The sequence below is a fragment of the Couchioplanes caeruleus genome (genome assembly GCF_003751945.1).
GTDB lineage: Bacteria > Actinomycetota > Actinomycetes > Mycobacteriales > Micromonosporaceae > Actinoplanes > Actinoplanes caeruleus.
The window spans coordinates 2,280,527-2,737,373 of record NZ_RJKL01000001.1 but is presented as its reverse complement, the minus strand read 5'-3'; the positions used below and the strand labels follow the sequence as shown (position 1 = coordinate 2,737,373).

General features: G+C 71.1%; 435 protein-coding genes, 3 tRNA genes, 2 rRNA genes, 1 other RNA gene, 9 pseudogenes and 1 riboswitch (2 of these 451 cut by a window edge). Of the genes and pseudogenes, 258 read left to right on the top strand and 192 right to left on the bottom strand.

What is annotated here, in order from left to right; translation table 11 throughout:
- Positions 1-1,617 (top strand): 23S ribosomal RNA (locus EDD30_RS11990) (it extends 1,492 nt beyond the left edge of the window).
- A 118-nt stretch (positions 1,618-1,735) separates the two neighbouring features.
- Positions 1,736-1,852: ribosomal RNA gene (rrf, locus tag EDD30_RS11985) — 5S ribosomal RNA — on the top strand.
- Positions 1,853-1,966: 114 nt separating this feature from the next.
- Here the strand turns inward: rrf and EDD30_RS11980 are convergent.
- Positions 1,967-2,671, bottom strand: a complete 705-nt coding sequence (locus tag EDD30_RS11980) for a hypothetical protein (RefSeq protein ID WP_211277895.1) — start codon at positions 2,669-2,671, stop codon at positions 1,967-1,969.
- Between the two features lie 80 nt (positions 2,672-2,751).
- Here EDD30_RS11980 and EDD30_RS11975 point away from each other — a divergent pair, with 80 nt between their 5' ends.
- The 3 genes from EDD30_RS11975 (at position 2,752) to EDD30_RS11965 (ending at position 7,431) form a co-directional block, all read left to right on the top strand.
- A complete protein-coding gene (locus EDD30_RS11975) occupies positions 2,752-5,391 on the top strand; it encodes a valine--tRNA ligase (protein ID WP_071807554.1) in 2,640 nt (879 codons plus the stop codon).
- A gap of 202 nt (positions 5,392-5,593) precedes the next feature.
- A complete protein-coding gene (locus EDD30_RS11970) occupies positions 5,594-6,865 on the top strand; it encodes a bifunctional folylpolyglutamate synthase/dihydrofolate synthase (RefSeq protein ID WP_394328286.1) in 1,272 nt (423 codons plus the stop codon).
- A 218-nt stretch (positions 6,866-7,083) separates the two neighbouring features.
- Positions 7,084-7,431 carry a DUF4233 domain-containing protein gene (locus EDD30_RS11965; protein WP_123678249.1) on the top strand — a complete coding sequence of 116 codons (348 nt, stop codon included), beginning with the start codon at positions 7,084-7,086 and terminating at the stop codon, positions 7,429-7,431.
- Positions 7,432-7,666: 235 nt separating this feature from the next.
- On the opposite strand, the gene EDD30_RS11960 is transcribed toward EDD30_RS11965, so the two are convergent.
- Positions 7,667-9,904 (bottom strand): VOC family protein, encoded by a 2,238-nt coding sequence (locus EDD30_RS11960; protein ID WP_123678248.1) that lies wholly within the window; start codon positions 9,902-9,904, stop codon positions 7,667-7,669.
- Between the two features lie 177 nt (positions 9,905-10,081).
- Here EDD30_RS11960 and ndk point away from each other — a divergent pair, with 177 nt between their 5' ends.
- Positions 10,082-10,501, top strand: a complete 420-nt coding sequence (ndk, locus tag EDD30_RS11955) for a nucleoside-diphosphate kinase (protein WP_071805740.1) — start codon at positions 10,082-10,084, stop codon at positions 10,499-10,501.
- A 186-nt stretch (positions 10,502-10,687) separates the two neighbouring features.
- Here ndk and EDD30_RS11950 read toward each other — a convergent pair whose 3' ends face one another.
- Entirely contained in the window at positions 10,688-11,704 is a 1,017-nt protein-coding gene (locus EDD30_RS11950) for an ArsR/SmtB family transcription factor (protein ID WP_071805739.1), read from the bottom strand.
- 77 nt (positions 11,705-11,781) lie between these two features.
- A complete protein-coding gene (locus EDD30_RS11945; RefSeq protein ID WP_071805737.1) occupies positions 11,782-12,219 on the bottom strand; it encodes a carboxymuconolactone decarboxylase family protein in 438 nt (145 codons plus the stop codon).
- A gap of 323 nt (positions 12,220-12,542) precedes the next feature.
- Here EDD30_RS11945 and ileS point away from each other — a divergent pair, with 323 nt between their 5' ends.
- Complete coding sequence (ileS, locus tag EDD30_RS11940; protein WP_071805735.1) at positions 12,543-15,659, top strand: isoleucine--tRNA ligase; 3,117 nt, start codon at positions 12,543-12,545, stop codon at positions 15,657-15,659.
- Positions 15,660-15,804: 145 nt separating this feature from the next.
- Positions 15,805-16,479 carry a lysophospholipid acyltransferase family protein gene (locus EDD30_RS11935; protein ID WP_071805733.1) on the top strand — a complete coding sequence of 225 codons (675 nt, stop codon included), beginning with the start codon at positions 15,805-15,807 and terminating at the stop codon, positions 16,477-16,479.
- An 83-nt stretch (positions 16,480-16,562) separates the two neighbouring features.
- Here EDD30_RS11935 and EDD30_RS11930 read toward each other — a convergent pair whose 3' ends face one another.
- Positions 16,563-18,122, bottom strand: a complete 1,560-nt coding sequence (locus EDD30_RS11930; protein WP_123678247.1) for a hypothetical protein — start codon at positions 18,120-18,122, stop codon at positions 16,563-16,565.
- A gap of 186 nt (positions 18,123-18,308) precedes the next feature.
- Here EDD30_RS11930 and EDD30_RS11925 point away from each other — a divergent pair, with 186 nt between their 5' ends.
- The 17 genes from EDD30_RS11925 to EDD30_RS11845 all read left to right on the top strand — a co-directional run bounded on the left by EDD30_RS11925 (position 18,309) and on the right by EDD30_RS11845 (position 38,283).
- On the top strand, positions 18,309-19,100 hold the full coding sequence (locus EDD30_RS11925) for an alpha/beta fold hydrolase (protein WP_123678246.1): 792 nt from the start codon (positions 18,309-18,311) through the stop codon (positions 19,098-19,100).
- 35 nt (positions 19,101-19,135) lie between these two features.
- Positions 19,136-21,607: a SpoIIE family protein phosphatase gene (locus EDD30_RS11920; RefSeq protein ID WP_244945212.1), complete on the top strand. Its 2,472-nt coding sequence runs from the start codon at positions 19,136-19,138 to the stop codon at positions 21,605-21,607.
- A gap of 82 nt (positions 21,608-21,689) precedes the next feature.
- Positions 21,690-22,034: an STAS domain-containing protein gene (locus EDD30_RS11915; RefSeq protein WP_071805870.1), complete on the top strand. Its 345-nt coding sequence runs from the start codon at positions 21,690-21,692 to the stop codon at positions 22,032-22,034.
- A gap of 20 nt (positions 22,035-22,054) precedes the next feature.
- Positions 22,055-23,998, top strand: a complete 1,944-nt coding sequence (locus EDD30_RS11910; protein WP_123678245.1) for a TIGR03960 family B12-binding radical SAM protein — start codon at positions 22,055-22,057, stop codon at positions 23,996-23,998.
- Between the two features lie 29 nt (positions 23,999-24,027).
- Entirely contained in the window at positions 24,028-24,783 is a 756-nt protein-coding gene (locus tag EDD30_RS11905) for a TIGR03936 family radical SAM-associated protein (RefSeq protein WP_211277801.1), read from the top strand.
- Between the two features lie 132 nt (positions 24,784-24,915).
- On the top strand, positions 24,916-28,038 hold the full coding sequence (locus EDD30_RS11900; RefSeq protein WP_123678244.1) for an Rne/Rng family ribonuclease: 3,123 nt from the start codon (positions 24,916-24,918) through the stop codon (positions 28,036-28,038).
- A gap of 114 nt (positions 28,039-28,152) precedes the next feature.
- Complete coding sequence (locus EDD30_RS11895) at positions 28,153-28,671, top strand: hypothetical protein (protein ID WP_071807896.1); 519 nt, start codon at positions 28,153-28,155, stop codon at positions 28,669-28,671.
- Positions 28,672-28,849: 178 nt separating this feature from the next.
- Positions 28,850-29,164: a 50S ribosomal protein L21 gene (rplU, locus tag EDD30_RS11890; RefSeq protein WP_071807897.1), complete on the top strand. Its 315-nt coding sequence runs from the start codon at positions 28,850-28,852 to the stop codon at positions 29,162-29,164.
- Between the two features lie 12 nt (positions 29,165-29,176).
- Positions 29,177-29,443, top strand: a complete 267-nt coding sequence (gene rpmA, locus EDD30_RS11885; protein WP_071807898.1) for a 50S ribosomal protein L27 — start codon at positions 29,177-29,179, stop codon at positions 29,441-29,443.
- Between the two features lie 155 nt (positions 29,444-29,598).
- Positions 29,599-31,095, top strand: a complete 1,497-nt coding sequence (gene obgE, locus EDD30_RS11880) for a GTPase ObgE (RefSeq protein WP_071807899.1) — start codon at positions 29,599-29,601, stop codon at positions 31,093-31,095.
- Between the two features lie 30 nt (positions 31,096-31,125).
- Positions 31,126-33,639 carry an aminopeptidase N gene (gene pepN / locus EDD30_RS11875; RefSeq protein WP_071807900.1) on the top strand — a complete coding sequence of 838 codons (2,514 nt, stop codon included), beginning with the start codon at positions 31,126-31,128 and terminating at the stop codon, positions 33,637-33,639.
- Positions 33,640-33,695: 56 nt separating this feature from the next.
- A complete protein-coding gene (locus tag EDD30_RS11870; RefSeq protein WP_071807901.1) occupies positions 33,696-35,183 on the top strand; it encodes a hybrid sensor histidine kinase/response regulator in 1,488 nt (495 codons plus the stop codon).
- A 26-nt stretch (positions 35,184-35,209) separates the two neighbouring features.
- Entirely contained in the window at positions 35,210-35,797 is a 588-nt protein-coding gene (nadD, locus tag EDD30_RS11865) for a nicotinate-nucleotide adenylyltransferase (RefSeq protein WP_071807902.1), read from the top strand.
- A gap of 86 nt (positions 35,798-35,883) precedes the next feature.
- Entirely contained in the window at positions 35,884-36,282 is a 399-nt protein-coding gene (gene rsfS / locus EDD30_RS11860) for a ribosome silencing factor (RefSeq protein WP_071807903.1), read from the top strand.
- Positions 36,279-36,917 (top strand): histidine phosphatase family protein, encoded by a 639-nt coding sequence (locus EDD30_RS11855; protein WP_071807904.1) that lies wholly within the window; start codon positions 36,279-36,281, stop codon positions 36,915-36,917. Before rsfS ends, EDD30_RS11855 begins: the two co-directional genes overlap by 4 nt.
- Before the next feature lie 67 nt (positions 36,918-36,984).
- Positions 36,985-37,410, top strand: a complete 426-nt coding sequence (locus tag EDD30_RS38240) for a hypothetical protein (protein ID WP_148088130.1) — start codon at positions 36,985-36,987, stop codon at positions 37,408-37,410.
- A gap of 24 nt (positions 37,411-37,434) precedes the next feature.
- On the top strand, positions 37,435-38,283 hold the full coding sequence (locus EDD30_RS11845; protein ID WP_071807906.1) for a DegV family protein: 849 nt from the start codon (positions 37,435-37,437) through the stop codon (positions 38,281-38,283).
- On the opposite strand, the gene EDD30_RS11840 is transcribed toward EDD30_RS11845, so the two are convergent.
- The gene (locus EDD30_RS11840) at positions 38,280-39,302 is read right to left on the bottom strand and encodes a DUF1444 domain-containing protein (RefSeq protein ID WP_071807907.1); all 1,023 of its coding nucleotides are present in this window, start codon (positions 39,300-39,302) and stop codon (positions 38,280-38,282) included. The two genes, EDD30_RS11845 and EDD30_RS11840, sit on opposite strands and share 4 nt — an antisense overlap.
- Positions 39,303-39,340: 38 nt before the next feature.
- Positions 39,341-40,123 (bottom strand): putative protein N(5)-glutamine methyltransferase, encoded by a 783-nt coding sequence (locus EDD30_RS11835; RefSeq protein ID WP_071807908.1) that lies wholly within the window; start codon positions 40,121-40,123, stop codon positions 39,341-39,343.
- Between the two features lie 131 nt (positions 40,124-40,254).
- On the opposite strand from EDD30_RS11835, the gene EDD30_RS11830 reads away from it, so the two are divergent.
- The 4 genes from EDD30_RS11830 (at position 40,255) to EDD30_RS11815 (ending at position 46,450) form a co-directional block, all read left to right on the top strand.
- Complete coding sequence (locus tag EDD30_RS11830; RefSeq protein WP_425321277.1) at positions 40,255-41,097, top strand: ComEA family DNA-binding protein; 843 nt, start codon at positions 40,255-40,257, stop codon at positions 41,095-41,097.
- Positions 41,094-43,442, top strand: a complete 2,349-nt coding sequence (locus tag EDD30_RS11825) for a ComEC/Rec2 family competence protein (protein ID WP_123678243.1) — start codon at positions 41,094-41,096, stop codon at positions 43,440-43,442. The genes EDD30_RS11830 and EDD30_RS11825 overlap by 4 nt, the downstream gene beginning before the upstream one ends.
- Positions 43,443-43,529: 87 nt before the next feature.
- Positions 43,530-44,276 carry an SDR family oxidoreductase gene (locus tag EDD30_RS11820; protein ID WP_071808888.1) on the top strand — a complete coding sequence of 249 codons (747 nt, stop codon included), beginning with the start codon at positions 43,530-43,532 and terminating at the stop codon, positions 44,274-44,276.
- A gap of 140 nt (positions 44,277-44,416) precedes the next feature.
- Positions 44,417-46,450, top strand: a complete 2,034-nt coding sequence (locus tag EDD30_RS11815; RefSeq protein WP_211278004.1) for a GH92 family glycosyl hydrolase — start codon at positions 44,417-44,419, stop codon at positions 46,448-46,450.
- Here the strand turns inward: EDD30_RS11815 and EDD30_RS39025 are convergent.
- The 5 genes and pseudogenes from EDD30_RS39025 to EDD30_RS11790 all read right to left on the bottom strand — a co-directional run bounded on the left by EDD30_RS39025 (position 46,353) and on the right by EDD30_RS11790 (position 51,742).
- The gene (locus tag EDD30_RS39025) at positions 46,353-47,096 is read right to left on the bottom strand and encodes a phosphotransferase enzyme family protein (RefSeq protein ID WP_170047650.1); all 744 of its coding nucleotides are present in this window, start codon (positions 47,094-47,096) and stop codon (positions 46,353-46,355) included. The genes EDD30_RS11815 and EDD30_RS39025 overlap by 98 nt on opposite strands.
- 1,072 nt (positions 47,097-48,168) lie before the next feature.
- Positions 48,169-48,420, bottom strand: a pseudogene (locus EDD30_RS40545) (hypothetical protein); the annotation flags it as partial.
- The gene (gene holA, locus EDD30_RS11800; protein WP_071810159.1) at positions 48,417-49,391 is read right to left on the bottom strand and encodes a DNA polymerase III subunit delta; all 975 of its coding nucleotides are present in this window, start codon (positions 49,389-49,391) and stop codon (positions 48,417-48,419) included. The pseudogene EDD30_RS40545 and the gene holA, both read right to left, overlap by 4 nt.
- 817 nt (positions 49,392-50,208) lie before the next feature.
- Positions 50,209-50,475, bottom strand: coding sequence for a 30S ribosomal protein S20 (rpsT, locus tag EDD30_RS11795; RefSeq protein ID WP_071810155.1), 267 nt, complete (start codon positions 50,473-50,475; stop codon positions 50,209-50,211).
- 304 nt (positions 50,476-50,779) lie between these two features.
- Positions 50,780-51,742: a phosphotransferase family protein gene (locus EDD30_RS11790; protein ID WP_071810154.1), complete on the bottom strand. Its 963-nt coding sequence runs from the start codon at positions 51,740-51,742 to the stop codon at positions 50,780-50,782.
- A 101-nt stretch (positions 51,743-51,843) separates the two neighbouring features.
- Here EDD30_RS11790 and EDD30_RS11785 point away from each other — a divergent pair, with 101 nt between their 5' ends.
- From EDD30_RS11785 to EDD30_RS11770, 4 genes are all read left to right on the top strand, one after another.
- Entirely contained in the window at positions 51,844-52,377 is a 534-nt protein-coding gene (locus EDD30_RS11785; protein WP_071810153.1) for a DUF4240 domain-containing protein, read from the top strand.
- Positions 52,378-52,666: 289 nt separating this feature from the next.
- Positions 52,667-53,572 (top strand): MOSC domain-containing protein, encoded by a 906-nt coding sequence (locus EDD30_RS11780; RefSeq protein WP_244945210.1) that lies wholly within the window; start codon positions 52,667-52,669, stop codon positions 53,570-53,572.
- A gap of 212 nt (positions 53,573-53,784) precedes the next feature.
- A complete protein-coding gene (gene lepA / locus EDD30_RS11775; RefSeq protein WP_071810152.1) occupies positions 53,785-55,665 on the top strand; it encodes a translation elongation factor 4 in 1,881 nt (626 codons plus the stop codon).
- Positions 55,666-55,944: 279 nt separating this feature from the next.
- A complete protein-coding gene (locus tag EDD30_RS11770) occupies positions 55,945-56,223 on the top strand; it encodes a GlsB/YeaQ/YmgE family stress response membrane protein (protein ID WP_071810151.1) in 279 nt (92 codons plus the stop codon).
- Positions 56,224-56,457: 234 nt separating this feature from the next.
- Here the strand turns inward: EDD30_RS11770 and EDD30_RS11765 are convergent, their stop codons facing one another.
- From EDD30_RS11765 to EDD30_RS11745, 5 genes are all read right to left on the bottom strand, one after another.
- The gene (locus EDD30_RS11765) at positions 56,458-58,170 is read right to left on the bottom strand and encodes an NHL repeat-containing protein (RefSeq protein WP_071810150.1); all 1,713 of its coding nucleotides are present in this window, start codon (positions 58,168-58,170) and stop codon (positions 56,458-56,460) included.
- Between the two features lie 149 nt (positions 58,171-58,319).
- Positions 58,320-58,457 (bottom strand): hypothetical protein, encoded by a 138-nt coding sequence (locus EDD30_RS11760; protein ID WP_211278077.1) that lies wholly within the window; start codon positions 58,455-58,457, stop codon positions 58,320-58,322.
- A 235-nt stretch (positions 58,458-58,692) separates the two neighbouring features.
- Positions 58,693-60,348, bottom strand: coding sequence for a PAS domain S-box protein (locus tag EDD30_RS11755; RefSeq protein ID WP_071810149.1), 1,656 nt, complete (start codon positions 60,346-60,348; stop codon positions 58,693-58,695).
- 139 nt (positions 60,349-60,487) lie between these two features.
- Positions 60,488-61,327 carry a hypothetical protein gene (locus EDD30_RS11750; protein ID WP_071810148.1) on the bottom strand — a complete coding sequence of 280 codons (840 nt, stop codon included), beginning with the start codon at positions 61,325-61,327 and terminating at the stop codon, positions 60,488-60,490.
- A 52-nt stretch (positions 61,328-61,379) separates the two neighbouring features.
- The gene (locus tag EDD30_RS11745; protein ID WP_071810147.1) at positions 61,380-62,150 is read right to left on the bottom strand and encodes an enoyl-CoA hydratase-related protein; all 771 of its coding nucleotides are present in this window, start codon (positions 62,148-62,150) and stop codon (positions 61,380-61,382) included.
- 36 nt (positions 62,151-62,186) lie between these two features.
- Here EDD30_RS11745 and hemW point away from each other — a divergent pair, with 36 nt between their 5' ends.
- Positions 62,187-63,386: a radical SAM family heme chaperone HemW gene (hemW, locus tag EDD30_RS11740; protein ID WP_071810146.1), complete on the top strand. Its 1,200-nt coding sequence runs from the start codon at positions 62,187-62,189 to the stop codon at positions 63,384-63,386.
- 47 nt (positions 63,387-63,433) lie between these two features.
- Here the strand turns inward: hemW and EDD30_RS11735 are convergent, their stop codons facing one another.
- The gene (locus EDD30_RS11735) at positions 63,434-64,075 is read right to left on the bottom strand and encodes a DUF4870 domain-containing protein (RefSeq protein WP_071810157.1); all 642 of its coding nucleotides are present in this window, start codon (positions 64,073-64,075) and stop codon (positions 63,434-63,436) included.
- Between the two features lie 176 nt (positions 64,076-64,251).
- On the opposite strand from EDD30_RS11735, the gene hrcA reads away from it, so the two are divergent.
- From hrcA to era, 14 genes are all read left to right on the top strand, one after another.
- Positions 64,252-65,274, top strand: a complete 1,023-nt coding sequence (gene hrcA, locus EDD30_RS11730; protein WP_071810145.1) for a heat-inducible transcriptional repressor HrcA — start codon at positions 64,252-64,254, stop codon at positions 65,272-65,274.
- 84 nt (positions 65,275-65,358) lie between these two features.
- Entirely contained in the window at positions 65,359-66,507 is a 1,149-nt protein-coding gene (gene dnaJ / locus EDD30_RS11725) for a molecular chaperone DnaJ (RefSeq protein ID WP_189207278.1), read from the top strand.
- Between the two features lie 2 nt (positions 66,508-66,509).
- Positions 66,510-67,244 (top strand): 16S rRNA (uracil(1498)-N(3))-methyltransferase, encoded by a 735-nt coding sequence (locus EDD30_RS11720; RefSeq protein WP_071810143.1) that lies wholly within the window; start codon positions 66,510-66,512, stop codon positions 67,242-67,244.
- A 103-nt stretch (positions 67,245-67,347) separates the two neighbouring features.
- Complete coding sequence (locus tag EDD30_RS11715; RefSeq protein ID WP_071810142.1) at positions 67,348-69,030, top strand: ABC transporter ATP-binding protein; 1,683 nt, start codon at positions 67,348-67,350, stop codon at positions 69,028-69,030.
- Positions 69,027-70,790: an ABC transporter ATP-binding protein gene (locus EDD30_RS11710; RefSeq protein ID WP_123678241.1), complete on the top strand. Its 1,764-nt coding sequence runs from the start codon at positions 69,027-69,029 to the stop codon at positions 70,788-70,790. Before EDD30_RS11715 ends, EDD30_RS11710 begins: the two co-directional genes overlap by 4 nt.
- Before the next feature lie 251 nt (positions 70,791-71,041).
- Positions 71,042-71,875 (top strand): hypothetical protein, encoded by an 834-nt coding sequence (locus tag EDD30_RS11705; protein WP_211277898.1) that lies wholly within the window; start codon positions 71,042-71,044, stop codon positions 71,873-71,875.
- Positions 71,876-71,948: 73 nt separating this feature from the next.
- Positions 71,949-72,818: a helix-turn-helix domain-containing protein gene (locus tag EDD30_RS11700; RefSeq protein ID WP_071807589.1), complete on the top strand. Its 870-nt coding sequence runs from the start codon at positions 71,949-71,951 to the stop codon at positions 72,816-72,818.
- 148 nt (positions 72,819-72,966) lie between these two features.
- Positions 72,967-73,413, top strand: a complete 447-nt coding sequence (locus tag EDD30_RS11695) for a hypothetical protein (protein WP_071807578.1) — start codon at positions 72,967-72,969, stop codon at positions 73,411-73,413.
- A 36-nt stretch (positions 73,414-73,449) separates the two neighbouring features.
- Entirely contained in the window at positions 73,450-74,841 is a 1,392-nt protein-coding gene (locus EDD30_RS11690) for a serine hydrolase domain-containing protein (RefSeq protein ID WP_394328288.1), read from the top strand.
- A gap of 394 nt (positions 74,842-75,235) precedes the next feature.
- On the top strand, positions 75,236-76,294 hold the full coding sequence (locus EDD30_RS11685; protein ID WP_071807579.1) for a PhoH family protein: 1,059 nt from the start codon (positions 75,236-75,238) through the stop codon (positions 76,292-76,294).
- Between the two features lie 159 nt (positions 76,295-76,453).
- Positions 76,454-76,924 carry an rRNA maturation RNase YbeY gene (ybeY, locus tag EDD30_RS11680; RefSeq protein ID WP_071807580.1) on the top strand — a complete coding sequence of 157 codons (471 nt, stop codon included), beginning with the start codon at positions 76,454-76,456 and terminating at the stop codon, positions 76,922-76,924.
- Positions 76,925-76,929: 5 nt separating this feature from the next.
- The gene (locus EDD30_RS11675; RefSeq protein ID WP_394328289.1) at positions 76,930-78,435 is read left to right on the top strand and encodes a hemolysin family protein; all 1,506 of its coding nucleotides are present in this window, start codon (positions 76,930-76,932) and stop codon (positions 78,433-78,435) included.
- Complete coding sequence (locus tag EDD30_RS11670) at positions 78,428-78,799, top strand: cytidine deaminase (protein WP_071807581.1); 372 nt, start codon at positions 78,428-78,430, stop codon at positions 78,797-78,799. The genes EDD30_RS11675 and EDD30_RS11670 overlap by 8 nt, the downstream gene beginning before the upstream one ends.
- Before the next feature lie 476 nt (positions 78,800-79,275).
- Positions 79,276-80,151 (top strand): GTPase Era, encoded by an 876-nt coding sequence (gene era / locus EDD30_RS11665; protein WP_211277899.1) that lies wholly within the window; start codon positions 79,276-79,278, stop codon positions 80,149-80,151.
- A gap of 6 nt (positions 80,152-80,157) precedes the next feature.
- Here the strand turns inward: era and EDD30_RS11660 are convergent, their stop codons facing one another.
- Positions 80,158-80,946: a DUF4097 family beta strand repeat-containing protein gene (locus EDD30_RS11660; protein ID WP_244945209.1), complete on the bottom strand. Its 789-nt coding sequence runs from the start codon at positions 80,944-80,946 to the stop codon at positions 80,158-80,160.
- A 118-nt stretch (positions 80,947-81,064) separates the two neighbouring features.
- Here EDD30_RS11660 and recO point away from each other — a divergent pair, with 118 nt between their 5' ends.
- Together recO and EDD30_RS11650 are read left to right on the top strand one after the other, a co-directional pair.
- Positions 81,065-81,946 (top strand): DNA repair protein RecO, encoded by an 882-nt coding sequence (recO, locus tag EDD30_RS11655; protein ID WP_244945208.1) that lies wholly within the window; start codon positions 81,065-81,067, stop codon positions 81,944-81,946.
- Entirely contained in the window at positions 81,943-82,722 is a 780-nt protein-coding gene (locus EDD30_RS11650; protein ID WP_071807583.1) for an isoprenyl transferase, read from the top strand. The genes recO and EDD30_RS11650 overlap by 4 nt, the downstream gene beginning before the upstream one ends.
- A 224-nt stretch (positions 82,723-82,946) precedes the next feature.
- Here EDD30_RS11650 and EDD30_RS11645 read toward each other — a convergent pair whose 3' ends face one another.
- Positions 82,947-83,621 (bottom strand): haloacid dehalogenase-like hydrolase, encoded by a 675-nt coding sequence (locus EDD30_RS11645; RefSeq protein ID WP_244945207.1) that lies wholly within the window; start codon positions 83,619-83,621, stop codon positions 82,947-82,949.
- A gap of 43 nt (positions 83,622-83,664) precedes the next feature.
- On the bottom strand, positions 83,665-83,961 hold the full coding sequence (locus tag EDD30_RS11640) for an MTH1187 family thiamine-binding protein (RefSeq protein ID WP_071807585.1): 297 nt from the start codon (positions 83,959-83,961) through the stop codon (positions 83,665-83,667).
- Between the two features lie 374 nt (positions 83,962-84,335).
- On the opposite strand from EDD30_RS11640, the gene EDD30_RS11635 reads away from it, so the two are divergent.
- Together EDD30_RS11635 and EDD30_RS11630 are read left to right on the top strand one after the other, a co-directional pair.
- Positions 84,336-85,922, top strand: a complete 1,587-nt coding sequence (locus EDD30_RS11635; RefSeq protein WP_071807586.1) for an MDR family MFS transporter — start codon at positions 84,336-84,338, stop codon at positions 85,920-85,922.
- A gap of 51 nt (positions 85,923-85,973) precedes the next feature.
- Positions 85,974-87,554, top strand: coding sequence for a hypothetical protein (locus EDD30_RS11630; RefSeq protein ID WP_123678239.1), 1,581 nt, complete (start codon positions 85,974-85,976; stop codon positions 87,552-87,554).
- A 90-nt stretch (positions 87,555-87,644) separates the two neighbouring features.
- On the opposite strand, the gene EDD30_RS11625 is transcribed toward EDD30_RS11630, so the two are convergent.
- The 3 genes from EDD30_RS11625 to EDD30_RS11615 are packed head-to-tail and all read right to left on the bottom strand — an operon-like array spanning position 87,645 to position 90,475.
- Complete coding sequence (locus tag EDD30_RS11625; protein WP_071807588.1) at positions 87,645-88,448, bottom strand: energy-coupling factor transporter transmembrane component T family protein; 804 nt, start codon at positions 88,446-88,448, stop codon at positions 87,645-87,647.
- A complete protein-coding gene (locus tag EDD30_RS11620; protein ID WP_123678238.1) occupies positions 88,445-89,878 on the bottom strand; it encodes an ABC transporter ATP-binding protein in 1,434 nt (477 codons plus the stop codon). The genes EDD30_RS11625 and EDD30_RS11620 overlap by 4 nt, the downstream gene beginning before the upstream one ends.
- Positions 89,879-89,881: 3 nt before the next feature.
- Positions 89,882-90,475 (bottom strand): ECF transporter S component, encoded by a 594-nt coding sequence (locus EDD30_RS11615; protein ID WP_071807735.1) that lies wholly within the window; start codon positions 90,473-90,475, stop codon positions 89,882-89,884.
- Between the two features lie 66 nt (positions 90,476-90,541).
- Positions 90,542-90,647: riboswitch (TPP riboswitch) on the bottom strand.
- 93 nt (positions 90,648-90,740) lie between these two features.
- Here EDD30_RS11615 and EDD30_RS11610 point away from each other — a divergent pair.
- Together EDD30_RS11610 and EDD30_RS11605 are read left to right on the top strand one after the other, a co-directional pair.
- On the top strand, positions 90,741-91,556 hold the full coding sequence (locus tag EDD30_RS11610; RefSeq protein WP_071807733.1) for an alpha/beta fold hydrolase: 816 nt from the start codon (positions 90,741-90,743) through the stop codon (positions 91,554-91,556).
- 54 nt (positions 91,557-91,610) lie between these two features.
- The gene (locus EDD30_RS11605; RefSeq protein WP_394328291.1) at positions 91,611-92,156 is read left to right on the top strand and encodes a DUF6328 family protein; all 546 of its coding nucleotides are present in this window, start codon (positions 91,611-91,613) and stop codon (positions 92,154-92,156) included.
- Here the strand turns inward: EDD30_RS11605 and EDD30_RS11600 are convergent.
- Genes EDD30_RS11600 through EDD30_RS11570 form a run of 7 tightly spaced genes read right to left on the bottom strand, consistent with a single transcriptional unit; the run spans position 92,134 to position 96,410 of the window.
- Positions 92,134-92,739 (bottom strand): hypothetical protein, encoded by a 606-nt coding sequence (locus EDD30_RS11600; RefSeq protein ID WP_244945588.1) that lies wholly within the window; start codon positions 92,737-92,739, stop codon positions 92,134-92,136. The two genes, EDD30_RS11605 and EDD30_RS11600, sit on opposite strands and share 23 nt — an antisense overlap.
- A 30-nt stretch (positions 92,740-92,769) precedes the next feature.
- Entirely contained in the window at positions 92,770-93,177 is a 408-nt protein-coding gene (locus tag EDD30_RS11595; RefSeq protein WP_071807728.1) for a Fur family transcriptional regulator, read from the bottom strand.
- Positions 93,174-93,491 (bottom strand): ArsR/SmtB family transcription factor, encoded by a 318-nt coding sequence (locus EDD30_RS11590; RefSeq protein ID WP_394328290.1) that lies wholly within the window; start codon positions 93,489-93,491, stop codon positions 93,174-93,176. The genes EDD30_RS11595 and EDD30_RS11590 overlap by 4 nt, the downstream gene beginning before the upstream one ends.
- Entirely contained in the window at positions 93,488-94,363 is an 876-nt protein-coding gene (locus EDD30_RS11585; protein WP_071807727.1) for a metal ABC transporter permease, read from the bottom strand. Before EDD30_RS11585 ends, EDD30_RS11590 begins: the two co-directional genes overlap by 4 nt.
- A gap of 47 nt (positions 94,364-94,410) precedes the next feature.
- On the bottom strand, positions 94,411-95,190 hold the full coding sequence (locus tag EDD30_RS11580; RefSeq protein ID WP_071807740.1) for a metal ABC transporter ATP-binding protein: 780 nt from the start codon (positions 95,188-95,190) through the stop codon (positions 94,411-94,413).
- Positions 95,187-96,119 carry a metal ABC transporter substrate-binding protein gene (locus EDD30_RS11575; protein WP_123678236.1) on the bottom strand — a complete coding sequence of 311 codons (933 nt, stop codon included), beginning with the start codon at positions 96,117-96,119 and terminating at the stop codon, positions 95,187-95,189. The genes EDD30_RS11580 and EDD30_RS11575 overlap by 4 nt, the downstream gene beginning before the upstream one ends.
- 48 nt (positions 96,120-96,167) lie before the next feature.
- Positions 96,168-96,410 (bottom strand): DUF6703 family protein, encoded by a 243-nt coding sequence (locus EDD30_RS11570; protein WP_071807722.1) that lies wholly within the window; start codon positions 96,408-96,410, stop codon positions 96,168-96,170.
- A 34-nt stretch (positions 96,411-96,444) separates the two neighbouring features.
- Here EDD30_RS11570 and EDD30_RS11565 point away from each other — a divergent pair, with 34 nt between their 5' ends.
- The 4 genes from EDD30_RS11565 to dusB all read left to right on the top strand — a co-directional run bounded on the left by EDD30_RS11565 (position 96,445) and on the right by dusB (position 100,163).
- The gene (locus EDD30_RS11565) at positions 96,445-96,786 is read left to right on the top strand and encodes an antibiotic biosynthesis monooxygenase family protein (RefSeq protein WP_071807720.1); all 342 of its coding nucleotides are present in this window, start codon (positions 96,445-96,447) and stop codon (positions 96,784-96,786) included.
- Positions 96,787-96,803: 17 nt separating this feature from the next.
- Positions 96,804-97,397, top strand: coding sequence for a hypothetical protein (locus tag EDD30_RS11560; RefSeq protein WP_211277905.1), 594 nt, complete (start codon positions 96,804-96,806; stop codon positions 97,395-97,397).
- Positions 97,398-97,454: 57 nt separating this feature from the next.
- On the top strand, positions 97,455-98,834 hold the full coding sequence (locus EDD30_RS11555; RefSeq protein WP_071807718.1) for a glycine--tRNA ligase: 1,380 nt from the start codon (positions 97,455-97,457) through the stop codon (positions 98,832-98,834).
- A gap of 186 nt (positions 98,835-99,020) precedes the next feature.
- Positions 99,021-100,163, top strand: coding sequence for a tRNA dihydrouridine synthase DusB (dusB, locus tag EDD30_RS11550; RefSeq protein ID WP_280526142.1), 1,143 nt, complete (start codon positions 99,021-99,023; stop codon positions 100,161-100,163).
- Positions 100,164-100,232: 69 nt separating this feature from the next.
- Here the strand turns inward: dusB and EDD30_RS11545 are convergent, their stop codons facing one another.
- The 5 genes from EDD30_RS11545 to EDD30_RS11525 form a co-directional block, all read right to left on the bottom strand.
- Positions 100,233-100,604, bottom strand: coding sequence for a hypothetical protein (locus EDD30_RS11545; RefSeq protein WP_071810286.1), 372 nt, complete (start codon positions 100,602-100,604; stop codon positions 100,233-100,235).
- Between the two features lie 52 nt (positions 100,605-100,656).
- Complete coding sequence (locus tag EDD30_RS11540) at positions 100,657-101,130, bottom strand: roadblock/LC7 domain-containing protein (RefSeq protein WP_071810287.1); 474 nt, start codon at positions 101,128-101,130, stop codon at positions 100,657-100,659.
- Between the two features lie 49 nt (positions 101,131-101,179).
- Positions 101,180-102,184 (bottom strand): MarR family transcriptional regulator, encoded by a 1,005-nt coding sequence (locus EDD30_RS11535; protein WP_123678235.1) that lies wholly within the window; start codon positions 102,182-102,184, stop codon positions 101,180-101,182.
- A 33-nt stretch (positions 102,185-102,217) separates the two neighbouring features.
- On the bottom strand, positions 102,218-102,565 hold the full coding sequence (locus tag EDD30_RS11530) for a roadblock/LC7 domain-containing protein (protein ID WP_244945206.1): 348 nt from the start codon (positions 102,563-102,565) through the stop codon (positions 102,218-102,220).
- 211 nt (positions 102,566-102,776) lie between these two features.
- Positions 102,777-103,274 (bottom strand): DUF4388 domain-containing protein, encoded by a 498-nt coding sequence (locus EDD30_RS11525; RefSeq protein ID WP_123678234.1) that lies wholly within the window; start codon positions 103,272-103,274, stop codon positions 102,777-102,779.
- Positions 103,275-103,417: 143 nt separating this feature from the next.
- On the opposite strand from EDD30_RS11525, the gene EDD30_RS11520 reads away from it, so the two are divergent.
- From EDD30_RS11520 to EDD30_RS11505, 4 genes are read left to right on the top strand one after another with little or no spacing between them, the layout of a single operon-like run.
- Positions 103,418-103,774 (top strand): VOC family protein, encoded by a 357-nt coding sequence (locus EDD30_RS11520; RefSeq protein ID WP_071810291.1) that lies wholly within the window; start codon positions 103,418-103,420, stop codon positions 103,772-103,774.
- A 26-nt stretch (positions 103,775-103,800) separates the two neighbouring features.
- Entirely contained in the window at positions 103,801-105,018 is a 1,218-nt protein-coding gene (locus tag EDD30_RS11515; protein WP_071810292.1) for a deoxyguanosinetriphosphate triphosphohydrolase, read from the top strand.
- A 19-nt stretch (positions 105,019-105,037) separates the two neighbouring features.
- A complete protein-coding gene (dnaG, locus tag EDD30_RS11510) occupies positions 105,038-106,882 on the top strand; it encodes a DNA primase (protein WP_071810293.1) in 1,845 nt (614 codons plus the stop codon).
- Complete coding sequence (locus EDD30_RS11505) at positions 106,879-107,406, top strand: hypothetical protein (RefSeq protein WP_071810294.1); 528 nt, start codon at positions 106,879-106,881, stop codon at positions 107,404-107,406. Before dnaG ends, EDD30_RS11505 begins: the two co-directional genes overlap by 4 nt.
- A 77-nt stretch (positions 107,407-107,483) precedes the next feature.
- Here the strand turns inward: EDD30_RS11505 and EDD30_RS11500 are convergent, their stop codons facing one another.
- Positions 107,484-108,251, bottom strand: a complete 768-nt coding sequence (locus tag EDD30_RS11500) for a hypothetical protein (protein WP_143163081.1) — start codon at positions 108,249-108,251, stop codon at positions 107,484-107,486.
- A 121-nt stretch (positions 108,252-108,372) separates the two neighbouring features.
- On the opposite strand from EDD30_RS11500, the gene EDD30_RS11495 reads away from it, so the two are divergent.
- Complete coding sequence (locus tag EDD30_RS11495) at positions 108,373-109,293, top strand: ABC transporter ATP-binding protein (RefSeq protein ID WP_071810296.1); 921 nt, start codon at positions 108,373-108,375, stop codon at positions 109,291-109,293.
- On the opposite strand, the pseudogene EDD30_RS11490 reads toward EDD30_RS11495, so the two are convergent.
- Positions 109,290-110,029, bottom strand: a pseudogene (locus EDD30_RS11490) (IS5 family transposase). The gene EDD30_RS11495 and the pseudogene EDD30_RS11490 sit on opposite strands and share 4 nt — an antisense overlap.
- Positions 110,030-110,195: 166 nt before the next feature.
- Here EDD30_RS11490 and EDD30_RS39020 point away from each other — a divergent pair.
- The gene (locus EDD30_RS39020; protein ID WP_170208267.1) at positions 110,196-111,605 is read left to right on the top strand and encodes a hypothetical protein; all 1,410 of its coding nucleotides are present in this window, start codon (positions 110,196-110,198) and stop codon (positions 111,603-111,605) included.
- Positions 111,606-111,683: 78 nt separating this feature from the next.
- Here EDD30_RS39020 and EDD30_RS11480 read toward each other — a convergent pair whose 3' ends face one another.
- Positions 111,684-112,031, bottom strand: a complete 348-nt coding sequence (locus tag EDD30_RS11480; RefSeq protein WP_123678233.1) for a phage terminase small subunit — start codon at positions 112,029-112,031, stop codon at positions 111,684-111,686.
- A gap of 796 nt (positions 112,032-112,827) precedes the next feature.
- Between EDD30_RS11480 and EDD30_RS11475 the strand changes: the two genes are divergently transcribed.
- The 12 genes from EDD30_RS11475 to EDD30_RS11420 all read left to right on the top strand — a co-directional run bounded on the left by EDD30_RS11475 (position 112,828) and on the right by EDD30_RS11420 (position 127,734).
- Positions 112,828-113,580, top strand: a complete 753-nt coding sequence (locus EDD30_RS11475; protein WP_071810298.1) for an ABC transporter permease — start codon at positions 112,828-112,830, stop codon at positions 113,578-113,580.
- Positions 113,581-113,621: 41 nt separating this feature from the next.
- Entirely contained in the window at positions 113,622-114,431 is an 810-nt protein-coding gene (locus tag EDD30_RS11470) for an ABC transporter permease (protein ID WP_071810299.1), read from the top strand.
- Positions 114,432-114,541: 110 nt separating this feature from the next.
- On the top strand, positions 114,542-116,164 hold the full coding sequence (locus EDD30_RS11465; protein ID WP_084558058.1) for a GGDEF domain-containing protein: 1,623 nt from the start codon (positions 114,542-114,544) through the stop codon (positions 116,162-116,164).
- A gap of 145 nt (positions 116,165-116,309) precedes the next feature.
- Positions 116,310-117,503: a YihY/virulence factor BrkB family protein gene (locus tag EDD30_RS11460; RefSeq protein WP_071810300.1), complete on the top strand. Its 1,194-nt coding sequence runs from the start codon at positions 116,310-116,312 to the stop codon at positions 117,501-117,503.
- 554 nt (positions 117,504-118,057) lie between these two features.
- The gene (locus EDD30_RS39015; protein WP_170047739.1) at positions 118,058-118,204 is read left to right on the top strand and encodes a hypothetical protein; all 147 of its coding nucleotides are present in this window, start codon (positions 118,058-118,060) and stop codon (positions 118,202-118,204) included.
- A 209-nt stretch (positions 118,205-118,413) separates the two neighbouring features.
- On the top strand, positions 118,414-119,592 hold the full coding sequence (locus EDD30_RS11455; RefSeq protein ID WP_071810301.1) for an ROK family protein: 1,179 nt from the start codon (positions 118,414-118,416) through the stop codon (positions 119,590-119,592).
- Complete coding sequence (locus EDD30_RS40540; RefSeq protein ID WP_244945205.1) at positions 119,589-121,265, top strand: ATP-binding cassette domain-containing protein; 1,677 nt, start codon at positions 119,589-119,591, stop codon at positions 121,263-121,265. Before EDD30_RS11455 ends, EDD30_RS40540 begins: the two co-directional genes overlap by 4 nt.
- 85 nt (positions 121,266-121,350) lie before the next feature.
- On the top strand, positions 121,351-122,433 hold the full coding sequence (locus EDD30_RS11440) for an ABC transporter permease (protein ID WP_071805633.1): 1,083 nt from the start codon (positions 121,351-121,353) through the stop codon (positions 122,431-122,433).
- Positions 122,434-122,517: 84 nt separating this feature from the next.
- Positions 122,518-123,561: a substrate-binding domain-containing protein gene (locus tag EDD30_RS11435; protein ID WP_071805634.1), complete on the top strand. Its 1,044-nt coding sequence runs from the start codon at positions 122,518-122,520 to the stop codon at positions 123,559-123,561.
- Between the two features lie 32 nt (positions 123,562-123,593).
- Positions 123,594-124,778, top strand: coding sequence for a Gfo/Idh/MocA family protein (locus EDD30_RS11430; RefSeq protein ID WP_071805635.1), 1,185 nt, complete (start codon positions 123,594-123,596; stop codon positions 124,776-124,778).
- A 653-nt stretch (positions 124,779-125,431) separates the two neighbouring features.
- Positions 125,432-126,571, top strand: a complete 1,140-nt coding sequence (locus EDD30_RS11425) for a hypothetical protein (protein ID WP_071805636.1) — start codon at positions 125,432-125,434, stop codon at positions 126,569-126,571.
- A gap of 155 nt (positions 126,572-126,726) precedes the next feature.
- Positions 126,727-127,734 carry a sugar phosphate isomerase/epimerase family protein gene (locus EDD30_RS11420; RefSeq protein WP_071805637.1) on the top strand — a complete coding sequence of 336 codons (1,008 nt, stop codon included), beginning with the start codon at positions 126,727-126,729 and terminating at the stop codon, positions 127,732-127,734.
- 57 nt (positions 127,735-127,791) lie between these two features.
- Here EDD30_RS11420 and EDD30_RS11415 read toward each other — a convergent pair whose 3' ends face one another.
- On the bottom strand, positions 127,792-128,097 hold the full coding sequence (locus EDD30_RS11415) for a hypothetical protein (RefSeq protein WP_071805638.1): 306 nt from the start codon (positions 128,095-128,097) through the stop codon (positions 127,792-127,794).
- 207 nt (positions 128,098-128,304) lie between these two features.
- Between EDD30_RS11415 and EDD30_RS11410 the strand changes: the two genes are divergently transcribed.
- The 5 genes from EDD30_RS11410 (at position 128,305) to EDD30_RS11390 (ending at position 132,787) form a co-directional block, all read left to right on the top strand.
- Positions 128,305-128,377 (top strand) — tRNA-Asn (locus EDD30_RS11410).
- A 242-nt stretch (positions 128,378-128,619) separates the two neighbouring features.
- Positions 128,620-129,204, top strand: coding sequence for an RNA polymerase sigma factor (locus tag EDD30_RS11405; protein WP_071805639.1), 585 nt, complete (start codon positions 128,620-128,622; stop codon positions 129,202-129,204).
- A gap of 34 nt (positions 129,205-129,238) precedes the next feature.
- Positions 129,239-130,039, top strand: coding sequence for a hypothetical protein (locus EDD30_RS11400; RefSeq protein ID WP_143162689.1), 801 nt, complete (start codon positions 129,239-129,241; stop codon positions 130,037-130,039).
- Complete coding sequence (locus EDD30_RS11395) at positions 130,036-130,428, top strand: hypothetical protein (RefSeq protein WP_123678231.1); 393 nt, start codon at positions 130,036-130,038, stop codon at positions 130,426-130,428. Before EDD30_RS11400 ends, EDD30_RS11395 begins: the two co-directional genes overlap by 4 nt.
- Before the next feature lies 1 nt (position 130,429).
- On the top strand, positions 130,430-132,787 hold the full coding sequence (locus tag EDD30_RS11390; RefSeq protein ID WP_123678230.1) for a bifunctional polysaccharide deacetylase/glycosyltransferase family 2 protein: 2,358 nt from the start codon (positions 130,430-130,432) through the stop codon (positions 132,785-132,787).
- Here EDD30_RS11390 and EDD30_RS11385 read toward each other — a convergent pair.
- Positions 132,784-134,154, bottom strand: a complete 1,371-nt coding sequence (locus EDD30_RS11385; RefSeq protein WP_071809432.1) for a PI-PLC domain-containing protein — start codon at positions 134,152-134,154, stop codon at positions 132,784-132,786. The two genes, EDD30_RS11390 and EDD30_RS11385, sit on opposite strands and share 4 nt — an antisense overlap.
- Before the next feature lie 441 nt (positions 134,155-134,595).
- Between EDD30_RS11385 and EDD30_RS11380 the strand changes: the two genes are divergently transcribed.
- From EDD30_RS11380 to EDD30_RS11365, 5 genes are all read left to right on the top strand, one after another.
- Positions 134,596-135,879 (top strand): NAD(P)/FAD-dependent oxidoreductase, encoded by a 1,284-nt coding sequence (locus EDD30_RS11380; protein WP_123678229.1) that lies wholly within the window; start codon positions 134,596-134,598, stop codon positions 135,877-135,879.
- A 72-nt stretch (positions 135,880-135,951) separates the two neighbouring features.
- Positions 135,952-136,028: transfer RNA gene (locus EDD30_RS11375), tRNA-Ile, on the top strand.
- Positions 136,029-136,107: 79 nt separating this feature from the next.
- Complete coding sequence (locus EDD30_RS11370) at positions 136,108-137,583, top strand: tyrosine-type recombinase/integrase (RefSeq protein ID WP_071806338.1); 1,476 nt, start codon at positions 136,108-136,110, stop codon at positions 137,581-137,583.
- Between the two features lie 90 nt (positions 137,584-137,673).
- The gene (locus EDD30_RS39875) at positions 137,674-137,892 is read left to right on the top strand and encodes a winged helix-turn-helix domain-containing protein (RefSeq protein ID WP_071806339.1); all 219 of its coding nucleotides are present in this window, start codon (positions 137,674-137,676) and stop codon (positions 137,890-137,892) included.
- 10 nt (positions 137,893-137,902) lie between these two features.
- On the top strand, positions 137,903-138,472 hold the full coding sequence (locus EDD30_RS11365) for an NUDIX domain-containing protein (RefSeq protein WP_071806340.1): 570 nt from the start codon (positions 137,903-137,905) through the stop codon (positions 138,470-138,472).
- Here the strand turns inward: EDD30_RS11365 and EDD30_RS11360 are convergent.
- Positions 138,456-139,580 (bottom strand): NsdA family TPR-like regulatory protein, encoded by a 1,125-nt coding sequence (locus tag EDD30_RS11360; RefSeq protein ID WP_071806341.1) that lies wholly within the window; start codon positions 139,578-139,580, stop codon positions 138,456-138,458. The two genes, EDD30_RS11365 and EDD30_RS11360, sit on opposite strands and share 17 nt — an antisense overlap.
- A gap of 361 nt (positions 139,581-139,941) precedes the next feature.
- Here EDD30_RS11360 and EDD30_RS11355 point away from each other — a divergent pair, with 361 nt between their 5' ends.
- From EDD30_RS11355 to EDD30_RS11345, 5 genes are all read left to right on the top strand, one after another.
- A complete protein-coding gene (locus EDD30_RS11355; protein WP_071806342.1) occupies positions 139,942-140,214 on the top strand; it encodes a helix-turn-helix domain-containing protein in 273 nt (90 codons plus the stop codon).
- Complete coding sequence (locus EDD30_RS11350; protein ID WP_071806343.1) at positions 140,214-140,393, top strand: hypothetical protein; 180 nt, start codon at positions 140,214-140,216, stop codon at positions 140,391-140,393. Before EDD30_RS11355 ends, EDD30_RS11350 begins: the two co-directional genes overlap by 1 nt.
- A 10-nt stretch (positions 140,394-140,403) precedes the next feature.
- Positions 140,404-140,610, top strand: coding sequence for a hypothetical protein (locus tag EDD30_RS38235; RefSeq protein ID WP_143162737.1), 207 nt, complete (start codon positions 140,404-140,406; stop codon positions 140,608-140,610).
- A 428-nt stretch (positions 140,611-141,038) separates the two neighbouring features.
- On the top strand, positions 141,039-141,215 hold the full coding sequence (locus tag EDD30_RS39010; RefSeq protein ID WP_170047342.1) for a hypothetical protein: 177 nt from the start codon (positions 141,039-141,041) through the stop codon (positions 141,213-141,215).
- Between the two features lie 69 nt (positions 141,216-141,284).
- On the top strand, positions 141,285-141,911 hold the full coding sequence (locus tag EDD30_RS11345) for a DUF6248 family natural product biosynthesis protein (RefSeq protein WP_143162738.1): 627 nt from the start codon (positions 141,285-141,287) through the stop codon (positions 141,909-141,911).
- Positions 141,912-142,472: 561 nt separating this feature from the next.
- On the opposite strand, the gene EDD30_RS41440 is transcribed toward EDD30_RS11345, so the two are convergent.
- On the bottom strand, positions 142,473-142,607 hold the full coding sequence (locus EDD30_RS41440) for a hypothetical protein (RefSeq protein ID WP_280526141.1): 135 nt from the start codon (positions 142,605-142,607) through the stop codon (positions 142,473-142,475).
- Between the two features lie 20 nt (positions 142,608-142,627).
- On the opposite strand from EDD30_RS41440, the gene EDD30_RS39005 reads away from it, so the two are divergent.
- The 14 genes from EDD30_RS39005 (at position 142,628) to EDD30_RS11290 (ending at position 159,679) form a co-directional block, all read left to right on the top strand.
- Positions 142,628-142,777, top strand: a complete 150-nt coding sequence (locus tag EDD30_RS39005; protein WP_170047344.1) for a hypothetical protein — start codon at positions 142,628-142,630, stop codon at positions 142,775-142,777.
- A 244-nt stretch (positions 142,778-143,021) separates the two neighbouring features.
- Positions 143,022-143,153 carry a hypothetical protein gene (locus tag EDD30_RS41435; RefSeq protein ID WP_280526140.1) on the top strand — a complete coding sequence of 44 codons (132 nt, stop codon included), beginning with the start codon at positions 143,022-143,024 and terminating at the stop codon, positions 143,151-143,153.
- Entirely contained in the window at positions 143,153-143,314 is a 162-nt protein-coding gene (locus EDD30_RS39000) for a hypothetical protein (RefSeq protein ID WP_170047346.1), read from the top strand. The genes EDD30_RS41435 and EDD30_RS39000 overlap by 1 nt, the downstream gene beginning before the upstream one ends.
- Complete coding sequence (locus tag EDD30_RS38995) at positions 143,314-143,475, top strand: hypothetical protein (RefSeq protein ID WP_170047348.1); 162 nt, start codon at positions 143,314-143,316, stop codon at positions 143,473-143,475. Before EDD30_RS39000 ends, EDD30_RS38995 begins: the two co-directional genes overlap by 1 nt.
- A gap of 243 nt (positions 143,476-143,718) precedes the next feature.
- Positions 143,719-144,549, top strand: coding sequence for a DUF2637 domain-containing protein (locus tag EDD30_RS11340; RefSeq protein WP_244945204.1), 831 nt, complete (start codon positions 143,719-143,721; stop codon positions 144,547-144,549).
- A complete protein-coding gene (locus EDD30_RS11335) occupies positions 144,546-145,448 on the top strand; it encodes a hypothetical protein (protein ID WP_071806345.1) in 903 nt (300 codons plus the stop codon). Before EDD30_RS11340 ends, EDD30_RS11335 begins: the two co-directional genes overlap by 4 nt.
- Positions 145,448-147,319: a type IV secretory system conjugative DNA transfer family protein gene (locus EDD30_RS11330; RefSeq protein ID WP_071806346.1), complete on the top strand. Its 1,872-nt coding sequence runs from the start codon at positions 145,448-145,450 to the stop codon at positions 147,317-147,319. Before EDD30_RS11335 ends, EDD30_RS11330 begins: the two co-directional genes overlap by 1 nt.
- 80 nt (positions 147,320-147,399) lie before the next feature.
- On the top strand, positions 147,400-148,212 hold the full coding sequence (locus tag EDD30_RS11325; RefSeq protein WP_143162739.1) for a hypothetical protein: 813 nt from the start codon (positions 147,400-147,402) through the stop codon (positions 148,210-148,212).
- A gap of 1,324 nt (positions 148,213-149,536) precedes the next feature.
- The gene (locus EDD30_RS11320; RefSeq protein WP_211277928.1) at positions 149,537-150,361 is read left to right on the top strand and encodes an IS5 family transposase; all 825 of its coding nucleotides are present in this window, start codon (positions 149,537-149,539) and stop codon (positions 150,359-150,361) included.
- Between the two features lie 221 nt (positions 150,362-150,582).
- Positions 150,583-152,889, top strand: coding sequence for an nSTAND3 domain-containing NTPase (locus EDD30_RS11315; RefSeq protein ID WP_071803926.1), 2,307 nt, complete (start codon positions 150,583-150,585; stop codon positions 152,887-152,889).
- Positions 152,890-153,711: 822 nt separating this feature from the next.
- Complete coding sequence (locus tag EDD30_RS11310; RefSeq protein WP_123678228.1) at positions 153,712-154,182, top strand: hemerythrin domain-containing protein; 471 nt, start codon at positions 153,712-153,714, stop codon at positions 154,180-154,182.
- A 634-nt stretch (positions 154,183-154,816) separates the two neighbouring features.
- Positions 154,817-156,178, top strand: a complete 1,362-nt coding sequence (locus EDD30_RS39870) for a competence protein CoiA family protein (protein WP_071806798.1) — start codon at positions 154,817-154,819, stop codon at positions 156,176-156,178.
- A 369-nt stretch (positions 156,179-156,547) separates the two neighbouring features.
- Positions 156,548-157,624 carry an AcrVA2 family anti-CRISPR protein gene (locus tag EDD30_RS11295; RefSeq protein ID WP_143162785.1) on the top strand — a complete coding sequence of 359 codons (1,077 nt, stop codon included), beginning with the start codon at positions 156,548-156,550 and terminating at the stop codon, positions 157,622-157,624.
- 168 nt (positions 157,625-157,792) lie between these two features.
- Complete coding sequence (locus EDD30_RS11290) at positions 157,793-159,679, top strand: sensor histidine kinase (RefSeq protein ID WP_244945203.1); 1,887 nt, start codon at positions 157,793-157,795, stop codon at positions 159,677-159,679.
- On the opposite strand, the gene EDD30_RS41990 is transcribed toward EDD30_RS11290, so the two are convergent.
- The gene (locus EDD30_RS41990) at positions 159,676-160,053 is read right to left on the bottom strand and encodes a DUF5984 family protein (protein ID WP_394328277.1); all 378 of its coding nucleotides are present in this window, start codon (positions 160,051-160,053) and stop codon (positions 159,676-159,678) included. The genes EDD30_RS11290 and EDD30_RS41990 overlap by 4 nt on opposite strands.
- Between EDD30_RS41990 and EDD30_RS38230 the strand changes: the two genes are divergently transcribed.
- From EDD30_RS38230 to EDD30_RS38225, 6 genes are all read left to right on the top strand, one after another.
- The gene (locus EDD30_RS38230; protein WP_143162786.1) at positions 159,989-160,228 is read left to right on the top strand and encodes a hypothetical protein; all 240 of its coding nucleotides are present in this window, start codon (positions 159,989-159,991) and stop codon (positions 160,226-160,228) included. The genes EDD30_RS41990 and EDD30_RS38230 overlap by 65 nt on opposite strands.
- A gap of 1,207 nt (positions 160,229-161,435) precedes the next feature.
- Positions 161,436-162,422 (top strand): ATP-binding protein, encoded by a 987-nt coding sequence (locus tag EDD30_RS40535; RefSeq protein WP_244945202.1) that lies wholly within the window; start codon positions 161,436-161,438, stop codon positions 162,420-162,422.
- Positions 162,423-162,484: 62 nt separating this feature from the next.
- Positions 162,485-162,847 carry an STAS domain-containing protein gene (locus tag EDD30_RS11280; RefSeq protein WP_084556583.1) on the top strand — a complete coding sequence of 121 codons (363 nt, stop codon included), beginning with the start codon at positions 162,485-162,487 and terminating at the stop codon, positions 162,845-162,847.
- 512 nt (positions 162,848-163,359) lie between these two features.
- Positions 163,360-164,004 carry an ANTAR domain-containing protein gene (locus EDD30_RS11275; RefSeq protein ID WP_084556377.1) on the top strand — a complete coding sequence of 215 codons (645 nt, stop codon included), beginning with the start codon at positions 163,360-163,362 and terminating at the stop codon, positions 164,002-164,004.
- Entirely contained in the window at positions 164,001-165,197 is a 1,197-nt protein-coding gene (locus EDD30_RS11270; protein ID WP_071805255.1) for an ANTAR domain-containing protein, read from the top strand. The genes EDD30_RS11275 and EDD30_RS11270 overlap by 4 nt, the downstream gene beginning before the upstream one ends.
- A gap of 402 nt (positions 165,198-165,599) precedes the next feature.
- Positions 165,600-166,037 (top strand): hypothetical protein, encoded by a 438-nt coding sequence (locus EDD30_RS38225; protein ID WP_143162797.1) that lies wholly within the window; start codon positions 165,600-165,602, stop codon positions 166,035-166,037.
- 293 nt (positions 166,038-166,330) lie between these two features.
- Here the strand turns inward: EDD30_RS38225 and EDD30_RS11265 are convergent, their stop codons facing one another.
- Positions 166,331-166,681, bottom strand: coding sequence for a winged helix-turn-helix transcriptional regulator (locus tag EDD30_RS11265; protein ID WP_071806997.1), 351 nt, complete (start codon positions 166,679-166,681; stop codon positions 166,331-166,333).
- Between the two features lie 42 nt (positions 166,682-166,723).
- Here EDD30_RS11265 and EDD30_RS11260 point away from each other — a divergent pair, with 42 nt between their 5' ends.
- On the top strand, positions 166,724-167,608 hold the full coding sequence (locus EDD30_RS11260; protein WP_071806998.1) for an NAD(P)-dependent oxidoreductase: 885 nt from the start codon (positions 166,724-166,726) through the stop codon (positions 167,606-167,608).
- A 108-nt stretch (positions 167,609-167,716) separates the two neighbouring features.
- Here the strand turns inward: EDD30_RS11260 and EDD30_RS11255 are convergent, their stop codons facing one another.
- Positions 167,717-168,187, bottom strand: coding sequence for a MarR family winged helix-turn-helix transcriptional regulator (locus tag EDD30_RS11255; protein ID WP_071807023.1), 471 nt, complete (start codon positions 168,185-168,187; stop codon positions 167,717-167,719).
- Positions 168,188-168,301: 114 nt separating this feature from the next.
- On the opposite strand from EDD30_RS11255, the gene EDD30_RS11250 reads away from it, so the two are divergent.
- Entirely contained in the window at positions 168,302-169,063 is a 762-nt protein-coding gene (locus EDD30_RS11250) for a pirin family protein (protein ID WP_071806999.1), read from the top strand.
- Between the two features lie 76 nt (positions 169,064-169,139).
- Here the strand turns inward: EDD30_RS11250 and EDD30_RS11245 are convergent, their stop codons facing one another.
- The 10 genes from EDD30_RS11245 to EDD30_RS11200 form a co-directional block, all read right to left on the bottom strand.
- Complete coding sequence (locus tag EDD30_RS11245) at positions 169,140-170,213, bottom strand: Gfo/Idh/MocA family protein (RefSeq protein WP_123678226.1); 1,074 nt, start codon at positions 170,211-170,213, stop codon at positions 169,140-169,142.
- Positions 170,207-171,682: a methionine--tRNA ligase gene (locus EDD30_RS11240; protein WP_071807001.1), complete on the bottom strand. Its 1,476-nt coding sequence runs from the start codon at positions 171,680-171,682 to the stop codon at positions 170,207-170,209. The genes EDD30_RS11245 and EDD30_RS11240 overlap by 7 nt, the downstream gene beginning before the upstream one ends.
- Positions 171,679-172,953, bottom strand: a complete 1,275-nt coding sequence (locus EDD30_RS11235) for a B12-binding domain-containing radical SAM protein (protein ID WP_071807002.1) — start codon at positions 172,951-172,953, stop codon at positions 171,679-171,681. The genes EDD30_RS11240 and EDD30_RS11235 overlap by 4 nt, the downstream gene beginning before the upstream one ends.
- Positions 172,954-172,989: 36 nt before the next feature.
- The gene (locus EDD30_RS11230) at positions 172,990-174,102 is read right to left on the bottom strand and encodes a Gfo/Idh/MocA family oxidoreductase (protein WP_071807003.1); all 1,113 of its coding nucleotides are present in this window, start codon (positions 174,100-174,102) and stop codon (positions 172,990-172,992) included.
- A complete protein-coding gene (locus tag EDD30_RS11225; RefSeq protein ID WP_211277872.1) occupies positions 174,095-175,669 on the bottom strand; it encodes a Rossmann-fold NAD(P)-binding domain-containing protein in 1,575 nt (524 codons plus the stop codon). The genes EDD30_RS11230 and EDD30_RS11225 overlap by 8 nt, the downstream gene beginning before the upstream one ends.
- 285 nt (positions 175,670-175,954) lie before the next feature.
- On the bottom strand, positions 175,955-176,626 hold the full coding sequence (locus EDD30_RS11220; protein WP_071807004.1) for an SPFH domain-containing protein: 672 nt from the start codon (positions 176,624-176,626) through the stop codon (positions 175,955-175,957).
- 373 nt (positions 176,627-176,999) lie between these two features.
- Positions 177,000-178,145 carry a PLL family lectin gene (locus EDD30_RS11215; RefSeq protein ID WP_071807005.1) on the bottom strand — a complete coding sequence of 382 codons (1,146 nt, stop codon included), beginning with the start codon at positions 178,143-178,145 and terminating at the stop codon, positions 177,000-177,002.
- Positions 178,146-178,397: 252 nt separating this feature from the next.
- A complete protein-coding gene (locus tag EDD30_RS11210) occupies positions 178,398-178,832 on the bottom strand; it encodes an NUDIX domain-containing protein (protein ID WP_071807006.1) in 435 nt (144 codons plus the stop codon).
- Positions 178,825-179,937, bottom strand: a complete 1,113-nt coding sequence (locus tag EDD30_RS11205) for an MAB_1171c family putative transporter (protein WP_071807007.1) — start codon at positions 179,935-179,937, stop codon at positions 178,825-178,827. The genes EDD30_RS11210 and EDD30_RS11205 overlap by 8 nt, the downstream gene beginning before the upstream one ends.
- Complete coding sequence (locus EDD30_RS11200; protein ID WP_071807008.1) at positions 179,930-180,487, bottom strand: hypothetical protein; 558 nt, start codon at positions 180,485-180,487, stop codon at positions 179,930-179,932. Before EDD30_RS11200 ends, EDD30_RS11205 begins: the two co-directional genes overlap by 8 nt.
- A 331-nt stretch (positions 180,488-180,818) precedes the next feature.
- Here EDD30_RS11200 and EDD30_RS11195 point away from each other — a divergent pair, with 331 nt between their 5' ends.
- Positions 180,819-181,241 carry a helix-turn-helix domain-containing protein gene (locus EDD30_RS11195; RefSeq protein ID WP_071807009.1) on the top strand — a complete coding sequence of 141 codons (423 nt, stop codon included), beginning with the start codon at positions 180,819-180,821 and terminating at the stop codon, positions 181,239-181,241.
- A 407-nt stretch (positions 181,242-181,648) separates the two neighbouring features.
- On the opposite strand, the gene EDD30_RS11190 is transcribed toward EDD30_RS11195, so the two are convergent.
- Positions 181,649-182,722, bottom strand: coding sequence for an FG-GAP repeat domain-containing protein (locus EDD30_RS11190; protein ID WP_084556609.1), 1,074 nt, complete (start codon positions 182,720-182,722; stop codon positions 181,649-181,651).
- 291 nt (positions 182,723-183,013) lie between these two features.
- Here EDD30_RS11190 and EDD30_RS11185 point away from each other — a divergent pair, with 291 nt between their 5' ends.
- The 4 genes from EDD30_RS11185 (at position 183,014) to EDD30_RS11170 (ending at position 186,339) form a co-directional block, all read left to right on the top strand.
- Positions 183,014-183,397 carry a hypothetical protein gene (locus EDD30_RS11185; RefSeq protein ID WP_123678224.1) on the top strand — a complete coding sequence of 128 codons (384 nt, stop codon included), beginning with the start codon at positions 183,014-183,016 and terminating at the stop codon, positions 183,395-183,397.
- Positions 183,397-184,758: a hypothetical protein gene (locus tag EDD30_RS38220; protein WP_143162799.1), complete on the top strand. Its 1,362-nt coding sequence runs from the start codon at positions 183,397-183,399 to the stop codon at positions 184,756-184,758. Before EDD30_RS11185 ends, EDD30_RS38220 begins: the two co-directional genes overlap by 1 nt.
- Positions 184,755-185,864 carry a type VII secretion-associated serine protease mycosin gene (gene mycP / locus EDD30_RS11175; RefSeq protein WP_084556610.1) on the top strand — a complete coding sequence of 370 codons (1,110 nt, stop codon included), beginning with the start codon at positions 184,755-184,757 and terminating at the stop codon, positions 185,862-185,864. The genes EDD30_RS38220 and mycP overlap by 4 nt, the downstream gene beginning before the upstream one ends.
- Before the next feature lie 85 nt (positions 185,865-185,949).
- Positions 185,950-186,339, top strand: coding sequence for an HPF/RaiA family ribosome-associated protein (locus tag EDD30_RS11170; RefSeq protein WP_071807013.1), 390 nt, complete (start codon positions 185,950-185,952; stop codon positions 186,337-186,339).
- On the opposite strand, the gene EDD30_RS11165 is transcribed toward EDD30_RS11170, so the two are convergent.
- Positions 186,310-186,852: a dihydrofolate reductase family protein gene (locus EDD30_RS11165; protein ID WP_071807014.1), complete on the bottom strand. Its 543-nt coding sequence runs from the start codon at positions 186,850-186,852 to the stop codon at positions 186,310-186,312. The genes EDD30_RS11170 and EDD30_RS11165 overlap by 30 nt on opposite strands.
- Before the next feature lie 33 nt (positions 186,853-186,885).
- On the opposite strand from EDD30_RS11165, the gene EDD30_RS11160 reads away from it, so the two are divergent.
- The 5 genes from EDD30_RS11160 to argS all read left to right on the top strand — a co-directional run bounded on the left by EDD30_RS11160 (position 186,886) and on the right by argS (position 193,487).
- Entirely contained in the window at positions 186,886-187,407 is a 522-nt protein-coding gene (locus EDD30_RS11160) for a flavoprotein (protein ID WP_071807015.1), read from the top strand.
- 113 nt (positions 187,408-187,520) lie between these two features.
- Positions 187,521-189,065, top strand: coding sequence for an aldehyde dehydrogenase family protein (locus EDD30_RS11155; RefSeq protein WP_071807016.1), 1,545 nt, complete (start codon positions 187,521-187,523; stop codon positions 189,063-189,065).
- Between the two features lie 11 nt (positions 189,066-189,076).
- On the top strand, positions 189,077-189,886 hold the full coding sequence (locus EDD30_RS11150) for a TrmH family RNA methyltransferase (RefSeq protein WP_071807017.1): 810 nt from the start codon (positions 189,077-189,079) through the stop codon (positions 189,884-189,886).
- A gap of 70 nt (positions 189,887-189,956) precedes the next feature.
- Positions 189,957-191,573 carry a methyl-accepting chemotaxis protein gene (locus EDD30_RS11145; protein ID WP_071807018.1) on the top strand — a complete coding sequence of 539 codons (1,617 nt, stop codon included), beginning with the start codon at positions 189,957-189,959 and terminating at the stop codon, positions 191,571-191,573.
- Between the two features lie 246 nt (positions 191,574-191,819).
- Positions 191,820-193,487: an arginine--tRNA ligase gene (gene argS, locus EDD30_RS11140; RefSeq protein WP_071807026.1), complete on the top strand. Its 1,668-nt coding sequence runs from the start codon at positions 191,820-191,822 to the stop codon at positions 193,485-193,487.
- Here the strand turns inward: argS and EDD30_RS11135 are convergent.
- The gene (locus EDD30_RS11135) at positions 193,474-194,409 is read right to left on the bottom strand and encodes an RDD family protein (RefSeq protein WP_071807019.1); all 936 of its coding nucleotides are present in this window, start codon (positions 194,407-194,409) and stop codon (positions 193,474-193,476) included. The two genes, argS and EDD30_RS11135, sit on opposite strands and share 14 nt — an antisense overlap.
- A gap of 40 nt (positions 194,410-194,449) precedes the next feature.
- Here EDD30_RS11135 and EDD30_RS11130 point away from each other — a divergent pair, with 40 nt between their 5' ends.
- Positions 194,450-195,439, top strand: coding sequence for a stage II sporulation protein M (locus EDD30_RS11130; protein WP_071807020.1), 990 nt, complete (start codon positions 194,450-194,452; stop codon positions 195,437-195,439).
- A gap of 13 nt (positions 195,440-195,452) precedes the next feature.
- Here the strand turns inward: EDD30_RS11130 and EDD30_RS11125 are convergent, their stop codons facing one another.
- Genes EDD30_RS11125 through EDD30_RS11095 form a run of 7 tightly spaced genes read right to left on the bottom strand, consistent with a single transcriptional unit; the run spans position 195,453 to position 204,296 of the window.
- Positions 195,453-196,772 carry a DUF58 domain-containing protein gene (locus tag EDD30_RS11125; protein ID WP_071807021.1) on the bottom strand — a complete coding sequence of 440 codons (1,320 nt, stop codon included), beginning with the start codon at positions 196,770-196,772 and terminating at the stop codon, positions 195,453-195,455.
- A 7-nt stretch (positions 196,773-196,779) separates the two neighbouring features.
- Positions 196,780-197,754 carry an AAA family ATPase gene (locus tag EDD30_RS11120; protein WP_071807022.1) on the bottom strand — a complete coding sequence of 325 codons (975 nt, stop codon included), beginning with the start codon at positions 197,752-197,754 and terminating at the stop codon, positions 196,780-196,782.
- Entirely contained in the window at positions 197,751-199,073 is a 1,323-nt protein-coding gene (locus EDD30_RS11115; protein ID WP_123678223.1) for a DUF4350 domain-containing protein, read from the bottom strand. The genes EDD30_RS11120 and EDD30_RS11115 overlap by 4 nt, the downstream gene beginning before the upstream one ends.
- The gene (locus EDD30_RS11110) at positions 199,070-199,669 is read right to left on the bottom strand and encodes a DUF4129 domain-containing protein (protein WP_123678222.1); all 600 of its coding nucleotides are present in this window, start codon (positions 199,667-199,669) and stop codon (positions 199,070-199,072) included. Before EDD30_RS11110 ends, EDD30_RS11115 begins: the two co-directional genes overlap by 4 nt.
- A complete protein-coding gene (locus EDD30_RS11105) occupies positions 199,666-200,490 on the bottom strand; it encodes a hypothetical protein (RefSeq protein WP_071803581.1) in 825 nt (274 codons plus the stop codon). The genes EDD30_RS11110 and EDD30_RS11105 overlap by 4 nt, the downstream gene beginning before the upstream one ends.
- Before the next feature lie 51 nt (positions 200,491-200,541).
- The gene (locus tag EDD30_RS11100) at positions 200,542-203,670 is read right to left on the bottom strand and encodes a helicase HerA domain-containing protein (RefSeq protein WP_123678221.1); all 3,129 of its coding nucleotides are present in this window, start codon (positions 203,668-203,670) and stop codon (positions 200,542-200,544) included.
- Positions 203,667-204,296 carry a hypothetical protein gene (locus tag EDD30_RS11095; protein WP_071803580.1) on the bottom strand — a complete coding sequence of 210 codons (630 nt, stop codon included), beginning with the start codon at positions 204,294-204,296 and terminating at the stop codon, positions 203,667-203,669. The genes EDD30_RS11100 and EDD30_RS11095 overlap by 4 nt, the downstream gene beginning before the upstream one ends.
- Before the next feature lie 283 nt (positions 204,297-204,579).
- Here EDD30_RS11095 and EDD30_RS11090 point away from each other — a divergent pair, with 283 nt between their 5' ends.
- From EDD30_RS11090 to EDD30_RS11080, 3 genes are all read left to right on the top strand, one after another.
- The gene (locus tag EDD30_RS11090) at positions 204,580-204,894 is read left to right on the top strand and encodes a CU044_2847 family protein (protein WP_071803579.1); all 315 of its coding nucleotides are present in this window, start codon (positions 204,580-204,582) and stop codon (positions 204,892-204,894) included.
- Positions 204,895-204,906: 12 nt separating this feature from the next.
- The gene (locus EDD30_RS11085) at positions 204,907-208,866 is read left to right on the top strand and encodes a trypsin-like peptidase domain-containing protein (protein WP_084556156.1); all 3,960 of its coding nucleotides are present in this window, start codon (positions 204,907-204,909) and stop codon (positions 208,864-208,866) included.
- An 87-nt stretch (positions 208,867-208,953) separates the two neighbouring features.
- The gene (locus EDD30_RS11080; protein WP_071803578.1) at positions 208,954-210,741 is read left to right on the top strand and encodes a bifunctional metallophosphatase/5'-nucleotidase; all 1,788 of its coding nucleotides are present in this window, start codon (positions 208,954-208,956) and stop codon (positions 210,739-210,741) included.
- Between the two features lie 67 nt (positions 210,742-210,808).
- Here the strand turns inward: EDD30_RS11080 and EDD30_RS11075 are convergent, their stop codons facing one another.
- The 4 genes from EDD30_RS11075 to EDD30_RS11060 all read right to left on the bottom strand — a co-directional run bounded on the left by EDD30_RS11075 (position 210,809) and on the right by EDD30_RS11060 (position 215,824).
- On the bottom strand, positions 210,809-212,083 hold the full coding sequence (locus EDD30_RS11075) for a chromosomal replication initiator protein DnaA (protein WP_071803577.1): 1,275 nt from the start codon (positions 212,081-212,083) through the stop codon (positions 210,809-210,811).
- 484 nt (positions 212,084-212,567) lie between these two features.
- Positions 212,568-214,109, bottom strand: a complete 1,542-nt coding sequence (locus EDD30_RS11070; RefSeq protein ID WP_071803576.1) for a serine/threonine-protein kinase — start codon at positions 214,107-214,109, stop codon at positions 212,568-212,570.
- A gap of 443 nt (positions 214,110-214,552) precedes the next feature.
- Entirely contained in the window at positions 214,553-215,128 is a 576-nt protein-coding gene (locus EDD30_RS11065; RefSeq protein WP_071803575.1) for a YdeI/OmpD-associated family protein, read from the bottom strand.
- 177 nt (positions 215,129-215,305) lie between these two features.
- Positions 215,306-215,824, bottom strand: coding sequence for a hypothetical protein (locus tag EDD30_RS11060; RefSeq protein WP_071803574.1), 519 nt, complete (start codon positions 215,822-215,824; stop codon positions 215,306-215,308).
- A 339-nt stretch (positions 215,825-216,163) separates the two neighbouring features.
- Between EDD30_RS11060 and EDD30_RS11055 the strand changes: the two genes are divergently transcribed.
- A complete protein-coding gene (locus EDD30_RS11055) occupies positions 216,164-216,532 on the top strand; it encodes an STAS domain-containing protein (protein ID WP_071803573.1) in 369 nt (122 codons plus the stop codon).
- Positions 216,533-216,641: 109 nt separating this feature from the next.
- Here EDD30_RS11055 and surE read toward each other — a convergent pair whose 3' ends face one another.
- The 4 genes from surE to EDD30_RS11035 all read right to left on the bottom strand — a co-directional run bounded on the left by surE (position 216,642) and on the right by EDD30_RS11035 (position 219,962).
- A complete protein-coding gene (gene surE / locus EDD30_RS11050; RefSeq protein ID WP_071803572.1) occupies positions 216,642-217,484 on the bottom strand; it encodes a 5'/3'-nucleotidase SurE in 843 nt (280 codons plus the stop codon).
- 162 nt (positions 217,485-217,646) lie between these two features.
- Positions 217,647-218,585, bottom strand: coding sequence for a 1-phosphofructokinase family hexose kinase (locus tag EDD30_RS11045; protein WP_244945200.1), 939 nt, complete (start codon positions 218,583-218,585; stop codon positions 217,647-217,649).
- Between the two features lie 105 nt (positions 218,586-218,690).
- Positions 218,691-219,002 carry a hypothetical protein gene (locus tag EDD30_RS11040; protein ID WP_071803570.1) on the bottom strand — a complete coding sequence of 104 codons (312 nt, stop codon included), beginning with the start codon at positions 219,000-219,002 and terminating at the stop codon, positions 218,691-218,693.
- Positions 219,003-219,044: 42 nt separating this feature from the next.
- Positions 219,045-219,962 carry a cation diffusion facilitator family transporter gene (locus EDD30_RS11035; protein WP_071803569.1) on the bottom strand — a complete coding sequence of 306 codons (918 nt, stop codon included), beginning with the start codon at positions 219,960-219,962 and terminating at the stop codon, positions 219,045-219,047.
- Between the two features lie 134 nt (positions 219,963-220,096).
- Here EDD30_RS11035 and EDD30_RS11030 point away from each other — a divergent pair, with 134 nt between their 5' ends.
- A complete protein-coding gene (locus EDD30_RS11030) occupies positions 220,097-221,056 on the top strand; it encodes an SMP-30/gluconolactonase/LRE family protein (protein WP_244945199.1) in 960 nt (319 codons plus the stop codon).
- Positions 221,057-221,178: 122 nt separating this feature from the next.
- Here EDD30_RS11030 and EDD30_RS11025 read toward each other — a convergent pair whose 3' ends face one another.
- The 3 genes from EDD30_RS11025 to EDD30_RS11015 form a co-directional block, all read right to left on the bottom strand.
- Entirely contained in the window at positions 221,179-223,332 is a 2,154-nt protein-coding gene (locus EDD30_RS11025) for a HelD family protein (RefSeq protein WP_071803585.1), read from the bottom strand.
- Between the two features lie 172 nt (positions 223,333-223,504).
- On the bottom strand, positions 223,505-224,164 hold the full coding sequence (locus EDD30_RS11020; protein ID WP_244945198.1) for a response regulator transcription factor: 660 nt from the start codon (positions 224,162-224,164) through the stop codon (positions 223,505-223,507).
- Between the two features lie 61 nt (positions 224,165-224,225).
- Positions 224,226-225,401, bottom strand: coding sequence for a sensor histidine kinase (locus tag EDD30_RS11015; RefSeq protein ID WP_071803566.1), 1,176 nt, complete (start codon positions 225,399-225,401; stop codon positions 224,226-224,228).
- Between the two features lie 155 nt (positions 225,402-225,556).
- Here EDD30_RS11015 and EDD30_RS11010 point away from each other — a divergent pair, with 155 nt between their 5' ends.
- Positions 225,557-225,796 carry a hypothetical protein gene (locus EDD30_RS11010; RefSeq protein WP_071803565.1) on the top strand — a complete coding sequence of 80 codons (240 nt, stop codon included), beginning with the start codon at positions 225,557-225,559 and terminating at the stop codon, positions 225,794-225,796.
- 159 nt (positions 225,797-225,955) lie between these two features.
- Here EDD30_RS11010 and EDD30_RS11005 read toward each other — a convergent pair whose 3' ends face one another.
- Complete coding sequence (locus EDD30_RS11005; protein WP_071803564.1) at positions 225,956-226,909, bottom strand: alpha/beta fold hydrolase; 954 nt, start codon at positions 226,907-226,909, stop codon at positions 225,956-225,958.
- Positions 226,910-227,484: 575 nt separating this feature from the next.
- On the opposite strand from EDD30_RS11005, the gene EDD30_RS11000 reads away from it, so the two are divergent.
- On the top strand, positions 227,485-228,069 hold the full coding sequence (locus EDD30_RS11000; protein ID WP_071803584.1) for a carbonic anhydrase: 585 nt from the start codon (positions 227,485-227,487) through the stop codon (positions 228,067-228,069).
- 422 nt (positions 228,070-228,491) lie between these two features.
- Here EDD30_RS11000 and EDD30_RS10995 read toward each other — a convergent pair whose 3' ends face one another.
- Positions 228,492-228,821: a hypothetical protein gene (locus tag EDD30_RS10995; RefSeq protein ID WP_071803563.1), complete on the bottom strand. Its 330-nt coding sequence runs from the start codon at positions 228,819-228,821 to the stop codon at positions 228,492-228,494.
- A gap of 243 nt (positions 228,822-229,064) precedes the next feature.
- Between EDD30_RS10995 and EDD30_RS10990 the strand changes: the two genes are divergently transcribed.
- Both EDD30_RS10990 and EDD30_RS10985 read left to right on the top strand, forming a co-directional pair.
- Complete coding sequence (locus EDD30_RS10990; RefSeq protein ID WP_071803562.1) at positions 229,065-229,556, top strand: DUF3145 domain-containing protein; 492 nt, start codon at positions 229,065-229,067, stop codon at positions 229,554-229,556.
- Positions 229,557-229,852: 296 nt separating this feature from the next.
- Positions 229,853-231,592 (top strand): glycoside hydrolase family 3 protein, encoded by a 1,740-nt coding sequence (locus EDD30_RS10985; RefSeq protein ID WP_071803561.1) that lies wholly within the window; start codon positions 229,853-229,855, stop codon positions 231,590-231,592.
- Positions 231,593-231,657: 65 nt separating this feature from the next.
- Here the strand turns inward: EDD30_RS10985 and EDD30_RS10980 are convergent, their stop codons facing one another.
- The 6 genes from EDD30_RS10980 to EDD30_RS10955 form a co-directional block, all read right to left on the bottom strand.
- On the bottom strand, positions 231,658-233,082 hold the full coding sequence (locus EDD30_RS10980) for an acyl-CoA carboxylase subunit beta (protein ID WP_071803560.1): 1,425 nt from the start codon (positions 233,080-233,082) through the stop codon (positions 231,658-231,660).
- 26 nt (positions 233,083-233,108) lie between these two features.
- Entirely contained in the window at positions 233,109-234,335 is a 1,227-nt protein-coding gene (gene fabF / locus EDD30_RS10975) for a beta-ketoacyl-ACP synthase II (RefSeq protein WP_071803559.1), read from the bottom strand.
- Between the two features lies 1 nt (position 234,336).
- Positions 234,337-234,579 (bottom strand): acyl carrier protein, encoded by a 243-nt coding sequence (locus EDD30_RS10970; protein ID WP_023359558.1) that lies wholly within the window; start codon positions 234,577-234,579, stop codon positions 234,337-234,339.
- A 56-nt stretch (positions 234,580-234,635) separates the two neighbouring features.
- Positions 234,636-235,592, bottom strand: a complete 957-nt coding sequence (locus tag EDD30_RS10965; RefSeq protein WP_123678220.1) for a beta-ketoacyl-ACP synthase III — start codon at positions 235,590-235,592, stop codon at positions 234,636-234,638.
- Positions 235,593-235,623: 31 nt separating this feature from the next.
- The gene (locus EDD30_RS10960; protein WP_071803557.1) at positions 235,624-236,796 is read right to left on the bottom strand and encodes an acyltransferase domain-containing protein; all 1,173 of its coding nucleotides are present in this window, start codon (positions 236,794-236,796) and stop codon (positions 235,624-235,626) included.
- A gap of 164 nt (positions 236,797-236,960) precedes the next feature.
- Positions 236,961-238,280, bottom strand: coding sequence for a PucR family transcriptional regulator (locus EDD30_RS10955; protein WP_394328215.1), 1,320 nt, complete (start codon positions 238,278-238,280; stop codon positions 236,961-236,963).
- A gap of 103 nt (positions 238,281-238,383) precedes the next feature.
- Here EDD30_RS10955 and EDD30_RS10950 point away from each other — a divergent pair, with 103 nt between their 5' ends.
- The 4 genes from EDD30_RS10950 (at position 238,384) to EDD30_RS10935 (ending at position 240,757) form a co-directional block, all read left to right on the top strand.
- Positions 238,384-238,626, top strand: a complete 243-nt coding sequence (locus EDD30_RS10950) for a hypothetical protein (protein WP_071803556.1) — start codon at positions 238,384-238,386, stop codon at positions 238,624-238,626.
- A gap of 114 nt (positions 238,627-238,740) precedes the next feature.
- Positions 238,741-239,451: a TetR/AcrR family transcriptional regulator gene (locus EDD30_RS40530; RefSeq protein ID WP_244945197.1), complete on the top strand. Its 711-nt coding sequence runs from the start codon at positions 238,741-238,743 to the stop codon at positions 239,449-239,451.
- 65 nt (positions 239,452-239,516) lie between these two features.
- On the top strand, positions 239,517-239,993 hold the full coding sequence (locus EDD30_RS10940; protein ID WP_071803555.1) for a SigE family RNA polymerase sigma factor: 477 nt from the start codon (positions 239,517-239,519) through the stop codon (positions 239,991-239,993).
- An 11-nt stretch (positions 239,994-240,004) separates the two neighbouring features.
- Entirely contained in the window at positions 240,005-240,757 is a 753-nt protein-coding gene (locus tag EDD30_RS10935) for a hypothetical protein (RefSeq protein WP_123678219.1), read from the top strand.
- Between the two features lie 20 nt (positions 240,758-240,777).
- On the opposite strand, the gene EDD30_RS10930 is transcribed toward EDD30_RS10935, so the two are convergent.
- Together EDD30_RS10930 and gltX are read right to left on the bottom strand one after the other, a co-directional pair.
- On the bottom strand, positions 240,778-241,470 hold the full coding sequence (locus tag EDD30_RS10930) for a hypothetical protein (RefSeq protein ID WP_071806656.1): 693 nt from the start codon (positions 241,468-241,470) through the stop codon (positions 240,778-240,780).
- 346 nt (positions 241,471-241,816) lie between these two features.
- Positions 241,817-243,226 (bottom strand): glutamate--tRNA ligase, encoded by a 1,410-nt coding sequence (gene gltX / locus EDD30_RS10920; RefSeq protein WP_071806654.1) that lies wholly within the window; start codon positions 243,224-243,226, stop codon positions 241,817-241,819.
- Between the two features lie 169 nt (positions 243,227-243,395).
- On the opposite strand from gltX, the gene EDD30_RS10915 reads away from it, so the two are divergent.
- Entirely contained in the window at positions 243,396-243,929 is a 534-nt protein-coding gene (locus EDD30_RS10915) for a dihydrofolate reductase family protein (protein ID WP_071806653.1), read from the top strand.
- 54 nt (positions 243,930-243,983) lie between these two features.
- Here EDD30_RS10915 and aceE read toward each other — a convergent pair whose 3' ends face one another.
- Positions 243,984-246,722: a pyruvate dehydrogenase (acetyl-transferring), homodimeric type gene (aceE, locus tag EDD30_RS10910; protein WP_071806652.1), complete on the bottom strand. Its 2,739-nt coding sequence runs from the start codon at positions 246,720-246,722 to the stop codon at positions 243,984-243,986.
- Between the two features lie 148 nt (positions 246,723-246,870).
- Complete coding sequence (locus EDD30_RS10905) at positions 246,871-247,275, bottom strand: YjbQ family protein (protein WP_071806651.1); 405 nt, start codon at positions 247,273-247,275, stop codon at positions 246,871-246,873.
- Between the two features lie 201 nt (positions 247,276-247,476).
- Between EDD30_RS10905 and EDD30_RS10900 the strand changes: the two genes are divergently transcribed.
- The 4 genes from EDD30_RS10900 (at position 247,477) to EDD30_RS10885 (ending at position 250,950) form a co-directional block, all read left to right on the top strand.
- Positions 247,477-249,756, top strand: coding sequence for a transketolase C-terminal domain-containing protein (locus tag EDD30_RS10900; protein ID WP_071806650.1), 2,280 nt, complete (start codon positions 247,477-247,479; stop codon positions 249,754-249,756).
- A 95-nt stretch (positions 249,757-249,851) separates the two neighbouring features.
- The gene (locus EDD30_RS10895) at positions 249,852-250,283 is read left to right on the top strand and encodes a DUF3052 domain-containing protein (protein WP_071806649.1); all 432 of its coding nucleotides are present in this window, start codon (positions 249,852-249,854) and stop codon (positions 250,281-250,283) included.
- Positions 250,284-250,374: 91 nt separating this feature from the next.
- Positions 250,375-250,839, top strand: coding sequence for a peroxiredoxin (locus tag EDD30_RS10890; RefSeq protein WP_071806648.1), 465 nt, complete (start codon positions 250,375-250,377; stop codon positions 250,837-250,839).
- Between the two features lie 36 nt (positions 250,840-250,875).
- Positions 250,876-250,950, top strand: a tRNA-Val gene (locus EDD30_RS10885).
- 190 nt (positions 250,951-251,140) lie between these two features.
- Here the strand turns inward: EDD30_RS10885 and EDD30_RS10880 are convergent.
- Positions 251,141-251,851, bottom strand: coding sequence for a response regulator transcription factor (locus EDD30_RS10880; protein ID WP_071806647.1), 711 nt, complete (start codon positions 251,849-251,851; stop codon positions 251,141-251,143).
- A complete protein-coding gene (locus EDD30_RS10875; protein WP_170047395.1) occupies positions 251,839-253,524 on the bottom strand; it encodes a sensor histidine kinase in 1,686 nt (561 codons plus the stop codon). Before EDD30_RS10875 ends, EDD30_RS10880 begins: the two co-directional genes overlap by 13 nt.
- 357 nt (positions 253,525-253,881) lie before the next feature.
- Between EDD30_RS10875 and EDD30_RS10870 the strand changes: the two genes are divergently transcribed.
- The 3 genes from EDD30_RS10870 (at position 253,882) to EDD30_RS10860 (ending at position 258,818) form a co-directional block, all read left to right on the top strand.
- Entirely contained in the window at positions 253,882-254,562 is a 681-nt protein-coding gene (locus EDD30_RS10870) for a LysM peptidoglycan-binding domain-containing protein (protein WP_071806645.1), read from the top strand.
- Positions 254,563-254,645: 83 nt separating this feature from the next.
- A complete protein-coding gene (locus EDD30_RS10865; RefSeq protein ID WP_071806644.1) occupies positions 254,646-256,538 on the top strand; it encodes a hypothetical protein in 1,893 nt (630 codons plus the stop codon).
- Between the two features lie 27 nt (positions 256,539-256,565).
- Entirely contained in the window at positions 256,566-258,818 is a 2,253-nt protein-coding gene (locus EDD30_RS10860) for a hypothetical protein (RefSeq protein ID WP_071806643.1), read from the top strand.
- A gap of 100 nt (positions 258,819-258,918) precedes the next feature.
- Here the strand turns inward: EDD30_RS10860 and EDD30_RS38990 are convergent, their stop codons facing one another.
- Positions 258,919-259,077, bottom strand: a complete 159-nt coding sequence (locus EDD30_RS38990; protein WP_170047393.1) for a hypothetical protein — start codon at positions 259,075-259,077, stop codon at positions 258,919-258,921.
- A 159-nt stretch (positions 259,078-259,236) separates the two neighbouring features.
- On the opposite strand from EDD30_RS38990, the gene EDD30_RS10855 reads away from it, so the two are divergent.
- Positions 259,237-259,491 (top strand): DUF6248 family natural product biosynthesis protein, encoded by a 255-nt coding sequence (locus tag EDD30_RS10855; protein ID WP_071806642.1) that lies wholly within the window; start codon positions 259,237-259,239, stop codon positions 259,489-259,491.
- 10 nt (positions 259,492-259,501) lie between these two features.
- On the opposite strand, the gene EDD30_RS41985 is transcribed toward EDD30_RS10855, so the two are convergent.
- The 7 genes from EDD30_RS41985 to EDD30_RS10825 all read right to left on the bottom strand — a co-directional run bounded on the left by EDD30_RS41985 (position 259,502) and on the right by EDD30_RS10825 (position 263,797).
- Positions 259,502-259,864, bottom strand: coding sequence for a hypothetical protein (locus tag EDD30_RS41985; protein ID WP_071806641.1), 363 nt, complete (start codon positions 259,862-259,864; stop codon positions 259,502-259,504).
- 14 nt (positions 259,865-259,878) lie between these two features.
- Entirely contained in the window at positions 259,879-260,022 is a 144-nt protein-coding gene (locus EDD30_RS38980; protein ID WP_170047391.1) for a hypothetical protein, read from the bottom strand.
- Between the two features lie 317 nt (positions 260,023-260,339).
- Positions 260,340-260,480, bottom strand: coding sequence for a recombinase family protein (locus EDD30_RS41980; RefSeq protein ID WP_244945196.1), 141 nt, complete (start codon positions 260,478-260,480; stop codon positions 260,340-260,342).
- Between the two features lie 1,016 nt (positions 260,481-261,496).
- The gene (locus tag EDD30_RS10840; protein WP_071806640.1) at positions 261,497-262,261 is read right to left on the bottom strand and encodes an ABC transporter permease; all 765 of its coding nucleotides are present in this window, start codon (positions 262,259-262,261) and stop codon (positions 261,497-261,499) included.
- Positions 262,258-263,073 (bottom strand): ABC transporter ATP-binding protein, encoded by an 816-nt coding sequence (locus EDD30_RS10835; protein WP_071806639.1) that lies wholly within the window; start codon positions 263,071-263,073, stop codon positions 262,258-262,260. Before EDD30_RS10835 ends, EDD30_RS10840 begins: the two co-directional genes overlap by 4 nt.
- Positions 263,070-263,447, bottom strand: coding sequence for a DUF1048 domain-containing protein (locus EDD30_RS10830; protein ID WP_071806638.1), 378 nt, complete (start codon positions 263,445-263,447; stop codon positions 263,070-263,072). The genes EDD30_RS10835 and EDD30_RS10830 overlap by 4 nt, the downstream gene beginning before the upstream one ends.
- 2 nt (positions 263,448-263,449) lie before the next feature.
- Positions 263,450-263,797 (bottom strand): PadR family transcriptional regulator, encoded by a 348-nt coding sequence (locus tag EDD30_RS10825; protein WP_071806637.1) that lies wholly within the window; start codon positions 263,795-263,797, stop codon positions 263,450-263,452.
- A 119-nt stretch (positions 263,798-263,916) separates the two neighbouring features.
- Between EDD30_RS10825 and EDD30_RS38215 the strand changes: the two genes are divergently transcribed.
- Both EDD30_RS38215 and EDD30_RS10820 read left to right on the top strand, forming a co-directional pair.
- On the top strand, positions 263,917-264,102 hold the full coding sequence (locus tag EDD30_RS38215; RefSeq protein ID WP_143162770.1) for a hypothetical protein: 186 nt from the start codon (positions 263,917-263,919) through the stop codon (positions 264,100-264,102).
- A gap of 190 nt (positions 264,103-264,292) precedes the next feature.
- Positions 264,293-264,847, top strand: coding sequence for a hypothetical protein (locus tag EDD30_RS10820; RefSeq protein ID WP_071806636.1), 555 nt, complete (start codon positions 264,293-264,295; stop codon positions 264,845-264,847).
- A gap of 20 nt (positions 264,848-264,867) precedes the next feature.
- Here EDD30_RS10820 and EDD30_RS39865 read toward each other — a convergent pair whose 3' ends face one another.
- Positions 264,868-265,173: a hypothetical protein gene (locus tag EDD30_RS39865; RefSeq protein ID WP_071806635.1), complete on the bottom strand. Its 306-nt coding sequence runs from the start codon at positions 265,171-265,173 to the stop codon at positions 264,868-264,870.
- Positions 265,174-265,221: 48 nt separating this feature from the next.
- Positions 265,222-265,816: pseudogene (locus EDD30_RS10810) on the bottom strand (IS5 family transposase); the annotation flags it as partial.
- A gap of 397 nt (positions 265,817-266,213) precedes the next feature.
- On the opposite strand from EDD30_RS10810, the gene EDD30_RS10805 reads away from it, so the two are divergent.
- Together EDD30_RS10805 and EDD30_RS10800 are read left to right on the top strand one after the other, a co-directional pair.
- Positions 266,214-266,807: a hypothetical protein gene (locus EDD30_RS10805; protein ID WP_143162769.1), complete on the top strand. Its 594-nt coding sequence runs from the start codon at positions 266,214-266,216 to the stop codon at positions 266,805-266,807.
- A complete protein-coding gene (locus tag EDD30_RS10800; RefSeq protein WP_071806633.1) occupies positions 266,804-267,808 on the top strand; it encodes a hypothetical protein in 1,005 nt (334 codons plus the stop codon). Before EDD30_RS10805 ends, EDD30_RS10800 begins: the two co-directional genes overlap by 4 nt.
- Positions 267,809-268,604: 796 nt before the next feature.
- On the opposite strand, the gene EDD30_RS10795 is transcribed toward EDD30_RS10800, so the two are convergent.
- Positions 268,605-269,258 carry a TetR/AcrR family transcriptional regulator gene (locus EDD30_RS10795; protein WP_071806632.1) on the bottom strand — a complete coding sequence of 218 codons (654 nt, stop codon included), beginning with the start codon at positions 269,256-269,258 and terminating at the stop codon, positions 268,605-268,607.
- Between the two features lie 89 nt (positions 269,259-269,347).
- On the opposite strand from EDD30_RS10795, the gene EDD30_RS10790 reads away from it, so the two are divergent.
- The gene (locus tag EDD30_RS10790; protein ID WP_244945195.1) at positions 269,348-269,953 is read left to right on the top strand and encodes an anthrone oxygenase family protein; all 606 of its coding nucleotides are present in this window, start codon (positions 269,348-269,350) and stop codon (positions 269,951-269,953) included.
- A gap of 79 nt (positions 269,954-270,032) precedes the next feature.
- Positions 270,033-270,278, top strand: coding sequence for a hypothetical protein (locus EDD30_RS10785; protein ID WP_143162768.1), 246 nt, complete (start codon positions 270,033-270,035; stop codon positions 270,276-270,278).
- A gap of 141 nt (positions 270,279-270,419) precedes the next feature.
- On the opposite strand, the gene EDD30_RS10780 is transcribed toward EDD30_RS10785, so the two are convergent.
- Positions 270,420-271,169, bottom strand: a complete 750-nt coding sequence (locus tag EDD30_RS10780) for a hypothetical protein (RefSeq protein ID WP_143162767.1) — start codon at positions 271,167-271,169, stop codon at positions 270,420-270,422.
- Positions 271,170-271,448: 279 nt separating this feature from the next.
- Between EDD30_RS10780 and EDD30_RS10775 the strand changes: the two genes are divergently transcribed.
- A complete protein-coding gene (locus EDD30_RS10775; protein WP_071806629.1) occupies positions 271,449-271,748 on the top strand; it encodes a hypothetical protein in 300 nt (99 codons plus the stop codon).
- A gap of 732 nt (positions 271,749-272,480) precedes the next feature.
- On the opposite strand, the pseudogene EDD30_RS40520 reads toward EDD30_RS10775, so the two are convergent.
- Positions 272,481-272,660, bottom strand: a pseudogene (locus tag EDD30_RS40520) (NUDIX domain-containing protein); the annotation flags it as partial.
- Positions 272,661-272,760: 100 nt separating this feature from the next.
- On the opposite strand from EDD30_RS40520, the gene EDD30_RS10765 reads away from it, so the two are divergent.
- The 7 genes from EDD30_RS10765 (at position 272,761) to EDD30_RS10735 (ending at position 276,739) form a co-directional block, all read left to right on the top strand.
- Positions 272,761-273,852, top strand: a complete 1,092-nt coding sequence (locus EDD30_RS10765; RefSeq protein ID WP_123678218.1) for an IS630 family transposase — start codon at positions 272,761-272,763, stop codon at positions 273,850-273,852.
- A gap of 261 nt (positions 273,853-274,113) precedes the next feature.
- Positions 274,114-274,476: a hypothetical protein gene (locus EDD30_RS10760; RefSeq protein WP_071808268.1), complete on the top strand. Its 363-nt coding sequence runs from the start codon at positions 274,114-274,116 to the stop codon at positions 274,474-274,476.
- A gap of 14 nt (positions 274,477-274,490) precedes the next feature.
- The gene (locus tag EDD30_RS10755) at positions 274,491-275,048 is read left to right on the top strand and encodes a hypothetical protein (RefSeq protein ID WP_071808270.1); all 558 of its coding nucleotides are present in this window, start codon (positions 274,491-274,493) and stop codon (positions 275,046-275,048) included.
- The gene (locus tag EDD30_RS10750; RefSeq protein ID WP_123678217.1) at positions 275,045-275,263 is read left to right on the top strand and encodes a hypothetical protein; all 219 of its coding nucleotides are present in this window, start codon (positions 275,045-275,047) and stop codon (positions 275,261-275,263) included. The genes EDD30_RS10755 and EDD30_RS10750 overlap by 4 nt, the downstream gene beginning before the upstream one ends.
- Entirely contained in the window at positions 275,260-275,457 is a 198-nt protein-coding gene (locus EDD30_RS10745) for a hypothetical protein (RefSeq protein ID WP_123678216.1), read from the top strand. The genes EDD30_RS10750 and EDD30_RS10745 overlap by 4 nt, the downstream gene beginning before the upstream one ends.
- Before the next feature lie 24 nt (positions 275,458-275,481).
- Positions 275,482-276,081 (top strand): DUF7691 family protein, encoded by a 600-nt coding sequence (locus EDD30_RS10740; protein WP_123678215.1) that lies wholly within the window; start codon positions 275,482-275,484, stop codon positions 276,079-276,081.
- Positions 276,082-276,226: 145 nt separating this feature from the next.
- Positions 276,227-276,739, top strand: a complete 513-nt coding sequence (locus tag EDD30_RS10735) for a DUF1877 family protein (RefSeq protein WP_244945194.1) — start codon at positions 276,227-276,229, stop codon at positions 276,737-276,739.
- 309 nt (positions 276,740-277,048) lie between these two features.
- Here EDD30_RS10735 and EDD30_RS10725 read toward each other — a convergent pair whose 3' ends face one another.
- Positions 277,049-278,578 carry a cellulase family glycosylhydrolase gene (locus EDD30_RS10725; RefSeq protein ID WP_084556454.1) on the bottom strand — a complete coding sequence of 510 codons (1,530 nt, stop codon included), beginning with the start codon at positions 278,576-278,578 and terminating at the stop codon, positions 277,049-277,051.
- A 438-nt stretch (positions 278,579-279,016) separates the two neighbouring features.
- Here EDD30_RS10725 and EDD30_RS10720 point away from each other — a divergent pair, with 438 nt between their 5' ends.
- The gene (locus EDD30_RS10720; RefSeq protein ID WP_244945193.1) at positions 279,017-279,607 is read left to right on the top strand and encodes a DUF1810 domain-containing protein; all 591 of its coding nucleotides are present in this window, start codon (positions 279,017-279,019) and stop codon (positions 279,605-279,607) included.
- A gap of 91 nt (positions 279,608-279,698) precedes the next feature.
- Here EDD30_RS10720 and EDD30_RS10715 read toward each other — a convergent pair whose 3' ends face one another.
- The gene (locus tag EDD30_RS10715; RefSeq protein WP_170047303.1) at positions 279,699-280,157 is read right to left on the bottom strand and encodes a GNAT family N-acetyltransferase; all 459 of its coding nucleotides are present in this window, start codon (positions 280,155-280,157) and stop codon (positions 279,699-279,701) included.
- A gap of 10 nt (positions 280,158-280,167) precedes the next feature.
- Positions 280,168-281,007 carry a TIGR02569 family protein gene (locus tag EDD30_RS10710; protein ID WP_071806027.1) on the bottom strand — a complete coding sequence of 280 codons (840 nt, stop codon included), beginning with the start codon at positions 281,005-281,007 and terminating at the stop codon, positions 280,168-280,170.
- 79 nt (positions 281,008-281,086) lie between these two features.
- On the opposite strand from EDD30_RS10710, the gene EDD30_RS10705 reads away from it, so the two are divergent.
- From EDD30_RS10705 to EDD30_RS10695, 3 genes are all read left to right on the top strand, one after another.
- The gene (locus EDD30_RS10705) at positions 281,087-281,716 is read left to right on the top strand and encodes a maleylpyruvate isomerase family mycothiol-dependent enzyme (protein WP_071806025.1); all 630 of its coding nucleotides are present in this window, start codon (positions 281,087-281,089) and stop codon (positions 281,714-281,716) included.
- Positions 281,717-281,818: 102 nt separating this feature from the next.
- Positions 281,819-282,343: a hypothetical protein gene (locus EDD30_RS10700; RefSeq protein WP_071806024.1), complete on the top strand. Its 525-nt coding sequence runs from the start codon at positions 281,819-281,821 to the stop codon at positions 282,341-282,343.
- A 268-nt stretch (positions 282,344-282,611) separates the two neighbouring features.
- Entirely contained in the window at positions 282,612-282,905 is a 294-nt protein-coding gene (locus EDD30_RS10695) for a barstar family protein (protein WP_170047301.1), read from the top strand.
- Between the two features lie 168 nt (positions 282,906-283,073).
- Here the strand turns inward: EDD30_RS10695 and EDD30_RS10690 are convergent, their stop codons facing one another.
- Positions 283,074-283,469, bottom strand: coding sequence for a hypothetical protein (locus EDD30_RS10690; RefSeq protein ID WP_211277814.1), 396 nt, complete (start codon positions 283,467-283,469; stop codon positions 283,074-283,076).
- Between the two features lie 479 nt (positions 283,470-283,948).
- On the opposite strand from EDD30_RS10690, the gene EDD30_RS10685 reads away from it, so the two are divergent.
- Positions 283,949-284,812: a hypothetical protein gene (locus EDD30_RS10685; protein ID WP_071806022.1), complete on the top strand. Its 864-nt coding sequence runs from the start codon at positions 283,949-283,951 to the stop codon at positions 284,810-284,812.
- Between the two features lie 333 nt (positions 284,813-285,145).
- Here the strand turns inward: EDD30_RS10685 and EDD30_RS10680 are convergent, their stop codons facing one another.
- Complete coding sequence (locus EDD30_RS10680) at positions 285,146-285,841, bottom strand: bifunctional DNA primase/polymerase (RefSeq protein ID WP_071806021.1); 696 nt, start codon at positions 285,839-285,841, stop codon at positions 285,146-285,148.
- A 246-nt stretch (positions 285,842-286,087) separates the two neighbouring features.
- Here EDD30_RS10680 and EDD30_RS10675 point away from each other — a divergent pair, with 246 nt between their 5' ends.
- The 8 genes and pseudogenes from EDD30_RS10675 (at position 286,088) to mctP (ending at position 294,362) form a co-directional block, all read left to right on the top strand.
- Positions 286,088-287,317 (top strand): helix-turn-helix domain-containing protein, encoded by a 1,230-nt coding sequence (locus tag EDD30_RS10675; RefSeq protein ID WP_071806020.1) that lies wholly within the window; start codon positions 286,088-286,090, stop codon positions 287,315-287,317.
- 1 nt (position 287,318) lies between these two features.
- A complete protein-coding gene (locus EDD30_RS10670) occupies positions 287,319-287,918 on the top strand; it encodes a flavoprotein (protein ID WP_071806019.1) in 600 nt (199 codons plus the stop codon).
- Positions 287,919-288,071: 153 nt separating this feature from the next.
- A complete protein-coding gene (locus EDD30_RS10665; protein ID WP_123678790.1) occupies positions 288,072-288,890 on the top strand; it encodes a Nif3-like dinuclear metal center hexameric protein in 819 nt (272 codons plus the stop codon).
- A complete protein-coding gene (locus tag EDD30_RS10660) occupies positions 288,887-289,621 on the top strand; it encodes a zinc ribbon domain-containing protein (protein ID WP_071809382.1) in 735 nt (244 codons plus the stop codon). The genes EDD30_RS10665 and EDD30_RS10660 overlap by 4 nt, the downstream gene beginning before the upstream one ends.
- 85 nt (positions 289,622-289,706) lie before the next feature.
- Complete coding sequence (locus tag EDD30_RS10655) at positions 289,707-290,819, top strand: bifunctional RNase H/acid phosphatase (RefSeq protein ID WP_071809381.1); 1,113 nt, start codon at positions 289,707-289,709, stop codon at positions 290,817-290,819.
- A gap of 83 nt (positions 290,820-290,902) precedes the next feature.
- Entirely contained in the window at positions 290,903-292,192 is a 1,290-nt protein-coding gene (locus tag EDD30_RS10650; protein WP_071809380.1) for a glycoside hydrolase family 18 protein, read from the top strand.
- Positions 292,193-292,338: 146 nt separating this feature from the next.
- Positions 292,339-292,557, top strand: a pseudogene (locus EDD30_RS40515) (DUF3311 domain-containing protein); the annotation flags it as partial.
- A gap of 158 nt (positions 292,558-292,715) precedes the next feature.
- Complete coding sequence (mctP, locus tag EDD30_RS10640; RefSeq protein WP_071809379.1) at positions 292,716-294,362, top strand: monocarboxylate uptake permease MctP; 1,647 nt, start codon at positions 292,716-292,718, stop codon at positions 294,360-294,362.
- Here the strand turns inward: mctP and EDD30_RS10635 are convergent.
- A complete protein-coding gene (locus EDD30_RS10635; protein ID WP_071809378.1) occupies positions 294,359-294,820 on the bottom strand; it encodes a MarR family winged helix-turn-helix transcriptional regulator in 462 nt (153 codons plus the stop codon). The genes mctP and EDD30_RS10635 overlap by 4 nt on opposite strands.
- 28 nt (positions 294,821-294,848) lie before the next feature.
- The gene (locus EDD30_RS10630; RefSeq protein ID WP_071809377.1) at positions 294,849-295,730 is read right to left on the bottom strand and encodes a sulfite exporter TauE/SafE family protein; all 882 of its coding nucleotides are present in this window, start codon (positions 295,728-295,730) and stop codon (positions 294,849-294,851) included.
- A 75-nt stretch (positions 295,731-295,805) separates the two neighbouring features.
- On the opposite strand from EDD30_RS10630, the gene rnpB reads away from it, so the two are divergent.
- Positions 295,806-296,202, top strand: an RNA gene (gene rnpB / locus EDD30_RS10625) — RNase P RNA component class A.
- 272 nt (positions 296,203-296,474) lie between these two features.
- Positions 296,475-297,461 carry an aldo/keto reductase gene (locus tag EDD30_RS10620; protein ID WP_071809376.1) on the top strand — a complete coding sequence of 329 codons (987 nt, stop codon included), beginning with the start codon at positions 296,475-296,477 and terminating at the stop codon, positions 297,459-297,461.
- Between the two features lie 224 nt (positions 297,462-297,685).
- On the opposite strand, the gene EDD30_RS10615 is transcribed toward EDD30_RS10620, so the two are convergent.
- On the bottom strand, positions 297,686-298,300 hold the full coding sequence (locus tag EDD30_RS10615) for a hypothetical protein (protein WP_071809375.1): 615 nt from the start codon (positions 298,298-298,300) through the stop codon (positions 297,686-297,688).
- 463 nt (positions 298,301-298,763) lie between these two features.
- Positions 298,764-299,216: a MarR family winged helix-turn-helix transcriptional regulator gene (locus EDD30_RS10610; RefSeq protein WP_071809374.1), complete on the bottom strand. Its 453-nt coding sequence runs from the start codon at positions 299,214-299,216 to the stop codon at positions 298,764-298,766.
- Positions 299,217-299,304: 88 nt separating this feature from the next.
- Between EDD30_RS10610 and EDD30_RS10605 the strand changes: the two genes are divergently transcribed.
- Both EDD30_RS10605 and EDD30_RS10600 read left to right on the top strand, forming a co-directional pair.
- Positions 299,305-299,538 carry a hypothetical protein gene (locus EDD30_RS10605; protein WP_211278031.1) on the top strand — a complete coding sequence of 78 codons (234 nt, stop codon included), beginning with the start codon at positions 299,305-299,307 and terminating at the stop codon, positions 299,536-299,538.
- Between the two features lie 309 nt (positions 299,539-299,847).
- Positions 299,848-300,252 (top strand): hypothetical protein, encoded by a 405-nt coding sequence (locus EDD30_RS10600; RefSeq protein WP_123678213.1) that lies wholly within the window; start codon positions 299,848-299,850, stop codon positions 300,250-300,252.
- Between the two features lie 130 nt (positions 300,253-300,382).
- Here EDD30_RS10600 and EDD30_RS38210 read toward each other — a convergent pair whose 3' ends face one another.
- On the bottom strand, positions 300,383-300,781 hold the full coding sequence (locus tag EDD30_RS38210; protein ID WP_143163017.1) for a hypothetical protein: 399 nt from the start codon (positions 300,779-300,781) through the stop codon (positions 300,383-300,385).
- 210 nt (positions 300,782-300,991) lie between these two features.
- On the opposite strand from EDD30_RS38210, the gene EDD30_RS10595 reads away from it, so the two are divergent.
- The 4 genes from EDD30_RS10595 (at position 300,992) to EDD30_RS10580 (ending at position 305,268) form a co-directional block, all read left to right on the top strand.
- Positions 300,992-302,053, top strand: a complete 1,062-nt coding sequence (locus EDD30_RS10595) for a type I glyceraldehyde-3-phosphate dehydrogenase (RefSeq protein ID WP_071809372.1) — start codon at positions 300,992-300,994, stop codon at positions 302,051-302,053.
- A 156-nt stretch (positions 302,054-302,209) separates the two neighbouring features.
- A complete protein-coding gene (locus EDD30_RS10590; protein WP_071809371.1) occupies positions 302,210-303,124 on the top strand; it encodes a threonine/serine dehydratase in 915 nt (304 codons plus the stop codon).
- 326 nt (positions 303,125-303,450) lie between these two features.
- Positions 303,451-304,587 carry an ABC transporter permease gene (locus EDD30_RS10585; RefSeq protein ID WP_071809370.1) on the top strand — a complete coding sequence of 379 codons (1,137 nt, stop codon included), beginning with the start codon at positions 303,451-303,453 and terminating at the stop codon, positions 304,585-304,587.
- Positions 304,588-304,659: 72 nt separating this feature from the next.
- Positions 304,660-305,268: a M15 family metallopeptidase gene (locus EDD30_RS10580; RefSeq protein ID WP_071809369.1), complete on the top strand. Its 609-nt coding sequence runs from the start codon at positions 304,660-304,662 to the stop codon at positions 305,266-305,268.
- On the opposite strand, the gene EDD30_RS10575 is transcribed toward EDD30_RS10580, so the two are convergent.
- Complete coding sequence (locus EDD30_RS10575; RefSeq protein WP_071809368.1) at positions 305,265-306,065, bottom strand: class I SAM-dependent methyltransferase; 801 nt, start codon at positions 306,063-306,065, stop codon at positions 305,265-305,267. The genes EDD30_RS10580 and EDD30_RS10575 overlap by 4 nt on opposite strands.
- A 60-nt stretch (positions 306,066-306,125) precedes the next feature.
- Here EDD30_RS10575 and EDD30_RS10570 point away from each other — a divergent pair, with 60 nt between their 5' ends.
- Both EDD30_RS10570 and EDD30_RS10565 read left to right on the top strand, forming a co-directional pair.
- On the top strand, positions 306,126-307,151 hold the full coding sequence (locus EDD30_RS10570) for an aspartate-semialdehyde dehydrogenase (RefSeq protein ID WP_071809367.1): 1,026 nt from the start codon (positions 306,126-306,128) through the stop codon (positions 307,149-307,151).
- A gap of 172 nt (positions 307,152-307,323) precedes the next feature.
- Positions 307,324-307,530 (top strand): hypothetical protein, encoded by a 207-nt coding sequence (locus EDD30_RS10565; RefSeq protein ID WP_071809366.1) that lies wholly within the window; start codon positions 307,324-307,326, stop codon positions 307,528-307,530.
- Here the strand turns inward: EDD30_RS10565 and EDD30_RS39860 are convergent.
- Entirely contained in the window at positions 307,523-308,854 is a 1,332-nt protein-coding gene (locus EDD30_RS39860) for a hypothetical protein (protein ID WP_084557630.1), read from the bottom strand. The genes EDD30_RS10565 and EDD30_RS39860 overlap by 8 nt on opposite strands.
- Before the next feature lie 82 nt (positions 308,855-308,936).
- Here EDD30_RS39860 and EDD30_RS10555 point away from each other — a divergent pair, with 82 nt between their 5' ends.
- Positions 308,937-310,364: an RNB domain-containing ribonuclease gene (locus EDD30_RS10555; protein WP_123678212.1), complete on the top strand. Its 1,428-nt coding sequence runs from the start codon at positions 308,937-308,939 to the stop codon at positions 310,362-310,364.
- Position 310,365: 1 nt separating this feature from the next.
- Here the strand turns inward: EDD30_RS10555 and panB are convergent, their stop codons facing one another.
- Both panB and EDD30_RS10545 read right to left on the bottom strand, forming a co-directional pair.
- Positions 310,366-311,208: a 3-methyl-2-oxobutanoate hydroxymethyltransferase gene (gene panB, locus EDD30_RS10550; RefSeq protein ID WP_071807852.1), complete on the bottom strand. Its 843-nt coding sequence runs from the start codon at positions 311,206-311,208 to the stop codon at positions 310,366-310,368.
- Between the two features lie 111 nt (positions 311,209-311,319).
- Positions 311,320-313,128 carry an NAD+ synthase gene (locus EDD30_RS10545; RefSeq protein ID WP_071807851.1) on the bottom strand — a complete coding sequence of 603 codons (1,809 nt, stop codon included), beginning with the start codon at positions 313,126-313,128 and terminating at the stop codon, positions 311,320-311,322.
- Between the two features lie 130 nt (positions 313,129-313,258).
- Here EDD30_RS10545 and EDD30_RS10540 point away from each other — a divergent pair, with 130 nt between their 5' ends.
- The 9 genes from EDD30_RS10540 to EDD30_RS10500 all read left to right on the top strand — a co-directional run bounded on the left by EDD30_RS10540 (position 313,259) and on the right by EDD30_RS10500 (position 324,942).
- The gene (locus EDD30_RS10540) at positions 313,259-314,611 is read left to right on the top strand and encodes a glutamine synthetase family protein (RefSeq protein ID WP_071807854.1); all 1,353 of its coding nucleotides are present in this window, start codon (positions 313,259-313,261) and stop codon (positions 314,609-314,611) included.
- A gap of 78 nt (positions 314,612-314,689) precedes the next feature.
- Entirely contained in the window at positions 314,690-315,115 is a 426-nt protein-coding gene (locus EDD30_RS10535) for a DUF350 domain-containing protein (RefSeq protein WP_071807850.1), read from the top strand.
- A gap of 34 nt (positions 315,116-315,149) precedes the next feature.
- Positions 315,150-315,587 (top strand): GNAT family N-acetyltransferase, encoded by a 438-nt coding sequence (locus tag EDD30_RS10530; RefSeq protein WP_071807849.1) that lies wholly within the window; start codon positions 315,150-315,152, stop codon positions 315,585-315,587.
- 35 nt (positions 315,588-315,622) lie between these two features.
- On the top strand, positions 315,623-316,408 hold the full coding sequence (locus tag EDD30_RS10525) for a type 1 glutamine amidotransferase (protein WP_071807848.1): 786 nt from the start codon (positions 315,623-315,625) through the stop codon (positions 316,406-316,408).
- 1 nt (position 316,409) lies between these two features.
- Positions 316,410-319,445, top strand: coding sequence for a bifunctional [glutamine synthetase] adenylyltransferase/[glutamine synthetase]-adenylyl-L-tyrosine phosphorylase (locus tag EDD30_RS10520; protein ID WP_071807847.1), 3,036 nt, complete (start codon positions 316,410-316,412; stop codon positions 319,443-319,445).
- A complete protein-coding gene (locus EDD30_RS10515; RefSeq protein WP_123678211.1) occupies positions 319,438-320,898 on the top strand; it encodes a hypothetical protein in 1,461 nt (486 codons plus the stop codon). Before EDD30_RS10520 ends, EDD30_RS10515 begins: the two co-directional genes overlap by 8 nt.
- On the top strand, positions 320,895-322,325 hold the full coding sequence (gene mptB, locus EDD30_RS10510; protein ID WP_244945192.1) for a polyprenol phosphomannose-dependent alpha 1,6 mannosyltransferase MptB: 1,431 nt from the start codon (positions 320,895-320,897) through the stop codon (positions 322,323-322,325). Before EDD30_RS10515 ends, mptB (EDD30_RS10510) begins: the two co-directional genes overlap by 4 nt.
- The gene (gene mptB, locus EDD30_RS10505; RefSeq protein ID WP_244945191.1) at positions 322,322-323,713 is read left to right on the top strand and encodes a polyprenol phosphomannose-dependent alpha 1,6 mannosyltransferase MptB; all 1,392 of its coding nucleotides are present in this window, start codon (positions 322,322-322,324) and stop codon (positions 323,711-323,713) included. The genes mptB (EDD30_RS10510) and mptB (EDD30_RS10505) overlap by 4 nt, the downstream gene beginning before the upstream one ends.
- Complete coding sequence (locus EDD30_RS10500; RefSeq protein ID WP_071809321.1) at positions 323,710-324,942, top strand: glycosyltransferase 87 family protein; 1,233 nt, start codon at positions 323,710-323,712, stop codon at positions 324,940-324,942. The genes mptB (EDD30_RS10505) and EDD30_RS10500 overlap by 4 nt, the downstream gene beginning before the upstream one ends.
- On the opposite strand, the gene EDD30_RS10495 is transcribed toward EDD30_RS10500, so the two are convergent.
- Complete coding sequence (locus tag EDD30_RS10495) at positions 324,835-325,218, bottom strand: RDD family protein (RefSeq protein ID WP_084557608.1); 384 nt, start codon at positions 325,216-325,218, stop codon at positions 324,835-324,837. The two genes, EDD30_RS10500 and EDD30_RS10495, sit on opposite strands and share 108 nt — an antisense overlap.
- Positions 325,219-325,438: 220 nt before the next feature.
- Between EDD30_RS10495 and glnA the strand changes: the two genes are divergently transcribed.
- Positions 325,439-326,863 carry a type I glutamate--ammonia ligase gene (gene glnA / locus EDD30_RS10490; protein WP_071809322.1) on the top strand — a complete coding sequence of 475 codons (1,425 nt, stop codon included), beginning with the start codon at positions 325,439-325,441 and terminating at the stop codon, positions 326,861-326,863.
- 81 nt (positions 326,864-326,944) lie between these two features.
- Here glnA and EDD30_RS10485 read toward each other — a convergent pair whose 3' ends face one another.
- The 4 genes and pseudogenes from EDD30_RS10485 to EDD30_RS41780 all read right to left on the bottom strand — a co-directional run.
- Complete coding sequence (locus EDD30_RS10485) at positions 326,945-328,093, bottom strand: tyrosine-type recombinase/integrase (protein WP_071809323.1); 1,149 nt, start codon at positions 328,091-328,093, stop codon at positions 326,945-326,947.
- A 56-nt stretch (positions 328,094-328,149) separates the two neighbouring features.
- Positions 328,150-328,350 (bottom strand): helix-turn-helix transcriptional regulator, encoded by a 201-nt coding sequence (locus tag EDD30_RS10480; RefSeq protein ID WP_071809324.1) that lies wholly within the window; start codon positions 328,348-328,350, stop codon positions 328,150-328,152.
- Between the two features lie 84 nt (positions 328,351-328,434).
- A complete protein-coding gene (locus EDD30_RS10475) occupies positions 328,435-328,716 on the bottom strand; it encodes a replication initiator (RefSeq protein ID WP_342353728.1) in 282 nt (93 codons plus the stop codon).
- A 271-nt stretch (positions 328,717-328,987) separates the two neighbouring features.
- Positions 328,988-329,443: pseudogene (locus tag EDD30_RS41780) on the bottom strand (replication initiator); the annotation flags it as partial.
- A 150-nt stretch (positions 329,444-329,593) separates the two neighbouring features.
- Between EDD30_RS41780 and EDD30_RS10470 the strand changes: the two are divergent.
- Positions 329,594-329,794: a helix-turn-helix transcriptional regulator gene (locus EDD30_RS10470; protein ID WP_071809327.1), complete on the top strand. Its 201-nt coding sequence runs from the start codon at positions 329,594-329,596 to the stop codon at positions 329,792-329,794.
- Between the two features lie 232 nt (positions 329,795-330,026).
- Here the strand turns inward: EDD30_RS10470 and EDD30_RS10465 are convergent, their stop codons facing one another.
- On the bottom strand, positions 330,027-330,473 hold the full coding sequence (locus tag EDD30_RS10465) for a GNAT family N-acetyltransferase (protein WP_071809328.1): 447 nt from the start codon (positions 330,471-330,473) through the stop codon (positions 330,027-330,029).
- Positions 330,474-331,099: 626 nt separating this feature from the next.
- Between EDD30_RS10465 and EDD30_RS38205 the strand changes: the two genes are divergently transcribed.
- From EDD30_RS38205 to EDD30_RS40490, 5 genes and pseudogenes are all read left to right on the top strand, one after another.
- Entirely contained in the window at positions 331,100-331,504 is a 405-nt protein-coding gene (locus EDD30_RS38205) for a hypothetical protein (RefSeq protein ID WP_143163012.1), read from the top strand.
- Between the two features lie 41 nt (positions 331,505-331,545).
- A complete protein-coding gene (locus EDD30_RS40510) occupies positions 331,546-332,931 on the top strand; it encodes a hypothetical protein (RefSeq protein ID WP_071809329.1) in 1,386 nt (461 codons plus the stop codon).
- A 256-nt stretch (positions 332,932-333,187) separates the two neighbouring features.
- Positions 333,188-337,378: an RHS repeat-associated core domain-containing protein gene (locus EDD30_RS41425; RefSeq protein ID WP_342353762.1), complete on the top strand. Its 4,191-nt coding sequence runs from the start codon at positions 333,188-333,190 to the stop codon at positions 337,376-337,378.
- On the top strand, positions 337,347-337,877 hold the full coding sequence (locus tag EDD30_RS38970; RefSeq protein ID WP_211353744.1) for a hypothetical protein: 531 nt from the start codon (positions 337,347-337,349) through the stop codon (positions 337,875-337,877). The genes EDD30_RS41425 and EDD30_RS38970 overlap by 32 nt, the downstream gene beginning before the upstream one ends.
- A 373-nt stretch (positions 337,878-338,250) precedes the next feature.
- Positions 338,251-338,383: pseudogene (locus EDD30_RS40490) on the top strand (transposase); the annotation flags it as partial.
- 1 nt (position 338,384) lies between these two features.
- Here the strand turns inward: EDD30_RS40490 and EDD30_RS10440 are convergent.
- The 3 genes from EDD30_RS10440 to EDD30_RS10435 all read right to left on the bottom strand — a co-directional run bounded on the left by EDD30_RS10440 (position 338,385) and on the right by EDD30_RS10435 (position 340,486).
- Positions 338,385-339,449, bottom strand: a complete 1,065-nt coding sequence (locus tag EDD30_RS10440; protein ID WP_211278027.1) for an IS110 family RNA-guided transposase — start codon at positions 339,447-339,449, stop codon at positions 338,385-338,387.
- Positions 339,450-339,459: 10 nt separating this feature from the next.
- Entirely contained in the window at positions 339,460-339,600 is a 141-nt protein-coding gene (locus tag EDD30_RS39850) for a hypothetical protein (protein ID WP_211278028.1), read from the bottom strand.
- A gap of 364 nt (positions 339,601-339,964) precedes the next feature.
- Complete coding sequence (locus EDD30_RS10435) at positions 339,965-340,486, bottom strand: DUF6194 family protein (RefSeq protein ID WP_071809334.1); 522 nt, start codon at positions 340,484-340,486, stop codon at positions 339,965-339,967.
- Between EDD30_RS10435 and EDD30_RS10430 the strand changes: the two genes are divergently transcribed.
- Entirely contained in the window at positions 340,460-341,293 is an 834-nt protein-coding gene (locus EDD30_RS10430) for a MerR family transcriptional regulator (protein ID WP_244945190.1), read from the top strand. The genes EDD30_RS10435 and EDD30_RS10430 overlap by 27 nt on opposite strands.
- 141 nt (positions 341,294-341,434) lie before the next feature.
- Here EDD30_RS10430 and EDD30_RS10425 read toward each other — a convergent pair whose 3' ends face one another.
- From EDD30_RS10425 to lpdA, 16 genes are all read right to left on the bottom strand, one after another.
- Positions 341,435-341,752: a hypothetical protein gene (locus EDD30_RS10425; protein WP_071809335.1), complete on the bottom strand. Its 318-nt coding sequence runs from the start codon at positions 341,750-341,752 to the stop codon at positions 341,435-341,437.
- A complete protein-coding gene (locus EDD30_RS10420; RefSeq protein ID WP_071809336.1) occupies positions 341,749-342,639 on the bottom strand; it encodes a pentapeptide repeat-containing protein in 891 nt (296 codons plus the stop codon). The genes EDD30_RS10425 and EDD30_RS10420 overlap by 4 nt, the downstream gene beginning before the upstream one ends.
- A 337-nt stretch (positions 342,640-342,976) precedes the next feature.
- Entirely contained in the window at positions 342,977-343,669 is a 693-nt protein-coding gene (locus tag EDD30_RS10415) for a DUF4191 domain-containing protein (protein WP_071809337.1), read from the bottom strand.
- A 31-nt stretch (positions 343,670-343,700) separates the two neighbouring features.
- Entirely contained in the window at positions 343,701-344,645 is a 945-nt protein-coding gene (gene lipA / locus EDD30_RS10410) for a lipoyl synthase (protein ID WP_394328320.1), read from the bottom strand.
- 428 nt (positions 344,646-345,073) lie between these two features.
- Complete coding sequence (locus EDD30_RS10405) at positions 345,074-345,238, bottom strand: peptide ABC transporter substrate-binding protein (protein ID WP_071808831.1); 165 nt, start codon at positions 345,236-345,238, stop codon at positions 345,074-345,076.
- Complete coding sequence (lipB, locus tag EDD30_RS10400) at positions 345,235-345,867, bottom strand: lipoyl(octanoyl) transferase LipB (RefSeq protein WP_071808830.1); 633 nt, start codon at positions 345,865-345,867, stop codon at positions 345,235-345,237. Before lipB ends, EDD30_RS10405 begins: the two co-directional genes overlap by 4 nt.
- A 79-nt stretch (positions 345,868-345,946) precedes the next feature.
- Positions 345,947-346,312, bottom strand: a complete 366-nt coding sequence (gene frdD, locus EDD30_RS10395; protein WP_071808829.1) for a fumarate reductase subunit FrdD — start codon at positions 346,310-346,312, stop codon at positions 345,947-345,949.
- Entirely contained in the window at positions 346,313-346,711 is a 399-nt protein-coding gene (locus EDD30_RS10390; RefSeq protein ID WP_071808833.1) for a succinate dehydrogenase/fumarate reductase transmembrane subunit, read from the bottom strand. It lies immediately after the preceding gene.
- Positions 346,708-347,454: a succinate dehydrogenase/fumarate reductase iron-sulfur subunit gene (locus tag EDD30_RS10385; RefSeq protein WP_071808828.1), complete on the bottom strand. Its 747-nt coding sequence runs from the start codon at positions 347,452-347,454 to the stop codon at positions 346,708-346,710. Before EDD30_RS10385 ends, EDD30_RS10390 begins: the two co-directional genes overlap by 4 nt.
- A gap of 1 nt (position 347,455) precedes the next feature.
- Entirely contained in the window at positions 347,456-349,195 is a 1,740-nt protein-coding gene (gene frdA / locus EDD30_RS10380; protein ID WP_071808827.1) for a fumarate reductase (quinol) flavoprotein subunit, read from the bottom strand.
- 8 nt (positions 349,196-349,203) lie between these two features.
- Positions 349,204-349,473, bottom strand: a complete 270-nt coding sequence (locus tag EDD30_RS10375) for a hypothetical protein (RefSeq protein ID WP_211277998.1) — start codon at positions 349,471-349,473, stop codon at positions 349,204-349,206.
- Between the two features lie 69 nt (positions 349,474-349,542).
- Positions 349,543-351,477 carry a DUF6311 domain-containing protein gene (locus tag EDD30_RS10370; protein ID WP_084557400.1) on the bottom strand — a complete coding sequence of 645 codons (1,935 nt, stop codon included), beginning with the start codon at positions 351,475-351,477 and terminating at the stop codon, positions 349,543-349,545.
- Positions 351,426-353,294, bottom strand: coding sequence for a DUF6311 domain-containing protein (locus tag EDD30_RS10365; protein WP_170047646.1), 1,869 nt, complete (start codon positions 353,292-353,294; stop codon positions 351,426-351,428). Before EDD30_RS10365 ends, EDD30_RS10370 begins: the two co-directional genes overlap by 52 nt.
- 273 nt (positions 353,295-353,567) lie before the next feature.
- Positions 353,568-354,485 (bottom strand): TIGR01777 family oxidoreductase, encoded by a 918-nt coding sequence (locus EDD30_RS10360; protein ID WP_071808825.1) that lies wholly within the window; start codon positions 354,483-354,485, stop codon positions 353,568-353,570.
- Positions 354,486-354,592: 107 nt separating this feature from the next.
- On the bottom strand, positions 354,593-356,482 hold the full coding sequence (sucB, locus tag EDD30_RS10355) for a 2-oxoglutarate dehydrogenase, E2 component, dihydrolipoamide succinyltransferase (RefSeq protein WP_123678208.1): 1,890 nt from the start codon (positions 356,480-356,482) through the stop codon (positions 354,593-354,595).
- A gap of 110 nt (positions 356,483-356,592) precedes the next feature.
- On the bottom strand, positions 356,593-358,017 hold the full coding sequence (lpdA, locus tag EDD30_RS10350; protein WP_211277795.1) for a dihydrolipoyl dehydrogenase: 1,425 nt from the start codon (positions 358,015-358,017) through the stop codon (positions 356,593-356,595).
- Positions 358,018-358,080: 63 nt separating this feature from the next.
- Here lpdA and EDD30_RS10345 point away from each other — a divergent pair, with 63 nt between their 5' ends.
- Positions 358,081-358,464 (top strand): hypothetical protein, encoded by a 384-nt coding sequence (locus EDD30_RS10345; RefSeq protein WP_394328256.1) that lies wholly within the window; start codon positions 358,081-358,083, stop codon positions 358,462-358,464.
- A gap of 238 nt (positions 358,465-358,702) precedes the next feature.
- On the opposite strand, the gene EDD30_RS10340 is transcribed toward EDD30_RS10345, so the two are convergent.
- Positions 358,703-360,253 (bottom strand): leucyl aminopeptidase, encoded by a 1,551-nt coding sequence (locus EDD30_RS10340; RefSeq protein WP_071805682.1) that lies wholly within the window; start codon positions 360,251-360,253, stop codon positions 358,703-358,705.
- Positions 360,254-360,398: 145 nt separating this feature from the next.
- On the opposite strand from EDD30_RS10340, the gene gcvT reads away from it, so the two are divergent.
- Positions 360,399-361,502: a glycine cleavage system aminomethyltransferase GcvT gene (gcvT, locus tag EDD30_RS10335; RefSeq protein ID WP_244945189.1), complete on the top strand. Its 1,104-nt coding sequence runs from the start codon at positions 360,399-360,401 to the stop codon at positions 361,500-361,502.
- 31 nt (positions 361,503-361,533) lie between these two features.
- Here the strand turns inward: gcvT and EDD30_RS10330 are convergent, their stop codons facing one another.
- Together EDD30_RS10330 and EDD30_RS10325 are read right to left on the bottom strand one after the other, a co-directional pair.
- Positions 361,534-362,274, bottom strand: a complete 741-nt coding sequence (locus tag EDD30_RS10330) for an adenosylcobinamide-GDP ribazoletransferase (RefSeq protein ID WP_123678207.1) — start codon at positions 362,272-362,274, stop codon at positions 361,534-361,536.
- On the bottom strand, positions 362,267-364,069 hold the full coding sequence (locus EDD30_RS10325; protein WP_071810105.1) for a bifunctional adenosylcobinamide kinase/adenosylcobinamide-phosphate guanylyltransferase: 1,803 nt from the start codon (positions 364,067-364,069) through the stop codon (positions 362,267-362,269). The genes EDD30_RS10330 and EDD30_RS10325 overlap by 8 nt, the downstream gene beginning before the upstream one ends.
- A gap of 137 nt (positions 364,070-364,206) precedes the next feature.
- Between EDD30_RS10325 and EDD30_RS10320 the strand changes: the two genes are divergently transcribed.
- The gene (locus EDD30_RS10320) at positions 364,207-364,404 is read left to right on the top strand and encodes a hypothetical protein (RefSeq protein WP_071810107.1); all 198 of its coding nucleotides are present in this window, start codon (positions 364,207-364,209) and stop codon (positions 364,402-364,404) included.
- Positions 364,401-365,234 carry a site-2 protease family protein gene (locus EDD30_RS10315; protein WP_071810104.1) on the top strand — a complete coding sequence of 278 codons (834 nt, stop codon included), beginning with the start codon at positions 364,401-364,403 and terminating at the stop codon, positions 365,232-365,234. The genes EDD30_RS10320 and EDD30_RS10315 overlap by 4 nt, the downstream gene beginning before the upstream one ends.
- A 7-nt stretch (positions 365,235-365,241) precedes the next feature.
- Here EDD30_RS10315 and EDD30_RS10310 read toward each other — a convergent pair whose 3' ends face one another.
- A complete protein-coding gene (locus tag EDD30_RS10310) occupies positions 365,242-366,240 on the bottom strand; it encodes an aldo/keto reductase family protein (protein WP_071810103.1) in 999 nt (332 codons plus the stop codon).
- Between the two features lie 50 nt (positions 366,241-366,290).
- On the bottom strand, positions 366,291-369,167 hold the full coding sequence (locus EDD30_RS10305) for a WG repeat-containing protein (protein ID WP_148088127.1): 2,877 nt from the start codon (positions 369,165-369,167) through the stop codon (positions 366,291-366,293).
- Between the two features lie 1,602 nt (positions 369,168-370,769).
- Here EDD30_RS10305 and EDD30_RS10300 point away from each other — a divergent pair.
- From EDD30_RS10300 to EDD30_RS10290, 3 genes are all read left to right on the top strand, one after another.
- Positions 370,770-371,456 carry an ABC transporter permease gene (locus tag EDD30_RS10300; protein ID WP_244945188.1) on the top strand — a complete coding sequence of 229 codons (687 nt, stop codon included), beginning with the start codon at positions 370,770-370,772 and terminating at the stop codon, positions 371,454-371,456.
- A gap of 108 nt (positions 371,457-371,564) precedes the next feature.
- Positions 371,565-372,365 carry an ABC transporter permease gene (locus EDD30_RS10295; RefSeq protein WP_071808157.1) on the top strand — a complete coding sequence of 267 codons (801 nt, stop codon included), beginning with the start codon at positions 371,565-371,567 and terminating at the stop codon, positions 372,363-372,365.
- Entirely contained in the window at positions 372,362-373,309 is a 948-nt protein-coding gene (locus EDD30_RS10290; protein ID WP_071808158.1) for an ABC transporter ATP-binding protein, read from the top strand. The genes EDD30_RS10295 and EDD30_RS10290 overlap by 4 nt, the downstream gene beginning before the upstream one ends.
- A 144-nt stretch (positions 373,310-373,453) precedes the next feature.
- Here the strand turns inward: EDD30_RS10290 and EDD30_RS10285 are convergent, their stop codons facing one another.
- Entirely contained in the window at positions 373,454-374,011 is a 558-nt protein-coding gene (locus tag EDD30_RS10285; RefSeq protein WP_071808159.1) for a helix-turn-helix domain-containing protein, read from the bottom strand.
- Here EDD30_RS10285 and EDD30_RS10280 point away from each other — a divergent pair.
- The gene (locus EDD30_RS10280; RefSeq protein WP_244945187.1) at positions 373,980-374,711 is read left to right on the top strand and encodes an AzlC family ABC transporter permease; all 732 of its coding nucleotides are present in this window, start codon (positions 373,980-373,982) and stop codon (positions 374,709-374,711) included. The two genes, EDD30_RS10285 and EDD30_RS10280, sit on opposite strands and share 32 nt — an antisense overlap.
- Complete coding sequence (locus EDD30_RS10275; protein WP_071808160.1) at positions 374,705-375,013, top strand: AzlD domain-containing protein; 309 nt, start codon at positions 374,705-374,707, stop codon at positions 375,011-375,013. Before EDD30_RS10280 ends, EDD30_RS10275 begins: the two co-directional genes overlap by 7 nt.
- 159 nt (positions 375,014-375,172) lie before the next feature.
- Here the strand turns inward: EDD30_RS10275 and EDD30_RS10270 are convergent, their stop codons facing one another.
- From EDD30_RS10270 to EDD30_RS38960, 4 genes are all read right to left on the bottom strand, one after another.
- Complete coding sequence (locus EDD30_RS10270; protein ID WP_071808161.1) at positions 375,173-375,799, bottom strand: DUF3043 domain-containing protein; 627 nt, start codon at positions 375,797-375,799, stop codon at positions 375,173-375,175.
- Positions 375,800-375,887: 88 nt separating this feature from the next.
- Positions 375,888-377,243, bottom strand: coding sequence for a UDP-N-acetylglucosamine 1-carboxyvinyltransferase (gene murA, locus EDD30_RS10265; protein WP_071808162.1), 1,356 nt, complete (start codon positions 377,241-377,243; stop codon positions 375,888-375,890).
- A 214-nt stretch (positions 377,244-377,457) separates the two neighbouring features.
- Complete coding sequence (gene nadA, locus EDD30_RS10260; protein WP_071808163.1) at positions 377,458-378,627, bottom strand: quinolinate synthase NadA; 1,170 nt, start codon at positions 378,625-378,627, stop codon at positions 377,458-377,460.
- A gap of 60 nt (positions 378,628-378,687) precedes the next feature.
- The gene (locus EDD30_RS38960) at positions 378,688-378,837 is read right to left on the bottom strand and encodes a hypothetical protein (protein WP_170047548.1); all 150 of its coding nucleotides are present in this window, start codon (positions 378,835-378,837) and stop codon (positions 378,688-378,690) included.
- 49 nt (positions 378,838-378,886) lie between these two features.
- Here EDD30_RS38960 and EDD30_RS10255 point away from each other — a divergent pair, with 49 nt between their 5' ends.
- From EDD30_RS10255 to EDD30_RS10240, 4 genes are all read left to right on the top strand, one after another.
- Entirely contained in the window at positions 378,887-379,999 is a 1,113-nt protein-coding gene (locus EDD30_RS10255) for a glycerate kinase family protein (protein ID WP_123678785.1), read from the top strand.
- Positions 380,000-380,138: 139 nt separating this feature from the next.
- Positions 380,139-380,513 carry an iron-sulfur cluster insertion protein ErpA gene (gene erpA, locus EDD30_RS10250; protein WP_071809363.1) on the top strand — a complete coding sequence of 125 codons (375 nt, stop codon included), beginning with the start codon at positions 380,139-380,141 and terminating at the stop codon, positions 380,511-380,513.
- A 135-nt stretch (positions 380,514-380,648) separates the two neighbouring features.
- Positions 380,649-381,626: a carbohydrate kinase family protein gene (locus tag EDD30_RS10245; RefSeq protein ID WP_071809362.1), complete on the top strand. Its 978-nt coding sequence runs from the start codon at positions 380,649-380,651 to the stop codon at positions 381,624-381,626.
- A 4-nt stretch (positions 381,627-381,630) separates the two neighbouring features.
- A complete protein-coding gene (locus tag EDD30_RS10240) occupies positions 381,631-382,131 on the top strand; it encodes a P-loop nucleotide/nucleoside kinase family protein (protein ID WP_084557624.1) in 501 nt (166 codons plus the stop codon).
- On the opposite strand, the gene EDD30_RS40485 is transcribed toward EDD30_RS10240, so the two are convergent.
- Together EDD30_RS40485 and EDD30_RS40480 are read right to left on the bottom strand one after the other, a co-directional pair.
- Positions 382,124-382,336 carry a sulfurtransferase TusA family protein gene (locus EDD30_RS40485; RefSeq protein WP_071809360.1) on the bottom strand — a complete coding sequence of 71 codons (213 nt, stop codon included), beginning with the start codon at positions 382,334-382,336 and terminating at the stop codon, positions 382,124-382,126. The two genes, EDD30_RS10240 and EDD30_RS40485, sit on opposite strands and share 8 nt — an antisense overlap.
- Positions 382,333-383,481 carry a cysteine desulfurase family protein gene (locus EDD30_RS40480; protein WP_071809359.1) on the bottom strand — a complete coding sequence of 383 codons (1,149 nt, stop codon included), beginning with the start codon at positions 383,479-383,481 and terminating at the stop codon, positions 382,333-382,335. The genes EDD30_RS40485 and EDD30_RS40480 overlap by 4 nt, the downstream gene beginning before the upstream one ends.
- A gap of 173 nt (positions 383,482-383,654) precedes the next feature.
- Between EDD30_RS40480 and ctaC the strand changes: the two genes are divergently transcribed.
- Both ctaC and EDD30_RS10220 read left to right on the top strand, forming a co-directional pair.
- Positions 383,655-384,581 carry an aa3-type cytochrome oxidase subunit II gene (gene ctaC, locus EDD30_RS10225; protein WP_123678205.1) on the top strand — a complete coding sequence of 309 codons (927 nt, stop codon included), beginning with the start codon at positions 383,655-383,657 and terminating at the stop codon, positions 384,579-384,581.
- 11 nt (positions 384,582-384,592) lie between these two features.
- Positions 384,593-385,015, top strand: coding sequence for a cytochrome c oxidase subunit 4 (locus tag EDD30_RS10220; RefSeq protein WP_071809357.1), 423 nt, complete (start codon positions 384,593-384,595; stop codon positions 385,013-385,015).
- 59 nt (positions 385,016-385,074) lie between these two features.
- On the opposite strand, the gene EDD30_RS10215 is transcribed toward EDD30_RS10220, so the two are convergent.
- A complete protein-coding gene (locus EDD30_RS10215; protein ID WP_244945186.1) occupies positions 385,075-385,311 on the bottom strand; it encodes a hypothetical protein in 237 nt (78 codons plus the stop codon).
- A 352-nt stretch (positions 385,312-385,663) separates the two neighbouring features.
- Between EDD30_RS10215 and EDD30_RS10210 the strand changes: the two genes are divergently transcribed.
- Entirely contained in the window at positions 385,664-386,506 is an 843-nt protein-coding gene (locus tag EDD30_RS10210; protein WP_170047683.1) for a helix-turn-helix domain-containing protein, read from the top strand.
- 8 nt (positions 386,507-386,514) lie between these two features.
- Positions 386,515-386,703, top strand: a complete 189-nt coding sequence (locus EDD30_RS10205; RefSeq protein ID WP_071809355.1) for a DUF397 domain-containing protein — start codon at positions 386,515-386,517, stop codon at positions 386,701-386,703.
- Between the two features lie 85 nt (positions 386,704-386,788).
- Here the strand turns inward: EDD30_RS10205 and EDD30_RS10200 are convergent, their stop codons facing one another.
- From EDD30_RS10200 to EDD30_RS10185, 4 genes are all read right to left on the bottom strand, one after another.
- Positions 386,789-386,995, bottom strand: a complete 207-nt coding sequence (locus EDD30_RS10200) for a hypothetical protein (protein WP_071809354.1) — start codon at positions 386,993-386,995, stop codon at positions 386,789-386,791.
- Positions 386,996-387,328: 333 nt separating this feature from the next.
- The gene (gene trpD / locus EDD30_RS10195) at positions 387,329-388,393 is read right to left on the bottom strand and encodes an anthranilate phosphoribosyltransferase (RefSeq protein WP_071809353.1); all 1,065 of its coding nucleotides are present in this window, start codon (positions 388,391-388,393) and stop codon (positions 387,329-387,331) included.
- A 136-nt stretch (positions 388,394-388,529) separates the two neighbouring features.
- A complete protein-coding gene (locus EDD30_RS10190) occupies positions 388,530-388,976 on the bottom strand; it encodes a hypothetical protein (RefSeq protein ID WP_071809352.1) in 447 nt (148 codons plus the stop codon).
- Between the two features lie 53 nt (positions 388,977-389,029).
- Complete coding sequence (locus tag EDD30_RS10185) at positions 389,030-390,016, bottom strand: cytochrome c oxidase assembly protein (protein ID WP_071809351.1); 987 nt, start codon at positions 390,014-390,016, stop codon at positions 389,030-389,032.
- Positions 390,017-390,122: 106 nt separating this feature from the next.
- Here EDD30_RS10185 and ctaE point away from each other — a divergent pair, with 106 nt between their 5' ends.
- Genes ctaE through qcrB form a run of 4 tightly spaced genes read left to right on the top strand, consistent with a single transcriptional unit; the run spans position 390,123 to position 394,333 of the window.
- A complete protein-coding gene (gene ctaE, locus EDD30_RS10180; protein WP_071809350.1) occupies positions 390,123-390,719 on the top strand; it encodes an aa3-type cytochrome oxidase subunit III in 597 nt (198 codons plus the stop codon).
- 49 nt (positions 390,720-390,768) lie between these two features.
- Entirely contained in the window at positions 390,769-391,617 is an 849-nt protein-coding gene (gene qcrC / locus EDD30_RS10175) for a cytochrome bc1 complex diheme cytochrome c subunit (protein ID WP_071809349.1), read from the top strand.
- Positions 391,614-392,717 carry a cytochrome bc1 complex Rieske iron-sulfur subunit gene (gene qcrA / locus EDD30_RS10170; RefSeq protein WP_071809348.1) on the top strand — a complete coding sequence of 368 codons (1,104 nt, stop codon included), beginning with the start codon at positions 391,614-391,616 and terminating at the stop codon, positions 392,715-392,717. The genes qcrC and qcrA overlap by 4 nt, the downstream gene beginning before the upstream one ends.
- Complete coding sequence (qcrB, locus tag EDD30_RS10165; RefSeq protein ID WP_071809347.1) at positions 392,714-394,333, top strand: cytochrome bc1 complex cytochrome b subunit; 1,620 nt, start codon at positions 392,714-392,716, stop codon at positions 394,331-394,333. Before qcrA ends, qcrB begins: the two co-directional genes overlap by 4 nt.
- 53 nt (positions 394,334-394,386) lie before the next feature.
- Here the strand turns inward: qcrB and EDD30_RS10160 are convergent, their stop codons facing one another.
- From EDD30_RS10160 to EDD30_RS10140, 5 genes are all read right to left on the bottom strand, one after another.
- Complete coding sequence (locus EDD30_RS10160; protein WP_071809346.1) at positions 394,387-394,674, bottom strand: Lrp/AsnC family transcriptional regulator; 288 nt, start codon at positions 394,672-394,674, stop codon at positions 394,387-394,389.
- A gap of 26 nt (positions 394,675-394,700) precedes the next feature.
- Positions 394,701-395,582, bottom strand: coding sequence for a sugar phosphate nucleotidyltransferase (locus EDD30_RS10155; RefSeq protein WP_071809345.1), 882 nt, complete (start codon positions 395,580-395,582; stop codon positions 394,701-394,703).
- Positions 395,583-395,589: 7 nt separating this feature from the next.
- Entirely contained in the window at positions 395,590-396,099 is a 510-nt protein-coding gene (locus EDD30_RS10150; RefSeq protein WP_071809344.1) for an NUDIX hydrolase, read from the bottom strand.
- Positions 396,100-396,251: 152 nt separating this feature from the next.
- Positions 396,252-398,030, bottom strand: a complete 1,779-nt coding sequence (locus tag EDD30_RS10145; RefSeq protein WP_071809343.1) for a RelA/SpoT family protein — start codon at positions 398,028-398,030, stop codon at positions 396,252-396,254.
- Between the two features lie 74 nt (positions 398,031-398,104).
- Positions 398,105-399,904, bottom strand: coding sequence for a DEDD exonuclease domain-containing protein (locus tag EDD30_RS10140; protein WP_071809342.1), 1,800 nt, complete (start codon positions 399,902-399,904; stop codon positions 398,105-398,107).
- Between the two features lie 104 nt (positions 399,905-400,008).
- Between EDD30_RS10140 and EDD30_RS10135 the strand changes: the two genes are divergently transcribed.
- The 5 genes from EDD30_RS10135 to EDD30_RS10115 all read left to right on the top strand — a co-directional run bounded on the left by EDD30_RS10135 (position 400,009) and on the right by EDD30_RS10115 (position 405,793).
- Positions 400,009-401,541, top strand: a complete 1,533-nt coding sequence (locus tag EDD30_RS10135; protein WP_071809341.1) for an NYN domain-containing protein — start codon at positions 400,009-400,011, stop codon at positions 401,539-401,541.
- 174 nt (positions 401,542-401,715) lie between these two features.
- The gene (locus EDD30_RS10130; protein ID WP_425321268.1) at positions 401,716-401,871 is read left to right on the top strand and encodes a hypothetical protein; all 156 of its coding nucleotides are present in this window, start codon (positions 401,716-401,718) and stop codon (positions 401,869-401,871) included.
- A 401-nt stretch (positions 401,872-402,272) separates the two neighbouring features.
- Positions 402,273-403,529 (top strand): M48 family metallopeptidase, encoded by a 1,257-nt coding sequence (locus tag EDD30_RS10125; protein WP_123678204.1) that lies wholly within the window; start codon positions 402,273-402,275, stop codon positions 403,527-403,529.
- A gap of 58 nt (positions 403,530-403,587) precedes the next feature.
- Positions 403,588-404,715, top strand: a complete 1,128-nt coding sequence (locus tag EDD30_RS10120; protein ID WP_071808097.1) for a glycosyltransferase family 4 protein — start codon at positions 403,588-403,590, stop codon at positions 404,713-404,715.
- A 160-nt stretch (positions 404,716-404,875) separates the two neighbouring features.
- Positions 404,876-405,793, top strand: coding sequence for a GNAT family N-acetyltransferase (locus EDD30_RS10115; protein WP_071808096.1), 918 nt, complete (start codon positions 404,876-404,878; stop codon positions 405,791-405,793).
- Positions 405,794-405,866: 73 nt separating this feature from the next.
- Here the strand turns inward: EDD30_RS10115 and EDD30_RS10110 are convergent, their stop codons facing one another.
- From EDD30_RS10110 to EDD30_RS10100, 4 genes are all read right to left on the bottom strand, one after another.
- The gene (locus EDD30_RS10110; protein ID WP_071808098.1) at positions 405,867-406,487 is read right to left on the bottom strand and encodes a pyridoxamine 5'-phosphate oxidase family protein; all 621 of its coding nucleotides are present in this window, start codon (positions 406,485-406,487) and stop codon (positions 405,867-405,869) included.
- Positions 406,488-406,500: 13 nt separating this feature from the next.
- Positions 406,501-406,677, bottom strand: coding sequence for a hypothetical protein (locus EDD30_RS38955; protein WP_170208266.1), 177 nt, complete (start codon positions 406,675-406,677; stop codon positions 406,501-406,503).
- Between the two features lie 160 nt (positions 406,678-406,837).
- The gene (locus EDD30_RS10105) at positions 406,838-407,506 is read right to left on the bottom strand and encodes a response regulator transcription factor (protein WP_023359837.1); all 669 of its coding nucleotides are present in this window, start codon (positions 407,504-407,506) and stop codon (positions 406,838-406,840) included.
- Between the two features lie 7 nt (positions 407,507-407,513).
- Positions 407,514-409,205, bottom strand: coding sequence for a sensor histidine kinase (locus EDD30_RS10100; protein ID WP_123678203.1), 1,692 nt, complete (start codon positions 409,203-409,205; stop codon positions 407,514-407,516).
- A 145-nt stretch (positions 409,206-409,350) separates the two neighbouring features.
- Between EDD30_RS10100 and EDD30_RS10095 the strand changes: the two genes are divergently transcribed.
- The 7 genes from EDD30_RS10095 (at position 409,351) to EDD30_RS10065 (ending at position 416,288) form a co-directional block, all read left to right on the top strand.
- Complete coding sequence (locus EDD30_RS10095) at positions 409,351-409,800, top strand: SRPBCC family protein (RefSeq protein ID WP_071804271.1); 450 nt, start codon at positions 409,351-409,353, stop codon at positions 409,798-409,800.
- Between the two features lie 90 nt (positions 409,801-409,890).
- Positions 409,891-410,637 carry a hypothetical protein gene (locus EDD30_RS10090; protein ID WP_071804272.1) on the top strand — a complete coding sequence of 249 codons (747 nt, stop codon included), beginning with the start codon at positions 409,891-409,893 and terminating at the stop codon, positions 410,635-410,637.
- 49 nt (positions 410,638-410,686) lie between these two features.
- Positions 410,687-411,637, top strand: coding sequence for an ROK family glucokinase (locus tag EDD30_RS10085; protein WP_071804273.1), 951 nt, complete (start codon positions 410,687-410,689; stop codon positions 411,635-411,637).
- A 10-nt stretch (positions 411,638-411,647) separates the two neighbouring features.
- On the top strand, positions 411,648-412,334 hold the full coding sequence (locus EDD30_RS10080) for an endonuclease/exonuclease/phosphatase family protein (protein ID WP_071804274.1): 687 nt from the start codon (positions 411,648-411,650) through the stop codon (positions 412,332-412,334).
- Positions 412,335-412,372: 38 nt separating this feature from the next.
- A complete protein-coding gene (locus EDD30_RS10075) occupies positions 412,373-413,716 on the top strand; it encodes a flavin-containing monooxygenase (protein WP_071804275.1) in 1,344 nt (447 codons plus the stop codon).
- Positions 413,713-414,480 carry an alpha/beta hydrolase gene (locus EDD30_RS10070; RefSeq protein ID WP_071804276.1) on the top strand — a complete coding sequence of 256 codons (768 nt, stop codon included), beginning with the start codon at positions 413,713-413,715 and terminating at the stop codon, positions 414,478-414,480. The genes EDD30_RS10075 and EDD30_RS10070 overlap by 4 nt, the downstream gene beginning before the upstream one ends.
- A gap of 47 nt (positions 414,481-414,527) precedes the next feature.
- The gene (locus tag EDD30_RS10065; protein WP_071804277.1) at positions 414,528-416,288 is read left to right on the top strand and encodes a hypothetical protein; all 1,761 of its coding nucleotides are present in this window, start codon (positions 414,528-414,530) and stop codon (positions 416,286-416,288) included.
- 7 nt (positions 416,289-416,295) lie between these two features.
- Here the strand turns inward: EDD30_RS10065 and EDD30_RS10060 are convergent, their stop codons facing one another.
- Both EDD30_RS10060 and EDD30_RS10055 read right to left on the bottom strand, forming a co-directional pair.
- Positions 416,296-417,711: an alpha,alpha-trehalose-phosphate synthase (UDP-forming) gene (locus tag EDD30_RS10060; protein ID WP_071804278.1), complete on the bottom strand. Its 1,416-nt coding sequence runs from the start codon at positions 417,709-417,711 to the stop codon at positions 416,296-416,298.
- Between the two features lie 70 nt (positions 417,712-417,781).
- Positions 417,782-418,609, bottom strand: coding sequence for a DUF308 domain-containing protein (locus EDD30_RS10055; protein WP_071804279.1), 828 nt, complete (start codon positions 418,607-418,609; stop codon positions 417,782-417,784).
- A gap of 148 nt (positions 418,610-418,757) precedes the next feature.
- Here EDD30_RS10055 and EDD30_RS10050 point away from each other — a divergent pair, with 148 nt between their 5' ends.
- Complete coding sequence (locus tag EDD30_RS10050) at positions 418,758-419,486, top strand: lysophospholipid acyltransferase family protein (RefSeq protein WP_071804280.1); 729 nt, start codon at positions 418,758-418,760, stop codon at positions 419,484-419,486.
- Between the two features lie 25 nt (positions 419,487-419,511).
- Positions 419,512-419,910, top strand: a complete 399-nt coding sequence (locus EDD30_RS10045; RefSeq protein WP_071804281.1) for a ChaB family protein — start codon at positions 419,512-419,514, stop codon at positions 419,908-419,910.
- A gap of 4 nt (positions 419,911-419,914) precedes the next feature.
- Here EDD30_RS10045 and EDD30_RS10040 read toward each other — a convergent pair whose 3' ends face one another.
- From EDD30_RS10040 to EDD30_RS10030, 3 genes are read right to left on the bottom strand one after another with little or no spacing between them, the layout of a single operon-like run.
- Positions 419,915-420,142, bottom strand: coding sequence for a PLD nuclease N-terminal domain-containing protein (locus tag EDD30_RS10040; protein WP_084556238.1), 228 nt, complete (start codon positions 420,140-420,142; stop codon positions 419,915-419,917).
- A gap of 34 nt (positions 420,143-420,176) precedes the next feature.
- Positions 420,177-420,683 (bottom strand): polyadenylate-specific 3'-exoribonuclease AS, encoded by a 507-nt coding sequence (locus EDD30_RS10035; protein ID WP_071804283.1) that lies wholly within the window; start codon positions 420,681-420,683, stop codon positions 420,177-420,179.
- A gap of 16 nt (positions 420,684-420,699) precedes the next feature.
- Positions 420,700-421,581: a phosphotransferase enzyme family protein gene (locus EDD30_RS10030; RefSeq protein ID WP_123678202.1), complete on the bottom strand. Its 882-nt coding sequence runs from the start codon at positions 421,579-421,581 to the stop codon at positions 420,700-420,702.
- Between the two features lie 275 nt (positions 421,582-421,856).
- On the opposite strand from EDD30_RS10030, the gene EDD30_RS10025 reads away from it, so the two are divergent.
- The 5 genes from EDD30_RS10025 (at position 421,857) to EDD30_RS41775 (ending at position 425,730) form a co-directional block, all read left to right on the top strand.
- The gene (locus tag EDD30_RS10025) at positions 421,857-422,549 is read left to right on the top strand and encodes a Crp/Fnr family transcriptional regulator (RefSeq protein WP_071806683.1); all 693 of its coding nucleotides are present in this window, start codon (positions 421,857-421,859) and stop codon (positions 422,547-422,549) included.
- A 64-nt stretch (positions 422,550-422,613) separates the two neighbouring features.
- Complete coding sequence (locus tag EDD30_RS10020) at positions 422,614-423,114, top strand: pyridoxamine 5'-phosphate oxidase family protein (RefSeq protein ID WP_071806684.1); 501 nt, start codon at positions 422,614-422,616, stop codon at positions 423,112-423,114.
- Positions 423,115-423,256: 142 nt separating this feature from the next.
- Positions 423,257-424,285 (top strand): 6-phosphofructokinase, encoded by a 1,029-nt coding sequence (locus tag EDD30_RS10015; RefSeq protein WP_071806685.1) that lies wholly within the window; start codon positions 423,257-423,259, stop codon positions 424,283-424,285.
- Positions 424,286-424,345: 60 nt separating this feature from the next.
- Entirely contained in the window at positions 424,346-425,152 is an 807-nt protein-coding gene (proC, locus tag EDD30_RS10010) for a pyrroline-5-carboxylate reductase (RefSeq protein WP_071806686.1), read from the top strand.
- Positions 425,153-425,262: 110 nt separating this feature from the next.
- A complete protein-coding gene (locus tag EDD30_RS41775; RefSeq protein WP_342353761.1) occupies positions 425,263-425,730 on the top strand; it encodes a hypothetical protein in 468 nt (155 codons plus the stop codon).
- Positions 425,731-425,732: 2 nt separating this feature from the next.
- On the opposite strand, the gene EDD30_RS10000 is transcribed toward EDD30_RS41775, so the two are convergent.
- Entirely contained in the window at positions 425,733-426,410 is a 678-nt protein-coding gene (locus EDD30_RS10000; RefSeq protein ID WP_071806687.1) for a DUF429 domain-containing protein, read from the bottom strand.
- Positions 426,411-426,417: 7 nt separating this feature from the next.
- Positions 426,418-426,888: a glutathione peroxidase gene (locus EDD30_RS09995; protein ID WP_071806688.1), complete on the bottom strand. Its 471-nt coding sequence runs from the start codon at positions 426,886-426,888 to the stop codon at positions 426,418-426,420.
- Positions 426,889-427,057: 169 nt separating this feature from the next.
- On the opposite strand from EDD30_RS09995, the gene EDD30_RS09990 reads away from it, so the two are divergent.
- The 4 genes from EDD30_RS09990 to EDD30_RS09975 all read left to right on the top strand — a co-directional run bounded on the left by EDD30_RS09990 (position 427,058) and on the right by EDD30_RS09975 (position 431,506).
- Positions 427,058-428,527: a glycosyl hydrolase family 18 protein gene (locus EDD30_RS09990; protein WP_071806689.1), complete on the top strand. Its 1,470-nt coding sequence runs from the start codon at positions 427,058-427,060 to the stop codon at positions 428,525-428,527.
- 75 nt (positions 428,528-428,602) lie between these two features.
- Positions 428,603-430,009 carry a class II 3-deoxy-7-phosphoheptulonate synthase gene (locus tag EDD30_RS09985; RefSeq protein WP_071806690.1) on the top strand — a complete coding sequence of 469 codons (1,407 nt, stop codon included), beginning with the start codon at positions 428,603-428,605 and terminating at the stop codon, positions 430,007-430,009.
- Between the two features lie 31 nt (positions 430,010-430,040).
- Positions 430,041-431,066 carry a threonine aldolase family protein gene (locus tag EDD30_RS09980; protein WP_071806705.1) on the top strand — a complete coding sequence of 342 codons (1,026 nt, stop codon included), beginning with the start codon at positions 430,041-430,043 and terminating at the stop codon, positions 431,064-431,066.
- 50 nt (positions 431,067-431,116) lie between these two features.
- Positions 431,117-431,506 carry a DUF3224 domain-containing protein gene (locus EDD30_RS09975; protein ID WP_071806691.1) on the top strand — a complete coding sequence of 130 codons (390 nt, stop codon included), beginning with the start codon at positions 431,117-431,119 and terminating at the stop codon, positions 431,504-431,506.
- Here the strand turns inward: EDD30_RS09975 and EDD30_RS09970 are convergent.
- The 3 genes from EDD30_RS09970 to EDD30_RS09960 form a co-directional block, all read right to left on the bottom strand.
- Entirely contained in the window at positions 431,485-432,363 is an 879-nt protein-coding gene (locus tag EDD30_RS09970; protein ID WP_244945185.1) for a deoxyribonuclease IV, read from the bottom strand. The genes EDD30_RS09975 and EDD30_RS09970 overlap by 22 nt on opposite strands.
- Positions 432,354-434,306: a Stk1 family PASTA domain-containing Ser/Thr kinase gene (gene pknB, locus EDD30_RS09965; protein WP_071806692.1), complete on the bottom strand. Its 1,953-nt coding sequence runs from the start codon at positions 434,304-434,306 to the stop codon at positions 432,354-432,356. The genes EDD30_RS09970 and pknB overlap by 10 nt, the downstream gene beginning before the upstream one ends.
- A 153-nt stretch (positions 434,307-434,459) precedes the next feature.
- Positions 434,460-435,251, bottom strand: a complete 792-nt coding sequence (locus EDD30_RS09960) for a hypothetical protein (RefSeq protein ID WP_071806693.1) — start codon at positions 435,249-435,251, stop codon at positions 434,460-434,462.
- A 96-nt stretch (positions 435,252-435,347) separates the two neighbouring features.
- On the opposite strand from EDD30_RS09960, the gene EDD30_RS09955 reads away from it, so the two are divergent.
- From EDD30_RS09955 to EDD30_RS09945, 3 genes are read left to right on the top strand one after another with little or no spacing between them, the layout of a single operon-like run.
- The gene (locus EDD30_RS09955; RefSeq protein WP_071806694.1) at positions 435,348-435,707 is read left to right on the top strand and encodes an Rv2175c family DNA-binding protein; all 360 of its coding nucleotides are present in this window, start codon (positions 435,348-435,350) and stop codon (positions 435,705-435,707) included.
- A 7-nt stretch (positions 435,708-435,714) separates the two neighbouring features.
- On the top strand, positions 435,715-436,047 hold the full coding sequence (locus EDD30_RS09950) for a lycopene cyclase domain-containing protein (protein WP_071806695.1): 333 nt from the start codon (positions 435,715-435,717) through the stop codon (positions 436,045-436,047).
- Entirely contained in the window at positions 436,044-436,400 is a 357-nt protein-coding gene (locus tag EDD30_RS09945) for a lycopene cyclase domain-containing protein (RefSeq protein ID WP_071806696.1), read from the top strand. The genes EDD30_RS09950 and EDD30_RS09945 overlap by 4 nt, the downstream gene beginning before the upstream one ends.
- 10 nt (positions 436,401-436,410) lie before the next feature.
- Here the strand turns inward: EDD30_RS09945 and EDD30_RS09940 are convergent, their stop codons facing one another.
- Positions 436,411-437,466 (bottom strand): polyprenyl synthetase family protein, encoded by a 1,056-nt coding sequence (locus EDD30_RS09940; protein ID WP_071806707.1) that lies wholly within the window; start codon positions 437,464-437,466, stop codon positions 436,411-436,413.
- A gap of 64 nt (positions 437,467-437,530) precedes the next feature.
- Between EDD30_RS09940 and metF the strand changes: the two genes are divergently transcribed.
- From metF to EDD30_RS09925, 3 genes are all read left to right on the top strand, one after another.
- Positions 437,531-438,457: a methylenetetrahydrofolate reductase [NAD(P)H] gene (gene metF, locus EDD30_RS09935; RefSeq protein ID WP_071806697.1), complete on the top strand. Its 927-nt coding sequence runs from the start codon at positions 437,531-437,533 to the stop codon at positions 438,455-438,457.
- Positions 438,454-439,110 (top strand): CDP-alcohol phosphatidyltransferase family protein, encoded by a 657-nt coding sequence (locus EDD30_RS09930; protein WP_071806708.1) that lies wholly within the window; start codon positions 438,454-438,456, stop codon positions 439,108-439,110. Before metF ends, EDD30_RS09930 begins: the two co-directional genes overlap by 4 nt.
- Positions 439,111-439,325: 215 nt before the next feature.
- Entirely contained in the window at positions 439,326-439,769 is a 444-nt protein-coding gene (locus EDD30_RS09925; protein WP_071806698.1) for an HNH endonuclease, read from the top strand.
- A gap of 43 nt (positions 439,770-439,812) precedes the next feature.
- Here the strand turns inward: EDD30_RS09925 and EDD30_RS38950 are convergent, their stop codons facing one another.
- From EDD30_RS38950 to EDD30_RS09905, 5 genes are all read right to left on the bottom strand, one after another.
- On the bottom strand, positions 439,813-439,977 hold the full coding sequence (locus EDD30_RS38950) for a hypothetical protein (protein WP_170047399.1): 165 nt from the start codon (positions 439,975-439,977) through the stop codon (positions 439,813-439,815).
- Positions 439,970-440,569, bottom strand: a complete 600-nt coding sequence (locus EDD30_RS09920; RefSeq protein ID WP_244945184.1) for a nucleoside/nucleotide kinase family protein — start codon at positions 440,567-440,569, stop codon at positions 439,970-439,972. The genes EDD30_RS38950 and EDD30_RS09920 overlap by 8 nt, the downstream gene beginning before the upstream one ends.
- A 71-nt stretch (positions 440,570-440,640) precedes the next feature.
- Positions 440,641-441,384: a succinate dehydrogenase/fumarate reductase iron-sulfur subunit gene (locus EDD30_RS09915; RefSeq protein WP_071806699.1), complete on the bottom strand. Its 744-nt coding sequence runs from the start codon at positions 441,382-441,384 to the stop codon at positions 440,641-440,643.
- Positions 441,384-443,321 carry a fumarate reductase/succinate dehydrogenase flavoprotein subunit gene (locus EDD30_RS09910; RefSeq protein WP_071806700.1) on the bottom strand — a complete coding sequence of 646 codons (1,938 nt, stop codon included), beginning with the start codon at positions 443,319-443,321 and terminating at the stop codon, positions 441,384-441,386. The genes EDD30_RS09915 and EDD30_RS09910 overlap by 1 nt, the downstream gene beginning before the upstream one ends.
- Before the next feature lies 1 nt (position 443,322).
- The gene (locus EDD30_RS09905; protein WP_280526219.1) at positions 443,323-443,985 is read right to left on the bottom strand and encodes a succinate dehydrogenase cytochrome b subunit; all 663 of its coding nucleotides are present in this window, start codon (positions 443,983-443,985) and stop codon (positions 443,323-443,325) included.
- Positions 443,986-444,137: 152 nt separating this feature from the next.
- On the opposite strand from EDD30_RS09905, the gene EDD30_RS09900 reads away from it, so the two are divergent.
- Positions 444,138-445,061, top strand: a complete 924-nt coding sequence (locus EDD30_RS09900; RefSeq protein WP_211277854.1) for a LysR family transcriptional regulator — start codon at positions 444,138-444,140, stop codon at positions 445,059-445,061.
- Positions 445,062-445,066: 5 nt separating this feature from the next.
- Here EDD30_RS09900 and EDD30_RS09895 read toward each other — a convergent pair whose 3' ends face one another.
- The 5 genes from EDD30_RS09895 to EDD30_RS09870 form a co-directional block, all read right to left on the bottom strand.
- On the bottom strand, positions 445,067-446,509 hold the full coding sequence (locus EDD30_RS09895) for a phytoene desaturase family protein (protein ID WP_071806710.1): 1,443 nt from the start codon (positions 446,507-446,509) through the stop codon (positions 445,067-445,069).
- Between the two features lie 19 nt (positions 446,510-446,528).
- Positions 446,529-447,761 carry a glycosyltransferase family 2 protein gene (locus EDD30_RS09890; protein ID WP_244945183.1) on the bottom strand — a complete coding sequence of 411 codons (1,233 nt, stop codon included), beginning with the start codon at positions 447,759-447,761 and terminating at the stop codon, positions 446,529-446,531.
- Positions 447,758-448,513, bottom strand: a complete 756-nt coding sequence (locus tag EDD30_RS09885) for a carotenoid biosynthesis protein (RefSeq protein ID WP_071806711.1) — start codon at positions 448,511-448,513, stop codon at positions 447,758-447,760. The genes EDD30_RS09890 and EDD30_RS09885 overlap by 4 nt, the downstream gene beginning before the upstream one ends.
- Before the next feature lie 64 nt (positions 448,514-448,577).
- Positions 448,578-449,174, bottom strand: coding sequence for a GNAT family N-acetyltransferase (locus EDD30_RS09875; RefSeq protein WP_071806703.1), 597 nt, complete (start codon positions 449,172-449,174; stop codon positions 448,578-448,580).
- The gene (locus EDD30_RS09870; RefSeq protein WP_071806704.1) at positions 449,171-449,899 is read right to left on the bottom strand and encodes a monooxygenase; all 729 of its coding nucleotides are present in this window, start codon (positions 449,897-449,899) and stop codon (positions 449,171-449,173) included. The genes EDD30_RS09875 and EDD30_RS09870 overlap by 4 nt, the downstream gene beginning before the upstream one ends.
- 22 nt (positions 449,900-449,921) lie before the next feature.
- On the opposite strand from EDD30_RS09870, the gene EDD30_RS09865 reads away from it, so the two are divergent.
- Positions 449,922-450,794 (top strand): inositol monophosphatase family protein, encoded by an 873-nt coding sequence (locus tag EDD30_RS09865; RefSeq protein WP_123678200.1) that lies wholly within the window; start codon positions 449,922-449,924, stop codon positions 450,792-450,794.
- Between the two features lie 85 nt (positions 450,795-450,879).
- On the opposite strand, the gene EDD30_RS09860 is transcribed toward EDD30_RS09865, so the two are convergent.
- Positions 450,880-451,689: an SDR family NAD(P)-dependent oxidoreductase gene (locus EDD30_RS09860; protein ID WP_211278058.1), complete on the bottom strand. Its 810-nt coding sequence runs from the start codon at positions 451,687-451,689 to the stop codon at positions 450,880-450,882.
- A gap of 497 nt (positions 451,690-452,186) precedes the next feature.
- Positions 452,187-452,708, bottom strand: a pseudogene (locus EDD30_RS41975) (hypothetical protein); the annotation flags it as partial.
- 57 nt (positions 452,709-452,765) lie between these two features.
- Between EDD30_RS41975 and EDD30_RS09855 the strand changes: the two are divergent.
- The 5 genes and pseudogenes from EDD30_RS09855 to EDD30_RS09840 all read left to right on the top strand — a co-directional run.
- A complete protein-coding gene (locus EDD30_RS09855; RefSeq protein ID WP_071809682.1) occupies positions 452,766-453,242 on the top strand; it encodes an SAV_6107 family HEPN domain-containing protein in 477 nt (158 codons plus the stop codon).
- A gap of 526 nt (positions 453,243-453,768) precedes the next feature.
- Positions 453,769-453,963 (top strand): annotated as a pseudogene (locus tag EDD30_RS41970) (hypothetical protein); the annotation flags it as partial.
- Between the two features lie 63 nt (positions 453,964-454,026).
- Positions 454,027-454,854, top strand: coding sequence for a hypothetical protein (locus EDD30_RS09850; RefSeq protein WP_244945584.1), 828 nt, complete (start codon positions 454,027-454,029; stop codon positions 454,852-454,854).
- Complete coding sequence (locus EDD30_RS09845; RefSeq protein WP_071809680.1) at positions 454,851-456,536, top strand: DNA polymerase Y family protein; 1,686 nt, start codon at positions 454,851-454,853, stop codon at positions 456,534-456,536. Before EDD30_RS09850 ends, EDD30_RS09845 begins: the two co-directional genes overlap by 4 nt.
- A 9-nt stretch (positions 456,537-456,545) precedes the next feature.
- A protein-coding gene (locus tag EDD30_RS09840; protein ID WP_071809679.1) for an error-prone DNA polymerase crosses the window boundary here: on the top strand, positions 456,546-456,847 show its beginning. It continues 3,046 nt past the right edge of the window; 302 of the gene's 3,348 nt are visible here — the first part of the coding sequence; the start codon lies at positions 456,546-456,548; its stop codon lies beyond the right edge, outside the window.

Sequence of the window (456,847 nt, the reverse complement as noted above, 5' to 3'; positions counted from 1 at the left end):
CGATGGATAACGGGTTGATATTCCCGTACCCGCAAAGGAGCGCCCACGACGAACCTCACTGTGCTAACTGCTTGAAGTGCCGGCGGTCTTCGGACCTAAGGCATGGAGACCAGGACCCTGGTGGGTAGTAGTTGAGCGATGGGGTGACGCAGGAAGGTAGCTGATCCCGGCCGGTGGTTGTGCCGGGGTAAGCGTGTAGGCCGGACTATAGGCAAATCCGTAGTCCATGAGGCTGAGACGTGATGCCGAGCCGATTCAGGTGAAGTCAGTGATCCTATGCTGCCGAGAAAAGCCTCTAGCGATGTTCCGAGCGGCCCGTACCCCAAACCGACACAGGTGGTCAGGTAGAGAATACCGAGGCGACGGGCGAACTGTGGTTAAGGAACTCGGCAAATTGCCCCCGTAACTTAGGGAGAAGGGGGGCCGGACGCGTGAAGCCCCTTGCGGGTGGAGCGTGGTATGGCCGCAGAGAGCAGGGGGAAGCGACTGTTTACTAAAAACACAGGTCCATGCGAAGTCGTAAGACGATGTATATGGACTGACGCCTGCCCGGTGCTGGAACGTTAAGGGGACCTGTTAGCTCTTCGGGGCGAAGCGGAGAACTTAAGCGCCAGTAAACGGCGGTGGTAACTATAACCATCCTAAGGTAGCGAAATTCCTTGTCGGGTAAGTTCCGACCTGCACGAATGGCGTAACGACTTCCCCACTGTCTCAACCACAGGCCCGGCGAAATTGCAGTACGAGTAAAGATGCTCGTTACGCGCGGCAGGACGGAAAGACCCCGGGACCTTTACTATAGCTTGACATTGGTATCCGAATGTAATTGTGTAGGATAGGTGGGAGCCGGTGAAGCTCGGACGCCAGTTCGGGTGGAGGCAATCTTGAAATACCACTCTGTTGGATTTGGGTATCTAACTTGCGGCCCTGATCGGGTCGAGGGACAGTGTCTGGTGGGTAGTTTAACTGGGGCGGTTGCCTCCTAAAAGGTAACGGAGGCGCCCAAAGGTTCCCTCAGCCTGGTTGGCAATCAGGTGTTGAGTGTAAGTACATAAGGGAGCTTGACTGTGAGACTGACAGGTCGAGCAGGGACGAAAGTCGGGACTAGTGATCCGGCACTTGCGTGTGGAAGCGGTGTCGCTCAACGGATAAAAGGTACCCCGGGGATAACAGGCTGATCTTCCCCAAGAGTCCATATCGACGGGATGGTTTGGCACCTCGATGTCGGCTCGTCGCATCCTGGGGCTGTAGCAGGTCCCAAGGGTTGGGCTGTTCGCCCATTAAAGCGGTACGCGAGCTGGGTTTAGAACGTCGTGAGACAGTTCGGTCCCTATCCGCCGTGCGCGTTGGATACTTGAGAAGGGCTGTCCCTAGTACGAGAGGACCGGGACGGACGAACCTCTGGTGTGCCAGTTGTCCCGCCAGGGGCACGGCTGGTTAGCTACGTTCGGAAGGGATAACCGCTGAAAGCATCTAAGCGGGAAGCTCGCTTCGAGATGAGGTATCCCACCACCTTGAGTGGGTAAGGCCCCCAGCTAGACGACTGGGTTGATAGGCCGGAAATGTAAGCCAGGTAACTGGTTCAGTTGACCGGTACTAATAGGCCGAGGGCTTAACCACATCATATTTGATACTCTATGCGTCCACTGTGTGATTCACAGCAAACAACCACCCCTCACCCCCCTGGGTGATATTCCAGGGGGTTGCTGGTGAAGAGGTTGTTTCCGCTGATAGATGTTTCGGTGGTTATAGCGGAGGGGAAACGCCCGGTCTCATTCCGAACCCGGAAGCTAAGCCCTCCAGCGCCGATGGTACTGCACTCGGGAGGGTGTGGGAGAGTAGGACGCCGCCGGACTTAACGTGAAGAAACGCCCACCCCCTGGCCGGGGGTGGGCGTTTCTGCGTTTACCTGAAAGGTTTCCAGGCCGATCCCGGGTAGAAGGGGTCGGCCTTTCGCCATTTCTGGGAATCAGTTGCGGGTCTGCGTAGCGGCGCGGATTTCTCGTAACAGGCCGGCCGAGTCTGTTTCCGAGCGACCGGGGAACATCGCCAGCGCCAGGCTTCCGTGATCGGCCCAGCCGCAGACGACCATGTCCGTACCGTCGGATTTCGTGGTACCGCATTTCATGGTGCCGCCGAGCGGGCCGGCGGTGACGGCATGCAGCCCGGTCACCGAGCCCTGCGCGTCCGAGATCAGCCCGAAGGCGGTATCGAGGTCGTTCTCCGGAGTCCAGAGGAGGGTGGTGCCGCCGAAGAAGAGCACGTCGTTACCGCTGCCATCCGAGTAGACGGCACCGACCGCCCGGTCCAGGTCCACGTCCGCCGACAGCGCCGTCTGGAGGTATTCGGCCGTCGACCGGCCGTTGTCGCTGGTGTTGAGCTTGAAGGCGCCGACCTGGGGTGGCACCTGGAGGGTCGCGTCCTTCTGGGTGGCGATGCGCCAGCCGGCGTACCCGAATACCGCCGCTCCGGCCAGGCTCACCGCGAGGAGCGAGCCGAGCACGATGCTCCGGGTCCGGGTCCGGGGCGCCTTCTCCTCCGCCTTCTCCTCCACCGGCTCGGTGAGCGGGAACGGGTCGGAGGCGATCTCCACCGGCTCGGCCGGGGAAGGGTCGGGAGCGATATCCGCCGGCTCGGCCGTGGAAGCAGGCGTCTCGCCAGGGCGCTCGGACATCGTGCGAGCCTAACAACAGTTATCCACAGGCGGGGGCATGCGCCCGCAACCCACCCCCGCGGGCTCCGTAGACTTGTCGCGTGACCGAATCGACCGACACCCGCACCCCCGACAGCCGGCCCACCGGCGGCCTCTCCGCCCAATACCAGCCGGGCGAGGTAGAGCAGCGGCGGTACGAACACTGGGTATCGGCCGGCTACTTCACGGCGGACCCGGCGAGCGACAAGCCGCCCTTCTCCATCGTCATCCCGCCGCCCAACGTGACCGGCTCCCTGCACATCGGCCACGCCCTCGACCACACCATTCAGGACACCCTCAGCCGGCTCAAGCGCATGCAGGGCTTCGAGGTGCTGTGGCTGCCCGGCATGGACCACGCCGGCATCGCCACGCAGAACGTGGTGGAACGACAGCTCGCCTCGCAGAAGCTGTCCCGTCACGATCTCGGGCGCGAGAAGTTCGTGGAGAAGGTCTGGGAGTGGAAGGCCGAGTCCGGCGGTGCCATCCTCGGCCAGATGCGTCGCCTCGGCGACTCCGTCGACTGGAGCCGCGAGCGGTTCACCATGGACGAGGGCCTGTCGCGCGCCGTCCAGACGATCTTCAAGCGACTGTACGACGATGAGCTGATCTACCGTGCCAACCGGATCATCAACTGGTGCCCGCGGTGCCTGACCGCGCTCAGTGACATCGAGGTCGAGCACTCCGACGACGACGGCGAGCTGGTCTCGATCCGCTACGGCGACGGCGACGACGCCATCGTGGTGGCCACCACCCGGGCCGAGACGATGCTCGGTGACACCGCGGTGGCCGTGCACCCCGACGACGAGCGCTACAAGCACCTGGTCGGCACCGAGGTCGAGCTTCCGCTCACCGGCCGGCGCATTCCGATCGTGGCCGACGAGCACGTCGATCCCAGCTTCGGCACGGGGGCGGTCAAGGTGACGCCGGCGCACGACCCGAACGACTTCGAGATCGGCCAGCGTCACGACCTGCCGAGCATCACGATCATGGACGAGCGTGCCGTGGTCACCGTGCCGGGGCCGTTCGAGGGTCTCGACCGTTACGAGGCCCGGCCGGCGATCGTGGCCGCCCTGCGCGAGCAGGGGCGGATCGTCGCCGAGAAGCGTCCTTACCAGCACTCGGTGGGGCACTGCTCCCGGTGCAAGACGACCGTCGAGCCGCGGCTGTCGCTGCAGTGGTTCGTCAACACCGGCCCGCTGGCCAAGGCCGCCGGCGACGCGGTGCGCGACGGCCGGGTCGTGATCGAGCCCGTCGAGCTCTCGAAGCGGTACTTCGCGTGGGTCGACAACATGCACGACTGGTGCATCTCGCGCCAGCTCTGGTGGGGTCACCGCATCCCGGTCTGGTACGGGCCCGACGACCAGGTCGTCTGCGTCGGCCCCGACGAGGAGCCGCCGAGCGGTGAGGGCTGGCGTCAGGACGAGGACGTGCTCGACACGTGGTTCTCGTCGGCGCTGTGGCCGTTCTCCACGATGGGCTGGCCCGAGCAGACCGACACCCTGGCGAGGTTCTATCCGACCAGCGTGCTCGTCACCGGCTACGACATCCTCTTCTTCTGGGTAGCCCGGATGATGATGTTCGGCCTGTACGCGATGGACGGCGTGCAGCCCTTCAACGTGGTGAACCTGCACGGCATGGTCCGCGACGGCCACGGCAAGAAGATGTCGAAGTCGTTCGGCAACGTGGTCGACCCGCTGGACTGGATCGAGCGGTACGGCGCGGACGCCACCCGCTTCACGCTGGCGCGTGGCGCCAACCCCGGCTCCGACGTGCCGATCAGCGAGGAGTGGTGCCAGGGCTCCCGCAACTTCTGCAACAAGCTGTGGAACGCGACGCGATTCGCGCTGATGAACGGTGCCACGGTCGAGGGAGACCTACCGGCGACGGGCGAGCTGTCCGCCGTCGACAAGTGGATCCTGTCCCGCCTGCAGCACGTCATCGCCGAGGTGGACGAGCTCTTCGCCACGTACGAGTACGCGAAGGTCTGCGACGCGCTCTATCACTTCGCATGGGACGACGTCTGCGACTGGTACGTCGAGCTCAGCAAGCCGGTCCTCGCCGGCGACGGTGCCGAGGCGGCGCGGAGCCGGCGGGTGCTCGGGCACGTGCTCGACCAGTTGCTGCGCCTGTTGCACCCGGTCATCCCGTTCGTCACCGAGGAGCTGTGGACGGTGCTGACCGGCGCCGAGACCGTCACGCGGGCCGCGTGGCCGGTGGTCGACCGGGCGCTGATCGACGACGCGGCCGAGGAGGAGCTCACCGCGCTGCAGAAGGTGGTCACCGAGGTGCGACGGTTCCGTTCCGACCAGGGCCTGCGGCCCGGTCAGCGGGTCAACGCCGCGCTCACCGGCCTGGGCAACGTCGGCATCGACACCCACGAGCCGCTGATCAGGTCGCTCGCCCGGCTCGACGCCCCGGGCCCCGAGTTCACCGCCACGGCGACGCTGGCGATCACCGGCGGCATCACGGTCGACCTCGACACCCGCGGCACGATCGACGTCGCCGCCGAGCGCGCCCGCCTCGAGAAGGACCGGGCGGCGGCCGAGAAGGAGGCGGCGCAGTGCCGGGCCAAGCTGGGCAACGAGGCGTTCGTCGGCAAGGCGCCGGAGCAGGTGGTGGCGAAGATCAAGGACCGGCTGGCCACGGCCGAGGCCGACCTGGCCCGGATCGCCGCGGCCCTGACGGCGTTGCCCTCCGCATGAGCGCCTCCTTCCTGAGCACGGTCGGGGGCCGGGCCCGAGCAGCTATGACTTCGGCGCGGTTGGAGGCCTGACGTGACCAGCTACGACTTCAGTGCGGTCGGAGGCCTGACGTGACCAGCTACGACTTCGGCACGGTCGGAGGCCTGACGTGAGCAGCTATGACGAGGTGGTGGCCGCGCTCGACGGGCGCGGCTTCACCCGCATGGACTTCGACATGCAGAAGATCCGTGACCTCATGGACGTGCTGGGCAGCCCGCAGCGGGCGTACCCGGCGATCCACCTGACCGGCACCAACGGCAAGACGTCGACGGCCCGGATGATCGATAGTCTGCTGCGGGCGCACGGGCTGCACACCGGCCGGTACACCAGCCCGCACCTGGAGACGGTCCGGGAACGGATCAGCCTCGACGGCGAGCCGGTGTCCGAAGAACGGCTCGCCGCCACGTACGACGAGGTCGCGCCGCTTGCCGATCTGATCGACAAGCGGGCGCCCGAGCCGCTGACCTACTTCGACATGACCACTGCGATGGCGTACGCGGCGTTCGCGGACGCGCCCGTGGACATCGCCGTCGTCGAGGTGGGGCTGGGCGGCGAGGAGGACGCGACCAACGTCATCGAGGCGGGCGTCTGCGTCGTCACCCCCATCGGGCTCGACCACACCGAGTGGCTCGGCGACACGATCGAGGACATCGCCTGGGCGAAGGCCGGCATCATCCACCGCGGCGCCACCGTGGTCACCGCGGTGCAGACCGAGGAGGCTATGCGGCCCCTGCTCGAACGCTGCGCCGACCTGGGCGCCACGCTCGCGCGGGAAGGCAGCGAGTTCGGCGTGGTGCGCCGCGACCAGGCGGTCGGCGGCCAGATGCTCACCCTGCAGGGCCTCGGCGGCGTGTACGACGAGGTGTTTCTCCCGCTGTTCGGCGCCCACCAGGCCCAGAACGCGGCGGTGGCGCTGGCCGCGGTCGAGGCGTTCCTCGGGGCCGGGACGCACAAGCAGCTCGAGCTCGACCTCGTCCGGGAAGGCTTCGCGCGCGTGGACTCGCCGGGGCGGCTCGAACGCGTACGCAGCGCGCCCACGATCCTGCTCGACGGCGCCCACAATCCGCACGGCATGACCGCCACGGTCACGGCGCTGGAGGAGGAGTTCGCGTTCCGTCACCTGGTCGTGGTGGTCGCGGTGCTCGGCGACAAGGACGTGTCCGGCCTGCTCGACCTGCTCGAACCGGTCGCGGCCCGCATCGTCGTCACGCAGAACAGCTCACCCCGGTCGATGCCCTTGGCGGAACTCGCCGAGGCCGCCGCGAACGTCTTCGGCGAGGACCGGGTGACCGTCGCACAGACCATGCCGGACGCGATCGAGGAAGCGGTCGTGCTCGCCGAGGAGGACACCGACGGTGAGCTGGGCGGCGTCGGAGTGCTCATCACCGGCTCCATCGTGACGGTGGCCGACGCCCGAAAGCTGCTGAAGAAATGACGACGCCGGACCCGGAGCGCACCGGTCGCCCGACGGCCCCGGCCTCGCCCGCCGGCGGGCCAGAGCCGGTCGCCGCCGGCGGGCCAGAGCCGGTCGCCGCGGCAGATGCTGCCGCTCCGGCCGCGGTGGGAGTCGGAGCGGAGCCTGTTCAGCTTGGGACTCACGTTCCTTCTGGGACTGATGTTGGCGCTGGGGTCGAGGCAGCCGCCGGGCCCGGGGTGGGGAGTCTGCGGTCGGGGCTGCGTAATCCTGAGGGGGCCGTGCGTGGCCTCGGCTCCGGGACGCTGGTGCTGGAAGCGATCGTGCTTCTGCTCGCGATTCAGCCGATCCGCATCATGGGTGGCGATCTGAGCGGCTGGGGGATCGGCGCGGTCGTCGGCCTTGCGCTCGCCGCCGGGGCGGTTGCCGGAAGTATGCGCCGATCCTGGGCCTGGCACGCGGGCACGGCACTGCAGGTGCTGCTGTTGGCGTCAGGGCTGCTGCACTGGTCCCTCGCCGCGCTCGGGCTCATCTTCGGGGCCGCCTGGGTGTATGCGACCTACGTCCGCCGCACCATCCTGGGCTGAGTCGACCGTCATCGGCCTTCGTGCCCCGGGCGGACATATCGACCGTCTCCCGGCGTTCCGGGTGGACTGATCGGCAGCCTCTCCGGTCCCGGCGTGGGTGATCGGCGGCCTTCCCCGTCCCGGCGTGGGTGATCGGCGGCCTTCCCCGTCCCGGCGTGGGTGATCGGCGGCCTCGTCCGTCCCGGCGTGGGTGATTCGGCCGCTTCCGCTCTTTTCGGGGGATGATCGGCGGCGGTCAGCGGATGGCTTTCCATTGGGTTATGGCGATGTTGTGGTCGTCCGGGTCGTGGAACGACGCGGCCCAGAGTTCCAGCTTGTCGCCCCTGTTCACCGGGCGGGGGCCGTGGACGAAGGCGACGCCCTTTTCCTTCAGGCCCTGGTAGACGGCCTCCACGTCGCCCACCTCCAGGTTGAGGTGGATGTGGCGGCCCGCGACGGTGGACAGGTCGTGGACCGTGCGCAGGACCAGCCGGGTGTCGCCCGACGCCAGCACCGCGCTGCCCGTGCCGGTGTCGATCTCCAGGAAGCCCAGCATCTCCCGGTAGAAGGCGATCGAGCGGTCCAGATGAGTGACCAGCACGGTGATACCCACGCCGTGAATGGCGCCGGCGGAGCCCGGGCGGGCGCTCGGGTACGCCGTGATGAGCTCGTCCGCACGGTCGTCCGGTTGGAAGCCGTCCTCGAGGTCGGACCATGGGCTACGCCTCTGGCCCTGCTCGGGGACAGAACTTCTCGGGACCCGCTCGGGTGCGGCCTCCTGTTGCTCAATGCGTTGTTCCGGGATCGGAGGGGTGCTGGCCGCTGGTGATCTCTGCGGGGTCTTGGGCGACGACTTGGCGCGGAAAGCCTGGCTGAGGGCCGTTACGCCGGCGGCGACGGCTGCCGCCAGTCCTGTGGCGGCCTTCGGGTCGGACGCGGCTTGTTCGCTCAGCGGGGCTGAGGCTGCCGGGCTTGCGGTCCTGCCGGATCGGGGCCGGGGCGGGGCGGGTGATTCCTGCACCGCAGAGGATTCGCCGGCATCGGGGTCAGAGGGTGTCTCGGGGGCGCGCTGCTGCCAGGGAGGTGGTTCGAGGTCGCCCAGGAGGGCGTCGTCCATCGGCTTGGAACGCGATTCCGTGTCGAGGATTCTGGCGGCGCGCGGCTCGGTCGAGAGCGGCTGGGCCGGGGGATCGGTGGCCGGTGGGGCCATGATGCCGGTGGCCATCGCCGCTCGGGCCTGGGGGCGGGTTTCCGGTGGGGGCTCGGGGTCGCCGTCCAGCGGGAGGTCGATGTCGTCGTCGGGGGATTCTGCCGAGGGCTGAGACGTCGGCGCCGGTTCCTCCACGGTCACTGATCTCGGCTTGGGGCGGGGGCGCGGTCGAGAGTCGGCCGGGCGGGTCGGCGCCGCGGGAGCCGCCGCGGGAGCCGCCGAGGGCTCCGCGGCATCCGAAGCGGCCGCCGTGGCAGTCGCCTCGGATGCCGCGGGTGTCGCTGCGAAGGCCGCCGACGGCGGCGGCGCTTCCGGGGGCGCGGGAGAGGCCGAGGGCTTCGCGGGGGCCGCCGACGGCGCTTCGGGCGGCGCAGGCGGCGCCGCCGAGGGCTCTGCGGTCGCTGAGGGTGCTGCCGAGGGCTCTGCAGGAGCCGCGGGTGTCGCCGAGGGCTCTGCGGGAGCCGTGGGTGCTGCCGAGGGCTCTGCCGGAGCCGCCGGTTCTTCCGGCGCGGCGGGTGGCGCCGCCGGTGGCGGTGGGGCTGTTGCCGTCGCGGTGCCGGCTCGGCGGGGTAGGGGCTGGGTGTAGTCGCCGTCCACGAGCTGGCCCTCGAGGATGGGGCCGCCCGGGGCGTCTCGGACGATCACGCCCGGCGGAGGTGGCGGGAGGAGGTCGTCCTGGTCGCCCGTGCGGGGGGCCGGTGGGGGTGGCGGTGGGGGTTCTTCCGGGCCTCGGCCCCATTGGCGGTCGCGGGTGGTCCACGGCGGGGGTTCCGGCTCGCCGCCGAGCAGGTCGTCGTCCGGCAGGTCTTCCTCGTAGAAGGCCGGCGGTGCCGTCGCCGTGGCCGCATTGTGCGGCTCCGCCTGGTCCCAGTCGATCTTCACGCGCCGCATGTCGTCGACGTCGACGGTGACCGGGAGCATGTCGCCGGGGTGGGGCCATTTGGCTATCGGGACGCGGGGATCACGGATCGTCACCTCGGCGGCGGGGAGGCCGGGAGCCATGATCAGGATCACGAGCTCGGCGCGGCCGTAGATGGCGGTGGCGGGGGGTTCCGAGACGGCTTTGACCTGGGCCGTGCCCGAGACCCAGGCGCGGGCGCCGCGGCGGACCACGTTGAGCATGCCGATGCCGATCGCCAGGGCCAGCATCGCCACGCCCAGTGCGACGATCGCCCAGCTCGACATGCCGAGGCCGAACACCATGACGAAGGCGGCGATGGTGCCGACCACCGCGGCCACGAGCTTGCGGGCCGGCGCGATCGGCCGGCCGTTCTGGTTCGCCACTGTGGACCTCCCGGGGACTACCCGTCAGGTTACGTAGGGCGAGCAGCGGTGGAAAGTGCGCTAGCCGACGGTTGCCGCTCGCGCCGGACGCGGTACCGATAGGCTGACATCCCGGCGTGACAACACGGCGTGTCGCGTTGCCGCCGGGTTCCGTACCCCGACCAGGAGGCCGTTTTCGTGTCCACCAGCCCTGCCGAGCGCACGCTCGTGCTCGTCAAGCCCGATGCGCTGCGGCGCGGCCTGCTCGGGGAGATCCTCGGCCGCTTCGAGCGCAAGGGCCTCGTCCTCGAGGCGCTCGAGCTGCGCACCATGGACGCGGAACTGGCCGACGCGCACTACGCCGAGCACGTGGACAAGGCCTTCTACCCGCCACTGAAGGACTTCATGACCGGCGGCCCGCTGGTCGCGGCGGTCCTCTCCGGCGACGAGGTGATCTCCGTCGTGCGGACCCTGGTCGGCGCCACCGACGGGCGCAAGGCCGCCGCCGGCACGATCCGCGGCGACCTGTCCCTGTCCAACCGGGAGAACCTGGTCCACGCCTCCGACTCGGCGGACAGCGCGAAGCGCGAGCTCGCACTCTGGTTCCCGAGCCTCTGACGCTTGCGCCACGGATTCCGGCGCGAATCCGCCCGGGTCGGAGCCGACCCGGGCGGCAGCCTGCGGCGAGACGATCGCCCCCGTGACGTCGTCCCGCCGCGCGTGCCCGCACCGTACGGCGAAAGCCTGGTCGGCCCGGCAGCTCAGATGCTGCCGCGAGAGGAAACCGTAGGGACTGACGGCGATCTAGGAAACCGATTCGGCGGTTGCCGAATCGTCGTCCAACAGAGTGACCAGGCTGGCTCCGGCGGGCGCGAGCGCGTAGAACACCCGGCGGCCGGCCCGGCGACGGTGAGCCACCCCGGATGCCTGCAGAGCCGCGAGATGCTCGGAGACCGTGCTCGGCGCCAGGCCGAGGGTGCGTGCCAGGCTGGTGGTCGTGGTGGGGATCCGGAGCTCTCGGAGCACGGATGCCCGGCCGCGTCCCAGCAGGAGCCCGAGCCGGTCGTCCTCCGGGACCGGGGGTTTCACCGATTCCTCTGCCAGGAATGCGGCGCCTCGGCACTGATATTCGACCGACTGGAGCTCGGGATCCGAGCTGGAACAGCCCATGTGCCCACCCGCGAAGATCAGGGGTACGAGGACCAGCCGGCGGTCGCGCACCGTCAACACATGGTCGAGCGGCTTCGTCAGCGTCAGCACGGGCGGGTCCCAACTGATCTGGGGGTGCAGGTCGGACAGCAACCCCTCCGGCCCGTTGGTGGCCAGCTCACGGGCGCGGAGCAGGACCTCCTCGTCGAGGGCGTTGCGCATGGCGTCCCAGTGCGGCTCTATCGCGCCCTCCCAGTACGCCGCTATGCCATCGGCGAGCCGGTGCAGCGAACCGTGCGGGTCCGTACGGAAGGCGAGGAGGCCGGGCGGGATTGCGCCGTCCGGGAAATCCGTCGCGAACTGGGCCTCCATGAGGTCACGCGGGGTGTGGCACAACTGTTCGAGTTGCTCGGTGATGTCCGACAGTCCGGTGCGGGGGACCGGCACCAGGAAGTTCGGCAGGACCATCGGGGCGTCGAGGAACAGGTGCAACGACTTGGTGGCCGGGTTCGTGGCCAGGATGCGTCGAGCGTGCCGCGCCCAGGTGGCGTACGGCCATGGCACCGAGGTGGACCGCCCCAGCATGTGGAGGCTGTACACCACCTCGGCCAGCGGATTGATGGCGATCCGGGTCCGCGCCACCGTCGTGTCGTCCAGCTCGATGCGGATCATCGGCGAAGTCTAGGACGCCCGACGTGGCCGACGGTCAGGCGTCGGCCACGTCGGGAGAAGGCGCCGGGATGTGAGTCTCAGAGCGCCGGCGGCTCGTTGCGTACGGCGATCGAGAGCCGGTTCCAGACGTTGATCGTGGCGATCGCCATGAGCAGGTTGCCCAGTTCCTCCTCGGTGAACGCCTTGGCGGCCGGCTCCCAGACCTCGTCCGGGACGCCGTGCTCGCCGAGGCGGGTCACCGCGTCGGTCAGCGCCAGCGCCGCCCGCTCCCGCTCGCTGAAGAACGGCGCGTCGTGCCAGGCCGCGACGGCGAAGAGCCGGCGGGACGACTCTCCTTGCTCCAGCGCCTCGCGGCTGTGCATGTCGGTGCAGAACGAGCAGCCGTTCACCATCGACGCGCGCAGCTTGATCAGCTCCAGCAGGGTCGGGTCGACGGTCTGCCGGCAGTACTGCTCCATGCCGAGGACCGCGCGGTAGGCGCCCGGGGCGACCTGGTCGATCGTCAAACGGGACATGAGAACCTCCTGTGGGATGCGATGTCATCTCCTTGACGAGGCAGCCCCCGTCGGTGTGACAGCGACGCGGAGGAGCCCGGAAATGCGGATGCGGGCCGGGGTATCGTTGTTCCCACAAGGCGTCGATCCGGCCATCACCGGGGAGCCTCCGGAAGAACGGGCCCGGGCATCCGGGTCTCAGTAGAACCGGGCGGCACCGGCCCGCACCCGCGCCGGCGAAACGAGCGGGCGGCCGCATCGCGACCGTCAAGCGAGGTGGTACCGCGGGCTCTGCCGAGCTCGTCCTCGCAGTCCACGTGACCTGCGAGGAGAGCGAACCACCGATGGCGTATCCCCAGCACACCGACGCCTCCGGCGTGCCCGCGAGCCCGGACCTGCCCGCGGTCGAGCGGGCCGTGCTCGAGCACTGGGCGGCCGACAAGACCTTCGAGGCCTCCGTCGACCAGCGCCCCGCCGGGCAGGACGGCAGCAACGAGTACGTCTTCTACGACGGCCCCCCGTTCGCCAACGGGCTGCCGCACTACGGGCATCTGTTCACCGGCTACGTCAAGGACGTCGTCCCGCGCTACCAGACGATGCGGGGCAAGCGCGTCGAGCGGCGGTTCGGGTGGGACACCCACGGGCTGCCTGCCGAGGTGGAGGCCGAGAAGCAGCTCGGCATCAGCACCAAGGCGCAGATCCTCGAGCTGGGCGTCGACAAGTTCAACGACGCGTGCCGCACGTCCGTGCTGACGTACACCAAGGATTGGGAGCGGTACGTCACGCGCCAGGCCCGGTGGGTCGACTTCGGCAACGACTACAAGACCCTCGACCCCAGCTACATGGAGTCGGTCATGTGGGCGTTCAAGACGCTGCACGACAAGGGCCTGGTGTACGAGGGCTTCCGGGTCCTCGCCTACTGCTTCCGCTGTGAGACGCCGCTGTCGAACACCGAGACGCGGATGGACGACGTCTACCGCGACCGGACCGACCCGGCGCTGACCGTCACGTTCAAGCTGGAGACGGGGGAGCGGATCGCGGTCTGGACCACCACGCCGTGGACCCTGCCGTCGAACCTCGCGCTCGCCGTCGGCCCCGACATCGAGTACGCGGTGCTGGAGAAGGACGGCGAGAAGCTGATCCTCGGTGCGGGGCGCGTGGCGGCGTACGCGAAAGAGCTCGACGGTTTTGAGCAGGTCGGCACGGTGCTGGGCCGGGAGCTGGCGGGGCGGCGATACGAGCCGATGTTCGGCTTCCTGGTCGAGCAGGCCGGGCCGAACGCCTTCCAGGTGCTGGCCGCCGACTACGTCAGTGACGAGGACGGTACGGGCGTCGTGCACCAGGCGCCGGCCTTCGGTGAGGACGACCAGAACGTCTGCAACGCGGCCGGTATCCCCACCGTCGTGACCGTGGACGAGCACACCCGCTTCACCGCGCTGGTGGCACCGTGGGAGGGCGTGCAGGTCTTCGACGCGAACAAGCCGATCATCGCGGACCTCAAGGGGCGCGGCATGGTGCTGCGGCACGAGGGCTACACGCACTCGTACCCGCACTGCTGGCGCTGTGACACTCCGCTGGTCTACAAGGCGGTGTCGTCGTGGTTCGTGGCCGTCACGAAGTTCCGCGACCGGATGGTCGAGCTGAACCAGGAGATCACCTGGACGCCCGCGCACATCAAGGACGGCTCGTTCGGCAAGTGGCTGGCGAACGCCCGGGACTGGTCGATCTCCCGGAACCGTTTCTGGGGTTCGCCGATCCCGGTGTGGAAGTCCGACGACCCGAACTATCCGCGGGTCGACGTGTACGGCTCGTTCGAGGAGATGGAACGCGACTTCGGGGTGAAGGTCACCGACCTGCACCGCCCGTACGTCGACGAGCTGACCCGCCCCAACCCGGACGACCCGACCGGGAAGTCGACCATGCGCCGGGTGCCGGAGGTGCTCGACTGCTGGTTCGAGTCGGGGTCGATGCCGTTCGCGCAGGTGCACTACCCGTTCGAGAACAAGGAGTGGTTCGAGCACCACTATCCGGGCGACTTCATCGTCGAGTACATCGGCCAGACCCGCGGCTGGTTCTACACCATGCACGTGCTGGCCACGGCGCTGTTCGACCGGCCGGCGTTCCGTAACTGCCTCAGCCACGGCATCCTGCTCGGCGAGGACGGGCGCAAGATGTCCAAGAGCCTGCGCAACTATCCGGACGTCTACCGGGTCTTCGACACGTACGGCTCGGACGCCATGCGCTGGATGCTCATGTCGTCGCCGGTGCTGCGCGGCGGAGACATGCCGGTCACCGAGACCGCGATCCGCGACTCGGTCCGGCAGGTGCTGCTCCCGCTCTGGAACGTCTGGTACTTCTTCAGCCTGTACGCGAACGCGTCGGGTCACACCGCCACGTTGCGGACCGACTCCGAGCACCTGCTGGACCGCTACATCCTGGCGAAGACCAACGAGCTGGTGACCGACGTCCGGGCCCGGATGGACGAGTACGACATCTCGGGCGCGGCCGGCGCGGTGCGGTCGTACCTCGACGCGCTGACCAACTGGTACGTGCGCCGCTCCCGTGACCGCTTCTGGGCCGGCGACGCCGACGCGTTCGACACTCTGGCCACCGTGCTCGAGGTGCTGTGCCGGGTCGTGGCGCCGCTCGCCCCGCTGACCAGCGAGGAGATCTGGCGCGGGCTGACCGGTGGCCGCTCGGTGCATCTCACCGACTGGCCGGAGGCGGAGGCGTTCCCGGCGGACCACGAGCTGGTGGCGTCCATGGACGCGATCCGCGACGTGGCGTCGGCGGCGCTGTCGCTGCGCAAGGCTCGGGCCCTGCGGGTGCGTCTGCCGCTCGCCCGGCTCACCGTGGCGACGCCCGACGCCGAGCGGCTGCGGGCATTCCAGGACCTGCTCTCGGACGAGGTCAACGTCAAGGAGGTCGCGCTCAGTGCCGATCTGAGCGCGTACTGCCGGCAGGTGTTGACCGTGGTGCCGCGGGCGCTGGGGCCGCGCCTGGGCAAGCAGGTGCAGCAGGTGATCAAGGCCGTCAAGGCCGGCGACTGGGAGCTGGTCGACGGTGCGCCCGTCGCCGCCGGCGTCGCCCTGCAGGAGGGCGAGTACGAGCTGAAGCTCGTCGCCGCCGACGTGGAGAACTCCGCGCCGCTGCCCGGAGACCGCGGCGTCGTCATGCTCGACACCGGGGTCACCCCGGAACTCGCCGCGGAGGGCCTGGCCCGCGACGTGATCCGGGTGGTGCAGCAGGCCCGGCGCGACGCGGACCTGGACGTCTCGGACCGCATCGCGCTCACCGTCGCCGCCTCCGAGGCGGTCGTGGCCGCGGTGGAGGCGCACCGCGACTTCGTCGCCGCCGAGACCCTGGCCACCGCGCTGAGCTTCGGCGCCGTGGGCGAGGGCTTCGCGGGCGAGGTCGGTGATGGCGAGACCGTCACGGTTTCAGTGATCCGTGCGGTCTGAGCGGTACCTGGCAAGGCTCGGCATTTGCCGTCTTACGCGGTAAATGCCGAGCCCGGTGTCAAGCTCGGCGGGAGTTTCCCGGTGGCGTCGGATATCGTCCTACCGCCCCCCACTTCTCGTGAAGCATGTCCGCCGGAGGAACACGTTGCCGCTGCTCTATTCGATCGGCAAAATCACAGTCGGCAAGGCGATGATGATCGGCTGGCGACCCCGCGTCGAAGGCCTCGAGAACATCCCCGCCACCGGCGGCGCCATCTTCGCCGGCAATCACCTGTCCGTCGCTGACGAGCTGTTTCTCGGCTCGGTCGTGCCGCGGCACATCGCCTTCTGGGCCAAGGCGGAGTATTTCCGCGGCGGCGGCCTGAGCGGCGCCCTCACCAAGTTCATCATGCGCGGACTCGGCGCGATCAAGGTCGAGCGGGGCGGCGGCCGGGCCGCGTTGACGGCCTTCGACGGCGCCATCCCGGTGCTCAAGGCTGGCGACATGGTCGCGGTCTACCCCGAGGGGACGCGCTCCCCGGACGGGAGGCTTTACCGCGGGCGTACGGGCGTGGCCCGGCTCGCCGTCGCCGCGGGCGTGCCGATCATCCCGGTCGGCATGGTCGGCACGGAGAAGGTGCAGCCGATCGGGCAGCCGTATCCGAAGTGGGGACAGGGCAAGGGCGAGGTCACGGTGAAGTTCGGCAAGCCGATCGAGACCGTCGGCCGGGCCGACGACCGCACCGCGCTGCGCGCGCTGACCGACGAGGTCATGGCCGAGATCCAGAAGCTGACCGGCCAGGAGTACGTGCCGCGCTACGCCCCGCCGCGCGCCACCTGAGCTTCCCGCTCGCTGTCCGGCTTCCGTTCCTGTCCGGCTTCCACCTGCTGTCCGGCTTCCACTTTGTCGTCCGCGGAAGAGTTCTATCCGCGGACGAGGATCGCCTCGCGGAGCGTGCCGGTGAGCTCGGCGCTCTCATCCACCGACCGTCGTGTCAGCAGGACGGTGGCCATGCTGCCGTGGTCGGCCCAGGCGCAGACGACGACCGTGCCCTGCCGGGTACGGCCGACGCCGCACCGCTCGTGCACGCCGGTCTCACCCAGGTCGAATGCCCGGATGTCCTCGATCTGGTACGTGTCCGTCAGGTGTGCCAGCTCGGCCTCAACGTCGCTCTCCGGGGTCAGGCGTAGGCCCGTGGCGCCGAAGACGGTGACCCGCTTGCCGTTGTCGTCGCCGTACACGCCGGCGAACGCGTCGCCGGACGAGACCAGGTTGGTGCCGCCGGCCTGCTCCGCGAGGCGCTCGGTGGCTCGCTGGTCGGCCGCGCCCTGCCGCAGGTCTAGGTCGGCGATGTGGGACGGCAGGACCGCCGACACGGGGTGCTGCTGGGCGGCGGGCCAGAGGAAGTAGCCCGGTACGCCGCAGCAGCAGAGCGCGCTGAGCAGGGCGGTCAGGAACAGCCGGCGGCCCCATCGGCGCTTGCGGCGCGGCGGGGGCGGCAGCGGTCGCGCCCCGGGGCGAGGCCCGGGAGGCTGCCAGGCCGTGGGCGGCGCAGGTTGTCCCTTTCGCCGTTTCTTAGCCTTCTTGCCGGGTGCGGGCGGCGGCAGCGGGCGAGCCCGGTCGAAATAGGCCTGCGGCACCGCGGCCGGTGTGGCCGGCGAGGGCGGGCGCGCGGACAGCGCTGCCGGACGCGCCGTCGATGGGGCCGGGCGTCCCGGCGCGGACCCGGCGGGTGCGGGTGGTGCCTGACGCGGCTGGACCGGGACGCGGTCGGCCGGCGCCGGCGGGGTCTTGTCGCGGCGTCGGCGCCACCAACCCCGGCGCGGCGTCCCGGCGGGCCCGATGCCGGCCGCCGCCTGCGGCTGCGCGGCTGGTGCGGCCGGCGGCTGCGCGGGTGGTGAGGCCGGCTTCGGCGCGGCTGGTGCGGCCGGCGTCGGCGCGGACGCGGTCGCCGGGGCGGGGGCGTCCACCCGGGTCGGCGGCAGGGGCTGGTCGACCCGGGTCGGCGGTAGTGGCTGGTCGATTCGGGTGGGTGGCACGGGCGGGGCGACCACCGGCGGGACCGGCGCGTCGATCCGGGTCGGGGGCATCGCCTCCGGGAACGGCTCCAGGACGTCGATGGGGGTGTCGTGGTCGGCCCACGGGTCGACCGGGGGACTCGTCGACCAGTCCTCGTTGTCCGCCCACGGATCCGCGGGCGGCGGTGCGGGTTCGTCGTTCGCCGGGCGGCGGCGTTCCCACCAGGACTTCTTCGGCGTGGGTGGCGGAACGGCCGCCGAGCCGCTCCAGCGCTGGGGGACGTCCTCGGTCGCCGGGATCTTGCCCGGTGACGGCGCGTCACCCTCCGGGGCGGCGTCGTCCCCGGCGGCGGGTGCGGCGTTCGCCTCGGCGGGAGGAGAGTCCGGGGTGGGGTCGATGCGCGTCGGGTCCGGGCGGTTGGCGGATTCGCCCGCGGCCGGGTCGTCCGGCTGCTGGTCGGTCATCCGTCGCTCCCCCTCCCGGACGTCGCTGCCTCAGGGCCAGGTTAGAGCCGGTGTGCCAGTCCGCCCACCGGCTCGGCCGCCGGCCGCCGAACCGGATGTCCGGCGGAATCCGGGAAACTGACGGACAGAGGGGGCGATGTGGGGGACGGTCCGGAGTCGTATGGTGACCCGGTGGTGACCCCGGATATGAACACGACTCAGAGACACGCGATCCACGAGCTCGGCCGCCCCGACGGGCAGCCGATGCTGTTCGCCCACGGTTACGGCTGCGACCAGAACATGTGGCGCTTCGTCGCTCCCGAGTTCGCCGACACCCACCGGGTGGTGCTCTTCGATCACGTCGGTGCGGGCCGTTCGGATCTGCGGGCGTACGACGACCGCCGGTACTCGACCCTGGACGGTTACGCGTCCGACGTCCTCGAGATCGTGCACGATCTGCACCTGCGCGACGTGATCTTCGTGGGGCATTCGGTCAGCGCGATGATCGGGGTGCTCGCCGCGATCCGGGAGCCGGAGCGGTTCGCCAAGCTGGTGCTCGTCGGGCCCTCGCCGCGCTACATCGACGACGGCGACTACGTCGGCGGGTTCGGCCGGGCCGACATCGAGGCCATGCTGGAGTCGCTGGACAGCAACTATCTCGGCTGGTCGAGCGCGATGGTGCCGGTCATCATGGGCAACCCCGACCGGCCGGAGCTCGGCCGGGAGCTCACCAACAGCTTCTGTGCCACCGACCCGGAGATCGCCAAGAAATTCGCGTGCGTCACGTTCCTCTCCGACAATCGCGACGACCTGCCGAAACTGCGTACCCCCGCATTGATTCTGCAGTGTGCCGACGATGTCATCGCGTCGTCGGTTGTAGGCGACTATGTGCACGAGCACCTCGCCGGGAGCACACTGGTGGCCATGAACGCGACCGGCCACTGCCCGAATCTGAGCGCGCCCGCCGAGACAGTTGCGGCGATCAAGGCGTATATCTGACGGCGATGGCGGAGAGCGGCGGTGGTGGGCCGGACGTGACGCAAGAGCTGCGCGTGCCCTGGGACGAGGATCCCGGTGATCTGTACGAGCATGCGCCGTGCGGCTATCTGACCATGTTGCCGGACGGCACGATCGTCAAGGTCAACGAGACGTTCCTGGCCTGGACCGGGTTCGAGCGGCGGGCACTGATCGGGCGCCGGCGCTTCCGGGACCTGCTCAGTCCGGGCGACAAGATCTATTACGAGACGCACTACGCGCCGCTGCTGAGCATGCAGGACGACGTCCACGAGATGGCCTTCGACCTGGTCCGCGCCGACGGCCGCCGGCTGCCGATCCTGGTCAACTCGATCCTCGGGCGGGACCCGGCCGGTCGGCCGCGGGTGGTGCGGACCACGATCTTCGACGCTACCGAGCGGCGCGGTTACGAGAGGGAACTGCTCGCCGCCCGGCGCCTGGCCGAGGCCTCCGAGCAGCGGGTCGGCGCGCTGCAGCAGGTGGTCGCGGACCTGGCGGCGGCGGCCACGGCCGCCGAGGTCGGCGAAGCGGTGGTGCGAGCACCCGGCTCCGCTTTCGGCGCCGCGTACGCCCGGGTGTGGCTTCTCGACGCGGACCGGGAGCGGCTGCGAGCCTTGGCCGGCACCGAGCCCGGCGCCACGGACGACGACATGCCGCTCGGCTCGTCGCGGCCGGTCGCCGAGGTCGCCCGCCGCGGCGACCTGCACGTGATCGCTTCGGTGGCGGAGGCCGAACGGCACTTCCCCGAGCTGGCCGCCGCCATGCACCGGGCGGGTCACCACAGCGTGGTGCTGCTCCCGCTCACCGCGGGCTTCCCCGGCGAGGTCATCGGCGCCGACGTGCTCGGGGTGCTCACCTTCGCCTTCACCGAGGAACGCGAGCTGACCGACAGTGAGCTGCGCGTAGTCCGGCTGCTGGGACACCAGGCCGGCCAGGCCCTGGACCGCGCCCGGCTGTACGACGAAGCCCGGCGCCGCGAGGAGCGGGCCGCCTTCCTCGCCGAGACCACCCGGGCGCTCGACGAGGAGCCCCGCTTGATGCTCCGCGCCCGTAGCCTGATCGACCGCCTCGTCCCCGACGTCGCCGAGTGGGCGGCCGTACGCCTGCAGGTCGGCCCGGCCGGGTTGCAGGCCGAGGCCGGCGGTCCCGCGCCCGACCCGGTGCGCCTCGCCCAGCGCGTCGCCCTGGTCGGCGCGCACGGCAAGGCCGAGCTGACGGGCAGCGGCGCCGACCCGGACTGCGCCGTGCTGCCGCTGGCCGCCGGCGGCAAGGTTCTCGGCACGCTGGCCCTGCGGATGGCGCCGGGCCGCCGTCCGGCCTCGGCCGACGCCGTCTTCCTGACCGACCTGGCCGACCGGGCCGGACTGGCGCTGGAGAACGCCCGCCTCTACGAGCAGGAGCGGGCCGTCGCCCGGACGTTGCAGCGCAGCCTGCTCGCCAGCGACCTGCCCACCGATCCGCGCTTCGCGGTAGAGACGCACTACCAGGCGGCCACCCACGACCTGGAGGTCGGCGGCGACTGGTTCGACGCGTTCCTGATCACCCAGGACAAGCTCGCCGTGGTCGTCGGCGACGTGGTCGGCCGGGGCATCGACGCGGCGACCACCATGGGCCAGTTGCGCAGCGCGATCCGGGCGCTCGCGACGGCCGAGGCCGGTCCGGCGCGGCTGCTCGAGCGGCTGGACCGCTTCGTCGACCGGGTCGAGTCGGCGCGCATGGCGACCGTCGTGTACGCCGAGGTCGACCTCACCACCAGCGAGATGACCTACGCCTGCGCCGGGCACCTCCCGCCGCTGCTGGCCGAGCCGGGCGCCGCGCCGCAATACCTGCTCGACGGCCGGTCCGGCGCCCTGGGCACCCGGGCGGGACTCAGGACGCGGACGGAGCACCGCGTGCATCTGGCGGCCGGCAGCCGGTTGCTGCTCTACACCGACGGGCTGATCGAGCGCCGCCACCGGCGCATCGACGCCGGCTTCGAGATGCTGGCCCGGGCGTACGCGGGCCGCCGCGACTCCCCGCTGCCCGGCCTGGCCGCCGGGCTGGCGGAGCGCCTCGTCGGGCGCGAGCACCCCGACGACGTCTGCCTGCTCTGCCTCGCCCTGGGCACCGAGGAGCGGCTGGAACGCGCCATCGGGGCGGACCCGGTGCAGATCGCGCTGCTACGCAAGGACATGCGCGGCTGGCTGGCGTCGCACGACGTCGACGAGGACAGCACCCAGGCGGTGCTGCTCGCCTGCTCGGAGGCGGTGGCCAACGCCATCGAGCACGGCTACCGCAACGACCCCTTCGGCGTGGTCGACGTCACCGCCGTGGTCTCGGCGGACGCGATCGAGGTGCGGGTCACCGACCGTGGGGACTGGCACGTTTCCGGGGACGAGGTCGCGCGCGGCCGGGGGCTGCAGCTCATCCACCAGATGATGGACGACGTGACCTTCGACCGTACGGAAGGAACAACGGTGACCATGCGACGTTCTCGCCGGGAGGCGGTATGAATGACCGCACCGAACCGCACTCACCTTCGCGTGCGACGGCCGCGACGGTGAGGGCCAGGAGGGCATGCCCGGAAGGCGCAGCATGAGCGACCGGTGGGTGACCTTCTCGAGGCTCGGCGACGCCGCGGTGGTCCGGCTCGCCGGCGAGATCGACCTGGCGAACGCCCCGGAGCTCACCCGGGAGATCGTCCGGCACACCGGCCGGGCCGGGGCCGTGCTGATGGACCTCACCGCCGTCTCGTTCCTGGACAGCGCGGGCGTGAGACTGCTCGACACGGTCGTCGGTGACATGGACCACGCGGGCACGCCGATCCGGCTCGTGGTGGGGGAGAGCGGGCCGGTCCGGATGACCCTCCGACTCTGCGCATTCCGGGACGATCTTCTGGCCACCGATCTCGCCCGGGCCGCGGAGGAATTGCGCGGCTAGCCCGCGTACCCTGGAGACCCATGAGCGTCTCTTCCGTCTTTCCGCAGCTCGAGCAGTTGCTGCCCCGGGTCAGTAAGCCGATCCAGTACGTGGGCGGCGAGCTGGGCGCCGTCGTCAAGGACTGGGACGCCACCACCGTCCGGTGGGCCTTGATGTATCCGGACGCGTACGAGGTGGGCCTGCCCAACCAGGGCGTGCAGATCCTGTACGAGGTGCTCAACGAGCAGCCCGACGTGCTGGCCGAGCGGACGTACGCGGTCTGGCCCGACCTCGAGGCGTTGATGAAGGAGCGCGGCGTCCCGCAGTTCACGGTCGACGCCCACCGCCCGGTCCGCGCGTTCGACGTGCTGGGCCTGTCGTTCGCGACCGAGCTCGGCTACACCAACATGCTCTCCGCGCTCGACCTCGCCGGCATCCCGCTGAACAGTGCCGACCGCGGCGACGAGGACCCGATCGTGCTGGCCGGCGGCCACGCCTCCTTCAACCCCGAGCCGATCGCGGACTTCATCGACGCCGCGGTGCTCGGCGACGGCGAGGAGGCCGTCCTCGAGATCACCGGCATCATCCGGGAGTGGAAGGCCGAGGGATGCCCGGGCGGCCGTGACGAGCTGCTGCTGCGCCTCGCCCGCACCGAGAGCATCTACGTCCCGCGCTTCTACGACGTGGACTACCTGAGCGACGGCCGGATCCAGCGGGTCGTGCCGAACCGCCCCGACGTGCCGTTCCGGGTGGCCAAGCGCACGACGATGGATCTCGACGCGTGGCCGTACCCGAAGAAGCCGCTGGTCCCGCTCGCCGAGACGGTCCACGAGCGGTATGCGGTGGAGATCTTCCGGGGCTGCACCCGCGGCTGCCGCTTCTGCCAGGCGGGCATGATCACCCGTCCGGTCCGCGAGCGGTCGATCACCACCGTCGGGCAGATGGTCAAGGAGGGTCTGGAGTTCTCCGGCTTCTCCGAGGTCGGTCTGCTGTCGCTCTCCAGCGCCGACCACTCGGAGATCGGCGACATGTGCTCCGGCCTGGCCGAGCAGTACGCCGACACCAACGTCTCGCTGTCGCTGCCGTCGACCCGGGTCGACGCCTTCAACATCGACCTGGCCCAGGAGCTGTCGCGCAACGGGCGGCGCACCGGCCTCACCTTCGCGCCGGAGGGTGGTTCCGAACGGATCCGCAAGGTCATCAACAAGATGGTGACCAAGGAGGACCTGATCCGGACGGTCGTCACGGCGTACTCCAACGGCTGGCGGCAGGTGAAGCTGTACTTCATGTGCGGCCTGCCCACCGAGACCGACGAGGACGTGCTCGAGATCGCGCACATGGCGCACGAGGTGATCCGGGCCGGCCGGGAGGCCGCCGGCACCAAGGACATCCGCTGCACGGTGTCGATCGGCGGGTTCGTGCCCAAGCCGCACACCCCGTTCCAGTGGGCGCCGATGGAGCGCCCGGAGGTCATCGACGCCCGCCTCAAGCTGCTCAAGCAGGAGATCAACAGTGAGCGCTCGCTGGGGCGCGCGATCGGCTACCGCTACCACGACGGCGAGCCGTCGCTGATCGAGGGCCTGCTGTCGCGCGGCGACCGCAGGGTCGGCGCGGTGATCCGGCGCGTATGGGACAAGGGCGGGCGTTTCGACGGCTGGTCGGAGCACTTCTCGTACACCCGCTGGGTCGAGGCGTGCGCCGAGGTCCTCCCGGAGTTCGGCGTCGACCTGGACTGGTTCACCACCCGCGAGCGTGACCAGCTCGAGGTGCTGCCCTGGGACCACCTCGACTCCGGCCTCGACAAGGACTGGCTCTGGCAGGACTGGCAGGACGCCATGAGCGAATACGAACAGGACGACTGCCGCTGGACGCCGTGCTTCGACTGCGGTGTCTGCCCGTCGATGGACACCGAGATCCAGATCGGTCCCACCGGCAAGAAGCTTCTTCCCCTGACCCCGGTCAACAACCTCCGGGTCCCCGTTTAGGAGTCGACATCCCCCCCAAGAATCAACCCGTGGGCGGTCAGGCCCCGGTCGTCCAGCGGATCCGCCTGCGGTACGCCAAGCGCGGACCGCTGCGCTTCACCTCGCACCGCGACTTCGCGCGCGCCTTCGAGCGGGCGCTGCGGCGGGCGGGCGTACCGATCGCGTTCTCGCAGGGCTTCACCCCGCATCCCAAGATCTCGTACGCGAGCGCCGCGCCGACCGGGGTCGGCAGCGAGGCGGAATACCTCGAGATCGGCCTGCAGGCTCCGGTCGACCCGGCCGCCCTGCGGATCGCGCTCGACGCGGCGCTGTCGCCCGGCCTCGACGTGCTCGACGCGGTCGTCGCGAAGGAGGGCGGCCTGGCCGACCGGATCGACGCGTCCCATTGGCGCATCGAAATGCCGGAGATCGAGCCCGGGGCTGCGGAGAAGGCTGTCGAAGCCTTCCTCGCGGCCGACGAGGTGCTGGTCGAGCGCATGACCAAGCAGGGCAAGCGCTCGTTCGACGCCCGAAAAGCAGTTGCGTCGTTCACGGTGGCCGAGGAGTCTGACGCACCTTCCGGGGCGGCAGCGGCACCGTGTGCGATAATCGACCTTGTCGTGCGGCAGGTCACTCCCGCCGTGCGGCCCGATGACGTCATGTCCGGCCTGCGCGTGGTGGCCGGTCTGGAGCCGCCGGTGCCCCCACGGGTGACCCGGCTGGCCCAGGGCTCGCTCACCCCGCAGGGGGAGATCGTCGATCCGTTGGACGCGGATCGCGAGGACGCACCCATCGGAGGGCGCTAGCCGGTTCGGCCGGTGCCCGCGTTGGCAGACTTCGGAAGCCCGTCCGATGAGGGCCGGGTCCGAAAAACTTGCGGCGACCCTGCGTGGCAGCGCTCACCCGCGCCCGGGGCCGCCAGAACTGGAGAGCGCCCGATGCTCGATAACGAGCCACAGGGCGGTGAACGGGAAGAGGTGTCCGCACCTCCTCCCGCCGATGCCGCCGAGAGCACCACACCCGCACGCCGGACGCGTGCACCGCGCCGCAAGGCCGCCGCACCGGCGGCCGTGCCCGTCGACGCGCCGGGCGCCGAGCCCGGCGCGGCCGATGAGGCGGCGAACGCCGTCGACGCGGCCGCGGCGGAGCCCCCTGCGGCGCCGGTGAAGGCCACCCGCAGCCGGGCCCGGAAGAAGGCCGCCCCGGCAGCCGTCTCCCCCGAGCCCGAGCCCGAGGCCGAGGTCGAGGCCGCGCAGGCCGCCGACGCCGAGGCCGCCGACGCCGAGGCCGACAACGCCCCGCCGCCGGTGAAGGCCACCCGCAGCCGGGTCCGGAAGAAGGCCGCTCCGGCGGCTGCGCCGGCTCCGGTGGAGCAGACCCCGGCCCCGGTCGCCGAAGTGCCGGCCGCCGAGGACGCGGTCGAGGAAGAAGAGCAGGCCACCGAGCCGCCCGCGGCCGAGGTGCCGGTGGTCGGCGTGCTGCCGCTGGACGACGACTTCGTCGAGGAGGCGCCCACCCGGCGTCGCGGGCGCAAGGCGGCGCTGCCCCCCGCCGTACTGTTCATGCCGCCGGAGCCCGACGCCGAGCCGGCGCCCGCCACCCGGCGTGGCCGCCGCGGCACGACCGCGGCCGTCACGGCCGAGCCGGTCGCCGAGGTTCCCGAGGCGTCCGCCGAGCCCGTGCCCGCCGCGGAGGAGCCCACCGAGGCCGCCCGCAAGAGCCGGCGCCGCCGCCGGGGTGCCGCCGCGGAGGCCGACGAGGCCCCGGCCGCCGAGATCACCGAAGAGCCCGCGCTGGAAGAGCCCGACGAGAGCGCCGACGACGTCGAGGACGGCGCCGACGAGGACCTCGACGACGAGGACGCCAACGGCCGGCGGCGCCGCCGCCGGGGACGCCGTGGGCGCGGCCGCGGTAAGGGCCCGTCCGACGAGGGCGACGAGGGCGACGAGGTCGCTGCCGACGAGCCCGAGGCCGAGGCCGAGGCCGAGAGCGACGAGGACTCCGAGGACGGCGACGGGGTCACCCGCCGGCGTCGCCGTCGGCGCCGCAAGGGCTCCGGCGACGCCGAGACCGGCGGGGTCGAGGACGGGGTCCACACCGTCGTGCGGGTGCGCGAGCCCCGCCGCAGCGACGAGGTGCAGGGCGTCTCCGGCTCCACCCGGCTGGAGGCCAAGCGGCAGCGCCGCCGCGACGGCCGTGAGCAGCGCCGGACCCGCCCGCCGATCCTGAGCGAGTCGGAGTTCCTGGCCCGCCGCGAGGCGGTCGACCGGGTCATGGTCGTGCGGCAGAAGCCGGATCGCACCCAGATCGCCGTGCTCGAGGACGGCATCCTGGTCGAGCACTACGTGTCGCGTACCACCTCCGGGACCATGGTCGGCAACGTCTACCTCGGCAAGGTGCAGAACGTGCTGCCGAGCATGGAGGCGGCCTTCGTCGACGTCGGCCGCGGCCGCAACGCCGTGCTCTACGCCGGCGAGGTCAACTGGGACGCCACCGGGCTGGAGGGTCGCGCCCGCTCGATCGAGCAGGCGCTGCGCTCCGGCGACTCGGTGCTGGTGCAGGTCACCAAGGACCCGATGGGGCACAAGGGCGCCCGGCTGAGCAGCCACATCGCGCTCTCCGGCCGGCACCTCGTCTACGTGCCCAACGGCAACGCCTCGGGCATCAGCCGCAAGCTGCCCGACAACGAGCGCAAGCGGCTGCGGGACGTGCTGAAGAAGCTCGTGCCGGACGGCGCGGGCGTCATCGTGCGGACCGCCGCGGAGGGCGCCTCCGAGGAGGAGCTGGAACGCGACGTCAAGCGGCTGCAGGCGCAGTGGGAGGACATCCAGGCCAAGGCCGCCGAGGGCGCCGCGCCGCGCCCGCTGTCGGAGGAGCCCGACCTGGTCATCCGCGTGGTGCGGGACCTCTTCAACGAGGACTTCCGCGAGCTGATCGTGCAGGGCGACCAGGCGTACCAGGAGATCGAGAACTACCTCGAGTCGGTCTCCCCGGACCTGATGGAGCGGCTGCACCGGCACGCCGGCGCGGGCGACGTCTTCGCCGACAAGCGGGTCGACGAGCAGATCCTCAAGGCCCTCGACCGCAAGGTCTTCCTGCCCTCCGGCGGTCATCTCGTGATCGACCGCACCGAGGCGATGACCGTGGTCGACGTCAACACCGGCAAGTACACCGGTGCGGGCGGCAACCTGGAGGAAACGGTCACCCGCAACAACCTGGAGGCGGCCGAGGAGATCGTGCGGCAGCTTCGCCTGCGCGACCTCGGCGGCATCGTGGTCATCGACTTCATCGACATGGTGCTGGAGAGCAACCGCGAGTTGGTGCTGCGGCGGCTCACCGAGTGCCTGGGCCGGGACCGCACGAAGCACCAGGTCACCGAGATCACGTCGTTGGGCCTCGTGCAGATGACCCGCAAGCGCATCGGCGCCGGGCTGCTGGAGGCCTTCAGCGAGAACTGCGAGCACTGCAAGGGTCGCGGCCTGGTCATCCACACCGAGCCGGTGCCGGAGAAGCGGACCTCGGGCGCGGCCAACCAGGTCAAGGCCGTGGCCGCGGCGGCACGCACCGAGGCCCCCGCCGCCCCGCCGGCGCAGTCGTCGTCCCGGTCCCGGCGCCGCCGGGGCAACGGGGGCGAGCCGGCACCCGCCGAGGCGGCTCCGGCCGAGGCTCCCGCCGAGGTTTCCGAGGCCGCGGTGGCCGACGTGGCACCGGCCGCGGTGGCGCCGCAGCACCTCACGGAGGATCCGGTGGCGGAGACGGCCGGTCTTCCCCCGGCCGGTTCCGGGATCGTCGCCGCGGCGGGGTCGGGCGTGATCACACCGGCGCCGAAGCTCACCACCGACGAGGGCGACGACGAGTACGACATCAGCGGCTACGACCTGTCCCGGTACGAGACGAACGGCTCGTACCCGGCCGAGCCGCTGCAGCTCACCGGGGCGGACGACCCGGATGCGGCCGACGAGGACGACGAGGACGACGACGACGACGAGCCGGTCGGCGCCGGGGCGGGCTCCCGGCGGCGCTCCCGGCGCGGCGGCTCCCGGCGGCGGACCCGCCCGTAACGCGTACGATCCGGGCGGTCCCGGCAGGTATTGCCTGCTGGGGCCGCCCGCACCAGGTCCGCTGATCGATGTCGGCTACCCTCGTCATCCCCGTCACGTCCCGAGGAGCCCACCATGCGACGCCTGCTGTGCGCGACCGCCCTGAGCGGCGCCCTTTTCGTGCTCGGCGCCTGCTCGGCCGACAAGGCCGCCGAGACCGGCGCCGGCGCCACCCCCGCAACCTCCGCTCCGGCTCCCGGTACGAGCGGCGTTCCCACTCCGCCGGGCTCGTCCCCGGCCGGTGGTGACGTCGCGCTCAAGGGCAACACGAAGGCGATCTGCGCCCAGGCCGCGAGGACCGGCGCGGAGGCCGCCCAGAAGTTCGCCCAGGACCTCAAACTGCTGATCGAGGCCGAGACGGCGCAGGACCCGTCCGCGGTGGCCAAGGCGAAGGCCAAGACCGACCGGGACGTGCAGAACTACTCCTCCGCGCTGGGCGACATGGCGAAACTCGCCTCCGAGCCGGAGCTCAAGATGGCCCTCACCGCCATGGGCAAGCAGGTCTCGACCCTGCAGGGCGACGTGCGCAAGCTCGACGCGCAGAAGCTGGCCGGACTGCAGGAGACGCTGGCCACGGCCTGTGGCACCGCCTGAAGCGTCTCCCCGGTTTGGGTGCGACGCGCTCGATGAAGTACGCTATCTGTCGGCGCTTTTTCAAGCGTCGTGTTCCTGTGCGCGAGGCAGTGATCTCAGTGATCTGCGGCGCCGGGGCCCGAGTTTCATCCGCCAAGCAGCGATGTCCGCTGCGTAAGTCTCAGGGAGTCCGCGTCCGATGTACGCGATCGTCAAGACCGGCGGCAAGCAGTACAAGGTTGCCGAGGGCGACGTGATCGAGGTTGAGAAGCTCGCGGGTGTTCCCGGCGACTCGCTGACACTCGCCGCGGTCCTCCTCGTCGACGGTGACAACCTGGTGACCGATGCGGCCAAGCTTGCCAAGGTGACGGTGTCCGGCGAGATCGCCGAGCACACCAAGGGTCCGAAGATCCGGATCCACAAGTTCAAGAACAAGACCGGATACCACAAGCGCCAGGGGCACCGTCAGCCGCTGACTCTCGTCAAGGTGACCGGCATCTCCAGCGGGAAGTAGGGGCGAACCGCCATGGCTCACAAAAAGGGTGCTTCCAGCTCGCGGAACGGCCGTGACTCCGCCGCTCAGCGGCTCGGAGTGAAGCGGTTCGGCGGCCAGCTCGTCAACGCCGGCGAGATCATCGTCCGCCAGCGCGGCACGAAGTTCCACCCGGGCGACCTGGTCGGCCGCGGTAGCGACGACACGCTGTTCGCGCTCGCCGCTGGTAACGTGCTCTTCGGTCACAAGCGTGGCCGCAAGACCGTCAGCATCGTGCCGGTCGCGGTCGCGGCCGAGTAGTTCCCGGGCCGCGCTCAGCGGCCCGACAGCGTCGCAGCGGGTCGTGGACCTTCCGGGGTCCGCGGCCCGCTGTTGTTTCTCCCGGCGGGAAGCCGGACGGCTTCGCTGGTGTTCTTCCCTCGGGCAGGCACTGCGTTTGAGGTAGGAGTAACCGAGTGGCTACGTTCGTCGACCGGGTGGTGCTGCACCTGCAGGCAGGTGACGGCGGTCACGGCTGTGTGTCCGTACGCCGGGAGAAGTTCAAGCCGCTCGGCGGTCCCGACGGCGGCAACGGCGGCCACGGGGGCGGCATCACGCTCGTCGTCGACCCCCAGCAGCACACGCTGCTCGACTTCCACTTCCGTCCCCACGTCAAGGCGCAGAACGGCGTCGGCGGAATGGGCGACAACCGGGACGGCGCCAACGGCGGCGATCTCGTGGTCAAGGTGCCGGACGGCACGGTCGTGCAGACCCCCGACGGCGAGGTCATCGCCGACCTGATCGGCGCCGGTACCACCTTCGAGGTGGCCCGTGGCGGCCGGGGCGGGCGCGGCAACGCCTCGCTGGCCAACACCCGCCGCAAGGTGCCCGGCTTCGCCGAGCTGGGCGAGCCCGGCGACCGCGTGGACGTGGTCCTGGAGCTCAAGAGCGTCGCCGACGTCGGCCTGGTGGGCTTCCCGTCGGCCGGCAAGTCGTCGCTCATCTCGGTCATCTCCGCGGCGAAGCCGAAGATCGCCGACTACCCGTTCACCACGCTGGTGCCCAACCTGGGGGTCGTGCAGGCCGGCGAGGAGACCTTCACGGTCGCGGACGTGCCGGGTCTCATCCCCGGCGCCGCCACCGGCAAGGGGCTGGGCCTGGAGTTCCTGCGGCACATCGAGCGCACCTCCGTGCTGGTCCACGTCCTCGACGCGGCGGCGCTCGAGATCGAACGCGATCCGATCGCCGACCTGGAGGCCATCGAGGCGGAGCTGAGCGCCTACGGCGGGCTCGAGGACCGGCCCCGCATGGTCGTACTCAACAAGATCGACATCCCGGACGGGCGCGACCTCGCCGAGATGGTCCGTCCCGACCTCGAGGCCCGCGGCCTGCGCGTCTTCGAGGTGAGCGCGGTGACCCGCGAGGGACTCAAGGAGTTCGTCTACGCCCTGGCCGAGGCCGTCGCCGCGAACCGCCTGGCGGCGCCCGCCCCGGAGCCGAGCCGTACGGTGGTCCGGCCGCGCGCGGTGGACGAGAAGGGCTTCACGATCGAGCAGGACGCCGAGGGCGTCTACGTGGTCCGCGGCGTCCAGGTCGAGCGCTGGATCCGGCAGACGAACTTCGACAACGACGAGGCCGTCGGCTACCTCGCGGACCGCCTGGAGCGCCTCGGCGTCGAGGCGGCGCTGGTCAAGAAGGGCGCCCAGGCGGGAGACGCGGTGCGCATCGCCGAGCGGGAGTTCGACTGGCACCCCAACACGGGCGAGTATGTCTCGGGCCCCCGCGGCACCGACGCCCGCCTCGAGGAGGACGCGCACCGGGCCACCGCGGCGCAACGCCTCGCGGCCCGCAAGGCCCGCCGCATCCGCTCGGACGACGAGCTCCTGCACATGAGCGAGGACGGCACGGTCTCCACAGTCTCCATGTCCGCCAAGCCCGTCCTGGTCACCGAGGACGACGACGCCGACGCATAGCTCGCCCCGCCATGCGACATGATTAGGCGCATGCCGAGTCTGACGCGCGCTGAGGCTGTATCGCGGGCCGCCACGATCACCGTCACCGGATATGACATCACCCTTGATCTCACCGGAGGCGGTGACACCTTTCGCTCGCGCACGGTGGTGGTCTTCGAGGCGGCGCCGGGCGGCACGACCTTCGTGGAACTGGAGCCGGCGGAGCTGCTGTCCGCGACGCTCAACGGCATGCCGGTGGATCCGTCGGCGCTGGCGCAGGAGCGGCTGACGCTCACCGGGCTCGCCGCGGCCAACGAGCTCGTGGTCGAGGGCGAGATGCGCTATTCGAACACGGGCGAGGGGCTGCACCGCTTCGTCGATCCGGCCGACGACCGCGTGTATCTGTACGCCCACATGTTTCTCGACGGCGCACGCCGGATCTTTCCCTGCTTCGACCAGCCCGACCTGAAGGCCCCCATCACCCTGAGCGTTACGGCGCCCGAGGGCTGGCTGGTGGCCGCCAACGGCGAGCAGGCCGGTGCCGTGGAGGCCGGCCGGTGGCGGTTCGCGCCGACGAAGCCGCTGTCCACGTACCTGATCTCGCTGATCGCGGGGCCGTACCACGCCCGTACGGACTCCCACGACGGCATTCCCCTCGCGCTCTACTGCCGGCAGGCGCTCGCCGAGCACCTCGACGAGCAGGCCGACGAGCTCTTCACGGTCACCAAGCAATGCCTCGACCGCTACCACGAGCTCTTCGACGTCCGGTATCCGTTCGGCCACTACCAGCAGGCCTTCGTACCGGAGGTCAACTTCGGCGCGATGGAGAACCCCGGCATCGTGGTCTTCCGCGACGAGTACATCTTCCGCTCCGCGGTCACCGACGCCGAGCGGGAGCACCGGGCCATGGTGGTCGCCCACGAGATGGCGCACCAGTGGTTCGGCGACCTGGTCACCATGACGTGGTGGGACGACCTGTGGCTGAACGAGTCGTTCGCCGAATACCTGGGCACCCGGATCACCGCCGAGGCGACCCGGTTCACCGGGACCTGGACGACCTTCGCGATGCAGCGCAAGGCCTGGGGGATGCGCGCCGACCAGCGCCCCTCGACCCATCCGGTGGCGCCCAGCGACGTCGAGGACACCGCCCTCGCGCTGCTCAACTTCGACGGCATCTCGTACGCCAAGGGCGCCGCCGTGCTCCGCCAGCTCGTCGCGTACGTCGGGGACAAGGCGCTCCTGGCCGGGCTGAACGACCACTTCGCGGCGCACGCGTACGGCAACGCCACCCTGGCCGACCTGCTCGGCGCCCTCTCCCGCTCGAGCGGGCGCGACCTGACCGCCTGGGCCGAGGTCTGGTTGCGCCGGGCCCAGGTCAACACCCTGCGCGCCGAGGTCGAGCGCACCGACGACGGCCGGTATGCGCAGGTCACGCTCGTCCAGACGGCTCCGCAGGAGTATCCGACGCTGCGCCCGCACCGGCTCTGCATCGGCCTCTACGACCACGGCGCGGACGGCGTGGTGACCCGCCGGCGTCTGGTCGAGGTCGAGGTGGACCCGGAGGTGGACGGCGGGCGGACGCCGGTGCCCGAGCTGGCCGGGGAACCCGCCGCCGACCTGCTGCTCGTCAACGACGGTGATCTCACGTTCGCGAAGGTCCGGCTCGACGCGGCCTCGGCGGACGCCGTACCCCTGATGTTGCCGTTGCTGGGGGACTCCCTGGCACGCGCGCTGGTGTGGAGCGCGGTGCTGGACGCCGTCATCGACGCGGAACGGCCGGTGGCGGAGCTGGTCACGCTGGTCCTGGCGGCCCTGCCGGTGGAGCGGGAGGTGGCCGTCGTCGAGGACGTGCTGGAACTGACCCGGTACCTGGTGGACCGGTATCCGACGCCGGAGACCCGGCCGGCCGCCCTGGAACTGCTCGCGCAGGCCTGTGACCGCCTCGTGGCCGCCTCCGAGCCGGGCAGCTCGCGCCGGCTGGCGGGGGTGCGCGGCCTGATCGGCGCGAGCGTCGACACCGTACGCCTGAACGGCTGGCTGGCCGGAGAGAACGTGCCCGAGGGCGTGGCCGTCGACGCGGACCTGCGCTGGATGATCCTGTACCGGCTCGTCGTGCTGGGTGCCGCCGGCCCCGAGCGGATCGAGGCGGAGCTGGCGGCCGACCGCAGCGCCTCCGGGGAGCAGGCGGCGGCCCGGTGCCGCGCGGCGCTGCCCGACGCCGAGGCGAAGGCGCGTGCCTGGGAGCTGATCCTGCACGATCCGGAGGCGTCCAACCGCATTCTCGAGGCCACCGCGCGGGGCTTCTGGCAGCCGGAACAGCTCGACCTCGTCACCGGGTACGCCGAGCGCTACTTCGCCGAGCTCCCGGGGCTGCTGGAGCGGCGTAACGGGAAGAGCGGGGAGCGGGTGGCCGTCGCCGCGTACCCGTCGGTGGTGGTGTCGCCGCGCACCCACGAGCTCGCCGCGGAGCTGCTGGCCGCGCCCGGCGTCTCGTCGGTCGTGCGCCGGGTGGTGACGGACGGCGACGACGACGTCCGCCGTGCGCTCCGGGCGCGGGGTGCCTGATTCCGCCCCTCGACTCCGGTGCGAGCCGATAGCCTCGCAACTACGGGGGGTGAGCGGTGGAATGGTCCGAGGAGCTGTCCAGCGGTCTGCTGCAGGCCGCCCCGGGCGCGATCGTGGTCCTCGACGGGGGCCGCATCGTCCTGGTCAACGACCGGGCCGAGGAGGTCTTCGGGTGGCCGCGTGCCGAGCTGCTCGGTCGTGACGCTGGAATCCTGCTCACCGAGGCGGCGCGCGATTCCTTCACCGGCACGGCGGGCACGGTCGTCGTGCAGGCCCGCCGCCGGGACGGCGCGGAGTTCCCGGCGGAGGTATCGCTGGCGGTCATGGAGGTCCCGCAGGGCCGGCTGACCGTGGCGATCGTCCGGGACGTCACCGGGCGTCACCAGCTCAAGGCCGATGCCCACAGCCAGCGCAGCGAGCGGCTCGAGGCGCTCGGCAAGCTCGCCGGCGGCGTCGCGCACGACTTCAACAACCTGCTGGGCGTGATCGTCAACTACGCCACCTTCGTCGTCGAGGAGACGGAGTCGCCCACCCCGGACGTCACCGCGATCGCGGCGGACGCCCGCCAGGTGATCAAGGCCGGAGAGCGCGGTACCGGGCTGACCCAGCAACTGCTGAAGTTCGCCCGGCGTGACGTGGTCCGTCCGCAGCTCGTGGACCTCAACGAGGTGGTCGCGGGGGCCGAGGAGGCGCTGCGGGGCGCGATCGGCGGGGACATCAGGCTGATCACCCGTCTCGCCGACACCCTGCCGCCCGTCACCTGCGATCCCGCCCAGGTCCAGCAGTTGCTGGTCAGCCTCGCCACCAACGCCCGGAACGCCATGCCGTCGGGCGGCAACCTGGTGATCGACACCGCGTGCGCGCATCTCTCGCCGCACGAGCACCCGGAGCTCGCGGCCGGTGACTACGTACGGCTGCGGGTGGCGGACTCCGGCCGCGGCATGACGCCGGACGTCGTGGAGCGCGCGTTCGAGCCGTTCTTCACCACCAAGCCCAACCACGAGGCGACCGGCCTGGGACTGGCCACCGTGTACGGCATCGTCACGCAGGCCGGAGGCAGCGTGAGCCTGGCCTCCGAGCCTGGCGTGGGCACCACCGCGACCGTGCTCCTGCCGGCCTCGGAGGGCGCCAAGCCGGAACCGGAGCCCGAGTCCGGACCCGCGGTCACCGCCGGATGCGGCGAGACGCTGCTGGTGGTCGACGACGAGGCGGCCCTGCGCGAGGTGGCGGGGCGGATCCTCTCCGGTGCGGGTTACCGGGTGCTCGCGGCCGACGGCGGCGCCCAGGCGCTGGAGCTGGCCCGGCTGCACGACGGCGCGATCGACCTGCTGGTCAGCGACGTCGTGATGCCCGGCATGCTCGGCAAGGAGCTGGCCGACCGGCTCACCGACGTACGCCCGGACACCCGGGTGCTCTACATGTCCGGCTACGCGCAGCCCGTGCTCGCCTCCAAGGGGACGCTCGATCCGGGCGTGGCGCTGCTCGAGAAGCCGTTCACGGCCGAGGACCTGCTGACCGCCGTCCGCAAGCGGCTCGACGGCTGACCGGCCGCTTGATCTACGATGCGCCGATGCGACGGCGGCGACGGATCGGCATCATGGGCGGGACCTTCGACCCGATCCACCACGGTCACCTCGTGGCGGCGAGCGAGGTGCAGAGCCGTTTCGAGCTGGACGAGGTCGTGTTCGTGCCCACCGGCCAGCCTTGGCAGAAGGGGCAGGTCAGCCCCGCCGAGGATCGCTACCTGATGACCGTCGTCGCCACCGCCTCCAACCCGCACTTCCACGTCAGCCGGGCCGACATCGACCGCGACGGCCCCACGTACACCGTGGACACGCTGCGTGACCTGCACGCCCTCTACGGTCCGGACGCCGAGCTGTTCTTCATCACCGGCGCCGACGCGCTGGCGAAGATCCTGTCCTGGAAGGATGCGATGGAGATGCTCTCGCTGGCGCACTTCGTGGGCGTCACCCGGCCCGGGTTCGAGCTCTCCGACGCGCATCTGCCGGCCGACACGGTCACCCTGGTCGAGGTGCCGGCCATGGCGATCTCGTCGAGCGATTGCCGGTCCCGGGTCGCGAAGGGGCAGCCCGTCTGGTACCTCGTACCCGATGGTGTGGTGCAGTACATCGCCAAACGGCATCTCTATCGCGAATAACAACCCTTTTTTGGTCGTTTGTCCGAGTCGAGTTGTCACACCTGTGTGAGACGCTAGTACCTCTGACACCGAACGAGGGGAGACCGGTGCCCGTCACCGACCGCGCCCGCGAGCTTGCCTTGACGGCGGCGCAGGCCGCCGCCGACAAGAAGGCGCAGGACATCGTCGTCATCGACGTCGCCGAGCAGCTCTACATCACCGACGCGTTCGTCATCGCGTCGGCGTCCAACGAGCGGCAGGTGATCGCCATCGTCGACGCCGTCGAGGAAGCTCTGATCAACCTGCCGGAGAAGGCCAAGCCGGTCCGCCGTGAGGGCGAGCGGCAGGGCCGCTGGGTGCTGCTCGACTACGTCGACATCGTCGTGCACATCCAGCACGCCGAGGAGCGGGAGTTCTACGCCCTCGACCGGCTGTGGAAGGACTGCCCGACCATTCCGTTCGTCGACCGTGACATGGTCGAGGCCGACTCCTCCGGCGTCGCATGACCACCACCCGCCTCGTCGTCTGGCGGCACGGCAACACCGACTGGAACGCGGCGGGCCGCGTGCAGGGCCAGACCGACGTCCCGCTCAACGCCCTGGGCGAGCAGCAGGCCGTCGACGCGGCCGAGCTGCTCGTCCGCCTGCGCCCCGGCGCGCTCTTCTCCAGCGATCTGCGCCGTGCCGCGGACACCGCGGCCGCCCTCGCCGCCCTGACCGGCCTGTCCGTCCGGCGCGACGAACGGCTGCGCGAGCGCCACTTCGGCGCGTGGCAGGGCCTCACCATGGCCGAGGTCGCCGAGACCCGGCCCGAGGAGCACGCCGCCTGGAAAGCCGGAGCCGACGTGGTGGGCGGCGGCGTCGAGACCCTGGACGACCTCGCCAAGCGGGTCGGCGACGCCCTCCAGGCCGCGGTCGACGCCGTTCCGGCCGGGGGCACCGTCGTGGTGGCCACCCATGGCGGGGCCGCCCGCCACGGCGCCGGTCACCTGCTGGGCTGGCCCCGGGAGCAGCTCCGGACCCTGCGCGCTTTGCAGAACTGCCACTGGACCGAACTGAGCTACGACGACGTCCGGGGCTGGCAGCTCGCCGCGTACAACGTCGGGCCGTTCGCCGACCGCCCGGTCCCGTCGTCGCTGTGATCTTCCGCCACTTGGGCGGAACGGATCAGCGGCAGGTAGCGTCCAAGGCATCATGATCAGTCAACGCATGACTCTGGTTGCCATGACTCTGGTCGCGCTGTCCATCGCGGGCTGCGCCAACGGCGCCGGCCCCGACGCCGGGGTTCCGGCAGGCGCTCCCGCCGCCGAGACCTCGGCGTCCGCGCCGGCCCCGTCCGCGCCTTCGGCGTCCGCACCGCCCGCGTCCGTGCCGTCCGCCGTCCCGGGTGAGGAATCGAGTGCGAAGCCGCCGGCCGCGAGCGGCAGCCGCACCATCTCCGGCAAGATCACTGCCGGCGTCGAGCCGAACTGCCTGCTGCTCGGCGACAACCTGCTGGTCTTCGACCAGGAGTCCCTGCGCACCAAGGCCAAGGTCGGCGCCACCGTCACCGTCACGGGCCGCTCCGAGGCCGGCATGATGAGCACCTGTCAGCAGGGCACGCCGTTCATCGTCACCGCTATCCGCGCAAAATAGGCGACTATCAGTTACGGTGCCCGCATGCCCGTCGCGGTCGTCACCGACTCCACCGCGTACCTGCCGTCCGAGCTGGGCGGCACCCACAACCTGACCGTCGTGCCCCTCACCGTCGTGATCAACGGCGACGAAGGCCTCGAGGGAGAGGAGATCTCCCCGGTCCAGGTGGCCCACGCGCTCGGTGCCCGGCGCTGCGCCGTCAGCACCTCGCGGCCCGCCCCGGAGCAGTTCGCCCGCGCGTACCGGAAGGTCCTGGACGCGGGCGCCGACGGCATCGTCTCCGTGCACCTGTCCGCGAAGCTGTCCGGGACGTTCGAGGCGGCCACGCTGGCCGCCGCCGCCATCGGGCCCCAGGTCGAGGTCGTGGACAGTCAGACGACCGGGATGGGGCTGGGCTTCGCGGCCCTGGCCGCGGCCACCGCGGCGGACCGGGGCGGCACACTGGATTCCGTACGGAAGACAGCCGTGGACCACGCCGCGCAGGTCAGCACCCTCTTCTACGTGGACACCCTGGAGTTCCTGCGCCGCGGTGGCCGCATCGGCGCCGCCTCGGCCCTGCTCGGCACCGCCCTGTCGGTCAAGCCCATCCTGCACGTGGTCGACGGCGCGATCGTCGTCCGCGACAAGGTCCGCACGGCCGGGCGGGCCCTCGCCCGGCTGGTGGACCTGGCGGTGGAGGCCTCCGGCACCGGGGAGGCCGACATCGCCGTCCACCACCTGGGCGCCGCCGACCGGGCGGCGGCGCTGGCGGACGCCGTCGCGGCCCGGCTCGGCGACCGGCTCCGCGACCGCTACATCACCGAGATCGGCGCGGTCGTGGCCGCGCACGTCGGGCCGGGCCTCGCCGGCGTGGTGGTCCACCGCCGGACCTAGGGCCAGCCTTCGCCGCGCCAGCGTTCGGGATTCAGCCCCTGGGCGGTCAGGCGGTCGCTGATCTCCTCCCACGGGCGTACGGTGTCGCCGCACTGCACCTCGTCGGCCCGGGGCAGCAGCGCCGGCCCGTCCGACGGCCACAGCGCCCGGGTGCGCCCCTCCGGCGTGATCAGCAGCTCGGCGGCGAGCGGCAGGCGCTCAGCCTGACGGGCGTAGCCCCAGGAGGCGAGGACGGCCTCGGCCCGGCGTACGCAGATCCACAGCGGCGAACCGGGCTCCGCGGGGTAGGGCACCGTGCGGCCGCGCTCGTCCGGCACGTACGCCATCGGGGTGATGGCCCGCGGCGAGCGCAGGAAGATCGCCTCGGCCCGGGCGAACAGGTCCGGCACCTGGTCGCTGCCGTCCGCGGTGACCAGCAGCGTGCCGCGCTCGGGCGCGAAGGCCACCGGGCGACCGCCGACCTGCCCGGCCAGTCCGGCGAGCCAACCGTCGAGCAGCAGGTGCGAGGTCCAGTACGCATCGCCGTCGTCGACGAACCGCACGACCACCGGCTCGTCGGCGGTACCGAGAAGCTTCGCGCCCGAGAGGTTGGCCCGCGCGGCCGCGAAGACCTCGTCGTCGGTGACACCCCAGCCGTGCGCGGCGTTCACGTACGTCATGGTGTCGGGCTGGTCGACCACGACGTACTCGGCCAGGAACGGCCACGCGGGACGGTGCAGCGGCGTCGTGACGTCGGCCGGTGGGGTCGCGCCACGCAGGACAGGACGCAGCAACGGGCGGGCTTCGGCCCAGGTCGCCGGCAGGCCCGGAGCTCGCAGCAGCCCGGCGACGAAGTCGGCGACGCGCCCGCGGCGGACCTCGCCGAGCCGCAGCACGGTCGGCTCGTCGTCACCGGGACGGGTGAAGCGCACCGTGAAGGATCCGGCGTGGTAGCGGGCCTGCCGCACGCCGCCCCGCCGCAGCCGCCTGATGACCTGGCAGGCCAGGCGTGCACGGGCGGCCCTCCGCAACAAGCCCACGGCGCTCGTGCCCTTCCGCGTGTCGGTGGGCGCCGACCCTATCTCTTCGCTGTGGTGACTGTCACGACCGCCGCCTCGAGGTCGTCGTCGGTGTGGATCCAGGGGTGCAGGCCTGCCGACCGTACCGTCGCGGTCGCGGGCTCGATCTGCTCCCCGGTGATCTCCGACAGCAGCAGGCCACCGGGGGCCAGCCAGGCGGTGGCCGCGGCGACCACGGCGCGGAAGGCGTCCAGCCCGTCCTCGCCGCCGTCCAGGGCGGTGTGCGGCTCGTGCAGACGGGCCTCGGCGGGGAGGAAGGGTATGTGCCGGGTGGCGACGTAGGGCACGTTCGCGAGCAGGACGCCGATGCGGCCCCGGAGCCCGTCCGGCAGAGCGGCGAAGAGATCCCCTTGATGGACGTCGGTGCCGAGATTGTCCCGGGCGCAGGCGACGGCGACGGGATCGCTGTCCGCGGCGTGCAGCTCGATGCCGGGCACCCGGTGGCGTACGGCCAGGCCCAGGGCGCCCGAGCCGCAGCACAGATCGACCACGACGGTGCCCGGGGCGGCGTGGGCGGCGGCCAGCCGCACCAGCAGCTCGCTGCGGACTCGGGGAACGAAGACGCCGGGGCGCAGCCGGACCCGGACCCCGCAGAAGTCGGCGTATCCGACGACCTGCTCGAGGGGCTCGCCGCCGGCCCGGCGGCGCACCGACTCGGCCAGGGCGGCGGCGTCCGGTGCGGCCTCGGCGAGCACGGCGGCCTCGTCCTCGGCGAAGACACAGCCCGCGGCGCGCAGCCGGGCCACGGCCTCGGCCAGGTCCGCGGGTAGCACAGATTTCATCGAACTCCCGGTCATCCACAATGGTTTGCCGTCCACAGGCGGCGGCGCGGGTCATGATGGCGAAACCCTACGGTCGCGGGGTGCGTGAGGAGAACAACCCCGAGGATCCGGTACGCGCCAGGCTGAGGACGGTGCTGGCGGCGGCGTCGGCCTGGCCCGACGACGTGACCCTCGCCACCGCCGTATCCGGCCCGCCCGTGCCGGCGCCTCCTGCGCTGGAGGTCGACCTTGCGTGCCGGCCGCCATGGAGCGGGGAGTCTGCTGGTACGGAGTCTGCTGGTACGGAGTCTGCTGGCACGGAGTCTGCGCTCGGCGGTGCCGGTGCCTTCGGGAGTGACGCCTCGGGGTTGCGGCTCGGCCTGTTCGATCCCGGGCGGCGGGGCGTGCGCGCATTGACGGCCGTTGCCGTCGTCGTCGTGGTGATCGCGGCGGTGCTCGCCTGGCGTGCGCGGCCCCGGGTGGAACCGGCGGCGGCGCCGATCGCCGCGGACTCCATCATGGACGATCCGCGAGCCGCTGGCGCGGCCGTCGCCGCATCCTCCGGGCCCGCCGAGGTGGTCGTGGCGGTCGGCGGCAAGGTGCGCAGGCCGGGCCTGGTGCAGCTCGCGCCGGGAGCGCGCGTGGCCGACGCGCTGCGGGCCGCCGGCGGTGCCCAGCCCGGCGTCGACGTCGCGCCGCTCAACCTGGCCCGCAAGGTGGTGGACGGCGAGCTCATCATGGTGGGTGTCCCGCAGCCACCGGGCGCCCCCGCGGCAGGTGGCGGCGCTTCCGCGGCAGCCGGTGGCCTCGTCAACCTCAACACCGCCACGCTGGCGGATCTGGACACCCTTCCGGGCGTCGGCCCGGTGCTGGCCCAGCGCATCCTCGACGCGCGCGACGCCCAGGGTGGCTTCCGCGCCGTGGGCGACCTCCGCAAGGTCGACGGCATCGGGACGGCGCGCTACGAGCAGCTCAAGGATCTGGTGACCGTATGACGGCGCCGGATCTGCGGCTCGCAGGGTTCGCCGTCGCGCTCTGGCTGGCGGCCCTCGCCGCCCTGCATCTGACGTTCCGCGGCGGGCTCGGCGTCGCCACCGTCGCCTTTCTGGGCGCCGCCGTGACAACCCTGCTTCGGGTCCGGGTCGGTGAAGGGCACGCCGGCGCCTGGCGGGTCGCGCGGTTCCTGATGGCATCGATGCTGCTCGGGGCGGGATGCGGAGCCGCCGCGACCGCCGCACGGGTCGCGGTGCGGGACGCCGGTCCGCTGGCCGCCCTGGTCGCCGCGGATGCCACCGTACGGGTGGAGCTGACCGTGCGCGACGATCCGCGCGCGATCGCCGGCTCGCCGGGCCTGCCGCCGACCTATCTGGTGTCGGTGGACCTGACCGGCGTGCATCCCGAGGACGCCCCCTCGATGCGGTTGTCGGCCCGGGCGCTCGTGCTCGGTGCGGACCCCGCCTGGCGGCCGCTGCTGCCCGGGCAGCGGGTGTCGGCCACCGGGCGGCTGCTGGCTCCCCGGGGCGGCGACCTGCGGGCCGCCGTGGTGTCGGTCAAGGATCCTCCGCGGCTCGTCGGCCGGTCGTCTCCGGCGCAGCGTGCGGCCGGCTTCCTGCGGGCCGGGCTCCAGCGCGCCTGCGCGCCGCTGCCGGACGACGTCGGTGGGCTACTGCCGGGGTTGGTCGTGGGGGACACGAGCCGGATGGACCCCGCCCTCGAGGAGGACTTCCGCGCGACCGGCATGACGCATCTCAACGCCGTCAGCGGCGCCAACGTGGCGATCATCCTCGGCGTGGTGCTGTTTGTCGTGCGGTGGACCCGGGCGGGGCCCGTCGTCACCGCGCTGATCTGTGCCGCAGCCCTGGTGGGCTTCGTCATTCTCGCCCGTCCCTCGCCGAGTGTCGTGCGGGCCGCGGCGATGGGCGCGATCGGGCTGCTCGGCCTCGCCGCGGGACGGCCGCGGGCGGCGGTGCCCGCGCTGGCCGCCGCGGTCGCGGCCCTGGTCCTGGCGGATCCCGAGTTGGCCGGAGACGTCGGCTTCGCCCTGTCGGTGCTGGCGACGGCCGGGTTGCTGCTGATCGCGCCGGTGTGGCGGGACGCGTTGCGGCGGCGCGGATGGCCGGTCGTGGCCGCCGACGCGCTCGCGGTTCCCGCCGCCGCTCAGGTCGCCTGCGGGCCTGTCGTGGCGGCGATGTCGGGCAGTGTCAGCCTGGTCGCCGTACCGGCGAATCTCCTGGTCGTGCCGGCCATCGCCCCCGCCACGCTGCTGGGCGTCTCGGCCGCCGTCCTGTCGCCCGTCTGGCCCGCCGGCGCCGAGTTCGCGGCGTGGGTGGGACAGTGGCCCGCCCGGTGGCTCGTACTCGTCGCCACGCACGGCGCCCGCGTGCCGGCCGGGGCGGTTCCCTGGCCGGGCGGCGTGGGCGGGGCGCTCCTGCTGGGTGCGCTCACCCTGGCGCTGCTGGTCGCGGCCCGCCGACCCGCGGTGCGGCGGCTGGTCGCGGTCGTCGCGGCCGGGGCGATGCTGGGAGCCCTTCCCGTACGGCTGCTGGCATCCGGGTGGCCGCCGCCGCGCTGGATCGTGGTGGCGTGCGCGGTCGGGCAGGGCGACGCCGTGGTGCTGCCCGCGGGGAAGGGGCGGGCGGTCGTCGTCGACGCCGGACCGGAGCCGAGCGCGGTCGACCGCTGCCTGCGGCGTCTCGGGATCCGCGAGGTGGCGCTGTTCGTCGTCAGCCATTTCCACGTCGACCACATCGGCGGCATGGCCGGGGTGTTCCGGGGCCGTACGGTCGCGGCGGTGGTCACCCCCGACTGGCCCGAGCCGCCGGCCGGTCGCGCCGCCGTCGCCGCCCAGGCCGCCGCCGCCCGGGTGCCGATGGCCGCGGTGCGCCCGGGCTGGGCGTTCGCGGTCGAGGGTCTGGCGATGACCGTGATCGGGCCGGTGGAACCGTTGCACGGCACCAACTCGGACCCGAACAACAACTCGCTTGTGCTGCGGGCCCGGGTGGCCGGACGGACCGTGCTGCTGCCCGGTGACGCCGAGGCCGAGGAGCAACAGGAACTACTCCACCGTCTCGGTCCCCGGGCGGTGCGTGCCGAGGTGCTGAAGGTGGCGCACCACGGGAGCGCGTACCAGTCGCCCGAGTTCGTCGACGCCGTGGATCCGGCGGTGGCGCTGGTGTCGGTGGGGCGCGGAAACGACTACGGACATCCGAACGCGGCGTTGCTGTCGCGGCTCGGGCGGGAGGGGGCGCGGGTGCTGCGTACGGATGAAGGCGGTGACCTGGCGGTCGTACTGACCGGCGGCGGCTTGGCGGTCGTTGCCCGCGGTGATCCACCCGAGTGAGCTCACTCACCGCGTGGTGCCGTCGTGTCACGTTGCCGGGGGTTGGCTCGTCCCTGCTGCGACACACTGACAGCAGGGAGCGAGACGATGAAGGTTGCAGTTGCGGGCGGCACCGGTCTCACCGGCCGGCACCTGGTCGAGACGCTGACCGCCGCCGGCCATGAGCCGGTGGTGCTGGCGCGCGGGCGGGGAGTGGACCTGCTGAGCGGCGCCGGGCTCGACGCGGCGCTGGCCGGGGTGGACGTCACCATCGACGTCAGCAACGTGACGACGACAAGGCGCACGATCGCCGTCGACTTCTTCGAGCGGGCCGGGCGCAACCTGCTGGCGGCGGCCACACGGGCGGGAGTGCGGCACCACGTCGTGCTGTCGATCGTCGGGATCGACCGGGTCAAGAGCGGCTACTACCAGGGCAAGTTGCGCCAGGAGGCGATCGTCCGCGACGGCGGGGTGCCGTGGAGCGTGCTGCGGGCGACACAGTTCCACGAGTTCGCGGGGCAGTTGCTCGATCGAATGCCCGGGCCGGTCGCGCTCGTGCCGAGGCTGACGGTGCAGCCGATCGCGGTGCGGGAGGTCGCCGAGGCGCTGGCGGCGCTGGCCGGCGCGGAGCCGCGAGGAATGGCGGGAGATCTGGCCGGGCCGCGGGCGGAGTCGCTGGTCACGATGGCGCGGCGGCTCATCGCCGCGGGCGGCGCGCGGCGGCGGCCGGTGCTGCCCCTCTGGATGCCCGGGCCGATGGGCAGCGGCGGCCTGCTGCCGGACGGGCCGGGAGCCCGCGGCGTGCAGACCTTCGACCAGTGGCTCGAGGAAGGCGCCCGCGGGCAGCGTTTCTGACCGTTCATTCACGAGACGCCTCGCGCAGTATCGGTGGTCCTCGGCGTCGCCCTAGGGTCGGGCGTATGTCCCGGCCTGCTTCCGGCATTCTCTCGCGTCTGCGTGCCCTTCCGGCCGGCGTCATCGGAGCGGTCCTGATCGTGACATCGACGTCCGTCGTCCCGGCCGTCGCCGGACGCGGCGGCGCTGCCGTGCCGCTGGTGGACGATCCGGTCTCCTATGTGGATCCCTTCATCGGGACCACCCGCGGCGGCAACACCTGGCCGGGTGCCACCCGTCCCTTCGGCATGATCGCGTGGAGTCCGACCAGCACCACCGGCGACCAGACCAGCACCGGTGCCGCCAACGGATACGAGTACAACGTCACCAGGCTGCGGGGCTTCAGCCTCACCCACGTCAACGGGGCGGGCTGCAACCCCGGCGCCGCCGGCGACGTGCCGATCCTGCCGCATGTGGGAGAGGTCGACACGTCGCCGACCGCGGACACCCGGGACGCGAAGTACGCCTCGACGTTCTCGCATGCCAACGAGTCGGCCCGTCCGGGTCGCTACACGGTCCGGCTCGACTCCGGGGCGCGCACCGACCTCGCCGTGAGCACGCGGGCGGGCGTGGCGGACTTCGCGTTTCCCGTGGGATCGGCCGCCAATCTGCTGTTCCGCACCTCGAATTCGCTCAACGGCAGCGAGGACGCCGAGATTTCCATCGACGCCTCCGCCCGTACGGTGAACGGATCGGTGTTGACCGGGGGTTTCTGCGGCCGCCGCGGCAACGGCGGCGGAGCGTCCAACCCCAACCGCCGGTCGTACTACCGGTTGTACTTCAGCGCGGTGTTCGACCGTGACTTCGCCCGCACCGGCACCTGGAAGGATGCGACGGTAACTCCCGGTGGCACCTCGGCCAGCGGCGGCGAAGGCTACCTCACGGGCGCCGACCGGGCCGGGCGTGGCTCCGGCGGCTGGGTCGGCTTCGACACCGGCGCCGACGCGGACGTGCGCATGCGCATCGGCATCTCCTACGTGAGCCTCGCCGGGGCGGCGGCCAACCGGGAGGCCGAGGTTCCCGCGGGCGCCACCGTCGACACGGCGGCAGCCGCCACCCGCGCGGCCTGGAATACCGAACTGAAGCGGATCCGGGTGGGCGGTGGCACCGAGGCGCGGACGACCGCCTTCTACACCTCCGTCTACCACGCACTCATGCAGCCGCAGACGATGAGCGACCGCGACGGCCGCTATCTCGGCGCCGACCTTCAGGTGCACCGCCTGCGGCCCGGGCAGGCCGCGGCGTACGGCACCTTCTCCGGCTGGGATCAATACCGGGCGCAGATCCAGTTGCTCGCGATCCTGCGGCCGGACGTGGCCGGTGACATGGCGCAGTCGATGATGGACTTCGCCGCGCAGAAAAAGGGCATCTGGGACAGATGGCTGCATCTGGGCGCGCCGACCCACGTGATGACCGGCGATCCGGCGGCGCCGACGCTGGCCACGTATGCCGCGATGGGCGTGCGCAACTTCGACGCACGCGAGGCGCTGGATTCGCTGGTCCGGCAGGCGACGGTGCAGAATCCGGATGCGCTGTCGGACGCGGGATGCCCGGGGCAGTGCCTGGGGCAGCGGCCGACGCTGAACACGTACCTGGCTCTGCGGTATGCGGCCAACGACATCTGCCACTGCTGGGGCGGCGCCGCCGAGACCCTGGAGAATTCCCTCGCCGACTTCTCGCTGGCGATGTGGGCGCGACGGGCCGGCCGCGGCGATCTCTACCGACAGTTGCGGCCGCGCGGGGACTACTGGAAGAACACCTTCAACCCGGCGGTCGGTTACCAGGCGGCGCGACGGGCGGACGGCAGTTGGCAGGCAGGCTTCAGCCCGTCGACGGACGTCGGGTTCGCCCAGGGAACGAGTGCCACGTACACCTGGATGGTTCCGCAGAACGTCTCCGGCCTGGCCGCGCTGATGGGCGGCCGAGAGGCGGCGGCGACCCGCCTGGACGGGCTGTTCCACGACGAGAACGGCAACTGGGCGGTGCGGGGCGGCAACCCGCTGCGTTCTCGGTCGCTGCGTATGCAGGCCATGCCGGCTATCCCGACCGGTTGGAGAGTTCCGCCAACCGTCGTGCGGCGTATTCCGGCTCCGGTATCCAGCAGGTGGCAGCCTCCCAGGCCACGCCGGCAGTGACCAGGGTCTGCCGGTCCATCGGAACGGCGACATCCTCGGGTATGGAGGCGAAGTCGAACCACGGCACGTCGGTTCGCGCCTCGTCCCAGTCCAGCAGGGACACGTGAGCACCGTCGACAAGGACGTTACCCGCGTTCACATCGCCGTGGACGACGCATTCCGGACCGGTCAGCACCGGCTGCCAGGCGGTGCGCACGGCTCGTACCGCCTCCGGCGGCATGGCGTCCAGGCGAACGTCGCCGCCACGGTCGGCGCTCAGCAACTGCCGGCTTGAGGCGAATCCCGGGCGTTGTGGCCAGCCGGTCGTCAACTCGTGCACGGTCGTCAGCACGTCGATCACTCGCCGCCAGTCTCGGCGGTCACGCGGCTGCCTGCCGTCGATGAACTCGTGGACGTGCACGCCATCCACGTGCCTGCGTCCGTCATCGGTGACGATCGGGCGCGGAACGCCGATGCCGTGACTCGCGAGGTGGTCCAGCAGGTCCAGTTCCCACTCCAGGGCAGGCAGGGAACGACCAGATTGTCGTACGACCACCCGTCGTCCACCGCGGCGCGCGAGGACGACCTCGTTGCGGGCTCCGCCGGTCAGGCGCTCCACCAACTCGATGCCAGACCACGCAGCGACCGACTCCGAACTCAACGCCACGATCTGATCATGCCGCGGCGGGCACCATCTCCTCGCTGCCTTGAGGCTGCGCTCCGCCAAGCGGACGACGAGCACGGCAGTCAGGTCCCTTGCGGTGGAGAAGGTTCCGCGGCCGTCACTCGTAGCGCCGGGCCGCGGACTGTCGGGCGCGTTGCTGCTGGTCGTCCACCTGGCTCGCCCATTGCTGGACCGTGTGGGGTCCCTGGAACATGCCGGGCTCGTCGGTGGCGGATCCGGACGCGTGCAGCGGGCCGCCTGCCCCGCCCATGGTCGCCGGGTCGGCGGCGTAGCCTCCCGCGCCGACCGGCGGCCCGGCGGGAATCTGGTCTTCGCCGTCGCGCACCGCCCACCGGTCCCCGCCGTCATGCGAGAACCGGTCCGCGCCGTCGTGCCCGGACGAGCCCGCACCGTCATGAGCGAACGGCGCCGCCTCGTCGTGGCGGAACGGGCCCACCCTGTCACGGACGAAGCCACTCGCGCCCTCGGGGCCGAACCGGCCTGAGCTGTCGGGGCCGAAGCGGCCTGCACCGTCGGGGGCGAACCGGTCGGTGTTGTCGGGGCCGAAGCGGTCCGTGCTTGCGGGCGAAAAGCGGCCGGGGCTCTCCGGCGCCCACCGATTCCCGGCGGTGGGCGACGTCACCGGGCCGTCGGCCGACATGCGTTCGAACGTGCCCGCCGGGCCGGCCTCGGCACGCGCCGGCCGCTCGCTCGCGGTCGGCTGCCCGCCCAGCATTGGTTGCCCGCCCAGCTTTGGTTGCCCGCCCAGCATTGGTTGCCCGCCCAGCGGCGGTTGCCCGCCCAGCATTGGTTGCCCGCCCAGCGGCGGTTGCCCGCCCAGCATTGGTTGCCCGCCCAGCGGCGGTTGCCCGCCCACGGCCGGCCGCCCGCCCGTAACCGGCCGGCCGGAAGCTGCCGGCCGCCCGGCCGGTGCTGATCGTGGTGGCGGTGTCGCGGCGATGTTCGCAAGGAGGGTTTCGGGAAGCCGTACCGTCTCCCCACCCCGGGACCCAGGCTCCGCCGCGCCGAAGTCCGCACCGGCGCGCGGGCCTGCCACGGACGTGCGCACCTGTGGCCTCGTCAGCGCGCCCGCCACGGCATCGTTCAGCTTGACCATCGCCGCGACGGTCACCGGCAACACCAGCACGCCCCACCAGCTGACGAGCTCCGCCAGGGCCAGCAGGATGCCGAGCGCGATCGCACCCTCGAGGAAGACGAAGCAGAGAAAGCCGCTGGGCGCCAGATACTGCAGGCCCAGCATCCGGGCGTACAGCGGCTGTTGGCGCACTTCGTCACGGGACAGCCCGGCGCGACGGGACCGGGTCATCGGGCACCTCCGGACTGCCGTGCCTGGGCCACCGCGAAGACCGCCTGCTCCAGCGCGTAACCCCGGTCCTCGGCACCGCCCTTGACCGCGGCGTTGCAGTCGGCGGCGGCGCGCATCGCGTCGACCAGGCCTTCGGGGGTCCAGCCGCGGCTGCGCTCCTGGGCCTTCTGGATCTTCCACGCGGGCATGCCGAGCGAACTGGCCAACTGGTAGGGATTGCCGCGCCCGGCGGACGCCACCCGGGCGACCGTGCGCACACCGTCGGCGAGCGCGTCCGCGATCGGCACGGGGTCGACCCCGACGTGCAGGGCCCAGCGCAACGCCTCCAGCGCGCCCGGCACGTCGCCGACCATCGCGGCATCGGCCACGGCGAACCCGCTCACCTCGGCCCGCCCCTTGTAATAGCGGGCGACCACCGCGGCGTTGATCCTGCCGTCGGTGTCGGCGAGCAACTGGGAGCATGCGGCGGCGATCTCGCGCAGGTCGGTGCCGACGGCCTGCAACAGCGCGGACGCGGCCGTCTCGTCGCACCGCCCGCCATTGCGCCGGAACTCGTCGCGCACGAACGCGATCCGTTCCCGCTCGCCCTTGAGCTTGACGGCGGGCACCACGGTCGCCCCCGCGGACTTCAACCCGTCGGCGAACGCCTTGCCCTTGGCCGCGCCGAGATGGGCGACGACGAGCGTCACGTCGGGATCGGGACTCTTCGCGTAGGAAAGGAGGGCGGAAGCGAGATCCTTGCGCGCATCCTGCCCGCCGCGCACGACAAGCACACGCCGCCCACCGAACAGCGAAGGGCTGAGCATCTCGGCTACCTCGCCGGCGCTGAGCTGACCCGCCTCATACTCCCGGACGTCGGCCCCGGGATCCTGCTCCCGCGCCGCCTCGACCGTCGCGGTGATGGCACGCGCGGCAAGCAGCTCCTCGTCACCGAGAACAAGGACGAGGGGGGCGGGAGGTGCGCTGTTCACGTACAGAATCTTTGCATGTCGGTCCGACACTTCCGCGAGCCTCACTCCTGCGCGCAGCTCTCCGATCATCGAACGCGAAACCAGACATATCGGCAGGCTGCCATGCCCGTCGAGAGCGCAACCGCCTCAATCAGGCGGGACGGTGCGGTGGTGGCGCGAACGTGATCCGACGCACAGTCCGACCGATAGCCGGGGGTCGAACCAAACACAAGGCCTAATCCGGGCGTGTCGGGGTTGCGGCTTTTGGTTTGCGGCCTTCCTGGTTGCGGTTTTCCGGTTACGGCTTATTAAGTACGGGCACAGACAAGTCCTGTGGCGCACGGCCCGGCACCTGCCGTCCCGGCCGGATCACGCCCGCATCCGGGCGGGCCGGTGGTCCCGCGTGGCGTTCGGTCCACGGGCAATGCGGATACGGCTTCAGTGCAGGGGCGGCGCGTGCGGTCTCCTCGAACACCGGCTCGGCGGCGCGTGCGGTCTCCTCGAACACCGGCTCGGCGGCGCGTGAGGTCCCCGTGCGCCGGTCTTGCGGTGCCTGCGGATGCAGCTCGGGCCCATGCGTGCGGACGCGTCTCGGGCGGCAGGCTGGCTGTGTGTGCGGCGGCCAGCTCAGGGCCGTGCGGGCGGGTGCGGCTCAGGCAGCGGGCTCGCCGCGCGTGTGGATGCAGCTCAGGCAGCGCTCCGGCGCGTGGTGGTATGAGCGGGCCGGCGGCGTGCGGATACAGCTCAGGCACCGCTGGACCCGGGAGTCCGGCGGTGCCTGGAGAGCGATCTATGACCCGGTCGTGCCCCGAGGGGTGCGACCGTGAACGGTCAGTGATCAGGCAGACAGCGAGGCGACCCGCTTGGCGATGGCCGACTTGCGGTTCGCCGCCTGGTTCTTGTGAATGACGCCCTTGCTCACGGCCTTGTCGAGCTGACGCGAGGCGTCACGCAGCAGAGCGGTGGCCGTCTCGGTGTTGCCGGCCTCGCTCGCCTCGTTCAGCTTGCGGATCACGGTCTTCAGCGACGACTTGACCGACTTGTTGCGCAGCCGGGCCTTCTCGTTCTGCCGGTTGCGCTTGATCTGGGACTTGATGTTCGCCACGCGACAGCCTTGTCCTGACTAGTTCGGATGATGTACTCGGACGGTGGCGACGACGGCAAGCAGCAGCGCGTCACCACACGCGACGAACCAATGTATCAGGCCTGATCGGGCCCGCCCAAATCGAGCAGTCCACGAGGCCGGTCCGTCCCGTGGAAGGTTAGCGGGTCACCGGCGGCAGCCGCGGGGCGGTGACGGTCGGGCGCCGAAATGTCCGACTCCGGCGGGAGCTGCACCGTTCGCCGTCGAGGGCCCCACCACCCTGCAGCACCGTCTCCCTCGCCGGCGACGTGCCGGTTGCTCGGTTTCAGTTCCGCGGGTGCCAGTTGCGCCGGGCGGCCAGCCACGCCAGCGCCTGCTCGCCGCTGAACCTCTGGTGCTGCCGGCTGTGCGGTGAGGCGGTGCTCGGCCTGCCGGCCGCGCGCGTCAGCCAGTGGCCGCTCAGCGCCGCCAGCGCCCCGTCCACTCCCGCCGCCGGCGCCGCCCACGGCGCGAGCAGACCATCCGCGTCGAGGCCGCTGGCGTACGCCGTGACCAGCAGAGACACCGTGTCGAACCAGGGTGCGCCCAGGCACGGCCAGGTCCAGTCGCACAGCCAGGCTTCCCCGTACGCATCGATCATGATGTTGTCTATCCGCAGGTCGCCGTGGAGCATCCCGGGCCCGGTGACCAGTGCCGGCAGCCCGTGTTCGAGGCCTGCCAGATCGTCGAGGCGCTCGCGGACCCATCGTGGTGCCGGGGGAAGAGGGGCTCGTCCGCCCGCGATCTCCGACCACCAGGACAGTTCGCCTCTCACGAGGTCGCTCAGGTGCGGCAGCCCGGGGCTCGTCGGCCGGGACAGCGCGGCGGCGGCCGTGTGCCACGCCCGCAAGGCCGCCGCGAGGTCGTCCGGCTTCCACGGCAGATCGGGTACGCGTCCGTCGAGCGCTTCCATGCACAGCACGTAGTGCCCTTCCGTCGCCAGCGTCCAGCGTGGCCGTGGCGCCCGTATCCCCGGGGGCAGCGCGGATGTGACGACCGCCTCACGGGCGTACGCATCGGCATCGGGATGGGTCAGGGGAGCCGCCTTGAGGAACGCGCGCTCACCGGCCGAGGTCTCGACAACGGCCGCGAAAGCTCTGGTGAACCCGCCGCCCGCGGTGGTCGAGGCGGTCACCCGGGCGCCGAGCCGCGCTTCGATCGCGGCCCGCAGGGGCAACGGCAAATCCCCCCAATCCGGGCGTACGGCGGTAGCGCCGTAAGCGACCTCGGGCAGCGATATCGGACGCATGCCCCCATCCTGCCTGCGGTGCTCCGCCGCCGCCCGGGCCGGTGGGGTGGCGGGCGCCGACCTCCCCGTTTTTGTCGTACCCGGCTGGCAGGCTGTCGCCCATGAGAACGGACGACTTCTGGGCGGTCATCGACCGGGCGACCGCCGATCGGCCGGGTTCGCCCGACGAGGTGGCGAAGCGGGCGGCCGCCGACCTGGCCGGGCGCGGCCCCGCCGAGATCGTGGCGTGGGCCCGCCACCTCGACAAGGTGATGGCCGCCTCCGGCAAGGAGGACCTGTGGGCGGCGGCCTACCTGATCAACGGCGGCTGCTCGGACGACGGCTTCGACCACTTCCGGGGCTGGCTGATCGCCAACGGCCGGGACGTCCTGGCCCGCGCCGTCCGCGACCCCGACTCCCTCGCCGACCTGCCCTCGGTCCGAGCCGCGGCCTCGACGGGCGCGGTGTTCGAGGCGGAGGAGGTGCTGACGATCGCCCAGGTCGCCCACCGCGACGCGACGGGTGACGAGCTGCCACCCGCCGACGCCATCCCGAGCCGCCCGGACGCCTCGATGCTCTGGGACTTCGACGACGAAGACGAGATGCGGCGCCGCCTGCCCCGCCTGTCCTCCCTCTTCCTCGAGCCCCCGGAGTAAACCCCTACTCGCCTTCGCTGGAACCCGGGTAACCCCCGTTGCTGGGGCCGGGAGCGCCCCGCCGCTCCCATTGCTCGGGCCTGGAGTGATCTGCCACTCTCGGTGCCGCCGAGCGACGGTCCGCCGAGGACGAATTGGACAGACTGGCGCGATGAGCATCCCTCAGGACACACCCGCCGTGGGCATCCCTCGGCAGGACGCACACGCGACGAGCATCCCTCGGCAGGACGCACCCGCGATGAGCATCTCTCGGCAGGGCGTCGCCTCTCTGCGGGGCACGGTCGCGGCCGTGAGCCGCAACGATGCCTATTCCTTCAGCAAGCCGCAGCGGGACGCGATCGAGTTGGTCGCTGGCCTCGGCGTGCGTGACGACATCCATGCCGGCGTCACGGTCCGACACCGCAGCCGGGTCGCCGCGGATCCGACCCAGCCGAACCTCCGGCAGGTCCATCTGATGCAGGCCGAACTGCACGAAGAGGTGCGGAACCTCGGCTACGACGTTGCTCCGGGCGCGCTGGGAGAGAACGTGACCACGGTGGGTCTCGACCTCCCGTCGCTCCCTTGTGGAACGATTCTCCGCTTCGGGCCGCCCGTGGAGCCACAACGAGATGCCGCGAAAGCCGTCGGCCGGGCGGTGGGAGTGACGAACGAGGCCTTGGCGAGCGTGGCGGACGGTGGCTTGGCGGGCGGCGCCCCCGAGAGCAGTGGCGGCGCCCCCGAGAGCAGTGTCGCGGCGTCGGGCACGGCCGGCGGTGGCGTGGCCGGCGGTGGTGGTCCGGTGATCGGCGTGACCGGCGGCGCTGGCCTTGCCGAGGGTGTCCCGGCGTCGGACGCGGCGGGCGGTGGTGGCGCGGATGACGTTGTTGCTGTTGCTCGGCGGGTTCCGCTTGATGGGGCTACCGAGGGTGCCGTCGCGGTGCTTGCCGCTGTTGTCGCGGCTGCGGGGTCGGGGAGTGGGACGGGCGACCCGAGGCCTGCCATCGTGGTCATGGGGTTGCGTAATCCCTGCCAGCAGATCAATCGCTTCCGGACCGGGCTGCTCAAGCAGGTGCTCGGCAGGGATGCCGACGGCAACCTCGTGCGGAGGGCCGGTGTCATGGCCGTCGTGCTGCGCGGCGGGACGGTTCGACCCGGCGACGTCATCACCGCCGAGTTGCCCAGGGTGGTGCCGCAGCGGGCTCTGGACCGAGTGTGAACGGTCGGGCTCCACGGCTTCTGAGCGGTCGAGGTTTCACCGGGTCGGACCTGGTCTGACCGGGTTGTGGTGGGGAGGTTCGCGGGAAGTCGGCGAGCCTGGAGGATCGGGTCTTGTCCGGGGTGGGTTCGCGGCGTGGGACGATAGGAGGGCCGGACCTCGTGCCGGTTGCCAGTCGGCAGATCTGACCTGCGTGAGAAGAACGGACGAACGTGCCTGGACCGCTCGACCCCGGCGTGAACATCATCGGAGCGACCGATCCGGGTCGTATCCGCAACTTCTGCATCATCGCTCACATCGACCACGGCAAGTCGACCTTGGCCGACCGGATGCTGCAGATCACCGGCGTGGTCGACCCGCGGCAGATGCGCGCCCAGTATCTCGACCGCATGGACATCGAGCGCGAGCGTGGCATCACGATCAAGAGCCAGGCCGTGCGGATGCCCTGGGTCGTTCGGGCCGGTGAGCAGCAGGGCGAGTCCGCGGTCCTCAACATGATCGACACTCCCGGGCACGTCGACTTCACGTACGAGGTGTCTCGCAGTCTCGCCGCCTGTGAGGGGGCGGTGCTCCTGGTCGACGCCGCGCAGGGGATCGAGGCGCAGACCCTGGCCAACCTGTATCTGGCCATGGAGAACGATCTGCACATCATTCCCGTGCTGAACAAGATCGATCTTCCGGCCGCCCAGCCCGAAAAGTATGCCGAGGAGCTCGCCAAGCTCATCGGGTGCGAGCCCGGTGACGTGCTGAAGGTTTCCGGCAAGACCGGCGAGGGTGTCGAGCATCTCCTCGACGAGATCGTCCGGCAGTTCCAGCCGCCGGTCGGCGATGCCGACGCGCCCGCGCGGGCGATGATCTTCGACTCCGTGTACGACGTGTACCGGGGCGTGGTCACGTACGTCCGGGTCATCGACGGGCGGATCGAGGCGCGGGACCGGATCAAGATGATGTCGACCGGGGCCGTGCATGAGCTTCTCGAGATCGGGGTCGTCTCTCCGGAGATGGAGAAGGCCGGCGCGCTCGGTGTCGGTGAGGTCGGCTACCTGATCACCGGCGTGAAGGATGTGCGGCAGTCCCGGGTCGGCGACACCGTCACCGGCAACGGGCGGCCGGCCAAGGAGCCGCTCGGCGGGTACAAAGACCCGAAGCCGATGGTGTACTCCGGGCTGTACCCGATCGACGGCTCCGACTATCCGGCGCTGCGCGACGCGCTGGACAAGCTCAAGCTCAACGATGCCGCGCTCACCTACGAGCCGGAGACCTCCGCGGCGCTCGGCTTCGGGTTCCGGTGCGGCTTCCTCGGGTTGCTGCACCTGGAGATCATCGGGGAGCGGCTGGAGCGGGAGTTCAACCTCGACCTGATCTCCACCGCGCCGAACGTGGTCTATCAGGTGGTCACCGAGGACATGCAGGAAGTCGTCGTCACCAACCCGAGCGAGTTCCCGAGCGGCAAGATCGCCGAGATCCACGAGCCGGTGGTGCGGGCGACGGTGCTGGTGCCCAACGAATACGTGGGCGCGGTCATGGAGCTGTGCCAGAGTCGCCGCGGCAGCCTCCTCGGCATGGAGTACCTGTCCTCCGAGCGGGTGGAGCTGCGCTACACCCTGCCGCTCGCAGAGATCATTTTCGACTTCTTCGACCAGCTCAAGAGCAAGACCAAGGGGTACGCGTCCCTCGACTACGAGCCCTCCGGCGAGCAGGTGGCCGACCTGGTGAAGGTGGACATTCTGCTGCACGGCGAGCCGGTGGACGCGTTCAGCGCGATCGTGCACAAGGACAAGGCCTACAACTACGGCGTCACGATCGCGTCCAAGCTGCAGAAGCTGATCCCGCGGCAGCAGTTCGAGGTGCCGATCCAGGCGGCGATCGGCAGCCGGATCATCGCCCGCGAGACGATCCGGGCCATCCGCAAGGACGTGCTCGCCAAGTGCTACGGCGGTGACATCAGCCGTAAGCGCAAGCTGCTCGAGAAGCAGAAGGAAGGCAAGAAGCGGATGAAGATGGTCGGCCGGGTGGAGGTCCCCCAGGAGGCCTTCATCGCCGCGCTGTCGACCTCGGACGGCCCGGACACCAAGGGCGGCGCCAAGAAGTGACCTCTCGTCGGCGGCGCCCCGGATCCATGATCCGGGGCGCCGCCGACGTTTGTGGGTGGTCCGAGAGAGTGGTTCAAGGGGGCTGATTCCGCTCGGCGGGACGGAACCGGCTGTCCGCGGGTGAAGGGGCGCGAACAGCGCAGACGGCCTTGCCGCGGTCAGACCGGCAGGGAGTGGCTGAAAGGTTCCTGACAACTTCGCGGTTTGATTTTTCAGGTGCTCGGGAACTCTGCGGTGCGACGGACGCAACGAATGCTCCACCCCCGAGGAGGTACTCCAATGACTGTTACCGGCATCATCACCGCCCTCATCGTCGGCCTCATCATCGGCGCTCTGGGCCGCCTGGTCGTACCGGGCAAGCAGAATATTCCGATCTGGCTCACGATGGTCATCGGTGTCGTCGCCGCGCTGCTGGGCACCGTGCTCGCCCGCGCCATCGGCGTCGCCAACACCAGTGGGGTCGACTGGACCGAGCTGCTGTTCCAGGTCGTGCTGGCCGCGCTGGGTGTGGCGCTGGTGGTCGGCATCGGCGGTCGTCGCGGCTACAGCCGCCGCTGACCTCGGGCCCCTCGGGGGCTTGGAGGAGGAACCGCACCACCAGCAGGCGCCGGGTCCTGATGGACCCGGCGTCTCGCGTGTGCGCGCAGCAAACCGCGGCGCAGGCAGGGAACCACGCGGGTACCAAGGCGCGCACGGGCAGGAGGCCGGGCCCTGGCAGGAAGGCGTGCGCGGGCAGGAAGGCGTCGTCCGTGCCGCGCCGCCGAAACGCGCGCACGGGCACTCGCCCGCCGCTCAGCCGACCTCGTCGGCGTGCACGGCCGCGTGCGGTGGACGGGTCTGTACCGGCAGGTCCCGGAGGGCGACCGCGAGCGCGTCCCGGTCGGCGGTCAGCCCGACCGGTCCGCGCGGCGGGGGCACGTACCGGGCCAGCCGATTCGGCACAGTGGAATCGGCCGTCCGCAGCAGGCTGTAGAAGTCGCCGGCGTGCCCGGCGGTCAGCCGGAACAGCAACCCGGTGCCGATCTGGGTTACCCGCCGGCACCACAGGTCCACCTCGAACAGCCGGCCGCCGGCCTGCACGTGGATCCGCTCGTCCCGGCCGAGCAGCAGCTCGCCGTCGTTGGCCGTGGTTGGCCCGGTGAACAGGGTGTGCCGGGCCAGAACCGCCCCGTACGGGTAGATGCCGGCGTACATCGCGGCGTCGCGCCAGTGCCAGCCCTCGACCTGCCCGAGCCGCGGCTGCGCGGTGATCCGGCCGGTCGCAGGATCGTACCGGGCAAGCTGGCCGTTGATGTATGCGCTGACGTACACGGCTCCGTCCGGTCCGGTGGTGAGCTGGGCGAGCTGCACTGGGGCGGGCGCGAAGGCGAGCGTGTACCGGTCCAGGCGCCGGGTGCCCGGGTCGTAGGTGAACCCGCGGCCGCGGTAGTTGCCGGCGAGACCGTACAGCGCGCCGTCGATCCAGCCGTACCCGATGGCCGGGCCATCCACCGCCGGTGTCCCGGCGGCCGGCACGACAGGGTCTATCCGGTCCGCGGCCAGGTCGTACCGGCGCAGCGCTGATCCGCTGGTGAGGTACACCGCGGCGCCGTCCGGTGACACCGGCGAGACGCCGCGCGAGTCCATCGGGTACGTCGCCACGCCCGCGCCGGTCGACCCGTCGACCAGGGTCCGGCGCGCGCTGGTCACCGCGTCCACAACGGCCAGCGCGCCGCCGCCGTACACGAACACCCGACCGCCGGCGTAGTCGAGGCCGAGGTCGTCCAGCGTGCCGAGGGAAGCGAGGCCGGCGTCGACGGTGGTGCGGGTGCCGGTGGCCAGGTCGATCCGGACCAGCGTGGCCGGCCCAGGCAGGCCGACGAAGAGCTGGTGGTGGTCGGGGTTATACGCTGTGGCACGGGCGTACCTGTGACCCGGGCTCACCTCGCCGATGTCGGTCACCCCGGACGTGGGGTGATAGGCGAAGGCGTGGCCGTGTGGGTAGGTGCCGCCGTACACCGTGCCGTCCGGGCCGATGCTCAGGCCGTACACGAAGCTCTCCTCCGGCACCGGCTGGCCCAGGTCGGTGAGTTGGTCGTTTGCCGGGTCGAACCGGTAGAACCGGCCACTGTTGTACGTGCCCACGTAGAGCCGGCCGTCGGAGGCTACGGTGAGCGCCCACGCCCCGGCGGCTCCGCGCATCGGCGTGGTGGTGACCAGCTCGCGGGTGAGAGCGTCGACCACGTTGATCCGCGCGTCGTCGCCGGCCACCACCGAGTACCAGACCGGCCGGCCGGCGCGCGTCCCGAGCACGCCGCGCATCAGCGTCAGCGTGGACAGCACCGGGCCCAGATCATTGAACGCGCCCTCGCGGGCGCACTCAGCCGGATGGACGGGACCGGCTGGGTGGACGAAGCCGGCTGCCGGACCAGCGGCCTCGGCACGCCCAACGGGCAGCAGCGCGGACAGGGCGAGAACGAGAACGGCGAGCAGTCCTCCGCGCCGCTGCCACGGTGTCCGCCGCATGGTGGTTTCCCTGATCGGATCGGTGCAGGCAGCAGGCATCTCGCGAACTCCCGTAGCCGATGTGCCTGATAACGGTGCAAGTAGGCGCAGCGTATCGAGATGGTGACGTTCCAGCTACGTCCGCCTGCGACCACGAGGGCGCCAAGGGCTCAGCGCCGACCATGCGGGCTCGGTTCGGCAGCGGTCGTCGGAACCGCCGCGTACCGGCGGCTCAACCGCTGGTATGGACCGCTGCGCAGCGCGAGGGCGGTCGCGAACAGGCCGACGATGCCGGTCAGCACGAACACGAGCGCGAGGCCACGGTCGGCGCCGGTGCCCGCGCGGGCAGGAAGGCGCGTGGCAGAGCGGGCGCGGGCGGGGAAGCGCGCGGGTAGGAGAGCGCGCGCGGGCAGGGAAGCGGGGGCCCGACCTGGAAGGTCAGCCCGGCGCGCCCGCAACGGCCTGGACCGGGTCCTGGGCCGGGTGTGTGCCACGGGACGTTGGTGCACCCGTACTGATGAAGTGGAATGTCCCCCAAAACCCCTAATAGCGAAACTTGTGCTGCGCGCTGCGGCGGTTGACCCAGGCCGGCAATGCGTCGACATGCTCCACATGGGGGATCCGTTCGACCGGGTCGTGGGCCCGCGTCACGTCGCGGATCGTCACCACGAAGCCCTGGACCAGACGGTCCCCGCGCAGATCGCGGTACGTGGCCTCGACGAGGATCTGGGTGTCGTCGGGGCGGCGCAGGGCGCAGTACAGCACCCCGTCGCCGTCCTCGCGGAGGGCGCGGCGGACGTGGCTGGTGTCGTCGGGGTGGACCAGGTCCAGCAGCGTGGCGAACGGCGGGAGCTCGTCGGTGCCCATCAGGTCGTGCAGGGCGGGGCTGGCGTAGCGGATGACCTGGTCGTCGTCGACCACCAGCATGATGTCCGCGGTGTTGCGGATGACCGCGCGCAGGTAGAGGTCGCTGTCTCGGCGGCCGACCGCGTCGACCAGGCTGATGCGGTCCAGGGCCAGGGCCGCCTGGCCGGCGAGGACCTCGAGGGCGTCGCGGCTGGCGGCCAGGATGTCGCGGCGGCCCTCGAGGACGAGGGCGCCGCCGCTGGGGCGGGCGACCGCCAGGGGTTCGAGCCAGAGGGGGCACACCAGCGTGACGTCGCCTGCTTCCCTGGAGTCGGGGGAGTGGGAAGGATCGAGCCACCAGCTGCGCGGGCGGGGGCCGCTCGCCGCCGGGGGTAAGGCCTCGAGGGCGAGCTGGCGGTCGTCGGTGGCGAACACCACGCGCGTCAGGTCGTTCGGAGGCAGGAGCTGGGCCACCGCTCCGTGGACGGCGCGGTCGACGGCGGCCTCGTCCGCGGCGGCGACCAGGGCCGCGCTGGCCTCGCGCAGGGCTCGTTCGCGGACCAGGGCCTGGCTGTTGAGCGTGACCGAGTCGGCGAGGCGGGTGATCGTCAGCACCAGGGTAAGGGTGGAGGCCACCGCGATGACCACGCCGTCGGTGACCGTGCCCGACACCGCCTCGACCAGCAGGACCAGCGGGGGTGTGGCGACCGAGAGGCCCAGCAGCGCCGCCCAGCGGCCCTGCCACGGGGGCGGGTGTGTCGGGATCGGGCTGGTCAGGCGGACCATCGAGGGGTGCAGGGCGGCCGCGCCCCACGCGACGTAGAGGACCATGTAGCCGATCTCGCTCGGCCACCGTGGGTCCAGGCCGTACGCGACGTCGCTGGCGAGCATGCCGATCGCGCCCGTGCAGAGCAGCAGGGCCGACCAGTTGAACCAGGCCGCCGCCGCCAGCCGGACGGTGACCCCGATGAGCAGCAGCGCGCCGATCACGTCCGTCGCGGAGATGGCGCCGATCCTGCCGCTGTCGCCGATCAGGAAGACCCATCCGACGAGCAGGGCCGCGCAGGCGGCGGCGAGCAGGTCGATGAGTCGGGCGCGGCTCATGAGCAGGGCGCCTCTGCGGGTGAACTGCAGCAGCGCGAGCGCCACGAAGACGAACATCGTCAGGTAGAAGATCGACGCGGCGTCGCGCGCGGCCAGCGCGTAACAGACATCACCGACGGTGAGGCAGACGATCGATGCGGCGAGCAGGAGCCAGGGTGCGAGGCGGGCCGGCCGGTGGCGGCTCAGCCCGACGGCGAAGGCTCCGACGCTCGCGGCTCCGAACAGGATCCATTCCAGGGCTTGGAGCACGGAAGTAACTAGTACCAGTACGGTCGCTGTCTGTCCATGTCGATGTATACGCAGCGCTATGACCAGGAAAGCCGTACGCGACGACGCCGACCGGTGCGCATCCTCGTGAATACAGGAATGAATCCAGGAACGCCGCAGGTCAGCGGAAGACCTCGGCCACCACCGTCTCGCTGCCGACCCGGCGGTCGCCGGTTACGGGCTGCCACTTCCCGTCCGGCGCGGTCCATTCGCGGTCGGCGAAACGTACCCGTTCGAGGCCGGTGGTTTCGGCGTGCGACACCAGCCAGTGCGCGTAGCGCCAGCCCGAGCTCGGGTCCTTGACGGCGACGGTGACGTCGGCCGCCGTCGTCGCCTCGATGCCCCAGTCCAGGGTGAACACCTCCGCCAAAGCGGCCGCCGCGGCCGCGCCCCGCAGCGCGGGCTTGCCGCTGACCGTGCACTCGACGGCGCCGGTCGCCCGCCCGGTGAGCGCGCGGGCGAGCACCTCGGACTCGTCGGCCCACTTCTCGTACGCGTTCGGGAACGCCGACCGCTGCACCTTCTGCGCCGCGTCCGTGACCCGCATCGTCTTCCAGCCCTTGACCTTCTTGAGCGCGGCGTAGAACTTGTCCGCCGCGTACCGAGGGTCCTGGATCTTCTCCGGGGTGCCCCACCCCTGGCTGGGCCGCTGCTGGAAGAGGCCGAGCGAGTCACGGTCGCCGGTGTCCAGATTCTCCAGCTTGGATTCCTGGAAGGCGGTGGCCAGCGCTACCACGACGGCCCGCTCGGGCATCTTGCGCCGCATGCCGACGGCCGAGATCGTCGCCGCGTTAGCCATCTGCACGGAGTCGAGGGTGACCTCGCCGTCGGCCCGGACCGTGCACTCCGGTCCGAGCCGTGGCAGCTTGAGCCCGCCGGTGAAGGACTTGCCGGCGAAGAACAGGCCGAGCGCACCGATGAGGATGACCACTACGGCCACCGCGACCGGCTTCCGCTTCACCGCTGCCTCCCCTTGTCGTCGGCGACAAGCGTAGACAACGATCGCCTGCCTCTTACGTGACCGGCACCCAGCTCGCCGGGCGCTTCTCCCGGAAGGCGGTCACCCCTTCGCGTCCCTCGTCGGACTTGAAGTATGCCGCGGAGCGCTCGGACAGCTCGGCGAGATCGGCACGGATGGACCCGCCCGGGGGGCGGCGCAACAACTGCTTGGTGCCGGCCAGCGCGAGGGGACCGCCCTTGACCAGGGAGTCGCAGTACGCGCTCACGGCCGCATCCAGGCCCTCGGCCTCGACCGCGGCGGTGACCAGACCGATCTGCTCCGCCCGGGCGCCGTCGAACACGTTCCCGGTCAGGTACAGCTCGGCGGCGGCCCGGGGCGCCAGCCGCGGCAGCACCGTGGCACTGATCACGGACGGGATCACACCGAGCCGTACCTCGGAGAAGGCGAAGGTGGCGTCGCGGGTGCAGACGGCGATGTCGGCGGCGGCGACCAGGCCGAGCCCGCCGGCGCGGGCCGGACCGCCGACCCGGGCCACGACGGGCTTGGGGAACTCCCAGATCGCCGCCAGCACGTCGGCGAGCAGCTCGGCCGGCACCCGGCCGTTCTCCCGGGCCTCGGCGGTCTCCTTCAGGTCGGCGCCGGAGCAGAACACCGGGCCGGTATGGGAGATCACCACCGCCCGGACGCCGGCGTCGGTCAGCGCGGCGGCGAGGCCGTTGAGCAGATCGGTCATGAGCTGGGAGGACAGCGCGTTGCGGTTCGAGGGGCTGTCCAGCGTCAGGGTGGTAACCCCGGCGTCGGTGACGGTACGGACCAGAGCCATGACCGAACCCTAACGGTGTCCGTGCACACTTGGCAGATGCCAGGTCCCCTGCCCGACGGCGAGCCCGTACCGGCCGACGGCTCGCTGCCCGCCCCGGCGCTGCGCGAGGCCGGGCGCCACGGCTTCGGCGTATACGTCCACGTGCCGTTCTGCGCGAGCCGGTGCGGCTACTGCGACTTCAACACGTACACGGCGAGTGAGCTGGGCGGCGGGGCGAGCCGGGACGAGTACGCGGACACGGTGCTGCGCGAGCTCGAGCTCGCCGGCGGGATCCTGCGGGCGCGGGTCGACACCGTCTTCGTCGGCGGCGGCACGCCCACCCTGCTCGACCCGGCCGACCTGGGCCGGATCCTGGAGGGCATCGACCGCATCTGGGGTCTGGCGGCGGACGCGGAGATCACCACGGAGGCGAACCCCGAGTCGGTGACCCCGGCCTCGCTGCAGGCGCTGCGCAAGGCCGGCTACAACCGCATCTCGCTGGGCATGCAGTCGGCATCGCCCGGCGTGCTCGCGATCCTCGACCGCCGGCACACCGCCGGGCGGGCGCCTCGGGCCGCCGAGGAGGCCCGGGAGGCCGGCTTCGACCACGTCAACCTGGACCTGATCTACGGGACGCCGGGGGAGACCGCCGACGACTTCGCCGCCTCGCTCGACGCCGTGATCGGGGCCGGGGTCGATCATGTCAGCGCGTACTCGCTGATCGTCGAGGACGGCACACGGATCGCCGCCCGGATGCGCCGCGGCGAGCTGCCGTACCCGGAGGACGACGTCGCGGCCGACCGCTACCTGGCCGCCGAGCGTGCCCTCTCCGCGGCGGGATTCTCCTGGTACGAGGTCTCCAACTGGGCGACGTCCGAGGAGGCGCGCTGCCGGCACAACCGCCTGTACTGGACCGGTGGCGACTGGTGGGGCCTCGGTCCGGGCGCGCACAGCCACGTCGGCGGGGTGCGGTGGTGGAACGTCAAGCACCCTTCCGCGTACGCGAAGAGGCTGGCCGACGGGGTCTCGCCCGGGCTCGGCCGGGAGGTGCTGACCGGCGAGGACCGCAGGATCGAGGAGGTCATGCTGCGGCTGCGGCTCGCCGAGGGGCTGCCGCTCGGCCTGGCCCGGGAGGACGGGGCGCGGCGGGCCTTGGCGGACGGGCTTCTGGAGCCGATCCCGTACGGGCGGGGCCGGGCCGTTCTCACCCTGCGGGGCCGCCTCCTGGCGGATGCCGTGATCCGCGACCTCGTCTGACTCGTCTGGCGGGGCGGCACCGCCGAGAGCCGGCGCCGCCCATCGCACTACTTGATCATCGAGACCGACATCGGATAGTTGTACGGCTCGTTGTTGCTCGCCTTCACGCCGGCGATGACGCCCAGGATCGTGGCGACCAGCCAGGCCCCGATGGCGACGAAGATGCCGATGCCGATGCAGATCGTGGCGTAGCCGATGACCGCGATGATCGTCCAGAGGAGCTGGAAGTTCAGCGCCTTGACCGCCTCGGCCCGTACGTACGGCGACTGATTGCCCTTGGCGAGCATGGCGACCAGTGGGGCGATCCAGCCGGAGCAGCCGCCGCCGAGGAAGGCACCCGCCGCACCACCGAAGTGCGCGACCAGGATCCAGGTCTTCTCGTCGCCGCCGCCCGGGCCGTAGCCGTGCGGCGGGTAGCCGGGCTGCTGGCCGTAGGCGCCGGGAGCGCCGTAGGGCTGTCCGGGCGGCGGGCCGCCGTACGGGGCGCCGGAACCGGGCGGGGGACCGTATCCGCCCGCGCCGGAGGTGGGCGGCGGGGGAGTCGTGCCGTAGGGCGGGGGCTGAGGGGCTCCGTAGGTGGGGGGCGGCGGCGGGGCGGCCCCGGTGGGGTCGCTGCCCGGATATGGGTTGAGCGGCGCGGTGGGGTCCGAGGGATTTCCCTCACCGGGCGGGCGCGGCGGTTCAGTCATGGCGAACACGGTATGACCGCAGGTCGGTCGTGGCGAGGGCAACACCCGAGGTAGCCCGAAGAATAGACACTCGGCTAAGTAGCTCCCACATCATCGGTCGATCATCGCGCGCGGGCCAGGTGCGTCGTAGACTGGCACTCGACTCGACGGAGTGCCAGGGACAAGAGGGAGGGGTCATGAGTCTCGATGACCGCAAGCTCGAGGTGCTCCGTGCCATCGTCGAGGACTACGTTGCCACCCAGGAGCCGGTCGGCAGCAAGGCCCTGGTCGAGCGCCGCCAGCTCGGCGTCTCCCCGGCCACCGTCCGCAACGACATGGCCGTGCTGGAGGAGGAGGGCTACATCCGCCAGCCGCACACCAGCGCGGGCCGGGTGCCCACCGACGCCGGCTACCGACTCTTCGTGGACCGGTTGTCGCGGGTCAAGGCGCTGAGTCCGGCCGAGCGCAGGGCCATCGAGCGGTTCCTCGCCGGCGCGGTCGACCTGGACGACGTGGTGCACCGCACGGTGCGCCTGCTCGCCCAGCTCACCCGCCAGGTCGCCGTCGTGCAGTATCCGAGCCTCTCGCGCTCCGCCGTGCGCCACCTCGAGCTGGTGCCGATCTCCAGCACCCGGCTCATGCTCGTGATGATCGCCGACACCGGCCGGGTCGAGCAGCGGCTCCTCGAGCTGCCCCAGCCGACCCACCCCGACGACGTGCTGGACATGCGGCGCAAGGTCAACGCCAAGCTGACCGGGGTGAAGCTCGCCGACACGCCGCCGCTGGTGCAGGCCCTGGTCGACGAGTCCGCCCCGGAGAAGCGCAGCACGATGGCGTGCGTGGCCTCCGTGCTCATGGAGACCCTGGTCGAGCGCAGTGACGAACGTCTCGCCCTGGCCGGCACGGCCAACCTGACCCGCGGCGGCGTCCTGGACTTCCAGGGCTCGCTGCGCCCGGTGCTGGAAGCCCTGGAGGAGGAGGTCATCCTGCTCAAGCTCATCGGCGAGGTGGAGCCGAGCACGACTCGGGTCCGCATCGGCGACGAGAACGAGATCGACAATCTGCGGGCGGCGTCGGTGGTGAGCACCGGTTACGGACCGGGTACGACAATCGTTGGTGGCCTCGGCGTGCTGGGGCCGACCCGGATGGACTACCCCGGCACCATCGCCACCGTGCGCGCCGTGGCACGCTACGTTGGCGATCTGCTGGCCCAGAACTGAAACAGGCAGCACGGCACTGACGCACAAGCGACGACGGTCTCCGGCGCTTTACCGCGCGGGGCAGACATGAGGACTCGAAACCCTGTGGCCAAGGACTACTACGGAATTCTCGGCATCAGCCGCGAAGCCACCGACGACGAGATCAAGCGTGCCTACCGCAAGCTGGCCCGTCAGTACCACCCGGACGTCAATCCGGACCCTGAGGCGCACGAGAAGTTCAAGGACATCAACGCCGCCTACGAGGTCCTCTCCGACGACCAGAAGCGGCAGATCGTCGACCTGGGCGGCGACCCCCTCGCCCCCGGCGGCGGCGCGGGCGCGGGCCCGGGCGGTCCCGGCGGCGCCGGCCCGTTCGTCGGCTTCCAGGACATCATGGACGCGTTCTTCGGCACGGCCGCGGGAGGCGGCGGTGCCCGGGGTCCGCGGCCGCGCACGCGGCCCGGTGCCGACGCCATCCTGCGCCTGGAACTCGACCTGGTCGAGACCGCGTTCGGGGTCGAGGCGCCGATCACGGTCGACACCGCGGTGCTCTGCACCCAGTGCTCCGGCGCCGGCACCGCGCCCGGCACCCACCTGGCCACCTGCGAGACCTGTGGCGGCCGGGGCGAGGTCCAGTCGGTGCAGCGCACCTTCCTGGGCCAGGTCGTCTCGTCGCGCCCCTGTCAGAACTGCCAGGGCCACGGCACGGTCATCCCGCAGCCCTGCCCGACCTGCGCCGGCGACGGCCGGATCCGGACCCGGCGCTCGCTGACCGTCAAGATCCCGGCCGGCGTCGAGGACGGCATGCGGATCCGCCTGGCCCAGCAGGGCGAGGTGGGCCCCGGCGGCGGCACGGCCGGCGACCTCTACGTGGAGATCCACGAGCGTCCGCACGACGTCTACTCCCGCAAGGGCGACGACCTGCACTGCCGGGTCACGCTGCCGATGACGGCCGCGGCCCTGGGCACCCGACTGACCATCAAGACCCTCGACTCGGAGGAGAACATCGAGGTCAAGCCCGGCACCCAGCCGGCATCGACCCTGCGGGTACGCGGCAAGGGCGTGCCGCATCTGCGCGGGCAGGGCCGCGGCGACCTCTTCGTGCACCTGGACGTGAAGACCCCGACCAAGCTCACCGCCGACCAGGAGCGGATGCTGCGCGACTTCGCCAAGACGCGCGGCGAGGACGTGGCCGAGCTGAGCAAGCAGGGCGGGTTCTTCTCGCGCATGCGGGACGCCTTCAACGGCCACTGACCGTGTCCGCACCCCTGTTCCTCGTCGAGGACCTGCCTACCTCCCGGCGCTTCACGCTGTCGGGCCGGGAAGGTCATCACGCTGCCGACGTGCAGCGACTCCGGACCGGTGAGGCGCTCATCCTCGCCGACGGGCGGGGTGGCTCGGTGCGCGCCGAGGTCACCGGGGTCGGCCGGGGCAGCGTCGACGTCGAGGTCGGGGAGCGGACCTTCGCCCCGGCGCCGGATCCTCGGCTGGTCGTCGTGCAGGGGATCGCGAAGGGAGACCGTGGCGAGCTCGCCGTGCAGGCGATGACGGAGATCGGGGTCGACGAGATCGTGCCCTGGGCCGCGTCGCGGTCGGTGGCGCAGTGGCGCGGCGACCGGGGCGTACGCGCCCGGGAGAAGTGGGTCTCCACCGCGCGCGAGGCGGCCAAGCAGGCGCGCCGGCCCTGGCTGCCGGTGGTCTCCGGCGACCCCGACGTGCCGACCAAGCAGGCCGCCGCGCGGCTGTCGGCCGCCACTGCCGCCTTCGTGCTGCACGAGGAGGCGACCGACCGGCTGACCGCGGCGAAGCTGCCGGCCGCGGGGGAGATCGTGCTGGTCGTCGGCCCGGAGGGCGGGATCAGCGACCAGGAGGTGGGCGCGTTCGTCGCCGCCGGCGCGCAGCCGGTGCGGCTCGGCGACGCGGTGCTGCGGACCTCCACCGCCGGAGTGGCCGCGCTCGCCGTCCTGTCGGCGCTGCTCGACCGCTGGTGAGAGCCTGCTCACGGTTCGCCGCCCCGGCTTAGGCTAGCCTCCCCTGCGCGGACGGCCCCGTCGAGGAGAGCCGGCGCATCCGCGACAGCGCGAAGGAGTCAGCGTGTCACCCGGCAGCCGCATCCTGCGCAGGACGATCGGCCGCAACGGCCGGCGCCTGTCGGCCGGCACCGCCCTCATCGGCGTGTTCCAGGCCTGCGAGGCGGCGATCCCGGTCCTCGTCGGCGTGATCGTCGACCGTGCCGTCACGCCGGGCGACGGCACCGCGCTGGCGCTGTGGATCGGGGCGCTCGGCCTGGTCTTCGCCGTGCTGACCTCGGCGTACCGGCTCGGGTCGCGGCTGCTGGTGGCGGCGATCGCCGAGGAGGCGCACCTGCTGCGGGTGGAGGTCGCCGCGAAGATCCTGCACCCGCGCGGGGTCCGGACCGACCTGCGCGCCGGGGACCTGCTGACCGTGTCCACGACCGACGCCGACAACACGTCGTACCTGCTCGACTACGTGCCGCGGATCGCCGGCGCCGTCGTGGCCACCGCGGTGAGTGCCGTCACGCTGCTGCTGATCTCCGTACCGCTGGGGCTCGCGGTGCTGGTCGCCACGCCGGTGGTGCTGATCGTGCTGCAGGTCGGCTCCCCGCGGATCACCAAGCGGGTCGCCGACCAGCAGGAGCAGGCGGGTCGGGCCACCTCGCTCGCCGTCGATCTGGTCTCCGGCCTGCGGTCGCTGCGCGGCATCGGCGCGCAGGAAGCGGCCGCCGACCGCTACCGCGCGGTGAGCCGCCGCTCGCTCGCCGCCACCCTGCGTGCCGCGCGGACGCAGGGCGGCTACCTCGCCGCCTCCACCACCCTCAGCACGCTGCTGGCGTGCGGCATCGCGATCCTCGCCGGGTGGTTCGCCCTCACCGGCCGCATCACCGTCGGCCAGTTCATCACCGTGATCGGCTCCGCGCAGTTCCTCGTCGAGCCCTTCGGGTTGCTCGCGGTCGTGCCCGGCCTCATCGCCGGGGCGCGCGCGTCGGCGGACCGGGTCGCCCAGGTCGCCGACGCCGGTCTGCTCCTGCCGGAGGGCGCCGCGGCCCCCGCCGACCGGCCGTGCGAGCTGCACCTGAGCGGGGTGCGCCACGGCCCGCTCGCGGGTCTGGACCTGCACGTGCGCCCCGGTGAGTTCGTCGGCGTCGTGGCGCGCCGGCCGGCCGACGCCGAGGCCCTGGTCAAACTGCTCGCCGTCCCGGCCGGATACGAGGGTACGGTGCTGCTCGGCGGCGTACCGATCGACGAGATCGACCGGGACCAGGCCCGGCGCCTGCTGCTGGTGGAGCCCCACCACGCGGACCTGTTCACCGGCACCCTCGCGGCCAACGTGGCCGTGCACGCGGACGGCGGCGCGCTCACCGAGGCGCTCGCCGCGGCGGCGGCCGACGAGGTGGTCGCGACCCATCCCGGTGGTCTCGACGCACCGGTCTCCGAGCGGGGCGCCAGCCTCTCCGGTGGCCAGCGGCAGCGGGTCGCCCTGGCCCGCGCCCTGCTCGCCCGGCCGCCGGTGCTGGTGCTGCACGACCCGACCACGGCCGTCGACGCGGTCACCGAGCACGCCATCGCTCAGGGCATCCGCGCGCTGCGGCACGGCCCGGGGTCGGGCTTCGGCACGGTCGTGATCACCAGCAGCCCGGCCCTGCTCGCCGCCACCGACCGGGTGGTCGTCCTCGGGGACGGCGTGGTCACCGCCGAGGGCGCGCATGTCGACCTCGGTGCCTGCGACGACCTTTACCGCCGGCTGGTGTTGCGATGACCGACGAACGGGCGGACAGCCTGCCGATCGCCTCCGCGAGGCAGAGCTGGGACTGGCTGCGAAACGAGCTGCGCGGACGCCGCGGCGAGGTGACCGGCACGGCGGTGGCCGGTCTGCTCGCGGCCGCCGCCTCGATCGCTCCCGTGTACGCGCTGGGCCTGCTCGTCGACCGGGTCCGGGCCGGCGCCGGCGCCTCCGCGATCGCCGGCCTCTCGGTCGTCATCGTGGTCGCCGCGGTGGTCGGTGGGGCGGCGACCGGGTTGTCCACGTACCTGGCCGGCCGGCTCGGTGCCCGGATGCTCGCCGACCTGCGCGAGAGCACCGTGGCGACCGCGCTGCGGCTGCCCGCGCTCGTGCTCGACCGCGCCGGCCGCGGCGACCTGCTGTCGCGGGTGGGCGCCGACATCGCGGCGATCGGCAAGGCCGTCTCCGAGGTGTTGCCCGAGCTGATCTCGGCCGTGCTGCTCGCCGTGCTGAGCCTCGGTGCGATGGCGGCCATCGACTGGCGGCTCGGGCTTGCCGGTGCCCTCGCGGTGCCGTTCTACGTGGCCGCCCTCCGCTGGTATCTGCCGCGGTCGGCGCCCCGGTACGCCCAGGAGCGGGCGGCGGTCGCCGAACGGTCCCAGATGCTCGTCGAGAGCATGCAGGGCCTGCGTACGGTGCACGCCTACCGGCTGGAGGATCGGCACCTGCGCGACATCGACGGCGCCTCCGCCCTGGCCCGTGATCTCTCGGTGAACGTCTTCGCGCTGTTCACCCGCTTCGTCGGCCGGATCAACCGGGCCGAGTTCCTCGGGCTGGCAACGATCCTTGCGATGGGCTTCCTGCTGGTGCGCCGGGGCGCGGTCACCGTCGGCGAGACGTCGGCGGCCGCCCTGCTGTTCCACCGGCTGTTCAATCCGGTGGCGATGCTGCTGTTCACCTTCGACGAGATGCAGGCCGCCGGGGCGAGCCTGGCCCGCCTTGTCGGCGTCCAGCGGATGCCGCAGGAGCAGCGCGCCGGCGGACGCCGGCCGGCCGACACGTCGCTGTCGCTGGAAGGCGTCGGCTTCAGCTACGACGGCGTCACTGCGGTGGTGCACGACGTGTCGCTGCGGGTCGCGCCGGGGGAGCGGGTCGCGCTCGTCGGCTCGACCGGCGCCGGCAAGACCACCGTGGCGTCGATCGCCGCCGGCGTCCTGCGGCCCGGCAGCGGCACCGCCCGGGTCGGCGGCGTACCGGTCGCCGACCTGCCCGCGCACACCGTGGCGATCGTCAGCCAGGAGACGCATGTCTTCGCCGGCCCCCTCAGCGAGGATCTGCGGCTGGCCCGGCCGGGAGCGGCCGTCGCCGACGTCGAGGCCGCCCTGGCGACGGTCGGGGCGCTGGAATGGGCCCGGGCGCTGCCCGAGGGGCTGGACACGGTCGTCGGCGAGGGCGGCCACGACCTGACCGCCGCGCAGGCGCAGCAACTCGCCCTGGCCCGGCTCGTCCTGCTCGATCCGGCCGTGGCGGTGCTGGACGAGGCGACCGCCGAAGCCGGCAGCGCGGGTGCCCGGGCGCTGGAGGGGGCGGCCACGGCCGCGTTGCGGGGCCGGACCGCGCTGGTCGTGGCGCACCGGCTGACCCAGGCCGCCGCCGCCGACCGGATCGTGGTCCTGGAGCACGGCGCCATCGTGGAGTCCGGGCCGCACGCCGAGCTGGTCACCGCGGGAGGCCGGTACGCCCGGCTCTGGGCCGCCTGGGAATCGCGCACCCCCACGGGCGCCGAGCTTCCCTGAGGGCCGCCGGATCCGTGATCCAGGCCACGATTCGGAGCCTTTGCGCGGCTCTGACCAGGTGATCCGTGAAAAGTCGCGGCAGGGCGGGTTCGCGGCCTGAACCGCTTCGCGGGGGCGTACGTGTGAAGGGCGTTCGTATCGCAAAGGCCACTAGAAAGGGCCCTGTCATGCAATCCCCGCGAATGCTTTCTTTTGCCGCAGTTGCCGTGAGCGGCGCGCTGCTCCTGTCCGCGTGCGGAAGCAATGGGCCCGTGCCCGCTGCCGCGCCGGTAGCGGCCCTGGCCGATCTGGTCACGGGTACGGCGGCAAGCTCCCAGGCACTCCGCGGCACTGGTGACTGGGCGGCGCCGAAGGGCGGTGCTCCGACCGGTGAGACCGCGACCGTGGCGCAGAAGTGGGTGCAACTGACCGCCGCCCGGGCCGGGAACCTGAACCCGGTGCTGGTGAACGGCGCGGGCCTGACGCTCTACCGGTTCGACCAGGACACGGCGAAGCCGTCGAAGTCCACGTGCAACGGCGACTGCGCGGCGAAGTGGCCGCCGGTGACCGTGAAGCCGGGCGGCCGGATCTTCCTCGCCGGTGTGCACAAGAGCAAGGTCGGGGTGGTCAAGCGCGACGACGGCCGGTTGCAGGTGACCGTCGGGGGATGGCCGGTCTACCGCTTCGCGAAGGACACCGCGCCGGGCGACACCAAGGGACAGGGCGTCGGCGGCACCTGGTTCGGCGTCCGGCCGGACGGCAAGAAGGCCGGCGTCGACGAGGCCGGCGAGACCCCTCCCTCCGGTGACGGCGGCGGTCGCAACGTTCCCGCGAAGCGGGTCGTGCTCTTCAGCGCCCGGTCCTTCAACGTCTTCGACAAGAACGCGAAGTCGCAGCTCATCGAGGGTAAGACCGGCTGCGTCGACGCGACCGCACCCGGCACCGCCTCGTCCATCGTGTTCGACGGGCTGGTCAAGATCTGGAGCGGGCCGGGCTGCACCGGGCAGTCGAAGGAACTGGGCGCGCTCGACGCGGAGAACGTGGGTGGCATCGCCGATCTGCGGGAGATCGGCTTCGACAACCGGATCGGTTCCGTGAAGCTCTGAGCTCGGGACGGCGAGATGGGGTGGCCGGTGGGCCGCCCCTTTCGTCATGGGGTGGGTCTATGCTGTCGCGACGATGAGCGCCACCGAGCAGAACGGCGGGCCGACGGTTCGCCGGCTCCAGCTCGGCGCGCGCCTGCGCAGCCTACGGCTCGCGGCCGGGATCTCCCGCGAACGCGCGGGCTATGAGATCCGCGGTTCCGAGTCGAAGATCAGCCGGATGGAGCTCGGCCGCGTCGCGTTCAAAGAGCGCGACGTCACCGACCTGCTCACCCTGTACGGCGTGACGGACTCCGGCGAGCACCAACGGCTGGTCGCCCTCGCCCGCGAGGCCAATTCGCCCGGCTGGTGGCACTCGTACGGCGACGTGCTGGCCACCTGGTTCCAGAACTATCTGGACCTGGAGCAGGCTGCCGAGCTGATCCGTTCGTACGAGATCCAGTTCGTGCCGGGCCTGCTGCAGACCGATGCCTACGCCCGCGCCGTCATCCTGCTGGGCCACGCCACCGCCTCCGCGGAGGAGATCGACCGCCGTGCCGACCTGCGCATGGCCCGCAAGCGCCTCCTGGCCCGGGAGAACCCGCCACGCCTCTGGGCAGTGATCGACGAAGCGGTGCTCAAGCGCCCGATCGGCGGCCGGGCGGTCCTGCGGGAGCAGGTCGAGTATCTGCTGGAGATGTCCACCTACCCGCACATCCGGCTCCAGGTGATTCCCTTCCGCTCCGGCGGCCATGCCGCGGCGGGCGGCGCGTTCACCATCCTGCGCTTTCCTCACCAGAACCTTCCCGATGTGGTCTACATCGAACACCTGACCAGCGGCATCTACCTGGACAAGCGCGAAGAGGTCGACCACTACGCGGCGGCGATGGGCCGGCTGTTCATCGATGCGGCGCCACCGGACGAGACGCCCGGTCTGCTGCGGGAGGCCCTGCAAGATCTGCGGTAGCGCGCGCTGGGGGGTCGGGTAGGCCTTTCTTCCAATATCGACTCGTCCGTTCGGCCGAGTTCGAGTCACGATCGTTGTCCCGGTTCGTGACGCGGAGGAAACTTCGTCCTCGCGTTGATCCCTCCCCCTCGACGCTCTAGGACGTGTCATGACCCAGCACCGCCATACGCGCAAACGAAGTCCGATCCTGTGGGTGTTCCTCGCCGTCCTCATCGTCGCGGTCGGCGTCGTCCTCGTGCCCAAGATGCTGCTCAACGGCGAGGGCGACGACCCCGCGCCGGTCGCCGCCTCCGAGGCCGACCCGATGCTGACCGTGATCGACAAGTGCGATCCCGCCAAGCAGGGCCTCAAGCTCTCCGACAAGAACCGCAAGCTGACCGTCGACGGCTATGGGAAGACCACCATCGCGGGCCTCCACGAGCAGGCCATGACCTGCGTGATGGAGACGCTCCAGATGCCGGGCGCCCTGACCGACCGGATGTACTCCACCGTGCCCGACGACGGGCGCCTCGCGGGCGAGTGGCCCGGCTACACCGTCACCTGGACCAACGATCCGGAGGAGGGCCTCGACCTGACCATCACCCGCATCGGCTGAGCCCGGCTGTCACACCTCGGCTCTAGGATCTTCGTCGTGGAGCCAGAACGACTGACGAACGCCCGCCGGCGCCTCGAGCGAGCCGTCCGCAAGGTCCAGGCGGACGCCCGCGTCCCGGCGCTCTCGGTCGCGCTGCACCGGGCCGACCGCGAGCCCTGGACCTGCACCGTCGGGACGTCCGGCGATCCGCAACGCCCGCTCGACGCCGGCACCCGCTTCCGCATCGGCTCGGTGACCAAGACGCTCACCGCCGTACTGGTGCTCCAGGCCCGTGACGACGGTCTGCTCGACCTCGACGACCCGGTCTCCGCCCACCTCGACGTCCCGGCCCACGGCACGGCGACGATCCGCAGCCTGCTGTCGCACACGGCGGGCTACCAGCGCGAGCCCTACGGCGACGTCTGGGACGTGCTGACCGCCCCCGACGACCGCCGGCTGCTCGCCGACCTGGCGCGGGCCGAGCAGGTGCTGCCGGCCCACCGCCGCTACCACTACTCCAACCTCGGCCTCGCCGTCCTCGGTCAACTGGTGGCCCGGCTCCGCGGCGGCACCTGGGCCTCGGTGCTGCGGGAACGCATCCTCGACCCGCTCGGCCTCACCGCCACCACGGTCGACCCCACCGCCGAGGCGGCGGTCGGCTACCTCGTCGACGCGTACTCCGACGCCGCGCGCCCCGAGCCCCGGCTGCATCTCGGCGGTGTGTCCCCGGCGGCTCAGCTCTGGAGCACGGCCACCGACATGGCCCGCTGGGCGGCGTTCCTCGCCTCGCCCGAGCTCGTCGACCCGGACGCCCGCGTGCTGGCGCCGGCCACCCTCGACGAGATGCGCTGGCCGCGCACCACCACCGACGAGACGCTGTGGACCGCCGGCTTCGGCCTCGGCCTGATCCTGGTGCCGCAGGGTGGCCGCGTGACGCACGTCGGTCACGACGGCGCCATGCCGGGCTTCCTGGCGGGCGTCTACGGCCGCCGCGGCGGCGAGGGAAACCCGGGCGCACTCGGCGCGGCGGTCCTCGCCTCCTCGGGTACGGCGACAGAGATCAACGACCTGGTCCACGAGCTCCTGACCATCGCGGTCGACGCCGACCCGGCCGACATCCGCCCCTGGTCCCCGGGCGCGGCGGCCCCACCGCAGTACCGCAGCATCCTGGGCCCCTGGTGGGGTGAGGGCTTTCCCCACATCTTCAGCTGGCACGACGGCGCCCTGCAGTCGCGCGCTGCGGACGCCCCGGCCGACCGGCCGCCGTCGATCTTCCGCCCGATCCCCGACCAGCCGGACATGCTGCGCACAGTGTCGGGCAGGGAGGCCGGCGAGTTGCTGCGGCTGACCCGGGACGCCGAGGGGACGGTCGTGCGGATGCACTGGGCCACCTACCGGTTCACCCGCCTTCAGGAGACCTTCGAGGGCGTGCCGGTGTCGGAGGGCTGACCGCTCGCCCCTCACGCAGAGTCCACCCTCCGTGCGCCGTCCTGGATCGTCTCCGTCCCGCGTCGCGTTGCCGCGCATCGTCCTCGCGGTCGCGCTCCGCCTTTTGGCCGGAAAGTGTCTTTCGGGTGGAGATAGCGCTTTTCGCCTGAGAGTCCGGCTGGGCCCAGCGGTTGCCGGCCGGGTCACGCCGGCGGGGGCGGCTCGTGCACGACGGCCGGGTGAACCCTCAGCGGCGGGCGGGAGGCCCCCAGCGGGCAGCGTCCTGAAACGGCCGATAATGGCCTCGGCGGGGCCGCTCCCGAACGGATACGATGGCACGATCCTTGCACACGCCGCCGGGCCAACGGCGGTGATGAGAAAGAGAGCAGGTGGCGTAGGCCGTACGGCCGCCCCTATGACCGGCACCGAACACAGCAGCGCTGCCGCTCGGGTGCAGACCAGGATCTCGGTCTCTGACCCGAAGATCATGGTGAACCTGCTCGGCCCGAAGGACGAGATCCTGCGGCTCGTCGAGCGCACCCTCGCCAGCGATGTGCACGTCCGCGGCAACGAGATCACCATCACCGGCGCCCCGGCCGACAACGCCACCGCCGAGCGGCTCTTCTCCGAGCTCATCGAGCTCATCGAGAAGGGCGAGACGCTCACCGTCGACGCGGTTCGGCGTACCGTCGCCATGCTGGAGCAGAACACCACCGAGCGCCCGGCCGACGTGCTGACGCTCAACATCCTGTCCCGGCGCGGGCGCACCATCCGCCCGAAGACGCTCGGCCAGAAGCGGTATGTCGACGCCATCGACGAGAACACGATCGTGTTCGGCATCGGCCCGGCCGGCACCGGCAAGACGTACCTCGCGATGGCCAAGGCCGTGCAGGCGCTGCAGGCGAAGCAGATCAACCGGATCATCCTCACCCGCCCGGCGGTCGAGGCCGGCGAGCGCCTCGGCTTCCTGCCCGGCACGCTCAACGAGAAGATCGACCCGTACCTGCGCCCGCTGTACGACGCCCTGCACGACATGCTCGACCCCGAGACCATCCCGCGGCTCATGCAGGCGGGGACCATCGAGGTCGCGCCCCTGGCCTACATGCGCGGACGTACGCTCAACGACGCCTTCATCATCCTCGACGAGGCGCAGAACACGACGCCCGAGCAGATGAAGATGTTCCTCACCCGGCTCGGGTTCGGTGCCAAGATCGTGGTGACCGGCGACGTCACCCAGGTCGACCTGCCCGGGGGCACCACCAGCGGGCTACGGGTCGTCCGGGAGATCCTGCAGGGTGTCGAGGATGTGCACTTCGCCGAGTTGTCCAGCTCCGACGTGGTCCGGCACCGGCTCGTCGCGGAGATCGTCGATGCGTACGCACGCTACGACGCCGAGCAGGAGCAGCAGACCACTCAGCAGTCCGTCCGGGCGGTGCAGGAACGCGCCGCCGGTGGCGGCCGACGGCGGCGCTGAGCCACCGATGCACCGACCGGGACGGCCGAGGCGGCCCAGGGCGGGGCGGCCACCCGCCGCTCACCTTCGGCAAGGCAAGTGGACGATCAGCACGGGAAAGAGCGGCGCCCGCCGGACCGGCGGGGCCGTACCGATTCGAGACCAGGGGTAACGCACCACATGTCCATCGAGATCGCCAACGAGTCGGGAGTCGAGGTCGACACCGACGCGATTCTCGCGGTGGCCCGGCACGCGCTCGAGGAGATGGGGGTCAACCCGCTCGCCGAGCTGTCGATCCTGCTCGTCGACATCGACTACATGACCGAGCTCAACCATCGCTGGATGGGTAGCGACGGCCCCACCGACGTCCTGGCCTTCCCGATGGACGAGGGCAGCGTCGACCACGGCCCCGGCGAGGCGGGTACGGGCGAGCCGGCCCTGCTCGGCGACATCGTGCTGGCGCCGGAGGTGGCGGCGAAACAGGCCGCCGCCGCGGGGCACACGCCCGCGGACGAGTTGCACCTGCTCACCGTGCACGGCGTGCTGCACCTGCTCGGGTATGACCACGCCGAACCCGACGAGGAGCGTGAGATGTTCGCCCTGCAGGCCCGGTTGCTGCAGAGCTGGCGCTCCGGGCGGCGGACCGGCTGATCCCGATGGAGCCGTCCTCACTGGCCGCCGCGGCCCACCTGAGCGCGCCAGTCGCCGCGACCGCCCCGCCGCCACCCGCGGCCGATCCGTCGGTGCTGCCCGCGGCCGATGCGTCGGTGCTGCACTCCGCCGCCGACCCCTCCGCCCTGTTCGCGACGGCGGCCGACACTGCGGGTGCGGCCGGGCTGCCGGATCTTCAGCTCATCGTCTATGCGGCCGTGCTCGTGTTCCTCGCCGGCCTCGCGTCCATGACCGACGCCGCGCTCGGGACCGTCTCGCCGGCGCGGGCAGCCGAGATGGAGCGGGAGGGACAGCGCGGCGCCGCCGCCCTGACCGCCGTCGCCGGTGACGTCGTGCGGCACCTCAATCTGCTCCTGCTCCTGCGGCTGCTCTGCGAACTGACCGCTACCACGCTCGTCGCCCTCGTCGCGGTCGACACCTGGGGTGCGGGATGGCGGTCCGCGCTCGTCACCGCCGGGGCGATGACCCTGGTCAGCTTCGTCGTGGTCGGGGTCGGGCCGCGTACGGTCGGGCGGCAGCACGCGTACGCCGTCGGCAAGGCGACCGCTCCGCTGGTGCGCTGGATCGGGCGGGTCTTCAATCCACTGGCGTCGCTGCTGATCCTCATCGGCAACGCCGTCACGCCGGGCAAGGGGTTCCCCGAGGGCCCGTTCGGCAGCCAGGTGGAGCTGCGGGAGCTGGTCGACCTGGCCGAGCAGCGAGGTGTCGTCGAGCACGGCGAGCGGGAAATGATCCACTCGGTGTTCGCGCTGGGTGACACCATCGCCCGCGAGGTGATGGTGCCGCGGACCGAGATGGTGTGGATCGAGGCGCCGAAGACGTTGCAGCAGGCGCTGTTCCTCTTCCTGCGCTCCGGTTTCTCCCGCATCCCGGTCATCGGCGACAGCGTCGACGACGTGCTGGGCGTGCTCTACCTGAAGGACGTGGTCCGCCGCACGCAGAACGGCGACCCGGGCTCGTCCGCGGTGCCGGTCGCCGAGCTGATGCGCCCCGCGACGTTCGTGCCCGAATCGAAGCCGGTGGACGACCTGCTGTCGGAGATGCAGGCGGCCCGCATGCACCTGGTCATCGTCGTCGACGAGTACGGCGGCACGGCCGGCCTGGTGACCATCGAGGACATCCTCGAGGAGATCGTCGGCGAGATCACCGACGAGTACGACGTGGAACGTCCCCCGGTCGAACATCTCGACGGCGGCGCGGTCCGGGTCACCGCGCGCCTGCCGATCGAGGACCTGGGTGAGATCTTCGGCGTCGAGCTGCCCGCCGATGAGGTCGAGACGGTCGGCGGCCTGCTCGCCCAGACGCTCGGGCGGGTACCCATCCCGGGCGCCACCGTCGACGTGGGCGGCCTGCACCTGATCGCCGAGGGCACCACCGGCCGCCGCAACCGCATCGACTCGGTGCTGGTGCGCCGCGTCGAACCCCCGTCGGACGAGTCCGACGACGAGAACGCCCCCGAGACCGAGGAAAGACAGCACGCCGATGCCTGATCAGACCATTCCCGCCGGCACCGCGGACGCCGAGCTCAGCGCCGAGGACGCCAAGCTGGTCACCCTGGCCCGCGGCGCCCGCGCCCGCGTGGGCGCGACCGAGGGAGCATCGGTACGCGACCAGGACGGCCGCACCTACGCCGCCGCGACGGTGTCCCTGCCCAGCCTCAAGGTGACTGCCCTGCAACTCGCGGTGGCCTCGGCGGTGGCGGCGGGCGCGACCACCATCGAGGCCGCGGCGGTGGCGACGGAGTCGACCACGCTCGACGGCGCGGGCCACGACGCGGTGCGCGACCTGGCCGACGACGCCCCCATCCACGTGGCGGCGCCGGACGGCATCCTGCTGGGCACGGTGACGGAGTGACGGAGTCGGGGGGCGGCGACGAGCGCAGGCTCACGCCGGGGGAGCGCAACGAACAGCGCCGCCAGGAGCGCCGCGCGGCGCGCCGGCAGCAGGAAGCGGGTGGTCGCGCGGCGGGCCGGCAGGAGGCGGGTGGTCGCGCGGCGGGCCGGCAGGAAGCGGATGCCCGTAGCGCCCAGGGCAGCGCTTCGAGCGCGAAGAATGCTGATGTCTCCGGAAAGAAGGGTCGAGTCGGAAACGGCGAGCTGGGCGGCAGGAAGGCGGCCCGGGGAAGCGGCGGCCCGACCGGAAAGGGGAGTCCCGACGGCAAGAGGGCTGGGGGAGGCCTGGGGGACAGCCGCGGAGGAGGTGGCGGTGCCTCTGGGGAAGCCCTGAGCTCGGGGCCACGGGCTGTGGGGGGTTCGGGGAACGCCCGTACCGGAGCCGGGGTGAAGAAGCATCGGCACAAGGCCGCGCGCCCCACCCGGCCGGTGGACGACGTGTATCGCGCGGGTTTTGCCTGTTTCGTCGGGCGGCCCAATGCCGGCAAGTCGACGCTGACCAACGCGATCATCGGGCAGAAGATCGCGATCACCTCGAACAAGCCGCAGACCACCCGGCACGTCATCCGGGGCGTGCTGCATCGCGAGAACGCCCAGCTCGTCCTGGTCGACACGCCGGGGCTGCACCGGCCGCGCACGCTGCTCGGCGAGCGGCTCAACGATCTCGTGCGGGAGACGTGGAGCGAGGTCGACGTGATCGGCGTGTGCTTCCCGGCGGACGAGCCGGTGGGCGCCGGGGACCGATTCATCTCCGCGGAGATCGCCGAGCTCAAGGCCACGGTCATCGCCCTCGTCACCAAGGTCGACCTGGTTTCTCCGGCCGTTCTCGCGGAGCGGCTGCTCGAGGTGAGCCGGCTCTACGACTTCGCGGACATCGTGCCGGTCAGCGCGGTTTCCGGACACCAGGTGGAGACGCTGGTCGACGTGATCGTCGGACATCTGCCGGAGTCGCCTCCGCTCTATCCCGACGATGTGCTCACCGAGGAGCCCGAACAGGTGCTCATCGGCGAGTTGATCCGCGAGGCCGCGCTCGAGGGGGTGCGCGACGAGCTGCCGCACTCGATCGCCGTGCTCGTCGAGGAGATGCTTGTCGAGGGGCAGACCACCAAGATCTATGCGAATGTGTACGTCGAGCGCGACAGTCAGAAGTCGATCGTCATCGGTACGCGAGGCGCCCGGCTGAAGGACGTCGGCACCCGGGCGCGCGCCGAGATCGAGGCGCTGCTGGGCCGCAAGATCTATCTCGACCTGCATGTGCGCGTCGCGAAGGAGTGGCAGCGCGACCCGAAGCAGTTGCGCCGGCTCGGGTTCTGACGGCTGTCACGAGGTCCTGATCGTTGCGTTGCCGCTGCTCGTGCGCACGGTGAGCACCTGCGTCGCCTTCGGGTCGGAGCGGACCTGGGAATCGAAGTTTCCGGCGCCGACCTGCTCCACGATCCGGTAGGAGCCGGCCGGCACCGCCAGGTCGACGTTGCCGCTCGTCGCCCCCGCGGTCACCGACGCCGGTTGGCGCAGGAGCAGGTCGACGTTGCCCGAGCTGGCCTCCGCCCGGATCGCGCCGCCGCCGGTCAACTCCACGGCCTCGATGTTGCCGGAGGTGGCGATCAGCGTGGCCGGGCCGGCGAGACCGTTGGCGACGATGTTGCCCGAGGTCGCTTTGGCCTTCACCTCGCCGGTGGCCTGCTCGATGCGGATCTCGCCGGAGGTCACGCTCACGTCGGCGGACGCCACCCCGAGCAGGTCCAGGTAGCCGGAGCGCAGGGTGCCGCGGACGGCGACGCCGGTGGGCGCCTCGATCTCGTACGAGGCGTGGCAGTCGTCGCCGCAGCTCGTGTCCACGGTCAGCGTGGTGCCGGAGAGCCGGTACGAGACCCCGGGATCGCTGGTGCCGCCGCGGACCACGCGCTTGATGTGGGTCTCGCCGATCGCCGCGGTCCTCACCTGGACGTTTCCGGAGGCGCCCGTCACCACGATCTCGGTGACCTTCACCTTCTCCGTGTCGTCGTAGGTGAGCTTGGCGCCGATCGCGCCGTCACAGCCGGCGAGGGTCGTCGCCGCGGCGACGATCAGGGTGAGTGCGCCGGCGCGCCGGGTCAGCCTCGCTGTCATGGTCAGAACCTATGAGCCCGGGTACGCCCCGCGCCATCCGTCCCTCCACCCAACCGCCCCCGAGATGACCCTGAGATCCGGGTCAGGGTCTGTCGTACCCACCGGGCAGAATGTCTGCGTGCCCGCCGGATACCGCCGCCAGCTCTACCGCGACGACGCGGTGGTGCTGCGCGTGCAGAAACTCGGCGAGAGCGACCGGATCATCACTCTGCTGACCCGTCGTCACGGCCGGCTGCGCGCCGTCGCCCGGGGCGTGCGCCGCACCACCTCCCGCTTCGGCGCCCGGCTCGAGCCGTTCGGCCACGTCGACGTGCAGCTCGCCGGCTCGCCGGAAGGCGTGGGCAGCAGCCTGCACTCGATCAGCCAGGTCGAGGGCGTCGCCCTCTACGGCAAGCGGTTCCTCGAGGACTACCCCCGCTACACCGCCGCGAGCGCCATCGCGGAGACCGCCGAGCGCCTCACCCCGGTGGAGCGAGAGCCGTCGCTGCGGCTCTTCCAGCTCACCCTCGGCGCGCTCAAGGCGCTGGCCGCGGGGGAGCACGCCACGAGCCTCGTCCTCGACGCCTACCTGCTGCGCGGCATGGCGTTCGCCGGCTGGGCCCCGGCCCTGGCCGAGTGCGCGGTCTGCGGCACGCCCGGGCAGCACGGCGCGTTCTCGGTGCCGGCCGGCGGCTCGGTCTGCCCCGACTGCCGACCGCCCGGCGCGGCCCACCCCGCCCCGGCGACGCTCGGCCTGATGCTGGCCCTGACCCACGGCGACTGGCGGATCGCCGACGGTGCCGAGCCGCCGGTGCGTCGCGAGTGCAGCGGTCTGGTCGCCGCCCACCTGCAGTGGCACATGGAGCGCAACCTGCGCGCCCTGCCCCTCGTCGACCGCCGGGAGCCGCCGGCCCCAGCGCCGCTTGTCGATCGTCGGGAGCCGCCGGCTCCCCGTCACCCCATCGGCGGCGAGCCGGCTCCGCGCCACGTCACCACCAGCGAGCAACGGGAGATCCTGTGACACGTCCACCCACCCCGCACATCTCCGGCGCGAAGCCGCCGGCGCTGCCCAAGGACGCGATCCCCCGGCACGTGGCGCTGGTGATGGACGGCAACGGCCGCTGGGCCAAGGAGCGCGGTCTCTCCCGCACCAAGGGCCACGAGCAGGGCGAGCACTCGCTCTTCGACGCCATCGAGGGCGCCATCGAGCTCGGCATTCCGTACCTGTCGGCGTATGCGTTCTCCACCGAGAACTGGAAGCGGTCGCCGGAGGAGGTCCGCTTCCTCATGGGCTTCAACCGCGACGTCATCCGCCGCCGCCGCGACCAGCTCGTCGACCTGGGCGTCCGGGTGATCTGGTCGGGCCGGGCGGGCCGGCTCTGGAAGAGCGTGATCTCGGAGCTGCAGACGGCCGAGGAGATGTCCCGGGGGAACAAGACGCTGACCCTGCAGTTCTGTGTCAACTACGGCGGCCAGGCCGAGATCGCGGACGCGGCGGCGGCGATCGCCCGCGACGTGGCGGCCGGGAAGCTGCGGGCGGACAAGGTCAACGAGAAGACCATCCAGAAGTACCTCTACCACCCGGAGGTGCCGGAGGTGGACCTGTTCCTGCGCCCGTCGGGTGAGCAGCGCACATCCAACTTCCTGCTCTGGCAGTCCGCATATGCGGAGCTGGTGTTCCTCGACACGCTCTGGCCCGACTTCGACCGCCGGCACCTCTGGTATGCCTGCGAGCTATACGCCCAGCGCGACCGTCGCTTCGGAGGCGCCATCCCGAACCCGATCGCTCCACGCTGACCCGGACGTCCGCGATGAAGCCCGGGCCGCCGCGCCGTCCGGCTGCGCGGTGCTGCGTTGGTGTGCGGTGACGCCCTTCCTGCGGTGACGCCCTTCCTGCGGTGACGCCCTTCCTGCGGTGACGCCCTTCCTGCGGTGACGCCCTTCCTGCGGTGACGCAGGGTGTGCGGTGGCGGCGGTCGTGCGGTGGCGGTCGTGCGGTGGCGGTCGTGCGGTGGCGCCGGCTACGCGGTGATGATGTCGATGGTTGCTGCTACGTCCGACAGGTCCGCCAGGACGGCGTGGGCGCCGGCGTGGGCCAGTTCGGCCATGGTGGTGCCGCCGGTCGCCACGCCGACGGCGAGGGCGTCGTTCGCCAGGGCTGCCGACACGTCGTGTGCCGTGTCGCCGATGACGACGGGGCGGAAGCTCTCGCCGTACTTCGCCTCCGCGCGTTCGCGGCAGCGGCGGACGAGCGTCGCCCGTACGCTGTCGTCGGTGCCGTAACCGCCGACCTCCGCGTCGAACGCGCCGGTCAAGCCGAAGGCCGCGATCTTGGCTGCCGCGACCTGAGGCACGTTGCCGGTGACCAGTGTCTGCACGACGTCGTCGCGGGTGCCCAGCGCGTCGAGTACGGCCCGCACCCCGGGCAGCAGCGTTCCCCGCTCGGCGAAGAGATGCCGCGAGGCGTGCACCTGCTCCACGTAGCGGTCGAAGAAGCGCTCCGGCGTGCAGCCGGTGACCCCGTGCACGGCGAAGACCTCGGCGCAGATGTCCAGATCGGTGCGTCCGGCGAAGGCTGGCGTCGCCTGCCAGGCCAGCCCGGTCACCTCGGTGAAGGCGGCCATCCACGCCCGCGCGGCGACATCCCCGCCGCGCAGCAGCGTGTGGTCGATGTCCCACATGACCAGCCGTCTCACTGCTCGGCCCACCTTTGCTCGGTGTCCGGCGTGACCAGCCGTCTCACTGCTCGGCCAGCCTCCGCTCGATGTGCTCCACCTTGGCCTCCAGCGCGCCGGTCACCCCGGGCCGCACGTCGGCCTTGAGTGACAGGCTGACCCGTGGGGCTTGGGCGGCGACGGCGTCGACGGCCTGCTTGACGACGGCCATGACCTCGTCCCACTCGCCTTCGATCGTGGTGAACATCGCATCGGTACGGTTCGGCAGGCCGGAGGCGCGCACTACCCGGACGGCCTCGGCGACGAGGTCGCCGACGGACTCGGACACGCCGATGGGGGTGACGGAGAAGGCGATCAGCATGAGCCTCATGGTGGCACGCGAAGGAACAGGTCGGCATGAGCCCGGTGGTGGGACGGGAGGGGACCGGTCGGCATGAGCCCGGTGGCGGCACGGCATGGGACCGGCCGGCGTGGACGTCGGTCGTGACCGGTGCGGGACGGCGTCCGGGACGCCGTCACAGTGCGGTTGGCCAGGGCGTCGGGAGGGAATTCGCTCCGGAAATGTCACATTCACGGAGGGCAATGGCGGGATGGGAAGGAGCGGGACGCGCTCCGTGCCACTTCCAAGATATATCGCAATAGGGGGCTTGCGGCAAGGCCCCGGTGGTGGAGCAGAATCGCTGGCCGATGCCGGTTTCTCGCAATATCGGCAGACGATTTCAAAAGAGGAGATCGATGACGTCAGTCACCAGCTCGCCCGGCCAGCCCACAGATCAGTCGGCGGAGACCGCCGGAAAGATGTCGCACCGCGAGGTCGTTCAGGCGCTTTCCGGCCTGATGCTCGGCATGTTCGTGACGATCCTCGCCTCGACCATCGTGTCGAACGCTCTTCCGCGGATCATCGCCGACCTGGACGGAAGCCAGTCGGTCTACACCTGGATCGTCACCACGGAGCTGCTGGCCATGACGGCGACGGTGCCGTTGTGGGGCAAGATGGCCGACCTCTACAGCAAGAAGCTCCTCATCCAGATCTCCCTCGGCATGTTCGTCGGCGGCTCGCTGATCGCCGGCCTCGCGCCGAACGTCGAGGTTCTGCTCGTCAGCCGGGTCGTGCAGGGAGTCGGCGCGGGCGGCATGAGCTCGCTCGCGCTGATCGTGATGGCGGCGATGATTCCGCCCCGGCAACTCGGCCGCTATTCCGGATTGTTCGGCGCCGTCTTCGGGGTCGCGACCATTGCCGGCCCGCTGATCGGCGGCGTGCTGGTGGATACGTCCTGGCTCGGCTGGCGGTGGTGCTTCCTCATCGGCGTACCGTTCTCGCTGGCCGCGATCACGTTGCTGCAGAAGACGTTGCATCTGCCCCGTACGCCGCGCAAGCCGGTCTCCATCGACTGGCTCGGTGCTGTCCTGATCACCGCGGGCGTGTGCGATCTGTTGATCTGGTCGACCCTGGCCGGCCACCGGTTCGCGTGGGCGTCGTGGCAGACCGCGATCTTCGTCGTGGGCGGTCTCCTGCTGCTCGCCCTCGCCGTGTACGTGGAATCGCGGGCCAAGGAGCCGATCGTCCCGCTGAGCATCTTCCGCAACCGGACGGTCTCGCTGGCGATCGTCGCCAGCGTGCTGGTCGGCCTGGCGATGTTCGGCGGCACGGTGTTCCTGTCGCAGTACTTCCAGATCTCGCTCGGCAAGTCGCCGACGGTCGCCGGCCTGATGAGCCTGCCGCTCATCGCGGGGGTGCTGGTGTCGTCGACGGTGGCGGGCCAACTGATCACCAAGTACGGCCGCTGGAAGGCCTACCTGGTGACCGGCGCAGTGGTGATGACCGTCGGGATGCTGCTGCTCAGCACCATCGACGCGCACACCGGCGTACCGGCGCTGTCGCTGTTCATGGCGGTGCTCGGCATCGGCGTCGGCATGTTGATGCAGAACCTGGTACTGGCGGCCCAGAACGACGTGCCCGCGCAGGAGCTGGGCGCGACCACGTCGGTGCTGACGTTCTTCCGGACAATGGGCGGCGCGATCGGCGTCAGCGCGCTCGGTGCCGTGCTCGCCAACCATGTGACCTCACTACTGGCCGAACGCTTCGGCGCGCCCGTGACGGGCGGCACGGCGAAGGTTCCGGATCTGGCCACTCTGCCGCCGCAGGTGCTGGCCGTCGTCCGGGACGTGTACGGCGAGGCCACCGCCGGCCTCTTCCTGGTGGGTACCCCGATCGCGGCGCTTGCCGTGATCGCGGTCCTGTTCATCAAGGAGAAGCCGCTGCACACGCTGAGCGGCGACGAGCGCCGTGCGCAGGAAGAGGCGGCCGGCGCACCGCACTGAGGTGACATGAGCGGGCCCGGACCGGTGGTGCCGGTATGTGATCATGTCCCGATGCCGGACTGGACCTACCATCCCCTGCGGCCGGTCACCGCGGCGGTCGTGGGCCGGCGACGGTCGCAGCGGGCGGCGCTGCGGCTACTGGCGACGCTGACCTCGCTGCCGGGCGGCTTCCGGATGGTCTCGGCATTCGCCGGCCGCTTCGGCGCACCGGCGGAGGTGGCCGCGCGGCTGGGTGCGTCGGTCCCGGTAGCCGTGGCGCGGGACGCGGTCCGGGCTCTGCCGGCCCTGGGCGCGAGCGTCATCGAGGTCCGCCCGGTGGGCCCGGCCGACGTCGCGCTGATCCGGCGCGTCGCGGCCGGGCGCCGGTGCACGCTCGTCGTGGGCGCCGCCGAGCCTGAGGTCGCGGCGGCGCTCGCGCCTCACGTCGATCGGATCGCCGGCGACGACGAACCGGATCTGGTGCGCCTGAGCGATCCGGACGTGGCGGGCGCCGCGGCGGCGCTCGCCGATCCGGCGGTGACGGTCCTGGCCACGAGCGCCCTGCTGGTGGCCGCCGGACCCGGCTGGTTTCAGCGCGTCACCGAAGCGACAGCGCCGCCCACCGAGATGAAAGCGCTGCCTATCGAAATGACAACGCCGCCTGTCGAGGTGAAAGCGCCGACCACCGAAGCGACAGCGCCGGCCGGGCCGTCGGGGAGGGCGTCCGGGATCGTGGTGGATCCGCGCCGGTGGCCGGCGTGGTGGTGGGGAATGCTCGTCGGGCTCGGCATGATCGTCGCGGGTCTCGGGGCCGCGGTGATCACCCTCGGCCCGCTGCTGGCGTGGTACGACAACGAATACCTGGGCGCGGGCCGGGGCCAGTTGGAGGCGGTCAACCCGCGACTCGTCCACTTTGTGCAGCATGACCGGATCAGCCTCGCCGGCGCCCTGATCGCGATCGGCGTGCTGTACGCCGGGCTGGCGTGGGGCGGCATCAGGCGGGGATGGACCTGGGCGCGTTACGCGTACCTGGCGTCGGGCGCGGTCGGGTTTCCCACGCTGTTCTACTTCGTCAGTTCCGGTTTCGTGGATGTGCTGCACGCCGCGGCCACGGTGACGTTGTTCCCCATGTTCGTGCTCGCCGTCCGGCACCGTCCGGGCCCGCCGCGCTGGACCGTACGCCCGGAGGGGCCGGAATTCGTGCGGCGCCGCGCCCTGGTCGGTCAGCTCCTCATGATCCTCGTCGGCGCCGGCATGCTCGTCGGTGGCGTCACGATCTCCGTCGTCGGCCTGAGCTCCGTCTTCGTCACCACCGACCTGGCGTTCCTCGGCACCGACACCCACCATCTTCAGGCGGCGAACCCGCGCCTGGTGCCGTTCATCGCCCACGACCGGGCCGGCTTCGGTGGCGCGCTGATGTCCGCAGCGGCGGCCATCGTCCTGCTCAGCGCCTGGGGATGGCGGCGCGGCGAGTCGTGGGTCTGGTGGTCACTCGCGCTGGCCGCGGTCACCGGCTTTGCGCCGGCCGTGGTCGTGCACATGTTCATCGGTTACACCAGCTTCGAGCACCTGGTCCCGGTCTACCTCGGCATCGCCCTCACCGCGGTGGCCCTGACCCTCGCCCACCCCTACCTGAACCGGCCGCGCCGCTGATCCCGCACGGCCGTGCCCCGAGCCGGCGACGTCTCTGACCGTTGCCCGGGTGAGAGGTCTGCCCAGGATCGGGGTGAACCGGGTGAGAGGTCAGCCCAGGATCGGGGTGAAGAAGCCGGTCAGGATGCTGGTGGTCAGCGCCGCGGCGGACAGCAGGGCCGCGCCCGCCAGCAGGGCCGTGTCCGCCCGGCCGAAGTGCTGGCGGCGGGCGTGGGTCCGGGGCGTCCCCGAGTCGAATCCCCGGGCGTCCATGGCCGTCGCCAGCCGGACCCCTCGCCGCAGCGCGCCCACCAGCAGCGCGAAGGCCGTCGACCCGAAGATCCGCAGATGCGCCAGCGGGTTGCGGCCTCCGTCGATGCCGCGGGCCCGCCGGGCCAGCGACAGCATCTGCCATTCCTGTGCCAGCAGCGGGATCAGGCGGAAGGCGGCCAGGGCGCCGATGGCGAAGCGGGCGGGGGCCTTGGCGTTCTGCACCAGGGCGTCCGCCAGGTCGGTCGGATCGGTGGTGGCGAAGACGATGATGCCCGGCAGCGCCACCGCGAAGACCCGCAGGATCAGGCCCAGCGCGACCGTGACGACGCCGGTCGTCACGGCGAACGGGCCGAGCGCGACCAGCAGCGGGCCGGTGCGCTCGGCGGCGAACAGCACCATCGTCACGAGGATGCCGGCCGCCGCCAGGGTCAGCGGCCAGGCCCGCCGGGCGAGCACGCGCACGTGCACGCCGAAGAAGGGCAGCAGGGCCAGCTCGACGGCGAGGGCGAGCGCCGGGGTGAGCGGGTCGAGGGTGGCCATCAGCGGCAGCGAGAACAGCAGGGCCGCACCGAGCTTTGCCACCGGATTGCGGCGCGCCAAGGGTGCCGCCGTATCGGCGACCGGCTCCCCAGCGAGGGTCATGCCGGCCTGCGGTCGGGTCGGCGGTGGGGGCGGGGCGGGGCGGGGGTCAGGTCGTGGACGCGGTCGGCCAGCGAGTCGACGAACGCGTCGTCGTGGGTCACCGCCAGGATGCCGTGGCCCTCGTCGCGGAGGCCCGCCAGCAGGGCCACCAGGCCGATCCAGGTGCTGCGGTCCTGGCCGAAGGTCGGCTCGTCGAGGATGAGCAGGCGGGGTCTGGTCGCCAGGGCCGTCGCCACACTGAGGCGGCGGGCCTCACCGCCGGAGAGGGTGTACGGGTTGGCCTCCGCCAGCGCCGTCAGCCGCAGCCGGGCCAGCAGCTCGTCCACGGTGGCCGACACCTCGGCGGCCGGGCGGCGCAGGCGGCGGGGGCCGAGGGCGAGCTCGTCGGCGACCCGGGACGTGACGAACTGGTGTTCCGGTGCCTGGAAGACCGAGCCGATGCGCTGGGTCAGCATCGCCGCGCGCCAGCGGTGCGGCGGCTTCGGGTCGTCGAAGGCGGTCACCGCGCCCGAGGCCGGCGCCAGCAGTCCGCCGAGGACGAGTGCCAGGGTGGACTTGCCCGCCCCGTTGGGGCCGGTCACCGCGAGGGCCTCGCCCGCGCGGGCCTCGAGCCGTGTGGGCGGGAGGCGGTGATCGACGGTGACGGCCTCTGCCCGTACCAGAGGGTTTCCGGGAGGAGCGACGGCCCGGTGCCGGGGCAGCGGATAGCCCGGCACCCAGACCCCCTGCGCGGCCAGCGCCGGGCCGTGACCGGCGAAGACCACCTCCGGCGCGCCGTCGGCGGCGACGCCGCCGCCCGGCGCGAGCACCACCACCCGGTCGATCAGGGGCAGCGCCTGCTCGACACGGTGCTCGACGACGATCAGGGTGGTGTCGCGGCCGACGGCCCGGCCGATCGCCTCGCGGATCAGCGTGCCGCCGGCCGGGTCGAGGTTGGCGGTCGGCTCGTCGAGCAGCAGCAGGCCGGGCCGCAGGGCGAGGACGCCCGCCAGGGCCAGGCGTTGCTGCTCGCCGCCGGAGAGGGCGTGGGTCTGCCGGGTGGTCGGGTACGGGAAGCCGACCCGGTCCAGCGCGTCGCTGACCCGCGGCCAGATCTCGCCGGCGGGTACGCCCCTGTTCTCGAGTCCGAACGCCACGTCGTCGCCGCTACGGGCCATCACGAGCTGGGTCTGCGGGTCCTGGAAGAGCAGGCCGGCGCTTTCCCGGGCGTGCGGGTCCCGCCCGTCGACGGTGACCGTGCCCTCCGACTCGCCGGAGTCCTCCGGCAGCAGCCCGGCGAGCGCGGCGAGCAGGGTGCTCTTGCCCGCCCCGGACGGGCCGAGCAGCAGCACCCGCTCGCCGCTGCGGATGTGCAGGTCGACGCCGCGGAGCGCCCACGCCCGGCGCCCTGCATGGCGCCAGCCGAAGCCCCGCAGCACGACCTCCGCCATGGCTCAGACGAGGGCCCGGTCCCGGCCCGCCGCGAAGCGGTCGAGGACGCCGGTCGGCGCGAGCGCCCGGGTCAGCGCCCAACTGCCGGCGCCCGCGATCACCGTGCTGCTGACGACGGTGATCAGCGCGTACGGGATCCGGTAGTCCCACAGGTCGAGGGCGCCGTTCCAGGCGAAGAAGTCGAAGAGGGCGGCGCCCAGGCCGGCGAAGGCCCCGGCCAGCAGGGCGGCGGGCAGCTTCCACGACCGGTAGAACAGCATCGCGAAGGCGAGCTCCGCGCCGAGGCCCTGGACCATGCCCTGCGGGATGACCATCGCGCCCCACTTCTCGCCGAGCAGCGCAGAGATGATCGCGGCGACCGTCTCCGCGTAGAGGGCCGCACCCGGCTTGCGGATGATCAGTGCGGCGAGCACGGCGGGCATCAGCCAGATGCCGTAGAGCACGGCCTGCGCCGGCGGGAAGAAGGCGAACGCACCCTCGGTGACGGTCCAGAGGTGGCCCCAGGCCCAGAAGATGACGCCGAAGGTGACGGCGATGACCGAGGCGATCACGATGTCGATCGTGCGCCAGCGGTACGAATTGGTGGACTTGTTCATATATACGCCTCCCAGCGATCACCGGGAGGAGACGCACGCCACACCCGGAATCTCCCGGTGTGGCGCGGCTGGAGAAGACCGAGCTCCCTGCGCTGGCATTACCCAGATCAGGTTCGAGGGTCTGCGGGGCGACCCCGCACTCTCAGCGCCGCGCGCTCCCCTGTCGGTGAAGTTGTCCGCGACTGCCGTCGCGAACAATCTTCATGGCATGTGTTTCGATGACGCTAACACCGTACGCGGATGCCGTCAGCGCAGGAGGCGTCACATGGAGATCAAGGCCCGGGGACTCACCTTCGACGTCACGGTCTCGGGGCCGCAGGACGGTCCGCCGGTGCTCCTGCTGCACGGCTTCCCGCAGGATCACCGGGAGTTCGATCTCATCCTGCCGCGACTGCACGGTGCCGGGCTGCGGACGTACGCCCTGGACCAGCGCGGGTACTCGCCGGGGGCGCGTCCCGGCGCGGTCGCCGAATACCGGCTGCGGGAGCCGGAGGCCGACGCGGTGGCGGTGCTCGACGCGCTCGGTCTGGACCAGGTGCACGTCATCGGCCACGACTGGGGTGCCCAGGTGGCGTGGGTGCTGGGCGCCCGCCATCCCGGCCGGGTCCGTACGCTCACCGCGGTCTCCGTACCGCACCCGCGCGGGATCGCCGTGGCGTTGCGCAACCAGCCGTCGCAGCGGCTGCGGTTCGCGTACATGAAGGTCTTCCAGTCGCGGATCGCCGAGCGGCTGTTGCTGGCGCGGGACGGCGCCGTCCTGAAGGGGATGATGCGCGACATCGGTCCGCGCGCCGCGATGTACGCCGGGGCGATGGCCGAGCCGGGCCGGCTCACCGGGGCGCTCAACTGGTACCGGGCGCTCTCCCGCGGTGAGCTGGCCGACGTCGGCAAGGTCACCGTGCCCACCACGTACGTCTGGGGCGACGGTGACCCGGCCGTCGGGCGCGCCGCCGCACTGGCGACGCGGACCTGGGTGGAGGCGGACTACCGCCTGGTCGTCCTGCGGGGAATCGGGCACTGGGTGCCGGAAGAGGCGCCGCAGGCTCTGGCCGAGGTGGCGCTCGCACGCATCGGTGTTTGACGCTCTTCCCGAGCGGGCATCCGGTGCGCCAGTCGACGGACAGGAGTCACCCGGATGGCCGACGAGAAGCCGCGGATGAAACACGAGACGGAGAAGCAGCGCTGGGACCGCAACTTCGCGGACCTGCTGCAGGAGTTGCGCGTCGCGCAGACCGGCGTGCAGATCCTCTTCGCGTTCCTGCTGACGCTGCCGTTCAGCAACGGCTTCCCGAAGGTGAGCGAGTTCCAGAAGGACACCTACATCGTCGCGCTCATCTCGGCGGCGTTCGCCACCGCGATGATCATCTCGCCGGTCGCCTTCCACCGGGCGCTGTTCCGGCAGGGCCGCAAGCCGGAGCTCGTCCGGTACGCACACCACATGGCGACCGGCGGCCTCGCCTTCATGCTGGTCTCGATGGTCAGCAGCGTCCTGCTCATCACCGACTACCTGTTGAACTTCTGGGTGGCGATCGTCCTCACCGCGGTCACCGCCGCCTACTTCCTGACCTTCTGGGCGGCCATCCCGTTCGCCAAGCGCAACTGGCTCGACGAGGACGCCGAGGAGGAGGACGAGGAGTTCGCGCGGGACGCCGCGGAGCCTAACGCCGCCGGGCGGGCCTGAGCCCGAGCTCGCGCAGCTCCAGCGCGGCCAGCGCGTCGACCGCGGCGGCGTCGCCGCTGCGCCACGCGCCCGCGATGTCCGGACCCAGCTTCGTCAGCTCGTCGAGGGGGCGGCCGGCGAGTGCCCGCAGCGCCAGCAGGTCACGGCCGGCCGGCTCGTCGCGGACCCGGGCGGCGACCCCGGCGCGGCGCATCCAGCGCAGCCGCAGCGGCAGCCAGCCGAAGAGCACCAGTGCCAGCGGTACCGAGACGATCAGCAGCGCCATGGTCAGGGCCAGGTCGCCGACGATCTCCTGTTGCTGGCGGCCGGCCTCGGCCAGACCGCCGGCCGCGTCGGCCGCGCTCGAGAACGGCGAGGTCAGCTCGTCACCCACGAGCGGTACCCGGCCCACCTTGCCGCCGATGTCGCCGAGGTTGCCCGCGATGGCGGTACCGGCCTCCTGCAGTTTCCGCCCGGGGTCGGCAAGTTTCTCCACCATGGCGTGCGCCCAGAGGCCGGCCCGGATCCAGCCGTAGACCCAGAGCACGACGAGGATGTCGGTGAGGAGCTGACGGACGGCGGTGGGCAGCCGGTCGGCGTACATCTTCACGCGCGCCAGCGTGCCACGACCCGGCTAGGTTCGCTTGGCCGCGCACTCCGGGCAGTTACCGAAGATCTCCATGGTGTGCGAGACGTCGACGAACCCGTGCTGGCCGGCGACCTTGTCGGCCCAGGTCTCCACCGCCGGGCCCTCGACCTCGACCGTACGCCCGCAGGAACGGCAGACGAGGTGGTGATGGTGGCCCTCGCTGCACCGGCGGTAGAGGTGCTCGCCGCCCGGCGGGCGCATCACGTCGATCTCGCCGGCGTCGGCGAGGCCCTGCAACGTGCGGTACACGGTGGTCAGACCCACCCGCTCGCCGCGGTCCCGTAGGAGGGCGTGCAGGTCCTGGGCGCTGTGGAAGCCCTCGCAGTCGGCGAGGAGCTCACGGACCGCCGAGCGTTGCCGGGTGTTGCGAACAATGGTTCCGTCGTCCGTCATGTTCCCTCCCTCGCGTGGCTCACGGCGTCGGCGACGATGTGCGCGACGTGTTCGTCCACGAGTGAGTATGCGATCTCGCGTCCGCGGCGGGCACCCCGGACCACCCCCGCGCCCCGCAGCACCCGCAGATGCTGGGAAACCAGCGGTTGCGACACTCCCAGCTTCTCGACCAGCTCGTGCACGCACCGCTCGCCAGCGCCCAGCTCGGCGACGATCGCCACCCGGATCGGCGCGGACAACGCCCGCAGCAGCTCGGCGGCCGCCTCGTACGCCTCGTACGCCGCGGACTGCCCGGTCACGTCGGGAGTGCTCACCGGGCACCGGCGCGGAGCACGACGTCCGGCGGCTCGACGGCCTTCTCCGCGGGCATCCGCGTGCGCCACGCCCGCCAGACGCCACCGCCGGCGGTGAGCGCGAGGAACGCCACGATGGCCAGGATGACGATGGTCGCGCCCGGTGCCGTGTCGAGCTCCGCCGACACCAGCACCCCGGCCGCGGCGGCGACGACGCCGATGGTCATGGCCGTCGCCATGGTGGCACGGAAGCCCCGGGTGACCTGCTGGGCCGCCGCCACCGGCACCACCATCAGGGCGCTGACGAGCAGCAGGCCGACGGTGCGCATGGCGATCGTGACGGTCACGGCCGTGGTCACCGCGAGCACCAGGTTGAGCGTACGGACGGGAAGGCCGGAGACCCGCGCGTACTCCTCGTCGTTGCAGACCGCGAACAGCGCCGGCCGCAGCCCCAGCGTCGTGACGAGCACGGCGGCGCCCAGGATCGCGATCACCGTCAGCTCCGGCCCGGACGTGGTGGTCAGCGAGCCGAACAGATACTGCATCAGGTTGGCGTTGCTGCTGTCCTCGGAGAGCCCGACCAGCACCACCCCGCCCGCGATGCCGCCGTAGAAGAGCAGGGCCAGGGCCAGGTCACCGGAGGTACGCCCGCGCTCGCGGACCAGCTCGACGGCGACGGCGCCGAGCACCGAGACCACGACCGCGGTGACGACCGGGTGGTGATGCAGCAGCAGCCCGACGCCGACGCCGGTCAGCGCCACGTGGCCGATGCCGTCGCCGATCAGCGACATCCGGCGCTGCACCAGGTAGATGCCGAGCGCGGGGGCGGTGAGGCCGATGATCAGCGCGCCGGCCAGCGCCATGAGGACGAAGTCGTGCAGAAGCAGGTCGATGAGTCTTCAATCCTTTCAGGGGCGGTGGCGGGGTGGTCGGACGGGCATCAGTTCGCCGGCATCCGATCCGTGGGTGCCACGCAGATCCCGTCCCGTTCGGGGTCCGCGTGCGGGTGGACGTGGTCGTGTCCGGGCCGCGCGTGGTGCCCGGCGGGTTCCGGGACCTGTCCCTCGTACGCGATCCGCCCGTCGTGCACGACGACGGCCTTGTCGATCAGCGGCTCCAGCGGGCCGAGCTCGTGGGCGACGAGCAGCACCGTGCCGCCCCGCTCGCCGAAGCGGCGCAGCGCGTCCGCGAACGCCTCCTGGCTCGCCGCGTCGACCCCGGCGGTCGGCTCGTCGAGGATGAGCAGATCGGGTCGCCCGGCCAGGGCCCGGGCGATGAGCGTGCGCTGCTGCTGTCCGCCGGAGAGGGTGGCGACCGGGTCGCCGATCCGGTCCAGGAGGCCGACGTCCTCCAGCGCCGCGCGGACCGCCGCCCGGTCGGCGCCGCCCGCGGGCCGGAAGATGCCGCGCCGGGCCAGCCGCCCGGAGGCCACGACCTCGCCGACCGTGGCGGGCACGCCGCTGCCGGCGCCCATCCGCTGCGGCACGTAGCCGATCCGCGTCCAGGCCCGGAAGCGGCGCTGCGGGGTGCCGAAGAGCTCGATCTCGCCTCCGACCAGCGGCACCAGGCCGAGGATCGTGCGGACGAGCGTCGACTTGCCGGAGCCGTTGGCCCCCAGGATCGCGACGACCTGGCCGTCGGCGACGTCGAGGGAGACGTCGCGCAGCACCGGGCGGCCGGCGTACGCGACCGCGGCGTGACGGACGGCGACGACGCTCACGACGAGCACCCCAGGGCCGTGGCGAGGGCGGTCAGGTTGGCGCGCATGACGGAAAAGTAGTCCGCGCCGGGCTGGTCGACACCCTCGATCGGGTCGAGTACGGCGGTGCCCACGCCGACCTCGCGCGCCACGGTCTCGGCCACCTTCGGGCTGACCAGCGTCTCGAAGAAGATCGTGGTGGCGCCCGTGGCCTTCGCCTGCGCGGTGACCTCCGCCAGGCGTTGCGGGGAGGGTTCCGCCTCGGGGGAGATGCCGGTGATGCCGATCTCCTTCAGGGAGTAGCGGTCGGCGAGGTAGTGGAACGCGGTGTGGCTGGTCACGAACTCGCGGCGCGCGCACGTCTTCAGCTTGGCGGCGTACTCGGCGTGCAGCGCGTCCAGCTCGGCGTGCAGGGTGCGGGCGCGCTCGGTGTACGCCGCGGCGTGCTCCGGATCGATCGTGCCGAGCCGCACGGCGAGCGCGTCGGCGATGGTCGCGTAGCGCGCGGGGTCGAGCCAGACGTGCGGATCGATGCCGCCCTCGGCGTGCTCCTCCTCGCTGCCCCCGTGCTCCTCGCCGGCCCCGTGCTCGCCGGCCGCGAGCAGCTCGACCTCGCCGCCCGCGTCGAAGCCCCGCTTCGATTGCTGTGCGACGGCCTGGTCCACGGCCGGCTGGAAGCCCTTGAGGTGCACGACCAGCGCGGCGTCGCCGATCTCGGCGACCTGCCGGACGGTGAGCTCCACGTCGTGGGGCTCGACGCCCGGCTTGGTGAGCTGGCTGACCCGCACGTCGTCACCGCCGACGCGCTCGGCGAGGAACTTCAGCGGATAGAACGCCGCCACCACGTCGAGCCGGTCGCCGCCGGATCCTTTCGCCTCCTGCCCGCAGGCGCTGGTCGCGCCAAGCAGCAGCACGGTGGCGGACACGGCGAGGAGTCGACGGAGTGGCATAGCATCAACCATGCGCGATAATGGTAATGATTGTCAAAAGCGCATGGGTCAGAGCGCCTTGGAGACCGCCGCCACGAAGAGCAGGGCCAGCAGAATCACCCGTACGGTGCGCAGCGCGGGCGGCTGCACCGGCCACGTCGTGAAGGTCAGCGCGGCCAGCGCCGACCCCAGCAGGAACAGCACCGCGGCACCCACGATGCCCGGCAGGAACAGGCCCGCGAGCAGCACCGCCAGCGCGGCGATGAACGCGGTCGTCGGATTCACCGCGGCCAGCCTGCGCAACACCGTCACGTCGGGTTCCTCTCCTGTTGCGTACGCTCACGTCATGCTGGTGCTGAACCGCTTCGTCGTCCCCGCCGACACGCAGGACTCGTTCGTCGAACGGGCGCACGCCGCCCTCGCCGCCCTCGCGGCGAGCACCGGATACACCTCCGGGCGGCTCACCCGCGCGCTGGACGACCCCGCCTACTGGACCCTGGTCACCGAATGGGAGTCCGTCGGAGCGTACCGCCGGGCGCTGGGCGGATTCGACGTCAAGGTGCACGCCACGCCCCTGCTGTCCGAGTCGCTCGACGAGCCGTCCGCCTTCGAGACGCTCGCGGCGGCCGAGCCCGGCTCCGGCGTCGTGGCCAGCGCCAGCGACCGCGCCGCGGAACCCTGGCGCTGAGCCGTAGGCTTGATCGCATGACCGCCCTCGGTGACTCCGCGCCCGCCTTCTCCGGGCCGGCTCAGGCCGGTCCGCCCGCGGGGCCGGCCTTCCCCGGGCCCGCGCCCGTTCTCCCCGAGCCGGCTCGGGTCGAGGCGCCGGCGCCGCCGCCCGGGCCGGGGGTCGTCCCGCCCTTCCCGGCGCCGCCGATCGAGGGACGCGGGCGGCGGGTGGGCCTCGGGGTGGGCCTCGGCGTCGGGGCGCTGGTGCTGGTCCTCGGCGGCGGCGTCGCCGCCACGGTCGGGCTCACCACCGTCGCCACCCGCGCGCTCAACGAGCAGGCCGACGTCGTGGTCAGCGACTACCTCGACGCGCTGCGCGACCGGCGCTGGAGCAGCGCCTACGACATGCTGTGCCAGGACACGAAGGACACCACCACCGAGGCGGAGTTCACCAGCGAGGCCACGGCCCGGGAGCCGATCACCGCCTACGACGTCGGCGACCTCAACCCCATGAAGCTGTCCGCGCCCGTCGACGTCACCTACGCCGACGGCTCCACCGACCGGCTGGAGGCTTACCTGGCGCAGAACCCGCGGACAGGCGGTTTCGAGGTGTGCAGTATCGAGGAGTAATCTCCTCATTTTGTCCGCCACACGTCCCCGCCGACAACCAGCCGGCGTAGGAGGAACATGCCTGTCGACCGTATCGACGCCGTCGTCAGCCTGGCCAAGCGCCGCGGCTTCGTCTTCCCCTCCAGCGAGATCTACGGAGGCACCCGCTCGGCATGGGACTACGGTCCACTCGGCGTGGCGCTCAAGGAGAACGTCCGCCAGCAGTGGTGGCGCACGATGGTCCAGCAGCGCGACGACATCGTCGGCCTCGACTCCGCCGTCATCCTCGCCCGCGACGTCTGGGCCGCCTCCGGCCACCTCGACGCGTTCGTCGACCCGCTGACCGAGTGCCAGTCGTGCCACAAGCGGTTCCGCGCCGACCACCTCGAGGAGGCGTACGAGGCCAAGCACGGCTCCGCCCCCGCCTCGCTGAGCGAGCTCAACTGCCCCAACTGCGGCAACAAGGGCACGTTCACCGAGCCGAAGATGTTCAACGGGCTGATGAAGACCTACCTCGGCCCGACCGAGAGCGCGGAGGGGCTGCACTACCTGCGTCCCGAGACCGCCCAGGGCATCTTCGTCAACTACAACAACGTGGCGACCGCCGCGCGCAAGAAGCCGCCGTTCGGCATCGCGCAGGTCGGCAAGTCGTTCCGCAACGAGATCACCCCGGGCAACTTCATCTTCCGTACGCGCGAGTTCGAGCAGATGGAGATGGAGTTCTTCGTCGAGCCCGGCACGGACGAGAAGTGGTACGAGTACTGGCTCGAGCAGCGCTGGAACTGGTACCGCGACCTCGGCCTCAGCGAGAGCAACCTGCGCTTCTTCGAGCACCCCAAGGAGAAGCTCTCGCACTACTCCAAGCGCACGGTCGACATCGAGTACCGCTTCAAGTTCGGCGGTACTGAGTTCGCCGAGCTGGAGGGCATCGCCAACCGCACCGACTTCGACCTCTCCACCCACTCGAAGCACTCCGGCGTCGACCTGTCGTACTTCGACCAGGAGAAGCAGGAGCGCTGGGTGCCGTACGTCATCGAGCCGGCGGCCGGCCTCACCCGCGCCGTGCTGGCGTTCCTGCTCGAGGCGTACGACGAGGACGAGGCGCCCAACACCAAGGGTGGCGTCGACAAGCGCACGGTGATGCGCTTCGACCCGCGGCTCGCCCCGATCAAGGTGGCGGTCCTGCCGCTGTCGCGCAACCCGGAGCTGTCGCCCAAGGCCCGCGGCCTCGCCGAGCTCCTGCGCAAGCGCTGGATGGTCGAGTTCGACGACTCCCAGGCCATCGGCCGCCGCTACCGCCGCCAGGACGAGATCGGCACCCCGTTCTGCGTCACGGTCGACTTCGACACCCTCACCGACGACGCGGTGACGGTCCGCGACCGCGACACCATGAAGCAGGAGCGCGTCTCCCTCGACCAGATCGAGACCTACCTGATCAACCGCCTGCCCGGCTGTTGAATGGTCTTCGCCTCGCTTCGGCGGGCACTGCGCCCTAGGAGCCGATGACGAGGGCACCGAAACGGACCACGGCAAACGCCTAGTCCGTTTCGGCACCCTCGTCATCGGCGGGCGCGGCGCGACTCTGGTTACGGTTGCGTCCGCACGTTTTCGTGCCCTGGACAGCCCTGTGCCATGCTCGACGCCGTGACTTCCGCAGTTTCCTTGAAGCCGTTGACGCTCGGTGAGCATGAGGTGTGGCCGCCGGTGGTGCTGGCGCCGATGGCCGGCATCACCAATGTCGCGTTTCGGCGGCTCTGTCGTGAGCAGGGCGGGGGCGTCTACGTCTGCGAGATGATCACCACTCGGGCGCTGGTCGAGCGGATCCCCAAGACGCTCAAGATGATCCAGTTCGCCTCCGACGAGGGCTTCCGCAGCCTCCAGCTCTACGGCGTCGACCCGGACGTGACCGCGGCGGCCGCGCGCATGGTCGCCGAGGAGAATCTCGCCGACCACATCGATCTCAACTTCGGCTGTCCGGTGCCCAAGGTCACCCGCCGCGGCGGCGGCAGCGCCCTGCCCTGGCGGCGCAGACTGTTCGGCCGCATCGTCACCCAGGCGGTCCGCGCGGCCGCGCCGGCCGGCATCCCGGTCACGGTCAAGATGCGCAAGGGCATCGACGACGACCACCTGACGTACGTCGAGGCCGGGCTGATCGCCCAGGAGGCCGGCGTCGCCGCGGTCGCCCTGCACGCCCGCACCGCCGAACAGCGCTACTCGGGTACGGCCGACTGGGACGCCATCGCCACGCTGAAGCAGGCCCTGGACGTGCCGGTGCTCGGCAACGGCGACATCTGGGAGGCCGCCGACGCGATGCGGATGGTCGCGCACACCGGCGTCGACGGCGTGGTGGTCGGCCGCGGCTGCCTCGGCCGGCCCTGGCTCTTCAAGGACCTCCACGCCGCGTTCGACGGCGTGCAGTCCCAGGAGCTGCCCAACCTGGGGCAGGTCGCCGCCGTCATGTCCCGGCACGCCCACCTGCTGGTCGAGGCGCTCGAGGACGAGAAGCACGGCTGCGCCGATTTCCGCAAGCACATCGCCTGGTATCTCAAGGGCTTCCCGGTCGGCGGCGACCTGCGTCGCAGCCTCTCGATGGTGGCGTCGCTGGCCCAGCTCGACGACCTGCTCGGCAAGCTCGACGCGGCGGCGCCGTTCCCGCGCGAGTCGCTGGGCCAGCCCCGGGGCCGGGTCAACGCGCCGGGCAAGGTCTCCCTGCCGTACGGCTGGCTCGACAGCCGCGACGACGACACCGTGCCCGAGGGCGCGGAGATGGACAACAGCGGCGGCTAGGCCCGCGCGGGACACGACAGCGGCGGGGAGGGCGCCAGGTGCCCTCCCCGCCACTGTCGTGCAGATTGCTCAGACGTCGAGGTCGTTCTCGATGCGCTTGAGCTGGTGGCGCGCCATCGCCAGGTTGGAGCGGTCGCGGCGCAGGGCGACGTACAGGAACAGGCCCTTGCCCGAGCGGCTCGTCAGCGGCCGGATCATGTGGTACTGGGTGTCCAGGGTGATGAGGATGTCCTCGATCTTCTCAGAGAGGTTCAGCATCTCCATCGCCCGGAGCTTGGCCCGGACCACGTCGGTGTTGCCGGCCGCGGCGACCGTCAGGTCGAGATCCTTGCCGCCGCCGACCGTGCCGAGCGCCATGCCGCTCGTGTGGTCGACCAGCGCGACGCCGATGGCGCCGTCGATTTCCATGACCTCTTTGAGTGCGGTGTCCATGTCGGGCATTTGGTGGTCCTCCGTGTTCGCAATGGTGGGTAGGGGTGTTGCGGGTAAGACCTCAGCGGCCTCGGATCGTGTTCTGCAGCGTCGCCATCGGTGTCCGCCGGGCGAGCGGCGTCGGGGGACCCGCCTGCATCGGGATCTCCGGCCGGGGGGTCGCGGGCTCGAGGACCAGCAGCTTCATGAGCCGGCGTACGGCTCGGCGTGCCTCGAGGTGAACCAGGGCCAGATTCGCGCCTCCGGTGGTGACGAGGGTCAGCAGGGCGTTCGATCCCGCGGTGTACGAGGTGATGTATCCGCCGTCGCACTCCACCACCGACTCGCGCAGTTCTCCGTGGTTCACGGCGTGCGCGAAGCGCCGGGCAAGGGCGAGATGAGCGGCGGCCAGGGCGGCGAGGCTGTCGGGTTCGATGCCGTGGGCGTCGTGGGCGACCACCATGCCGTCGGCGGTCGCGAGGACGCTTCCGGACAGCTCGGGCAGCCTGCTGCGGAGGTTGCCGAGTTCCTTCAGTACCGCCGGGTCCACCGTCATCCGCGGTTTCTCCTTTGTGTCGACCGCCGGGTGGCGGGAGGGGCCCGCGTCATCGCAGGGCTTTCAGGGCGGTGCGGATGCGTTTGAGTAGAACCTCGTCCGTGCCGGGATGGATGGGCGCCGGTTCGGCGGCGAGCTCCTTCGGCAGCTTGGCGCCGGGTTTGCGCCGGGCCAGCCGCGGCGGGCGGTAGGCCGAGCCGTTCGCCGTGGCCGGGTCGGGCTCGCGCACGGGAGGGTCGCCCGAGGCCAGGCCGGGCCGGGTCGCGGTGACGGCGGGTACGGCCGGCCCGGGCGGCGTCGCCCGGTGCACGTCCACCGCCGTTCCGCGGGCGCGCGGCAGGCGTACGAAGGTGGGTGCGCTGGCGGCGTCCCGGGGCGTGGGCAGCTCGATCAGGCCGGCCGCGGCGAGCCGGCGCAGCTCCTGGATGGTGGCGTAGCCGGCGCGGCCGAGCAACTGGGCCAGGTCGGCCGGGGTGCGCTGGCCGTCCGCGTGCACCAGCAGCTCCCACTGCGCCGCCGTCAGCGTGATCCGCTCCCGGGGCGGGCGGGTCACCGGGATGACCGCCTCGGTGTCGAGCTGGGGATAGGGGAAGATCTCGTCCAGCAGCCGGACGCGGCGGCGCGACTCCCGATTGAGCGCGGCCGGGTCGACGCGGACCAGGTCGCCGAGCCAGTGCTTGACGCCGTCCACGAAGTCCACCGGCGCCGAGGCGGGGGAGAGCGCGAAGTACGCGGCGTCGTACGTCGCCCCCAGCACGCACAGCTCCAGCTCTCCCTGGGTGATGTGGCCCTGGTCGAGGAGCAGCCGCCCGACCGAGGCCCGCGGGGTGCCCGCGTCGAGCGCCGCCTGCCAGGTCCGCGCCGCCAGCCGTCCGGACGCGGTGAGCAGTTCGCCGACGCCCGGGGCGGCGGCCGACTCCGCGTAGGTCACCAGGCCCTCGTCGAGGTGGACCGTGCCACCCGGCGTGCCGCCGACGATCAGGGCGCCGGTCCGCCGCTCGCCGGCCACCTGCGTGAGCAGGCGGCCGGGCGCGGCGGACTTCGGGGGCTTCACCGTGAACTCCTCACTACTGAGAACTGTCATCCCTTATGTCGCGATCAACTCGTCGGCCAGTGTCTGCATGCGCCGCCGGGCCACGGCGAGGTTGCCGCGGATCCGGTCGAGCCACACGTAGAGCACGAGCCGGCTGTCGAAGTCGGTCTGGACGAGCCGCAGCAGGTGGTAGCCCCCCGCGGTCGTGATGATGAGGTCCTCGAGCAGGTCGTGCGGTACGGCCGAGACGAACAGCGCTCGGCTCTGTGCGGCCTGGACGACGTCGGCAGTGCCGGCCGCCGCGGCCTCGTGGTCCTCGTTGGGTGCGGCTCCGGTCGTGGCGACCGGGAAGCCGGTGGTGTAGTCGACGATGCTGGCGCCGATCGCGCCGGGGATCGCCATGGCCTCCTGTAGACAGTTTTCGACCCCGGGCACATCTCTCCTCAGCCGAGTGATGCTCCCGCCGGCAGCCGGTCCCCGCTGCCGGCGGTGTCGGGTGGTTCCGGACTCATCGCTCCGGCGGAATGTCGTACCTCCCGCCGTCACAATGGGCCATCCTGCGGCCACGCTGAGATCGTGAGTCGCACCCGGTGTGCGTCATGGTCGTCGATGCTCATCCGGGCACCGGCGAGCGCCGCCGGCATCGCGCGGGCCGTCCGCCGTGGGACAGCGGCCGGGCCAGCAGCCGCCGCGCCGTCTCCGGCCCGAGATTGCCCAGATCGGCCTCGGCGATCGTGCCGAACCAGTGCCGCTCGCCGGCCACGAACAACATCGGCGCATCATCGGCCTGCAGCAGCGCGTGGGTGACGGCGGTGATGGTCGCTACGACCCGGCAGGCCAGTTCGTGGTGGCCGAGGTGGCCGTCGCGCAGCAGCACCCGGCCGACCTGGCGGCCGTCGTGGCCGGCGTCGTACGCGGCCTGCCACTGCGCCGCCGAGAGGCGGCCGGAACCGATCAACCGCTCGCCGATGCCGGGGCAGGCCGGCGACTCGGCGTGGGTGATGCGCCCGGCGACGAGATAGACGGTGCCGCCCGGCGTACCGCCGATGTGCAGGGCACCGGTGCGCCCGGCCTCGGCCAGGGCGGTGAGGCGGTGGCTCAGCGAAATCACGATGTCGCTCCTCCTTTCGGCCAGTGTCGGCGGACTGGCCGGAGGATGTCGCACGACGAGTGCGTTGTTTCGATCGAAGCTGCGCCGGCCGTCCGCGCGTGACATGATCGTCACTTTCGATGGTGTTTCGTGGAGGGTGTCCCATGGCCAGCACCTGGGAGCAGATCGTGGTCGACGCCGAGGACCCCGCGCGGCTCGCGCGCTGGTGGGCGGAGGCGCTCGGCTACGTGATCGTGAGCGAGGAACCGGACGGGGTGGAGATCCGGCGTACCCCGGACACCCTGCCCGGCCTGCTCTTCGGCACGTGCCCGGACGCCAAGACGGTGAAGAACCGCCTCCACCTCGACCTGTGCCCGGACGACCAGGAGGCCGAGGTGGAGCGCCTGGTCGACATGGGCGCCCGCGCCATCGACATCGGCCAGCAGGACGTGAGCTGGGTGGTGCTCGCCGACCCGGAGGGCAACGAGTTCTGCGTGCTCGCCGCGAAGCAGTCCGAGTGATCAACTCCGGCCTCTAGGGTTGAGCCATGACGGGCGACGCCGAGCGGTGGGCGAGTGAACCCGCCAAGGACAGCGGCTACGGCCGTACCCAGTTCGAGCGCGACCGTGCCCGGGTGCTGCACTCCGCGGGCTTCCGACGTCTGGCGGCCAAGACCCAGGTGCACACGGCCGGGTCCGACGACTTCCTGCGTACGCGTCTGACGCACTCCCTGGAGGTCGCCCAGATCTCCCGCGAGATGGGCGCGCGGCTCGGCTGCGACCCGGACGTCGTGGACGTGGCCGGGCTGGCGCACGACATCGGCCACCCACCGTTCGGGCACAACGGCGAGGCCGCGCTGGACGCCGTGGCGCAGCCGTGTGGCGGCTTCGAGGGCAACGCCCAGACCCTGCGGGTGCTGACCCGCCTCGAGGCCAAGGTCGAGGGCGCCGGCCTCAACCTCACCCGCGCCTCCCTCGACGCGAGCTGCAAATATCCCTGGCCGCGGCGGCCCGGAACCCGCAAGTTCGGGGTGTACGCCGACGACATGCCGGTGTTCACCTGGATCCGCTCGACCGCACCCGACGGCGAGCGCCGCTGCCTCGAGGCGCAGGTCATGGACTGGGCCGACGACGTCGCCTACTCCGTGCACGACGTGGAGGACGGGGTGCACGGCGGCTACCTGTCGCTGCGGCCGCTGCTCGACGACGCCGGCGAGCGTGCCGAGCTGTGCGCCGACGTCGCCGCCGCGTACTCCGACGAGACCCCGGCGGCGCTCGGAGAGGCTCTGGACCTGCTGCTCTCCGACGGGGTGGTGCGGGCCGCCGCCGACTACGACGGCACGTATGCCGCGCAGGTCGCGCTCAAGCGGATGACCAGCGTCCTGACCGGCCGGTTCGTCTCGTCGGCGGTCGGGGCCACGAACAGCAGGCACGGGTACGGCCAGGTCCGCCGCTACGACGCCGACCTGATCGTGCCGCGTACGGTGCGCAACCAGTGCGCGCTCCTCAAGGGCATGGCGCTGCGCTACGTGATGCGCGCCCGCGCCGCGGAGGACTGGTACGAGCAGCAGCGCGCCATCCTCACCTCGCTGGTCGATCTGCTCTGCGACCGCGCGCCCGGCTACCTCGATCCGATGTTCGCGCAGGAGTGGAAGGCCGCCGCGGACGACGCCGCGCGCTTGCGGGTGGTGGTCGACCAGGTCGCCTCGCTGACCGATCCGGCGGCGGTCGCTCTGCACCGGACCCTCTTGGCGGGCCGCCGGTGACGCGAGGCAGTATGTAGCGGTGGCGGGCAGGGTCAAAGACGAGGACATCGCGCTGGTCCGCGACCGCACCTCGATCGCGGACGTGATCAGCGAGACGGTGACACTGCGCTCGGCGGGCGGCGGCAACCTCAAGGGTCTCTGTCCGTTCCACGATGAGAAGACCCCCTCGTTCACCGTGTCACCTGCCCGAAATGTCTACTTCTGCCACGGGTGTGGAGCGGGCGGCGACGCCATCAAGTTCCTCATGGACGCCGAGCACCTCACGTTCGTCGAGTCGCTCGAGCGGCTCGCCGGCCGGGCCGGCATCCAGCTCCGCTACGACACCTCGGACGAGCGGCCCGGCACGCCCCGCCAGCAGCCCGGCCAGAAGCAGCGCCTGATCGCCGCCCACGCGGCCGCCGCCGAGTTCTACGCCGACCAGCTCGGCCGGGCCGGCGCGCGCAAGGCCCGGGAGTTCCTCGCCGAGCGAGGCTTCGGCCGGGAAGCCGCCGAGAAGTACGGCTGCGGTTACGCCCCCGAGGGCTGGGACCTGCTCACCAAACACCTGCGCCAGAAGGGCTTCACCGCGGAGGAGCTGACCGCCGGCGGCCTGTCCAAGCCGGCCCGGTCCGGCTCGCTCATCGACCGCTTCCGGCGCCGCCTGCTCTGGCCCATCCGCGACCTGAGCGGCGACGTCATCGGCTTCGGCGCGCGCAAGCTCTTCTCCGACGATGACGGGCCGAAGTATCTGAACACCCCCGAGTCCCCGCTCTACAAGAAGTCCCACGTCCTGTACGGCATCGACAACGCCAAGCGCGAGATCGCCAAGCGCGGCCGCGCGGTCATCGTCGAGGGGTACACCGACGTCATGGCCTGCCACGAAGCGGGGGAGCCGACCGCGGTGGCGACCTGCGGCACGGCCTTCGGCGTCGACCACATCGGCGTGCTGCGCCGGCTGCTGATGGACAGCGACAGCTTCACGGGCGAGATCATCTACACCTTCGACGGGGACGCGGCCGGGCAGAAGGCGGCGCTGCGGGCGTTCGAGGAGGATCAGCGGTTCGTCGGGCGTACGTTCATCGCGGTCAGCCCGGACAACATGGACCCCTGCGAGCTGCGCCTGGCCAAGGGCGACCTCGCCGTCCGCGACATGATCGCCGGGCGGGAACCGCTCGTGGACTTCGCCCTGCGCCAGACCCTGGCCCGCTTCGACCTGGACACCGTCGAGGGACGGGTCGAGGCCATGCGCCGCGCCGCGCCGCTGGTCGCCAAGATCAAGGACAGGGAGAAGCGTCCCGAGTACGCCCGCAAGCTCGCCGGCGACCTCGGCATGGACCTGGAGCCGGTGCAGCGGGCGGTGGCCGCCGCCCTGTCACCGGAGGCTCCGGTGGTCGCCCAGCGCCGCGCCGCCGACAGCCCCCAGCGCCAGGTCGAGCGGGAGACGCTGAAGCTGGCCCTGCAACAGCCGGTGCTGGCCGGGCCGATGTTCGACGCGATCGAGGCCGAGGCGTACGGCGACCCGGTCCTGCGCGACGTCCGCGCGGCCGTCGCGGCGGCCGGCGGCACCGCCTCGGCCACCGGCGGCGCGGTGTGGATCGAGGCGGTCCGCGACGCCTGCCAGGACCTGGGCGGCAAGGCGCTGGTCGGCGAGCTGGCGGTCGAGCCGCTGCTCGTCGACGGTGAGGCCGACCTGCGGTACGTGCAGATCACCCTGGCCCGCCTGCAGGTCGGCTCGGTGACCACCCGCATCAAGGACTTGAAGTCGAAGGTGCAGCGCCTCAACCCGGTGGCGCACAAGGACGAGTACCTGGCGCTCGCCGGGGAGCTCTTCTCGTTGGAACAGCACGCCCGCGCTCTCCGCGACCAGGCAGCAGGTGCATTGTGAGACTCTTCCGCCGCGTCCCGAAGCTCCCGGCCGACAAGCGACCCCCGCTGGAGGACGAGGAGCGCGTCCTCGCGTGGGCCGCCACCGAGGGCGACGGCGTCCTCGTCGCCACCAACCGGGGTCTGTGGCTGCCCGACGGCCGCCGGCTGGGCTGGCACGAAATCCACAAGGCCGCCTGGTCGGGGCGCGAGCTGCGCATCACTCCCGCCGAGGTGGCTCAGGAGCGCAACGGATACACGGTGCTGGTGGACGCCCCGGTGGCCGGGTTCCTGCTGCTGGAGCCGGGGGAGCTGCCCGACCAGGTGCGCACCCGGGTGACGCGCTCGGTCGCGTACACCTCGCACCACCCGCTGCCGCCGAACGGCGGCGTCCGGGTCGTCGGGCGGCGGATCAGCGGCGCCGACGGGCTGAGCTGGGCGGTCCGGTACGACGCCAAGACGGCGGTCGAGGCCGACCCGATCATCGAGGCCACGGATCAGCTCGTCGCGTCGGCGCAGGAGGCGACCGCCCCACCGGCGGCATGACCGGCCTCTCACGGCTCGGCCGTCCCTGACGGCTTCACCGGCCCCGCGGCCTGATCGGTCGCGGGGCCGGGCGGACGTCACGGCAGGCGGGGGAGCAGGATCTTGCCCACCTGGCGGGAACAGCTACCCCAGCCGTTGGAGATGGTGACCTGCAGCACGTAGGCGCGCTTGGCCTCGAGACCGAAGAAGTTCTGCGTCCGGGTGCCCGTGCTCCACCTTCCGACGGCCCAGGAGGCGGTGTTGACGACCTTGTTGTCCACCAGCCGGACCAGGTCCATCTTGACGTTCAGCGTCCCTGTCGCGTTCATGGGGTCGTCCGCCCAGGCCGTCCCGCGCACCGGGTCGCCCAGGTAGCCCCGCCAGTGCGGCGCCGACATGGTGAACTTGCCGATGGTGGGCGCGGAGCCGCGGGTGGCGAAGGCCTTGGTCACGATCGTCGGGGCCAGCGTCTTCTCCGTCATGAGGACCGGCGCGCTCACGCCCCCTGCGTTGCGCGCCGCGAGAGTGATCTTGTAGCTGGTGCACTTGTCCGGCGTCGGCACCCGAAGGGTGAAGCGCTTGATGCTGGTGCCCATGGCAATGTAGTAGGCGGAGCTCGGCACGGAATACGTGTTGGTCGTGGTGCCGTCGGTGACGGTGACGTCGTAGCTGGTGGCCCTCGGCGCCGGTGCCCAGAAGAGCTGCGTCTCCATCGGGCTCATGTACGCGCGGTTCTTGTTCACGTTGACCGGCGTGGGCGGGGCCTCCGGAGCGGGCGGTGTCACGGCGGCCGATGCCGAGATCGGGGCGGCCAGGGAGCCGAGCAGGCTCAGGCTCAGGACGGCGACCATGCGTGACAGTTTCACTTCGTGTTTCCTTCCCGGTTCCTTCTGACCTCCCCTCGATCGGCGGGCAGGCTCAAGCCGGTCGCAAGCTCGGCTCAGCAAACGCGCGGTTTTGTCGGACCCCTTCACTAAGGTCGCTCGGGTGAGCCTCATTCACGCCCGCGGGCTGGTCAAACGCTTCGGTGACTTCACCGCCGTCGACGGCATCGACGTCGACGTGGCGCGCGGGGAGGCGTTCGGCTTCCTCGGTCCCAACGGCGCGGGCAAGAGCTCCACCATGCGGATGATCGGCTGCGTGTCCCCGCCGACCGGCGGCGTCCTGCGCATCCTCGACAAGGATCCGCTGCACGAGGGGCCGGCGATCCGGGCCCGCCTCGGGGTCTGCCCCCAGCTCGACAACCTCGACCTCGAGCTCACGGTCCGGGAGAACCTGACCACCTATGCCCGCTTCTTCGGCATCCCCCGCAAGGTGGCCCGCCGGCGCGCCGACGAGCTGCTCGACTTCGTGCAGTTGAGCGAGCGCGCCGACAGCAAGGTCGAGCCGCTCTCCGGCGGCATGAAGCGCCGGCTCACCATCGCCCGGGCGCTGGTCAACGAGCCCGACCTCGTGCTGCTCGACGAGCCCACCACCGGCCTCGACCCGCAGGCCCGACATCTGGTGTGGGAGCGCCTGTTCCGGCTCAAGCAGCAGGGCGTGACCCTGGTCCTGACCACCCACTACATGGACGAGGCCGAGCAGCTCTGCGACCGGCTCGTGGTGATGGACGGTGGGCGCATCGTCGCCGAGGGCTCGCCCCGCGCCCTGATCGAGCGGTATTCGACCCGCGAGGTGGTCGAGCTGCGCTTCATCGTGGAGTCCCAGGAGGCCTTCGCCGACAAGCTCGCCGGGGTCGGCGAGCGCCTGGAGATCCTGCCGGACCGCATCCTGCTCTATGTGAGCGACGGCGACGAGGCGGTCGCCGAGGTGCATCGCCGCGCTCTGAGCCCGGCCAGCGTCCTGGTGCGCCGCAGCAGCCTCGAGGACGTGTTCCTGCACCTCACCGGACGGACGCTGGTGGACTAGGCGCGTCTCGAAGTGCGTGTAGCCACTCGTTGATCGCGGTGATGTGCAGGGTGGCTTCGTAACGGGCGGCGAGGTTTGTCGAAGCGAGTGGCGACGGCGCGGTGGCGTTTGAGGCGGTTGATGCCGCACTCCACGGCGTGGCGTTGCCGGTAGATCTGCGGGTCGAAGGCGGGTGGACGGCCGCCCCGGGAGCCTTTGGCCAGGCGGTGGGCGTCCTGGTCGGTCTTGCTCGGGATGCATGCCTTGATCCCGCGCCGAGCAGCATCGACAACGGCTTACCGCCCTGCTCGCAGGCCAGGTGCAGCTTCGTGGTCCAGCCTCCACGAGAGCGGCCCAACGCGTGATCGGACGGCTCGGGCCCGACGCCGCCGGCCGGTTCACGCTGACCGCTGATGCGGGCTCCAGCGGCGTGCTGATGCGCCCTGGCAATCGTGGAGTCCACGCTGACATCCCAGGTGATCAGCCCGACGGTGTCCGCACGGGCCTGCAGCCCCGTCACGATCTGCGCCCAGAGACCGGCACGCTGCCAGCGGCGAAACAACGCATAGACCGCCTGCCACGAGCCGTAACAGTCCGGTACATCACGCCAGGGCGCGCCGGTACGTACTCGCCAGCGGATCCCGTCGATCAACTGCCGTTTCGTCCATCGTGACGGCCGATCCGACCGCTTCGGCGCAGGCAGCAACGCCGCCAACAGTGCCCACTGCACGTCGGTCAGGTCGAACCGCCTCGTCACCGCTAAGGTAGCCACGAGGTCTCCGGTATTCAGGTTCTTCTTGGTCGTAGAACCCTCTACCGGAGACCTCGTCGTCTATCGAAGACCGACACACCTACTTCGAGACGCGCCCGAGCCCGGATGCCCGCCGTGGTGGTCCTTGCGGGCGTTTTCTATGCTGCGCGGGTTGTTGATCAAGTCAGTCATGGGGGAGATCGTGGCAAGAAGTCGTTTCCGGCCGTGGATCCGCGGCCTCGGCGCCGTCGGGCTCATCGGGCTCGCCGTCGCGGCTTCGTCGACCGCGGCTTCGGCCGCTCCGGGCCAGCCGGCACTCGTCGGCGGTCCGACGACGGCCGTCACGGCCACGCCGGGCGGTAGGGCCGCGGACGCGCTCGCGGTGGGCAATGCGAGCACCGCGGCCATCGCCAAGACCTACGTGCTCCTGGCGTGGGATCCCGGCATGAAGCCGGTCACGACCTTCGACAACTGCCATTACGCGTCTCGTGCTGCCTTCTGCGAGTTCGGCACCGAGCTTGCTCCCGCGAAGCAGTACGTGGTCCAGCCGCAGGTCGAGTACGACATCGACGCCGAGTCCATGGCGCCGCTCACGCTGTACACCCACGCCAAGTGGTACACCGCCGAGGAGGCGGCACCGGATCTCGAGTCCTGGCGCAAGGAACATCCGACGCGCGGCACGGGCGGCAAGCTCGACCTGCGGGCCACGTCGGAGCCGGTGGGTGCGCCGAGCGCGGACCCTGGCAGCAACCGCAACAGCCTCACGGCATTCACGATCACCGGTAACAATCCGGTCAACCTGAAGGCGGTCGGCGCGACCGTGCGGGGCGCGGTCGGGCAGACCGTCAAGCTGAAGGTCGGCCAGCAGAACACAGGCCCCGCGGCGGCCAACTTCTTCGGCGGTGGTACCCGCGGCCTGTTCGACAACACCTTCGTGGACGTGCCGCAGGGGACGACGGTCGTCAAGGCGCCCGAGAACTGCAGGCAGGTCCTCCCGCGCTCCTGGGCGCCGAATTCGGAGGCGTACGACTGCAGCCTCCCGACGTCCCTGGACCACGTGCTCAAGCCGAACACGAGCCAGGAGTGGGAGTTCGACCTCCGGATCGAGCGCAAGGGCGAGACGAAGTCCAAGGTGGTCGTCAATTACGACTTCGTGGGCCGGGAGCACGGCAGGGACGCCAACGCCGACGACGACCGCGCGGACATCGTCGTCATCGCGGAGAGCTCGAACGGCTCGGGCACCGGCACCGGCACCGACACCGGGACCGGCACGGGCACCGACAACGGCACCGGCACCGGCACCGGCACCGGCACCGGCACCGGCACCGGCACCGGCACCGGGACCGGCAACGGCACCGGTAACGGGACCGGCACGGGCACCGGCACCGGCACCGGCACCGGCACGGACGGCGGTACCGCGAACGCCGGTGGCAAGGCGGACGCCGGCTCCGGTGGGGGTCTGGCGCTGACGGGTGCCAACGTGCTGACCGTCGGCAGCGCGGGCCTGGCGCTCGTGGTCGCGGGCGCCGTGGCCTTCCTGGTGGTGGCGCGCCGGCGACGCGCTACCAAGTTCGTCGCCTGACCCGCCGGACACCGGACGCACCGTCGGAGGATCTCGGTTGCTCGTCACCGCGCGAGGAACCGAGATCCTTCGCATTGATCAGGGGAAGGACAGCTCGGCGACGGTGTCTTCGCCAGGCGCGTGCGCGTTCGTGGTCTCGATCGCGCGGGCCGCCCGGTCGCGGCTCTTGGCGAGGTTGCGCCGGATCACGCGAGCCAGGGCGTGCCCGCCGTTGCTCACTGTCCAGTGGACAGCGGCTTGCGGGGAACGGCGCCAGTCGTCGTACCAAGCGAGCACATCGTCGCCGAAGGTGCGAGATGAGAGCTCGGCCAGCTCGGGGCCGCGGAGTTCGTTGTCCCGGGGGAGGACCGTCTCGCCGTGCGTCGGGGCGTTGCGGCGGCGACGCTGCTCGTCGGGCTTGGGGGCGTGCATGGTGCCGCGTGCCAACGGTCCTCCTTTCGGGTGTAGGCGATGTGAGTGGACGATGCAGTGATGCGAGATTGAATCAGTGCATGTGGATGGATGGCATCGAAGTTTGCTGGTCCAAGACCCTTGCACCCTGGTGTCCATGCTCGTACATTCCACCTGTCCGACCACTGCCCACAATGGAGGAACTATGCAGTTCAAGCGCACTGTCGGAACTTCGGAGGATTGATGCTGGCGGCCACGCTCGCTTGGGCAAGTTCGCCGGCGACTGCAGCGGCAGCTTCATCCGGCGTGCCCGCGGTAGCGTCGTCTAGCGCACCTGCGGTCTCTAGCGCGATGTTCGACCCGCAGCCCGGCTCCGTATGTGTACTCGGGCTACAGATTCAGCTCAGAGAGTGGCCCTGCTGATCAGGTGCTATCCAGGTTGCGCGGGACTTTCGGATCTAGAGCATCAGACGCGTCGAGTTGCGTATCGCGGACCGGCTACGCGGAGTGGCGTGCTCTGGTGGGCCCGCCGTCAGCCGGCGACCTCTATGCCGTACGCGGCCCGTGATGCTATGCCGCTTCGGTCGCGGTCGGGCCGGCGAGGGGCCAGCCCAGGGCGCTCACGGACAGTAGGCGAGCTGAGCGTCGGCGAGGTCCGGTGTCACTGCCCTCACCCACGGTGTGTCTGCTCCGGACCAACGCGGTCAAGCGATGCCAGTCGTCAAGAGAGATCGGCGGCTTCTCGCACGACCGCTGCCTCGCTTGGGCTCGGTGTGAGAATGTAGCCAGGGCCATCCGGCTTCTTTGTCACTTGAAACGCTGGTGGACTGACATGACGTGGTATGTGCTGGAATATCACCTGGTCAGCTACCGCCGGATCTGGCGCTCGAGCGTGCTCTCGTCGTTCGTGCTGCCGCTGCTGACGATGCTCGGCTTCGGCGTGGGGGTCGGCGCATACGTCACTGGCGGCGTCGAGGGGGTGCCCTATCTCGACTGGATGGTTCCCGGCCTGATCGCCTCCACCGCCATGCAGATCGCGATCGGGGACTCCACCTGGCCGGTGCTGGGCGGCTTCGAGTGGCAGCGCAACTACTTCGGCCAGGCGGCGGCGCCGCTGCGGGTCTCGGACATCCTCGACGGCCACCTGCTCTTCATCGTCTTCCGCACCCTGACGAGCTGCGCCGCCTTCCTGGTGATCGCCGCGGCCTTCGGCACCATGCACTCCTGGTGGGCGCTGGCCACGCTGCCGGTCGCCGCGCTCGTCGGGCTGTCGGTGTCGACGCCGACCTTCGCGTACTCGTCGACCATCCGCAGCGACAGCTATCTGGCCATCCTGTTCCGGCTCGGCGTCATACCGATGTCGCTGTTCTCCGGCGTCTTCTTCCCGGTCGAGTCGCTGCCCGACCCGTTGCGCTGGATCGCATACGCGCTGCCGCTCTGGCACGGCGTCGATCTCAGCCGCGCGGCGACGCTGGGCACCGCACCGGCCTGGCCGGTGCTCGGCCACCTGCTCTACCTGGGGCTGTGGGCGGTGGCGGGGTGGCTGCTCGCCCTGCGCCAGTTCGGCCGCCGGCTGGTGGTCTGAGATGTCCTGTCGTTCGTCCCGGATGCGCTGAGGGGTTCACCGTGGTCACCCTGGTCCTGCCGCGACTCGTCTCCTTCGAGGGTGCCGGCCGCCGCTCGGGGTCCGTCGTCGAGCGCAACGTGGCGACGCTGCGCAGCGCGTACTGGCTGGTCATGGCGTCGGGGTTTCTCGAGCCGATCCTCTATCTGTTCTCGATCGGGGTCGGCGTCGGCACCCTCGTCGGCGACCTGACGCTGCCGGACGGCCGGGTCGTCGGCTACGCCGCGTTCGTGGCGCCGGCCATGCTGGCCTCCTCGGCCATGACCGGAGCGCTGGCGGAGACGACCTTCAACTTCTTCGGCAAGATGAAATTCATGAAGCTGTACGACGGGATGCTGGCCACTCCCGTCCGCCCCATCGAGATCGCCATGGGGGAGCTCGCCTGGGCGATGCTGCGCGGCAACATCTACGCGGCGGCGTTCCTGGTGGTCATGGTGGTCATGGAGCTCACCACGCCGGCGCGGGCCCTGGCCGCCTTCGCGGGCGCGGTGCTGGTCGGCTTCGCCTTCGGCGCCGCGGGCATGGCGCTGTCCACGTTCATGCGGAGCTGGCAGGACTTCGACCTCGTCGCCTCCGCCCAGTTCGCGCTCTTCCTCTTCTCGGGGACTTTCGTACCGGCCGAGGCGTATCCGTCGATCCTGCGCTGGCTGGTGGAGGTCACGCCGCTGTATCGCTCGGTCGACCTGATCCGCGCGATCACGACCGGGGGAGTGGGCTGGATCCAGCTTCTCGACGTGGTCTATCTGCTGGTGGTGGTCGCCCTCGGCCTGGCCGTCGCAGGACGCCGGATGGAGAAACTGCTCTGCAAGTGACCGGCTGACTCTCCGCAGGTTTGCCCTGCTCGCGCCGATCGGAAGATCGGGAGCAAACCCTCCCGCAGGCCGCGGAGCCGACCGCGGCGTGACGGATGCCGGGAGTCGCCATGGTCATGATGACGCGGGCGGGCACCGAGGTGCCCCTGGACGCGGCCCGGATGACGCAGGTCGTGGACGAGTACGAGGATCTCGCCGACTTCGACGTGGCCGAGGCCCAGGCCACCGCCCTGATGATCGAGCGGGCGGCGGACGAGGCGGGGGAGACCGAGCTGCGCTGGCGGGCCCGGTTGCTGCAGGCCGACATGGTCGAGCGGCGCGGCGAGCTGGCGTCCGCGGCGAAGATGATCGTCGAGGTGCTCGAGTGGGCGCAGGTGAGCGGCTGCATGCGCGTACAGTCGCGGTCGCACCGGGTGCTGGCCCGGCTCTACCACGCCATGGGCGATCTCGCGGCGAATCTCGAACACATGATCCAATGCGTCGACGCGCTTGACGCTACCACTCCCGTCTCCGGGCGGATCGCGTGCCTGATCAAGCTGGCCGACGCGTACGCCGAGACCGGCTCGATGCCGTCCGCCCGCGACCGCTACGAGCAGGCGATCCTGACCGCGGCGGAGCACGGCAACGCCCGCCGCCAGTTGATGGCCCTCAACAACTATGCGTATGCCGAGTACGACCGCGGCAACCTGCCCATGGCCCGGCGCGTCCTGGAACGCCTGCGCGCCGCCGGCGAGGAGCACGGCCGGCCGCTGGACTTCTCCGCGCTGGACACCGTCGCCCGGGTCGAGGCGCTGCTCGGTGACCTCGACGCGGCCGAGCGGGCGGCGCGGGCGGCGCTGCGGGCGTACCTGGACGAGAACGCGCAGGAGGCCGACGCCGAGGCCGACCTGCTGCTGACGCTCGCCTTCGTGCAGCGGCTGCGCGGTGAACTCTACGACGCGCAACAGACGATCGACCGCGTCCAGGCGCTGTGCGGCCGGCACGCGCTGCGGTTCAACGAGGTCCAGGCCCTGTTCGAGCAGGCCGAGATCCAGGCCGCGGCCGGCGACTTCGCCCGCGCGTACGCCACGATGCACCGGTTCCACACCGCGGAGAAGCGGTTGCAGTCGGCGCAGCGGGAGGCTCAGGCCCGCAACCGCCAGGCGCTCTTCGAGGTCGACGAGGCTCGCCGCCAGGCGGAGTGGTTCCGCGACCAGGCGCGGCGCGACCCGCTGACCGGCCTGCACAACCGCCGGTACGTCGACGAGCGCCTGCCTGCCCTGCTGGAGAAGGCCACGGGCGACGGCTCGCCGGTAACGGTGGCCCTGATCGACCTCGACCACTTCAAACGCGTCAACGACACGCTCTCGCACGAGACCGGCGACCGGGTCCTGACGGACGTGGCGGCGATGATCGGCCGTACGGATGCCGGCCCGGCCGGGTTCGCCGCCCGGCTCGGCGGCGAGGAGTTCCTGCTGGTCGTCACGGGCGTCGACGTCGCAGGTGCGGCGCTGCGCATGGAGGATCTGCGCCAGGCGATCTCCGGCCATCCCTGGGAGCCGGTCACCGGGGAGCTGCCGGTCACGGTGAGCATCGGCGTCACCGCGGTCACCGCCGGGGACACGCAGAGCGGGGTGCTGGCCCGTGCGGACGAGGCCCTCTACGAGGCGAAAAGCGGCGGCCGCGACCGGCTCTGCCTGGACCCGCGGGTCCAGATCGCGGAGCGTCGTCGCTTCCGCGACGGCATCCGGTGAGCACGCCGTGTGAAGAAGGTGGTTAAAGCAGCGATGTCCAGGGCATCTCCAGGTCAGGTCGCGAATCGCCCGGCCGGCGGATGAGCCGAGCGGGAGCGGAACGCGACGCGCAGACGACGCGTAGCGCCCTGGAGGTATCCCGGCGATGAGACTTCTTGGCAAGGCCGGCGACACATCGCACGAGCACGGCCACGACAACGAGCCCGCCCACCACGAGGAGGCGGCGAACCGTGGCACGACCGCCCCCGGCAACGCCGCGGAGGCGAAAGCCGCCGGGGCACGGGACACGGCCGACGCCCGGGGCAAGCGGCTCGATCTCGACGCCGCGGCCACCTCCCGGACCGCGGACGACCGGGATACCGACCTCTCCGCGCCGAGCCCGGACGCCGGACCGGACAGCCCCGCCGAGCTCAAGGGCAAGGGCGTCCTGGGGGCCCTCAAGCGGACCTTCAAGCAGTTCTCCCAGGACAACGTCACCGACTGGGCGGCCGCGCTCACCTACTACGGGGTGCTGTCGATCTTCCCTGGCGCGCTGGTGCTCGTGTCGATCCTGGGCATGCTCAGCAGCGACGGCCAGCGGACGGTGCAGGAGACCGTGCAGGAGGTCGCGCCCAGCGAGCAGATCCAGACCCTGGTCGGCCAGGTGCTCACCCAGGTGCAGGACCCGGGCACGGCGGGTCTCGCCGCGATCATCGGTATCGCGGCCGCGTTCTGGTCCGCCTCCGGCTACATCGGCGCCTTCATGCGGGCGTCGAACTCCATCTACGACGTGCCCGAGGGCCGGCCGATCTGGAAGACGCTGCCGATCCGCCTCGGGGTCACCGCGGTCATCGGCGTGATGCTCGTGCTCTCGGCCTTCATCGTCGTCTTCACCGGCGACCTGGCCCGCGTGGTCGGCGACAAGATCGGCCTCGGCGAGGCGGCCGTCACCACCTGGAACATCGCCAAGTGGCCGGTGCTCGTCGTCATCGTCAGCCTGATGTTCGCGATCCTCTACTGGGCCTCGCCGAACGCCAAGACCGGCGGTTTCCGCTGGGTGAGCCCCGGCGGCGTCTTCGCCGTGCTGGTCTGGGTGGCCGCCTCCGCCGCGTTCGCGATCTACCTGGCCAACTTCGCCAACTACAACAAGACGTACGGGACGCTCGGCGGTGTCATCGCCTTCCTGGTGTGGCTCTGGATCTCCAACATCGCCATCATGCTCGGGGCCGAGCTGGACGCCGAGTTGGAGCGCGGGCGGGCCATCGCGGCCGGGCACTCGCCGGACGACGAGCCGTTCCTGCAACTGCGCGACGACCGCAAGCTGAAGAAGGGCAGCGAGAAGGGCCTGAGTACGTCATAACCCCGCAGTCGACCACCGACGGCCGCGGTGCCCGCAAGGGCGCCGCGGCCGTCCTGCGTGCGGCTCCGTGCGGGAGGAATGACCCCGTCGGAATTTCCCAAGATCAGGGTTCGCTCGCCGATCCGGCGCTGGTCGCAGGGTGACCGCGTAGCCGTTCTCCGCGGACCGCGAGCCTTCTGTGGCCGACGGAGTCGGTGAGTCGAGTCTGCCCACCTAACAGACGTAACCGCCCGATCGTGGCGCCCGCGAGCCCGCGTGCGTCGGTTGTGCCGTTTCCGCAGGTTCATGCCATGTCGCCGTGCCCGATGTCGGTCGCGAACGGCATCCTCCTTCAGGAACGAAGCTGATGAAACGCATACATCTCGTCGACACCGGCAGCCGGAAAATCACCGCACTGGTCGAGGTTCCCGGCCAGCTCACCACGGCGGTGCCCTGTCAGGGCAAGATCGCCGCAGCCGACGGAGCACGGATCGTCTCGATGGACCGGGCCGGCCGTAAGGCCGCACTGGCCCCCACGAGCGGACACACTGCATCCTTGACGGCCGACGGCACCGGTGGCCTGTACGAGCACGTACGGCGGCTTCGAGGGGTACCGCGACACCGGCACCCTGCCGAACAGCATCGTGGACGACGACCGGTTCCGGGCATGCACGACCTTCGGCGCCAGCACCTGGCGTTGCACCCCGTGGATCGTGGCCTGACCGGGCCGGTGACGGCAGCCCACCTCGCCCCGCACCATGGCGCGGGGTGGGCCACCGGCCGGCGCCCGAGCTGAGGCAACTTTTGACTCCAGCGACAAAAGTTTGTGGTGATCAACGAGAAGGTATGGACTCCTGTGCCGGAAGGGCCCTAGTGTGACGGGCGTGACACCGTCCGTGTCTCGGCGGTGGGGACGGTCCGGAGGTTGCCCGTGCATGTCGTCGACGCCCCCCATCTGCGCCTGCTCCGCCTGCTGCGGGACGAAGGGCCCGTTTCGCGCGCCGAGCTCGGTGACCGGCTCGATCTGACCCGGCCTCGCCTGCTCGCCGAGGTCGAGCGCCTGGTCGCGGCGGGCTACATCGCCGAGGCAGGGATGGCCGCCTCGCGCGGCGGCCGCCGCTCCACCCTGGTCGAGCTGCACCCCCGGTTGCGGTTCGCCGCCGTCGATCTCGGCGCCAGCTCCATCGACATCGAGGTGACCAACGGGCGGCTCGAGCCCGTGGCGGCGTACCGGGAGGGCGCCGACATCCGCAGCGGGCCCAAGGTGATCCTGCACCGGGTCAACGAACTGCTGGCCAAGGCGCGCACCGACGGCGCCTACGAGCGGCTCGACGGGGTGGGCATCGGCGTGCCGGGGCCGGTGAGCTTCCGCGACGGCGTGCCCGTCTCGCCGCCGATCATGCCGGGATGGGACCGCTATCCGGTGCGGGAGCTGCTCACCCGCGAGCACGGCTGCCCGGCCGTGGTGGACAACGACGTCAACATCATGGCCATCGGCGAGCGGCACGGCGGCGTCGCGCACTCCGTCGACGACTTCCTCTTCGTCAAGATCGGTACGGGCATCGGCTGCGGCATCCACCTCGGCGGCGGCGTCTACCGGGGCGTGGACGGCTGCGCCGGCGACATCGGCCACATCCAGGTCGATGCGCACGGTCCGGTGTGTTCCTGCGGCAACGCGGGCTGCCTCGAGGCGCTGTTCAGCGGCGCGGCGCTGTCCCGTGACGCACTGGCCGCCGCCCGCAGCGGGGAGTCGCCGGCCCTGGCCGAGCGCCTCACCGTCCACGGTGAACTTGGCGCGCGCGACGTCGCCGACGGCGCCGCAGAAGGGGACGTCACCTGCATCCGGCTCATCCGCGACGGCGGGCGCCGGCTCGGGGCGACCCTCGCCACGCTGGTCAGCTTCGCGAACCCGTCGATGATCGTCATCGGTGGCGGCCTCGCACAGCTTGGTCACATCCTGCTCGCCGAGATCCGCAGCGTGGTCTACCGGCGCTCGCTGCCGCTCGCGACCGGCAACCTGCCGGTGGTGCTCAGCGAGCTGGGCGCCCGCGCGGGCGTCACGGGTGCCGCGGTCCTGGCCAGCGACACCGCCTTCGAGCAGGCGTCATGAGCGCCCCCGTGAGCGCCGGAGAGGTCGTGCTGCGGCTGGAGGGCGTGGTCAAGACCTTCCCTGGCGTCCGCGCCCTCGACGGCGTCGAGCTGGAGGTCCGCGCCGGAGAGGTGCACTGCCTGCTGGGGCAGAACGGCGCCGGCAAGTCCACACTGATCAAGATCCTGGCGGGCGTGCACCACGCCGACGAGGGCTCCATCACCTGGCTCGGCGAGCCGTTCGCCCCGGCCACGCCGCAGGCCGCGATGCGCGCCGCGATCGCCACGATCTACCAGGAGCTCGACCTCGTCGACGACCTGTCGGTGGCGGAGAACGCGTTCCTGGGCCACGAGCAGAGCCGCGGGGGATTCCTGCGGCGGCGGTCCACGGCCGCCCGGACGCGGGAGATCTTGTCCCGGCTCGGCCACCCGCAGATCCCGCCCCGCCGACTGGTCCGCTCGCTGCCGGCGGCGGGAAAGCAGATCGTCAGCATGGCGCGTGCCCTGTCGCACGATGCCCGGCTGATCGTCATGGACGAGCCCAGTGCCGTGCTCGCCCACGACGAGGTGGAGAACCTGTTCCGGATCATCCGGGAGCTGACGTCGCACGGGATCGCGGTCATCTACATCTCGCACCGGCTCGAGGAGATCCGCGACATCGGCGACCGGGTCACCGTCCTCAAGGACGGCCGGACCACCGCCGCCAACCTGCCGGCCCGCGACACCCCGACCAGCGAGCTGGTCAGCCGGATGACCGGCCGCACGATCGAGTACGTCTTCCCGCAGCGCGACGCGGAGACCGGCCCGGAGCCGCAGCGCGACGCGGAGACCGGCCCGGAGCCGCAGCGCGACGCGGAGACCGGCCCGGAGCCGCAGCGCGACGCGGAGACCGGCCCGGCGTCGCAGCGCGACGTGAAGGCCGGCCCAGAGCCGCAGCGCGACGCGAAGAGCGCCCCGCCGCTGCTCGAGGTCGACGGGCTGACCCGCGAGGGCGAGTTCGCGGACGCGTCGCTCACCGTCCGGGCGGGCGAGATCGTCGGTATCGCCGGGCTGGTGGGCTCGGGCCGCTCCGAGCTGCTGGAGACGATCTTCGGAGCGCGCCGCGCGGACCGCGGCACGGTCACTCTCCACGGCAGACGGATCTCGTCGATCGGTGCCGCTGTCAGGAACGGCATGGGCATGGCGCCCGAGGAGCGCAAGAGCCAGGCGCTGCTGCTAGACGAGCCGATCTACCGCAACATGACACTGTCGTCCTTCGCCGGCTACGCCCGCGGCGGCTTCACCCGGACCGGCAGGGAACGGGCCGCCGCCGCGCAGACCGCCGACCTGCTGGAGTTGCGTCCCCGCGACATCGAGCGGGCGGTACGCACGCTCTCCGGCGGCAACCAGCAGAAGGTCGTCGTGGGGCGGTGGCTGCTCGGCGGCACCAGGCTGCTGCTGCTCGACGAGCCGACCCGCGGCGTGGACGTCGGCGCCCGGGCGGAGCTCTACCAGGTGATCCACGACCTCGCGGCCGGCGGCGTGGGCGTGCTGCTGGTCTCCAGTGAGGTGCCCGAGGTGCTCGGTCTCGCCGACCGGGTGCTGGTCATGCGCGAGGGTCACCTCATCCACGAGGCGCCCGCCGGCGAGATCGACGAAGCGACCGTCCTGGACCTCGTCATGGCGGGGTCCCTCATGGAGGGGGAGGCGGCGTGACCGAGTGCACCGAGCGACGCCCGCCGGAAGCGGCCCACGACCGTGCCGGCGCGGGCCAGGAAGGCACGCCAGAGGAGGGCACAGCATGACGGATCAAGGCACCCGCCCCGGCGTGCCGGCGCAGTCCCCGCCGGTCGAGCCGAAGACCGTGAGCGGCGCCCCGGCTCCGCCGCGGGGAAGCTGGTGGAAGAGCGACGGTGCGGAACCCGTACGCCGCAACATCGGCCTGGTCGGCGTCCTGGTCATCCTGGTGATCATCGGAATCGTCACCCGGCCCGAACTGTACGGCGACGCCACCTGGTTCAGGAACAACACCTTCACGATCCTGCAGCAGGCCTCCGCCATCGGCGTCGTGACCGTCGGCATGACATTCGTGATCATCGGGGGTGGCATCGACCTCTCGGTCGGCGCGATCATCGCGATCGCCGGCGTCTGGTCCACCACGCTCGCCACCCAGAGCTACGGCGCCGCCGGGATGATCTTCACCGCCATCGTGGTCGGCGTCGTGGTCGGACTGGTCAACGGTGTGCTGATCTCGTACGGGAAACTCGTGCCCTTCATCGCGACCCTGGCGATGATGGTCGCGGCCCGCGGCCTGGCGGCGCAGATCTCCGGGAAGCAGACGCAGGTCTCCGCCAACGCGACCATCAACAACATCGCCACCACGAAGATTCTCGGCATCCCGCTGCTGGTCGTCATCCTCGGGGTCGTGGTGGCGGCCGGCTGGGTCCTGCTCAACCGCACCACGTTCGGCCGCCGTACGGTGGCCGTCGGCGGCAATCCGGAGGCGACCCGCCTGGCCGGCATCAATGTCAAGTTCCACACCCTGCTGCTGTACGCCCTGTCCGGACTCTGCTGCGGCATCGCGGCGATCATGCTGACCGCCCAGGCGACCAGCGCGCAGGCCGCGATGGCGAACCTGTACGAACTCGACGCCATCGCCGCGGCGATCATCGGTGGCACGCTGCTCAGCGGCGGCCGCGGCACCATCGTCGGCGCTCTCTTCGGCGTGCTGGTGTTCTCCACCATCACCAACCTCTTCGCGATCAACAACCTTTCCACCGAGGCCCAGAACATGGTCAAGGGCGGCATCATCGTCGCGGCCGTCCTGGTCCAGCAGTTCCGCTACCGATCCCTCACCCATCTCCTGGGTCGTACCCCGAACTGAGTCTCCTGGGTCGTACCCCGAACCGACCGAACCCCCACCCCGCGGCGACCGGCGACGGCCGCCCGGTCACCCCTGGAGAAAGACATGTCTCACCTCTCTCGCCGCCGCATCCTCTTCGGTGGCGCCGCGGTAGGCGCCGGCGCCCTCATCACCGGCTGCACCAGCAACACACCGCAGGAGAACACCCAGGTCAAGACCAACGACGAGAAGGCGAACCCGAACGCCGCACCGGGTCAGAAGGTGGTCGTCGGCTTCTCCGCTCCGGCGGCCGACCATGGCTGGCTCGCCGCCATCACCAACAACGCCAAGGCGCAGGCGAGCGCCTACACCGACGTGGAGTTCAAGGCGGTGGCCGCGAGCACGGACGCCGCGGCCCAGCGCGCGGCGCTGGCCACGCTGATCGCGCAGAAGCCGCACGTGATCGTGATGCTGCCGCACGACGGCAAGGAGCTGAACGCGGTGGGCCTGGAGGCCATGCGGGCCGGTATTCCGGTGGTCAACCTGGACCGCGCATTTCCGGACCGGGCCGCGTACCGGGTGCAGATCAAGGGCGACAACTTCGGGATGGGAGTCGCCGCGGGCACGTACATCGGGGAGCAGATGAGGGCCAAGGGCGTGGCCAACCCGATCATCGGTGAGATTCCCGGGGTCGACTCGCTGGAGCTGACCCAGGAGCGCTCGGCCGGTTTCACCGCGGCCCTCGCGGGCTTCGGCTTCAAGGTGGCCAACCGGCGGCCCGCGGACTTCACCGCCGACGGAGGCCAGCGGGCCGCGACCGACCTGTTGCAGGCGCTGCCCAAGGTGGACGCTCTCTGGAACCACGATGACGACCAGGGCATCGGTGTCCTCGCGGCGATCAACCAGGCGGGCCGTAAGGAGTTCATCATGGTCGGCGGCGCCGGCTCGAAGGCGGCCATCGACGCGATCGCGGCCGATCAGACCGTCCTCAAGGCGACGGTGACCTACAGCCCCTCGATGGCCTCCTCGGCGATCTCGCTCGCCCGGCTGATCGGCCAGGGCAAGGGCATGGCCGACCTGGTGGAGCTGCAGGTGCCGAAGGAGATCACCCTGGCCTCGGAGACGATCACCAAGGAGAACGCGGCGCGCTACGCCAAGCTCGGGTTCTGAGCGGTTCGTCCACTTCGTCATAGGGAGAACTCATGGAGCAGCTGCGGGTCGGCATGGTCGGTCACGCGTTCATGGGCGCCGCGCACTCACAGGCGTGGCGCACCGTCAACCACGCGTTCGACCTACCGCTGCAGGCGCGGATGTCGGTGGTCTGCGGCCGTGACGAGGACCGGGTCGCGGCCGCGGCCGCCACGCTCGGCTGGGAGGCGCACGCCACCGACTGGCGTAAGGTGGTGGCGCGTGACGACATCGATCTGGTGGACATCTGCACGCCGGGCGACACCCACGCGGAGATAGCCCTGGCGGCGCTCGCCGCCGGCAAGCATGTGCTCTGCGAGAAGCCCCTGGCCAACTCGGTGGCCGAGGCCCGCGAGATGGCCGAGGCCGCGGCGGCCGCCCAGACCCGCGGCGTACGGACGATGTGCGGCTTCAACTACCGGCGCGTGCCGGCAGTCGCCCTGATGCGCCGCCTCGTCGCCGCGGGCCGGATCGGCACGGTGCGCCACATCCGCGCCGTGTACCTCCAGGACTGGATCGTCGACCCCGAGTTCCCGCTGGTCTGGCGCCTACGCCGGGACGTGGCGGGCTCCGGGGCGCTGGGCGACATCGGCGCACACATCGTCGACCTCACCCAGTACGTGACCGGCGCCCGGATCACCGGCGTGAGCGCCCTGACCGAGACCTTCGTCCGCGAGCGGCCCTTGCCCACCGAAGCGGCCGGACTGTCCGCCACCGGCAACGGCCACGCCGGATCGGGCGAGGTCACCGTGGACGACGCGGCGCTCTTCCTGGCCCGGCTCGACGGTGGGGCGATCGCCACCTACGAGGCGACCCGCTTCGCCACGGGCCGCAAGAACGGCCTGCGCGTCGAGCTCAACGGCTCCCTCGGCTCCGTGGCGTTCGACTTCGAGCGGATGAACGAACTGGAGTTCTACGACGCCACGGCGCCGTCCGACGAGCAGGGCTTCACCCGCATCCTCGTGACCGAACCGGACCATCCCTACATGGCGGCCTGGTGGCCGGCCGGACATCCGATCGGCTACGAGCATTCCTTCACCCACGAGGCGCGAGACCTCATCGCGGCCATCGCGGCGGGCGAGGACCCGGCGCCGTCCTTCGCGGATGCTCTGCAAGTGCAGCTCGTGCTGGACGCGGTGGAGCGGTCGGCGGCCACGTCGGCCTGGGTCCCCGTGGAGGCCGAACTGGCCTCTGTCTGAGAAGTCCGCCGCTGACCCGCGAGGGCGATCCGGTTGCGCCCCGGACCGTGCGGGGCGGCGGCGGGGTGGGTGTCCGGCATCGGCCGTAGGGTTCCGGGTCGCTGCCGGGCAGCCTTTCCCGCGATGAGTACGGGCACAGAACGGTCCCGTGGCACACGGCCCGGCGGTGCCGTCCCCAGGCCGTAGCGCCCGCATCCGGCCGAGCCGCAGGTCCCGGCACGACCCCTCGCTCGAGAGGGTGAAGCGGCATGCCGGCGGCGGCCGTCGAACCCGGGCACAGAGCTCGTGTGACATGTCGAATGCCTGTCCGAGTGTGCATTTGATGCACCGATCGCGCCCTCTTCTCCTGGCTGTCGCGTTGCTGTCGGATTTCCGTCCGAGCAGCTCACCAAGGGAAGGAGCATCGGCACCTGGCGATGGCACCGACCTTTGTGGATCATGTCCGGGTCGGCCGGGTTGTCGCACGGCGAGTACGCCGCTGATCCGGCAGGCCGTCGAGGCTCGTGTCTGAGGGCAGGCAACCGTACGGATGGAGGCGCCATGGCATCTCGCCGGTCCGTCGCGACAGCCGCGACGACCCGCGGTCGGGGGGTCCACGCGGGACGTCGCGCGCACGGAGGCGCCGGTGACGCCCCGCTCCAGGAGGGATTCTGATGCGTCTGCGTCACCACTCGGGCCGGGTCGTCCACCTGAGCCACGGCACCGACCCGCGGCCCGCCCGGACTCTTTCGGACATCGTCGAGCGGCTCGACGCGTATGCCGCGGTCCGCGCCGGTCACGACGTGCACACCCTCGGGGTGAGCCTCTGGCTACCGCCCGCCCTCGCCGCCGCCCTCGCGATCGACGGGCGCTCCCGCACCCGGCTCCGTGCCGAGCTCGACGCCCGCCGGCTCGAGGTCGTCACGTTGAACGGAATCGCCTGCGCGGAGGACGGCGCCGAGGGCACCCGGCACGACGCCGGCGTGGAGCAGGACGGGGACGCCGGCCAGCCGGACTGGAGCAGTCCCGCCCGTCTGGAGTACACCCTCGACCTCGCGCGCATCCTGGTGGATCTGCTGCCCGACGACGCCGTCCGCGGCGCCGTCAGCACCATCGGCCTGGGCCGCCGGGAGGGCTGGGACGAAGACAAGGAGAAGGCCTGCTCGCGCATCCTGGGCCGGCTCTCCGGCGGCCTCGCGGAGGTGGCGTGGCAGACCGGCCGCGCCGTGCGGGTCGGTTTCCGGCCCGAGCCCGGCGCGGTGCTTGACGGCTCCGCCTCCGTGGCGGCCGCGTTCGCGCGGGTGGACAAGGACCGCCTCGGCGTCGCCCTCGACCTGGCGCACCTCGCGTGCACCTGGGAGGACCCGGCCGCCTACCTCGACCGGCTGACCGGCGCGGGCGTGCCGGTGATCCACGTGGAGGCCGCGACCGCGGTGGAGGTGGCCGACCCGGTCGCCGCCGCCGAGACGCTGCGCCGCTATGTGGACGACGGGCGGCCGCACGCGGTCACCACCCCGGACGGAGGCTACGTCGCCGATGTGGCCCAGGCGCTGCGGGAGTTCCCGCCGGGGCCGTGGCGTGTGCTTCGCCGCGTACCGTGGGGATCCGAACCGCCCGCGCCGCTGACGGCGACCACCGGGATCTGGCGCTCCGGGTTGCGGCAGTTGCTGGCCGGTGCGGTGCCCGGCACCGAGTATCTGGACATCGAATGGCAGGGCGCGCTCGCGCTCGCCGAGCTGGGACTCTCGCCCCCGGGTGCGCCGCAACCTCGATCGGCGCCCGTCTCTCTTGTTGACCGGGTCGCGTTTCCCTAGAGTTTGAGCCGGTAGCCCACCCCGGCGCGGGCGGGCCCGCCGGGCGGCGCAGGCCCGGCGCGGCCGCGACGCCCGCCGCCGGGCGGTTGCCGCCGCCGGTCACCCTCGCCCCGGCCCGGGACCCTCTTCGTCACGCATGCGAACAGGGAGATGACATGGCGCGACCGATCACGCTCTTCACCGGCCAGTGGGCCGACCTGCCGTTCGACGAGGTCTGCCGGCTGGCCTCCGAGTGGGGGTACGACGGCCTCGAGATCGCCTGCTGGGGCGACCACTTCGAGGTGGACCGGGCGCTGGCCGAGGACGACTACGTCGACCGCAAGCGCGAGCAGCTCGCCAAGCACCACCTGCGGGTCTTCGCGATCTCGAACCATCTCGTCGGCCAGGCGGTCTGCGACCATCCGATCGACGAGCGGCACCGGGACATCCTGCCGGCGTCGATCTGGGGCGACGGTGACCCCGAGGGGGTCCGCACCCGGGCGGCGGAGCGGATGAAGGACACCGCCCGCGCGGCGGCCAGGCTCGGCGTCACGACCGTGGTCGGCTTCACCGGTTCGTCGATCTGGCACACGGTGGCCATGTTCCCTCCGGTGCCGCCGGCCATGATCGAGCGAGGGTACGCGGACTTCGCCGCACGCTGGCACCCGATCCTGGACGTCTTCGACGAGGTGGGCGTCCGGTTCGCGCACGAGGTCCATCCCAGCGAGATCGCCTACGACTACTGGACGACCCGGCGCGCCCTCGAGGCGATCGGCCACCGCCCGGCATTCGGCCTCAACTGGGACCCGTCCCACTTCGTGTGGCAGGACCTGGACCCGGTGAACTTCATCCTGGAGTTCCGGGATCGCATCTACCACGTCGACTGCAAGGACGCGAAGGTCCGTACGGGCGACGGCCGCCGCGGCCGGATGTCGTCCCACCTGCCGTGGGCGGACCTGCGCCGCGGCTGGGACTTCGTCTCCACCGGCCACGGGGACGTGCCGTGGGAGGACTGCTTCCGGGCCCTCAACGCGATCGGCTACGACGGACCGCTCTCGATCGAGTGGGAGGACGCCGGCATGGACCGCCTGACCGGCGCCCCGGAGGCACTGCGGTACGTGCGCAGCCTCGCGTTCGACGCCCCCGCGGCGGCCTTCGACGCGGCCTTCTCGTCGTCCTCGTGACACGCCGGCGGCCCGGCCCACGGGGAGATGGGCCGGGCCGCCGGATGCGGCAACGGGTCAGTACGTGGTGCCCGTGCTGTTCGAGCTCGCGCTGGAGGTCGACAGGTCGCCCGAGTTGGACGACGACGTGCTGCTGGCGGAGTGCAGCTTCTCACCGAGCTTGGACTGGTTCAGCTTGTCCTTGCCCTCGGTGTAGAGCTTGTTGGCCTGCGCCTGGGCGACGCCGGCGGCCTCTTGCACCGTCGGGTGCTCCCACACCTTCTTGGCGTTGGCCGCGATCTCCTCGTACTTCTCCCGGCCGGCACGGCTGCCCAGGACGAAGCCCGCCGCGAGACCCGTGATGAACATGAGCTTTCCGCGCATGGCGGCTCCTTCCGTTCGGTGACGCGCGTGCGTCTGGTCCGGTGCATACCCATCCTGCCGCCCGCTCATACCCCCCGTTGGCGTTTCCGTCGGTTGGACCCGCTCCGGGAGTGTCGGGGGTACCCCGCAAGCGGTCCCGGCGCTGGGTGATGTATTGTTTCCCCGGTCGCCACGACAACCCGCGCAGCGGGAGGTCGGGCCCAGTGATCCCCTGTAGCTCAATTGGCAGAGCAGCCGGCTGTTAACCGGCAGGTTATTGGTTCGAGTCCAATCGGGGGAGCTCCTCCACCTCGTCCTGGCCGGTTCGCGGCCAGTTGCATCCCTGTTTGTATCGCCTGTGCCACGGCTTTGTATCGCCTGTGCCACGGCGTCCCCCTGTGCGGCCGTCCTCGGCTTCGACCCACAGGATCTCTCCGACTCGCGGGACCTATCGTGCGACGCCACGCCGATGGCGGTGTGTACCGTGCTGGCCTTGTCCGGCCCGGAAGAGCGGCGCCGGGGTGAGGGGTCGACGGAGCAAGCGTGTGGGATGACGACGAACTGACCGCGGCGGTGAAGGCGGCGTGCGCCGGCGACGAGGCGGGTTTCACGGCCCTGTGGCGCTCCCTGCAGCCCGCCGTCCTGCGTTACCTGCGGGTCGTGGCCGGCGACGCCGCCGAGGACGTGGCCTCCGAGACCTGGCTGCAGGCCGCCCGCGACCTGCACCGCTTCACCGGCGATGGTGCCGCCTTCCGGGGCTGGCTGTTCCGGATCGCCCGGCACCGCGGCATCGACGAGCGGCGGCGGGCCGGGCGCAGGCGGGAGGATCCGGCCGAGTTCGGCGCCGACGACGCCGGCCGTACGGGCGACGCCGCCGCGCAGGCCCTGGAGCACTCCGGCACCGAGTGGGCGATCGGGCTCATCGCCGGGCTGCCGCCGGACCAGGCCGAGGCCGTGATGCTGCGGGTGGTGGCCGGGCTCGACGTCGCGACCACCGCTCGGGTGCTCGGTAAGCGTGCCGGCGCCGTCCGCGTGGCCACCCTGCGTGGCCTGCGCAAACTTGCCGCCGATCCGCGTGTTCAGGCGCGTGGCGACGAAAATTTCGTCACCCGTACGAGGGAGGTGTAACGCGATGGGAGGCTGGCGCGCTCTTCTTCTTGCGATGCGTACACGGCGAAATTCCCGGCTCGGGCCGGCGGAGGCCGACCGGCTGATGGCCGGCGACCCCGCCGGTGCCGAACTCCGTGGGCTGGCCGCTCTGCTCGACGCCGCCAAGGCGCCCGCCTCCCCCCGGGAGCTGGCCGGCGAGCGGGCTGCGGTGGCCGCGATCGTGGCGGCGTATCGGGACGCTGAAACGACCAGCCTGCCGAGAGGAAGACGCCGTGTACGCATATCACCGCCCGTCAGGACGGCCGCTGTGAAGGTGGCGGCCGGAGTGGCTGTCCTGGCGGGCGGTGGTGTCGCCCTGGCGGCGGAGACTGGGCATCTCCCCGCCGGGGCGCAGCAGCAGGCCCACCGCCTGTTCTCGGCCGTCGGCGTCCCCGCGCCGGCGCCCGAGACCACGTCCGCACGACCCCCGTCCCCGGCTCTCCCCGCGCCGTCCCCCCAGACATCCGCCCGATCGGCGCCCGGCCCGTCGCCCACCGGCGGGCCGGCGTCGGCGGATCCGGCCGTACCCGGGCTCTGCCGGTCCTGGGCCGCACAGCAGGAACCGCACGGCAAGGCGATGAACGCCGCCTCCCGCCGGGACCTCATCGCCGCGGCCGGTGGCGAGGACCGCATCGCAGACCTCTGCGCGGCTCAGGCCGGCGCACCGAGCACCACCCCGGCGCCGGAGGAGGTTCCGGGAGACAAGCCCGATGACGGCAAACCGGACCACACCGGCAAGCCCGCTCAGCCCGGCAAGCCGACCGCCACGCCGGGCGACGGCGAGGGCCGGGACAGGACGCGAGGACCGAAGTGATCGTCGAGCCGGTCTTCGTCGACCGCACCGGACGCCGCCGCCGCGTGGTCGCGCTCGCCGGCTCGGCGGGTGCCCTCGTCCTCGTCCTCGCCGCCGTCGCGCTGATCGCCGGATTCACCGGCACCGTCCCGGCGTCGCTGCCGGGATGGGCGGAGTCCCGTACGGAGCGGCTCCGCGGTGACGCACCGGAACGGTCCCCGGCGCCGTCCCTGAGCCCGCGCATCCGCACCGCCGTCCCGGCGGCACCCACGAGCGAGCCCGGCCGCACCGCCACCACCAGGCCCACGCCCGGCGCGTCGGCGAGCACCTCCGCCGCGGCACAGGAACTGGGCAACCGCCGGCGGATCCCGACCCACACCCCGGCGGCGCCGCCGGGGAAGAAGAACTGACATGGGCAAACGCGCGCTGCGGCGGGAGCCACGGGCCCACTGGGTCCTGCTCGTACTGGCCCTGATCGTGCTGCTGGCGGAGCTGAGCCTCAACGGCTACGTGAGGCACGTCGGCGGCGAGGGCGACGGATCGGCGCCCACGCCCTCCTCCGCCCCGGCGCCGGCCGCCGTCACCGGCGGCGCGGCCGTCCAGCGCCTCGGCCCCGGCGCCGCCGTCAGCAGCCGCGGCATGCCGGCCAAGACCATCGCCCTGACCTTCGACGACGGCCCGGACGCCCGCTGGACCCCGGCCGTGCTCGACGTGCTGGCCCGGCACCGGGCGCACGCCACGTTCTTCCAGGTCGGATCGCAGGTCAACGAGCACCCCGAGATCGCGCGCCGGGTGCTCGCCGAGGGCCACGAGATCGGCGTGCACACCTTCACCCACGCCGACGTCGCCACGCTGCCGGACTGGCGGCTCGACGCCGAGCTCACCCTGACCGCCAACGCGGTGGCCGCCGCCACCGGGCGCCGGCCGGTGCTGCTGCGCCCGCCGTACTCGTCGGGACCGGCGGCCGTGACCGCGGCCGACCACCGCGCCCACCGGCGCGCCGCGGAGGCCGGCTACCTGCTTGTCCTCACCGATCTGGACACCGCCGACTGGCGTCGCCCGGGCGCGGACGCCATCGCCGCCGCGGCCCGTCCCCGGGGCACGGCCGGTGCGGTCGTGATGATGCACGACTCCGGCGGCGACCGCGCGCAGACCGTCGCGGCCCTCGACAAGCTCATCCCGGCCCTGACGGCGAAGGGCTACCGCTTCGTCACCGTCTCGGAGGGTCTCGGCCTGACCGCGATGCCGCCGGCGAGCACCGGGCAGCAGTGGCGGGGACACGCCTTCCGCGCCGCCCAGTCCGTGGGGGGCTGGCTCGCCGACGCCCTCACCCTGCTCATGCTCGTCGCCGTGGTGCTCGCCGCGCTGCGGCTGCTGGCCCAGCTCGTCAGCGCCCGTCTGCACCTGCGCCGGCTGCGTCGCGAGAGTCGCCCGCCGGCGTACGTCGGGCCGGTCTCGGTGATCGTGCCCGCCTTCAACGAGGCCGCCAACATCGCGGAGACCGTACGGTCGCTGGTCCGCAGCGACTACCCAATCGTCGAGGTCATCGTGGTCGACGACGGCTCCACCGACGGCACCGCCGACATCGTCGAACGCCTCGGCCTGCTCGGCGTCTACGTCCTGCGCCAGCCCAACGCCGGCAAACCCGCGGCCCTGAACCACGGCATCGCGTACGCCCAGCACGACATCCTCGTCCTGGTCGACGGCGACACCGTCTTCGAGCCCGACGCGATCGGCCACCTCGTGCAGCCCCTGCGCGACCCGCGCGTGGGCGCCGTCTCGGGCAACACCAAGGTGGCGAACCGCGGCGGCCTGCTCGGCCGCTGGCAGCACCTCGAATACGTGATCGGCTTCAATCTCGACCGGCGCATGTTCGACGTCGCCGAGTGCATGCCGACCGTTCCGGGCGCGATCGGCGCCTTCCGCCGCCAGGCCGTCGACGCCGCCGGCGGGGTGTCGGCGCAGACCCTGGCCGAGGACACCGACTTCACCATGGCGGTGCTGCGGACGGGCTGGCGCGTCGTCTACGAACCCCGCGCCGTCGCCTGGACCGAGGCTCCCGCCTCGCTGCGCCAGTTGTGGCGGCAGCGCTACCGCTGGTGCTACGGCACCATGCAGGCGATGTGGAAGCACCGCCACGCGCTGCGCGAGCGCGGCCCCGCCGGCCGCCTCGGCCGGCGCGGCCTCGGCTACCTCCTGCTCTTCCAGGTCCTGCTGCCGCTCACCGCGCCGATGGTGGACGTCTACGCCGTGTACGGCGCGTTCTTTCTCGAGCCGGCCACCGTCATCGCCACCTGGACGGGCTTCACCGCGGTCCAGGTGGCCACGGCCGCGTACGCCCTGCATCTCGACGGCGAACGCTGGACGCCGCTCTGGAGCCTTCCGCTGCAGCAGATCGTCTACCGGCAGCTCATGTACCTGGTCGTGATCCAGTCGACCGTGATGGCACTGCTCGGCGGCCGGCTGCGCTGGCACCGGATGGTGCGCACGGGCGCCGCGACCGCCCACGCCGCCGCGACAGCCCACGCCGCCGCCACGGCCCACGCCGCCGCTACGGCCCGCGCCGCCACCGCTACCGCCCATGTCGCCGCCGCGGCCCGCGTCGCTTCCCGCTCCGAGTGGCCGGCGGGTGCCGCCGCGGCTCACCCCGGCTCCCGCCCCGAGTGGCCGGTGCCCGAGCAGCTCTCCCGCCGCCCGGCCGACCTGCTGAACCAGGCGCGGCCGGCCGTCCCCGCGCCGCGCCGCCGCGAGCGCTGGCCGATCAACTAGGGGACGTCGTAGGTGTTCAGCCGGCCGACGGCCGCGGCCGGACCGCCGAGGTCATACCGGTCGACCGCGACGTAGTTGGGCTTCTTACGGGCCGCCGGGGTGCAGAAACGCTCGGCCCGGTTGAGCACCTTGGCGTTGTCATTCGAGCTCGTGGCCGGGATCGGCACGTCGCGGAAGTGGTTCATGACGAACAGCGGACGGAAGCCCGGCTCGGTGTGCGTGAGCGGGATCGTGCCCGGGCCGCCGTACCAACGGCTGTAGCAGGACCAGTCCGAGGTGCCCGTGCCGGGCCCCATCGACCAGTAGTTCTCGACGGTCCACTCCCGCTGGTACTGCACGCCGAAGCTGTCCCGGGTCAATCCGGCGGCCTGGTCCGCGGCACGGCTGTGATCGGTGAACATCAGCAACCGCTTGTCGCGCTCGCGCAGGTCGGCCAGGCGCGGCCACCCGTGCTCGCGGACGCCCTCGAGGTCCGGGCGGATCAACATGTCGGCCAGGCCGGGCACCCGTGCCAGCTCGGCACGCAGCACCGTGGGCGGCACGTAGTCCTCCAGGAAGACCGTGGCGATCTCGGACGGGTGCGCCTGCAGATAGTCGACGATGCGCTGGAGGTCGACCCACAGCGCCACCGGACGCACGACCAGAGTGCAGTTGTGGTGGCAGAGGATCGCCCCGTCGGGCGTCTGGTGGATGTCGAACATAAAGCCGCGTACGCCGTCCGCGAGCTGCTGATCGATGCCGCGCGCCTGGTTGGGGAAGAGGTTGAAGATCGGCGGGGCGAAGCCGCCGTCGACGCCGTTGGCGAACGCGTTGTGCGCGGTCAGGAACGTCACCTGGTCGAGAGTGCGGTCGCCGTCGGCCGGTACCGGGGTGCGCGGCGGCATCAGCGGCGTCAGATACCACCGGGCCTGCCTGCCGTCTGCGCCCAGGGCGAGCGCGTCGGCCCAGACGTCGCCGGTGGGCACCACGCTCAGATAGCGGTCCGCGCCCGGGTCCTTGACCGCGTACTGGTCGTCGCGGGCCGCCGTGATCTGCCACCGGGTCTCCGCCGCCGCGCAGGAGGCCATGGTGGGCGCGCCGCCGGAGCGGGCGAGGCAGCGGCCGGGCAGGTCGAGGTTCTCCACCTGGTACTCCGCGCCGTCGGCGCGCACCACCCACTGCTGGTGGTCCTCGTCGCCCTTGGGCCGATGCTGCAGGACGGCGTCGCCGCTCGCAGCGGTGTTGAAACCGGTGATGACGCTCTGCAGGTAGTAGGAGCCCGGCACCACGGGCGCCGCTGCTGCGGCGCCCCCGGTCGGCGTCAGCGTGACCAGCAGGACGGCAACGAGCACAGGTACGGCGCGGACGACGGCGGACAACGGGCGCATGCGGTGGCCCCCTGCGACTCCGGCACGCGGGGCCGCGCGCGGAATATCATGATGACCGTCTATACGCTCGCCGGAGAGATCTTGCAATGGAGCCGCCGTGGCGGCTCCATTGCGGACAGGACGGCCTCCCGGTCGCCCGTGTCAGCGTGGGCGGCTTCCCGGTCGCCCGTGTCAGCGTGGGCGGCCTCCTGGTCGCCCGTGTCAGCGAGAGCGGCCTTCCAGTCGCCGGTGTCGATGCGCTACAAGTCTGCCCTGCTTGAATCTCGCCATGGTGCCGCTGCCGAGGCTAGGAAGGGGCCCCGGTCTCGCGGCAGACGGCGAAAGTGGGCTCTTGTCGCTCGGGGTGGCCGACTGTCAGCTCGGGCATTGCTCTTTCCCTGCCGCGCGCAAAGTCCGCGGCTAGGCTGAGGCCTGCGTTGTTTGTCCTCCTGTGAGGTGCCCGTGTCGCAGCCGGTAGAGGTGGACGTCGTCATCGTGGGCGGCGGTCTCGCCGGGCTCGCCGCTGCCCGGCGCCTGGATCGTGCGGGCGTCGAGTGGCTGCTCGTCGAGGCCGCCGACCGCATCGGCGGCAGGGTCGCCACCGACGTCGTCGACGGGTGGCGGCTCGACCGCGGCTTCCAGGTGCTCAACACCGCGTACCCGAGGGTGCCCGCGCTCGCCGACATCGACGCCCTGGACATGCGCTACTTCACGCCCGGCGTGCTGGTGCGCCGAGGCGGCCGCCTGCACCGCCTCGAAAACCCGCTGCGCGACCCGACGACCGCGCCGCAGGCCCTCGGCAGCGGCGTCGGCTCCCTCACCGACCGGCTGAAGTTCGCGGCGCTGGCGACGCGCTGCGCCACGTACCCGCCGGAGAAGTTGCTCCACGCCCCGGAGATGAGCACCCAGGAGGCGTTGCGCAAGGCCGGTTTGTCGCACCGCATCATCGAAGAGGTGCTGCGCCCCTTCCTGTCCGGGGTCTTCGCCGACCGCGCCCTGGACACCTCCAGCCACGTGCTCGCCATGATCCTCCGCTCGCTCGCCCGGGGACGAATCGGTGTACCGGCCAACGGCATGGCGATGCTGCCCGCCGCCGTCGCCGGGCCGCTGCCGTACCCGCAGCTTCTCGTCAACGCCCGGACCCTCGCCGTGGAGCCGGGCCGGGTCATCACCGAGGGCGGCGAGATCCGCTGCCGGGCCGTGGTGGTGGCCACGGACCCGGTCACCGCCTCGGAACTCCTGCCGATGCTGCCCAGGCCCGACATGCGAGGCCTGACCACGTACTACTTCGGCGCCCCGCACGCCCCCATCGACGAACCCACCCTGCTCCTCGACGGCGACCGCCGCGAGATCGTGGCCAATACGGTCGTCATGTCGAACGCGGCCCCCGAATACGCTCCCGCCGGCAAGTCCCTGATCGCCGCCTCGACGGTAGGCGTGGCAGCCCCCTCCGGTGCGTCGGAGACGGTGCTCCGGGTCGAACTGGCCCGCCTGTACGGCGTACCGACGGACGACTGGGAACTGATCAGTGTGATGCCGATCCCCCACGCCCTCCCCGCGGCGCCGGTGCCACAGACTCGCCTGCGCAAACCGGTGTCACTGGGAGACGGGCTGTTCGTGGCGGGCGATCACCGCGACAGCCCCTCGATCCAGGGAGCGCTGGCGGGTGGCTGGCGTACGGCCGGAGCGGTCCTGGCATCTCTGGGCGCCTTCGCAGGCGCCGGGCGGTCCGCCGGCCCCGCGTGACGGACGGGGCGCGGGTCGGGGATAGATCGCTGGCTTGCGCTGGACGCCGCGGGATAGGATCGCCGCCGGTAAGGGGCGGTAGCTCAGTGGGTTAGAGCAGGGGACTCATAATCCCTCGGTCGCGGGTTCGAGTCCCGCCCGCCCCACCAGCAACAACGGAATGCGAGTCCGCCATCGATCGGCTCTCGTGACGCGGGACATGACGCAAGCGTTGCTAACGTTCCGCGTATGACGCGACCGGCGGTCCCCCGGCAGCGACAGCGGGGAACGATCGACACCCTTCCGAGCGGCGCCCTGCGGGTGCGCGTCTACGCTGGTGTGGACCCGCTGACGAAGCGCCGGCACGACCTCACTGAGATCATCTCTCCCGGGCCGAACGCGGCCCGCGAGGCTGAGAAGGCCCGCACGCGGTTGCTCAGCCAGGTAGACGAGCGCCGCAATCCGCGGACCCGGGCTACGGTGAACCAGCTCCTAGACCGCTGGCTGGAGGTACTCGACGTCGCGCCTTCCACCCGGCGCGGCTACGTCCTGAAGCTTGAGAAGCACATTCGGCCGATGCTCGGCAGCATCCAGGTCGGCCGAGTGGACGCCGAACTGTTGGAGACGTTCTATGCGCGGCTGCGCAAGTGTCGTGATCACTGCGACGGACGACGGTACGTGCAGCACCGGACGCAGCGGGCGCATGATTGCGACGAACGGTGCGGACGACACGCCTGCAAGGGCTTAGCGGCTTCCACGATTCGCCAGATTCACTGGATCCTTAGCGGCGCGTTCGACCGGGCGGTGCGGTGGAAGTGGATAGCTCTCAATCCCGCGGAGCAGGCCGACAAGCCAGCGCTGCCGCATCCTGATCCCAAGCCGCCGACGGCCGCCGAGGCGTCCCGCATTGTCGTCGAGGCGTGGCGGGATCCCGACTGGGGGACGTTCGTCTGGTGCGCCATGACGCTCGGCGCGCGGCGGGGTGAGCTGTGTGCGCTGCGCTGGCAGCATGTCGATTTCACGAGCAACGTGGTCACCCTTCGCCGCGCGATATCGATCGGTGAGAGTGGCGAACTGGTGGAGAAGGATACGAAAACTCACCAGCAGCGACGCGCAGTCATCGATAGCGACACCGCCGAGGTGCTTGCCGAGCACAAACGCCGCTGGGAAGCGCGCGCCGAGGCGCTGGGAATCGACCTCTCGCCGATGGCATTCGTGTTCTCGGCAGCCCCAGATGGCAGCACGTTTCCGGTGCCGGACACGATGACGCAGAGATACGACCGCTTGGTGAAGCGTCTCGGCATCGACAGTCATTTGCACACACTGCGGCACTACTCGGCCACAGAACTGATTGCGGCGGGGACCGATATTCGTACCGTGGCTGGCCGGCTGGGGCATGGCGGGGGAGGGGCGACCACGCTTCGCGTGTACGCCGCCTGGCTGAGCGAGGCGGATCAGCGTGCCGCGTCGGTTCTCTCTGGGCGGATGCCGGAACGTCCGACCGCTGTTGATTCGGGCTCGACGTCGTCGACTGCTCGATCTCCGCGTCGACCGCCAGCGCCGCGAGCGGCGAAGAGCGCCGCTTTCGAATGGTGGGTGACCGCGCGCCGGGCAGGAACGTTGCCGACTGGCGCGGAAGTGGCGACATTCGCCAATGTTGATCCGAGTGTTGGCCGGCGTTGGCGTCGCGAGTGGCTTGCCGCAGAAGAGCCGACAAGCAGCTAGCGCGGCCCTCGTCGCCCGTTACCGTGCTGAGCGCCTAGACTGGTGCGCACCATTGATCGAAGGCGGGAGTCGGAGTGCGGAGCTCGGCCGATGGGTGAGGTCACCGCGAACGTGGAGAACACCGTTCGTGGCTGGATCAGCGCGGGCGAGTACGGCCCTGGCGCGCGCCTTCCCTCGGAACGGCAGTTGGCCGCCGAACTAAGCGCTGGCCGCACGACAGTCCGGCTTGTGCTGGCAAGGTTGGCCGCCGAAGGACTCATCCGATCGGAGCACGGCCGCGGCTACTTCGTCTGCGAGCAGTCCCGGTAGCGTTCTCGGCATGGACGACGCGAGTGACCTCCAGCCCTGGCGGATCCATGGCGAGCGCACGATTTACGACAACCCCTGGGTTCGACTGACACTCGTCGACGTTGAGCCGCCGGGAACCAAGCGGTTCGAACACCACGTTGTGCATCTTCAGCGTGTCGCCATTGCGGCGGTGATCGACGACCAGGACCGCGTACTGATGATGTGGCGGTACCGCTTCGTGCCTGATCGATGGGGTTGGGAGCTCCCCGGAGGCATTGTCGAGGCCGGCGAGGACTCCGCCGCTGCGGCAGCCCGCGAGGTCGAGGAAGAGACCGGGTGGCGGCCGGCTTCGCTGACTCGGATAGCCACGTTCGAGCCGATGATTGGCATGGTTGATTCGCCGCATGAGGTCTTCGCCGGCACCGGGGCCACGTATGTAGGCGAGCCGACCGAGATCGAGGAGGCTGGACGTATCGAGTGGGTGCCGCTCGCCAAGGTGCGCGACATGATGGCCCGCGGGGAGCTGGCCGGTTCGGGCACGCTGGTTGCGCTGTTGCACGTGCTCGCGTTCGGGAAGCCGAGCGTCACATCCGCTGTATGAGCCGCTCGACCCGCTGACGGTGCCGAATGGAACCGGTCCGGGTCGCCAGAGACCGCGCTTCCCGTAGCTGTGCTCGCGCCTGGTCCATCTCGCGTCGTACGAGGTACGCCTGCGCGAGATCACAACGCAGTCCGGCCTGCGCTCGGATGAACGTGCCGTCCATGGCTTCGAGCGCGACTTGGAGGTCGGCCGTGGCTCTCTCGTCGCCGAGCAGGGCGAGCGAGTGGCCGCGCCAGCGCGTGAGGTGCGCCTCGTTCAAGAAGACGCTGCGGAAGTCAGCATCCCTGTCTTCCGGCCCTGCGGGAAGCACGGCAGCCGCTCGATCGATGGCCCGGCGGCAGTCGTCCGTCATGCCCGCCAACGCGTACAACTCTGCTTCCGCGGCGTGGAGCCATGCGGTAAGCCGAGGCGAAATCTGCTTTCCGCCGACCCGTTGGGCTTCGGCGATGAGTTGGGCTGCCAGGTCGGGCTTGCCGGCATCTGCGAGTACATACGACTGCTCGCCCATGGAGTGCGCCAGGTGCGCGGCGGAGTCCGCCTCCCGAGCTGCGCTTTTCGCCAACTCGTAATGGCGCCATGCTCGGTCGGCCGCGCCAACGTCGAGTGCCTGCCATGCCGCCATGGAGGCCGCTTCGGCGAGTGCGAGGGCTAACGGCCGACGGGCTTCTGGAAGAACAGCGAACGCGAGCGTCTCTTGGAGGTGGCCGAGGTGCGCGTGCACTTGGTCGACCAGCGCGGCCGCTCCTAGCTGCCGATCCATGGTGCGCAGTAGCTCCGTCTGTTGAGTCACCGTCTGCACGATCGATGTGCCGACTGTGCGGGCTGACTCAATCCTCAGTAGAAGCTCTTCGTAGCCGTCGACGAGCGTGCCGGCCGTCGAGGTGGTGTCAGCCTGCAGTTCCGCGTCGGTCCATCCGAGGAGGGCGCGGAGAATCGCGGCGTACTTGGAACTGAGGGGTCGGCGGCCGTTCTCCCACTCGGAAACGTAGACGTGCAGGCTCGACTTCGAGGCTATGTCGAGGTCCTTGCGCCGCGCGTACTCTTCAATCTCGCGTACGAGTCGGGCCTGGGACCAGCGCTTTGCATGACGTGCCTCTCGGAGTCTCACTGACCACCTGCCGTGCTCATCGATTGACTGTTGTCGACTTCAGCATGCCTCTGTAGCTGCAAGTTCTGAAGTCGTCAGGGGTTAACGCAGCGGCGTTAACCCCTGTTGGCTACCGGGGCAGCCTCGCTCGGCGTTTCCTTGGTGCAGCGAACAACTGCAGCCTCCGCAAGCATCTGGCACTCGCCAACCTTGACGCTGGTGCGCACCAGTTCGATAGACTGGTGCGCACCAGTTGAGGCTGGGACAGAAAGAACGACGGCCGCCGGTGCAGCAACACCGAGCGGCCGTCGAAGACGGCTCCCGCGGCTGCAACCGCCGGAGCCAGGTACGCCAGTCCACCCAGGTCTAAGGGAGTTGACGCATGTCCAGTGTAGGACGCTCCGCAGCCGGTCTACCGAAGTTCCTCAGCGTGGCCGAGACAGCTCGCGCCCTCGGTATGTCCGAGATGACGCTGTACCGAGCCATCAAGGCCGGCGAGTTCCCCGCGATTCGGATTCGAGGCCGGCTCATCGTGCCGTCCCGTGTGCTTGAGGAACTCGTAAACGCCGCTGTCTCGGAGAACGGCGCTGTCAATGCCGCCGCATGGGCCCAAGCGGACCTGCCGATGGCTGCGACCTCAAGGAGGGACCGCTGATGCGCGTGGTCGAAGCAGCCGCCGGCGGTGTGGTGGCGACGGTGGTAGTCGTCCTGGTGATGGACCGAATCGCCATCTCGGCTGACCTGGTGATCGCGGGTGCGGTGGCGTTCCTGGTCGGCTTCCTCTTGGTGATGCTGCGCTCGGATCGGCAGTACGTCGAGCGCGGCCGGAAGTGAGGGTCGACTGATGATCGGCCTTCTATACAAGCTGGTGTCTGGCAAGGCGTGGACCACGGTTCGCAGCGCGACGGCAGAGTTCGGGCCGCCGCCGGGGGCGGTCTATCGCGATGAGCTGGCCTGCTTCAGCGACGCCGAATTGTACGCCTATGGCGACGCGATTCTCGTCGCTGCTCGACGCCGTCAGCGTCGTCGGGCGGGTTTTCCGGTGGCATAGGCCGGGGGTCGGACCAGGTAGCAGCCGGCCCGAACCCCGAACGCTTATCGTCTCACGGCCGCCACGGATGGACGACGGTCTGTCGGTGATCGGGCGGCACAGCACCGTGGTGGTCGGGCTTGCCCCTCAAGGCCGGGGCAGGGCCAAGACTTCTTTGTCGAGCTGCCGCAAGCGGCAGCCGTTTCTTCTGGGCTAGCGCCCTGGCTACTCCGCCCCGTCTCCCGGTCAAGGGGTCCGAAGGATCTTGGCCGCCCTTCGGGCCGCTGCGCTCGTCCAAGATCCTTCGGCCTGATCCCTTGACCGCGAGCCTCTCGGGGCGGAGTGGGTCGCCATTACGGCGGAGGCAGAGCCACCGCCCCGCCCTACGGGCGCTAGCAAACCGATTCGTCACTCGCGGCCGCTGCCGCACAAGCCGAGGGAGCAAGGACATGCGACTCACCAACCGTTGGGGCTGGATCGACGACGACGCCAACCGGCGCCGTGACCGGGAAGCCGCCGAGCGTCGGGAGCGGCGCCGCGCCGAGTACGAGGCCGCCGAGGCGCAGGCCAACACCGCGGAGACGATCCCGCCGACCGGAGGGCACCACCGCAGCGACGGCCAGTGAGCTGCCGCGGGGGTCGGGCCGAGTAGCAGTCGGCCCGGCCTCGCGCCGACGACGAGGGAGGTGAGCACCATGACCACTGCGACGCTAATCCGGGCCGAGGTCGCGGACCGGATCGCCGGACGCGTGCTGACCAAGACCTATCTCAAGAGTTGCGGCGGACTCGACCTGGTGCGGATGTGCGCCTGCCAGTACGGCCGGTGCGGGCACTGCGGCATGGGCCAACACGACAAGTGCACCACCCGGGTCGGCTTCCACAACCGGCCGCCGCTCGAGGCGCACACGCACATCGTCGGCCGTCGCGGGTCCGCGCTCGCCGCGGTCCGGACGACTGGGACGCCGTGCCGTTGGGTGTGCCCCTGCACCGCATGCGCCCAGCCGGAGCCCGCCAGCGAGCAGAGGCCGGAGGCGGTGGCGTACCGACGGGTCCGCGGTGAGCTGCGTCCCGGCGACACCGTGTGGCTGCACCCGAGAACCCTCACGTCGCCGGCCGTCTGCTGGCAGCAGCCCCGCGCCACCGTCGTGCGCACCGAGCGCGCCAGCCTGTACGCCGTCGTGCAAGTCGGCCAGGCCGAGCACCGTATCCACGTCGACAACATCCGCCGCACCGACCCGGGCGCCGCACACGGCGTCGTACAGGTCAAGGCCAAGCCGCGACCGGCGATGCCGGACGGCTTCGAAGAGACGCCTCTGTTCTGACCCTGCTTTTTGAGGAGATACCAGTGATGTCTGACGTTCGGATACAGACCTTCGAGGACGCCTGCAGGGTCGGCGCGTACGCGCTCTCGCGGCGGTGGGCGGACTCCGTTGGCGAGGTCGGGCGCGCTGCGGACGCAGAGATTGAGGAACTGGCCACCATGGCGGCGCTGGCCCACTGGCGACGCAGTGGCTTCCCACGCAGACCCACCGTGCGGCGCTCGCGGGCGCCGACCGGGTCAGCATCGCGGCCGCCATGGGTGTGACCGTGCAGGAGGCCGCCGCCTGTTGGCGCCGGTGGGCTCAGGGGCAGCGCGAGCTCTACGCGGCGGACGTCGCCGCCGGCAGGGACCGACCGATCGGGATCTCAGCTGAAGAATGCGCCGAAGTCGCGGCCGGCCTCGGGATCACCGCCAACGGATCACGAGTGATTTTCCGTGGTGTTCGGGACGCCTAGTAGTCGCCGCCCCGGCATCAGCAACACGTCTCGGCAGTAACCCGGAGCGCGACCACAAGGCCTGCAAACCCTGGCCGCGCCCCGGTCTCCCCTTCCAGCTTCACCCGTCAGGAGAGACCCCCATCAAGTCCGATCGGCACCTGCACCTGCAGCGTCAAGAAACCATCGACCGCAACCGCGCCCAGCGCCTCGCCACCGAGCGCGAAGCCCAGCGGCAGGCCGACGAGCGCCGCGCCGCCCAAGCCGCCCGCAAGGCCCGCTGATGGCCGCCCGGACACCCGCGCGTGACACCGGCTGCCGCGCCGGGCGCACAACCCGCGATGAACTGCAAACCCGCCTCGACCGCAACGAACAGGCCCGCGCCGAACTGCACCAGGCCGCCGCCGAGCGACTCCGACGCCGCTACCGCTGACGCTGACCGCTTCCGCACGGAAACCGTTACTTCGCAACGGTTTCCGTGCGGTGGCCGCCAGATCGGCGCCAGGAAGGAGATCCCTGATGGCCACCAAGGAACCCTGCCGTACCTGCCGAGGCAGCGCCACCTGCCGTACTTGCAACGGCTCCGGCAAGACGTGGTGGGCCGGCAAGTACGTCGCCTGCGACGGCTGCTCCGGCACCCGCCTGTGCGCTGACTGCGGCGGGAGAGGACACCGCTGATGGCAGATCACCCGAAGGCCGGAACGCCGCAGTGGTACGCGGCGCTGGCCGAGCTGCGCACAGCGGCCCGGGAAGGGCTGCAGCGCCTTGACGAGCGCGACAAGAACAACGAGCGGAAGGACAAGAACTGATGGCGACCAACGACACCGAGCTGGCGAAGACTGCCGCGGCCGCGCTGCGTCGAGGCGACAAGAAGACCGCGGCTGCCGCGGCAGGACTGATGTCCCCGCAAGCGCAGCGGCAGGTCCTGGACCGTGCGGGCAAGCGCCTGGCCAAGGAGGGTCGACGCTGATGGCCAAGCGTGAGTACGGCCACCGCCTCGGCAGGAACGGCAAGCCGCAGATCGTGGAGACCACCCTGCCCCGGCACCTGCGCGGCTACGACGAGTACAGCGTGCACAGCTTCACCGAAGGCCCGATCAAGCGGCTGCTCAGCCGCAAGCACGGCCGGTGACTTCGCCCGGAGCGCGACCTCATGGTTTCGCGGCCCTCGGTCGCGCTCCGGCTCCCACTCGGTCCTTCCTCAGACCAGGAGAGACAACCATGTTCGCAGACCTGACCCGGCCCGCCTGATCCAACTCCACCTGCCGGCAGCGCATCGTCCGCCGGCCGGGGGCCTGACCCCACGCATGCACAAGGTCGGGACGAGTAGCAGTCGCCCCGACCTCCCCCATCAATCAGTCAGGAGAGGTCACCAGTGAGCCAGCAGACAGCTGTCGCAGAACAGGAAGCCGCCGCAGCGCGCAGAGCGCTGCCGATCGAGGCGCGGCGGCACGCCGCCCGCGTCATGTACGGCGAAAGCGTCACCGCCGGCATGCCGATGACCGCCCACGAGCTGGGCGAGGCGTTCGGCCGCAGCGAACGCTGGGGCCGCGAACGGATGACCGAGGTCCGAAACGATCTTGCCGTTTCTGCCGAAACTGCCGTACCTGCCGACGACCCGAACCCGGCAGAACCCGAGCACATCGAGATACTCGAAGCGCCGAACACGCCGGCAGACCAGGCACCGCAGACCGACGAGGAGACGCCAGAGCAAGAGCACTCCCAGACCGACCCCGGCCGGGATCAGGACTCCGGCGACACCGTGACGCCGCGGGACACGGCGCTGACGCTGGCGACGCTGGTGCAGCACACCCGGATCCGGTGGGGCGTGCGCGCCACCCTTGGCCTGGGTGTGGTCGCGTCCACGGTGGCCAACGTCCTGCACGCGCACGACAACCCGATCAGCCAGACCATCGCCGCGTGGCCGCCGCTGGCGCTGCTGGCCACGATCGAGCTGATCTCCCGAGTGCCGGTGCACCGCCGAGAGCTGTCGGTGCTGCGGTTCGCCGCCACGGCGGTGATCGCCGGGATCGCGGCGTGGGTGTCCTACTGGCACATGGCCGACGTGATCGCCCGCTACGGCGAGACCGGCGCCAGCCCCTACCTGATCCCGCTCACCGTGGACGGCCTGGTCGTGGTCGCCTCGGTGTGCCTGGTCGAACTGGGCAGCCGCATCCGCGCCCTGTCGGCGGAGGTGACGAAATGACCAACCTCGCCGACATGGCGCACGTGACCAGCCAAGAAACCCACGTGTGGCGCGAATGCCGCGGCTGCGGCGCGTCGGCGCCCATGGCGCCGGAGGTCAACCGGTGCGCCAGGTGCGACGGAGAGGGCGGGTCGGTCAAGCCGGCTCGCCGGCCCCGGTCGGACGCCGGACAGGTCCGGCTTACCGAGCGGGACGTGGCGGTGTTCCGCTGGCTGGCGGACATGAAGGCCATCTATGAGGACGATCTTGCCGCGCTCGCGGCGCAGGTGCCGGGTACCCCGTGGACGGCGGCCGGGCGTCGGCCATCCCTGCGGCGGCTGCAGGGCATGGTCGGCCGCTGGCAGCGGGCCGGCTACGCCGACGCGCGCAGGCTGGTCAACGGTGTTCCGCGGATCGTCAGGCTGACCCGCGCGGGTGCCGGCCTGGTAGGCGTGGACAGCTTCCGGGAGACCGCAACGGTGACGGCGTTCCACCAGTGCGAGGTCTCTCGGCTGCGGCTGGTGCTGGAGGGGCGACGGTCACCGTCGCTCGGCCGGCTGACTGCATGGGAGTCCGAGCGGGCGTTCCGCTCGGATCTCGACGCGTTGGGTCTTGCCCGCCGCGGGCAGGCCGGACGCGAGGCGGTACACGTCCCGGACGGTGTGGCCACCTACGAGCGCGGCACCCGCGTCGCGGTCGAGGTCGAGCGCAGCGCCAAGTCGCCAGCGCGGCTGGCCCGGATCGTCGAGGAGCTGCTGACCAACTACGAGGTGACCTTGTACGCGGTGGCGGGCAACGAGGTCCGCAACGCGGTCGCCGCAGCCGAGCGCAACGCACGAGCAACCCTCGCGCATCGTCAGGTCAGCCCCGACCGGATCGGCGCCCTGTCGATCATCGACATCCCGCGGGAGGTGGCGTGATGCGCGGGTTCCGCTGGACGTGCGGCGTGCTGTTCGCGCTCGCACTTCCGGTCGGGGCGCTGGCCACCGGGCTGGCGTACCTAGTCCTGCGCCGTCGGTGGTCGGATCGGCTGGTCGCCGCTCTCGTAGTCGCAGTGGGCGCGGCGGCGACCTGGTGGGCCATGGGGACGCTGAGCTACTGGACGGCGTGGCTGCACATCGGCGCGCACCTGGTGCGGCTGTCCGACCGACCCGCCAGCGCCGGTGAGTGGACGACAGTCGTCGGCATCGGCCTGACCCTCGGGCCGGCGCTGGGTGGCGTGCTGTGGCTGGGCACGCAGGCGCATCGGGAGCGGTCGCCGTTCGACGGGGCGGACGAGCGCGAGCACCGCCGGTTGTGCGAGGAGCGCCGCCGCCTGGTCGTCACGCACCTCGCGCAGCGCGCCCGGCATACCGGGCGCCGCCCGGTCGCTGTCATCGCGCGGCCCCTGGCCGTCGAGATCGGCGACGGACGCGGCCCGATCGTCGGTCGTTTCCAGCGCGGCGATCTGCGCGGCGCGTGGCGGGTGCATGGGCGGGTGCGGCTGCCGATGAACAGCCCGAACAACCGGCACCTGCTGATCCTGGGGGCGACCGGGTTAGGCAAGACCGAGACCGCGTTGACGATCGCGGAGTGGGCTGCCCGCCACGGCCGGCAGGTGATCTACCTGACCTGCAAGGAGCCACCGTCGACGCGCAAGTCGGTGGCGCCGCGGCTGGCCGCGGCTGCCGCCGAGCACCGTTTGCGGTTCCGGGCGCTGACCGCCCGGACGGCGCCCTACGATCCGATGCGCGGTGACCTGGCCGAGGTCCGCGACCGGCTGATCCGCATCGAGGAGTGGGGCGACCGGTACTGGGCCGCAGTGGCGAACACACTGGTCGCGCTAGCGCTGGAGTTGAACGCCGAGCAGGATCGCAAGGTCGATGCGCTGCCGGACCTGGTGTACTCGCTCGTGCGGGGCCGGCTGGCGAACCTGGCGAAGAAGTCATCGGACCCGCGGGTGGCCGAGCTGGTCGAGGCGTTCAACTACACCGACCTCGGTGGCGCGCTGATGCGCTACGCGTCGATGGCGATCCACCTGCGCGGCTGGATCGGCCCCGCATCCGCCGGCGGCTGGTCGTTCGAAGACACCGACATCGCGTGCATCGAGCTGCCGACGGTCAGCCGGCCCGAGGCCGCCACGGCGCTGATGCGGCTGATCCTGCGCGATTTCGGCGCCTACCTCGTCGATCCGCGGCGTCGTCAGGTCGGCCCGGACGGGCAGCCGAAGCCGGTCGTCATCGTGATCGAGGAGGCCGGGGCGGTCTCGGGTGACCCGGTGATCGGCCGCGAGTTCGTCAACCAGGTGGAACGCAACCGCGACGCGGGCGCCTACAGCGTGTTGACGGCGCAGGACCCGACCGGCTTCGGTGGCGGGCACACCTGGTCGGCGCTGTCCACCAACGCTGTGGTGATGACCTACCGGCAGAGCGAGCAGGCCGAGCCGGTGGCGAAGCTGGCCGGCACCGAGCGGGTCACCGAAGGCGGCGCCGACTACGACACCGACAACACGCTCAAGAGCCAGGGCGTGGCCCGCCGCCAGCACGCGTTCAAGGTGAACCCGCAGATGCTGCGTACGCTCGGCGTGGGCGAGTTCGTGCTGATCTCCGCGGGCCGGTACGCGAAGGTGGCCGCGGCCCTGTCACGGCTGTCGTTCCGGCTGCCGTCCGTGCCAGCCGTGCACGCGGCCGTGGAGGCGATCGAGTCAGCGCGGGTAGCAGCCGCACTGCCGACCGCCGAGGCGAAGCAGGCCGACACCGACGCCCACCCGGGCGGCGACAATCCCGTGCCACATGGCCCGATCCTCTTCTAGCAGGACTGCAGCCCACCTCTGAACCGACACAGCCCGGGAACGCCCGCCGACGCCGCAGCAGCGGCCGGCGGGCGTTCTGCTTGCCGACAGCCGACCATCGCGGGCAATCCCGGATTGTGTCGGTGGGTAGTCGTAAAGTCACGGATATGGATGTCGCGGTGCGGGCGCAGAGAGCGGCGGAGTCTCTCGCCAAGTACGTGCTGCCGTTGTCGTTCACCGACTGGTCGGCCGTGCGGGTCACCGCAGAGCTGACGCGCAGAGTGGTCGAATGGGGCGTTGACCACGGATGGAGAGTGCGGCGCGAGGTGCCGAGCATCGCCGGGCTTCCCGGCGCGCATCCGGACCGGCCCGGCTATCTCGATGTGGTGTGCGAGCGTCTCGACGGCCCGCCGATAGCGGTGGAGATCGACCGTACGGACAAGCAGTGGTCGGCGCGCAAACTGTTGTGCGAGGCCGACGCCGGTGCGGTCGCGGTCTGGGTGCGCTGGGCCGACGCCAAAACGTGGATCGTTCCTCCGTCTATCGGCGTGGTACGGGTACCGACCACGGTGAGCCGCATCGGAGGCCGCCGGCTGTACTCGCGCGCCGCATCGCAGTATCCGCCGACGGACGCATCGAACGAGGCGACTGAGCGCCAGGGCGCCATCGTACGGCCGGCGATGGAGACCGCAGGCGCGCGTGGCGAGGCGCGACTGTGCCGCGCTTCGACGCGCAAGGGTCACCCCTGCCCCATCAACGCCCGACCATCCGGCCTCTGCCATGTCCACGACCCGGAAGTGCAGTGCGGCGCGGTGAAGAAGAACGGCCAGCGGTGCACCAACGCCACCGGCGGCGGCCGCTGCGCCAAACACCGCAACGGCCCGGCGTTCGAGGACGCCGCCACGCTGCTGTAGCCGGCCCCGCTGTGTTCGAGGGCTCGCCTCACACCGGGGGCGTCCCCCTCACCGGTGACAGACCCTGGGGATGGCCTGCCTGGTCAAGGTGGAGCGCCCTACCGGACGAACGACCTTGACCAGGCAGGCCATCCCTAAAGGAGGATGACGCCGGGGAGGGGGACGCCCCAGCGCGACTAGACCGCCAGGCGCAACCCAAACCGGGTCCCGCTCTGGCCCTGGCCAGCCAGGGTCCAAAGCGAGCAGTGAAGAAAGACTGCGGCCCCGGAAGCGACTGACAAAATGCGCCGAGAACCCGCCTAAAACCCGCCGCAGTTGCGCGGGTTTTAGTTCGGGTTTTCGACCGGGATTTAGACCACGTTGTGGCTGCTCACCCGCCCTGCCCAAGGCAGCCCACACCACACCCCAACCCCAATCACGCTTCGCTTATGTGATCGGGGTTGGGGTGTGGTGTGGGCAGGGCAGGGCGGGTGAGCAGTAGGTGGTGGGTGGTTGGTGGGGTGTGTGGGTGGTTGGTGTGTGGGTTGGTAACTGGTAGTGGGTGGTTGCGGTTGGGGGACGACGCTTCGCGCGTCCCCAAGTGCGGATCGAGCTGCGCTCGATTCAGGGTAAAGATCGTGTGCTGGTTGATGTCGTGTTGCCTTGCCGGTGTACGTGGTCTGTGGCCGTTGTCCGGTTCGCTGTGGCGTTCCGCTGTGACGTTGGCGTGGCCCGCGTGTGTGGGCTTGAGTTGTTGTCGTGCTGTTGGGCGGTAGTGCAGTTCCGGATCTGTTGCTCGGTGGTTGAGTTCTGCTGTCGTCGGTCGGTAGCGGCGTGTGGATGGTCGCGTGCTGCTGTGGCTCGTGCTGCTGTGTGCCTTGCCGTGCCCGCCGTTCGCAGGTTCAGAGGCTGGATCGATCCTCCAACCGCGGGTGTGTAGGAGAAGTGCGGTCGGCGGGGCAAGCCCCGCAGCCCTCTCCGTTTTCCTATAGATGGACCGTTCTTCCGGGTTGGTCCGGTTCGGCGTGGGGTGTTGCGCTGGCCGTGCCGGGGGTGGTCCCGGCAGGGTGGTCAGCCCCGCGGGACCGGGATGTCTGCCGCCTGGTTCGTGCTCCGTTGCGGTTGATCAGCCTCTGGTCATGCTCGGCGCGAGTTGCGGTTGGGCGACGACGCTTTGCGCGTCGTCAAGATCGGATCGAGCTTCGCTCGATATAACCCGTGGGCGGCGGGGTCTGCATGGCCTCGTCCCGGCCTGCGAGCATAAGAGGGCATCTGATCCTCGATCGGGTTGATTCGTGTTTGCGGGCAGTTGGTGGCCGTGCTGGCTCGTTGGCAGGGCATGGGGATGGAGCGACGTCCATATCGATCGGACCTGTCGGATGCGCGGTGGGCGGTGATCGAACCGGTCCTGACGCAGTGGCGGGCCTCTCGGCCAGGACTCGGGATCAACCCGCCGGTACACGATCTGCGGGAGATCGTGAACGCGATCCTCTACGTCACACGCACCGGGATCGCCTGGGAGTACCTGCCGCACGATTTTCCGCCGGCCAAGACGGTGTACGACTACTACGCCAAGTGGGAGAAGGACGGCACGACGCAACGGATCCATGATCTGCTGCGTCGCAGACTCCGGCAGGCGCATGGCCGTGACGGCTCACCGAGCGCGGCGGTCATCGACGCGCAAAGCGTCAAAACCTCCTGCAACGTAAGGGAATCCGAGCAAGGCATCGACGCGGCAAAGAAGATCAAGGGCCGTAAGCGGCACATCGTCACCGATACCCTCGGGCTCCTGCTGGCCGTGGTGGTCACCGCGGCGTCCGTGTCGGACACCGCCGCCGGTCGGGGCCTTCTCGACGAGGTGGCCGCCTCGCATCCCACGGTGCGCAAGGTCTGGGTCGATGGCGGCTACCAGACCACCGTGTGGCGGCGCGGCGCCCGACATGGCATCGACGTCGAGAGGGTCACCCGCCGTCCGGCGGAGAAAGGCTTCCGCGCGTTGCCGCGCCGGTGGGTGGTCGAGCGCACCTTCGGCTGGCTGATGCAACACCGCCGGCTTGCCCGCGACTACGAGTCCCTGCCCCAACGATCACGCACCATGATCCTCTGGGCCATGGCTAACACAATGTCCCGCCGATTGGCAGGAGAATCCACCCAAACCTGGCGCGACTAAACACCGCCAATCCGGGTCAGACCCGGCTGCCCGGGATCAGATGCCCTCTAAGAGGTTGCGGCCTGCGCATCGGTGCAGTAAGGGCTTGTGGAGTTGCGGCCGTTTCGTGTTCCACCAGAACGCAGCCTCTGCGCGGGAATCATTAAGGTTAGGCTGACGGTCCACGCATCTTTGAGCGCGTCGGACGTCCGTCTGGCGTCCGTGCGACCATCGGAGCACTCATGCCGTCGACCTACGACTTCTCCACGCTATCGCCGTCGGACTTTGAGCTCCTGGTACGAGATCTACTTTCGGCGGAGTACGGCTGGAGGATGGAGGCGTTTGGCCATGGGCCAGACGGCGGAATCGACCTGCGCTCCGTCTCCGGATGCCAGAAGATCGTTGTGCAATGCAAGCACTACGCAGGTTCTCGGTTCAGTGACCTTAGGCGCGCCGCTAGGCGAGAGAAACCTAAGATCGCTAGCGAGAAGCCAGACCGCTACATATTCGTAACGTCACAAGACCTGAGCCGCACCCAGAAGGACACGCTGGCCGATGATCTCAAGCCTTACCTGCAGGGACCTGAAGACCTCCGCACTCAGCTAGATCTAAATGAGGCTCTTTCCCGCTATCCGCTCATCGAGCAAAGTCACTTTAAGCTTTGGCTCGCTTCGGTCGCCGTCCTTGAGCGCGTGGTCCATAGTGGTCTATGGGCTCGCAGCGAGGCGCTCATGGAAGACGTATGCGATCGAGTGCGACTGTATGTCACGAATCCGACCTACGGCCGCGCCTCCGAAATGCTCGAAGCAACGCACGTGTTGGTCCTCAGCGGGTCTCCTGGGGTTGGCAAGAGCATGCTTGCTGACATGCTGGCGCTCAAGTACTGGCACGAAGGCTGGCAGATCGTTACGGTCTCGTCTGATATCGACGAGGGGTGGCAGGCGTACCAAAGAGAGCGGAAGCAGCTCTTCCTCTATGACGACTTTCTAGGGCAGACGGATCTCAGTGAGCGTCAGAGCAAGAACGAAGGTTCTCGCATAGCGCGCTTCATCGATCGGATGCGCCACCCCGATAAGCGTTTCATCATGACAACCCGGTCGCAAATTCTTCGACAAGCTGAGCAACGTGATGAACCGATAAGGCGAGGCAACTTTAGGCTAAACGAATTTGCCATCAAGGTGTCTGATTATGGGCTCGTGGAGAGAGCGCGAATTCTCTACAATCACCTCTACTTCTCCGGCTACCCTCGTGAGCTAGTTCGACTTTATGTGGCGTCGGCTCGTTACTGGCGGGTCGTGCAGCACCCGAACTTCACGCCGCGGATCGTGGAGCAAGTTCTGAAGCGGCCTGCGGCCGCTGCCGACGAATTGGCGGCCGATTTGGAGGCTGCGTTAGACCATCCTCTTGAACTCTGGCAGACCATGTTCACTACGGTTCTCTCAGAGACTGCGCGGCAACTTGTGCTCTCGCTCGCAGCGCTGCCGCCTAAGGGCGCAGACGCGGAGGACCTGCGACGCATCGTCATTGGGCGCTCAACGCCTATTGACTATACTAACGCGCTCAAGGCACTGGAAGGCACTTGGTTGCGCATCGACACAATCCAGGAGCCGCGGAAGAAGATCACAATCACTTATGCCAACCCAAGCTGTAGGGATTTTGTTCTCTCGTTTCTTGATTCAGAGCCGGATTACTTCGTAGAGCTGATTCTCCAATTAACTGAACTGCCCCACGTTCAGATGGCGATGGCATACTGCATGGCCGAGGCTAATGGGACGCTGAAGTACCCCCGTCTAGCAGCTACTGTCCGTTCATCGGCCGAACGAGTATCCGAACATATCAAGGAGATTTCCACTGGACTTGTCGCCTACGAGGAGCTCGAGCCCAACTGCTACACCTGGAGTACCGAAAGGTTTAGTGCATTAGTTCACTTGATTGAGCCTGCCAGAAAAATGATGCCAACGGTTACCGCTTGGTTCATAGAGTTGGCGACGGACGCAATTAGGGAACACGAGGAAAGGATCGGCTTCGATCCAGATGACCTGCACGTTTTGGTGGCGGCCGTGATGCAGGTGTGGCAAGACGAGCGAAACGAAGACTGGACGACCGCCCATCTCGAGACGACGTTCAGAGCATGGGCCAAGGTCCCGTTGAATTCGGACCAGGTCGTAGTCCTTGCCCGGGATGCCGCTGATTGCGACAGGTTCTTTGAAGGGCGTACAGCGTTGGGCCCCATTGCTGAGGAGGCAGCGTTGGAAAATCTTAGGGAGGAAATGAGCAACATTCTATACGATGCCGATTCCCTCGATGAGGCACTTCAGTGGTTATCGCAGATCGAAGACGCCGCTCACGAACTTGGACTAATTGATCAGTTGCGTGGTTACATTGAAATGGAGCGAGACACGATCTTTGAGCGGGATGACGAAGGTGAGATCGGTGGACGACAGAGGTCCTCTTCTGGAGGCGGAGATGACGATAGCGAGGAAGTTCGTTTAACGCCGTCGCCGGAAGAATCAAGAGATATCAACGCGCTTTTCAGGCACCTAGGCTAGCGAGCCGCCTCCGGCGTCCCGCGCGAGCTGCTCGTGATGCCCACGCGCCTTGCCGCTCCACTCGCGGCGCGCGACGACGGCAGGCCAGCGGCGCACACATCAGGCGAAACAGGCCGACACGGAGCAGCGAGCTGCCTAAGCTGAGCGAATAACGCAGCAACATGTACATGTGAAGTGCGACGGCCAAACCCCGACCCTTCTCATCGAGGCTGCCTCGCCCGCGGAGGACGTCGCTCAGGTGGACGAAGACCGACAATCGGGGGTCAAGATGACCCTACAACAGCACTGACGGTCCCGTAGAGATCGATTGGGCGTCGTGCGCGATTCAGGGTGCCCGGCCCCACTTCTAAGTAGCCTTAGGGCTCGGCTTGGATGACCCTGCAAGCGCTGCAGTCGGCTTGCCGTGGCTCGGATCGTGGCACGAACTACCGACACAAAGTGCCTTCAGGGAAACACGGAGCCATGTCGGGTGACACCGCAGAGCCTGGTGGAAGGCTCGGATGCTTCCGTCATGGCCCCTTCTAATCCGTCGCTCGTAGGTTCGAATCCTGCTGGGCGCGCCCTCGCTAAACCACGGCTCACACCTCTTGAAGGTCCATCGGTTGAAGACGCCTTGGCTTGGCTGGGAGCTCCTTGGTCCGCACTAAAGAGCTCAGTTCAGAATGCCCGGTTCAAGCTCACCACCCCTTGCCCCTGTGGACGGAGGCTTGGCGTTAGGGTGGGCTACAGCGTCGCGTGCCGGTGGCAGACCGTGTCAGGCATGGAGGCGCCGGACCGAAGGGAGCACGACGATGATGATCGTCGTCCCTTCGCCCTTCACTCGTGAGTGAGGGCGAGAAGGCCAGGCTGGTTGCCTGGAGTCGAGAGCTGCGCAGCGTCCATGACAGGCTGCGCCAAGCGCTGGCCGTCACCCGGCAGGCCCTCGCTGACGGCGAGCCGGTCGAGCCGGCTACCCGGGATCTGCTGCTGTTCTGTCACGGGTTCTGCGCCGCGCTCACGGCACACCACGCGGGCGAGGATCGTCACCTGTTTCCCGCGATCGCCGAGCAGTACCCTCAGCTACGCGACACGCTGCATTACCTACGGCAGGACCATTCGATGATCGCTCACCTGTTGGCCGGGCTGCAGGCTGCCGTAGCCCGTGGCGCCGCGCCTGCAGAGCTGCACCGGCATCTGGAGGGTGTGGCAGCGATCATGGAGTCGCACTTCAGGTACGAGGAACGTCAGCTGCTGACAGTCCTGGAGACGCTGGCACTGGACGCCGATCCGTACGCAGTGCTGGGACCTCTGTGACCGCCGGGCGTCGCAGGTGTGCGGCCGTCCCACCGGCCCTTGGAGATCAGCTCAGTATGAGGTCAGGAGGTTCCGAAGGCAGATGACGGAGCAGGCGAGACTGATCATGGCGCATCCCGGTCCGCACGACGAACAGGATGCCCGCCACCGCGGTCAGGTTGTCGACCCGTCGCCGTGCCGGGAAGCAATACCGCCGCGCCGGCGTCGGGATCAACGGCTCAAGCCGCGCCCACAACTCATCGTCAGAACCAGCTCGGACATGCCCGGCAGCCTCAACCTGTAGCAGCAGGCATCGACACACACCATGTGCGCTCATTCTGAACTGATCTCTAAGTGCTGTCCGAGGGGCAAATGCCAGGGGCCCCTTTCCGAATAGCCTGAGATGCGTGCCTGATCGGTTTGATCCGGTTCCGCTGGCAGATGTCGGTGGGCGAGTGCTTGATTTCACCGAGGAGCGCCCGCCCCGTTTCGGGGGCCTAACCGTTCGGTGTCTCGGTCGGCTTCATCCGCCGTTGCTGTTGATCACCCTCGGAGGTCAGCGGAAACAACTCATCGAGCGGCGTCACAACTCCACGCCGAGATCTTTGTCAGTGGCCGGCGCTACACTCTGAACACTGGTCCGAGGTGTACCGGTTTGTTGATCTTTGTGGGGGCGGCCATGTCGGTGGCTTCGTCGTTACGAGTGGAAGACATCAATCCGGACGATTACTCAGACGGGGTGCTCTACTTGCCGCTGGGTATCGAGTTGCAGCCCCGGCGGCGTGCTGATTGGGGGCACCCGACCCGGCCGGGATTGCCGGAGCTGGTGGCGGAGGACCGGCCGCACGGGATCAGCGGGCGCAAGCTGCTGTGCTTGCTATGCATGCGGCTGATGGCCGAACGCGGCCAACAGGTCGAACCGGTGTGGATGACGTTCGTGAGGACGCGGTTCGGGCCGGTGTTCCGACACGAGAACGGTCGATCACCGCACGAGGAACACATCCCGGAGAGCGACACGCACAAGGCGCTCAAGGAGCGGGAGGCGTCAGCCTGGGAGGCGACGGGCGCGCAGGTCCTGGTAGAGGAATGGCGGCCGCGGGCAAAGCGGCGGCCGGATGTGTTGGCGGTAAGCGCGCGGCTTACCGTGGCCGGCGAGGTTCAGCATTCGACGATCTCGCCGTCGCTGGTGGGCCGGCGGCAAAAGGCCCTGGCGGCGGCGGGTGATCGGGTGGTGTGGACCACCGACCGGGACGCCAGCGACATCCACTTCCTGCGGCGCGTGCCGCACCTGGCGGTGCCCGCCCTCGATGACCACCGCATGTATCTGCGGTCGCGGACGCCACTGCTGAACGTGGTGACCGGGTGGACCTTCTTCGAAGAGCAGCGGTGCGGGTGGGCGGACATCTGGCGCGGGTCCAGTCGGTGCCCGGTTTCGGGACGAGCGGTGCCGTGCGGGAAGACGCATGTGTACCCGTCGCTGAACGTGAAGGAGTACAAGGCCGACCCGGACGCGGTGTTCCCGTTCGGGGAGACGGTGCACCTGGACTCACTGCTCGAGGGAATTCTCAACGAGACGTGGGTTCCGTACCGGGTGCAGGCGGACCGGACGACTTGGGTGCCGGCGGCCGCGTACGAGCGATTCGTTGAGGAGCGCGGCCACTACGGCGACCCGGACATGCCCGGGCAGCTGCGGATCGGTCGGGGGCAGGCGCAGCGTGTGTGCGAGCAGAACGCTCGGCCAGTGGGGGCCGCGAGTCCTGTACCGATGCCCGTGCCGGTCGCGCCGAAGCCGGTCGAGACGAAGCCCGTGCCGGTCCCCCCGATACCCCTGCCGGTCGCGCCAAAGCCGGTCGAGGCGAAGCCGGCGCTGGTGCCGCCTGCGTCCGAGGAGGTAGAGGCCCAGGGGAGGGGGGTGGACGCGGTGTGCTGCGGCAAGAAAGTCGCCGCATGGGCCGGGAGGCCGCTTCAGCTTGGTTGTCAGCTGTGCCCGAACTCTCCCACCTACTACCGGCGCTAAACGCACTAGGCGCGAGGTCCGCGACACGGGTCGTGACGCGAAGTGGAGTCGCCGGTGTGGACTATGTGGTCCAAGACCGTCGGGCCGTCGAAGGAGCAGCAGGTGGAGGCTGGGCCATCCGGACGAGCGCTTTCATAATCCGCGGGCTGCCCGGCATGGCGCGGATCGTGACACGAACTACCGAAACAAGGCGCCTCTAGGGACTCCGGAGCCATGCCGAGTGACACTGAAGCTCCTGGTAGACGGGTCGGATGACCGAGTCATGGCCCTTCCTAAGCCGTATGTCACTACTTCGATATGCTGGCGCGTTTTGCCGCTCCGGATGTCGGTGGGTCGGCGTAACGTCGGGCTCGACGGGGAGGTGGACCGGTGACCCGAAGGAAGCCGACGGCGCATCGTCTGAAGGCTGTCGAAGCGGTGATCGACGAGCTGCTGGCCGGAGAACATGACAACTACGCAAGCTACCTGCGCATGCCCGGCCTGGCCGAGGACATCAAGACAGGGCTGGCGGCCGGCGGGATAGATCTACCAGATGGTCAAACAGCGGAGCAGGCTGGCGAGATGACCTTGCGGAAGGTCATAGCGTCAGGCGTCGTCGATGATCGTCTGACCGTCCTGCAGTGGAAGAAGCTAAGGATTGTCTATCGCATCGACAATGACCTCGCCAGCGCCTTGGCTCAGACGGACCATGCTGCCATGCTGCCATCCGACGTGTTCACGCGGCTGCCGCATCCTGATCCGCTGGTCCTGTTCGACACGCCCCTGGTTCTAGACCCAGCCACAGGTGATGCACTGTTGGGCTTTTTCGTCACGGGTCGTGATGAAGACCAGCGTGTGGTGTCCAGCCACTCGGCAGCAAGTGCTTGCTTGAGCATCGCCTTGTGCACTCTGCAGAAGGGAAAGCGCGGCGTAGGCGGCGGATTCTCGATGGGGACCCAAGACGGCCAGACGGTGAGTGACCTTATCGCGTCCCTCTCCTCAACTTACGAGGCCATCCCTAAGAGCGAGGAGATCGAAGGCCAGAGGGCATCGCTGCCGCCGCTTGGGTGCACTCATCTGGCCGTGCCGTTCGTCGTCTCGGTTCTGACCTATCTCTGTTCGGAGGCACCCGACGTGCAGCCGAGGCCGGGCGCCGTCCCCACACAGCGGGGTAGCGGTGGCAAGAGCAACAAGACCCCTCGCATCTGGGATGTCGGCTGGAGAGTTGGCGCGGCTCTTCGCGCCTACCACGCAGGTAGTGCGTCGGAGAACGGCCGCGGAACTCCAGTCCGCCCCCACATCCGGCGCGCTCACTGGCACACCTATCGAGTCGGGCCGGGCCGGGCACAGAGCGTCATCAAGTGGATTTCTCCTATCCTCGTCGGCGTACGAGACGTTGGTCTGGACGCGCTGCCCGGCGTTGTCGTCGACGTGAAGCTCAGCGACGAGGCAGAGCGAACTTGCTAGGAGCGTGACGCGGTTCGTGACGCGAAATGGAGTCAACGGCTGACAGATAAGCAGTCTCAGGGGCCATTTCTGCAAGCGATGTCGCTGGTAGCGGCTGTAGGAGACCTGGACGGGCTGTCTCATAATCCCTCGGTCGCGGGTTCGAGTCCCGCCCGCCCCACAAACGGCATGCACGTCGCCACCTGCGATCTTGCCAACCCCGGTACGCCGTGCGCGGCCTTCGGAATTCTGCGCGTTGGGGGAGCGCCGGGTCGACACCCTGGCGCTATCCGATGTCAGCATCGTCGTGGAGACACGTCCGGACGACCAAATGCGGTGCGGTTGGCCGACCTCCACTGTTGCGCCTGCAGGAGATTCACAATGACCACTCAGCCGGACCTCAGGGCACGGGCTGAAGATGCGTGCATGGCCGCCCAGACCCAGGACCAGAACCCGCAGAGCGAGGCGAAACTGCTCCTCGCCGAGGACGACGCGACTTTCATTGCGCGGGTTCGCGGCTCGATCCAGCGACACAGCACCCTGCGCAAGATCTCGCTGCGCACCAAGCTGGTCGCTTCGGTACTGGTGTTGGTCTTCGCGGCGCTCACCTTGATCAGCGCCGTCAGCGCCTACGCGTTGCGTGGCTACATGCTGGGCCGCGTTGACGCCCAGCTCAAGACGATGGCCATGCACGCTGAGGCCAAGCTGACCGACCGGTCGTACCGCCCGGTCTACGCGCCGCCGGACTATGTCATCGGTTTCTCCGCAGTAAGCGGAGGAGCAGCCATCGATCCCGGCGCGGGTGTAGCCGAAGATGACGTGCCCGACTTGCCGGCCGGACTGGCGGCGATCGAGGCGAACCGCGACGTACCGTACAACGCTCGCAGTATCAACGGCAGGTACATGTGGCGCATGCTGACAGTGCGTCTCTCCGACGACACGGTCATGCATGTCGGCCAGAGGATGACCGGCATCGACGCCGTCATCGCCCGCCTGATCTGGGTGGATGTGCTGGTCGGCGCCGGCGTGCTGATCGCGCTGGCCACGATCGGCGCCGCCCTGGTGCGGCAGAGCCTCATCCCGCTCGTGCAGATCGAGCGCACCGCCGCGCGGATCGCGGCGGGCGACCTCACCCAGCGAGTTCCCGATCCCGAAGCAGACGGCGCCCAGCCGACCACCGAGCTCGGCCGACTCTCCACCGCGCTCAATGCGATGCTCGCCCAGATCGAAGCGGCCTTCATCGCCCGAGCCCGGTCCGAGCAGGCCGCCCTGCAATCCGAGGAGAAGATGCGGCAATTCGTCGCTGACGCCTCGCACGAGCTGCGGACCCCGCTGACCACCATCCGCGGGTTCGCAGAACTGTACCGCCAGGGTGCCGTCTCTGAACCGGAGGCGGCCGCGCGGCTGGTCCGACGGATCGAGGACGAGGCCGCCCGGATGGGCCTACTCGTCGAAGACCTGCTGCTGCTGGCCCGCCTGGACCAGGAGCGCCCGCTCACCCTCGCTCCGGTCGAGCTGCCGGTGCTCGCCATGGACGCAGTGCAGGCCGCCCGGGCCGTCGCTCCGGACCGGGAGATCACCCTCGAGATGCGAGACGATCCGGAACTGCTGGTGGCGTATGGGGACGACGCTCGGCTACGCCAAGTCATCGGCAACCTGATGACCAACGCCGTGGTACACACCCCGTCGAACGCCGCGGTCACCCTGCGGTTGTACGCCGGACCCGTCGGCACCGCCGTAGTGGAGGTGTCCGACACCGGCCCAGGGCTCCGCCGCGAACAGGCCCAACGGGTCTTCCAACGCTTCTACCGAGTAGACGGAGCACGAACCCGCAACACCACCCGCGAGGCCACCGGAACCGGCCTCGGCCTAGCCATCGTCGCCGCCATCGTCCGGGCGCACCAGGGAACCGTCGAGGTAGTCTCCGAACCCGGCCAAGGCGCTAGCTTTCGTGTCTTCTTGCCTGCTGGAGTAGAAACAAAAGGAAGCTGTCTGTCCCCTCAGCGGTACCCGTCGACAGAACGCCCTGTTGAACCTTCACGCCACGGGCACACATCGACCGCACTCCCTGATTAGATTCGCCGCCGTGACCCACGACGTACCCTCCTGCCGCGGTCCGTGCGCGCCACCTGCCGCACATGGTGTTGCGCATGAGGGCACGGACGGTCGCCGGGTTCGTTACGGGTTGGCAGTCGTCTGGATGTACGACAAAACCCGTGGCAGCACGTAACAGAACTCGCCGCGACGTTCCGCGGCTCGGCCAGGCGCTGCTCTAGGCAGCGACTGCGCTGCGTATGTTCCCGCCGTAGCTGCTTCAGGGCGAGATCGACACCTGCTGGCGGCCCGCATGGTCCCATCTCCGCGACACGCTCTCCCATCGCCGCGATGAATCGCCGGTCGAAATCCTCGACCGCGGCGAAGAACTCCACCGCCGGCAACGTAAGCTCCAGCCGCGGCGGCCCGGCGAACGGGGATCTGTCCGGCGCGGCTGTAGCCCCAGTCCATCACCGTGATCACATCGTCGGGGTGTTCGGTGTCGTTGTTGGTGGCGCGTCGGTGGTCGGCGCGGGCACCGCGAAGCGCGGTGTATTGGTGGAGTATCGGCGGCTCTTGGTCGCGGTGTGACCCCGCTAGCCGAGTTGGTGAGCCCAGCGACGCAGCTTCGTCGTCTTGTGCGCGGGAAGGCTGCCGAGCGTCCAGCACGTGCGGATCAGGGTTCGGGTGTGCTCGGTGACCGGCAGAGCGAAGATGGTGCGAAGTCGCGAATAGGTCGGGCCACGGTGACGCCCGCGAGTTCCGGCTTGGTGACGTACTTGGCGATGTAGGACGCCACGGCTCGCTCTGTCAGGTCGTCGCCAGTCTGGGCGCGGGGGCAATGGGCCGGAGTCGAGCGGAGAGCCGGAGCGCAGGGCTACGTCGGTCTCAGGTACCGCGAAGGCGACTCGGCGGGTGGCGGTCGCACGGTGTCGATGAGCGGCCGATCAAATGCGGTTGGGTCAGCCCCGGCACCCCGTTGGGGCAGGCGCAACGCCAGCACGAACACCCGTGGGGCGCGTGCCCGGTTCGGGCGTCTCGCAAGCGCGCCCCACGGACGCGCCCCACCATTCACCTGTCACTAGGGCGTTTGGACCGACACGAAGGACAGGCAGTCAACAGCGTCTTGGCCCCAGCCCGTCCGCTGAACGCCCGCCTCGGGTTCATTCCCTAAGGTCGATTGGGGGCCACGTATTCACCAACGGCGTCTGGCGCGATGCTCTGCGCTACTCGCGACTAGATCATGAGTGGCGTGAGAGTTTTAGCGGTGAAATCTCATAGAACATGGCAGGTGGATAGTGGAGTCGTCGCTGTCTTGGTTGATGCCCGCCCGCCGCTACGTCCGCGACGACGAACGCCCTCCCCGAACCCTTAGAAGCCCTCTCTACCTGGGAAAACATTACTCTGATCACCGGGCGGCCTCCCATCGTCAAGTGCCAGCAGCAGAGGCGGCCCGGGCACCTCGCCGCCTGATCGATCGCGTTCTGGATAGCGGGGATTTCCGGGCACTACATGATCCGCGCCGTGGGGAAGTGGCACGCCGGGAGCGTGTGTCACGCCTCGTCGAGGTTGGTTCACGGATTGCGGGGTAGCGTGAGGGTGAATCCGTCGGTGGACGGAGGACCCCCTGTCTCGGTGAGATGCCGGCGGACGTGTTGCCGGATCTGAATTCGTCACGGCGGCACGAGGCGGGAACAGAGGTTCCTCTGCCATGACCGATGATCAGTTTTCTGTGCAGTCGTCCGGAGCCGAGGGAAACGGCGGGCGAGGGAGGCCAGGACAGGACCGGGTGTGGAGCATGGTCCGTACCTATGGTCCGGACCTGGCCGCCCTGTGCCGGGCCGGCACGGCGTTGCTGCCGGATATCGCCGGGCTCGGTCTGTCCGCCGGCCACATTGCGGGGAGCCCGCCGGCCGGGTCCACGCCGCGGACGCGGTTCAGCAGCGATCCGAGCGGCTCCCGGCTGGAGTCGGCGCAGTACACCCTCGACGAGGGACCGTGCCGCGACGCCGCTGCTAGCCGGGCTCCGGTGCTGGCCGCCGACCTGACCGGCGCCTCCTGGACGCGGCGGTGGCCCCGGTTCACCCCGGCCGCCCTGCGCGCCGGGATCAAGGCGGTGTACGCGCTGCCGTTGCACGCCGGCGGGGTTCGCCACGACGGCGCCGTCGACCTGTACCACCATGCCCCGGGCCGGTTGGACGGATCGGCGGTGGAGCGCTCGGCGGTGGCGTTCGCGGCCGCGGTCACCGAACTGCTGACCTTGGAACGCCTCGAACTGGACTTCGCCGAGGCGTTCGCCGCCGGGCGCCTCGGCGACACCGTCCTGGACATGGCCGCCGGTAAGCCGGTCAGCGGACCGGCCGCCCTGGTCTCGGACATCCCCGGGCTGCCGCTGGCCCGCTGGTTCGATCGGTCCACGCTGGCGATCGTGCGGCGACAGGTCGCCGCCCTCAGTGCCGGCCACGGCCTGACCCACGCCGCCGGGCACGGCTGGGTGCTGGCCGTGCACGAGGCGATGACGAACGCCGTATGGCACGGCGGCGGCCATGGTCAACTCTTGCTGTGGCGCCGCGACGGTCGTCTGTGGTGCGAGATCAGTGACCACGGCCCCGGCATCGGTCATACCGCCGAGCCCGGTTGCCGCCCCGATCCGAGAGGCGGGCGAGCGGAGCGCCGCGGCCTGTGGCTCATCCAGCGGGCCTGCACCAGCCTGGACATCACCACCGACACCACCGGCAGTCGGCTGCTGCTCAGCTACCGGCTCCAACACCCCCAGTCGTCGTGACTGCCGGAAGTTACCGGTCCGGACCGACCGACCGGATCGCGGACCCCGGTACCGTCGACAGGATGGCACCAGGGTGGGAGCAGGTCATGGACGAACCGGCACAACACATCACCGTCAGCACCGCGCCCTCATCCGCGGCCATCCTCACGATCACCGTGAGCGGCGACCTCGAACGCGACACCGTGACGACGTTTCGTCACTACCTGGCCTGCGTCCTGGACGGCCACCCCACCGGCGACCTCGACCTGAACCTGTCCGGCGTCGAATTCTGCGACCTCACCGGCCTGCGCACCCTGCACGCCCTCGACGGTCACCATCAGATCCGGATCACCGCCGCCAGCCCCGCCGTCGACGTCCTCCTCCAGCTCTGCGACATCCCCACCCTCCTCGGATACACCCCACCCCCAAGCCCCCACCAGCGTTGACCGCCGACCGGTCACGCACGAGGCGCCGCAGTGAGCTCCCTTCTGGCGCCCGGTACACCTTCGACGGCAAGAGGTGGAGCGCGGGACTCATCTACGCCGGGGAGGCCTGACCATCCCATCCAGGTCGGCCGATGTTTCGTCACGGCAAAGTCGATCCGGGTTTCCCGGTGCCGGGGTGGCGCGTTCGCGTGGTGGTGACGGCTTCGACTGTGCTCTGGACGAGGGTGTTCGGCCTCAAAGATGGGTCCTGAGCGTAGGGTGAAAGTTGAGCTGTCGATACCGGTTGGTCAAGTTTCGGTGGGATGCCGGCGTTCGTGTTGCTGGGTCTGAATTCGTGACGGTCTGCCGCGGCAGGGATCGGAGGTTTCCGATCATGGCCAGCGTCGGATTGGCAGCACTTCGCGAGGTTTTCGGGGGCGGGTGTGGTCGTGGCTAGCGCCGGTCACCGGCAGCGGGTGGCGCAGTTGGTTGCTGCGCATGGTCCGGATGTGGGCCGGTTGTGTGATGCGTGTGTGTCGGGTCTGCCGGGGGTGGACGGGGCGGGTTTGACGGTGATGGCGTCGGTGCCGGTGCAGCAGGTGCGCTATGCCAGTGACTCGATTAGTACGCGGATTGAGGAGTTGCAGGTCACGTTGGGGGAGGGGCCGTGCCAGGACGCGCATGCCGGGGGTGAGCCGGTTTTGGCTGCTGATCTGGGTGCGGTGGTGTGGCGGCAGCGGTGGCCGGTGTTCACGCCGGGGGCGTTGGGTGCGGGGGCGGCGGCGTTGTTTGCGTTGCCGTTGCGGGTGGGTGTGGTGCGGTTGGGTGTGCTTGATCTGTATCGGTTGCGTCCGGGTGTGTTGGCGGGTGAGCAGTTGGCGGAGGCGTTGGCGTTTGCTGATGCGGCGTTGGAGTTGTTGCTGGCTGAGCAGATGCCGGGCGCGGCGGTGGCGGGTAGTGAGCAGTTGTTCACGCATCGGGCGGTGGTGCATCAGGCCACTGGGATGATCAGCGGTCAGTTGGGGATTCCGATGGCGCAGGCGTTTCTGCGGTTACGGGCGCGTGCGTATGCCGGTGAGCAGGGTTTGGAAGAGCTTGCGGGTGAGGTGGTGGCGCGGCGGTTGCGGTTCGATGAGCCGGACGGTTCGGCTGCCGGTGCGCCGGATTCGTCTCGATGAGCACGGTGCCGTGGGAGGTGGTTGTGAGTAGGCGGGAGCAGGCGGTCGCGCAGGCGTTCGTCGAGTTGTCGGACACGTTGGTGGGCGACTTCGATGTGGTGGAGTTCCTGCATACGCTCGCGGGTCGGTGTGTCGAGCTGGTCGGGGTGCAGGCGGCCGGGGTGATGCTCGCCGATCAGCGGGGTGGGTTGCGGGTGTTGGCGTCGTCGTCGGAGCAGGCTCGCCTGCTGGAGTTGTTCGAGGTGGAGGCCGATGAGGGCCCGTGTGTCGACTGCTATGCCAGTGGTGAGCCGGTCGCTGATCTGGATCTCGACATTGCGGGTTCACGCTGGCGGGGTTTCGCCGTTCGGGCGTTCGGGGCCGGGTTCCGGTCGGTGCATGCGGTGCCGGTGCAGCTGCGGGAGCAGACCATCGGGGTGCTCAATCTGTTCGCGGTCACTCCCGGGGTGTTGTCGGAGGGGGATGCGGGTACCGCGCGGGCGTTGGCGAACACCATCGCTCTCGCGTTGGTGCAGCACCATGCCGTGGCGTACCGGCAGGTGTTGGCCGAGCAGTTGCAGCACACGATGACCAGTCGGGTGGTGGTGGAACAGGCCAAGGGTCTGCTCGCCGAGTTGCTCGATCTGGATTTGGCGCAGGCGTTCGCCGAGTTGCGTCGCCTGGCTCGGCGTACCGGGCGGCGGCTCAGTGACGTCGCCGCCGACATCGCTACCGGCGATTTTGCTTCGGTTGCGCCGGAACCCGAGACCGGCCGCAGCCGGGTCCTGTTGATCCGGCGTATCTATCCCCGCAACGGGACGCGGACGCTGCGTGCGGAGATCCGTAGTGCCGCCGCCCGGCACGGTCTGGCAGCCTCGCAGCAGGCCGCGTTCACCCTGGCCGTGCACGAGGCCGTCGTGAACACCCTCGAGCACGGCGGTGGTAGCGGGCGGCTCATCATGTGGCGCTACCACGGCAGTCTCTACGCCGAGATCAGCGATCACGGCCCGGGCCTGCCCCAGGACTACCAGATACGCGCCGGTGCGCCCTCCACCGGCCCAGGCACCGGCCGGGGCCTCTGGGTGATCAACCGGATCTGCACCAGCCTGGACATCGACACCGGCCCCACCGGCACCCACCTCATGCTGCGCTACGCCCTGAACAGCCCACCACCAGAAGCACTCGGCCCTCCCCCACAACGCATCCAGGACTGACCAGACCCACCCCAACCGCCGCCCGCCGCGGCATATTTGTGTCTGCCGCGCGCAGAGCCCCGCAGAAGGGACTGGATATGGGGAGGCCGTAACAACGGAGACTGCCGGTGCGCTCGGTATTCTCGCCACGCTGCCCGGTGGGATTTCCGTGGTTGAGGGCTTTAGGCCTGACGGACTCTTCCCGAAGGGGAGTTCCCTGACTATTCCAAGGATGCGCCGCCGTGGTTCCAACGAAACAGGGATGCACTGGCGATCAGTGCAATCGTCAGCGCCATATTTCTGGTCCTCGGTATCGTGATCGGATACTTGGTGCCGAAAGCCTGGATGCGACCACGGCTCGCATCGTCCCGAGGCTTGGACGCTTCGTCGTTGCTGCGTGATTGCTTGTGAGATCCTCTGAGGATGCCCAGGGCAGGCGACAATCGCGATGCAGCCGGCATCACGGCTGAGGCAAGCAAGGAAGCTGCGCGGATCCAACGGCAGGGAGCCGTTCAAGCTGCCCGGATCGGCCGGAGCGGCACCATCGGAGCGGCCAAGCTCAACACCGCCGGCGCACTCGGCGTAGCCGTCATCGCCGGCATGGCGATGGTCATCAACACCAGCGTGCAAGGCTGTTACCACCTCGAACAGGCGAAAGTCACCGCCTCCGCCAGTGCTGGCGCTGCCGTCGAACATCTGTATTCCGGACCACAAGTCTATGTACGCGGTCAGGATAGGGTCTTGCTGATTCAGGCGCTCGTTGAACGCTATACCGATCTCTACCCGGATACTGGTGAAATCACCGTGTGGGATGTGAGCGACCCTGACAGGCCACGTATCACGGCCCGTATTGGCGAATAGCTCCCTGGGCCTGGCGTACGCGCGCGTTTCGGTCTTGCCGCGAGCAGGCGGACGGTGGTGGCTACGTAGCGGCGAATGGACCGGGGCGGAGCGCTGGGCAGGATGCAGTCGTGGTTGATCCCCCTCCCGTGCCGCCGGATGATCTGACCGGTCCTGCTCGCGCAGCATCCTCAGCGGCCCACCGCCGTCTGGATAGCCACCTTTTTGTGGGTACTTGGCAACGAGTCGTCCGCCGTACGAAGCTCGTTGTCGAGGGCCGAACCACCGGTCCCCGCGAGCGAGGTGAGGTGAGGTCAGGTGACCGGTGAGCTGTCGGTGATCCTGGCCAGGCGGCGATGGCCCCAGTCGGACAGAGGGGCCAATGCCTCGGATAGCTCCCGGCCGAATGTAGTCAGCGAGTACTCGGTCTTCAGTGGCATCCCGGGGTGCATCTCCCGGTGCACCAGTCCATCGGACTCCATCTCGCGAAGGGCCTGAGTCAGCACCTTCTCGCTGAGGCCGGGCAGCCGCCTCCGAAGTTCTCCGGGACGGCACGGACCTGGTTCCAGTAGCCACAGCAATGCCGTCTTCCATTTGCCGTCGATCACGGCAATCGCGGCGGTGACCCCGCAGACGTTCGTGTCACGGGCACGACTACGTGTCATTTCCGTCCTATTTATCCTACTTGTTATCTATGGGGGTTATCCATGTCGTCCTCTACCGGGAAGTCTGTCACTGTTCTGGGCCTAGGGCCGATGGGGCGTGCTCTGGCGGGCGCTTTCGTGGGCGCCGGCCTGCCGACCACGGTGTGGAATCGGACTCCAGGCAAGGACCGGCAACTCGTCGAACGAGGCGCCGCCGCCGCTCGGTCGGCGGAGGAGGCGGTCACGAAAAGCGACATGGTCGTGACATGCGTCGTCAATTACGGGGCGTCGGACGCCATCCTGCGACGCGACGCAGTCACCGATGCGCTCCACGGCCGGACCGTCGTGAACTTGACAGCCGATACTCCGGACCGGGCCCGAGACACTGCGGATTGGGCGTACCGACACGGTATCGGCTATCTGGACGGTGCGATCATGACCCCGGTGACGACCATCGGGACTCCGGCCGCGGTGTTCATTCACAGTGGTCCGGAAGACCTGTACCGCCGGCATCGGCCGGTGCTGGACCAGCTCGGCGGCGCCCATACCTACCTCGGCGAGGATATCGGCCTGGCCGCCGCGTACGACATTGCGCTTCTCGACATCTTCTGGACCGCGATGGCCGGCTACGCGCACGCACTGGCGATAGCGAAGGCCGAAGGAATCACCGCGCAACAACTAGCGCCATTCGCGGCGGGCATAGGAGCGATTCTGCCGCCGATCTTCGAGGAGGCCGCCCAGGCCGTCGACCGCGGCGACTTTTCCGGTGAAGGCAACCCGATCACCTCCGCCGTGTCCTCCATGGCTCACATCGTCGAGGCCTCTGAGGCGCACGGCATCGACGCCGGCGTCATGCGTGCCGCCGAAGGCCTGGCCCGCCGTGTCATAGGAAGGGGAAATGGTCAGGACGGCTTCATTCGCGTCGCCGAGTTCCTCACGCGTCATTGAGCCGGCATGGCCGGCATCGTTCAAGTTGGCCGCAGCGAGGCCCCGCGAGTCACTACGTTTCCGCTGCGGATGACTGGTGGATGGGGCCGGCAGCTCCAGCACGGACTGTCAGGTTGAGGGCCCCGCGGCCGTGTCGAGGGCGGCGAGGACGCCGTCGCTCAACTGGCCGACCAGGCGGACCTCCTCGGCGTCGAGGTGGTCGAAGAACAGGCGCCGGACGGTGGTGACGTGCCCGGGAGCCGCGGCGGCGATCGCTTCGCGGCCGGTGTCGGTGACGACGATGTAGGCGCCGCGGCCGTCGTCGTCGCAATTCTGCCGGACGATGAGGTCGCGGCGTTGCATGCGGCCGAGGTGGTGCGAGAGGCGGCTCTGCTCCCACTCCAAGGCCTTCTGTAATTCGTACGGGCGCAGCCTGCCGGCGGGCGCGTCGGTGAGCTGGACCAGCACCTCGTAGTCGGAGAGCGACATGCCGGACCCGGCCTGGAGCTGGCGGTTGAGCTCGGCGGTCAGCCGTGCCTGCATGCGCAGGTAGGCGCGCCACGCGCGCTGCTGTTCATCGGTGAGCCAGACGGTGCCCATGGCGTCCATGGTACCGAATTTCCATGACACGTCATCTTGCGGGTCAATGACGTGTCATGTAACTTGATTAGTGCATGACACGTCATGTTCCTTCCCTCGCTTGGAGGCGCCACGATGAACGCCCTGCTCACCCCGAAGGTCGACGTCCGCCCGGCCGCGAAGCGCTACGCGACCAAGATCGACTGGCTGGACTCCAAGCACTCGTTCTCGTTCGGGCATCACCAGTACCGCAGCAACACCCACCATGGTCTGCTGTTGGTCAACAACGACGACGTCGTGCACCCCGGCACGGGCTTCGACACGCACCCGCACCGCGACATGGAGATCGTCACCTGGGTGCTGCAGGGTTCCCTGGTGCACCAGGATTCCACCGGCCATTCCGGGATCATCTATCCCGGCCTGGCGCAGCGGATGAGCGCAGGCACCGGCATCCTGCACTCGGAGAAGAACGACTCCTGGCGGCTTTCCGGCGAGCAGCACAGCAACCCGGTGCACTTCGTGCAGATGTGGGTGGTGCCCGACGAGCCGGGGATCACGCCCGGCTACGAGCAGTCGGAGATCGACAACGAGCTGCTGGCGGGTGGCCTGGTGACCGTCGCCTCCGGCATGGACAAGCACCGCGACGATGCCGCCATCCGGATCAAGAACAAGTACGCCGCGCTCTACGCCGCCCGCCTGCAGCCCGGCCAGAGCCTACGGCTGCCCGACGCGCCTTTCCTGCACCTGTACGTGCCGCGCGGCGCCGTGACCCTGGAAGGCACCGGTGCGCTGGGCACCGGCGACGCCGTCCGGTTCACCGCCATCGGCGGCCAGCAGGTCACCGCCACCGAAGCCGCCGAGATCCTGGTCTGGGAGATGCACGCCGACCTCGGCTGACCCGGCGTCCCTCGGTGACGGCCCGCCGGGCGAAGACGCGGTAGGCGAAGACGCAATGGGCGAAGACGCGGCGGGATCAGGCCGGCTCGATGCGGACCGGGCGGCCGGTCTCGGCCGCGGCGTAGACGGCCCGGACCAGTGCCAGGGCCCGGCGGCCCTCGGCACCGTCGACGTGCGGCGCGCGGCCCCGAGCGACCGCGTCGCAGAAGTCGGCGATCTGGTCGCGGTGGGGGCGCAGCGGCATACCGTACGGATCGCGGTCCGCCTCCCACTCCGGGTCGGCGGGCAGCACGGCCGCGGCCTGGTTGGCCGCCCCGTACGCACCGAACCCGCCGACGTCGTCGCCCTCGGCCGCCGCGTGGAAGTACGCCAGCCGGTCGTTGTCGATGACCGCCGATCCGCGGCTTCCGTACACGGCGAGCCGGGTGGTCAGGCCCGGGTATGCGGCCGTGGTGGCCAGCAGTGTGCCGAGCGCCCCGCTGGCGAAGTGGATGGTGGCCGCGACGACGTCCTCGACCTCGATCCCCTCGTGGACCCGGCGGGCGGTCCGGGCGTCGACCTCCACCGCCGGCCCGCACAGCGCCAGCATCAGGTCCACCAGGTGCACGCCCTGGTTCATCAGCGCGCCGCCGCCGTCCATCGCCCGGGTGCCCCGCCACCCGCCGGTCGCATAGTACTGCGGCGATCGCCACAGCGGCACCTCCACCTGCACGGCGGTCGGTACCCCCAGCCGCCCGGCCCGTAGCGCCTCGGCCACCACCCGGGTGGCCGGGTCGAAGCGGTGCTGGGAAACGACGCCGAGCCGCCGGTCGTGGCGCCGGGACGCGGCGATCAGCCGGTCGGCCGTGGCGACGTCGATGTCGATGGGCTTCTCGACCAGCACGTGCTTGCCACGCTCCAGCGCGGCGAGCGCGATCGTGCCGTGCGTGCCGCTGGGCGTACAGACGCTGACCGCGTCCACGTCGTCGCGGGCCAGCAGGTCGGCGAGGTCGGTGCTCCAGTCGCAGCCGTACCGCCGCGCGAGCGGCCCGGCCCGCGCCGGCGTGCGGCCCAGCACCGCGACGAGCGCGGCCCGGCCGGTGGCCTCGGCGATCAGCCGGGCATGCAGCGCACCGATGTTCCCGCAGCCGATGACGGCGAACCTCAGCACGGCGCCACCTCCGGCAACGGTTCGACGCGGAGGATTACCGGCCGGGCGGGCGGCAGCTCGCCGCCGGGATGGCCGCATTGTGCGGCGATCCGTGCGGCCGCCGCCGGCAGGAACGGTTCCAGCGCCGTTGCGAGTCGCCGACAGACGGTCAGTGCCACCCCCAGCGCCTCGTCCAGCGCCGCGCCCGGAGCGCCGTCGCGTTCGCGGGCGGCCAGCCGCCAGGGAGCCACCTCCTCGACGTACCGGTTGCCCGCGCCGACCAGGGCCCAGAGCGCCTCGGTGGCCGCCCGCGGCTCGAGCGCGTCGAGGGCGGCGCCGATCCGGTCCGGCAACGCCGCCGCGGCGGCCAGCACCGCGGGGGCGGAGTCGTGCGGCTCGACCGGTGCGGGCACCGGCCGGCCCGGGCGGTACCGGTGCAGCATGGTGACGGTCCGGTGGACCAGGTTGCCGAGGCCGCCGGCGAGCTCGTCGTTGGCGAGGGCCGCCATCCGCTCCACGCTGAAGTCCACGTCGACCGGACGCGATGCCTCCCGCAGCAGCCACCAGCGCAGAGCGTCGGGCCCGTACGCGTCTGCCAGAGCCACCGGGTCGGCGGCGTCGAGGGGACCCCGCGCGACGGTGATGTGCTCGTGCACCAGCAGCGCCCGCGGGGCCGGCAGCCCGGCCGAGCGCAGGATCGCCGGCCAGTGTGCGGCGTGGTACCGCAGGATCCCCTTGCCGATCACATGCACGAGCTCCTGCTGTGGCGCGTCCCCGTCGAGGTAGCCGCAGAGTACGTCGAACCAGGAGTGCACCAGTTGTCCGGGATCGCCGGGCACCGGCAGCCCCCAGCCTCCGGCGCGGGCCGCCGGCCGGGAAACGCTGAAGTCGGTCAGCCCGGCGTCGAGCAGGCCGATCACCTCGTGTTTCCGGTGCTGCGGCACGACGCGCGGGACGCCGGCGTCCAGGGCGGCCCGCAGCGCGCCGGCGTGTCGGCCCATCCGGAAGAACCAGTTCTCCTCCCGGGTCTCCCGCAGCCCGTCGCCGTGCTCCGGGCAGCGACCGCCGTCGCCGCCGGGACGGAACCGGCCGCACGGGTCGCAGAACCATCCGGTGTAGTCGCCCTTGTACAGGTCGCCGGCCGCGAGGCAGGTGCGCCAGAGCCATGCGACCGTACGCCGGTGGGCAGGGTCGGCCGAGGTACGCACGAACCGGTCCGGCCGTACGCCGAGCGCGTCCGCGAGGCGCGTGAAGGTGGCTGCCCGGGCGGCGGCGTACCCGGCGGGGGAGATCCCGGCCGCCCGCGCCGCCGCCGCGCTGTATGGGGTGTTCTCGTCGGTGCCGGTCCGCAGTGCCACCGGGCGTCCGCGCTGCCGGCCGTGCCGGACCAGCACGTCGGCCAGGACGAGGTCGAGGGCGTAGCCGAGATGCGGCTCGGCGCCGACGTGCGGCAGGGGCGCCGTAACCCAGGCCTCGGGCGCGCCGCTCATGCCGCGCCCGTGTGGGCCATGACCTGGCTGACGTGGTTGGGTAGCCGGCGCAGCCGGGCCTCCAGTTCACCCAGGTCGCACGGGTACTCCTCCCGGTACCGCCGGGTGACCGCGGCGACCTCGGCCCAGGTGCGCGGGGCCACGCCGCCGTTCAGCCCGGGCGCCAGCTCGTCGTAGAGCGGCGTCCCCGGGCGCAGGTAGAGCTGGTTGGTGCCGAACCAGCCGGGCAGGCCGGCCGCCCAGTCGGCCAGCCGCCCGGAGGCACAGGCGTCGTCGTCGGGCAGTCCCAGCAGTACGAACGCGAACGGCACGATGCCGGCGTCGCGCAGCTTGAGGACGGCCTCGCGGATCTGGGCCTCGCTGACCCGCTTACGGACCCCGGTGTGCGCGACGTCGGGCGACTCCGCGCCCAGCCACATGCCTCGGCAGCCGGCCGCGGCCCACTCCGCGGGGTCGGAGCGCAGGACGACCTCCGCCCGGGTCTGCCCCGTCCAGCCGATGTCGCGGTCGCGCAGACCCGCGCACAGCGCCGAGTAGAAGTCGCGCTGGAGCCCGAACACGTAGTCCAGGAAGAAGATCGAGTCGCTGCCGTGGCGGCGTAGCGAGTCCACCTCGGCCAGTACCCGGTCCACCGGCTGGGGGCGCATCCGGCTGCCGTGCGGCAGGTGGCAGAACGTGCACTGGTAGGTACAGCCCCGGGCGGCGAGCACGAGCCCGCAGGTGCCACGCCGGAGCCGCCCGTCGACGATCACCTCCGCCTCATAGCGGTCGAGCGGGAAGAGGTCGTGGGCGGGCGGCGGCGTCTCGTCGTACGCCAGATCGGGGTGGACGCCCTGCTCGGGCAGCACCGCCGGAGTGGCGGAGCCGTGTCGCACCAGGGCCCGGACCGCGGCGACCGCGGCCGCGTCGGTCTCGCCGCGCGACACGTGCCCGACGCCGAGCTCGGCGCGGGTGGCCTCGGGCAGGTGGGTGGGATGCGGTCCACAGGCGACGGTCCAGGCTCGCGGTGCGAGAGCGGTCGCGTCCGCGACCGCCTCGCGGACCGGATGCAGCTCCAGCGGGTAGCACTGGGCGCGGTCGACGACGGCGGTGATCACCACGAAGCCGTCGACGCCGCCGGTGGGCCGGCCGGTGCCGACCCGGCGGTCCCAGACGGTGATCTCGTGGCCGTCGGCGCGCAGCACCGCGGCGGCGATCGCCACGTCGACGGAGAGTTGGATGAAGTCACGGTCGAACTCGTCGGCGGGCAGGACGAAGCAGACTCGGGCCACAGGTGCTCCTGGGTTCGCAGGTACGGAGGAAGGCTGTCAGCCGGAGACGGCGCCGGCGGGCATCCGGGCCGGTCGGCCGGCCGGCGCCGGTCCGTCGGCGCGTAGGGCGGCGGCGAGCCGGGCGATGCGCCGCAGCGGCAGCAGGTCGACGGCGGGCGGCGGACCGTCGAGCAGCCCGCGGACCGCCTCGTGCAGCCCGGTGCGCAGCGGCGAGTCCTCGATCACGCGCTCGCTCCACCGGCCGTCGCGGCGGACCGAGATCCGGTGCCGGTTGCGCCCGAGGGTGCGGCCGTCGGCCGTACCGACGGGGTCGAACTCCGCGATGAGCTCGACGTCTCCGGCCGTGACGCGGGCGAACCGCAGGCGGTTCGCGGCGCCGGTCGGCGGCCGGTCGCCGCGCGTTTCCCAGGGCAGCGCGATGCCGGTCACCGAGGAGTAGAGCTCCAGGCGGCCGCCGTGCGGCAGGGCGGTACGCTCGTGCAGCGCGCTCACGAACAGCGACTCGTCGCGGTCCGCCTGCAATGTGCTGAGCCCGACCGGTCCGCACAGGTACGTGCTGGTGACGGCGGGTGGCAGCAGGTGCCCCAGCACCGCGAGCATGTGCAGCCATTCGTAGCCGAGCACCCCGTAGTCGAGGTCGACGAAGCGGCCCCGGCGTACGTCGGCCACCCGGTCCTTGGCGAACACCACCTGGACGGCGCGCGGCACGTCGGCGGGCAGGGCGGTGCGGACCAGCCGGCCGAGGATCGTCGCCGCCCGGGACCGCCGGTACTGGTCGGTGACCGCGAGGCGCATCCCCGGCGCCCCGGCCAGCAGCCGCTGGAAGTCGTCGATCTCCGACGAGGTGCAGGCCGGCTTCTCGAGCACGATCCTCGCCCGGGGATCGCGGGCGAGGATCTCCCGCAGCACCGTCAGGTGGGTGGCGGTCGGCGAGCACACCGACCAGACGTCGATGTCGGCGACGATCTCGTCCGGCAGTTCGGCCACGCTGCGCCAGGTCGGTAGCGTGGCGTCCGGGTGCACCGTCGCCGGATCGACGAGCAGCAACCGGACGGTGGGACCGTCCAGCAGCGAGGTGTGCAGCCGGCCGGCGGCGCCGTACCCGACGACGCAGATCCGGGTCGGGGTGCGCCTGCGGCCGTCACGCATCGGCGAGGTAGCGGTCGTAGTACGCCTCGAAGAGGCCGGATTCGCCGATGATCCGGTCGACCGCCGTCGTGTGCGCGCCGATCGGAAAGTCCTCCGGCCGCCGGCAGAGCGCGCGGGCGGCGATCAGGGTTCCGGCGCGGTAGGCGTCGTACCCGCGGTTGGGGATGCCCTCGTACTCGAACAGGTTGAGCGACCGCCCGTCGCCGAGCAGGGTGACGGTCCGGTCGTGGGGGAGGGCGTATCGCCGGCCGACTCCCGGCACCGGGGTCGCCCGCTCGGCGAGCGGACCGTCGGTGAGCACGCTGAAGTCCTTGGTGGCGAAGCCCGCCAGGTAGACGCCGTCCGGCAGCAGCGGCAGGTCCGCCTCGGCGAGGGCGGCCTCGCCGGTGTTGCCGATGACCAGGAACGGCCGGCATGCGGCCAGCGCCGCCGGCAGGCTGCGGTACGTCTCGAAGCCGTGTTCCGCCGCCTCGATGAGCATCAGCGGATCGGTGTCGACAACCGCCACCCGGCACCCGACGGCCCGCAGGCCACGGGCCATCCGTGCGCCGAGGGTGCCGTAACCGAGGCAGAGCACGCGCCGGCCGGTGAACTTCTCGCCGGGCAGGATGGCGCGCAACCGTCGCAGGCAGGAGTCGGCGATCTCGTTGTAGCCCAGGCAGGTCTTCAGTCCGGAGCGGGCGAGGTTGACGACCGGGATGTCCAGCGCGCCCACGGCCTCGATCCGCTTGAGCCCGCTGACGGTGAGCTCGATGGCGGCGTCCACGCGGGCGCGGCCCGGGGAGCCGTAGCCCTGGGCGAGCAGGCCGCCGTCGTCGACGACGAGCACCCGGCGGCCGGCCTCGTGCGCGCGGTGCACGAACCGCTCGACGTCCGCGAGTACGCCCAGGGCGTGCCGCTGCAGCTCGGGCCCGGCGGTGCCGTTGATCACCGAGTTGTCGAGCACGTCGCTGGCATAGCCGCGGCGCAGGAACCAGGCGTGCACCCGGTCCCGGTTGCGGGTCCGGTCGCCCTTGGCGAGGGCGTAGATCCATCGTGGATCGAGGCCGGCGCGCTCCATGCCGAGCAGGAACCCCACGCTGTTCTCCACGTAGTGGTCCCGGAAGATCAGCGCCCAGCCGGGGAACGTGTCGTCCGGCTCGGCGAACTGGCGGGTCAGCGGCATCGCCGCCCAGATGGCGTCGGCCTCGCCGGCGGTGAGGGCGGCGGTGTGCCGGCCGAGCCGCGTCGCCAGCTCGGTGAGCGGAGCGGGCGCAGGGCCGCGCAGCAGGAAGCGGTACCGGCGGGCGGGCGGCGTTCCCCACTCCAGGGTGTCCGGCGCGGTCGGCGGGTGCGGGCCCCAGGCGGCCTCCACGAAGGTCCCGGCCGGGCCGAGGAGCCGGCAGGAGCCGCTGCCCGCGTCGTCGGCGGCGGTTTCGTGCGCTGACCAGCCGGCGTCGTCGGCGACCTCCCGGATGAGCTGGGCAGGCGAGGCCTCGTCGGCCCATCCGTCGACGATCTCCCAATGCTGTCGGGCGGTTCCGGGGTCGGCCGGAGTGCGGGCCGTACTCGTCAGCAACTGCGTCACGCGATGGTCTTTCTCCGAGGGGGTGGTGGAGACGTCCGCCGCAATCTGCAAGGATATTTATTCGCTTAGATCACAAAAGAAGGATCTGCCTCCTTTGCGGCGGCACGCTGATCATCGTATCCATCTGGGTGATCTTCGTGTCCAGGGTCCACGGGCCCATGAACCGGCGCTACCGCCCGGCAATCGCAGCAGTCTGCGAGCTGTCGAATGCGGACGGTGGTCTTTAGGCAGATACCACGGCCCGGCCCGGGACCACAGTGGTCCGGGGCCGGGCCGGCGGGCGGATCAGCCGCGCGGCGGCGCGGGGTACGGATCCGGGTTGAGCACCACCGTGGTGCCCGGCGCCGCGGCGGCCTGGATCGTCCGCAGTCGCAGCAGGGCGGGGTGCTGCTCCAGCAGCCGAGCCGCGTTGGCGAGCGTACGCAGCGCGGCCGCCTCGGCCCGGGCCCGCTCCAGCTCGGCGCGGCCGTTCTCTCGCGCGAGCAGCGTCTCGGTGGCGGCCCGGCGCAGCTCGCTCGGAAGCATCAGGTCCTTCACCACGGCGGAGGTCAGCTCGATGCCGAGGCCGTCGAGCGCCGCACCCGCGGCCTCCGCCAGACCTGCCGACAGCCGGGACCGGTCGGCCAGCACCTCGTCGAAGGTGACGGCGCTGACGGCGTCCCGCACGGCCATCTGGACCGCCGAATACAGCCGCACGTCCGTCGCGGCGGCGCCGGTCAGGTACGCGTGCGGATCGGTGATCCGCCAGTGCGCGAGCGCCGACAGCTTCAGCGTGACACCGTCCGCGGTCAGCACGTCCTGACCCTGCACGACGGTGGCCCGCGGCCGTACGTCCACGGTGTGCAGGGTGACGCGCCGGCGCCGGTAGCGGTGCCGGCCCGGAGTCAGCACGCGGGTGAACCGGCCGTCCGTGAAGAGCAGCGTGCGCTGCCACTCCATCACCGTGATCGTCGCCATGTCGTGTCCACCTCTGGAGTTTCGGATACGGAAAGCGGGCCGGGAGCGGCCCCCACGACCGCCGCCGGCGCGGCGGGGGCGTCTGCGACCGAGGCCGCAAGCCCGCAGAGCCGTGCCGCCGGTGCCCCGAGGGACCGGTCGTGGGGGCAGCCCGTGGAGGAGTCGAACCTCGGCTTTTCAGGCCAGCCAGAAAGTCGGAGGAACCGCACGCGCGGAACGCCGTCCGGCGATGCCGGGGCGCCGCTCGGTGCCTCCGCGAGAAACACGTTAGGCCACGGCGGACGCCCGTGACCATGGGTTTTCCGTACCGGTGAGACGGCGGGGAGCGCACCCCGGCCCGGCCGGGGTGCGCTCGATGGTGCGGAGATCCGGTTCAGGTGAGGATACCGCCGAGGCTGGCCCAGCCGGTCCAGGAGTTGCTTCCCGCGAACGTCTGCCGGCGGGTCCAGAGGGCGTTGTCGGTGCCGCGGACGAAGACCTGCAGGCGGCCGTTGCTGTTGAGCGCGCCGGCCAGCTCATTGGTCAGTCCACCGCCGAGGCTGGTCCACGGGTTCCAACTGCCGCCTCCGCTCTGGTAGCGGTACCACAGGGCGTTGTCGGTGCCGCGGACGAAGACCTGCAGGCGGCCGTTGGTGTTGCGCCAGACCGCGGGGTTGCTGGAAAGGCCGCCGCCGAGGCTGGCCCAGCCGGTCCAGGAGCCGCTTCCCGCGAACGTCTGCCGGCGGGTCCAGAGGGCGTTGTCGGTGCCGCGGGTGAAGACCTGCAGGCGGTTGGCGGCGTCGAGGGAGACCGCCGTGTCGCTGGTGAGACCGCCGCCGAGGCTGGTCCAGGCCATCCAGGCGTTGCTGCCGGCGAAGACCTGCCGGCGGGTCCACAGGGCGTTGTCGGTGCCACGGACGAAGACCTGCAGGCGGCCGAACCGGTCCAGCGCCGCGCTCGTCTCGCCGTTCATGGTGCCGCCGAGGCTGCTCCACGCGGTGAACGTGCCGCTGCCGGCCGTCGCCTGTCGCCGCATCCACAGGGCCTGGTCGGTGCCTTCGACGAAGACCACCAGCCGGCCGAGGGCGTCACGGACCACCGTCGGGTCGCTGGTCAGTCCGCCGCCCAGGCTGGTCCAGCCCGTGTACGCGGCGCTGCCGGCCACCACCTGACGCCGGTACCACAGGGCGTTGTCGGTGCCGCGGGCGAAGACCTGGAGCCGGCCGTTGGCGTTGGCGGCGGAGCGGGGTGCACCGGCGAGGCCGCCGCCGAGGCTCGACCAGCCGGACCAGGTGGCGCTACCCGCGCCGGTCTGGCGTTGTCGCCATAGTCCCTGGTCGGTGCCTCGGACGAAGGCTTCCAGACGTCCGTTGCTGTTGCGTGCCACCGAGACGGCCGCGGCGCCGGTGGGGGCGAGCGCGGCTTGGGCCTGCGGTGTCGGTGCCGCGTGGGCCGGGGCGATGAACAGCGGGAAGCCGACCGTCGCCGCGGCTGCCGCGACGAGGATCCTGCGGCACAGGGACGTACGTACCTTGGTCATGATGTTCCTTCCAACGATGTTTCCGGGCATGGCTTGCGGACGCCGCGTTCGCGGCATCGTGTGCAGAGTTGGTCTGTGACTGGGCGCGCGCTGGCATCTCTGAAGGAGAGGAGGCGGGCTACCACGGAGCGTAGGCCGGATGCCTGCGGCGGTTCGGCGAATCGGAAGCTCGCTGGCGCTAACGGGCCTTTCGGACGATGCCGGCTGGCCATTACGGCAGGTGTGGACTGCCGTTCGGTGGGGACGGGCGGGTCAGGGCAGCTCGACGTAGCGGGTCGTGCCGCCCGCGCGGGCCTGGAGGATCTCGGTCATCAGCGGCCACAGCGCGGGCGCGAGCATGGACTTCGCCTGCTCCTCGCCGACGAACGCGTGGGCGGCGAGCTCGTCCGGGCTCAGCACGATCGCCTCCCGCTGCGGGGCCGTGAGCGTGCCGCCATCGAAGACGAAGTAGAGCTTCACGGGAGTCCAGGCGGCCACGAGCAGTGCACCGATCGGCGCGCTCAGCCCCAGCTCCTCGCGCACCTCCCGGATGCAGGCCTGCCGGGGGGTCTCGCCGGCGTCGACCGCGCCGCCCGGCAGATTCCAGAAATGTTTGTACGTCGGATCGACGAGCAGGATCCGGCCGTCGTCGTCGGAGAAGACCGCGCCGGAGGAGACGCGCGGGCGCTCGGGCGTGGTCTCAGGCACGATCCAGTTCCCGGGCCGGGGTCAGGTCGGCGAACGACCGGCTCACGTCCACTAGCCACTCGAGTTCGTGGTCCCGGGGGGCCGGCCGGTGATCGACGGCCGCGGCGGGCGCCGGGTGGCCGTCCCGCCGCCTGTGCAACGCGTCCAGGATCGCCTCCGCCTCCTCCTGCGCGGACGACGGTGCGCCGCTACGATACGGCCGCAACGCGAGCTGCCCGTCCCAGATCTCGACCATACGCCGGTAGAGGCGGTAATCGACGCCGCCCAGGGTGGACTCACCGTCGGCGGACGAGTGCAGGGCGATCTGCGGGAACGCCCGGTGCAGCGCCGACCACAGCGGTTCCAGCGCTCGGTAGGCGGCGAGCTGGTCGAGTCCCGTACGCGGGCCCCAGCTCGGCATGGTCAGCCCGGTGAAGAAGACGATCTGCCCGGCGGTGGCGAACGGCATCGCGACGTCCACGAGCGGATCGATCCGGATGTCGGCGGCGAGCAGCAGCACGAGGAAACCGCCGCGGCAGGCGCAATAGCCGAAGCTCAGCACGGCGCCGAGCGCCGTGAGCCGCAACCCGCGGCGCAGCCAGGGAAGCTGCCGGGTCAGGGCCGCGAAACGCCAGGCACGGTACGCGATCGCGATCAGGGCCACGCTCAGCGAGGTCAGGAAGATCGTCAGGTACCAGAGCATCGTGGTCTGTCCCGCATGGGTCTTCCAGAAGTGGATGGTGTACCGATCGTGGATGGGCGCGACGAGAATGAGGGCCGACATCGCCCCGACGACGATGAGGCCGAGTACCAGATAGACGCGGGCGCGCCGCCGGGCCCGCAGCACGGGATAGCGCCAGTAGCCGAGCATCTGCAGGATGAGCATGCTGAAGATCACCATGCTCGAGTGAATGAACAACTTCGTCAGATTGGGTACGCCCAGAGCGGCGTCGATCGGCTGATAGATGATGCCGACATTGAGCGTGAAGGCCAGGGCGGAGAATCCGAACGCCGCGGTGATCGTACGCAATCCCGGATTGTGCCAGTCCTGCCGCAGGTGACTCAGTTTGTACGCGAATGCGATCCAGCCGGCCAGTGCGCCGATTCCGTAGATCAGGTCATGCATCGGTGCGGTGTCCTCGTCTTTGCGGCGGCAGAAGCGCCTGCGCCAGTCGGGTGGTGAGCTCGGTGCCGCCCGGCAGGACCATGCTGCGGCGGGCCCGGCTCAGCAGCAGCGAGGCCATGATCTCGGCCTCCTGCTCCTGGCCGTCGGAGTAGTGGCCGCGTTGCAGCAGGGCGCGGACCAGTGCGGGGTCCAGATCGGGAAAGAGCCGGCGCGTGTCGAGCGGACCGGAGTCGTCCAACATGGAGTGGCCGCAGATGAGATGCGCCAGCTCGTGCGCGATGATGTGGTCCTGGTGCAGGGAGTTGGTGCCGGCCTCGTACGCGATCACATCGGCGTCGGTCAGCGAAAGCCAGACTCCGCACGGCTGCGCGTCCTGCGCGGGCATCGCCATCAGGTAGATCGGCCGGTTGCGTCGCTGCCCGAGCTGCTCGCAGAGCGCCGCCATGCTCGGCGCCGCCGGGAGCTCGAGGGCGGTCAGCCGGCGCCGACACCGTTGCCGAAGCGTCCTGAACTCCCAGAAGGCCTTCAGGCGCCGAGGCGGGAGAACCATCCGACCGAGCCTCTTCCCCAGGGTCTCGCGCGTCGATGGTGGTGCTGTCGAGTGCGGGTGAAAAGCGTTGCGCGGTTTTTGGTGATGTAGCCGGCTCCCACGGGGGAAGGAGTCGGCTACATCGAGAACGAACTATACGACGTGGGTGACGGGAAGGCCAGGGCCCGATGCCCGGTCGGCATCGGGCACCCCCGTGCTGCCGATACCGACCGGCCCCGTCCATCTCAGTTGACGGGCAACCTCCACGATAGTGGGTTACTGATGCCTGTCAATGTGATGGTACGGTGACCAGCATGGCACCCGTCCACAACAGCGAACGCCGGCGACGGCCGTGACCGAGACGAAGGACGGTTCTCTGGCGCGGCGCATCGACCACTTGTTCAAGGCGGTGCAGCCGAAAGGTCGTGAGTACAGCTATGAGGAGGTCGCCCGCGGCTGCGAGGCGCTGACCGTCGGCACGTTCTCCAAGACGTACGTCTGGCAGTTGAGAACCGGCCAGCGGGACAACCCCACCAAGCGCCACCTCGAGGCCCTGGCCGCATTCTTCGGGGTGCCGGTGTCGTACTTCTTCGACGATCAGGTGGTCGACGACGTCAACTCGCAGCTCGCCCTCGCCGCCGCGCTGCGCGACTCGGCCGTCCGCGACATCGCGTTGCGAGCGTTGTACATGGACGATGCGACGCGCCGTTCGCTGGCCCGGATCGTCAACGAGATCAGCGCGATGCAGCGTGGGCCGGCAGAGGACGGAAGCTGACGGCATACCGGCAGCGGTGATCCGGCGGCGTCATCGTCGAAATGGAAAGTTCACGATGGATCTGCGCCGCGCCCTTTCTTCGTTCTTGAAGGGCTCGGCATACTGACGGTACGCCGCCACCCGACCTTCCACAGGTCTGATCTTCCACGGCTTCTTCCTCGAGCAAACGGCCCTCCGGCGTGACATCGGAGTCTCCGCCGGAGGGGCACGTGAATGGTGAAGGAATAGGTTTTCCCGCCGGCCGTGGCGTTCCCAGGGTGTGGGCGCTCCGGTGGCCCGGCGTGGGCGGGCGGCCGGATCGACCGGGCGGTCCGCCTGAGTGCTTCGCTCGCGTGGTTCGCCTGCGACTCCGGGCCGGAATGCGGAGCGGCACATCCGCATTCCGGCCCGGTTGCTCGAGTCGAAGGTCACCAGAGAATTCCGGGCTGCGGCAGCTCGCTGCCCACGGCGAAGTAGTTGTGCCACTTCCATCCGGTGCCGAGGAAGGACGAGCCGTTCGAGGTGGCGACGTAGACGTCGGCGGCCGCACCCCGGGTGAACGTCGCGATGTCGACCCGGCCGTCATTGTTGAAGTCGCCCGTGCCCGGGATCTCGGTGCCGACGGCGAAGTAGTTGTGCCACTTCCATCCGGTGCCGAGGAAGGACGAGCCGTTCGAGGTGGCGACGTAGACGTCGGCGGCCGCACCCCGGGTGAAGGTCACGATGTCGTCGCGGCCGTCATTGTTGAAGTCCCCGACCGACGGCAGTTCGGTGCCGACGGCGAAGTAGTTGTGCCACTTCCATCCGGTGCCGAGGAAGGACGAGCCGTTCGAGGTGGCGACGTAGACGTCGGCGGCGGTGCCGCGGGTGAAGGTGGCGATGTCGTCGCGGCCGTCGCCGTTGAAGTCGCCTACTGCCGGGATCTCACTGCCCACGGCGAAGTAGTTGTGCCACTTCCATCCCGTACCGATGAAGGAGGATCCGTTCGACAGGGCGACGTAGACGTCGGCGGCGGTGCCGCGGGTGAAGGTGGCGATGTCGTCGCGGCCGTCGCCGTTGAAGTCGCCGACGGCGGGTGTTTCCGTACCCGCCGCGAAGTAGTTGTGCCATTTGACCCCGGTGCCGACGAACGATGATCCGGTGGACAGGGCGACGTAGACGTCCGCGGCGGCGCCCTTGGTGAAGGTGGCGATGTCGTCGCGCCCGTCGCCGTTGAAGTCGCCCACCAGGGGTGTCTCCGTGCCGGCCGCGAAGTAGTTGTGCCACTTCCATCCCGTACCGATGAAGGAGGATCCGTTCGAGAGCGCGACGTAGACGTCGGCGGCGGTGCCGCGGGTGAAGGTGACGATGTCGTCGCGCCCGTCGCCGTTGAAGTCACCGGCGACACCGCTGAACCCGCCTCCGACGGGCGGTGCCGCCGAGGCGGAGGTGGCGGGCAACTGGACGATCAGCGTGACGGCGGCGACCGCCGGAAGGATCACAAGACGCGTGGCCGAAAACATGGTTCTCCCCGTTCTGCCGAGCTGTGGTCTGAGATTCGAGGCTGATGACGTCCGCGCGGTTGTCGAGGAAAAAGTAGCGCCGAATCGGGCCAATAGGGCATTTCAGTCCGGTAGCTGTCTGGACCCCGTGAAGGCCACATCACCGGCGAACCAGGCGTACGCTGTTTTGCCCGCTCCGCAGGTGAACCATCCGCGGCCTCCGTACGTGTGAAGATCACGGCGACCGGTATGGGGCACGCATGCGTACGTATCGATCGATATGCTGTGGTGTCGCGGCGACGGGGAGGCAGAATGCCGGACGGTATTCAGATAGACACCGGACAGGTGGGCGAGTTCGCGAAGGGTATGCGCGCGGATGCGGACAGCGGTTACGCATCCGCGGCTGGTAGGGGTGCGCTCCTGCACAGCCACGGCGTGGTCTTCGGCGCCAACATTCCCGGCGACACGGTGTTCCAGGCCAAGCAGCGCTATGCCCAGGCCCTGGAGAACACCGAGGCGAACCTGCGCGCATACCACCAGATGGCGATCATCTTCGCGCAGGTGGCGGAAAGCATCGCTCGTGACTTCGCCGACGTCGACATGTCCTCGGCGGCCGTCCAGGGCCGGATCGACGCCCTGATCGACGGCGCGATCGCGCAGGCGAACAAGGTCATCGACGAAGGGCGGGCGGCCTGATGGCGGGCGCGAACTGGGAGGCGTACAACCTGCCCTCGATCTGGGGAATGCTCGAGAAGGAGAACGCCTGCACGGGCGCCGACCGAGTCATGAACTGGGAGGGCCTCGCCCACGACGTGCGCACCCAGCACCGCCGCCTGGAGGAGGCGAAGGAAGCCCTCGCGGCGGTGTGGTCCCCCGACAAGAACGCGTCCGCGCAGAGGTTCCTGGGTCTGATGGGTTCCCTCGCGGATTCGATGCAGGAGACCCTCACCCGTGCGGAAGACACGCGCGCCGGCCTCCGGGGCGTCCTGGAGTCACTGGCCGAGGCCCGCGCGGCGGTCAGCACCTGGGCCGAGGAGCGCAACGTCGTCAGCACGGACCTCATCCCGCGATGGGCGGACGGCGCGGAAGACGAATACGACGAAAAGGCCCGCCAAGCCATGCGCAAGGCCGAGGCCGCCATCGCCGACCACAGCACCCAAATCCAACCTCCCACCCTCTTCGACCCGAGGCCCGGTCGCCGCGTGGGCCCGAGCCCCGTCGACGACGAACCAAGCACATCCGGCTCGGGCGCGGGGGCAGCAGGTGTCGGCGGCCTCGGTTCATCCGCCTCGGCGGGTCTGAGCGCTGCGCCTCTTCCGGTTTCCGTCCCCCACAGCCCGCCCTCGCCGGTATTCGGTCCGGATGGGGCAGTCGGAGGCGTTGGAGCAGGAACCGGCTCGTCGCTGCCTGGCAGTGGACCCGAGCTTGCGGGCGTTCTGCCCCTCGCTCCTTCGCCGCCGGCGGGAAATCTTCCTGTCGGTGCCGTTCCGCCGCCCGCGGCCGGAGGGGGCGGCGGCTTGCCCGGTCCAGTGATCGGAGGAGGCGGTCCTCTCGGTCTTGTGCCCGGTGGCGGACTTGGAGTGATCGGCGGAGTGTCAGCGCCCCCGGGCGGGCGCGGTGCGTCGGCGGGCCGCCAGGCGGTGCCCGTGCGCAGTGCGCTGCCGTCGGGCACGATCATCGGCGCGAACGGTGCCGGAGCGCGGCCTGGAGGGAGGGCCGGTGGGATCGGCGGGGTGAACGGCGCCGGCGCGAGGCCTGGGGCGAAGGTCGGCGGGATCATCGGGGCGAACGGCGCCGGAGCCCATGCTGGAGCGAAGGCCGCTGGTAGCGCCGGCGCGAAGACCGGCGCGGCGGGTCACCCGGCGAGCGGTCGGCAGCCGGTCGTCCAGGTGGGTCAAGCCGGCCGTGGTCAGCAGAACGGGACCGACAGCTCTTCGATCGAGGGAACGGCGGATCAGACGTGGGACGTCCGCCGTGGCGTCGCACCGGTCATCGAGCCTGACACCCGTGCTGTGCGTCACGATCCCGGCCCCGGCGTGATCGGCCCCTATCGATGAGAGCTCCGATCCACCGTGGACGCGCTCTCGCCGCGGTGATCGCTTCACTGGCTCTGGTGTGTGGGACGGCGGCTCCGGCCGCCGCCCAACCGGTCCGGGATCGGCAATGGCACCTGACGGCACTGAAGGTCGGGAAAGCTCATGAGGTCACTCGGGGTGCGAGCGTCACCGTTGCGGTGATCGACAGCGGGATCGATGCCAAGCACCAGGATTTGGCCGGTGCGGTGCTTCCCGGCAAGGATTTCTTCGATCCCGGTGGTGACGGCCGCGTCGACGTTGACGGCCACGGTACGGCGATGACGGGAATCATCGCTGGCAGAGGGCACGGCGAAGATCGGGGCATACTCGGCATCGCGCCCGCCGCGAAGATCCTCCCGGTTCGCGTGCCGCTGAACATGCCCAGCGGCGGCAAGGTGCTGGCCGATGCCATCACCTACGCCGCTGGACACGGTGCTCGTGTCATCAACATGTCCCTCGGCAGCAACGACGAGGCGCTGATCCACGAGGCGATCCGGGCCGCCCAAGCCGCCGACATCGTCCTGGTGGCGTCCAGCGGTAACCGCGGTGAGATCGAAGGGGACTATCCCGCGAAGTATCCCGAAGTTCTCGCCGTCGGCGCGGTGGACCGCGCCGGCAAGATCGCCAAGTTCTCGATCACGGGCCCCCAGGTCGATATCGCCGCCCCGGGTGTCGACATCGCCAGCACCGACATCGGGGAAACCGGCTACAGCGTGAGCTACGGCACGAGTCACGCGACCGCCGTGGTCAGTGGGGCCGCCGCGCTGATCCGGGCGAGGTATCCCGAGCTCAGTGCGGCCGACGTGGTGCACCGGCTTACCGCGACGGCGGTGGACGCGGGTAAGCCGGGTCGGGACGATGTGTACGGACACGGCCGGCTTGATCTGGTGAAGGCGCTGACCGCCGATGTTCCGGCGGCTCCGCCTACCGCCACTCCCAGCGCTTCGGTGCGGCCGGGGCCGGTGGAGGTGCCTTCGGCCTCGGCGGGGTCGAGGCGGGTCAGTCCGATTCTGCTCACCAGTGGGCTCGCGGCCGTCGTGCTGATCCTCGGGGGCGCCGTGGTGGCGCTCATGCTGCGGCGGCGTTAGTGGGGTTGTCAGGGCACTTCAGGTGGATTTCTCGGTGCGAGCGGGTAGGGGTCGATGACCTAGTTCGCACCGAAGGGAGACGCGCATGAGTGTCGCGGCAGAGCCGGCGACCGTGGGGCAGTGCCTGCGCGCAGGGGCCGGCTTCTCGCAGGGTGATCGGAATTGGATCGCCGAGCAGTTTGCGACGCTGGATTCCCGGTTGGCGACCTTTCCGGCGGAGACCACCGAGTTGGAGGTCTCGGTCAAGGATCGGGAGGCCCGCGGGCAGAAGGTCACGCTGGAGTGCTGGATCGCGGGTCGCCAGAAGATCGTGACGACCTCCGCCGAGGATGATCTGCACGCCGCCCTCAATGACGTCCGGGACGATCTGCGGCGGCGGCTCGACGACTCCAAGACCAGGCAGGAGCCCCGGCACAACCGTCATCTGCGGACCGGGCTCACCGATCTACCGCAGGACACGGAACCACAGGTCTGACGAGTGCGGCACCTCCGCGGAGCGGATGCGTTCCAGCTTCACGGGGGTGCCTTCCTCCTGGTCGTACAGGCGGGTGCCCGCGCCGAGCAGGACCGGGGCGATGCACACCAGGATCTCGTCGAGGACCCCCGCCGCCAGGCATTGCCGGGCGACGTCGGCGCCCAGGACGTTGACGTACTTCTCGCCGGCGGCCTCCTTGGCCAGGGCCACGGCCGTCGGCAGGTCGCCGGCGAAGGTCACCCCCGGCCACGGTACGGACGGACGGTGATGGGTCAGCACCACCTGCGGCCCCGACCATGCCCCGCCGAACGCCTGCCCCTCCGCGGGGGTGTCGCGGTACGGGTCGTCGCCGCGGAAGGTGCGGTTGCCGGCGAGGACCGTGCCCACCTCGGACACCAGATCGTCGACGAGCGGGTCGGGTCCGAGGTACGGCGTCATCCACGACATGTCACCGTCCGGCCCCGCGATGTAGCCGTCCAGGGACATGGTGGCCGAATAGAGCAGCTTCGCCATGGTCTTATCTCAGCATCTGCGTACCCTTTCGCCGTGAGCAGTGCCGGAAGCAAGGTCGGAAGCGGTAGTGACCTGCGGATCCTCGTCTGTGGGGCGGGGATCGCGGTCGAGGTCGGCGAGATCGCCGAGGAGGCGGTCGCTCGGGGATGGACGGTCGATGTCACGGCGACGGCCAGCGCGCTGGACATCGCCGACGTGGCGGCGCTTGCGCGGATCAGCGGCCGCCCGGTGCGTACCACCTACGGGTACGCACCCGACGGCACCCGGGTGTCGCCCGTGGCGGACGCCATGCTCGTGGTGCCGGCCACCTTCAACACCATCAACAAGCTGGCGCTCGGCATCGCCGACACCTACCCGCTGAGCTCGGTGGCCGAGGTCATCGGGCGCGGCGTGCCGACCGTGGTGGTGCCGGCCGTCAACTCGGCGCTGGCCTCGCGGGCGCCGTACCGGCGGGCCGTGCGCTCGCTGCGGGCGGAGGGCGTGCGTTTCGCCGCGGACGGCTTCGAGGGTCTGGATCTCCTGGAGAGCGTACGACGCTCGAGGAGCGAGATCTGAGCGGTTCGGGCAAGGAAGAGAAGTTCGTCGATTCTTCCCGTCATGAAAAGAACCGGCGCTCGCGTACGGCGGGACCCGTGGCGCCCGGCGGCGGACCGTTTGCACAGTGGGGCATGAGCTTGATCCTCGCCCCCGGAACCGCCTGGAACGACGTCCTCGCCCGGGTCGCGGCCGCCGCACCCGAGGCGTTCGTGGCCGACCGGTTGCGCAACCTCTACGCCGGCGGCTGGCAGGACAGCGGGACGCCGGTCGACCTGTGCACCCCCGTCGACGGGTCCGTGATCGCCCAGGTTTCCCGGGTCGACGCCGCCACCGCGGCCGACGCGGTGCGCGCCGCCACCCGGGCGCACCACGACTGGGCCGTCACCCCGCTCGCCGGGCGGCGGGCCCGGGTCTGCGCCGCCGTGGAGGCCCTGGCGCTGCACCGGGACCTGCTCGCCCTGACGCTGGCCTGGGAGATCGGCAAGCCGTGGCGGCTGGCCTGCGCCGACGTCGACCGTGCCCTCGACGGCGTGCGCTGGTACGCCGAGCAGATCGAGCGGCAGGTTGCCGGCCGGGAGCCGCTGCCCGGCCCGGTGAGCAACATCGCCTCGTGGAACTATCCGATGAGCGTGCTGGTCCACGCCGAGCTCGTGCAGCTTCTCGCCGGCAACGCGGTGATCGCCAAGACGCCGTCGCAGGGCGGCGCGGTATGCCTCACCCTCGCGCACGCGCTCATGGCCCGGGCCGGGCTGCCGGTCACCCTGCTGTCCGGCAGCGGCGACGAGCTCTCCGAGGTGCTGGTGCGCGACCCGGCGATCGGGGCGGTGGCCTTCGTCGGCGGCCGCTCGAACGGCGGTAAGGTCGCCGGCGCGCTGCTCGACTCCGACAAGCGCCACTTCATCGAGCAGGAAGGCCTCAACGCGTGGGGCATCTGGGAGTTCTCCCAGTGGGACCTGCTCGCCGGTCACCTGCGCAAGGGTTTCGAGTACGGCAAGCAGCGCTGCACCGCCTACCCCCGGTTCGTCGTGCAGCGGGACCTGGTCGACGCGTTCCTAGACGTCTACCTGCCCGTGGTCAAGTCCGTGCGGTTCGGGCACCCGCTCGCCGTGGAGCAGGCCGGCGACCCGCTGCCGGAGCTCGACTTCGGCCCGCTGATCAGCGCCGCGAAGGCCGACGAGCTGCGCCGCAAGGTGGACGAGGCGATCCGCGGGGGAGCCGTGCCGCTGCACCGGGGTGCCCCGGGGGCCGGCCGGTTCCTCGACGGGCAGGACATCCGCGCGTACGTGGGCCCCACCGCGCTGCTGGCCCCGCCGGGACGCTCGCGGCTGATGCACGCCGAGCCGTTCGGACCGGTGGACACGATCATCGTGGTGGACACCGCCGACGAGCTGCTGTCGGCGATGAACGCCAGCAACGGTGCCCTGGTGGCCAGCCTGGCGGTCGACGACGAGGAGCTGGCGGTGAAGCTGGCGCAGGACGTCCAGGCGTACAAGGTGGGGATCAACAAGCCGCGCTCGCGCGGTGACCGGGAGGAGACCTTCGGCGGGCGTGGCGCCTCCTGGAAGGGTGCCTTCGTCGGCGGCGACCTGCTCGTGCAGGCCGTGACCGTCGGCGAGCCCGGCGAGCGGCTCTACGGCAACTTCCCCGACTACACCAGCTTCCCGCCCACGCCGTAACCTCGGACGGCGTGCCGAGGACCTTGAGGATCACCACCCGTAACGCCACCTTCCAGCAGTGGCAGGCGCTGCTGACCAACCGTGCCAAGCGGCAGCGGGCCGGGGAGTTTCTGGTGCAGGGCGTACGCCCGATTTCGCTGGCCGTGCAGCACGGCCACCAGATCCGGGCGCTGCTCACCGCCGAGGGTCCCGGCCTGTCTCGGTGGGCGCGGGAGCTGATCGAGACCGCGCGCGCCCCGCGGGCGGTGCTCTCCGCCGAGCTCATGCGCGAGCTGGGCGGCAAGGACGAGGAGACGCCCGAACTGCTGGCCGCCGTGGGCCTGCCCGCCGACGACCCCGCCCGGATCCCGGTCCGGCCCGATCTGCTGGTCGTGGCCTTCGACCGGCCGACGACCCCGGGAAACATCGGCACGCTGGTGCGCTCGGCGGACGCGTTCGGGGCGGACGGCGTGATCGTCACGGGGCATGCCGCCGATCCGTACGATCCGCGGGCGGTGCGTGCCTCCACCGGCTCGCTGTTCGCCCTGCCCGTGGTGCGGGTGCCGAGCCACCGGGAGGTGCTCGACTGGGCCGGGGCGCTCGGCGTACCCGTGCAGGTCGTCGGGACCGACGAGGGTGGGCCGGTCGACCTGGCCGGCCACGACCTGACCGGGCCGACCGTGCTGGTCGTCGGCAACGAGACGCACGGCCTGAGCGCCGCCTGGCGCGCCGTTTGTGACCAGATTGTCCGGATTCCCATGGTCGGGGCCGCGAGCTCCCTGAACGCGGCCTCCGCCGGGACCGTCGCGCTCTACGAGGCGGCCCGGCAGCGACGGGGCTGACACTTTCTCAGAACCGGGCTGCAACGGTCGAAGAGGCGGGTGAGACCCGATTCCCACCGGAGAGCAACCCGTGCGTATCTCAGACGTCAGCGTCGGCAAGCGGCTCGGCGCATCCTTCCTCGTGCTCGCCAGCCTGATCGTGGTCGCCGCGGGCGCCGGCTGGTGGGGTATGCGGCAGCAGAGCGACTCCCAGAGCCGGATGGCGGATCTGGAACACCTCCGCGGCGACATCCAGGAGATTGAGTACTACGCCGCGGACATTTCCGGGTGGCAGTCCCTGTGGATCAACGACGTCGCCGCGTACGGGTTCGAGTACCTCGCCTCGGAGGACGAGTTCAACCGTCAGGGTCTGCTGGACTCCAAGGAGGCGGTGTACGAGGTCCTGGAGCAGGTCGAGACCACGAACTTCACCGCGGCCGAGAAGGCCATGTTCGACAAGCTCAAGCCCGCCTGGGACGACTTCTTCGCCTGGGACGACAAGATGCTGAAGTGGCTCGAGGAGGACGACAGCCAGGCCACCCTCCGCAAGGTCATGGACAGCGTCAACGACGGCGACGCGTCCGACTCGTATGGCGTCGTGCTCGACACCACCACGGAGCTCTACAAGTCGGTCGTCGACCGCGTCGAGAAGGAGAGCGCCAGGGCGGCGGACGTTCGCGACCTGAGCCAGAAGGTGCTCGGCGGCACGCTGCTGCTCGCCCTGATCCTGGCGATCCTGCTCGCGGTCTGGGCGACCCGCTCGGTGGTGCGCCCGTTGAACGTGGTGGTGGCCGCGCTCGGTCGCCTGGCCGGGCGTGACCTCACCGTCCGCACCGACCTGAAGCGCCGCGACGAGCTGGGCCGGCTCGGCGAGGCGCTGAACACGACCGCCGAGGCGCTGCGGGAGACGGTCGCCGCGATCGCCGGGCACGCCGGGACGATCTCGACCGCCTCCGACGGCCTGTCGGAGATCTCCGGCCGGGTCACCGAGTCCAACGCCCACGTCGACGAGCAGGCGTCCGCGGTCGCCCAGGCGGCCGGTGACGTCTCCGGCAACGTCCGTACGCTCGAGGCGGGCAGCCGCGAGATGGGCTCCGCCATCGACGAGATCAGCCGCAACGCCGGCGAGGCGGCGCGGGTCGCCGTCGAGGCCGTCTCCGTGGTCGACCGGACCAACGTCAGCGTCGGCAAGCTGGGCGAGTCCTCCGCCGAGATCAGCGCCGTGGTGCGGATCATCACCTCGATCGCCGAGCAGACCAACCTGCTCGCGCTCAACGCGACCATCGAGGCGGCCCGGGCCGGCGAGATGGGCAAGGGCTTCGCCGTGGTCGCCGGGGAGGTCAAGGACCTGGCCCAGGAGACGGCGAAGGCCACCGAGGAGATTTCCCGCCTGGTGCAGACGATTCAGTCCGACACCGGCGACGCGGTCGGCGCGATCGCCGAGATCGGCAACGTGGTGAGCCGGATCAGCGACTTCCAGACGCTCATCGCCGCGGCGGTCGAGGAGCAGACCGCGACCACCGGCGAGATGGGCCGCAACGTGGCCGAGGCGGCGCAGAGCAGCCGGGAGATCGCGATGAACATCGCCGGAGTCTCGGCCGCGGTCGGGGAGACCACGACGGTGGTGCGGCAGGCGCAGTCGTCGGCCGAGGAACTGGCCCGGACGAGCAGCGAGCTCAAGTCACTCGTCGCCGGGTTCACCGTCTGACGCTCGCGCTGTCCCGCACGGCGGCCGCGGCGGTCCGCGCGTGACCCACGGCTTATCCACTCGCCGTGGCCGTGGCGGACCCACTAGGCTCGGCGGCGTGCACAGCATCAACCGCGAGCGACGCCGGACCACCACCCTCCGGTTGAGCTAGCACGTGTCCTCCACCGGCGGGTCCGCCGCCGGTGTCGCAGGTAGTTCGTGACCCCACGTCGGCCCGCCTCCCGCGTACCGTCGATGGGCCTGATCATGAATCTTGAAGCTCTGCTCTCCGCGCGGCTCGCTCCCGCGCTCGCCGAGGTCGCGCGGGCGGCCGTCGACCCGGCCGTGCGGCGCTCGCGGCACGCCGACTTCCAGTCCGGGGCGGTGCTGTCGCTCGCCGGACGGCTGGGCCGGTCACCGCGGGACGTCGCGCGGGAGGTCGCCGGGCGCTCGGACCTGGCCGGGCTGGCACAGGTGGAGGTCTCGGGCCCCGGCTTCCTCAATCTGACCGTCGCCGACGAGCTGATCGCGTCCGCGGTGAACGCCCTCGCGGCCGATGCGCGGCTCGGTGTGCCGCCGGCCGCTCAGCCGCGGACCGTCGTCGTCGACTACTCGGCGCCGAACATCGCCAAGGAGCTGACCGTCGGGCACCTGCGGTCCATGGTGATCGGCGACTCGCTCGCACGGACCCTCGCCTGGCTGGGCCACGACGTCGTGCGGGCCAACCACGTCGGTGACTGGGGCACGGCCTTCGGCATGCTCATCGAGCATCTGCTCGACAGCCACTCGACCGGTGCACCGCAGCTCGGCGACCTCACCGGGTTCTACCAGGCGGCGCGCGCCAAGTTCGACGCCGACGAGGAGTTCCGGAGCCGGTCGCGACTGCGGGTGGTCCGGTTGCAGGCCGGAGACGAGCGGACGCTGCGGCTGTGGCGGGCGTACGTCGCCGAGTCGCGGCGGTACCTGCTGGCGGCGTACGAAAGGCTCGGGGTGACCCTCACCGAGGCCGACTTCGCCGGGGAGAGCACCTACAACGACGCGTTGCCGGCCGTCGTGGACGAGCTCGTCGCCAAGGGCCTGCTGATCGAGAGCGACGGCGCGCTCTGCGCGTTCCCCGCCGGCTTCACCGGCCGTGACGGCGAGCCCCTCCCGCTCATCGTGCGCAAGAGCGACGGCGGATTCGGGTACGCGGCCACCGACCTGGCCGCCCTGCGCCACCGGGTCCGTGTGCTCGGCGCGACCCGGCTGCTCTACGTCGTCGGCGCACCGCAGCGGACCCACTTCGAGATGGTGTACGCGGTGGCCGCGGCGGCGGGCTGGCTGCCCGACGGCGTCACCGCGGAGCACGTCGCCTTCGGCTCGATCCTCGGCGCCGACGGCAAGATGTTCCGCACCCGCTCCGGCGACTCCGTCAAACTGGCCGAGCTCCTCGACGAGGCGGTCGTACGGGCGTCGTCGCTCGGGACCTGCCCGGAGGTCGCCGCGGCGGTCGGCGTCGGCGCCGTCAAGTACGCCGATCTCGCCGGGGATCGCCGCAACGACTATGTCTTCGACTGGGACCGGATGCTCGCCCTGACCGGCAACACCGGGCCGTACCTGCAGTATGCGTATGCCCGGATCTGCTCGGTCCTGGAGCGGGCCGGTGATCCCGCCGGTGCGGTGACGATCTGCCACCCGGCCGAGCGTGCGCTGGCGCTGGAACTGCTCGCCTTCGAACCGGTCGTGCGCTCGGTAGGCGAGACGCTGGAGCCGCACCGGCTCGCCGGCTACCTCTACGGGCTCGCGTCGCTGTTCAGCGGCTTCTACGAGAACTGCCCGGTGCTCAAGGCGCCCGACGACGTCCGGGCGAGCCGGCTGGCACTGTGCGTGCTGACCGGGCGCACCCTGCGGCAGGGACTCGACCTGCTGGGGATGGCCGCTCCTACCTCCCTGTGATGCCCTCTTCCTTCATCACGCCGAGCAGGGGTGGGTTGATGCCGGCCGGGTCCCAGGTGGGGCCGGCGGCGCGGGCCCACTCGAGGCGGCCGAAGCCGGGCCAGATGCGCTGGGTCAGAGCCCGGGTGGCCTCGGCCCGGCCGCCGGCGCGGCGGCGGCGTTCGGCGAGGACCGCGCTGAGGAAGGCCCAGGGTGGCACGCCCGGCGGGATCGGTTGGGTGATCTTCTCGCTCACCTCGGCCGCGAGGGTGTGCGCGAACCGGGCGTTCATCGGCGGGCGGATGTCGGCCGCGCGGGCCAGGTAGTGCCGCGCGGCGAGGGCCAGGTCGTCGTCGAGGTTCGTCAGGTCGAGCCGCGCGGCCCAGGCCGCGAGCGGCGGCGGCATCGCCGGCACCCAGCCCCACGGCGCCGGGGACCGCTCGTGGATCACGAAGGTGCCGGCCGCCAGGTCGCCCAGGCGCCGGCCCTGCCGCTGGAACAGCATCGTGGTCAGCGCGACCGCCCAGGTGAAGGGCGGGAAGAGCAGGCCGGGCCACTCCACGGCGAGGCCGACGAGGCTGCGCACGAGGGCGTGGCGGACCCGGATCGGGCCGCCGTCCTCCCGGACGACGCGCAGGCCCATCGCCCGCTTGCCGAGGCTGCGGCCGTCGGTGAGCGTCTCGGTCACGGTGGGGTACGCGACGAACACGGCGATCACGACGACGGTGACGATCGCCGCGGCCAGCGCCTCGTCCGCGGCGTCGCCGAGCAGGAAGACGGCCTGGGCGCCGATGAGCAGGACGAGCGCCAGCGCCGCCTGCACCATCATGTCGAGCAGCAGCGCCAGCCCTCGCGAGCCGATCCGGGCGTGCCGGACGTCGACCTCGACGGCCTCGCCGTTGACGAGCTGCTCGCGATGCCCGCCGTCCGCCGCCGTTGTCATGCGGTTAGTTAACCCGATCGCCGCCCGCTACGCTGCGCCGGTGGACCTGGACGCGTACGTCGCCGAGCGCCGCGGGGAGTGGAGCCGGCTCGACGCCCTGACCCGCCGCCGCCGGTTGTCCGCCGCCGAGGCCGACGAGCTGGTGCTGCTCTACCAGCGCGCGGCCACCCATCTCTCCGTGGTGCGCAGCCACTCGCCCGACCCGATCCTGCTGGCATCGCTGTCGCAGCTCGTGATCGCGGGGCGTTCCGCGGTCACCGGCGGCCGCCGCTTCTCCTGGCGCCCGGTGGCCCGCTTCTTCACCACCACGCTGCCGCTCGAGCTCTACCGGGCCCGGCGCTGGTGGCTGGCGGTGATGGTGCTCGACGTGCTGGTCGCCGGGGTACTGATGGGATATTTCGCGGCCCATCCCGAGATCGTGGAGACCTTCGTGCCCCCGGCGGCCGCCGAGCGGTACGCCGGGGAGGACTTCGTCGCCTACTACAGCGAGTTCCAGGCCCAGAACTTCGCGGCCAACGTCTGGACGCACAACGCCATGATCGCCGGGCAGTGCCTCGCCTCCGGCGTCCTCATCGTGCCGGTGTTGTGGGTCCTCGCCCAGAACACGTTCGGCATCGGCCTGATCGGCGGTCTGATGATCGACCGCGGCTACGGCGAGACCTTCTTCGTCTACATCCTGCCGCACGGCTTCCTGGAGCTGACCGCCATCTTCGTCGCGGCCGGGGTGGGCCTGCGCATCGGCTGGGCCTGGATCGCGCCCGGCCCGCACCGCACCCGCGGCCGTGCGCTCGCCGAGCGGGCCCGCGCGGGCATGCTGGTGGCGCTCGGTCTGGTCGCCATGCTGCTGGTCTCGGGCATTCTGGAGGCGTACGTGACGCCGTCGGGCTGGCCGGACGCGGTCCGAGTGGGCATCGGGTTCCTGGTCTGGCTCGCCTTCCTGGCCTATGCCCTGATCGTCGGCGCCGCCGCGGAGCGGCGCGGGGACAGCTCGGAGCCGGAGCATCCCGCCGCCGAGGTCCCCACCGTCTGACGCCGGGCCGCGGTCACAACCGGCCGGCCGCCTTCAGCATGAGGTAGACGTCGCAGACCTTGGAGGCGAACGACTCGCGGGGCTCGTCGACCACGATGACACCCTGCTGGGTGAGCAGGGCCCGGACCCGGTCGCGTTCCGCCAGCGCCAGCTCGGCGGCCGCGGCGAGATGGACGTCCTCCGCGGTCGCACCGCTCGCCGGCAGCCGCGCCAACTCGGCGGTCTCCGGGTCGCGCACGCTGGCCAGCACCACCCGGTGCCGGGTGGTCAGCCGGGACAGCAGCGGCAGCAGACCCTCGACGATGGGCGCGGCGTCCAGCGCCGAGAAGATCACCACGAGGGCCCGCTTGTGGCCGCGGCGCAGCAGATCGCCGGCGGCCAGGCCGAAGTCGGTCTCCACCAGGGCCGGCTCCAGCGCAGCCAGCGAGCTGATCAGCCGCGGCAGCTTGGTGCGGTGGCCGCCGCCCTCGACCTTGGCGCGTACGGCGGTGTCCACCGCGAGCAGATCGACCCGGTCGTCGGCCTTCGACGCCAGCACGGCCAGCAGCAGGGCCGCGTCGATCGCGGCGTCCAGCCGGGGCTCGTCGCCGATCCGCGCCGCCGAGGTGCGGCCGGTGTCCAGCACGCACACCACGCGGCGGTCGCGCTCCGGGCGCCAGGTCCGGACCACCACGTCATGCGTCCGCGCGGAGGCCCGCCAGTCGATCGAGCGCACATCGTCGCCGACGACGTACTCGCGCAGCACGTCGAACTCGGTGCCCTGCCCCCGCCCGCGGGTGACCACGGCGCCGTCGAAGACGCGCAACTTCGCCAGCTTCTCCGGCAGCAGCCGCCGGGACGGGAAGCGCGGCAGCACCCGCAACGTCCACGCCGGCGTCACGGCCTCGTTCCACCGCTGCCGGCGCTGCCGGTACGCGAGCCCCAGCGGCCCGTGCGAGCGCAGCGTCACCCGTACCGCGGCCCGGTCGCCGTGCCGCGTCGGGGTCAGCGTGGTGGTGACCTCCCGCTCCTCGCCGGCGAGGAGGTTGAGCCGGTGCGCGGTGCGATCCGCGCCGGCCGACGGCACCCAGCGGTCCCGCAGCCGCAGCCACATCGGCCGCCCGGAGGTGTTCGCGACGGTCAGGGTCGTGGTCGCCGTCTCGCCGAGCCACACCGTCTCGTCGCCGTGGCGCCGCAGCGTCACGCCGGTCAGCGGGGCCGCGACCAGCACGTCCAGCACCGCCGCGCCGATAGCCAGGCCGGCGACGGCGAGGGTCAGCAGCCAGGGCGAGGGCAGCAGCGCCGGCAGCGGAACGCCCAGCGCCAGCAGCAGCGCGAAGCGCCTGGTGACCACGGCCGGCTCAGCGGGGCGCGGGCACGGCGCCGAGCACGGACCGCAGCACCGACGCGGTGGTGACGCCGTCCAGCTCGGCCTCGGCGCGCAGCCGTACCCGGTGCCGCAGGACGGGGACGGCGAAGGCCTGCACGTCGTCCGGGATCACGTATTCGCGGCCGCTGAGCCAGGCCCGCGCCTTCGCGACGGCGAGCAGGGCGGTGGTGCCCCGCGGCGACGCGCCCAGCTCCAGCGCGGGTGCGACCCGGGTGGCCCGGCACAGGTCGACGATGTACTCGAGGACCGGGTCGGCGACGGCGACGCGGCGGACCGCCTCGCGGCCGGCGGCCAGGTCGGCGGCGGAGGCCACCGGGCCCACCCCGGCGGCCTTGAGGTCTCGCGGGTCGAAGCCGTGGTGGTGGGCCCGCAGCACGCCGAGCTCCTCCGCGCGTTCCGGCAGCGGCACCGCCAGCTTCAGCAGGAACCGGTCGAGCTGCGCCTCCGGCAGCGGGTACGTGCCCTCGTACTCGATCGGGTTCTGCGTCGCCACCACGATGAACGGCTCGGGCAGCCGGCGCGACTCGCCGTCGGTGCTGACCGTGCGCTCCTCCATCGCCTCGAGCAGCGCCGCCTGGGTCTTCGGCGGGGTCCGGTTGATCTCGTCGGCGAGCAGCAGGCTGGTGAAGATCGGGCCGGGCCGGAAGCTGAACGCCGCGGCCCGCGCGTCGTAGATCATCGACCCGGTCACGTCGCCCGGCATCAGGTCGGGCGTGAACTGGACCCGCTTGGTGTCGACGTCCAGCGCGGTCGCCAGCGCCCGGACCAGCAGCGTTTTGGCGACGCCGGGCACGCCCTCCAGCAGCACGTGCCCGCCGCAGAGCAGCGCGATCACCACCCCGCCGACCACCGCGTCCTGGCCGACGACCGCCTTGGCGACCTCGGACCGCAGGCGCTGCAAGGCGTCGCGGGCCGCGGTGGCCTCGCCGGGTACGAACGACGTCACGTCAGATTCCCCTCGTCGCTGTGTTGCCAGTTCTGCCGCCCGGTCACGAGCCGGACCAGCTCCTGCACGGCGGTCGCGGCGCGGACCAGCTCCTCGTCGCTGTCCTCGACCCCGCCGCCGAGCACGTGCCGGATGTCGTCCTCCGGCTGCCCGGTGTCCGCCGCCACCCGTGCGGCCAGCTCGTCGACGTCGGTGTCGCCCGGCAGGTCGAAGTGCTCGATCAACCGGGTCCGTGCCGCCGACTGTACGGTCCTCAGCGACGCGCCGCGCGCGCCCGCCCTGCGGTACAGGCCGCCGAGGCCGCGGACCGTCTCCGCGGCCCGCACCCGCGCCGGAAGCGGCTCGGCGACGGGCGCGCCCAGCCGCCGGGCCGACGCCAGGGCCAGCGCGATTGCCGCGAGTACCAGCAGCGCCAGTGCCGCCCACACCCCCGGCGGGAAGGCCCGGGCCAGCGGGTTGTCGGCCGCCGCCCCGCTGTCGTCGCCCGCTTCGCCGGGCGGCGCTTCGCCGGGCTGCTCGTCGTCGGACCGCCCGCCGCCGGGTCCCGAGCCGTCCTCGCCGGAATCACCGGGTTCACCGGTTCTGTCCGGGGTCCCGGTGCCGGGCGCAGGCGCGGAGGGTGCCGGGGCCGACTCGCGCTCGTGCAGGTCGAGCCAGACGACCCGGGGAGCCCGGGAGAGCAGGCCGGAGGCGAGCCGCCCATTGCCGTGCTCGCCGGCGCGGTCGTTGCGGAACGGATCCGCCGCGCCGATCAGGGTCACCGGGCCGAACCCGTGGGGCTCCAGCTCGACGAGCCCGCCGTCGTAGCAGCTCAGTGGCGAGAGCTGGGTGGCCTCGTACTGCCAGCGCAGCGCCGCCGCCGGGCCGCCCGCGACGGCGGGCTCCACCGCGCAACCGGGCGGGGGCGCGGCGGCGGTCCAGCGCGGCCCGCGGGCGACGACGCCGAGCCGCGCGTCGTTCAGCTCGTTCGGGCCGGGTGCCACCAGGACGATCCGGACCTGCGACGGCAGCGCGGCGAACGTGCGCAGATAGGCGGGATGCACCAACTCCGGCGTGGTCACGAAGAGGGTCGTCGCGCCGCCGGTGGCGACCGCGGACAGGGCCTCGTCGCTGCGGGTACGGACGTCCACGGTGACGCCGAGCCGGGTCAACCTGTCCGCGAGCAGCTTCGCGCCGTCGCCTTCCTGGCTGGTGGGGGAGAGGAACGAGGCGTCGGTGGGGTCGCTCTGCTGCACGGCGTGCGCGATGCCGGTGAGCGTGGCGAGCCCGAGCACCACGGCGAAGGGCAGGATCAGGCGCAGGCGGCGGAGGTTCTTCACGGCGTACCACCGCTCATCCGGGCGCGGACCTCGCCGGTCAGGGCGCGCATGTGCTCGTCGTGGGCGCGGTCCGCCGGGCGGTTGCCGTACCAGATCTGGGAGAACAGCTCGGTCGCGCCGCCGAGCGGGGCCGCCACCGCCGGACGCTGGACGGCGGCCGCCGCCGCGACCTCCGCGGCGGTCGTGCCGGGCAGCGGCGAGATGACGCCGGCGGCGGTGAGATCACCGACGATGTCGCGCAGCCGCTGCCGGACCGCCTCCGCGTAGCGGCCCTCGGCGGCGAGGCGGTCGGCCAGCAGCGTGCCGTCGCTCAGCACGACGCTGGGCTCGAACGCGGTCGTGGCCTCCGAGGAGGCGCCGGCGGCGGTGCTCCGCCGGCGCCGGGAGAACCGCGGCCGGCGCCATCGCGGCAGCCGCCACCGGGGCATCCGGAGCCGGGGCAGCCGCAGCCGGGGCATTCGTCGCGGCACCCAGGCCGGGAACCAGTACCAGAGCGCACCGATCAGCCCGGCCGCCGCGAGCAGGATCAGCAGCAGCAGCGACGGCGGGATCCAGTCGAAGACCGACGCCGCGAACTCGTCCCACACGCGGGTCACGGCACGTGCACCAGCGCGGCGGCCGGGTCCCCGCCCCGGCTGCGGATCCGGGCGACGGCGATGTCGAGGCCTTCCGTACGGATCCGCGTCTCCAGCAGCAGCACGGCGTCGACGCATCCCAGCGCGGCGTACGCCACCGCGTTGGCGGCCCCCCACGCGACCGGCGTGATCCAGTCGAGCCAGCCCGGCCGGTCCCCGGTGACCGTCGCGAAGATGGCGACCCAGCCGGCGCCGAGCACGACCCGCACCGCCAGCCAGGTCAGGTACGCCGTGAGCCGCGTCCACACGCCCCGCATCCCGCCGCGGGCGGCGAGCCGCGCCGAGCGCAGGAACGACCCCGACCGTTCGATCACGATGACGGCGCTGACCAGGCCGAAGAACCCGTACACGACGATCCAGCCGACGAAACCGGCGAACGCGGCGACCCCGCAGGCGGCGCCCAGCGCGAGGGCCGCGAGCAGCGTGGGGACCGGGCGGGTCCGGGCCCACAGCTCCCGGTGGCGCACCGGCCGCCCGAGCAGCGCGGGTCCCGCGGCCGCGGCGGCGAGCGCGCCGAGCACGCAGACGATGAAGCCCTCGGTGGCGAACCCGGCGGCGACGAGCAGCCACCAGCTCTCGAAGTCGTCCTCCGCCGGCCCGTAGAGCGGAGGACTGGCGGAGGCGGCGTGCCGCAGCGGCATGAGCAGGGCCTGCTCGAGCGCCGCCAGCACGCCGGCGGTGAGCAGCAGGGGCAGCGCCCGGGCCCGCAACAGGGTCATGGCGGCGTCCAGCAGCTCACCGAGCGTCATGGGACGCAGCGGCAGGTCGGGCTGCGCGGGCATGGCGGCGATCCTAGGCGATCGAGGCGGCCCCCGGCCGGGCGCCGCCGCCGTTCATCTCTCCCGAGCGCGCTCGAGCACCTCCTCGACCGTCGGCGGGCTCTGCGGATGGTGCGACAGCGACCACGGCGCCTGCATCTTGACGAACTCGCCGCCCTCGATGGCCGCGTAGAACTGACCCACCCGCAACCGGGCGATGTCGGAAACGTCGCTCCCCTTGGCGCGGGCCAGCTCGCGGGCCGCGGCGATCTGGGTCGGGTGGTTGAGCAGCCCGAAGAACTGCGTCGCCGCGTTGCCGGGGATGCGGTTGTGCAGGCCCTTGGGAGCCTGGGTGGCGAACACCAGGCCGAGGCCGTACTTGCGGGCCTGCGAGGCCAGCGCCAGCGTGCTGTGCGTGCAGGCCGTCATCGGCCCGGAGGGCGCCAGCGTCTGCGCCTCGTCCATCACGAACAGGGCGCCCAGCGGCCGGTCGCCGGCGGGGTTCCGCTTGATCCAGGCGAACAGGGCCAACTGCAACTGGTTGACGAAGCTCTGCCGCTGGCCGTCGTCGGTGAGCCCGGCGAAGTTGATGACCGACACCCGGGCGCGGTATCCGGGCCGCGGGGTCAGCAGCAGGCCGGGATCGGTGGGGGCGCCCCGCCCGCCGAACAGCGGATCGTTGACGGTCGTGGCCGTCAGCAACTGCGCCATCCCGGCGGCGATCCGCGGCGCGTCCTCGATCCGGCTCAGGTCTTCGGGCAGGTCGCCGAGGAGCCCGATGAAGTCCTTCAGATCGCCGGGTCCCGTACGCGCGTAGCCGATCAGCGCCTCCCGCAGCACGGCCTGGCCGAGCTGCGCCCTGCCGGTGGAGCCGTCGACCTTGGCCCGCGGGGCGAGCGCGGCGACCGCCGAGTCGATGCCCGCCGCGAAGACGTCCGGGTCGTCCAGCATCTCGGTGAAGTCGGGCAACGGCTGGAAGCTCAGCGGGCGCCCGCTCTGCAGGCGTGGCGTCCAGACCACCACGTCGGTGCTCTGCAGATAGTCGGCGGAGCGGGCGGTGTCGGCGTCGTCCCAGCCGGGCGGCGGTTCCGGCCAGGGGTCGCCGAGCCGGGAGAGGTCGTTGTTGGGGTCGAGCACGATCGCGGACACGCCCTGCAGCGCGCACTCCTCGACGAGCCGGCGGATCAGCACGGTCTTGCCCGACCCGGATCCGGCGAAAATGGCGGTGTGTTTGCGCAGCGCCGCCGGCTCCACGCCGACGGCATCGCCGGTGCCCACCGCGGCGCCCAGCACGATCCGGCCCGGCGGCCCGGTCGTGTCGTTCCCGTCGGCGTCCGCCGGCGTGACCGCCTCGAACGTCGTGCGGAGGAACTCGATCGAGGACGTGGGGCGGCGTTCGCGCAGCCACGGCTGGAGCTTGTCGTAGCCGTACTCGTCGAGCAGGCCGCGCAGGGCCAGCAGCCTGAGCACGTCGGACTCGGGAAAGGCCGTCCACGAGCCGCCCGCCGCGATGAGCGCCTTGAGCGCGTCCTGAGTGCGGGCGCCTTTGGAGAACGGTTCGTTGCGCAGCAGCACCAGCCGTCGCCGGCTCTGGCCCTCGGTCAGTCCGGCCGCGGTGTGCGCGTTGCGGATGCGGTTGAGCACGGCGATGGGGTTGGGATGGGCGATCGCCCGGAACGCCCAGTGGGCCTCGTCCTCGGTCCGGTCGTCCAGGCTGCGGCGCAGCCGCGCGTGCAGCGCCGGCTTGGCGCCCGGTGGAGGGTCGACGCCGAAGGTGCCCTCCGGCTCGTCCCGTTCGCCGATCCAGGCCTCGAGCCCGGCGCGCAGCAGAGCGGGCACGGTCTCGTCCTCGGTGGCCGGATCGAGGGCCCGGCCGGGGTTCGCCGCCGCGAGTAGTTCGGCGTAGCGAGAGTCGAACATCCGCCGGTCGTCGTCGGCGATCCGCGCCGGCTCGGCCGCGGCGGCGGGTGCCCCGCGGTGCTGGTGCAACAGATGGTCCAGCTCGTGCACCTCGCCGGCGCGCAGGCATTCCCGTACATGATTGTCGACGGTCCTCAGCAGCTCGCGCGGCGTGAACTGCACCGCCTCCGCGAACGCGGCGCTCGCCACGGGCCACGTCGGGTGCGGCGGGGTGAACCCGGCCTCGGCGAACTTCGCGGCGAAGCGCCGGGCCACCAGCTCGTGCCCGATCTCGGCGGTGGGTATCTCCTTGAGGTCGATCGCCTCGCGGAACCGGTCTTGGACCGTATTGGTCGCGGTGGACTTGACCAGCTCCCACACCGTCGGCAGGCAGCTCACCACGGACAGGGTGCGCCGCGTCGTCTCCCGCAGCGCCATCAGGCCGCCCGCAATGTGTTCCAGCAGCAGCGAACCGCTCCAGTCCGGACGGTTCGCGGACCCGCTGGACGTCGCGGACCCGCTGGACGTCGCGGACTCGCTGGACGTCGCGGACTGGTGCACGAGCGCGTCGATCTGGTCGACGGCGATCACCGCGGGACCGGTGAGGGCGAGCAGGCGGGAGATGTCACGGACGACCTCCTGCGCGGAGCGCCGTCCGCGGCGCATGCCCCATCCCGCCCGCTCGCCCGGCTCCACCTCGTCGTTCGAGCAGAGGAACTCGTAGCCGACGTCCTGCGCACGCGGGTCCTCGGCGGCGTGCAGCACCAGGGCCCGCGCGGTGTCCTGAGCCTCCACCCCGACCTGCCGGTTGCGCTTGCGCAGCAGGTCGATGAAGGCGTCGAGGGTGGCCCGGTTCACCGCCGTCGCACCGGTGACCGCCCGCCGTACGCCCCGGGGGGCGCCGCAGGAATCCGCGAGCCGGCGCAGGAAGACCACGAGCTGGCTCTCACCCTGCTCGGGGACCCGGGTCAGGCCCTCCACGACGGACAGCGCCGCGCTGCTCCAGAAGGCGCTGGCGTCGAGCAGGCTGATCAGGAAGAAGTAGCCGTCCCGGGCCTGCACCTGCTCGCGGACGGCGCCGAGCAGATGCGTCTTGCCGGTGCCGCGCTCGCCCAGCAGGGCCACCCCGACCGGGCTCGACTCCTGCTGCTCGCCCGCCTCGGCGAAACCCTGCAGCACCAGGTCCAGCGCGGCCCGGTGCAGCCCGGCGACGTGGAAGGGCGGCGGCCGCCAGACGTCGTCGGCGGTCGGCGCCCAGTTGAACCGCAATGCGGAGAGCGCCCTCCGCTCGGCCTCGCTGATCATCTGATCTGCAGCAGATGCTTGTCCTGGTTGCCGATGCTGACCGCGGCGGACCGGTCCGCGTCGGTGAGGGTCTTCTGGTTCGCCTCGGCGAAGACCCGCACGCCGTCCTCGCGGTGCAGGGCGATCAGGGCCGCGTCGAGGTCGTCCCGGCCTATCTCCGGCAGGGCGGCGCGGATCCGTGCCAGCCTTACGGCGTCGCCGGGTGCCTGCGCGAGCTCGTCGTAGGCCTTGCGCACCAGCGCGACGACCTCCCCGGGCTCGGCGGCGGGTCGTCGCGGTGCGGGTGCGTAGAACTCGGACAGCGCCAGCCCGGACGTCTCCAGGAATTGCCGGATGGCCGCCACCTGCGCATATATGGTCGCTCCCGCATAGCCGGAACGGGCCGGTGGAACACTGCCGATGGCCTCGAGCGCGCCGGCCCAGCCTTTCTCGCTCACGCCCAGGAAGATCCGGTTCTTCTCCTTGCGGACGTCGATGAGCCCAAGCTTTTCGAGGCGATTCCGGTGGGGAGACTTGAGCTCGAATCCGCGCTCATTCTTAAGATCCGCATTGGCTATCTCCTGCCCTTCCTTGAGCAGGGTCAGCAGCGCACAGGTCTCGACGAGCGTGAGCTTGTCGTCCGGCATTCGGCGCTCCTTGAGGGAGGGGGTCCACGCGTCGGGCCCGATTCTGCCGAGGTACGGCGGTGGTGGCAAGGTCCACTGTGTGGATTCGGAAATCCGACAGCGGACATGATCGACGATCTTCGGAAATGCTGGTCCACCGCCGCTGTCGCACATATGTTCGCCATTCTTCGAAAAGGGATCTTGGTAGGTGTATTGCCCCCATGTGCGGGACGTGCGACATTGCACTGCGGTGCCGGTGCGCCGCCGGATTGTGAAGTCATTTTCCCGCTGGAGGCTGGCGTCGATGTCGTCCGAGGTCGTCCGTTATCGCGTCGACGCCGAGACGGTCGCCCAGATCGAGATCGCACCGGTCGCCGGCTTCCGGCCGGCCGGCGCCGGTGACATCGCCGGAACGGTCAAGGAGTCCGTGGGGCCGGCGTTGGCGGCGGCCAAGGTGTTGCTGGACCAGGTCCGTGACATGGCCCCCGACTCGGTCGAGGTCAAGTTCGGGATCAAGGTGACCGGCACGGCCAACTGGGTGGTGGCCAAGGCGGCGACGGAGGCGAACTTCGAGGTCACCATGAGCTGGCGGCCGGAGCCCCTCGGCGGCCGGGGCTGACGGGAGCCCGTCGTGACCAGGGCGCCCGTCGACACCTGGACGGTGGCCATCCACGCGGGCCCGGACGACTGCCACCCGCTCGGCACCGGCGTGGTGATCGACCGCAACCAGGTGCTGACCTGCGCGCACGTCCTGCGCCGGGACGGCGAGGTGCTCGGCGAGATCTGGATCGCGTTCCCCAAGGCGCCCGGCGTCGGATACGGCGAACGTCGCGTGGCGGTGCTCGCCCACACCGGCGAGGACGTCAAGAACGTCGACGTCGCCCTCCTCGAGCTCGCCGAGCCGGTGCCGCCGTCGGTGCGGCCCGCCCGGTTGCGCTGCGCGCCGCCCGCCGAGCTCAGCGGCCGTTCCTGGTGGGCCTTCGGCTTCCCCGACGGCGCCGAGCACGGCGGCTCGGCCGAGGGCGTGGTCGGCGATCCGCTCACCTACGGCCGGATCCACCTGGCCAGCGAGTCCGCCCCCGGCCTGCGCACCGGCTTCAGCGGCGGCGCGTTGTGGTCGGAGGAGTACGACGCCGTCGTGGGGCTGGTCGTCGCGGCCGGCGACGGCGACGGATATGCGCTCACCCTGCACCACGCCGACGAGCAGTTACCGGAGCTGAAGCTCTCGATGCTCGCCCAGTGGCAGGCCGGGGACGCCGACGATGCGGCCCTCGCGGCCTGGGGCTGGGCGCTGGAGAACGACGAGGAGGCCCGGCGCCACTGGCTGCCGCGGGCCCGCGGCGTCGCCGTGCACACCGAGCGCGGCTCGCGCTTCCGCGGGCGTACGGCGGCTCTGCGCACCATCGTGTCCTGGCTGGACGCGCCCGAGGCCCACGACCGGCCGCTGGTCGTGACCGGATCGCCCGGTGTCGGGAAGTCCGCCGTGCTGGGCCGGATCGTCACCACCGCGGATCCCGGCGCCCGGGCGGCGCTGCCGACCGACGACACCGCCGAGGCGGCGACGCCCGGCTCGGTCTCCTGCGCCGTGCACGCCAAGGGCAAGACCGCGCTGGAGATCGCCGCCGAGATCGCCCGGGCGGCGGCCGTCGGCCTGCCGGCGGATCCGGCCGACCTGATGCCGGCCCTGCGCGAGCGGCTGACCCGGCGCCCGGCGCGGTTCAACCTCGTCGTCGACGCCCTGGACGAGGCCGTGTCGCCGGCCCAGGCGCGCCGGCTCGTCCGCGACGTCGTCCTGCCGCTGACCCGCCACCTCGCGCCGCTCGGCGTCCAGGTGGTGGTCGGCACCCGGCGGGCCGACGACCACGGCGACCTGCTGGCGGAGTTCGGCCCCGCCGCCGAGGTCGTCGACCTGGACGCCGCGCAGTACTTCTCCGAGTCCGACCTCGCCGGCTATGCGCTCGCCACCCTCGCCGGCGCGGAACGGCCCGGGAACCCGTACGCGGACGAGCGGCTCGCCGAGCCGGTGGCCCGCCGGATCGCCGTGCTCTCGCAGGGCAACTTCCTCGTCGCCGGCCTGGTCGCCCGCGCCCGGGGCCTGCGCGACGCCCGCCCGGCCCACCCCGACGAGGTCACCTTCTCCGCGACGGTCGCCGACGCGCTGGACCGCTATGTCGACGGCCTGCCCGCCGCGGGAGGGGCGCCGGCCCGGCTGGCGCTGACCGCCCTCGCCCACGCCGAGACGCCCGGGCTGCCCATCAGCCTCTGGCAGGTCGCCGCCGCGGCGCTCGGCGGCCGGGCCACCGAGGAGGAGCTGACGTTCTTCGCGCGGACGTCCGCCGCGAACTTCCTGGTGGAGAGCGGCACCGCCGAGGCGCCCACCTACCGGCTCTTCCACCAGGCGCTCAACGAGGCACTGCTCGCCGACGGGAAGGAGCGGGAGGAGAGCCGGATCGTCGCGGCCTGGCTGCGGTACGCGAGGACCGCGGGCTGGGCCGCCGCGCCGGAATACCTCCTCCGGGCGCTTCCGCGGCACGCGGCCCGTACCGGCCTGGTCGACGACCTGCTCGCCGACGACGGCTACGTGCTGCACGCCCATCTCGACCGGCTGTTGCCCGCCGCCGATGCCGCCCGCACGGAGCTCGGCGCCGCCCGCGCGCAACTGTTGCAGCGCACGCCGCAAGCCCTGCGGGCCCCCGCGCTGGAGCGGGCCGCGCTGTTCTCCGTGGTGGAGAAGATCGACGCGCTGCCCGGTGGGCTGCGACCGGTGCCCGGAGCCCCCTACGCGGCCCGCTGGGCGCGCACGCCGAGGCGCCTCGAGCGCACGGTCCTGGAGGGACACTCGGAGGCCGTCTACGACGTCGCCGCCCTCGCGGTGGACGGACGCAGCATGCTCGCCTCCGCCGCCGACGACGGCACGGTGCGGCTCTGGGACCCGCTGACCAGCCAGACCGAGCACGTCATCGACTGCCACGACGACTGCGTCCGGGGACTCGCCGCGGTCCGGGTGGGCGACGTGCACCTGCTGGCCACGGCCAGCCATGACCGGACGATCAAGCTGTGGGATCCCCGGGGCTGCCGGCTCGTCCGTACGCTCACCGGCCACCGCGACTGGGTGCGCAACCTCTGCACGGTCGTGCTGCCGGACGGCCACGAGCTGCTCGTCTCCGGCAGCGACGACCGTACGGTCCGGCTCTGGGATCCGGCCACCGGCGACCTGATCCGTACGCTGGAGGGACACACCGGCTGGGTCACCGCGGTCTGCCGGGCCGGCCGGTTCGTGGCCTCCGCCGGGTTCGACGGCACGGTGCGGCTCTGGGATCCGGCGACCGGCGCTCAGATCGCGACGTTCGCCGGGCACACGGGCTGGGTGACCACTTTGTACCCGGTCCGCGACATGGTGGCCTCCGCCGGCTACGACGGCACCGTCAGGTTCTGGGACGCGCGCTGGACCGAGGCGGTCGCCGTGTTCGACACCCAGGCCGGCCCGCTCACCGACCTGTGCACCCTGGAGGCGGACGACGCCCTGCTGCTCGCGGCCACCGACGAGGACGGCACGATCCGCCTCTGGGACATGCACACCGGCCGGTCGCGGCAGCCCATCGAGGGGTACGCGAGCTGGATCCGCGCCATCTGCGAGCTGCCGGTCGGCGACCGCAACCTGCTGGCCACGGCCGGGGACGACGGCACCGTCCGGCTCTGGGACCCGGCCACCGGCCGGGCCGAGACGGTGATGGACGGCGGCCGGCTCGGCGCGGTCGGCGCGCTGGCCGCGATCCCGGCGGCGGACGGCACCCTGGTCGCCTCCACCGGCGGCGACGGCACGGTCCGGTTGTGGGAGCCGTCGACCGGAGAGGAGCGGCTCGCCCTCGTCGCGTACGGGACGACGGTCACGGATGTGACCGCCGTGGCCGACGACGAGCGCCGCCTCATCGCAGTGTCCAGCGAGGACCGCGCCGTCCGGATCTGGGACGTCGACCACGGCCAGCTCTACCGGGAGTTGAAGGGACATCACGAGCGGGTCAACGCGGTCCGCGGCGTCGGCGCGCTGCTGGCGTCGGGCGCCGACGACCTCATCGTCCGGGTCTGGGACCTGCACCGCGACGTCGTCCGGCCGCTGCTCGGGCACGCTACCTGGGTCACCGCGCTCGCCGCCGCCCACGACCTGCTCGTCTCGGCGGACAAGAACGGCATGCTGCGGCTCTGGGATCCGGCGGGGGAACTGCTCACCGAGCGGCAGGGGCACCACGACGCGGTCAACGCCCTGGCCTGCTTCCCGCTCGCCGGCCGGGAGATCCTGGTGTCCGCGGGCGCCGACCGGACCGTCCGGCTCTGGGACCTGACCGGCCTCACTCCCCGCGGAGTGCTGACCGGGCACACGGCCGCGGTCACCGGGGTCTGCCCGATGCGGTTCGCGGGCCGTGCCGCCCTGGCCTCGGCCAGCCTCGACCGCACCGTGCGGATCTGGGACGCCGGGACGGGCCGGCTGCTGCGCATCATCCCGGTGCACCACCGCGCTCTGGCGTGCGCGTACGTCGGAGATGTCCTGATCGTCGGCCTGGACCGAGGTCTGTTGGCGCTCGGCACGCAGTGACGTCCCTGCTGGTCGTCGGGCATCGACGGTTATGGTGCGTCGGTGGGCGCCCACGAGGCGCCCGGAAATTTCTCCGAAAGGCTCGTCATGACCCTTCCCGCAGGCGTCTCGCGGCGCAGCGTGCTCGCCGCTGCCGCCGTCGGTGCGGCCGCACCCGTCGTCGCCTCCGGCGCCGCCGACGCACACACCGGCGGCCCCCGCGCCAAGACATACGACCTGACGGTGCTCGGCACGTCCGACACCCACGGCAACGTCTACAACTGGGACTACTACAAGGATCTCGAGTACGACGACAGCGCGCACAACGACGTCGGCGTCGCCAAGCTGGCCGCGCTGGTCAACCGGATCCGCGCCGAGCGGCGGGGCAAGGCGACGCTGGTGCTCGACGCCGGCGACACGATCCAGGGCACGCCGCTGGCCACGTACTACGCGAAGCAGGAGCCGATCACCGAGACCGGCGAGCGGCACCCGATGGCGCGGGCGATGAACGTCCTGCATTACGACGCCGTCACGCTGGGCAACCACGAGTTCAACTACGGCCTGCCCCTGCTCCACCTGTGGATCCGCCAGCTCGGCTTCCCGGCGCTCGCGGCCAACGCCGTCGACGCGAAGACCGGGCGGCCTGCCTTCACCCCGTACGTGATCAAGAAGGTCTGCCCGGGCCCGGGCGCGCCGACCCTGCGCGTGGGCATCCTGGGTCTCACCAACCCGGGCGTGGCCATCTGGGACAAGGCCAACGTGGAGGGCAAGCTCGTCTTCAAGGACATGATCGAGACGGCGGCCACGTGGGTGCCGGTCATGCGTGCCCGCGGCGCCGACCTCGTGCTGATCTCCGCGCACGGCGGCGACAGCGGCACCAGCAGCTACGGTCCCGAGCTGCCGATCGAGAACCCGAGCGCGCTGATCGCCGAGCAGGTCCCGGGCATCGACGCGATCCTCTTCGGCCACGCGCACCGCGAAGTCGCGCAGCGCTTCGTGACGAACACGCAGACGGGCGCGCAGGTGCTGCTCGCCGAGCCGTCGAAGTGGGGCCAGCGGCTCACCCGGATGGACTTCACGCTGGTCCGCGAGCGCGGCCGGTGGACCATCACGGAGAAGAAGGCGGAGTCGCTCAACACCAACACCATCGCCGAGGACCCGAAGGTGCTCGCGGCGGTGCGGTCACAGCACAACAAGACCGTCGCGTACGTCAACCAGGTCGTCGCGACGTCCACCGAGGAGCTGTCCGCCGCCGAGTCGCGGCACAAGGACACGGCGATCCTCGACTACATCAACAAGGTGCAGACGGACACGGTGACCGCGGCGCTGGCCGGCACCCCGCACGCGTCGCTGCCGGTGCTGTCGATCACGGCGCCGTTCAGCCGCACGGCGGTCTTCCCGAAGGGCGACGTCAAGATCAAGGACGTGGCCGGGCTGTACATCTACGACAACACGCTCGAAGCGGTCGTGCTCACGGGCGCGGAGCTGCGGACGTACCTGGAGTTCTCGGCCCGGTACTTCGTGACGCTGCCGGTCGGCGGAACCCCGGACCCGGCGACGATCAACGACCCGGCGGTGCCCGACTACAACTACGACGTGTTCTCGGGCGTCGACTACGACATCGACATCAGCAAGCCGGTCGGCTCGCGCATCACCCGCCTCGACATCGCCGGCGCCCCGGTGGCGGCGGACGCCCGCTTCGTGGTGGCGGTGAACAACTACCGGCGCAGCGGCGGCGGCAACTTCCCGGGCATCGTGAAGGAGCAGGTCTACAACGCCCAGCAGGAGATCCGCCAGCTCCTCATCGACTGGGCCCAGGCCAAGGGCGAGATCAACCCGGCGGACTTCTTCACGCCGAACTGGCGCCTGGTCCGCGAGGGAGTCCCGGTCTTCTGACATTCGCCGGAAAACATGAGTCGTGGCGCACCCCGGCCCCCCAGGGTGCGCCACGACAAGTCCGCGGTCACTTGTCCTCGAGCGGCCTCCAGCTCCCCTGCTCGTCGGCGTTGACCAGTACCCGGCCGGTGCGCCCGTCGCTGAGCTTCAACTCGCACAGGAAGTCGCGCCGGCCGCCGGTCCAGTCGCCCGCGGCCCGGCAGTCGGCCGAGCTCGCACTGATGTTCGCCTTCTCGAGCTGCCCGTCGTGCAGCACGTTCTCCTCGAGCGCCGCGACCGTCGCACTCTCCCGCATGCTCTCGAGCAAGGGCTTACCGACGGCCAGGCCCATCACCCCCCAGAAGAAGGCGCTGACGGCCAGCACGATCCCATAGGTGACCCAGTAGGGCGCCACACTGTTGCGTCCCCGCCGGGCGTGATCCGACCGGCGGGCCGCCGAGATCGCACCGAGCACCCAGAAGAAGAACGTGAAGGCGGCCACCGGCCAGACCGCCGGCGCCTGCGCCCGCGGCGCATTCCGCATCTCCTCCGGATACGGCACCAGCAGGCCACCGACCTGCGGCACCACACCGTACGGGGTGACTACCAGCGCATCGGCCTCCTCGCCCGCGACCGGCGCGGCGGGCGGCGCGGCGTTCGGCGCGGCCCACGGGGGAGCGGTCGGGTAGGCGCTCGGCGGATAGGCGGCCTGCTGCTGCGGCGCGCGCTCCACCTCGTGCGCGACGTCGGAGTAGGCGCTCTCACCGGGGTGCTGAATGCCGGGAAAGCCCGTCGTGTCCGGAGCGCTGACGCCGGTGGCCTCCTGCTGCTCCTGATACCAGTCCGCGACCGGATAGGCGGGCTCCATCTCGCCGGGCACGGTCGGCTCGGCGTATGCGACAGGCTCCGGGTAGCCCGTCGCACCCTCCTGCGGGTAGAGCGGCGCGCCCGGCTGCGGGTATGCCGGCGTGGCCTGCTGCGGGTAACCCGCCGCATCGATCCGCGGGTATGCCGGCGCGGCGTGCTGATAGCTCGGCGTGGCCTGCTGCGCGTATGCCGGCGCGGCGTGCTGATAGCCCGGCGTGGCTTGCTGGTATCCCGGCGTGGCGTGCTGCGAGTAGCCCGGCGTGGCCTGCTGCGGATAGCCCGCGGCGGCCTGCTGCGAGTAGGCCGGTGCACCCTGCTCGGCGGAGGCTGGGGCGCTCGGCTGCGGGTATGCCGGTGAGTCCTGGGACGGGTATGCCGGCGCGGCCTGCTGCGGGTACTCCATGTGCTGGTATTCGGCCGGCGGATACTGCGCATGACCCCAGGCGAGCTGCGGGTTTTCCGCGCTCGCGGGGCCGTACGGGGTCTGCGTCGTCATCCAGGGGGCCTCTCCGGTAGCAGCTCGGGTGCAGCGCGTGCCAGGTCCCCTCCATCGGCTGCCACAATCCCGACTTGAGTACTTGGCGGAGGCCGCCCACCGGGCCGGAACGCACCGGACCCGGGCGCCCAGGGCCGGGTCGGATAGCCGAAGCCCGACACCGAAACTGCGGTGACACGGCCTCGCCGAAGCAAATCCGCAGGTAGAGGCCCTGTCGAACACGTGGCGTCCATCGGCGCGCGTGGCCCCCGCGCCGCCCCCGGCCGAGGCGTTCGTCGATCCCTTCCCGCCTTCCGCCCTTGGCGGCGGACCCTCGGCGCGGAGGATCAATCGCTACCTGTCGCCGCCGGAGCCGGTGCCCGGCACCGACGGGAGCCGGTAGGTTGCGGCCGCTTCTGTCGCAGGGGCTCGGTGAGAGCGTGGGGGTTCAGTCCGAGCGTGGGGGTTGAGCTTGAGCGTGGGCGTTCAGGTCGAGCGCGGAGGCTCAGTTCGAGGCCGGGTTTGCCCCACCGGCGCCGGCGTCGCCGCCGGCGTCGCCGCCCGAGCCGTCGCCCGAGCCGCCGCCGGTGTCGTCGGTCGTGGTGGGCTCGGGGTCCACCGGCGGTTCCGAGGGCTCCGTCGGATCGGTGACGGGCGGTTTCGTGGTCGACGTCGTCGGGACGGTCGTCGGCGGGCGGGTAGCGGTCGGCTTGGCCGTGGGCCGGGTGCTCTTGGTCGGCACGTTGGTCTGCGGCTGCGTCCCGCCCTGCTGCGGCGGGGCGACGGTGGGCTCGTCCTCCGTCGGCGAGAGCGGTTCGTCGGTCTCGTCGGCCGGTGGCGAATCGCCGGGTGCCACGGCGGGCGCGGGACCCTTCCGCTTGTTCTCGCCCGTCTCGGAGAGCCAGATGGCCGTGCCCAGGCCGCCGGCCAGCAGGAACAGGACGATCACGGTGAACAGCACGGCGAGCTGGCTCTTCGACTGCCGCCGCGGTGCCGGTGCGGCAGCCGGCGCCGCCTCCAGCAGGTTGCGCTGCACCGGCATGGTGCGGCCGGCGGCGGCCGGGCTTATCGGACGCGTCAGCGCGGTGCCGGTGAGGGACTGCCCGTCCGTGCGGGCGCCGGGCACGGCGGGACCGCTCAGCGCGGCGCCGGTCACGGCGGGCCGCACTAGTGCCGTACGGGTCAGGCTCGTGCCGGTCTGCGCCTGCCAGTCCAGACTCCCCGCGGCGGCCAGCGCGGCCTCGGCGAACTCGGCGGCGCTGGCGAACCGCGCCGCCGGCGTCTTGGCCATCGCCTTGGCGATCAGGTCGCGGACCGGCTGCGGCGCGAGGCTTTCGGGCAGCGGCTCGGGATCGTCCTCCAGGTGATGCAGCGCCACCTGCAGGGCGTTGTCGCCGTCGAACGGCGGAAAACCGGCGATGCAGTGGTACGCCACCGCGCCGAGGGCGTAGATGTCCGTCGCAGCGGTGACGTTGCCCTTCGCCACCTGCTCGGGCGCCATGTAGAGGGCGGTGCCGACGATGGCGTTGAGGCCGGTCACGCTGGTCACGGCGGCGGAGCGGGCCACGCCGAAGTCGACGAGGATCACCGCGCCGTTCGGCTTGACGATGAGGTTGCCGGGCTTCACGTCACGGTGGACGGTGCCGTTCTCGTGGGCGGCGTGCAGGGCGTCGGCGGCCTGGGCCACGATCGACATGGTCTCGGCGACACCGAGCCGGCTCTGCTGCTTGAGCCGGGCAGAGAGCGGCTCCCCGTCGACGAAGGCCATGACCAGGTAGGCGCACCGGTTCTCGTCGTCGGCGTCACCGGCGCTGTAGTCGTACACCTCGACGACGCCGGGGTGCCGGAACGCGGCCATCATCCGCGCCTCGCCGTAGAAGCGGGCGGCGAACTCCGGATCGGTGAGCATGGCGGGGCGCAGCACCTTGACGGCGATCGTCCGGCCGAGCACCACATCGGTGCCCCGCCACACGTCACCCATTCCACCGGTGGCGATGCGCTCGTCCAACCGGTAGCGATTGTCCAGGAGACTTCCCGAACTGAGCACCAGCGGACCTATCTACTCGGGTGTCGCCACAACCGGATCATGACGGCTCGACGGGGGGCTCGGGCCGCGCCCCACGATACAGATTCCTCGCTGCTCCCGGCGAGGTCGGTGCGTGGCGGAAAGTACACACCGAACGGCGTCGTCAACCCGGCGGAAAGGCCAGAATCCGGTCCGTTCCACCGCCTCTCGCAACCCACCGAACAGGGAGGGTGACTCGCCGTGGCGAGAAGGTGTGATACGACCGAAACGAAGCGGCCTGCCGCCGACCGCGAGCCGGCTCGCGCACCTCACGAGTGTGTCCGGCGTAACCGGGCAGCCCATCGGCTCAGCGATGTGATGGCCCGACCGACACACCGAGGTCAGCGGCGGGCCAGGGTTGGTCAGCGGCGGGCCGGGGTGGGTCAGCGACGGGCCAGGGGAGATCCGCGGCGGGCCGGGGCGGGTCAGCGACGAGTCAGGGGTGGGACGGTCCGTGCGGCGGCCGAGTCCGCGATGAGCTGGGACAGCCTGCGCTCCCGGGTGTCCGCTCGCTTCGCGCTGACCACCCAGTGGACCGCGGCCCGCCGGTAGGACGCCGGTCGTGTGGAGAACCATTGCCACGCCGCCTCCTCGCTGCGAAAACGTGCTTCCTGGTCGGGGTCGAGCACGGCGTCGGCCGGTTGCTCGTACGAATAGATGGCGACCTTGTCGGGTTTGCGCTCCTCGAACGCGCGGAGGCCGGCCGGATGCATCAGTCCGGCCTCGGTCAGCCTCGCGACCGTGGCGACGTTGACCGCGCTCCAGACGCTGCCCTTGCGGCGGGGCGTGAAGCGGACCTGGTAGCGGTCCTCGTCGATGCGCCGGCCGATGCTGTCGATCCATCCGAAACACAGCGCCTGGGCGATGGCCTCGGTGTGGGTGACGGTAGGGCGGCCGGTGTGCTTCTTGTAGTAGCCGACCAGGAGCTCGGGCTCGTCGGCGTGGTGGCGTGCGAACCAGGCGCGTAACTCTGCCTCGGACGCGAAGAACACGGGTTCCATGCGGTGGACCCTAGGCCCGGGGTACGACAGAACCGGCCCCGCGGCTCAGCCCGGCAGGGCCGGCACCGGAACCGACGGCGGGCCTGCCCGGGGGAGCGGGCGGGGCTGCCGAGGTGCGGGTCTGCCGGTGACCGCCGGGCGGCAAAGGGCTCCGTCCGGCGGTCACCGGCCGGGGCCTCAGCTCCCGTACGTGGGCGTCGCGACGATGGCGGTCTCGGCCATCTCGAGCTGCTCGTTCTCGGCCCGGCGCTCGGCCGCGGCCCGGGCGGTCGCCGCCGCGGTCCAGCCCAGGGCCGCGCCGAGCAGGCTGGCACCGAGGATCAGGCCCCAGGGCAGACCGGGCTTGCGGCCCGCGAGGGCGTCGGCGGCCCGGTGCGCCCGGATCCAGGCCTCGTCGGTCACCGCGTTCATCCGGGCACCGGCCTTGCCTGTCAGCTTCTGGCTCCGCTTGGACGCCCTGCCCGCGAGCTTGTGGCTCCGCTTGGACGCCCGGCCCGCCAGTTCATGGCCGTGCCTCGACGCCTTGCCGGCCTGCTTCGATGCCTTTCCGGCCAGTTCGGCGGCTTTCGCGCCCGCGAAGTCCGCGGTGGTCCTTCCGGCGTCTCTGGCGCTCTCGCCGGCCGACGCCATGGCCGACGACAGGTAGTCCCAGGCCTCGGCGGCGGTGCGCTCGGCCGTGCTCTTGCGGGAGAACATCGTCTCTACCTCCTGCGATCGCCGAATCCGGCGCTCGGTCACTGCCCTGGGAGGTGCCCAGCCCGGACGGCGCGCAAACGTGCCGTGAACAGCAGTGGTCCGTCGGGTGTGGACGGCCCTGGGACCGATAACCGGTAGACCTCACTGGGTACGCTTGGTGCGGTTCCACGGGTGGCACACAGCCACCTGTCAGGTTTGAGCACTACTGTTCGGTGCAGTTTCACCGAACCCCACGGGGGTAGTTAACGCCGCCCCCGGCGAGGAGACTCCGCAGTTCAGTGGAGCCCCTCGTGCGAGGAGATGACGCCCGGGGCATCCCGGGTGGGTGGAGGTAATGGCGTGACGTTGTCGATAGCGACGTCGATGAGGTCCACCGGAGTGGTGGAGGTCTCGCCCCAGGGTGAGATCGACGTCGAGAACGCGTACGAGATCAAGGACGCCGTGGCGCAGCAGTTGGCCGCGGGCACGGCGCAACGCATCGAGCTCGACATGCATGGCGTCACCTTCATCGACTCCGTGGGCATCTCCGCCCTCGTGGCGGCATTCCAGCTCGCCAGCGTGAGCGGTGTGAAGCTGGTCGTCACCCGTCCGAGCCGGTTCGCTCACCGGCAGTTGTGGGTGACGGGTCTGCTGGGACTCTTCGGCGCGCCGGAGCCGTGCACGGGTTGCGGGGATCCCGCCCACCGCCCGATGGTCTCCGGCGCCTGAGAAGCTGGCGTCTCCGGCGCCTGAAAAGGCCGGCGTCTCCGGCACTGGGTGATACCGGCCGGGCTGTATATGGCCGGCGTCGCCGGGGCCGGGTGATGCCGGCCGGGATCTAGAAGGCCGGGGTCTGGACGACGATGTTCTCCAGATTGATCTTCACGTCCGTGGCCTCCCCGGGCGCCCTGATCGGCGTCACCACCGCGTACCCCTCGGCCAGCGCCGCCAGGTCGGTGCCCGGTTCGAGCGGTTCGTCCGCCGCCTGGACCGCCGTGCGGACGAAGCCCTCGCCCGCTTCCGCGATGCTCATCTGCACCTGGCCGAAGCGGGCCAGGCGGGCCCGGCGCAGGCCCCGGATGCCGTCGACGTGCAGGTCCGGCACGTTCACGTTCAGCACGGTGCCCGTCGGCGTGTGGGTCAGCGTCGGGAGGAGCTTCACCGCGAGCTCCGCCGCGCTGCCCCAGTGGCGCTTCTCGTCGTCCGCCTTGTCCAGGTCGGCGATCGCCTGACCACCGCTGGCCGCCGTGCCGTTGGAGGGGGAGAGGACGTCCAGGGAGACCGCCAGCCCGTGCAGTCCGGCGTGCGAGGCCGTCAGGGTCGCGCCGACCGTGCCCGAGTGGACCACCGCCGCGCCCGCGTTGGCGCCGCGGTTGATGCCCGAGAGCACCACGTCGGGGTGCGGGCCGAAGGCGCCGCGCAGGGCCAGCAGGACGATGAAGGCGGGCGAGGCCGCTACCCCGTACGCGGGGACGTTCTTGACCCCAGGCAGCTCGCGGGGCTCCACGCAGATCTGGCCGTTCTTCTCGACCGCGGTCATGGCCGCGCTGGTGCCGCTCGCCTCGGTCATCGGCGCGGCCACCACCACGTCGAAGCCCTGGCGCGCCGTGGCCCGGGCCAGCCATCGGATGCCGGGGGCGTCGATGCCGTCGTCGTTGGTGATCAGGATGCGTGGCGTCATGCGGTGCCCCCCTGGCATGCCCTCCTGGCCGTGACGGCCGCTGACTGCGAGCGTGGTCGGGGTCTGGTGCAGTCGGTCATGCTGTGTCCTCCTGGCATGCCCTCCTGGCCCTCACGGTCGCGGCCGTCGGCGACGGACGCCGGTGGGGTTCGGTGCAGTCGGTCATGCGGGCACCTTCGCGTCGACGGGTGTCAGCCGCACCCGCTCGGTGAGCACCTGGACGGCGTCGATGCGGCCCGTCCCGAGTCCGTGGCGGGTGACGTTGAGGGCGCCGGCGGCGGCGCCCGTACGGACAGCGTCACACAGCGTTCCGCCCTGTGCCAGTACAGCGGCCACTCCCGCGGTCATCGAGTCACCCGCGCCGCGAGACTCGGCGGCCACCATCCGGGGCATGTCGACTTCGTAGATCGTGTCCTCGATCAAGGCCAGCGCACCCTGGTCGGCGCGCGACACCAGGGCCACCTCGGCGCCGTCGTCGTGCAGCTTGTACAGGGCCTTGGTGATGGACTCGGTCGAGTCGTCGGGGATCAGGCCGTCGCGCAGGAGTTCCTCGTGGCTGACCTTGACCACGTGCGGGCGCGCCTCCAGGGCGGCCGTCAGGTGGGCGTCGGAGAGGTCGATGATCACCTTGCAGCCATTGGCTCCGAGGTCGGTGGCGAGGCGCCGGTAGACCTCCGCGGGTACGACGGACGGATGCGCCGGCCCGCTGAGCACGGCGATGCCCGCCCGCAGGCCCTCGGCCAGCGCGAGACTGTAGAGCTCGTCCATCTCGTGGCGGGACAGCGGCTGACCGGGGTCCTCGGCGAGCTCCTGGCGCTTGCCGCTGCGGCGGTCGTGCACATACCAGCCCGTACCCGACTCGCGCTTTATGGTCTTGAGCGTGACACCGTGGAACTTGAGCAGCGGCTCCAGCACCCGGCCGACCTCGCCGCCGGCGGCCGCGCAGAGAGTGACCTGGGCACCCAGCAAGGTGATCATCCGGGCCTGCCAGACGCCCTGGCCGCCGGGATGCACGTGCAGCTCGGGTTTGTCGTGCTGCTGCTCGATGGTCACGGTGAGCTGGGGCGCAGGCACGAACACCATGACCCCTTTGTTACCCATGCGCACAGTCTTACGTCATTGGCCAGGAGTGTGGGCCTGATCCGGAATTTACGGCCCGCCGACGGCGATCATGCACAGCCTCGGTCCGCGGGGGAGAAGCGCGCCTCAGCGGGGTGCGACTTCGGTGAGTTCGCGCAGCGCGGTGATCAGGTCGGGACGGCCGCGCAGCAGGTCCTCGAGGCGGACGCGCCACTTGCCGGCCTCGACGTCGGTGGTGAAGCGGTCGCTGTCGCTGCTCTCCGCCGAGCACGACAGGAGGCGCTGGCGCGTGTTGGCCAGTTCGCCGTACATGTCCGCGCCGAGGCGGCTGAGGACGCGGCCGGAGAAGGCCTCGTGGTCCGGCCCGCCGGCCGCCCGGACGAAGGCGCGGGCGGCGTCCCAGGCGACCCGCGCATGGTGGATGACCGGCTGACCCATGACGCCCCTCCGCTGTCCGCTAATCACCCAGTGTAGGAAGGGTCACCAGCCTGCGGGGGTGCAGGAGCGGCCGTCGGCACCGACCGGCTCCACCTGCAGCGTCGCGTGGTCGATGTGGAAGTCGTGGTGCAGGGCCTCGCGGGCGGAGGCGAGCACCGTGCCGAGCTCGGCGGCCGGCTCCAGGCTCAGGTGCGCCGAGGCGACGTCCATGCCGGAGGTCAGCGTCCAGACGTGCAGGTCGTGGACGTCGGAGACGCCGGGCACGGCGGCGAGCCGGTCGCGGACCCGGGTCATGTCGAGATGCTTCGGGGCGGCCTGGACCAGGATGCGCACCGCCGAGCGGCCGAGGGCGAACGTGCGCGGCAGGATCATCAGGGCGACGACGACGGCGACGATCGGGTCGGCGTAGGACCAGCCGGTGATCGCGATGACGCCGGCCGCGACGATCACGCCCGCGGAGCCGAGCAGGTCGCCGATCACCTCCAGGTAGGCGCCGCGCACGTTGAGGCTCTCCTGTGCGCCCGAGCGCAGCAGCGCGAAGGCGACGAGGTTGACCACCAGGCCGCCGGTGGCCACGATCAGCATCGGGCCGGCGGGGACGTGCGGCGGCTCGCTGAAGCGCCGGACCGCCTCGACCAGCACGAAGATCGCGACGCCGGTGAGCAGGAGGGCGTTCGCCAGCGCGGCGAGGACCTCGAGACGATAGAGCCCGAACGTACGCCGGGAGTCGGTGCGCGCGCGGCCGGCGGCGTGGATCGCCGCGAGGGCCATGGCGATGCCGAGGACGTCGGTGAACATGTGACCCGCGTCGGAGAGCAGCGCGAGCGAGCCGGTGAGCAGCGCGGTGACCGCCTCCACGGCCATGAAGCCGGCCAGCAGCCCCGCGGCCCACCAGAGCCGCGGCCGATGCCGCTCGCCGGCGCGCAGTGCCTGACCTCCGTGGTCGTGCCCGGCTCCCATGAGCCCACCTTCCGTCGCGGCGTCCAGCCCTCGCCAATATATGTTCACATCGCTATGTATGCAACTTGAACCTGATTGTCATCCCGGCGGTATGCAATCGACGACAACCGACCCCGTGTGGAGGGATGACACCCGTGTCCAGACTCGCCCTCGCGATCGTTGCCCTGACCACCCTCGCGGTCACCGCCGCGCCGTCCGCACCCGCATCCGCGGTGCCCGCCGGCACCCATCACTCTGGAGGCCCGACCGCCTCCCACGGTGGTTTCGCACCGGACGTCATCCGTCTGCCGGACGGTTTCCAGCCCGAGGGCATCGCCATCGGCAAGCTCCCGTACGCCTACTTCGGCTCACGGGTGGACGGCGACATCTATCGCGCGAGCCTGCTGACCGGCCGCGCAAAGGTGATCAGCCAGGGTCCCGGCACCCCGTCGCTCGGCCTCAAGCTCGACGGCCGCGGCCGGCTCTTCGTCGCCGGTGGCCGCGGCGGCGACGCGCGCGTGCTGACCGCCTCGGGCCGGGTGCTCAGGTCCTACACCCTCCAGACGGACCCAGCCTTCATCAACGACGTCGTGCTGACCGGGCGCGCCGCGTGGTACACCGACTCCGCCAACCCGGTGCTGTTCAAGCTTCCGCTGGGCCGGCACGGCGCGCCGCCGTCGCAGGCCGTACGCGTGCCGATCAGCGGCGACATGGTCTACACCACCGGCAACAACGCCAACGGCATCACGGCCACGCCGGACGGCCGGGGCCTGATCGTCGTCCAGTCCAACACCGGCAAGCTCTTCCGGACCACGTACGCGGGCGTCACCACCGAGATCGACCTGGGCGGCGAGTCGGTGGAGTTCGGCGACGGCATGTGGCTGCGTGGCAGGACCCTCTACGTCGTGCAGAACCGCCTCCACACGATCACGAAGATCGAACTCGACAAGCGAGCCACCAAGGGTACGGTCGTCAGCCGCACGACCAGCCCGAAGTTCGACGTACCGACGACGATCGCGGAGTACGGCAAGCGCTTCTACCTGCCGAACGCCCGCTTCACCACCGAGCCGACCCCGACCACGCCCTACACGGCCGTCGCGATCCGTCGCCCGTGACGGGTTCATCCACTCACGCGGAATGAAGGTCCGGGGATCCGCCCATGAGGCGCCAGGCCAATGGATCTCCGGGCCCGGCCTCGGCGGGAGCGACGGTCAGCACCACGCACGGACCTACGACATCAAGATCTTGATGGTGATCGTCCGGTGTCCCAGCGCGCCGTGCCGATCGTCGTGAGCCGCTGCGTGGCGCGCGACAGGGCGACATAGAGCGTGCGCACCCCACTGGCGTCCGTGGCGATCTCGGCCGGTTCCACCAGCACCACGGCGTCGTACTCCATGCCCTTGGCCTCGAGCGCGGTCACCACCCGCACCCGTTCCGGCAGCCCGGCCACCCACGCCGCCATCTCGTCGCGGCGCGGTACCGGCGTGATCACGCCGATGGTGCCGTCGACGTCGGCCACATGCTTCTCCGTCGCATGCCGGACCACGTCCGGCAGATCCGCCGCGGCGACGATCTGATCGATCGGTTCCACGCCCGTGCTGCGCACCGCCCGGGGCAGCGGCAGATCCGGCATGATCGTGCGGATCACCCCGGCCGCGACCGCGAAGATCTCCGACGAGTTGCGATAATTCGTGGTCAGCGCGTAGGTGTTGCGCTTGCGGGAGCCCAGGGCCCGGTCGCGGGCGCGGTCCAGCTCCGCGACATCGCCCGGCCAGGCCGTCTGGGCCGGGTCGCCGACGATCGTCCAGGACGCGTACGCGCCGCGCCGGCCGATCATCCGCCACTGCAGCGGGGACACGTCCTGCGCCTCGTCCACCACCACGTGCGCATAGTCGCGGTAGTCCTCCTCGCGGCGCACGGCCTGCGCGCGGGCGGCGGCCTGGCGGTCGGCGTACGTGCTGACCTCCTGCACCCCATCGCGCACGTGGAACGGGTTCTTGGTCTTCTGCTGCGGCTTGCGGGGGCGCCCCATCAGCTCGTCGAGCTCGTCGAGCAGCGCCACGTCGGCGATCGTGGGGCCGTGCTCGGCGAGACCGTCGAACGACCCCTGCAACAGCGCGATCTCTTCCTTCGACAACAGGCCGTTCCCGTACGCCCGCAGCCGGCCCGGATCGGCCAGCCACCGCAGCACCCGCATCGGGGTGAACCGGGGCCACCACGCGCGCAGGAAGTCCCGGAAGTCGGCGCGGTCGGCCAGCTCCGACTCGAACTCCCGCTTCTCGGGCAGGTTGCGGATCGTCTGGCGGGCCTGCGCCCACAGCGCGTCGAAGATCCGGTCGAAGCCGTGGCCGCGGACCTCGTTACGGCGGGCGCCGCGGGGCAGCGCCTTGCGCCGGATCCGGTCCAGCTCGGCCGCGTCCAGGCGTAGCAGCGTGCCGTGGTAGAGCAGGCGCAGCTCGGTGGGGCCGCCTGGCACCGCGTCGTGCGAGGCTCGTTCGAGCACCCGGCGCATCCGCAACGAACCCTTGACCGCCGCGACCGCCGTCGGATCGACCCGGCCGGTGTCGTAGCCCGGCACCAGGGAGCCGAGCGAGCGCAGCGTCGCGGTCTCCTCGCCGAGCGACGGCAACACCGTGGCGATGTAGTCGACGAAGACGCCGGACGGCCCGACCACGAGGATCCCGCCGCCGGCGAAGCGGCTGCGGTCGGAATACAACAGGTACGCGGCGCGGTGCAGCGCGACCGCGGTCTTGCCCGTACCCGGCCCGCCGGTCACGATCGTCACGCCGGACGCGGGGGAGCGGATCGCCTCGTCCTGTTCGCGCTGGATGGTGGCGACGATGTCGCGCATGCCGCGGCCGGTGGCCTTGGAGAGGCTGGCCAGCAGCGCGCCGTCGCCGACCACCCGCAGGTCCGCCGGCGCCGCCTCCGGGTCGAGCAGGTCGTCCTCGATGCCGGTGACCCGCTCCCGCGTCGACTGGATCATCCGGCGCCGGACCACCCCCTGTGGATCGGCGGGTGTGGCCCGGTAGAAGGCGGCGGCGGCCGGCGCACGCCAGTCGACCACCAGGGACTGCGAGTCCTCGTCGCGGATGCCCATCCGGCCCACGTAGTGCACCGCTCCGCGCTTCATGTCGGGGGCCTTCATGTCGAGGCGCCCGAAGACCAGGCCTTCGTACTCCGTGTCGAGGGCGTGCCGGCGCCGCGCCGCGTGGAAGACCATCGCGTCGCGTTCGACCAGGGCGCCGAACGTGCCGACCCCGGCGAGCTGGTAGCCCTCCTTCTCGGCGCGGGTCGCCTCCCGGCGGAGCTCGGCGAGGCGGGCGTACACCCGGTCGACGTGCTTCTGCTCGACGGCGATCTCCTGCTGCAGGACGTGGGCGTCGCTCAAGTCGGTCATGCTCCCCGCTTGTGGATCAGACTGGCTGCCGCCCCACGTCCAGACGGCGAAGGGGGCAATCGAACTTACTCCTGCCCGTACGCGCAGTCGACGGCGGCACGCCCGTCGACGCGCCTGGCGGCTTCTCCCCATACTGCCCGGCGTACGGGCGGGCATCCGGCGTTCAGGCGTGCGCGTCGTGGACCAGCAGGGCGATCTGGACCCGGTTGTTGAGGTCGAGCCGGGTGAGGATCCGTGACACGTGCGTCTTCACCGTGGGCAGGGCAAGGTGCAGTTCCCGCGCGATTTCGGCGTTGGAGTGGCCACGGCCGACCGCCAGGGCCACCTCCCGCTCCCGCTCGCCCAGCAACGCCAGGCGTGCTCGGGCGGTAGCGGCCCGGGCTTCCTTGCCGGAGCCGCCCGTCACATGCTCGATGAGCCGGCGGGCGACGGCGGGCGAAAGCACCGGATCCCCGACGGATGCGGTCCGGATGGCGGCGACGATGTCCTGCGGCGACGTGTCCTTCAGCAAGAACCCGGCAGCCCCGGCGCGCAGCGCGCCGAGAACGTGCGCGTCGGTGTGGAAGGTGGTGAGGACCAGCACCTCCGGAGCGCCGGAACGGGCCCGAAGGGTCTCGGTGGCGGTCAGCCCGTCGACGCCCGGCATCCGGATGTCCATGAGCACCAGATCGGGCCGGTGCGTGGTGACCAGCGCGGGCACCTGCGCTCCGTCGGCGGCCTCCGCGACGATCTCGATGTCGGGAGCGCCGCCGAGCATCAGGCGCAGCCCTGCCCGCACGATCGCATCGTCGTCGACGAGCAGGACGCGGATCACTCCCGTCACCTCTTCCTCATCCCTCGGCTACGGCCTCCATGGGCCACGGCGTCATTCACCGGCCACGGCCTTATCCACGGGTCACGGCGGGTGCGGCGTCCGCTGCCGGCCAGGGTAGCCAGGCGCGGACCCGGAACCCGCCGTCGATGGGGCCCACGCTCAGGTCGCCGCCGGCCAGCCGCACCCGTTCGGCCAGCCCGATCAGTCCCTGCCCGCCGCCTGCGCCGAGGCCTGTGTCCGGGACCGGCCCGAGCGGCGTCGCGTTGCGGACCTCCACGGTCAGTCTGTCCGCGGGGCTCCCGCTCACCCGTACCGCGACGGCCGCGCCGGGGGCATGCTTGCGGGCGTTGGTCAGCGCTTCCTGCACGATCCGGTAGGCGGTGCGCCCCACCAGGGGCGGCGCCGGCTCGTCCGGCGGACCGATCAGCTCGATCCGGCCGCCCGTCGCCCGGGCCTCCGCCACGAGCCGGGTCACGTCCGCAAGGGTCGGCTGCGGACGCTCGCCGTCCGCGGGCGCCGCGCGAAGCACGCCGATGACGTCGGCCAGGTCGCTCAGCGCCGAATGGGCGCTCTCCCGGATCACCCCGGCGGCCCTCGCGATCTCCTCCCGGGGCGCCTGCAGGTTGAACTCCAGGGCCCCGGCATGCACGCTCAGCAGCGACAGCCGATGCCCGAGCACGTCGTGCATCTCACGGGCGATCTCCTCTCGTGCCTCCCGCCGCGCCCGCTCGGCCCGCAACTCGGCGTCGGCCTCCGCGAGTTCCGCGCGTGCCCGCAGCGACGCGATGAGCTGCTGCCGGGAGCGCCGGAACAGTCCCCATCCGACTGCTCCGGCAATCAGCGCGAAGTACGTCAGCGCCGAGCCGGCCCGGCCTCCGGGCAGCTCCGCAAGCCGCCACAGGAAGACGGGCAGCGGCGCGAAGGCCAGCGCCGTCACCCACGCCGTGGTCCGCCACGGCCTGGTCGCGGCCACCGTGAACACCGCCACCATCGCCGGACCGGTCAGGTAGTGTGCCCGGGCGCCCGCCACCAGCAGCACCACCGCCAGCGGCACCGGCCACCGCCGGCGCAGCAGCACCGCCGCGCACCCCAGGCCGCCGACCACCTGATCGGCGGCCCGCCACAGGGGACTGACGTCCTGCGCAACCGGCACGGACTGCGAGCTCACGGCCGCGAAGCAGGCGGCGAACAGGAACAGCCCGAGGTCAGCGGCCCGGTCCCGGCGGGTGCGGTGGATGCGGCGCATGCCGGCAATCTACGAGCGTCCCGCTCACCGCCGAACATCCCGGCCGCGACGAGATACTTAAGTACGACCGCTGGCCACGCATGGCCAACTTCGGTCACAGTCCGTCAGACCCAAGCCCGATCCGCCGCCCGGCACCGCCGGCCTACCGTCGCCTCATGAGTACGAAGACCTCGAAGTCTCCCTTGGCCGCCCTCACGGGTCTGCTCTGTTTCGTCCTGGTCGTCGGCGGCACGAGCGGCCTGCTTCACGAGTGGCTCGGCTGGGTCCGGTTCATGGGTTTCGTGCGTTTTCTCGTCCCTGACGGCTACGAGATCTACAGCTACGTCGTCATGATCGTCCTCGGCATCGCGGTGGGCATGGCCGGCGACGCGGTCACCCGGCGAGGCGGCCGATGAACCACGAGCTACAGGACCGGGCCGGCAGCGTCGCACCGGAGGTGCAGGAACTCCCGTCCCGTCGGCGACCATGCCTTCGTCGAGGTCCCCCACAGCCCGACGGTGATCGGCCCCGGCCGGTCGCCGTGTTACGGGCCTTCGGTCCGGCCGGGTGCGGTGTTACGCGGCCTGGTCGTAGCCTTCTCGGCGGGCCCGGATGCCGCGGCCGCGACGCTGCGCGCGGGTGCTCCGGGCCGCCTTGGCGACGACGGCGGTCAGCGCCGCGGTGACCTCGGCCGGGCGTTCCATCATCAGCATGTGCCCCGCGCCCTCGCAGACGGTCAGCTCGGTGCCGGTCAGGGCCTCGGCGATCGACTCCGCACAGGCGGGCGGGGTCAGCCGGTCCTTGTCGCCGACCAGGGCCGCCGCGGGTACGTCACCCAGCGCGGCGAGCGTGTGCAGGCGCTGCTGGGCACCGACCGAAGCCCGGAAGCCGCCGATCGACCGCAGCGAAGCCCGGCCGACCGCGGACATGGTCAGCGCGAGGTCTCCCGGCTCGTGCTCGTCGCCGAAGAGCAGCCAGCGCACCCCCGGCCGCAGGGCGGGCAGCACGGCCCGGTGCGGACGCCACGCGCCGAGCCGGGCGAGAAGGCCGGCGCCGGTCTGCTCCGCCGCCCGCAGGAACGGGGTCAACGGCGTCGGCAGGCCGTAACAGGTGTGAGTGGCGCCCTCGGCGGTGGTGGAGACGAACAGCAACCCGGCGATGCGCTCGGCGAACTCCTGCGGGTACGAGTCCGCGTACTCCATGATCGTCATACCGCCCAGCGAGTGCCCGGCCAGGACGACCGGGCCGGCTGGGGCATACGCGTCGATCACCTCCGCCAGGTCGTCGCCGAGCTGCCGCAGCGTGGCCGAGCACCGGCGGGTCGTGCTGGACCGGCCGTGCCCGCGCGCGTCATACGAGATCACTCTGGTGTTCGTGCCCTCGAGGGCACGGATCTGGTAGTGCCACGTGCGCCGGTCCAGGCACCATCCGTGCAGGAAGACGACGGTCACCGGTGCGTCGGCCGGACCGGACGTCTCGACGTGCAGCCGTACGCCGTCGGCGAGGGTGAACTCCGAGCGCTCGAGCATGGGCACCTCCGTGTATCGCACGGCCCCGTTGTACCCACGGGTAACAATCATCACGCGTCGAGACGAAAATTGCCACCGGACGACGAACTTGTTTCGTGTATCTGACAGGTGGGTGTCCCGCGAAAACGTGATGTGCCTCGCAGCGTCTGCTCGACGGCGGCTATTCGTAGAGAATCGGTGTCATGTCGGGTCCTACACCTGCCTCTACCCCCGTGCCGCCGACCGCTGACGACTCTTCGGTGGTCGTGCCCGCCGTGCTGGACGATGTTTCGACCGCCATAGGAGATGCTTCGGGCGTGATGGACAATGTTGCGTCCCCGTTGACCGGCTCCACGGCCACGACCGACGCCGCGCCGGTTTCGCCCCCTGTGTCAGCTTCGCACCCACTGCCAGTTTCGCCCACAGTGCCGGTTTCGCCGGCAATGCCGGCTTTGCCTGCGGTATCGGTACCACCGGCGGTGCCGGTGTCGCCTGCGGTGTCGGTGTCGCCGGCCGTGGGTGGCGGCCCTGCCGGACTCCCGGCGGCGCACTCGCCGCGTGGGCGGGCCGATTCGCCCGAGCCGACGCCGGCTCGGATCACGCGTCCCGCCGATGCGCTGGCGGAGCTGATCGCCGGCAACCGCCGCTTCGTGTCCGGCCGCCCGGAGCACGGTCATGACGTGGCCGCCGCCGCGGCCGCCTCCGGAGGCCAGCTTCCGCACGCGGTCGTGATCGGCTGCATCGACTCCCGGGTCCCGCTCGAGGCGATCTTCGACCAGACCTTCGGCTCGATCTGCGTGATCCGCTCCGGAGCCCACGTCGTCGACCGTGCGGTGCTGGGCTCCATCGGCTTCGCGGTCTCCGCCCTGAAGGTGCCGCTGATCATGGTCCTCGGCCACGTCCGCTGCGGCGCCGTGGATGCGACCGTCAACGCCCTGCGCACCGGCACCCGACCGGACGGCGACGTCGGCTACCTGGTGGACGAGATCTCCCCGGCGGTCCGCGGCATAGGCCTCGACGACCCCGACGTCGCGGCGAAGGCGATGCGCGCACACGTCGCCCGCACCGTACGTCGCATCCGACACGTGGCAGGCATCCAGGAATCGGTGGCGGCGGGCACGGTGAGCATCGCGGGAGGGGTCTACGACCTCGACACCGGCTGGGTCGACCTCCTGACCTGAGCCCAGCGCGTCCCAGTTCCGCCCGGGCCGGCTCGGCCTGGCTCGGCCGAGCCCCACGCAGCGCGGTGCGATATCGCTCAGCGCGGTGCGATGTCGCTCAGCGCGGTGCGATGTCGCTCAGCGCGGTGCGATGTCGCTCAGCGCGGTGCGATGTCTCTGAGCGCGGTGCGGGGTGGCGGCACCACGCCGCCGTGCTCCCCGGTCGGCAGCCCAGGTCTGCGCGCCGAGGCCGGGCAGTCCAGTCCGGCGCTGCCTGGCGGCCCGCAGGTAGGCGAGCGACTCCCGGGCGACCGTGGGTGCCGCATGGGAGTGCCGGAACAGCTTTGAAATGCCAAAAGGCGCTCCCGGGCTTCATGCCCGGGAGCGCCTGAAAGCCTGTGCGGTCGAGCCCTCGGCGAGAGGCTCGATCCTCGAGGAAGGGATCAGCCCTCGAAGACGCCCGCGTCGACGAGGCGCTTCTCGGTGGCGGCCCAGCCGTGCTCCGGGAAGTTCTGCTCGTAGCTCTGCAGCTCCGCGCGGATCTTGGCGCCGTGGCCCGCCGCGGCGAGGATGCGGATCTCCTCGACGAAGGCGTCCGAGTCGGTCTTGAGGTGCGCGGTCTTGCCGTTGGTCAGGTTGCGCACGTAAGCGAACCGGCCGTTCGCCAGCGGGATGAGGTACTTGAACTCACCGAGCACGCTGAGGGCGCCACCCTGGCCTGCCTGGCCGGCGCGGACGGATGCGCGGGCGGTCTTTGAGGTGTTGCTCGCCACGGCGGTACTCCTTGGGAAAGAACGGGTGTCGGCATAAAACGCCGGAGTAATCCTACACGACCGTCGCTGGGCCGCACCGCGGGAGCGGGCTGGTCCGTTAGGTCAGGTGTGCCACTACGGCCATTCACATGTCGATATTGCGGTTTCTCTGGCGCACCATCCGTACCACCCGGCATCATGGAGCACGATCAACCGCGGTCGAGGTCGTAGGGGAAGACGCACCTCGGTCTCCGGGAGGTCACCGTGCCAACGTGTGGCGTCGTATACGTCCACTCGACCCCACTCGCCGTGTGCCAGCACGTCGAGTGGGCGATCGCGCGCGTCCTGACCGCGCCGGTCACCTTGCACTGGACTGCGCAGCCGGTCGATCCCGGCATGCGGCGGTCCGAGTGCGGCTGGACCGGAAGGCCCGGCACTGGCGCTGAGCTGGCTGCTGCCCTCCGGCAGTGGCCCATGATCCGTTTCGAGGTCACCGAGGAGCCGAGCCCCGGCATGGACGGGGAACGCTTCATGCACGTCCCGGGCCGCGGCCTGTTCCGCGGCACGATCGGCGCCTCCGGCGACATCCAGATCGGCGAGGACCGCCTCCGCGCGATCATGGCCTCGGCGCGCGCTCCGGAGGCGTTGTCGCACGCCCTGGACAAGGCGCTGGGCACCGCATGGGACGCCGAACTGGAGCCCTACCGCTACGCCGGCGACGGCGCCCCGGTCACCCTCCTCACCCGCGTCGGCTGATCCGCGGCCGCCCCGGCGGCACACGACGGCCGGAGGCGGGCCCACGGCGGCGCCGTGAACATGCGGCCGGCGGACAGGGCGCGGAGAAACGCCGGGAAGCGTAGAAACGCCGGGAAGCTCGAGGCGGCAGGAACGCGAGTGGTCGCCCGGAAACGCCGGGAAGGACCCGGAAACGCCGGGAGATGCCGGGGCGGCGGGAGGGCTACCGGCCCGGCAGGAACCGCCGTCCGCGACGTAGGGTGGGCGACGGCCGGACCGTGTGGCCGGTTTGTCGATGTCCGGGCGGAGCTGGTCCAATGGCGGGCGTGAATAGGGCGTTTCGCGTTGCTGTGGCCGTACCCGTCGGATTGGTGCTGGCCGCCTGCGGCAGTGACTCGCCCTCCCCGCCGCAAGCCGGCACCGCCGCGGCGTCCGCACCCGCCGCCGCATCCGCCTCCGCGCGCGCGCCCGCCAGCGTGGCGTCCGTCGCCGATCCCGCCCTTCGCGCGCGGGAGGCGGTCAAGACGATGAGCGACGTCCAGCTCGCGGGCCAGGTGCTGATGCCCTATGCGTACGGGGACAAGGCCGACCGGGTGGATGCCGCGGCCACCGCCGGCAACCAGCGCCTGGCCGGGGTGGACACCCCCGCCCAGATGATCGCGAAGTTCCATCTCGGCGGCCTGATCCTCGTCGGGTTCGTGCCCGACGATCCGACCGGTGCCACCAATCCGGCGACCAATGTCGACACGCCGCAACAGGTGCGGGCGCTCACCGACGGCCTGCAGGCGGCAGCGCGGGATCAGCCCGGGGCAGTGCCGCTGCTGATCGGCACGGACCAGGAGTTCGGGGTGGTTACCCGGATCAGGACCCGCACCACGCAGTTGCCGTCGGCGATGGCGTTCGGGGCCGCCGGCCGTCCCGATCTCACGGAGGCCGCCTGGCGTGCCGCCGGCACGGAGCTCGCCGCGATGGGTGTCAACCTCGACTTTGCCCCGGTCGCCGACACCCTGGGACCCGCGGGCAGTTCGGTCATCGGCTCGCGCGCGTACGGCGCCGATCCGGTCGCCAACGGTGCGCAGGTGGGGGCCGCCGTGCGGGGTCTGCGGGCGGCCGGGGTGTCCGCCACCCTGAAGCACTTTCCGGGGCATGGCCACACCACCGGCGACAGTCACGACGAGCTTCCGGTCGTGGGGCAGAGCGCGGCGGCGTGGGAGAAGGCGGACCGTCCGCCGTTCGATGCGGGCATCGCCGCGGGGGCGGATGTGGTCATGTCCGGCCATCTGGACGTGAAGGGTCTCGACAAGGGCGTCGCGGCGACGTTCTCGCGCAAGATCATGACGGATGTGCTGCGCGGCCGGCTCGGGTTCGGCGGGGTGGCGATCACCGATGCGATGAACATGGCGCCGGCGATGAAGCTGCCGCCCGGCGTGGCGGCGGTGCGGGCCCTCAACGCGGGCAATGACATTCTGCTCATGCCGCCCGACATCGCCGCCGCGCGTGACGGCATCCTGGCGGCCGTGCGCAGCGGGGACCTCAAGCGGGAGCGGCTGGTCGAGGCGGTCACCCGCATTCTCACGCTCAAGTTCCGCACCGGCCCGGCCCAGCCCGCGCTGTCCGTCCTGGAGTCGCCCGGGCATCTGCGGGCGGTCGCGGAGCTGAACGCCGCGGCGGTCACCGTCCTCAAGGGGCGCTGCTCCGGGCCGCTGGTCAGCGGCCCGGTCACCGTCACCGCCTCCGGCGGCCGGGAGAGCTCGCGGGCCGCGCTCGCCGACGCGTTGCGGCAGGCCGGCGTCCCGGTCCAGGCCGTGGGTGGCAAGGTCGTGCACCTCGTCGGGTACGGCGACAGCGCCGCGGATCTGAGCGTCGGGGCGGCCGTCACGGTGGTGATGGACACTCCGTACCTGCTGGCCGCGGCGCGCTCGCCGGTGCTCATGGCCACGTACTCGTCGAGCCGGGCGTCGCTGACCGCGCTGGCGGCGGTGATCGCCGGCAAGGCGAAGGCGCCGGGCCGGTCGCCGGTCGCGGTGAAGGGCCTGCCCCGCAGCGCCTGCGGATAGGAACCGTCGAACAGGCCGCATGGAAAAGGGGCGCCCCCAGCGGGCGCCCCTTCACCGGTGTTTCGTCAGAGCGGGATGTTGCCGTGCGCACCGCGGGCGGCCGGGGCCGCGGCCAGCGCCTCCGCCACCCGGCGGCGGGTCTCCTCCGGCTTGATGACGTCGTCCACGACGCCGATCTCCAGCGCCCGGTTGACGCCGCCCGCCGTGGTGATCTGCTCCTGGATGAGCCGCTCGCGCAGCGCGTCGCGCTCCTCGTGCGGTGCCGCCGCCAGCTTCTTGCGGTGCAGGATGTTCACGGCCGCGCTCGCGCCCATGACCGCCACCTCGGCGTTCGGCCAGGCGAAGACCGCGGTCGCGCCGAGCGAGCGCGAGTTCATCGCGATGTACGCGCCGCCGTACGCCTTGCGGGTCACCAGCGTGACCCGCGGGACGACGGCCTCGGCGAACGCGTGCAGCAGCTTCGCGCCGCGGCGCACGACGCCGTCCCACTCCTGGCCCAGACCGGGCAGGTAGCCGGGCACGTCGACCAGCACGATCAGCGGCACGCCGAGCGAGTCGCACATCCGCACGAACCGGGCCGCCTTCTCGGCGCTGGACGCGTCGAGGCAGCCGCCGAGGCGCAGCGGGTTGTTGGCGATGACGCCGACCGTACGACCGGCGAACCGGCCCAAGGTCGTGACGACGTTCGGCGCCCACTTGCCGTGCAGTTCCACGCCCGGCTCGTCGAGCAGCGCCTTGACCACGGGCTTCACGTCGTACGCCCGGTTGGCCTCGGCCGGCATCGCGGCACCCAGGTCGTGGTCTTCCTCGGCGCCCTCGGGGACGTCGGCGGGGGTGAGCCGGCCCTGGTGGCCGAGCAGCACGGTGAGCTTGCGCGCCTGGTCGAGGGCGGCGGCGTCGTCCTTGGTGGTGATGTGCACGACGCCGGAGCGGCGGCCATGCGGCTCCGGACCGCCGAGCCGTTCCATGTCGACCTGCTCGCCGGTGACGCTGCGGACCACCTCGGGACCGGTCACGAAGATCCGGCCGCCCTTGCTCATGATCACGATGTCGGTCAGCGCCGGGCCGTACGCGGCGCCGCCGGCCGCCGGGCCGAGCACCACGGAGATCTGCGGTACGCGCCCGGAGGCCCGCACCATCGCCGCGAACACCTGGCCGACGCCGTCGAGGGCGACCACACCCTCGGCGAGGCGGGCGCCGCCGGAGTGCCAGAGGCCGAGCACCGGCACCCGCTCGCGGACCGCGGTGTCGATGGCGTCGACGACGTGCCGGCAGCCCTCCATGCCCATCGCGCCGCCCTGGCGGGTGGCGTCGGTGGCGAAGGCGATCGCCGGCGTGCCGTCGACCTCGCCGCGTGCGTACAGCACACCCGAGTCGTCCTTGGGCGCGAGCAGGCGCAGGGAGCCGCTGTCGAAGAGCGCGCGCAGGCGCGCCTCCGGATCGCGGTGGTCGACGACGGCCGCGTCGGCCGAGGTTGAGGTGGTGGTCACGGCGTTCTCCAAGCTGGGATGAGGGGTCACGCGCGGGTGAAGACGAGCGCCACGTTGTGGCCGCCGAAGCCGAACGAGTTGTTCATCGCGGCATTGATCTCGAGCGGGCGCGCCTTGTGGGCGGCCACGTCGAGGTCGAGCCGGTCGTCCGGGTCATCCAGGTTGATCGTCGGCGGGACGACGCCGTCGCGGATCGCCAGGATGGTGGCGATCGACTCGAGCGCGCCCGCGGCACCGAGCAGGTGACCGGACATCGACTTGGTGGAGGTGAGCACCGGGTGGTCGCCGAGCGCGGCCCGGATTCCCCGGATCTCGCCCATGTCGCCGACCGGGGTCGAGGTGGCATGGGCGTTGACGTGCGCGATGTCGGCGCCGGTCAACCCGGCGTCGCGGATCGCCTTGGTCATCGCGCGGATGCCGCCGCGGCACTCCGGGTCCGGCTGGACGATGTCGAAACCGTCCGAGGTGATGCCGGCGCCGGCGAGGCGGGCGTACACGCGCGCGCCGCGCGCGGCGGCGTGGTCGGCGCGCTCGAGGACGAGCGCACCGGCGCCCTCACCCAGGACGAAGCCGTCGCGGCCCTTGTCCCAGGGGCGCGAGGCCCGTTCCGGGTCGTCGTTGCGCGTCGACATGGCGCGCATCGAGGCGAAGCCGGCGATGGGCAGCGGGTGGATGACCGCCTCGGTGCCTCCGGCGACCACCACGTCGGCGCGGCCGGAGCGGATGAGGTCGAGACCCAGCGACACCGCTTCCGCGCCGGTGGCGCAGGCGCTGGCCATGGAATGCACGCCGGCCTGCGCGCCGAGGTCGATGCCGACCCAGGCGGCGGGACCGTTGGGCATGAGCATCGGCACCGTGTGCGGGCTGACCCGGCGGGGCCCGGAGGCCTCCAGGATGTCGTCCTGGTTGAGCAGTGTGGTCGCGCCGCCGATGCCGCTGCCGAAGCTGACGGCGAGCCGCTCGGGGTCGAGGCCGGAGTCGGCCAGGCCGGAGTCGGCCCAGGCCTGGTGCGCGGCGATCAGGGCGATCGCCTCGGAGCGGTCGAGCTTGCGCAGGCGCACCCGCTCCAGCACCTCGGAGGGGTCGACGGCGAGGGCGGCGGCGATGCGTACGGGCAGTTGCCCGGCCCACTCCTGGGTGAGGGCACCCACCCCGGAGCGGCCGTTGAGCATGGCGTCCCAGGTGGACGCGACGTCCCCGCCGAGCGGGGTCGTCGCGCCGAGCCCGGTGACGACGACGTCAGTGGAGCTCATGTCAGTGGTTCGCCTCGATGAAGGAGACGGCGTCGCCGACGGTCTTGAGGTTCTGCACCTCGTTGTCGGGGATCTTGACGCCGAACTTCTCCTCGGCGGCCACCACGACCTCGACCATGGAGAGCGAGTCCACGTCCAGGTCGTCGGTGAAGGACTTCTCCTCGGCGACGTCGTCCGGGTTCACCCCGGCGACCTCCTCCAGGATCTCGGCGAGGCCGGAGGTGATCTCAGCGCGGGTAGCCATTGTTCGGTGGTTCCTCTCGATGGTGGGTGAGAACTCGACGGACGTGGAGCCGCTGCTCAGGGGCAGCGGACGACCTGCCCGGCGTACGTGAGGCCGCCGCCGAAGCCGAACAGCAGCACCGGGGCGCCCGAGGGCACCTCGCGGCGCTCGATCAGCTTGGACAGGGCCAGCGGCATGCTCGCCGCGGAGGTGTTGCCCGACTCGACGAGGTCCTTGGCGACGACCACGTCCGGGCCCAGGCCCAGCCGCTTGACGATGCCGTCGATGATGCGGGTGTTGGCCTGGTGCGGCACGAACGCCGCCAGCTCCTCGGGCCTGACCCCGGCCCGCTCGCAGGTCTGCAGGGCGAAGGGGGCGAGCGCGGTGGTGGCCCACCGGAAGACGCTCTGGCCCTCCTGTTGGATGTACGGCCGCCAGCCCTCGATGCGCAGCACGTCGCCCTTCTCCGGGGCGGAACCCCAGAGCACCGGGCCGACGCCGGCCTCCTCGCCGTCGGCGACGCCGGTGACCACCGCGGCGCCGGCACCGTCACCGTCACCGAAGAGTACGGCGGTGCTGCGGTCGCTCCAGTCGATCAGGTCGGAGAGCTTCTCGGCGCCGATCACGATGGCGTTGCGGGTGGCGCCGGCGCGGATCGCGTGGTCGGCGGCGGCCAGCCCGTACGAGAACCCGGAGCAGGCGGTGTTGAGGTCGAACGCGGCCGGCGCGGCGATCCCGAGCCGGGCGGCGACCCGGGTGGCGACGTTCGGGCAGCGGTCGACCGAGGAGCACGTGGCGACGACGACCATGTCGATGTCGGCGGCGGTCAGCCCCGAGTTCGCGAGCGCCTTCTCCGCGGCGAAGGTGGCCATGTCGGCGACCGACTCCGAATCCGCGATCCGGCGCTCGGCGATGCCGACCCGGTCGCGGATCCACTCGTCGTTGGTGTCGACGATCGTGGCCAGGTCGTCGTTGGTGACGACACGCGAGGGCTGGTAGTGGCCCATCGCGACAATGCGGGAACCCGCTGTCATGGTGCTCCTCCTTCGGCCGCGATTGGCGGGGTCACTCCTGGTGCCCGCCGATGCGGGCGACCGGCTGGCCGGGAGCCACCGGGTCGTCGTGGTGCGCGAGCCACTCGGTCAGCACGCCGGCGGCGTGGGCGCTCACCTCGACGGGGCCCTGCCGGGTCACCACCTTGCCGATCACCTGGCCGCTGCGGACGGCCGTGCCCTCGTCGAGGCCCTCGGCCGGCTCGAACGTGCCGGCGCTGCTGGCCACGACCACGCGGAACACCGGCGTCGGCTCGAGGCTGGGCACCACGCCGTGCCGGGCGATGAGGTCGCGGGCGGCGCTCAGATCGTCCGGGGTGTTGAGGGTGACGATCTCCGGCGCCTGCTCGCCCTTGAGCTCCCGCTTGACCAGGCCGGCCAGGGTGCCGGCCGGTGGCAGCTCGATGATCCCGGTGACCCCGAGGTCGCGCAGGGTCCGCATCACCAGGTCCCAGCGCACCGGCGCGGTCACCTGGCGGACCAGGCGCTGCACCATCTCGCGGCCGTGGATGACGGCGGAGCCGTCCAGGTTCGACAGCAGGATGCGGGCGGGGTCGGCCACGGTGACGCCGCCGGCGACGGCGGCCAGCGCCTGCTCGGCGGGGGCCATGTACGGAGTGTGGAACGCGCCGGCGACGGCCAGCGCCCGCACCCGGGCGCCCTCCGGAGGCTCGGCGGCGAACTTGGCGAGCGCGTCGACGGCGCCCGCGGCGACGATCTGGCCGGCGCCGTTGCGGTTGGCGGGGTAGAGGCCGTGCTGCTCGATCGCGGCTACCACGGTCTCGGCGTCGCCGCCGAGCACGGCGCTCATGCCGGTCGGCTCGAGCGCGCAGGCGGCGGCCATCTCACGGCCGCGGACACCGGCGAGGGTGATCGCCGCCTCGGCGGGCAGCACCCCGGCGAGCGCGGCGGCGCCGAGCTCGCCGACGCTGTGGCCGGCGACCAGGCCGACGTCGTACATCGGAAGGTGTTCGGCTGCGAGCAGGGCGGCGGCGACGAGCAGCGGCTGGGTGCGCGCGGTGTCCTTGATCTCGTCGGCGTCGGCCTGGGTGCCGAGGTGGATCAGGTCGAGGCCGGCGAGGGCGGACCACCACTTGAGGCGGGCCTCGGCGCCGGGGAGTTCGAGCCACGGTGAGAGGAAGCCGGGCTTCTGGGAGCCCTGGCCGGGCGAGAGTACGGCGAGCACGACCTCGACTCTTCCGGATGCGGGTGGGTTCCGCGGTTGCCGCGGGAGACCAAACCCTACGACTCGCGTTGTGGGGATCCTACAAACCACCCCCTGATTCGTCCCTTTGGTGGGGTTTTTCCCGGGCTGTCGCCACGGGCCGTACCGTCGATCGTTGAGGTGATTTAGCTCGCAGGGTCGAGCCTGCCGATGGTCAGCGCCATCCGCAGCGCGAAGGCGTCTCGGCCGTCCAATGGGGACAATCCGGTTACTTCGGCGACCCGCTTGAGCCGGTATCGCACAGTGTTCGGATGCACGAACAGTTCCCGTGCCGCGCTCTCCAGGACGCCGCCCGCGGCGAAGAACGCGTCGAGGGTCTCGAGCAGGCCGCCGCCGGCGCGCGCCAGGGCCCCGTACGCGTCGTGCCGCAAAGCCCGGCGCGCCTCGGAGTCGCCGGCCAGGGCGCGCTCGGGAAGCAGGGCGTCCGCGGACACCGGGGTGGGCGCGCCGGGCCACGCGGGCGCGGCCCGGAAACCCGCGAGCGCCGCGCGAGCCGATTCCGTGGCATGGTCCAGCGACGGTACGGCGGGCCCGACGACGACCGGCCCCTCCCCGAAGGCGGCGGCGAGCTGCCCCGCGATGGCCATCGGATCCGCGGCGCCGCCCATCACCACCACCAGCCGGTCGCCGTGCACGCCGCCGATGACCTCGACCCGGGCGCGCCGGGCGGCCCGGTAGACGGTGTGCAGCACGGCGGTGTGGTCGCCGCCGGGGGACCGCCCGACCACGACCGCGACCGGCGGGGCGTCGGCCCAGCCCAGCGCCGCCGCCCGGCTGGCGAGCACGTCGGAGGAGTCGCCGCGCAGCAGGGCGTCGACGAGCAGGGCCTGCAATCGGGCATCCCAGGCGCCGCGCGACTCGGCGTGGCGGGCGTACACCCGGGCGGCGGAGAACGCGATCTCCCGCGAGAACTTGAGGATGGCCTCGGCGAGGGCGTCCTCCTCGCCGGCGGCGGCCAGGTGGGCGACCTGGGCCTCGGCGACGTCGATGGTGACCTTGATGAGCTGGACGGTCTGGGTCAGCGTGATCGAGCGGGCCAGCGCGCGCGGCGCCGCGGCGAAGACCTCGTCGGAGATCTCCTGGGTGCCGGCCGCCGTGCCGCCCGAGCGCAGCCACTCGACCAGCGACCGCACGCCGGCCTGGGCGACGAGCATGATCGAGGAGCGCTGGTCGGCCGGGAGCGCCCGGAACCACGGCAGCGTCTCGTCCATCCGGGCCACGCTCGCCGAGGCGAGCGCGCCGGCACTGCGTTCGACGCGGCGCAGGGTCGCGGCCAGGGGCGGGCGCTTCGCCGTACCACCGGTTCTGTCGCGCTCTGCCACCCGCCCAGCATGGCAGGGGCCCGACGGGCCGGGGGTGTCGCGGACCACATTGCCGCACCTTTTGAGAACTTTGTCCGTAATAGCGGTGCGCCTTGCCCCCAGTTCCGGTCGGTGACCTGGCATGGTGTCGTCCTAACACCGCGGACCGGCGGCCCGCAGAGGGTCAACCCGGGCTTCGCGGTGCCGATCAGACCGGGGTACCGGCGACCGGCGGAAGGAGGCGGCAGTGACGGACCACGAGGGCGGACGCCCCGACACGGAGCACGACTCGGAGGAGAGGCAGTCCTCCGCGCCTGACGCTGCTGTGCTTGCCGTGGCGCCGGGCGGCGAGGAGTCGTCGGACGACGTCCCGCACCGGGTCGGCTGCCGGTCGGAGCTGCGCGGCTGGGCGGGAGCCCATCTGCACGGCGCCGTGCGGCCCCGGCGTCGCGCGGCGGGCCGTGGCCGCCCGCCCGGCCGCTGGTGCTGAGCCCCCACCCGACGTCGCGATCGGTCCCCCGGGTGCTCACCCGGGGGAGTGACTGACGGCCGTGCTCCGGCGCGTCCGGCGGCCCGGCCCGTCCGCTGCCGACACGGTGTGCGGGTGGACGACAAGAGACGGCTGATCCTCGACCAGGCCCTGGCCCTCGTCGACGAGCGTGGGCTGGCCGCCATGTCCATGCGAGCCGTGGCCGAACGGGTCGGGCTCACCTCGATGGCGCTCTATCCGTACGTGGGTGGCAAGGACGCGCTGCTCGACGGCCTGGTCGACTTGCTGCATCTGGAACTCGGCTCGGCCTACGGCGACGACCCGGCGGACATCGACTGGCGGCAGCGCCTGCGGGCGCTCGGCCGGGCGGTCCGCGCGCTGTCCCGGCGGCATCCCGCCGCCTATCCGCTGTTGCTCAACCGCCCGTCGCCCGGGGGATCGTGGCTGACCGCGGCCCTGCGCGGCACGCTGCACGACGCCGGGGTGCCCGCCGCCGAGGTGCCGCGGCTGACCCGGATGATCTGTGCCTTCCTGCTCGGCTACACGACCGGCGAGGTGACCGGAGGCCTCCCGCCCGGCCGTCCGCCGCAGCCGGAACCAGACCCGTCCCCCTCCCCGCCCTCCCTGTCCGAGCCGCCCTCCCGCTCTGGGCCGGCCTCCCTCTCTGAGCCGGCCTCCCTCTCTGAGCCGGCCTCCCTGCCCGAGCCGCTGTCCCTGTCCGAGCCGTCATCTTCGATCGAGCTCGGGCCGACGGCCGATGCCGAGTTCGATGCCGATCTCGACGACCTGATCCGCCTCGTGGAGGTCACCGTCCGGGTCGAGTGACCGCCGTTCCGCGCCGCGCCCCCGCCCTCGTGCCCTATAAAGGTGCAAAAGGTACGGAGGGCGCGATGATCGACGACTACGTGGCACAGCGATACGTCCACCTGCGCCGCGCCGCGTTCCTGATGTGCGGCGACTGGGAGCGGGCCGGTGACCTCGCCCGCGCCACGCTCGCCCGGGCGCTGACCGATCCGGACGTCGGTGACCTGGACCTGTGGGCGTACGGGGACCTGATGGCGGCGTTCAAGCCCTCCCACGGCCGCCGCGAGCACGTCTTCGTCGCCCCGCCCGAGGCCGCCGACCGGGGCGCATCCGACGTGGACGCCGCCCTGGGCGACGTTTACACCGTGCTGGTGCTCGACGCGTTGCGCCGCCTGTCCCCGAAGTGCCGCGCGGTGCTGGTGCTGCACCACTTCTGCCACCTCGCGGTCGCCGAGACCGCGGACGTCCTGAGCCTGGACGGCAACAAGGTCACCGAGTACGAGGCGGAAGGACTGGCGGCCTTCGACGCCCTGCTCCGGGCGACCCAGCCGGCGGTGGCGTGATGAGTGCCGCCATGACCGCCGTGCTGGAGCGGGCGTGCGCGAGCGAGCCGCCCCTCGGCGACGCGGTCGAGGACATCTTCCGGCGTGCGGACCGGCTGCGCCGCCGCCGCGCGCGCTCGGTGATCATGGCGGGCCTGGTCGCCGTGGTGATCGTCGTGCTGCTCGGGTACGCGCTCACCACCGTCCTGCTGCCCGGCCCGAAACCCCGCTCGGCCGCCGCGGTCCCGGTCGCCCAGCCCCGCCCGTCCGCGGAGCTCGACCCGGTGTTGAAGGTGCTGGCGCCGCCCATCGACGCGAAGGAGTACCAGATCCTGCCGCATCCGCCGGCGTCGGGTTCCGGCTGGCGGCAGTACGCGGTGACGGACGCCGAGGGGCGGTCCCGCGGCCTGATCGAGGTGGCCGTCTTCGACGCCCCGGCCGGGATCTGCCTGCCGGTGCTCGCCGACGAGACCGCCTGCGCGCGTCCCGACCGGACCCGGGCGGGCATCGAGTACGCCCGGTACGGCGACACCGCCGACGAGGACTGGCAGGTGCGCCAGGTGATCGCCCGCCGGGCGGTGGACGGCCGCACCGTGGCGGTCCAGGCCACGGGCGAGCGCGGAACCGGCGACGGCGAGCTCGGCGAGCCGCCGTTGACGACCCGCGAGCTGGCCGACGCGGCGACCGATCCGCGCCTGCCGGACGCCTTCGGCCTGGGGGAGCGCTGTAACCCGCCCGCACCGGCCTGCCCGATCTTCAAGATCCCGGTCCGCACGTCGGGCTGACCGGCCCGGCGGCCGGGCCGCTACACCCGGCGGCGGATCAGGTAGGCGACGCCGCCCAGCCCCGCCAGGACCACCAGCAGCACGGCCACGTTGATGAGGAACGGCCGCCGCATCTGGTGGAACACGTCGTTGCCGACGGCCACCGGGTCGATCTCCGACGAGTCGACCTCCTCGCCGATGCCGCCGCCGATGCCGCCGCTGACCACGTCCGGCTTCTCCTCGAGCGGGACGCCGCTCACGCGCAGCGACTCGGACATGGTGAGCCGGCCGTAGAACCAGCCGGCGCTCTTGCGGCCGGTCGGCTGCCGCTCCGGCCGGAACGCCCGCGGGCCGCCGGAGGCGAGCGGGTAGAGGTCGTAGAGCTGGGTGGCCTTGTCCTTGGCCAGGACGGTGACGGTGTATTTCGGACCGAGCTTGTCCGCCTTGGGCCTGGTCGTCGTCGGCTCCGCGCCGGAGAGCCAGTTGACCTCGCTGAGGACGCGCTGGAACAGCTCCGGGCGCTCGGCCTGCTGGATGACGATCTTGCTGTTGTCCGTGCCGGAGATCTCGAGGGTGGTGGGCTTCGCCGCCGCCTTCGGGGCCGCGGCCGGAGACTCCTCCCTCAGCAGAGGTGGCGTGGCGTGTGCGGCCGGTGCCATCCCGGCACCCAGGACCGCCGCCGCGACCAGTATGCCGGTCGCCGAGACCAGCCTTCCCCACATTCCTCGAGCCACCGTCAGGCCTCCCCCGCCAACGTGATGGACACTGCTCCGCCGCGCGCTTCCTCCAGCCTCCCCGCGGAGCCGTCCGGGCGCATCCCGAGGCCGTGGCCTTTGGAGCTATCCGGAATCGGTGGCGGGAAGGTGGGGCAAGCGCTGATCAGCGCGCGAATAGTACCCAGCGACCGCAACCCATGGATCATCACGTCACCCGTGCTGCTGACAGTCATACCGGTACGACGTTCAGCGATGGCGGGACCTGGCCGGATACGGTAATGCGCGCGCCGGGAACCCCGGCGCGCGCATGTCGGCGCGGTGCGGCAGCGCACGCTTCGGCGTCAGCGCCGAAAAGCGAGGCGGCTCAGCCCAGCTTCGCGCGGGCGGCCGCGAGGCGGGCGAGGCTGCGCTCCCGCCCCAGGACCTCGAGGGACTCGAAGAGCGGCAGTCCGATCGTCCGGCCGGTGGTCGCGACCCGTACCGGTGCCTGGGTCTTGCCCAGCTTGAGCCCGCGCTCCTCGCCGACCCGCTCGAGCGCGGCCTTCAGCGGCTCGGCCGTCCACTCGTCGAGGGCGCCGAAGGCGGCCGCCGCGGCGTCGAGGATGTCGCCGGCACCCTCCTTCATCGCCTTGTTCCAGGACTGCTCGTCGGAGACGGGCTCGTCGAGGAAGAGGAAGTCGACGTAGTCGACGATCTCGCTGAGCACCGCGATGCGGGTCTGCGCCAGCGGCGCCACGGCGGCGAACACCTGAGTGTCGAAGGCGGCCGGATCCCACGGCGGCGCGGGGATCGTGGCGGTGCCGGAGAGCCACGGCGCGCACACCGCCGCGAACTCCTCCGAGGACAGGGCGCGGATGTACTCGCCGTTGAACGCCCGCAGCTTCTTCACGTCGAAGAAGGCGGGGGAGTGGTTGACCTCCTCCAGCCGGAACTCCTGCAGGACGGTCTCCCAGGGCACGATCTCCCGGTCGCCGCTGGGCGCCCAGCCGAGCAGCATCAGATAGTTGCGCATGGCGGCGGCGAGGTAGCCCTCGTCCCGGTACGACTCCAGCGCGACCTTGTCGCGGCGCTTGGACAGCTTCTGCCGCTTCTCGTTGACGATGACCGGCACGTGCGCCCACACCGGCGGCTTCACGCCCAGCGCCTCCCAGAGCAACTGCTGCTTGGGGGTGTTGGGCAGGTGCTCCTCGGCCCGAATGACGTGGGTGATGCCCATGGTCATGTCGTCGACCACGTTGGCGAGCAGGAAGACCGCCGAGCCGTCGCTGCGGGCGATGACGAAGTCCTCGATGAGCTTGTTCTCGAAGGTCGGCTCGCCGCGGACCAGGTCGACGACGACGGTCGCGCCCTCGTCGGGCGTACGGAAGCGCAGGGCCCGACCCTCGCCCGGGCCGAGCGCGCGGTCGCGGCAGAAACCGTCGTAGCCGGTGTGGGTGTTGCCGGAGCGCTGCACGACGTCGTCGCGGCTGCAGTCGCAGTAGTACGCGCGACCCTCGCCGTAGAGCCGGGTGGCGGCGGCGGTGTGCTCGCCCGCGTACGACGACTGGAAGTGCGGGCCCTCGTACGTGCCGCGCTCGATGCCGATCCAGTCGAGCGCGGAGATGATGCCCTCGGTCCATTCCGGACGGTTGCGGGCCGCATCGGTGTCCTCGATGCGCAGGACGAAGGCGCCGCCGCTCTGCTGGGCGACGATCCAGTTCTGCAGCGCCGAGCGGGCGCCGCCGACGTGGAACATTCCGGTCGGAGAGGGGGCGAAGCGTACTCGTACAGTCACGGGACAAGCGTACGGCGCCGATTGTCCGGCCGTCCGGCCGGGCACCGGGCGGATCCGTGCCACCTCGACCGCGTCCCCTTCGGGAGGATCGCTTGACCGGCCGTGATGAACTCGGTAATTTACCCCTCAGTTAATTAACGAAATCGTAAAGTAAGAGGGAGCTGAGGACATGGGCAAGCTGGTGGCGGTCTCCTACGTGACCCTCGACGGCGTCTTCGAGGAGCCGGCCTGGAGCGGCCCCTACTTCAACGACGAGCTGGGCAACTGGCAGGACGCCAACCTCGCCGAGGCCGACGCGCTCCTGCTCGGCCGCAAGACCTACGAGGGCTTCAAGGCGGCATGGCCGCAGATGGAGGCCAGCACCGGCGACTTCGGCAAGAAGATGAACTCCATGCCCAAGCACGTCGCCACCACCACGCTCACCGAGCCCGAGTGGAACGCGACCTTCCTACGGGGCGAGGTCGCCGACGCGGTGGCCAAGCTGAAGACCGAGCCCGGCAACCTGCTGCTCAACGGCAGCGCCGACCTGCTCAACTATCTGACCCGGCACAACCTCGTCGACGAGTACCGGATCATGATCTACCCGGTGGTGGTCGGCGAGGGCCGCCGGCTCTGGCACGAGGGCACCAAGGTGGCGCTGCGGCACACCGGCACCTGGACCACCACGACCGGCGTCGAGGTCGTCACCTACGTTCCGGCCTGATCAACACGTAGAACGGGGGTAGCCGGAACTCCGGCCACCCCCGTTCCGCTCTTCCTAGCTGTCTCCGCCGGTCTCGCCGACCGGTGCGGCGTTGACGTCGTCGATCGCGTACTTCTTGGCGGCCTCGGCCGGCACGTGCGACGGCACCTTGCCGCGCAGCGCGAGCTGGCGCAGCGTCGCCACCGTCACCGACTCCGCGTCCACGTGGAAGTGGCGGCGCAGCGCGTGCCGGGTGTCGCTCATGCCGAAGCCGTCCGTGCCCAGCGACGTGTAGTCGTTCGGCACCCAGCGGCTGATCAGGTCCGGCACGGCCCGCATCCAGTCGCTGACCGCGATCGCCGGGCCCTCCGTACCCTCCAGCTTGGTCTGGATGTACGGCTTGCGCGGCTGGTCGCCCGGGTGGAGCAGGTTGTGCTCCTCCGCCGCGACCGCGTCGCGGCGCAGCTCGGTCCACGAGGTCACCGACCACACGTCCGCGGCCACGCCCCAGTCCTGGGCGAGCAACTGCTGGGCCTTGAGCGCCCACTGCATGCCCGTGCCCGACGCGAGCAGTTGCGCCCTGGGGCCGCTGGTCTCCGGCGCCGGAGCGTACCGGTAGATGCCCTTGAGGAGACCGTCCACGTCGACCCCGGCGGGCTCGGCCGGCTGCAGGATCGGCTCGTTGTAGATCGTCAGGTAGTAGAAGATGTTCTCCTGCTTCTCGCCGTACATGCGGTGCAGGCCATTCTCGATGATGTGCGCGATCTCGAACGCGAACGCCGGGTCGTACGCGACCACCGCCGGGTTGGTCGCCGCGATCAGCAGCGAGTGGCCGTCCTCGTGCTGCAGGCCCTCGCCGTTGAGCGTGGTCCGCCCGGCGGTCGCGCCGAGCAGGAAGCCGCGGGTCATCTGGTCCGCCGCCGCCCACAGCTCGTCCGCGGTGCGCTGGAAGCCGAACATCGAGTAGAAGATGTACAGCGGGATCATCGGCTCGCCGTGCGTCGCGTACGACGTACCTGCGGCGATGAAACTGGCGGTGGAGCCGGCCTCGTTGATGCCCTCGTGCAGGATCTGCCCGTTGGTGGCTTCCTTGTAGGACAGGAACAGCTCCCGGTCGACCGAGGTGTAGGTCTGGCCGTGCGGCGAGTAGATCTTCCGCGTCGGGAAGAGCGAATCCATGCCGAACGTCCGCGCCTCGTCCGGGATGATCGGCACCCAGCGGGCCCCGAAGTCCTTGTCCTTCATGATGTCCTTGAGCAGGCGGACGAACGCCATCGTGGTGGCGACCTTCTGCTTGCCCGAGCCCCGCTTGACGCCGCCGAACGTGTCCGACGGCGGGATCGTCAGCGGGATCGTCGTGGTGCGCCGCGAGGGCAGGAAGCCGCCCAGCTCCCGGCGCCGCTCGCGGAGGTACTCCATCTCGTCCGAACCCTCGCCGGGGTGGAAGTACGGCGGAAGGTACGGGTTCTCCTCGAGCTGCTTGTCGCTGATCTCCAGGTAGAGCCGGTCCCGGAAGCCCTTGAGGTCGTCCAGGGTCAGCTTCTTCATCTGGTGCGTGGCGTTGCGCGCCTCGAAGTGCGAGCCCAGCGTCCAGCCCTTGATCGTCTTGGCGAGGATCACCGTCGGCTGGCCGGTGTGCTCCATGGCCGCTTTGTAGGCCGCGTAGAGCTTGCGGTAATCGTGCCCACCGCGCTTGAGGTTCCACACCTCGTCGTCGTTCATGTGCTCGACCATCTTGCGGGTGCGCGGGTCGCGCCCGAAGAAGTGTTCCCGCACGTACGCGCCGGACTCGCCCTTGTAGGTCTGGTAGTCGCCGTCCGGCGTGACGTTCATCAGGTTGACCAGGGCGCCGTCGGTGTCGGCCGCGAGCAGCGGGTCCCACTCCCGGCCCCAGATGACCTTGATGACGTTCCAGCCGGCGCCGCGGAAGAACGCCTCGAGCTCCTGGATGACCTTGCCGTTGCCGCGCACCGGGCCGTCGAGCCGCTGCAGGTTGCAGTTGATCACAAAGGTCAGATTGTCGAGCTCCTCGCGGGCGGCCAGGCCGATCGCGCCGAGCGACTCGACCTCGTCCATCTCGCCGTCGCCGAGGAACGCCCAGACATGCTGCTGGCTGGTGTCCTTGACCCCGCGGTTGTGCAGGTAGCGGTTGAAGCGGGCCTGGTAGATCGCGTTCAGCGGGCCCAGGCCCATGCTGACCGTCGGGAACTCCCAGAAGTTCGGCATCAGCCGAGGGTGCGGGTAGGAGGGCAGGCCGCCGCCCGGGTGGCTCAGCTCCTGCCGGAAGCCGTCGAGCTGGTCGGTGCTCAGGCGGCCCTCGAGGTACGCCCGCGCGTACATGCCGGGGGAGGCGTGGCCCTGGAAGAAGATGTGGTCGCCGCCGCCCGGGTGATCCTTGCCGCGGAAGAAGTGGTTCATGCCGACCTCGTAGAGGCTGGCGCTCGACGCGTACGTCGAGATGTGGCCGCCGACGCCGATCTCGGGCCGCTGCGCCCGGTGCACCAGCATGGCCGCGTTCCACCGGATGTACGCCCGGATGCGCCGCTCCACGAACTCGTCACCGGGGAACCACGGCTCCCGCTCCGGCGGGATGGTGTTGATGTAGTCGGTGGAGGTCAGCGGCGGCACCCCGACCTGTCGCTCCCGGGCCCGCTCGAGCAGGCGCAACATCACGTAACGGGCTCGCTTGGCATCGCGCGAGTCGATGACCTGGTCGAGCGACTCGACCCACTCGTTCGTCTCGTCGGGGTCGATGTCCGGAAGCTGGCTCGGCAGGCCGTCACTGATCACCGGGCGCTTGCGTTCCGTGGCCACAGGCATTCCTCTTGTCGGGAGTCGGACCGTGCGCCCATCGTGTGAACCGCACGTGAATGGTTCCATCCTGCCCCCTTGCGGCGGCTTGCGTCACGCCTACGGCCCGGCTACGCGACGCTCGACACAGGTACTGACCAGTAACTTCGGCTCATCCCCGCAGGAAGCTGAACCGCACCTGACGCTCGGGGTTGTCGCCGTTCGGATCGACGAGGCAGATGGACTGCCAGGTGCCCAGCGCGATGCGGCCGTCGATCACCGGCAGCGTCGCGTACGGCGGAATCCAGGCGGGCAGGACATGGTCGCGGCCGTGCCCGCGCGAGCCGTGCCGGTGCCGCCACTTGTCCTCGGCGGGCAACAGGTCGTCGATCGCGGTGAGCAGGTCGTCGTCGGAACCCGCGCCGGTCTCGATGACCGCCAGCCCGGCGGTGGCATGCGGGACGAACACGTGCAGCAGGCCGTCACCCCGGCCCTCGGCGAACCGCTCGGCCTCCCGCGTGATGTCACACACGACCGGGCGGCCGCCGGTCCGGACGGTGATCACCATGGTGTCCATGACCGGGAGTCTTACATGTAGAGGTCCATGGCCAGGAAGGACGCCCCCACGACCAGGAACCACAGTCCGCAGAGCACGACCCGGCCCACACCGGCCCACACCGTCATCCGCCCAGCCGAGCACGCTCGTCCGGGCGCCCGCAGCCGAATCACGCGCCGTCACCCGGTCCCCGCGCGGTGGCAGAGGTGGCCGGGGTCGGCGATGCTGGGTCGCGTGACCACCCCGCAGAACCTCGACGAGCGTTTCCGAGACGCCGTCTCGGCTCTGCGGCCGGAAGGGTCCCGCCGCCCTGACGGCGCCGAGGCGGTGCGCGACGGTTCCGCGCTCACCGGCGCCCGCGCCCGGGAACTCTTCGACGCCCAGTCGACCAGCCGCCACCTCGATCTCGCCGCGCGCTGGCTGCGCGGCTTCCACGAGGGCTTCTCCACGCTCGGCTCGTCCGGCCACGAGGGAAACGCGGCCGTCGCCGCCGCCCTGCGCCCGGACGATCCGGCCCTGCTGCACCACCGCTCCGGGGCGTTCTACTGTGTCCGCGCCGCCTCGTGCCCGGACTCCCCGGACCCGGACCCGCTCGCCGAGGCGGCCCGGGACGTGCTGCGCGGCGTCGTCGCGTCGGCCGCCGAACCGCTCGCCGGCGGCCGGCACCAGGTCCTCGGCCGGGCCGACCTGAGGATCATCCCGGTCGCCTCGACCGCGGCCGCGCATCTGCCGCGCGCCGTCGGCATCGCGTACGCCATCAGCGCCGTCCCCGAGCTGCGCGGCGTCGAGTCGCCCTGGCCCGCCGACGCCATCGCGGTCGCCTCCTTCGACGGCGCCGCCGTCGACCACGTCGGCGCCACCGCGGCCCTCAACACCATCGGCTGGTACGCGCACACCGGCCGGCACCTCCCGCTGCTGCTCGTCTGCGAGGACACCTCGCCGACGGGATGGGTCGCCGACACCCTGCGGGCCCGGCCCGGCCTGCGGTATCTGGCCGCCGACGGGTGCGAGCCGGCGACCGCATACGACACCGCGCGGGCCGCCGTGGACTGGGTCCGCGAGCAGCGCCGGCCCGCCGTGCTGCATCTGCGGACGGTCCGGCTCCTGGGATCCGCCGCCGCGAACCCCGGGGCCACGGCCGACGTGGACCGCGATCCGCTGGTCGCCACGGCCCGCCTGCTGGTGGGGGGCGGCTTCGCCACCGGAGAGGAACTGCTCACCCGCTACGACGAGCTGGGCTGGCAGGTCCGCAAGATCGCCGAGGACGTCCTCGGCGAACCCCGGCTCGCCGGCACGGCCGAGATCGTCGCTCCGCTGGCCCCCCGCCGCCCGCTGCGGGCGGCCCGGCACGTCGCCGACGCCGCGACCCGGGCCGGCGGCGCCGGCTCGACGGCCCGCGCCCGCGCCTTCGACGGCAGGCTGCCCGAGCAGAGCGGACCGCTCACCCTCGCCCAGACGATCACCGCCACCCTCACGGACGCGCTGCTCACCATCCCGGGCGCCATCCTGTACGGGGAGCAGGTCGCGGTCCACGGCGGCGTCCACGGCATCACGAGGGACCTGCACGAGCGCTTCGGCGACGAGCGGGTCTTCGACACCCTGCTCGACGAGACGTCCATCCTGGGCCTGGGCCTCGGCGCCGCACTGAGCTTGCCCGCGGCGGAAAACCGAGACAAAGGCTTCAAGGGAATCCTCCCCATCCCCGAGATCCCGTATCTCGCCCGCCTGCACAGCGCGGAAGACCAGCTCCGCGGCGAGGCCGCCACAATGTCCTTCTTCTCGCAGGGGGCTTTCCGCAACCCCATGGTCGTCCGGGTCGCCGGGCTCGCCGGCCCGGAGGGGTTCGGCGGCCACTTCCGCAACGACAACTCGGTCGCCGTGCTGCGCGACGTACCCGGACTGGTCCTGGCCGTGCCCGCCCGCGCCGCCGACGCCGCGCCGATGCTGCGCTCCTGCCTGGCCGCGGCGGCCGTCGACGGCACGGTCAGCGTCTTCCTGGAGCCGCTCGCGCTCTACCACTCCCGCGACCTGTTCCAGCAGGGCGACGGCGAGTTGCTGGCGCCGTACGCGCCGCCCGCGCAGTGGCCGGCCGCGCACATCCCGATCGGCCGGGCCCGGACCTATCCGTTCGGGTCCGCCGAGGACCTGACCATCCTCACGTACGGCAACGGCGTCCGGATGTCGCTGCGGGTCGCGGCCCGGCTCGCCGCCGGCGGGTACGGATCCCGCGTGGTGGACCTGCGCTGGCTGAACCCGCTGCCGGCCGCCGACCTGCTCCGCGAGGCGTCGGCGACCGGACGCGTCCTCATCGCCGACGAGACCAGGCGTTCCGGCGGCGTCGGCGAGGGAATCCTCGCGGCCCTGGTGGACGGCGGTTTCGTCGGCGCGGCCCGCCGGATCGCCGCCGCCGATTCGCTCGTTCCGCCCGGTCCGGCAGCGCACCACGTCCTGATCGGGGAAGATGCCATCACACAGGGTGCCCACGCCCTGCTGGCGCGGTAAATTGCCACACACGCGGTGCGCCACTTGCGCGCAAGCCCCTGAGTGTGTGGACTACCCCCACAGAAACGTCCGGAACAGCAAGGAGGAATTCGACAGTGAGCGCGACCGCTGGTCAGGCCGACGGCGTACGCAGCCTGGCGGACCGGTTCGGCTTCGAGCCGAACATGGTGGTCATGGAGATGGGCTACGACGACGACGTCGACGAGGATCTCCGTGACGCCCTGACCGAACGCGTGGGCGAGTTGGTCGACGAGGACACCGACGAGGTGGTCGACGCGGTACTGCTCTGGTATCGCGACGGCGACGGTGACCTGTTCGAACTGCTCACGGATGCACTGGGCCCGCTCGCAGACAGTGGCGTGGTGTGGCTCCTGACCCCGAAGGCGGGCCGTGACGGCCACGTCGAACCGAGCGAGGTCAGCGAGAGCGCACCGACGGCCGGCCTCCAGCAGACCTCCACGGTGAACGCCGGCAAGGACTGGACCGCGGCCCGGCTGGTCTCCCCACGCGGAGCCAAGAAGAAGTAGGAACCTGCACCCGCCGCTGCCACGTCGCGGCCACCCGCCGCGCGGACCCGCCGCCGCGCGGCCCTGCACCACGGCCGTCTATCGTTACCGGATGCTGATCGACGCGGGCACCGAAGCACCCAACTTCACCCTGAAGGACCAGAACAACCAGGAGATCACCCTCGCGGACTTCCGCGGCCGCAAGGCGGTCCTGCTGGTCTTCTACCCCCTCGCCTTCACCGGCACCTGCCAGGGCGAACTGGCCGAGATCAAGGAGAACCTCCCGGCATACGCCAACGACGACGTCCAGGTCCTCACGATCAGCGTCGACTCCGCCTACAGCCACAAGATCTGGGCGGAGAGGGAAGGCTACGACTTCCCCCTCCTGGCCGACTTCTGGCCCCACGGCGGCGTGGCCCAGGCGTACGGGATCTTCAACGAGGAGGCAGGCTTCGCCAACCGGGGAACCTTCATCATCGACAAGGCGGGCATCGTCCGCTTCGCCGAAATGCAGGGCCCCGGCGACCGGCGCGACCAGGAAGCATGGCGGAAGGCGCTGGCCGAGGCGCTCGCCTGACCGGGTAGGATGACCACTCCGGCTGTCGGAAAAGCCGGGCGCGTAGCTCAGTGGGAGAGCACTCGCCTTACAAGCGAGGGGTCGCAGGTTCGAAACCTGCCGCGCCCACCACAGGACCCCCACCAGTGCAAACGCGTCTGATACCGATCTCCTGCCGCAGCTCGGCTACCGCAGCGCGCAGCCGGGCGATCTCGGCGTCCTTGTCCGCCACTGACAGCCCGGCACCGGCCGCCGCCGCCGAACCCGCACCCGACGACTGCTGACCTGGGGCTGCGCCAGCTATCGCCCCAGCGGTTCGAGGTTATCCGCCGGCGACCGATCGTGGCGGCGGGGGTGTCAAGTGGGTGCCGGCGCTTCGCAGGTAGGTCAGCACGGCCAGGACGCGGACGTTGACCTCGCTGCGGCCGTTGTCCGCGGCAGCCGTCGGCAGATCGAGGGCGTGCGTGATGGAGGTCAGCCGTTTCTCCACCGTCTTGAGGCTGTAGTTGAGCCGCCTGGCGATCGCGGCGTTGGACAGTCCTTCCGCGACGAGGCCCAGCACTTCCCGTTCGGCAGCGGTGAGCCGTTCCAGGGGATCGACGGTGCGGCGGCGGAACATCACCTGGTGGACGACCTCCGGGTCGATGACGACATCCCCGGCGGCAACGCGTCGGATGCCGTCGATGAGCCGGTCGGTGTCCTGGACCCGGTCCTTGACGAGGTAGCCGACCGCGCGCGCGCCGTACTCGAGCAGGCGCATGGCGTAGGAGGTTTCGGCGTAGTGGGACAGGATGAGCAGACCGACAGCCGGATGGCGGGAGCGGATGGCCCTTGCGGCCTGCAGTCCTTCGTCACTCTGTCCGGGCGGTAGGCGGATGTCGAGGATCGCGACGTCCGGTGAGGTGCGGTCGACCAGGGTCAGGATCTCGTCCTTGGTGGTGGCTTCCCCGACCACGGTCAGTCCGTGGCGGGTGAGCAACTCCACGAGCATCTGGCGGAGCAGGCCGGAATCCTCCGCGATCACGACCCGCATGGCAGCTCCGCCCTGAGGCATGTGCCCGCTCCGGGACGGCTGTCGATGACAAGCGTGCCTCCGACGGCCGAGACCCGGTCCTGCAGACCACTCAGCCCGCTACCGCGGTCCACGTCTGCCTCGCCGGTGCCGTCGTCGATGACGGACAGGACCAGAGAATCGGCCGTGCTCTCCACCCGGACGACGGCGCGGCTGGCCCCGGCGTGCTTGTAGATGTTGGTCAGGCCTTCGTTGATCACGAAGTATGCGGCGCGCTCGACCGACACGGGCCACCGTTGCGGTGGTACGTCGTACTCGACGGGTATCGGTGCGCGTTCGGCCAGGGTTTCGACGATCGCCATGAGTCCTTGCTCCGTGAGGGCCGGCGGGTCGATGCCCTCGATGAGCTGGCGCAGCTCTCGAATGACATCCTGCAGCTGCACGGCCGCAGTGCCCAGATGCCGGAACGTGGTGGCAGTTGTGGTGGTGACCGGCAGCTCGTTGCGCGCCCGGCCGATGAGCAGCGAGATCGCCAGCAATTTGTGCTGGGCGCCGTCGTGCAGGTCGCGCTGGATGCGGTGCCGTTCCTCGTCAGCGGCGGCGACGATGCGTCCCCGCGAGGCGCGTACCTCCTCCAGCTGTGCGCGTTGGGCAGCAAGCAGGCGGGCGTTCTCCAGGGCCAGCCGGGCGGTCGCGACGACGGCCTCGACGAGACTGCCTTGGTCGCGCAGTGCCGGATCGTGGACCAGCACGGCCAGACGTTCGCCGCGGCAATCGACCGCCGTGCTGGCGTGGCCGTCGATCGGCACCTCTTCGCGTACGCGTCCGTCAGGGTCGGCGTAGCCACCGTCGGGCAGCCGGAACCACACCTGCAGCGTCGGATCACCCAGCGTCTCGGCGAGGGCGTCCCGCAGCCGCCGGGGTTCGGCGGCGGCCTCCACCTGCAGGACCAGGTTGGCCACCTGAAGGCGGGCCAGTCGCACGCGCAGAAGCCCGGTCAGGATCGCGAACGGTGTGAACACCAACGCCACGGCGAAGAGAAAGAGCAGGGCTCGCTGCGTGCCCGGACTGACGTGGGCCAGGGTCGCTCCGATCCAGACCAGGGCAATCCCGCCGCCGACGATCCCGGTGCTCCACAGTGCGGCGAGCATGCGGCGTGCCGCTCTCCCGGCGGTCCACCAGCGGCGCACCACCAGCCCGAACGCTGCCAGCGTCAACACGCCGCCCGACACGCTTCCCACCGGGGCCCACATCGACATGTTGTCCATGGAGCCCCAGATCTGCGGTTCGACCGGCGACTCGGACACGTACCGCGGGACCTGGGGGAGCGACACGGCGAGGTACAGCGCACCGACCACGGCACAGTCGGCGCGTCCGGCCAGCCTCCCGGTCGGCAGCGCCAGGATCATGTGTGCGAAGACCGCCGCGGGCACGTAGAAGAGGCAGAACCCGACAGCGAACAGCGCCTGGTTCGTACTGAGTTGCAGGTCACCGACGTACCAGGTGATTCCGACCGCGGCCATCAGCCGGCCGGAGCCGTTCTCCGGCTGCCGCGCCCAGCCGACGACGCCGGCAGCCACGAAGGACAGGCCCACGCACTGCACCGGCAGCCACACGGACCACGGGTACGGATGGCTGACTGCGGAGAGCGCGAACCCGGCCGCCGCCGCGGCGACCCCGACAAATCCCGCCATCGCCGGACCGGCCGCGGCGGGCATCCGGCTCCGGAGCGGCCACCGCATCGCCAGCCGGGGAGCCGCCCGGCACGGGCCGAGCCGACCCTGTTGCCACCGCCTGAGCATGCCCCATCTTGGCCCGCAATAGACGGTTTAGCAATGTTATCTGGCTATTCGTAGGGTTTTCCCCCCTCCAGCGTTAGGGAAACCAGGGGCGGCGCGGTCCACGGCGAGTGGCACGGTAAGAACTGCGAAATGAGAATGCAGAAAAGCGCGGACCCGAGAATCGCTGGCATAACAGCGCCGCAGATCTGCCGCACGACGTAAGAACGATTCCCATCAGTTCGAAAAACCGTCAGACAGGAGCGGAAAGCCATGTCTTATCTCATCGAAAGCGTGCTCTGGCCGGAAATGAAGAAACTCGAACCGGATTCGAAGCTCGGCGGGATTCTCGCTGACAAGCCCGGTTACCACAACACTCGCAACCGTCTGCGGGCCCAGGGCTTGAGATGGGACTACTCCATCCGATTGCCCCGGGACCGCAAAGGCCCGGGCGATGCGGCCGCCGCCATCGACTGGACATTCCCCGACGCCCAGGCCGGTCGTTTCACCACCATCGCCCGGTACAGCAAGCGGCTGCTGGACGCCGGCCGGGTGAGAGACCCCCGTACCTACGCGATGCGGGAGTTCTATGGCAACGTCGACGCCGACCATGACGTGGAGGGATGGGACTTCGTCCGCGACAAGGCGGCCACCTCGGACGACTCGCACCTGTGGCACATCCACATCAGCGTGCGACGGGCCTATGTGAACGACCGCGAGGCGATCGACGCGATCGTCTCGATCCTCGGCGGCGAGTCACTCGGCGATTGGCAACGCCGCTGGGGGCACGGCCCCAGGCCGGTCACCCGTCCCCGGACATACCGTGTCCGGGCCGGCGACACATTGACCGGTATCGCACGTCGGTACCGGACCACCGTCAACACGCTCTGCCGGCTGAACCACATCTCGGATCCCGATGTGCTCGCGGACGGACAGGTCCTTCGACTCACCTGAGGCCTCGGCGGCGCCGGGCCGGTATCGAGTCCACAGGTCCGGCCCCGACGGCCGCGAACTCATCGATCAAGGAGGGCGAAGCAATGGCCGAGAATTCCCGAGCCCACAGCGGCACGGCAACGACATCGCGGATCACCGACGGAGAACCGATCCTGCTGGCCTGCCCAGCGGTCGATTCGGCATCCCTGCGTTGCGTCCAGGGCCGTCCAGTCGAGAGGGAGCGCGCCCTCGACGGGGCCGCCGTGCTCACCCGGGACACGGCAACCGGCGAGGACGCAGCGCAGTCGTTCGATCCGGATCTCGTCACGGTGCTCACTTTGGTGGACGTACTGATGAGCGCACTCGGTGTCGAGCGTGGTGCTCCCGGATCCGCGCGCGTCGCGGGGGATCTTGTCGATGCCGTCTATGCGCACGCACTTGTCGTACCGCATGCCCGGCTGTCACCGGCCCCGGTCGCCGCAGAGCCGCCGTCCCGGGACGGCGCGGGGCCTCTGACCGTCCTGCTACGCACCGCCGTGGGGGTCTCCCGGGAAGGCCCGCCAACGTGGGAAGAAGCGCAAGAGCTGTGCGGTCAGGTCGTCTCCCGCGCGCTGTCGTCGCTCGGGATGAACCAGCAGGCCCTGACCTGGATGCTGGGCAAGGCCGCGCCAGCTCACCAGGACGACCCGCCGGATCCGGAGGCGGAGGGCCAGTTCGACAACGCAGCCGACGAGTTCTGGAGCGAGCCCGATGACGACGCCGTCGATCCGGCCATGTTCGAGACAGAGCCGGACCCTCCCGAAACCGACCCTTGGATCGTGGCACTGATCGCCGCTGCCGGTCCACCGACCGCGCCCGGCATCCGGTCCGAGGCGGCCGCGGGCGCGGCACCCCCGCCGAAGACACTGCGCCTGCTGCGACCGCTCAGCAGGCTCAATTGGAAGCGGCTACTGAAATTCGGCCTGCCCGCGGCGAAGCGAGCGGAGCTGAACGCGTGGGTACGGGAACGCCGAAGCGCTGGCGAGATCCGGCGGCACTCGCCAACGGACGGTTTCATCGCCGAAAGAACCCTCCTCGCGCTGTACCTGCTGGACCGCAAGACGGTCGCCGAGAACATACTGGCGGGATTCCGGGTCGGGGACAAGACCCTCTCCGACGTGGCCGCGGCCGACTCGCTGTGGGAGACGGTGAGGACGGCGCTGCTCAGCGTCGTCACCGGAGCGGTCGGTCAGCCCGACATCCTCGACCCCGCGCTCCGGCACGTCTACGAGATCAAGCCGAAGGCTCAGGCGGTGCGCGGAGCCAAGCAACTGTACGGCCGATATCTACTGTTCCTGAACGCATGGGAGATCTTCAATACGGTGGACGCGATTCCTGCACGGCGCGCGCTGGCGTGGTCCGCGAAGGTGCTCGCCGAGTTCGCCCGCTTCGTGACCCGTCCGGTGCCCGACCACGTCGACCTGTCCAAGATTGGACCGGTCAGGTTTTGGGAGCCCGGATCGTGGACTCCACCGCGGCGGGTGCTCCTCTGGGACGGCCGCGTGATGGATGTGGAGGTGCCCATCCCGGGCGTGCTGTGCTATCAGATCCTGGGCAGCCGGAAGGATGACGACAGCGCCGCCGGTAAGCCGGTCGATGAGCGAGACATCAGCCTCACCCTGCTCGGACTGGTCCTCGCCCATGCCTTGGCCGACGCGGCGAGGCAAACGGGCGGTCCGGCGGGCGTGGAAGCCCTGGCCCGAGCGGCTGGAGACCACGCGGCCAACGGTGAGGACATGGCCGGATGGCTCGCCGGCGCGGCCGCCGTCGGTGCCGGGACGTTGGCTGCCACGAAGTTGTGGGAGGCGCTGAGCCCGGTTGCCAAGTGGCTGGCGGTTCTCGCGCAGGGCGCGGGGAGAGCGGCGACCTCGCTCACCGCTCCATTCGTCTTCATAGACCCAGAAACCGGTGCGCCACTGGGTCTGCAGGAACGGTTCCGCACACCACAAGGGGTCTGATTCAGGCCGATAGGAAAGGACGAGGAAATGACCGACAACGTGGCGCCACTGGTGCGCCTGGACAGCTCCGACGCCGGCAACGCTCCCGGCCTGTCGTACAACGTGCCCGATCCGACCAGCTTTCCTGGGCGCAGCTACATCACCTTGGACTTCGGCTCGAACGATCCGTTCCACGCGCAGGCCGTCTCGCTGGACGCCGCGACGCCGACCGCCGTGCCGTCGTTCGCGTTGCCGTCCACCGTGCGCGGCAGGATGGCGCCGCAGCTACGGCCGCCGAACGGAGGGGACGGCGAGGGCCCGATGCACGACCCGCCGGAGCCGCAGGCGGTCCTGCGGGTCGCCGAGCCCGCTCAGGGCTCGACCTTCGACAGCGGCCCGGACGGCTTCGACCTGCGGGTCGCCGTCCAGGCGACGTTCACGCACACGAGCGTCCGACCCTCGAACGCCACCATCACCGTGAACGGCACTGATTACTCCGCCGAGGCGGCGGGCAGTCCGTCGGGCAGCGTGCGAGAGTACAGCGCGGCGGTCTCCGTACGCCCCGGCCCGGTCTCGATCTCGGCACGCCTGATGCTTGCCGATACGGAATTCGCTACGCTCGCACCACGCTCGGTCGAGGTTCGACAGCTCACCACACCGCCGTCGCCGAACACGACACCGCCGAGCCTGACCGTGGACGACCCGTCCGAGGCGATGTCGCTGACCCTGTCCGCCGAGGGTACGGCGACTCTGAATGTGGCCGGAAAAGCCGTCGATGCGGCGGCGGGAATCAAGAGCTGCACCGTTCTCCTGGACGGCGGGTCGCCCGAAGATGTCCCCGTCGCGGCTGACGGCTCGTTCTCCAAGCCGCTGACGCTGACCGATGTGGGTAGCCACAAGGTAGTGGTACTGGCCACCAACAAGGCGGGGGCCAGCAGCCAGGTGGTGCGGAAGTTCTCCGTGAGCGCCGTGTCGTCGGTTCCCCGGCATCGCCTGATGCTCGTGGAATGCCTGCGGTTGTCCAACTTTCTCGGTCGCTACGGCGCGGGCAGAATCGTGCAGACCTTCAGCCTTCTGCCGGGAGAGAAGACGAACATCACCATCCGTACCTTCAACACCGCGAGCACGACGGCGACCAACACGTCGAGCGTCTTCGACAGCTTCAGCGAGACGACCGACGATGAACTGACCTCCGCCATCGCCAACGAGGACACCACCAAGACGCAGGACGAGAAGTCTCTCAAGGCGAACGTCAACGTCAAGGCGGGCGCGACCTGGGGGTGGGGCTCCGCCTCGGTGGAGGCCGGCCTCGCCTACGGCACGTCGTCCGCCCGTGAACAGCTCACCAAGAACGTCACCAACGGCACCTCACGGCACGCCGCGGAAAAGTCTTCCAAGCGCGACATCAAGGTGGACACCACCAAGACGGTCACCTCGGGAACCGAAAACGAGCAGACCGTGGTGCGTACGCTCGAAAACACCAGTCTCTCCCGTACGCTGAATTTCGTCTTCCGGCAGATGACCCAAGAATTTGTTTCCATTCTGCACTTGGTGGACGTGCGGGTGGGGCACCTGACCGAGTGGTTCACGCCGGCCGGCGAACGGGTCATGCAGGTACCCGACTCCACGCATCCCGAGACCAAGAACCCGAAGGTCGATTACGAGGAAGTGGCGCTGCCGCAGCTGAACGCCCTACTGAAGGGCATATGCGCGGGTGACGAGGGGGTCGCCCTGGCCGAAGCCACGATCCTTCGTCAGTTGGACGCCATCTTCGACTACCGGGGGCAGTGGCAGCGGATCATCGAGGATGTCAGCCGACAAGTGCCCTCCCGTGACCCGATCACCGGCAAGATCCGAACCGAACCGGACCCGCACGACGCGACCAAGACCGTCCCGGCGACCGAGACGCTCAGCTGGCGCCGCTTCGACCCCGACCTTGCCATGACCTATCCCGAGCCCGCGGACGGCGATGACAGCGCGACATCCGGCGGGGTCCCGGTGACCGTGCCCGGCGTCATCCTCGCCGTCACGACCAACACGCTGCGCACGGACGGCATCGTCGTAGATGCGTTCCTCGGCGGCGGCACCGCTCTGGACGACTACGGTACGCGTCTGCAGGGTGCCCTCGCCCGCTTGAGGGAAGCCGAAGCCGCACAAGTGGAACAGCACGGTGCTCGTACCGCCCACGCCCTGGCCGTCGCCGGCAGCGGCGATGCGGCGAAGGCGGCTGTGTGGGCCACCGTCTTTCCAGCCCCGCGCGAGCTCCAGGGCCACCACGAGCAAGAACCTCACCCGAAATAGCACCCGGCAGGCGACTCATCCACCGCGCCAGGGAGGCGTCCACCCGGGTCCGCAAGCTCGTGACGAACTTGGTCGGGTCGATCGGTTGCCAGGACGGGTCCTAGAAGCCGGCCTTGTCGCCGTAGTGGCCGAAGCCCACGGTGCGTTCCTTCTGCACCTTGCCACCCGGCAGCGCGGACGGCGCAGAGCTGCGGCGGCGCACGACCAGCGCGGACAGCACGGCGACCACGACCACTCCGACAGCTACCCCGATCAACATGCGGTCAGCGTAGCCGTACAGGTCCAGACCCGCCCTCGGCCGATCAGGTGCGCGCCGTCACGTACGGACAGACGCTGCGCCGGTGACCGTGCCGCGGGCCGGTGACCCCGACCGGCCCGCGGCCCCATCGCCGTCACCTATGCACCGCAGGAGGACCCAATGATCACCGTCGACCAGCGCGCCGCCGACTGGATCCGCCGCACGGTGCTGTTCCGCGACAACGAGCACTACGAGGCGATGGTCCGGCTGTGTGCCTGCCAGTGGGGACCGTACGGACACTGCGACGCCGGACCGCACGAGCAGTGCGCGCGGCGCCGCGCCGATCTGCGCGACTGGAATCCGGTCAACCCCGAGACCGGCGGGGTGACTCGATTGATCTCCCCTGGTGACGGCTTACCGTCATGGTCAAGTTGACCATCGGGGTTCAGAGACAGGCGCTCAGCCTGTTCTTTAACCTTCGGGTTTGGGCTTGCGGCGGGGTGGTCCTCCGAGTGATGTCTCTCGTTTGACGGTTTTGCCGACGTCGTGGCGGGGTGTCTGGTGTCGGTTCTTGGAGCCGGGTGGGCGTCCTGGACCTGGCCGGGAGGGTTTTGGTGCTCTGGCGGATGTGGGGCTGGTCGGCCGCGGCCTGCAGCTCCGCGGCGCGTTCCTCGCCGCGGCGCCGGTTCGCCGCGGCGAGCGCCTCGTACCGGGCGAACAGGTGCTCGACCTCGGCGCTCAGCAGATTCAAGGCCCGGGCGGTCAGGTCGTCGCCGGGCACGGCGCCGGTGGGGCAGGGCTCGGTCATCGCTGCGCGTCCCTTCACGGTGCGTTGGGCGGCGTGCCGCGCTCGGGCGCCATCGCCGCGCCGGCGCGCATTTCGGCATCATGCGCGTCGGCGTCCTGGACGTAGAACTGCCCGTAGTCGGCGAAGACCGCCGCTCGCCGTGGTTCACCAGGGCTCATGTCAACTCCAGGTGGTAGTCCGCTGTCATACCCGTGACCGGTTCGAATGGGAATGCGCTTACTTGTGCAGCGCCGACATCTCGGCCGACTTCTTGCCGAGCGTCACGGAGCTGGGCCGAGCCGATCCGCGGTGACTCTTTCCCTGGGCGATCAGCCGGTGACGGCTGCGGGACGCAGGTAGCTGTACACCGTCTCGCGGCTGATGCCGAACTCCTTGGCCAGCGGACTTCCGCTCGCCGGCAGCGGCGCGCTCGCGCAGTTGCTGCGCCTGTTCGGCGCTGAGGGCGGGTTTGCGGCCGGTGTAGACGCCGCGCTGCTTAGCCGCGGCTGCCCTCGCGCTGGCGTTCGAGGATGAGGGCGCGTTCGAACTCGGCGAAGGCGCCCATGACCGACAGCAGCAGGGCGGCCATCGGGGAGTCCTCGCCGGTGAAGGTCAGGCTCTCCTTGACGAACTCCACCCGTACGCCCTTGGCCGTCGCGGTCGGCCGCGGGGTCGCGTTTCGCCTCGCCGGTGAGTCCAGCGATACGGCGTTTGAGCGGGGCGGTCTCGAGTTCGGCGGCGCGGGCCTGGACGGCGGTCAGGAACACGTCGAGCGCGGAGACCGCGAGGTCTTCGCGGGCGTCGTCGATGGGCACCGTCCCGGGATTGATCATAGATCTACGGTACGGCCCCGGTACGACATATCCGCGCTGGCGAAGGCCGTCGGTCTGCCGGAGGCATGTCGACTGTTGGCGGAAGCGTTCGCGGGCCCGCGCCCGGCGGCCCTGCGCGTCGTGCACACGAGTACGCGGCAAGTCGCAGCCCGTGCACACGAGTACGAACAAGCCCGATGCCCGAAGTCCTCTGCACTCGGCCCGTCTGAAAAGGACCGCCGTGCAGACGACTTCGGAAGTTGGCAGTTCTTAATCTTGTCCGGGAAACGATCGTTATCTAGAGCGCGGCAAGCGCCGTCTTTGACGTTGAGTCACTGCTGACGAGATGGGCTTACCGCCGGAGCAGCCGAGGGTTTTCGCCGAGTCTCTGGAGGAGGTCATCGCCATCCTGCAGGACCCGCCGTCGATTCCAGTGTGAAGACCGAGTGGGTCGAGTTCCTCAAGTTTCGCCGCGCTCAGCTACAGGCGGCCGCGGACGGCAAAGCTCGCCGGAGGGCGGGCTGACCTGCGGCCACAGAGAGCACTCGCTTGTGCGTTTCTCGTTGACGGCAGTTCCCCGGTAAACTGGGGTCCGGTCAATCGTTGGCAGCGGGTCGCCTTACAGGCGAGTGGTCGCAGGTTCGAAACCTGCCGCGCCCACCACAGGACCCCACCAGTGCAAACGCGTCTGATACCGATCTAGGCATCACTGGCGACGATCTTTCATGCCGCTGAGCGGAGAAGTTCCGCTCAGCCTGGTGCCGCGCGCAGGGTGGCAGACCTGCGGCGCAGGGGACAGCGCCGCAGGCATTCGGATGCGGCGCTGTCCCCTTGTGATCGACTAGCTGATTTTCTTGCGGTAGATCGCTGTCGCGGCGGCGTAGGCGGCCACGAGGATGCCGGCGCACCAGGCGAGGGCGATCCAGATGTCGTTGCCGACGGGTTGCTGCGCGAACAGCGCGCGGAGAGTGTTCACGATGGATGTCACCGGCTGGTTCTCGGCGAACCATGCAACCGGGGCCGGCATCGAGTCGGTGGGGACGAACGCCGAACTGATGAACGGCAGGAAGATCAGCGGGTAGCTGAAGGCGCTCGCACCGTCGATGGTCTTGGCGGACAGGCCCGCTATCACGGCGATCCAGGTGAGGGCGAGGGTGAACAGGATCAGGATGCCGCCGACGGCGAGCCAGTCGGCTACGGAGGCGCCGGTGCGGAACCCCATGGTCAGCGCGACGCCTGTGACGATCGCGATCGAGGCCAGGTTGGCGACGAGGGAGGTGAGGACATGCGCCCACAGCACGGAGGGTCGTCGGATCGGCATCGACTGGAAGCGCTCGAAGATGCCGCCCTGCATGTCGAGGAACAGGCGGTATGCCGTGTAGGCGATACCGGATGCGATCGTGATGAGCAGGATGCCCGGGAGCATGTAGTTGATGTAGGACTCGTCGGATCCGGTGTTGATGGCGCCGCCTAGCACGTACACGAAGAGCAGCATCAGTGCGACCGGGGTGACCGCTGTGGTGATGATGGTGTCCGGGCTGCGGAGGATGTGGCGCAGGGAGCGGCCGGTGAGGGTTCCGGTGTCGCTGAGGACGTGGGCGGTCATCGAGGTTCCTCTCCTGCGGACATGGTGGCTTCGTCGGCGGTGTCACTGGTGTCACCGACGAGGGCGAGGAAGACGTCCTCGAGGGTCGGCTGCTTCTCGACGTACTCGACCTTGGCGGACGGGAGGAGCTGCTTCAGCTCGGCGAGGGTGCCGTTCTGAATGATCGTGCCTTCGTGCAGGATCGCGATCCTGTCGGCGAGTTGCTCGGCCTCGTCGAGGTACTGGGTGGTCAGCAGGATGGTCGTGCCATCCTTGGCGAGCTGCTTCACCGTCCGCCACACCTCGATGCGGGCCTGCGGGTCGAGGCCGGTGGTCGGCTCGTCGAGGAAGACGACCGGCGGGTTGCCGACAAGGCTCATCGCGATGTCGAGTCGCCGGCGCATGCCGCCCGAGTACGTCGCCGCCCGGCGATTTCCGGCATCAGTGAGCGAGAAACGGGCGAGCATGTCGTCGGCGATCGCACCCGGGTTCTTCAAGTGGCGCAGCTTCGCGACCAGGACCAGGTTCTCCCGGCCCGTGAGCACTTCGTCGACTGCGGCGAACTGGCCGGTCAGGCTGATCGACTTGCGTACGTCGCCCGAGGCCGAGGAGACATCGAAGCCGTGGACGGTCGCGGTGCCGGTGTTCGCCTTCAGCAACGTCGACAGGATCCGCACCAGCGTGGTCTTTCCGGCACCGTTCGAGCCGAGCAGAGCGAAGATGCTCCCGGCTGCCACGTCGAAGTCGACGCCCCGCAGCACGTGCAGGTCCTTGTAGGACTTCGTGATGGCCTGCACCCTAATAGCGGGTTCGCGCGTCTTAGTCGTGGTCATGCGCTCTTCTCCTCGCCGTTCTCAGCGGCGGCGTCGATCGCCTTCCGGAGGCGCTCACGTTCCTTGTCTATCCACTGCTTGCCCGAGTACGCCTGCAGGAACGTCTCGGCGAACTCGACCGGGTCGTCGCCGACGATTGCGCGGACTGGCGTGCCGTCGGCGACCGCACGCTCCCAGAGGTCGACGAAGTCGCCGAACATCGTGATGAGCGTGTCGCCGTCGAGGATCCCTCCCTGGTACACGAAGTACCGCTGAAGCGCCTTGGCCGCGCTGCGATAGGGCTCCGGCAGGGCCTCGATTCGGGCCATGTGGCGCTTGTACTGCTTCTTCTGCTCGAGCGACCCGAGGAGCGTCTCGATCCACTTCGCGGCCATGCTCACGCTCCTTCGTCGTGTTGGTTGTCGGTGTGGTGGAGTTGCTCGATGCGTTCCGCGAGGACGCTCCACGTCCTCCAGAACTCGGCGAGTTGGTCTCGCCCCTTCGCGTTGAGTGAATACACCTTCCGCGGGGGCCCTTTTTCGGAGGGAACCTTCTCCACGTCGACGAACCCGCGCTGCTCGACGCGGACGAGCAGCGCGTAGATGGTGCCTTCCGCGATGTCCGAGAATCCGCGGTCGCGTAGCCACGAGGTGATCTCGTAGCCGTATGCGGATCTGTGGGCCAGGATCGCCAGGACGATGCCTTCGAGAGTGCCCTTCAGCATCTCTGTCATCTGGTTGCCCATGCCATCACCCCTTCGCTATTCAGCGTCGCTGACTACTGGTAGACGGTAACACTAGGTACCGGTAGCTAGCAACGCTGAATACCGAGGAGCTCGAGAGCGGGGCACTTGGCGACCACGACGTGGAAGGCATCGACGTCCGGCAGGGCGATGATGCGCACACGCTGATTCTCGTCGCAGCCAGCGTCCACGTCATGCTGATCCGGTTGCGCTACGACGGCGGGTTTCTAGCTTGCTCGTTCGCTCGCTCGGCCTCGTTCAGAGGACCGGAAGCGGCGCGGCAGCCGGCCGCCGCAACCCATGACTGAGCTCAGCCACCCACGGCGACTGTCACGGTGCGACACTGCACGGAAGATGAGATGCGGCAAAGCGCTCACCCAAAAGGGGCCTCGGAAGTGGTACTTCGCGGAGCTTTCTGAACCGGGCGGATCGCCTCATCGTGTGACCGGCGCACCCGCTATGGCAGCGGGTCCAATCTCACCAGAAGGGACCCCCGACATGCACCGGATCACCATCTATTTCGCAGCCTTGGCGGCGGTCATCGGCGGCGTCGTCCTGCCGGAAGCGTCGGCCGCCCACGCGGCAAACACCCGGCAGATGTGTAGCAGTTGGACCGAATCGACGATCGTCGCCAACACCCCGACCTGGGGTCGGATCGGGCAGCGGATGTGTGTGCAGTGGAAAGCCGGCGGCAGTGAGGTACGTCGGAGGATCGAAGCTCGCTTCGACTGGCCGATGGGCGACTGCACCGTCTCGGTGCCACCCCCCAACGTCAGCTGCCCGGCCAACCGAATCCACAAGCTCAAGAAGGTCGACCTCGACGAGCTCCGGATGAACCTGCACTACGCGGGCCCCTCCCAGCGGATCCAGGAAGTGCACTGCGACAAGGGTCGGCGGTCCTACCAACCCTTCACCCAACTCGGCGGGGCAGTGACCACCATCTGCTCCACCGCGTGGCAGTCCCAAAGCGCAGGCACCTACTGGGTAAGGGGGAATCTCACGTTCCGACGAGGCGCCACGGTGACCTCGCTCCCGAGCGCTGGTTCGGAGTGACCTTCTCCTGACTCGCCGGTTTACCGCCCGGCCGCCATCACAAAGGTGACGGTCTGGCACATCTCGGCCGGGTGAAGTGTTTCCACCGCACGGACAGGGTCATCCGGGAAGGCGGGCACGGAACTGGGCAAGGCGCTCGGCGAGGGTGGGCACCTGGCCGCGGTCGGCCTACGCGACGAGCCGGCCGGCGCCGCACTGGCGCAGTCGTCGCCGACCTCGATCGGGTGCGGACCAAACCACTGGTCGCGGTCGTCGGCGCCGGCGCGGCCGGGGACCGCGATGGCGCACAGGTCGCAGACGAGTAGGTGCCGCTCGTCGAGCGCCACGGCGTCGGCTTGCGGGTCGGCGCGGCGGCGCGCCCACCGGCCGAGGGCCTAGGGCGCGTCTCGAAGTGCGTGTAGCCACTCGTTGATCGCGGTGATGTGCAGGGTGGCTTCGTAGCGGGCGGCGAGGTTTGTCGAAGCGAGTGGCGACGGCGCGGTGGCGTTTGAGGCGGTTGATGCCGCACTCCACGGCGTGGCGTTGCCGGTAGACCTGCGGGTCGAAGGCGGGTGGACGGCCGCCGCGGGAGCCTTTGGCCAGGCGGTGGGCGTCCTGGTCGGTCTTGCTCGGGATGCGTGCCTTGATCCCGCGCCGGCGTAACCAGCCGCGGTTCGCGCGGAAGGTGTAGGCACGATCGGCCAAGACGAGGTCGGGCCGGGTTCTGGGACGACCGGGCCCGCAACGGGGCACCCGGATGGCGGCCGGCACCGGCGCGAACTGGGGACTATCGCCGCGGTGGCCCGCGGTCAGCAGCATCGACAACGGCTTACCGCCCTGCTCGCAGGCCAGGTGCAGCTTCGTGGTCCAGCCTCCACGAGAGCGGCCCAACGCGTGATCGGACGGCTCGGGCCTGAGGCCGCCGGCCGGTTCACGCTGACCGCTGGTGCGGGCTCCAGCGGCGTGCTGATGCGGCCTGGGCATCACGCTTCACACCGCTCACACCGCTCACACCGCTCACACCGCTCACACCGGGAGCGTAGAACCGGCCCTAACCCGATCTTGAAGTAGCGAGCAAGGCACTCAGGCGCGACGCCAGCAGTAGCCGGCCGTCGACGCGGATGTCGAGGAAGGCTGAGGCGGCGGCGCAGGCATTCAGGTCGAGTGCAAGTCTGGTGCTGCAAGGACGAGGTTGAGGATGGAGACGACTCTGACGCCACCGTCCCGCCTGAATGCCGCCTGCCGGGCATGTCGCCCAGACCCGATGGATCGTAAGGATCGGTGGCGACCCAAGGTCATCGCCCGGGCACCCGTTGTGCAGAGTTTTCGCAGGTCAGCGCGGACGCGCTACCCTCTTCGGTCGCGCCGCCACACGGGGGTGGCGACCATGGAGAGGAGCAGTGAAAACGTGGAGCAGGATCCGCGACAGGCGCCGGCTGCCACCGGCCCGGCCGGGGCACCGGTGCCCGAGGCGGTGGCGGCCCTCGCCGCCACGCACGGCTTGGGCTCGCTCGAGCTGGCCCGCAAGGGACAGAATCCGTTCGCCAACTTCGGCCTGGGCATCGGGGCGGCCGCCGCGCTGTTCGGCATCGCCGCGCTGATCAACTGGTCGCTTGAGTTCATACCGTTCCGGCCGCTGGCGTTCATCGCGGTGCTCTTCGTGATCGGCGCGCTGTTCTGCGTGCTCATGGCGTTCGCGGCGTTGTTCGCCGGCTTCACGGCCGACTACCTCTACGCGGGTGGCTTGGTCCACACCAAGAACGGCCGCGCCCAGGTGGTCGCCTGGCCCGACGTTGACATGCTGCGAGTGCGGTTCAAGAAGGACGACCCGACCCGGGCCCTCGCGTACGAGCTGGTGGCGCTGGACGGGCGGAAGGTACCGGTGACCGCGCACACGGAAGACACCCTCGGCACACGCCTGCAGCAGGTCGTGGCCGGGCTGAACCGGCCAGTCGTCGACTGGGTCAAGGAGAAGTCGTGATCGGACCTCGGCTCGCCGCCCTCACCGGCCTGGGCGTGACCCTGCTCGTCGCGGTGGGCCTGGCCAAGATGGGCCTGCCCACGCCCGCCGCCGTGACGGGCGGGCTCACCATCACCGGCTGGGGCGGCGTGCTGCTGTCCCGCCGGTTGGGCCGCGCCTGCCTCGCCCTCGGCCTGGCCCTGCTGACCCTGTCGGTCTTCTCCCTTGTGGCCGCTTTCAGCAACCTGCTGGGCAAGCCCCTCGGCATCACGGTCGCGCTGGCCGTGGCCGCTGCCGAGGCGGGGCTGGCTGTCCTCGTGGTCAAGGCGTTGCGCCTCCGCGCCGGGCAGGCGGCACAGCACCGCCGCGCCGCGCTGGCCGCCGCGCGGGGATGGCAGTTCGCGCCGACCGCCGAGGTGCCGGTCGCGGGCCCGGAGACCGCCGGGCGACTGGTCGCGGTGGCCAACGACGCGCGCAGCACCACCGGCAGCTCGGTGCTCACCGGTACGGCCGACGGGGTGCCGATCACCGTCTTCGACCGGTCGCGGGCGGGCGAGCGGGGTTCGACCCAGACCGTGTGGGCGCTGCGCCTACCGTTCGCGCTGCCGTACTTCTCGGGCGCTTATCTGCACGCCCTGGCCCTGCAGGAGCAGCCGCCGCGGTCGGACACGATGTCGAGCGCGGACCTGCTCACCCAGCACATCATGGAGTCGGTCAAGCGGCAGGTGCTGCAGAAGCACGGGATCGATCCCGACGCCCCGCGCGCCGTGGACGCCGCGGCCTACACCGACGATCCGGGTTTCGCCGAGGCGCTCACCACCGCGTCGGTGCGGGCGGCGGCCGGCGCGGACGGGTTCCCGCCGGAGTGGTGGATCGAAGGTGACCTCCTGTACGCGGTCGACGGGCCGGGCGCGGCCGGCGCTGCACCGGACCACGTATCCGCCTGGACCGATCAGATGGCCGCCCTGATCAGGCAGTTCCCGTGGCCGGCGCTGGAGCCCTACCGCCGCCCCGCGGCGTAGATCCGGTTTAGGGGCGGGCGGGGGCAGCGTGCCACCCCGCCCGCCGGCTGCCACCCGAGACGGCGGAAGGCACCACTCGTGCTGAGTGGACAGGGCGTCGGACATCGACGGTCGTTCCAGGACAACGGGAGAAACGCCGGGGCGCCTGGAGCATTCATCGCTCATCGTGAGCGGACCTATCGGCGATGGGCGTGGCTGAGGAGAGGACGGCCGTGACGGCGTACGCGAAGCGCTCGGCCGATCTTGCCGCCGAAAAGCGTCGCCGTCCTCGGGCGCTCGTCGCGCCGGTCATCGTGACGCCGACCAAGCCGTTGACGCCCCGCCACGTCAAGGGACTGCTCCGGGTCGACGTGTTGCACCGGGCGGCCGCCCTCGTGACCGACGTCGACTCCTGGAACGGTGCGACAGCCGCGGTACTGGAAACGCTCGCACCAGTGCAAGAGCTAGCCCTGCTCGACAACGGCACAATCTGCGCTGCCACGGCACGGCGCTGTGTGCCTGGAGTACACCCAACACCACGAGCGCGCCGATCTCGGTGCGGCCCCAGGGCGGCAGGTCGCGGTCGCTGCCGCGCGGAAGCAAGCGGGATGCCGACGGCGAAGACTACCTCCTTCGCCAGCGAGTCCTGCTCGCCAACTGACGTCGAGGCGAGGTCCAATGACATCCAGCTAGCGTGTCCGCATGCTTCCACTGAATCTGCGCCACTCGGTCCGCGCGCTCGTCCTCGACCTCGACGGCGGCGGCTGGATCTGCTGGTCCGGTCGGGGGCGGTCGGCACTGACGGCCGCCGATGCGGTCATCGGTCGAGTTGCGCGTGGCCTGGGGGCTCGACTGTGCCCGTGGTAAGGGCGAGGAAGCGGTCGACCGCTACCCGGGCGTCGGCGCGGAGGCGATCGGCGGATGCGGGCGGCTCGCCCAGCAGGGCCCGGATCTGCGCGTCTCTGACCACCAGGCCGTAGAGGAGCCGGAAGGCGTCCGCGGGGTCGTCGACGCGCAGCCGGCCCTCGCCGGCCAGCCGGGCCAGGAAGGCTTCGACCAGCGGGCCGGTGGTGTGTCGGCCGTGTCGCAGTAGCAGCGCGGCGAGCTCGGCGTTCGCCATGGCGGCCCGGTTCAGTGCCAGCGACGCGTCGCTGGTGAGCAGGTGGAGCAGGTTCTCGGCGATGGCGACGAGCGTCGTGCGGGGCTGAGTAGGACGGTCCAGGGCCGCCGCCACCGCTGTGTTGACCTGCTCGGCCTGGCGCCGGATCAGCGCCGACAGCAGTCCGTCGCGGTTGCCGAACCATGCGTACAGGCTCTCCTTCGAGCAGCCGGCGCGTGCGGCGACCGCCTGCATCGTGGTGCCGTCGAGGCCATGGGCGACGAGTTCGGCGAGGGCCGCGTCGAGTGCGGCCTGGCGACGTGCCGCCTGCTCACCGGCGCGGGGCCGGCCGCGACGGGTCTGCCCGGTCAAGGCGCCTCCCTCGGCGTCTGGCATTAATTCGAACTCGCGGGTACGGTTTAATTCGTACGCGCTGGTTCGATTCTAGCTGGAGGTTCGACATGTCGGTGTCCGTACCCGCGACCGGCGTGGCGCCTGCCCCGCGCCGTGCCATGCAGCTCGCACGCGCCTGGGCGCTGGGCGCCGCAGCGGTCGCGATGGGGCTCATCGCCGGGTTCTTCTACGCCTACGCCTGCTCGGTCATGATCGGCCTCGCCCGGGTCGACAACCACACCTTCGTCAGCACCATGCAATGGATCAATGCGACCGTGCGCAACGGCTGGTTCGCGGTCAGCTTCTTCGGCGCGCTCCCGCTGGCCGCCATCGCCGCGATCCTGCACCTGCGCCGCGACGCGCGCCCCGTCCTGCCCTGGACCGTCGCCGCGGTGGGGCTCTACGCGGTCGCGTTCGCCATCACGATGGGCATCAGCGTGCCACTCAACGACGAACTCGCCGCGGCCGGCGACCCGAGCGCCATCGCCGACCTGTCCGCCGTGCGCGCCGCGTACGAGACGACCTGGGTCGAGTGGAACATCGCCCGCACCATCGCCGCGACGGCGGCGCTCGCCTGCCTCGTCCGAGCGCTCATGGTCCGTGCCCGACACGCACCGGCCCGCCCGACCGGATCCGGAGGCACGACGCCACCGGTCACGCCGGCGGCACGGTGACGCGTCGTCGGCGGGGGTGATGCGGCGACGTTTTGCGTCGACGGCATCGGTGACGACGTCGACGTAGTTGCCGTACTGCGTGCTGAGCGTCAACGAGTGCTGCTGCTGGCCGCCATTCGACAAGGACGCCGCCCATCTCGTCGGTGCCATGATCGATCTCGATCTCGGCTCCCGCCGGCCTGGGAGCGTCATCTGCGCCGTGGTGTGGAACTCCAGCAAGATCGAGCACTTCTCGCACTCGCTCCGCCAATTCGCGCCAGGCTTCCACGAGCTCATCGGACGCTCGGTATTCCTCGACCATCACCGTCATCAATTCGCAAAATGAATAGAGACCCGGGCGCTACGAAACTCTCGCGGCACCACAGGTCATTCTATTACGTCCACCAGCAATGCAATGCTGCGGCTGAGTCCCGACTTGACGACCACGCCGGCAGGGCAGGGACGCTCGCCGGCTTGTCGAACCGGGTCAGTTAAGGAGGGTGCTGGTGAGGAAGGAGGTGTTGTCCTGCTCTACCACGTCGCTGGGCGGCGGTGCCGCGATGTCGGCCTGTACCCCGTAATCCGAGAACGTGAATACGATGCTCTGATCAGGGGACTTCGTAAGGAAGTCCCGACTGATCCTGGCGAAGCGTCCCTGCTCGTCGAGGTCGGCGCCGACGCGCATGTCTATGCTCGGGCGCTGTCGCGAACTGGGCCTCGAGTCCTTGACGGTGAGCTTGCCAGAGAACGAACGGGTACCGGTCCTGGTCATGCCGGTGGCACGGGTCGCCGGCTTGGCCTGGTTCCAGGGGAAGCTGTCGTTGAAGACCACGGACAGTTCGTGGCCGTGCGGCAATCGGCTGTGGACCCAGCCGCCCGCTGCCAGGTGGGCAGTGGTGGCCGGCGGGAGGATCATGGTTTCCAGCGTCTTGCCGCTCGCCTGCACGTAGAGCTCCGTCCCAACCCGTCGGACGACGTATTCCTTCCCGGTGATCTCCCAGTTCTTCGTCTCGGCATTCACCACGCCGGTGTAGCTGTACAGATCAGATCCCATTTCTTGGGCGAACCGGGCGGATTCGGTACCCAGCTTGGCTTGGGCCGCGCCGAGCGCCGATACGGGGTCGGCCGGAATCGTGACGGTGGGCCGAGGAGTCTGGCCCGGGATCGCAGTGCCATCCGCGGTAGCGGAACAAGCGGCCCCTGACGCTGCCGCAAGGAATACCACACTTGTGGCCATCGATCGCCGCCATGCTCGCATACCGCTTCCCCGTTCAGTAGCCATGAACGGGCATCACTGTAGCCGTCGCCGCGGATCGTCCCGCGACGTGGGCGACCTGATGAGTTGACCAGGCCTACCGGAGTCAGATGTCATGACTCATCGCTTGCCGGAAGACGGCTTCCTCCCCTTCAGTGAGCTGTAAGGCAGCCAGCCCGCGCGGAGTCCAGCCCGATTCCGTGAGCGCACGCGGCCTTCGCCTCTCGGGATGCTGACCTGGATCTGTGTAGCGTACGGTGCGTGACCATGTCGAGGTCCGGGTCGCTCGCACTCGCGCGGGTCATGGCGCATTGCGGCGGATCGCCCGCCGAGGCTGCGGCGTATGCGGCCGGGGCGATCGGGGATGATCCGGCCGATTCCGAGTCGTACGAGCTGCTCGCCGATCTGCGCCGAACCTCTGGGCGTGAGATGGCGGCGGCCGTCGCGGCGCCGAGCGGCCTGTGGCAGTTCGTGGCTGCGTCCTACCTGTGCTTCCTCGACGGCGAGATGGATCGGGCTGCGTCGAAGGCGGCCACCGTGCGCCTGGTTCCTTCTCGGTGATCCCCCGCGGAGGCGAATCCCAGGACAGTGGCGACCTGAGATCGATCTCGCCGCCGGCGAACTTCGCGCCCGTGAAGAGGACCTTGCCGCCGGAGAACTCTGCGTCGGCGAAGTACACCGTGCCGCGGGAGAACTCTGCGGGACAGGCGCCAGGGCGAGCCTCTAGTCACGCTGCACGGTGATCACAACGAGCGGGTATCCGCACTTGAGGCACTCGTACTGGTAGCGGCATGTCGGTTCGACAGCACCAGTGAGTATTCGGGAGTGGCTTCATGCCCTGCTCGTTCGGCGAGGCGGTTGAGCGCTCGCCAGAACGAGTCACCGCCGAATGCCGCCGGAGCGACATCTCGGTGCTCGGGCGCGGGGGTGGTCGGCGGGCATGGCGGACTCCGGGCCTCGAGTGGGAGCACGGTCAGGTGGTCGGGTGCCGAGCACGGGTGGCCATTGCTGCTCAGGCGACGAAGAAGCCGTTTTCCAGGTACGCCACCGTACCGTCGGCGCGGGCCTTAACCGCCGCGACGATCCGGCGGGTGAGCAGCTCCGAGAGCCGTTCGCCGGCCTGCATCGCGGTGCACCACGCCCAGCTACGTAGCTCCTCGGCCGGTAGCTGGATCCGCGCTCCTCGGCCGGTAGCTGGATCCGCGCCGTCTGGTTCGGCGTCAGCACGCCGCCGTCGAAGACGAGCATCAAACCCTCGGTGCGGTCCGGGCGTGGAGGGACCCAGTCGGTCACCAGCAGGCGGCCCGGCTTCACCGGCAGGGACAGCTCTTCCTCGAGCTCGCGCACCGCTGCGGCGTAGGGCGACTCGTCCGCCTCTACCGCACCCCCCGGGATTTCCCAGTAGCTCTTGTAGGTCGGCTCGACCAACAGGACCCGGCCCCGGTCGTCCGACAGCAGCACCGCTGCCCCCATCCGCTTGCGCGGCAGCGTGGCGGTGTAGTCGTCGCTCACGGACGCCCGGCTAGTGTGCTGCGCCGGAAATTCGCATGATAAGTCGGTGTAGGGTGGGTTGATGGCACGTACCGGGCGCCCGACTGCACCGCTGGTGTTGACCGATGAGGAACGCGCGACGTTGACCCGGTGGTCGCGTCGGGCGAAGTCTTCGCAGGCCCTCGCTGTGCGATCGAGGATCATCCTGGCGTGCGCCGAAGGTGCCGCGAACACTGATGTAGCAACGGCTCTGGGCGTACACCTGTCCACTGCGGGTAAGTGGCGGCGGCGGTTCCTGGCCGAACGTCTCGACGGTTTGATCGATGAACAACGTCCGGGCCGGCCGCCGTCGATCGCCCTGGACAAGGTCGAAGAAGTCGTCGTCGCCACCCTGGAACAGACACCGCGTAACGCCACTCACTGGTCACGCGCGTCGATGGCGGAGAAGTCCGGGCTGTCGAAGTCGACGATCGGCCGGATCTGGCGCGACTTCGGCCTCAAGCCGCACCGGGCTGAGACGTTCAAACTGTCCACCGACCCGCAGTTCATCGAGAAAGTCGTCGACGTCGTCGGCCTCTACCATCATCCGCCCGAACGAGCCGTGGTGCTGTGCGTGGACGAGAAGTCCCAGATCCAGGCCCTCAACCGCTCCCAGCCGGTCCTGCCGATGATGCCCGGCATGCCCGAACGCCGCACCCACGACTACCACCGCAACGGCATCACCAGCCTGTTCGCCGCGTTCGACACCGCCGACGGCACCGTCATCAGCGAACTGCACCGCCAGCACCGCGCGACCGAGTTCAAACAGTTCCTGATCACCATCGACAAGACCGTCCCGGCCGACCTGGACGTGCACCTGATCTGCGACAACTACGGCACCCACAAAACCCCCGCCATCCGGGCCTGGCTGACGAAACATCCCCGCTTCCACATGCACTTCACCCCGACCGGCTCGTCCTGGATCAACCAGGTCGAACGCTGGTTCGGCTTCCTCGCCGACCAGAAGATCCGCCGCGGCACCCACAACAGCGTCCAGGCCCTGGAAGCCGACATCCGGTCCTGGATCGCCGACTGGAACAGCAATCCGCGACCGTTCATCTGGACCAAGACCGCCGAAGAGATCCTCGAATCACTCACCCGATTTTGTAGGCGAATTTCCGGCGCAGCACACTAGTACACCTCGCAGCGCCACGGCGATCACGACTTTCCGTTCGAGGAGATGGGCCGTCGGACGGGGCTCAGGTGTCCCCGGCTTCTTTCGGTCCACTGTGATGACCGGTACGGTCGGGGGCATGGGCGGCCCTACGACGGCCATGCCGCAAGCACCGCAGGACCTACGGTCCTGGATAAGCCTGCTGCGCGAGGCCGGGGAACTCGTGGACGTGCAAACGTGCGTGAGTTCCGACCCGGAGATCACCGAAATTGCGGACCGCGGATGCCCGACGGCGCCGCGCTGCGCGAGGTCGCCGAGGCCGTGCAAGGCCACCTCGGCGGCCAGACCCTCTACGCGGACGCGGCGCCGGCCGACCGCGACGACTGCCTCGCCGCGCTAATGCTGGCCCACCGGGCCCGCGCCCAGATCGACCACGACGAGCTGGTCGCGATCGACGGCGCCCGCGCCCTCGGCGCGTCCTGCCAGGACATCGGCGTCGCGCTCGGGCACACCGCGGCCACCGCGGAGCGCTCCGCGACGACCCGCTTCGGCGCGCTGCGCCGCCGGTTCTCCACCTACCCGCCACCCGCGCCGCCGGACGCCGCGCCGGCGCCCGAGCGCGGAACGCCGCCCACCGCACCGTGAAGGGACGCCCAGCGATGACCGAGCCCAGCACCGCCGGCGCCGCATCCGGCGACGACCTGACCGCACGCGCCCTGGACCTGCTGCACGTCGAGGTCGAGGACCTGTTCGCCCGGCACGAGGCGCTCGCCGCGACCCACCGGCGCCGCGGCGAGGAACGCGCCGCCGACCTGCAGGCCGCGGCCGCCTACGAGCGCGCCGCCGACGCCGCCGCGGACCAGGCCTGGCAAGCCTGGGCCACCACCCGCGACCAGCTGCACGAACAGCCCGGCGACCTCGCCCGGCTGGCCGCCGCCGACCAGGCCGAAGCGCACTACGACAGCCTCCGCGAGACCGCCCGCGTGGCGCACACCGCCGCCGGCGAGCTGGCCCTGCGACTGCTGGCGGAGTCCCAGCAGGACACCCGCGAGCTGCTCGAGCTGGGCCGCCGGGCCCACACCGCCCAGGACTTCCGGTTCGCCGCCACCCTGCAGCAGGTCACTGCCGCTCCGGCGGCCGACGCGGCGACGGCGAACGCCGCCGCCGGCCAGGCGGCCTCGCACCGCGAGACCACCGCCCCGGACGAGAGGCGGTGACTGTCGTGCATCCGGTACTGCTCGCGTTCGCCGTCCCCGCCGGCGGCGTCCTGCTCTTCTTCGCCATCGCCCCGCTCGTGGCCCGCCGCCTCGACGGCCCCAACGCCCCGATCGTCGTCGTGGACCGGCTCGCCTCCGACCGCCTCCGACAGGCCCTCGCGACGGGTTGGGCCGCGGCCACGCAGTCGGCCCGGGCGGACCACGCCGCACGATGAAATACGCGATGAGCAGCCCCGAAGAGCTGGCTGCTCGGCTTCAGCACATCACCGCCGGCCTGGAGGGCTACCTCGAACGCCGTGCCCAGGAACTGGCCGCGCGGATCAAAGCCGAGCAGCGGGCCGCCGCGGCCGTGCGCAGCAGGACGGAAAGTGATGTCACAGGGCGCCGCTACCATCGGTCCCTTGCTTGATCGAGAAGCACGGGGAGGATAACGATGGGATACGGAGTCATGGCGTGGGCCGTCGATCTCGACGGTCTGCGGGCCGAGATCGGAAATGGGGACGACGCGCTGGCCAAGCGATACGGCGCGAGTTTCACCGCGCACCATGACGACGTGCAGGAGCTCATCGACGACGTGACCGACGATGGGCCGGCCGTCACCCTGGCAGATGTCGCCCGTCACATGATCATGGGCGAGCCGTACGACGAGCGGATCGGGTTCGCGTACGGCTACTTCCTCGAGCACCTGTGCGACGTGCAGGGCAGGTTCTTGGACAACGCCCGGTGGATGCCGGTGCCGGTGGACTGGTGCGAACGCGTCGACGAGGCGCTGGCCAGTGCGGGACTGCTCGCCGAGGGCTTCTCCACCTGGGACCTCGTGTTCGGTGGTGCGCCGGTGCCGTTGCCGCGGATCGACGACTTTCCAGGGATCGGATATCGGGAGTACGGATCTCTGCAGGAGCCGGCGCATCTGCTCGCCGGCGCCGCGTTGGCCGACATCGCCGAGGAGTACAAGGACGCCGCCTACGACGTGTTCCAGTGGCTATCTCACGCGCACGACTCGGGCTGCTCCGTCGTGGCCTTCTTCCATTGAGCCGCGACCATGGCGACCGCCTCGGCCCGCGAGACAGGCCGGCTCCACGCCTCTATCCACACGATGTCCCCGGCGGTGACCACGACGACCGCATCGCCCGCCGGCGCTCTGCCGCACCGACAGCCGACAACTGGGCTCTAGCGGCATGAGCATGCTCGGTTACTGGCTACGGGTGACCCCGGGCGAGCTGGAACGCGCTGCCGGCGACCTGACCTGGGCCTTCGCTCTAGCCGAGCAGGTCAGCGAGACGGAGTACGCCGCGCCGCCGACCCCACAGCGGCGGCGCCTTCTGGAGCTGGACAAGACCTGGCACGGCCTGGACTTTCTGTTGCGCCGCCGCAACTTCCCGGTGTCGGTCGTGCTCGGCGAGCAGGACTTCCTCTTTGACCCGGACGACATTCCCGACTGGGGCTACGGCCCGCCCCGCTATCTCACCCCCGAGCAGGTCGCCCAGGCCGCGCAGGCGATCGCTGCGCTGACCGAGGCGGACCTGATCGCCGGAGTAGACCCTGCTCACCTGGACCGCGAACGGATCTGTCCAGCAGTCTGGGATCGCTCAGGAGAGCTGGAATGGGCAGTCTCGCGCCTGCCGAGGGCCACGGAATTCCTCACGGCCGCCGCAGCCGACGGTGACGCGGTGATCTGCTGGATCGCCTGATCTGGGATGCGCGCGAAGCGCGTCATCAGGTCGGCCGACACTCCGGGGCTGGTCGCCCTCGACCGGCTGCTGGACCTGCTTCTCGTCACCATGCTGCGGTCCTGGCTCGTTGACGCCGACACGGCGGCGCCCGGGTGGTACAGGGCACAGTGGCTGTTTCTATTCCGAGCTGTGCTGGTGGCGCGAGGAATCGGTCGAGTGCGTGGGCAGCCGGCGTTCGGGGAACCGTCACGGTGACGCTTTCCCGAACGCTGTGACCGAGGGGCATGTCCTGTCTGTGGCGGGCCCGGCAGCGCCGGGCCCGCCACCTCACGGCAGGTCAGCGTTCAGTGTCAGCGTGCCGTGGCTTGACCCAGTGCCGGTGTTGCGGACCGTGACCTCGGCCTGGAAGCCGCCCGACCACGAACCGACGGTACGGAAGGTCGCCGTGCACCCCGCGACGGGCGGGCTCGGGGGCGGATCGTTCGGCGGCGGCGAGGACGGGCTCGTCGGCGGGTCGGTCGGGCCGCTGGTCCCGTACCGCTCAGCCAGGTTGAGGCTCGTCGTGCTGCCCGCTCCGCCCAGCCGCACCTGGTGGTCCAGGCTGACGAACTTGCCCTGATACTCCCACAGCGCCGGCCTGAGCAGCGCGTACTTCTGCTCGTCCCAGGTCTTCCAGTCGTCCAGCAGCAGACCGCCAGTGTCCCCGGAGTTGGGATTGAGCACCCAGAACGTCTGGTGCAGTCCCTTCTCCACGATGAGGTCACGCAATGCGGTCATCCACTTGTCCTGGCGTGGATCCTGGCCGAGTCGGCCGCCCCATTCGCCGATCAGTAGCGGGGCGGTGCCGCTGTCGTGCAGGTACAGCCAGTTCGGCGTCCAGACGTCCGCGGTCAGCGAGGCCTTGTCGAACGGCTTGTCGAACCACGGCTGGTTGAAGACCAGCGGGCCGTAGTCGTGCGGCGAGTAGACGAGCTGATCCTGATTCGCGCCCAGATCGACCGGGTGGTCCTTGGCGCCGCGCAGATTGCCGCCCCACCAGTTGAAGTAATAGTCGGCCTCCGCGGTGGACGACCAGTTCGTACCGTCCTTGGGGTAGATCTCGATGCCCTCGCACATGATCAGGACGTTCGGGTTGATCGCGAGGATCCGGCGGCCGGCGACCTGGCAGGCGGTCTTGAAGTTGTCCTGGTCGGCCGACGAGTCCCACGTGGCCCGCGGGCTCTCGTTCATCTTGCCGTGCGGCTCGTTCTTCACGTCCATCGCGACCAGGGTGTCGTTGATACGGTAGCGGGCGGTGACCCACTCCCACGCCTGATAGAACTGCTCGCTGGTGATCGAGCCCTTCCACCACACCGGATAAAGGTGTCCGGAGTTGTCGGCCTCGGCGCTGTGCACGTCCAGCACGACCTTCATGCCGAACCGCTCGCACAGGGCCAGGAACGCGTCGAAGACCTCAAGATTGGTCTTGCCGGCGAGCTCCGGGTTCGCGTAGGTGTTCACCGCGGACGGCACTGCGGCCTGCCCGGCCTTCCACTCCAGCAGCAACTGGGTGGAGATCGGGACCCGGACGATGTTGATGCCGCGGTCGGCCATCGACTTCGTGATCTCGGTCAGGTTCGCCGACCAGAGCCCGTGAAAGACGCGTTCGGTGGCGTTGAAGCCGAACCAGTTGGTGCCGCTCAGCCGGACCGGGTTGCCGGATTCGTCGACGATCTGGTTGCCGCGGGTGTGCAACCAGTCCACCGTGGGCACGGTTGCCGCCTGGGCATTCGTGGTCGTGGCGATCCAGATGAGCGGGGCGGCGATGACGGCGGCCGCGACGACGGCGAGTTTACTGGTGATCCGTGGGGAGACCATGGTGATTGACCCTCCTGAGGACGGTGGGGAGACGTCGGGAGTGGTGCGGCAGGACCGCGGGGGTGCGCGGAAGCCCGGCGCGGGCCATCGATGGCCGGGTCCGCCGAGGGCGGTCATCGAGACGGTGCCGGTGAAGCTGCGACCGCGGCGATGGCGCGGGTCGTGCGCCTGGACGCGGGGAAGGGTGGAAATCATCGCAGACTGCTCCCCGGGGGAGGGGGATGAGCGTGGCCCGCAGGTATCGGTGCTTGTGAGTACGGCCGGGTGTCCATGTTACATGGGAGCGCTCCCATTGCGTAACCAGACGATGACGGATTGTGCGAGGCGGCGTGCCCGGCGCGTAGCGTCCAGGTCGGTGTGCGGGTGAACCGTCAGAGTGAGCCTCACGGTCGACATGTTCAGTCCCGCCTGGGTGCGGAGACTGTTCGGCTGGCCGTGGTGGAGGGTAACGAGAACGCGTGGACGCTCTACCGGCGCAACGGCTTCCGTGACACGGGTGAACTCGGCGACCTCCTGCCCGACGGCGTGCGCCGAGAGCGCATCATGACCAAAGACCTTGGGGAACGGCCCGTTCGCGGGGAGGAGGGGATCATGGACAAGCAGGCCGATCTGGAACGGTTCGTGTCGGCGCAGGCCGCTGTCTACGACCGGGCGTTGACCGAGCTGCGGGCGGGAGCCAAGCGCAGCCATTGGATGTGGTTCGTGTTTCCGCAGATCGCCGGGCTCGGCTTGAGCCCGACCGCCCGGACGTACGCCATCCGTGACCTCGCCGAAGCCCGCGCCTACCTGGCTCACCCCGTGCTCGGTCCGCGGCTGACCGAATGCTCGCAGGCGCTGCTGGCGGTGGAGGGGCGCACGGCGCGCGAGATTCTCGGCCATCCCGACGACCTGAAGCTGCGGTCGTCGATGACGCTGTTCGCCCGGGCCGCCGATGACGCCGCGGTGTTCCAGGCCGTGCTCGACAAGTACTACGGCGGCGAGCCCGACCCCGCCACCCTGGAACGGATCCCGGCCTCCGGCTCCGCCTAGGTTTGCGGGTGCGGCGCTGGGCGGGCCGATGTGGTCACGTCGGAGACGACACCGCCGTCGCGTTCCCTGCGTGCAACTTCAGTGCTCATCTCTACAGGCGTTTCCGCATCTGCACTGAGGTGATTTCGTAACCCTCCTGTTCGTACAGTGCGCGGGCGCCCGCGTTCCGGCCGAAGACGTTGAGGCCGATCGACTCCACACCGCGGTCGCGGCACAGCTCTTCGGCCGCGCGCATGATTGCTCGGCCGTAACCGTGGCGGCGATGGCTTTCGTCGACCACGATGTCGAAGATGTACGCCGTCCGGGACGTGATGTGCAGCCAGATCATGCCGACGTCGGCATCGTCCGCATAGGCACGCCACAGGAACTGCTCCGGGCTTGCCGGGCCGTCGGGGAGGAGGCGGGCGAAGTCGTCGGTGGCCTTCTTCAGTGCCTCGGGCAGTGACATCGCGCCGGAGTCGGCGGCCTGCTGGGCATACTCCTGCTCGGCCGTCTCGCGGTAGGTCGTGAACTGTGCGTCGGTCATCGGTTCCAGTCGTACGTCTGCCACGAGCGGAACCCTAGACGGTGGGTCCGACATAGCCGATGACCTTGCGGACCACCGGCTCGTAGGCATCCATCGGCTCGCTCGTCCAGCCGGCGACCGCCCAGGTCGCGAGCCGGAAGATGGTGGCGCGGACCAGGAGTTGACCCCAGGCCGGAAGATGTGACCAGCGCAGCGCGGCGTCGAATCCGGCGCCGTGCCAGACCATGGCGTCCACCACGGCCACCGCGCTGGCCCAGGCGGGAGGTCGCCAGTACGCCGACCAGTCGATCACCGCCGGGGGCAGGCCGTCCGCGAACAGGACGTTGCCCAGCAGGTCGCCGTGCACGATCTGGTCCGGCAGGTGCACCGGCCGCCGGACCGCGAGCAGGCTTCCGAGCAGCGGTTCGGCGTCGCCGCCGGCACGGGTGGGACCAGACGCTTCCGGGTGGCCGGACCGGTGACGGAGGCGGTCCCAGGCGAGCCTTTCCCCGTACGCCCAAGGGTCCGATCTTGTGTCCAGGAAGCCGGGCCGCGGCAGGTGGGCGACCGCCTCGTGGAAGGCGGATCCGGTGCGGACGACGTCGTCGACGCGGCGCTGGTCGGGTTGGCCCGCCACCGCGCATGCCGCTTCCCAGCCGTCGGCGAGCCAGTCACCGGTCGCGGCGCGGATCGGGCGGGCAATGCGAAAGCATGGCGATTCGGGCAGCGTCGCGAGGATCTCCGAGCGCCAGCGGACCGCGTCGTCGCCCTCCGCCGGCTTGAGGACCACGTCGCCGGCGCGCCAGGTGCCGCCTTTGCCTCCGGCGAGGCGTACGGGATCCGCGGTCGCGCCGAATGCGCGCAGGACCTCGGCCGGAGGCCGTCGATCTTCCATGGATTCATTGAACCGCCCGGCGGAGGGATCCACGGCGACCTCGGCGAACCGCCCCACCGCCGACCGCTAGCCTGGCGCCGTGGATATCCGTGCCGCCATCGTCGAAGAACGCCGCCGCATCGCCGACCTGGTCGACTCGCTGGAACCCGGCCAGCTCGACAGGCCGAGCCTCTGCGGCGAGTGGACGGTCAAGGAGGTTGCCGGTCACCTCCTCGCGGCGGTGGGCAAGCCGCCCGTACCGTTGCTGCCGCTGCTGGCCCGCAACGGTTTCCGTCTGCACCGGGCGAATGCGCAGCTTGCGGTGCTCATGGCCGCGCGGCCGGCGGCGGAGCTGGCCCAGGCCCTCCGCGACGAAGCGGACAATCCATTCAAACCCCCGATCGTCGGGTACGCGGGTCAGCTCACCGATCTCCAGGTGCACGGCCAGGACATGCGCCGTCCGCTGGGCCTGCCCCACGGCCTGGGGCCCGAAGGGCTGAAGGCATCGCTGGAGTTCCTGACCGGTGGCCGGGCGTACGGCTTCACGAAGCGGCGACGGCTGGCGGGGCTGCGCTTCGAAGCGTCCGACCTGGACTGGTTCTCCGGCGTGGGGCCGCTGGTGGCGGGCCCGGCAGAGGCACTGATGATGGCGATGTGCGGGCGCGGGGTGGCATTGAGCGAGCTCGGCGGGCCTGGAGTGCGGGTGCTCGACCAGCGCCTCAGTCGCTGACGCCGTCGCGATCTTGATCCTTGGTCGCCGGCTTGTGTCGCGTGGGCGACAGGGCCGCGGAGACCCGCCGAAACTGTCGGTCCCTCGCCCTACGGTCGCCCCATGGATGCAAACGAATACACGCCGGACCCGGACCGGCGTCCATACACGCAGCTCGACCGGCATTTCCTGGCCGGCGACAACACCTACCACCTGATCGCTTCGGGTACGGGCGACGACCGCATCAGACTGACGGTGACGGGCTGGGGCCCCAGCGGAGAGGTGGTGAGCGAACTCGGCGGAGGGATCTCGCCCGCCGACCTCCCCGCCGTGACCGAGGCCCTCACCACCACCCTGTCGGGCCTGACCGCCCTGCGCGCCGGACGCGGCACGCCCCCGGCGGCCGGACGGAAACCCAAGCGCCATCCCAACCTGGGCGTCCGCTGGTCCACCGAGGACGACGAACGCCTGGTGGCGCGGTATCGGGAGGGTGCTTCCGAGCGGGAGCTGATGGAGGAGTTCGGGCGCAGCCGAGGTGGCATCCGGGCGCGGCTCGAAGGCCTAGGCGAGGTCGCACCGGAGGCCGACCTGCGATACCGCACCGCCGATCACCCGGCGACCGAGGAGGTGCCGGCCCGGGCGACGTGAGCGATCGGTCCCGGCGGTCCGCGCTGATCGCCGTGGCCCGCGGATCCGGCCGCGCCCGCTGCTCGAGGGTGCGGGTGCGGTCGTGGCCGCCGCTCGGGCGTCTAGTTCGGTCGTTGGCTGCAATTTGCGTGCCGGTCTTGCGGGGTGGTGTTTCACCGGGCGAGCCGGGGGCACAGACGGCGAGACGCCCGCCACTACACACGATCGCGAGCTCGTCATGATCGTTTGACCACGCGGGGGTATCGAACGGGTGCGGGAGGCTGGCACGGTGAACGTGGTCATCGACGGCCGGTTCATCCTCGACGAGGCCGATCTGCACCGGCGGCTGGCCGGTGCGCTCGGATACGGGCCGTACTACTGCCACGACCTCGACGACCTCGGCCGGCGACTCGCGTCCGGTGATCCACGCCCGCTCCAGCTCGTCTGGATCTACGCCGCCAGCTTGCGGCTCGCCCTCGGCCTCGAGCTCTACGACCGCTACGTGCGGACCCTGGAGGAGATCGAGGCGACGGACGTCGGCCGGGACTGGAACGAGCGCTTCATCTTCCGCGTCTTCGAATAGGCCCGGTTCGCTCGGGCTGATCATGTGCGGAGGCTGTTCGCGCCTGGCCGGTCACCTGAGGTCGGTCAGCCGTGGGCGTGGTGCGGGGCCGAGGTCATCGTCACCGCGGATGCTCCGGGCTGCTGTCCCTGCTGCAGACCCACCGCTACCGGCGTCGCTGAACCCCTGTCACAGGGGATCGACGGTGGCGGTGTTCATGAGGCGGCGGACGCCGATCGGCTGACGTAGGGGTGTGCCGCCCGGGCCCGGCACCTGGGAGATGCGGCCGGCGATCTCGATGGCGCGGGTGTCCGAGTCGACGTCGAAGGTGGAAGCCGGCCAGCATCTCGCTGGATCGGGCGAACGGGCCGCCCGCGACCACCGGTGCCGTGCCGTCCGAGGTGACGACCTTGGCGAGCTCGGGGCCGGTGAGCGCGTGCCCGTCGACGTATTCTCCGCTTGCCACGAGTTCGCGGTGAGGGCGACGTCGTAGTCCATGTATGCCTTGATCTCCTCCGGCTTCCACCCGGGCATCGGGGCGTCGGTGACGCCGCTGCGGTAGTCGACCGTGAGCAGGTATCTCATGGGCCTTCTCCGTTCTCGTGCCGTGCCGGCGATGCACTGCGGTCACTCTGAGTCGGATCACCCGGCAGCTTTTCGACATCGACCAGAAGCACGACGGCGGCCCGGAGTCGCGGCCCGATGGGTCGTTGGCGCGGCGGCGGCGCGCCGGCGATGGGGTCGGTCGGGCATGGGGGCCGGGCGGCGGGCGGGAATGGGGCTCGATCGATCGGAGGGAAGCGGGCGGGAGGAGTTGGACTGGGTCGATCATGCGTGTGGCGGTGGGCTGGGAATCCTGAGCCGAGACCACCGGATGTGTAGCCGGGCTGGGACCCCCGGCTGGGGTGCACCCTCGCTGCACCCCGGCCCGGCTCAGGTCCGGTCGCCCCCGCCCGATCTTTCTGGCACCTGCGGACGGCTCCGCGGGTGAGCGGGCCCGGCCGTACCCCCTCGGCGGCCGGGTCCGCTCGGCTACCAGTGCAGCGGGCCGGAAGGGGTGCGCCGTGACCGGACTCCAGGGCCTGTTCGTCGGGGCCGATCATGAGAAGATCGTCGTGTCGCCGGACCCGATCCGCATGCGGACCGGGCGCGCCCGGCGGGTGCGCCGGGGTTCGGTCACCGAGGTCGTGCCGGTGCTGCCGAGTGGGCGTAGCCGCGAGGAGCGGGTGCGGTTCTCCTCGCAACTGTCGCTGGCGCTGCTCGTGCTCTCCGCCGTTCTCGCCACCCTGGGCATCCCGTGGTGGGCTGCGGCCGCCGGGTCGCTCGCTCTCGTCGCCTTCGTCGGCGTGCAACAGGCGCGGGCGGCGCGGTTGGGCACGCTCGCGCTTCCTCGGGGCGAGGACTCGTTCGTGCTGCACGCCGCGGAGGAGCGGGCCGCCTATGGCCGGGCTCTGGTCGTCGCCCAGCGGGTGCGGGGGACCTGGCCTCAACTGCGGCACATGATCGATCCGGGTGATGCCGACCGTAGTCTCACCGCCGCCCTCCGGGAGCTCGCCGCGATCATGAACCGCCGGCAGCAGATCCGCCGGTTGCGCGAGGAACTCGGCGCCGCCGCCCTGCACAACCTGCCCGCCGACAGTCCCGCCGTGCAGGCCCTCGCCGAGCAGCGGCTGCGGGTCGAGGGGCTGTGGCGGTCCTCGGCCGCCGCGGCCAACCGCATCTTGGCGAGCATCAACGCCGCCGCGCTCGCGGGGGAGAACCTCATCCGGGAGCAGCGGGTCGGCGAGACGGCTCGGGAAGCCGAGCTGGCGATCTCGCGGCTCACCGCCGCCGGCGCGACACCTGCCGACTCCGGGCCCGAGCTGGCCGAGCGGACCGCCGCGGTGATCGCCGCCTACCGGGAACTGGCGGCCGACCACCAGCACTGACCACTCCACGGCTCCCGGCTCAGACCCGGCCGACCGCGAGCACTGACCACTCCGTGGCTCCCGGCTCAGACCAGGCCGGCCGCCAGCGCTGACCACTCCACGGCTCCCCGTCCAGAGCAGAGAGACAGCGCATGCACTGCGGGGCACGGCCCCAACGTGGACAAAACTCAGCGTAATGTCGTCTTCACCTGTTTAGATGACTAGTCTACTGCCAAGTAGGCGCATACGTTTGCTGCTGACATGCGTACCCCGAGTCGTGCCCAGCTACCGTCCGCTTCCAGGCTCGAGGGCCCGGCGGCGGCCGGTTCGTGGCCGGCGTCCCGAAGGCTGAGACTACGCCGCCCGCCGGGCGGTGGACATCTGGCGGGGGACGGTCGCGGTGACTCTCCGTTGTGGCCGGCGGCCGAGGGCGCCGAGCGCGTCCAGCAGCATCGCCTGCACGGTGCCGGAGGCGGGCAGGTGCCAGCCGGTCTGTGCGGGGGCGGCGGCCCAGCGCACCGGCCCCTGTGGCGTGCGGCTCGGCGCGGCCGGGATCCACGAGCCGCGGCCGTGGCGCAGAACGTCCAGGCAGGACGCCAGTTCCGGGCGCAGCTCGTCGCCGGGGCGCACCAGGAACAGCCACCGCCCGGTCGGGGTGATGATGACCGGGCCGCGGGCGTCGCCGCGTTCCGGGCCGATCACGTCGGTGTGCAGCCGGACCGCGCCGAGGGCCCGCAGGCCGACGGGCGCCGGGACCTCCAGGGCGTCGAAGCTCCACCCGGTGGCCAGCAGCACCGTGTACGGGCGATGCCGCCACCACCGGGCGATCCGCTCGGGATCCGTGGCGGCCTCGTCCTCCCAGCACTCGATCGCGGGGTGACACCCCGTGATCGGGCAGCCGGCCCGGCCGCAGGTGAACCGGTCGCCGGTGAGGTAGGCGCCCGGCGTCACCGCCCAGCCGCGGGCGGCGTAGCGCAGTGCCGCCCGGCGCAGGCGCAGCCGATCGATCGTCGCCCATGGGCCGATCGGCTGCCGGATGCTCCACTGCATGGTCGGAATACCCCCGATTCGCCGACTCCCGCCGCTATATCAGCCGGAGTTGCCGTCACCAAGCACGACACGCTTCGTTGGTTCGGTCAGATCACGCATTGCAAGTTGCATGAGAAACTACGAGCAACGGTGGGCAGGCGATCACACAAGCTGTGCGACCAGCACAGACGGGTGAGGGTCCACACTGCCGGATGGAACACCGGGTGCTCACCGGCGGGGGTCGCCGGATGAGTTTGGGGAGGCACCGTGGACGAGCTGCCGATCGGCCGTCGAGTCGCCTACTGGCGCGGCCGGCGCAAGATGTCCCAGCAGGTCTTCGCGGACCGGTTGGGCAAGTCCAAGAGCTGGGTCGACAAGGTGGAGCGAGGGGTCCGCCGGCTCGACAAGTTCTCCGTCGTCTACGAGATCGCCGACGTGCTCGCCATCGACGTCCAGTTGCTGCTGGGCAAGGACGTCGAGCGGCGGCCGGAGACGCAGAACTGCATCGACCAGGTCGAGGTCGAGGAGATCCGCGCCGCGCTGGAGCGATACGACCAGATGAGCGCGTTCTTCCATCCCGTCCCGCAGGCGCCGCCGCTGACGGAGATGCGCAAGGCGGTCAGCCACGCCTGGCTGACCTACCAGCACGCGAAGTACGGCGTGCTGGCGCGCAAGCTCCCTCAGTTGCTGCGGGACGCACAAGCGGCGGACAGCGCGCACGCGAGCGGCGACGAGGCCCGCGACGCGGCGCACCTGCTTGGCCAGGTGTACCAGATCGCGTCGTCCGCGCTGCGCAAGGTGGGCGAGCACGAGCTGTCCTGGCTGGCCGCGGACCGCTCGATCGCGGTCTCGCAACGGGCCGGCGATCAGCTTCTCGCCGGGATGGCGAGCCACCGGGTCGGCATGGCGCTGCTCTCGCTGGGCCGCGTGCGGTCGGCGCTCGAGGTCAACGTCAACATCGCCAACCGGCTCGCCCCGACGACGCCGGAGGCGGCTACTCCGGAACGGCTCTCCGTGTACGGGCTGCTGTTGCTCACCGGCGCGATGGCGGCGGCCCGTATCGGTGACAGCGCGACCGTGCGTGACCTCGTCAACGGCGCCGAGCAGGCGGCTGGTGCGCTCGGTGGCGACTTCAACTACTACTGGACGTCCTTCGGGCCCACCAATGTGGAACTGCACCGGGCGGCGGCCGCGGTCGAGCTCGGCGACGGCGGCAAGGCGATCGAGACGCACCTGAAGATCGATCTGGCCGCGTTCGGCGCCATGCTGCCCGAACGGCGCGCGCACCACTACCTGGACATCGCGCGCGGCTACACGCAGCTCGGCGACGTGGAGAAGGCGAGCGAGATGCTGCTGGAGGGCGACCGGCTCGCCCCCTCGGAGATCCGCTGCCGCCCGCTGGCCCACGAGGTCATCTCCGACGTGCTGCGACGCACCCGGGGCACCCCGCCGGCGCCCATCGCGGAGCTGGCCGAACAGATGGGAGTCGGCGTATGAGGTGGATTCTGCGGTGAGAAGTGCCAATACCGCACCGGGCGTGCTGTACGTCCTGGTGTGCGGCTCGCCGATCGCCCGGGACGTGGACGTGCTCGTGGACCTCGCCCAGCGGGACGGCTGGGAGGTCTGCGTGATCACCACCCCCGACGGGCGCAAGTTCGTCGACGCGGCCGCTCTACACGCCCAGACCGGGCATCCCGTACGCAGCTACTACAAGAACCCCGGTGACGAGGATCTGCTCCCGCCGGCCGACGCGATGATCGTGGCGCCCGCGACGGTGAACACGGTCAACAAGTGGGCGGCCGGCATCACCGACACGCTCGTGCTCGGCCTCCTGATCGAGGGGTACGGCTTCGGCATTCCGACCGTCGTGGTGCCGTACACGAACAAGGTCATGGCGATGCATCCGACGCTGCACGAGAGCTTCGCGAAACTTCGCAACTGGGGCGTTCAGGTGCTGTACGGCGACGATGTCGTCCGGCTCGGCGGCCCCGGCCAGAACGACCGTTTCCGCAGCCAGTTCCCGTGGCGTCGGGCGTTGCAGGCCCTGCACACCCGGTTCGACACCGAGAACCGGGTCGAGCCCGGAGCCCGTTCCTGAGGCTTCGACGGGCTCGGCGGCGGCGGTGAGGGCCTCGACAGCGGCCGTGACCGGAGCCGGCACCCGTGTGAGGCCGGGATCGGATACCGGGGCTGGGTAGAGTTGGCGGCCGTGACCGACACCGCCCTTGCTCCACCCGCCGTCCATGAGGTGATGGCCGCCCTCGATGCCCGATATCCGAGGGTCTGGGCGGAGCAGTGGGACCGGGTGGGCCCGGTCCTCGGCGACTTCGACCGGCCGGTCGAGACGATCCTCTGCGTCGTCGACTGCGTGCCGGAGACGGTCGAGGAGGCCGTGGACGCCGGCGCCGCCCTGATCGTGGCGCACCATCCGCTGCTGCTCAAGGGGGTCTCCTCCGTCGCGCCGGACACCTACAAGGGCCGGATCGTGCATCGGCTGATCAAGGCCGACATCGCCCTGTACGTCGCGCACACCAACGCCGACGTCGCCAACCCCGGTGTCTCCGACTCCCTCGCCGCCCGGCTCGACCTCGTCCTGCCGCGCCCGCTGGTGCCGGCCGCGCCGGGCAGCCCGGCCGAGGGCGGCGGCCGGGGCGTCGGGCGGGTCGGCGAGCTGGCGGCCCCGATGCGCCTGGCCGACCTGGCCGCCTTCGTCGCCCGCCGGCTGCCCGCCACCGCCGCGGGCGTCCGCGCCGCCGGAGACCCCGACCGCGTCGTGCGCACCCTCGCCGTGAGCGGGGGAGCGGGCGACTCGTTCCTGCGTGACGCCGCGGCCGCCGGCGCCGACGCGTACCTGTGTGCCGATCTGCGCCACCATCCCGCGAGCGAGCACCTCGCCGCCGGCGGGCCCGCCCTGCTCGACGTCGCCCACTGGGCGAGCGAACGGCCCTGGCTCGACGAGGTGGCCGGGTGGCTGCGCGCGCAGTTCGGCGTCACCGCGCTCGTGTCCGATCTCGACACCGACCCCTGGACCGTGCACGCGGTCAGCCCCGACAAGGAGAACCATCTGTGAAGGCCGCCCCGGAAGCCCAGCGTCGCCTGCTCGACCTGCAGGGCATCGACACCGCTCTCAACCAGCTCGCGCACCGCCGCCGTTCGTTGCCCGAGCTCGCCGAGATCGAGACCGTCGCCCGCGAGCTCTCCGCGCTGGAGGACGAGCGGGTCCGGGCCCAGGTCGCCGTCGACGACCTGGACCGCGACATCGCCCGCTTCGAGAAGGACATCGAGCAGGTACGCGCCCGCAAGGATCGCGACCAGGCCCGGCTCGACGCCGGTGGCGCGCTGCGCGAGATCGAGGGTCTGCAGCACGAGCTGGCGACGCTGAACCGCCGCCAGTCGGAGCTCGAGGACGCCGAGCTCGAGCTCATGGAGCGCCGCGAGACCGCGGAGCAGGCGCTCAACGAGGTCAAGAAGCGGATCGCCGAGGCGTCGGCGCGCCGCGAGGCGGCAGAGGCCCGGCGCGACGAGGCGTACGCCGAGATCGGCAAGGAGCAGGAGTTCAGGACCCAGTCGCGGGCGCCGCTCGCGGGGGACCTGCCGCCGGATCTGCTCAAGCTCTACGACAAGATCCGTGAGGAGACCGGGCTCGGCGCCGCGCTGTTCCGCTCCGGGCGCTGCGGTGGCTGCCGCATCGAGCTGTACGGCGCCGACCTGGGCCGGGTGAAGTCCGCCCCCGCCGACGAGGTGGTCCGCTGCGAGGACTGCCGGCGGATCATGGTCCGTACGGCGGAGTCCGGGCTGTGAGCGACCGCGTCGGCGCGGCGGCGTTCTGCCGGAGCGCAGCGGAAGCAGGACGTCGCCCCTGCAGCGCCGCACGAGGAAGCGAATCATGAGCACTGTGCGTGACCTCAGGGTCGTCGTCGAGGCCGACGGCGGATCGCGGGGCAACCCCGGGCCGGCCGGGTACGGCGCCGTCGTCCGTGACCCGGCCAGCGGCGACGTCCTGCTCGAGCGTGCCGGTGCCCTGGGCGCCACCACCAACAACGTGGCCGAGTATTCGGGGCTGATCGCGGGTCTGCGGGCCGCGGCCGAGCTGGGCGCCACCCGGGTCGACGTACGGATGGACTCGAAGCTGGTCGTCGAGCAGATGTCCGGCCGCTGGCAGATCAAGAACCCGGGGCTGCGCCCGCTCGCCGCCGAGGCCGCCACCCTGGTGGACGGCTTCTCGTCGGTGACCTTCGACTGGATCCCGCGCGAGCGCAACAAGCTGGCCGACGCCCTGGCCAACCGGGCGATGGACGAGGCGGCGGGCAAGCCGGTCCGGGACGTGATCGAGCCCGAGGCGAAGGCGCCGCCGAGGAGCTGGGCGCCGCCGTCCCTGGAGGCCGCCACCCGGCTGATCCTGGTGCGCCACGGCGAGACCGCCCTCACCAAGCAGGGCCGTTACTCCGGGCGCGGCGACGTCCCGCTCTGCGACGAGGGCGAGGCCCAGGCCATGGCGGCGGCCGGGAGGGTGGCCGGCATCAGCCGCGACGTCGCGGCCGTCGTCTCCTCACCCCTGCGCCGGTGTACGCGTACCGCCGAGCACATCGCCGCCGAGCTGGGCAACGTGACGGTGACCGTGATGCCCGAGCTGATCGAGTGCGACTTCGGCGACTGGGAGGGGCTGACCTTCGGCGAGGTGCGCGACCGCTGGCCCGGCGAGCTGGACAAGTGGCTCGGGTCGACGAGCGTCGCGCCGCCGGGCGGAGAGTCGTTCCAGGCCGTGTCGAAGCGGATCCGGGGGGCGCTGGCGACGCTGCAGTCCGCGTACCCGTCGTCGGTGGTGGTGGTGGTCTCGCACGTCTCGCCGATCAAGCTGATCCTGCGCGACGCGCTCGCGGCGAGCGACACGTTCCTGCACCGGCTCTTCCTCGACGCGGCCGGGGTGTCCACGGTCGACATGTGGCCGGACGGCGGCATCGCCGTACGGTCGGTGAACGAGACGGCGCACCTCAGATAGATCGGCGTCTCTTGACCCTGCGGGGGTGGGCGTTTAGCTTCCTCAATCAGGAAACTTTCTTAAACGCTCGCCCGGGAGGGCTCATGCGCGGATCCGCCCGTCGCCTCCTCGCCGTCGCCGTGACCGTCCTGGTCGGCCTGACCGCCGCACCGGGCGCAGCCGCGGCACACGGCAGAAAACCTCCGGTCAAGGTCGGATACTTCACGCAGTGGGGGATCTACGGCCGCGACTTCCCGCTCGCCAAGGTGGAGCGGTCGGGCGCGGCCGCCCGGCTCACCCACCTCAACTACGCCTTCGGCCCGGTCACCGCGGCCGGCGTCTGCGACTCGGCCGACCCCTGGGCGGACTGGCAGACGCTGTTCTCCGCCGAGCGCAGCGTGGACGGCGTCGCCGACGAGGCCGGTCAGCCGCTGGCCGGCAACCTGCACCAGCTCGCCGAGCTCAAGCAGCGCAATCCCGCCCTGCGGGTGCTGATCTCCCTCGGCGGATGGACCGGCTCGGCCCACTTCTCCGACGCCGCCCTGACCGACGACTCCCGCCGGAAGCTGGTCAGCTCCTGCGTGGACCTGTGGATCAAGGGAAACCTGCCCGGACTGAGCGCCGGGGTGGCCGCCGGCATCTTCGACGGCATCGACCTCGACTGGGAATGGCCGGGCTCCGAGGGCAACGCGGGCAACGTCTTCCGCCCCGAGGACAAGCGGAACTTCACGTTGCTCACCGCCGAGTTCCGCAGGCAGCTCGACCGGCTCTCGCGCACCACGAAGAAGCGCTACGACCTGACCGCGTTCCTGCCGGCCGCCCCCGCCAAGGTCGAGGCGGGCTTCGAGGGAGAGATCTTCCGACACCTCGATTTCGGTACGGTGCAGGGCTACGACTTCCACGGCTCGTGGGACCCGCGCACGAACCAGCAGTCCGCCCTGCGCGTACCGGCGGGCGCACCCGACGACCCCGACTTCTCCGCCGAGGTCGCCGTGGGCGCGTGGCGTGACCTGGGCGCGCCGGACCGCAAGCTCGTGCTCGGCATCCCGTACTACGGCCAGGGCTGGACCGGTGTGACCGGCGGCGGCGACGGCCTGTTCGCCCCGGCCGCCGGCGGTGCGCCCGGCACCTTCGCGGTCGGCACCGAGGACTGGAAGGTGCTCAAGAACCTGCCCGCGCAGGGCTTCACCGTCCACCGTGACTGGCGGGCCGGGCACTCGTGGCTCTTCGACGGCACCACCTTCTGGACGTACGACGACCCGGCGCAGGTCGCGCAGAAGGCGGCGTACATCCGTATCCAGGGGCTGGGCGGGGCGATGATGTGGTCGCTCGACGGCGACGACGAGAACGCCTCGCTGACCCGTACGATCTCGGCGGTTCTCTCGCGGCACTGACCCACGTCGATTGCGCCGGTGGTGTGCCGTTCGGCGCACCACCCTGGCCGTTCGGCGCATCATGATCGCGGGCCCGGTGCGGGCACGGCACCTCTCGGTAACCTGCGGCCGATGGCCGTGCATACCGGTGAAGAGGAGGTGCCACCATGACGGAATCCGTACGTTCCGGCCGCAGTGACCGCAGCCCGTGGAACTGGCTGCTCGTCGTTCCGATCGTCGTGCCGCTGCTGACCCCGCTCTACAACCGCGACGAACCGCGGCTCCTCGGCTTCCCGATGTTCTACTGGCTGCAGTTGGCGTTCATCCTCCTCGGGGTGGCCACCACGTCCGCCGTCTACCTGGCCACCCGCCGCCCGGCACCTCGTTCCGCCGCCTCAACGGACGACGCCTCAGCGGCCGGCGTTTCCGCGACCGGCGCTTCGGCGACCGGCGCTTCGGCGACCGGCGCTTCGGCGACCGGCGCTTCGGCGACCGGCGCTTCGGCGGGCGACGCTTCGGCGGCCGACGGCGAAGGAGCCGGGCGATGAGCGACCACATCACCGAGATCGTCGTCTTCACGGTCCTGTTCCTCATCGTCAGCGGCATGGGTTTCGTGGCGGCCCGGTGGCGTGCGCCCCAGGACATGGCCCACCTCGACGAGTGGGGGCTCGGCGGGCGCAGCTTCGGCGGCTGGATCACCTGGTTCCTGGTCGGCGGCGACCTCTACACCGCGTACACGTTCGTGGCGGTTCCCGCGCTGATCTTCGGCGCCGGCGCGGCCGGGTTCTTCGCGGTGCCGTACACCGTGGTCATCTATCCGTTGTTCTTCCTGATCCTCATCCGGCTCTGGTCGGTGTCGCACCGGCACGGCTTCGTGACCCCGGCCGACTTCGTCCGCACCCGCTTCGACTCCCCGACGCTCGCATTGCTCGTCGCGATCACCGGCATCGTGGCGACCATGCCGTACATCGCGCTGCAGCTCGTCGGCATCGAGGCCGTGCTCAAGACGATGGGCGTCACCGGCGAGAGCGCGCTGGCCCGGCACGCCCCGATCATCGTGGCGTTCGCGATCCTGGCCGCGTACACATATCAGTCCGGGTTGCGTGCCCCGGCGCTCATCGCGTTCGTCAAGGACACGCTGATCTACATCGTGATCCTGGTGGCGGTGCTCTACCTGCCGTACAAGCTCGGCGGCTGGAGCACCATCTTCGACGACGCGAACGCCAAGTTCCAGGCGTCCGCGGCGCCGGGCGACGGGATCATCCTCAACGCCAACAACCAGCTCCAGTACGTCACCCTGGCGCTCGGTTCGGCCCTGGCTCTGTTCCTGTACCCGCACAGCATCACCGGCGTCCTCGCGAGCAAGAACCGCAACGTCATCAAGCGCAACATGTCGGCGCTGCCTGCGTACAGTCTGCTGCTGGGTCTGATCGCTCTGCTGGGTTACATGGCGATCTCGGCGGGCGTGAAGCCGCTGCCCGGCACCAACGCCGGCAGTGTGGACAACAACACGGTCGTGCCGCTGCTGTTCGACCAGCAGTTCCCGGCCTGGTTCACGGGCGTCGCGTTCGCGGCCATCGGCATCGGCGCCCTGGTCCCGGCGGCGATCATGTCGATCGCGGCGGCGAACCTGTTCACTCGCAACATCTACAAGGAATATCTGAGAAAGGACGCCACGCCGGCCCAGGAGGCGAACGTCTCCAAGATCACGTCGCTGGTGGTCAAGGTCGGCGCGGTGGCCTGCATCATCTTCCTCGACCCGCAGTTCTCCATCGACCTGCAGCTCATCGGCGGCGTCATCATCCTGCAGACCGCCCCGGCGGTGGCCCTCGGCCTCTACACCCGCTGGCTGCACCGCGGCGGCCTGATCGCCGGCTGGGCCGCGGGCATGGCCCTGGGCATGTGGATGCTTTACCAGATCCCCAACGCGGCGACCGGGCGAAAGCACTTCGGCGGCTCGGCGTTCCCGCTCGCCGAGTTCGGCGTCGACACCAAGAGGACGATCTACGTCGGCTTCATCGCGGTCGCGGTCAACCTGCTGGTCGCGGTCCTCGCGACGCTGATCCTGCGGGCGGTCAAGACCCCCGAGGGCGTGGACGGCACCACACCGGACGACTACTTCGCCGACGAGGGAGACCCGCGCCTGGAGAAGGCCCGCACCACCCCGGACGCGATCGGCTCCTCGACCTAGGCAGTGCCGCGACCCTTGATGTAGGTGTCCATGTCGCGGGTCAGCCGTTCCAGCACCGCCGCGAGCTCCTTGCGCTCATGGGGCGTCCAGTCTCTGAGCACCGTGTCGTAGAGCTCGCGGCGGGCCTGGCTCACCGCATCCACCTGGGCCAGCCCCCGCACGGTCGCGGCGATCACGGTGCCCCGCCCGTCCTCGGGATCCGGGCTGCGCTCGACCAGACCGTCGCGGTGCATCGCGCCGACCTGCCGGGTCACCGTCGAACCGTCCAGATTGAGCCGATGGGCGACGGCCGACACGTTCTGCGGGCCGGCCTCCTGCAGCAGCCGAAGGATCACGTACGCCGCCCGATCCAGCGCCCGATGCGGCCGCGGCGAACTGCGCCGGGTGGCCTCACCCAGCCGGACGATCATCGCGACCTGGGTCTCGATGACGCTCAGCGCCGCCTCATCCTCAGCCATGTGCCCTTCCCTCGTCGTCGGCATTCTGTCATCGGAAGGCCCGCCAGAGCAGCACCACTCCGATCACCGCACCGAATGTGACGATCAGGGCTTTCAGTACGGGCGCGGGCAGGCGTCTCGCGAGACGGGCACCGGCGTACCCTCCGACCACGGTGGCGGGAGCGACGACGAGCACGGCTCCCCAATGGATCTTCGCGAAGATGGCGAAGACGACGACGGTAACGAGACCGACGCAGGCGGACAGCACATTCTTGAGCGCATTGATCCGGTTCAGCGACTCGTCGAGGACCAGGGCGAGAGCGGCCACGTACATGACGCCGAGAGCCGCGCCGAAATAGCCGCCGTAGACGGCCCCGATGAAGACGACCACATGCAGCGCCACCCGCCGATCGGGGCCGGCCGGGCTGTCCTGGCCGACGCCGGTCCGGCTTTTCCGGTCGGCCTCGGCCTGGCCATTACGGCCGGCGCCGGTCTGGCTTTCCCGGGCGGCGCCGGTCTGGCTTCTCCGGGCGGCGCCGGCCCGGCTCCTCCGGCCGACCAGGGCGCGCAGCCGCTCCTGGAAAGCCAGCGTCGCCGTCGCGGCGAGCACGAGGAACGGCACGACGACCTCGAAGGCCCGCGCCGGCGTACCCAGCAGCAGCGCACACCCCGCGGCGCCCCCGAGCGCGCTCGTCGGCAGGATCGACGCCGCCCGCCGCCCCTGACCGGCCAGATCCGCCCGGCTACCGGCCACGCTTGACACGTACCCGGGAAAGACCGACACCGAATTCGTGACATTCGCCTCGACCGACGGCAACCCGACCCCGAGCAGGCTCGGAAACGTGATCAGCGACCCGCCGCCGGCGATGGCATTGACGACCCCGGCGGCAAGACCGGCGGCGACCAGCAGAAGAACATGACCAACATCCATGATGCGAAGAATCTACGGCGCGGGCCGCGCCGGCGCCGCGCGGCGGGCCGCCCGCTACGATGACAAAGCGACGGACGAGTCGGCCGGGCGGTCGCGTCGGCACCCACCGGGTGCCGCCGAGGAACGTCCGGACTCCGCAGAGCAGGGTGGTTGCTAACGGCAACCCGGGGTGACCCGCGGGAAAGTGCCACAGAAAACAGACCGCCGGCGACAAGCCGGTAAGGGTGAAACGGTGGGGTAAGAGCCCACCAGCACCCCGGGTGACCGGGGTGGCTCGGTAAACCCCACCCGGAGCAAGGCCAAGAAAGGCCCGGACCGCAAGGCCCGGGCCGGCGCAGGCGTTCGAGGGCTGCTCGCCCGAGCCTGCGGGTAGGCCGCAAGAGCCTGCCGGCAACGGCAGGCCGAGATGGATGACCGCCCAGCGGCGAGCGTTCGCCGCGGACAAAATCCGGCGTACAGGCCGACTCGTCCGTCGCCCTCCTGGTCATGGTGCTTCTCATGGCCGATGAGCTGCTGTTTCGAACGATAGGTGGCGGTGCCGGGCCGGGCATCCCGGAGTCGCCCGGGTCCAGAGGCGGAGCCCCGGCCGCCGGAGGCCTGCTCCGGGTCGTAGGGCCGGAGGCCCTGCCCACCGGAGGTATTGCATTGCGCCCTGTCGGTCGACGGGCATCGGCGTCGGCCCGATGGCAAGGTGGAAGCACACGGAACGGGGATCGGCGCGTTCCCGCAGGAGAGCAGGACCTCATGGAGTCCCGAATACTCGGACCAGGACTGCGCGTCTCCGCATTGGGTCTGGGCTGCATGGGCATGAGCCAGAGCTACGGGCCGAATCCGGGCGACCGGGGCGAGATGATCGGCGTCCTGCGCGGTGCCGTCGAGCGTGGCGTCACGTTCTTCGACACCGCGGAGGTCTACGGCCCCTACGTCAACGAGGAACTCGTCGGCGAGGCCCTCGAACCGATGCGCGACCAGGCCGTGATCGCCACCAAGTTCGGCTGGGACATCCCGGACGGCAGGTCCGTCGGCCTCGACAGCCGTCCCGAGCAGATCCGCCGGGTGGCGGACGCGTCGCTGCGGCGTCTGCGCACCGACCGGATCGACCTGTTCTACCAGCATCGCGTCGACCCGAACGTACCCATCGAGGACGTGGCCGGCGCCGTCGCCGAGCTGGTGGCGGCGGGCAAGGTCGCCTACTTCGGGCTGTCCGAGGCCGGGGCCGGCACCATCCGCCGTGCCCACGCCGTGCATCCCGTCGCCGCCCTGCAGAGCGAGTACTCGCTGTGGACCCGCGACATCGAAGCCGAGATCTTGCCGACGCTCGACGAACTCGGCATCGGCCTGGTGCCGTTCAGCCCACTCGGCAAGGGCTTCCTGACCGGCACCGTCAGCCCGGACACCGAGTTCGCGCCCGGCGACATCCGCACGACCATCCCGCGGTTCACCGAGGAGAACCGGGCCGCGAACCAGGCGCTCGTCGAACTGGTCGGCCAGGTGGCGAAGGCTCACGACGCCACCCCGGCGCAGGTCGCCCTGGCCTGGTTGCTCGCTCGCCGCCCGTCGCTGGTGCCGATCCCGGGCACACGGCGGTTGTCCCGCCTCGACGAGAACATCGGGGCGACCGCGCTCAGCCTGTCGGACGCCGACATGACCGCCCTGAGCGAGGCCGCCACACGCGTCGGCGTGGCCGGTGCCCGGTACAGCGAGGCCATGCAGAAGATGACCGGCCTGTAGTTCACCTGTTGCCAACGCCGATCCGGCCGGAGCCCCGGAATCCTTCCTCCTGAGGGTGGCGGGGCTTCGGCGTGTCCGCCGGTCTCGCGGAGGCGACCCGCCCGCCCGCACCGTGAGCCCGCGATCATCCCTGTTGTCCCTGCTCTGACCATGCGGTCGCTTGAGAGAAGCTCTGACCAGGAAGACCCATGTCGCTGCCGTACCGTGCCCTGGCGGCCGTGGTTCTAGGGCGGGTCCGCTCTGGCCGTGAGTGGCTGTCGCAGGGTCCGGATGGCGATGGACATGGCGGCGCTGACGCCGAGGAGCCAGGCCAGGAAGGAGAGATGGCCCGCATCGGAGAAGGGTGAGTCGAAGGCGCCGATGAAGGTGGACATGCGGGCCGCGTCCGGTATGTCCGCCAATCTGCGGGCGCCGGCGGCGAGGCCGGTCGCCATCGCGGTGAGGAGGAACAGCGCCGCTCCGGCCTGTGCCTTCCAGGCGGTGGTGAGAAGCCGGGCGGCTCGGTCGTTGTGGGCTCGGAGGATGCGCCAGGTGGCGATGGCGAGGATGACCGTCGCCAGGATCGTGATCGACCATCCGGACAGGTAGGCCAGGACCCTGGTGGTTCTCAGGTACGCGAGTTGCTGGTCGACGAGTTCCGCGGCGTCCGGTGCGCACGACGCCGCGGTCCGGCAGTCGCTGATCGTCGTTTCCGCCTCGCTGCGCGGCGGGCTGAGCGTCTGGCGGAGGTAGGACTCCGTCGTCAGCCAGGAGAAGGTGATGGTCGCGGCCGCGAGGAGGATCCAGGTGGCGGCGAGGTGCCACCGCGCCCGGTGCCGGGTCGCGAGATTGTCATCCAATGTGGACTTCCCGGGACCGGGTGTCGGCGGGCGAACCGGTCCAGGCGGCCCGCTCCGGGCAGGGGAGGGCGGCACGCGCCGCCGGGCGAAGGGCGTCGTCCGCACCGGGAACCTCGGCCATTATCGGAGTCTCGTCGCCGCCCACCAGCGCATCCTATAGGTCATCTTGCATGTCCGGGCTCACCGACAAGTATGACGCCCGAGTCCGTCATCCGACGCTGCGTGGCCCCGCAGATCACCGCGAATCAGGACCTATGTGGACAGCGTCACGCCATGCGATGGGTACGGGGAAAGGTGCCGGCCGGAGATGTGCGGCGCCGGGATCTGAACGGGGCCCCGGACTGGTGGTTTCGTGGCTGGCGGGGTTCTGAGTGGGAACTCGGGTCGGCGGTTTCGGCGGGCCGGGTTCTGAGCGGGAACCTGGGCCGGCGGCTTCGCGGTCGGCCGAGATCGGGGCGAAGACTCAGGCCGGCGGTTTCGCGGCGGCGATGACTCGGGTGAGGGCGGCGTGCAGATGCTGGAGATCCTCGATCGGCATCCCGAGCCGCTGCACCACGGCCGGCGGAATCCGCTCGGCCTTGTCCCGCAGGGCCCGGCCCTCGGTGGTCAGGACGATGGCCAGGCTGCGCTCGTCGCTGCGGTCCCGCTCGCGGCGCAGGTAGCCGACCGATTCGAGCCTCTTGAGCAGCGGCGACAGGGTGCCGGGGTCGAGCTGGAGGAGCTCGCTCAGGCGGCGCACCGACAGGGGCGCGTGTTGCCAGAGAGCCAGCATCACCAGGTACTGCGGGTGGGTCAGGCCCAGGGGCTCCAGCAGCGGACGGTAGACGGCCACGACGCTGCGGGCGGCCACCGAGAGGGCGAAGCAGACTTGCCGCTCGAGCGCCAGCGGGTCGGTGGTGTCGATCGGCTCACTCACGGCGGTTCTCCTCAGGTCGCCCGCTAGGCTACCAATAGTTGGGATACCAATGATTGGACCACCAAGTATCTGGGGAGGGCTGCTCGCCATGCCGGAGAACGAACGGGCTTCGCGCCGGAATCGGTTCGTGCGCTGGTTCCACGCCACCTTCGACGACTGGTTCTTCCGGTCGATGATCGGGCCCGCACAGACCGCGAACGCCGTGCACGGATGCGAGCAACCGGCCCGCGAGCAGTGGAAACGCGACCTGGAGGCGCGCAAGCGGTTCACTCGGGAACAGCGCGAACGCAAGCGCCTCGCCCGTGAGGGGCGGATGACCTGACTGTGCCCCGGCGGCCGGGCTGCAGGGAACGCGGGAGGGGCACGGCCGGCAGTGGCGAGGCCGGGATCCGGGGCCGAGGGCCTGGGAACCCGGGCCTAGAGGGCCGGGCTGGGAGCTTGGAAGCCCGGGGTTCGGGAGTCCGGGAGTCCGGGAGTCCGGGAGTCCGGGAGTCCGGGAGTGGCGATGATGCGGGGTCAGGCAGAGGCGCGCAACCGGGGAGGGTGGCTGTGTCGGGCATCCGGCTGGCGCGTTCCGGCGCTCGGGTGCGCTCCCTAGGCTGCGGGGCAGGCCGTTACGCAGGAGGCGAGCGTGATGATCCCGCCGGACGCGAGCACGATGGTCCCGCACGGGGCGAGTGTGACGATCCCGCCGGACGATCCCGAGTTCGTGAGCCGTCCCGCCGATTCCGTCGCCGGGCTTCTGCCCGATCGCCAGTGCGCCCGCGCGGCCGTGACCTCGCTGCGTGAGGCAGGCTTCGCCGCCGTCGAGGCACGCCCGCGCCATCCGGACCGCTGCCGGCTGCGCGACTGGGGCAGCGATGCGACGATCATGCATCTGTACGTGGAAGGTCTGCGCCGAGGGCACTCGCTGGTCCTGGTGCCCTCCACTCGGCGGCAGCGGGAAGAGGTTGGCCGGTTGCTGGTGCGGCATCAGGGTCATGCCGTCTACTACTTCTTTGCCGCCGGGGTTGAGTCGCTGGCCGTGCTGGTCTGAGTTCGCTCCGGTCGGCACCGCAGGTGGTGTTCCGCCTGGGTCGGCATGGGGGTGTGCGGCAGTCGACGCGGGGCCGACAACGGGGTGACGGTGTGCGTGGCCCCGGTGTCGGCGTGGGCGGGATGCTCGGTCAGCGGGCAAAAAGTCTGACCGTGATGTCGTTCATTAAATTTTCGTGAATCGGATAGGGCGGACGGTGGAAAATCGGGTTCCGGGGGCCGGCGGTCGGTCGCAGTTCTTCTGTGGTACCGCGTGGTGGCTGGCTGATTGAATGGTCACCGTACCGCGTCGCCGTGGAAAATTCGGGTCTTGAAATCGGCACCGAGGGTGCGGAATGGTACCGGCGAAACGGATTGAGCTGCGGTGATGTCCGCGTGGCACGATGGTTGCGACTGTGACGGAATGCATCGACGACCGTCGGTACGTTCTGTCCGGTCTCGACGATCGAGGCCCTACTCAGATGGACCCGGCCGGGGGTTGCGATCATGCTGTCTTTGGGCAGAAATTGCAGGTGGGCAACCAAATCCATAAGAGATCATCCGCTGAGTACGGGCGGGTCCGCCGGCGCCTTGACACCGGAACGCGGGGTTGTGAGTATGCCCTGCGACTGCTCGAGTTGACGTGCAACTTGCATACTCATAGTGTCTGATATGTGACGTCGGGTGCTTGCTGGGATGACTTCCAGTACGGTCGCGGCGCGAAGTGCAGAGGTAGTCGGAGCGGCTGCGAGGAGTGCTTGGTGACTGTCAGGATCGGCATCAACGGCTTCGGTCGCATCGGGCGATCCGTGATGCGCATCATCAGCGCCGCGCCCGCTTCGGGAATCACAGTTGCCGCCATTAATGACATCGCGTCGCCGGACAGATTGGCACATGCGTTGAAACGCGACAGCCTCCGCGGCCGATTCGCCGGCACGGTCGACACGGTGGGTGGGCAACTCATCGTCAACGACCGTCCACTCTGGACCTACCAGGAGGCGCAGCCGGGCCGGGTCCCGTGGGCCGACGCCGGCGTCGACGTGGTCATCGAGGCCACCGGCCAGTTCCGCAGGGGCGACGTCGCGCGCACCCACATCACCCACGGCGGTGCCCGGAAGGTCGTGATCAGCGCGTCCGCGGACGACCCGGACGCGGTCCTGGTCTTCGGCGTCAACCACGACATATACGACCCGGTCCACCACGACGTGATCTCGCCCGCCTCCTGCGGGGTCAACGCCCTGTCGGTCATGGCCAAGGTGCTGCTCGACCGCTTCGGCCTGCGCAGCGTGCAGACCTCGGTGGTGCTCGCGGCCCAGGGCTGGCAGCGTGTGCACGACACCACCTCCGGCACCTCGCGCGACGACCCCCGGCTGGGCCGGGCCGCGACCGAGAGCATCATCCCGCACGACCACGTCAGCGGCGATCTGGTGAGCGTCGCGCTGCCGCGGCTCGGCGAGGTGCGCTACAGCTACTACTGCGTACCGACCCCGATCGGCTCCCTCGCCGAACTCGGCGGCCAGACCGACCGGCCGGTCAGCGTCGACGAGGTGAACCACGCGATGGCCGAGGCGGCGGCCGGTCCGATGCGCGGGCTGATCGACTTCGAGCCGGACCCCACGGTCTCGATCGACGTCCGCGACAACCCGGCGTCCTGCCTGTTCGACCCGTCCGGCACCCAGACCACGGGCGACGGCGGCGTCAAGGTGCGCGGCTGGTTCGACAACGAATGGGGCTTCTCCCACCGCCTGCTCGACCTCTCCCGCCTGGTGGGGGAACGTAAGCCCGTGCCGGCGGGCATCCTCTACAAGACGGCCGCCGCGTGACCGGACCGGCCCAAAGCGGGTGCAGGACGGCCGCCGCGTGACCGGACCGGCCCAAAGCGGGTGCAGGACGGCGGCGGCGTGACCGGACCGGCCGCGGCGCAGCGGGACGGGCCATGTCCAGGCGCACAGCCGGTCGGTGTGGTGTAGAACGGATCGGTGATCCCGCGCGAAGCGATCGAAGCAGCGGCCCGGCGTCTCGAGGGCCGCGTCCGGCGGACGCCTGTGCTGTTCGACGGCTCGGTCGGCTACAAGCTCGAGCTGGTGCAGCATGCCGGATCGTTCAAGACCCGCGGCATGCTGAACAAGATCCTGGTGGCGGCCGAGGCGGGCCTTCCCGCCGCCGGAGTCATCGCCGCCTCCGGCGGCAACGCGGGTCTTGCGGCCGCGTACGCCGCGCGGGAGCTGGGGGTGCCGGCCGAGATCTACGTGCCGGTCACCGCTCCGCCGGTGAAGGTCGCCAAGTTGGCCAAGCTGGGTGCGCACGTCGTCCAGGCCGGAGACGAGTACGCCGAGGCGTACGCCGCCGCGATCGTGCGGGCCGATCACACCGGCGCGCTGTTCTGTCATGCGTACGACGATCCGGACATGGTCGCGGGCAACGGCACGGTGGGGCTGGAGTTGCTGGAGCAGGCGCCCGGCGGCTTCGACACCGTGCTGGTGGCCGTCGGCGGGGGCGGCCTGATCGCGGGGGTCGCCGCGGCGGTCCACGGCCGGGCCAAGGTGGTAGCCGTCGAGCCGCGTACGGCCCGGGCGCTGAACGCCGCCCTGGAGGTTGGGGAACCCGTGGACGTGCCCGTCTCGGGGGTGGCCGCCGATTCGCTCGGCGCGCGCCGGGCCGGTGCCATCGCCGTGGAGACCGCCGTCGCGGCCGGGCTGACGTCGGTGCTCGTCGACGATCAGGCCATCGTCGAGGCGCGCCGCCGGCTGTGGGAGGACTACCGCGTCGCAGTGGAGCACGGCACGGCCGTGGCCCAGGCCGCGCTCACCTCTGGCGCATACGTCCAGGAGCCCGGCGAACGGGTGATCGTCCTGCTCTGCGGCGCGAACACGGATCCCACGGACCTCGCCTGAACAGCACCCGCGCGCGGAAGATCCAGCACCCGCGCGCGACGATGGCCAGATACCCGCGCGCGGGGACCGGCGACATCAGCGCGGGATGGCTGGCACCGGCGCGCGGGATTCGTTGGCGCGGCGCCGCGGAGGGTCGTCAGTGCGGAAGGCGTCAGTGCGGAAGGCGTCAGTGCGGAGTGACCCGTGTAGCCGGTGGGCGGTGTTGCGGTTGGGGGGCCTCGACCCGTACTTATGGGATGAGCCCGGGTCCCACCTGGCCGGGCCGCGTCGCGGAGCTTGGTGGACGATCACCTGCGGGCGGTTGCGGCGTCCGCGATGCTGGGGTCATGACAGATGAGGACAATCAGATCAAATCGGTGCGGCAGTTCCGCCGGTTCGCTGTGGTGGTCTGTCTGGCCGGTGCTCTTGTTCAGCTCGCCTTGACCGCCTACTACCTGGGGATGGGCCATCGGGCGATGCCGCATGACGTGCCGGTCGGGCTGGTGTCGCCGGCGGCCAAGCAGGCCGCGATCCTTGATCTCCTGGAGCGCGACGGCGTTTTCGAGGTGAGCGTCTACCCCTCCGCTGCCGAGTTGCAGACCGCGATCAAACGCCGCGACGTGTACGGCGGCGTCGACGTCACCGCCGCGCAGCCTCATCTGTACGTCGCCGGCGCCGCGGGTCCAGCGGCGGCCACGCTGCTGCGGACCACCTACACCTCCGTCATCGCCCAGCAGAATGGTCAGCAGCTCGCCGCCCTGGCCGCGAAGGGTGACACGATCTCCGTCGCCGAGGCGAGGGTCCTGAACACGCCACCGCCCATCACGGACGTGGTGCCGCTGCCTCCCGACGACGTCAACGGTGCCTCGCTCGGCTTCCTCACCCAGGCGCTCGCCCTCGGCGGGACCATCGCCTCCGTCGGGCTCGGCCGGCTCATTCCGCGCACCCGCCGCTCCTGGGCGCGCGGGCTGGGACATCTGGCCACGCTGATCGTGTATGCGCTGGCCTCGGCCGCCGTCGTGCTGTGGTCGATGAGCTGGTTCGGTGTCGGTGCGGGCGCCGACCATGCCGCGATGTTCGGGATCTTCGCGCTGGTCTCGCTCGCGATCACCGGGTCGACCGCGGGCGCGGTCGCCCTCATCGGTCCGGCCGGGGCGCTTCTCGGCGCCGTCTACTTCACCATCGGTACGGTGATCAGCGGCGCCAGCATCCTGCCGGAGTTCCTGCCCTCGTTCGGTCGCGTGCTCGGCGAGAACCTGCCGACCGGCGCGGGCGTGCAGGCGGTCCGCTACGACCTCTACTTCCCGCAAGCGCCGATCGGCGGGCCGCTGCTGGTGCTGGCGCTGTACGCGGGCATCGGATGCCTGCTCGTGCTGGTCACCAACCTGCTGCCGAACCGGACGGACCGCACCTCGGAGCTCGACCTGGAGGTCAAGGACCGGATCGAGGGCAACGAGGTACGCCAGCCGGTCGCGATCGGCTGAGTTGCCGCTCAGGCTTCTTCGGGTTGCGCCGAAGAGGCAGGGGTCAGGCGTCGTAGTGCGGAGGTGGTCGCTGTGGGAATCGAGGGCGTCAACAACCGGATCGCGGACATCCAGAGCCGGATCCTCGCCTTGCAGACCCAGCAGGCGACGAAGACGACAAGCGCCTCGCCGGCCACAGGCACCACGTCGGCCTCGGGAGCCTCGTTCGCCTCGGCGCTCGCCGACGCGATGGGCACCCAGACCGCCGGCGCGTCGAACAAGTCGTACACGTTGAACAGCAAGGGGATTCCGACCGAGCTGGCCGCGTACGGCAACGGCAAGATTCCGGCGAACGCGCTGGGCAGGGTCGGCAACACCAACCACAAGCTCTGGGCGCCCGCCGCCGAGTCGCTGAACCAGATGATCGCCGACGCCAAGGCGCAGGGTGTCACCATCGGCATCACCGACTCGTACCGCTCCTACGAAGAGCAGGTCGACGTCGCGCGGCGCAAGGGGCTGTACTCGCAGGGCGGGCTCGCCGCCAAGCCCGGCACCAGCGAGCACGGCTGGGGCATGGCGACCGACCTCGACCTGAACTCCAAGGCGCAGGCGTGGATGCGGGCCAACGGCGAGAAGTACGGCTTCGTGGAGAACGTGCCGCGCGAGCCGTGGCACTGGGCGTACAAGCCGAAGACGGCCTAAACCCGGCAGATCAGCTCGCCGTGCAGCACCGATAGCCAGCCGTCCGGCTCCGCGGCCCAGGCCCGCCAGCCGCGCGAGATGCGTTCCAGATCTTCGCGGGTGGCGGCACCGGCGGTCAGGGCCTGCCCGGCCAGGTCCGAGGCGAGGATGCGCTCCGCCCACATGCCGCCCCACCACGCGCGGTCTTCGTCGTCGGCGAAACACCAGGTGGACGAGGTCGCCGTGACGTCGGTGAAGCCCGCGGCGTGGGCCCAGGAGAGCAGCCGGCGGCCCGCATCCGGTTCGCCGCCGTTGTCGCGGGCGACCCGGTGGTAGAGGCGCAGCCACTCGTCCAGCTCCGGCAGCCGCGGAAACCAGGTGAAGGCCGCGTAGTCGCTGTCGCGGACGGCGACGATGCCGCCGGGCCGGGTGACGCGGCGCATCTCGCGCAGGGCCTGGACGGGATCGCCGACGTGCTGAAGCACCTGATGGGCGTGCACCACGTCGAAGGTCGCGTCGGGGAAGGCGAGGGCGTGCACATCGCCGACCGCGAAGTCGACCGTGCCCAGACCGCGCCGGGCGATCTCGGCGCGGGCGAGGTCGAGTGCCCGCTCGGTCGGCTCCAGAGCGGTGATCCGTCCGGGTGTGATGTGCGTCGCCAGATCCGCGGTGAGGGTGCCCGGCCCGCAGCCCACGTCGAGGACGCGGTCACCGCAGGTCAGATGGGGCAGCAGGTACGCCGCCGAATTTTCTGCGGTGCGCCAGCGGTGCGACCGTAGAACCGACTCGTGGTGCCCGTGGGTGTAGACGGTAGACATGTTTCCCACGCTACGGCGCGGAGTTTCCGTACGCGCAGTTCAGACCGTACGTTGGGACCCATGAGGATCGGCATCGTCGGCGCGACGGGACAGGTCGGTGGCGTCATGCGCCGCATCCTGGCCGAGCGCCGGTTTCCCGTTGACCAGCTCCGGCTCTTCGCCTCCGCGCGTTCCGCGGGCCGCACCCTGCCGTGGCACGGCGGTGAGGTCACCGTCGAGGACGCCGAGAAGGCGGACTTCCGAGGGCTCGACATCGTCCTGTTCTCCGCCGGCAAGGGCAGCTCCAAGGAGTATGCGCCGCGCGTCGCCGAGGCCGGCGCCGTCGTGATCGACAACTCCTCGGCCTGGCGGATGGACCCGGACGTGCCGCTTGTGGTGGCCGAGGTGAACCCGGACGCCGCCGCGCGGCGCCCCAAGGGCATCATCGCCAACCCGAACTGCACCACGATGGCCGCCATGCCGGTGCTGCGTCCGCTGCACGACGAGGCCGGGCTGGTCGCTCTGGTCGTCACGACCTATCAGGCCGTCTCCGGTGCCGGGCTGGCCGGCGTGGCCGAGCTCGACGAGCAGGTGAAGAAGGTGGCCGACCGCGCCACCGAGCTGGCCCACGACGGTGGCGCCGTGGAGTTCCCGGCGGCCCGCTCCTTCGCCCGGCCGATCGCGTTCAACGTTCTGCCGCTGGCCGGCTCGATCGTCGACGACGGGCGCGGCGAGACCGACGAGGAACAGAAGCTGCGCAACGAGAGCCGCAAGATTCTGGGCATCCCGGAGCTCAAGGTCTCCGGCACCTGCGTGCGCGTGCCCGTCTTCACCGGCCACTCGCTGCAGGTGAACGCCCGGTTCGTGCGCCCTGTCAGCCCGGATCGGGCCCGCGAGCTGCTCGCCGGGGCGCCGGGCGTGGAGTTGTCCGACGTTCCCACCCCGCTGCAGGCGGCCGGGCGGGACCCGACGTTCGTGGGTCGCATCCGGGCCGACGAGACGGTCGACAACGGGCTCGCGCTGTTCCTGTCCAACGACAATCTGCGCAAGGGTGCGGCGTTGAACGCCGTGCAGGTCGCCGAGGTGGTCGCCGCCGGACTGCGCTGAGGCCGTCCCACTGGGAAGCCCCTTCACACCGATAAGCCCCGTCCCACTGAGAAGTGGGGCGGGGCATTTTTGTCGTTCCTTCGGGGGGTCTTCTCGACGCTCCACTATGGAAAAACGGGGCTTTTTGCCTGAATCGGTAGCGCATGGTCGGTTTGAGGTGCACAGTGATGGCATGAACGACAGTGGGCCTGGCGGGGGTGGCTACTTCTGGTGCCTCCGGCATGACCGGGTCGAGTCCGGGGATGGCGTATGTCCTGCCCAGCACCGGCTCGGTCCGTACGCCTCCGCTGACGACGCTACGCGGGCGCTCGAGACGGTCGAGAAGCGCAATGCGGCGTGGGATGCCGAGGATGCCCGCTGGACCGGGGAGGTCAGCTAGGCCGGCTCGACCCCTGTGTCCAAGCCGGAATCTTCGGTCTCCAGGCGGAGACGAGCCCGCAGTCATTCGCAAGGAGGAAGTTCCCCATGGCCGTGACCAAGAAGGCTGCCCCGACCCGGGTCGCCAAGAAACCCGCCGCGGCCCCGGCCGCGACCAAGCAGGCGGCCGCCAAGCGCACCGCCGCCGCCACCTCGACCACCGGCAAGCGGCCCGGCACGGTGTCGTCCGCCGCGTCGGCCACCACGGCGAAGCGCGCCTCCGCCACCGCAGCCGCGGCCACTTCTCCCGCGAGGCGTGCCGCGAGCGCATCGCCGGCCGCCAAGGCGACGGCGAAGCCGGTGGCGGGCCGCGCCACCGCGACCAGGAAGGCCGCCTCGGCGACCAGGGCCACCGCGACCAAGCCGGCAGCCGCCAGGGCGACCGCGAGCAAGGCCACCGCCAAGAAGGCCACGGTCGGCAGGACGGCCGCGACCAAGGCCGTGGCGGGCCAGAACGGAATGGGCGCGGCCATCACGCCCAAGGCCACGGCGAGCAAGACTTCCGGTGCCCGCACCGCGGCGAGCAAGATGGCGGCGAAGAAGGTCCCCGCGAGCAAGATGGCGGCGAAGAAGGCTCCGGCGAGCAAGACGACGGCGAAGAAGGCCCCCGCCACCAAGACTGCGACCAAGTCGACGACCGCGAAGTCGACGGCGGCGAAGTCGACGGCGGCGAAGTCGACGGCGGCGAAGTCGACGGCGGCGAAGGCCGCGGCGACGGCGGCGAAGGCCAAGGCGACGGCCGTGAAGGCCGCGACCACCGCGAAGAAGGCGGCGGCGAAGTCGACGATGGCGAAGAAGGCCCCGGGCAAGAAGGCGCCGGCGAAGTCGACGATGGCGAAGTCGACGATGGCGAAGTCGACGGCGGCGAAGTCGACGATGGCGAAGAAGGCCCCGGCCAAGAAGGCGCCGGCGAAGTCGACGATGGCGAAGTCGACGATGGCGAAGAAGGCGCCGGCGAAGTCGACGGCGGCGAAGGCAACGACCGCCGTGAAGAAGACGGCGGCGAAGGCCACGACGGTCGCGAAGAAGACGGCGGCGAAGGCCACGACGGTCGCGAAGAAGACGGCGGCGAAGGCCACCGCCACCCGGGCGACCGGCAACGCCGCCGCCACCAAGGTGCGCGCGGGTAAGGCCGGCAACGCCAAGCCCGCCTCCATGACGAAGAACTCGGCCACCAACGCCGGCCGGGTCAAGCCGCCCGCGAACGCCGCGGCCGCACGCCGGGCCACCGCGGCGAGCAACTCCCGGCCCGCGACGGCGGCCCCGGCGCGCAAGGCGACCGCCAAGCGCTGACCCGATGCGCTGACACCTGCGGAACAGGGGCCGCACCCGGCTGGGTGCGGCCCCTGTTCGTGTTAGGAATGAGCGGTGCCGATCAAACGGGTCATCGCTCCGAGTATCGACTTCTCCGTGCTGCGCAAGGAGCTGAACCTGGCCGGGGAGTTCCCCGCCGAGGCGCTGGCCGAGGCGCACCGGGCCGCGGCGACGCCTCCGCCCGCGACCGACCGCACCGACGTACCCCTGGTCACCGTCGACCCGGCCACCTCCCGCGACCTGGACCAGGCGATGCACCTGAGCCGCCGGAACGGGGGTTACCGGGTTCGCTACGCGATCGCCGACGTCGCGAGCTACGTGCGGCCCGGCGGCCCGCTGGAGGCCGAGACCTGGGTACGCGGCCAGACGATCTACCTGCCCGACGGCAAGGTTCCGCTGCACCCGCCGGTGCTCAGCGAGGATGCGGCCAGTCTGCTGCCCGGCGTCGACCGCGCGGCGGTGCTGTGGACGATCGACCTCGACGCGGACGGGGCGATCGCCGCCGTCGCGCTCGAACGGGCGCGGGTGCGCAGCCGCGCCAAGCTTGACTACGCGGGGCTTCAGGACGCCGTCGCGGCGGGTGACGCGCCGGAGCCGATCGCGTTGCTGGCCGAGATCGGTGGGCTGCTCGCCGCCCGGGCCGCCGGGCGGGGAGCGATCAACCTGCCGCTGCCCGCGCAGGAGGTCGAGCCCGACGGCGACGGGTGGCGGCTGGTGCTGCGCGCGCCGCTGCCGGTGGAGGAGCACAATGCGCAGATCTCGCTGCTCACCGGCATGGCCGCCGCGTCGCTGATGCTCGCCGGCGGGGTGGGCCTGCTGCGCACGATGCCCGCGGCCAAGCCCGAGGCCGTCGCCGCGCTGCGGGCCGCCGCCGGCTCGCTCGGCGTGACGTGGCCGCGTGAGGCGCAGGTCGGCGCGGTCGTGTCGTCCGTCGACCCGGCCGATCCCCGCGGCGCCGCCTTCCTCGACCAGGCGGCGGAGTTGCTGCGCGGGGCGGCGTACACGGCGTTCGACGGTGCGCCGCCGGCCGAGACCGGGCACGGCGGGGTGGGCGCCCCGTACGCGCACGTCACCGCCCCGCTGCGCCGCCTCGCCGACCGGTACGCGACCGAGGTGTGCCTGGCGCTGCACGCCGGCGCGGCCGTGCCGGAGTGGGCCCGCGCCGCGCTGCCGCGCCTGCCGGAGGCGATGGCCGCGACCGATCGGGTGGCCTCCGCCGCGGATCGTGGCGCGGTCGCGCTGACCGAGGCGGTGCTGCTTGCGGGCCGGGTGGGCGAGACCTTCGAGGCCGGTGTGCTCGACGTCGACGATCCGCCCCGGCCGGGCGGACGGCCCCGCCCCCGCGGCGGGACCGTCGCCATCGACGATCCCGCGGTGCAGGCACGCTGCCTGGGTGAGCTGCCGCTGGGGCAGCGGATCACGGTACGCCTGGCCGAGGCGGATCCTCGGACCCGCACGGTGTTGTTCGAGAAGGAAGGCTGACCTAGAAGGTGTGTTCCGCGGCGGGGAACTCGCCGGTGCGCACCTCGTCGGCGAAGCGGCGGGTGGCCTCGCCGAGCACGCCCGCGAGGTCGGCGTAGCGCTTGACGAAGCGGGGCGCCTTGCCGCCTCGCAGCCCGGCCATGTCCTGCCACACCAGCACCTGGGCGTCGGTGTCCGGGCCCGCGCCGATGCCGACGGTCGGGATGGTCAGCTCCTTGGTGATCTGCTTCGCCACGTCGCCCGGCACCATCTCCAGCACGACCGCGAAGGCGCCCGCCTCGGCGACGGCCCGCGCGTCGGCGATGACCTCCTCGGCCGCGCTGCCCCGGCCCTGGACGCGGTAGCCGCCGAGGGTGTGCTCGCTCTGCGGCGTGAAGCCGATGTGGGCCATCACCGGGATGCCCGCGCCGACGATCGCCCGGATCTGCTCGGCGACGCGGCGGCCGCCCTCCAGCTTGACCGCGTGCGCGCCGGCTTCCTTCATGAACCGTACGGCCGTGCGGAGGCCCTGGACCGGCCCCTCCTCGTAGGAGCCGAACGGGAGGTCGGCGACGATCAGGGCGGTCTTCGTGGCCTGCACGACCGCGCGTACCAGGGGCAGCAGTTCGTCGGTGGTGACCGGCAGGGTCGTCTCGTAGCCGAACACGTTGTTGGCCGCGGAGTCGCCGACGAGCAGCACCGGGATGCCGGCGCCGTCGAACAGGGCGGCCGTGTACTGGTCGTACGAGGTGAGCATCGGCCAGCGGTCGCCGCGTTCCTTGGCCGCGAGCAGGTCGCGGGTGCGGACGCGGCGGGTGGGCGGGCCGCCGTACAGGGTGGGCACCTCGGCGGGTGTCTCGGACATCGTCGTCTCCTTCCCTCGAGGCCGCGGAGTGCGGTCCCCGGGTTCGACTCGCATCGTCGCACCCGGGGACCGCGCGCGGTCAGAGGTGAGTGGAGCCGATCACACTCCCGCTCACGCGCCCTCGCGGAAGCGGTTGGTGATCGGCAGGCGCCGGTCGCGGCCGAAGGCCTTGATGGAGATCTTCGTACCCGGCGCCGACTGGCGGCGCTTGTATTCGGCGATGTCCACCATCCGCAGCACCCGGTCCACGAGGGCGACGTCGTGCCCGGCCGCGACCAGGTCGTCACGACCCTGGTCGCCGTCGATGTAGCCGCTGAGGATCGCGTCGAGCACCTCGTAGTCGGGCAGCGAGTCGGTGTCGACCTGGCCCGGGCGCAGCTCCGCCGACGGCGGCTTGGTGATGGAGTTCTCCGGGATCGGCGCCTGGTCGCCGCGGCGGGCGGCGTCCGCGTTGCGCCACGTGGCGAGGCGCCACACCATCGTCTTCGGCACGTCCTTGAGCGGGTTGAAGCCGCCGACCGAGTCGCCGTACAGGGTCGAGTAGCCGACCGCCAGTTCGCTCTTGTTGCCGGTGGTGAGCACCAGGTGGCCCTCCTGGTTCGACAGCGCCATGAGGATGACGCCGCGGACGCGGGCCTGCAGGTTCTCCACCGCGAGGCCGGAGAGGGACATGTGGGACAGGAAAGTGTCGACCATCGGCTGGATCGGCTCGCTGCGATAGTCCAGGCCGGTGCGCTTGGCGAGGTCCGCCGCGTCGTCGCGGGAGTGCGCCGACGAGTAGCCGCTGGGCATGGAGACGCCGACGACGCGCTCCGGGCCGAGCGCGTCCACCGCGATGGCGGCGACGACCGCCGAGTCGATGCCGCCGGACAGCCCGAGCACCACCGAACGGAAACCGTTCTTCTCCACGTAGTCGTGCAGGCCCAGGGTGAGCGCCGACCAGATCTCCGCCTCGTCGGTGACCCGTTCGGCGATGCCGCCGACGGCGGGGCCGGAGCTGAACGGTCGCGGCGCGGCGGCCAGGGCCACCCGCGTGATCGTCATGTCGTCGTCGCCACGTTCCTCGCCGTGCGGCGACTCGCTCGTCGTCGCCGGCTCCGGCTGCGCCGCCCGCGGCGCCGGCGCGGTCCCCGCAGCGGGGAGCTCCACGTCGTGGATCAGCAGTTCCTCGGTGAACTGTCCGGCCCGGGCCAGCAGCTCGCCCTCCGCGGTCACGATCATCGAGTCGCCGTCGAAGACCAGCTCGTCCTGGCCGCCGATCATGTTCACGTACGCGACCGTCGCGCCCGCCTCCGCCGCCCGGCGCCGGATCAGCGGCAGCCGGACGTCGTCCTTGTCGAGCTCGTACGGCGAGGCGTTGACGGAGACCACGAGCTGCACGCCCGCGCGTCGCGCGGCGGCGAACGGGCCGCCCGCCTGCCACAGGTCCTCGCACACGGTCAGGGCGATGTCGGTGTCGCCGAAGCGCACCACGGTCAGCGAGGTGCCCGGCTCGAAGTAGCGGTCCTCGTCGAAGACGCCGTAGTTGGGCAGGTGGTGCTTGAAGTAGGTGGCCGCCACCTCGCCGCCGAGCAGCAGCGCGGAGGCGTCCCGGCGTCCGCTGCCCGGCACCGCGTCGGCGCTGGTCGGCGCGGGCCCGTCGGCGTCGACGTAGCCGACGACCACGGCCACGTCGCCCAGGCCGTCGGCGGCGAGGTCGGTGGCGAGCCGCCGCAGCGCGGTCTGCGACGCCACCACGAAGGACTCGCGGAAGACCAGGTCCTCGATGGGATACCCGGTCATCATCATCTCCGGGAACGCGACGAGCTGGGCGCCGGCGTCCGCGGCCCGGCGGGTCCAGCGGCGCACGGCGGCGGCGTTGCCGGGTATGTCTCCGACGGTGGGGTTCACCTGGGCAAGGGCGATGCGCATCGAGGGCATGCGGCCATTCTTCCCCAGCGTTGGCATCCCGTACCCGGTTCCCCTGCCGTACTGTCGGCCCGTGGTCAGCGTAATCTCGGCGTAACCGGCACGGGAGACACTGATCGCCGGGCAAGTGCGAGGGGTGGCCGTGGACCGACAGCAGGAGTTCGTGCTCCGCACGCTCGAAGAGCGCGACATCCGATTTGTCCGGCTCTGGTTCACGGACGTGCTCGGCACCCTCAAGAGCGTGTCCGTCGCGCCGGCCGAGCTCGAGGCCGCCTTCGAGGAGGGCATCGGCATCGACGGCTCGGCCATCGAGGGCTTCGCCCGCGTCTCCGAGTCCGACATGGTCGCCATGCCCGACCCCACGACGTTCCAGGTCTTCCCGTTCGAGGGCGGCGACAGCGGCGAGAGCGCCCGGATGTTCTGCGACATCCTGCTCCCGGACGGCAGCGCGGCGTGGGCCGATCCCCGGCACGTGCTGCGCCGCATGCTCGCCAAGGCCGCGGAGAAGGGCTTCACCTTCTACACCCACCCCGAGGTCGAGTTCTTCCTCGTCCAGGACGGACCGCTGGACGGCAGCGTGCCGGTACCGGTCGACGGCGGCGGCTACTTCGACCACACCACCCACTCGGTCGCGCGCGACTTCCGGCGGCAGGCCGTGCTCGCGCTGGAGCGCATCGGCATCTCCGTGGAGTTCAGCCACCACGAGGTCGCCCCCGGCCAGCAGGAGATCGACCTGCGCTACGCGGACGCGCTCACCACCGCCGACAACATCATGACGTTCCGGCACGTGGTCAAGGAGGTCGCGCTCTCGCAGAGCGTGCGCGCGACGTTCATGCCGAAGCCGTACACCGACCAGCCCGGCAGCGGCATGCACACCCACCTGTCGCTGTTCGAGGGCGAGCGCAACGCCTTCTACGACGGAGGCGACCCGCTCAAGCTGTCCAAGACGGCCCGCGCGTTCATCGCCGGGCTGCTCGTGCACGCCCGCGAGTACACCGCGGTCACCAACCAGTGGGTCAACTCGTACAAGCGGCTCTTCCCGCTGCAGTTGCCCGACCGGATCACCGAGTCGCCCGCGTTCGTGAGCTGGGGCCACCTCAACCGGTCGGCGCTGGTGCGGGTGCCGGCGTTCGGCAAGCCCAACTCGGCCCGGGTCGAGGTCCGCTCGCTCGACTCCGCCACCAACCCGTACCTCGCCTTCGCCGTCCTGCTGGGCGCCGGGCTCAAGGGCATCGAGGAGGGCTACGAGCTGCCGCCGGGCGCCGAGGACGACGTCCTCGCGCTGTCGCCGCAGGAACGCAAGGCGATGGGGTACGACTCACTGCCCGAGAACCTCGCCGAGGCGATCGACGTGATGGCCAAGTCCGAGCTGATCCCGGAGGTGCTCGGCGAGCACGTCTTCGACTTCTTCCTGCGTAACAAGCGCCAGGAGTGGGAGCAGTACCGGCGCGAGGTCACCCCGTACGAGCGCGAGCGTTATCTCGGGACACTCTGACCTTTCGCCCGGCCGGTGGATCACTGACGGGCGCTGGTCCGATACGGTGCCCTCGGACACCGCGACGAGGGAGTAACCGTGCTGGAGAATCTGCTTGAGGGTGCCGGGCGCAGCATCGTGTTCGGCGCGGTCGGCATCGGCTTGATGGCCCTGGGCTTCGTCCTCGTCGACCTGCTCACCCCGGGCAAGCTGCGCGACCTGATCTGGGTCGAGAAGAACCCGAACGCGGCCACCCTGCTCGCGGCCAACCAGCTCGGCATCGCGCTGATCGTCTTCACGGCGATCTTCACCAGCTACGAGAACTTCGGCGAGGGCCTGGCCTCCACGGCGATCTTCGGCGTGCTCGGCATCGCGGTCATGGCGCTGGCGTTCCTGGTGCTGGACTGGATGACGCCCGGCAAGCTCGGCGAGGTCATCTGCACCCAGGAGCGGCACCCGGGCGCGATGGTCAGCGCGGCGTCGCACTTCGGCGCGGCCCTGATCGTCTGCGCCTGCATCGCCTGACACCCGACGCCCGCGTCCCTGCGATGATGCCGGGATGCATATCGATCTTGAACCCGTCACCAAGGACAACTGGCGTGCCTGCGTGGCGCTGACGGTGCAGCCCGAACAGCGGGAGTTCGTCAACGACGTCAGCCACTACCTGTGCCTGTGCCATTACGGCGACACCTGGCATCCGCTGGCGGTGACCGTCGACGGTGAGGTCGCGGGCTTCTGCATGTGGGCCGTCGACGACGACGCCAGCCGCTGGATCGGCGGGGTGGTCGTCGACGCGTCCCGGCAGCGACAGGGGATCGGCCGGGCGCTGGTGGTCGCGCTGCGCGACCGGCTCGCCGCCGAGCCTGGCGTGCCCAACGTGGCGCTCAGCTACGCGCCGGAGAACACCGCCGCCCGCGCGCTCTATCTCTCGCTCGGCTTCGTGGAGACCGGCGAGATGGAGGACGACGAGATCATCGCGCGGTGGACCCCGGCCTGAACACCGGCACCGGACCCACCCGATAGCCTCGTGGGGTGGGCACAGCACTGGTGATCGAGAACTACCCCTCCGACGACCTGCGCCGGCTCGGTGACTGGTTCACCGAGGCCGGCCTCGGCCTGAACGTCGTCCGGGCACACGCGGGCGACCCGCTGCCCGAGAACCTCGACGGACACGTGGCCCTGGTCGTCCTCGGCGGCGACCAGTGCGTCTACGCCGACGCGGCGGGCAACCCCGGCGCACCCTGGTTCCCGGCCCTCGAAGGGCTGCTGCGCAAGGCGGTGCGCCACCACGTGCCGACGCTCGGCGTCTGCCTGGGTGCGCAACTGCTCGCCCAGGCCCACGGCGGCCTGGTCGAGCGCAGCACCGCCGGCCCAGAAATCGGCCCGGGCCTGGTCGGGCGCCGCGACGCGGCCGACACCGACCCGCTGTTCAAGTACGTGCCGCTGCTGCCCGACGTGGTGCAGTGGCACAGCGACGAGATCACCGAGCTGCCGATCGGTGCCGTGCTGCTCGCCGCCTCGACCCGCTATCCACACCAGGCGTTCCGCCTCGGCGACCGGGCCTGGGGCGTGCAGTTCCACATCGAGTGCGACGCCGCCATGATCGAGGGCTGGGCCCGCAACGATCGGACGCTGCTCGCCGAGCTGGGCTACGAGCCCGAGGTCGTGGTCGCCGCGACCGTGGACGTGCTCGCCGACGTCGAGGAGGCCTGGCAGCCGTTCGCGGCCCGGTTCGCCGCCCTCGCCCTGGGCGAGCTACCCGGCGCGGACATCCCCGCCCCGGGCACCGGCCGCGCCCTGCCGCTGCTGGGCCATTGACATGACCAGGCCCAGCCGCCTCGCCCGGTACGGCTTCGCCGACAACGGTGCCCGCGCGGCCGACCTGCTCGGCCCCGAGGGCCTGCGGTTGTGGAACGCCGACGCCCAGGAGCCGGTCGGCGCGGGCGCCGCCGAGCTGTTGCAGGCGCTGTCGCGGGCCGCCGACCCCACCCTCGCCCTGCGCCAGCTCCACCGGCTGGTCGAAGCGGAGTCGAGGGCGGCGCGGCGCGACCACGGCGGCCCGGTCACCGGTCCCGGCGAACAGATCGCCGAGAGCCCCGCGGCCGGCGCCCTGCTGTCCGAGCTCGCGGCCGACGCCGCGTTACGCCGCCGCCTGGTCGCGGTGCTCGGCGCGTCCAGCGCGCTGGGCGACCACCTCGTCGCCAACCCCGGCCAGTGGCGGGTGCTGGCCACCGGCAAGACCGGCATGCCGCCGAACGCCGAGGGCCACCTCGAATCCGGCGACGCCACCGGTGAGGGACCGCCGACCGTCGCGGGGCTGCGGACGGCGTACCGGATCGCACTGCTGCGCATCGTCGCCGCAGACCTGACCGGCGGACGCGGCCTCGAGCCCACCATGGCGGCGCTGTCCCGCCTCGCCGACGAGACCCTCGCCGCGGCGTACGCCATCGCCCTCGCCGGACTGCCGGCCTCCACCGCCGCGCCGCGGCTGGCAGTGATCGCCATGGGCAAGTGCGGCGGCAACGAGCTGAACTACGTCTCCGACGTGGACGTCATCTTCGTGGCCGCCGGCGACGAGGACCTCAGCGCCGGCACCACGGTCGCGGCCAAGCTGATCGAGATCTGCGGGCAGGTCGCGTGGCCGGTCGACGCCGCGCTGCGGCCCGAGGGTAGCCGCGGGCCGCTGGTCCGGACGCTCGCCAGCCACCAGGCCTACTACCGGCGCTGGGCCCGTACCTGGGAATTCCAGGCCCTCCTGAAGGCCCGCCCGGCGGCCGGCGACCCGGTGCTGGCAAGGGAATGGCTGGACGACCTCGCGCCGCTGGTGTGGCACGCCGCCGAGCGGCCGGAGGCGGTCGCGGACGTCCGCGACATGCGCCGGAAGATCATCGACAACGTGCCGCCGAAGGAGGTCGACCGGGAGATCAAACGCGGCCCCGGCGGCCTGCGCGACATCGAGTTCGCCGTGCAGCTCCTGCAGCTCGTGCACGGGCGCGTCGACGAGAGCCTGCGCCTGGGCGGCACTCTGCCCGCCCTGCGCGCCCTCGTCGCCGGCGGCTACGTGGGCCGCGAGGACGGCGAGACCCTGCTGCGCGGCTACCGCTTCCTGCGGACCGTGGAGCACCGGCTGCAACTGCAGAATTTGAAGCGTACGCACACCGTCCCGGACGATCCGCGGCTGCTGCGCTGGCTCGCGGCAGCCCTCGACTACACCGCGGAGCCCGGCCGGGACGCGGTCGAGGCGTTCCGCTCCGACTGGGTCGGCCACGCCGCGCACGTGCGCCGCCTGCACGTCAAGCTGCTCTACCAGCCGCTGCTCGAGGCGGTCGCCCGGGTGCCCGCCGAGGCGCTGCGGATGACCACCGAGTCGGCCGGCCGTCGCCTGGAGGTCCTCGGCTTCGCCGACCCGGCCGGCGCGCTGCGGCATCTGCAGGCGCTGACCGGCGGGGTCAGCCGCACGGCGGCGATCCAGCGCACGCTCCTGCCGATGCTGCTGCAGGAGTTCGCGGACGCCCCCGAGCCCGACCGCGGCCTGCTCAACTACCGGCACGTGTCGGACAAGCTCGGCGGCACACCGTGGTATCTGCGGCTGCTGCGTGACGGCGGCCCGGTCGCCCGCCGTCTCGCCCGGGTGCTCAGCCTCTCCCGGTACGCGACCGATCTGCTCATCCGCGACCCCGAGGCGCTGCGCCTGCTCGCCGACGACGCGGAGCTGCAACCCCGCCCCCGCGACGTGCTCCGCGACGGTTTCGCCGCGGCCGTCGACCGGCACCTGCGCGACGGCGCCACCGACCCGGCCCCGGCCATCGCCGCCGTCCGGGCGCTGCGCCGCCGCGAGCTGTTCCGGCTGGCCTGCGCCGACATCCTCAGCCAGGCGGGTGAGCTCGCCCCGGCCCAACCGCTCGACGTCCACGACGTGGGCATCGCCCTCTCCGCCGTCACCGACGCCACGCTCGGCGCCGCGCTGCACGCCGCCCGCCGGGTCCACCCGGGCCCCGAGGGGCTGCGCTTCGCGGTGATCGGCGTAGGTCGCCTCGGCGGCTACGAGATGAGCTACCCGTCCGACGCCGACGTGCTGTTCGTCTTCGCCGCGCCCGAGGGCGTGTCCGACGCCGAGGCCAGCGGCGCCGCGCACGCGATCGCCGAGGAGATGCGCCGCACCCTGGGCGCGCCCGCACCCGACCCGCCGCTCGGCGTCGACGCCGACCTGCGCCCCGAGGGGCGTCAAGGACCGCTCGTGCGCAGCCTGAACGCGTACGCGCAGTACTACGCCCGCTGGTCCAAGGTCTGGGAGTCGCAGGCCCTGCTGCGCGCCCGCTTCGTCTGCGGCGACGAGGACCTCGGCCGCGAGTTCGAGAGCCTCGCCGACAGCATGCGCTATCCGGACGGCGGCCTCACCCGCGACCAGATCGTCGAGATCCGCCGGATCAAGGCCCGAGTGGAGACCGAGCGGCTGCCCCGCGGTGCCGACCCGAACACCCACGCCAAACTCGGCCGTGGCGGGCTCGCCGACGTCGAGTGGGCGGTGCAACTGGTGCAACTGCGGCACGGGTACGCCCTGCCGGGCCTGCGCATGACCCGCACGCTCGAGGCACTCACCGCGGAGCTGGAAGCGAAGCTGATCGACAAGGTCGACGCGGCGGCGATGACCGCGGGCTGGACGCTGGCGGCACAGGTCCGCAACGCGTTGACGCTGGTCCGGGGCAGGCCCACCGATCAGCTACCGCGGCACGGGGCGGAGTTGGCGGGGGTGGTGCTGCTGCTCGGCGGCGGGGATCCGGGGGAGTTCGTCGACCGCTATCTGCGCATCACCCGACGCTCCCGGGCCGCGATGGAACGCGTCCTCGATGCCTGAGGGCCGCGCGTCGTCCACGGTGACGCCGGCGATCACCGTGGACGGCGCGAGATTCCCGAAGTGGCCGGTCGCGGCGGCGGTCGTGGTCGCGGTGCTGGTGCGGCTGCCGTTCGTCTTCACCGGTCTGTCGACCGACGAGGGTGGCTATGCGTACGTCGCCCGGCAATGGGCTCGCGGCGACCGCCTCTACGACACCGCGTGGCTGGACCGCCCGCAGGGACTGCTGCTGACGTACCGCGCGCTGCTGGCGTTGGGCGACTCCGGACCGGCGATCCGGACCGGTCTGGTCGTCGCCGGGGCGGTCATCACGCTCGCGCTGGCCGCCATCGGCTGGCTGCTGGTGAACCGCGCGGTGGGCGTCGCCGCCGCCTGGCTCTACGCCGTCGCCGGCCTCGCCCCGCATCTCGAGGGCATGACCCTCAACGGTGAGCTGCTCGCCGGCGTCCCGTCGACGGTTGCCGTCGCCCTCGTCGTCTACTGGTGGCGGCGTGACCGGCCGCTGTGGATGCTCGCCGCCGCCGGGCTGGCCGCGGGGCTCGCCCTGACCATGAAACAGTCCGGCATCGACGGCGTGATCGTCGGCATGGTCGTCGTGGGGCTGCTGCGCCGTGGGAAAGCCGCCGTCGTGTTTCTGGCCGGTGTGGCGCTTCCGCTGGCCGCCTCGGTGGTCCACGGCCTCGCGACCGGCTGGGCCGGATACTGGACCGCGCTGGTCGGCTACCAGTTGTCGGCGATGGGCGGCGCGGGCTCGAACGCCTCGACGCGCTGGTCGGATCTCGCATGGCACGCCGGCGACATCGCCATGGGCATCGTCCCGGTGCTGCTCGTCGCGCTGCTCGGGTGGCGGTCGTTCGACCGGGGCGCCCGTTGGCTGCTCGGCGGCTGGCTGGCCGCCGGGCTCCTCGGCGTCAACCTGGGCGGCTCTTACTGGCCGCACTACTTCGTGCAGCTCCTGCCCGCCCTGGTGGTGCTGGCCGCCGCGGCGGTGGTGAGCGCCGGATCCGCATGGCGACGCGGGGCGCTCGCCGCGGTCGTCGCCCTGCCGACCCTGGTCTGGCTGGCCGCGCTGGTGCCCATGTCGCCGGGCCGGCGGGCCGACACGATCCCGTACGCCGCGCTGGCCGCGCGCGACGACCGGATCGCGGCCGTGATCAGGGCGTCCACCGCCCCCGACGACCGCATCTACGTCCTCGAATCGGAGGCGTACCTCTACTTCGCGGCCGACCGCCAGTCGCCGTATCCGTACCTGTGGGGGAAACCGATCGACAAGATCTCCGACGCGCTGCCCCGCCTGCGCGCCATGCTGACCTCGCCGCAGCGGCCCGTGCTGGTCGTGCTCGACACCCGGCCGGAGGCGGTGGACCCGAGCGGCGGGATCGCCGCCGACCTGGCCGCCCACTACCACCTCGACACGGTCGTCGAGGGCGTGCCGATCCTGCGGGCGAACTCGTGACCGCTCCGGCATGGCTGGGCCGTCCGGCCGGGGTGAGATGGCTCGGCCTCGCCGGGTCGGTGTGCGTGGCCGCCGACGCGGTGCTGTTCGGCGCGCCGACGTGGATCCGGCGCGGGGTCTCGGTGATGAGCATCCTGCGCGGTCCGAACGGCGTACTCATCATGACGCTCTGGATCGCCGGGCTCGTCGCCCTCTGCGCCGCCTGGTGGTACGGGCGCCGCCTGACCGTGTCGCGGCGGTGGATCCTCGTCACGGCGGCGCTGTGGATCGTGCCGCTGCTCTTCGTGCCGCCCCTGGCCAGCCGGGACATGTACGCGTACGCCTGCCAGGGCTCGCTCTTCGACGCCGGGCTCAACCCGTCGGTCGTCGGCGTCTCCGCGCAGCCCTGCCCCTGGCTCGAGTCGGTGTCGGTGGTGTGGCGGGACACGCCGACGCCGTACGGACCGCTCTGGATCGTGCTGACCGGTGTCGCCGCTTCCTTCGGCTCGCAGGCCGTCGCGCTCGGCATCTTCCGCTTGTACGCCGTGCTGGCGGTCGCGGCGCTGGCCGTGGTCGTCCCGGCGCTGGCCCGGCGTACGGGAGCGTCGCAGGAGCGGGCCCTGTGGCTGGTGCTCTGCTGCCCGCTGGTGCCGGTGCACGTCGTCGGCGGCGGCCACAACGACGCGCTCACGATGGCGCTGCTGATCGGGGGTCTCGCCCTGGTGGCCGGCCGGCGGAGCACGGCGCTGCTGGTCGCGGGCGGGGCGTTGATCGGTGCGGCGATCGCGGTCAAGACGACCGTCGGCGTGGTGCTGCCGTTCGCCGCGCTGCTCGCCGCGAACGGACTGGAGCTGACCCGCGAGGGACTGCCGCGTTTCCTGCGCCGCGGCGGCGCGGTGGTCGCCGGGGCGGCGGCGACGCTCGTCGCGCTCTCGGTCGTCTCCGGGCTGGGCTTCGGCTGGGCGGTCGCCTTGTCCGGGGCGGGGGAGTCGCGGAGCTGGACCTCGCCGTCCACGGCGGTGGGCATCGCGGTCAACGCCGTCGCGAAGTGGTTCGGCGTGCGGCTCGACGTCGTGCCCGCGGTGCGTGCGGTCGCCCTGGTCATGCTGCTGATCGCTCTCGTGGTCCTCTGGTGGCGCTTCCGGCGTGGCGATGCCCTGCACGGTGCCGCGCTGGCCTGCCTGGCCGTCATCTTCCTCGCGCCGATCACCCAGCCCTGGTACCTCTTCTGGACGCTGGCACTGCTGGCGGTCACTGCCGTGCGGGCGCGCTGGCTCGAGATCACCGTCGTGGTCTCGATGTTCCTGATCCTGCCCAACGGCGACGGCGCCTGGAAGCCGTTGCAGGTGCCGCTCGCGTTCCTCGTCACCGGCCTGGTGGGCTGGGTGGCCTGGCGCTCGCTGAGGTGGATGCGCGAGCCCGCACCGGCGACGGCGGTCTCGGCGTGACGGTGACTCCCCGGCTGGTGCGCTGGGGCGGGCTCGCCGGCAGCGTCGCCACCGCGGGTACGGCCTCCCTGGGCGGCTCCGGGTTCGCGCGGGCGCCCAGCATCAATCCGGTGACGTTGCTCAGCGGGCAGCGCGGGGTGCTGCTGCCGATCCTGTGGGTCCTGGGCACGGCACTGCTCCTCGCCGCCTGGTGGACCGGGCGCCGCACCGTCCCCTCGACGCGCTGGGCGCTGGTGACCGCCGCACTGTGGTTCCTGCCGGTGCTGCCGTTCCTGCCGCTCGGCAGCGCGGACGTCTATTCGTACGCGTGCCAGGGCTATGTCCAGTACGCCGGCGGGGATCCGTACGCGGCCGGCGTCGCTCGCTTCGGCTGCCCGTGGCTCGGCTCCGTGGCGTCGTCGTGGGCCGATTCGCCGGCGCCGTACGGTCCGCTGTTCCTGCTGCTCGCGTCCTGGGTCGTCGCTCTGGCCGGCGACTCGCTCGCCGGGGTCGTCGCCGGGCTGCGGATCGTCGCCCTGGCCGGCGTGGCCCTGGTCGCGGCGGGTGTGCCGGCCGTTGCCCGCCGCTGTGGCATCGACCCGGCCCGGGCCGTCTGGACGGTACTGGCGTGCCCGCTGATCCTGATCCATCTGGTTTCCGGCGCCCACAACGACGCGCTGATGGTCGGCCTGATCCTGGCCGGCCTGGCACTCGCCGCCGCGCGTCCGCCCCTCGCGGGGCTGGTCGCCGCCGGCGCCGTCCTCGGCCTGGCGGTGGGCGTCAAGGTGACGGCGATCGTCGTGGTGCCCTTCGCGGTGCTCGCCGCCCTGCCCGGAACGGGCCGTCGACCGGTGCGCGAGCTGCTCCGACCGGCCGGTGCGATCGGCGGCGGCGCCCTGCTCGTCACGGTCGCGCTCTCGGCGGTGTCGGGACGCGGCGCCGGATGGGTGACCGGGCTGGCACGCAGCGGCGACACCGTGGCCTGGACCTCCCCTTCGACCGCCGTGGGCCTGACCATCGATGCCGTCACCGGTGCCGACGCCGTCCCGGTGACCCGCGTCGCCGGGGTGGTGCTGTTGGCCGTCGCCCTCGTCGCGTTGTGGTGGCGCGCATGGGGGCGCGGCGATCCCCTGGGCCACGCCGGCCTCGCGCTCGCCGCGACGGTCCTCTGCGCCCCCGTCTTCCATCCCTGGTACGCGACGTGGCCGCTCGCCGTGCTCGCCGCCGCCCGGGCCGAGAACCGCTGGACGCTGGGCCTCTGCGCGTTCGCGGCGATGCTCACCACCCCGGCCGGCTACAACTGGGCGCTCTACACCCGCGTCCCCGGGGCGTTCGTGGTCACGGCCGCGCTCGTGGCGCTCGCCGTGGTCGCCGTACGCGGGCGGCGGGCTCGTAGGGTGATCGCGTGAACCGCCGGATCGTGATCCTCGCCGCCCTGGGCGCGGCCGCTGCCGCCGCTCTCGCCTGGACCGCGGTCCACCACTTCTATTTCGACTCCGGCGTCTACTCCGGTGCGGTCCGCTACTGGTTCCGCGACGGCGGCATGATCTACGACTATCTCAAGGAGGGCACTCCGTACGGCTTCACGTACCCTCCGTTCGCCGCCCTGGTGATGATTCCCATGGCGGTGCTGCCGCTGTGGCTGATCGTCACCGTCGCGTCGGTCGCCACCGTCGTCACGACCGTGCTGGTCACGTGGTGGTTTCTCTGCCCGCTCATCGAACGGCGGGGGTGGACGCCCTGGTACGCGGTCGCCGTCGCGTCCTGCCTCGCGCTGTTCTTCGAGCCGGTGCGCGAGACGTTCGGCTTCGGTCAGGTGAACCTCCTGCTGCTCGCCCTCGTCGCCGGGGACGTGCTGCTCGGCGTGGGGCGGGGACGGCGCTGGGCCGGCGTCGGCATCGGGGTCGCGACCGCGATCAAGCTGACTCCCGGCATCTTCATCCTGTATCTGCTGATCACCCGGCGCTGGAGGGCCGCGGTCACCGCGATCGCGGCCGCCGCCACGACCACCCTGGTGACCGCCGCGTTCTGGCCGGACGCCTCGCGCGAGTTCTGGACCTCCGCGCTCTGGGACACCAACCGCGTCGGCAATCTCGAGTACGTGTCCAACCAGTCGCTGCGTGGCTTCCTGGCCCGGCTGCCGGTGGACGCGGTCGAGTCGCAGCTCTGGGTGGCCGGCGTGCTGGCCGCCGTCGGGCTGTGGGCATGGCGGGTACGCGCCGCCGACCCGCTCGGCGGGCTGGCCCTGACCGGCATCGTCGGCTGCCTGATCAGCCCGGTGACCTGGGTGCACCACTGGGTCTGGCTGCTGCCCGCCCTGGTGCGGTGCGTCGAGACGGCCCGTACGCACAAAGGGGTCTTCCGGCTGGCGGTCGCCGGCTATGTCGTGGTCTGCACGCGGGTGACGTTCCTGTACGAGAACGGGCCGAAGCCGCCGCTCGCCTTCCTCGGCGCGAATCTCTACGTGCTGCTCGGCGTCGCGCTGTTGCTCTGGTTGCCCGCGGTCGCCTCGCTCGCGGACGGGCCTCGCTCAGACGACCGGGGCCGGTCGCTTGACGACGATCGAGCCGGCCGCGCGGTCGTGCAGGCCGCGGCGGTCCGCGTCCATGATGACCGCCGGGATCAGCAGGACCAGTAGCAGACCGCGGATCAGGCCCCTACCCATGCCGATCGCCCCGCCGTCGGCGAACGACACACAGCGGATGCGGGCCAGCGCCATGCCCGGCGTCTGTCCGAAGAGACCGACGAGCAGAGCGTTCAGTACGACGAGTACGAGCACAGGCGGCCACGCCACCACCCGCGGATCGGCGTAGAAGGCGCCCACCATCAGGCACAGCGCCCAGTCGATGACCAGCGCGGCGAACCGCCGGCCGAACTCCGCCGGCTCGGATGTCTCTTTCGCGGGTGTCGGCACGGTGGATCAGGGTAATCGGGCCATCCGTACCCGTCGGCGGGGGACCGGGGTTAGGGTCCTCGAGGGTCGCGAGCACGCCGAAACCATGACAACAGGCTCCGTAACACGGCGGAAACAATAGGGATACGCCCGGGCAACCCTCGGCCCATAGCGTCGCGACCAGCCTAGCCACGAGGCGGCCCACGCCGCCCCGGTTCGAAAATCTGTGCCAGGAGGACGTGTGTTCGCCAATCCCGAGGAACTCCTGCGATACCTCAAGGACGAGGACGTCAAGTTCGTCGACGTACGGTTCTGTGACCTCCCCGGCGTGATGCAGCACTTCAACATGCCGGTGGAGTCGTTCGACGACAGCGTCGTCACCGACGGCCTCGCCTTCGACGGATCGTCGATCCGCGGGTTCCAGGCCATCCACGAGTCCGACATGATGCTGCTGCCGGACGTGACCACGGCCTTCATCGACCCGTTCCGCATCCAGAAGACCCTGGCGCTGAACTTCTTCATCCACGACCCGTTCACCCGCGAGCCCTACTCGCGTGACCCGCGCAACGTGGCGAAGAAGGCCGAGACCTACCTGGCGTCCAGCGGCATCGCCGACACGGCGTACTTCGGTGCCGAGGCCGAGTTCTACATCTTCGACTCGATCCGCCACTCCACGTCAGCCCACGAGTCCTTCTACCACATCGACTCGATCGAGGGTGCCTGGAACTCCGGCCGCGAGGAGGAGGGCGGCAACCGCGGCTACAAGACCGCGTACAAGGGCGGCTACTTCCCGGTGGCGCCGGTCGACCACTACTCCGACCTGCGCGACGCCATGGTCCGCCGCCTCATCGACGTCGGCTTCACCGTGGAGCGCTCGCACCACGAGGTCGGCACCGCGGGCCAGGCCGAGATCAACTACAGGTTCTCGACGCTGCTGCACGCCGGCGACCAGATGCAGATGTTCAAGTACATCATCAAGAACACGGCCTGGGAGCACGGCAAGACCGTCACGTTCATGCCCAAGCCGCTCTTCGGCGACAACGGCTCCGGCATGCACACCCACCAGAGCCTCTGGCTCGGCGGCGAGCCGCTGTTCTACGACGAGACCGGCTACGCGGGCCTGTCCGACACGGCCCGCTGGTACATCGGCGGCCTGCTGCACCACGCGCCGTCGCTGCTGGCGTTCACCAACCCGACGGTCAACTCGTACCGTCGCCTGGTGCCCGGCTTCGAGGCCCCGGTCAACCTGGTGTACTCGCAGCGCAACCGCTCCGCCTGCACCCGCATCCCGGTGACCGGCAGCAACCCCAAGGCCAAGCGCGTCGAGTTCCGCGTGCCGGACCCGTCCTCGAACCCGTACCTGTCGTTCTCGGCCCAGATGATGGCGGGCCTCGACGGCATCAAGAACAAGATCGAGCCGCCGGCCCCGATCGACAAGGACCTCTACGACCTTCCGCCGGAGGAGTGGGGCAGCGTCAAGCAGGTCCCGGCCTCGCTGGACGCGGTCCTGAACAGCCTCGAATCGGACCACGAGTTCCTCACCGCAGGCGGCGTCTTCACCGACGACCTGATCTCGACGTGGATCGACTGGAAGCGCGCCAACGAGATCGACCCGGTCCGCCTGCGCCCGACCCCGCACGAGTTCGAGATGTACTACAACGTCTGACCCTTCTCGGGCCTGCGACCAGCGGAAACACCTGCTGGTCTGATCTTGGGCCCAAGTTGGGCCCAACGTAGCAAGCGGCGGTCATGCTCGGCTCCCAGCCGACGTGGCCGCCGTTTCTCGTGTCCCGAGCGCCCCGTCGACCAGGGCGCGGGTGCGGTCGAGCACATCCGGCCACTCGTGCACGTACTCGTTGAGTGTGATCGTCGGAGTCGAGTGACCGAGCGCGAGCTGCACCGTCTTGACGCTCGCCCCGGCGTGGATCAGCAGCGTCGCGTAGTAGTGCCGCAGGCCGTGGAAGCCCCAGCGTGGCGGCAGACCGACCTTCGTCCGGACCGGGGTCCAGGTACGGGAGAAGGTCGAGGCGTTCACCGGCTCGCCGCTGGCCGCGCGGAAGACGAGCTCGGCGGGACGCCGGTTCGGTCGTCGGGGGTCGGTGTCGTCGTCCACCTCCACGGGCGCACAGCCCTCCGCCAGGTGCTCGCGCAGCGCAGTCGCCACCACGTCCGGCAGCTCGACATTGCGGGTGCTCGTCTTCGTCTTCGGTCGGCCGAGGTACGGCGGGCGACCCTTGTGCATCTTCAACTGCTGGCGCACCGTCAGTTCGGCAGCGTCGAAGTCGATGTCGCCGACCTCCAGCCCGAGCACCTCGCCGAGCCGCAGACCGCAGCCGGCCGCGACGTAGACGGTCGCCGCGAGACGGGGCGGCATCAGCTCGGCCAAGCGGTGCACCTGCTCCGGCGTCGGGATCACCCGCTTGTCGCGGTCGATGCCCGGCAGGCGGATGTCGACGCAGGGCGAGCTGGCGATGAGCCGATCGCGTACCGCCGAGGCGAAGATGGCGTTCAGGTAGCCGTACACCACCCGCAGAGTGGTCGGTGCCAGCACCTGGGCACGGTCCTTCACCCACGCCTGAACCTTGCTGGGGCGTACTTGCCCGACCTGCATCTGCCCGATGCCGGGGACGATGTGCAACCGGATGGCGTGCTCGACCCGGATGGCCGTGCTCGGGATGTGCAACTGGTCGGCACGCCACCGTTCGGCGAGGTCGGCAACCGTGACCCGCCCGGCCCTGTCATCGATGTACTGGCCACGGCTGAGGTCGGCGCGCACGTTGGCGTCGTACCGGTCGGCGTCCGCCTTGCGCTCGAAGTGCCGCTCACGGGCGCTGCCATGGTTGTCGACCCAACGGACGCGCCAGCGTTTGCCCCGCCCGTGTTTGCGGGATGGCAACCGTCCCCATCCGGGCCGCGCTTCGTCAGGTACCACGTGTCGTCGACGGGCACCGCTCACGCCTCCTGGGAGACGAGCCATGCGCGCACGGCCGTCGGGTCGTATCGCAGGTGGCGACCGACCTTGAATGCCGGTGGGCCGACGCGATGGTGCCGCCACTGATAGAGCGTCGCAATCGGTACCCGAAGGAAGGCTGAGACGTCATCGATCGTCCACAGCCTGTCGACTGCCGCCGCTGACGCCGACGCTGTCGCCATCAGTCTGTTGCTCCTATCCGAGAGAGTTCCGACCGCCTCAGTTCGCAGCGTGGCGTCAAGGCGGGCTTGACGGTTGTCGGCCGTTCACGCGGCCAGGGTCTGAAGGTGCTGTCTGGCGGTTTCGGCGTGTTCTCGGGCCATGGCGGCGGAGGTGTTGGCGAGCATGGCGTCGGCCGGTGTCTGCCAGCCGGCGCCGACGAACTGCAGGAAGTTGACGACCAGCGTGGTGGGCTCGGCGACCGGCTCAGCCCGTTCGGGGCCGCCGGTCTGGGCGCGGCGGAACACGACGCGTGCGTCGCGCAGTATGGCGAAGGTGACGCTGTAGCGGCGGGACTTGGTGAGGAAGTGGCCGCCGAAGCCGAGCATGTGCGCCCACCGGCGCAGCTTCAGGTACGGACTGGCCGGCGGCCCGGCCGGGGGCGCGGCGAGCCATGTCTGCGGCGGCGACTTGCTCAGCGGCGCAGGTGGGGCAGGTCCGGTAGCGGGTACAGCCCCCGCAGTCCGGGTCGGTGCGCAGGACACCGAAGGGCTCAGCCGGAGCGGGTTCAGCGCGGCGCTTGGGTGCGAGCGGACCAGGCGGAGTGGGATCGGTGCGGAAGCTGCCGAGCCGCCAGCAGGCGTCGATGAGCCGTTGCGGGTGGGTGCCGTCCGGGTCGGCGTACAGGCCGACGGTGTCATCGGTGAGCCGGTTCGAGGCGTGCCCGGTGACCTCGGTCGACTTGGTGGCGTACTTCGCGAGGTAGGCGACGACCTGCTTGTGGGTCACCTCGCCGTCGGCGCCATCGGTGATTACCTTGGTGAGGACCTGGGAGCCCCAACTGATCGTCCACCCCGCCGGGTTGGCCGGGTGCGGCGCGGTGGTGAAGGCGACGGTCGCGACCGCATGATCGACAGCGGCGACCAGGTCGTGTGCGTCCAGTCCGGGCGGCGGCGCGACGATGGTGTCCGGCTGGTCAGGGTCATTGCCATCAAGGCGGACCACGCAGTGCAGGTGAATCGCGGCGCGGCGCTGCATCTCAGCGGCCTTGCTGAACTCCAGCCGGACCGGGCTGACCCACCGGGTCCGGGCCTTGCCGGACTTGTCGTAGGTCACGACAGGCCGGTCCGGATACCCCGCTCGTGGGCGACCCGGCGGATGTAGCGGTTGGCGGTGATGCTGGTGCGCCGCCACAGCTCCGCCGCGCGCAGGTTCCACACCGACTGGGTGAAATGCCACTCCCGTGGTCGCCTGTAAGGTGGTCGTATGCCTAGGAAGCTGATGGGTGCGGCCGAGATCCGCCAACGGCTCGGAGAGATCAGCCGTCAGCGCGTCTACCAGCTCACGCACCGGCCGGACTGGCCGGCACCCTACGACGAGTTGATCCAGGGCAAGGTGTGGCGACGAGATGACGTTGAGGCGAGGATCAAGCAGCATCGGCCGGACTCGGACGACCAGACCCCTTGACCCAGGCACTTTTCGATCTTGACCGAGCTGCCGCAATAGCTGCCTGAGCTGCGGTCCTCAGTCCACCGTCGTCCGTGGCCGTCCGTCATGATCACAGACGATTGTCACTCAGTTAGTCACCCAGGACGTCGGATGGACCGGGCCCTGATGCGGAGCCGGCATAGACCAGGCTCGGGCAAGAATTTGGCCGTGAGAACAGTCAGAAGGCGTAGGTGCGCGGGGAACCTCGACGCTACAGCCGTTTGCGCATCTGGATCGACGTAACCTCGAAGCCCATCTGCTCGTACAGACTGCGAGCCCCTGCATTGAACCCGAAGACGCTCAAGCCGACGGAGACGATGCCTAGCTCCCGACAGGCTTGTTCGGCCGCCTGCATGATGGCACGGCCATATCCCTTGCGGCGTAGCTGCTCACGGACCGCGAAGTCGTAGCCGAAGGCGTGTCGGCCGTCCGACTTTTCCTCCACGTGCAGCCAAGCCATGCCCACCTCTTCGGCGCCGTCGTAGGCAGTCCACAGATGATGGCCTGCGGTGTGCAAGCCGTCGGGCAACAGCCGCTGGAAGTCCTCGGTCGCCTTCTGCTGCGCTTCGATCAGCGGTAGGGCGCCAGAATCGGCGATGTTCTTCGCGTAGTCCAGCTCAGCGCCCTGCCGGTATGCGAGGTACCGCTCCTCAGTCATCGGTTCAAGTCTCAGTCTCTCCACGACTAGACCATAACGAAGCGCCGCCGCACCCGGCGCTCGACGGCCGCGACTCGCCCCGCGGCCCGGCGCGGCAGCTCGGCCGCGTCGCCCAGGCCGAGCCGGTCGGCCCCCGACCTCCAACCAGATTCCCAACCCCGCGTTGGACTCTGTCGTCGCTGCGGCCCGATCCCCGCTTTCCACGCCAGCCGCCGGGTTGCCTGCGTGCGCCGGCGCGTGCGACAGGTAAGCGCCGGCCACGCGCCCAGGCGGCGGCGTGAGCGGCCCGTATCGGGCCGCCTTGAAGACGTACAGAAAGTTTGAACAACTATCAACGGGCTCAACGGGCTCCGTGTGGGCGGCGCCGGCGCTGGCCATGCCTGCTCGTTCCGGCCACGGGCGACGGCCATCGTCGACGTCTGCATCGCGCAGGTATTCCGCGGCCTTCTACGCCGAGTGCCTGACGCGTCCATCGCTGTTGTAGGCCGGCTCGACCACCTTCCTGGACAGCCCTGAAGCGACCTCTACGGATCCGCCCTTACTCTCGGTGATCTTGTTGCGGCTTGTCGTAGGGAGTCAGTAGTATCCGGCGCGCTCAATGTTTGAGCTCACGGGGGATGCCTGGCATGGACGCTGAGGTCGGTTCGTCGCGCGTGTTTTCGGTTCTGTGGCGTTGGATTCGGCGGGCTGTCATCGCGGTGGCGTTGGTGGTTCTGGCGGGTTCGTTGCCGTTTGCAGGCCAGGCCCAGGCGGAGCCCAAGCCGTCTGCGGATGTCGACCGGAACCGTTCCGTGGCGGTCGGTAAGGCCAAGACGCGTGACGGGCAGGTGTCGGAGTCCCAGGTGGATCTGTGGAAGGCGCCTGCGGTGAGCTGGCCGTCTCCCGGCAAGGCCGAGGTGGCGATCGCGGGTTCCGGCCGGGTCGCTGTCCCGGGGCAGCCGGTGCGTGTCGGGCGTCCTTCCTCGGCGCCGGCTCGCGCCGCGGTGAGCCCGCCGCGCGTGCCAGTGCCGCCGAGCCGGTCGGGCGGGTGAGCTCCGAGGTACTGAGCCGTAAGCAGGCTGAAGCTGCCGGGGTGACCGGGCTGATGCTGCGCTTGAACCGCACCGATGAGGCACCGGTCAGCGCACCGACGTCGGTGGAGATCGACTATTCGTCGTTGCGGCAGGCGTTCGGTGGTGACTGGGCGCGGCGCGCGCAACTGGTGCAACTGCCGGCCTGTGCGGTGGAAACGCCGGAGAGACAGCAGTGCCAGACGGCGACGCCACTGCCGGCGAAGAACGATGTCGAGAAATCGACCATCGTGGCCGATGCCAAGCTGGCGCCGGCTGACAGCGGCCAGGCCACGGTGCTGGCCATGACCGCAATGGCGGCGAGCGTGGACACCGGCACGTTCGCCCGGTCCGACTTGACCGAGGCGGCATCGTGGTCAGCCGGCAAGCAGTCCGGTGACTTCTCCTGGTCATATCCGTTGCAGGTGCCGCCGGCTCCGGGTGAATTGGAGCCGGAGCTGGCGCTGGGTTACAACTCTGGTGCGGTGGATGGGCGTACCAACGCGAACAACGCGCAGCCGTCCTGGGTCGGTGAGGGTTGGAATTTTGAGCCGGGGTTCATCGAGCGTCAGTACCGGGCGTGTCGTGACGATGTGACCGGGGCGACCACCGCGCAGTACACCAACGCCACCGGTGATCTGTGTTATCGGGATCAGAATGCGGTGCTGTCGTGGCGGGGTCAGTCGACGGAGCTGGTGCTCGACGATGCGACGGGCAAGTGGCGTCTGGCCGAGGATGACGGCTCGTACCTGGAGTTGGTCACCGGCGGCACCGGCACCGGGCTCTACAGCAATGAGCACTGGAAGCTGACCACGCCGGACGGCACCCAGTACTGGTTCGGTAAGAGCCGGCTGCCGGGCTGGCAGGAGGGTCAGCCGGTCACCTCGTCGGTGTTCGGTGTGCCGGTGTTCGCGAACCGGACGGGCGAGCCGTGTTACAAGACCGGCGGGTTCGCCGGCTCCTGGTGCGCGATGGCGTGGCGCTGGAACCTGGACTATGTCGTGGACCCGGACGGCAACTCGATGTCGTACTGGTACCAGAAGGAAAGCAGCCGCACGAAGCTCGCGGGCACGGCGACCGTGGCGGCCTACGACCGCGGCGGCTGGCTCGCGCGCATCGAGTACGGCAGCCGGCACGGAGACCAGTGCGAAGGCGCCGATGAAGGTCGACTTCACCGCCGGCGACCGGTGCCTGGCCACCTGTTGGAGCGGCACCACGCCGGTGGCGGCGAACTGGCCGGACACTCCCTGGGATCTGCAGTGCACGGCGGCGCCGTGTACCAACAACCCGGCGCCGTCGTTCTGGACCGCCAAGCGCCTGGCGAAGGTCACCACGTCGGTGCTGGTCGCAGGCGCGTATACGCCGGTGGACGAGTGGGCGTTGACGCACAGCTTCCCGGCCACGAATGACAACACCGATCCGTCGTTGTGGCTGGCGTCGATCACCCGCACCGGCCGGACCGGCGGTACGCAGGCGCTGCCGAAGGTCGACTTCGGGGGCACACGAAAGCCGAACCGCACCGACTACAACACCTCTGCGGGCGTACCCACGTCGAACAAGTACCGGCTCACCCGGATCACCTCGGAGACCGACGGGGAGCTGCAGATCGCCTATGGCGACTCGAACTGCTCGCCCACGTCGCTGCCGAACCCGGACAACAACTCCATGCGGTGTTTCCCGCAGTACTACGCCCCGCCGAATTCGGCGGCGGGCTGGTCGTGGTGGAACAAGTACCGCGTGATCAGCGTGACCGAACGCGACCTGGTCGGCGGGTCACACGACGTGGTGCACAGCTACGGGTACAGCACCGCCGGCTCGTCGACGAGTGTGTTGTGGCATCACAACAACGGTGACAAGTGGGGGTTGTCGCTGCCGTTGCGGACGTGGTCGGACTGGCGGGGTTACTCGAACGTTTCGGTCACGACCGGCGTGGCTGGTGGCACCCGGACGAGGTCGGAGTACCGGTACTTCCGGGGTATGCACGGCGATCGTACCGATGCTGGTGAGACCGCCCGGGCTGTGTCGATCACCGACTCGCACGGTGCCGAATGGACGGACTTCGGCTACCGGACCGGTCACCTGCTCGAGCAGGTCGACTACGACGCCGACGCAACCACGCCGCTGTACAAGTACCGCTTCCACCCGTGGGAGAACCAGACCGGCCAGCGCGTCGAAGCCGCCGCGCACGCGCAGCCGACCACCACCCGCTCATACTTCGGCGAGGTCGCCAAGGAGGAGACCTTCGAATTCCTGCCCGCGTCGGGCACCTGGCGCGAACGCGAGGTGGAGTTCGTCTACGACCCGACCTACGGCCAGGTCACCAAGGAGATCGACCGGGGATTAATCGGATCGTCCGATGACGATGTGTGCACCACCAAAACGTATGCGCGTAACACCAACCCTGCGGCGTGGCTGATCGACTACCCGGCCGAGGAACTGGCCACCAACTGCGCCGACACCCCCGGTCCCGCCGACGTGCTGTCCGGTGAGCGCACCTACTACGACGGCTCCACCACCCTCGGCGCGGCGCCGACGCGGGGCCTGGACACCCGCACCGACGATCTCGCGTCGTACACCGACACCACGGCCAACTGGGTCACCGCCGGCACCGCCACCTACGACGCCCATGGCCGTGTCCTGACCGAGAGCGACGCCCTCGGCCGGACCAGCACGACGACCTACACGCCGGCCCTCGGCGGTCCGGTGACCGCGGAAACGGAGAGGAACGCCGCCGGGCACACCACCACGTCGACGTTCGACATCCGCGGCGAGACGCTGACCGACACAGACGAGAATGCCAAGGTCACCACCGCCGCCTACGACCCACTGGGCCGGCTGACCAAGCTGTGGCTGCCCGGGCGCACCACCGGCCAGACTCCGCATACCCAGTACGACTACGCGGTCAACGGCACCACCGCGCCCAGCCACACCCGCACCCGTCAGCTCGGCCCGAACGGCAACCAGATCAGCTCCTACGAAATCTACGACGGGCTTGAACGACCCCGCCAGCAGCAGAGCACCGCCCCCGACGGCAAACGGGTGATCGCCGACGTCCGCTACGACGCGCGCGGGCTGATCAGCGCCGAGACCGCGTTCTACAACAACGCGTCCGGGCCTGCCGGCACGCTCGTCACGTTCGACGACACCGCAGTGGACCTCCAGGAACGGTCCACCTACGACGCGCTGGAGCGGCCGACCGAAACCGCGCTGTGGTCGCGCAATGCCAAGAAGTGGGCGACCACCACGGCATACCGCGGTGATCGGGTCACCGTGACCCCGCCGGCGGGTGGCATCAAGACCACGACGCACCTTGACGTCACGGGTGAGGTCACCCGGCTGCAACAACACCGCGGACCGGGCGCGCAAGACGCCGTGGATGAGACGAAGTACGGCTACGACCGGCTTGGCCATCTGACCTCCATCACCGACCCGGCCGGCAATAAATGGACCCGCAGCTACGATCTGCGCGGCCGGTTGACCGGCGGCACCGATCCCGACGCCGGCACCCTGGTCAACGAGTACGACGAGGCAGACCAGCTGACCGCCACCACCGATGGCCGCGGTAAGAAGCTGTGGCGCAAGTACGACCAGCTTGGCCGCGTGACCGAGCTGCGCGACGCGCACGCGACCGGCACCCTGCGGGCCGCGTGGACCTACGACACCCTCGCCAAGGGCGAGCTCACCTCCGCCGTACGCCACTCCGGTGGCAAGCAGTACACCCAGACGGTGACCGGCTACACCGACCTGTACGACCCGACCGGAACCACCGTCACCATCCCGGACGGGCACCGAGGTATCAGCGGCACCTACACCACCGGCTACACCTACCATCCGGACGGCTCCCCGGCCTCACTGACGTATCCGGCCGTCGCGGACCTACCCACCGAGACCGTCACCCCCACCTACACCGACGCCGGTGACCTCGCCACCCTGTCCGGCACCGACACCTACCTGGCGTCGGCCACCTACGCCTGGCACGGCGGCGTCACCCAGCGCCTGCTCGGCGCCGGCGGCAAACGCGTACGCCTCATCGACGACTACGAGGACTCCACCCTGCGCCGCACCAAGGCCCAGGTCTCCACCGAACGCGCCGGTACGGCCGACACGTTCGACGAGAAACTCACCGAGCGCTACAGCTTCGACCCCGCCGGCAACATCACCGCGATCAACGAGGTCAACGAAGGCGCGGGCAACACCACCGTCACCCAGCAGTGTTTCCAGCAGGACTACCTGCGCCGCCTCACCGAGGCCTGGACCACCACCGCCGCCACCTGCCAGACCAGCCCCACCCAGGCCGCGGTCGGCGGCCCGGACCCGTACTGGCAGTCGTTCACCTACGACCTCGTCGGCAACCGCAAGACCGACACCAGCCACAGCCCGGCCGGCGACACCATCCGCGACTACGCCACCCCCGCCGCCGGAACCGCGCAACCGCACACCCTGACCCGCCGCGAGACCCGCGGAGGCGGCTCGGCCACCGACTACACCTACGACCCCGGCGGCAACCTGAAAACCCGCACCGCGGCCGCCGGCACCGACACCTTCACCTTCGACGCCGAAGGCCTACTCACCAGCGTCGCCACCGCCGCCAGCGGCACCCACTACTACACCTACGACGCCGGCGGCACCCGACTCATCACCATCGACCCCACCGCAGTCACCCTCGAACTCGGCCACAGCGAAATCCGCGTCGACAACACCGGCAAAGCCACCGGCACCCGCTACTACGGCGACGCCATCCGCACCACCACCGACGGTCTGACCTGGATGGTCAGCGACCACCACGGCACCGGACAACTCGCCATCGACGCCGGCACCCTGACCTCCACCCGACGCCGCACCACCCCGTTCGGCGAAAGCCGCGGCCCAGCACCGATCTGGCCCGACCGCAAGGCCTTCGTCGGCGGCACCGCCGACCCCACCGGCCTGACCCACCTCGGCGCCCGCGAATACGACCCCAGCACCGGCCGGTTCATCTCCGTCGACCCCCTCGCCGACTTCGGCGACCCACAAACCCTGCACGGCTACGCCTACGCCAACAACAACCCGATCACCTTCACCGACCCCGACGGACTCGCGGTGTACCCGTGGGCCGGAGGCGGCGGCGGCGGCATGGGATCAGTCCCCCGCATAAGCATGCCCTGGAACCCCTTTAAGGGCAGTGGCAGAGGCAGTGGAGCCAAGGGACACGGCTCCACCGTCAAGAAGAAACCCGGCAAGACGGTCACCCCAAGGTTCAGCCGCACCGAATCCCGAGACGCGCACAACGAGAAAGTATTCGGACGCGCCCGCGCCTCCAGCCGATCAACGCCCAAGCCTCCAAGGGTCGTCGTCCGAGGACCTAAGTCCGGAGGCGGCAAAGCCAAGCCCAAGAGCCGACCCAAGAGCTCCACGAAGGCGACTGGCGGAAAGAAGTCCGGCGGGAAAAAGCCGCCGAAGATGCGGCCCAGCAACCCTCCCGTGAAGCCCAAAATCAAGCCTAAATCACCGAAGGGTAAATCAAAACCGGCGAATCCTAAGGCAGAGGCTGAGCGGGCCCGTGATGAGGCTGGACGAAAGCCTAATGGCAAGCCGAACCGTGACTCGCCCGTCTATGTCGGAGGCTATGATAAGAACGGTAATGTGATGGGCGCAGGTAATGGCCCCCGTGGTCACAGAAATCATGCCGAGGACATCATCCAGGACCGCATGCCCGGCGCGAAGATGACCCAGCCCTACGCTTGGCGAAGGAATAAAGACACGGGCCAGCTAGAATGGCGCCCGCATACTGTGTGCCCGAGGTGCCAAGGAAGGTACCCCCGTGAGCTGTTCGATCCCAGGACGCGTGGCGAATCCGGAGGTAGTTGGGTTGACTGAGGTAAATGCTGGATCCGCCGGTCTTGCTGAGCGACTTATCGAGGCGACTGATTGGGGCAGTTACCGGAAGCTCGAAGGCGTTTCGGCGGCGGATGTGGGGCAAGCTCTAATGTCGCTTCTTAAGTCGGATCGGGAAAGGATTGATACCGCCGAAGACTCTCTCGAAGACAAGATTGTGCCTCAAGCCGATCTTTACAGCGCGGCTGAGCCGGCGGTCGGCGTCTTGGCGGCCTCGCTGGTCGACCCCCGGCCGCGCTGGGTTCGGATTGCAGTGCTTGAGTTGATGTATCTAATCCTGTCCGGCGCTCCAGCCAGTGACGAGGTCGAACGTGGAAACGGTGCGCTCCTCGAACGGTGCGCCGCTCGTGTTCGGGAATCGCTCTGGCTAATTGTTCGGGAGGCGCTCGACGATGAGGCCTGCTACGAAGCTGCACTTGACGTGCTCGACATCGTTGACCCGGGTGGGACGGCGAACGAGCTTGCCCGGTCAGTCCGTTGACATGGCGCTTAGTGCATCGTGATGCTGTTGCCTTTTACGTGACGTTGGTGTGGTTGGATGGTCGAGTGGACCTGACGGCGGATTAGCGAGCTGAGCTTCGTGCTTGACGACCAGCACGGAAGTGTCGGCGGCAGTCGGGACGCGGGCGCAGATCGCGTTGTGGCATGCCGAGGGTCGGACGAAGAAAGACACTGCCGCTCTGGCGGGAGTGTCTCGGCCGACGGTGGACCTGTGCTGGGCCGGTACGCTGCGGACGGCGCTGCCGGCCTGCTGGGCCAGCAGGCCGGCAGCGCCGCTCGCGAGCAGGTTCGCGCTGACGTCCGCTCGAAGGTTTGGCTTTGACACGCACGACGCCGCGACCGAGCGGTTCATGGAGTTCGCCGAGACCTGGGGCAGGAAATACCCTGGCGATCGTGAAGCTCTGGTCCGACGCATGGGCCGAGTTCGTGCCGTTCCTCGCCTTTGACGTGGAGATCCGCAAGGTCATCTGCTCGACGGATGAAATCGTCAAGTCGCAGCACGGGTTTTCGCGGGATTGTGTGGTTGCCAGTGCGCGACGAAGACTTCGTAGGCGTGCTCGGCCTGCTCGGCCACTGCGGTTTCGGCGGCGCGTCGCTGTTTGTCGTTGTAGGCCGCACCCGGGATGCGGAAGTTCCCGCGCCGTGACGGTGCCCCGGCGGTCAGTTCGAGTTTGCGTCGCTTGTGCGCGGTCAGGCCGGGCCGGGCGAAGGCGTAATTTTGCTCCTTGGTGACGAGATGCCAGGCGAGGGTGGTCATCTTACGGGCGGTCGCGACGATCGCGGTTTGGAAGCCGCGGCGTGCCTTGACCCGCTGGTAGAAGGCGCGCAGCGGTCCCGGGGCGTGGCTGGCCGACCAGGCCGCCTCGACGAGGACGCCACGGACGTGGGCCCGGCCGGCCTTGCTGATCCGGCCATGCACCGGGGCGGAGTTGCCGGACTGGCGGACCTTCGGGTTCAGCCCGACATAGGCGACCAGCTTGTCGGCGTCGGTGAAGCGGGTAAAGTCGCCGACCGCGGCCACGATGGAGATCGCGGCGATTGCGTCGATGCCGGGTATGGTCATCAACCGGGTCACCATCGGGTCGGCGAACGCCTCGACGGCGAGTTCCCGGTCGACGATGGCAAGCTCGTCGCCGTGGAAGTCCATCTGCCGTAGCAGCGCCTGCACACTGGCACGCTCATCGGCGGGTAACACCTGCCGGGACAGCCAGTGCCGGCCGGTCTTGCCGAACAGGTCGGACACCGGCGGCGTCGGCGCGAGATTGCGAGCCAGGATGGCGTGGACCTGGTTCTTGACCCGGGTGCGCTGACGCACCAGATGCGCCCGGCGGGTCACCTGCCGGCGCAGCCGGCGGATCCGTTCGTCGGGCAGCCACACCGGCGGCAGGAAGTCCGCCGCGAGCAGTTGGGCCAGGATCCGCGCGTCGACCTTGTCGGTCTTGACCTTCGCCTCTGCGATCACCCGGGTCTTGGACGGATTCGACACCACCACCCGCGCCACGAGAGGGATCAGCAGGTTCGCGATCGCGTCGCTGTTACCGGTCGCCTCCAACGCGATCTGATCATCCGCGGAGCCCAGCCGCCCAGGCCCGCAACGCCTCCGGCGTCACACCGATGCGGCCCTCGTCTCGAGCCAGCCCGTCCTCAAGGACGGCCAGTTGCGCGAACTCGCGGTGCACGTCCATCCCGATATAACGAACCATGGCGGCGGCTCCCTTCACCGATCGACTGGGTGGGGAACCGCTGGGACGGAACGACACCTACGGATACGCGCTCGCAGCGCAGCCGGACCAGTCGCAGGGGCGGCCAACTACTAACACGGGCTCGCAGCCCACAGAGCAAGAACGGCCTGCCCATACGTGTTCCCCGAAGGCCCCTGTTCCGGACGGTCACACCGTATGCCCGACCACGATCGCCGGGCCAGCGGAACACCACGCGGGCCTCCACCGGATTTCATACCGGGTACGAACGCGATCGACAGCGTCAATGCTCGTATCCGCAAGGCGGTCCTTGGTCGGCGACAGCCCACTGGCACGTGGGCTGGCCGCCGGACCACGGTGTCGCGTGTCAAAGTGATGGCGGCCGGGTGCCGCTTCGAGCCACTAGTGGGCTGGGCTGGTCGGCGTCGTCATCCGCCGTTCGTCGCTGATGCCGGTCGCGCGCAGCCTTGTGGGCGGCGTCGAGCAGGCTCAGCGCCTCGGGGAGTTGTGTGTCGGGGTTGACGACGGACAGCCACCCCGCCCCGCCGTAGACCGGATGGGGGAACCACGTGTCGCGGACGTGGGCGTCGTGGTGGGCTTTCATGGCATCTCGAGGCGATGAGCCGATGACTCGCGCGAACTGCGCCTTGGGCGCGGCGATGTTGAGTCGAAAGGTGCCTGGCTGGTCCAGACCAGAACGGGGCTCGTCGGGGTAGTCCTTCGTCACGATCGTGGCGAAGGGTTGTGTCGCCGGGATTACACCGTCGGGCGCGTAGTAGATGAACGTGTCTCCCCAGCTGACTTCGGGCGACGCGTCGCCGGGTTGCGGTTGCAGGACGAGTACGTCGTCCAGAACCTTCGCGTGGTTGATGATGTCGTCCATGTCCATGTGTTCCAGCGTCACATTGAACTGCTAGTGGAGACTTTTGATCGTGAGGCCTCGACGATGACGGCGGCAACTCTCCACCACCCCTTGCGGACTGCCGACGTGGCCCGACACGCTGGCTGCTCCGTCCAGCAGGTGCGCAACCTCGAACGTGACGGGGTACTGGAGCCGCCCACGCGTACTCCGTCGGGTTATCGCATGTGGACCGAAATCCACGCGCTAGCGGCAGCAACCTACGTCGTCCTCGCCGGAGGTGTGGGGGCCGCCGAGGCGAAGAAGCTCATACGCATCGCACGCGCCGGCACGGAAAACGAGGTGCTTGCGCTCGTCGACATGGCGCACGCCTGCCTGCACGCTGAGCGGCGGCACGTCGAGCTAGCTAGAGCTGCGGTCGCCGCGATCAGGGCCGAACCCCTTGACGACGTCCGCCCCAACGACGCCATGACCATCTCCGAACTGGCTTCCGCGCTGGGAGTGCCCACCTCGACGTTGCGGTACTGGGACCGGCAAGGCCTGCTCACCCCCACTCGAGCAGTTCGCGGACGTGCACGCATCTACACCCCAGCCGATGTCCAGGACGCGCGGATCGTGCACCAATTGCGCCTTGCCGGCTATCGCATCCCGCCGCTGCGCGCGCTCATGCCGGCCCTGCGGCAGCGCGGGCGCACTTCCGACATCACCGCCGCTCTCCGGGCACGGGACGCGCACATCAACTCGCGTTCGCGCGCCCTTCTCCGAGCGGCGTCTGGACTCCTGGCGCTGACATCTTCCGGGGAGCCCCAGTCGGGTCCGTCGGAAGCCCAGAAGTGACAACGCTCGGTGGGGCTACACCGTCATCCGCGGAGAGCCCCTTAACCCCCAGCCGTAGGGGCACTCCTTCAGAGCAGCTCCCTGGCGGGACCGGCTGCGCCAGTCCCGCCAGGGGCAATGTATGCCGCTAACGGCGAGCGATCACAGGTTCGAGGTGAACGCGGCGTAGGTGCCGAGAGCGACCAGGAGCGTCGCAGGGATGCCCCACCAGCGCACCCTGGGAAGCAGATACCTCCATGCGATCATCGGTACGGCAAGGGTGACGAGCAGGAGGATCCCGTAGCCGGCGGCGGCCAGGTCGTTGCCCGTGCCTTCGATCGGACGCACCTCGAACGCGATTGCCAGATACCAGCCCACCGAGAAGAAGCCCCCCATGACGGCCAGCCCGACAGCGACCACTGCGCGGCCGATCGCCATGATGTGCCCGCGGGCCGGGTGCTTATCCGTCATGGTGGTCATTTCAGCACCCGAACGCGGTCGGTACCGACGAATGGCACTCCGCTGCGGAGCGTTGCGGCCACGGGTAGGACGGCGTCGCCCGCGCGGAGACCGATGGCTTGTGTCGAGACGTGGATCAGAAGGTCCACGCGACTGTCGCCGTTGACGTCCTCTCGCTGCGCCTTGGTGATCTTCGCGGTGGTCCGGCCGACCCGTACGGACTCGGACTGGATCCGCGTTGCGTCGAAGCCGGCGTCGCCCAGGAAAATGGTGTCGCCGAACCAGGCCGCGTCCGCGAACGTCGCCGTGTGGAAGCTGGTTCTTCCGGCGAAGTTGCCCTCACCGAACCAGGCGCTCGCGGCGAAGGTCGCGTCGTCGAACACCGCCTCCGCCGCGAATGATGCCCGGCTGAACTCGGCGATCCCGTCGAAGGTGGCGGCGCGGAGGGCGGTGTCGCCGGCGAACGCGGCGGTTCGGAATCGGGCGTCGGCGCCGAAGTGCGCCTTGCCGAACCAGGCGACGTCACGGAACCGCGTCTTGCGGAACCAGGCGTTGCCGCAGAACGTGGCCTCGCCGAACCAGCCGCCGCCCGAGAAGATCGCCCGGTCGAAGTCCGCCTTGGCGGAGATGACGGCGTCGCGGAAGCCGGCGTTCTCCTGGAACGTCGCCCGGCGGAAGTCTGCCTCGAGGCTGAACGCCGCTCCTCGGAATTCGGCGTTGACGTGGAACGTCGCGTCGCGGAACCAGGCGCCTCCGGAGAAGGTGGCCTCCGTGAAGTCCGCGACGCCATGGAAGGAGGCGTGCCGGAAGCCGCGTTCGGTGGCGTCGACCTCGGTGTGCGCGTGCTTGCGCAGCTCGAGCTCGTGAGTGTGCTCCGACAGCCGCTGACGGCGTACGGCCAGGAGCAACGCGGCCGCCGCCCGCCGGCGGCGAAGAAGCCGAGCCCGTACTTGATGGCCTCGATCTGGAGTTTCGCCCGGTCGGGCCCGCGGACGTCGGTGGCGATCGGCAGCATCATGACCGAGGCCAGGATCCCGACGCCGACGACCACGCAGGCGGCGGTCAGCAGCCCCCGGGTCGGAGAGGAGCCAGGGCCAGCGGAGCGAGTGCGTTGCTGCACCGTCGACGGCGTCGACAGAACGTCGACTTTTCACGGACATATCGTTCAAACGGACACAACGCCGCCCGTGACTCGATCCCGAGGGGGTCGCCGAGGTGCCCAGAGCCGGCGGCGAGGCGCCCGGGTCAGCGGGGGCGCTGCTGGCGGAACGCGCCCTTGCTCGGCCGCATGTTCTTCGGGATGGCGCCCTTCGGCATCTGAGGGCGGGCCAGCAGGGCGCCCAGGCGCTTGTCCAGAGCGTTGACGTCCTTGCCCGTCAGGTTGCGGGGGAGCTTCATCATGGTCGTCCGCAGCTTGCGGATGGAGAGCTCGCCCTCCTCGGCGCCGATCACGTAGTCGTACATCGGGGCGTTGCCGATGACCTTGGAGAGGCGGCGCTTCTCCTGACCCAGCAGGGTACGGACGCGCTGGGGCTGGCCCTCGCCGAGGAGGATCACGCCGGGGCGGCCGACCACGATGTGGATCATGTCGAACTGGGTGGTGGAGCTGGCCGCCGGGCGTACGCGCCAGTCGCCGCGCATGTTCTCCATGATCGAGGCGGCGGCGCCGGGCTGGCCCTCGGCCGCGTTCATCATCGCCGCGTTGGAGCGCAGGTTCAGCACGATCAGCACGGCCAGCAGGGTGACCATGATGCCGATCGGGATCCAGATCCAGCCGAAGTCCAGGAGGACGAACAGCACGGTGAGCGCCAGGGGAATCAGCACCGCGCCGACCACCAGCGGGACGAACCATTTGTCCTGCCGTGCCGTGAACGCGAAGACCTGGCCGATCTGCTTCAGGCGCTCGCGGAACGGAACCTTCTCCTCGGGTTTTGCCATAGCCGAAAGTGTAAGGGCCGGAGCCTCTCCGTCAGCCGCGGGCCTCCAGCGCCTGGCGGTAGAGCCGGCCGGCCCGGTATGACGAGCGGACCAGCGGACCCGACATCACGCCGGCGAAGCCGATCTGCTCGGCCTCCTCGCGCAGCTCGACGAACTCCTCGGGCTTCACCCAGCGCTCCACCGGGTGATGGCGCGGGGTGGGCCGCAGATACTGGGTGATGGTGATCAGCTCGCAGCCGGCGGCGTGCAGGTCGCGCAGGGCCTGGGAGACCTCGGCGCGCTCCTCGCCCATGCCCAGGATCAGGTTGGACTTGGTGACCAGGCCGGCCGCGCGGGCCTGGGTGATGACATCGAGCGAGCGCTCGTAGCGGAAGGCCGGCCGGATCCGCTTGAAGATGCGGGGCACGGTCTCGACGTTGTGGGCGAGCACCTCGGGTGCCGCGCCGAAGACCTCGGCGAGCTGGTCGGGCTCGGCGTTGAAGTCGGGGATCAGCAGCTCCACGCCGCAGCCCGGCTGCAGCTTGTGGATCTGGCGCACCGTCTCGGCGTAGAGCCACGCGCCGCCGTCGGGCAGGTCGTCGCGGGCCACGCCGGTGACCGTCGCGTACTTGAGGCCCATGGTGGCGACGGACTCGCCCACCCGGCGCGGCTCGTCGGCGTCGAACTCGGCGGGCTTGCCTGTGTCGATCTGGCAGAAGTCGCACCGCCGCGTGCACTGGTCGCCGCCGATGAGGAAGGTCGCTTCACGGTCTTCCCAGCATTCGTAAATGTTGGGGCAACCCGCCTCCTGGCAGACGGTGTGCAGGCCCTCCTTCTGGACCAGCCCGCGCATGTGCGTGTATTCCGGGCCCATCTTGGCCTTGACCTTGATCCACGGCGGCTTCCGCTCGATGGGAGTCTCGGCGTTGCGTGCCTCGATGCGCAGCATGCGGCGGCCCTCGGGAGCAATAGTCACGACTTTGAGGTTACGCCGAATGCAAGATCAACCGTCGCAGGGGCGACGAGGCTCACGTAGGCGAATCTGTGAGGGCCCTCACGCGGGCTTCAACAACCTCGTGGGGTGACCGAAGCCACATTGTTAACCTCCAGTCACGGCGACGACGCAGACCGTCGTCGAGGTCACGGCTACCGTCACCGCGAACTCCGGCGGCCGGGTTTTTCCTTGATCCTTTTACTGGGTTCCTTCTCCTTCATAAGTACGGGCACAGGAAGTCCGCGTGGCACACGCCGCGCATCTGCCGTCCCGGCCTCGTCACGCCGCCGCCGGGCGACGGGGGTGGTCGCTGAGCTGGCGCCGGGCGGGCGCCGACGGCAACGGCCGTCGGGCCCGGTTGTTCATCTCGGCCCGGCCGGGGCGGGCCGGGGCGGGCCGGGGCGGGCCGGGGCGGGCCGGGTCAGGCCGGGTCAGGCTATGACGGCGATGGTGACGCCGACGACGATGACCAGGGGGAGGATCGTCATGAGGATGAGGATCCACCAGGCGATCGGGTGGCCGAAGTTGAGCGAGACGCCGCCCGCCTTGTTGGGGATGAAGACACGCTTGTCGCGCGGGTTGTTGTAGAGCTTCACAGCAGCGTCGGCAGGTGTCGTTCGACCACCGGCAGGACGTCCGCGACGGCCACCGGGCGGCCCAGCTCCGCGGTGAGGGAGGTGACGCCCGCGTCGCGGATGCCGCAGGGGACGAAGCGGTCGAAGTGCGACAGGTCGCAGTCGCAGTTGAGGGCGAAGCCGTGCTGGGTCACGCCCCGGGCCACCCGGATGCCGATCGCCGCCACCTTGCGGTCCGGGCCGCGGTCGTCGGCCCGGACCCAGGCGCCGCTGCGGCCCTCGACCCGCTCCGCCGTCACGCCGAACTCCGCGCACACGTCGATGAGCAGTTGCTCGATGCGGCGCACGTACGCCACCACGTCGACCGGGTCGGCGAGCTTGACGATCGGATAGCCGACGAGCTGACCCGGCCCGTGCCAGGTGATCTTTCCGCCCCGGTCCACGTCGACGACCGGGGTGCCGTCCGACGGGCGGTCCATCGGCTCGGTGCGCTTGCCCGCGGTGAAGACGCTCGGGTGCTCGAGCAGCAGGATCGTGTCGGGCCGCTCGCCCGCCACGACGGCCTCGTGCAGGCGCCGCTGCTCGTCCCAGGCCTCGCGGTAGTCGACCAGGCCCGGACGCAGGACCTGCAACGTGGAAGTCGTCACCATCCCAGCCTAGTCCCTCGCCCGACGCGCCGACCGAGCCCGCTTACGCCGTCGCGCCGGCCGGATGCCCGGGCTCGGACCCTCAGGGGAAGGCCCACAGCACGGAGGCGGCGGCGACCGTGCCGGCGAGCGCCGCGCCGTAGCACGCCGCGGCGATGATCGGGTCGAAGCGCCCGAGCTGGAACGCGTGCTCGACCGTGAACCGCAGCCGGTGGGCGGCGTGGACGAGAGCGAGCGCGCAGACGCCGAGCAGCCCGAGCCGGGTCAGCGGATGGCCGAGCACGGCGAGCAGGTGCGCGTGGTCGGGCGCCGGCACCCAGCGCAGGGGGATGGCCACGCCGAACAGCACCAGCAGGACGGGCAGCACGAGCGCGGCTACCATCCCGCCCGCGCTGAACAGCAGCCAGACGAACGGCTCCGGCCCGGCCCGGCCCGGCGGGTGCGCCATCTAGCCCACCACCAGCCAGGCCAGGAACCCGGTGACCCCGAGCCATCCGAGGTAGACGCCCGCGAGGACGACGCGCGACGGCACCGTCCGGTCGCGGACCCGCACGACCATCGCACGGGGTGTGAGGTTGGCGAAGGTGACGGCGTGCAGGAGCACGAAGGCGAGCGCGACGAGGTTGAGCGCGATCACCGCCGGGTTCGCCATCGTGCCCAGGAAGTTCTCGTACGCGCCGGCGCCGTGGGCCACGGACCGCACGAGCAGCAGGAGCTCGACCACGAACAGGGCGACGAACACGCTGGACAGCTCGCGCAGCACGAACGTCGTGTAGGACCGCCGCCGTGCCCACCACCACCGGGGCATGCGCCGCCGGTAGTACCGCGCCTCCCATGGCGAGATCATCGAGACCGCCACGGCAGGACGAGTGACTTCACCGCGTCCAGCGCCGCGGCGAGCTTCACCTGCTGGATCGCGCCCGCCGGATCGACGCCCTTGGGGCAGGCCGCGGAACACTCGCCGACGAACGTGCAGTCCCAGACGCCGTCCGGCTGGGCGAGGATGGTCAGCCGCTCCCGGTCGCCCTCGTCGCGGGAGTCGAGGTCGTAGCGGTGCGCGAGGGCGATCGCCGCCGGGCCGACGAACGCGTCGTCCAACCCGTACACCGGGCAGGCCGCGTAGCAGAGCATGCAGTTGATGCACATGCTGAACTGCTTGAAGTTCTGGAGCTGGGCCGGCGTCTGCAGGTATTCCCCCTGCTCCACCGGCTGTTCCTCGTCGCGGATCAGCCAGGGTCTGACCTGGCCGAGGTGGTGCAGGAAGTCGGTGAGGTCGACGACCAGGTCGCGGATCACCGGGAAGTGGGCCAGCGGCTCGATGCGTACCGGCCCGGGCGTGAGGTCCGACAGGAATGTCGCGCAGGACAGCCGCGGGTCACCGTTGATCATCATGCCGCAGCTGCCGCAGATGCCCATCCGGCATGACCAGCGGTAGGACAGGGTGCCGTCCAACTCGTCCTTGATGTGGTTGAGGCCGTCGAGGACGGCCCAGTCCGCTCGCAACGGTACGTCGTAGTCGGCGAACGCGGGCGCCGCGTCCTCCTCCTCGGGCCGGTAGCGGGCGACCCGCAGCGTGATCTGCTCGGACACGTCACCTCCCGTAGACTCGCTCGCCCGGCGGCCAGCGCGTGATGGTGACCGGCAGGCGCGAGATACGCGGTGAGCCGTCGGGCTCCCGGTGCGCCAGTGAGTGGGCCAGGAACTTCCGGTCGTCACGGCGCGGGAAGTCGGTGCGCTGGTGCGCACCGCGAGATTCCTCGCGGCGCAGGGCACTGTGCACGATGCACTCGGCCAGCTCGAGCATGCCGGCGAGTTCCAGGCCGGCGATCCGCTCGGTGTTGAACCGGCGGCTGGTGTCGTCGATCGCCGCGGTCGCCGCGCGCTCCCTGAGCTCCCGGAGCTTGTCGGTGGCCTTGGTCAGGCTGTCGCCGTCGCGGTAGATGCCGGCGACGTCCTCCAGGATCTCCTGCATCTGCCGCCGCAGCGCGGAGATCCGGTCGGGGCTGTCGCCCCGGCGCACCAGGTCCTCGTCGAGCCGGCGCCGCTCGTCGTCGCCCTGCGCTTCCACGGCCGCGCTCGGCGGCCGGGCCTCGGCGGCGTGCCGCGCGGCGGCCTGACCGGCGCGCGCGCCGAACACGAGGCATTCCGGCAGGGAGTTGGAGCCCAGCCGGTTGGCGCCGTTGATGCTCACGCAGGCGGTCTCGCCGGCGGCGTAGAGACCCGCAAGCGCGGTGGCGCCGTCCAGGTCGGTGTGCACGCCGCCCATCATGTAGTGCACGACCGGACGCACCGGGACCAACTCGTGGACCGGGTCGATCCGCTCGTAGTCGCGACACAGTTCGCGCACCATCGGCAGCTTCGCGTCGATGACCTTCTCGCCCAGGTGGCGCAGGTCGAGGTGGACCACCGGCCCGTACGGCGAGCCGATCGTGCGTCCCTTCGCCGCCTCGTGGACGAACGCCTGGGAGAGCCGGTCGCGCGGACCCAGCTCCATGCTGCGCAGCACCGGGCCCGGCGCGGGCCGGCCGAGGTCGTAGTCCTGCAGGTAGCGGTAGCCGTCCTTGTTGAGCAGCCAACCACCCTCGGCGCGGGCCGCCTCGGTGATCAGGATGCCGGTGAACGGCAGCCCGGTGGGGTGGTACTGGACGAACTCCATGTCCTTGAGCGGGGCCCCGGCCCGGTAGGCCAGCGCCATCCCGTCGCCGGTCTTGATGGCCGCATTGGTGGTGAACGGGAAGACCCGCCCGCCTCCGCCGGTCGCGATCACCACCGACCGTCCGGTGATCGTCTCGATCAGGCCGGACATCAGCTCCAGCGCCACGACGCCGCAGACCCGGCCGTCGTCGACGATCAGCCGGGTGGCGTACCACTCGTCGTAGCGGGTGATGCTCGGGTACTTCAGGGAGGTCTGGAACAGCGTGTGCAGCAGATGGAAGCCGGTCTTGTCGGCGGCGAACCAGGTGCGCTTCTTCTTCATGCCGCCGAACGCGCGCACCGCGACATGCCCGTCGGGCTCGCGGCTCCACGGGCAGCCCCAGTGCTCGAGCCGCAGCAACTCGCGGGGAGCCTCCGCCACGAAGGCCTCGACGGCGTCCTGATCGCAGAGCCAGTCGCCGCCGGAGATCGTGTCGTACGCGTGCTCGTCGAGGCTGTCGTCGGCGGCGATCGCGCCGGCCGCGCCGCCCTCGGCGGACACGGTATGGCTGCGCATGGGGTATACCTTGGACACCAGCGCCACGCTGAGGCGGGGGTCGGTCTCCGCGACCGCGATGGCGGCGCGCAGCCCGGCCCCGCCCGCACCCACGATGACGACGTCATGGGACACGCTCATGGCTGTCGTCAGACCGGGTGCTCGGAGTGCTCATCGGAGATGAGCTTGTGCCGGCGTCCGTGCCGGATCGCCTGCGTGGTCACGGTGCCGTCGTGGTACTCGTGCCTACTGCGGCGGCAGCCGCAGGAGTAGAAGAGGTCATAGACGACGAGGCCCTCGCCGTCCGTGTCGCGGTAGCAGTCGCCTCCTACGGTCTTACCGCACGGGGCCTGCTCGGGTTCGAAGGCGGATCGGGAACCGACCATGCTTCCCCCATCGGCGTCGCGGGGATCGAGCACGTCCAGACTCCCACTCCGCGGACATGAGCGGAAGACGCCGTATTTCACCGAGGAATCGCCGCGCCGACACTAGTCGGTGGGCCGGGGCGGCCCGTCGGGCCCGTCGCCCGGCACCGGCATCGGGTCGATGCCGGGACGCACCCGCCAGAGCAGCACGTCGTCGACCCGCTCGCCCGGCCCGAACAACTCGGTCATGGTGCGCACCAGGGCCGCCCGGAACATCACGCCGTCCTTGCCGATGATCCGGTCCGGGACGAACAGCGCCCTCACCTTCCAGTACGCGAGGTCGCTGCGCACCGTGTACCGGTCCCGATTGTCGATGGCGTAGGCGTGGCCGGTGACGGCGGTTCGGGTCCACATCCCACCGGTCCGCCGCCCCGGCGCGCCGACCCGCCCGGCGCCGTTGCGCCCGCCGGGGCCCAGGAAGTAGCCCTCCGGGATGCGGAACTGCCGTCCGCCGCGGGCCATCGTGTACGCCTGCCAGCGCTGCGCGTCCGGCGCGACGGCCGACCCGTGCGGCAGCGCGGTGATCACCTCGCCGTCGGCGGCGAACCTCTTCCACGTGCCGTCGGCGATGAACCGGGGTTCGGCCGTGCGCTCCACGGTCAGCACCGGGGCCGGCAGGAGCGGCACGAGCGCCAGCGCGAGCCCGGCGCCCGCGAGCACCCGCAGGTGGATCGCCGGCGGGTGGCGCAGCAGCCGATCGGCGAGCAGCGCCAGCGTCGTCCCGATCACGCCGACGACCGTCAGGGCGAACCGGCCCGGCAGCGCCGCGTCGAACAACGGCAGGCCGGTCAGGGACGCGTACGGCAGCGCTATGTCGTACTCCTCGCCGAGCCAGCGAAGCCGTGGCCCGAGGGACAGCACCGCGAACAGCACCCCGACCACGGTCAGCGCGCGCATCAGCGCCTTGCGCGCCCGATCGGCCCGCCACCACAGCAGCACGGTGCCGGCGAGCACGAGCACCAGCAACGGGGCACCGAAGAACGAGGTCCCCTCGGTGGGGTTCGGCGCCAGGTCGCCGCGCTGCACGCCGAGGAGCGCCGCGACCGACCGGTCCGGCCAGACCAGGAAGGCAGCCGCGTCCTCGGCGAAGAAGCGCTGCCGGAAGGCGGTCCCGCGGAACGATCCCGGCCCGGCGAAGTGCAGGTACAGCGGATAGGCGAGCAGGGTGCCGGCCACCAGCGCGCCGACGCCGGCCGCGGCGAACGCGGTGGGCGCCGCCGCACGGGCCCGCGGCCAGGTGCCCCGTCCGCAACTCCAGACGATCAGGAACACGCCGGTCGCGAGCGCGATCTGCATCAGCATCTCGGCGGCCGTCAGGAAACCGGCCGCGAGCAGTACGCCGAGCACGACGCCGTCGCGAAGCCAGCGCCGCGTGGGCGTGCGCCACCGCAGGACCCACCCGAGGACCACCGGCGCCAGCCACCCCGCCGTCCAGTTGAGATGGCCGTTGGCGTGGGAGATCCAGCCGGGGGCGAAGCCGCAGAACAGCCCGCCCAGCACGGCCGCGGCGCGGTGCCGTACGGCGTGACGCCGCAACAGCAGGTACCACGCGAAGGCGGAAGCGGCGAGGTTGAGGGTGAGGATCACCACGTAGCTGATCTGCGGTCCGGCGACCCGGGTCAGCGGGGCGAAGACGACGGCGTACACCGTGATGGAGGTGTTCGCGGCCAGATTCACGCCGCCCGGCGCGTTGAGCAGGTCGGTGCGGAAGGGATCCGCGCCGGCGGTCACGATCCGCACGCCGTGGCCGAGCAGCCACTCGAAGAACGCGTGGTCGCCCTCGTTGTGGGCGACCGTACGCCCGAACGGGTCGGCCCACAGCCCGCAGGTCACCCAGACGCTCGCGCCGAGACACACGGCCGCGACCACCGCGTGCCGCAGCCATTCCCGGCGACGCCCGTGGGGATGGCCGGCCGCGGTCGTCGTCGCGGCCTGGCGTGCGGCCGTCAGGCGCCGCCGTCCCGGTCGACGGGGTCGACGCCGGGCCGGATGCGCCACAGCAGCACCCCGCCGACGCGTTCCGGCTCACCCAGCAGGGTCGTGGCGGTGGTCTCCACCGCGGAACGGAACAGCGTCGTGTGCGAACCGGTGATCTGCTCGGGCAGGAACACCGCCTCGACCCCCCAGAACGCGAAGTCCTCGCGGGTGCGCCGCCGGTCGGCGTCGTCGATCGCGGCCACGGTCCCGTAGTAGCCCGCCTGGAAGAACATCCAGTCGGTGTGGCGGGCCGGCGCGCCCATGCGCCCGGTGCCGTTCGGGCCGCCGGGGCCCAGGAAGTAGCCGCCGGGCATCCGGAACTGCGTGCCGCTGCGGGCCATCGTGTACGCCTGCCAGCGCTGCCCGTCCTGGGTGTCGGTGGTGGCGAACGGCAGCGCGGTCATGACCCCGTTCTCGCTGACGTAGTCGCGCCAGATCCCGTCGGCGATGAACGCGGGCTCCACCGCGCGCTCCTTCGTGGGCAGCGGCAGCGGCAGCAGGGGTACGAGGGCCAGCGCGAACCCGGCCGCCCAGGCGGTGCGCGTGGGCAGCCGCAACCGCGGCGTGCTCAGCAGCCGGTCGACGGTCAGGGCGAGCAGGATGCCGATCACGCCGACGACCACGAGGGCCAGGCGGGCCGGCAACGCCGAGTCGAACAGCGGGAGGTGACGCAGTGCCTCGTACGGCAGCGTGACGCCGGTCTCCTCCTTGAAGAGCTTCAGCTTCGGCCCCCAGGACAGCACGAGGAAGACCAGGCCCACCGTCGAGACCGCGGCCACCGTCGCGCGCCGGCCGGGTGCCGCGTGCCGCCAGAGCGTCACCGCGGCCACGACCGCCAACACCATCAGGGGTACGCCGAAGTACGACGTCTCCTCGGTCTGGTTGGGAGCCAGATCGCTGCCCTGCCCCAGCCACCCGGCGAGGGACAGGGTCGGGTATTCGAAGTAGGCCGCCAGGTCCTCGGCGAAGTAGGCCTGATTGAAGCCCGTACCGGTGAAGGTGCGCGGCCCGCCGAAGTGCATGTAGAGCGGGTACGCCAGCAGCAGACCCGCGGTGAGCGCCGTGACGCCCAGCCCGGCGAGCATGGTCGGCGCCGCCGTCCGGGCCTCGGCGCGGGTCGCCGGCATCAGCGACCAGACGAGCACGAAGACGCCGCTGGCGAGCGCGGTGAAGAACAGCCCCTCGGCGGCGATGGAGAAGCCCACCGCGTTCAGGCAGCCGAGGATCAGGCCGTGCCGCAGCCACCGTCCCGGCTCGCGCAGCCGCAGCACCCACCACAGGATCACCGGCGCCACCCACCCGGCCGACCAGTTGAGGTGGCCGTTGGCGTGCGAGACGAAGCCGGGGGCGAAGCCGCAGAAGAGCCCGCCCAGCATCGCGGCCGCCCGGCGCTCGACGAAGAACCGCTGCAGGAACAGGTACCAGGCGAAGGCCGAGCCGGCGAGGTTCAGGGTCAGGATGGTCACGAAGCTGACCGGCGGCCCGGCGAGGAACGTCAGCGGAGCGAACAGCGTCGTGTAGACGGTGATGGAGGTGTTCGCGGCAAGGTTGACCCCGAGCGGCGCGTTGAGCAGCCAGGTGTAGAACGGATCCGCGCCGTGCCCGAGCGTGTACACCCCGTAGCCGAGCAGCCACTCGAAGAAGGCCTGATCGCCGAGGTTCTCGGCGAGGCCGCGCCCGGCCGGATCCCGCCACAGGCCGTTGGTCACGTACGTGGCCAGGGCCACTGCGACGAACGCGACGATCAGATGCGAGCGCCAGCCCGCGGAGCCGCGGCGCGTCGGTGACGGTGCCGGCGGCTCGGCGGACTCGGACGGGGCTGCGGCGACGACGGACACCAGCCGGAGGTTAGCAAGACCACTCACGGGCCGGCATGCCGGTAGCCCGTCAGCCCCGACCAGGCATCCCTCACCCACCACGCCCTTCCGCCACCCCACGACGGCGTTCCACTCACCCGGCCGAGCGGGGCCGCCCGGCAACAGGGAGTGGTGCGTCAGGCGGCGGGGGCCATGGGCGGGGGCGGCGGCGCTGCGCTAGGCGGCGGGGGCCATGGGCGGGGGCGGCGGCGCTGCGCTAGGCGGCGGGGCCACGGGCGGGGAGGCGGCGGTGCGTCAGGCGGCGGCGGGTGAGTCGTCGTTGATGGCCGCGCGGAGGGCCGATTCCAGGGTGGGGTGGGCGAAGGGGAAGCCCGCCCGTTCCAGCACTCCGGGCAGCGCCCGCTGACTGCGCAGGGCCTCGTGGGCGAACTCGCCCAGGGCGACCTGCAGAGCGATGCCCGGCACCTGCAGAAGCGCCGGGCGGTGCAGGATCTTGGCCAGCGTCCGGGTGAAGGTCGCGTTGGTGACCGGCTGCGGGCCGACGAGGTTGACCGGGCCGGCGAGGTCGTCGCGGCGCAGCAGGAACTCGACGGCGGCGAGCCAGTCGTCGAGGGCGATCCAGGGCACCCACTGCTTGCCGCCGCCCAGCCGGGCGCCGGCGCCCAGGCGGAACAGGGGCATCTGCGGCTTCAGCAGGCCGCCGTTGGCGTCCAGGGGCAGCCCGGTGCGCAGCAGGACCACACGGGAGCCGGCGTCCTCCGCGGGGCGGGCCGCGGCCTCCCATACCCGGCACACGTCGGCGAGGAAGCCGGTGCCGGCCGGAGCTTCCTCGGTCACCTCCTGGTCGCCGGTGTCGCCGTACCAGCCGACGGCGGAGGACTGCAGGAGCGCCCGGGGCCGGTCCTCGGCGGGCAGCAGCCGGACCGCGCGGGCGATGGTGCCGGTGCTGTCCACGCGGCTGCTGCGGATGAGGCTCTTGTAGCGAGCGGTCCAGCGCTTGTCGCCCACCCCGGCGCCCGCGAGGTTGATCACGGCGCCGGCGCCGACCAGCAGGGTGGGGTCGAGCTGTCCGCCGGACGGGTTCCAGGTGGCCTCGTCGGCGGCCTCGGCGGGGCGCCGGACCAGCCGGACGACCTCGTGCCCGCCGCGGCGGAGCCGCTCGGCGAGGGTGGTGCCCAGGAAACCCGACGAGCCGGCCATGACGATCCGCATGTCCCCATCATTCCCGACCGCGAACCCTCTCAAAACAGAAGAAGGGGCGCCGCAGCGCCCCTTCTCTGTGATCTACGGCCCATCCCGCGGAACGGGCCTGCGGTGATTCAGCCGTGCAGGCCGAGGTCGCCCTCGAACTGGCCGGCCTCGAGCCGTTCCTTGATGGTGACCAGGAAGCGGGCGGCGTCCGCGCCGTCCACGATCCGGTGGTCGTAGCTCAACGCCAGGTAGATCATCGAGCGCGGCACGATCAGCTCGCCCAGGTTGGGGTCGTCGACGACGACCGCGCGCTTGACCACCGCGCCGGTGCCGAGGATGCCGACCTGCGGCTGGTTGATGATCGGCGTGTCGAAGAGCGCCCCGCGGCTGCCGGTGTTGGTCAGCGTGAAGGTGCCGCCCGACAGCTCGTCAGGGCTGATCTTGTTGTTGCGGGTGCGCTCGGCCACGTCGGCGATCCGCTTGGCCAGGCCGGCCAGGCTGAGGTCACCGGCGTCGCGCAGGACCGGGACGACCAGGCCCTTCGGCGTGTCGACCGCGATGCCGAGATGCTCGCCGTCGTGGTACGTGACGGTGCCGGCCTCCTGGTCGATCGAGGAGTTGACCACCGGGTGCTGGCGCAGCGCCTCGACCGCGGCGAGGGCGAAGAACGGCAGGAAGGTCAGCTTGACGCCGTGCTTGGCCTGGAAGTCGGCCTTGGCGCGGCCCCGCAACTGGGCGATCTTCGTGACGTCCACCTCGACGACGGTGGTGAGCTGCGCGGAGACCTGTAGCGACTCCACCATGCGGCGGGCGATGGTCGCGCGGATGCGGGTCAGCTTCTCCGTGCGGCCGCGCAGCGGGCTCGGCGCCGGCGTCGCCGCGGGCGCGGCCGGTGCCGCGGAGGCGGCGGGTGCCGGGGAAGCCGCCTTGGCCGCGGCGTCGGCGGCCTCGATGACGTCCTGCTTGCGGATCCGGCCGCCGACGCCGGTGCCGGTGATCGACGCCAGGTCCACGCCCTTCTCCGCCGCCAGCTTGCGGACCAGCGGGGTCACGTAGCCGGCGTCGCCGGCGCCGTTGCCGCTGACCGCCTCGGCGGCGGGAGCGGCGGGCCGGGCCGGAGCCGTCTCGGCCGCGGGGGCCGGGTCGCCGTAGGAGCCGCCGGGCTCGATCGACGGGGCCGGCTTCGACTCGATCGCCGGCTCGGGCGCCTGCTGCGGCGCGGGAGCCTGCGGGGCCTGTTGCTGCGGGGCCTGCTGCTGCGGGGGAGCCTGCTGCTGGGGAGCCTGCGCCTGCTGCGGCGCGGGGGCCGACGGGGCGGGCTGGGCGGCCGGGGCGCTGCCCGGGGTGCCGATGATGGCGAGGTCGGCGCCGACGTCCGCCGTCTCGTCCTCCTGGACCTTGATCTCGAGGACCGTGCCGGCGACCGGCGACGGGATCTCGGTGTCGACCTTGTCGGTGGAGACCTCGAGCAGCGGCTCGTCGGCCTCGACCGTCTCGCCGACCTGCTTGAGCCAGCGCGTGACGGTGCCCTCGGTGACGCTCTCGCCCAGGGCCGGCATCTTCACGGCCGTGCCCTCGCCGCCGGTGTTCTGCGCGGTCTGCGGCGCCGGGGCCTCCTGCTCGACCGGCTTCTCGGTCGACGGCGCGGCCGGCGCGGCCGGCTCGGGCTCCCGCTGCTGCTGCGTGGGCGCCGGGGCCTGCTGGGCTGCGGGCTGCTGGGCCTGCTCCTGGGCGGGCTGCTCGGCGGCGGGCGCCGGGGCCGCGCCACCGGCATCCTCGCCGTCGCCGGAGATGACCGCCAGCTCGCTGCCGACGTCGGCGGTCTCGTCCTCGCCGACGACGATGCGCGACAGCACGCCGGCGGCCGGCGACGGGATCTCGGTGTCGACCTTGTCGGTGGAGACCTCGAGCAGCGGCTCGTCCGCCTCGACCCGCTCGCCCTCCTGCTTGAGCCAGCGCGTGACAGTGCCCTCGGTGACGCTCTCACCCAGCCGCGGCATGGTGACCGATACCGGCATGTCTCAGAACTCCTTAACCGCTTGATCGGGCCTTTAGTCCGGTCAGGGGTGGTGGTGGGGTAGTTGGCTTGACCGGGTCTTCAGCCAGGTCAAGGGTGGTCGGATGGATGTCAGGCGTGCGCGTGCAGGGGCTTGCCCGCGAGAGCCAGGAAGGCCTCGCCGAGCGCCTCGTTCTGCGTCGGGTGAGCGTGCACGAGCTGGGCCACCTCCGCCGGGAAGGCCTCCCAGTTGTAGATCAACTGCGCCTCACCGACCAGCTCGCCCATCCGGGCGCCGACCATGTGGACGCCGACGACCGGGCCGTCGGCGACCCGTACGAGCTTGATGAAGCCCTGGGTCTTGAGGATCTGGCTCTTGCCGTTGCCGCCCAGGTTGTAGTTGTAGGTCGTGATCTTGTCGGCGCCGTACTGCTCCTTGGCCTTGGCCTCGGTGAGACCGACCGAGGCGACCTCGGGGTCGGAGTAGGTGACCCGCGGGATGCCGGCCTCGTCGATGACCGCCGGGCGCATCCCCGCGATCTCCTCGGCGACGAAGATGCCCTGCTGGAAGCCGCGGTGCGCGAGCTGCAGGCCGGGCACGATGTCGCCGACCGCGTAGATGTTGCCGACGCCGGTGTGCAGCCGCTCGTTGGTGATCACGAAGCCGCGATCCAGCGTGATGCCCTGCTCCTCGTAGCCCAGGCCCTGGGTCGTCGGACCGCGGCCGACGGCGACCAGCAGCACCTCGGCCTCGACGGTCTCGCCGCCGGCGATGGTGGCGCGCACGCCGTTCTCGGTGTGCTCGACCTTCTCGAACGGCTTGCCGACCTTGAAGTTGATCTTCCGCTTCCGGAACGCCCGCTCGACCGCCTTCGAGACCTCTTCGTCCTCGGCGGCGACGAGCCGGGGCAGCGCTTCCAGGATCGTCACGTCCGCGCCGAAGGACTTCCACACGCTGGCGAACTCGACGCCGATGACGCCGCCGCCGAGCACGATCGCCGAGCTCGGCACCCGGTCCATCTTGAGGGCGTGCTCGCTGGCCAGCACCCGGGTGCCGTCGACCTCGAGGCCGGGCAGGCTGCGCGAGTACGAGCCGGTAGCCAGGATGATGTTGCGGCCGGTGTAGCGCTGGCCGTTCACCTCGACGGTGTCCTTGGCGACCAGCTTGCCGGCGCCCTGGACGATCGTGATCTTGTCCTGCTTGAGCAGGCCCTGCAGGCCCTTGTACAGCCGGGAGACGACGCCGTCCTTGTACGCGTTGACGCCCGCCATGTCGATGCCGACCAGATCGGCCTTGACGCCGAACTGCTCGCTCTCGCGGGTCTGGTCGGCCAGCTCCGCGGCGTGCAGCAGAGCCTTGGTCGGGATACATCCGCGGTGCAGGCAGGTGCCGCCCAGCTCCGCCTTGTCGATCAGCGCCACCGAGAGGTTCAGCTCGGCCGCACGCAGGGCTGCGGCATAACCGCCGCTTCCCGCGCCGAGGATCACGATGTCGAAGGTTCCGCCGGGCTGGCTCACGTCTACTCCCAGATCGCGTCGTTGCCACATGGGTCGCATGGTGGAAACGGTCACAGCTTTCCAGGCCATCTTGTCACTTGACGAACCAATCGATGCAGTCAGGTGCCCAACGACACGTGGGTTCGTCGTACCCTTGCCGCAGTTGACCCGAAGGAGTCGTCCGTGGCCTGGTTCCGGCGACGCAGAGAACCGGTCCGCCGGAGCGGCCGGCCTGCGGATCGAGCAGATCTGGAGCACCTCGCCGAGTTCATCCGCTCGCGCCGCGGCGTGGAGGCCTACATCGAGCCCCAGACCACCGTGACCGAGACCACGATCCTGCTCATCGCCCATGACGGCGAGTGGACCCGCCGCCGCATCGAGTCACCCGAGGCCGCCCGCCGCTTCGCCCACCAGCAGGCCATGCCCATCTACGACATCCGTCTCATGGGCTACCCGCAGCGCATGCGCGACTACAACGCCCGCCAGAAACGCCGTCCCGCCTCATAAGCCCACACCAACGCGGCCGGCAACAGCCCAGCAGCGGCAGCAGCCGTAGCCGTAGCCGTAGCAGGCGCCGTAGTGGGAGCAGGCGGAGGAACCAACCCACCTCCGCCGGCGGCGGCGTGATCAGGCCGGGACGGCACGTGCGCGGCGTGTGCCACGTGAGCTTTCTGTGACCGTACTTATAGGAAAAGCGCCACCCGGCACGGAGCCGGGCAGCGCTTTCCCCAGAGCTGGAAGAAGATCAGCCGTTCATCGCGACGTCGTCGACGAGGGCCAGGAGGGTGCGGACCGGGACGCCCGTGCCGCCCTTCGTCCAGTGCCCCGTCGGCTCGCCGGTGTGGTACGACGGCCCGGCGATGTCGATGTGGGCCCACTCGACGCCCTCGGCGACGAACTCGCGCAGGAAGACGCCGCCCTGGAGCATGTGCCCGGCGCGGTCCATGCTGGCGTTGACCTGGCTGATGTCCGCGATGTCCGACTCCATGCCCTTGCGGACGTCGTCGGGCAGCGGCATCGGCCAGGCCGGTTCGCCGGTGGCCTCGCCGGCCGCCTTGACGCGCTCGCAGGTTTCCGGGGAGCCCATGACGCCCGCGATGCGCTTGCCCAGCGCGACCACCTGACCGCCGGTGAGGGTGGAGGTCTCGAAGACGTAGTCGGTGCCGTCGGCGCAGGCGCGGGCGATGGCGTCGCCCAGGACCATGCGGCCCTCGGCGTCGGTGTTGAGCACCTCGACACGCTTGCCGTTGAACATCGTGATGACGTCGCCCGGGCGGTACGCGGTGCCCGACGGCATGTTCTCGGCCATGGCCAGGTAGCCGGTGACGGCGACCTCCGGCTTCAGCGCGGCCACCGCGAGCATCGTCGCGCCGACCGCGGCGGCGCCGGCCATGTCCGACTTCATCTCCCACATGCCGGCGGTCGGCTTGATGCTGATGCCGCCGGTGTCGAACGTGATGCCCTTGCCGACCAGCGCGACCCGCTTCGGGTTCGCCACGCCCTCGGGGGTGTAGGTGAGCTTCACCAGCCGCGGCGGCGCCTCGGAGCCCTGACCGACGGCGACGATGCCGCCGTATCCGCCGGCCTTGAGCTGCTCGAAGTCCAACACCTCGACCTCGAGGCCGGTGCCCTCGGCGGCCGCGGCGACCGCGTCGGCGAAGGCCGGGGGACGCAGGTTGTTCGGGGCGGTGTTGACCCAGTCGCGGGTCAGCCGGACCGCCTTGGCGACGGCGGCGGCGCGCGTCACCTCGGCGTCCGCGGCGGCGTCGGCCGCGTCCGGCACGACCACCTGCAGGGCCTCCACCGGCTCACGGCGGTTCGGCTGCGGCTTGGTCTTGTAGCCGGCGAACCGGTACGACCCCAGCAGCGCGCCCTCCAGGATCCCGCGCAGCACGCCGGCGCCGTCCGCGTCGTCGGGCACGGGCAGGGCGAGGGCAACCGTCCGGCTGCCCGCGAGCGCGCGGACGGCGGCGCCGGTGCCGCGGCGCAGGGTCTCGGGAGCCGGCGCGGAGCCGGACGGCTCGTCGCCGAGGCCGACCGCGACGATCAGCGGCGCGGCGACCGTGCCGAGGGTGGCCAGCTTGGTGACCTCCCCGGGAGCGCCGGTCGCGCCCAGCAGGGACAGGGTGGCGATGAGCTTGCCGTCGAACGCGGCGGCGATGCTCTCCGCGCCCGCGGCCGGCAACAGCGCCCCACCCTCCTCGGGCTGGCTGTGCAGGCCGATGACGAGCGCGTCGACGGCGAGTTCGGCGGGGTCGCTGTCGACCAGGCTCACTGAGGGGGCGGGATGGGTCACTCGGGCTCTCCGCGACGGCTGGGGCCGGGGCTCCCTTGTGGGCGGCTCCGGCGGCGTGGCTGCGTCCGGCGCGGGTCGCGCCGGACGGCGGTGTGTTGTCCCGCCGATGCTAACCACATGCAAGGTCACGGGTAAGTTGCCACTCATGTCCACCGACACCACGCCTCTGCTCCGTTCGCCGCTGCACGAGCGTCACCTCGCTCTGGGCGCCAAGTTCGCCGCCTTCGGCGGCTGGGAGATGCCCCTCGAGTACGCGGGGGGAGGAGTCCTGCGCGAGCACGCCGCCGTCCGTGAGGGTGCCGGTGTCTTCGACGTGTCCCATCTCGGCAAGGCGCGGGTGTCCGGCCCGGGTGCCGCGGACTTCGTCAACTCCTGCCTCACCAACGACCTCGGACGCATCGCGCCGGGCAAGGCGCAGTACACGCTCTGCTGCGACGACGCGACCGGCGGGGTGGTCGACGACCTGATCGCCTATCTGGTGGGCCCGGACGAGGTCTTCCTCATCCCGAACGCGGCCAACACCGCCGAGGTGGTCCGCCGCCTGGTCGCGGCCGCGCCGGACGGGATCACCGTCACCGGGCAGCACCGCGACTACGCGGTCCTCGCCGTGCAGGGGCCGCAGTCGGCCGAGATCGTCAAGGCCCTGGGCCTTCCGGTCGAGCACGAGTACATGTCGTTCTCCACGGCCGTCCTCGACGGGGTCGAGCTGATCGTCTGCCGCACGGGCTACACCGGCGAGCACGGGTACGAGCTGGTCGTGCCCTGGGACGACGCGACGCGGGTGTGGGACGCACTGGTCGCCGCCGGGGTGCGCCCCTGCGGCCTCGGCGCGCGCGACACGCTGCGCACCGAGATGGGGTACCCGCTGCACGGCCAGGAGCTCTCGCTGGAGATCACCCCGGTGCAGGCCCGCTCCGGCTGGGCGGTCGGATGGTCGAAGCCGGCGTTCTGGGGCCGCGACGCGCTGCTGGCCGAGAAGGCGGAGGGCCCCCGGCGGGCGCTGCGCGGCCTGGAGCTGACGGGCCGCGGCATCCCGCGGGGCCACATGCAGGTGTACGCCGGCGACACGCTCGTGGGCGAGACCACCAGCGGCACGTTCTCGCCCACCAAGAAGGTCGGCATCGCGCTGGCGCTGCTGGACACGGCGGCCGGTCTGGCCGAGGGCGACCTGGTCGAGGTGGACATCCGCGGCCGCCGGACCGAGGCGAAGATCGTGAAGCCCCCGTTCGTGCAGACGTCGGTGCGCTGAGCCCGGCTCAGAGCGGGACGAGGAGCCCGGCTCAGAGCAGGACGAGGGCGACCAGGGTCAGGGTCGTCGCCAGTTCCGTCGCCGCGCCCAGGACGTCGCCGGTGATGCCGCCGAAGCGCCGGGTGGCATGCCGCAGGAGCAGCAGCAGAACCAGCACCACCCCGGCCACGACCGCCGGGCCGGCCCACGGCCGGCCCGGCACCGCCGCGAGTGCTCCGGCGGCGACGGCGACGGTGAGCGCCGCCGCCACCGGGCCGGGCACGGTCGAGGCCACCAGGGCGCCGAGACCGCCGGGCCGTGCCGCCGGGACGCCTCGGCGGCACGCGAGGGTCACGCCGAGCCGGCCGGTGGCCCAGGCCGCCACGATCGCCCCGGCCCCGGCCCCGGCCCCGGCGCCGGCCTCGGCCACGGCGGCGGTCTGGATCAGTAGGGTGAGGGTGATCGCCGCGACCCCGAACGGCCCGATGTCGGGCTTCTTCATGATTTCCAGGGCGGCGTCGCCGGACCGGTAGGACCCGAGGGCGTCGACCGTGTCCGCCAGCCCGTCCAGGTGCAGGCCGCGGGTCAGCAGGACGCCGGCCGCCACCGTGAGCGCGGCGCCGAGCAGGCCGGCGGGCAGCACGGCGTGCACCCCGGCCAGCACGAGCCCGAGCAGGGCGCCGACCAGTGGGGCCAGGCTCATCGCCACGGCCGCCGACCGGCGGTCGATGCGCCCGGGCTTGACCGGCAGGACGGTCAGCGTGGTCAGGGCCAGGCGGAGCCCGTCACCCACCGGGTCGGTACCCGCCCTCGTGCGGCCCGTTCTCCGCGGCGACGTCAGCACCCAGGCCGCCGTCGCCGGGTGCGGTCAGCAGCGCCGGATGGACCGGCAGGGCGCCCGCCAGGGCGATCGCCGTGCGCAGCAGCGGCAGGGCGGCCAGGGCGTTGGCACCCTCGCCCAGGTCCAGTCCGAGCTCGAGGACAGGGGTCAGGCCGAGCACGTCCGCGCCCTGCCGGACGAGCTGGTCCGTCCCGGCGTCGGCCAGCAGGCACCAGTGCCGGCTCTGCGAGGCCAGGTCGCGGGCCACCAGGCCGGCCGCGATGCCGACCGGGCCGTCGAGCAGGACCGGCATGCGGCGGGCGGCCGCGCCGAGCACCGCGCCGGTCGCCACGGCGATGTCCGCGCCGCCGAGCTGCACCAGCATGTCCTTCGCGCCGCGCGACTGCTGGCGGATCCGGTGCATCGCGTCGCGGACGGCGCCGCAGCGCCGCATCCACGCCTCGTCGTCGTAGCGGGCGCCGGGCACCAGCACGCGGGGCAGGATGGCGACCGGCTCGGCGCCGGTGATCGCGGCCACGACCGCGGTCGCGGCGCCCTCCGTGCCCGTGCCGCAGGCACCGATGATCAGCGCCTCGCGCCCGTCCGCGGCGGCCGCGCCGGCGAGGTTCCAGCCCTCTTGCAGCGCCGCGTCCACGGCGGCCCCGTCCAGCACCGGGCCGTCCTCCATCGCCCCGGAGGGCGGCACCCGCACCACGGCGATGTCGGCGTCCGCGGTGGCGGCGAGCCGGGCCAGCGCCCCCTCGCCCGCCTCGGCCTGCGCGGCCCGCCGGTCGGCGTCGCCCGCGTCGGTTCCGGCCGCCACCCCGCCGCCGTGCCGTCCGTCGAGGAGCAGCACGCGGACCGGACCCCAGGGCCGTGGGGTCGCGGTGCCCTGGGTGCCGGCTGCGAACTCGACGGCCTCCAGCAGGGCGCCGATGCCGGCCCCGGCAATGTCGAGGCGGTCCAGGCGGTCGCGGGCGTCGGGGCCGGCGTCGCCGTCGGGCAGCGGCAGATCCATGCCGGGCTCGATGACGATGCCGGACAGATCGTCATCGTCCGGCACCTGCCGGTCGAGCGGACCCTGCTGAGTCAGCGGAGCCGCCGCCGTCGCCGCGGTCACCCGAGCCGCCGCCGCGGTCACCCGGGCCGCCGGTGCCGCGGTCGCCGTGGCCTCCGCCGTGGCCTCCCCTGCCTGGACGTCGGTGACGATGCCGGGCTCGTCGGGGGCCGACTTCAGCCACGTCGCGCGGCCCGCCACCACGAACGCCACGCGGTCGCAGGCGTCGGCGAGGGCCTGGTTCGCCGTGCCCAGGGCGTCGGCGAACGCGCGACCCACCGGCGTCGTCGGGACCAGCGACAGGCCGACCTCGGGGCTGACCACGACCACCCGGGCCGCGCAGGCGCGCACGGCCTCGGCCAGCGCCACCACCGTCGCCACGTCGTCGTTGGGCTGCCAGGCCGGATCGAGCAGGGTGGCCACCCAGCCGCCGAGGTCGTCGACCAGCAGCGTCTCGCCGGGCTTCGCGTCCGCCAACACCTCGGCGAGGCGGGCCGGGTCGGCGCCGGTCTCCTCGGTGCTCCAGGACTGGGGACGCCGCCGCTGGTGCGCCTCGATGCGGCCGCGCCACTCCGGATCGTCCTCGCCGCCTGCCGCGGTGGCGACGTAGCGCACCGAGGGCGCGTCGGCCACGAGGGCTTCGGCGAACGCGGATTTTCCGGACCGGATCCCGCCGAGCACCAGGACCGAACTCCACCCGTCAGCAGACATGCCCCGTACCTTAGATCCGCGCGCGGCGATCATGCGGGCCGACCCGGCCTCCGCCCGGCACCACCTGACTCAGCGGAGCGGCGCGCACACCGTAGGGTGGGACGCAAGCAGTGTCCGAGATCGAGGAGGGCGACCGGATGGCGTGGAGTTGGCGGTACGAAGGCGTCGACGGGCAGCCGGTGGACGGCCCGGCCGAGACGTTCAGCAGCCAGGCCGACGCGGAGTCGTGGATCGGCCAGGCGTGGCGCGAGCTGGGTGCGGGCGGGGTAGCCCAGGTCACCCTGGTCGAGGACGACCGGGTCGACTACACGATGAGTCTGCTGCCGGCCGAGTGAGCGGTTTCCAGGTCCGCCGCGGGGCGCCGCGCAGCGCCTTCGTGCCGAGCCCCGTCTTCGTCGGCATCCTCGCGCTCGTCGGGGTCAGCGGCTGGATGACCTGGACCGGGTACGGCAACGTCCGCGTCGACGTCTTCCTGCTGGTCCTCTCCGGCTGGGTCCTGTCGCTCTGCCTGCACGAGTACGCGCACGCCGTGGTCGCCTACTTCTCCGGCGACCGGGGCGTCGCCGATCGCGGGTACCTGCGGCTCGACCCGCTGAAGTACAGCCACCCCCTGCTGTCGATCGTGCTGCCGCTGGTCGCCGTCCTGCTCGGCGGCATCGGCCTGCCCGGCGGCGCGGTGTGGGTGGACCACGCGCACGTCCGCAACAAGGTCAAGGAGACGCTGATCAGCGCCGCCGGGCCCGCCACCAACGTGGTGTTCGCCCTGCTGCTCGCGGCGCCGTTCGTGTTCGGCGCCGGCGACGACCTGGGCTTCGTCCGCGACGGCTCCGGCGAGATCGTGGTGGTCGGCGAGCACGGCGCCTTCTGGCTCGCAGTGGGCGCGCTTGCCTTCCTCCAGGTGACCGCCAGCCTGCTCAACCTGCTGCCGGTGCCCGGCCTCGACGGCGGCAACATCCTGCAGCCCTGGCTGAGCCCGCCCTACCGACGGACCTACGACCTGTTCGCGCCGTACGGCTTCATCCTGCTGTTCGTGCTGCTCTGGCAGCCGCAGATCAACCAGATCTTCTTCGCGGCGGTCGACTGGGCCGGCGCCGCGATCGGCGTGCCGGAGATCGGCCGGTACGGCCTCGAGTACATGCGCTTCTGGTCCGACTTCGGCTCCTGATCCGCCCTCACGGGCGGCGGGCCGGGCTCACCGTCTTCGCCGGGTCCCGCTCGGCGATGCCGCCGACCACCTCGTCGATGGCCGCCATCAGGTCCGCGCCTAGGCGCACGCCGGAGGCCTTCGCGTTGTCGCGGACCTGCTCGGGGCGCGACGCCCCGATGATCGCCGAGGAGACGTTCGGGTTCTGCAGCACCCAGGCGACCGCGAGCTGGGCCATCGACAGCCCAGCCTGCTCCGCGAGGGGCCGCAGCCGCTGCACCGTGCCGAGCACCTCGTCGGTCATCAAGCGCCGGATGAAGTCGGCGCCCGACTTGTCGTCCGTGGCCCGGGAATCGACCGGCGGCGGCTTGCCGGGCTCGTACTTGCCGGTCAGCACGCCCTGCGCGATCGGCGACCAGACCACCTGTCCCAGCCCCAACTCCTCACACGCCGGCACGACCTCGGCCTCGATGACCCGCCACAGCATCGAATACTGCGGCTGGTTGGAGACGAACCGGAACTTGAGCTCCCGCGCCAGCTCCCATCCCGCCCGGATCTGCGCCGCGGTCCACTCCGAAACGCCGATGTAGAGCGCCTTGCCGGAGTGCACGATGTCGGCGAACGCCTCCATCGTCTCCTCGAGCGGCGTCGAGTGGTCGTAGCGGTGCGCCTGGTACAGGTCGACGTGGTCCACCTGCAGCCGGCGCAGCGAACCGTCGATCGACGACATGAGATGCTTGCGGGACAGGCTGCGGTCGTTGGGGCCCGGCCCGGTCGGCCAGAAGACCTTGGTGAAGATCTCCAGGCCGTCGCGGCGCTCACCCCTCAGCGCCCGGCCCAGGACCTCCTCGGCGCGGGTCCCGGCGTACGCATCCGCGGTGTCGAACGTGGTGATCCCCACGTCGAGCGCCGCCCGGACACAGACGGCCGCGGCGTCCTCCCCGACCTGGGAACCGTGGGTGATCCAGTTGCCGTACGCGATCTCGCTGACCAGCAACCCGGAACGGCCGAGATGACGGAACTCCATGTCCGCCGACGTTACCCGCTCCTGGAGCACAGGCCGGGTGTCACTCGCTCTTACAGAACGGGCCGGGTGTCGGCGAGCAGCCGGTCTATCTCCCGGACGACGTCGGCGGGCTCCGGGTGCACCACGTCGACGATCGGCTCACCCTGCCGGTCGAGGGCACCCCACCGGCCCTCCGGGTCACCGATCACGTACGCGACCGGGTGGATGAGCACCCGCGCGTGCACCGCCGGCACGAGCAGTTGCCCCGTACGGTCGACGACTCCGAACCGGTCCTCCGCCCCGACCACCGCGAGGCCCTCCTCGGTGAACCCGTCGGCCTGGTGGCCGGCGGGCGTCAGCGCGGTGGCGAAACCCTGGTACGCGAGCGGCACCACGATCCGCCCGTGCCGGTCGAGCGCACCCCAGCCATCGCGGCGCACCGGGGCCACACCCCGCCGGAACGGCCGTACCTCGTCGAATCCGCCCGGCACGATCACCCGGTTGTGCCAGTCGACGGCGAACCAGCCACCGTCCGGCTCCCGCGACACCCACGCCAGCCCGTCCGAGAAGGGCAGCACCCGCACGTACGCGGACGCGCCGTCGATCAGCAGCGTCCCCGTCTCGTCGATCAGCTCCCACGCGTCGGCGTCCGGGCGGCGTACCCATGCGGCGCCCTCGCTGAACGGCTGGGCCTGCGCGTAGTCCGCAGGGATGACGAGATCGCCGTTGCCGTCGGCGTACCCCCGCAGCCCCGTCTCATGGTCCGAAGCCGGCTGCGGCGGACGGCTCTGCTGCAGAATCTCCTCGCGCGAGCGCGGATACGGCCCCCACCCGGTCTCCTGCACCCGGGCCATGACCGCGTCCAGCGCGGCCTCCGTCCGGGCCACGAGATCGGGATCCTCGACCCGCCGCAGCTCCAGCGCCAGCTCGAAATGATTGCAGGCCTCGAGATAGCGCCCCTGCTCGTAGCAGGACTTTCCGGCGTTGACGTGCATCTCGGCCCGCAGCAGCCCCGGCAGCTCGACGGAGTTCGCCTCCTCGTAGAGCCGGTCGGCCTCGGCGAAATCGCCCCGCCAATGCTGCACATGAGCGAGCCTGGCCTGCACGACCGCGATCCGCCGCAGCTCACCGGTGGCCTCGGCATGCCGCAACGCCTCCCGCGCGTCGGCCAGCGCGCGGCCGTACTCGCCGAGCACCCGGCTCACCACGGCCCGCAGGCTGAGCAGCCGGGCCCGCACGGCGTCCCGCTCGGCATACTCCAGCTTGTCGGTCAGCCGATCCCGCACGGCCCGCATCCGGTCCGGCTCGGCGGCGGTCTCCCGCAGGGTGACCGGATCGACTTCCCAGGGGTACGCGGAAAGCACCTGCTCCGGGTCGGCGAGGCTAGGCACGGGCTCAACCTCGGGCTCCGGCGGCGGAACAACGGAGACGGTCGGAAGCTGCATGCTGGGCGCCCGAACCGTCCGCTCGGCACGACCGGCGGCATCCTTCTCGGACACGGCGCTACCCGAATCCGATGTCTCGCCCCGCACCTGCGCCGGCGTCGTGACCTGTTCCGCGGCCGGTGTCCCGGCGTCCGTCTCGGCGTGCTCCTCGGCCGGCGCCTCGACCTCCGCCTCGGCTTGTACCTGAGCCCCCGCCTGGGCCTGTTCCTCGGCCGGCGCCCCAGTTTCCATCTCGGGCTGTACCTCGGCCCGTTTCTCAGCCGGGGCTTCGATCTGCGCCTCGATCTGCGCCTCGATCTGCTGCTCGATCTGCGCCTCGATCTGCTGCTCGATCTGCTGCTCGATCTGCGCCTCGACCTGCGCCTCGGCCGGCGCCTCGACCTGCTGCTCGGCCGGCGCCTCAGTCTGCTCGGTCTTGTTCTCGGCCCGCGGCGCCGTCAGATCGTCGTCCGCTGTGTCGGCGACGACCGGCTGGTCGGTGGTCGCCCCCACGGGCTCGTCGGCGACCTCGGTCGGCACGTCCGCGACCTCGGTCGGCACGTCCGCGACCTCGGTCGGCACGTCCGCGACCTCGGTCGGCACGTCGACAACCTCCGTCGGCTCGTTCGCATTCTCGGTCAGCTCGTCCGCAGCCTCGGCCGAGGACGAGAACCAGTCGGACTTGATCGAGGCGCCACTGGTCGGCGCGCTGCTGACCGGCGCGCCACTGACCGGAACGCCGCTGATCGGAGCCGCGCTGACGGGGCTTTCCGGGATCGCGTCGGCAGCCGCGTCCGGAGCCGGTGACACAGGGACAGGACTGACGGCGCCCAGACCGCTCAAGGAGAGCAGCCACCCGAGACCACGGCCATTCTCCTCTGCATCGGCGACGGCCGCCTCTTCCGCGATGCTCTCGGCTTCCGGAATGCCGGACGCAACAGGCTCCGCGGGGACCGCGGGCACATCGGGCGCGGCAGAGACCGGCGTGACCGGCTCAGGCGTAACGCAGGCGGCCTCAGACCTGGCGGTCTCGGGCGCGACAGGGACCGATGCGGCGGCCTGGGGCGCGGCGGTCTCGGGCGCGACAGGGACCGATGCGGCGGCCTGGGGCGCGGCGGTCTCGGGCGCGACAGGGACCGGCGCGGCGGCCTGGGGCACGGCGGCCTGGGGCGCGGGGGGCTCGGGCGCGACGGGGACCGGTGCCGCCGGCGGTGCCCACGGGTGGGGTGCCGCCGGGGTCTGCGCGGCCTGCGGCTCGGAGAGCGGAGCCGACAGTTGCTGGGTGGTCTCCGGCGGATACCAGGCCTGGCGAGGAGTCTGCGCATCCTGCCGGGCCTGCAGCGGTGCCGGGAAGCGGGGATCGGTCGGCGGCTCGGCGTTGTGCATGCCGCGTCGCGCTGTGGGCGGGCGCAGGTCCGACAAGTCCGAGCGGCGCGTGTCCGACAGATCCTGACGGCGAACGTCGGCTGGTTGGTCCGGGCGGTGCATGTCGGCCGGCTGGTCCGGGCGGCGCGTGTCCGCCATGTCGGGCCGGTGCGTGGCCGGTGGCATGGGACGGCGAGGGTCCGGCTGCGGGTAGGCGCGTGGTTCCGGCCGTGCCGGGTAGGCGGCGCCGGACTGCGGTGCGTTGTGGGGCTCTGCATAGCGCGCAGGCGGGCGGTGCGGCTCCGGCTGCGGCGAATGCGGTGGCGGGGGAGGGGCCGGATGGCCGGTCTCGGGTCGGGACGCCGGAGGTCCCGGGTCCCGGTGAGGGCCCGCATATCCGGACTCGCGATAGGGAGCCGCGGGGCGCGGATCCCCGTAGGGCTTCGCGGACCGCGGCTCCGGGCGGGGTCCGGCGAACCGTGGCTCACCGTAGGGCGCATCCGGGCCGTAAGGCGCGCCCGGGCCTTGAGGGCGTGCTCCCGGGCCCTGGGGGCCGTGGGGCGCCGCCGGGTCCTGATGGCCGTAAGGGGCCGCCGAGTCGTGGGGGGCGTAAGGGCCTTGAGAGCCGTAGGGGACTCCTGGGCCGTGGGGGCCGTAAGGCGCCCCCGGGCGTGGCGCATCCTGCTGGGGCGCCCGGTGCGTGCGCTCCGGAGCCGGCGGAGGCGCACCGGGATAAGGCCGAGGATGCTGACCGGGACCGTGCGGGCCGTTCAGGCCGTTCGGGACCTGGGGGTAACCGGCGGGTCCACCCCGGCGCGGGCCGGGCTGGCGTTCGGTGTCGGGCAGGCGTTCCGGCACCGGCATGGGCCGGTTCCAGGACGGCTGCTGCGCTGCCGGCGGCGGCTCGGGTGGCGCCGTCCATGACGGCGGGGGCTGGGGCGGCCGGCCCACCGTCGCGCGCCCCGCGGCCGGGGAGACGGGACGTCCTGCGTCCGGGGAGATCGGGCGTCCGCCGGCCGGGGAGACGGGGCTTCCGCCGGCTGGGGAGATCGGGTAATTCGCGGCCGGGGAGATCGGCGGGCCCGGGACACCCGGCCCGCCGGACCATCCGCCCGGCGACCGAGGGGGCGAGCCGGGGTGAACGGGTGCGGGCCGGCCCGGTTCGGACACGGGCGGTCCCGAGGCCTGGGCGATGGTCCGGAAGTCGGCGTCCCACGATGCCGCGGCTTCGGCGGCCGCGGCGGCGTCGTAGACCGGGTGGTGGACGGCTCGGCGGCGGCCCGGGTCGCCCGGGTAGCGCTGGCCGGGGAGGGGTTGCCACTCCCAGGTGATCTCGTACACCCAGGCCGGTTCGTCGTCCCAGGCGCCGGCGCCGACGTGTGAGCTCCAGCCGTTCATTCCGAACCCGTACGGGTCTCGGATGTCTGCCTACGCTGCGTCACGACGACGTTCCACCTTGTCGAAAATTGCTCGGTGGCGGGGCGGCGCACCGGATACAGTCGCCCGGCTCCACTGCGGGTGAGAACTGCTGGTTGTGAGAACTGCTGGTGATGAGGGACTGCGGGATCGTGAGAGGAGATTAACGGCGTGGACGGGCTCGACGCCAGGGTGCCTGCGATCTCTCCCCGCCGTCCGTTACGGGATTCTGTCACTACGTTCGGTGCGCTTTCGTGGTCGGGTTTCCGGAGGTACGCGACCTACCGGCAGGCGACCATAGCCGGATCGTTCACGAATATCGTCTTCGGGTTCCTCCGGTGTTACGTGCTGCTCGCCGTGGCCGCCGGGGCCGCCGGGGGGCGGCCGGGTGGATACGACACCACTCAGCTCACCACCTTCGTCTGGGTGGGGCAGGGTCTGCTCACCGTGGTGTCGCTGTGGGGGTGGACCGAGCTCGCCGACCGGATCCGCTCCGGCGACGTGGCCGCCGACCTGCTGCGCCCCGTACCCGTGGTGGGCGGTTATCTGGCTTCCGACCTGGGCCGGGCCGGCCATGCGATGATCTTCCGCTTCCTGCCGCCGCTCGCCGTCGGCGCGCTCTTCTTCGATCTGTACGTCCCCGGCCGGTGGTTCACCGTCCCGCTGTTCGCGTTGTCGATCGGGCTCGCCGTGGTCGCGAGCCTGGCCCTGCGATTCCTGGTCAACGCGACGGCGTACTGGCTGCACGATGCGCGCGGCCCGATCATCCTCTGGACCCTGTCGAGCGGCATCCTTGCCGGTCTGTACTTCCCGCTGCGGTTCCTGCCGGACTGGTTGGCGGTGACGATGTGGGTCGCCACCCCGTTCCCCGGCCTGCTGCAGACGCCGCTGGACGTGCTGGTCGAGCGCGACCCGGCGCCGGTCCAGGTGGGCCTGGTCGCCCTGCAGGCGGTGTGGGCGGCGGCACTGCTGGCCCTCGCCGCACTCGTCCAGCGACGCGCCGAGAAGCGACTGGTGGTCCAGGGTGGCTGAGCCGGGAATGCCGGGCCGGCGGGCCGGGGTGGCCGTGCGCGAGGTGCCGGGTGGCTGAGCCGGGAATGCCGGGCGGCGGGCCGGGGTGGACGGGATCGGGGGCGCGTCGTGGCTGAGCTGCGGGCGTACGCGGCGCTGTTCGCCGGGCAGTGGCGGTCGCTGGCCTCCTACCGGGCATCCTTCATCGTGGAGCTGGGCACCAATGTCGTCGGCGGGCTGCTCGACGTCATCGCCGTGCTGGTGTTCTTCCGGACGGCCGGGACCATCGCCGGCTTCACGGTGGCCGAGGGGCTGCTGGTCGTCAGTCTCTCGTCGTGCGGGTTCGCCGCGGCCGACTTCGTGGTCGGCAACATCGATCGGCTCAAGACCTACGTGCGCACCGGCACGCTCGACGCCGTGCTGGTGCGCCCGCTCGGCGCGTTGCCGCAGCTCGTGCTCATGGATCTGCCGATGCGCAAGGCCCTGCGCATCGTGGTCGCCGTCGCGGTGCTCACCGTCGCGCTGCGCCTCAACGACATCGAGTGGACCGCGTTCCGGCTGGCGCTGATCGTCGCCGCGCCGGTCGCCGGGGCGCTGTTCTTCGGGTCGATCTTCGTGGTCAGCGCCAGCCTCGCCTTCTGGTGGGTCGAGTCGGGCGAGGTCGGTAACGCCTTCACCTACGGGGGCCGGGACTTCTCGGCCTATCCCACGCCCGTCTACGCCGGCTGGTTCCGGGCGCTGTTCGCGTACGGGATGGGCTTCGGGTTCGTGGCCTACCAGCCGGCGCTGGCCCTGCTGGGCCGCGCCGATCCGCTCGGCCTGCCCGCCTGGGCGGGCTTCGTCTCACCATTGGTCGCCCTGGTCGCCATGGGCGCCGCCGCCGTCGTGTGGCGCGCCGGGATCAGGCATTACCGGAGTACGGGTTCATGATCGAGATGCGGGACCTGCGCAAGGAATTCACCGTACGCGTCCGCAAGGGCGTCCTGCGCCGCGAGAAGCGGACGGTGACCGCCGTGGACGGCATCGACCTGGTCATCGCGGAGGGCGAGATGGTCGGCTACATCGGCCCGAACGGCGCGGGCAAGTCGACGACGCTGAAGATGCTGACCGGGGTGCTGGCCCCATCGGCGGGCTCGGTGTCGGTGTGCGGGCTGACCCCGGTGCCGCAGCGCACCCGCCTGGCGCTGAGCATCGGCGTGGTGTTCGGGCAGCGTTCGCAGCTCTGGTGGGACTTGCCGCTGCGCGACTCGTTCGCGCTGCTGCGCCACGTCTACCGGGTGCCGGCGGACGCGCATGCCGCCCGGCTGCGCCGCTGCCGTGCGCTGCTGGAGCTGGACGAGTTCCTGGACATCCCCGTCCGCCAGTTGTCGCTGGGCCAGCGGATGCGCGGCGAGCTGACCGCCGCCCTGCTGCACGGGCCGTCGGTGCTGTTCCTGGACGAGCCGACGATCGGGTTGGACGTGGTCAGTAAGCAGGCGGTCCGCTCGTTCCTCGCCGAGCTCGGTGCCACAGGCGCGATGACGCTCGTGCTGACCACCCACGACCTCGCCGACATCGAGCGGTTGTGCCGGCGGCTGGTGGTGATCGACCACGGCCGGGTGGTGCACGACGGGACGATCGAGGCCCTGCACTCCCGGTACGGCTCGCGCCGCCGCCTGGTCGCGGACCTGGACCTGCCGTTGCCGCCGGGCTTCACCGTGCCGGGGGCGGAGTTGGTGTCGCTGGAGGCGGACGGGCACCGGGCGTCGTTCGATCTGCTGTCCTCGTCGGCCGGTGCGGTGGTGGGCGAGCTGACCGCGCTGGCGTCGGTGCGCGACCTGTCACTCGTCGAGCCCGACATCGAGGACGTCGTGGCGCGGCTCTACCGATCCTGAGCGGCGGTGCTCGCGTGCGTCCTCGGCGTCGCGGCGTCGACTCCGGGAACGTACTGGCTCTACCGATCCTGAGTGGCGGTGCTCGCGTGCGTCTCTTGAGCGGCAGCGGCGGCGCCTGGTGGCGCGCCGGGGCGTGAAGCTCGTCTAGCGGTGCTCCATCAGCAGGACCGCCCACGTGCCGGGTTCGAGGGCCTCGTAGTGGTGCGGGACGTCGCCGGGGAAGGCCACGTAGTCGCCGGCTCCGAGCTCGACGAGCTCGCCCGCCGGGCCGGCGCTGAGCCGTCCGGCCGCCACCACCACGTGTTCGACGCTGCCGGGAATGTGGGCCTCGGCCTCCCGGGGTTGGCCGGGCTCCAGCTCCAGGACGTAGAGGTCGCGGCGGGCGTGGGTGGAGCCGGCCGCAAGCAGACTGGCGGCGAAGTCGGCCTGGTCAGCCCGGAGGCGGACCTGGTCGCCGGCGCGGACGACGCGGACGGTGGGCGCCGGAGGTTCGACGAGCCGGCTGAACGGCACGCCGAGCGCGACGCCCAGCGACCAGAGCGTCTCGATGCTCGGGTTGCCGCTGCCGTTCTCGAGCTGGGACAGGGTCGACTTGGCCAGCCCCGCCCGGCGTGCGAGCTCGGCGAGCGAGATGCCGGCGCGTTCCCGTTCGCGGCGCAGGGCGGCGGCGATGGTGGCGGTGGGTGCGTCGTTCGGGGCCATCGCGATCGCGTACGGGCTGCCGGCCTGGGTGCCCTTCGCGATGTCGACCGCCGTGTTCGCCGGCGGTTCCCAGTTCCTGGCGGTCGGTCTCCTCGCGGCGGGCAATCCGGTCGCGGCCGTCTTCGCGGGCCTGCTGCTCAACGCCCGCCATCTGCCGTTCGGTCTGGCGGTTGCCACAACGATCGGCGGCCGGTGGCGGGACCGGTTCGTCGGCAGCCACCTCATGACCGACGAGGTCGTGGCCTTCACCCTGCGCGAAGAGGATCCGGCCCGGCGGCGGCGCACCTACTGGCTGATCGGCGTCACGCTGTTCACGTCGTGGAACGCCGGCACCGCCCTCGGGGTCCTGCTCGGCGGCGCCACCGGCGACCCGGCCGCGCTGGGGCTCGACGCGGCCTTCCCGGCCGGCCTCATCGCCCTGATTCTGCCGTCCCTGCGCGACCGGGCTACGCGCACCGCGGCCCTCGTCGGGGCGGCGGTGGCAGTGCTACTCACCCCGGTGCTTCCGGCGGGCCTGCCGGTGCTGTGCGCCCTCCTGGGCCTCCTCACAATCTTCAGGCCCCGCCGGCGAAGTCCGCGCAGGCCGAGTCCAAGCCGGCGGAGTGCCCAGGAGCGGAGTGCCCGGGAGCGGAGTCCCCGCGGGCGGAGTCCCCGCGGGCGGAGTCCCCGGCCGGTTCGCAAGGAGGAGGCGCCGTGCTGATCGCGTCGATCGTCGTGCTGGCCGTGGGCACGTATGTCATGCGGCTGAGTGGGGTGCTGCTCCGCGACCGGCTGGAGCTCTCCGACCGGCTCCAGCGCCTGCTCCCGATGGCCGCCGCGACCCTGCTGGCGGCCCTGGCCGGCACCGCGGCCCTGATGGAGGGGGGCGCGTTCGCGGGCGTGGCGCGCCCGGCCGGGGTGGCCGTCGGCGCCCTGCTGGCCTGGCGCCGCGCGCCCTTCGTCCTGGTGGTGCTGGCCGCCGCGCTCACGGCGGCCCTGCTGCGACAGGTCGGCATCGCCTAGCCGGCCGCGCCGGCCGCCGCGCTCACCGCGACCCGGCTGCAGCCTTCGGGAAACGGTGGCCCTGCTGCGGCCACCCCGAATGGCGGCCCCGCTGCGGCCCTCGGGAAACAGCGGCCCTGCGGCCCTCCCGGAACGGCGGCCCGCTCCGGCCTGGAGGGCTCAGACCTTGTCGCCGAGCTCGACCTGGGGCTTGGGGACGCGCATGCGGCGGAACGTGAGGCCCCGCATGATGCCGTAGAGGTAGAGCGAGCCCATCCGCTGGGTGGTGTTCGGGAAGCGCTCGGTCACCAGCTTCTTGATCCGGCGGGAGATCAGGATGCTGTCGATGATCACCGTGATGGCCAGGACGGCCCAGAGCACGTTGGAGCCGATCCGGACCGCCATCGGCATGTTGCCGGTGGAGCCGATGAACACGATGATGGCGCCGACGAAGAACCACGTGCCGGCCGTGCGGCGGGAGTCGACGATGGCGCGGACCAGGGCGCGCTCCGGGCCACGGTCGCGGGCGAGCAGATAACGCTCGTCGCCGGCCCGCATGCCGGCCGACGCCTCGGCGCGCTCGGCGCGCTGGCGTTCCCGCATCTGCTTGTACGCCTCGCGGCGGTTGGCCGGGGCCTGCACCGCGTCGTGCCGCCGCTGGACACTCTGCCGCTTGGGCGTCTGGAGTCCGAGCTCCTTCTTGGAAGGCGTGTAGCCCTTGGGCCGCGGCGTGGCGGGCTCGGGCGTCACCTCCTCGACGGCGTCGGCGACGAGATCGGTGGACTTTCGGCGAAACAGCGAGGGCACCCCAGCAGAGTAGCCAAGCGCCGCCGGAAAGCCGAAACCGCGCCGCCGATCCGGAGATCGGCGACGCGGCGTGACCGAGAGATGACGCTCAGAGGCGTTCGGTGTGCGCGCCCAGCGCGGCCAGCTTGGCCTCGAAGTCCTCGTATCCGCGGTTGATCAGGTCGACGCCGTACACCCGGGAGGTGCCCTCGGCGGCGAGCGCCGCGATGAGGTGGCTGAAGCCCGCGCGCAGGTCCGGGATGACCAGGTCGGCCGCGTGCAGCTTGCTGGGGCCCGCGACCACGGCGGAGTGGATGAAGTTGCGCCGGCCGAAGCGGCAGGGGGTGCCGCCGAGGCAGTCACGGTAGACCTGGATCGTCGCGCCCATCGAGTTGAGCGCCTCGGTGTAGCCCAGCCGCTGCTCGTAGACGGTCTCGTGCATGATCGACAGCCCGCGGGCCTGGGTCAGCGCGACCACCAGCGGCTGCTGCCAGTCGGTCATGAAGCCGGGGTGTACGTCGGTTTCGAGCGCCACCGCCTGCAGCTCGCCGCCGGGGTGCCAGAACTTGATGCCGCCCTCCACGCCGCTCACGCCGGGCCGGGGCACGCGGGCGTCGGTGACCTCGAACTGGCCGCCGATCGAGCGGAAGACGTTGAGGAAGGTCATCATGTCGGCCTGCTGGGCGCCGAGCACCTCGATCTCGCCGCGGGTGGCGAGCGCGGCGGCGGCCCAGCTAGCGGCCTCGATCCGGTCGGGGATCGGCTTGTGGTTGTAGCCGCCGAGCCTCGGCACGCCCAGGATCTCGATCACCCGGTCGGTGTGCACGGTGATGATCGCGCCCATCTTCTGCAGCACGCAGATGAGGTCGACGATCTCCGGCTCGATGGCGGCGTTGCGCAGCTCGGTGACGCCCTCGGCGCGGACGGCGGTGAGCAGCACCTGCTCGGTCGCGCCGACGCTGGGGTACGGCAGCTCGAGCTTGGTGCCGTGCAGCCCGTTCGGCGCCGTCAGGTGCATGCCCTCGGGCGTCTTGTCGACGACCGCGCCGAACTGCCGCAGGGCCTGGATGTGGAAGTCGATCGGCCGCGGGCCGATGTGGCAGCCGCCGAGGTCGGGGATGAACGCGTGCCCGAGCCGGTGCAGCAGGGGGCCGCAGAACAGGATCGGGATCCGCGAGGAGCCGGCGTGCACGTTGATCTCGTCGCTGCTGGCGCTCTCCACGTTCGTGGGGTCCATCACCAGCTCGCCGTCGTCGGCGCCGTCGGTCACCTTGACGCCGTGCAGGCCGAGCAGGCCGCGAACGACCTCGACGTCGCGGATGCGCGGGACGTCGTAGAGCCGGCTCGGGGACTCGCCCAGCAGGGCGGCAACCATGGCCTTGGAGACCAGGTTCTTGGCGCCTCGGACCCGGATCTGCCCGTGCAGCGGCGAACCGCCGTGTACGGCCAGGACGTCGTCGGTCAACGCAACCTCCAGAGTCGGACGCGGGGGGCGTCCGGAGCGGGACTAGGTGCTGCGCGTGTGATGGGTCCCGCGGCAGCCGCCCGGGCAGCATAGCGCTGCGTGACCGTTGCAGAAATCATCACACCGCCCAAGGTGGCACGAATACCGGATGATTAAGGCAACAAAAAGACAACGGCGAGCACAGGGCTCGCCGTTGGTTACAGAGAGTTAAGGACTAAGGGAGCGCCAGCATCTGATCGAGGGCGATCCGGGCGAACTTCGCGGTGTCCTCGTCGACCGTGATCTGGTTGGGCACGCGGCCCGCCACGAGCTCCTCCAGCGCCCACACGAGGTGCGGCAGATCGATGCGGTTCATCGTGGAGCAGTAGCAGACCGTCTTGTCGAGGAACATGATCTGTTTGTCCGGGTGGGCCAGGGCCAACCGGCGGACCAGGTTGAGCTCCGTGCCGACCGCCCACGCCGAACCGGCGGGCGCGGCATCCAGCGCCTTGATGATGTATTCGGTCGAGCCGACCATGTCCGCGGCGCGTACGACGTCGTGCCGGCACTCCGGGTGGACCAGGACGGTGACGCCGGGCACCCGCTCGCGGACCTCGCGGACGCTGTCGATCGTGAACCGCCCGTGCACCGAGCAGTGCCCGCGCCACAGGATCATCTTGGCGTCGCGGAGCTGCTCCGGGGTGAGCCCGCCGTGCGGCTTGTGCGGGTCGTAGAGCACGCAGTCGTCGAGCGAGAAGCCCATCTCCAGCACCGCGGTGTTGCGGCCCAGATGCTGGTCGGGCAGGAAGAACACCTTCTGACCCTGCTCGAAGGCCCAGTCCAGGGCGCGCTTGGCGTTGGAGGACGTGCAGACCACGCCGCCGTTGCGGCCGACGAAGCCCTTGATGTCGGCCGAGCTGTTCATGTAGGTGACGGGGACCACCTGGTCGACGATGCCGAGCTCGGTGAAGTGGTCCCACGCCGTCTCGACCTGGCCCAGCACGGCCATGTCGGCCATCGAGCAGCCGGCCGCCAGGTCGGGCAGGACGACCCGCTGCGCGTCGGTGGTGAGGATGTCGGCGCTCTCGGCCATGAAGTGCACGCCGCAGAAGACGATGAACTCCGCATCGGGCTTGGCGGCGGCCTCGCGGGCCAGCTTGAAGGAGTCGCCGGTGACGTCCGCGAACTGGATGACCTCGTCGCGCTGGTAGTGGTGGCCCAGCACGAACACGCGGTCGCCGAGCGCGGCCTTGGCGGCGGCGGCCCGGGCGACCAGGTCGGGGTCGCTCGGCGCGGGGAGATCCCCGGGGCAGTCGACGCCGCGCTCACTGGCCGGGTCGGTGCCCTTGCCGAGCAGCAGCAGCGCGAGAGGGGTGTTCGAGGGTTCGGTCCAGGTCGACGTCACACAACCATGTTTCCACAACTCCGCCGCCTGTCAGGATGGCCGAGGCGGTGTTGTGGACCACTAGCGGCGGCGGTTCTGCAGCCGGGCGATCAGTCGCCGCAGCCGGGCCCGGTTCTCCGGCTTGGCAAGCTGGCGCTGGCCCTCCGTGATCAGGCGCTGCCCCTGGGGGCTGCGGAGGAACTTCTGCAGGCGCTGTACGAGGGTCGGCATAGAGACAAGGTTGCCCGGCGCGCCTGTGCGAAACCTGTACTTTCTCCTCGTGCGTGTCCTCATCTGCCCCGACAAGTTCGCCGGAACGCTGAGCGCCGCCGAGGTGGCCGCCGCGGTCGCCGATGGCTGGCGCGAGACGGCGCCGGCCGACGAGGTCGTGCTCCGGCCGCTCTCCGACGGCGGTCCCGGCTTCACGGAGGTGATCGGCGGCGCCCTGGACGGCCGGCGCGTCACCGTCGCCACCGTCGACCCGCTGGGGCGCCCGGTGCACGGCGAGGTCCTGCTGGTGGGGGCCACCGCGTACGTCGAGAGCGCACAGGCCTGCGGGCTGCACCTGCTCACCCGGCAGGAGCGCGATCCCGGCGCCGCCACCTCGTACGGGCTGGGCCTGCTGCTGACCGCCGCGGTCGAGGCGGGCGCGGTCGAGGTGGTCATCGGGCTGGGCGGCTCCGCGGTCAACGACGCCGGCGCCGGGATGCTGGCCGCGCTGGGCGCCGGGCCGGTCGACGTCGGCGGGTACGCGCTGCCGTACGGCGGTGCCGTCCTCGGCGCGGCGGACCGCCTCGAGGGCCCGCCCCGCCTGCGCCAGGTCCGCCTGGTCGCCGCCACCGACGTCGACAACCCCCTGATCGGCCTGCACGGCGCCAGCAACGTGTACGGCCCCCAGAAGGGCGCGACCAGGGAGGACGTGCTGCGCCTCGACGCCGCGCTGGAGCACTTCGCCGGCGTACTCGAACGGGCCTTCGAGGTCGACGGCCTGGCGGCGATGCCGGGTACCGGCGCGGCCGGCGGGGTCGGCGCCGCCCTGCTGGCCCTCGGCGCGCGGATGGTGTCCGGTATCGACCTCGTCACCCGGATCATCGGCCTGGAGGAGCAGCTCGACCGGGCGGATCTGGTGATCACGGGGGAGGGATCCTTCGACCACCAGTCGCTGCGTGGCAAGGTGGCCGCCGGCGTCGCGAACGCCGCCCGGGACCGCGGCCTGCCCTGCGTGGTGGTCGCCGGGCGCAACGAGACGGGCTACCGCGAGGCGGCCAACGCGGGCGTCACCGAGACGTTTGCGCTGCTGGAGCACTTCGGCTCCGAGGAGAGAGCGCTGGCCGAGCCGGCCCGCGGGCTGCGGGAGATCGGGGCGCGGCTCGCCGGGCAGTGGAGCCGATGACCGCGGAGCCGGAGCCGATGACCGCGGAGCCGGTGACCGTGGGTGTCAGACATCTCGCCGTACCGAATTGGGAATAAGGCCCGGCAGAGCTAGCGTTAGCCGGTACGGCACATCACCGGACCGGCAGGGAGAACCGCACGTGACCACTGAATCGCACACCGAGTCGACCGAGGCCACCAAGGCCGCGCCGACCGGCGTCATTTTGACCGATGTCGCGGCGACCAAGGTCAAGGCCCTGATCGAGCAGGAAGGCCGTGACGACCTGCGTCTGCGCATCGCCGTGCAGCCCGGCGGCTGCTCCGGCCTGCGCTACCAGCTCTTCTTCGACGAGCGTTCCCTCGACGGTGACGTGGTCACCGACTTCGACGGTGTCGAGGTCGTCGTCGACCGGATGAGCTCGCCGTACCTCGCCGGTGCCACGATCGACTTCGCCGACCGCATCGACGCCCAGGGCTTCACCATCGACAACCCGAACGCGCAGAATTCCTGCGCCTGCGGCGACTCCTTCCACTGAGCCGTACCCGCGGGAACTTCGAGGGCCGTCCACCCCTTCCGGGGTGGGCGGCCCTTGCCCGTGACGCGAAGATGTCGGGGGTGCGAACGGCCGGTAGGCTCCGGGGGTAATCGCACCCGACCCCCGAGGGCCGACATGAAGATCGCCGTCACCGGCTCGATCGCCACCGACCACCTGATGCACTTCCCCGGCAAGTTCGCCGAGCAGCTCATCGCCGATCAGCTCCACAAGGTCTCGCTCTCGTTCCTCGTCGACGACCTCGTGGTGCGCCGCGGCGGCGTGGCGTCGAACATCGCGTACGGCATGGGCAAGCTCGGCCTGCGGCCGCTGCTGGTCGGCGCGGTCGGTGCCGACTTCGCCGACTACCGCTCGTGGCTCGAGCGCCACGGCGTCGACTGCGACTCGGTCTACGTCAGCGAGGTCGCGCACACCGCCCGCTTCGTGTGCACCACCGACGACGACCTCAACCAGATCGCCTCGTTCTACGCCGGGGCGATGTCCGAGGCCCGCAACATCGAGCTGGAGCCGGTCGCCGACCGCGTCGGCGGCCTCGACCTGGTCCTGGTCGGCGCCAACGACCCGGCCGCGATGATCCGCCACTCCCAGGAGTGCCGCTCCCGCGGCTACGCCTTCGTGGCCGACCCGTCGCAGCAGCTCGCCCGCATGGACGGCAGCGACGTGATGACGCTGATCTCGGGCGCGGAATACCTCATGACCAACGAGTACGAGCGGTCGCTGCTGGAGACCAAGGCCGGGCTGAGCGCCGACCAGGTCCTCGAGCACGTCAAGATCCGGGTCACCACGCTGGGCAAGGACGGCGTGGAGATCAGCGGGCGCGGCATCGAGACCCTGCACGTGCCGGTCGCCCGCGACGTCGTGCCCGAGGACCCGACCGGCGTCGGCGACGGCTTCCGGGCGGGCTTCTTCACCGCGATCAGCTGGGGCCTCGGCCTCGAGCGGGCCGCGCAGGTGGGCTCCCTGCTCGCCGCCCTGGTCCTGGAGACCGTCGGCCCGCAGGAGTACGACGTCCGCAGCGACGACTTCCTCAAGCGCTTCGCCGACTCGTACGGTGACGCGGCCGCCGCCGAGATCCACCCGCACCTCCCCGCGTAAAGGCATGGTCCTCGCCGTCTTCGCCGGCCTGCCGGGCGTCGGAAAGAGCACGCTCGCCCAGCAGGTCGGCGCGGTGCTGCCGGCCGCCGTGCTCGCCGTCGACACCGTCGACGAGACCCTGCAGGCCTACGACGTCACCGAGCCCCGTCCCGGCCATGCCGCGTACGGGGTCGTGGCGGCGCTCGCCGAGACCCAGCTCACCATGGGCCACAGTGTGATCATCGACGCGGTCAGCCCGGTGAAGGCGGCCCGGCAGCTCTGGACCGAGCTGGCCGAGCGCCTGGGCGTCCCGCTGCGCGTCGTCGAGGTGGTCTGCGGCGACGACGCCGAGCACCGGCGCCGGGTCGAGGCCCGCTACGCCCAGCGCACCCACGACGGCATCCCCGACTGGGTGCGGGTCGTGGAACGGCAGAGCGAGTACGAGCCGTACCTCGGTCCGCGCCTGGTGGTCGACACGTCCCTGGCCGTGGACGCGGTCGGGGCGGTCGCCGACTACCTCAGGTGACCCGCCGGACGTCGTAGGCGTCCGGCGCGGGGCTGCCCAGATATTCCTGACCCTTCATCCGGCACCACGCCGGGATGTCGTTGGCCGCGGCCGGGTCGTCGGCGAGGACGCGCACCACCGCGCCGACCGGCACGGACGGCATCCGCCTCGCCAGGTCGATGATCGGCAGCGGGCAGCGCCGGCCGCGGGAGTCCACCTCGATCACATCCCCGCCTCCTCCCGGATCCCGGCCACCACGCCCGGGAGCACGGCCAGGAAGCGGTCCACGTCCGCCTCGGTCGTGCCGCGGTGCAGCGACACGCGCACGTTGCCGTGGCTGAGCACGCCCATCGCCTCCAGCACGTGGCTGGGCCGCAGCGTCGACGCCGTGCAGGACGAGCCCGACGACACCGCGAAGCCGTGCCTGTCCAGGGCGTGCAGCAGCGCCTCGCCGTCGACGTACAGGCAGGAGAAGGTGACGAGGTGGGGCAGGCGCTCCACCGGGTCGCCCACGATCTCGACGTCGGGCACGGTCGCCGCGACGCATCCCCGGATGCGGTCGACCAGGGCGCCGAGGCGTACCCCCTCGGTCTGGGCCTCGGCGAGCACGGCCCGCAGGCTCGCCGCCGCCGCGACGACCGCGGGCAGGTCGAGCGCGCCGGGCGGGTGCGGCCTGTGAAGATCATCACCGGGGTACGGGGACAGCCAGCGCGTGCCCTTGCGGACCACGAGGACGCCCACCCCGCTCGGCCCGCCCCACTTGCGGGCGCTCGCGGTGAGCAGGGACCAGCCCGGCGGCACCGGCACGCGCCCGATCGACTGGGCGGCGTCCACGTGCAGCGGCACCCCGGCCTGCGCGCAGGACTCCGCCGCCGCGGCGACGGGTTGCAGCGTGCCGACCTCGTGGCTGGCGCTGATCAGGCTCGCCAGGGCCACGCCGGGGCGGGTCACGGCGGCGTGCCAGGCGTCCAGGTCGAGGCGCCCCGACCGCGCCACGCCGACCTCGGCGGCCGTGCCGTGTCGTGCCGCCGCGTGCAGCACCGAGGAATGCTCGATGGCCGAGTGAACCAGCGTCTGCCCAGCTCGGGCGCGTCCCGCGAGGCCACCGAGGACGGCGGCGTGCACGGCGGCGGTGCCCGAGGGGAGGAAGGTCAGTTCGTCCGGGCGTACGCCCAGACACTCGGCCGCGGTGGCCGTCGCCGCGTCCCTGAGCTGTTGCGCCCGCCGGCCCGCGGCATAGAGCCGGTCCGGGTCCGCCCAGCCGTCCTCCAGGGACGCGAGCAGCGCCTGCCGGGCCACGGGATGCATCGGGGCCGCGCTGGCCGCGTCCAGGTACGCGGGGCGACCGGCTTGTTCCGCCGTGTATTCCACTCCGGGAACGGTATCGTCCACAGGATCAGGGGTATTGCTCGCCCGGTCGAAGATCCGACCCCCGGTAGCCAGGCGGCGTCGCCAGGTCGAGTAGTGTGCGACCGTCGGTGACACCTTGCCGCCGGTGTCCGAATTCAGTCGCACCGGGCGGTGCTCTAGGGAGGCAGGAGCAGGTGGTCTCAAGGAGTTCGGTCGCACGGCCGCGCGTCGTACGGCTCGCCGGGCTCGGTGTCAGTGGTGCCGCACTGCTGGCCCTGCTGTCCGGCTGTTCCCCCATTGACATCGGTGACAAGCTCGGCGGCTTCGGCTGGCCGCGCCACGGCATCACCGAGCAGGCCCACAAGATGTACGACCTCTGGATCGCCTCGACGATCGCGGCCCTGGTCGTCGGCTTCTTCGTGTGGGGCCTGATCTTCTGGTGCGTGATCCGGTACCGCAAGCGGGGCGACACCCTGCCGGTGCAGACGCGGTTCAACATGCCGATGGAGGTGCTCTACACGGTCACGCCGGTGCTGATCGTCGCGGTGCTCTTCTACTACACGGCGATCGTGCAGACCGATGTGGACAAGCTGTCGGCCAAGCCGGACCACACCGTCGAGGTCGTCGCGTTCAAGTGGAACTGGCAGTTCAACTACCGTGACGCGCCCGGCGCCGACGCCAACACCGTGGCGTCGAACCTCGGCTCCACCGACGTCATCCCGCTGTTGGTGCTGCCGACCGGTAAGAAGATCCGGTTCGAGGAGACCAGCCGCGACGTCATCCACTCGTTCTGGGTGCCGGAGATGCTGTTCAAGCGCGACGTCTTCCCGGGCAACGTGCGCAACGTCTTCGAGGTCACCCTCGACCGTGAGGGCCGCTACGTCGGCCGGTGCGCCGAGCTCTGCGGCACGTACCACGCCTTCATGCAGTTCGAGCTCGTGGTGGTCTCGCCGGAGCGCTTCGACCAGTTCCTCGCGGCGAAGAAGAAGGGTGCGAGCACCCAGGACGCGATGGGCGCCATCGGCTTCTCCGGGAACGAGCGCTTCGCCACGACGACGGAGCCGTTCGACACCCGTCGCCAGGGTCAGTCGTGGAACCAGCCCATGGCCGCAGGGAAGTAGGGGAACCTCAGTTGAAGACCGAATACAAGATCTTCACCGGCGTCGCCGTCTTCCTCTTCGGCGCGGCCCTCGTGTACGGCCTCTACACCAACGGCGTCGGCCAGACCGAGTGGGTCGGCACCGTGGCGCTGATCCTGTCGGGCCTGCTCTGCGCGATGTGCGGCGGCTTCTTCTGGTTCGTCGCGCGGCGCATCGACCTGCGCCCGGAGGACCGCGAGGACGGCGAGATCGCCGAGGGTGCCGGCGAGATCGGCTTCTTCAGCCCGGGCAGCTACTGGCCGTTCGGCCTCGCGCTGGCCGCCTCGATCGCCGCCATGGGCCTGGTGTTCTGGATGTGGTGGCTGCTTGCCCTGGGCCTGGTCATGGTGATCTTCGCCGCGTGCGGCCTGCTCTTCGAGTACTACTCGGGCACCCGGCACCCCGCCGAGCACTGACCGCACCGCTTCGCCTCTTCGAAGGCCCGCACCCCGCTCGGGTGCGGGCCTTCGTCGTGTCAGAGGATCCAGGTCAGGAACCGCTGGAACAGCTCGGTGGCCGGGGTGGGTGGCAGGTCGCGTACCGCCTCCTCGAGGGCGTCCCACATGAAGCAAGCGAGCCGCACGAAGTCCATATCGGCCGCGAGCGCCTCGCGCGCCGGATCGCACGGCCACGGCCTGCCGCAGGCGAGGCAGTCCCACGAGGGCTTGTGCGGGGCATGCGCCGTCGCCGTCACCGTGGCCGGCTGCGCCACTGCTGGCCTCGGGTCATCAGCGGGCGCTGATTCCCCCGCGCCGCCGCATAGTAAGCGGTCGGCATGTTCCACGTCGGATCGGCGCGCCCCAGGGACTGCGCGACCGGCGGATGGTCGACCGTGACCGCGTCGGGGCAGGGAAACCAGCCACAACCGCAGGCGCACCGTTTCTTCCAGGGCTTGAACCACATCCGTACGGGACGGTGCCGTCGCACGCTCGTCTCCTTCCGTGGAGGTGGCGTAATTTTGCGCGCGCATTTTATGCGCGTCAATCACACAGATGCATGTTGGCATCGCCAGAAGTGCCGACGTGGGACTGGCCGGGCGCGCCGGATGGTGCACAATGTGGCGAGTGGACAGTCCGACGTTCCTGAGGTTCCAGCTCGGCGCCCAACTCCGCCGGCTGCGCGACGAGGCCAAGGTGACGACCGAGCGCGCCGCGGACGTCATCGAGGTCTCACCCAGCACGCTGCGCCGGATCGAATCGGGCCGCGTCGGCGTCAAGGGCCCGGCCCTGAACGCCCTGCTCGACGAGTACGGCGTGGACGACCCTGAGCTGCGCGAGACGCTGCTGACGATGGCCCGCGAGGGTAAGCAGCGAGGCTGGTGGGCCAAGTACAGCGACCTGCCCCCGGTCTACCGCCAGTACATCGGCCTCGAATCCGCCGCCGTCGAGATGCAGAACTTCGAGACGATCGTCGTTCCCGGCCTGCTCCAGACCGAGGCCTACGCCATTGCCATCACCAGTAGTGAGGCATCCCAGCCGACCGGCGAGGCCATCGAACAGCGGGTCAAGGCCCGCCTGGAGCGGCAGAAGCTCATCAGCGAGGGCAGATTGCGGCTGGTAGCGGTCATGGACGAGGCGGTGCTCCACCGGCAGATCGGTGGACCGCAGGTCATGCACGAGCAGCTCACCGCCATGATTTCCGCGGCCAAGCTGAGGAACGTGACCCTTCAGGTGATCCCGTTCCGGGAGGGCGCCTACGCGTCGATGCTGTCGAGCTTCGCCATCCTCAGCTTCCCGGCAAACCCGGGGGTGGTCTATATCGAGGGTCTGACCGGAGACCTCTACGCTGAGGGTGAGGACGTGCGGCGCTGCGAGGTGGTTTTCAACGACCTTCGCTCATCCGCATTGTCGCCCCACGCGTCAGTTGAGATGATCCAACAGATCCGCGACGCGGAGCACCAGCCTTAGGAGTCGACATGCTCAACCAGAACTGGCGCACCAGCAGCCGCAGTGGCGGCAACGGCCAGTGCGTCGAGGTCCGCCGCGTGGAGGACGCAATCCAGGTGCGTGACAGCAAGGACCGGTCCGGTCCGGTCTTCTCGTTCTCGCTCGGCGCGTGGGAGGCCATTGTCGCGGGCGTGAAGGCCGGGGAGTTCGACCTCTGATCCACTTCATCCGGGCCTTGGGCCGGGAGTGATGCTTCAGGCCCGCACCGGACGGTGTGGGCCTGAAGTGTTCGTCGAGGGCGGGTCAGGCGGCGCGGCGTTGCAGCGGGGCGATCCGGTCGACGCCGGGCCGTAGCCACACGCGGACCTCGAGCGGTGCCAGGATCTCGGCGGTGTCGCAGCGGGTGCAGACCAGCTCCGGGCAGTCGTCCTCGTGCCCGTCCACGCAGGGTGGCACCTCGAACGTCATCTCCGCGTCGCAGATGATGCAGCGCAGCTCTCGTTCGTGCACGGGTGGCTCCTCTTCATCGGAAGGTGGGATTACCCGAATGTCATTCGAACGTTGTCACGTGTCGGCCCGGCAGCGGTGGACGCGCCCCGGCGTGTTGTGACAAAAGCGGGCCTTTTCACATAGTGGTCCTTTTTGCTCCGCGAGCGTGCATTGCCGGGGCCGCCCGGGAACCCTCGGCGGACCCGCGGAAGGCCTCAGGGCGTGCTCGGTGGCTCCGCGGAGGCGTCCCAAGGCGGGCTCGGCGGCCTTCGCGGGAGGCGTCCCAAGGCGGGCTCGGCGGCCTTCGCGGGAGGCGTCCCAGGGCGCGGCTCGGCGGCCTTCGCGGCAGGCGTCTCAGGCGGGCTCGGCGGCCTTCGCGGCCTTGGCGGCCTGCACCCAGCGGTGCAGCAGGGCGGTGGCGGCGCCGGAGTCGACCGCCTGGGCCGCGCGGGCGATTCCCTCGCGCATCGTGTCCGCGAAGGTTCCGGGGAAGCCCGCCTGGGCGGCGAACGCCGCGGCCGCGTTGACCAGCACCGCGTCGCGGACGGGCCCCTGCTCGCCGGCGAAGGTCCGCATTGCCGCGTCCGCGTTGAAGGCCGCGTCGCCGCCGCGCAGGTCGCCGGGGTTGCTGCGCGGGACGCCGAGGTCGACCGCGTCCACCACGGACTCCGTGACCGTGCCGTCCTTGACCAGCCAGACCCGGGTCGGTGCCGCCGTGGTGAACTCGTCCAGGCCGTCCTCGCCGCGCATCACCAGCGCCGAGTCGCCGCGGCGGGCGAAGACCTCGGCCATCACGGGGGCCATCCGCTGGTCGAAGCAGCCCACCGCCGCGTTGCGCGGGCGGGCCGGGTTGGTGAGCGGACCCAGGACGTTGAAGAAGGTGGGGTGGCCCAGCTCGCGGCGGGTGACCGCGGCGTGCCGCATGCCCTGGTGGTAACGGGCCGCGAAGCAGAAGCCGATGCCCGCCTCGGCCACCGTGCGTCGCACGCCCTGCGGCCCGAGGTCGAGCGGGATGCCGAAGTGTTCGAGCAGATCGGCGGTGCCGCAGGCCGACGAGGCGGCCCGGTTGCCGTGCTTGACGACCGTGACACCCGCCGCGGCGACGATGATCGCGGCCATGGTCGAGATGTTCACCGTGTGGGCGCGGTCGCCGCCGGTGCCCACCACGTCGACCGCGCCGGCGCGGACATCCTCGGGCAGCTCCACGGTCGTGGCGTTGGCCAGCATCGCCTCGACGAGCCCGGACAGCTCCACCGGCGTCTCGCCCTTGGCGCGCAGCGCCACCGCGAAACCGGCCACCTGCACCGGTGACGCGTTGCCTGCCATGATTTCGCCCATGGCCCAGGCGGTGTCCTGCGCCGGCAACTCCTCGCCCCGCAGGAGGGCGCTCAGCAGGTGGGGCCAGGTGGGTGCGCCCATGAGGGGCCTCCGAGGGGCGAGGTGCGGGCGGGGGAGTGACCGGCGGTGACCCCGGCGCGCGGCCGGTGCGTCAGCCTGGGTGCGGCCGGTCGGTCAGCCCGCGTGCGGGTGCGCCGGGTCCGGCCACGGCGGGTGGTCAGCCCAGGGTGCCGAGCGTGCCGAGCGGCACCGCACCGTTGCGGCGGGCCCGTAGCATGCCGGCGATCGTCTGGCCCGTGGTGACCGGGTCGAGCGGATAAACCAGGGTCTGGTCGACCTGAGCGTAGGCCGCCAGCCAGCGGTCCGCCGCGCGGGCGATGACGACGCAGGTGGGCGGGGGAGTGGCGTACTCGTCCTTGGTCTGGCGGGCGATGCCGAGGCCGCCGGCCGGGCTCGCCTCGCCGTCGAGGACCATGAGGTCGATCTCGTAGTCGTCGAGCAGCCGCCGGCATTCCTCCCAGGTGGAGGCGTCGACGAACTCGACCGCCAGGTCGGCCGCGGGGCGCAGGCCGATCGCCAGCCGGATCCGGTCGCGGACCTTGATGTCGTCGCTGTACAGCAGGACCGTGTACGTGTCCGGCTTGGGCTTGCTGTCGTCGCTCATGATGTGCCCCGGTTCCCCACGCTCGTAGGTGCCCGCTGATCGTACCGAACCGGTCAGTCGGCGTCGGGCTGTGGGCGTACGCCGGGAGTCTCGTTTGTGATCTTGGTCGCGGCCTGCGACGCGGCCGCCCGGTCCTCGGCCTCGGCGCGGTCCAGGGCGCGGTCGATGCGCTTGGCCTCGCGTTCGGACTGCCTGATCCACTGCAGCACCAGGATGCCGAGCATGGTGACGCTGACGATCTCGCCGCCGGCCCACAGGATGCCGCCGGCCGTGACCTGGTCGGCGAAGGGGTCCATCCAGCTCAGGTGCAGGTTCGGATACCAGTCGCCGCCGAGCAGGGTCTTGCTCTGCATGATCGTCAGGCCGAGGACGGTGTGGAACGGCACCGACAGCACCATGAGCAGGGCGCGGGCGGGGTACGGCCACCGGTTGGGCAGCGGATCCAGCCCGAGCAGCGGCCAGAAGAACAGGCAGCCGGTCACGATGAAGTGCACGTGGATGAACTCGTGCAGCCAGGCGTGCTCGAGCGTGGCCCGGTACAGGCCGGTGAAGTAGAGGACGAACGGGTTCGCGATGAAGATCCCGAAGGCGACCAGCGGGAAGGTCACGACCCGCACCACGCGGCTGTGCAGGACGGCCAGCAGCATCTTGCGCCTGCGTACCGGCAGGGTCCGCAGCGCCAGCGTGACCGGCGCGCCGAGGGCCAGGAAGATCGGGCCCACCATCGACAGGACCATGTGTTGCACCATGTGCACGCTGAGGAGCGTTGTGTCGTACGCCTCGATTCCGGTGACCGTCACCGCCGCGATGCTGCCGAGTCCTCCGACGAGGAACGCGGCCGTGCGTCCCGGCGGCCAGTGGTCGCCCCGCTGCCGCATGCGGTGCGCGCCGTACAGGTAGACGGCGGCGGCCAGAAGCAGAAAGAGCGCGATCAGGCTGGTCAGAGAGATCTCGGAGAAGATCTGGGCGACGCTGAACGGCGGGGGAACAGTATTCCCTGCCGCGACCGCGACCGGGGGCGTTTCGGCGAGCTGCACCATTCGAGGCTAGGCCTTGCCCCCTGGTCCACCCGCCACGGGGCTGCGACACATGCCGGATTGGGCCCCCCGCGACATGTTGGAGTGATCGCGGGGCAATAATGAGCCCGTGACAGCGGCAGCCATCGACAAGAGCCGGATCCATTCGCTGACCCGACCCAACATGGTCAGCGTCGGGACCATCGTGTGGCTCTCCAGCGAACTCATGTTCTTCGCGGCCTTGTTCGCGATGTACTTCGCCATCCGCGCGGCGGACTACAGCCAGTGGGAGAAGCACACCCAGGTCCTGAACATCCCGTACGCGACGACGTTCACGGTGATCCTGGTGCTCTCCTCGGTCACCTGCCAGCTCGGCGTCTTCGCGGCGGAGAAGGGTGACGTGCACTCGCTGCGACGCTGGTTCACCATCACCTTCGTCATGGGCCTGATCTTCGTGCTCGGCCAGGCGAACGAGTACGTCGAGCTGGTGGAGCACGGCGTCAAGATCAACGCCGACGGCTACGGGTCGATGTTCTACCTGACGACCGGCTTCCACGGCCTGCACGTCACGGGTGGTCTCATCGCCTTCATCGTCTACATGATCCGCACCACCATGGGCCGGTTCACGCCGGCGCAGGCCACGTCCGCGATCGTCGTGTCCTACTACTGGCACTTCGTCGACATCGTGTGGATCGCGTTGTTCGCCATGATCTATTGGCTTCAGTAGTCGCCGCCGTCCGTGAGTTTCAAGGTCAAGATTCAGAGGGACACAGCCCATGACTTCTGACACCCCCGCCGGTCGGCGTTTCCGGGTGTTCAACAGGCGGCGGTCCGCGCCGAGCCGGGCGCGCCGGCGCCTCGGCGCCGCGTTCCGCATGGTCGCCGCCCTCGCTCTCGCCGGAGGCGTCTACACCGCCTTCACCCCGGGAGCGTTCGCCGAGGACACCCGGCAGCTCTCCGCCGCCGCCCAGGAGGGCAAGGCGCTCTACGACAACAGCTGCATCAGCTGCCACGGCCGTAACGCCGAGGGTGTCGAGGGCCGTGGTCCCAGCCTGGTCGGCGTCGGGTCCGCCTCCGTGGAGTTCCAGGTGGGCACCGGCCGCATGCCGATGACCCGCCAGGAGGGCCAGGCCGAGCAGAAGACGCCGCAGTTCGACGAGGACCAGACCAGGCAGCTCGGGCAGTACATCCAGGAGCTCGGTGGCGGCCCGCAGATCCCGCGGGGCTCGCTCACCCAGGACCTCGAGGAGCACCCCGACGCGCTGGCCAACGGCGGTGAGCTGTTCCGCATCAACTGCACGTCCTGCCACAGCTTCGGTGGTGCCGGTGGCGCGCTCTCGTCCGGTAAGTTCGCGCCGGGCCTGCACGACGCGACCGCGGAGGAGATCTACGCGGCGATGCTGACGGGCCCGCAGAACATGCCGGTCTTCGGCGACAACGAGATCACGCCGGAGCAGAAGCGCGAGCTCATCACGTACATCACGCAGCAGCTCCAGGAGGACAAGGACCCGGGCGGCGTGTTCAACCTCGGCCGGTACGGCCCGGTCACCGAGGGGCTGGCCATCTTCCTGGTCGGCATCACCATCCTGGTGTTCGCGGCGCTGTGGATTGCGGGGAAGTCATGACGGTTACGAAGCACGGGGCGCACGGCGCCGGCACCGAGCCGGTCGACGTCCAGGACCCCCGGCTCTCCCGCTTCGACATCGTGCGGGAGGGCGCCCGGCGCGACGACATCGAGATCGTCACGTACGAGTCGCAGTTCGAGGGCACGAACTCCAAGGCGGAGAAGCGCGTCGTGCGCAACATCGCCCTGCTGTTCGTCATCTCCGGGCTGGCGGCGACGGCATTCGTGGTCTTCTACATCGTGTGGCCGTGGGAGTTCAAGCTCGGCCACGCGATCAACGACTACTACACGCCGGTCCTCGGCATCAGCCTCGGCATCTCGCTGCTCGCCCTCGGCTTCGCCATCCTTGCCTGGGCCAAGAAGCTGCTGCCGCACGAGGTCTCGATCCAGGACCGGCACAACAGCCCGTCCAGCGACGACGACCGGCTGATCGCCGGTCAGACCCTGGCGTACGTGGCGGACGAGCTGGGCGTGCAGCGGCGGCCGCTGCTCAAGGGCGCGATCGCGCTCGGCATGGCCCCGCTCGGTGTCGCCGCCGCGGCGCCGCTGATCGGTGGGCTCATCCAGAACCCGCACAAGGACGACGAGCCGATGATGTACCGCACCGGCTTCGACCCGGTGCCCAACCACGGCAAGCCGGTGCGCCTCACCCGTGAGGACGGCACCCCGATCCGGCCCGAGGACGTCAGCGTCGGCGGCCAGATCACGGTCTTCCCCGGCGTCCCGGGCGGCGCGACCAACCACTACGCGGATTCGCCCACCCTGCTCATCCACCTTCGGGCGGACGACGCGGAGAAGGCGCGCACCGCGGCCGACAGTGACGCGGTCAACAAGGGTGCGATGTGGGGCAACTACGTCGCGTACTCCAAGATCTGCACCCACGCCGGCTGCCCCGCCAGCCTGTACGAGCAGCAGACCAACCGCCTGCTCTGCCCGTGCCACCAGTCGCAGTTCATCATCACCGACAACGCCCGTCCGATCTTCGGCCCGGCCAGCCGTCGCCTGCCCGCGTTGCCCCTCGATGTAGACGCAGAGGGTTTCTTCGTGGCAGCGTCTGACTACCGGGAAGCCATCGGACCCGACTTCTGGGAGCGGCCGTGAAGCGCCGAAAGCTGGACCTCGCACAGGTCCCCGCTGCCGTCGGCAAGGGAGTTGACGACCGTTTCCAGGCCGCGACCCCGTTGCGGGCCCTGCTGAACAAGGTCTTCCCCGACCACTGGTCCTTCCTGCTGGGCGAGATCGCGCTGTTCTCGTTCATCGTCCTGCTGCTCAGCGGCGTGTTCCTGACCCTCTTCTTCGACCCGTCGATGACGGAAGTCGCGTACAACGGCTCGTACACCGCGCTGCGCGGCATCGAGATGTCGAAGGCCTACGAGTCCTCGCTGCACCTGTCGTTCGAGGTGCGCGGCGGCCTCTTCATGCGGCAGATGCACCACTGGGCCGCGCTGCTGTTCATGGCCTCGATCGTCGTGCACATGGCGCGCGTCTTCTTCACCGGCGCGTACCGCAAGCCCCGCGAGGCCAACTGGGCGATCGGCGTCACGCTGTTCCTGCTCGGCTTCCTCGCCGGCTTCACCGGCTACTCGCTGCCGGACGACGGCCTCTCCGGCACCGGCCTGCGCATCGCCTCGGCGATCATGCTGTCCATCCCGGTCATCGGCACCTGGCTGTCGGCGTCGATCTTCGGCGGTGAGTTCCCCGGCGAGCTGATCATCGGGCGCTTCTACATCGCGCACGTGCTGCTCATCCCGGGCGGTCTGCTCGCGCTGATCAGCATCCACCTGGGCCTGGTCTTCAAGCAGAAGCACACCCAGTGGCCCGGGCCGATGCGCACCAACGACAACGTCGTGGGCGAGCGCATGTTCCCCCGGTACGCGCTCAAGCAGGGCGGCTTCTTCATGGCCGTCTTCGGCGTCATCGCGCTGATGGCCGGCCTGTTCCAGATCAACCCGATCTGGCTGTTCGGGCCGTACCGTGCCTCCGAGGTCTCCTCGGCGAGCCAGCCGGACTGGTACGTCATGTTCATGGACGGCCTGGTCCGCCTCATGCCGGCCTGGCAGATCGACATCCCGATCGGCGACGGCTACGTGATCCCGCCGCTGTTCTGGCCGGCCGTCGTCGGCCTGGGCGCGCTGACCACGGTGCCGATGTTCTATCCGTTCATTGAGGCGCGACGCCTGAAGGACACCCAGTCGCATCACCTCCTCCAGCGCCCGCGCGACGCGCCCGAGCGCACCGGCCTCGGCGCGATGGCCTTCACGTTCTTCGTCGTGGCGACCCTGTCCGGCGGCAACGACGTCATCGCCGACAAGTTCCACATCAGCCTGAACGCGATGACCTGGGCGGGCCGCATCGGCCTCGTGATCCTCCCGCCGCTGGCCTACTACATCGCCGTACGCATCTGCCTCGGCCTGCAGCAGCACGACCGCGAGGTCCTGGCACACGGCGCGGAGACCGGCATCATCAAGCGCCTGCCGGACGGCCGGTTCGTGGAGGTCCACCAGCCGCTCGGCCCGGTCGACGAGCACGGCCACCCGCTGCCGCTGGAGTACGCGGGCTGGGTCGTACCGAAGAAGATGAACCGCCTCGGTGCCCTGGCGCCGGCGGTGAAGGGCTTCTTCTTCCCGGTCGAGAAGCCGGCCGAGGCGCCGGTCTCGCCGGCGGTGCCGCCGGTGACCGGCAAGGACGATCGCCAGGAGATCACCTCCGGACGCTGAGCAGTAACGGAGAAAGGGGGCCCGTTCCCGGGCCCCCTTTCTCGTGTCCGTGCTCAGTCGGCCTCGGGCAGGCCGATCGCGAAGGCGTCCTCGAGGTCGTGCCGGGAGTACGCCCGGAAGGCGATGTGCGACTCGGTGCCGACCACACCGGGAGTCTTCGAGATCCGCCCGGCGATCACCTCGGCGATGTCGTCGAACCGCGACACCCGCACGATCGCGATGAGATCCACGTTTCCGGCCACGGAGTAGACCTCGCTGACCCCGGGCAGCGCGGCCAGCGCCTCAGCGACCTCCGGAATCGAGTCGGTGGCGCAGTCGATGTGCACGATCGCGGTGTTCACGGAAGCTCCCTCAGGTCGGCGTCGGTTCATGCTAGCGATCCCCACCCGCCGTCCGGGAAGGTTGTCGGCACGGTCATGTCGTCGCCCGCGCGGATCGCCTCGATCAGGTCCTCGCCGGCGGCCACGCGGGCAGCCGGCCAGACCACGGATCGTCGCACCCGCCCGGCCACCACGGCCCCGGCCCCGACCACCGACTCCTCGGCTGACCCGGTGACCTTCGCACCGGGGGCGATCAGACCGCCGCTCGCACCGGCGGCGTGCAGGTTGGCGGCCAGGTAGGTGGCAGGTGTGCCGGTGTCGAGGTAGACACCCTCGTACGGGATCAGTTCCAGGTCTCCCGCCGCCTCCGCCGGCCGCCACACCGTGCGGACGAGGTCGGAGAACTCCGGGCCGAGGTCACGGACGTAGCGCCACGGCAGCAGCGAGAAGCCGGCGAAGCGGCGCCCGCTGAAGCCGCCCGTGTCGCCCGGCGTGACCGGCTTGGTCAGCATGCGCACCGTGTCGCCGTTCCACCCGTCCAGCAGGGCTGCGATGTCCTTGCCGGGCTCCCGCAGCGGATCGGCCAGGTACGCGTCCGCGTTGCCGGCCAGCACCCCCCGCCCGCCGATCCAGTCGCGCAGCCGGCCGATGCCGCCGGACGTGCCCGCGGGACCGTCCGGTTCCACGGAGAGATGCGCACGCCCGCCCACGTGCGCCACGATCTGGTCGGCCAGATACGCCGCGTTCACCGCCACCGAGGACGGCCCGTGCAGACCCAGACCGGCCACGCGGTCCAGCGCCCGGTCCAACAGCGCCACGTTGGCGACCGGACACAGAGCCTTCGGTACGAGCGTCGTCAGAGGACGAAGCCGCTGCCCCTCCCCGGCGGCCAGGATGACGGCCGACACGGCCACCTTCGCGACGGTCATGGTGGTGTCAGGGGGTCTGCTGGGCGGCGTGCGGGCCGATGCCGTAGATGCCGAGTAGGTAGGCGGTGCTCGGGGTCAGCGGTGGCAGGTCGTCGAGGGGAAACCAGTCCGCCTCCAGCACCTCGCCGCCGTCGACCACGAGCGGGTTCGTGGAAGCCGGGACCGTCGCCAGGAAGACGGTGTCGACCCACCCCTTGGTGTGCACGATCGCGTTCGGGACCGCCGGCGTCAGGTCGGCGGGGTCGATGTCGACGCCCGACTCCTCCCGCAGCTCCCGGGCGGCGCCGACGGCCGGCTGCTCCGCCTTCTTGAGCAGGCCGGCGGGAAGACCCCACCCGCGGCCGGGCGGCTGGCGCAGCAGCAGGAGCCGACCGGGGTCGGCCGCCTCGGCGTCGCGCACGATGCAGACCGCCCCGACGAGATACTTCGGCACGATGAACCGCACGATCCGCCGGCGCATCGAATGCGGCAGCCGGTAGAACGCCTGATACGCGGCGCCGCGCAACCGCCGAGGCATTTTCACGACCCCAGGCTAGCCGGACCATGTCCGGCCCTTGGCCGCGGTGGTCATCCGATCCCCCGGAGCGTCATCCGAGCGGTTACCGGCTGCCTGCACCGACGGCGCTGGTGGTCAGGGCTTCGTGGCGTTCCGCCATCGGGCCGGTCCGGTCAGTCCGGGTGGTCCACCAGCGCGATGAGTTGCTCGACGACCTGATCCGGTTCCAGGTTGCGCTCGGTGACCGCTACCAGCATGGTTTCCAGGTCGGGGTAGCCCAGTTCGTCCGCGAGCCGGCGCAGCGGGACCTCGCTGGCCAGGCCGCGGTCGTGTTTTCGCAGGGTCAGGCCGATGGTCGCGCGGCCGAGGCGGACCTTGTCGGCGATGCTGATGCCCGGAGCGTTCTCTTCCGCGAAGTAGCGGTTGATCTGCATCTGGGCCTGCGTGGATTTGACGAAGCCGAGCCACTCCTTGCGGGGGCCGCGCACGCCGGTGCCCGGACCGGCGTCGGTGTGGCCGTCCGTCTCAGAAAAAATCTCCACGACGTCGCCGTCGCGGAGCTGCGAGCTGAGGGGGGCCAGGCGGCCGTTGACCGTCGCGGCGAGCGTCTGGTCGCCCTGGTCCGGGTTCAGTTCGTACGCGAGGTCGACCGGGGTGGAGCCCGCCGGCAGCTCGACGGTGCGGCCCTTGGCGAAGACCGTGATCTGCGCCTCGGCGAGGTCGCAGCGCAGCGAGGCGAGGAACTGTCCCGCGTCGGTGGTGTCCTGCTCCCAGTCGAGGACCCGTTTGAGCCAGGTGAGCTGGTCGGTGCCGGGGGCGGTCTCGGAATCCGACTTCGGATAGCGGTAGCCGGTGGCCACGCCGTACTCCGCGCAGCGGTGCATCGAGACCGTACGGATCAGCACCTCCACCAGGCGTCCCTCGGGGCCGGTGACCGTGGTGTGCAGGGAGCGGTAGAGATTGTTCTTGGGTGAGGCGATGAAGTCCTTGAAGCGACCGGCCACGGGGCGCCACTTGCCGTGGATCGCGCCGAGGGCGGCGTAACAGTCGGTCTCCGGCCCGTCGACCACGACGGCGATGCGGGGCAGGTCGAACGGCACGGTGTGCCCGCCCGCGACCGTGTCCTTCCAGATCGAGTAGTAGTGCCGCGGGCGCGCCTTCACGTCGGCGCTGACCCGCTGGCGGCGCAGGGCCGTGCGGGCCTGGGCGGAGACGCCGGCGAGGTATTCGTCCCAGCCCGGACGGTTCTTGACGTGCTCGTCGATGCGGGAGAACGACTCCGGCTCGAGGTGGTAGAGCACCACGTCGTCGAGGTCGCGCTTGAGGGCCTGGATGCCGAGGCGGTCGCAGAGGGGCACGAGCACGTCCAGCGTGGCCGTCGCGATGCGCGCCCGGGAGGCGGGGGAGCGGGCGTCCAGGGTGCGCATGTTGTGCAGCCGGTCGGCCAGCTTGATCACCAGGACCCGGACGTCCTTGCCCGCTGCGATGATCATCTTGCGGATGGTCTCGGCCTCGGCCACCTTGCCGTAGAACGCCTTGTCGAACTTGGTCACGCCGTCGACCAGGTGGGTCACCTCGGGGCCGAAGTCGCCGTGCAGCGTCTCGAGCGTGTAGCTGGTGTCCTCGACCGTGTCGTGCAGCAGGGCCGCGACCAGCGTCGTCGTGTCCATGCCGAGCTCGGCGCAGATCTGCGCGACCGCGAGCGGGTGGGTGATGTACGGGTCGCCGCTCTTGCGGAACTGGCCGCGGTGCATGTTCTCCGCGACGGCGTAGCTGCGGCGCAGGACGCCGGCGTCGGCCGACGGGTGGATGGCGCGGTGGGTGCGGGTCAGGGTGGTGACCGGATCGTCGTCATTGCCCTGAAAGCTCAGGAACGATCGCAGCCGCTGGGACAGCGGTGCTGCCGGCAGGGCACGTCCAAGCGCGGCGCCGTGGCCGGCGTCGACGTCCACCCGGACACCCCCTCACCGATCGACCACACCCTACGCGTGGAAGCCGCCGATTGCTCGGCTTCACGGCCGCGTCCTTACAGCCTATGCGAGCGAGCGTCGTCCGAACGGTCAGTTACCGATGAGCGAATGGACGAGTCTCTTCTCGACGCCGCGGCCTCAGCCTTGCTGAGCAGGGTAGTAAAGCGCGCTGCGCCACGCGCGGGTGACACCCAGTCGCCGGAAGTTTCCACCAGCCGGGTGTCGGGTCGTTCCAGCCATGCCAAGATCCGCTCGCTCTCCTCGGCCGAGGCCGCCGGGACCGGCCCCGGTCCGGGTAGGACCGTCTCGGCCGTCGCCCGCGCCAGGTCGAGGGTCGGCCGGGGATGCAACCGCGGGGGAGACGTCGCGGCGGCGGCCAGGCGGCCGTGCCGGACCACGATGATCTCCCATCCGTACGCCTCGTTGCGCCGTGCCGCGACCAGCTCGCCGAGCCGGGTGAGCGCCCCCAGCTTCTGCATGCGCACGGTGGCTCGCAGCAGCGCGACGAGGCGGGACCGCACGACGGCCGCCTCCTCGTAACGCTGCCGCTGCGACAGCGCCTCGATCCGGACCATCAGGGCTTCCACCAGTGGCTCCGGGTCGCCCTGGGTCGCGGTGCTGAAGGGCAGTGCGGCGCTGAGGGTGTACGCCTCGGGGGTGATGCGGTGCTCGCAGGGCGCCGCGCATCTGCCCAGCTCGGCCAGCGCGCAGGCCGGCGTGGTGGTCCGGGTGGAGAGCTTGTGGGTGCACTGGCGCAGCGGCACGGCGTCGTAGACCCCGGCGGCGGCCAGTTCGGCGGTGCGCCGCGACGAGAACGGGCCCAGGTAGGCGGCGCCGTCGTCGGTGAACTGGCGGACCACCGACAGCCGGGGGTACGCCTCCGCGGTGAGCTTGAGCCAGACGACCCGCTCCGGATACTTCGACCTGCGGTTGTACGGCGGGGCGTGCGAGGCGATGAGCCGCAGCTCGCGCACCTCGGCCTCCAGCGAGTGTGCGCACTCGACGGCCTCCACCCGGGTGGCGGCGGCGATCATCTCGGACATCCGGGCGCGCTTCTCGCTCGCCGTGAAGTAGCTGCGGACCCGGGTGGCGATGTCGACCGAGGTGCCGACGTAAAGCGGGCGGTCGTCGGCGGCGCGGAACACGTAGACGCCCGGCACGTGCGGCAGGTCGTCGGCGAGGTGGCGTTTGCGCCGTTGGGTAGGGGTGACCGCCTTGGCGAACTCGATCGCGTCGCCGAGGGTGTGGACCTTGAAACTGCCCAGCCGCTCGATCAGCCCGTGCAGGACGTCGACGGTGGCCTTGGCGTCGTCGAGCGCCCGGTGGGTGGGCTGCACGCGGGCGTGGAAGAACTGGGCGAGCGTGCCGAGCTTGCGGTTGGGCACCTCGTCGCGGGTCAGCGCCCGGCGGGCCAGGGCGGCGGTGTCCAGAACGCGCAACTGCGGCCAGACGTGCCCGTGCCGCGCGCAGGCGGCCTTGAGGAACCCCACGTCATAGGGCGCGTTGTGGGCGACCAGCACCGCGCCCCGGAGGAACTCGAGCAGGCTCGGCAGGACGGCCTCGATCGGCGGCGCGGGCGCCAGCATCGCCTCGGTGATGCCGGTCAGCACGGTGATGAACGGCGGCAGACGCTCGCCCGGGTTGACCAGGGTGCCCAGCACGCCGAGCTCCTCGCCGCCGCGCACCTTGACCGCGCCGATCTCGGTGATGCCACCGCCGTCCGGCGCGCCGCCGGTCGTCTCGAGGTCGAGGACCACGAACGTGGTGTCCCGCAGCGACAGCGCCGCCGGATCGACCGAGCCGTCCGCGCTCAGGAGGGTGTCCAGAGTGCCCTGGACGTATGCCGGTTGTGCCACGGCGGGGAATGTAGGGGTGGGGTACGACATTCTGCCGGGTCCGTACCCGAAAAGATCACTTGCCTCCGCAAGCTTTCCGCAGCCCACGGTGGGAGAATAAGAAAATGTCCGCGCCGCACGAGTACGCCGACCGTCCCTCCGAGGAGGAGGCGGCGTCCCTCGGTGCGCCGGAGGACGACCCGGCCGGCCGGCGCGGCCCCGGCGCGGCAGATGACGATCACTCCCCGGCTGCCGCGGGCGCCGGGGATGATCGGGCCCCGGCTGCCTCGGGCGCCGGGGATGATCTTCGCGCTGAGGGTGGGGACGGCGATGCGTTCGAGGAGGATGCCGGCCTGCCGGAGCCGGTGTTGCCCGAGCCGGTGCGTCAGCGGATCACCACGCTGACGGCCGCCGCCCTGCCCGGCATGCCCGCCGACGAGATTCCCGTCGCGTTGCGGAGGGTGGCCCGGTTCGCCCCGAATCGTCGGGCCCGGCTGGGTGGTGCCGCGCTCGCCGCCCAGCTCGCCGCCGATCCGTTGTTCCGCCAGCGCATCGGCGTCCGGGTGGTCACCGAGAACGGAGACCTGGCCGCCGCCGTCGCGGCCGGGATGGCGCCCGCTGCGGCCGACCCCGTCGAGGTCGCCGCCCTCGCCTATCTGGCCCGGCCCGCAGGCTGGCGCGACCTGGTCACCGCGGCCGGGGAGTCGGTGCGCGCCGAGGCGGACAGCGCGGCCGTGGCCCACCAGATCCGCGAGGCCGAGCAGCGTGCCGCCCGGGCCGAGCACGACCGTGCCGTCGCCAAGGTCGAGGCGGACAAGCTCCGCGACGAGCTCGCCCGGGTGCGCGAGGAGCTGGGCCAGCTCCGCGAGGAGGCCCGGAGCGCGGCCCGGGCGCTGCGCGAGACGCAGGCGGCCCACAAACGGGCCACCGATCTGCTGGCCACCGAGAAGGGACGCACGGCCAAGGTGGCCGCCGACCACGATGCGGAGGTACGGCGGCTGCGCACGCGCCTGGCGGAGGCGGAGGCCGCGGCCGCCTCGGGTAAGCAGAGCGCCAAGGACGCCCGGGCCGCGGACGACGCCCGCCTCTGGCTGCTGCTGGAGACGATCGGGCAGGCCGCCTCCGGCCTGCGCCGCGAGCTTGCCCTCGGGCCCGCCGACAAGCTGCCCGCCGACTTCGTGGCGGACGCCGCGGCCGACCGGCCGGGCGCCGCGGAACGGTCGCGCCCCCGCGCCCAGGACACCGACGACCCGGGCCGCCTGGACCAGTTGCTGGCGCTGCCCCGCGCCCACCTGATCGTCGACGGCTACAACGTCACCAAGCGCGGATTCGCCGAGATGTCCCTGGAGCACCAGCGCAAACGGCTGATCACCGGGCTCGGCGGCATCGCCGCGCAGACCGGGGACGAGGTCACGGTCGTCTTCGACGGGGCGGAACGCGTCCACGGGCTGCCACCCGCGCCCCGCGGCGTACGCGTGCTCTTCTCCCGCAAGGGCGACACCGCCGACGAGCTGATCCGGCAGTTGGTCCGCGCCGAGCCGGCGGGCCGGCCGCTCGTCGTCATCTCGTCGGACCGGGAGGTCGCGGACGGCGTGCGCCGGCATGGTGCGTACCCGATGGGCGCCGACTCGTTGCTGCGCCGGCTCGCGCGGTCCTGATTTTTGTCGTACCCCCTCCATAGCGTGACTGTCACCGATGGTGGTCGGTCCGCGACAGGCACTTCCCCCGGATCGTGGCCGGGCCACCATCGGCACGAGGAGGAAGTGATGATCATCGACTGCGGCCGCTGCCCCGGTAGGGGACGTGGATGCGAAGGATGCCTGATCAAGGCCATGGCCGACACCCCGGACGGCATCGGCGACCTGACCCCGGGCGAGCTGCGGGCGATCGAGGTCTTCGAGCTGGCGGGGTTCGAGGTCGAGCTGTTGGAGACCCCGGAGCCGCCGGTCTCGGTCCCTCTCGTCCGCCGCCACGGACACGTGGCGTGATCATGAACCGCTCGGCGACGGCGCGCCGCGCAGGCCGCGCGCCGACGCAGCCTGGGTGACGGCGGGTCCGCACGGCGACGCGGCGTGGGCGGGGGGTCCGCAGCGCGATGCGGCGTGGGTGGCGGGTCCGCACGGCAGTGCGGGAGTGCGTGTCGGGTGCCGGTGGCGACGCGGCGTGGGTGGCGACGGGTCTGCCCGGCGGCGCAGGCGTGGGTGGCGGGTCCCGGTAGCGATGCGGCGTGGAGGGCGGCGGGTCCCGGTGACGTGATCATGCCTGGGTGCGCGCCTAGGATGGGCGGGTCCTCGCGCGTGGGTCGGCCTGCGCGGGTCGGTCGGCGGCAGCACCGGCCGTAGCGGTCGGCGACGGCGCCGGCCGGAGGGACCAGGATGGAGGCACGAGCGTGACGCCACGGCTGTGGGCCGCATGCACGCTGGGTGTGCTGCTGGTCGCCCTGATCGTCTACGCCGCGGTGACCGTTCCGTGGCAGCGGCCGCCCGCTCCCCGGGCCGACCAGATCGCGGCGCTGGCGGAGCTTCCCGCCGATCGGGTGGCCCGGGCCCGGGAGTTCCATTCCGCGCTGCGGCCCGGTGCATACGGCGGGCTGGCGATCGGCCTCCTGGGGGCGTTGCTGCTCGGCCTCACCCCGCTGGGCTCGCGGCTCGTGTCGTGGGCCGGCCGCCCGTTCGGCGACCACTGGATCGCCCAGGCCGTCCTCGGCGGGCTGCTCATCGTCCTGGTCGCCGAGATCCTCACCCTGCCCTTCGCCGCCTGGCGGCACACCGTCGTCGTCCGGTACGGCATCTCGACGCAGACCTGGGGTCCGTGGGCGGTCGACGTGGCGAAGTCGTTCGCCGTCGGCGCGGTCATCGGCGCGGTGGCGCTACTCGGCTTCTTCACCGTGACCCGCCTGGCGCCGCGGTGGTGGTGGGCGTTCGGTGCGGTGGGCGCGGCCGCTCTGGTGGTGCTGCTGTCGTTCGTGCTGCCGGTGGTGGTCGAGCCGGTCTTCAACAAGTTCACCCCGATGGCCGCCGGACCGCTGCGCACCGAGCTGATGGACCTTGCGGCGCGCGACGGCGTACCTGTCAAGGATGTTCTCGTCGCCGACGCGTCCCGGCGGACCAGGGCGGTGAACGCGTACGTGTCCGGCTTCGGGCCGACCCGGCGGATCGTCGTGTACGACACGCTGCTCACCGAGGCGGCGCCCGCCGAGGTGGTGTCGGTGGCCGCGCACGAGCTCGGTCACGCCAAACGCCACGACGTCCTCACCGGCACCGTCATCGGCGCCCTGGGTGCCGCCGCCGCGGTGATCGCGCTGTATCTGCTCGGCTCGCTGGGCTGGCTGCTGCGCTGGGCCGGCGTCGACGCGATGGGCGAACCGCGGGCGATCGCGCTGCTCCTCGCCCTGGTGACGCTCGCCGGCCTGGCCGGAGGCCCGGCGCAGGCGCTGGTCTCCCGCCGCGTCGAGGCCCGCGCGGACGCCCACGCGCTCGCCCTGACCGGCGACCCGGCCGCCTTCGAGGCGATGCAGCGCCGCCTCGGCAGCGTCAACCTGTCCGACCCCGACCCACCGGCCTGGGAGTACCTCATGTCCGCCTCGCATCCGTCCACCGTCGAGCGGATCGCCGCCGCCCGCGCCTTCGCCCGAGGTGAGCGCTGATGCCGGACCTGTGCGGGGCCGGAGTCGTCGCACGCGCCTGCGGCGGGGGTGAGCGGTGATGTCGCGGACGCTGCTCGTCACCAACGACTTCCCGCCGCGGCCCGGGGGGATCCAGCAGTTCGTGCACAACCTCGCGGTGCGGCAGTCGTCCGGGTCCGTGGTCGTCTACGCCTCCACGTGGCGCGGGGCCGCGAAGTTCGACGCCGAGCAGCCGTTCGAGGTCGTCCGGGAGAAGACCGGGGTGCTGCTGCCCACGCCCGCCGTCGCGCGGCGGGCGGCCGAGATCGCGCGATCGTACGAATGTGACAGCGTCTGGTTCGGGGCCGCGGCGCCGCTGGGGCTGCTGGCCGGTGGGCTGCGCCGGCGGACCGGCATCACCCGGGCGGTGGCGCTCACCCACGGGCACGAGATCGGCTGGGCCGCCCTGCCCGGCGCACGGCAGTTGCTGCGGCGCATCGCCCGGGACAACGACGTGGTGACCTTTTTGACCGAGTTCCAGCGGATACGCCTCGACCGGGCGCTGCGCGGGCTCACCTCCCTCGAACGGCTCACGCCCGGGGTGGACGTCGACGCGTACCACCCGGACGTCGACGGCGCCGCGGTGCGGGCGAGGCACAAGCTCAGCGACCGGCCCGTCGTCGTGTGCGTCTCGCGGCTCGTGCCCCGCAAGGGCCAGGACATGCTGATCCGCGCGCTGCCGTCGATCCGCCGGCGCGTCCCGGGCGCGGCGCTGCTGATCGTCGGCGGCGGGCCGTACCGGGAGACGCTCCAGGCCCTCGCCCGCGCCGAGGGCGTCGAGTCCGATGTGGTCTTCACCGGCTCGGTGCCCTGGGAGGATCTTCCCGCGCACTACGCGGCCGGCGACGTGTACGCGATGCCGTGCCGCACCCGCGGCGCGGGCCTCGACGTCGAAGGCCTCGGCATCGTCTACCTCGAGGCGTCGGCGACCGGCCTGCCCGTGCTCGCGGGCGACTCCGGCGGCGCACCCGACGCGGTCCGCGAGGGGGAGACCGGGCACGTCGTGGGCGGCAAGGATGTCGCCGCGATCGCCGACCGGCTCGCCGAGTTGCTGTCCGATCCGGACCGCGCGAGGCGGATGGGCGCGGCGGGCCGGGCCTGGGTCGAGCGCGAGTGGCGCTGGGAGACCAAGGCCGCAGGCCTCGCCGACATGCTGAAGCAGCCGTAATCGGTTGCGGTCGGTGGGAGCCTCGCATAGAACTGGTGGCCGGATCTTCGAGAAAGGAGGGCTGAGCCGTGTACGCCATGAATACCGCGCTCGTGTCCTCCCGGGGTTATCAGCCGCGCTGAACCCGGAATGGGCGGGGCGCCTCCACAGGGGGACTGCCTTGACTTCGACCTTGCGTCCGATCTCCGGACCCGATGAGCTGGACCTGTTCAACCGCCTGCCGTACGTGCTCAACGACGAGATCGCCGCCGACCTGGCCGCCGGCCGCCGCCGTCCGGAATGGTTGTGGCTCGCCCTGCGTGGTGATCGCGTGGTGGCTCGGGCCGGATGGTGGTCGAGGGCCGGTGACCAGCACCCGTTGTTGATGGACATCTTCGACATAGACGGCGATGTGGACGACGGCGTGCGATTGTTGACGACCGCGCTGGCCGCCGTGGTGCCCTCCGGCGCGACGCCTCCGGAGTACGGCCGGTTCCTTCCGCCGGACTGGCGTGACCACCGGCGCACGCGGCAGCCGGTCGAGGACCGGATGGAGGCGCTGCACCGGGTCGGAGCGAAGCTCTTCGTCGAACGGCTGCGGCTGGAATGGCGTCGGGGCACACCGATTCCCGCACCCGGCGGGCGGCTCGCCTTCCGGCCGGTGCGCGACCCGGACGAGCTCATCGCCCTCATGACGCTCGTGCTGGACGGCACGCTCGACGCACACGGGCGCGACGACCTGACCCGGATGACCGCCGAGCAGGCCGCGCGGGAGCAGTACCGGCAGGAGCTCGCTCGCTACGCCAGCCCTCACGAGTGGTGGCGGATCGCGACGCTGCCGGACGGGGAGCCGGTCGGTTTCGTGATCCCCGCGCACAACGGCTACAACCCGATCATCGCGTACGTCGGCGTGGTGCCGGCGCACCGCGGTCGTGGCTACATCCACGACGTGCTCGCCGCGGGTACGAGCCTGCTCGCCGCGCAGGGCGTGCCGCGGATCCGGGCGGCGACCGACGTCGGCAACGTGCCGATGGCCGCGGCCTTCGCGAGGGCCGGCTACAGCACGTTCGAGCGCCAGATCGAGATGATCTGGCAATGACGGCCACCCGCCGGACCTGATCGAACTCAGGCCCGGCGGATGGCGCCCGCCCGCCGGGCGGACGGCTCCGACGTCACCGCTCCGGTGCGCCGCTCAATGTCGGGGCCGGGTCGGGCAGGGGCGGCAACGGCAGCGGCAGGGCGGGCAGCCCGTCCAGACTGGCCGCGATGAACTCCTTCTTCTCGAAGTAGGAGTTCAGCGACGCATCGTCCTCCCGCGCGAACCGCTGCCCGTGCAGCTCACGATCCCCGTCGTAGGTCATCAGCGGGACGGCGTACCCGCAGCTATCGCGGATCATCTCCGCGCGGACCACGATGATGGTGCGGACCCCGTGCGACGACTTGTCGATCTCCGGGAAGGAGGAGACGTACTGCGTCCAGCGTGGATCGTCGCGGAAGATCGGTTCGCCGCGGCCGTGGATGCGGATGATGGTGGGTGGTCCCTGGAAGGAGCACCACATCAGCGTGATGCGGCCGTTCTCGCGCAGGTGCGCGATGGTCTCCGCGTTGCTGCCGGCACAGTCGAGGTAGGCGACGGTCAGCTCGTCGATGACGGCGAACGATCCGGTGAGCCCCTTCGGCGACAGGTTGACCGTGCCCGCCCCGTCCAGCGGTGCCGTCGCGGTGAAGAAGATCGGTTGTGCCTCGATGAAGGTCCTTAGCCGTCCTGAGATCCGCTCATACGTTTTCCCCATGGCCTGCATTCTGTCAGCCGGCGACCGGCATCGATGGCGTCCACAGCCCGCAGTGGTGCTCGGCCGCCAGGTCGACGCCGCCGGGTGCGCCGGTCGCCAGGCTCCGCACGTACGGTGTGGCGGCTCCGGATCGCAGCCGTGGCCAGCCGGTCTCGCCGGCGGTGGCGAACCGGGACCAGGCGTCGATCATCTGCTCGGCCAGGGCCGGCTGCGGCGGTGGCGGGGACGCGTACGCCTCGACCGATACCGCGCCGCCACCTGGTCGGCCCGGTCGCCGAAGGCGGCGTTCAGCGGGAACGGCGCCGCCCGCCACCCTCGACGGGTGACGGGCGGTTCAGCGCACGCGAGTCCTAGAACTTCGGCGCGTCCGGCGCCTCGAGCAGGCCCAGCCGCAGCGCCGTCATCAGCGCCTGGGCCCGGTTCGCCGCGCCCAGCTTCTCGTACAGCTTGGAGATGTGGGTCTTCGCCGTGGACTCCGACACGAAGAGCTGCTTGGCGATGCCCGCGACGCTCATGCCGTCGGCGAGCAGGCGCAGGACCTGGCCCTCGCGGGGCGAGAGCTGGGGCCCGGACGGGGCGAGCCGCCGCTTCATGGCCTCGGCGAGGTCGGCCGCCGTGAACGCGCTCGGTGCCGAGGCGGCGTGCCGTGCCGCCGCCACCACCTCGTCGGCGGGGGCGGTCTTGGGCACGAAGGCGCTGGCTCCCGCCTCGAGGGCACCGAAGAGCTGGTCGTCGCCCGCGTACATGGTGAGGACGACGATGCCCATGTTGGCGTTGTTCTTGCGCAGGGCACGGGTCGCCTCGAGACCGCTGCCGTCGGGCAGGCGCAGATCCATGATCACCACGTCGGGCTGGAGCGCGCCGGCCTGGCGGACGGCCTCGGCGGCCGTGGCTGCCTCACCGACCACCTCGAACTGGCGGTCCCGCTCGAACGCGTGCCGCAGCCCCTTACGGATCAGGTCGTGATCGTCGACGAGGAGCACCTTGGTGCGGGTCGTCGGCATCGGACTGGTCGACATGCTCGGGTTACTCCCCTTCTGGTGCGGAAACGCTATCCCGCACGCTATCGCGCCGAGCCGAGGTTCCGAGCACTACCGCAACGGTTGTCCCGCTGGGGTGTCGTGGTCTGATCTCCAGCCGGCCTCGGATACGTTCCGCCCTCTCGGCCATGATCGCAAGGCCGTACCGCCCGTCCGGGCGGTCGTCGGCGAAGCCCTTGCCGTCGTCGGAGACCTCGATCTCCGCGTACGGCGGGTCGACCGTGCAGGTGACCCACAGGTTGGACGCGCCGGCGTGTTTACGGGCGTTGGTGATCGCCTCCTGGGCGATCCGCAGCAGTTCCGCCTCGGTGGCGGCGGGCAGCCGCGCGGTGGACTCGTCGAACGTGAAGTGCACCCGCAGGCCCGCGGACGTGCCCAGGGTGCGGGCATACTCGGCGATCGCCGCCGCGAGCCCGCCGTTGCGGTCCACCTCGGAGCGCAGCTCGAAGAGGCTCAGCCGCAGCTCCGTGATGACCCGGGTGACCTCGCCGCGCAGGGTACGCAGTTCCTCGGCGGTCTCGTCGGCGCCCTCGGGCAGGGTCGCCTGCGCGTTGTCGATGCCGTACCCGACCATGACGAGCTCCTGCGCGACACCGTCGTGGATCTCGCGGGCGAGGCGCTGACGCTCCTCATTGGTCGCCAGTGAGCGGACCTCGTCGAACAGCAGCGCGGCCTCCAGCCGCAGGGCGGCCGGGCCGGTCACCTCGGTCACCCTCGCGATCACCGCCGACGGGTACGCGCTGGGCACGTCCGCCTCGAGGATCACGAGCCCGATCGTGCGTACGCCGGCGACCAGCGGCACGACCAGCGACGACGCCTCTCCGCCCTGGTGCGAGCGGGCCTGCGAGCGCGACGCGGTCTGCGGCTGCTGGCTCGCCCACGCGTCGGCGATCGCCGAGTCGGCGTCGAGGGTGACCTCCCAGTCGACGCGTTCCGCGCCGGTCTGGGCGAGCACGACCAGCCGCCCGCCGCCGCTGGCCGACAGCACCGCGGCCCGGTGACCCGGCGCGACCACGCGCAGTTCCTCGAGCAGATGCTCGGAGATGCCGCCCGGGTCGAGGGTCGCGCCGGGCAGCGATCGGGCGACGCTGCGGAGCTGGGTCAGCAGGCGGGTGGCCTCCGCGTACGGCTGCGGCTTGTTCTCGGCCGGCGCCATGAGCTGCCGCATGGTGTCGGCGGCGAAGGTGACGATCGCACCGAGCACCAGCCACTGGCCGCCGGCGGCCAGATAGCCCGGCTGGGTGATGATCGATTCGCTGTACTGGACGATCACCCCGCCGATCACCATCGCGACGGCCGCGACGCCGAGCAGCGCCGCCCCCTCGGTCGGACGCCGGCGCAGCGCCGCGGTCAGCAGCGGCACGGCCAGGTACGGCAGGACCGCCTCGGCGCCGAACCCGGCGTCGACCGTCCCGGAGACGTTCGCGGCCGCGGCGACCGACCCGGCGGCCAGCCCGGTGATCGCCACCTCGGCGACCCGCCCCAGCGGCGCGGCGATCCGGTGATGCGGCAGAAAGAACGCCGGCAGCGCCGCAACCAGCAGCAACGCGATCCAGCGCAACTGCCCCGCGTCCTGCGTGGCGATCAGAGTGAGCGCCGAGACGAGCGCGAGCATGACGAGGCGAGCGGCCACGGCAAGCGGGTGGACGCGCACGAGAGCGCTGGCTGAGGCGGGCACGTGACGGATCGTAGCCGCACCGTCGGGAATCGGCCCATCGCCCGATGCGGCCGCGCCGTCCCGGCGCCGCCCCGGCAACGGCGTCGGGGAGCGAGCGGAGAGGGCGTGAGTCGCATTCCACCGGGCACGCGGTAGCCTGCCTGCCATGGCGGACACCTCGACGCAGTCCATCCAGGTCCAGGCGCCCCTCGACCAGGTCGCCGCGGTCATCTGCGATTTTCCCCGCTATCCCGAGTGGGCCGACGCGATGAAGCGGGTGGAGGTCCTCGAGGAGTACGACGACGGCTACGCGGCCCAGGTCCGGTTCGTCATCGACGCCGGACCGCTTTCCGACGACTACACGCTCGAGTATGCGTACGCCGACGATCTGTCGCGCATCGAGTGGCACCTCGTGACACCGTCGAAGATGCAGAAGATGTTGAACGGTTCGTACGACCTGGTCGACGCCGGCGGCGGCACGACCGAGGTGACGTACTCGCTCGAAGTGGAACTCAACATCGGCATGCTCGGCATGTTCAAACGCAAGGCCGAGAAGATGATCATGGACACGGCACTGAAGGAGTTGAAGCGCCGCGTCGAAGGCCAGAAGGCGTAGGACGGCGCGACGGCACGACAGCGACGGCGGCCGGGCGGCGGCACGACAGCGACGGCGGCCGGTCGGCGGCATACAGCAGGGGGCAGTGCGATGACAGGGACGACCGGGACGGCACGCCAGGAGGCCGAGCGGCTCGTCGCCGCCCTGCTCGCCAGGGCCACGCAGGGCGGCCGCGACGGCCTGGGAGACCTGCTCGGCTCGGCGGTGGGTCAGTTCCTTTCCGGTACGGGCACACCGCAGCACAGAAGCAGCACCGGCTGGGCCACCGGCACTGCCGAGTGCTGCGTCTGCCCGATCTGCCGGGCCATAGCCGCCCTCCGCGACCCGACCCCCGAGACCGCCGAGCGCCTGGCCGCGGGCGCCGGCGATCTCGCCACCGGCCTGGCCACCCTGATGCGAGGCTTCTCCGCCGTCGTCGGCGCCGCCGGAACTCCCCACCCCGAACCCACCTCCCACCAGACCCCGAACCCGGATCAGGCCTGGTCCGCCGCGACACGCGCCGGGAACGAGCCGGTCGCGCCGCCGGTCGACGAGAACGCCGACCCGTGGGCCGCGGCCACCCGCAGCCCGGCCGAGACCCGGCAGGAAGCCAAGGCGCGTCCCCGGGCGCGGCCCTCCAGAAAGGCCGCGTCCGCGTCGAGGCAGACGTCCGCCGCTGCTTCTGAGGACGCCGTCGCCCGTACGGAGAAGAATGCGGGACCCGACCCCTGGGCCGCAGCGACAAGAAACGCCGCAGCGGAATACGGGGAATCGCGGCGGGAAAGCGCCGTGGCGGGATCCGACGGCGTAGATCATGATGTGTCGGACCAGGCCAGGACGTCCACCGGCGACGTGTGACGCAACAACGTGTCGGCACGACAGCGTGTGACACAACAGAGGGGACGGCATGACGCTGACCATCGGAGTCGACGTCGGCGGCACGAAGGTGGCCGGCGGGGTGGTGGACGACCAGGGTGTCGTGATCGCGCAGACGCGCCGCGAGACTCCGGCGGACGACCCGGCCGGCACGCGGGACACGATCGTGGCGGTCGCCGCCGAGCTGGCGGCGCAGTATCCGGCGGCGAAGGCGGTCGGGATCGGTGCCGCCGCGTGGATCGACGCCGCCGGTGCGACGGTGCTCTTCGCGCCGAACCTGGCCTGGCGGGACGAGCCGGTGCGCGACTATGTGGCGAAGGCCGTGGGCCTGCCGACCGTGCTGGAGAACGACGCCAACGTCGCCGCCTGGGCCGAGTTCCGGTTCGGCGCCGCCCGGCACGCCGACGACTCGATGGTGATGATCACCGTCGGTACGGGCATCGGCGGCGGCATCGTGCTCAACGGCGCGCTGTGGCGCGGTGCCAACGGGATCGCCGGCGAGCTCGGCCACATCCAGTCGGTGAACGGCGGGCATCCGTGCGGCTGTGGGCGGCTGGGCTGCCTGGAGCAGTACGCGAGCGGCAACGCCCTGGTCCGCTTCGCCCAGGCCGGTGCCCGGCAGGAGCCCGAGCGCGCCGGGACGCTGCTGGAGCTGGCCGGCGGTGACCCGCTGGCGATCAGCGGACGGATGATCACCGAGGCGGCGCAGCGCGGCGACGGGGTGGCCCGCGACGCCTTCGCGCAGATCGGCTACTGGCTGGGTGTGGCGATGGCCGACCTGGCGCAGACGTTCGACCCGCAGGTGCTGGTGGTCGGCGGCGGCGTCATCGACGCGGGGGAGCTGCTGATGGGGCCGACGGTGCGGACCTATCGGGAGCAACTGGCCCAGCGGGGACGGTTCCCGGTCGCGGAGATCAGGGCCGCGGAGACCGGCAACACCGCCGGGGTACTCGGCGCGGCCGACCTGGCCCGCCGGATCTGAGGGAGACGACGTGTCCGGCGTACCGCTGCGGGTGCTCAGCTACAACGTGCACGGTCTGCGTGACGACCGGGCGGCGCTGACCGAACTGGTCCGTGAGCTCGCCCCGGACGTCGTCGTCGTGCAGGAGGCGCCGCGCCGGTGGCGCTGGCGGCACAAGTGCGCGGCCCTCGCCGACGACTTCGGCATGGTGGTCGCGGCCGGCGGGCTGCCCTCGCTGGGCAACCTGCTGCTGGTCAGCCTCCGGGTACGGGTGCACGAGACCTGGTGTCTGCGCTATCCGCTGACCCCGGGCCGACACCTGCGCGGCGCGGCCTTCGCGCGCTGCTCGGTGCGCGACGGACGGTTCACCGTCTCCGGTTCGCACCTCGCCACGGATCCGGCCGAGCGCCCCGACCAGGCGGCGTGCTGGAAGCAGGCTCTGTCCGCCGTGGAGGGTCCGCTGATCGCGGGCGGCGATCTCAACGAGGGGCCGGGCGGGGGAGCGTGGCGTACGGTCGCCGACGGCCTGGTGGACACCGGCGCCCGGGGCGGCGCGGCCCTGACCTTCCCGGCGACCCTGCCGCGGCAGCGGCTGGACGGGCTCTTCGTCTCGCCGGACATCGAGGTGGTTCGCTACGAGGTGGTCGACTCCGACGCCGCGCGCCGGGCCAGCGACCATCTGCCGGTGCTGGCCGACCTCACGCTGCCTCCCGATTGACCCTTCCGGGGGTGCCGGGGTTCTGCGAGGATTCCCCGATGCACGACACCCCGGACATCGCCGACCGGCACGACGCGGTCTGCGTGATCGGTGCGGGCGGCAGCGGCCTCGCCGCGATCAAGAACCTGCGGGAGCAGGGCTTCTCCGTCGACTGTTACGAGCGGGAGGCGTCCGTCGGCGGGGCCTGGAACTGGCGCCACGACCGCAGCCCGGTCTCCGCGGGCACCCACCTGATCTCGTCGCGGCCGCTGACCGAGTTCCCCGACTTTCCGATGCCGGACGACTGGCCGGACTATCCGCATCACAGCGCGTTCCTGTCCTACCTCGAGCGCTACGCGGAGCATTTCGCCCTGCGCGACAGCATCTGGTTCGGCACCGAGGTGGTCGCGGTGACCCCGGTAGGCGACGGCCGTTGGGACGTGACGACCCGTGGCACCGGCGGCGGCGCCGAGCGGGTGCAGCGCTATGCCGCCGTCGTGGTCGCCAACGGGCACAACTGGTCGCCGAAGCCGTTCGGTGTGGATTCGTCCGGCTTCCGGGGAGAGGTCATGCCCGCCTCGGCGTACAAAGATCCCGCGCAGTTGCGCGGCCGGAGGGTGCTGGTCGTGGGCGGCGGCAACACCGGCTGCGACATCGCGGTCGACGCGGCCCAGCATGCCGAGGCGGTGTGGCACTCGACCCGCCGGGGTTACTGGTACGCCCCCAAGTATGTCTTCGGCCGCCCCGCCGATCAGGTCGGCGCCCGTCTGCAATCGCTGCGCCTGCCGCTGTGGCTGCGGCAATGGATCTACCAGCGCATGGTGCTGCTCACCGTCGGCGACGTCACCCGCTTCGGTCTGCCGGCGCCCGACCACCGGCCGTACGAGAGCCATCCGGTGGTCAACAGCCAGCTCGTCTACTACGTCGGCCACGGCCGGATCACCCCGGTGCCGGACGTCGTGCGGCTCGAGGGTGCCACGGTGACGTTCGCCGACGGCCGGCGCGCCGAGCCCGACCTCGTCGTCACCGCCACCGGCTATCTGCCGCGGTTCGATTTCCTCGCGCGAGAGGCGCTGGACATCGACGAGGACGGCAAGCCCGACCTGCACCTGCACGCGTTCGCCCGGCGCCATCCGACCCTGGCGGTGGTCGGGCTGGTCCAGTCCGACCACGGCCTGCTGCCGCTGGCCCACTGGCAGAGCGTGGCCGTCGCCCGCTGGTTGCGGCTGCGCCGCGAGGACCCGGAGCGGGCCGCGGCGGTGCAGCGCAAGGAGTCGGCGCGGCCGCTGCGCTCGTGGACCCGGCCGCGGGTCGTCCCGTCGTCGCGGCACTGGTTCGAGGTGAGCGCGGTCAGCTACCTGCGTGCCGTCGGGGAGCTGCTCGAGCGCCTGGAGAAGGCATGATCCTGCGGTTCGAGGACTGGACCGATCCGGTGCCGCCGGCGCGCCGGGAGGTCCTCAGCGCCCTGCCGCATCCGGACGAGGGGCACCCGCCGCTGCTGTTCGTGCCGAGCCTCGGGCACGGCGCGTGGGCGTTCCGCGAGCACTGGCTCGGCCACGCCGCGTCGCGCGGATTCGCCGCGTACGCGCTGAGCCCGCGCGAGAACGGGACGCTGCGCGCGTACGTGCACGACGTGGTGCAGGCCGCCGCCGGGCTGCCGCGCCAGGCCGTGCTGATCGGCCACGGCACCGGCGCGCGGATCGTCGCGCACGCGCTGGCGCGCTACCCCGCCCGGGCCGCGGTCCTCGCCGCGCCGGTGCTGCAGGGCTGGCCGGTGCTCGGCGCGGCGCTGCGGACCAACCCGCTCGGCACCCTGCCGGCGCTCTTCGGCGGCGGCCTGAGGCTCCGCGCCCGGCAGCTCTTCAGCGCGGGGTTCGCCGGCGCTGACGCGTACGCCGCGCGGCTTGCCCCGACGCCCGCCGGTGTCTGCCGGTCCCTGCTGACGGGGCCCGCGCCGGCCCGGCCGGCGGGTGCGTCCCCGGTGCTCGTGGTGGGCAGCCCCGACGACCGGATCGTCACCCACGGGGCGCTGGACCGGGCCGCGGCCCGCCACGGCGGTGCGCCGCTGCTGTTCCCCGGGATGGGGCACGACCTGATGCTGGACGCCGGCTGGCAGGAGCCGATCGACGCGGTCCTGGACTGGCTGGTGAAGGAACTCTCGCCCTGAGACCCTTTACCCCGGCGATACCAGTTCATCCGGTACTGTCGGCGGCCATGGTCAGTCCGGTCACCTCCGAGCGCCCGCAATCCGCCGAGGAGGCGCAGGCGCCCGTCCCGTCGCGATGGCGTCGCGCACGCTCGCACCTGCCCGCGGCGGGGGCCTACCTCGGGCTCGCGCTGATCGTCATGGGCGGCTACCTGGCCGACCCGGCCGGACGGGTGTCGGGGCACCTGGCCAGCGACAACACGTGGTTCCAGTGGTTGCTCTCGCACGGGGCGTACTCGGTGCGGCACCTGAGCAACCCGCTGTTCTCGCACCAGCAGAACGCCCCCGACGGCGTGAACATGATCGCGAACACCTCGGTGCTGGGCGTCACGCTGCCGATGGCGCCGGTGACCATGCTCTTCGGGCCGCGTATCGCGTACCTCGTCTGGATGCTCGGTGCCCTCGCCGGCACGGCCTTCAGCATGTACTGGGTGCTGCAGCGCCACCTGGTCAAGTCGAGGGTGGCGGCGTTCATCGGCGGTGCCTTCGCCGGCTTCGCCCCCGGCATCGTGCACCACGCGAACGGGCAGCCGAACTTCGTCTCCAACTTCCTGCTGCCGCTGATCGTGGCCCGGGTGGCCCGCCTCGGCCTGGACGGCCGGTGGCGCCGCGACGGGGTGATCCTCGGCCTGCTGGTCACCTACCAGCTCTTCCTCAACGAGGAACTGCTGCTCATCACGGCGGTCGGCTGCCTGTTCCTGACCCTCGGATACGCGGTGCTGTGCCGCGCCGAGGCGCGCCGGCGGGTGGCGGACTTCGCCCGGGCGCTGGGGCTCACCGCGGTCGTGGCGGGTGTGCTGTGCGCGTACCCGATCTGGTTCCAGTTCAACGGGCCGGGGTCGTTCTCGGCGCTGCCGTTGTTCGTCGACTGGGGCGAGGACCCGCTGGCGTACCTGACCTTCGCGCGGGACACCATCGCCGGCACCAAGGCGTCCGAGCTGACCGTCGGACGCACCGAGCAGAACAGTTGGTTCGGCCCGCCGCTGGTGGTGATGCTGCTCGTGCTCTCCGTCGTGCTGTGGAGCCGGTCGGTGCCCGCCCGGCTGGCGGTCGTGACCGGCATCGCCGGTGGGCTGCTCTCCCTCGGCCCGGCGCTGCGCTTCGCCGGCATCCTCACCGAGATCCCCGGCCCGTTCGCCGCGATGCCGGAGCACATGCCGGTGCTCGGCCTGCTCATGCCGAGCCGCCTGACCTTCGTGGTGATCGCCGCGACGGCGGTGCTGCTCGCCCTGGGCTGGGAGCATCTGCGGTGGCAGGCGGGCAGGGTGCCGGTCGCCCGCGTGCTCATCGCCCTGGCGGTGCTGCCGCTGGTGCCCAAGCCGATCCCGGCCCGGCCGGACTGGCCGACGCCGGAGTTCATCAGCTCGGGCGCCTGGCGCCCGTACGTGAAACCCGGCCAGACGCTCGTCCCGGTGCCGCTGCCGAGCGACTGGGCCGGGCGGGAGACGCTGAGCTGGAGCGCGGAGGCGCAGCACGAGTTCGCGGTGCCGGAGGGCTACTTCCTCGGGCCGGATCCGGCGGGGATCGGCAAGATGGGTCCGGCACAGGGTAGCTGGTTCACCCACTTCGTCCTCAAGGTCCGCAAGGAGGGGGTGGCTCCCCAGCTCACCGACGCCGAGCGGGAGACCGTCCGGGCCGAGGTGCGGCGGTGGAACGGCGGGGTGCTGGTGATGCGGGCCGACGCCCGGCATGAGCAGATGCGCGCCCTGGTGGAGCAGGTCTACGGGCCCGCCCGCCAGGACCGGGACGTCTGGGTCTGGGTTCCCTGATCCTCGCTCAGCGGCGCAGCCGCGCCGCGACCCGGCCGGTGCGGTCCAGCGAGGTGAGGTAGGCCCGGGCCCACGTCACGATGTCGTGGCTACTCAGATGCGCCCGCATGGCGGCCATCCGGCGTTCCAGATCCGCCGGGTCGGCCTCCATCGCGCGCAGCAGCGTCTCCTTGAGCCCGTCGACGTCGTGCGGATTGACGAGGAATGCGTCCGGGAGCTCCGCGGCGCAACCGGTGAACTCGCTGAGCACCAGCGCGCCGGAGGCGTCCGCGCGGGCGGCCACGTACTCCTTGGCGACCAGGTTCATGCCGTCGCGCAGCGGGGTCACCACCATCACGTCCGCGGTCTGGTAGAGCGCGGCCAGCTCGGCACGGTCGAACGGCTGGTTGAGGTAGTGGATGGCGGGCTCGCCGACGCGGCCGTACTCGCCGTTGATCCGTCCGACCTCGCCCTCGATCCGGTCGCGCAGCACCCGGTAGTTCTCCACCCGCTCCCGGCTCGGCACCGTGACCTGCACCATCACCGTGTCGCGGACTTTCACCCGGCCGTCGTGCAGCAGCTCGCTGTACGCCGTCAGCCGGTGCTCGATCCCCTTGGTGTAGTCGAGGCGGTCCACGCTCAGCAGCACCCGCCGCGGGCGGCCGAGGTCGGCGCGCAACTGCTGCGCCCGGTCGCGGACGTCGGGGCGGGCGGCCAGCGCCTGCATCTCGGCCACGTCGATCGAGACGGGGAAGGCGCCGGTCCGCACCGTACGGCCGTCGAGGGTGATCTGGTCGTTGGCGGTGACCCGCGCGCCGAGCAGCTTCACCGCGAGCTGGGCCACGTTGTGCGCCGCCTGCGGGCGCTGGAAGCCGACGAGGTCCGCGCCGAGCATCCCGCGCAGCAGCTCGTTGCGGCGGGGGAGTTGCATGAACAGCTCCGGCGGCGGGAACGGCACGTGCAGGAAGAAGCCGATCAGCACGTCCGGCCGCAGCCGCCGCAGCAGGTCCGGGACGAGCTGCAGGTGGTAGTCCTGCACCCAGAGCACGCCGCCGGGCTCGACGACCTCGGCGGCGTGCTCGGCGAAGCGCCGGTTGACGTCCCGGTAGGTCTCCCACCAGCCGCGGTGGAAGATGGGCTGCTCGACGGCGTCGTGGTAGAGCGGCCACAGCGTCGAGTTGGCGAAGCCCTCGTAGTAGCCGCGCAGCTCCTGCTCTGACAGCGCCATCGGTCGCAGGCGCAGGCTGCCGATGTCCGGCAGTGTGGGCGCGGTGCCGACCCCGCCCGCCCATCCCACCCACGTGGCCGGGGTCTGCTGCAGGATCGCGTGCAGGGCGCTGGCGAGGCCGCCGGGGCTGCGTCGCCACTCGCAGGCCCCGTCCGGCGCGGCGCTGTCGTCGAGGGGGAGGCGGTTGGCGACGACCACGAGCGAGCTCTGGCGCATTCACGAGAGGTTAGTGGATGACTACCGAGAGATACAACGTCGATGATCTATGCCGGGCGGCGGCGAGGCGTCAGACGACCGCCCCGTCGTCGAACTCGTCATCGTCGTCGCCGGAGCGCAGCCGCCACACCAGGGTCACCGCGCCCGCGACGATCGCCGAGAAGCCGATCAGCGTGACGAGGTTGCGGTCGACCGGGAGCAGCCACGGGAACAGGAACAGCACGAACCCGAGCACCACGCCCGCCACGCCGGCGATCGCGTACTTGGAGATGTGCGGCAGTGGCGGCGGAGGCGGCGGCACGTAGCGCTCGTCGTCGTCCTCGCCGCCCGGGCCGGTGCCGAAGGTGTCCAGCCCGTCCAGCAGCGTGGGCTCGTCGATGCGGTCCGTGCGGCGCCGGTTGAGCTGGATGCCCGCGACGTCGGTGGCCGAGGTGAGCTTGTCGCCGGGCTCGGCCGGCGGCTCCGGGGCCCGGGCGCGGTCGATGCCCTCGGCGGCCGGCCACGGCGGGGCGGCCGGGTCGACGGCGGTGTGGAATCCGGCGACGATCTGCGCCCAGGCGGCGTCGACCTCCTGCTGGTCGCCCTTCGGGCGCTCCTTCGGCGATGCCGCCGGCGAGGTGGTGCCGGCGTCGCCGGTCAGCTTGTGCAGGTGCTCGCGGGCGGTGTCGAGGTGGGTGCGGTCGACGTAGAGCCGGTCGGTGGGCCGGGCCGGGAGCGTCGTGGCCCGCAGGATCGGGTTGAGATCGGCGGAGGGCTGCAGATAGGCGGCGATGCCACCGGCCGCCAGCACGTCGAGCAGATGCTCGCCGACGCGTGGATCCACGTCGCCCGCGGCCGCGTAATCGGCCGCGTCGAGCCCGTTGTCCCGCCGCCCGCGACGGGCACCACCCGCAGACACCCCTGCACACTCCTCGCCCCGCGCCGCTCGCGCGTGCCTTGAATGGTGACACGACAGGTGCCGCTTGCGGGAGTGCGTTGTGGCGTGCCGCTCCCGCTTCGTACGCTTTCCCCTGCCTCATGACCGCGGCGTGCGGGAAAGGACCTAAGTGTTCTACTGGCTGCTGAAGTACGTGGTTCTCGGACCTGTCCTGAAATGCCTTTTCCGCCCCGATGTGACGGGGCTCGAGCATGTGCCGGCGACCGGTCCGGTGATCCTGGCCTGCAACCACCTGTCGTTCTCCGACTCGATCTTCACACCCCTGATCGTGAAGAGGAAGGTGACATTCGTCGCCAAAGCGGAGTACTTCACGGGTAAGGGGATCAAGGGCTGGCTGATGCGACAGTTCTTCGTCGGCACGGGGACGATCCCGGTCGACCGTTCGGGAGGCAAGGCGGCCCGCGCGGCCCTCGACACCCAGTTGCGGGTGCTTCTCGCAGGCTCCATCGCCGGCATCTACCCGGAGGGCACCCGCTCGCCCGACGGCCGGCTCTACCGCGGCAAGACCGGCGTGGCCCGCCTCGCGCTGGAGAGCGGCGCGCCGGTGGTGCCGGTCGCGCTGCTGAACACCGACGAGATCCAGCCGACCGGCAAGCTCATCCCGAAGATCAAGCGGGTCCGGCTGCGCTTCGGCGCCCCGCTCGACTTCTGCCGGTACTCGGGCTCGGTCGGCGACCGCTTCGTCGAGCGTGCGGTGACCGACGAGATCATGTACGAGCTGATGACGCTGACGGGCCGCGAGTACGTCGATGTCTACGCCGCCTCCCTGAAGACCTCGGTCGAGGCGCCCCGCCCCGCCGCCGGTGCGTTTGAGCCCCTCGAGGACCGGGCACGGTGATCGGGTCAGAGCGAGGAGGTTCGACATGCCGGCACGTGAGGACATGCCCAGCACGCTGAAGCGGTCACCCAGGAAGGCACAGGACACCTACGCCAAGGCCCACGACTCGGCCGTCGACCAGTACGGCGAGGGCGAGCGTGCCCACCGCACGGCGTTCTCCGCGGTGAAACACTCGTTCGAGAAGGTGGGCGACCACTGGGAGCCGAAGGCGAACAAGGGTCCCAGCGACGCCAAGGCCGCCGGAAGCCGCGGCACGAAGGCCCAGACGAAGGGCGGCGTCGACGCCAACGCCAGCAAGGAGCATCTGCTCGACGTCGCGAAGCGGCTGGAGATCCGCGGCCGCTCCCGGATGACCAAGTCCGACCTGGTCGACGCCATCCAGAAGGCCAACAAGCGCAGCGACCGCAAGGCACGCGCCAAGTAACGCCTCAGATCCGGCGCCCGGCCGAGCGTCCCCAGGCGAGGTAGGCGATCGGGCCCAGCGGCTGCACGAGGAGCCCGGCCCACCAGAGCGCCTTCGGGCCGCGGACCTCGGCCGACGGGCGCCGGATCAGGTCGGCGACGGCCAGCGCCGTGAGAACGATCTCGGCCGGGGCGACGATCAGGGTGCCGGCCTTCTGCCAGCGGGGAAGGTCGCTCCAGTGCGGGTTCGCCATGCTCGTCACCTCCGCGTCGAGGGCCACCCTATCGTCACCGCGGTGGCCGGCCCCCGTCTTCCATGGCCTTCCAGCGGGCGAGATTGTGCCGGGCGTCCACCAGCGCGTCGTGCCGGCCCTCGGCGCTCGGCAGGGGAGGGTTGCCCACGTCGTCCCAGCGCTGGCGCAGATCCTTGGTGAAGCGCGGTATCTCCCGCGGCAGGGCCGGCATCGCACCCCAGAGCTGGGCGAGCGCCACGTGGTCGTACGCGGCGTACCACGCCCACAACTCGATCTGCTCGTCCCGGCCCTGGATCGGCTCGGTGAGGAACGCGTACAGGTCGTCGCGGATGCGTTCCCGGGAGCGCCAGGCGGGGTCCGCCGGGGACGGCAGCTTGTCCAGCACGTTGCGGCGTACCCAGGGCACCGCCCGGGAGTCGTCGAACTGGGTGGAGACCGCGTAGAACGTGCGGCCGTACTCGTCGACGACGCCGATCGACACGAGGTCGACCGTGCGGCCGTCCTCGATGAATTCGCAGTCGTAAAAATAGCGGTAGACCATCGCGGCCCATCCTCGCCTACCGCGGATCGGCCTCGGCGACCAGGGCGGCCTGCGCCCGGCGCAGCACCTCCCGGTTGCCGTCGCCCTCGCCGGTGACGAGCCGCCGGGCCGCCCAGTCCGCCTGGACCGCCCAGCGGAAGCGCAGCATCACCGGCAGCGCGGCGTGCAGCTCGCCCTCGTCGACCGGGCTCGCCGCGAGATAGCCGTCGAGCAGCTCCGCCGCGGTGTCCGGGCCGCCCGCGTAGACCACGGCGGCCGCCACGTCGTAGAGCAGCGGGCCGGTGCCGCTCGCGCCGCAGTCGAGCAGGCCGGCCCGGCCCGTCGCCGGATCGACGAGGAAGATCTCCGGGGCCGGATCGCCGTGCAGCACCCCGTACGTGAGCCGGTCCGTGACCGAGAGCCGGGTCATGGCGGTGACCGCGCCGGCGACCGCCTCCCGCAGCCAGGGCTCCACGGCCAGATGCGGGGCGCCGGCGTCGAGCAGATTCCAGCGGCGCAGGCCCGGATGGTGGAACGTCTGCAGGGTGCGGTGCACGGCGCCCAGCCGGTCGCCCCAGAACTGCTGGTCGATCGGGTCCCGGCCGTCGAGGGTGCGGCCCGGCGCCCGGCGCAGCACGGCCATCGCGCCGTACGGGGTGTCGGCCGTCAGGCCCCCGGCCAGGGTCCGCACCGGCTCGCCGGCCTCGATGCCGGTGCTGCGCAGATGCTCGGCGGCGGCGAGCCCCGCCTCCACCGGCTGGCGGGCGGCCGGCTCGGCGAGGCGGGCGACGAAGCGCTCGCCGCCCGCCGTCACGTCCCAGCCGTGCGACAGCAGGCCCCCGGGCAGCGCCGAGATCTCGGCGGGCACGAGGTGCCACTGCTCCCGCAGCGTGGATCGAAGGAGGTCGTGATCCGGCACGGCCGCGATTATGTCGGCACACTAAGTAGTGGCGACGGACACCGTGGGTGGTTTGGGTGCGGGTTCGCCGGGTGGTCGGTACCGACCTCGATGCATTTGTTACCCCTCGCGATTGGGGCTATACAGCGAGCGACATACGCGAAATGATCGAAAGGCAGGCGCTGGAGGTATCAAATGGCGTTGATGGCGCTCTTCATGCTAAGAGTGATCGTTCACGTCCAGGGAGCGACGTCCGGCATGGCCGGCGATGGTCCCGACCGGGGGAAGGACTGACCGTGGATCATCGGCTGCCGGAGCCGGGTGACGCGCTCACGGGCGTGGAGATGTTCGCCGGGCTGGAGCCCGACGTGCGCCAGCGGGTGATCGCCGCCGCCGTGCCCCGAACGTACCGCAAGGGCCAGATCCTGTTCGTCGAGCACGATCCGGGCGATTCGCTGATCGTGCTGCGTCGGGGCGCGATCGCGGTGTTCCGCACCGCACCCACGGGTGAACGGGCCGTCCTGCACGTGGTGCGCCCGCCCGATGTGCTGGGCGAGGTCTCGCTGCTCGACGCGTCCACCCGCTCGGCCAGCGCCGAAGCGATCGAGGACAGCCAGGCGCTGGCGCTGTCCCGGGTGGCGTTCATGGACCTGGTGCATTCCAACCCGCGCATCCTCGACGCGGTGATGCGCTCGGTCGGCGGCCTGATCCGGCGCCTCACCGAGCAGAACGCCGACCACGTCTTCCTCGACCTGCCCGGCCGGGTGGCCAAGACGTTGGTCCGGCTCGCCGGCGACAGCCAGGCGCCGATGATCACGATCGAGCTCAACCAGAGCCAGCTCGCCGAGATGGCCGGCGGGTCCCGGCAGAGCGTCAACCAGGCCATCGGCTCGTTCGCGACCCGCGGCTGGCTGCGCACCGAGGGCCGGCGGATCGTGGTCACCGACGTCTCGGCGCTGCGTCGCCGGGCCGGCATGGCCGAAAGGTAGAACCGGCTCGTTTCGCCGTCGGGGCCGCGGGAAGTCTCGGAGGAAATCCGACGGAGGGAGCCCCATGGCCGAGCACACCGAGCAGGAGAAGCGCGACAAGCTCAAGGAACTCGTGAAGGACGCGCGGATCGGGATGCTCACCACGATGACCGCGGACGGCCGCCACGTCAGCCGGCCGATGGCGCTGCAGGACGTCGAGTTCGACGGCGACCTCTGGTTCTTCGCGTACGCCGACTCCGACCTCGTCGCGCAGATCCGGTCCTACCCTCAGGTGAACGTCTCGTTCAGCGACGCGAAGCAGCACGCGTGGACCTCGGTGTCCGGCGTCGCCGTGCAGACCGACGACCGGGCGAAGGCGGAGGAGTTGTGGAGCCCACCGCTGAAGGCGTGGTTCCCGGACGGGCTGGAGACGCCCCACCTCACGCTGGTGAAGGTGCACGCCGAGAGCGCCGAGTATTGGGAGGCCGCGCACAGCTCGCGGGTCGTCACCCTGCTCGGATACGTGAAGGCGGCGGTCACCGGGAAGACCCCGGACGCGGGGGAGCACGAAACCGTCCGTTTGTAGCGGGGCGGTGATGGTCCGGGGTGGGAGCGGCGACTACAGTGCGCATGCGGCCCGCCCCCGGACCCGGCAGCGAAGCCGGACGACCGAATCTCCCCGGGTGCCGGGCATCTCTCGCAAACCCGATAAGGGAGGACGAGTCATCATGCGTATCGGCGTGCTCACCGGCGGCGGCGACTGCCCCGGTCTCAACGCCGTGATCCGGGCGGTGGTGCGCAAGGGCGTCGCCGTCTACGGTCACGAGTTCGTAGGCTTCCGGGACGGCTGGAAGGGCCCGCTGGAGGGCCTGACGAAGCCGCTCGGCATCGCCGAGGTCCGCGGCATCCTGCCCCGCGGCGGCACCATCCTGGGTTCCTCCCGGACCAACCCGTTCAAGATCGACGGCGGCGTCGAGAAGATCAAGGCCAACCTGGTCGAGCAGGGCGTCGAAGCGCTCGTGGCCATCGGCGGCGAGGACACCCTCGGCGTGGCCACCAAGCTCACCGACCTCGGCGTCAAGGTCGTCGGCGTGCCGAAGACCATCGACAACGACCTGAACGCGACCGACTACACGTTCGGCTTCGACACCGCGGTCAACATCGCGATGGAGGCGATCGACCGGCTGCACACCACCGCCGAGTCGCACCACCGCACGCTCGTCGTCGAGGTCATGGGTCGGCACGCCGGCTGGATCGCGCTGCACGCCGGCCTCGCCGGCGGCGCGAACGTCATCCTGCTGCCCGAGCGCCACTTCGACGTGGACCAGGTCGCGACCTACGTGACCAAGCGTTTCCAGGTCGAGTACGCCCCCATCGTGGTGGTCGCCGAGGGCGCCCAGCCGCTCGAGGGCCAGATGGTCCTGCACAACCAGGAGAAGGACTCGTTCGGCCACGTCCGCCTCGGCGGCATCGGCCAGTGGCTCGCCGAGCAGCTCGAGGAGAAGACCGGCAAGGAGGCCCGCACGGTCGTCCTCGGCCACATCCAGCGCGGCGGCACCCCGACGGCGTTCGACCGGGTCCTCGCGACCCGCTTCGGCCTGCAGGCCATCGACGCCGTGCACGAGGGCGACTTCGGCAAGATGATGGCGCTGCGCGGCACCGACATCGTCCGGGTGCCGCTCGCCGAGGGCACCGGCGAGCTCAAGACCGTGCCGATCTCGCGGTACGACGAGGCCGAAGTCTTCTTCGGTAGCTGAGTCCGATCCATCAGGGGCGGGCGGGCGACGCCCGCCCCTTCCGGCTTCCACGGAGGACGTATGACCGTCGTCGCGGTGCTCGGCGCCGGCAAGATCGGTGAGCTGGTGCTGTCCGGCCTGCTCCGCGCCGGCTGGCCGGCGGACAAGCTGCTCGTCACCACCCGCCGCTCCACCCGGGGCGAGGAGCTGCACGAGCGCTACGGCATCAGGGCGGTCGACAACGCGACCGCGGTGGCCGAGGCGGACGTGCTGGCAATCGCCGTCAAGCCGCAGGACGCGGGCGCGCTGCTCGCCGAGATCGGCGCGACGGTCCCGGCCGGCAAGCTAATCGTCTCGCTCTGTGCCGGCCTGCCGACCAGCTTCTTCGCCGCCCGGCTGCCCGAGGGCACCCCGGTGGTCCGGGTCATGACCAACACCCCGGCCCTGGTGGACGAGGCGATGACGGCGATCTCGGCCGGTCCGCACGCCACCGGTGACCATCTGGCGGTGGCCGAGGAGATGTTCAAGCCGCTCGGCGCCACCATCCGGGTGCCGGAGTCGCAGCAGGACGCGGTCACAGCCCTCTCGGGCTCCGGCCCGGCGTACTTCTACCTGCTGGTGGAGGCGATGGTCGACGCCGGCATCCTGCTCGGCCTGCCGCGCCAGGTCGCCCACGACCTGATCGTGCAGACCGCGATCGGGTCGGCGGTCATGCTGCGCGACTCGGGCGAGCACCCGGTCAAGCTGCGCGAGGCGGTGACGTCGCCGGCGGGCACGACGATCTCGGCGATCCGCGAGCTGGAGAACCACGGGGTCCGGGCCGCCCTGTTGGCCGCCCTCGAGGCGGCCCGGGACCGGGCGCGGGAGATCGCGGCGCAGAGCGCCTGACAACCGGCTTCGATGTGCTCCGCATCCCAGGGGGCGCCCGTGGATCGATACGGGGCCTTCGCCGGATGCCGGCCGACTCCTAAGATGATCTTGTAACTCCCCTCCGGCCACTGGCCGCAGCGAAGCCGATCCTGTGTTCGCCGACTTCGAGACCGGCACCGGCGGCTGGGCCGGCTACCAGACGAAGAGTCGCGTGTGGGCGGTCGAGGAGTGGGCGACGACGAGTCCCGGCCGGTCGCTCAAGGCAACGTCGACCTCGGCGCCGCACCGGCCCTCCTGTCCTGGACCGGCCGCACGGACCTGACGGGGCGCGACGCTGTCGGCGGCGGTCCGCACCGCCCCGTGGGGGTGATCACCGCGCGGGTACGAGCGCCAAGCTGTACGTGCGTACCGGATCGGCGTTGACCTGGCACGACGGTGGCAGTACCGCGGTCGTGCCGCACGGTACGGTGCTCTCCGTCGACCTGACGAAGGTGCCGGGGCGAAACGATGTCCGCGAGATCGGGGTGCGCTTCGAGCCCGCCGCGGGAGCGCACCGCGGCTCGGCCGTCCACATCGACGACGTGGAGTTGATCTAGCCCTAGTACCAGATCGCGATGCGGGCGCCGTTGGCCTCCTCGGGCGGGTTGGGGTGGCTCAGCGCCGTGCCGGTCGCCATCCGGTGGGCGCTCCACGCCACCGCGGCGGCGTCGAGGATGTCGTCCGGCGGCGCCTGCCCGGCCGGTCCGAGCTGGTCGGGAAGCACGATCCCGTGCCGGGCGAGCAGTTCACGCCGGCGGGCCTGACCGGTCCAGGTCTTCTTCGCGTACGCGAGCGGCTCGCCCGCCATCTCCCGGAACGACACCTCGGGGTGCGCCTCGAAGAGTAGGCCGGGGTGCCGTTCCCAGATCGCGTTGGCCTCGAGCAGCTTGGGCCGCATCGCCCAGGACTGGCGGCTGAGTCCGGCGCCGGTGAGCTCGCGGCAGAGCCGGTTGGCGGCCGCGAAGTCGGTCTCCTGCCACACCGCGCGGGGCGGGACGCGGAACACGCTGCTGCGCCGCGGGCCGAGGTGGTCGGCGGCCACGGTGTCGGCGGCGCGCCAGCGGTCGGGGAGCATGCCGAGCGGGATGTCGACGCCGATGACGGCGGCGCCGGAGCTGCCCGCGACGATCTCGTAGAGGGTGGACGCCAGCATCGCCCGGCCGAAGTGTCCGTCGCGCAGCTCGACGCCGACCCAGCCCAGGGCGTACGCGTCGACGCCGATCACGTGGAGACTCATCGGCGGCTCAGCGGGGGAGCAGTTTCTCGATGGTGGCGACCAGGCGCTCGTCCTCCGGCTCGGTGCCCGGATCGAAGCGAGCCGCGACCGTGCCGTCGGGTGCGACCACGAACTTCTCGAAGTTCCACTGGATGGCTTCCCCCTCGCCGACCAGCTCTCCGTAGAGCGGGTGCCGGTCGGGCCCGTTGACGTCGACCTTCCGCGTGAGGGGGAAGGTGACGCCGTAGTTGACCGAGCAGAACTGCTGGATGTCCTCGGCCGTGCCGGGTTCCTGGCCGGCGAACTGGTTGGAGGGCACGCCCAGGATCACCAGGCCGCGGTCCCGGTACTTTTGCCACAGCTTCTCCAGCCCGGCGTACTGCGGGGTGAGCCCGCACCGGGAGGCGACGTTGACCACGAGGACGACATTGCCGCGATACTGCCGCAGATCGGCGGATCCGCCGGTGAGTGCGTCGATGTCGACGTCGAAGATGGTCATGACGGCAGACTACGCGTAGTGCCTGTGTGAGTGCACGCTGTGGCACTCACTCTCGAAAAGTTAAGCGGTCCGTCAAACCTGTGTGACTTTCTTGACTGATGTTCATAGATGTGACTACCGTCTCTTCAACTTCCATTTGGAAAGTTTCCTAAAAGTTTGGGGAGGCGTAGTGAAGAAGACTCTCCGCCGCGCGCTGTGGGCCGGGGCGGTCGTGGCCGTGGCCTCCGCCACGCTGCCCGCGATCCAGGCGTCCGCGGCCGCGGCCTGTGCTCCCGCATGGAGCGCCTCGTCGGTCTACACCAAGGACATGACGGCTTCGCAGTCCGGCCACAACTACACCGCGAAGTGGTGGACCCAGAACGAGGCTCCGGCCACGCACAGCGGGCAGTGGGACGTCTGGGCCGACGCCGGTCCCTGCGGCGGCGGCACTCCGCCGACCACCCCGCCCACCACGCCGCCCACCACGCCGCCCACGACTCCGCCGACGACGCCGCCCACGACCCCGCCGACCAGCCCGGGTGCGAGCAAGTACCTCGTCGGCTACTTCGCGCAGTGGGGCGTCTACGGCCGCAACTACCACGTCAAGAACATCGTCACGAGCGGCTCGGCGGCCAAGCTCACCCACATCCTGTACGCCTTCGGCAACACCACCGGCGGCCAGTGCACCATCGGCGACTCGTATGCCGACTACGACCGGGCGTACACCGCGGCGGAGAGCGTCGACGGCGTCGCCGACACCTGGGACAACGGCGCCCTGCGCGGCTCGTTCAACCAGTTGCGCAAGCTGAAGAAGCAGTATCCGAACATCAAGGTGATCTGGTCCTTCGGCGGCTGGACCTGGTCCGGCGGCTTCACCCAGGCCGCCGCGAATCCGACCGGCTTCGCGAACTCCTGTTACAACCTCGTGAAGGACTCGCGCTGGGCCGACGTCTTCGACGGCATCGACATCGACTGGGAGTACCCCAACGCCTGCGGCCTGACCTGCGACGCCAGCGGGGCGGATGCGTACGACCGGGTGATCTCCGCGCTGCGGACCAGGTTCGGCAACTCCTTCCTGATCACCTCAGCGATCTCGGCCGACGGCTCCAACGGCGGCAAGCTGGACGTGGCCGACTACGCCTCCGGCATCGCGAAGCTGAACATGGTCTACCCCATGACCTACGACTACTTCGGTGCGTTCAACCCGCAGGGTCCGACCGCTCCGCACTCGCCGCTGACCTCCTACCCGGGCATCCCGCAGCAGGGGTTCTGGTCCGACGCGGCGATCCAGAAGCTCAAGAGCAAGGGCGTGCCGGCGAACAAGATGCTGCTCGGCATCGGCTTCTACGGCCGCGGGTGGACCGGCGTCACGCAGAGCGGACCGGGCGGCACGGCCACCGGCGCGGCGCCGGGCACCTACGAGGCGGGCATCGAGGACTACAAGGTGCTCAAGAACACCTGCCCGTCCATCGGCACCGTGGGCGGCACCGCCTACGCCAAGTGCGGCAGCAACTGGTGGGGCTACGACACCCCGGCCACCATCGGCGGCAAGATGACGTACGTGAAGAACCAGGGTCTCGGCGGCGCGTTCTTCTGGGAATTCTCCGGAGACACCGGCAACGGTGAGCTGATCAGCGCGATCAGGAACGGTCTCGGCTGAGACGCCGGCACACGGGACGCGGCGCCGGGGGGATCCTCCCGACGCCGCGTTCCCGCGCCTGGTTAGGCTGCTGACATGCGCCGAGAGTGGCATCAGCTCAGTCATCCCGGGGTCGGCGCGACGGCCCTGCAGACCTCCCGCCCCTCCACCGACTCCGCCGAGGACTCGGCGCTCGGCCTGGACCGATGGCGGGAGCTGCCGCGGGTGCAGATGCCGCCGTGGCCGGACCTCGGCGAGGTGGCGGAGGTCTGCAAGGTCCTCGACAACGTGCCGTCGATCGTGGCGCCCTACGAAGTGGACCAGCTCCGGCACAAGCTCGCGGAGGTCTGCGAGGGCCGCGCGTTCCTGCTGCAGGGCGGCGACTGCGCCGAGACCTTCGCCGACAACACCGAGAGCCACCTGCTCGCCAACGCCCGTACGCTGCTGCAGATGGCGGTCGTGCTGACGTACGGCGCCTCGATGCCGGTGGTGAAGGTCGCCCGGGTCGCCGGGCAGTACACCAAGCCCCGGTCGTCCCCGACCGACTCGCTGGGGCTGCCGGCGTACCGGGGCGACATGATCAACTCGCTGGAGGCCGACGAGGCCGCCCGGGTGGCCGACCCGCAGCGCATGATCCGGGCGTACGCGAACAGTGCCGCGGCGATGAACATGCTCCGCGCGTACCTGGCGGGTGGCCTCGCCGACCTGGCCGGACTGCACGACTGGAACAAGGACTTCGTCCGCGCGTCGCCCGCCGGGGAGCGCTACGAGGCCATCGCCCGCGAGATCGATCGCGCCCTCGACTTCATCCGCGCCTGCGGCATGACCGACGACGAGGCGCTGCGCACGGTCAGCCTGTACTGCTCCCACGAGGCGCTGGCGCTGGAGTACGACCGCGCGCTCACCCGCGTCTCGCAGGGCCGGGCGTACGGGCTCTCCGGCCACTTCCTGTGGATCGGCGAGCGCACCCGTCAGCTCGACCACGCGCACATCGACTTCGTCAGCCGCCTCGCCAACCCGATCGGCGTCAAGCTCGGGCCCACCACGTCTCCCGAGACCGCCATCGAGCTGTGCGAGAAGCTCAACCCGGAGAACATCCCCGGCCGGCTCACGCTGATCAGCCGGATGGGCAACGGCAAGGTCCGCGACGCGCTGCCGCCGATCGTGGACAAGGTGACCGCGGCGGGCGCCAAGGTCGTGTGGCAGTGCGACCCGATGCATGGCAACACGCACGAGTCCTCCAACGGCTACAAGACCCGCCACTTCGACCGGATCGTCGACGAGGTCCTCGGCTACTTCGAGGTGCACCGCGGCCTGCGCACCCACCCCGGCGGCATCCACGTCGAGCTGACCGGCGAGGACGTGACCGAGTGCCTGGGCGGGGCGCAGGGCATCGAGGACCTCGACCTGCCGGACCGCTACGAGACCGCCTGCGACCCCCGCCTCAACACCCAGCAGAGCCTCGAGCTGGCGTTCCTGGTGGCGGAGATGCTGCGTGGTTGACCTGGGCCAGGGCGCACCCGGCGGGCCGGTCCTGGCCGACCTGCGCTCGGACACCGTCACCCGGCCGACCGCCGCCATGCGCGAGGCCATGGCGACGGCCGAGGTCGGCGACGACGTCTTCGGCGACGACCCGAGCGTCAACGCGCTCGAGGCGCACGTGGCGGCCCTGTTCGGGCACGAGGCGGCGCTGTTCGCCCCGTCCGGCACGATGGCCAACCAGATTGCGCTCCAACTGCTCGTGCCGCGCGGCGAGGAGCTGCTGGCCGGGGCCGACGCGCACGTGGTCACGTACGAGCTGGGTGGCGCCGCCGCGCTGGGCGGCGTCTCCACCCGCACCTGGCCGTCGGTGGGCGCGGCGCTCGACGTCGAGGAGATCGCCGCCATGATCCGGCCGGCGGGCTACCCGTCGGTGCCGACCCGGGCGGTCGCGGTCGAGCAGACGCACAACCTCGGCGGCGGAGGCGTCACCGGCCTCGACACGCTGCGGGAGCTGCACAAGGCGACGTCCGCCGCCGGGGTGGCACTGCACTGCGACGGGGCCCGGATCTGGCACGCGCACGTCGCGGACGGGGTTCCCCTCGCCGCGTACGGTGAACTGTTCGACACCCTGGCGGTCTGCCTGTCGAAGGGCCTGGGCGCGCCGGTGGGATCGCTGGTCGTCGGCTCCGCGGAGCAGATCGCGCGGGCCCGGCCGCTGCGCAAGCGGATGGGCGGCGGCATGCGCCAGGCCGGCGTCCTCGCCGCCGCCGGGCGGCACGCCCTCGACCACCACGTCGACCGGCTCGCCGACGACCACGCCCGCGCCCGCCGGCTCGCGCAGGCCCTCGAGCCGCTCGGCGTCGTCGACGCGGCCGCCGTACGCACGAACCTCGTGCCGCTGGACCTGAGCCGCTCGCCGCTGGACGCGCCGTCGCTGGCCGCCGCGGCGGCCGAGCGCGGCGTGCTGATCGCGGCGATGCTGCCGCGCACGGCCCGGCTGGTCACCCATCTCGACCTGGACGACGACGCCGTCGACCGGGCGATCGACGTGCTGACCGCCCTCCTTCGCACCGGCTGATCTGGTTACATCGGAATTCTTACGCCGTCCGCGACCGCCGAGGAGCTCCCATGACCCGCCGTGCCACCGGCACCTTCTCCACCGTCTTCGAGCCGCTGCCGATCGACGACGACACGCTCGGCCGGACGCTGGTGCTGAAGACCATCGAGGGGGACTTGACCGGTAGCGGCCGCGCGGAGATGCTCTCGGTCGGCACTCCCATCGACGGCTCGGCCGGCTATGTCGCCATCGACCGCATCACCGGCACGCTGCACGGCCGCAGCGGCAGCTTCGTCCTGCAGCACTACGGCCTGATGAATCGCGGCGCGGGCACCCTCGTCGTCGAGGTGGTGCCGGACTCCGGCACCGACCAGCTCACCGGCCTCTCCGGCACGTTCCAGATCGAGAACGACTCCGAAGGGCACCGCTACACCTTCGACTACGAGCTCGCGCCGCACTGAGCCCGCAGGCCCTTCAGCAGGGCGATGTCGGCGGCGTGGCCCTCGTGTTCCGTGGTCGGCGTCTCCACGATCACCGGGACGCCGGCCGTGGCGGGGTGGGCGAACAGCTCGCCGAACGCGGCCGCGCCGATGCGGCCCGCACCGATCGTCTCGTGGCGGTCGCGGGTCGAGCCGCAGTCGTCCTTCGAGTCGTTGGCGTGGATCAGCATCAGCCGCTCCCGCCCGACCGTCGCCACCAGCTCGTCCAGGGTCCGGGTCATGCCGCCCGGGGTGGCCAGGTCGTGACCCGCCGCCCAGGCGTGGCAGGTGTCGAAGCAGACCCCGAGCCAGGGGTGATGCTCCACCGCCGCCAGGTACGCCCCGAGGTCGCCCATCTTCGACGCGAGGCTGCGCCCGCCGCCCGCGCTCGGCTCCACGAGCAGCCTCGGCAGCCCCTGCGCGGCCGCCACGTCCAGCAGGGGCAGCAGCGCCTCCTTGAGCTGGTGCAGCGCCTTGTCGTCGTGGGCCGGGTCGACCGAGCTGCCGGCGTGGTAGACGACGGCGGTGGCGCCGATGGCCGCGCCCCGGCGCAGCGCGTGCTCCAGGGTCTCCACCGACCGCGAGACCGTCAGCTCGGTGGGGGAGCCGAGGTTCACCAGCAGCGACGCATGGATGTACGCCGACAGCCCACGCGCACCGCACCCGTCACGGAACAGCGTGTCCTGCTTCGGATCACCCGGTGGCAGCGCCCAGCCGCGGGAGTTGGAGACGTAGACCTGCACCGCCTCGGAGCCCGCGGCGTCGGCGTAGGGCAGGGCCGCCTTCGCCAGCCCGCCCGACGTCTTGGCGTGCGATCCGATCGGACTGCTCAGAGGCAATTGAGCACGACCTCCGACTGCGGCGCGACCGGTGTGTTCGGACCGGGGCTCTGCTGGAGCACCTTGCCGTTGACGTTCAGGTTGACGGTCACCCTCAGGCCCATGCCCTCCAGCGTCGCCTTGGCCTGCGGGCACGGCTGGCCGGTGAGGTCGGGGACGATGACCTGCGACGGGCCCTTGCTGACCTCGAGCTTGATCTCGTCGTCCTTCTCCGCGCCGGTGCCCGGCCCGGGGGACTGGCCGATGACCTTGTCCGCCGGCTCGTTGCTGTCCTTGTACTGCTCCACCACGATCAGTCCCAGGCCCTGGAGCTGGTCGCGGGCGGCGGTGATGTTCTGGCCGATGACGGATGGCACGGTGATCGGGGCCTTGCCCTTGCTGATCACCACGGTGACCGTCTCGCCCGGCTTGAGGGTCTGGCCCGGCTTGGGATCGGTGGAGATGACCACGCCCTGCGGCACGGTGTCGCTGTGCTCGCCCGCCCCTTCCTTGAAGACGAGCTTGTTGGTTTCGATCTCGCCCTTGGCGGCGGCCCTCTCCAGGCCGATGATGTCCGGCACCTGGTGACGCTCGGGGCCAAGGGACAGGACGAGGGTGATCTGCCCGCCGTGCACGATCCGCTCGGTGGCCGGCGGGTCCTGCGCCAGGACCACGTCCTTCGGCACGTTCTCGTCGTAGCGGCCGTCGCCGAAGACGAGCGCGAAGCCCTTCGTCCGGGCCTCCTGCTCGACCTGCGTACGGGTCATGTTCACGAACTGGGGCGCCTCGGTGTAGCGGCCGAGCGTGACCCACCACGTGCTGCCGACGATCGTCAGCACCATCAGCGCGATGGCGGCCACGATGAAGATCTGGCGGCGGTCGCCGAACCGGCCGACCGGGGCCTCGACGAGCGGTGCGGCACGGCGCTGAGCGCGGCCGCCCTTGTTCTGCTCCGGCAGGCGGGCCCAGGTGGGGCGGTCCGTGGCGGCCGGATAGACGGAGGTGACGGCGGGCACGAGCGCGGTGGCGTCCGCGACCGGCGAGCGGGCGGGCACCTGGCGCAGCAGCGCGGTCTCGACGTTGGCGGCGCCCAGGTCGTCGCGCACCACCTGGACCTCGGCCAGCAGTGCGCCGGCGTCGGTCGGCCGGGCGCCGGGGTCGCGGCGGGTGGCCCGGGCGACCAGGTCGTCCAGCACGTTCGGCAGGCCCTTGACGACGTGGGAGGGGGCCGGCACGTCGTTGTCGACGTGCTGCCACGCGACCTCGACCGGCACCTCGCCGTCGTAGGGCACGCGGCCGGTGAGCATCTCGAACAGCACGATCCCGGCCGAGTAGACGTCCGTGCGGGCGTCGGCGTGCCCGTCGGTGACGAGCTCGGGCGCGACGTAGGCGACCGTCGCCATGAGCTGGCCGGAGTCGTCGGTGGTGCTCGCCTCGACCGCCCGGGCCAGGCCGAAGTCGGCCACCTTGACGACGCTGTCCACGAGGTTGGCGATGCCGCCGCTGGGCGCCTCGGCGACCAGCACGTTCTCCGGCTTCACGTCCCGGTGCACCAGGCCGGCGCGGTGCGCGGCGGCGATCGCGGCGAGCATCTGCTCGAGGATGGCCAGCGCCTCGACCGGGTTGAGCCGGCGTCGCTGGTTGAGCAGGTCGCGCAGGGTGCGGCCCTGCACGTACTCCATCACGAGATAGGGCAGGCCCTGATGGCGGCCCTGGTCGTAGACGGCGACGACGTTGGGGTGGGTGAGCCGGGCGATCGTCTTGGCCTCGTCGGTGAACCGGTCGACGAAGTGGACGTTGGTCGCCTGCGACGGATGAATGATCTTCAACGCGACCGTACGCTCGAGCCGCTCGTCCACGGCGGTATAGACGGTCGCCATCCCACCGCGCGCCACGCGCCCGGTGATCCGGTAACGCCCGTCAATCGTCGTGCCGATCAACGTGTCGGCGACAGTCGTGTCCATCGGCGTGAAGTGTATGTGCCCTTCGGGAAAAGGCGGACCAGGATGACCGAGCTGAGACCGAACGGGTACTGCACGACCTGCGGACCGGCGCATAAGGCAGAAAACGGCCCGCGGTGCCGGGCACCGCGGGGCGCTTTATCATGACAAATCGGATCAGTTCGCGCGAGTGAGGCGCGCCCTTTCCGTCCGCTCGCCGCCGTCGCCGGATCCCGCAGAAGCCGTCGAACTGGGCGAATCGGTCGGCGTCGGAGTGACCGGGTCGTCAGTGGAGGCGCTGGGCGACGGCGTCGGCGACGGCTCGTGCGAGGACGGTGCCGCCGTCGGGGTCGGCACCGGCGGGGTCAGGCAGTCACACGGTTCCGGCCGGGTCGTCGGAGCCGTCCCGGCCACCGAGGTCCGCCGCGGTCGCGGCGCGGCGGCAGTCGTGGGAGCCCCCGGCGCCGCGGCGGTCGCGGCCGGGTTCGGCAGCACCCGGATCGTGCTTCCGGTCGCCTCCGGCGCGGTCACCGGACCCTCGCCGGAACCCCGGCCCAGGCCCTGGTTCGACTCGTCGCCTCGGTCGCCGGGAGCCGCGGCCGCCAAGGGGTACGGCTCCGCGCCCTGCTCACCGAGCAGCGATCCCAGACCGTTGACCACCGCGACGTAGCTGCCCGTGGCACCGGCGACCGCCAGCACGCCGAACGCGGTGACCGCGACCAGCCGGCGCGGGCCGCGGGCGTGCTCCACGCCGTACGAGGTGTGCAGACCCCCGGTGACACCGGCGCCGCCGAAGGTGCTGAACCCCGTGGCCGTCACATCCTGATACGCGGCCCGGCGCGCGCCGGGCCCGGCGAGGGTCTCGCCGGCGCGCGAGGCCGCCGGCTCGGGGTCCCGCCGGCCCAGGTCGTAGCGCATCGACCGCCACGCTCCGGCCATCTCGGTGCGGGTTCTCCGCCACAGGGTCATTCGGACACCTCTCCGATCTGCTCGAGCCGGGTCCTTCCCGGCGTCGTCAGGGGTTCCGCGTGCGGCGGTGTGAAGGTGGCATGGCACGCTGGTCCGGTGACCGATGCAACCGTGGACCCGGCCGCCGGGCCGACCGACTGGATCAACCTGCCCGACGTGGCGGACCGGCTCGGCGTGTCGATCAGCAAGGTGCACCAGATGATCCGCGACGGCGTTCTGCTCGCCGTCAAGCGCGACGGCGTCCGGGTCGTGCCGGCCGAACTGGTGGCCAACGCCATCGTGCTCAAGCACCTCCCCGGCATCCTCAACTTGCTCCGCGACGCTGGGTACAACGACGAAGAGGCGCTCCGGTGGCTGTACGAGCCCGACGAGACCCTCGGCGGCTCGGGCGCGGTGGCGCTCGGCGGCGACCGGGCCCGTGAGGTCAAGCGGCGCGCGCAGGCCCTCGGCTTCTGAGCGCCGGATGCGCCATCTGTCGTACCTGGCCGTGCTCGCCGGCTGCCTGGCGTGCGCGATCTGGCTCGAACCGGTGCTCAAGGTCAACGTGCTGCGCCGCGGCCGGCGGCTGCTGCTGACGCTGCTGCCGGTGGCCGTCGTCTTCGTGCTCTGGGACCTCGCCGCCATCGCGGCCGGGCACTGGACGTTCGATCCGGAACAGACGACCGGCATCCTCTTCCCCGGCGGCCTGCCCCTCGACGAGGTGCTGTTCTTCCTCGTCGTGCCGGTGTGCGCGCTGCTGGGCTTCGAGGCCGTGCGGGCGGTGCTGCGCCGGCCGGCCGGGGACGGTGACGGATGAGCTACACGGTGGCCGCCCTGCTCGGCGTGGCCGCGGCGGTGCTGATCGACCTGTTCGTGCTGCGGACGAAGCTGGTGGGGCGGGTCGTGTTCTGGGCCACGTACCCGATCATCATCGGCTTCCAGTTGCTCTCCAACGGGATCCTCACCGGGCGGCGCATCGTCGTCTACGACCCGGCGGCGATCATCGGGTGGCGGATCGCGTACGCGCCGGTGGAGGACCTGTTCTTCGGCTTCGCGATGGTGCTGCTCACGTGCTCGGTCTGGGTCTGGCTCGGGCGCCGCGGGGTGCAGCGCGAGCCGCGGGCGGGGGAGGGCAGCGCGCTGCTGCGGTGGCTGCGCGAACGTTCCTGACGGACCCGCCTCACACCGCGCGGCGGGTGGCCGCGTCGGCCAGGTCCCGCAGCACCGCCCGGGCCTCCGGGTCGACGTCGGCGGCGGCCAGCGCGGCCAGCGCCTCCTCGGTGAGCGCGGCGATGCGCGCCTCGGTCCGCCTCAGCGCCCCGCTGGCCGTGATGATCTCGCGCAGCCGGGCGACGCCCGCCTCGTCCAGCGCCGGGTCGCCCAGGCCGCGCTCGATCTCCGCCCGCCCGGCCTCGGACACCGACTCGCACGCCGCCGCGATGAGATAGGTGCGCTTGCCCTCGCGCAGGTCGTCGCCGGCGGGCTTGCCGGTGCGGTCCGGGTCGCCGAAGACGCCCAGGACGTCGTCGCGGAGCTGGAAGGCCTCGCCGAGCGGCAGCCCGAACCCGGAGTAGGCCGCGCTCAGCGCCGGGCCGGCGCCCGCCAGCGCGGCGCCGAGCAGCAACGGCCGCTCGACGGTGTACTTCGCCGACTTGTACCGGGCGACCTTGCTCGCATGCGCCAGGGAGGTGTCACCGGTCACCGGGGTGAGCACGTCGAGATACTGCCCGACGGTCACCTCGGTGCGCATCTCGTCGAAGACCGGACGCGCCCGGGCCAGGTCCCCGCAGGCCACCCCGGAGCCGTGCAGCAACTCGTCCGACCAGACCAGCGCCAGGTCGCCGAGCAGCACCGCGGCGTTGTCGCCGAAGGTCTCCGCCGACCCGTTCCAGGCCGCGGCGGCGTGGCGGGCCGCGAACCGCTTGTGCACCGACGGTTCGCCGCGCCGGGTGTCCGAGCGGTCCATCAGGTCGTCGTGGATGAGCGCGCTGGCCTGCACCAACTCCAGCGCGGCCACGGCGGCGACGACCTGGTCGCTGTCGATGGCGCCGGCGCCGCGGTACCCCCAGTACGCGAAGGCGGGCCGCAGCCGCTTGCCGCCGCGCAGCACGAACGCCTCGAGGGCGTCCGCGACGTCGGTCAGCGCCTCGTCGATCGACAGCAGCTTGGCGCGCTGCGCCGCCAGGAAGGCGGCCAGGGCCTTGTCGACGCGGGGCCGCAGGCCGGCCCGTTCCAGGGGGGAGGTCACGGCGCCAAACCTAGCGGGTCGGGCTTCGGACGCCAGCCGGTAGACTCGGGGTGTGTCTCTCGGACTTCCCTCCCGCCTACCGACGTCTCCGGCGATCGGTGAGCTGATCCGTCGTCCGACTCCGACGTTCTCGTTCGAGTTCATGCCGCCGAAGACCCCGGAGGGCGAACAACTCCTCTGGCGCACCATTCGCGAGCTTGAGCCGCTGCGGCCCGACTTCGTCTCGATCACGTACGGCGCCGGCGGCAGCACCCGCGACACCACCGTCGACGTGACCGAGCGGGTCGCCTCCGAGACGACCCTGCTGGCCATGGCCCACCTGACCGCGGTCGGCCACTCGATCGCCGAGCTGCGCAACGTCATCGGGCGCCTCGCCGGGGCGGGCATCCGCAACGTGCTCGCCGTCCGGGGCGACCCGCCCGGCGACCCGAACGGCGAGTGGGTGCGCCACCCCGAGGGCGTCCTCTACGCCGAGGACCTGGTGCGGCTCCTGCGGGAGGCCGGTAACTTCAGCGTCGGCGTCGCGGCGTTCCCCTACAAGCACCCGCGCTCGCCCGACATCGACAGCGACACCCGCAACTTCATCCGCAAGTGCCGGGCCGGCGCCGACTTCGCGATCACCCAGATGTTCTTCGAGGCGGACGAGTATCTGCGCCTGCGCGACCGGGTGGCCGCCGCCGGCTGCGACACGCCCATCGTGCCGGGTGTGATGCCCGTCCTGCGGATGGCGACGATCGCCCGCTCGGCGCAGCTCTCCGGCGCGCCGTTCCCGCCCGCCCTGCTGAAGCGCTTCGAGCGGATCGCCGACGACGAGGCCGGCGTGCGCCGGCTCGGCATCGACCTGTGCAGCGAGATGTGCCGCAGGCTGCTCGACGAGGGCGTGCCGGGCATCCACTTCATCACCATGAACCGCTCTCCGGCGACCCGCGAGGTCTGGCAACACCTGACCGGCGCGGCCGCCGCGCCCGCCGCCGCCTGACGGTGACCTGGGAGCAGTACGCCGCCGCCTGGTCGGCACTGCACGGGGGTTTCGACCCGCGCACCGCCTCGCCGGTGGTGCGCGGCTGGGTCCGTCTGGCCTACCGCGGCGGCCGCCTGCTCGCCTCCCTGCGCGTCGGACCGACCGCGGTGACCGTCGCCGGTCTGCTGCTCTGCGCGGGCGTGCCGTTCGTGCCGCCGCTGGCCGGGGCGATGCTGGTGCTGCTGGCCGGGATCGCCGACACCCTCGACGGGGCGGTGGCCGTGGTCGCCGGGCGGGCCACCCGGCTCGGCTTCGTCTACGACTCGGTGGCCGACCGCCTCGGCGAGCTCGCCTGGCTGGGGGCGTTCTGGGTGGCCGGCGCGCCGGGCTGGCTCGTCGTGACCGGCCTGGCGGTGAGTTGGCTGCACGAGTATGTGCGGGCCCGCGCCGCGGCCGGCGGCATGGACGGCGTGGGCGTGGTCACCATGGGCGAGCGCCCGACCCGGGTGTCCGTGGCGGCCGTCGGCCTGGCCGTCGTCGGCATCGCGGGCCTGGTGCAGCCGGGATGGGACCGGCCCGCCGCGGTGGTCGCGGTGACCGTCTGGAGTGTCCTCTCGCTGATCGGTCTCGGACAGTTGCTGGCGGCCGTCCGCCGCGCGTTGATCGATTAATCCGTTGTCCGGCCCCCGCCGCTGCCCCTACCTTGTGAGGCGACGACGTGCCCGGGTCACCGGGCAGCGAGGAGAAGACATGACGGCCTGCCGGCACGGAAGCAGGGACGACCGACGCGGTTGACGCACACGCGGCAACCGCCGCCGCTCGTCCCGTGCTGTCCGGGGCCGAGCGGCCTTTTCATGTCCTTGAAGGACACGGGAGGTGGCCCGCCATGAGCGTGGTCCTCGTACTCAACGCCGACTACGGGCCGCTGCACCGGGTCAGCGTCCGGCACGCCATCCGCATGCTGTTCCGCGAGGTCGCGGTGGTGCAGGAGGTCCGGCCGGACGAGCGCATCGGCGTCTTCCCCATCCCGACCGTCGTCCGGCTGGTGAGCTACGTCGTGACCCGCTGGCGGCACAGCCGCGGCCCGGCCTGGTCGCGCGGCGGCGTGCTGAGCCGCGACGGGCGCCGCTGCGGCTACTGCGGCGCGACCGCCTCCACCATCGACCACGTCCTGCCGCGCTCGCGAGGCGGCGGCAACACCTGGGAGAACACCGTCGCCGCGTGCGGGCGCTGCAACCAGCGCAAGGGGGACCGCACGCCGGCAGAGGCGCGGATGCCGCTGCGCCGGGCGCCGAGGGCGCCGGGCTGGGCGGACCTGGCCGCGCACTGACGACGGCCGGCGGGACCGCACGGGGGCCCGCCGGTCGTCCCCGTCAACATATTGTTGACACGCGACGATCCTGGACCAGCTCGCCGAGATCGGACCCGCCCGGTCGCGCCTGGACGAGCGCGAACGGGAGCTGATCGACCGTGCCCGCCAGGCCGGCGACATCGGTGCCCGCGAAGACACCGGCCGCGACCGCAACGGTCTCACCCATCGGCGACCACCGGCCGGGCCAGGTTCGAGTTGTCGATCACCACGGACGCCCGCTTCCACGGTTCGCAGGCGGCGAAATAGTGGCGCTGTCCCTGCACGTACCGCTGCTGCGTGGGGTGGGTGGGATCCGGATGCGAGCCGTCCCGCGCCGCCATGCGGGGAACCGTCACCTCGAACGGCGCGGCGAGGAACACCGAGAAGTCCCAGAAGCCCACCAGCTCGTCGCGGTGCAGGAACAGCCCGTCCACCACGACGACCGCGCCCGCCGGCGCGGTGAGCCACGGCAGGTCGAGCACCTCGTCCGTGCCGACGTCGTGCACGGCCGTACGGTACCGGCGCGTGCCGCCCGGGCCGAACGGCGCCAGGACGTTCGCGATCAGCGCGTCGTGGTCGTACGAATCAAGCCAGAAACCCTCGGCCGAGTCGCGGCCGCGCCGGTAGCGGACCGTCCGGGGGTGATGGAAGCCGTCCGCGGAGACGTGGATCGCGGGTCGTCCGGCGGCTGTCAGCGCAGCGGCCAGCCCGCGCGCGTAGGTGGTCTTACCGACCCCGTCGACGCCGTCGACACCGATCCGGACCGCGCCGGCAGGCACCAGTCCCTCGACGACGACCGGCGACCCGTCGGGTGACGGGTCGCCGGTCGCGGGCTGTCGTGCGGTGGTGATCAGCGCTTCTTCATGGCCTTGCGGTAGTCGTTGTTGAGGCGGCCGATCAGCGTCAGCGGGATTCCCTTGGGGCAGACCGTGGTGCATTCGCCCATGTTGGTGCATCCGCCGAAGCCCTCCTCGTCCTGGGCTTCCAGCATGTCGACGACCCGGCTGTCCCGCTCCGGCTGGCCCTGGGGCAGCAGGCCGAGGTGGGCCACCTTCGCGGCGGTGAAGAGCATGGACGAGCCGTTCGGGCAGGCCGCCACGCAGGCGCCGCAGCCGATGCAGGTGGCCGCCTCGAAGGCCGCGTCCGCGTCCGGCTTCGGGACCGGGGTGGCGTGCGCGTCCGGGGCCGTACCCGTGGGGGCGGTGATGTAGCCGCCCGCCTGGATGATCCGGTCGAAGGCGCCGCGGTTGACGACCAGGTCCTTGACGACCGGGAAGGCGGAGGCGCGCCACGGCTCGACGTCGATCACGTCGCCGTCGTTGAAGTGGCGCATGTGCAACTGGCAGGTGGTCGTGGCCCGCTCGGGGCCGTGCGCCACGCCGTTGATCATCATGCCGCACATGCCGCAGATGCCCTCGCGGCAGTCGTGGTCGAAGGCGATCGGGTCGTCGCCGTCGAGGATCAGCTTCTCGTTGAGGACGTCGAGCATCTCGAGGAAGCTGGCGTCGGGGGAGATGTCCTTGACGTCGTACGTGACCATCCGGCCCTTGTCGGACGGGTCGCTCTGACGCCACACGCGTACCTGGATGTCCATTACTTGTAGCTCCGCGTGCTCGGGTGGACGTACTCGAAGTCCAGCTTTTCCTTGTGGAGGGTGGGGGTCTCGCCGTACTCCCAGGCGGCGACGTAGCTGAACTCGTCGTCGTGGCGCAGGGCCTCGCCGTCCGGGGTCTGGCTCTCGGCGCGGAAGTGACCACCCGCCGACTCGGCGCGGTGCAGCGCGTCGATGCACATCAGCTCGCCGAGCTCGAGGAAGTCGGCGACGCGGCCGGCCTTCTCCAGGTTCTGGTTGAGCTGCTCGCCGGTGCCGGGCACCTTGACCCGGGTCCAGAACTCCTCGCGCAGGCCGCGGATGAGGCCGATGGCCTTGGTCAGGCCCTCCTCGGTGCGCTCCATGCCGCAGTACTCCCACATGATGTGGCCGAGTTCGCGGTGGAACGAGTCCACGGTCCGGTCACCGTTGATCGAGAGCAGCTTCTGGATCCGCTCCTCGACCTGCGTACGGGCGGCGACGACCTCTTCGTGGTCCGGCGAGATCTTCTCGTACGGTCCGGAGGCGAGGTAGTTCGCGAGCGTGTGGGGCAGCACGAAGTAGCCGTCCGCGAGGCCCTGCATGAGCGCCGACGCGCCCAGCCGGTTGGCGCCGTGGTCGGAGAAGTTCGCCTCGCCGACGACGAACAGGCCGGGGATGGTCGACTGGAGGTCGTAGTCGACCCAGAGGCCACCCATCGTGTAGTGCACGGCCGGGTAGATGCGCATCGGGACCTCGTACGGGTCCTCGCCGGTGATGCGCTGGTACATCTCGAACAGGTTGCCGTACTTGGCCTCGACGGCGTCGCGGCCCAGCCGGGAGATGGCGTCCGCGAAGTCGAGGTAGACGCCGAGGCCGCCGGGGCCGACGCCGCGGCCCTCGTCGCAGACGTTCTTGGCGGCCCGCGACGCGATGTCCCGGGGGACCAGGTTGCCGAACGACGGGTAGATCCGCTCCAGGTAGTAGTCGCGGTCCCCCTCGGCGATGTCGCCGGCCGGCTTGCCGCAGTCCTCCCGGCGCTTCGGCACCCACACCCGGCCGTCGTTGCGCAGCGACTCGCTCATCAGCGTGAGCTTGCTCTGGTGCGAGCCGGACTCGGGGATGCACGTCGGGTGGATCTGGGTGTAGCAGGGGTTCGCGAACAGCGCGCCCTTGCGGTGCGCCCGCCAGCTCGCCGTGACGTTGCAGCCCTTGGCGTTGGTGGACAGGAAGAAGACGTTGCCGTAGCCGCCGGAGGCGAGCACGACCGCGTCGGCCAGGTCCGTGGTGATCTCGCCGGTGACCATGTCACGGACGACGATGCCGCGGGCCTTGCCGTCCACGATGACGAGCTCGAGCATCTCGTGGCGGGCGAACATCTCGATGTTGCCGAGGCCGATCTGGCGCTCCATCGCCTGGTACGCGCCGAGCAGCAACTGCTGTCCCGTCTGACCCCGGGCGTAGAAGGTGCGAGACACCTGGGTGCCGCCGAAGGAGCGGTTGTCGAGCAGGCCGCCGTACTCGCGGGCGAACGGCACGCCCTGCGCGACGCACTGGTCGATGATGTTCACGCTGACCTGGGCCAGCCGGTACACGTTGGACTCCCGGGCGCGGAAGTCGCCGCCCTTGACCGTGTCGTAGAACAGCCGGTGGATCGAGTCGCCGTCGTTGCGGTAGTTCTTCGCGGCGTTGATGCCGCCCTGCGCGGCGATCGAGTGCGCGCGCCGCGGGCTGTCCTGGTAGCAGTACGAGCGCACCTTGTAGCCGGCCTCGGCCAGGGTGGCCGCGGCCGAACCGCCGGCCAGGCCGGTGCCGACGACGATGACGCTGAGCTTGCGCCGGTTGGCCGGGTTGACCAGCTTGGCGGAGAACTTGCGACGGTCCCAGCGGGTCTCGATCGGGCCGTCGGGGGCGGCCGTGTCGGCGATCGGGTCGCCGTCTTTCCAGAAGGACTCGGTCATGTCAGTCCACCAATCCGGTGAGCACGGCGAACGGCACCGCGAGGTAGCCGACGACGAGGACGACGGAGAGCACGAGGGCGGCGGCGCGGGCGATGCGCTCGCCGCGCTGCGTCTGCTGGCCCATGGTGCGGACGGCGCTGAACAGGCCGTGCCGCAGGTGGAAGCCGACGCTCACGATGGCGAGCGTGTAGAAGAGCGTCACGTACCAGCGGCCGGGCGCGAAGTCGGCGACCACGTTCGCGTACGGGTGCTCCCGGTCGCCGACGGGGTTCAGCGTGCCGGTGGTCAGGTCGAGGATGTGGTAGACCACGAACAGCGCGATGATCACGCCGCCCCAGCGCATGGTCCGCGCCGCGTAGCTGCCCTGGACCTTGGTGCGGCGCGCGTAGCGCACCGGCCGGGCCTTGCGGGCGCGCCGGGTGAGAACCGTCGCGGCGACGATGTGCGCGATCAGGGCCAGGGTCAGGACGGCCCGCTGGATCCAGAGGTACCAGGTCTCCGGCAACAGCGGCACACCGATGGTGCGCAGCCAGTGCGCGTAGTCGTCGAAGCTCTTGGCGCCGACGAAGATCTTCAGGTTGCCGATCATGTGCGCGTACAGGAAGCCCACCAGGAGCAGGCCTGTGACCGCCATGAGCAGCTTGAGCGCGATCGAGGAGCGCAGGCCCCGCGGGCCACGCTTCGCGGGCGTCTTCGCCGGCTTGGCCGCGGCCTTCGGGGGACGAGTTCGGGTATCTACCGCCACACCCTGGACGGTAAGAACGCCGGCGCGATTCGTCTAATGCATGATCCTTTAGTTGCCCATAGACGTAGGCTATCGAAGTGCAGCTTCAGCAGCTCCGATACTTCCTAGCGGTGGTGGAAACCAGGCATTTCACCCAGGCGGCCGATGTGCTCGGCGTCTCACAGCCGACTTTAAGTAAGCAGATTCACACCCTCGAAACCACACTCGGCGCCCCTCTTTTCGAACGTGCGCGCGGCGCGGTGGCCCTCACCGCGGCAGGCGAGACCCTCCTCCCGCTGGCCCGCCGCATGATCGCGGACGCCGACACGGCCCGGGACGCGGTCCAGGAGATCGTCGGCCTGCGCCGCGGCCGGGTCCGGGTCGGCGCCACCCCCAGCCTCTGCTCGTCGCTGGTGCCGGCCGTACTGCACCGCTTCCGCGCCGAGCACCCCGACATCGCCCTGCACGTCAACGAGGGCAGCTCCCAGGACCTCATCGTCGACCTGCTCGCCCGTGACCTCGACCTCGCCCTCATCGTCCAGCCGGAGCAGGGCGTGGACGCGGCCCTGCACGCCGCGCCGGTGCTGCGCGAAAGCCTCGTGGTCGCCTCGGTGGCGTCCGGCCCGCCGCCGACCGTCTTCCGCGAGCTGGCCCTCACCGACCTGCGCGACACCCCGCTCGTCATGTTCCGCCCCGGCTACGACCTGCGCGACGTGACCCTGGAGGCGTGCCGGCGGGCCGGCTTCATCCCACGGTTCGCGGTCGAGGGCGGCGAGATGGACGCGGTGCTGGCTTTCGTCGAGGCGGGACTGGGCGTGGCGCTCGTACCGAGCATGGTGCTGGCCAACCGGCCGCTGCTGCGCGCGACCCCGCTGGCCCCGCCGGGCATGCGCCGCACGGTCGCGCTCGCCCACCGCAGACGGGCGGTCCTGCCCCACGCGGCCGAGGCACTGCGCGCGACGCTGCTCGACCACATCGCCACCGGCGAACTGCCGATCGGCGTCCAGCCCCTGTGACATCCCTAGGCGGGACCGATGCGATCCGCGACGATCTTGGCGGACAGCGTCACCATCGGCAGGCCACCGCCCGGGTGAGCCGACCCTCCGACCAGGAACAGCCCGTCGACCGGACCGCGGTTGGCCGGCCGCAGCAGCCCGCCCGCCGTGCCGTAGATCGCTCCGCCCGGCGCGGCCGTGGCGTCGGCGAAGTCGGCCGGGGTGCGGGTCTCCCGGAACGCCAGGCGATCGCGGACGTCCAGGCCGCGGGCGGCGAGGACGTTCAGGATGTGCGTACCGTAATCGTCCGCGAGACCGGGCCGGCGCCAGTCGACGGCGCCGGTGCCGGTGCCGTGCCGGGGTGCGTTCACCAGGACGAACCAGGCCTCCGTGCCCGGCGGGTGCACGGCCGGGTCGGCGGCGCGGGTGACGAAGACGGCAGGGTCCGACGGGGGCCGTGCGCGGCGGCCGTGGCCGGGGTCGCCGAAGACCGCGTCGAACTCCGCGTCGTAGTCGCGGGGGAAGAAGACGGTGTGGTGGGCGAGCCGCGGCGTCGCACCCCGGACGCCGAGCAGCATCACGAAGCCCGCGAGGCTGCGGTCCGTGAGCCGGGCGAGCCGGTCCGGGGTGGGCAGCAGGTCGCGATAGAGCGCGGCGGCGTCCACATCGGAGACGACGACGTCGGCCGGGACCTCGCCTCCGGGCGCGACCTCGACGCCGCTGACCCGGCCCCCGCTCGTGCGGACCGCGGTCACGGCCGACGACGTGTGGATCGTGACGCCGAGCGCGGCACAGCGTCCGAGCAGCGACGATGCCAGGACGCCGAGGCCGCCGGGCAGATACCAGCCGCCGAACGCCAACTCCGCGTAGGGGATCGCGGCGAGCGCGGCCGGGGCCCGGCGGGGGTCGGTGCCGGTGTAGGTCGCGTACCGGTCGAGCATCATCCGCAGCCGATGGTCGCGCAGGTAGCGCCGGCCGAGGGCGCGCAGCGAGCGGCCCGGGGCGATCGCCGCCAGGTCGCCCACCCGCCACGACAGTCGGGCCAGTGTCGCGAGGGAGACCTCGCGCTGCAGCACGGAACCCCACGACGCCCGCCAGATGCGCTCGGCCCGCCGCCAGAAACGCGTCCAGTCCGCGGCCGCCGCCGCCCCGAACGCGCCGGCGATGCGCTCGCGGAACACCTCCGGGTCGGACGACGAGTCCAGCACGCTGCCGTCCGGGAACACGTGCCGCACCACCGGGTCCAACGGCACCGGGTCCAGCGCGGTGCCGAGATCGGCGAAGACCTGCGGCAGCGTCAGCAGGCTCGGACCGGTGTCGAAGCGGAAGCCGTCGCGCTCGTACCGGCCGAGTTTGCCGCCGACGGTCGCCGCGCGCTCGTGCACGGTCACGTCGTGGCCCGCCGCCGCCAGCCGGACCGCCGCGGCCAGGCCGCCGACGCCCGCCCCGATCACCACGACCCGGCTCACCGCCGCCACCCGATCCCGCTCATACCGGCCGGCCGCGCCAGCTCAGGCGGCCGCGGCGGCGCAGCGCGAACGAGCGCGCCACCAGGGCCGCGAAGACCACGATGGACACCGGCTGGGCCAGCGGGTCGGGCCAGGTCCGCCCGCCCGTCGCGGCCGCGGCGATCACCCTTCCGAGGACACCGATTCCGTACGCGCACACACTCCACAACGCAAGATCCACGCTTGCGGTGATCAGGGCGAGCGTCGCGGTCACGGGCGGCGCCGCGTACAGGAGCAGCAGCAGGAGCACGACGGCGGCCGCACCGGCGGGCGACCCGAACGACGCCCACAATGACTTGCCGTAACCGTCGGCCAGCTCGCGCCACGAGGCGTACATGTGGCAGGTCGCCAGCCGTGACCCGTCCGCGAGCGCGACCCGCCCGCCGGAGCGCTTGACCGCCCGCGCCAGGGCGATGTCCTCGAGCACGTCGCCGCGCACGGCCGCGTGCCCGCCCGCCCGCTGATAGCCGGCCCGGTCGGCGACCAGCCACTGCCCGCCGGCGGCCGACAGCGACGGCCGCGGCGAGCGTTCCATCAGCCGCAGCGGCAGGAACGTGAGCCAGGACCACTGCAGCAGCGGTTGGACGAGCCGCCCCGCACCGGTGATCCGCGGGTACGGCGACAGCAGCGTGACCTGCGCCGACCGCAGCAGGGCGACGGCGGCGGCCACCGCGCCGGGCGCCAGCACGACGTCGGCGTCGACGAAGACCAGCACGTCGCTGTCGCGGGCCGCGTCGGCGAGCTGTGCGCAGGCGTACGGTTTGCCGAGCCAGCCCTCCGGCAGCGGCGCACCCGTCAGCAGCCGTACCCGGTCCCCGGCGACCCGGCGCACGACCTCCGCCGTGCCGTCGGCCGAACCGTCGTCCAGCACGACGATCTCCAGATCGGGGACTCCACGCTGACCGAGCAGCGCCTCCAGGCAGGGCGTGACCCGCCCCGCCTCGTCACGCAACGGCAGCAGGACAGCGACGCGCTCGGTGACCGTCGCGTGCTGCGGCGCGGACCGGCGCGTGTGGTGTCCGGTGGTGTCCGGGGCGGGCTGGTTTCCGGTGGGGTCCGGGGTGGGCTGGCGTGTGTGGTGTCCGGTGGTGTCCGGGGTGGGCTGGTGCATGTGGTGTCCGGTGGCGTCGGGCGTGAGCCGGCGCAGCAGGGCGGCGTTGACCAGCGTGTGCCCGGTCAGCGCGAGCAGCGGCAGCAGGGCGAACCAGATCATGCGCCACGCCGTGCGGCGGGGATCAGCGGCAGCACCACCGCACCCATGAGGACGCCACCCCAGAGCGCGGACCAGGGCAGTCCCAGGAAGACCGCGTGGGCGAGCACGGACGAAGCGTACGTCCACAGCCACAGCACCATCATCGGGCCGTCCCCGCCGTCGCGACGGTGGCCGGCCGGTCCGGTCGCGGCGGCCAGCACGGTCATCAGCAGCAGCGCGAAGCCCAGCCAACCCAGGTAGTTGCCGATCGGGACGCCGGGCACACCCGGCAGCGCCGGGGTGGGGGAGTCCCAGCTCCAGTACCCCTCGGCCACCATCTGCGGGTCCAGGAAGAGGTCCCAGGCGGCGAGGCCCGCCGCGGCCAGGGCGATCCGCGCCGGGCGGGAACGGGCCAGGCGCAGCGCGGCCAGCCACGCCGGCCAGGCCATCCAGGTCCAGGCCAGCGGGATGATCAGCGGTACGCCGAGCACCTTCGGGCCGAGCTGGCCGGAGTAGTCATAGGTGCCGAACGGGAACCCGGTGGCCACGCCGAGCGCCTCGATCGCGAACCCGCCCAGCGTCGCCGTGGCGACCAGCGCGAGGGCGGCCCGGGCGCCCCGGCAGCGCCAGGCGTGCGCGACCGACAGGACGTAGCCCAGCACGACGGTGGCGACGGTGAGACCGGCCCGGACCTCGCCGCGGGTGAGCGGATAGCAGATCTGCACCAGCACGAGGGCGCCGAGCAGCGCCCACAGCGGCCGGTCTTTCTGCAGCCGGCTTCTCAGCGGCCGGTCTTTCTGCAGCCGGCTTCTCAGCGGCCGGCCTTTCGGTGACCGGTCAGATGCCGACAATGCCGGGGGCGCCCTCGGCCGGGGCTTCCTCGGCCGGGGGCCGCTCGGTCAGCGGCAGGCCACGGCCGAGGATCGCGAAGGCCCGCTCGTCGCCGGGGAAGTAGAAGTCGCGTAGCACGTCGGAGAACCCGAAGCGGCGATAGAGCCGCCAGGCACGGGACCGCTGCTCGTCGGCCTCCGGCGTCGACAGCAGCACGGTCGAGCCGTCCGCCATCGCCAGCAGCGCCCGCAACTGGCGGGCGCCGATGCCGTGGCCCTGCGCGCTCGGGCGTACGTGCAGCTCGACCACCTCGAAGCAGTCGGACAGCCAGCGCTGCCGGGCGGTCTCGTCCAGCGCCGCACGGACCTGGTCGTGCCACCACTGGCCGGGGCCGGAGGCGTAGCCGTACCCGAAACCGGCGAGGTGACCGTCGGTGGTCAGCGTGGCCACGGCCCGGAAGCCGGCCCGGCGCACGTGCGCGCCGATGTACCCGCGGCGGGTCTGCAGCAGCTCGGCGCGGTAGCCCATCGCCTCGCCGTACACGCTCACCACGTCGTCCAGCCGCCGGAGCATGTCGTCCGGCTGCCAGGGGACGAGCCTCATCGCTCTCCTTCCCGCCAGCCCAGCACGGCCCTGTCGCCGCTGATGTCGAGCACCGCGAACCGGGCGAACAGGTCCTCGGCGTACCAGCGCACGGCCGTCGTCCGCGCGATCACCGCGCGGTGCTCCGGCTGACGGTACGCGAAGCGGGTCAGATCCGCCGCGCCGCGCCACAGGCTGACCGTGCCCTGCCAGCCGACCGGTGCCTCACCGATGCCGAACCGGGCCAGCAGCCCCGGCGCGGCGGCGAGCTCGCGGGCCACCGGCGGCACGGCCGTCCAGAACGTCAGCGCCTTCGCCGGCCGCAGCCGGGCCCGGGTGAGCGCGAGCACCGGCCCGTCGCCGCGGCGCGTCTCCTGGCGTCTCGCCTCGGGGCCCCCGGACGGCTCGCCGAACGGCACCGCCCCGGACCACCGCCCCCGGCTGGTCAGCGGCCGCAGGTCCACCCGGGCGGCGGCCGTCGCGATCGCCTCCCAGGCCGCGCCGACCCGCCCCAGGTCGCCGCCGCTGACGCGGTCCCAGGAGACCACGGCCGCATAGCGGGTCAGGTCGGCGTCGCCCGGCCCGAAGCTCGTACCCGTGCCGGTGCCGAGCAGCTTGCCGAAGCGCACCCCGGGCAACCGCCGCAACCGCCGCGGATCCATCGCCATCCGGACGAGAGCCCGGCCCACCGAGCGCCGCGGCACCCGCCACACGTGCAGCGTGACCAGCGGTGGGACGGAGACCATGCCGCCAACCTATCCTTCGCCCATGATGATCACCGATGGGGAGCTGGCGATCGCGGCGGCGCAGGCGGGAGCCGCCGTCGTCCTGGGGAAGTACGGTTCGGCGCTGACCCGCTTCGACAAGTCCGCCGGCGACTTCGCCACCTCCGCCGACGTCGAGGCCGAGCGGGCCGTCATCGACGTACTGCGCGCCGCCCGCCCCGGCGACGCCGTCACCGGCGAGGAGAGCGGCCGGGTCGATCCGGCTCCCCTTGCCGCGGCGGGCCGCACCGGCGAGGGCGGCCGGGTCGACCCGGCTCCCCTTGCCGCGGCAGGCCGCACCGGCGACGGTGAGCGAATGTGGCTCGTCGACCCGCTCTGCGGCACGCGGAACTTCGCGGCGCGCACCATGCTGGTCGCCGTGAACGTCGCCCTGCGCACCGGCTCGGAGATCACGGCAGCGGCCTCCGCCGACCCGTTCTCCGGCGAGGTCTTCTGGACCGACGGCACCGCCGCCCGGGTACGCCGCGACGGCGCCGACGAGCCGCTTACCCCGTCGGCGGAGTCGCGCCTGGTGGACGTCAACCTCGACCCGCCGTTCCCCAACGCGCCCCGCTTCCGGGCGGTGGACCTGCTCGCCGATCCCCGCTTCGGGCAACGGTTCGGGCCGCGGGTGGTGTCCAGCACCCTCGCCGTCGCCTGGGTCGCCGCCGGCCGGCGCGCCGCGTACGTCACCGATGGGCGGCTGCGCGACAGCGTCCACTTCGCCGCCGGGATCGCGGTATGCCGGGCGGCCGGCTGCGTGATCACCGATATCGAGGGGCAACCGGTGCACACCGGAGTGGGCGGTCTGGTGGTGGCGGCGGACCACGAGACGCACGCCACCCTGCTGGAACTGATGGGCGGTTTCAGAGGCTGATCGCCGTCGTGCTCGTCTCCTGGCGCTGGACCGCCTTCGTGCTCGTCTCCTGGCGCTGGATCGCCGTCGTGCTCGTCTCCTGGCGCTAGAGACTGATCGCCTTCGTGCTCGTCTCCCAGAGCCAGGAGGCGAGCGCCGGGTCGGCGAGCCGCTGGTCCGGCGCGGTGACGGCGTGCCCGACGTAGTACGCGCCGCTGCGCAGCTCCTCCGCCGGCGCGGTCGCCAGCCACGACAGCAGCGCGCCCGCCTTCTCCGGGGTGGTCAGGAACGGGGCGGCCTTGTAGAAGAACCGGGTCACCGGGTCCACGCCGAAGTTCGAGCGCACCACGCCCGGATGGAAGGCCACCGACAGGACGTCCGGCCAGCGCCGGGCCGCCTCCGCCGTGAAGAGGATGTTGGCCGCCTTGCTCGCGGCGTAGGCGCGCCAGGCGCCCCACGACGCCGGGTCGCCGGTGAGATCGTCGGGGTCGAGCCCACCCGGCTGGTGCCGCCGGGAGGCGGTGTTCACCACCCGGCCGCCACGCAGTCGCTCGCGCAGCAGGTGGGTCAGGAGAAAGGGCGCGAGGTGGTTGCTTGCCAGGGTCGCCTCGAAACCGTCCACCGTCTTCCGGTACGCCCCCAGCATGCCGCCGGCGTTGTTCGCGAGGACGTCGATCACCGGGTACGTCTCCAGCAGACGGTCCGCAAGGCGCCGTACCTCGTCCAGTGACTCGAAGTCGGCCCGGAACTCGTCCGGCTCGGGACCGGTGGCCGCCGCCCGGACCGCCGCCATCGCCGCTTGCAACCGGCCCGGATCACGCCCGACGACGACCACCTGGTCGCCCCGCGAGGCCAGCTCCGTCGCGGCGGCCAGGCCCACGCCGGAACTCGCCCCGGTGACCACGATCGTGCGCATGTCCCGATCCTTTCGCCACGGGTGCGGATGTCGTACCCGTATGCATCCTGGCAACCGGTACACCCCGGAATCAATGAGTCGCACACCGGCAACGGTCCCGCCCTGACACCGCTTCCCCCGGCGCTGGTGTCGTCTCCGCTCCGCCGCCTCCGGGTTGCCCGTCGGCGCTCAAATGGCCGACCAGCAGCCACCCTCCATTTCCGCCCCCGCGCCGACCCTTCCGCGCCGACCTTCCGCGCTGACCCCACCCGATCCCTCCGTCCCGACCCCTCCGCATCGCCCCCTCCGCATCGCCCCCTCCGCATCGCCCCCTCCGCATCGACCGCTCCGCACCAATGCCCCGAACATCGCTCCGCACCCGGTCCCGCAGGTCGCCGAGTGCGTCTGGGCTCCGCGACCCGACCCTTCTCGGCGTTGCTTTTTTGTCGGAGGGGAGTGTTACTCTCTCCGGTAGTTAGAACGAGTGTTCGATTAGTTCGAACGTTGTTCCCCGCCGGTCATATCCGGTCGAGGCGGCTGCCCGCCGGGCAGGTGCCCACGACCGGCCGGCGCGGGAACGGCTTTCCGGACCGATCGGCACCGGTCCGACTGATCGGGAAGCCGCGTTCGCGGCGTGGCTCCCGGGTGTGGCGCCCGCGAAGCGCCGCACGCAAGGTCCGGGCATTCGCGGGTCCGGGCCTGCACCAGGCAGGACCGTCGTCCGCCTCCCCCGACCCCCGGGCGGCGGACGACGGACCCGCCGGCGAAGTCCGGCCGGGTGTGGTGTGGGGAAGCTTCACACCCGGCCGGCAGCCCCATCCCGCTGTGCCTTCCTCCGCAGCGACCCGGTTCGACCAGCACGTCGGATGCGATACACGCGAGGAGAAACCATGGTGAGCAACCCGGCACCGGGCCTGAGCCCACCCGCCCCGCCGCCGAGCCGCCCAAATCCCGGCATCTCTGACCCCGGCTTCCCAAAGCCCGGCCTGTCGGAGTCTGACCCGTCGCAGTCTGGCTCGTCGGAGTCTGGCTTGTCGGAGGCCGGTCTGTCGGAGTCTGGCTTGCCGAAGTCCGACCTGTCGGAGCCGGGTCTGCCGGTGCCGCGGTCATTCGGCCTGGCACACGCCCCCACGGCTGGGACACAGGCGGCCCCGACGGTCCCCGCCAACCTCCTGCCTCACCGCACCCCGGCCCAACTGCTCGCGATCGCCCGCCAAGGCCTGATCGAGGCAGCCCGCACCCGCCCCGACGGCCTGCGCTACGCAGCGGCCCACCTGGCCGCCCTCCGAGCCGCCGCCGCGGTCCTTGCCGCCCGCGCCAGACCGGCCGCCCCGAGCCGCCGCAACCGCGTGACCAGCGTCTGGTCGCTCCTGGTCCTGGTGGCCCCCGAATTCAGCGACTGGGCCAACTACTTCGCCCTGGGTGCCGCCAAACGCGCGGCGGCCGAAGCCGGCATCCCCCGAGTGGTAACCACCCGCGAGGCGGACGACCTGCTGAGAGCGGCGGAGACCTTCGTGTCCTTGGTGCAGTCGGCACTCGGCCTCGCCTTTCAGCCCACCCTTGAAGCCGCCTAGCCGTCCATCCACCTAGCAGGCCATCGCCTAGCCGTCCATCCGCCTAGCCCTCCACCCAGCTAGCCGTTCACTGCCCGGCCTCCCGCCGAGCCGTCGCCGCTTAGCCGTCCACTTGTTAGCCGTCCACTTGCCGGGTCGTGCATGTGTTGGTCGCCCACTTACCCGGTCGTGCACACGTGCTGGTCGGCCGCTTCCTGGTGGTGCGCGTGTTGGTCGCCTACTTGCTTGGTCGTGTGCGCGTGCTGATCGCCCGCTTCCTGGTGGTGTGCACGTGCTGGCCGTCCACTTGCTTAGTCCCCGCCTGCCCGGCCGCCGTCTGCCCAGGGAGTCGCTGGTGACCCGAGGTGGCCGCTGGCCGACTTATCGGCTGAGCCGGGTTGCTTGCTGATGACTGGGCCGGACTTGCTGCTGGTTGCTGACTGGCTGATGCCGGGCTGGCTTGCCTGCGCGGCTGGCTGATGACGGGGCCGTCTTACTGACCGGTCGACTACTGATCTTTGGTGAATGTGTACAACGGGGCGGGACGATGGCCGGGCGCATGATCGGTGGGGCTGCGGCTCTTGCTGAACTGGTGCGGCCTGCCGGCGAGGTCGTCGAGAGCGGGATGCACCGGGTGCTGCCGGTGCTTCCCGAGTTGGGCGGGTTGCTGCCCGGGCGGGGGCTTCGCCGGGGCAGCACCGTCGCTATCGGACTTTCTTCCGATTCCGGTTCCCCGCACCGACCGGGGCACGGCTGGAGGCGCGATGCGGATCGCCGCGACCTAACCCGTGACACCCCGTGGTCCCTGTCCGGTCCACGCCGGACCGCTCCCGCTCCCACCCCGGTCTCCGCCGGTGCCGGTGCGGGAGCCGCCGGGGGCGGGGGTGCGAGCGCAGCGGCGATGACCAGGGCGGGTATGGCCGCAGGTCCCGGTGTCTCCGCAGGCGCTGGCGTCTCTGTGGGGGCGGGGAGTGGGAATACCTCTCTTCTGCTCGCCCTTCTCGCCGCCGCCTCCCGTGCCGGAGCGTGGTGTGCCGTGGTCGGCGTGCCGGCGCTCGGTGTGCTTGCCGCCGCCGAGAGTGGTATTGCTCTCGAGCGGTTGGCTCTGGTGCCGAATCCCGGTCCCGAGTGGCCCACCGTGGTTGCCGCGCTCATCGATGGGGTCGATGTCGTGGTCGTCGCCGTTCCCGGTCCTGTCTCCGCCTCCGTCGCCAGCCGGCTTGTCGCCCGGGCTCGGCAGCGGGGGTGTGTGCTCGTGCCGTACGGGCGGTGGGACGGGGCCGACGTCACCCTGCAGGTCACCCGGGGTCGGTGGGAGGGGGTCGGTGCCGGGCGGGGACGGTTGCGGCGGCGGGAGGTCACCGTGGTCGCCCGGGGGCGGGGAGCCGCCGCTCGGCCCAAGGAAATGACCATGTGGATGCCAGGGATCGCCGCGACACCCGCGCCCGTTTCACCCGCTTCCAGGCCGTCCGCGTCTGGGCCGTCCGGGCCTGGGAAGACCGTGTCCGGGTCGGGGAAGGCCGTGTCTTGGCCGGTGGGGGACGACTCGTCCTCGGCAGGGGAGGGTGTGCCGCCGGCAGGAGAGGGTGTGCCGCCGGCCGGGGGACGGATGTCCATCGTGGAGTCGGTGTGAGTGCTGCTTCTGGACCTCGGACCCTGCTTGTCTGGTGCCCGGACTGGCCGGTCGTCGCCGCCGAGATCGTGGAGGGGGTGTCTGCTGCCGGGCCGGTTGTCGTGCTGCGGGGCAATCGGGTTGTCGCGTGTTCCGAGGCGGCACGGGCCGAAGGGGTGCGGCGGGGGCTGCGGCGGCGGGAGGCTCAGGGGCGTTGTCCTCAGCTTGTCGTCGTCGAGCATGATCCGGGGCGGGATGCCCGGGCGTTCGAGCCGGTGGTCGCCGCCGTCGAGGAGGTTGCCGTCGGGGTCGAGGTGGTGCGGCCCGGTGCCTGTGCGCTGGCCGCGCGGGGGCCCTCGCGCTACTTCGGGGGCGAGGAGCGGGCCGCCGAGCGGATCGTCGAGCAGGTGGCGCAGGCCTGTGCCGTGGAGAGCCAGGTGGGCATCGCTGACGGGGTGTTCGCCGCCGGGTTGGCCGCTCGGGGCGGACGGATCGTCGCCGCCGGGCGTACCCGGGAGTTTCTCGCCTCCGTGACCATCGAGGCGCTGGAGCGGCCCGCGCTGGCCGATCTTTTGCGCCGGCTCGGGGTGGCGACGCTGGGTGACTTCGCCGCGCTGCCCGCCTCCGACGTGCTGACCCGGTTCGGATTCGACGGGGCGCTCGCGCATCGGCTCGCCGCCGGGCTCGACCATCGGCCGCTCGCCGTCCGGCAGCCGCCGCCCGACCTCGACGTGTCCGGCACCTACGACGAGCCGCTCGAACGGGTCGACGTCGCCGCGTTCGCCGGGCGGGCCCTGGCCGAGCGGCTGCACGACCGGCTCGCCGCGCACGGTCTGGCCTGCACCCGGCTGGGCATCGAGGCGGTCACCGCCGACGGCCAGGAGCTGCACCGGGTGTGGCGCCACGACGGGATGCTCACCGCCGCGGCCATCGCCGAGCGGGTGCGCTGGCAGCTCGACGGCTGGCTGACCGGCGCCCGCCGCGGCGCACCCGCCCGGCCGACCGCGGGCCTGGTCCGGCTGCGGCTGGTGCCCGACGGCGTTCTCGTCCACCTCGGACTCCAGCCCGGCCTGTGGGGTGACACGGGCGCGGAACGGGAGCGGGCGCATCGCGCGCTGAGCCGGATCCAGGGTCTGCTCGGCCCGGAGTCGGTGCTCACCGCGGTGACCGGCGGTGGCCGGTCCGCCGACGACCAGGTGCGGTTCGTGCCGTGGGGCGACGAGCGGGAGCCGGCCCGGCCGGGCACCCCGCCGATGCCGATGGAGAACTTCGTGGCGATCGCCGGCGAAGAGACCGGACAAATAAGTCAAGGAGAACATACCGAAAAGCCCGGGAAGGGAGAACAGGCGGGAAGGAGAGGAGAAGGGAAGGACGACCGTCCACCTTGGCCGGGTCGTCTTCCTGCGCCCTCTCCCGCGCTGGTCCTGCCGCTGCCCGCGCCCGCGGTGGTGCTGGACGAGACGGGTACGCCGGTCGGCGTCAGCGCCCGCCTCGAGCTGAGCGGCACCCCCGCCGTACTGATGATCGGTGACGAGCCCGCCGGGATCACCGGGTGGGCCGGGCCGTGGCCGGTGGACGAGCGGTGGTGGGCGCCGGCCGAGTCGCGCCGCCGGGCCCGTTTCCAGATGACCGTCGCGGACGGGCGGGCGTTCCTGCTGTCCCTGTCGTCGGGGCACTGGGCGATCGAGGCGATCTATGACTAGGGGTGCGTGATGGGCTTCCACAATCCACCGAAGCCATGGGGTGAACTGGAGAGCGCCCTCACCGGCAAGGCCAAGCGGCACCTGTACGTCGTCGACCCGCTCGCCGTCGACGGTGACGGTGGCGACTCGCCCGCCTGGAGCCGCAAGCGGCAGCCGTACCAGGCGCCTGCCCTGATCCGCGCTCGGCCTGAGGACCGGTACGCCGAACTGCACTGCCACACCAACTTCAGCTTCCTGGACGGCGCCAGCCACCCGGAGGAGCTCGCCGAGGAGGCGGTGCGGCTGGGGCTCACCGCACTCGCCGTCACCGA

Bases quoted from the DNA above. Each gene is read 5' to 3' on its own strand.
- EDD30_RS11980 (WP_211277895.1), bottom strand. From the start codon at position 2,671: ATGTCCGAGCGCCCTGGCGAGACGCCTGCTTCCACGGCCGAGCCGGCG.
- EDD30_RS11970 (WP_394328286.1), top strand. From the start codon at position 5,594: ATGGACTTCGACATGCAGAAGATCCGTGACCTCATGGACGTGCTGGGC.
- EDD30_RS11950 (WP_071805739.1), bottom strand. From the start codon at position 11,704: ATGATCCGCATCGAGCTGGACGACACGACGGTGGCGCGGACCCGGATC.
- EDD30_RS11945 (WP_071805737.1), bottom strand. From the start codon at position 12,219: ATGTCCCGTTTGACGATCGACCAGGTCGCCCCGGGCGCCTACCGCGCG.
- ileS (WP_071805735.1), top strand. From the start codon at position 12,543: ATGGCGTATCCCCAGCACACCGACGCCTCCGGCGTGCCCGCGAGCCCG.
- EDD30_RS11930 (WP_123678247.1), bottom strand. From the start codon at position 18,122: ATGACCGACCAGCAGCCGGACGACCCGGCCGCGGGCGAATCCGCCAAC.
- EDD30_RS11925 (WP_123678246.1), top strand. From the start codon at position 18,309: ATGAACACGACTCAGAGACACGCGATCCACGAGCTCGGCCGCCCCGAC.
- EDD30_RS11915 (WP_071805870.1), top strand. From the start codon at position 21,690: ATGAGCGACCGGTGGGTGACCTTCTCGAGGCTCGGCGACGCCGCGGTG.
- EDD30_RS11910 (WP_123678245.1), top strand. From the start codon at position 22,055: ATGAGCGTCTCTTCCGTCTTTCCGCAGCTCGAGCAGTTGCTGCCCCGG.
- EDD30_RS11900 (WP_123678244.1), top strand. From the start codon at position 24,916: ATGCTCGATAACGAGCCACAGGGCGGTGAACGGGAAGAGGTGTCCGCA.
- EDD30_RS11895 (WP_071807896.1), top strand. From the start codon at position 28,153: ATGCGACGCCTGCTGTGCGCGACCGCCCTGAGCGGCGCCCTTTTCGTG.
- rplU (WP_071807897.1), top strand. From the start codon at position 28,850: ATGTACGCGATCGTCAAGACCGGCGGCAAGCAGTACAAGGTTGCCGAG.
- rpmA (WP_071807898.1), top strand. From the start codon at position 29,177: ATGGCTCACAAAAAGGGTGCTTCCAGCTCGCGGAACGGCCGTGACTCC.
- pepN (WP_071807900.1), top strand. From the start codon at position 31,126: ATGCCGAGTCTGACGCGCGCTGAGGCTGTATCGCGGGCCGCCACGATC.
- nadD (WP_071807902.1), top strand. From the start codon at position 35,210: ATGCGACGGCGGCGACGGATCGGCATCATGGGCGGGACCTTCGACCCG.
- EDD30_RS11855 (WP_071807904.1), top strand. From the start codon at position 36,279: ATGACCACCACCCGCCTCGTCGTCTGGCGGCACGGCAACACCGACTGG.
- EDD30_RS38240 (WP_148088130.1), top strand. From the start codon at position 36,985: ATGACTCTGGTTGCCATGACTCTGGTCGCGCTGTCCATCGCGGGCTGC.
- EDD30_RS11845 (WP_071807906.1), top strand. From the start codon at position 37,435: ATGCCCGTCGCGGTCGTCACCGACTCCACCGCGTACCTGCCGTCCGAG.
- EDD30_RS11835 (WP_071807908.1), bottom strand. From the start codon at position 40,123: ATGAAATCTGTGCTACCCGCGGACCTGGCCGAGGCCGTGGCCCGGCTG.
- EDD30_RS11825 (WP_123678243.1), top strand. From the start codon at position 41,094: ATGACGGCGCCGGATCTGCGGCTCGCAGGGTTCGCCGTCGCGCTCTGG.
- EDD30_RS11820 (WP_071808888.1), top strand. From the start codon at position 43,530: ATGAAGGTTGCAGTTGCGGGCGGCACCGGTCTCACCGGCCGGCACCTG.
- EDD30_RS11790 (WP_071810154.1), bottom strand. From the start codon at position 51,742: ATGCGTCCGATATCGCTGCCCGAGGTCGCTTACGGCGCTACCGCCGTA.
- EDD30_RS11785 (WP_071810153.1), top strand. From the start codon at position 51,844: ATGAGAACGGACGACTTCTGGGCGGTCATCGACCGGGCGACCGCCGAT.
- EDD30_RS11770 (WP_071810151.1), top strand. From the start codon at position 55,945: ATGACTGTTACCGGCATCATCACCGCCCTCATCGTCGGCCTCATCATC.
- EDD30_RS11765 (WP_071810150.1), bottom strand. From the start codon at position 58,170: ATGCGGCGGACACCGTGGCAGCGGCGCGGAGGACTGCTCGCCGTTCTC.
- EDD30_RS11745 (WP_071810147.1), bottom strand. From the start codon at position 62,150: ATGGCTCTGGTCCGTACCGTCACCGACGCCGGGGTTACCACCCTGACG.
- hemW (WP_071810146.1), top strand. From the start codon at position 62,187: ATGCCAGGTCCCCTGCCCGACGGCGAGCCCGTACCGGCCGACGGCTCG.
- EDD30_RS11735 (WP_071810157.1), bottom strand. From the start codon at position 64,075: ATGACTGAACCGCCGCGCCCGCCCGGTGAGGGAAATCCCTCGGACCCC.
- hrcA (WP_071810145.1), top strand. From the start codon at position 64,252: ATGAGTCTCGATGACCGCAAGCTCGAGGTGCTCCGTGCCATCGTCGAG.
- EDD30_RS11710 (WP_123678241.1), top strand. From the start codon at position 69,027: ATGACCGACGAACGGGCGGACAGCCTGCCGATCGCCTCCGCGAGGCAG.
- EDD30_RS11700 (WP_071807589.1), top strand. From the start codon at position 71,949: ATGAGCGCCACCGAGCAGAACGGCGGGCCGACGGTTCGCCGGCTCCAG.
- EDD30_RS11695 (WP_071807578.1), top strand. From the start codon at position 72,967: ATGACCCAGCACCGCCATACGCGCAAACGAAGTCCGATCCTGTGGGTG.
- EDD30_RS11685 (WP_071807579.1), top strand. From the start codon at position 75,236: ATGACCGGCACCGAACACAGCAGCGCTGCCGCTCGGGTGCAGACCAGG.
- ybeY (WP_071807580.1), top strand. From the start codon at position 76,454: ATGTCCATCGAGATCGCCAACGAGTCGGGAGTCGAGGTCGACACCGAC.
- EDD30_RS11675 (WP_394328289.1), top strand. From the start codon at position 76,930: ATGGAGCCGTCCTCACTGGCCGCCGCGGCCCACCTGAGCGCGCCAGTC.
- EDD30_RS11670 (WP_071807581.1), top strand. From the start codon at position 78,428: ATGCCTGATCAGACCATTCCCGCCGGCACCGCGGACGCCGAGCTCAGC.
- EDD30_RS11660 (WP_244945209.1), bottom strand. From the start codon at position 80,946: ATGACAGCGAGGCTGACCCGGCGCGCCGGCGCACTCACCCTGATCGTC.
- EDD30_RS11640 (WP_071807585.1), bottom strand. From the start codon at position 83,961: ATGCTGATCGCCTTCTCCGTCACCCCCATCGGCGTGTCCGAGTCCGTC.
- EDD30_RS11635 (WP_071807586.1), top strand. From the start codon at position 84,336: ATGACGTCAGTCACCAGCTCGCCCGGCCAGCCCACAGATCAGTCGGCG.
- EDD30_RS11630 (WP_123678239.1), top strand. From the start codon at position 85,974: ATGCCGGACTGGACCTACCATCCCCTGCGGCCGGTCACCGCGGCGGTC.
- EDD30_RS11625 (WP_071807588.1), bottom strand. From the start codon at position 88,448: ATGACCCTCGCTGGGGAGCCGGTCGCCGATACGGCGGCACCCTTGGCG.
- EDD30_RS11620 (WP_123678238.1), bottom strand. From the start codon at position 89,878: ATGGCGGAGGTCGTGCTGCGGGGCTTCGGCTGGCGCCATGCAGGGCGC.
- EDD30_RS11615 (WP_071807735.1), bottom strand. From the start codon at position 90,475: ATGAACAAGTCCACCAATTCGTACCGCTGGCGCACGATCGACATCGTG.
- EDD30_RS11610 (WP_071807733.1), top strand. From the start codon at position 90,741: ATGGAGATCAAGGCCCGGGGACTCACCTTCGACGTCACGGTCTCGGGG.
- EDD30_RS11605 (WP_394328291.1), top strand. From the start codon at position 91,611: ATGGCCGACGAGAAGCCGCGGATGAAACACGAGACGGAGAAGCAGCGC.
- EDD30_RS11600 (WP_244945588.1), bottom strand. From the start codon at position 92,739: ATGTACGCCGACCGGCTGCCCACCGCCGTCCGTCAGCTCCTCACCGAC.
- EDD30_RS11595 (WP_071807728.1), bottom strand. From the start codon at position 93,177: ATGACGGACGACGGAACCATTGTTCGCAACACCCGGCAACGCTCGGCG.
- EDD30_RS11575 (WP_123678236.1), bottom strand. From the start codon at position 96,119: ATGCCACTCCGTCGACTCCTCGCCGTGTCCGCCACCGTGCTGCTGCTT.
- EDD30_RS11565 (WP_071807720.1), top strand. From the start codon at position 96,445: ATGCTGGTGCTGAACCGCTTCGTCGTCCCCGCCGACACGCAGGACTCG.
- EDD30_RS11560 (WP_211277905.1), top strand. From the start codon at position 96,804: ATGACCGCCCTCGGTGACTCCGCGCCCGCCTTCTCCGGGCCGGCTCAG.
- EDD30_RS11555 (WP_071807718.1), top strand. From the start codon at position 97,455: ATGCCTGTCGACCGTATCGACGCCGTCGTCAGCCTGGCCAAGCGCCGC.
- EDD30_RS11545 (WP_071810286.1), bottom strand. From the start codon at position 100,604: ATGCCCGACATGGACACCGCACTCAAAGAGGTCATGGAAATCGACGGC.
- EDD30_RS11540 (WP_071810287.1), bottom strand. From the start codon at position 101,130: ATGACGGTGGACCCGGCGGTACTGAAGGAACTCGGCAACCTCCGCAGC.
- EDD30_RS11530 (WP_244945206.1), bottom strand. From the start codon at position 102,565: ATGGCGATCCCCGGCGCGATCGGCGCCAGCATCGTCGACTACACCACC.
- EDD30_RS11520 (WP_071810291.1), top strand. From the start codon at position 103,418: ATGGCCAGCACCTGGGAGCAGATCGTGGTCGACGCCGAGGACCCCGCG.
- EDD30_RS11515 (WP_071810292.1), top strand. From the start codon at position 103,801: ATGACGGGCGACGCCGAGCGGTGGGCGAGTGAACCCGCCAAGGACAGC.
- EDD30_RS11475 (WP_071810298.1), top strand. From the start codon at position 112,828: ATGACGTGGTATGTGCTGGAATATCACCTGGTCAGCTACCGCCGGATC.
- EDD30_RS11465 (WP_084558058.1), top strand. From the start codon at position 114,542: ATGGTCATGATGACGCGGGCGGGCACCGAGGTGCCCCTGGACGCGGCC.
- EDD30_RS11460 (WP_071810300.1), top strand. From the start codon at position 116,310: ATGAGACTTCTTGGCAAGGCCGGCGACACATCGCACGAGCACGGCCAC.
- EDD30_RS40540 (WP_244945205.1), top strand. From the start codon at position 119,589: ATGAGCGCCCCCGTGAGCGCCGGAGAGGTCGTGCTGCGGCTGGAGGGC.
- EDD30_RS11440 (WP_071805633.1), top strand. From the start codon at position 121,351: ATGACGGATCAAGGCACCCGCCCCGGCGTGCCGGCGCAGTCCCCGCCG.
- EDD30_RS11435 (WP_071805634.1), top strand. From the start codon at position 122,518: ATGTCTCACCTCTCTCGCCGCCGCATCCTCTTCGGTGGCGCCGCGGTA.
- EDD30_RS11430 (WP_071805635.1), top strand. From the start codon at position 123,594: ATGGAGCAGCTGCGGGTCGGCATGGTCGGTCACGCGTTCATGGGCGCC.
- EDD30_RS11425 (WP_071805636.1), top strand. From the start codon at position 125,432: ATGCGTCTGCGTCACCACTCGGGCCGGGTCGTCCACCTGAGCCACGGC.
- EDD30_RS11420 (WP_071805637.1), top strand. From the start codon at position 126,727: ATGGCGCGACCGATCACGCTCTTCACCGGCCAGTGGGCCGACCTGCCG.
- EDD30_RS11415 (WP_071805638.1), bottom strand. From the start codon at position 128,097: ATGCGCGGAAAGCTCATGTTCATCACGGGTCTCGCGGCGGGCTTCGTC.
- EDD30_RS11400 (WP_143162689.1), top strand. From the start codon at position 129,239: ATGCGTACACGGCGAAATTCCCGGCTCGGGCCGGCGGAGGCCGACCGG.
- EDD30_RS11390 (WP_123678230.1), top strand. From the start codon at position 130,430: ATGGGCAAACGCGCGCTGCGGCGGGAGCCACGGGCCCACTGGGTCCTG.
- EDD30_RS11385 (WP_071809432.1), bottom strand. From the start codon at position 134,154: ATGCGCCCGTTGTCCGCCGTCGTCCGCGCCGTACCTGTGCTCGTTGCC.
- EDD30_RS11370 (WP_071806338.1), top strand. From the start codon at position 136,108: ATGACGCGACCGGCGGTCCCCCGGCAGCGACAGCGGGGAACGATCGAC.
- EDD30_RS39875 (WP_071806339.1), top strand. From the start codon at position 137,674: ATGGGTGAGGTCACCGCGAACGTGGAGAACACCGTTCGTGGCTGGATC.
- EDD30_RS11365 (WP_071806340.1), top strand. From the start codon at position 137,903: ATGGACGACGCGAGTGACCTCCAGCCCTGGCGGATCCATGGCGAGCGC.
- EDD30_RS11355 (WP_071806342.1), top strand. From the start codon at position 139,942: ATGTCCAGTGTAGGACGCTCCGCAGCCGGTCTACCGAAGTTCCTCAGC.
- EDD30_RS11350 (WP_071806343.1), top strand. From the start codon at position 140,214: ATGCGCGTGGTCGAAGCAGCCGCCGGCGGTGTGGTGGCGACGGTGGTA.
- EDD30_RS38235 (WP_143162737.1), top strand. From the start codon at position 140,404: ATGATCGGCCTTCTATACAAGCTGGTGTCTGGCAAGGCGTGGACCACG.
- EDD30_RS39010 (WP_170047342.1), top strand. From the start codon at position 141,039: ATGCGACTCACCAACCGTTGGGGCTGGATCGACGACGACGCCAACCGG.
- EDD30_RS11345 (WP_143162738.1), top strand. From the start codon at position 141,285: ATGACCACTGCGACGCTAATCCGGGCCGAGGTCGCGGACCGGATCGCC.
- EDD30_RS39005 (WP_170047344.1), top strand. From the start codon at position 142,628: ATGGCCGCCCGGACACCCGCGCGTGACACCGGCTGCCGCGCCGGGCGC.
- EDD30_RS41435 (WP_280526140.1), top strand. From the start codon at position 143,022: ATGGCAGATCACCCGAAGGCCGGAACGCCGCAGTGGTACGCGGCGCTG.
- EDD30_RS39000 (WP_170047346.1), top strand. From the start codon at position 143,153: ATGGCGACCAACGACACCGAGCTGGCGAAGACTGCCGCGGCCGCGCTG.
- EDD30_RS38995 (WP_170047348.1), top strand. From the start codon at position 143,314: ATGGCCAAGCGTGAGTACGGCCACCGCCTCGGCAGGAACGGCAAGCCG.
- EDD30_RS11335 (WP_071806345.1), top strand. From the start codon at position 144,546: ATGACCAACCTCGCCGACATGGCGCACGTGACCAGCCAAGAAACCCAC.
- EDD30_RS11330 (WP_071806346.1), top strand. From the start codon at position 145,448: ATGCGCGGGTTCCGCTGGACGTGCGGCGTGCTGTTCGCGCTCGCACTT.
- EDD30_RS11320 (WP_211277928.1), top strand. From the start codon at position 149,537: ATGGAGCGACGTCCATATCGATCGGACCTGTCGGATGCGCGGTGGGCG.
- EDD30_RS11315 (WP_071803926.1), top strand. From the start codon at position 150,583: ATGCCGTCGACCTACGACTTCTCCACGCTATCGCCGTCGGACTTTGAG.
- EDD30_RS11290 (WP_244945203.1), top strand. From the start codon at position 157,793: ATGCACGTCGCCACCTGCGATCTTGCCAACCCCGGTACGCCGTGCGCG.
- EDD30_RS38230 (WP_143162786.1), top strand. From the start codon at position 159,989: ATGAATCGCCGGTCGAAATCCTCGACCGCGGCGAAGAACTCCACCGCC.
- EDD30_RS40535 (WP_244945202.1), top strand. From the start codon at position 161,436: ATGGTCCGTACCTATGGTCCGGACCTGGCCGCCCTGTGCCGGGCCGGC.
- EDD30_RS11280 (WP_084556583.1), top strand. From the start codon at position 162,485: ATGGCACCAGGGTGGGAGCAGGTCATGGACGAACCGGCACAACACATC.
- EDD30_RS11270 (WP_071805255.1), top strand. From the start codon at position 164,001: ATGAGCACGGTGCCGTGGGAGGTGGTTGTGAGTAGGCGGGAGCAGGCG.
- EDD30_RS38225 (WP_143162797.1), top strand. From the start codon at position 165,600: ATGCCCAGGGCAGGCGACAATCGCGATGCAGCCGGCATCACGGCTGAG.
- EDD30_RS11265 (WP_071806997.1), bottom strand. From the start codon at position 166,681: ATGACACGTAGTCGTGCCCGTGACACGAACGTCTGCGGGGTCACCGCC.
- EDD30_RS11260 (WP_071806998.1), top strand. From the start codon at position 166,724: ATGTCGTCCTCTACCGGGAAGTCTGTCACTGTTCTGGGCCTAGGGCCG.
- EDD30_RS11255 (WP_071807023.1), bottom strand. From the start codon at position 168,187: ATGGGCACCGTCTGGCTCACCGATGAACAGCAGCGCGCGTGGCGCGCC.
- EDD30_RS11250 (WP_071806999.1), top strand. From the start codon at position 168,302: ATGAACGCCCTGCTCACCCCGAAGGTCGACGTCCGCCCGGCCGCGAAG.
- EDD30_RS11240 (WP_071807001.1), bottom strand. From the start codon at position 171,682: ATGAGCGGCGCGCCCGAGGCCTGGGTTACGGCGCCCCTGCCGCACGTC.
- EDD30_RS11230 (WP_071807003.1), bottom strand. From the start codon at position 174,102: ATGCGTGACGGCCGCAGGCGCACCCCGACCCGGATCTGCGTCGTCGGG.
- EDD30_RS11220 (WP_071807004.1), bottom strand. From the start codon at position 176,626: ATGGCGACGATCACGGTGATGGAGTGGCAGCGCACGCTGCTCTTCACG.
- EDD30_RS11215 (WP_071807005.1), bottom strand. From the start codon at position 178,145: ATGACCAAGGTACGTACGTCCCTGTGCCGCAGGATCCTCGTCGCGGCA.
- EDD30_RS11205 (WP_071807007.1), bottom strand. From the start codon at position 179,937: ATGCATGACCTGATCTACGGAATCGGCGCACTGGCCGGCTGGATCGCA.
- EDD30_RS11200 (WP_071807008.1), bottom strand. From the start codon at position 180,487: ATGGTTCTCCCGCCTCGGCGCCTGAAGGCCTTCTGGGAGTTCAGGACG.
- EDD30_RS11190 (WP_084556609.1), bottom strand. From the start codon at position 182,722: ATGTTTTCGGCCACGCGTCTTGTGATCCTTCCGGCGGTCGCCGCCGTC.
- EDD30_RS11185 (WP_123678224.1), top strand. From the start codon at position 183,014: ATGCCGGACGGTATTCAGATAGACACCGGACAGGTGGGCGAGTTCGCG.
- EDD30_RS38220 (WP_143162799.1), top strand. From the start codon at position 183,397: ATGGCGGGCGCGAACTGGGAGGCGTACAACCTGCCCTCGATCTGGGGA.
- mycP (WP_084556610.1), top strand. From the start codon at position 184,755: ATGAGAGCTCCGATCCACCGTGGACGCGCTCTCGCCGCGGTGATCGCT.
- EDD30_RS11170 (WP_071807013.1), top strand. From the start codon at position 185,950: ATGAGTGTCGCGGCAGAGCCGGCGACCGTGGGGCAGTGCCTGCGCGCA.
- EDD30_RS11165 (WP_071807014.1), bottom strand. From the start codon at position 186,852: ATGGCGAAGCTGCTCTATTCGGCCACCATGTCCCTGGACGGCTACATC.
- EDD30_RS11155 (WP_071807016.1), top strand. From the start codon at position 187,521: ATGAGCTTGATCCTCGCCCCCGGAACCGCCTGGAACGACGTCCTCGCC.
- argS (WP_071807026.1), top strand. From the start codon at position 191,820: ATGAATCTTGAAGCTCTGCTCTCCGCGCGGCTCGCTCCCGCGCTCGCC.
- EDD30_RS11135 (WP_071807019.1), bottom strand. From the start codon at position 194,409: ATGACAACGGCGGCGGACGGCGGGCATCGCGAGCAGCTCGTCAACGGC.
- EDD30_RS11105 (WP_071803581.1), bottom strand. From the start codon at position 200,490: ATGCCCGCGCAGCCCGACCTGCCGCTGCGTCCCATGACGCTCGGTGAG.
- EDD30_RS11100 (WP_123678221.1), bottom strand. From the start codon at position 203,670: ATGATCAGCGAGGCCGAGCGGAGGGCGCTCTCCGCATTGCGGTTCAAC.
- EDD30_RS11095 (WP_071803580.1), bottom strand. From the start codon at position 204,296: ATGCCGGACGACAAGCTCACGCTCGTCGAGACCTGTGCGCTGCTGACC.
- EDD30_RS11090 (WP_071803579.1), top strand. From the start codon at position 204,580: ATGTCGTCCGAGGTCGTCCGTTATCGCGTCGACGCCGAGACGGTCGCC.
- EDD30_RS11080 (WP_071803578.1), top strand. From the start codon at position 208,954: ATGACCCTTCCCGCAGGCGTCTCGCGGCGCAGCGTGCTCGCCGCTGCC.
- EDD30_RS11075 (WP_071803577.1), bottom strand. From the start codon at position 212,083: ATGACGACGCAGACCCCGTACGGCCCCGCGAGCGCGGAAAACCCGCAG.
- EDD30_RS11065 (WP_071803575.1), bottom strand. From the start codon at position 215,128: ATGGAACCCGTGTTCTTCGCGTCCGAGGCAGAGTTACGCGCCTGGTTC.
- EDD30_RS11060 (WP_071803574.1), bottom strand. From the start codon at position 215,824: ATGTTCTCCCGCAAGAGCACGGCCGAGCGCACCGCCGCCGAGGCCTGG.
- surE (WP_071803572.1), bottom strand. From the start codon at position 217,484: ATGACGCCACGCATCCTGATCACCAACGACGACGGCATCGACGCCCCC.
- EDD30_RS11045 (WP_244945200.1), bottom strand. From the start codon at position 218,585: ATGGGTAACAAAGGGGTCATGGTGTTCGTGCCTGCGCCCCAGCTCACC.
- EDD30_RS11040 (WP_071803570.1), bottom strand. From the start codon at position 219,002: ATGGGTCAGCCGGTCATCCACCATGCGCGGGTCGCCTGGGACGCCGCC.
- EDD30_RS11035 (WP_071803569.1), bottom strand. From the start codon at position 219,962: ATGGGAGCCGGGCACGACCACGGAGGTCAGGCACTGCGCGCCGGCGAG.
- EDD30_RS11015 (WP_071803566.1), bottom strand. From the start codon at position 225,401: ATGCGCCGCATCCACCGCACCCGCCGGGACCGGGCCGCTGACCTCGGG.
- EDD30_RS11010 (WP_071803565.1), top strand. From the start codon at position 225,557: ATGAGTACGAAGACCTCGAAGTCTCCCTTGGCCGCCCTCACGGGTCTG.
- EDD30_RS11005 (WP_071803564.1), bottom strand. From the start codon at position 226,909: ATGCTCGAGCGCTCGGAGTTCACCCTCGCCGACGGCGTACGGCTGCAC.
- EDD30_RS10985 (WP_071803561.1), top strand. From the start codon at position 229,853: ATGGCGGGCGTGAATAGGGCGTTTCGCGTTGCTGTGGCCGTACCCGTC.
- fabF (WP_071803559.1), bottom strand. From the start codon at position 234,335: ATGAGCTCCACTGACGTCGTCGTCACCGGGCTCGGCGCGACGACCCCG.
- EDD30_RS10970 (WP_023359558.1), bottom strand. From the start codon at position 234,579: ATGGCTACCCGCGCTGAGATCACCTCCGGCCTCGCCGAGATCCTGGAG.
- EDD30_RS10965 (WP_123678220.1), bottom strand. From the start codon at position 235,592: ATGACAGCGGGTTCCCGCATTGTCGCGATGGGCCACTACCAGCCCTCG.
- EDD30_RS10955 (WP_394328215.1), bottom strand. From the start codon at position 238,280: ATGCCAGGTCACCGACCGGAACTGGGGGCAAGGCGCACCGCTATTACG.
- EDD30_RS10940 (WP_071803555.1), top strand. From the start codon at position 239,517: ATGATCGACGACTACGTGGCACAGCGATACGTCCACCTGCGCCGCGCC.
- EDD30_RS10935 (WP_123678219.1), top strand. From the start codon at position 240,005: ATGACCGCCGTGCTGGAGCGGGCGTGCGCGAGCGAGCCGCCCCTCGGC.
- EDD30_RS10915 (WP_071806653.1), top strand. From the start codon at position 243,396: ATGGGCAAGCTGGTGGCGGTCTCCTACGTGACCCTCGACGGCGTCTTC.
- EDD30_RS10905 (WP_071806651.1), bottom strand. From the start codon at position 247,275: ATGGACACCATGGTGATCACCGTCCGGACCGGCGGCCGCCCGGTCGTG.
- EDD30_RS10900 (WP_071806650.1), top strand. From the start codon at position 247,477: ATGCTGGGTCGCGTGACCACCCCGCAGAACCTCGACGAGCGTTTCCGA.
- EDD30_RS10890 (WP_071806648.1), top strand. From the start codon at position 250,375: ATGCTGATCGACGCGGGCACCGAAGCACCCAACTTCACCCTGAAGGAC.
- EDD30_RS10880 (WP_071806647.1), bottom strand. From the start codon at position 251,851: ATGCGGGTCGTGATCGCGGAGGATTCCGGCCTGCTCCGCCAGATGCTC.
- EDD30_RS10875 (WP_170047395.1), bottom strand. From the start codon at position 253,524: ATGGCGGGATTTGTCGGGGTCGCCGCGGCGGCGGCCGGGTTCGCGCTC.
- EDD30_RS10870 (WP_071806645.1), top strand. From the start codon at position 253,882: ATGTCTTATCTCATCGAAAGCGTGCTCTGGCCGGAAATGAAGAAACTC.
- EDD30_RS10865 (WP_071806644.1), top strand. From the start codon at position 254,646: ATGGCCGAGAATTCCCGAGCCCACAGCGGCACGGCAACGACATCGCGG.
- EDD30_RS10860 (WP_071806643.1), top strand. From the start codon at position 256,566: ATGACCGACAACGTGGCGCCACTGGTGCGCCTGGACAGCTCCGACGCC.
- EDD30_RS38990 (WP_170047393.1), bottom strand. From the start codon at position 259,077: ATGTTGATCGGGGTAGCTGTCGGAGTGGTCGTGGTCGCCGTGCTGTCC.
- EDD30_RS10855 (WP_071806642.1), top strand. From the start codon at position 259,237: ATGATCACCGTCGACCAGCGCGCCGCCGACTGGATCCGCCGCACGGTG.
- EDD30_RS41985 (WP_071806641.1), bottom strand. From the start codon at position 259,864: ATGACCGAGCCCTGCCCCACCGGCGCCGTGCCCGGCGACGACCTGACC.
- EDD30_RS38980 (WP_170047391.1), bottom strand. From the start codon at position 260,022: ATGAGCCCTGGTGAACCACGGCGAGCGGCGGTCTTCGCCGACTACGGG.
- EDD30_RS10840 (WP_071806640.1), bottom strand. From the start codon at position 262,261: ATGACCGCCCACGTCCTCAGCGACACCGGAACCCTCACCGGCCGCTCC.
- EDD30_RS10835 (WP_071806639.1), bottom strand. From the start codon at position 263,073: ATGACCACGACTAAGACGCGCGAACCCGCTATTAGGGTGCAGGCCATC.
- EDD30_RS10830 (WP_071806638.1), bottom strand. From the start codon at position 263,447: ATGGCCGCGAAGTGGATCGAGACGCTCCTCGGGTCGCTCGAGCAGAAG.
- EDD30_RS10825 (WP_071806637.1), bottom strand. From the start codon at position 263,797: ATGGGCAACCAGATGACAGAGATGCTGAAGGGCACTCTCGAAGGCATC.
- EDD30_RS10820 (WP_071806636.1), top strand. From the start codon at position 264,293: ATGCACCGGATCACCATCTATTTCGCAGCCTTGGCGGCGGTCATCGGC.
- EDD30_RS10805 (WP_143162769.1), top strand. From the start codon at position 266,214: ATGGAGAGGAGCAGTGAAAACGTGGAGCAGGATCCGCGACAGGCGCCG.
- EDD30_RS10790 (WP_244945195.1), top strand. From the start codon at position 269,348: ATGTCGGTGTCCGTACCCGCGACCGGCGTGGCGCCTGCCCCGCGCCGT.
- EDD30_RS10780 (WP_143162767.1), bottom strand. From the start codon at position 271,169: ATGGCCACAAGTGTGGTATTCCTTGCGGCAGCGTCAGGGGCCGCTTGT.
- EDD30_RS10765 (WP_123678218.1), top strand. From the start codon at position 272,761: ATGGCACGTACCGGGCGCCCGACTGCACCGCTGGTGTTGACCGATGAG.
- EDD30_RS10760 (WP_071808268.1), top strand. From the start codon at position 274,114: ATGCCCGACGGCGCCGCGCTGCGCGAGGTCGCCGAGGCCGTGCAAGGC.
- EDD30_RS10755 (WP_071808270.1), top strand. From the start codon at position 274,491: ATGACCGAGCCCAGCACCGCCGGCGCCGCATCCGGCGACGACCTGACC.
- EDD30_RS10745 (WP_123678216.1), top strand. From the start codon at position 275,260: ATGAAATACGCGATGAGCAGCCCCGAAGAGCTGGCTGCTCGGCTTCAG.
- EDD30_RS10740 (WP_123678215.1), top strand. From the start codon at position 275,482: ATGGGATACGGAGTCATGGCGTGGGCCGTCGATCTCGACGGTCTGCGG.
- EDD30_RS10735 (WP_244945194.1), top strand. From the start codon at position 276,227: ATGAGCATGCTCGGTTACTGGCTACGGGTGACCCCGGGCGAGCTGGAA.
- EDD30_RS10725 (WP_084556454.1), bottom strand. From the start codon at position 278,578: ATGGTCTCCCCACGGATCACCAGTAAACTCGCCGTCGTCGCGGCCGCC.
- EDD30_RS10710 (WP_071806027.1), bottom strand. From the start codon at position 281,007: ATGGAAGATCGACGGCCTCCGGCCGAGGTCCTGCGCGCATTCGGCGCG.
- EDD30_RS10700 (WP_071806024.1), top strand. From the start codon at position 281,819: ATGGATGCAAACGAATACACGCCGGACCCGGACCGGCGTCCATACACG.
- EDD30_RS10690 (WP_211277814.1), bottom strand. From the start codon at position 283,469: ATGAGATACCTGCTCACGGTCGACTACCGCAGCGGCGTCACCGACGCC.
- EDD30_RS10680 (WP_071806021.1), bottom strand. From the start codon at position 285,841: ATGCAGTGGAGCATCCGGCAGCCGATCGGCCCATGGGCGACGATCGAT.
- EDD30_RS10665 (WP_123678790.1), top strand. From the start codon at position 288,072: ATGGCCGCCCTCGATGCCCGATATCCGAGGGTCTGGGCGGAGCAGTGG.
- EDD30_RS10655 (WP_071809381.1), top strand. From the start codon at position 289,707: ATGAGCACTGTGCGTGACCTCAGGGTCGTCGTCGAGGCCGACGGCGGA.
- EDD30_RS10650 (WP_071809380.1), top strand. From the start codon at position 290,903: ATGCGCGGATCCGCCCGTCGCCTCCTCGCCGTCGCCGTGACCGTCCTG.
- mctP (WP_071809379.1), top strand. From the start codon at position 292,716: ATGAGCGACCACATCACCGAGATCGTCGTCTTCACGGTCCTGTTCCTC.
- EDD30_RS10635 (WP_071809378.1), bottom strand. From the start codon at position 294,820: ATGGCTGAGGATGAGGCGGCGCTGAGCGTCATCGAGACCCAGGTCGCG.
- EDD30_RS10630 (WP_071809377.1), bottom strand. From the start codon at position 295,730: ATGGATGTTGGTCATGTTCTTCTGCTGGTCGCCGCCGGTCTTGCCGCC.
- EDD30_RS10620 (WP_071809376.1), top strand. From the start codon at position 296,475: ATGGAGTCCCGAATACTCGGACCAGGACTGCGCGTCTCCGCATTGGGT.
- EDD30_RS10605 (WP_211278031.1), top strand. From the start codon at position 299,305: ATGCCGGAGAACGAACGGGCTTCGCGCCGGAATCGGTTCGTGCGCTGG.
- EDD30_RS38210 (WP_143163017.1), bottom strand. From the start codon at position 300,781: ATGGATTTGGTTGCCCACCTGCAATTTCTGCCCAAAGACAGCATGATC.
- EDD30_RS10585 (WP_071809370.1), top strand. From the start codon at position 303,451: ATGACAGATGAGGACAATCAGATCAAATCGGTGCGGCAGTTCCGCCGG.
- EDD30_RS10575 (WP_071809368.1), bottom strand. From the start codon at position 306,065: ATGTCTACCGTCTACACCCACGGGCACCACGAGTCGGTTCTACGGTCG.
- EDD30_RS10570 (WP_071809367.1), top strand. From the start codon at position 306,126: ATGAGGATCGGCATCGTCGGCGCGACGGGACAGGTCGGTGGCGTCATG.
- EDD30_RS10565 (WP_071809366.1), top strand. From the start codon at position 307,324: ATGAACGACAGTGGGCCTGGCGGGGGTGGCTACTTCTGGTGCCTCCGG.
- panB (WP_071807852.1), bottom strand. From the start codon at position 311,208: ATGTCCGAGACACCCGCCGAGGTGCCCACCCTGTACGGCGGCCCGCCC.
- EDD30_RS10545 (WP_071807851.1), bottom strand. From the start codon at position 313,128: ATGCCCTCGATGCGCATCGCCCTTGCCCAGGTGAACCCCACCGTCGGA.
- EDD30_RS10530 (WP_071807849.1), top strand. From the start codon at position 315,150: ATGCATATCGATCTTGAACCCGTCACCAAGGACAACTGGCGTGCCTGC.
- EDD30_RS10520 (WP_071807847.1), top strand. From the start codon at position 316,410: ATGACCAGGCCCAGCCGCCTCGCCCGGTACGGCTTCGCCGACAACGGT.
- EDD30_RS10515 (WP_123678211.1), top strand. From the start codon at position 319,438: ATGCCTGAGGGCCGCGCGTCGTCCACGGTGACGCCGGCGATCACCGTG.
- EDD30_RS10480 (WP_071809324.1), bottom strand. From the start codon at position 328,350: ATGGCGACAGCGTCGGCGTCAGCGGCGGCAGTCGACAGGCTGTGGACG.
- EDD30_RS10475 (WP_342353728.1), bottom strand. From the start codon at position 328,716: ATGCTCGGCTTCGGCGGCCACTTCCTCACCAAGTCCCGCCGCTACAGC.
- EDD30_RS10470 (WP_071809327.1), top strand. From the start codon at position 329,594: ATGCCTAGGAAGCTGATGGGTGCGGCCGAGATCCGCCAACGGCTCGGA.
- EDD30_RS10465 (WP_071809328.1), bottom strand. From the start codon at position 330,473: ATGACTGAGGAGCGGTACCTCGCATACCGGCAGGGCGCTGAGCTGGAC.
- EDD30_RS38205 (WP_143163012.1), top strand. From the start codon at position 331,100: ATGGACGCTGAGGTCGGTTCGTCGCGCGTGTTTTCGGTTCTGTGGCGT.
- EDD30_RS41425 (WP_342353762.1), top strand. From the start codon at position 333,188: ATGCGGTGTTTCCCGCAGTACTACGCCCCGCCGAATTCGGCGGCGGGC.
- EDD30_RS39850 (WP_211278028.1), bottom strand. From the start codon at position 339,600: ATGGTTCGTTATATCGGGATGGACGTGCACCGCGAGTTCGCGCAACTG.
- EDD30_RS10435 (WP_071809334.1), bottom strand. From the start codon at position 340,486: ATGGACATGGACGACATCATCAACCACGCGAAGGTTCTGGACGACGTA.
- EDD30_RS10425 (WP_071809335.1), bottom strand. From the start codon at position 341,752: ATGACCACCATGACGGATAAGCACCCGGCCCGCGGGCACATCATGGCG.
- EDD30_RS10415 (WP_071809337.1), bottom strand. From the start codon at position 343,669: ATGGCAAAACCCGAGGAGAAGGTTCCGTTCCGCGAGCGCCTGAAGCAG.
- lipB (WP_071808830.1), bottom strand. From the start codon at position 345,867: ATGGTGACGACTTCCACGTTGCAGGTCCTGCGTCCGGGCCTGGTCGAC.
- frdD (WP_071808829.1), bottom strand. From the start codon at position 346,312: ATGGCGCACCCGCCGGGCCGGGCCGGGCCGGAGCCGTTCGTCTGGCTG.
- EDD30_RS10390 (WP_071808833.1), bottom strand. From the start codon at position 346,711: ATGATCTCGCCATGGGAGGCGCGGTACTACCGGCGGCGCATGCCCCGG.
- frdA (WP_071808827.1), bottom strand. From the start codon at position 349,195: ATGAGCGTGTCCCATGACGTCGTCATCGTGGGTGCGGGCGGGGCCGGG.
- EDD30_RS10360 (WP_071808825.1), bottom strand. From the start codon at position 354,485: ATGCGGATCGTCATGGCCGGCTCGTCGGGTTTCCTGGGCACCACCCTC.
- sucB (WP_123678208.1), bottom strand. From the start codon at position 356,482: ATGCCGGTATCGGTCACCATGCCGCGGCTGGGTGAGAGCGTCACCGAG.
- lpdA (WP_211277795.1), bottom strand. From the start codon at position 358,017: ATGCGACCCATGTGGCAACGACGCGATCTGGGAGTAGACGTGAGCCAG.
- gcvT (WP_244945189.1), top strand. From the start codon at position 360,399: ATGTCCACCGACACCACGCCTCTGCTCCGTTCGCCGCTGCACGAGCGT.
- EDD30_RS10325 (WP_071810105.1), bottom strand. From the start codon at position 364,069: ATGTCTGCTGACGGGTGGAGTTCGGTCCTGGTGCTCGGCGGGATCCGG.
- EDD30_RS10320 (WP_071810107.1), top strand. From the start codon at position 364,207: ATGGCGTGGAGTTGGCGGTACGAAGGCGTCGACGGGCAGCCGGTGGAC.
- EDD30_RS10310 (WP_071810103.1), bottom strand. From the start codon at position 366,240: ATGGAGTTCCGTCATCTCGGCCGTTCCGGGTTGCTGGTCAGCGAGATC.
- EDD30_RS10305 (WP_148088127.1), bottom strand. From the start codon at position 369,167: ATGGCGGACACGCGCCGCCCGGACCAGCCGGCCGACATGCACCGCCCG.
- EDD30_RS10290 (WP_071808158.1), top strand. From the start codon at position 372,362: ATGATCGAGATGCGGGACCTGCGCAAGGAATTCACCGTACGCGTCCGC.
- EDD30_RS10280 (WP_244945187.1), top strand. From the start codon at position 373,980: ATGGTGGCGGTGGGTGCGTCGTTCGGGGCCATCGCGATCGCGTACGGG.
- EDD30_RS10285 (WP_071808159.1), bottom strand. From the start codon at position 374,011: ATGGCCCCGAACGACGCACCCACCGCCACCATCGCCGCCGCCCTGCGC.
- EDD30_RS38960 (WP_170047548.1), bottom strand. From the start codon at position 378,837: ATGCCGACCCTCGTACAGCGCCTGCAGAAGTTCCTCCGCAGCCCCCAG.
- EDD30_RS10245 (WP_071809362.1), top strand. From the start codon at position 380,649: ATGAAGATCGCCGTCACCGGCTCGATCGCCACCGACCACCTGATGCAC.
- EDD30_RS10240 (WP_084557624.1), top strand. From the start codon at position 381,631: ATGGTCCTCGCCGTCTTCGCCGGCCTGCCGGGCGTCGGAAAGAGCACG.
- EDD30_RS10205 (WP_071809355.1), top strand. From the start codon at position 386,515: ATGCTCAACCAGAACTGGCGCACCAGCAGCCGCAGTGGCGGCAACGGC.
- trpD (WP_071809353.1), bottom strand. From the start codon at position 388,393: ATGGGCGCACCCACCTGGCCCCACCTGCTGAGCGCCCTCCTGCGGGGC.
- EDD30_RS10190 (WP_071809352.1), bottom strand. From the start codon at position 388,976: ATGAGCGACGACAGCAAGCCCAAGCCGGACACGTACACGGTCCTGCTG.
- EDD30_RS10185 (WP_071809351.1), bottom strand. From the start codon at position 390,016: ATGGTGCAGCTCGCCGAAACGCCCCCGGTCGCGGTCGCGGCAGGGAAT.
- qcrC (WP_071809349.1), top strand. From the start codon at position 390,769: ATGACTTCTGACACCCCCGCCGGTCGGCGTTTCCGGGTGTTCAACAGG.
- qcrA (WP_071809348.1), top strand. From the start codon at position 391,614: ATGACGGTTACGAAGCACGGGGCGCACGGCGCCGGCACCGAGCCGGTC.
- EDD30_RS10155 (WP_071809345.1), bottom strand. From the start codon at position 395,582: ATGACCGTCGCGAAGGTGGCCGTGTCGGCCGTCATCCTGGCCGCCGGG.
- EDD30_RS10150 (WP_071809344.1), bottom strand. From the start codon at position 396,099: ATGCCTCGGCGGTTGCGCGGCGCCGCGTATCAGGCGTTCTACCGGCTG.
- EDD30_RS10135 (WP_071809341.1), top strand. From the start codon at position 400,009: ATGTCCGCGCCGCACGAGTACGCCGACCGTCCCTCCGAGGAGGAGGCG.
- EDD30_RS10130 (WP_425321268.1), top strand. From the start codon at position 401,716: ATGGCCGACACCCCGGACGGCATCGGCGACCTGACCCCGGGCGAGCTG.
- EDD30_RS10120 (WP_071808097.1), top strand. From the start codon at position 403,588: ATGTCGCGGACGCTGCTCGTCACCAACGACTTCCCGCCGCGGCCCGGG.
- EDD30_RS10110 (WP_071808098.1), bottom strand. From the start codon at position 406,487: ATGGGGAAAACGTATGAGCGGATCTCAGGACGGCTAAGGACCTTCATC.
- EDD30_RS38955 (WP_170208266.1), bottom strand. From the start codon at position 406,677: ATGATCGACGCCTGGTCCCGGTTCGCCACCGCCGGCGAGACCGGCTGG.
- EDD30_RS10105 (WP_023359837.1), bottom strand. From the start codon at position 407,506: ATGTCGACCAGTCCGATGCCGACGACCCGCACCAAGGTGCTCCTCGTC.
- EDD30_RS10095 (WP_071804271.1), top strand. From the start codon at position 409,351: ATGGCGGACACCTCGACGCAGTCCATCCAGGTCCAGGCGCCCCTCGAC.
- EDD30_RS10090 (WP_071804272.1), top strand. From the start codon at position 409,891: ATGACAGGGACGACCGGGACGGCACGCCAGGAGGCCGAGCGGCTCGTC.
- EDD30_RS10085 (WP_071804273.1), top strand. From the start codon at position 410,687: ATGACGCTGACCATCGGAGTCGACGTCGGCGGCACGAAGGTGGCCGGC.
- EDD30_RS10075 (WP_071804275.1), top strand. From the start codon at position 412,373: ATGCACGACACCCCGGACATCGCCGACCGGCACGACGCGGTCTGCGTG.
- EDD30_RS10070 (WP_071804276.1), top strand. From the start codon at position 413,713: ATGATCCTGCGGTTCGAGGACTGGACCGATCCGGTGCCGCCGGCGCGC.
- EDD30_RS10065 (WP_071804277.1), top strand. From the start codon at position 414,528: ATGGTCAGTCCGGTCACCTCCGAGCGCCCGCAATCCGCCGAGGAGGCG.
- EDD30_RS10060 (WP_071804278.1), bottom strand. From the start codon at position 417,711: ATGCGCCAGAGCTCGCTCGTGGTCGTCGCCAACCGCCTCCCCCTCGAC.
- EDD30_RS10045 (WP_071804281.1), top strand. From the start codon at position 419,512: ATGCCGGCACGTGAGGACATGCCCAGCACGCTGAAGCGGTCACCCAGG.
- EDD30_RS10040 (WP_084556238.1), bottom strand. From the start codon at position 420,142: ATGGCGAACCCGCACTGGAGCGACCTTCCCCGCTGGCAGAAGGCCGGC.
- EDD30_RS10035 (WP_071804283.1), bottom strand. From the start codon at position 420,683: ATGGTCTACCGCTATTTTTACGACTGCGAATTCATCGAGGACGGCCGC.
- EDD30_RS10020 (WP_071806684.1), top strand. From the start codon at position 422,614: ATGGCCGAGCACACCGAGCAGGAGAAGCGCGACAAGCTCAAGGAACTC.
- EDD30_RS10015 (WP_071806685.1), top strand. From the start codon at position 423,257: ATGCGTATCGGCGTGCTCACCGGCGGCGGCGACTGCCCCGGTCTCAAC.
- proC (WP_071806686.1), top strand. From the start codon at position 424,346: ATGACCGTCGTCGCGGTGCTCGGCGCCGGCAAGATCGGTGAGCTGGTG.
- EDD30_RS10000 (WP_071806687.1), bottom strand. From the start codon at position 426,410: ATGAGTCTCCACGTGATCGGCGTCGACGCGTACGCCCTGGGCTGGGTC.
- EDD30_RS09995 (WP_071806688.1), bottom strand. From the start codon at position 426,888: ATGACCATCTTCGACGTCGACATCGACGCACTCACCGGCGGATCCGCC.
- EDD30_RS09985 (WP_071806690.1), top strand. From the start codon at position 428,603: ATGCGCCGAGAGTGGCATCAGCTCAGTCATCCCGGGGTCGGCGCGACG.
- EDD30_RS09975 (WP_071806691.1), top strand. From the start codon at position 431,117: ATGACCCGCCGTGCCACCGGCACCTTCTCCACCGTCTTCGAGCCGCTG.
- pknB (WP_071806692.1), bottom strand. From the start codon at position 434,306: ATGGACACGACTGTCGCCGACACGTTGATCGGCACGACGATTGACGGG.
- EDD30_RS09960 (WP_071806693.1), bottom strand. From the start codon at position 435,251: ATGACCCTGTGGCGGAGAACCCGCACCGAGATGGCCGGAGCGTGGCGG.
- EDD30_RS09950 (WP_071806695.1), top strand. From the start codon at position 435,715: ATGCGCCATCTGTCGTACCTGGCCGTGCTCGCCGGCTGCCTGGCGTGC.
- EDD30_RS09945 (WP_071806696.1), top strand. From the start codon at position 436,044: ATGAGCTACACGGTGGCCGCCCTGCTCGGCGTGGCCGCGGCGGTGCTG.
- EDD30_RS09925 (WP_071806698.1), top strand. From the start codon at position 439,326: ATGAGCGTGGTCCTCGTACTCAACGCCGACTACGGGCCGCTGCACCGG.
- EDD30_RS38950 (WP_170047399.1), bottom strand. From the start codon at position 439,977: ATGGGTGAGACCGTTGCGGTCGCGGCCGGTGTCTTCGCGGGCACCGAT.
- EDD30_RS09915 (WP_071806699.1), bottom strand. From the start codon at position 441,384: ATGGACATCCAGGTACGCGTGTGGCGTCAGAGCGACCCGTCCGACAAG.
- EDD30_RS09910 (WP_071806700.1), bottom strand. From the start codon at position 443,321: ATGACCGAGTCCTTCTGGAAAGACGGCGACCCGATCGCCGACACGGCC.
- EDD30_RS09890 (WP_244945183.1), bottom strand. From the start codon at position 447,761: ATGATCTGGTTCGCCCTGCTGCCGCTGCTCGCGCTGACCGGGCACACG.
- EDD30_RS09875 (WP_071806703.1), bottom strand. From the start codon at position 449,174: ATGAGGCTCGTCCCCTGGCAGCCGGACGACATGCTCCGGCGGCTGGAC.
- EDD30_RS09870 (WP_071806704.1), bottom strand. From the start codon at position 449,899: ATGGTCTCCGTCCCACCGCTGGTCACGCTGCACGTGTGGCGGGTGCCG.
- EDD30_RS09865 (WP_123678200.1), top strand. From the start codon at position 449,922: ATGATGATCACCGATGGGGAGCTGGCGATCGCGGCGGCGCAGGCGGGA.
- EDD30_RS09860 (WP_211278058.1), bottom strand. From the start codon at position 451,689: ATGCGCACGATCGTGGTCACCGGGGCGAGTTCCGGCGTGGGCCTGGCC.